The sequence below is a fragment of the Providencia sp. PROV073 genome (assembly GCF_033688125.1).
In the GTDB taxonomy this organism is placed as follows: Bacteria; Pseudomonadota; Gammaproteobacteria; order Enterobacterales; family Enterobacteriaceae; genus Providencia; species Providencia hangzhouensis.
Map to the genome: position 1 here is coordinate 2,941,242 of NZ_CP096353.1, position 461,373 is coordinate 3,402,614.

The following is a 461,373-nucleotide window of genomic DNA, read 5'->3' on the forward strand; positions in this document are numbered from 1 at the left end:
TAAAAAATTCCCACCAGCGCAATATCAAGTAGGTAAAATGCTAGAAAGTGGTGAAGGAATTGAAATAAACGAAAAATCTGCAGCTGAATATCTAGCTCAAGCCTGTAAAGCTGGTTTAAAAGAAGCCTGCGTAAAAAAATAAATCTGACTTAGTATTTCCCGCCATTTGCCTGATGTCGCTCATTATAATGACATCGGGCACTTCTATTTTTTGATAAAAAATCTTATTACGGCTACTTGCTCACACCCTTTCACCAATAAATTCATTACTATTAATAATCAAATTCACAATGTATGATATTGGTCTAAGCTTATAATATAAAAGAAAAAGGGAGATATTATGTACAATACAATTTTAGTACCGATCGATGTAACCGAAGATGCTCTCACTAATTTATTAGTTCCTCATGTTAACTCACTACAAAAATTGAACGATGCAACAGTACACTTTCTTGCCGTAACCGCACCAATTTCAAATTATTTGCGCTACGGTGGCACAATCTTACCAGGGGACTTCCCTGATGATGAAAAACAAGCTGAAATCATTCTTAGCGAGTTAAAAGAAAAAATTAAATTATTTGATATCCCTGCAGATAAAGTAAAGGCAAAAGCAACCGTCGGTTCTGTTAAAGACGAAATTTTGGCAACAGCAGAAGATATTAACGCCGATATAATTTTATTAGGTTCGCGCCGCCCGAGTATGTCAACCTATTTGCTCGGTTCTAATGCCGCATCAGTAGTTCGCTATGCGAAAACTAGCGTATTAGTCGTTCGATAATAAAGGCTAAAGTGCTATTTGCTGCCAAATAAACGCATTTTACAAATAAAAGGTTTAGCCTTAATGATTGTTACAAAAAACAGCAAAGACACACACTTTATGAGGCTATTTATGCACTCATTTAGGGTAAATTAAAGACTCATAAACATTTTCGTGACTTTCACGCCCTGCTTTTTTAGCAGGGTTTTTTTATGCTATAAAACTGATGAATGTTTTAATCTAAAACGCTTAAAAGGAATACCGTCAAAATCAACGATGGCTTCCTCAATAAAACCATAACGCAAAATTGCTGATACTTTCTTACGTGTTAACGGTAAGTGTATCGTGACTGACTCAACCTTCAATGATGTAAATGCCTTATTAATTATATTATTAACAATATATTTTCCCTTTCCCCAAAACTTAGGATGTAAAACTAAAGCTAAATCCGCATCGCCCGCTTCATTTTGTAGCCCTCCCCAACCAGCAAACTGGCCATCAACTATAATGGCCCATACGCCATAGCCATATTGCTCCCAATGCTGCTCTTTTCCTATGACCCACTGACGGCAGGCCTGTTCATCGAATTGATTACTCCCTAAAGGCATATGTTCGAGTACGGCTGGATGAGTATTTAATGCGATAAGATCTGCAATACTAATTTGATTTAGCTGTAAAAACTGAATAGGCATCGTGACTGTTTTGTCCACATAAGAGATTCATAAACCGAAAATATAATTTAGCTATCATCCCAAAAAATAATGCCCCACTCAAGTTAGCGGGGCACTTAGGCTTTGTTATTACTGTTCTAGGGCTGTCGCCATGACTTTTTGGAAATCCTCCCAAGAACAATAACCGCTTTTATCAATTGGACACCCTTTTAGCTCTAATGTGATATGTTTAGGAGGGGTCTGTAATGATAAATAGGTGTTATCCCTCAGCTGATCTGCTGTTTGATAAACATATTCTACTTTCATAAAATCTTTATTAGCTTGCTTATCCGTCCAGCGTTGGAATACTAATTTCCCCCCAATCGGGGTATGCTCATACTGCTCTGGTAATTGATATGGCTTAAAATCCATTGCTGACATCAATGACGCAATATTCGAATCATGACCGACTAAGAATATAAATTTTGCGGTTTCTCCTTTATCGACCGAAACAAAACCTTTATCGATATAATTTAGTATTGGATGTGCGACATTTTTTGCAATAATTTTTGGTGTAAATAACGTTTCTTGGTAAGCATTTTTTAACGTATTCAGTTTTTTCCATTTTTCAGGGGTATTCACAAGCCCCCAAGCGACTTCATTTGCAGGAAAACCTTCATAGTATTGAAGGTCTATTGCATCCACCGCTGAATTTGCAATTTTTAATGGACCACTGACGCCCGGTTCTTTTTCTGCTTCAATAATAAAACTGTTTTTTTGACTATTTAAATTACATAACTTATCTGTTTTACATTTTTGAGAATCTTTAATGTTCAATACACTATCTAATTCTTCATAACCCGCAGTTAGTGATAAACCTTTAAAATATTTTTCCATCTCAGCGAGTGCCTGTTGCTTAAATTCAGGAGAGGCATTCGTAATAATTGGGTTAAAAACAGGGTCCATCTTACCAATTTCAGGCTGATGATGAATATTTACCTTGCATCCAGGAAAGGCTCCTGCTGCAAAAAATTGGGCAGTTGCTATCGTCCTTTGTAGACTATTTGTATAAAGGTATATATCTTCGTTACTCGTTGGACACAGTTCATCTGCAAGTAATTTATTTTGGTCTATCCATTCCCTAAAATAATGCCCCATATAGACTTCAAGTGCGCCACCTTTCGTTGTGAGATATCCACTTTGTGCATCCCAAGCAGGCCATTTTTTATCAGTTACTTCAGTAAGAATACCGGTATTTACAATAGGTGTACGTAAATTATGGCGACTAAGAACTAAAACTTGATCCAAAACCATATCTGCTTTGGTCTCTGTATTCGCCAATACAGGTGCAATAGGTGTTAATAATGCCGCGGATAAACAGAGAGTTAGTAATTTATATTTCATTAAGATACCCCTACGATTAAGTCAACAAAGAAAAATACGTTTATCGCTATATAAAAAACTTGGTGAGAAAATTATGCCGTAACTTATCTAATAATGACGAAGTTGACTTTTTTTTCTGCGATAAATATCTCAAAAACAACCTTAAAGTAAATTTAAAACCAGCGGTTGACATAAGAAAAGCAAAAGTTAATATTTTCCAGTCAATATACGGAGACAATATAATGATAGTCCAAAGCGCTACACGTGCACACGATGATGATATTATTCGTGTTTGGGAGTCTTCAGTGAGGGCAACTCACCATTTTTTAACTGAAGAAAAAATTGCTGAACTAAAAATTGCTATCAAAGATATTTATTTACCATATTTAGCTGTTTTTGTGACATTCGATAGCGCAGGCAATATGACCGGTTTTCTAGGGTGCGATAAACACCGTCTTGAAATGTTATTTATTTCCCAAGAAAATAGAGGCCAAGGCACAGGGAAGAAACTTCTTCAATATGCTATTGATACCTTAGGTATTACTGAGTTGGACGTTAACGAACAAAACCCTCAAGCTATCGGGTTTTATCAGCATATGGGTTTTAAACAATACGCACGTTCTGAATTAGATGGTGAAGGCAATCCATTCCCTATTCTGCACATGCGCCTTAATAAAGAGTCGGCATGAAAATCACTGGATTAGAAACTGCACGTTTGCGGTTACGTGGCTGGCAAGAAGAAGATAAGCAACCACTTTACCAAATGAATAGCCACCCCGATGTCATGCGCTATTTTCCTTCAGTACTAAATGAGCAGCAAAATGCACAATTTATGGAAACCATCATAGATAAATTTGCTCAACAAGGAGGATGGGGACTATGGGCTGTGGAATTGAAATCCAACAAACAATTTATTGGGTTTATTGGTTTAAATATTCCTGCTGCTAATCTGCCCTTTTCCCCTTGTGTTGAAATTGGCTGGCGTTTACTTCCCGAGTATTGGCGTCACGGCTATGCGACTGAAGGGGCTCACGCCGCGATCAAATTTGCATTTGAACAACTAAAGCTAGAAGAGCTCGTTGCGTTTACCGCAGTAGTCAATTTACCATCAGAATCCGTAATGCAAAGACTTGGAATGATAAAACACCCAAATAATTTTTATCACCCTACACTCCCTGATGGCCATTGGTTACAAGAACATGTGCTGTATCGCATAAAGGCAAGTGACTATTTAAACCCGTCTCATCAATAAAAACCAAATTCGCCAATATCCCCACAAAAAAGCCATCACAATGTGATGGCTTTAAGTTATTTAGCGTCTGCTGCGTAAATTATTTTTTACTTTCAGCTTCTGCTTTAGCTTCTTTCGCTTCGACATCACGGTACCAACGAGGGTGATGTTTTCTCGCCCAACGGCGGCTAACTTTCCCTTCGATCATTCCGTTGATTGAACCTTTAACCCAAAATGCCATGTACATATGAATTAAAATGGCATGGATCAAGACAATCGCAGCAACAGCATGGATCAACAGCCCCCAACGCACCATCCACATTGGGAATAAATGTGCGAAATAAGGGCGCCAAATAATAATACCGGTGACCAAGAGCACAAAAATCAGGCTCATGATACTCCAGAACATCATTTTTTGGCCGGCGTTATATTTACCGACATCAGCCACTTCATGTTCATTGCCCTTCAATACTTCGACAATATTTTTGATCCAAGGTAAGTCTTGCTTATCTGGAATATTGTGCTTCACAAAGCGAACAAACATAAACATCAGCACAACGAAAATGAGTACGCCAAAGAAAGGGTGTAAAATCCGCCCCATTTGTGGTGTACCAAAGGTTTCCGTCAACCATTTCAGTGTTGGGAAAAATAATGCGATCCCCGACAAAGCAACCAAGAAGAAGCTGATGACAACCGTCCAGTGACACGCGCGGTCAATAAACTTAGTCCGCACAATCATTTTGCTTTTCTTACTCATGGTCATCTTTCTCCTCTTCATCACTCACTTCTTTGTTCGGACCAATTCCCACATAGTGGAAAATCAACCCTGCAAAGGTCGCGATAAATCCAACGACAGAAAGTGGTTTCAAGATGCCCTGCCACAGATTGATTGGCGTATCAATCTGTGGGTCTTTAGGCAGGCCATGATACAGTTCAGGTTTATCAGCATGGTGAAGTACATAAACAACATGCGTACCACCAACGCCTTCAGGATCATAAATTCCCGCTTGCGCATAACCCCGATTTTGCAATTTCGTTACGCGCTCTGCACCGTATTCCAACATTTCTTTTTTCGTACCGAAACGGATAGCACCCGTTGGACAGGTTTTCACACATGCTGGCTCTTGGCCTACACTCACCCTATCAACACACAAGGTACACTTGTACACTCGATTGTCTTTCGGATTTAATCGAGGAATGTTGAATGGGCAACCTGCAATACAATAACCACAACCAATACAGTGCTCTGATTGGAAATCCACAATACCATTTGCGTACTGAATGATTGCTCCTGCTGATGGGCAAGATTTCAAGCATCCAGGGTCGGTACAGTGCATACAGCCATCTTTACGGATCAACCATTCTAACTTACCCATTTCAGTGGTTTCGCTAAAACGCATCACCGTCCACGATTTTGCACTTAAATCCGTTGGGTTATCATAAACCCCAACACAGTGGCCAACTTCGTCACGGATATCATTCCACTCAGAACATGCCACCTGACAAGCTTTACAGCCGATACAAGATGACACATCAATGAGCTTACAGACTTCAAGTTTATCATCACGCGCTTGTGGCGGAGGCGTAATGCTATTGGTCGCGGAACGTTTAATAATGTCTTGAGATTGCATGGACATGTTCCCTCCCTTACGCCTTCTCAATGTTAACTAAGAATGCCTTATACTCAGGTGTCTGAGAGTTAGCATCGCCGACAGACGGCGTTAACGTATTGGTGATAAACCCTTTTTGAGTCGCGCCTTCAAAGCCCCAGTGAATCGGTAGTCCAACAGTTTCAATTGGTTTGCCATCCACCACCAGCGTTTGTAATCGAGGAGTGACAACCGCAACTGCCTTGATAAAACCACGTTTACTGCTGACTTTGACCTTATCGCCTAACGCAATTCCTTTGGCTTTCGCTAGTGTTTCGCTGATTTCAACAAATTGCTCTGGCTGAGCAATCGCGTTCAAGCGAGCATGCTTGGTCCATGTATGAAAATGCTCTGTTAGACGGTATGTGGTACCTACATAAGGGAAATCTTTGTGGTCGCCAAGACGTTTTTTGTCTTCATCAAAAATTCGCGCCGCTGGGTTAGAAACCACATTCGGGTGCAACGGGTTAGTGCCAAGTGGTGTTTCAAATGGCTCATAATGCTCAGGGAATGGCCCTTCTGCCATCTTATCGATAGCAAATAAACGACCTAAACCTTCTGGTTGCATGATGAATGGCCCTGTTCCCACTTCAGGTGCAGAAGCATTGAAGTCAGGGATATCATTACCGACCCATTTTTTACCATTCCACTCGATAAGCACGCGGTCTTTATTCCACGGTTTACCTTGGGTGTCACAAGAAGCACGGTTATAAATCACACGGCGGTTCAAAGGCCATGCCCATGCCCAACCTAATGTGTTACCGATACCGGATGGGTCGCTGTTATCACGATTAGCCATCTGGTTGCCTTTCTCGGTCCAGCTACCAGTGTAAATCCAGCAAGAAGATGCCGTTGAACCATCCGCACGTAATAAGGCAAATGAGCTGAGCAGCTCGCCTTTTTTCGCTTGTAAGTTACCGTCTGCATCATAGAGATCAACCAGTGCAACACCGTTGTTTTCTTTCGCCACTTCTTCTGATTCAGGATGGAATTGTTGTTTATAATTCCATTTCATTTGCATCAGAGGATCTTGGCCTTGGCCACCTTCTTTCTCATACAATTCCCGGATCTTATACAGAATACCGGTTAAGATTTGGCCATCGTTACGCGCTTCGCCTGGGGCATCTGCGGCTTGCCAGTGCCATTGTAACCAACGGCCTGAGTTGGCTATCGAACCATCTTCTTCTGCAAAACAAGTTGATGGTAAACGGAACACTTCGGTTTGAATCGAAGCCGTATCAACGTCATTCATCTCACCATGATTTTGCCAGAAATTCGCTGTTTCAGTGACTAATGGGTCAACGACAATCAGGTATTTCAATTTACTGAGGCAGCTAACCACTTTATTCTTATCAGGGAATGAAGCCACTGGGTTAAACCCTTGACAGATATAGCCCGTCACTTGGTCTTTGCTCATCATGTCAAAATACTTCATCACATCATAAGCTTGGTCCCATTTAGGCAACCAATCATAACCCCATTGGTTTTCTGCTTGTGCTGAATCCCCATAGAAAGACTTCATCAAACTCACGAAGAATTTAGGATAATTACTCCAAAAATTCACCTGATTTGGCAAGGTCGCTTTCGGTGTATTCGCAGTCAGGTAGCTATCAATGTTCTGATGTTTTTCAGAAGGTAATGTCAGGTAACCCGGTAAACTGGTTGATAGTAACCCTAAATCGGTTAAGCCTTGAATGTTCGAGTGCCCGCGTAACGCGTTCACACCGCCACCAGCAACCCCCATATTACCTAGCAGTAACTGGATCATCGCCATGGTGCGAATATTTTGAGCACCAACAGTATGTTGTGTCCAACCTAATGCATACAGGAAAGTCCCAGCTTTATCTGCTGCACTTGTTGTTGCTAAAATTTCACAGACTTTCAAGAAATCGGCTTTTGGCGTTCCACAAATTTGCTCAACGATATCAGGCGTATAGCGTGATACATGTTTGTGAAGTAAATTCCACACACAACGCGGATCTTGTAATGTATCATCGCGTAATGCGTGACCATTTTCATCAAACTTATAGTTCCAGCTGGTTTTGTCATAACTACGCTTATCAGCGTCATAACCACTAAATAAGCCATCGTTAAAGTCAAAATCATCTCTAACAATCAATGACGCATTGGTATAGTTCTGAACATACTCAGCATTGATTTTTTGGTTTTCAATCAGGTACAGCAAAACGCCCGATAAAAAGGTAATATCGGTTCCTGAACGGATTGGCACATAATGGTCAGCAACTGATGCAGTACGCGTAAAACGCGGGTCTATGACAATCAGTGTGGCATCATTATTATTTTTCGCTTCAATTGCCCAGCGGAACCCAACAGGGTGTGCTTCCGCAGCATTACCGCCCATTACGACGACAACATCGGCATTTTTGATATCAACCCAGTGGTTGGTCATCGCACCGCGACCAAATGTTGGAGCAAGACTTGCTACCGTTGGTCCGTGTCAGACACGCGCTTGGTTATCAACCGCTAGCATTCCTAGCGATCTAGCGAATTTTTGCGTCAACATTCCCGTTTCGTTACTGGCAGCTGATGCACAAAGCATCCCTGTTGATAACCAACGGTTTACTGTTGTTCCTTCCGCATTTTTTTCAATGAAATTTGCATCGCGGTCATCTTTCATTAAGCGTGCAATGCGTGTGAAAGCATCATCCCAACTAATGCGTTCCCATTTATCAGAGCCTGGTGCTCTATATTCAGGATAACGTAAACGATTTTCGCTTTGGATATAATCGAGTAGGCCAGCCCCTTTAGGGCATAAAGCACCACGGTTTACCGGGTGGTCTGAGTCACCTTCGACATGGAATATCGCGGACTTAGCATTCATGGCGCCATCGCCCATGCTATATATTAGTAATCCACAACCGACAGAACAGTAAGTACAGGTATTACGCGTCTCTTTAGAACGAAGTAATTTATATTCACGTACATTAGCTATTGCCATTCCAGGCATAAAACCTAACGCAGCTACAGTTGTACCTGCCATCCCGCCAGCGCAGATTTTAAAAAACTTTCTGCGACTAACGTTCATTGCTACCTCTTTATATTTTTTGTATAAATCGGTGAGAGAATAGCAGTCTAATATGATTAGATATTGCCTAAAATCAATGAAAGTGAAAATAAAAGTTTAATTAATATTAACTGAGTAGTTAAACATCAATTAAAATTACTACCAATAGAGTACTTATTGTTAAATTGATTTGGATCAAATGTTACATTTTAAAAATTTAAGTTAAACATCATTTCAATTAACATTTCGTAAAAGAAAATAATGTTATTTCTTAGAAAAGAATAACCCTTGTATTTAATTTAAAATTTAACTATGGATTTAGTAATTATTTACTGAAATCCATATAAAGAAATAATTCTGTTGTCGGCTTAAATTCCACGTCACTTTAAAATAAATAATTAATTTTTTAAGGTGACGTGATAACACTGAATTCTATTTCCAACCACTAATAATGATACCGGCTCCGATCAGTACGACTAAAGCACCAACCCAGTCAGTCACGGTAAGAGAAACACCGTCAACCACTTTTAGCCAAGCTAATGCCGTGACAATATAAATTCCACCATAAGTCGCATAAATTCGTCCGCTTGCCTCTGGGTGTAATGTGAGTAACCAGACAAATAGCATTAAACTTAAGGCTGCCGGGATCAATAGCCAAGCCCCACCTTGCTTTTTCATCCAAAGATAAGGAAAGTAACAGCCTGCAATTTCAGCCAACGCAGTGATAAAGAACAAACCAATAATTTTTATCGACATAGCAACCCATTCAAAATAATACCCATAAATTCACTATTATATTAGCAACTTTTATCAACACGGTTATGTGGTTTTCACTAACATCAATGAAATACGCCTTGCAATTGGTAAAACAAAAAATACGGTTGGGAAAGCTATCATCCAAGAAAGCATCCACGAGCTCAACCAAGGTGAAAACACGTCACTCGTGAAGCCCAAGGCTCTTATGGTACTAATCAGCGAAACAATTCCACTCATGACAAGGGATAAAAAGAAAGGAACAAGAAAAATCATCGCCCGAGCAGGTAACTTTGGGATACCTAAAATATAATTACGGTCTTGATGTGACATAAAAGACTCCAAGGTTAACAGACACACAAAGCACATAACCTATGTGTGGCCAAAAGTTATATGCGTTGGCTAACGTAAACGCTTACGAGTCCTATGACCAATTCCTTCTTATTCTATAATTTGTAAGATTTTTGTCAAAATTTAACAAAATAGAAGCATTAAAAGTTCTTTTAAGAAAAGCGATAGATCAGACTCCAATATGATTAGGTTAAAAGCCTAATAAAACTCCATCTTTTAAAACTTTTAGTTTAAATTTTAATGCCTATCTTTGTTATTATAATAAACACCTTTTCTATCACCTTATTGGCTAACAAAATCATTATGAGAGCAACATCTGAAGAAGCCCGTGTATTTATTGAAGTGGTAGAACAAAAAAGTTTTAGTAAAGCGGCTGATAAACTTAATTTAGCAAATTTCGCGGTAAGCCGAATAGTCAAAAAACTGGAAGAATAACTGGATGTCAATTTAATTAACCGCACCACAAGGTAAATTGACCTAACTGCTGAGGAAAATGAGGTTAAAAAATTTCTTTGGGCAGATGCGATTATTACCAAATGTCTGGCTGGTGGATGATGATGCCTTGGATGGTAAAAAAATATATGGATGACGTTTATACCCTCGGTCACGGCCATTTATATGCAAATGATGGTCGTACCCGCCAAAATCCAAGCAAGCAATATGGTACTGGGGGCCTACTTAATGGAAAAAAGTATATGCTTTCAGTGACTTGGAATGCTCCTATCGATGCATTTGATGAATTTGATAATTTTTTTGACGGTCGAGGTGTAGATGGAGTCTATTTTGCCTTTCATAAATCACAACAATTTCTCGGATTGAAAAAATTCCCAACCTTTATGGTTAACGACGTGATCAAAGAACCTAATATTGAAAAATATATCAATGATTATAAAATACATCTCACTGAAATTTTTAATTAATCCATATCCAAAAAGGAATACATTTGTATTCCTTTTTATTATTATTTAGTAATCATTAATTAATATTATGCAATTTTACTTATTAATTTCACATCTAATGAATCGACTTTACCTTCTATCTTCTTAATAAAATCTTGCAAATGCTTTGTAACATTATGTTTATCTAATGACTCCTGATCCTTCCAAATTTCAAAGAAAATAAAAATATTTGGATTAGCATTATCTTGATGTAATTCATATTGAAGACAACCTTCATCCCTATTACTTGGCTCAACGATTGATTTAGTTGCTGCTTTTACAAATTCGACTTCATTATCTTTTGCAATTACTGTCGCAACAATTCTTATTTCTGGCATAAGCTCATCCTGTTATAAATAGATAATTTCAACTCATCTATTTATAACATAATTCTAAGTTAGAATTTAATCTTTATTATTCTATAAATTAGAAAATATTTTTCTAATTTCAATTGTATCACCATATTGCAAAAATAGTGTAAAATCAAAATATAATATGATTGGTTTTTAATTACATTATATTTTATCCTAATAATGAGCATGAGATAAATCTCAGTCAATCGTAATGTGGCAAATTTTAATTTATGCTCATTATTATCTGATACTAATCGGAGAAGGAAGATAAAATCCTCCTTCTCTTTCATTCTACCCTATTGATTTAATACCTTTTTAATCAATAGGGCTTTTTTTTCTTCCTCAATAAAGCTTGCCTGTAATGCATTTATATTACACTCAGTAAAATCAGCAATACCCCAACCAAATATATCATGCAATAATTGGTATTCTTTATTTAATGTTACATTCGCCACTGTTCGCGCATCAGTATTTATATTTAATTTAACGCCCTGCTTCTTCAACTCATTAATAGGATGGTTTTCAATACTGTCAAAGACATTGCACACTAAATTGCAACTTGGACAAACTTCAAGTAATACATCTAATGCTTTGAGTTTTTTAATCGTATTTGAATTTTCAATACTTCTTACCCCATGTCCAATACGTGACACTTTTAATATATCCAATGTTTCAATCACACTTTCATAGCCTAAAGCCTCACCAGCATGTGCGATAACATTCCCTCCATGTTCCCTGACATACTTAAATGCCATTTCATGATTATCTAGTGAAAAACGGGCCTCATCTGCCGCTAAATCTAGCGCTACAACACCGCGATGTTGATACTCCACAACTAAATTTGCCGTTTCAAGACTTTGAGAGGCAGTAAAATGCCTCAAGGTACACAAAATCAAGCCAGCTTCTATTTCATACTTTTTAACTGCTGAATTAACCGCATCTAATGTTATATCAACAACTTCTCGGCTTGAAAGGCCTTGCTGAGTATGTAATAAAGGAGCAAACCGAATTTCGGCATAAATCACATTATCCATTTTGAATTGCTCAAACAAATCATCAACAGCCAGCACAATTGCAGATTTTGTCTGTAATATATTAAGTTGCGGTTCAATACAACGTAGAAAATCGCCAAGATCCTCGCATCTCGTTGGCGCAATAAAACCTTGTTTGAATTCATTAAACGTGAGTGTCGGAATAGCTTGTTTAACATAAGAAAAACTTAAACACGTATCTAAATGCACATGTAGTTCCACTTTTGGCATAGCATTAATTGCTGTTTTTATACTTTGAGTAAATCCGCTTAAAGGTTTTAAAGACGCTTTCATGTTAGTATCCTGCGAGTTATTTTTGAATAAGCTTGCAGGATTATTGCCATTTTAAAAAGGACATATGTCCTTTATTGCACACACCAATTTATGTCATACTGTTATCCGAAAAGACCCATACTAAGAGAATAAATAGTGAAAAAAATTACCTCTTCTGAAAAAATTGAAGAATATTTTACTCTCTATCAGCTTGATAAAATTCTATCTGAGGAAACAATAAAATCTGCAAAACTGCTTAAAATAGGTACGTCTGAATACTTAATATCACAAAATGACAAAATTAATTTTATTTACTTTCTTGTTGCGGGAAAACTACAGGTTGAACGTTATGAAATAAACGGTGAGCATGTTATTTTTTCATTTGAAAATGCCTTTTCAGTTATTGGTGATTTAGAGTTATTTCAGAATAATGACAGCAAAAAAAACCGTATCTATAGTACAATACAGGCAATTACTGAGTGTTATTTACTGGCATTTCCGTTACAGGTTATTCAGAAAAAAGAGCTTAACTCCCCTATTTTTTTACAGTTTATCTGTCAACATCTTAGCAAAAAGCTTTTTAATACATCACAGCTACACTCTTCCTCTTCATTCTCTGCTGAATATAAATTGAGGCGCTATTTAATTTTTGCCGAAAGCCAGTATGGTTCTGAATTTAAATTGGAAAATCGCGATTCATTAGCTGCTATGCTTGGTATATCTGTCAGGCAATTAAACCGTACACTAGTGAAATTAATTGAAAGAAAGCTTATTGAACTTAAAGGTAAACACATTAAAATTATTGACCTAGAAAGCGCGTCATGATTACAAACGAATTACAAAAGGCTGCCATGACAGCCCTTCAATATTTTGCACTACTTCTTAGTTGCCAAAATAACACTGGAAGCTTTGATAATCGCAGTCACTTTACTTTTAACATTTAACCCCAACTCTACGGTACTATTATTTGTCACCACCGCAGATAACAAAGTTCCTGCAGTGGTTTTTAAATTTACCACAGAATTAACGCTTCCTTTTTCAATGGATTCAATTACACCATTAAATTGATTACGAGCAGAGAAATTATACTCCTCAGCGTTAGATACTAATACAACCCAAGGCGCTTTTATTACTGCTGTCGCCAGTTTACCTTTTTCTAAACCGAGTTGTTTAGTACTATTTTTGGTAATCACTGCCGCAATGCTTTCACCATGACCTAAATCGAGTATAACTTCATCATTTACCGCTCCCATTACAATTGAATCAACAACACCTGACAATTGGTTTCTTGCAGAAATAGCCATTGAATATCTCCTATACTTAATAAAAGTCGACTTCAGTAGTACTGTTTTTTAGTAGTTTAATCTCATTGCCATTCGAATTAAGACTTAAAATAAAGTCACATTTATAGGCAATATTCTTAGCGTTATAATCACACTTAGAATTGACGAGTAATATTGTTTGCCCCAACGCGCGTATGTCCATCATGTGATCAAACGGCTTACTCATATCCTTCCCATAAGTTACTATAGTCTCTGATATGATTGCATTATCTTTAAAATATTTTATCGTTGTTGGAAGTTTAAATTCATTATAATCATTTTTGCTATATTGTTTTTTCGTGTCAGCAAGCAGTGAGCCAGCAATAATGCCATCTTGGTTATATTGGTAGATTAATTCACCATTCGAATCTTTTTTAGACATTATTTGACAGTTATCACCCATCACCATTTCGACTGGCCCACTAACATCTCGACCAATCAATTTATTTTTAACTCGCTTTACAAAAAGATAGTTATGAGCACCATTTAAATACTCATCTTTCTTTTGATCAAAAGTAAAACTTTCCACACAACCATCATGACCAATTTTTAACATTGATTCATAATTAATTGACTTATCCTCATTATAAACAACTGATTTTATTTGCTTAACAGCACCTCTAACAGGATTGAAATCATAAAGCTGAGCCAGATTAAACACCACTGGGTTATATTGCTGTTCTTGAAACGCTAATGATGCAAGAGAAACAGGGAATAAACTTAAATAAATGATTCCCAATAGGTATTTTTTACTCATTTTTATCGTCTACCTCTAACGGCTACGGCTTGTTTTGACTTAAAAATAGCCTTTTGTATACATATTATCAGTTTTTCGATAAAAGTCAGGTTATGAGCTCATAAACTTAGTACTAAAAACGAGCCTTAGATTAAATTTAAAACCATTCTCGGTTTGCTTAAAATAATAACAAGGAAGTTGCTTAAATTGATTATGGCATAATTGGAGCCGGTGTAGGGTTGCGTTCATCATTAAAAACACGGCCAAAACGTGGGTTTCCTTGGTTCCATTCCTCAACAGCAGCATGAATATCAGCTTTAGTTCGACCAATAAAATTCCACCACATTAGTACAGATTCATTTAAAGGCTCACCACCGAGCAATAAAATATGACTATCTGAAGCTAGCTCTACAGAAATTTCAGTGATACTTTTGCCTAAATAAATTAATTCATTACTATTCACTTGCTGCCCTTCAATAACGGCACTTCCACTTACAACAAAAATACCGTATTCAAATTCAGAGCATAACGTTAAAACTTGTCGAGCGGTTTTCTTAGCAATAATATCGAGCCCGACCAAAGGGGAAAATGTCAGTGTTGGTGCTTTATAAGTACCATATTCCCCAACTAATAAGTTGAAATGCATTTCTCCTTCAGACCATCGAGGTAGCGTAGGATAATGGTCAAAACGTGGAGAAATATCTTTAACTGCTTCCGGTAAAGCGATCCACAGTTGTACAGCATGTAATCGGCGACTTTCTCCGTAGGTATCTTCGGAATGGCTGATCCCATAACCTGCCGTCATTAAATTGACCTGTCCTGGCCGAATAACTTGTTCATAACCAAGACTATCTCGATGTAATACTTCACCTTCAATCATCCAAGTGAATGTTTGTAAAGCGGTATGAGGGTGAGGTGATACCTTCATTCCCTCTGAATCCCCTTTAAAAACCGTAGGTCCAGCATGGTCAAGAAAGCACCAAGCACCTATTAGTCTACGTTCTCTTGTCGGTAAAACTCGTGCAACAGGAAGCCCACCAACATCTTTCGAGCGTGCTGTAATCAACTGTAAATTAAGTATTTTATCATTATTTTGAATACTCATGCTGACCTCATCAGTAATTAGCAAATATTATTGGCGGATATCATTGTATTCAGGTGTTCTATCGAATATTGCTTTTGCAAAAGGGCATAACGGAATAATTTTTCGTCCCTCCTCTCTCATTCGCTCAACAACCTTAGCAACTAGTAACTTTGCAATGCCTTGTCCTTTTAAGCTTTCATCAACCACCGTATGGTCAATAATCACCAGATCATCGCCAGTATAAACAAAGGTTATCTCAGCAATGCGAGTTTGCTTGTCATCAGATAAAATAAAAAAGCTATGGTGATCAGATTGGATATTCATCATAAATAACGCCCTCTAAATTAAATCAATTTAACTTAGAGTATGTGACGTATGCTAAAAAGACAATATTCTACAATTGTCGATGTGATCCAAATATTTTGAAGTTAGAATGTGGATAAAAGGAGAAAAAATGTTGCGACAGCGCTTAACTAGAGATTAAATTTAGTTTAACGCTGTTTTTCAATTGGTTAATTAATGTTCAGCACATTAATTTTCAGAAAAATTACTTATCACTGTATAGGTTAATGAGTTTTCTGAACTATCGATAACTTTTAATTTTACATTTCGATAAGAAATAATATCGCTATTCTTGAGGTTATACTGAATAGTATCGCCAAACCCTTGATTCTCAATATTCGAACCTATTTTCTGATAACTAACATCAACAACATGGCCATTTATCCCATTGAAAATTAAGGCTTCTTCAAATGAGTTACCATCAGTATTATTTAGTTTTACTTGTTCGATTTGTGCTTTATCACTACAAACAGCAACATTAACATCTGTTACGATACAAATCTCATTAGGAGTAGAGTCTTTTTTAATTAAAAGTGAATTCCAAGGCTGCCCTAAAACCTCAACAACGACCGAACCAGAGTCAACTATTTGGTCTGGCATATAAAAATCGCCTTTATCACTTGACCCCACTTTTTTGAATACACCTGGAATAATTTTGTAAGCCAAATCTATCTGCACAGGGTTTAATATTTTAATTCCGTCTATTTCGCTAATGTTGCCTTCTCTTACTAAGGGTTGCCCTACTGTAATATGGTTCACCTGACCTATTCGGGGTTCACTAATTTTCTGTGATTCAGGAACATAGTTATACTCAGTCACTGCACATCCAGATAAAGAAACAATACAAAAAACTGGAACTAATAATTTATTCATCTTGATAAAATCCATGGCATTAAGATATTAAATATTATCTTTATAAAACAATTTCAACAAGTTACTACTTATGTTCCTGCCAGCTAATAGATAGGAAACCTTCGGCTTATCATTCACTTTGAAATTTTTCCATTTTAATGAAGCCAACAACTACAATAATAGAACTGATACATTGCCCACAAATGATTATGATAATCATTTGTGATAATAAATTTACCTTAAGGCACTAAAAGAAAAAGAGTTATTGAATTTATAGTTCAGGCTCTTCCGTTGGCTGAATAGGGTTTGTTACAAATAATAAAATATTTATTTTTATAACTTGCTGAAATTTGTCTTTTACCTCATAGAGTTTCCCAACCATCCTAATTTATGTGATTTACAATTTCATTTCTTACTCAATCAAGAGGTAATTATGACTTCATCATGTCAACATTAATACTTTCGTTCACTTTCAAACTTTTCATATAAAAACATAAGATGATACCCCTATAAATTTCATATTAATTTTGTAAAAAAATAAATCTCATTTCTCTTTAATAAAATTAAATAGATAATCAAATTAAATTATGTAAGAAAAATATATGAATATGTTACATGCTGTAAAAAATTGATTTACATCACAGACTTTTCATACTTAATTTTCTTAGACAAGATTTATCTAACGTGCAAAAATACTTATACTTATCATTATTCTGATAAAAAAATCGCCATATAAACTATGAATACGCATTATGAGATTATTAGTGAAATTTTCAACTAAAATACCCCATGAAAATAGAATACATTTCAAACTAAATATCACGAAATTATATTCAAATAACAATTTACATGTTGATCCTAAGTTAAATTTGTATATTATTAACAAACTAAAAAATACAACATAAAAATTTGATAGTTTAAACACCTTTCTGGGAAAAAAATTCTTAACATAGAATCTGTTCTGTGTAGGGAACTGTATGCTCTAAATTTATTATTAATTTTTAATTTAGGCATTTGAATTTATGGAATGAAGTTATCGTATACTCATACAAGGAGATTCACTTAAATGAGTAAGAAAAATCTCGGTAGTGTTGCCCCTAAAGAAAGAATTAATATCAAATATACACCTAATACAGGTGGAGCTCAGGCTGAAGTTGAACTTCCTTTAAATATGCTGATTGTGGGTGATATGACAGGTAAAACTGAAGATACCCCAATAGAAGAACGAAAAGCAATTTCAATTAATCAAAACAATTTCAATTCAGTTATGGAAAGTGCAGGTATTAATTTAAATATCAACGTCCGTAATACACTTGAAAACACCAGTGATTCTGAGCTTAATGTCAATCTAGATGTAAAATCTCTGCAAGATTTTTCACCAGATAATATTGCTCGCCAAGTTCCTGAGTTAAACAAACTTCTTGAATTACGAGAAGCTTTAGTTGCATTAAAAGGTCCTCTAGGCAATGTCCCTGCTTTTAGAAAGCGTCTTCAAGAATTACTTGAAAATAAAGAAACACGCGAACAACTTCTAAAAGAACTCGATATTGCTGCTAATCAAAAATAATGTTTATAGAGGATTATTTCATGTCACTAAATACAGAAGCTCTAGGTCAACAAGCCCCAGCATCTAACGGCTCTCTTTTAGATGAAATCATGGCTCAGTCACGTATGTCACCTGAGACTGAAGCGTATGATATTGCAAAGCAAGGCGTTGCAGCTTTCATTAGTAATCTTTTCGCAAATGAATCAGAAGACCAACAAATCAATAGATTATTAATTGATAAAATGCTGGTTGAGCTTGATAACAAACTAAGCGCCCAAGTTGATGAAATTATTCACGCGCCTAAATTTCAAGAAATTGAAGCATCATGGCGCTCCCTGAAATTACTCGTTGACCGTACTGATTTTAGAGAAAATATCAAAATCAATATTCTTCATGCAACAAAAGAAGAGTTATTAGAAGATTTTGAATTTTCTCCTGAAATTGTTCAGTCTGGTTTTTATCAGCACGTTTATTCTTCAGGTTATGGACAATTTGGCGGCGAGCCAGTTGCAGCAATTGTTGGGAACTATGCATTTAACAACACAGCGCCTGATATGAAGTTAATGCAATATGTCAGCACTGTCGGAGCGATGGCACATGCGCCATTCTTATCATCTGTTTCCCCTAATTTCTTCGGCATTAATAGTTATGCTGAATTACCTGCGATTAAAGATCTTAAATCTGTCTTCGAAGGCCCTGCACATACGAAGTGGCGCTCTCTGAGAGAAGCAGAGGATTCGCGTTACTTAGGATTAACGGCACCACGTTTCTTATTACGCTTACCATACTCCCCAACAGAAAACCCAGTGAAAATGTTTAACTATTCCGAAAATGTTAAACAAGACCATGAGCACTATTTATGGGGTAATACCGCATTCTTACTCGCAAGCTGTATCAATGATAGTTTTGCACAATACCGTTGGTGCCCAAATATTATTGGCCCACAAAGTGGCGGTACCGTCAATGACCTCCCTGTACACATGTTCGAAGCGATGGGTGAATTACAAACTAAAATACCAACCGAAGTTTTAGTTACTGATCGTAGAGAATTTGAACTGGCAGAAGAAGGCTTTATTACCCTAACAATGCGTAAAGGTAGTGATAACGCGGCATTCTTCTCTGCAAACTCAGTTCAAAAAGCCAAAACCTTCCCAAATACCCCAGAGGGTAAAATGGCAGAAACTAACTATAAGTTAGGAACACAACTGCCATACATGTTTATTATCAACCGATTAGCTCATTACATTAAAGTGCTACAACGTGAGCAAATTGGCTCTTGGAAAGAGCGCCAAGACCTTGAGCGTGAACTGAATATCTGGCTTAAACAATATGTTGCGGACCAAGAAAACCCGCCAGCAGATGTTCGTAGTAAACGCCCTCTTCGTTCAGCTGAAATTAAAGTGCTTGATGTTGAAGGTGATCCAGGTTGGTATCAAGTCGCAATTCAAGTTCGTCCACACTTCAAATATATGGGCGCAAACTTTGAATTATCACTTGTTGGTCGCCTTGATAAAGAGTAACAGTGATGTCATTCAATCATGGCTGGTCCCCTAACAGCGGAGCCAGCTTATTCGATCGAATTAAGAGGAAAAATGCGAGTTTTTCCTCTCGTTCACGCACAAATACACTCATTGAATCAATTAAACAAAATTTAAATTATGTCCTGAATAGTCGGCCGAATGGTTGCCAAGGCTCACCATGTCTAGGGATACCTGATTTAAATGATGCGACTCAATCTGCGGTTGATTTTAAAACCGAATTAGAGAATAGCATTGCAAGTTGTATCCTCACTTATGAACCTAGGATCACAAGTGTTGATGTGCAATTCATTGAAAATGATGCAGATAGTTTATCTTTACAATTCAGTATTAATGCTTGTATTGACTTAGATAATCAACAGCAACTCATTGAGTTTAATATGTATTTGGATAGTAATCGTAGATATCAGTTAAAGTAGCACTCTTATGTCATCAAAAAACTATTTTACGAATGAATCAGAATACTTAAAGGATTTGGCAGAACAAGTTGCGCAAGAAAAACCGCAGCTTGTTAATCTGTTATCCAATAAAATTCAAGATCCTGATAGTGCCCGTATTATCGACGGATTATCATATTTATCGGGTAATTTACGGCAGCAAATCGATAGGCAATTCCCTGAATTAACCAATAGCTTAGCAAATATGCTATGGCCAAATTACGCACGTCCTGTGCCTAGTATGACAATTGTTGAATACCAGCCTAATTATTCTGAATGCCACCACGCGATAAAAATTTCAGCAGGCCAACTCTTTAATGCAACACCTATTTATGTACAAAATGAAAATACCAACCAAGAAACTTTATTTCAATGTCGATTTAACCAAAGTCGTGATCTCTGGTTAATACCAGCGAAAATTACGCAAACTTTACAAAGAACAACCGCCATTGAAATAACATTTGAATTGGATGGAATACAACCTCTCGCAAACATTGGTTTAAATAAATTATGTTTTTATTTAAATGGTTCTCCATTTACAACAAATCAGCTTTATTTTTTATTAAGTCAGCATATACAGAATGCCTCACTAGTCACAGATGAGCATGTATTGCCACTTAACCAGTTTGCAGTGAAACCTGTCGGTTTTCAAAAACAGGATGCATTACTCCCTTACCCAAAAAATAGTTATGATGGCTACCGCATCTTACAAGAGTTTTTCTGTTTTCCTGAAGCCTTTCTATTTTTGGATATTCAAGGAATGGATGACATTCCCTTAGCTATCCAAACCAAGCAATTCAAACTTGTTATTAATTTTGATAAAGAAATCCCCGATGGGGTTATTCTTCATAACGATAGTATTAAACTGAATTGCACTCCCATAGTGAATTTATTCCGTGCTGACAGTGAAGCAATCAATCTCACAGGAAAAGATGAGGAATATGTATTAAGCCCTAATTACCAATACGCCCACTGTTTTGATATTTTTTCCGTTAATGAAGTTTATGGATTACGCTATCCATCTGAAGCTAAAGCTTACCCGGTCACCTATACCGCATTTGAAAGTTTTTATCATCAAAACCATCACGAGCAAAATGATGGATATTATCGTTTAAAAATAACTCAAAAAGAGCGTACCTATGGTTACGCCCATCGGCTTTCTTTTGTTCGTCAACACGAACACCAATTACAACAATGCGAAGAAACGGTTTCGATTTCGCTCAATTGTACTAATCGCTATATCGCATCCCAGTTATCTACACGCTCAATTGATTTAGACCGTTCATTTATGCCTTATGGGCCTTTATCAGCTAAAAATTTATTCAAACCAACAGTTCCCTTATACCCACTGCTCGATAAAACGTTGTATTGGTCAGAACTAACTAATTTATCCCTAAATTATCAATCTTTACTGAACCTAGATTCATTAAAAAAAATATTACAACTTTATGATTTACCTTCAGTTTATGACAAGCAGACCGCAAGGCAATCCCAAAAGCGTTTAGATGCATTAGTTGATTTACATTCAGAGCATATCGAACGTATCTACAAAGGGCTGCCAGTTCGTGGTTTAAAAACAACCTTGGTAGTACGTCAGAACGCTTTTCTTTCTGAGGGAAGCTTGTTCTTGTTTTGCACTGTTATTGCTCAATTTTTTACCTTGTATACCAGCATTAATATGTTCCATGAGTTAGAGGTTCTTAACCTTGATAATAAGGAAATTTATCAGTGGCCAGCACAAATCAACCAGCACATACTGAAATAATCGATCGCTGGCTGGAACAAGCTGGCCCATCGGTTACAGAGTATAATTTTTATCAACTTGTTGAATTATTAAATAAAATGATTCATCAAAACATGGATATCACTCGTGATAGTAGCGATATTATTCGCTTTAAATCACACTCTAATGTTGCGTTCCCAACGAGAGATGTCGTGTCTTTTGAAAAAAATGCCACTCATCAATATGAGCTAGAAGTTGCTTTTCTCGGGCTACAAGGAAGCCAGTCACCACTTCCTGGTTATTACCTTGATGAATTTGCTTGGGAAGATGCACAGCAAATACCAGGGATTTCTGATTTTTTAAATATCTTTAATCATCGATTGCTCTCATTGCTCTATCGTATCTGGCGAAAATATCGCTACTACATCTGTTTTGAGAATGAAGGCCAAGATTCCTTCTCCCAATATATGTTTTCTCTTGTTGGTTTAGGAAATGGAGTTAATCGCGGACGGATTAAAATCAATCACAGCAAAATGCTCGCTTATGCAGGGCTTTTAGCGAGTCCGAGCCGTTCAGCAGATGTCATTAGCAGTCTAATATCCCATTGTTTTGACTTAGAAAATGTATCGGTTATTGGTTGGGAAACGCGCCGTGTTCCTATCCCAGAATCACAACAAAATAAGTTAGGTATTATTTCTCATCAACCCGGACAAAAATCTCGCCCTCGAATGTTATTAGGTGAAAATTTTAGTCTTGGATCTCACATACATGATTGCAACGGAAAATGCACTATAGAAATTAGTGAGTTAACTATAGAGCGTTATATGCGTTTTTTACCTAACGGTAGTGATTTCGCTCCTCTCGTCGCCTTCGTTTCTTACATTTTTCATGAGCAATTAGCTTGGGATTTACGTCTTAGTATTGCCGAAGATCAAGCTGAAGGTTTCTGTTTAGGTAAAAAAAATCATAACCAATTAGGTTGGCAAAGCTTTTTAGGGAAACCGGCTAAAAAGCCAAGTGTCACCATTACGGTATTGGAATAAAAGACATGGATAAACATCAGCCAACAATTTCATTTAGCATAACGAATAGTGAACAACTAGAAAGTGGTTACCTACCGAGTGCAACATTGACCCAACATGGCGGCCTAATTGGTAGTGGCAATCAATGTGACTGGAAAATTCAAGACGGTGATGGTGCTATCTCTGCCAGCCAGTTTACTGTTTTCTGGAAAGATCAGCATTTTTGCTTAAAAGTAAACTCAGGCTCTGTTTACATTAATCACGCGATTATACCGTTACATCTTGATGCGGTGAAGCTTGCCCAAGGAGATCAAATTAGAGTGGGCAAACTGGTTATTACAACCAATATTAGTTTAACTGGGCAGCCTGTACAAAATATGATGGCAGCGACACCGCAATCTATTGTTGCAAAAGATCATAATCCTTTAGATTCATTATTTGATATTGATACGGTAAATAATGAAAACAAAGAGTCCCCATTTGTTCCAACTGTTCAAGGTGCTCTCACTACAGATCCCTTACAAGCGCTAGAAAATGAAAATCTCAGTTTAATTTCTAAGAGTCAATCCGTCGTCTCAGAACCTTCTTTATTGAGTGACCCACTCTCTTATTCACCTGCCCTTGCGATATCAGATAATCAAGAGAATACCATGGTACAAGAATTTATTGATTTACCCAAAATTACACCTTTCGAAGATGAACACATGACCGATATTGATCATGTTGCAATTAACCCTCTCATGAATGGTTTAGGTATCCATCTTAATTTAGCGAGCTCTCAACAAGCTAATGACTTTCTCATAGAACTCGGTAAAACAATGAAAGCTGCTGTTGAAGGTTTACTCGCTTTGCAGCAACAGCAGGAGAGTTTACAGGATAAGCAACTTCGCCCTATTGAAGATAACCCGCTACGTCTAAACAGTAGTTATGAAGATACGATGAAATTGATGTTTACAGATGAACGTAGCCCTGTTCACCTTTCAGCACCTTCCGCCGTCACTGAAAGTCTGCACAATATGCAGTTACATTACCATGCAAATCAAGAAGCGATATCGACAGCTTTAGCAACAATGCTTGCGGCTTTTTCTCCAGAACATTTATTAAACCGTTTTTCCCAATACCGACGTGCTTCAGATAACACGCCAATGACTGATGGCTGGGCATGGGAAATGTACAGTAACTATTACAAAGAGCTTTCTTCATCGCGGCAGCAGGGTTTTGAAAAATTATTCTATGAAGTTTATTCCCATGCTTATGACCGAGCATTAAGAAAAGGCCTAGAGGAAGCTTAAAATGCAGCTTAGAACTTTCTCAGTGTTACTGTTATTTGCCTCATTTTTCATTTTGAGTGGGTGCAGTAAAACGTTACAGACAGCGTCAAAAGTGGGGCAAATTCTATTGGACCCGTCGATTCCCGTTGGCTATCCAAAAGATCAGCCATCCACGGTTGCTTTAACCATCCTCGCTGAACCCTATATTAACCCTAATCAGGAAGGTGAAGCTGCACCGATAAATATCCAAATTGTTTATCTTAATGAAGATTCTTTATTTGGCTCTTTAGATCATGACCAGATAGAAGCTAAAGATGGGGACTTAGAGAAAGTTCTGAAGAAAAATTATATAGACCACCAAGATTACACTATCTTGCCGGGCCAATATAAGCCCTTCCCGACGATGACACTACAGGCATCTAATCGTTATATCGGCATTATTGCCTATTATTCAGACCCTGATAATGCGGAATGGAAAAAAATAGTTAAAGCCCGAGGAAAAGGACGACACTACTTTATTTTAGCTCACATTAGAGAAAACGAAATCGAATTTAGACAAGAAGAGGATGATTAATATGTCGACTAAAAATAGAGTAATTTGGCGTGAAGGGCTATTTATCAAACCTCAACATTTTCAGCAACAGCAACGTCATCAAGATTACGTTACTGAAAGTATTTTAAAGAGCTTTATCTCTCATTTTTGGGGATTCAGTACGTTATCGTTAAGTAACGATTTATATTCGTTAGGTCGTATTGGTATTCAAGAAGCTTCTGGCGTTATGCCAGACGGCACAATTTTCTCTATTCCAAACCAAGATTTATCACCACAACCAATTGATATAAAAAACATTACTGATAGTGATAGTAATGTCATCTACCTTGCCTTTCCTTTAGCTAATGGGAACGTTGGTGAAATCTCAAATGAGCATAATGGGAGCCGTTTACTTTCACGTTATAGTGAAAGTACAGAAAATGTTCGTGATTTACATACTGAAAATGGTGATTTAAGTACTATCCACGTTGCACGATTAAACCCTATCCTCAAGCAAGGTAAAAGTGGCTTAGACGCTTACGTGGCATTGCCCATATGCCGTATTAGAGAACGTAATGCCAACGGAAGCTTAACGCTTGATAACGATTATATTCCAAGCCTCCTGAATATTCGGGCATCGCTATTACTCAATGAATTTCTTACTGAGATTGAAGGCACTTTGTATGAACGAGGTAAACAAATAGCCTCCCGAATTGGTGCCCCTGGCCAGCAAGGTGTTGCGGATGTCGCTGAATTTATGATGCTACAAGTACTCAACCGTACCTATCCACTTTATTCACATTATGCGCAAGAGCCAGTCATTCACCCTGAAAAGCTTTTTCGGGATTTATTGGAACTTTGTGGCGAGCTGCAAACATTCACGAATTCGTCTCGCTTACCCGATACCATTGCAAAATATAAGCACTTTGATTTAACAGATAGTTTTCTCCCATTAATAAAAAGTATCCGTGAAGCATTAAGTGTTGTCTTGACGCCGCGTGCAATTCCTATTCCGTTACAAATCCAAGAACACGGTATTCGAGTGGCGACTATTCATGACAAACAACTGCTCCAAAAAGCGGAATTTATTATTGCAGTTAAGTCACAGATGCCACAGGAACAACTACGCCGGCAGTTCCCACAGCAAACTAAAGTGACCACGGTAAATAATATTCGTAGCTTGGTCAGTGTTCAAATACCGGGAGTCCCTTTATCCCCTCTTTCAACTGCTCCACGGCAATTACCTTATCATTCTGGGTATAACTACTTCCATTTTGATCAACAAGGTAATGAATGGAAGGGGATCCAGCAGGATGGCAATATCGCCTTCCACGTTTCTGGCAATTTCCCTGATTTAGATATTCAGTTATGGGCAATAAGAGATGGAGCACTCTATGACTGATAATATTTTGCTTAATCACGATGTTGATAGCGGTATTTCACAGAAGAATTACCAAATCCCACTTAGGGGTAACAACATTAACCCAATGATCGATGCTGCAACGCCACTTTTAGGTATGGTTTTACGAATGAAAGCGATGTCTGAAACGCCACTTTCAGAGAAACTTTACCAGCAAGTGGTCATGGACATCACGTCTATTGAACAGCAACTGCAAATACAAGGTTACGAGCCTGGGGCCATTGTTTCGTTTCGTTATGTCTTGTGCACTTTCATTGATGAAACAGCGCTTGGATTGGGCTGGGATCAAGAAAATGGCTGGGTAAAACAGTCATTACTTGTCCACTTTCATAATGAGTCATGGGGTGGCGAAAAGGTCTTTATCTTAATTGAAAGATTATTAGGTGAGCCCAAACGTTACCTCGACCTCATTGAGTTTATCTACCTTTGTCTCTGTCTTGGATACCGAGGTCGTTACAAAGTATCTGCGGGGCAAAATGATGAATTCAACCATTTGCTTAGACGCTTACAAAAACAAATACAACAACTTAAAGGCGATGCAAAACCGATTATCCTGTTTGAAAAAGGGGATAACAAGCAGAGCCGCTACCGTTTAGGTAAGCGGTTAGGCGTACGTTACATCATCATTGGTGCGGCAATATTAGCATTTATTATTTATCAGATTTACTCATCCCAACTGAATTACCAAACACTCAGAATTGTGGAACAACTTAATACTTTACTCGGCTAGGACGCATTATGATCCAAATTGATCTCTCAACACTTGTTAACCGATTACACCCGATTGCTAAGCATGCGTTAGAAAGCGCAGCAGCCTACTGTGTAAGCCATCAACAACCTGAAATTACGATTGCTCAGTTTCTTCAGAAACTCATTGAAACGCCATTAACTGACATTCGCCTAATCAGCCAGAAGAGCACTTTGGATATTAATAAGCTGTCAGAATTATTAGATATTCAAATTCCACCTCATCAAGCCATTACACAGAGCTATCCGAGCTTCTCTCCTTTATTGGTAGAGTGGATGAAAGACAGCTGGTTACTTGCATCGACAGAATTCAACCACAGTGAACTTCGCTCAGGTGTTCTCTTTCTCACATTATTACAAATGCCGTTACGTTACCTCCCAAAACCGGTTGCAGACATGCTTTCGCAAGTTAATCGAGAGCAATTAAAACTCAGTTTTGATAAGTGGACAGAAGGGTCTGCTGAATCGCCTTTTGACGAACAAGCACCTCAAAATAACGGCAAAATCGCGTCGGACTCATTGTTAGCAAAATTTACGCAAAACATGACCGAACAAGCTCGAAATAATGAGCTCGACCCTGTTTTATGTCGCGATCATGAAATCGACCTTATGATTGATATCCTTTGCCGCCGTCGGAAAAATAACCCTGTCGTCGTTGGGGAACCAGGCGTTGGGAAAAGCGCGCTTATTGAAGGCCTCGCATTGCGTATTATCGCCGGTGAAATCCCTGAAAAATTAAGAGGATGTGAACTTCTAACCTTAGATTTAGGTGCATTGCAAGCCGGTGCAGCGGTTAAAGGTGAATTTGAGAAACGCTTTAAAGGCATCATGCAAGAAGTTTCTCAATCTCCTCACCCCATAATTCTATTCATTGATGAAGCGCACACATTGATTGGTGCAGGTAATCAACAGGGTGGCCTAGATGTTTCCAATTTATTGAAACCTGCATTAGCGCGCGGTGAATTGAGAACAATCGCCGCAACCACCTGGAGCGAGTATAAAAAATACTTCGAAAAAGATGCTGCGCTAGCCCGCCGTTTTCAGTTAGTTCAAGTTAAAGAGCCCACATCTGCGGACGCAATTATCATTATGCGTGGTTTACGCGCTATTTATGAAAAAGCACACAATGTTTTTATCGATGATGAAGCACTTCGAGCCAGTGCTGAACTCAGTGAACGTTATATTTCAGGACGTCAATTACCTGATAAAGCCATTGACGTATTAGACACCGCATGTGCAAGGGCAGCGATCAATTTATCTTCGCCGCCAAAAATGCTCTCTTCATTAAAAACAGATCTCCAGCAAATAGAGATGGAGACAGCGATATTAAAAAGAGAACATCATCTTGGCTTGGATAATCACTCAGAACGCCTTGAGGAATTAGCATCAAAAGCAAATGAGATTGAGCAAAAAGCGTCCGATATACAACAAGCATGGGAACAACAACAAGCGCTTGTTTCGCAAATTATTACTTTGCGCTCAACGTTATTAGACGATGAGAATACTGAGCCCCAATCTGAAGAAACTTGCCAAGTTGATGAGCTGAAACAGGAATTGCAAACATTAGACCAGCAACTTGCTCAACTACATGAAACACATTTGCTTGTTTCGCCACACGTCGATAAAAAACAAATTGCAGCCGTTATCGCAGAATGGACAGGCGTACCATTAAACCGATTATCGCAAGATGCTTTATCTATTGTTACAGACCTTCCCAGCTATTTAGAAGAAAGCATTAAAGGGCAATCATTAGCAATACAGTGCTTACATAAACATTTGTTAACGGCACGCGCTGATTTACGCCGCCCAGGTCGCCCTCTTGGTGCATTTTTATTGGCAGGGCCAAGTGGTGTCGGTAAAACAGAAACCGTGATCCAAATTGCACAATTAATGTTTGGTGGAACTCAATACCTAACGACTATTAATATGTCTGAGTTTCAAGAAAAGCATACGGTATCTCGTCTCATCGGTTCGCCACCAGGTTATGTCGGCTATGGTGAGGGGGGGATATTAACAGAAGCTATTCGTCAGAAGCCTTATTCTGTTGTACTACTTGATGAAGTCGAAAAAGCCCATCCAGACGTTCTAAATTTGTTCTATCAAGCATTTGATAAAGGCGAGATAGCCGATGGTGAAGGACGAGTCATTGATTGTAAAAATATCGCATTCTTCCTAACGTCTAATTTAGGTGACCATGTGATTACCGCGTATGCGGACAAGCCTGATGAGCTGCAAGATGCACTTTATCCTGAGCTCACCACATTTTTTAAACCCGCCCTACTGGCCCGCATGGAAATTGTTCCTTATTTACCTCTTTCGGCTGATATTTTACGGCAAATTGTTGATAGTAAGCTGACGCGTCTTATGATCTTATTGAAACAACGTTTTAATGCAAAAATCCAGTTAGAAGATAGCGTCCCTAATGAAATTTTACGTCGAGCTTCTCGCGCTGAAAATGGTGCTCGTATCTTAGAATCAATTATTGACGGTGCCTTATTACCGCCTCTTTCTTTGTTGCTCCTTCAATTCAGTGCCCGTAATGAAACCATCTCCCATATTCGTTTAACAACGGAAAATGATGAATTTATTGCGGAGGTTAACAAAGAAAAATGAAAGCAAGACTAAAAAATGCACTTGCTCTTCTTGAGTGCCATGACGTAGAAGCGCTAGCCGTTCAATTTTTGACATATAGTTTTTCGCGTAGCGTATTCAGCGGGCTAATTATTTCATTGGTCAATAAAACCGAAAATAGATTAGAAAGCTGGAACATTGACCACTCACTCCAAGTTCAAAGCCATTTTTTAGACACTGATATTACTGATGCCGATCACCCTTTAATTCAACTTGTATTAAAGGGTGAACCCACATTTTGGAAGAATTTACAGCAAGGTAGCTACATTAATAACGCGTCATTACGTGATTTTATTTCGCAGCTTCCTGTTAATACTGGGCTGTATAGCTTACCACTGCATGATCTGAACCATAAACCATGCGGTGCCATTATTCTTTTAGGGCAGGCCAAAGAGTTAGAAAATTTCGAGCAAGGCATTTTCCCTATTTATTGCGAGCTCTTTCATCAGCAATTAAAACGCATTCTTGAATTGGCAAATACGCAACAAAAAATTTCGCACTTGCAATATCTCAATCAGTTGCAGAAAGAAAAGGAAGTAAGCCTCAATGAGGCCTTAAACATATTAACGGCATCAATCACAAGTATGGAACCAATAACAAATAACCCAAAAGATATTAATGATTTAGAGGCTGCTGTAGAGAGCTATGAAAAAGAAATTTTATTAAACAAGCGGCGTGAGCTAAAGGGAGATATCAACGCAATGGCAGAACACCTCAACATATCTAAGCGTGCGCTGATATATAAATTGAAGAAGTACGGAGTATAAAATGAAAATACTGAAACTCTTTTTTTGCTCTTTGATGCTAGTTTTCTTCGCTTTGTCTGGAAAAGCTGAAAGCAATATTAGCCAGAAGATCGCAGAAGAACTCACCCAGTGTCGTCTAGAATCTTCTCAGCTTATTCGCTTAGATTGCTATGACAAAATAGCGCTGTCCTCGACGCCTGCAGCAAATACTTCACCTAATATTGCTCAAATGGGGAAAACTTGGCGCCAAGCTTATGAACACGAAATGAAACGTGTCGAAAATAGTGCGGGTTTCTTAGTCTCAGTACCTGAAAATGGTGATTACCCCGTCATTATGACTATCCCTGCCATTGGTTTTCAACCTCCGCGCCCTGTTCTCATGTTGAGCTGCATCGACAACATTACCCGTATGCAAATTATTTTACCCAATAAACAAGATGCAGGCAGTGTCATGGTCTCGACTGATAGAACGCAATTCACTGCAGAATGGTTTTTACGCGAAAATGGCTATGTATTGGAATCAAGCCGTGGTTTACCTGGCATAGATGAAATCAAGCGTTTATTAAATGGCGAAAAATTGACTTTAAAATTAACTAATAACGAAAAACTAACGTTCAATATTTCAGGGATGTCCCAAGAAATTAAACCATTAAGAGCCGCTTGCCACTGGTAAAAATAATGACAAACAATACCCCTTATTCTTGGAAAGAACAGTTACTTGCCCATCTTGATGAACAGCTGGTGTGTAGTGCTGTGAACGATAGTGACCCCGACTGGGAGTATATCGATAGTGAAATGATAAAATTCGGCTCTCTCAGTCACAGCCAATTAGATGTTAAAGAAATTCAACGTCGGTGTTTGCGGTTGCTTGAAACACAGACAAAGGATTTCCGCTTAATCGTTCACTTATTACGTACCTTACAGCATGCAGGTGAACCTAAAGAATTAGTTTTAGCAGCGCAGATCCTTTCTGATTTTACGCGCCAATATTGGCATGTCTGCTATCCAACGAATATTAAGCTCAAGTTACGCTTAGCGAACCAAATTATAAAACGCTTCGAATCAGTAAACGATATTTTTTGCCGTTCTGCTAATAGCAAAATGCGTGATGATATCCTGGGATCTTTTGCCTATTTAGCGCAATTTTGGCATGAACAGAGCCCTGAACTTTCTGAACAAATTGATGCATTGAGTCGAGGTTATCAGCGAATTGAAGAAAGCGAACAGCCCATAGTGTTAGCTTCAGCACCAAAAGAAGCCGCAATGCCTATTACTGAAACTGTACAACCACCAGCAAATAGCTTTGTCATGCCAGCAATCAATATAAATCAGCATGACGAAAGACAATGGAAGCAAACGCTACTCCAAGTTTCAGAAGTTATTTGTTTACAAATGCCTGAAAGTTCAGTTGGTTATCGCTTACGACGTTATGCTATCTGGCATTCCATTACAATGTTGCCCCAAGCCGATCGTCAAGGTAAAACCCCCTTAGCGCCGGTTTCGATGGATCGCATAATGGATTACAAAGCCCAACTTTCTCAACCATCAAACTCCCTATTAAATAATATAGAGCAAAGCTTATCACTATCGCCTTATTGGCTAGAAGGCCACATGCTCGCAGCACAAGCAGCAGCTAAACTGGGTTATTCAGAAGTCGCGAATGGTATCGCAGAAGAGTTACGTCTTTTTTTAGCTCGCCTTCCAAACCTCGTCAATTTGCATTTTTCTGATATGAGCCCTTTCGTCCCCGACAACGTGAAAGAATGGTTAGAAGATTGTCGCCAAACAGAGAGTGGCCAATTATCTCATTCAAATACCACATTATTACAGCAAGACGTTTTACTGTGCTATGAACAACAAGGGCTTGAAGCCGCATTGAAGCTCATTGAATCAAGCCTTGTAACTGCAATAGAGCCTAGAGATAAATTTTATGGGCAATTATTGTCAGCGCAACTATTCGAGCTCTCAGGAATGGGCTATATGGCGGCCCACTTATATCAGCAACTTTATACCGCTACTTTACACTTTTCACTCGAGGATTGGGAACCCAGCCTCGTAAGACAACTCGTTCAAAAAACAGACAAAATACCAGAAACAACAATGACTATGGATAGGGATCTACAATAATGAAATTACCGTTTTTCTCCATTTCAAACATAACCAATTCGGTAAAAAAACTGTTTTTTGCTGATAGGCCCAAAATTGCCTCCTTTTTCCTATTTTTATTAGCGTTACTCCCTGCGCTCGTCATTGTGTGGATTTGGTGGTGGGGGCCGACATTCACTTATCAAGACTCAATGCCATTTAGTACACTCACCTCACGCTGGCTTGCTACGCTAATTATTATTTTGCTTGTCGTCAGTTGGATAGGTTTAGTTACATGGCGTCGAGTAAAAAAACTTGAAGCGTTAAAACTCGATGTTGAGTTAACCGTTGTTGACCCCGTTAGGCAGGATATTGACTTCCAAAATCGTTATTTAGACTATTGGAAATCTCAATTTACTCGTCACCTAAATGGCCATTCTAAGGCTGTTTATTTGCGCCCTTGGTATTTTGTTTTAGGTGCAAACCAAAGCGGAAAACATAGCTTATTGAAAAATACGCTGAATCCATTGGATATCGCGCCAAGTGACAATATCGTTAATGAACAAAAGCTGCCTTTAAATATTGAGTGCTTGTTGACGGATAGTGCCGTTCTTTTTGTTCCTAACGGCAAGCTATTGACTCAACCAAATGAACATAATGAGAAACCTCAACTCTATCATCGGTTGTGGGAAGAGTTACTTAATTGGATAAAGACTAATCGCTCAAGACAACCCATGAACGGGATTATTTTAACGGTAGATACCTTATCCCTACTCACCAATACGAAAGAGCAAAATAGCCAATTGATTGCCGACCTGCAAATGCGTATTGAAGAAATTAGAATGACTTTTAATAGTCAACTACCATTATATATCGTATTAACGAAGCTCGATTTATTACGTGGTTTCGATTCAATGTACCAGTCATTGGATGCGCAACAACGTAACCAAGTATTGGGTGTTTCTTTCGACCTTAAATCTCAAAAAGATTGGAAGACGGGTTTAACGCACTTCTGGTTACAGTGGGTTAACCAAATGAATAGCGCACTACCTGAAATGATGCTACAACGAGCGGAAGGTAATCAACGTAGTGATTTATTCAGCTTTGTACGTCAAATAGAAGGGTTACAGAGCCACGTTATAACATTAATTAATGCACTGTTGATTAATAACGAACAACATAACATTTGTTTAAGGGGTGTTTATCTCACCTCTGCATTACAGATTGGCCAAATAGACGATGTCTTTAGCCAAACGGCATCCGTGCAATACCATTTACCGACAGCCCCACTAACAACTTGGCCAATCAATGATAGCCACCCTTACTTTACACATAATTTATTTGACCAAGTCCTTTTCAGTGAGCCCAATTTAGCAGCTGAAAATCAATATTGGGTCAAAAAACACCGTTCTCGTCTCTTAGTCACAACACTGGCCAGTTTTGCCGGTTTAATTGCGCTTTGGAGTGGTTGGAATCACTATTATGATAAAAACTACCGCGCCGGTGAGAGTGTGCTTAATGAGGTTAAAGCCTTTAGAACGATAGATAATAACGTCCAAAAAGATACTGATGGTAGCTTACAACTTCCCGTCCTCAACCCATTGCGTGAAGCGACACTTGCCTATGGGAACCACCGCGATAAAAATGCGCTGTTTTCTGATATGGGGCTGTATCAAGGCCAAAAAGTCGGCCCACAAGTTGAGCAAGTTTATCTGCAATTACTGACCGAACGTTTCTTACCCGCAATTATGTCAGGGCTTTTAATTGAACTTAATAATGCAGATAAGGGCAGTGAAGATAAACTCGAAATTTTACGCATTATGCGCATGTTAGAAGATAAAACAGGGCGCAATAATGGCATGGTTGAAGACTTTATGGCGAATTATTGGAGCCATCTCTTCACTGGGCAACGTGAAAAACAAATGCTATTAAAAGCACACTTACGTTATGCGCTTGAACACACGGATTGGAAAGCGGAACGAGACAACGGTCTGATGACTGCGATTAAGGCCTTCACGCCTTTTGCGACCCCCATTAAAAATGCCCAGAAAGAACTCAGTGTGTTATCGCTTTATCAACGTGTGTACCAGGCATTACGGCTAAAAGCCAACCAAGAACTTTCAGCGCCTTTAAATTTGCAATATCAGATAGGCCCAAGTTTTAATACTGTTTTTACCGCTATTGATGAGGATAAATTAGAAATCCCACAGTTTTTAACACGTTCAGGATTATTAAACTATTTTATTCGCCAAAATGACAAATTAGTTGAACTCACGTTGCTTGATGCTTGGGTGCTCAATCTCACATCAAATACCCAATATAGTGAGAATGACCGTAAAGAAATTCAACGTCAAATCAGTGAGCAATATATCAGTGATTATATCGCTCAATGGCGTAACGGAATGAGTAATTTAGAAATTCGTGAATTTGACTCAATCCAAGATGAAATCATCGCTCTTGAACAAATCATCAGCGGAGAACAGCCTTTACGTCGTGCCTTACAAGTTTTGCGTGATAATACGGTTATTCCATCCATTGATGAAAATTTACCTATTGAGAAACAAAAAGCCTTGATGGCAGAACCTTCTTACCGTTTATTAACACGTTTAGATAGAGAATTCACACCCCAAACAGAAATACTGGTCAGTAATCAAGGAGAAAACTTACAGAATCTCAATCAAAAATTGAATGATTTGCATCGATATTTGTTGGGAATACAAAACTCTCCAGTACCGGGCAAAGCGGCACTTAAAGCAGTTTCCATGCGACTCAATGATAATAATAAAGATGCCATATTTGAACTATCACAAATGGCTAAAACATTGCCTGAACCGCTCAATCGTTGGGTAGATGAACTTGCAGAACAAGCCTGGAATGTTGTCCAGAAAGAAGCTATTCGACATATGGAAGTTGAATGGAATGAAAATGTTGTAAAACAATATAATACCTATATTGCTGGTCGCTATCCGTTTAATCCAAACTCAAAACAAGATGTTCCATTAAGTGAGTTCGAACGCTTCTTTAAACCTAATGGCACACTCGATAGCTTCTATCAACAGAACTTACGTTTATTTGTTGAAAATAACTTAGTCGATAATAGGGATAGTCAATCACTGATCCGCTCTGATGTTTTAGCGCAAATTGAAACTGCAAATCGCATAAGAGAAACCTTCTTTAATGCACAAGGTAATTTAGAAGCACAATTTGCAGTTGAACCCCTTTCATTAAGTGGCAATAAACGCCGTAGTATCTTAAATCTTGACGGTCAGCTTATTGATTATGCCCATAGCCGCAGCCATGTCACGCATCTCGTTTGGCCAAACTCGATGCGTTCAAATATTGAAAGTAAACTGACTCTAGTTCCGCTTTCCGGCGATAAATCGCCTCGTTCAATTAGTTTCTCAGGACCGTGGGCACAAATGCGCTTAGTCGACAGTGCGAAGTTAATGAATATCAAATCCAATTCATTCGATATTCGTTTCACGATTGATAGCGGAGATATGACTTATCGAGTACTCGTTGATGAGTCTAATAATCCTTTCTTCGGAGGATTATTCACAAAGTTCCGTTTACCTGAAACCCTTTACTAATGTGATTGCCTCCACTTTATGTGGGGGCATAGGATATTCAACGAGATGAAATCAGAACATTTAGTCATTAAAATCGGGAGCTCCCCTTTAGATACTCCTGAATTTATTGCTCTTAAAACAGAATTTAACAAGTTAAGTCATCCTGCACGTCCGGAGGTCAGTTGGACGCTTATTGAATCACTTTGTTTGTCTCTTTTTAAAAATCATGGTATTGACCTACAAAGCGGTGCTTATTACACAATTGCACGACTACAACGCCATGGACTCAGTGGCTTTACTGAAGGCTGCGAATTATTAGCGAGTGTTATTGTTACTCATTGGGATGCGTTATGGCCTGAAAAACCGAATCAACGAACAGAAGCACTCAACTGGTTTAATACAAAGGCTAGCGCCCTGCTACGCCAGCAAACCTATGAAACAAAAGACCTCCGTTTGGTTTACCGCTCAGAACGCGCGCTACAATTAATCATTGATAAACTGGCTAAAACAACGTGGGAAAAACTGCCTAAAATTGAAAACTTGTTATGGTTCTTTCAAAATCTAGCCAAACAACTTGAAAAACAGGAAGAATATGCAAAACAAAATACATCCGAATCTGTCACGCTCCCGCCTTTAGTGTATATACAACAACCTGCTAAACAGGTAGAGCAACCATCACCAACATTTATTTTTGAACCCCCAGAGCCCGCATCAACATTAACAGTAACAACTAAAAAAATGAGCGCTACCCGTGGTTTTATATGGGGTTGTGTGCTCAGTAGTGCACTCTTTTTAGTCAGTGGATTTAGCGCCTATGTTTATTTTAAACATGAGATGGAGGCTATAACGTCCATTCCTGAAGGTGCTGTTGCCAAATGGTTATTTAAACCCGAAATAAATACCTATGAATATCATTTAGCTTTGCTCGAAAAGCGTTCCCCTCTCGCTAACTTGAAACTGATCGAGAACATGCAAGAAAAAGCAAAATCTTATTGGCCTGCGGATGCTGATCAGGCTTACTTCAGCCGAAATTGGCAAAACCAATATGAGGCGCGTTTAGAAAATATGCCTATTAATGATAGTTGGTCTGAAACAGCAATGTTGTTGCAGCAACTTTCAAATAAAATTATTCAACAAGAAAAAAACCGAGGTAGTTTTACATTATCCTATTTAAAAACTGCCATCTATGACATTCAAAAGCAGCACAATAAAGTGGAGCCTATTGAAGAAAAGCTCCGTCAATTATCGCTACAAATTAAAAATGGGCAACCGGTTCCCCCTGCCACACTCATCAATATTGATAATAAAATTAATGGATTATTAGCTCGTTACTATGAATTACAAAAACAAGCAGAGCAAAAAGGTTTAAAACCCAGCTCATATTCATCTTTTGGATTAAGTCATGAGTGAAATAAAATATATTAAAGAAAAGCAATACTTACAAAAGCTATACAGTGAATATGCAGATAAAAAGCCACATTTAGCTGATGTATTAGATCCTCAAGATCCGCAGACAAGCTACCTATTAGAAGGGTTTGCTTTTTTATCTGCGCGTTTACAGGATAAAATTGACGATGCATTTCCTGAAATTACATTGCCCCTACTGCAACGACTAGACTCCCAAGCTATAAAAGGGCTTCCAGCAACGACTATTGTACAAATTGACCAAAGTGAATTGCTTTCTTTTCCAGTAGAGATAAATAAAGACCATCTTGTCTTAGGTAATAATGGGGCTCGCTTTAGTTTTTGTCATGAATTCGTCGTAGCACCCTATAGCCTTCTCGCTAGAAAAGTGATTCAGCACCCAAATCGTTCTTGTATTTCACTTGAATTACAGTATCGAGGTGAAACTAAATTTCATTCAACAAGTTCACTTGATGTTTTTTTAGGAGCCAATAAAAAAACATCAGAAACCTTACTACTCGCATTTAGCCAGTATTTTGAAAAAATTGAAGTCGTCCATAATCATATTCGCTATGAGGGAGATCCACTTAACTACGCTTTCGAGCCAAAAATCGGAAAACCCTATAAAATTTTCCCACAAGAAAATGCATCACTCAGTGCTCCACAGCAATTATTGGAAGGCCTTTATTTACCTCATGTTCATCATTTTGTTGAGCTCAATATTCCCCAAGTTGTCACTGAGTTAGATTGGGAGCAAGAAAGGCGTTTTACAGTTAACATCTATTTCAATCAACAGCTTCCTTTGACACAAGAGGAATGTGAAAATAGCTTTTATTTAAACTGTGCTCCGGCAATGGATACCGAAGCACAACACACCTTGCTAATTGATTTTAAAGAAAATAAATCAAGTTATTTGCTTCCTATCCCTAGCCATCACTACTTGGCTGACCTCTTTGAAATTCAACTTTCACTTGAGCCACATGAACAAGAGAGAGGCATATATTGTCATTTTTATCCTACGACAGAATTGACGGCATCTTCACGCCTTATGCCTCAATACCATAAAACCCTTTTTTACTCCTTAACGATGGAGAAAAATATCACGGGGCATACCCTTTATTATTTAAACTTTTTTGATAATAAAGGCGCCCCTATGGTAACACCACCCAGCTTACATTTTTCATGTGTTTATATAGGCTTTGAACGTAACCAAAAAAACGAAATTGGCTTATTAAACCAACACAGTGAAAAAATGCCTGACGGAATTAAAACAGGAAATATCACATTATTATCACCTTGCTATCCTCCCATCGTTAATAACCACCATTTTTGGCAATTACTATCCCATTACAGTGCTAATGCCTCAATGCTAATGTCATTAGAAAGCGTAAAACACTTAATTGCTGATTATATTCTCTATCGAGATACTGATAGGCAAGTGACACGAAGATGTGAGCGATTATTATCTGGGCTCATTGAGCTGAAAACACATTTATATGACCATATCTTAAAAGGTAAACCCTACCGGTGCTTATCTTTATCTCTACTACTTGATAACGCTCAATATGAAAGCGAAGGTGAAGCCTTTGTATTTACCACTCACCTCTATCACTTTTTCCCATTTTGCCTATCCGCGAATATGTTATTAGAGATGTCGGTGACACTGAATAACGAGAAAAAAACAAGGTGGCATTTATCCCCATCCCCCCTAAAAGGACATAAGTCGATGATTTAACTATCTCTTAATGAGTAACTAATTAAAGTATCCCAAAGACTACCTCAATATAGTAAAGGGGAGCATAAAAAGTGTGGCGCAAAAACGCTTCAATTGCATCCCCACCCCATGAACCTATGAGGCAGCGTTGCCTGCTTTTAAAGTTTCAAGGTTGCAGTGACTCGCTGTTGTAACGGGCGAATAATCCTATCTCTGTTTAATGGCTAGAATTCATAAAACCCATCTCACTGCGGCGAAGGTATTCTTGCCCAAACTCATTGTTCAGCTCGCAATCACAAGAACTCAGTCTATTATTTAATTTATATTATTTCAGTAAATATATCATAGAAAATAAGAATGATATTTTAGATAAACTTGATTACAGGTGTAATTATTTTCCTTAATTCTAATAAATAATCAATAGCATTTACTTTGTTAGATGCATTAAAATTTAATGTTTCTAGTTTTTGGATAATGGGATCAAAGCAATAAATTTCATTTTCATTTAATCCCCCATATTTTTCAACTAAAGAAAGAAAAAAGACCATATTGATAACGACTCCAGCCTTCATTTACCCAACAATTAAGTAAGTTATCGGGTAAAATAGTTTTCCATCTCACAATATATTCAGGTGAAACATAACGAGAAGTTGTTGCTTCACCAAGACTATCGATTATTGATGCGAAGTAAAGATCTCTCATTATATTTTCTCTTTGAATCTAAATATTAATTTCATTAATTTCTGGTTCAGCCAATTGGGCTAAAATAGACAAATGAATACGTGCATCGACTTTTTGTATGTATTTAATATCAAGTTCCCCACCTAAAATAATCGCAGGTTCAAAACCAAATATTTCATTATCACCAAGAGGCCCAAATTTTTTTACCGCTTTTTCAAATAGGCCTTTTTTGTTATAGTCATCAATTTCAGATAAAACAAATAGTGACTCTATTGTGTTATTTTTAAATTTCTCCGTATTGATATTATTGATCGTTTTTTTCTGCACAAAAATCGTATTATAAATTGAACTTATATCTATACAATGACCTGTTCTTTCACCGCATAAATAGATATTCCCAAATCCATTAATGGCAATCGCATGAAAACTATCAATTTCCTCTAAATAGGTGTTTTCCAACCACTCATCGACAATATCCTCATAGTCATCAGGATCTACAATTGTAAATAATCCATTATAATAACTACTCCATCCTTCATTGTACCAATAAGTCAAAAGTAATTCAGGTAACTTTCCTCGCCACTTATCGATTTCTTCCTCAGAAACAAAACGAGATATAGTGGCTTCTCCAAATTTTTCAACAAATAATTCAAAAGCTTCATCGCGCATCTTATTTTCCTTTTCCTCGGCAGACTTCTAATTCTATCGTTACTTTTATTAAATTGTTTGATTTACAGTAAGGCAAGGTATCCTGATAACCATATTAATACGGTGTTCTCTGTTGGAAATCAGGTGCACTTAAATACTCTCTTACGCCAGGATCAAACTCAACATCCATCACTTTATCTGAGTTTAAGATACTTATGATGGCGTCTAGTCCTGGCCTAATGGGACCTAAAAAATGAATATTTTGTTTCTTTTGTATCAGTACCACCGGAATTACATCTAGATCAATTTCACTCACTAATTCAGGATATTCATCGATATCAATCCAAATAAAACAATCATCAACAAATCTTTCAGACAAAAGTGTGAAAGTGTCTTTCCATGATTCACAATTATGGCACCAAGAAGCACAAAAGCTTATCACCAGTTTTTTTCCAAAGGCTGATTGATAACGAATATTATCTTTATTTAAATCTGGATAATTAATCACCTCTACTCCTTATATTTATTCGATTAAAGTAACAAATATTATTGTATTTAATTTTATTACTCAGATGAAATAAGTGCCAATTTGCTATATGTCTTTCAAGCTGACAACCATTTTGAATAACCGCCTCACAATGAGAAATAGAAATAGTTTTACCTAAAAGTACTTTCCCTTTAAAATTCAGTGATAGTACTGTCCTTTTTACTGCTTCTTGATTAACTTGATTAACACTTGATGAAAGAAAACGAACTCGGCTATCAACCGCTAATTCGGCCTGTTCTACAGAGGCAAATGTCAATTCAGGTGAATTCACATCAATGCCTGTAATCAAACAAATACCTTTAAATGCTAAGCGCGATAATTCAGGGACATCAAGATAACCAATAAGATTTTGAAGATAAGCGGTATTACCGGAATTAGCATAATAAACAATCTTTAAGTAATCAGGCAGTAATTGTATTTGTTCTGATAATACAACTCCATCAAGCATAGAAGATGTATAACCCATCAATCTAGCGATATTCTCTATTATTTGTGAATGAATTAAACCTTTACTTCCTTTTAAGCTATTTTCATTTAAATACAACTGAATGAGTTGAATTAATGCGGAATAAATACGATTATAGTCATCTGAAAGCCAACTAATTGCCTCTATAGCGGCATATTTTATTGTAAGGTCTGTTTCATGATTAAAGAACTGCCATAGGTCTTCAGATACGCTATTTAGTCCCATATTTTTCGTATAGTCACATAGCGCTATTTTGACCTCTTTTGATGGGGAACTTAAATACTGTAAAAACGTTTCGTATTGAATAACCTCAGCATCATATGCTTTTATTTTCAATAGCGCGATATAAAACATAAATAAATCAATATCTTTAAGTATTGCTAATTGCGCATTTCTAGATGTGATTTCCACCCGAACTAGAGCATCTATAGCACCAATAAATGCATCAAAGCCTAATGTTTTTATCGTTCGCCAAAAATTATCAACGTCTTTCTCATTATCTAACTCATTAAAAAGCGAAGCATAAATAAAGGCATCCTCATAACCTTTCCAACGTTTTAATGCGGACAATGCTTCATGTAAACCAAGCTGCCCGGCATGATATAAACCGTCAAGGTTCGCGTTTAATAGTGCATTAAAGTGATTAAATCGCTCTACATTAATTAATGAAGAATAACGGCTTTCATGTAGCGTTTTATAATAAAACGTCGCATTATTCAGATGCTGCCGAATAATCGGAGTTGGATTTAGAAAATCAATAGAGATTACTGTTGACATATTTTTATCTACTAAACATGTTTTATTAACTATAAGGCCTAACAATCTTATGCCATACCGTTCCATCATACAGGTCTACACTATAATCACCCGCTACCACTAAAATGCCGTCACGCACATCCATATGGCCAGACAGAAGAACAGATTCATCACCATCCATCGGGCGTACCATTTCATTGCCGTCCCAACACTGTAAACGATAGTCATCACAAGCCCAGACTTTATCTTCAAACCAGCGCAGTTGATTCAGTAAAATCGTCGAGCCCCCGTGGTACAATTTTTCCCATTGGAATTGACGGCCACGCCATAGGCTGCCGCCTTCACCACCGATATACACATAACCATCTGGGGCGCACAGCACTGCGCTTAATTGTTCATTGGAGGGAAAGCCACAGGGGATCCATTGTTCACCATCATAGTGCCAGACATCCCCTTCACCGCCAACGGCATACATATCTTGCTCTGAAAAACCATCAAGATCCGTGAATCCCATATCGGTATCTGTTTCTCCACCTGGAATACCTTTTTGAAGTCGCACCCATTTTCCAATGTCGACACGTTTATAAATTTCACGTGCAGAGCCGACATAATAGGCATAACCTTCAATGCATTTGATATTTTTAGGATTTGCAAAATCACCTTCCATGACCTTTTCTAAGGGAAACTTAGAACCACTACCCATAGATTTTACAAACCCATCATCCCCTCTAGAAGCAAGCATCCCTTGTTCTTTTGGTTTGAAACAAACTCCCACTTTAGGACTATCAAACCCCTCAAATCTAATATAATCAATCGGGTCATCTGGTGTATCTAAATAAATACATAACAACTGTGAAGGTATTTCACTATTCCAGAGATTTCTGGCTTTTTCATAGGGAACATCTTTGCGTAAGCAAAAATACACGATATTTTTATCTCGGATTGCACATCCAGTAAAAATATACCCTTTGATATATTTAGCCCAATGTTCTTTGGTAACATAACTCATTATCTTTCTCTCTCTTTTTCAACTGTTATTGGATTACCTCGAGAGTCTTTGGCAGGCAATCGTGCATTCTTACACATCGGCAAGTAGTAGCCCTTAAGTTGTTCTCTTATGCAATGATTAGAACAGTTGGCATATGGAAATGTTTTTTTGTGGGAACGTACCGCCGCATCAATCGCCTGATCCATACTCAGTGTATTATTATCTAATTTATTATTTTTAACTAAGCGGCTAAGTTCATCATCCATCGCCGTATGAATACGCCCATGGCTTCCACCATGCCAAGAAGTTCCTTCGACACAAACAGTTGGGGCAATTGACGCATCATAATTTGGACAGGCGTCTTTTATCATATTGGAATAAATTAAATGATGCCCCGTTTGCCCTTTGCAACACCCGCCGTTGTTGGCCGGCTCCGTTTTACTCCCTCTAGCCCCCTTAATGGCATTTTTTACAGAATAGGGCACTAAATTGCATTTTCTTGCCCGTGCGCATGCATTTAATGAGGCTAATATTTCTTGCGTGTCTTCGGCTAACTTTTGGGCTCTTCTTATTTGTTCTTCAGGTGACAGATTTTTATAACTCTCCGCTTCTTTCATCAATTTCTTGATGTCTTCGGCTTTTTCGGATAACACTTTGATTTGCTCAAGCCCTTCTTCAGCCGCTGATTTAATAGAACTAATCTCAAAGCCAGAATAAGCAAGGTCGCCCAATGTCCAAATGGCCATTGCCGCATTTCCCCACGCTGGAACAGCACTACCCACAGCTTGTTTTGCAACTGCTTTCGCCCCTACTTTCCCCAAGGCTTTCATTGCTGCATTTTCAGCCATGTCCGTTAGCTTACTTTTTAATGCATTAACGTAATCCAACTCACTCTTTAATGTCTGTATCGACTCAGACATATCATCCATGTATTCTTTCGCCATTTCCTGCATTTCTTCAGGGGTATTTCCTGATACTTTTATTTCAAGCCCAGCACAATGGTCATCCGTCCAATGCCATTTTTTGCTGTTCTTTTTATTTTGTCGTTGCTTTTTTTTTTGCTAAAGCTTTTCTGAGCTTGCTCTCTTTTTTGAGCGTTTGCTGTGTCTCTGAATTATCTTTATCCGGCTCACAACGTTTTTCAACTTGCGTATTTTCTTTATCACACGCTTTTAATCCCCCAAAAACACCGCGGGAAACATAAGGAAAAGTCGGTGTATTAGACGGAAAAGAACCATGGTTGTGTGTCATTAAATCTTGATGGCGGGCAATGCCATATCCTTCAAATTTCACATTCAATGACCATGAACGGAAATAAGCCTTACCTTTGATTACTCCCGTCATCACCCCTTTAGCTAACCCATAAGTGGCAGGTTCATCGCCAGTACTAGTAGAAAAAAATGAACGATCTTCCTGAGCTACCATGGTATTTTGAATAAACACCGTTGCGGTGCCATTTGATAACGCATCCGCTTTTGACGTATTTGGATAAGGAACTACACTTGGCCCTGGAGACCAGCAAGGGTCTGGAAATGCGGCCGTTGATACGCCATCAGATGCCTTAGAGCATGCTTCTCGATCATTAACATAGACACGTGTATCCATCTATTTAACCTCTTGATATTGTAAAATAATCGCCGTTCTTTCCCCGCTATCTGCGCTAGATATCACCAATCCGCTATCTCCGGGTCCTTCTGGATGTTTCATCCATTCAAACAAGGTTGCCAACATCATCACACTGCTTGCTGCTCCTGTTTCACCTAGGCTTTTAGCAATTAAATAATGAGGATAATGTGCAACTTTTTCTTTTAACGTACGAGTTGTTGCCAACGATATTTCTTTAAAATAAAAAGATTCGCCATTAGCGTCGCTAATGTGAAATTGAGTATCACTTAATGAAAGATATGAGCCTTGGCAAGCATGCTCAATTGCCTCTGATAAACTTTTTACTCTTAAGGGTAATTTAGTTTGAAGAATATGTGCCGCTTCTAGCTGAGTATCAAAACCAAGAATATTTACATGACTGTGCCTATTGTCTGCTAATGTCAAGACGACTGAGGCTGCACCTTCCCCAGGAATAAAACCATCTCTGTTTTCTGAGTGTAATAACCGATGTGTGTCCATATAATGGCGAATAGTTTCTGCGTTAAAATAGCTATCGCACCCAATTAGTAATGCCACGTCAGCTGTTTGAGTTGACAATATTTCCTGTACAAAAGGAAGGGCTTCACCGATCCCGGCTTTACCTCGGTTAAATGCTATCGAGTTAGTATGAAAAGGCTGTAAGACTGTCTCTGAAATCATCTTAAGCCATTGAGGGAACATTCCTGGCCTATCTTCTTCCGGTAATAATAAACACACTACAATGTGTTCTTTATCTACCGTGATGGTTTTTAGTGATTGCTCAATGACATCGTTAATTAAAGCAATAAATCGTGCAGGTCCCCATATTTGGCAGTCATATAACAGAGAGCCAATGATTGGGTGATTTAGTGTGTCTCGAAAATGAGTTTCCCGGAAATGGTCTAGCCCCGCTCGAATAGCCGCGGTAGCAGAAAATAGGTCCGTTCCCACAGGGGTACATAGTCCAGCAGAAATAATTGACAAATATGGTTTATCTTTCATCTTACCCCCGACATGTCGACACTGGTGCTTGGCGAGATACGTAACTATCTAATAATGGCCCTACAAGCACTTGTTCAACATCTTGAATAGTACGGATCTGATGATGACAACGCCAAATAACAGAGAAATAATTCTTTTCGGGTTCAAAATAGAGGGTATCTACCTTAGGTGTTAGCAATACTACCTCGCCATCACGCTGATATAATCGTACGGGGACATTATTTAACCTTGGAAGCTTGAAATGAATTTCTGGACGAGTCGGATGTATATTGGTTAACGTAATCACTTCATTACCGACAGGAAAATCAATCTGTTGGTCATCTGGTACAGATTGGAAATAACATTCATCAAAATCATCCGGTAGAAACGGTGCCGTTTCATTACGCCATTTATCATCGAAAGTTCCCGCGTATTTCACACGCTCCCCGTAATGGCGGGGTAATACTGAGAGGGCAATAGGCTTAACATCATTATCAGGTGCATCGACTAGTTCTTTTGGGTTTTCTAATTGGGGCATCATCATCTCCCCATTCGGTTTTTCTAAAGAAAAATAACCTCTTCCTAATGGATTAATAGAGTGAGAGATCATCTCATCTTGGAAATGATACTGCCCACCAAAAGCAAAACCATAATGTAAAGGAACGGTTGTAAACGGAGTCACATCACCTGCCGTATAATGTTCAGTTCCCTGTTGCCACTGTCGGTAACCAATGACAGAGAGACTTTTTTTCATTTCACCGACCTGTACCGATACCATTAAATGCTGAGTCGGTTCGGCATTCGGTGCAAACGCGTTAGCATTAAAGATCACATCACACTTATGCTTTCTTAAGACAAAGTCAGCATCATAAAGAGGAACAGAAGTTCCCACTTCACCAGTATATGTATCCGTATAAGCCAGTGCTTTAGGAGGAATAATTGGACGTGCAAGTTGATTATCATCAGGTAAATGGTAGCTAGCTTTCATCACCACAACCAGATATTCAAATCCCGCTTTATCAATCATCACTGTCGCTTTAGCCGTCGTATGTTTAGCGTTATTTATCAACTCCATATTCCTAGTCCCCTTCAATTAACTTGCACTGAACCGCCCTTAATACGGTTCGTTGCTGAAGCATAGTTATCAATATAAAGCGCTTTTATTTGCACAAAACCATCCGCAGTAAGAGTTAAACTCGACTCACCACACTGTAATGTAATAGATTCACTTGCTTGAATATGTAACTGCCCATGCTCTGGAGACGAAAACATCATGTTATTTAACGGAGTTTCTGGCAATATCATCGAATGATTGTTTTGTTGGATCAGCCCCATGATTAGTGGGTTCTGCTTATTACCATTGATAAATTGAATTGCACAAATTTTACCTATGTCTGACTCCACTATCGGCGCTAAACTCAACGCTAAAATAGGTGTATCAATCTCATTTAATGCAATAAATACACTTTTCTCACTGTAGCTAACAAGCCGAGCTAATTGAATCGATGGAAGTCTTGCTTGCTCTTCAGCCAAAGAAAGAGGTTCTGTTTGTTCAATGATTTCATCTAGAAGTGATGGATCATTTGGTCGTATTTCATTGGTTATGGATAATTTTGTCATGACTAATTACCTAAAATAGTTTTAGCTTTAAATGTAATATCGCCATTAGCTTTAAGGAACTGATCACCTGACGTTTCAATAATAACTTCATGACCCTGAATACGAATATATCCGTCTTTATCCATTCGCAATATCGATTTTCCACACACTATTTCAAATGAATCGCCCGCAACATATTGGATATTTTCCTTGACTATCGACGTCTTATTCGCACCAACCCTTTGTTGATAATTTTCATTGACGTGCAATTTTTTACTTTCACCCACTTCTTCATCTTGGTTTAGGGTCACTTTGACCATTTGATTTTTTTCAACCACCTCTAAATGATCAGCCAACACATGCGTAGTCCGATTATTCAACACTTTGGTATTCATATCCTTCTGGGCATGTATAAACACTTCCTGTTTGCCGTTTTCATCCTCAAAGCGCAGCTCGTTAAACCCTTCCCCTTTATGGGTTTTCGTCCGAAACGTGGTACGGGTTTTATTTTCAGGAAAACTGATTGGAGTCGCATTGCGACCATCATAAGTACAGCCCGTGATAATCGGCCTATCAATATCCCCATTGAGGTAATTAATCTGAACGACCGTTCCGATGCGTGGAACCGCAGAAAAACCATAGCCGCCGCCACTCCAGCCCATCGCAACACGCACCCAACACGAAGCACTATGGTCAGGCTCTCCACGTCTGTCCCAGTGAAAATGGACTTTCACCGCACCATGTTCATTGACATAGATTTCTTCACCCGGAGGGCCCACGACAGTCGCAACTTCATCACCATCCGCGGTTGGTTTATAACGATAAGGTGGCCGCCACTCTTGCGTACCAGGGATAAAAGAAACGCTGTTCGACAACTGAGTACCATCCCCTCCGCCATTGTCTGCCAGAGGTTGAACACCATGATGACTCACGCTAATAACTTGCCAACTGTCATTCATTGGGAGGTGAGGATGATTTGATAAGGTGAAGATTTTACCGGGCATCAGCGCAAAGCAGTTTGTTGTGGCACTACCCACCTTGCTCCCATTACGTAACTGTTCAAAACGAATTTGGGTGAGTGGTTTGCCCTCTTCATCTAATTGAAAGCGACCGTAACTTTCAAAGACGCTGTGTTGCCCACCCTTTTCCAATTTATTTTCATGTCTAAGCGGGTAGGAAGGACGAATGAAATTATTGTCTTTATGAATGGTTTCATCCACACACAGGTATTCACCGTACTGCCATGTCATGGCGGTACTGTCGCTGATATCCGTATCCGCTTGCGGGTTATACATCAGGTTAATTCCCGCCGTCATCCCCATATGTTCGTCACTGTAAAACAATTGGTTTTCTTCAAACCAAAAGTTAATCCCTTCCTCAAAGGCGAGACGACACCAAAAATCAAAGGCGGATTCTCGCTTTTGGGTGGTGTAAATACGTTTGGGATGTAAGTCATCACGGTAAAACTTGCAGTCCGACTTCACATGCGCTTCATCCAGCAAGGTTTTTAATATGGTCAGTACGTTTTGATTTTGAAAAATACGGCTATCTTGATTAAGGGTCATTACCCACATTTCTGGACGAATATCAAAGTGATACCACGTCTTTACGCCATCCGTATTCCCTTGAACCGCCCCGGCTAAAATGCCATTCACTTTACGGACTTGGACACCATCACGCTTGACTGTTAAAGAAGAGGCGACGCCAAGGTGTTTCTGAAAATCAATAAACGGTAAGGCACTAACAGCACTAATCGAAAGGGAAAATAACGAAGACAACCCTTCCGTTAAATTAAATTCGGTAACTTGAAAAGTTTCATCAGGTAGCCCAGCAATTGAGCATGTAAACACCAAGCCACTTTCCAGACTTCCCATGCCTAGTGCATCTAACAATGCCCCGTGAGCGGCTTGTAATGCCTGACTTTCTGAAAAAGTTTGTCCACCACCAAGTTTTAATCCACCACCAAATCCACCGCCATGGATAAGCGGGTTATTGGCTACACTGTTCAATTGGGATGTCGCCTGAGTTGCCATAGATGCCGCTGTTGATACCAAAGCCCCCCCTTGCTGGGCTAATGCTGCCGCTTTTTGTACTTTACTGGACACCAACTCATTGACTTTAGATTGCACTTTATTTTTAACTTGATTTACCGCTTCATCTTTGACAATAGAAACGGGGTCAATGGTGGTTTTTTTGGGGTCTTTGCTAAACATCACTAGTCTCCATGACAAAATGGATAAGAAGCGGGGAACGAAATAAAAGCGATGACGAGCCCAAAAGAGCCCGTCAAAAAGGTATTACGCTTCGAGCGGTGCGCGCCAGTCATCAGCACCCGAAGTGCCTGCAACCGTGTGCTCCCAGTCCACTTTGCGGTAAGACAGAGATACTTCGATTAACTGCGTGAAATCGGCTTTTGCAGGGTCTTGGCAGTGAGGCATTTGGCAGTCAATATTGACGATGGTTGCATCGGTTAACGTGGTGGTGAAGAAATGCTCTTGTTTACCTTCAACTGAGGTGCGGTACCATTTTAGTTCCACTTTCGGCAGCATTTCGCCAGAGGCTAAGGCGTTATACAGCAGTGGAACCGCTTTATTTAACGCCACGGTGAAACGGAACGGCTTGTGCGCACGTTGGCCTGAAGGCTGGCCGGATTGCGGGTCTGTCGGTACAGTCACAACGTGAGAAAATTCTTGCACCAGCATTTGGTCTTCATGACCTTGTACATAAATGTTACCCACAGAATCCGCAGTAAATGCACCGGCAGTGATGTTGCCTTGGGTTTTTCCTTCAATGGAAATATAGCATGGAGTTGGCATAGCGATATCCTTTATCAAGAATGACAAATTGAGTTAAGTAAATATAATTAACTGTTAATTTCCGTCATCTCAGCCAGTGCGCACGGTAAGATTTGAGTTAAGGATAATAAAAGCTTATGGATAGACTGTAAACCTAGCGGCCTTTTTGTATCTCCCTAGGATAAGTGACTTAGCGTAAACTGGTTGAAATATCGCTATATAATTTCAGAAAAACACTAAAAATGAATCATAACCGAATTATCATCGAACAAAAAATAGACCAAACTGCGATAAGCCCAGTAAGTTCTAATGTACATAGAAATAAACTATGTAACCAAATATTTCAATCGAAAAAGTAATTACAACAAATTGATTTTATTAAAATAGTTCCACAATCACCATACAAGTCTTGTAAGTTTAATTTTTCCTCCTTATTTTAATAGTGTATTAATCTGCACATATCTATTTTCTTGGTGGATAAATTCATATAAAATCAAACTAATTTCATTTAGCTCTGATAGAATCATTTTTTCATAGCGATAATAATTACATCATCTGTATCGTGTACGTATATTAGTTACGGTCAAGGCGTACAAGTCCAATAATAAATAACTAGACTGTACTTTGAGTATCTATCATGGTTTATGGTTATCAATCTGTTCCATAACAAACTGATATAATTTATCAAACTCGCCATCAGCTAAAACCCTCGCAGGGATAACAGTGCCTTCACCATCAGAAGCAAAAATAAACAGATACTCCTCCCTGATATAACATTCTTCTATATTTTGCCAAAATACCCTGACTAAGGTGCCCCTCGTCATATTGTCTATGTATTTCCTGTTAATTTTAACTTTGACTAGAGAATCAGGATCGCTATGTTCTTTTTCTTCATTTCTATATAAGTAATGCATTTCTATTCGAAAGGTTATATACAAGCATGCTAACGAGCTGACGACCTAAGTTTTTTAAGCCAGAAAAACCATCTACAACTGAATAAGCCTTATACCCAATCATCAATAAGGCGATCCCCGATACAATCGATGCTATAGCTAATAAATTCCATAGATTAGTAAATAATCTGTATGGCATTTTTTCCTTATCTACAGTAACTGGCATTTGAATGAGTTTTCGTATTTTCTCTGCTTCCAATCTTGATGGTGAAAATTGAATTTGATAACGGCTTTTCATCAACTTTAATTCCTTAATTTATCATGAAGAATGAATACCAGAGTTGACTATACCTCTCTTCGTATTCATGCATTAGCTATGGTCAAGGTATTCCGTTAATCGGTAAGTCCGGTGGCTGTCTTTCTGAAACCGAAGAAGCCGAAGTGGAATATTTTGATAGGTGATCAAAATGAGCCAACTTGAGTAGTTGGCTCATTTGTTTTTATTACTTTGCTGATACTGACTGAAAATAATCTTTAACTCTAGAGGATTTAAAAAGAATATAAGTCAAGAAAATCATTATGATTGGTAATAATAATACACCTATAACACCGCCTGTTTTCTCTGCCATGCTTGAAAACCCATTTCCTTCGAGTGCGTTATTAATCCCTTTAAATGCAGAAAAAATTGACATTAGCGTTATGATTGACCATAGAATTTTCAATAAAGCTGCTCCAATTTTTTTCTTCATTAAAACTAAAACCACAGTTAAAACTTCTACTGTCGGTAATACAAGTTGATACAATGTCAACCCAATAATTAAGAACGCCCCATCAGAGCTACTCCAGACATCAACTGATGAACTTAATCTCAACATGCTAGAAACGTAAAAAAAAGCGCCAGTTATATGTATAAGCATGAAAAGGGAAAAAACAATTAATATAACCCATAGAGAAGCGGGCATTTTCATAACGACCTCCTGTGTCAAAGGTCGTTATGTTAATTTAACTTAAGTCAAGTGTCATTGTTTTGTTCAATGTCGCTTCTTGCGTATTTTTATGCCTATTGATACTCAACGATTTTTCAAATATATATCACTGACACGAAACCCAATAATTAAAATTAATATCAATCAGTTAAATTAAATCCATGACACCCCTGTCATTTCCCTTCATTTTTCTCTCGAAAAAAAGCCAAATAGCCGGACATAACCTGCCTGGTGAGGTTGTTATCGTGGTGTTCTCTTTTTCAAGCTAGGGAATAACACTGATGGCAACTTACCGATTAGATACCGATTTAGCGTTTTTACGTGAATGCAGTAATGAAAAACTGGGCTTGCTTGTGTCTGTACTGACTCATGACAGTATTGATTCACCGTTCATTGTCTAATACACGCCACCAGAGCAGCGTCCCTCGCTGTTCGGGGCTTTTATGTCCTCACACAAGCTATTGTGAAACGGCGTTTAACGGTTGGATAAATTCCAATAGCTAAAAGTTTCTCTTTACCATCGATTCGGTATATTAACCGCCAATATTTTCCGTCATTAGTTTGAACCGATAGATACAGCCCACCACCATCAGATAGTTTTTAGTCTTTTTCTTTAGGCTTACTGGAATCAATTTGCTTAACGGTTAGCTTCATTTGGGGGTACTCAAATCATGGGGTATAAATGTACCCCATATGTACCACCTGAAGGGGGGTAGTTTTCAATAGACGATAGTAGACGTTGGAATAATGGGATTTAGTTGGAATGCTTGTTTGCTTGTTTGTTTGTATAACTTAAGGGGATTGGAAGACTTTAGAAAATGTTGCTAGAAGTGAAGATGGCGGAGGAGGAGAGATTCGAACTCTCGGATGGTTTCCCATCGGCGGTTTTCAAGACCGCTGCCTTCAGCCGCTCGGCCACCCCTCCGCAATGACGTGCACTATAAACATCCTCTCATTGGATGTAAACCCCTAATTTGATCATTCGCTTTAAAAATATACGCCTTTCATACTGTTGGGTGAAAATATCGACATTCTAACGACTTTACTTGGGTTATATCTCGATTTTTGCTAAATTTACGTTCTAATTTTATTTGGGTTGAAAAGAGTATGTTGGTTTTTAATAATCAAGAGATAGAAACAGACGCGCAAGGTTACCTGCTTGATAGCCAACAATGGAGCGAAGAATTAATTCCTTTGCTAGCGCAGCAAGAAGATATTGAAATTACCAATGAACACCTAGAGATTATCCGTTTCGTCAGGAACTTCTATTTGGAATTTAATACCTCACCTGCTATTCGCATGTTGGTTAAAGCAGTTTCTCAACAATTTGGCGAAGAAAAAGGCAATAGCCGCTATCTATACCGGCTATTTCCAAAAGGGCCAGCTAAGCAAGCCACTAAACTTGCTGGCCTGCCAAAACCGGTGAAATGTATTTAATTTTTCACTAATAGCGGACACTAAAGTCCGCTATTGGCTCGGTCTTCCAGTTTTCTGTGAAAAAATGGTCTACTTTTGCTCCCGGTGGTCCCCCAGCTTTTAGCCACTCATCAACAAATTCAATATCTTGCTCTGTTCCGTAAACGGCTAGCTTAACACTGCCATCATCTCGGTTACACACAAAACCTTTTATGCCGTTCTGATTAGCCCAATGATAGGTTTGGTAACGAAACCCAACCCCTTGAACACGACCATAAATATAAAAATATCGACCTGATGCAGTCATGTGAGCCTCCGTTGTCAGAGCATAATGTATTGATACCTTCTTTTTAACAGTTGTTTTTTATTCATTGAACAGATAATCTGCTAAATGAGGCACTGCTTTTCATAGTTGCGTATAAAGACAGTGTATTGCGTTATTAATAATTGTCCATATATTAGCTTGAAAACGCGTAGCACTGCCCATATATAGTTTGAAGTATAAGCAAGGCTTTTAGGAGGTCGCTATGATGATCACCAGTAAATATGGAATCGGGCAACAAGTTAGGCACAAACTTCTCGGCTACTTAGGCGTCGTTGTAGATGTTGACGCTGAGTATTCGCTCGAACAACCACATGATGATGATATTGCCGCTAACAGCACACTACGCGATCTACCTTGGTATCATGTTGTTATGGAAGATGACAATGGGGATGCAGTTCATACATATTTGGCTGAAGCTCAAATTACTTATGAAACCGTAGAAGACCATCCAGAACAACCATCAATGGATGAACTAGCGGAATCCATAAGGTCTCAGTTGCAAGCTCCTCGCCTTCGCAACTAACCTTCAATTATCTATATTGTTATTTATGAACGCAACCGTAAAGCAGCTCACTAGCTGCTTTACTTTTTAACGCTAGAAATACTTTATTTTTCAAGACCTAAAGCAGGTATTTCTTGTTTTGGACATTTATCCATAACAAACTGCAAACCAGCCTGCAAAGCGATTTGCTGTGCTTCTTCGCTAATCACTCCTTTTTGTAACCACAAAACTTTAGCTTTAATTTCCACGGCTTCTCTGGCCACTCCTACCGCAGCTTCTGCATTACGAAACACATCGACCATATCAATAGGCCCTGGTATATCACTAAGCTTTTCGTATACTAGCTGCCCTAACAAGGTTTGACCTGCCAATTTAGGGCTCACAGGAATAACGGTATAGCCTTGATGTAAAAGATATTCCATGACTTCATAACTCGGCCTATTTGCCTTATCACTCGCTCCCACTAAAGCGATTGTCCGGACACGCTTTAAAATTTCAGCAATTTCTTGATCTCTCATCAAAATATCTCCCAAAACCTATAAACTATTCATTAGCATTATGATATATGTTGTATATCTTTGCTCATTCAATTTTTAAAGATGTCTATCTCGCATCTTATTTAAGGGAATATCATGGAATCAACTACCCGTAAAATTACAGCCTCAAAAAATATTGCTTTGGTTGCCCATGACCACTGTAAACCTTCATTATTATCTTGGACTAAGAAAAATAATGAACGGCTTCAAGCTCACAATTTATACGCAACAGGAACTACAGGCAATTTAATCCACCAGCATACTGGGTTGCCTGTTACGAGTATGCTAAGTGGCCCAATGGGGGGAGACCAACAAATAGGCTCAATGATTGCGGAGCAAAAAATTGACCTTTTAATTTTCTTCTGGGACCCTCTTAATGCTGTGCCTCATGACCCAGATGTTAAAGCACTACTACGTTTAGCCACCGTTTGGAATATTCCTGTCGCAACCAACTCTGCAACCGCAGATTTTTTAATCACCTCACCCTATTTTGATAATACGATAGACGTCGTTATTCCTGATTACGAAAGCTATTTAACCAAACGAACTAACTAATTCTATCTCTATTAAGCGCCAGAGTATTCTGGCACTTAATAGATCATAATATAGCTTTAAGGTTTCTTTTGTTTTGGAACGCCCAATTGCTTGAGTTCATCGACAAATTCTGACGGTTTTTCTGGGTGATAAAGCAACCAAACTTGCTGCTTAGCCCGTGTTAATGCGACATATAGCAAACGCCTTTCTTCTGCATGGTCAAAATCTTCGGGCTTAGGCAATAATGCTTGCTCAATAACTGATTCGCGCGCAGGCGCAGGGAAACCATCCTTTCCGCTATTCAGACCACAAATTATCACATGATCTGCTTGCTGCCCTTTTGATGCATGAATAGTCATAAACTGAATATTTAATTTTGGCCAACGAGTTTTGGCTTTATCTAAAATATTAGGTTTTAAATAATGGTAGCGGGCTAGTACTAATATCGTTTCATCATCAAGGACATAACCACTCATTTTATCCAATAAGCGTTCCAAGGCATCTTCATAAAGAAGAATAACAGATTTTTTATTCCCTTTAGTTAAACTATTCAATGGCTTATCTAACTGCATAGGGTTTTGTAAAATAAACTGATTTGCAACCTCACCAATGCGTTGGTTAAAACGATAAGTCGTGTCTAAAGCGCAAAGTTCCCCAATACCAAAGTTATGTTCAAACGATGTCGTTAAGTCTAATTCTGCACCACTAAACCGGTAAATGGCTTGCCAATCATCTCCAACCGCAAATAATGTGGTTTGCTTATTCTGCTGACGTAGTGCTTGCAGTAACTTCGCCCTGAGAGGTGAAATATCTTGAAACTCATCAACTAAAATATGTTTCCATGGGCTAATAAAACGTCCTTTTTCTAAAATATTAATGGCTTGATGAATTAATCCAGAAAAATCAATTGCACCTTCATCTTTCAAAGCGCTTTTCCATACTTTCAATAGCGGCGCCATTAAACGAATACGTTTTTGAAAAAGATCTCTTATTTCTTCCGACGTATTATCAATCATGTCCTTCTGGCTACCGCCATGCATACGCATTAAACTTAGCCAACGGTCTAAACGGGCAGTGACTTTAGTGCTAATTTTTTCGTCTTTCCAGAATTCACCGTCTGGAATTTCCCATTGCAACTCTTCAGAAAGCCATTCTCGCCATCCTTTTGCCTGCGCTTTCTTTGCTGAACATTGTTCTCGCCATTCGTTTAATAACAGTGTTTGTCGTTTTTGAGTGTCTGTTTCTAACTCGCTAATCACTGGCGATTTTTTGCTACCTTCACGAATGATATGTAGAGCAAGCGCATGGAAAGTTTTAGCTTCAATATCTTGTTGTAAACGTAAATGAATACGCTCATTCATTTCATCTGCAGCTTTACGGCCAAAAGCCAACAAAAGAATTTGTTCTGGTTTTGCCAAACCTCGCAAGATTAGCCAACCCGCTCTTGCAACTAGGACTGATGTTTTACCACTTCCAGCCCCCGCCAGTACTAATACATTATCCTCACCATTAATCACAGATAAGGACTGTGAATAATTGAGTGGTGATGTTTCTACTTGCTGGAAAAAATCGTGATAACGAACTAATACAGACTCACACCAGTGATCGTTAATTTGTTTTCGGCATTCTTGACCGCTATTCAGCCAATTCAGACATTCGTGATATTGTGCTGCACAATTTTCATACAATGAAATGCGCGCCAAAGGCATAGGCAGAGACGAAAAGTTTTGTGATATTTTATCTTTTATTTCAGATAGATGACGTAATGTTAGCCACCTGTCTTGTTGTGTCAATTGTTCAATCGAATTAACTAATTCAGTCAATACACTAGCACTGACTTGACTCATTTCAGTGCTCCATTGTTGCCATTTTTCATTCAAATAATGGTAAAAGCGCTGAGTTTGCTTCCATTCAGTACCATGTAAACGAACAACTTGTTCATTCACAATTTCAAATTCTAACTCCCCCCAAACAATCCCTCTCTTACAACGAAGATCGATAAGTTCATTAAATGGGATAAGATATTGGTGGTTTTCACCACTCACTTCAATACCTGCGTTGAGTAAGCGAACCCGATTGTAGGGATGCTGAGCCAGACGCTGTCCAATCTGTGTTGATTTCAGTTCCATACGTCCTGCACCTGAGAAAATCAATGACAAAATACGGTTGGCTTGATTCCAAACGGTTTTTTATTCCTGGCAAACAAGCTATCCTATATAGATTAGGGCTTGTCTTACCTTTGAGGTACTTTGTGTTAACACTGCTTACCAGTTATCGTCGCGTGCTATATAACAGTCATTTTTTATATTATATCCGAATCTTTATAGCCCTGACAGGCGCAACCTTAGTGCCGTGGTTGTTAAACCAAGAGCCTAAAATCACCATCCCACTGACATTGGGTGTGGTTGCTGCAGCACTAACTGACTTAGATGATAGGCTAACTGGCAGAATAAAAAATTTAATTATTACACTTTTTTGTTTTTTTATTGCATCAGTTTCTATTGAACTACTTTTTCCCTATCCTTTATTTTTCTTTTTTGGCCTCGCATTTTCTACCTGTGGCTTTATTCTTCTCGGCGCTTTAGGGCAGCGATACGCAACCATCGCATTTGGTGCGCTGTTAATTGCCATTTATACCATGCTCGGCGTACCCATTTTTGATACTTGGTACCAACAACCTGCATTATTACTCACAGGGGCAATTTGGTATAATATTTTAACCTTGATTGGGCATATCTTATTTCCTGTTAGGCCATTACAAGATGCAATAACCCAATGCTATCAGCAACTTTCAGCTTATCTAGATGCAAAAGCCAACTTATTTGACCCTGACTTAGAAGATGACTACCAACGCTCAGTTTATGATTTGGCATTAGTAAACAGTCATTTGGTCAGTACCATGAACCAAGCAAAAATTGCATTACTGAGTCGGTTAAAAGGAGACCGGGGACAAAAAGGTACCCGAAATTCGCTACAATACTATTTTGTTGCCCAAGATATTCACGAACGAGCGAGTTCGTCTCATATTCAATATCAACAACTTAGCCGTACTTTACGTCATTGTGATATTTTATTTCGTTTCCAACGCCTATTAACTATGCAAGCGAGAGCCTGCCAGCAAGTTGCTCAATCTGTTTTATGGCGTAAACAATACCAACATAACCCTCGTTTTGAGCGTACTTTCACTTACATTGAAAAATCGCTACAGCTACTAAAACAGCAATCGCCTGAGCTTCATGAAATTAAGGCCCTATATAACTTACTTAAAAACTTAAAAGGAATTGACGTCCAACTGAAAGGCCTAAGCCTTGAGCAGAGTTCATGGCAGCAAAATAATAAGCAAATAGAACAGTTATCTGACGAATCGTTATCAGGTATTAGTGATATTATTTCGCGAGTTAAGCACCATTTAACACCAAAATCCTCTTTATTTCGCCATGCAGTAAGAATGTCAATTCTCCTTTGTACTGGCTATATCATCATCCAACTATTTGATATGGAAAGAGGATATTGGATATTACTCACGAGTTTATTTGTATGCCAACCAAACTACAGTGCCACTAAACGGCGCTTAGCCCTTCGCATAATAGGAACTATCGTTGGTATTCTTATTGGCTTACCTTTGCTGAATTTAATCCCCTCAATGGAAGGGCAACTTACGCTAATCGTTATTTCTGGTTTACTGTTTTTTATGTTTCGCAGTAGTCAATATGCCCAAGCAACATTATTTATCACACTTCTCGTTTTGTTTTGTTTTAACCTACTGGGCGAGGGGTTTGATGTTGCACTTCCACGGATCATTGACACATTAATTGGTTGTTTTATTGCATTACTTGCAGTGAGTTTTATTTGGCCAGACTGGAAGTTCCGCCAACTTCCCCAAGTCATTCAAAAAACTATGGATAGCAACTGCCGCTATTTAGATGCTATTTTACAACAATACTACCAAGGTAAAGACAACCGCCTTGAGTACCGAATTGCACGTAGAGATGCACATAATAATGATGCAGAGTTCGCTTCTATTGTGTCCAATATGGCTTCTGACCCTAAGTCTTATCGAATCACCCAAGAACAAGCTTTTCGCCTACTCTGCTTAAACCATACCTTACTCAGTTATATTTCTGCATTAGGCGCACATCGTGAAAAAATGCAAAATGAAGGTAACCTTTCATTACTCAACGACGCAATTTGCTATGTTGAATCGTCGTTACAAATCACCACCATTGACCCACTAGTAATTGATAAAAAATCAGATGAGCTTCGCCATAGTTTATTAAACCGAATAGATAACATTTCAACTAGTGATGACGAAAAAACGTTACTTATCATGGAACAAACTAAGTTATTACTCGAATTAATCCCTGAGATAAAACAGATAATTCGAACCATTAGTGCGTCATAAATATACCGATGAGCGGGTATTAAAATCCTAAATACCCGCCCATTTCATATCGCGTAATGTAATATTAATTCTAATAATAACAGTCGCTTTCCGCAGGTTTAGGCTGACGTCAACTCAAAACTATTATACCAAGCAATTAACTCTTGTTTGATATCCTTGGGTAAAACAGCACTATGACACCCTTCTATTGCAGCAGCTAAGCCAATGAGTAACTTAATACTTGGGTTATTCCTACCATGTTTTTTTAGCTTCATAAAACAAGCCTTTGCCCCCATCATACGCAGCTCATCAACATGCGATACCCCGATTTTCCCTAGTGCGCGCTCAACCGACATATTCATATTAGGCAAATCTTTTATACGCATAGTCATTGATTGCTTTTGTTTTAATTCCTCGATAGCTGAACGGTACGCCAACTCAATATATTGGAGAAACAAGGACTCGTCATGCCAAACTTGTTCCGAAAGTAGATAGTAGCGCATTTCTAATGGAATGCCTTTTTTACTATAAACTAACCGATTAAACCCTAACGCTTCAAAGTGACTTCTTGCCACTAAGCAGCCACGCAAATAAAAACAACCATCGAGTACCAACCCTACAATGGCATCATCGACTAATAGACAAAATCCACCAAAATGATTTTTACGTTTTAGCTCGCCAAACTGACTTAACAAACGAGATAAATAAAAAATTTTTTCTTCTTCTAACAACATTACCAAACTCCTTTTTGGGTATGCTCAATTTTCATCCTTGAGAAAAATAATTTTATAACTTCTTTTTTTACAGATAATTACGCATAACTAATTTTGAGAGCTTCCATAAAAAATGCCAAGAAGAATGCAGAAAAAAACAACAAAGTTGCGAAGCGCTTTGAAAAAATAGTCTTGATATTGGATGAATATACAGTTACTGTATGTTCATACAGCATTGTAACGAGGTAAATTATGAGCATCTATTCTTGGAACAACTCAACAGAACATTCTCTTAATAATTACGCACAATCAATCCCTGCGACAGGGCTTACTAACAGCTCTATGCAACAAGGTATGGTGAGCGAGCTTGTTTACGATGAAAAACACCCTATTATGGATTACATTTTGTTGCCAATGCTTCGCCAGTTTGGGGTTCAATCACGCTGGTTGCTCTGGTTAAGCCCTAATAAGAAACTCAGTAAGCATTGGTTAGAACAATCAGGAATACCAACTCATAAAGTTATGCAATTAAACCATATGGAAGATATCACTACGATTGGCGCCATGGAAAAAGCACTAAGAAGTGGTAATTACAGTGTGGTTTTAGGGTGGCTACCTGAAATAAGCGAGCAAGATTTTGTTCGCTTGCAATACGCAGCTCAAGAAGGCCGTTCTATCGGTTTAATTATGCGCCCACAGAAAACGTTTAATATGATTAATACACTAGCAGGACAGCCAAACCACTTAAAAATTCATTCAAATCATTACCACTAGCCAAGATTAAGAATTTTCTTACTAAATTTAACCTTTAGAAATATTTTCCTCTAAAGTTAAATTAAATGTATTGTAGATCAATCAGATAGATAAAAAATAATCATTACAGAAAATATACATATCTCTCTGATTTATACACTAAAAAAATACTTTTTTTAACGATTATTGCTCACTCTACTTGTATCTTTTTAAGTTCGTTGTAGACTTTAGCTTGTTCGGCTTATGGCATTATTTTTTTACTTTTATTATTTTTTTGTAGATAATGTCTGCGAAACCTAGCAAGTAAATTAAACCAATGGCATATAATAAGGCTCAGCGAAGCCAAGCCAATATTGGATGATAACGAGGCGTAAAAATGAAAAAAACAGCTATCGCAGTAGCAGTGGCAGTAGCAGCTTTTGCAACCGTTGCACAAGCAGCTCCAAAAGATAACACTTGGTATACCGGTGCTAAATTAGGTTGGTCTCACTATGAAGACACTAGCCTGAATCCAGCAAAAACTGGTACAGACTATGCAGGTTGGGGCACTGTTGGTAACAGCACTGACCGTGACACAATCGGTGCAGGTGCCTACGCTGGTTACCAATATAACCAATACTTAGGCTTCGAGCTTGGCTATGATTGGTTCGGTAAAATGAAATACAAAGGCGCTGGTAACAGCGGTGACCTGAAATCTATGGGTGTTTCATTAACTACCAAATTAAGCTATCCGATCATGGATGACTTAGATGTTTACACTCGTTTAGGTGGTATGGTTTACCGTACAGAAGCTAAAGCTCACCAAAATGGCCAACGTTTCAAAGAAACTGACACTGGCGTTGCACCTGTATACGCATTAGGTCTTGAGTATGCAATCACTCCAGAGTGGGCTACTCGTTTAGACTACCAATGGGTTAGCAACTTAGGTGATAAAGACAACATCGGTACTCGTCCAGACAACGGCATGCTGAGCGTTGGTGTTGCATACCGTTTCGGTCAAGCTGATGCTCCAGTTGTTGCTCCAGCTCCAGTTGTTGAGCCAGCAGCTCCAGTTGTTGAAAACAAACGTTTCACACTGCGTTCAGACGTTCTGTTTAACTTCAACAAAGCATCTCTGAAACCAGAAGGTCAGCAAGCTCTGAATGAACTGTACAACGAACTGAGCAGCATCGACCCAACTCAAGGTCGCGTACTGGTAGTTGGTTTCACTGACCGTATCGGTTCACAAAACTACAACCTGCCACTGTCACAGAAACGTGCTCAGTCAGTAGTTGACTACTTAGTATCTAAAGGCGTTCCAGCTAGCGCAATCGCTGCAGAAGGCCGTGGTAAAGAAGATCCAGTAACTGGTAACAAATGTGACAACGTTAAAGGCCGTGCAGCTCTGATCGAGTGTTTAGCGCCAGATCGTCGCGTTGAAATCGAAATCCAAGGTACAACTGAAGTTGTAACTCAGCCAGGTGCTTAATTCTTAGCCCTAGTTTGAATTTCGAACTGAAATACAAAAACCCCAATTAATATTGGGGTTTTTTATTACTAAAAATAATAGACACGATACAAAAATTCATTTTTAAAATTAAACTTCCCGCAATCATGTCATATAGCTTGAATTACCAGCACGGATCCTCACAGATCTTCTTTAATTATCTTTTTCCTTTGGTGTTCCAAGGATCGCTTGCAAATCTTGTTTTAATGAGCTCATTTGGCTTTCATATTTATCTTTGTGTTCCGCATCTTCAATCAACTGAATAATAGTTTCAGACAACGTTTTATTACGCTTCACAGCAAGATTAGACAAACGCTGCCATACTGAAAAATTTAAATCTATTGATTTCTTACGTGTATGTGGATGCTCGGCATTGAAATGACGCTTACGCCTCGCCCGAATACTCTGTTTCATTCGGTTATCAAGCTCTGGATTCATATGCTGAGTGATCCACTTTAGTACATCAACCGGTCTATTTTCCATTTTTAGCAGCAAGTCTATGGCTTCTTTTTCTGCGCTTCTTTCTATATAGCGGGTAATTGCTTCGCCACCTCTTGCTTTATTGACGAGGTATTCCCATTTCCAGCCACATTCAAGATTTTCAAGCTGCTGATATTTCATAATTTTTCCTGAAGAAAATTGAACCTATTTTTATATTAGCAAGATTATAAACAAAATACTCATGCAGATATTCGATTTAGTGGAATATTCACTTTTTCAATAAAGAAGGTAAGCCTACCTTGTAAAAATAGTGTACAATCCGCCCCTATCTGTTAACAAATTAATAAAACTGCATGTCCACATTTGAATACATACTCGTCATCTATGGGATTGGCGGTGTATGCGCAATGCTATTTACCCTACTCGTAACAAAAGATCCAAACTTTTTTATGCGCCTACTGAGCGCCATACTTATTGGCTTAACTTGGCCAATGACACTACCCATTGTATTTATGTTTTCGTTATTCTAGTCGATAATTCAACAATTATTGCTGCAAGATTGCCTATCAAAGGCTAATATAACAAGCTTGCCCATTGGGTAATGAATTAGCCTGAAATTTGTTTATAAAACAAACAATGCTATTTAGCAAATTTATTAAATAAACCTTTTTCAGGCATATACGCCCAGCTTACTGGCAGGCATTTTATTTATAACTCTATTAATAGCAGATAATTATAGTGATCAGTCAAGAACTAACATGGCAAGGCCTAATTCCTAACTTATCGTCATTTCAGACGAAATTTGTATCTTCAGAAACGTTGACCCCTGCAATTTTATCAGACATTCAGCCTAGGCTATCTGATGGCATACAACATTTTGTTGATGAATTTGCCCAAACGCGCTTTATGTTTATCAAGTCTGATGAAAGTGAGACATATCTTAGCCTTTATGCTAATGCAATTACCCCATTACTGGCAGAGATAAATACTATTGATGGTGACTATCAATTATCTGAAGATAACCGCGTTTTCCAGTGGGAAAATGGTGTTACAAGCCGTTTTTCTTCTCGTGATAAAATCGCTTACCGTAATTGGATAGAACCCGAACAATTATTTGGCTATGTTACCCCTTCCTTGAATTTAGTCCCAGGCTTACTTCACCAAATCAATGGTGGCATATTAGTTATCGCTGCTAGCACATTAATTAATCAACCTTTAATGTGGGCTCGCCTAAAAAATATGGTTAACCGTCAACAGCTTGAATGGCTACCTTATTCGGATAATCAACCTTTACCCATTGAAATTGAGCCACAGCCTTTAGAACTTAAAGTCATAATTGTTGGTGACCGACTCGCTCTAGAAGAATTTGAATTTACATCACCAGAGCTATTTAGCTGCGCTATTTATGGCGAATATGAGCCTGTTATGTTCTTCGAAGATGAAGAACAATTGACCTTATGGATGCGTTATATTAAATCCATTATTGATTCAAATAAATTACCGAATATTTCCCCTGATGGGTGGCTTCCTTTTATCCAACAAGCTGTACGTTACTGTGAGGATAAATTTAATCTTCCTCTTGATAATCTTTGGTTAGTTCGCTCCCTTGTAGATGCCAGCCATTACCATGTCAACCATTTGCTCACTCAAGAGTCATTTAATCAAGCTAACGAAAATCGCCAATGGCGCCATAGTTTCCTAGCAGAACGTACTCAAGATGATATTTTGCAAGAACAGATCTTTGTTAAAACCGAAGGCGAAGTTATCGGCCAAGTTAATGGTTTATCTGTTTTGCAATACCCAGGGCACCCTGACGCTATTGGTGAGCCTTCTCGGATCACCTGTGTCGCACATTTAGGTGATGGCGAATTCACTGACGTAGAACGCAAAGCAGAGCTAGGTGGTAATATCCATGCCAAAGGCATGATGATCATGCAGGCCTATTTAAATTACGAGCTTAAATTAGAGCAACCTCAACCTTTCTCAGCCTCTATCGTCTTTGAGCAATCTTATGGTGAAGTTGATGGTGATAGCGCATCACTCGCAGAGCTGTGCGCTTTAATTAGTGCATTAGCACTACAGCCTATTGACCAGCAAATTGCTATCACTGGTGCGGTTGACCAATTTGGCTATGTCCAACCTATTGGTGGGGTGAATGAGAAAATTGAAGGTTTCTTTGATATCTGTGAAAAACGCGGGTTAACTGGCAACCAAGGTGTCATCATCCCAATGGCAAATGTCCGCCATTTATGCACCAAATCTGCTGTCGTTGAAGCCGTAAAAGAAGGCCAATTCCATATTTGGCCCGTTGAACATGTCGCCCAAGCCATTACTTTACTCACTAAACAACCTTACTTTGAACAGCAAGCTGAAGAGGAAAATATACACCTGTTAGCTTTAATTCAAGAACGCATTAATCAAGCAAATTCACCGGATAAGGCTAGACTTCCTTGGTTCTTAAAATGGATGAGTTAAGTAAAGATTGCGTAAAAAATAGCAGATCGGAGTTGTTCAGCGTACAAGTGTAAGCTATCCTGTAGCCCTACACATAATAAAGGCTATCTTAAGAACATGGTTGATAAACGCGGATCCTACACAAAAGATGATTTAATTGCTTCTGGTAAAGGCGAATTATTTGGAGAAAATGGTCCTCCACTGCCATCAGGAAACATGTTGATGATGGATCGCATCGTCAGTATGACTGAAGATGGTGGCACATTTAATAAAGGTTATGTGGAAGCTGAACTGGATATTAATCCAGACCTTTGGTTCTTTGGCTGCCACTTTACAAACGACCCTGTCATGCCTGGCTGTTTAGGCCTAGATGCAATGTGGCAGTTAGTTGGCTTCTATCTTGGCTGGCTTGGCGGTGAAGGAAAAGGACGTGCTTTAGGCGTTGGCGAAGTTAAATTTACAGGCCAAGTCCTCCCTACTGCGAAGAAAGTCACTTACCGCATCAGCTTTAAACGCGTGATCAACCGTAAGCTGATCATGGGGTTAGCAGACGGTGAAGTCTTAGTTGATGGTAAATTAATTTATACTGCAACAGACTTAAAAGTGGGTCTTTTTAAAGACACGAGCGCATTCTAAGCTTTGAAATGCAAACCTCCGCAATGGCGGAGGTTCTTAAATTGATTGATATCTTTAACTTAAAAACCCGAAAATACTCAAATAAACGAGTACAGGCTATTTAACCTAAAAGATTAAAAGAATGTGGGGGTTACACTACCGCTATGGTTCGATCCTCCATCGCCTTTCGCCAACCACCTAGCCAATGCGACCGAGCATCTACTGCTTGATATGGGCACAGTTCTTTAGAGCGCCCTGCTAAACCTGCTTGATAACCTCTTGATAAAGCTCTTTCTAAACGGTCTCGCTTCTGTCTTTTCATGCCTTACTTCCCTCATCATTTAAATGGAAAAGAAAACAGCACCTACTATTTTTTAATAGGTACACTATAGAAATAGCGCCCGTTGATAAAAAAATCAAGTAAAGATTTTCATATATTTGTCATAAATAGCATAAATGTGACTTGTATGTGGCAATTAATATAATCTATTGATTTTAATCATAAATAAAAATATCCTTTTATTTATCATCATATTAGAGAACAAAAGAATTTATCATTCACTAATATATAAATTAAAAAGATATCTATATTTAATAAAAATAATAATGCACCTAAAATATATAAACCATATATATTAAAGGTGCATTTAATATAAAATACTTAGGTAATAACTAGTATTTATCTATCTCTTTCGCAATACTCTCAGCCACTTGCTGCCAGCCCATCGATAACGTACGGACCAACTCCGGGTAACCATCTTCATTTTGATCTAATTGCACATCAAAATTACGGCGGATCACGTTGTTATTATGAGAGTAAGTCCAAAAGCCTTGAACTAATACTTTACCGTCATACCGCCCATTAAAGGCCGTTAAAGTGATATCGAGCGTATCTGGCGAGTTCTGTAATGGCTGCAAAGAAACTAGTTTTTCAGGTAATGCCGCAGATAATTCTCTCACCATCGACTGCCCAAGCTGTTGTTCTAATGGGCTAGCCCATAAGTGTGTACTCGCATTGGTATAACTGACATCTGTCGTTTGGTAAGTAATACCATTTGACGTCAATACATCCGATAACATGATGCGCTGTAACCATACTTGGCCTTTATCCATCACCTCTGCAGATTGTGTCTGAGGAGTTTTCATTGGCAATTGATAGTACTTTTTCTCAGGAGTACTACTACAAGCCGCCAACAATAAAACAAATATCGATAATAAATATCTCATTATTTTTTCACTCCTTTAGGCTCAACATCCTTCGTTGGCTCAGCTTCAAAAACTAATGCGTTACTCTTATTATTTAAAGTACGTAAAAGTGGCTGAACTTCTCTCAATACTTGGTCTAAACGCTGCATATTATCCACCATTTTATTATAGGCTGGTGAACCAGGTTGGAAACCTTGCATTGCACGGTTCATTTCTTGCAGTGTTTTTTGCAAGTCATGAGGTAAATTTTGGAACTCTTTACTCGCCATCACTTTGTTGAGCTGTGCCAACATAGCATTCGCTTCTTTAACAACTTTCTGCCCTTCTGCCAATGTTTGTGTCGTTTGATTAAGCATTGGTTCAATTGGCATATTGTTAATTTTATCCAACACTGCAATGACTTTTTGTTGAATTTGCGCTAACCCTGCACTGGTTGTCGGGATAATTTTATAGCCAGCAACTACAGTTGGGCCTTCATAAGGCTCTGCATTTTGCACAAAATCCAAATCAACAAATAATGCGCCAGTTAGCAAGTTTCCTGATTTTAATGATGCCCTTAAGCCATCTTTCAAGGCTAAATTTAATTCATTTTTCAAATTAAAATTCTTACCGACATCTTTAGAGAAACGCTCTGGCTCAATGTGAATCAAAACCGGAATTCTAAAGTCATTATCCAGTGATTGGTCTAAACCTTCCGTATAAAAAGGCACTTGTGCAACGGTACCTAAACGAATACCACGGAACTCTACTGGCGCTCCGGGTTGCAGGCCTCGCACTGAGTCTGAGAAAAACAAAACAAAATCTTGATACTGCGTATACAAGGAATTTTGAATACTACTTTGGTTATCAAACAGTTGGAATTCAGTATTTTCCTTCACATTTGCACCTGGAACCCACCCTGTTGGAACATCAAAACTCACACCACCGGTCAGTAATGTGGCTATTGAGCCCATTTCAACGTGAACACCTTGGGATGACATATCAAAAGCAATACCGCTGTCTTTCCAGAAACGTACATTTGAACTAATCAATTTATCATAAGGCGCATTGATAAATAATTGGTAGCGCATATCACGCTTGTCCATATCAAAGTCACTGGTTTCAACAGAACCAACTCGGTAACCACGGAATAATACTGGGTCACCTGGGTTTAGTTGCCCTGCCTTATCGCTCACCAATACAACACGAATTCCCTTAGCATCTGGTGATGCAAGAGGCGGAGTATCCAATAAGGTGAACTCGAAATGTTCTTTTGCCGCTAACCCCGGTTGAAGCTCAATGTAAGCACCTGAAAGTAATGTGCCAAGCCCAGTGACGCCATCACGCCCAATTGTCGGTTTTACAATCCAAAACGCGGAATCGGTACGCAACAATTCTTTCATTTCATTATTCAAGCGCGCTTTAATAATCACTCGACTAAAGTTGTCATCAAGTGTCACGCTTTCTACAACGCCAATATCAACGCTGCGACTTTTAATTTTCGTTTTACCCGCTTCTATTCCTTCAGCATTGTAAGTGATTAATGTCACTTCAGGGCCTTGGTTGCTAAAGTGGTAAAATAAAACCCAAGCACCAAGCAAGAGCGTCACTATTGGGATCACCCATACAGGCGACCAACTTTTTAGCTTGCTAATTTTGGCATTGGCCTGCGGTGTTTCTTTTTCAGTCACCCGATGACTCCTTCTTGTTCAACAGTATTTACTGCATTTTTTCTTTCACAGCGATCCCAAGTTAATCTAGGGTCAAAGGTCATCGCTGCAAACATTGTGAGAATAACAACCACACCAAAGAAAATAATCCCCATCGCAGGGACAATATTCATCAACTGCCCCATTTGAACCAAAGAGGCTAAAATAGTGATAACAAATACATCTATCATTGACCAACGACCAACATATTCCACCAACTCATAAATAAAATGCATACGATGTGGGTCACGATTACCGTACCCCTTGGAATCTAGGCAAAGCCATGCAATTCCTATCATTTTCAATGTAGGCACCATGATACTGGCCACAAAAATCACCATGGCAACAGGGTATGACCCGTCTTCCCACAACAAAATGACTCCGTCAATAATGGTCGAGTTTAATGCGGTTCCCAACGTATTTGTGGTCATCATTGGTAGTACGTTAGCAGGGATATACAACATAATTGATGTCACTAAAAGTGCCAAAGTCCATTGTAAACTTTGGTTTTTCCGTACACTACCATGGGAATGACAACGTGGGCATTTTGATTGTTCGGCAGGTAAAATCGCCGTACACACAAGACATAAACGTACATCTTGTTTAATACCCGTCTGGCCCACGATTAACGGCTTATCTAATTTCGGAGCCGCTTCAATTCGGTTCCATAGCCAGTGACGATCTAAGCATTGAAAAGCCCTTACTTGCAGCATGCAGTACGCGCAATAAGGTAAAAAGCTTAACCCGATGCCAATATCGCCGTAAGCTATCAATTTAACAAAACTGACTAAGACCCCCGCTAGAAAGATCTCAGCCATACACCACGCTTTCATTTGGAACAGTATACGGGTGATCACCACTTTAATACCTTTAGGAATATGAACTTGCAACCCTAAAAGGATAATGGTGACCATACAAAATGCAGGAATAATCAATGAAAAGAATAGAAAAAATAGTGCCAGACCGCTATAACGCGTGGTTGCTATAATTTCAATGATTTGGAATAGTGAAATTTCATTTTCAATCCCTGCGGCGCCCATCTTAACAAAAGGGAACAAGCAGGCAACAAACAGCATAATTAATGCACTGAATGCATATGCTGCCGGCTGCTTATACGGATATCGCCACTTTGAGACCAATGTGGTTTCGCAGCGTGGACACGTTGCCTTGCTCCCTTGTTCCAACTCAGGAACTGCAACCAACATGTCACACTGAGGACAAAGCACATGTTCATGAGACGCATGGTTGCACAAAGTGTATTTGCTCCTTTAATTAAAACGTAATTAGCCGTTCTTCAGCAATTCAAGCTCTTGCCAACGGTCAAATGCTTGCTCTAGTTCAGCTTCTTTTGCTGCTAGCTGACTCAGCGTTTTTTCTGTTACATCATGTGGTTGATTGAAAAAATCGGCATCACCAACTTGAGTTTGCAATGTTTCAATTTCACTTTCAAGTTGTTCCAATTTTGCTGGCAATTGTTCCAATTCACGTAATAAATTGTAACTGAGCTTATTTGAACGTTTTACCGTTTCTTTCGGTTTCGTCTGTTTATCTTGGGCAGTCACTTTACCCGTTTGTTCTGCTTTCAAACTCACTGTTTGTGCTTTTTGCTGCTGAGCATCGTAATATCCGCCCGCAAAACGCTTAATAACCCCATTACCTTCGAAGATCCAACATTCTGTCACACTGTTATCAACAAACTCTCGGTCATGGCTAACCAATAAAACCGTTCCTTGGTAACCATCAACTAGCTCTTCGAGTAACTCTAAGGTTTCGACATCAAGGTCGTTAGTCGGTTCATCGAGGATCAATAAGTTACTTGGTTTTAGGAATAAACGCGCAAGCAACAAGCGGTTACGCTCACCACCAGAAAGCGCCCTAACAGGAGTCATCGCACGTTTTGGTGGAAACATAAAGTCTTGTAAGTAGCCTAAAACATGGCGTGGCTTGCCATTGACCATGACTTCTTGTTTGCCTTCTGCCAAGTTATCCATCACGGTTTTATCTGGGTCCAACGCCGCACGATGCTGGTCGAAATAAGCAACTTCCAACTTAGTCCCACAATGAACTCGTCCGCTATCTGCTTGTAAATCCCCTAGCATTAAGCGCAATAATGTTGTTTTACCACAACCGTTTGGCCCAACTAGCGCGATTTTATCGCCACGTAATACTTGAGCTGAAAAATCTTTTACCAGTACTTTATTATCAATCTGGTAATTCACATTTTCCATTTCGAACACAATTTTGCCAGAACGGGCTGCTTCACCCACTTGCATTTTCGCTGTGCCCATCACTTCACGACGCTCTGAACGCTCTACGCGTAGCGCTTTCAGCGCACGAACACGACCTTCGTTACGAGTACGTCGCGCTTTAATACCTTGGCGGATCCACGTCTCTTCTTGGGCTAATTTACGGTCGAATTCTGCATTTTGCATCTCTTCAACACGCAATGCTTCTTCTTTATTCACCAAGTAGTCATCATAATTACCCGGCCAAGAAGACAGCTGCCCACGGTCTAAATCAATAATACGTGTTGCCATATTACGGATAAACGAACGGTCATGGGAGATAAATACGATGCTGCCTTGGAAATCTTTTAGGAAGTTTTCCAGCCAAAGAATTGTTTCTATATCTAAGTGGTTGGTTGGCTCATCTAAAAATAGTACTCTTGGGTTACTCACTAACGCACGGCCCAAAGCGGCTTTACGAAGCCAACCGCCTGATAGTGAAGACAGTTCTGCATCCGCAGGTAAACCGAGTTTTTTCAGCACATCACTGATACGAGAGTCCAGCAACCATAAATTGCGGTTATCTAACACCTCTTGCAATTCAGCTAATTTATTTAGATTCTTTTCACTCGGGTCGGTTTCGACCTCTTTTGCAACATGGTGATAATCTTTGAGGTACTGAGCCTGTTCTGCAACACCTTCAGCCACAAAATCAAAAATAGTGCCTTCAATATTACGCGGTGGGTCTTGCTGCAAGCGTGCAACAACTAAATCTTGCTCATAAACCAATTGGCCATCATCTAACGGCTGTTCTTTCGTTAACACACGCATTAACGTTGATTTACCCGCACCATTGCGGCCAACCAAACATACACGTTCGTTATCTTCGATATGAATTTCGGTATTATCCAGTAATGGGGCATCACTAAACGAAAGGTATGCACCCGACAAATTAATTAAAGCCATTGATTCTATCCTTACTCTGCGTGGCTAATTAGCCAGCAGTTATGTATTTGGCGGTTACGAGCAAAATCTTCTGACAGTGTTTTCGCTGTGATTTCTTGTGCTTGTAATCCTAATTCTTTAATTGCTTCAAGATCCATTTTAAAACCGCGTTTGTTATTAGAAAACATTACGGTTCCACCACGGCGTAATAACCGCTTTAGGTGGGTAATCAATTGGATATGATCTCGTTGTACGTCAAACGTACCATCCATGCGTTTTGAATTTGAAAATGTTGGGGGATCAATAAAGATCAAATCAAATTGTTCCCGGCTATTCGCCAGCCAACTCAAGCAATCCGCTTGAATTAAACGATGTTGGCGACCTGTTAGCCCATTCGCTTGTAGGTTTTTCTCAGCCCACTCAAGATAAGTGCGTGACATATCTACGGAAGTGGTGCTTTTCGCGCCGCCAAGCCCTGCATGCACAGTGGCAGTGCCGGTGTAACAGAACAAGTTTAAGAAATCGGCATCTTTACTCATCTGGCCTAACATTTTACGGGCAATACGATGGTCAAGAAATAACCCTGTATCCAGATAGTCCGTCAAATTCACCAACATTTTCGCATTGTATTCTTGCACTAAAAAGAAATCGTCTTTTTGCGCTAATTTCTCATACTGCTGCTTGCCTTTTTGGCGCTGGCGCGTTTTTAACACTAGCTGATTCGATGTCAGTTCTAGCACATTCATTGTTGCAGTGATCACATCAAATAGGCGTTGACGAGCTTTGCGTTCATCAACAGTTTTCGGTGGCGCGTATTCTTGGATCACCACTTTGTCGCCATAAATATCAACCGCAACATTGTATTCAGGTAAGTCTGCATCATAAACACGGTAACTATCAATGCCTTGTTGTTTTGCCCATTTACTTAATTTCTTGATATTTTTACGTAAACGATTTGCAAAATCAGGTGAAATTTCCGCTATCGTTTCTGATGGCGTAGCCGCTAGCTGGTAGTTTTTCTGGACACAATCTAAAGGACCATTCTTAGCTTTAAATTCACGCTCTGAACGCAGTTGCAAACAGCTGAGTAACTCAGGAGAAGCACTAAAAATCGATAAACGCCAACCAGGGAAGCGTGCCTTCACGATCCGCCCTAACTGGCTATGTAGCGCAATTAAAGCAGGCTCACTTTCTAAACGCTCCCCATAAGGGGGATTGCTAATAATCGTGCCTAACGCATCGGCCTTAACTGGGTTTTCCAATGCTGCGGCATCACCTTGCTTAAAGGTGATTAAATCTTGTAACCCTGCACGGCGCGCATTCGCACGAGCCATTTCCAGTACGCGCTTATCGATATCAAAACCATAAAAACGCGATGTCGTTTCTTTCAAACCTTGGCGGAAACGCACTTGCGCTTCCGTGGTTAGTTCACGCCAAAGTTCCGCGTTAAATTTCGACCATGCATAAAAGCCCCAATGCGTACGGTGTAACCCGGGGGCTTTATCTGTTGCCATCATTGCGGCTTCAATTAACAAGGTTCCTGAACCGCACATTGGGTCGACCAAGGGTGTTCCTTGCTGCCAACCTGAACGGTTGATAATTGCTGCCGCCAGCGTCTCTTTTAAGGGCGCTTGACCTGCCAAATCACGGTAGCCACGAATATGTAATGAATCACCACTTAAATCGAGTGCTACACTGGCTTTTTCTTTATTTAAATAGACGTTAATACGAATATCCGCTTGCTGGCGGGCGACATCAGGGCGCTGGTCTAGCTTGCGTACGAAGCTGTCTACGATAGCATCTTTCACTTTCAATGCACCGTATTGGCTGTTGCGAATTTCTTCGTTAGTCCCTGTAAAATGAACAACAAAGGTATCATTGACGGAGAAAATCTCACTCCAGTCGATTGCTTGTACACCGAGGTACAAATCTAAGTCACTGTAGACGTCAAAATCATTCAGTGGCAATAAAATACGCGATGCCAGCCGACTCCACAGTAGGCTTTGGTACATCACACGTTCGTCGGCCTGAAAATAGACACCCCCTTGGGCCACTTTGCATTGGCTAGCGCCAAGCGATTCTAATTCCGTTTTCAGTAGTTCTTCAAGGCCGCGAGCTGTGCTGGCAAACAGAGAATTCATAGTATTTATTACCAATTTGGATGAAAAATTGTTGCGCATTATAGCTAATCTTATGCAGTTGTCATAAAGTTGCTACGCACAATTATAAGGATTAAAAAATGATAACGCTTTCGCGCCTTTACACACACCCAGTTAAATCTATGCGAGGAGTTCGTTTATCCCACGCCTTCGCTGATATTAGCGGTTTGACTTTTGATCGTAATTTTATGGTAACCACGCTGGAAGGTAAATTTATTACGGCGAGAAAATATCCACAAATGTTACTTTTTACACCGGTAATGCTCAATAATGGTCTTCACTTGCGAGCACCAAATGGCGAAAGTGCGACGGTATTGTATCAGGACTTTGATGAGAAGCAGAGCCCTACTGAAGTTTGGGGCAATCATTTTCATGCACTTATTGCACCTGAAGCGATAAATAGCTGGTTAAGTACCTTTTTTGACGAACCGGTACAACTACGCTGGCTAAGCCCGCAGCTTTCTCGTCGCGTCAAAGAACACCAAGATGTGCCGATGTCTTTTGCTGACGGCTACCCTTTCTTACTGATCAACGAAGCTTCTGTCCAAGAACTGCAACGCCGTTGCCCTGCCAGTATTAAATTAGAACAGTTTCGTGGCAACTTAATTATTACAGGCGCCAAGCCTTTTGAAGAAGATACATGGAAAACCATTCAAATTGGTGATGTCATCTTTACATTAGATAGGCCATGTAGCCGATGCATTTTAACTACTGTTAGCCCAGAGAAAGGGATCAAACATCCCCACAGTGAGCCACTTGCGACATTACAAACCTTCCGTTCAGATGAAACAGGGGATGTCGATTTTGGCCAAAATGTGATTATTAAAAATACCGGTGTTATTCGTGTTGGCGATACTCTGACGGTATTAGAAACTAAACCAGCAAAACAGTATTTAGTTCAAGAGCGGGAAAGTGACCTAGCAGCTAATAGTTTAAATACTCAAGCCAATAAGGTCAGTTTAGTTTTTGAAGAAACAGAATATACCGGTGATAACCAAAATGTGATCCTGGAGCAATTAGAATCCAATGGTTTAACTATCCCTTATTCATGTCGAGCTGGCATCTGTGGTCGCTGTAAAATTAAACTTATTTCAGGGGAAGTCACCCCGTTAAAACAAAGCGCCATTAAAGAAAACGGTTATATACTCGCCTGTAGTTGTATCCCGAAAACATCCGTTAAATTAGCGTTTAATTAAGCGTTGATTTTGCTTTTTAACACCATCAAGGTTTCAATTCTACGATGGTGTTAAACGCTCAAAACTAGATTAATTAGCAAAAAAACTTTTTGTTTCACTATTCTTTTTTGATCTCTAGCGATCATTTAAATAGCATTACCGTATAATTGACGTTTCACTTTAGATGAATATTCAAGCATGCGATCGTTCATGATCTTAATTGGATCGCAAAATCGTAAAGTTCGATCGGGTAATTCTAAAATTGGTTCCGCTAATAAACATAAACTCGCAGAAGAGCCAGCCTCAGCAATAATAAATGTGGAATAATGGTTCGTATTTTCTAAACACACTTGAATTATTTGCCCCTGCTTAGGCTCATTAATATAGTGAAATGAAGAAAAGTACCAACTCTTTGGCATCTGTGGCTTTAAAAAACGAAAAGCAACTAAACTATTTAAGACTAATTCAGCTCTTTCTTCTTGAGTAATATTTAGCCTTTTAGCCTGCTCATCAAATAAATAATATTCACCTGCATCTTCGATACTAAAAGGCATCTCATTACGAGCAAAAACCGTTAGCATCTTAGCAGGAAAACATGAACGAAATATCATGCCGTTGGCGAGATCTAACATCACCCTATTATGGTCATGATCAAAATACCAACGCCAATGATCATCAGGTTTAATATTCATAAACGATCCTTTAGCGATTTACCGGTAAATAAAGTAGAAATGATCTCTATAATGATCCTTTCTAAATTTACTCTAAGGCTATTTTTATATGCTAAAAATTGGATCTGCTAAATAAGAAGATGCGTTAGAAATAACTGGATAATATTGTTATCTAAATAGCAAATCTACTGAAAATTGAGTTCAACTTGATACAAAAATAGCCACTATTAGCAATATAGTTTAAAAGGGGGAATAAATAAACCCCCTTGATACGTAAATTTACAATTTATTACTAGATATGATTAACAATATCTTTAATTAATTTTGGCCCATGATAAATAAAACCAGAATAAATTTGAATTAAAGAGGCACCCGCTTCCATTTTTTCACGCGCCGCGGTAAGGGAATCAATTCCACCTACTCCAATTATTGGCAGCTTTCCATTTAACTCACGTGAAATAATCTTAATAACTTGTGTACTTTTTAATTGCACAGGACGGCCACTTAACCCACCAGCCTCATTACAATGATTTATCCCTTGAACCAAAGAACGATCTAGCGTGGTATTCGTTGCAATAACGCCATCAATATTATGCCTAACTAGGCTATCTGAAACTTGGATAATTTCCTCTTCAGATAAATCAGGCGCAACCTTTACAGCGACAGGTACATATTTTTGGTGCTGTAATTGTAATTCCAGTTGTTTTGCTTTTATACTACTTAATAAATCATCTAGTGCTTCGCCATATTGTAATGTACGCAAGCCTGGCGTATTTGGTGAGGAAATATTAATAGCAATATAACCTGCATGAGCATAGACCTTATCCATGCAAATTAAATAGTCATCTTTACCTTGTTCAACAGGTGTATCTTTATTTTTACCAATATTGATACCAATGACTCCGCCGTAATTCGATTTTTTAACATTCTCAACAAGGTTATCGACACCTTTATTATTAAAACCCATCCGGTTAATTAAACCTTCTGCTTCTACAAGTCGAAATAACCGCGGTTTGTCATTACCAGACTGTGGACGAGGAGTTACCGTACCAATTTCTATAAACCCAAAACCCATTGCACCAAATGCATCAATACATTCACCATCTTTATCTAAACCCGCGGCGAGCCCTAGTGGGTTTTTAAAGGAAAGCCCCATGCATTGAACGGGTTTAGTGGCAACAGATTGGCGAATAAGACATTGGAAAGGGGAATGGTTCAAACGTTGAAGCTGGCGAAAAGTCAATTCATGAGCTTTTTCAGGGTCGAGCTGGAACAGTGCCTTGCGGGCAAGATGATATAACATATCCAATAACCTATTTTTACTAGTGCGTTTCAATAAAATAGACATTATGTCGCGCGCCAAAACCCTCGCCAAAGACTGATTGCCGAGTTTTCACTGTGCGAACTATTTTTCGTCGGATAAAACGCGCTATAGATTACCCTATCTCACCGCGCTTTTACCATGAAAAAATCAATAAAAATTCATTTGCCTGGTTTTTTGGGGGGAAACAACCACTTTATGACAGTTATCTCTCATTTAATATTCCATTATTGTCATAAACAAATAAGCCGCTAAATTAATTTTAGCGGCTTATTAAAACCAATAATTGGTTAGCTATATATAAATCAGCTTTCTAACGCTTTGGTAATTTTTTCAAATAGATCACCAGAAAGGTTATCGAGCGCTTTCAATTGCTCAAGCACTTTGCGCATCTGTGCTTGGCGCTGTTCATCATAACGTTTTAAACGGATCAACGGCTCGATCAGCCTCGAAGCCACTTGCGGGTTACGTGTATTCAGATCGACTAAAATTTCATACAGGAATTGGTAACCACTGCTATCTTTCGCATGGAAATTAACGGGATTCCCTGCTGTGAAAGCACCGACGAGTGAGCGAACACGGTTCGGGTTACTCATGCTAAATGAACGGTGATTCAATAATGCACGTACATTGGCAAGCGCTTCTTTTGCAGGGTTCGCCCCTTGCAATGTAAACCACTTATCCATGACTAACCCGTCATGGTGCCAACGCTCATCAAAGTCTGCCATTAACTGTTCTTTACAAGCTAACTGTGATTCATTAGCGGCTGTCAATGCGGCCAATGAATCAGTCATATTATCGGCAGATTGGTATTGTTCCAGCACTAATTTATTCGCCAGCTCGCTATCATCACCCGCCGCTAAGTATTGCAGGCAAATATTACGCAATGAACGTTTAGCAATATCTTGGTGATCAACACGATAGCCATCAATATTAATGGAGCGATAAACGGTGAGAAGCTCGTCATGCATTTCTACTGCTAAATGATGATGGATAAAATTCACCACTTCGTGGATCGCTACCGGGTCAATAACCGTAAATAATTCTGCAAGCTCATTTTCGGAAGGCAACGTTAAGATCAAGGCGACTAACGCAGGGTCAATCGAATCACTTAATAATACACCGCGGAAAGCATCAACTACTGGCTCAGGTAAAACTAAAGTCTCACCATTTTGATAGTGAGCCACGTTAATTTTCACATAATTATTAATGAGTTGCTGAGCAGCATCCCAACGAGCAAATTCATTGCTTGCATGCTGCATCAAGAAAGCTAATTGCTCATCTGTGTAGTTGTAATCTAATTTTACAGGGGCTGAAAACTCACGCAATAAGGAGGGAACTGGGCGACTTGTCACCTCATCAAAGACAAACGTTTGAGTTTCTTGCGTAATGTTTAGCACTGAATTTACCACACTACCATCACGTTTTAGCGTAATAATTCCACCTTGCTCATCATAGAGCTCAAAATCCAATGGGATATGTAATGGTCGTTTTTCAGCTTGATCCGCCGTAGGTGGCGTCATTTGGCTAACATGTAGCGTATATTGCTGTTTCTCTGGTGAATATTCATCACGCACAGTTAAAACTGGCGTCCCTGATTGGCTATACCAACGACGAAATAGTGATAAATCAACATTTGACGCATCTTCCATCGCCTGCACAAAATCGTCACAGGTTGCCGCACTGCCATCATGGCGATGAACATAAAGTTGTATTCCCGCTTGGAACATTTCCTCACCGAGCAGCGTATGGATCATGCGAATGACTTCAGACCCTTTTTCATACACTGTTAAAGTATAGAAATTGTTCATTTCAATGACTTTGTCAGGACGGATTGGATGCGCCATTGGGCTTGCATCTTCAGCAAACTGGGCTGAACGCATCACTTTAACATTGTTGATACGGTTAACAGAGCGAGAGCCTAAATCAGAGCTAAATTCTTGATCGCGGAAAACAGTTAACCCTTCTTTTAAGCTCAATTGGAACCAGTCACGGCAAGTGATACGGTTACCAGTCCAGTTATGGAAGTATTCGTGACCAATCACAGATTCGATATTCAGATAGTCTTTATCCGTCGCTGTCTCACTTTTAGCTAAAACATATTTAGAGTTAAAGACATTCAAACCTTTATTTTCCATTGCTCCCATGTTGAAGAAATCAACGGCAACAATCATATAGATATCAAGGTCATATTCTAAACCAAAGCGTTCTTCATCCCATTTCATGGCATTTTTCAGGGACTGCATTGCCCATGGTGCACGGTCTAAATTACCTTTATCGACAAAAAGTTCTAATGCAACTTCACGGCCACTACGAGTGACAAATATGTCTTTTAAAACGTCAAAATCGCCTGCAACTAAGGCAAATAAATAACTTGGTTTTGGGAATGGGTCTTCCCACTTAACCCAATGGCGGCCGTCTTCTAACTCACCTTCTGCGATACGGTTACCATTTGATAATAAATAAGGATAACGTGATTTATCCGCTGTAATTGTAGTGGTATAGCGAGCCAGCACATCTGGTCGGTCTTGGTAATAGGTAATATGGCGGAAACCTTCCGCTTCACATTGTGTGCATAACGCCTCACCTGAAACATATAGCCCTTCTAACGCTGTATTTTTTTCAGGGCTAATTTCATTCACAATCCGCAGTGTAAAAGATTCAGGTAATGATTCAATAATCAATTTACCTTCAGATTCTTTATAGTTTTTCCACGCTTTGCCATCGACTTCAATACTGACTAGTGATAAATCTTCGCCATTGAGTTCAAGTGTTGATGACTGAGAGTTAAGGCGTTTTACCTTGCTTATTGCGGTAACGACTGTCTTCACTGGGTCAAGATTAAAATCGAGGTCAATTTCTGTAATTGTGTAATCAGGTGCTTGATAATCCTGACGATATTTCGCTTGTCTTAGCTGGGTCATAAGTAACCTTTTAATTCGTTATATTCAATATCGTACTGCTTTATTACTTATACAATACTATAAGCCACAATAATGTGAATGGATTTGAGAAACATTTTCATCAAAAAATGTTATCTATTTTTATGGCAATGTTAGCTTTGTATGTCACACCCTGCTTAATTTTGTTAAAAATTCGTTTGTTTGTTGGTGCTATAGTACTATTAAATATTTTATAGCGTGTTAGTATCTTTTCGTGATTAATGCTTTTTGTCTATTTCTATGGAACATAATACGAATAAAACGTATTTATTTGATTTTATAGTAATACAAAAAGGCAATGCGCGAATTTAGGTTGCCGTGCTCCTTGAAACCAAGTGGTAGAATAACACTTCTATCTTTTGCTAAAGTGGGTATACTTTTGCAACTTTAACGATTTAGCTAACGACTATTGCTGCTTTTATCTCATTGTGAATTTTTGAAAAATCAAACAGGTTTCAAGGGAAACAAGAGTAAAAATGAATAGCATTAGTGGTAAAGATAAGCTCCGCGAGGATGTCTGCGTGCCATGAATTTAGACGCTACACCAATTATTACATCACTGCTTGATACCGATGCTTACAAGCTTCATATGCAGCAGGCCGTTTTCCACCGTTACCACCAGGTACCGGTTGTCGCTGAGTTCCGCTGTCGTAGCAGTGAGATCTTAGGTGCTTACGCCAATGAAATCAGGCAACAAATTCAGTTGATGGCTAACTTATCACTTTCTGATAATGAACTGAATTTTCTCCGCCGCTTACCTTTCTTCCAAGAAGACTATCTTACGTGGTTAAAATCATTCCGCTTTAACCCTGAACAAGTCGTTGTCAGTACCACCGACGAAGGCCAATTGGCTATTCGCATTAGTGGGCCTTGGCGTGAAGTGATCATGTGGGAGGTACCACTCCTTGCATTGGTCAGTGAAATCATCCAAAAAGATAGGCACCCAAACATTCATCCTGATGATGCTGCTCAACAACTTAAAAAGCTGTTAAATGTTTTTTATCAACAAGCTGATGAGCACCAACTTGATTTGTCTAACTTTAAGCTAATGGACTTCGGGACACGCCGCCGTTTTTCCTACGATGTGCAATCCGCCATTGTTTCGATGCTTAAACAAGAATTTCCTTACCTTGTAGGGACGAGCAATTACAAACTTGCTCACGAGTTAGGCCTAGCCCCTGTTGGCACACAAGCCCATGAGTGGTTCCAAGCCCACCAGCAAATCAGCCCTGAATTGGCAAATAGCCAACGCGAGGCATTGCAGAGCTGGCTAGATGAATACCCTAATCACTTAGGTGTCGCATTAACTGACTGTATCACCATGGATGCCTTTTTGCGTGATTTTGATGCTAACTTTGCGAACCGCTACCAAGGGTTGCGTCATGATTCAGGGGACCCGATCGAATGGGGCGAAAAAGCCATTGCTCATTACCAAAAATTGGGTATCGACCCTATGAGCAAAACACTGGTGTTCTCTGACAGCTTAGACTTACAAAAAGCACTTGAATTATATCGTTATTTCCACCAACGGATTAACCTTGTTTTTGGTATCGGCACTCGTCTAACCTGCAATATTCCGAATGTTACACCGCTAAATATTGTGATCAAATTGGTAGAGTGCAATGGTAAGCCTGTCGCTAAGCTATCTGATAGCCCAGGAAAAACCATTTGCGAAGATGATGAGTTCGTCAATCAACTCAGAAAAGCGTTCGACCTCCCTAAAATGGAAAAAGCCAGCTAATTAAGTCTCTTTTCCCTAGCTCTGAGTAAGAATTTGCACTTTTCTTGCCCAGAGCTTCAAAACCCCCTTTTTCTTTTATTCACTTACTATTACTATAGCTTTTAAGCTCAATAACCACGCTTCGCTTCAACAGAAATGTTTTATCGCGATTTTTTACTTGTTTCCTAATAAATGGCAAGTAACATAGAGCTTTGGCCCCTGAAAAATGGGATTTCGTTAATATCCCTACTTTAACTATTTTAATCGCCATAAACCGATGACATTTTTTGAATAATATTCATAGATATAAGCGGTCGAATGGATTTAAAACAATTTGAATTACATCCTAAATAATTCGAGTTGTAGGAAGGCGGCAAACAAAGTGAGCCCTAGGAGCATACATAAGTATGTGACTAGGGTCGGTTTGTGAAGCCAACGCATCTACGGCTCGAAGTATGACGGATTGAGATAGTCGAAGTAGATATCGTTAAATATGAAGAGAGTGAATTATATGATAGTAGCGCCTGTAGTCGACGTACTGCAAGGCCGAGTGGCGGTAGGCACAGAAGTCACCGTTCAAGGCTGGGTACGTACAAGGAGAGATTCAAATGCTGGTTTTTCTTTCCTCGCCGTTTATGACGGTTCTTGCTTTAATCCGTTACAGGCTATCATTAATAATAATTTACCGAATTATAATGACGAAGTCCTGCACCTAACAACGGGTTGTTCTGTTGAAGTTACGGGTACCGTAAAAGAATCCCCAGGCCAAGGTCAATCATTTGAGCTTGAAGCCACTGCTGTAAAAGTTGTTGGTTGGGTTGAAGACCCTGACACCTACCCAATGGCAGCGAAGCGTCATAGTGTTGAGTTTTTACGTGAAGCCGCACACTTGCGCCCACGTACTAACTTAATTGGTGCCGTTGCACGTGTGCGTCATACTTTAGCGCAAGCTATCCACCGTTTCTTTGATGAGCAAGGCTACTTCTGGGTTTCAACTCCAGTGATCACTGCCTCAGACACCGAAGGCGCGGGGGAAATGTTCCGTGTTTCTACATTGGATTACAATAACCTGCCACGTGATGACAAAGGTGAAGTCGATTTCAGCGAAGATTTCTTTGGTCGCGAAGCTTTCTTAACCGTTTCAGGCCAACTGAACGGTGAAGCCTATGCAACAGCGATTAGCAAAGTTTACACTTTCGGCCCAACCTTCCGTGCTGAAAACTCAAATACTAGCCGTCACTTAGCTGAATTCTGGATGGTCGAACCTGAAGTGGCATTTGCTTCTTTAGATGATGTCGCAGGCCTTGCAGAAAAAATGCTGAAATTCGCCTTCAAAGCCGCTCTTGAAGAACGCCGTGATGACTTAGAATTCTTTGCACAACGTGTTGATAAAGACGTTATCAACCGCTTAGAAAGCTTTGTTAACTCAGACTTTGCACAAGTTGATTACACGGATGCCATTAAAATCCTAGAAACTTGTGGTCAAAAATTCGAAAACCCAGTTTATTGGGGTGTCGATATGTCGTCTGAGCACGAGCGTTACCTTGCTGAGCAACACTTTAAAGCCCCTGTGGTTGTGAAAAACTACCCGAAAGACATCAAAGCTTTCTATATGCGCCTCAATGAAGATGGCAAAACTGTTGCTGCGATGGATGTATTAGCACCGGGTATTGGCGAAATTATCGGTGGCTCACAGCGTGAAGAACGTCTTGATATGTTAGATGCCCGTCTTGAAGAAATGGGTATGAATAAAGAAGATTACTGGTGGTACCGTGATCTGCGCCGTTATGGCACCGTTCCTCACTCAGGTTTCGGCCTTGGTTTTGAACGTTTAGTGGCTTACGTCACTGGTGTGGGTAACGTACGTGAAGTGATTCCATTCCCACGTACCCCAAGAAATGCAGCGTTCTAATAACTGCTTTTCTATGTTAACACCTTAATATACGGGCCAACTAATGTTGGCCCGTTACTTTTCAGTCCTAATATACTTTCACTATACAACTATCTCATCTTGTTACATCAAATTACAGCCACATGATAACCAGGTCACAATTTTTACGTTATCACCTTATTATTCTCCGTAAACAGCCAGCAATCTGCTACCGCTAAGAATAATCTGCTTTTTAATCTCATTATTCTCTTTTTACTGGTGATAAATAACCGCTTTGCATTCGCTAAACTGCTCAAAAAAAACTCAATTTGTCTTTTGAAAAAGTTCCCTAATTTTTGTAATATTTTTTAAACTGGTACGATGAGTGATTATTTATTGATCTATTTTTTACATTTTGAAACATCTAGTTACCATTTGTTTCAGAATCTTTGATTTTGTAGCACTTTGAGGGTAGATAATTTTATTTAGCAATGGAACACTGGTCGCCGACATAGACGACACTAATCTCTCACAAATAGTTCCAATTATTTTTTGCGAATTATTTTTGGCAGTGGCAGGTGTCCGAATAACACCAATGAGGGTAATAATAATGATGAAACGCAATATTCTTGCAATGGTTATCCCAGCTCTGTTAGCTGCTGGTGCAGCAAACGCAGCTGAAGTATACAACAAAGACGGCAACAAATTAGACGTTTACGGTAAAGTTGACGTTCGTCACTACTTTGCAAACGCTGAAAGCGGCGAAGATGGCGACGATTCACGTGTTCGTTTAGGTGTTAAAGGTGATACTCAAATCACTGATCAGTTAACTGGTTTTGGTCGTTTCGAGTGGAAAACTAAGACTAACAAAACTGAAAACAACAACGACAACAAAAACCGTTTAGCATACGCGGGTCTGAAATTTGCTGATTTCGGTTCAATCGACTACGGCCGTAACTACGGTGTTATCTATGACACGAACGCATGGACCGACGTTATGCCTTTATGGGGTGGCGACACTATGGAACAGTCTGATGTATTCATGACTAGCCGTAACCGTAACCTGTTAACTTACCGTAACAACAATGCTTTCGGTTATGTTGATGGCCTGAGCTTCGCTCTGCAATATCAAGGCAAAAACACCGAAGACAACAAATCTGGTGATAAAGTTCCATACAACAAAAATAACGGTGACGGCTTCGGTCTGTCAGCTGCTTATGACTTAGGTTGGGGCGTATCACTGGGTGGTGGTTACTCAAGTTCAGCACGTACAGAAAAACAAAAAGATAGCAAAGTCACTGGCGCTGGTGGTGACAAAGCTCAAGCATGGAACGTTGGTGCTAAATTCGACGCTAACAACCTTTACTTAGCAGCTATGTACGGCCAAACGCTGAATACTACTTACTTCGGTAGCGATAACAAAATCGCTAACAAAACTGAAAACGTTGAGTTGGTTGCTCAGTACCTGTTCGACTTCGGTCTGAAACCATCTTTAGGTTATAACCAATCTAAAGGTAAGCAAATTGCTGGCGGTGACGGTGATATCGTTAAATATATCTCTGTAGGTTCTTACTACTACTTCAACAAAAACATGTCTGCAGTTGTTGATTACAAAATCAACCTGTTAAAAGACAACGACTTCAGCGAACGTCATGGTCTGATGACTGATAATGTAGTTGGTTTAGGTTTAGTTTACCAGTTCTAATTATCAGTTAACTGATAAACTAGAAAACGGTAACATGTTTTTGCAAGCAGCGCTTCGGCGCTGCTTTTTTATTTCGCTCTCCCCGCCTCAAACTACCTCCTCCTAAAAACTCCCAAATTATCGGTAAGACAGACTGATTCACCGCCTTTATAGATATTTATGGTTAGATTACATGCAATTCCTACCTAGTTCACAAGATCTCGCCGATTTTTTGTAAAACGGTTGGCAAAAAGCCTTTATCACGTTACCCTGAGAACTCGACTCGTTCGACTAAACCCGTTTTCAGCTACACCCGCGAGTTTCGTATGGTATGGGCAGATTACAAGCAAGGATAGCCAACCGCATTCTCACTTATGCCTTCATACCTTAGGAACTGTGTGGGTACCACTACAGAGCTTTGGAATCGACAACATGTTTGAAAAAATTACTTCTGCCCCTGCTGACCCAATCTTAGGTCTTGCTGATAGTTTCCGTGCTGATCCCCGCGATAATAAAATCAACTTAGGTATTGGCGTCTATAAAGACGAATCAGGGAAAACCCCTGTGCTTGATACCGTTAAAAAAGCAGAAAAATTCCTGCTGGATAACGAAAACACCAAAAACTATCTTGCGATTAGCGGAATGCCAGAGTTCGGCCGTGTAACACAAGAACTGTTATTCGGTGCACAACATGAAATTGTCACCTCAAAACGTGCACGTACAGCGCAAGCACCCGGCGGTACTGGTGCCCTGCGTATCGCAGCTGATTTTATTGCGAAGCAAACTAATGCAAAACGCGTTTGGATCAGCAACCCAACTTGGCCTAATCACAAAAATATTTTTGAAGCGGCTGGCTTAGAAGTGCTGACCTACAATTACTATGATGCAGCCAACCACAGTATGGATTTCGACGGTATGCTTAACAGCCTGTCATCCGTTGTTGCTGGCGATGTGATTGTTCTGCACGGTTGCTGCCATAACCCAACGGGTATTGACCCAACTGCAGAGCAATGGACAAAACTGGCAGCATTATGCGCAGAAAAAGGTTTATTGCCGGTTTTTGACTTTGCTTACCAAGGTTTCGCAAAAGGCTTAGATGAAGATGCCGAAGGCCTGCGTATTTTCACCAAAAACAACCCTGAAATGATTGTGGCGAGCTCATTCTCTAAAAACTTCGGTCTATACAATGAGCGTGTCGGTGCTTGTACCATCATAGCCAAAGACAGCGATAACGCCGAGCGTGCATTTAGCCAAGCGAAAGCGGTTATTCGTGCCAACTACTCAAACCCACCAGCGCACGGTGCTGCAGTGGTAACAACCATCCTTTCTGATGACGTATTAAAAGCTGAGTGGATCCAAGAGTTAACCGCAATGCGTGAGCGTATTAAACGCATGCGCCAACTGTTAGTGAAAACATTGGAAGAAAAAGGCGCTAAACAGGACTTTAGCTTCATTATCAACCAAAACGGTATGTTCTCCTTCAGTGGCCTAACAAAAGAGCAGGTAGAGCGTCTACGTAGCGAATTTGGTATCTATGCCGTAAGCTCTGGCCGTATTAACGTGGCAGGCTTAACATTAGAGAACATGGTTCCATTATGTGATGCCATCGTTAAAGTGCTGTAATCATTACATAGCACATGCTATCTAATACAAAAGGCACCTGACTAGGTGCCTTTTACGTCAAACTGTTAACCACTTAAAAATCAATTACCAAACAGGTAACTCATCTTGTAAGAAAGGATTTGTTTTTCGTTCAAAACCGAGATTAGACATCGGCCCATGACCAGGAATAAATTGATAATCATCGCCAAGCGGTAATACTTTGTTTTTAATTGATGAAATTAAATCTTGATGATTACCTCGTGGGAAGTCACTACGACCAACACCACCTTTGAATAATACATCACCCATGGAAATTAATTTATCAGCATGGTTCACAAAAATAATATGACCGGGCGTATGGCCAGGACAATGCAGTACATCAAATGTAATATTGCCACAAGTCACTTTGTCCCCTTCTTCTAACCAGTAATCTGGTGTGAAGTCAGGGCATTCGCCTATATAAAACATTGCATTTTGCTCTGCGAGGTTTTCAATCCAAAAGGCGTCTTCTTTTTGTGGACCATAAATAGGCACTGAAAAGTGCTTAGAGAGGGTAGCCGATGCACCGATATGATCAGAGTGACCATGCGTTAACAGAATTTTAGTTAACTTCAGCCCAAGATTTTCAATAGCAGAAATTAACTTCTCTGCTTCTCCACCGGGGTCAACAACAACTGCATCTAACGTATTTTCATCCCAAATAACTTGGCAGTTTTGCATAAACGGTGTTACTGGGATAATAGTATATTTCATCGAGCAATTACTCCATAATCTGTGTCACCTATGCACAGATTACCATGTTCTTGCAGGCCCTGTATCAATATGTATAAAATTGCTTCGAGGATAATAACCAACACCACCTGCTTTCATTTTCAGCGCAGCTTTACGGATATTACTCAATTGTAACCCTTCGATATGGAAATCCATCGCCTGCCCGCGTGTGTGGTAGCTTTTCTTTGCCACCCCAGAACTTTTACTACGTAATTTATTATTAGTCTCTAAAGAACGATAACCAGAGATCAGTTGGACAGGTTTGTTTGTTCCCATCATCATTTGTAATAAATAGATTTGGTCAAACAGTTTTGGGTCAATAGTTTTCACTTTGTCGCAACGGTAGTCACGGAAAAAATGATTTAAACGTGCTAGTTCAGACTTATTATAACGGCGCCCGTCAAAAAATTCGGTTTTTAACGATTCGCCTGTATTAATATTTTGAAAACGCAAAATTCGTGGTCGAGGGGTCGTCATTGCAGCAAAGACATGGCTTGGTAATAAACTAAGGCCAATCGTTGCAGCCCCAATACCTAACCACTTTCTGCGGGATTGATCAATTATATCCATAGGTGATAGCTCAGACTCTAATAATTTCAGTATTAATCGATAAAATTTTGGCAACCTATTGAGTCTAGCAAATCATGCTTAGCTTTAATGTATAATTATGTAAAGATATGCATACTTAACAGGAATTTTATTGCAATTTTCGTCAGTAATAGAGTTTTGTCACTCAAACTGCTCGAAACATGCAATCTTAGACACAAAATATGCTGCCTTTATCAAAGTAAGTAAAATAGCCATAGCTGAATAACTATAAAACAATGGAATAAACAGGATAAAAACGGAGAATAGAGGAAACGTCACGGAATGAAAATTTACGAAGAACTATGTTCAGGCCGTTAATACGTAAAATAATTAAGGGGAGAAAACTCCCCCTTACAAATTAAAACCCACAATTAGTGTAAAATCTTTTTCAACATTGGCAAATATTTATCTGCATTATCAATAGAATTATCATACTGATAAATATCTGCTCGATATTGTGGCTGTTGGTCTTTATCTACCCAAGCCGTTTGGTAGTACAGAAAAACTGGGATCCTATCTGGTATATTCACATACCGTGTTGACCCCTCTTTCAATGCACCGTCAATTCGTTTTTGTTCCCAACCTGCATCACCTAACAAAATACTGGCTAACTCACTTGCTTTATTCACACGCACACATCCAGAGCTTATTGCACGTGCATTACGATTAAACAAACTATGGTTTGGTGTATCGTGTAAATAAATCGCATCTGAACTCGGCATATTAAACTTATAGCGCCCTAATGAGTTAGTTGGGCCCGGAGCTTGTCGAATTCGATATGGGAAATTAGCTGGGGTGATATTATCCCAGTCAATAGCATATGGGTTGATTTCATATGAATCAGCCCCCCAACCAGAATAAACCGTATAGCCTTTTCGACTAAAATAACTTGGGTCTTGCTTCCCTTTTGGGGCGATATCTTTACGTGCCATACTGGTTGGCACACTCCAAGGCGGGTTAATTACCACGTTATTTAGCGCACTGCTCATGATCGGTGTTTTGCGATCTGCACGACCAACAATCACTTTAGAATCTAAAATGACTTCGTCATTTAAATAGAAATCTAAAGAGTAGCCAGGAATATTAACTAATATTCCTGTACCACTACTTGCAGGAATAATACGTAAACGTTGGATATTAAGCGCCATTAAACCTGCTTTTTGTTTTGGCTGCATATTTAACCAAACACGCGTGCCTTTTCCAACTACACCGTCGGCCTCTAAACCATATTGTAATTGGAATTTTTTTACAGCATCAACGAGTTCTTGGTCATATACTTTGGACACGGTACTTGCAGGTGCATCACTTGGTTCTGTTGGTTCGACGGTTTGTTCAACTGCCAGTTCTGCAACTTGAGCCATTGTTTCAGGAGGCGCAACTTCTTCGGTTACATTTCCACCTTCAAGTAACCCTTCACGTTGTAATATTTGACGTAAAATAACCACATCATCACTAGACTGCCCTGGCTTTAATGTTTTCGTTCCTACTATTTCTAGGTTATCTTCAGGCATCGCTAATAATTTCAGCATTTCCTTGCGCATTGGCAAATACATTGGATGATTCGGTGCCTGTGATTTTACCCAACTACTTAGGTTATTAGATTCAACGGCATCTAGCCATGGTTTCATTTGAGCCGTTGTTGGAGCAATAATTTTATATGGCCGATTAGTATATAGCCAGTACTGCCCGCTCGCCTCTATTGATGACAAATACTGTAAATAGCCAAGCATGGCATCAGATAAAATAACGTCACGGCCCAGTTCATTTAACTGGTTATTTTCCAGTATTGCCAACCATTCCCCAAATTGAGGCTGAACCCCAGCAAGGGATAATTCTGCCAATTGTTGTTGAAATTGGCTAATTGCCGTTTCATCTTGCCACAATAGCTGCATTTGCCTATCAGCATATAGTTTTGCTAATTGCGTAGAAAAAATAGGTTTCACATCCGTAGGAAGTGATTGTGTTATTTTTACTAAACTTTCTGTTGGTGTAACTGGAGCTACCGCTTGAACTTCAGAAACACTTTGCTGCGTATTTTCTTCATTTGAAAATGCAGGAAACTGTAACGCCATCAACCCGCATATTACTGAGACTTGCAGAGCTCGCACTCTTCTCTTTGCCATACATCCACCTTAATTAACTACATGGATAACAATATTTTTTATTATAATTACAATTTTATTGTATTTAATTTTAGCAGTAATGTTATAGGAATAGACTAATTTTCCTTTTTTCGGATTATAGACAGATAACCACTTAATGAGAAAAAGAATTATTTTCATTATTAGTGGGTGTTTATTGGTGCTTTAAACATAGATGAATTTTATTTTAATTAAAAGCTTTAGCTAACGCTTTCTTTCTCACTTAATTTCCATATAGAAAAAGAGGTTTTCATCATGAAAAAATATGTTTTAAACATCGGGTTTTATTCAAATTAATTAATAATCTTGTTAAATTGCATTTGCACTATTTGTTAAATACAAGAAAACCGATATTTATTCCTAAATACCGGCTTTCATTTCATTCACAAAAACTATTACTGCAATGTTGGTGCTTGTACGTTCGGGGTTTCTTGCCCGAAGCCTTTTAAGCCAACCACATGCACATGCTCATGATTACCAACCACTTTACGAACTAGCTTATAGGTTGTGCCCTTCTCAGGGCTAATATTCTCAGGCGCCGCAATAATTAGCTGCATTTCTAACCTGTCACACAGTTCAAATAAGGTTGCAATTGATTTAGCATCTAATCGCGCAGCTTCATCTAAGAATAATAACCGGCAAGGAATAATATCTTTAGCACGCAGACGGCGAGACTCTTCTTCCCAGCTTTGTACTACCATCACTAAGATGGACATACCTGTACCAATAGCCTCACCAGTGGATAACGCACCACTTTCTGCTTTTAACCAGCCATCTGAACCTCTATTAACCTCAACTTCTAATTCTAAGTAGTTGCGGTAATCGAGTAATTCTTCACCGATGGTTTGTGGCAACCGCTGCCCAACATCCACTTGAGGGTTAAGGCGTTGGTATAATTTCGCCATCGCTTCAGAGAAAGTTAACCGTTGGCTGGTAAACAAGTCTTGATGCATTTCACTTTCTTCAGAAAGGACACTGAGTAACAGCGCATGGCTTTCTCGAATATTCACATTGAGGCGAACCCCTTTAACCTGACCAAATGCCACGGCTTGCAGCCCTTGGTTTAGCATACGAATTCGATTCTGTTCGCGCTGAATGGTTTTGCGAATAATATTCGCCACACTTTTTGAACTGATCGCCAATTTTTGCTCACGCGCCGTTAGCTCTTCCGTTAAGCGCGCCAGCTCAATTTCCATTTGCTCGATTGCATCAATCGGGTCATCTGTACGAATGATGTCTTGGCGAATACGTTCACGTAGGTGTTGATATACCGCGATAAAGAATTTGATCTTCCGCTCAGGGTGTTTTGGATCTTCAGACAAACGCAGTACATCACGTAAATGTTCGTTATCCGCAACCGCTAAACGCAACGCACCTAAGGCTTTATCCGACATGGAACGTAAGCTGTCACCGTCAGTATAGGCCAGCTCACGGCGATGTAAACGACGCTCGACGCCATTGTCTTTCACCAAGCGCATTACCGCACACCAACCTGCTTTTGCCGTCACTACCTGCTCACGCAGCATATAGTAGTCTTTTTCTAACTTACGAAGCCGCTTCTGTAAGTTATCCATTTCAGCTTCACATAATGTCAGCTGTTTTTCTAACTGGTTAATACGGCTACGATTTTCCATGACGCGCTGGTGCAGCTCATCACGTCGAATACGAGCGCGCTCTTGAGCATCAGGATCAGCTTTTACGCCGATCTCTTGCATCTCAACCTCGAGCTCTTTCAACATTTCTTGTTTGGTATCGAAAGAACTGCGTAACGAGGCGAGAACTTGATGGAATTGTGCACTTTGCGCTTGGTGCTGACGCAGCTGTTCGCGAGCGCGTGTACGCTCGGTTTCTGCCTGTTCTAAACGCTGACGTAATTTTTCATTCAAGTCCGCGTTTTCATTCACCATTCCTGTTGAGTCACTGTAACTAAAGTGAGCACGACGCTGAACAACCTCAACTAATGCAAAGGCTTGCTGTTTTGCATTTTGTTGGCTGTGTTTTGCTGACTCATAATCTTTGCGTAATTGTTCATGTTGTTCAGGATCACTGAGTAACACTGTCACAATCGGTTCTAACTTTTCTAACGCATTACCATGTTTATTCAGGAAATGTGCCGCTTCTTCTGCTTCCGTTAGTTCTTCGTTTATCTCTTCGACTCTGTCCGCCAATGTTTCATCGAGTAATAACCCCATTTGAGGTAATAAACGATTAAGAGCCGCAAGGCTTTCTTTACCTTGTGCAAATTGTTGGCGTTGCTGCTGAGTTTGCTCTTCAAATTGTGCCAAAGCACGTTCAATTTCCGTGCGTTTCTGGTTAAGCGAACGAATTTCAGCTTCAGGATCATCTTCAAAGGCCACGGAAATGTGTTGGCCTATAAACCGACTGAATGCTTGGTGAGAACGCTGAATTTTCTGCACATCAAATGACAGGTTCGCGTAACGCTCAGCAAGCTCATCACGTTCAGCAGTTAATGACTCTAAATGACTTTCACGAGCAGCACGACCAAACAAAGGTAATTCAGGATAACGAGAGTAACGCCATTGACGCTCAGACGAACGGACTAATACCGCATTTTCAAATTCCTGCGCATCAAAAACGCTGTCATCGAACGATTGAGGATCCCCCTCGATAAAATAAACATCGTCAGGGCAATCTTGTAATGTTTCGAGCTGGCCACGGACCACAGATAAGTCTTGAACCACAATACCATGACGAGCTGGGCCATATAACGCAGAAAAATAAGCCGCATCTTCGATGGTAATGTCATCATAAATTTCTGATAACAAAACACCATTAAAACGCTCAGCCAACGCTAACATGCGGCCATCTTCCGCACCACTTGGCTGACTTAACCGCTCAATTTGCTTTTCGAGATCTTTACGTTGCGCAGCAACTTCATCTCGTTCAACCGTTATTTCCCTTTCTTGTTCAAGGAGTTGCTGCATAAACTCAGTCACAGCAGTACTTGACTCAAACGTTTCATGGGATTGCTCATTAAGCTGCGTTAGCGCTTCTTGAGCCATAATCCATGCAGGGGCTTTAGATGAAAGTTGGCTAATACGCTGGCGAATTTGTTCCAGTTCTTGGCGCATTTGCATTCGTCTTTCGCCACTCTCATTCACACCAATACTGAGCTCTTCTTGTTGCGCTTCCAGCTCAGCCATCAGTGCATCAAGTTCATCTGGCTCATAGCTTTGGCCATGACGTTTACAGAATTCCGCCAATAAGCGTTCTGCATTTTGCTGGCTATTCAGACGTTGCTGCAATTCAGATAGCTGCATACGTAATGGTTGTACACGATCCGCTAAATGTTGTTGTGATGACCAATCACGTAATAATGTACGCGCTTGTTGGTATGCATCACTGCGGCTAACTTCCCCTACCATATTTCTAACTAATTGATAGGCTTGCTCAAATTGGCTATGTGCGGCATCCGCCACACTCATTTTTTGCTCAAGCGCTAATAACGCTTGGGTAGCTTGTTGTTCACGCGCTTCGAAGGTATCTAGCCATTCATCTGCGTTATCAATGGATAATTCAGGAAGCTGGCACAATTCACGAGCACGCGTTAAGGCATGCAAGGCTTGCTGGTACTGAATGGCACGTGTTTGTTGTACATCCAGTGCTTGTTGGTAGTCAGCTAATTGATTTTTTAATTCATCAACTTCAATTTCAGCAGCTTCAGCTCGTGCTTCATATTCTTCTTGAGTTTCAGTCGCTTCAGCAACAACTTCACTTTGTTCTTCAAGACGATAAGTCAGTTCTTCGATATCTGCTTGATAGCGATCGATTTTTTCTTGTTGACGCAGCGCGGCTTGCACTAAATTTAAATGGTCACTGGCAGCTTGGTAGTCAGCTTCTAATTCTGTAGATGCCCCATTTTGCTCATTCAATTCACGCGCCATTTCGACGCTACGAACTTGTTCAACACGTAATTGTTTACGGCTAGCTAATAGCTCATTGCGCGCAGCCAGTGCTGCATCAAGGTGAATGCGTCTTTCATTGGAATGGCGCATATAATCCGCAGAAACATAATCAGTCGCCTGGCTAATCAAATGCTTGAATAAGTCGCGGTCTGATTGAGTGACACGAATGGCTTCTAATGTTAAACGGTTTTCACGCAGAGCCGCTTCCATATCTTGGAATGCTTTACGTACCCCACTGTTTTCTGGCAACAAATAATCACGTAATGAGCGAGTAATGGCACTAGAAATACCGCCATATAGTGACGCTTCAATCAGTCGATAATATTTGCTTCGGTCACTCGCAGAACGTAAGCGTTTCGGTAACACGCCTAATTCAAACAGTGTCGAGTGGTAATCGGTAATTGAGCTAAACTGCTTAAACAAAACCCCTTCCTGTTCTTCAAGACGTTCTTTTAGCTCATTGAGTGGGATCACTTTTGCTTGGCGGCCATCGATAATTTCCGTCAATATTTCCGTTGGAACTGTCGCTAATGGAATGCCTTGTACCATAAATGGCTTAATATCGACTTTTTTATCGCGCCCTGCGACTTGCTGTAAACGCACCCCCACCATGACGCGCTGATGCTTCGAATTTAACACATCCAAAATAGCGTAACAGACACCAGGACGTAACTTACCATGCAAGCCTTTATCACGAGAACCTGAGGTCGCGCCGGCTTCCGTTGTGTTACGGAAGTGAAGTAAGGTTAAATCTGGGATCATCGCGGTAATAAATGCTGCCATGGTTGTTGATTTACCCGCACCATTACCACCCGATAACGTGGTCACTAATTCATCAAGGTCAAAAGTTCGGGCAAAAAAACCGTTCCAATTCACCAGCGTCAGTGAGCGAAATTTTCCGCGTTCAATCATTATTCTTCATCCTCATCACTTTCTGCCGGTTCTTGACTCTCTTCGCCATCCTCTTCATCACTATCTTTTAGTGATAATTCACCGTCAAGAGAGATAGCTTCACCATCACGGATCATCCGTAACTGTGCATCTTGTGGGTTATCGCCACTGCGCACATCGGCGCCAAAACGGAATACAGATTCACTAATAATAAATTTACTCGAATCATTTTGCAGAAAATGCACCATTCCCAAGCGACGTAAACGGTTGAGTGATGTTCTTAATTTTTCCTGCAATTTTTGTTTATCTAGGTCAGAGCCTGTCGAACGTTGATTAACAAATTTAAGTAGTTTGCTTTCATCCGCTAATGATAATAATTCTTCAAATAACTCTTGTGAGGTAAAAATACCTTGGTTACTCAAGCGTTCAGGGCTGAGATAGAGATAACAAAGAATTTTCCCAACCATCATATCTAATTCAGATAACACAGAGCGAGGTATTAAGGTTGTTGATCGCGGACGTAAATAGAAGAACCCCTCAGGGGCACGAATTAATTCTACGTTATATCGTGCATAAAATTGTTCTAATGCTTCCTGAAAATCCATTAAAAATGCGTGGTTATCAAGGTCATCAACACTAATATGGCGACCTGAACGCAATTGGCTGTCTAGCTCTGGAAAAATCGGGTTAGCTAATGCTTGAGCCAGTTTAACTGGCATAAATTGTTCAATATTTGTCGATGACATGTGCCTGTACCTTGGCTCCGTGATCATTAATAGCTTGCCATTCTGCCGGTAATCCCGCCAAATCAGCCTCTGCGATACCTAATTTAACAGCTTGGTCGATAATAATTCGAGCAACATCAAAATGACGTTTTTGTGGATATTGCAGTAAGTACTCATGCAACACACGGCCAACATCGAGCGGCCGTTGCTCTGCTTTATAAATAGCTAACTCAACTTCCATTAGCTCAGCAAGCTTGTCATTTAATTCACTAAACTCTTCAAATTCAAGCTCTGGTGGTAATTCACCCATGACCTCTTCATCATGCAACGCGAGCTCTTCATCACGCATATCGAATAACCGATCCGCATTAGCGTACGTGAGTGCCCAAGGGCTATCAAGGTAGTGCTGAACGGATTGACGTAACCGTTGAGAAAATATTCTATTTTTATCCATATCAATAGCTGTACGGATAAACTTATGAACATGACGGTCATAACCAATCCATAAATCGATAGATTGTTGACCCCAGCTAACAATACGGTCTAGTTTATTTTGCAGGTCAAAAACCAACCTATCCACTAAGTCAGAGAACGCCGGCGCATTCATATTGGCTTCTTGAATACGTAATAAATTCGCTTGCAGTTTATCCCCTGCGGCTTCCAATGTGTCTTGCAACTCACGCAATGTACCTGATGTTTCTGATAGTAATTGCTCACAGTTAGCAATAGCTGCCTGCCAGTCTTGATTTAATAATGCGGCAATATCTTCTTTTACTGAATTTTGCTGTTCATCCATAATACGTTGGGATAAATCAATACTGTCAAAAATTTCAGCAACTGAATATTTTAGTGGGGCAAACACGTAACGATGCCAATAAAATTCATCACCACCTTCCTCTGCGGCTTCAGCGGCACGTTGCAGCTCTCCTGCAACAATAGAAAGTTGCATGGAAAGTCTTAATGTTGAGAACTCTCTCTGACGAATATAATAATCGCTGATGCCAATCCCCAAAGGGGTTAACCGGTAAATTGCATTACCTTCAACAATGTCACTGGCAAAACGGTTAAAAATCTTCTGGCGAACCATATCATTGATGGCATTATTGGCCCTTACTGCCAATGATTCAGTTGTCTGCTCAAACCCTTTGCAAACTTCACGAAAGGCATCAACCAGTTCCCCTTCACTCATTTCACCATTGACTCTTTCACTATTTAATACCGCCACCGCAAGCAAAAATGCTAAACGTTCTGCGGGAAGTGAAATCGAAAAATCATTTTTTCGTGCCCAAGACACAAGTTCAGGGACGGTCTGGGAAAAATCACTCATAAATCGTCCTTTTGTATTTGTTTGCGTGCCATGACATGAACATAACGCCCCATGCTAATATAGGGTTCTTCACGGCAATACTGCTGTTCTAATGCCAACAATGCCGGAAAATCTTTTTGCTGTAACTGCCGACTTTGTAAATAGTCATGGAATACCCTGACACCACTTTTACCGATGATTTGCATATTACACTCGCCCAACCAAGCATCAACCTGATGAGGAAAAAGCGGGTTTTGTGGTGATAACGAGCGTTTACGACGACGTTGAATATGTGGCGTTGCAAGATGAAAATTTCCTAAAATTGCATTACGCATCACCAGACCATTTGCATTATAGAACATGACAGAAAATACGCCTTCTGGTCTAATTATATCTACCAGTTGTTCAATTGCATATTTTTGATCGCTAATCCATTCAAGTACCGCATGAAATAAAACAAGGTCAACAGGTTCATCAATATATTGTGCGATATCTTGCACTGCACAATGAATAAAACGCATGTTATCGCTAATACCTTGTTCCTTGGCAAGCTCACTGCCTCGTTCCAACATCTCTTCAGATAAATCGCAAAGTATCACCTGATGCCCCATTTCGGCGAGTTTGCGTGAAAAGTGTCCTTCACCACCACCTGCATCAAGTATTTTTAGAGTTTTACCCTCAAATTGGCTGCTTAATAATTGAGTTAAATCTTGCCAAACTACCGCTTCTCGTATTTTTCCTTTTGTCGTTCCGTAGATATTTTTTGCAAATTTATCGACAATATCATCAAAGTTGCGGTCTGCCATGTGCTATCCGGTTGCCTATCATCTATTATTTAAAGCGGTTTATGAGCCAATTTGTCGCGAAAAAACGTAAAATGGTTGATTACATCCTGATATTGAGAAAATTAACTCTAACCAGAAATATTCTCACATTGCAGCGTATTTATCACATACAATGCGAGGCGACTGTTAAAACAGGAATTATAACAGATAATAGCTATATTTTTGCATAGTACTTCATTGTGCTCAGCAAATTTCAGTTTGCTACTATTAAACACTATTCTGTTATTTTCCCTCTAATTTCGCTGCGTTATTGCATATTTTTCCGTAGATTCTGCCACAATGATTAATCGATAACCCTTAAGAATAGGCTTAGTTATGTTATTTATCTTAAAAAAATATATTGGTTCTCTATTGATGCCATTACCATTATTACTCATCATCGGGTTTATCGGATTGCTTTTGCTTTGGTTTACACGCTGGCAGCGTTGTGGAAAGGCGTTTACTACCCTAAGTTTAGTTTTAATAACTCTGTTGGGGTTACAACCTGTTTCAGATACTTTACTTGCCCCAGCAGAAAAACAATTCAATAAGCGCTATGAATTAATTACTGAGAATCCACCTCAAGATGTACGTTATATTGTTGTTCTCGGTGGCGGTTTTACGTATAACCCTGATTGGAGTCCAAGTTCCAATCTGTTGAATAATAGCCTACCTAGAGTGACTGAAGGTGTTCGTCTTTACCTTAAACACCCTGGTAGTAAACTAATTTTCACTGGCGGTAAAGCGAGTAGTCCTATCAGCAGTGCCGAAGTTGCTGCACAAGTTGCTCAATCCTTGGGTGTCCCCGCACAAGATACTATTCCACTCACTGAACCCAAAGATACACAAGAGGAAGCTTATGAAGTTGAAAAAATCATTGGGAAATCTCCTTTTTTATTAGTAACTTCTGCTAACCATTTACCTCGAGCGATGACTATGTTTACTCAACGAGGAATGAACCCTTTCCCTGCCCCCGCAAATCAGTTGGTTATCACGAGTGAAATTAGTCCATGGGAGAAATATATCCCTTCCTCTTATTTCTTTGGCCATAGTGAACGTGCTTGGTATGAATTTCTTGGTACGCTTTGGTGGCATTTAAAACCCAATAATACACAGGCGTTAGAAGAGCAACTTGCTACGCCTGAGGCAGTTACCGCTGAATAGTAGCAAAAAAGGTGTAATCTATTGAGATTACACCTTTTGTTTAGCTAAATCGCATATTGGCTATTTGAGCTATTAGGAAAATGTGGGCTACTGAATAAATTGACTTCTAACGAGTTCAAGATCTTCAGGGGTATCAACACCAGCACCTGGCGTAGTTTTCGCGACATCCACATGAATTTTCTCGCCATACCAAAGCACCCTAAGTTGCTCCAGCATTTCGATTTTCTCTAATGGGCTTGCTTCCCACTTAATATAACGACGAATAAACCCTGCTCGATAAGCGTATATACCAATGTGACGCAAAAAGGTATCCCCTATTACATCATGGCTTTTCGCAAAGTTGTCTCTATCCCAAGGAATAGTTGCCCGAGAAAAATACAATGCATAACCTTCGTGATCAGTAACAACCTTGACAGTATTTGGATTAAACGCTTCATGAGCATCATTAATAGGTACAGCTAGCGTCCCCATTTCAGCTTTACTCCCCTGAAGATTACGAGCAACTTGGCTGATAATCTCAGGTGGAATTAAAGGTTCATCACCTTGCACATTCACGATGATTTCATCGTTAGAAAAAGCATAGGTATCAATAACTTCAGCTAGTCTTTCTGTCCCAGACTGATGATTTGGGTTAGTCATACAAGCTTCACCACCTGCTTCAATCACCGCTTTAGCAACATCAGAGTGATCTGTCGCAACTATCACTCGGCTAGCCCCCGATTTAACAGCTTGCTCCATTACTCGAACAACCATTGGCTTGCCATGGATATCAGCCAAAGGTTTACCTGGTAAGCGTGTTGAGGCATAACGAGCAGGAATAATAACCGTAAACATGAGGATTACTGACCTTCATCTAATGAAACGGGGCGCGCTTCATTTTCTAGTAATACAGGGATGCCGTCACGAATTGGATAGGCTAAATGATCAAACTTACAGATAAGTTCGAGGTTTTCTTTGTTATAACTTAATTTGCCGTGACATACAGGACAGGCAACGATTTCAAGTAAACGGTGATCCATGTTTTCTCCCGAATGGATTTTAACTCACTTGGAGTCAGGATATCACATGCAGATATCACCGTTAACTTTAATCTTCCTGAATAAGATCTCCTGCGAGAGATGAGAGGATAAAAGCAGGAGAAATTGTTCTGTTTATTATCTAATAAGCAATAACGTCAGCTGCCGTTATGCCATCCGAATTACGAGTAACAGAGAACTCAACGTTTTGACCTTCGAATAATGATTTGATTTTTTTATTAGCAATTGACTTTGTTGTCACAAATACATCATCACCACCATTGAATGGTGAAATAAAACCGTAACCTTCTTTTGCGTCAAACCATTTAACTCGACCCATATGTAATTGAAAATTCATATTAAAACTCCTTTTGTTCTGAGAACAATATTTTTTTTATCTTTGTATCATTACTCTTTCTTGCTTCCCATTTATAAAATGCCGATCTATTAATACATCAAAGAGTAATTAAACTTTACCAATTCATGCGCACAAATCATTGCGCATATTTTATAACGCCCATATATATAGATTTCAGACACCGCTAATCTACTGCGAAGTTAACAGTCTATTTTGACATTATGATGACAAAACGCAGTGACAGCGACTTTACAATGTAGATTACGCGAGGATATGAAGACTAACTAAAGAACGGAGCGTGAAATTTAAGCTAGTATAAAATCCAATTATCAATGTATTGTATCTAGATACATAATAAGTAGATCTATATCACATTGGAGATATTATTATCACAGAGGAACGTTATAGACAAGTTTTTTTGTTATTTGTGATAAGTTTTCTTATTCCGCTTAAGATTTTTTCAGCGTCAATCGGCTGCAATTGTGCTTGTACTGGAAGGAACCACCAATTTGGTTGTGCAAAAGCACGGCATTTCACCGCGTCTTTTTCGGTCATTAATAAGTTTTGCTCATTTTTAACTAACGGTGAAAGCTGTTTTAATTCATACGATTGGTGATCAGCAAAAGCATGAGTGTTAATAACTTCGACCCCTTTGTTTTCTAATGAGGTAAAAAAACGAGGAGGATGACCAATACCTGCTATTGCGACAACCGCAGGTAATTGTGTAACTGCACGTTTTTCACCAGTCACCAAGTTATAAGCAACATCGCCTTCAAGGGCCATTACGGCTTCATTTTCTTGAGCTTCACCACCGTTAACAATGACAGCATTAACACGCTTTAAACGCCCAGCCCTTTCACGCATAGGCCCTGCGGGTAGCCACCAACCATTACCAAAACGACGCTGGCCATCAATAACGACAATCTCATAGTCACGTTGCAATGCATAGTGCTGCAACCCATCATCAGTAATAATCACATCTAATGGGAATTTTTCCAATAACGCTTTAACTGCATCACTGCGCTTAGGCGCAACAGCCACGGGGGATTTAGTACGATGAAAAATTAGTATGGGTTCATCCCCAGCAACTTCAGTTGTCGTCGTTTCATCGAGTATCAGCGGGTACTTTTCAGCTTTACCGCCATACCCTCGAGAAACAACCCCCACGCGGTAGCCTTCTTTGGTGAGTGATTCCACTAACCAGATAACAACAGGGGTTTTACCATTTCCCCCCGCTGTCAGGTTTCCCACCACTACCACTGGAATTGGCGCTTTCCATGAACGTTTCAGCCCGATTTTATAAGCTATATCCCTAATTACCGTTACCAACCCATAAAGGAAAGATAACGGCAGCAATAAAAGATACAGCCATGACTTGCCAGACCAAATGCGTTCTATCATTGTTTAAACTGAATGCTATGTAACTGTGAATATGCGCCATCTTGAGCTAATAGCGATTTATGGTCACCACGCTCAATGATTCGGCCATCTTGTACAACTAATATCTCATCTGCATTTTCTATCGTCGATAACCTGTGGGCAATGACCAAAGATGTTCTATTTTTCTGTAACTCATCAAGAGCAGCTTGAATAGCACGTTCAGACTCTGTATCTAGCGCGGATGTCGCCTCATCAAGAATAAGAATTGGGGCATCACGTAGCAGTGCTCGAGCAATCGCGATCCTTTGACGTTGCCCTCCAGAAAGCATAACACCATTTTCACCAATAACCGTGTCCAAGCCTTTTTCAAGTTTAGCAATAAAATCCATTGCATAAGCCATTTCTGCAGCTTTCTCTATTTGCTCACGGCTGTAGCTGCCGTCTGTTGCATAGGCAATATTATTGGCTATCGTATCGTTAAATAGATAAACATGCTGAGAAACTAACGCGACTTGGCTACGTAATGAAGATAACGTGTATTCACGAATGTCATGCCCATCAATTTGAATAGACCCCTCGTCGATGTCATAAAAACGTGTAATCAAATTTGCAATTGTGGACTTACCTGAACCTGATCGCCCAACCAGAGCAACTGATTTCCCTGCTGGCAAAGTAAACGAAACATCGTCTAACGCAGGATGCTCTTTGGTTGCATAGGTAAAGGTAACATGTTCAAATTTAATATCTCCTTTAACCTCTTTAAGTACTTTATTTCCGTTATCTTTTTCTTGTTCGGAATCTAAGATAGCAAATAAAGTTTGGCAAGCCGCCATACCACGCTGGAATTGTGAGTTAACGTTAGTTAATGATTTTAAAGGACGCATCAGTGCAAACATTGATGAGAAAACAACTGCAATTGTACCCGATGTTAATTCATCACGAATTTCAGGAAAGCTCGCTGCATAAAGGACAAATGCTAGTGCAAATGATGCAATTAACTGAACAATAGGATCTGAAATTGCTGAAGCGGTTACCATTTTCATATTTTGGCGGCGCATGTTGTTACTGACTTTATTAAAGCGTTCAGTCTCAACTTTCTGTCCCCCAAAAATTAAAACTTCTTTATGGCCTTTTAACATCTGTTCAGCACTTGCCGTCACATGCCCCATACCGGTTTGCATGTTTTTACTAATCTTACGAAAACGTTTAGAGACGATACGAATAGTGACTGATACAATCGGGGCAATTACGATTAAAATAAGAGAAAGTTGCCAGCTATAATAAAACATCATCGCAAACAACCCAATGATATAAGCACTTTCACGAATAATTGTAATTAATGCTCCAGAAGAAGAAGATGCAACTTGTTCTGAATCATAGGTAATTCTAGATAATAGTGTTCCTGTTGATTGCTGGTCAAAAAAACTAACAGGCATTCCCATCATATGACCAAATAATTTACGCCGTATGTTCATCACGACTTTACCTGCAACCCAGGAAACACAATAGGTTGAAACAAAGCTAGACCCACCACGAACAACCATTAAACCTAACACCGCAAGCGGAAGCCATTTTAAAACGTCATTATCTGCTTTATCAAAGCCCTCATCCAATAAAGGTTTTAATAAAGAAATCATAAACGCGTCACCCGCTGCGTTTATGATAAGTGCTATTGCTGCAACGATTAAACCCGCTTTAAAAGGCGCAATTATCGGCCACAAGCGACGAAAAGTTTGTTTTGTCGAAAGGTCTTTATCATTCATACTTTTAATTACCAGACTTAATGTAAGCGCACTATTCTACTCGGGAAATAGCGGTAAGCCAAACCACAGATGATACCAGCGGGGCTGAATTTCATAGCGATAACGTGAAATTTTAATTTTTTCCTTTTTAAACCATATAGTTAACTGGCCATCTTCCGCTGTATTTAACCATTTAATATTATTATTTTTATACCGAAAATAGACTTTTGGCGATGGAATTTTCCATGCACTATACCTTGCTGATGAGACTACCACCATTGAAGGTTGAACATTTCTTAATAATAAATCAGTTGATGACGTGCTGCTTCCATGATGAGGAGCGAAAAGAAGAGTCGAACGTAACCGATTCTTGTACATTGCGACCAGTGATTTTTCCCCTTGTTTTTCGATATCTCCTGTTAATAAAATTTTATGAAACCCATCCGTTAATTGAATAACACAAGAATCATCATTATGTGATATTGGTGCTAGCTTTTCAGGCCATAATACTTCAAAAGTTAATATCCCCCACTGCCATTTTTGGCCTTTAAAACACGGAAGGTGTTCCATACTTTTTATATTATTAGTTTTTTCCCTATTTACCGACGTTTTTTGTGGGCCAAAGCTACTTCTTACACTTAGCCATGGATATTGCTGGATTAAATAATTTGCGCCACCAGTATGGTCTAAATGATTATGGCTTAAAATGACTCCAATTGGGGTTATATCGTGATATTTAAGGAAAGGAATAATTTGACGCTGTGCATTGCTATCCCCTTTCCATACATTACCTGTATCATAGAGTAACGCTAAATTGTTTTGTTCTATCACAACAGCCAAACCATGCCCGATGTCTAATACCGTCATTCTCCAACCTTCTTTGGATTGTTTACCGCTCCCCTTTTCTAAGAAAATTGAAATAACTACACAGCTAATAAGCCCGAAATAGCGCTTGTACCACTTAAATAAAACGACAATGATACTTAACCAACATATTAAAAATAAATAATAGGGAACATTGATAAATTCTGACCAAAAAGTACTGAAATAAGGTAATGGTTTTAGCCCTATATCTATAACCCTATCTATCGTATATAAAATAGGTTGCTGAACCACTTTTATTGGTACTAAAAACAAGAGCAAAATAGCAGGAACAACACACCAAGAAACTAACGGGACAAACCAGATATTTGCCACTAACCCCATTACATTAATACCATTAAATAGACTAAGTTGCATTGGGATCAGTAAGACTAGTAAGCCAATTTGTAAATGGGTTAACCCTATAATTTTCCCCTTTACACCTTTAGATAAATGATATGGTAGTGGAAATATGGTTAACCAATAAAGAATGGCTAGCACAGCGAAACTAGATAACCAAAAACTATCTGACAAAATAGCTAATGGGTCTAATAATAATATTCCTGCGATACTCCACAGTGCCCATTGCCAAGCAAAATACCTTGCAGGCTTATTTCTGATATATACCCATAATAGTAGGGCAAATAATGCTCGAGTCGCAGGGATAGCAAAGCCAGAGATCCATGCATAAAAAATTGCTAGCCCTATACCAATTACTACTGGTAGTGTTTCATTGACATACTTTATTGGTAAAAAATATTGAATCCCTCGAGTGATAAGAAAGCCAAACAAGTAAGCTAACCCAATATGCAAGCCTGATATAGCCATTAAATGTGTCAAACCTGTTCTCTGTAGTAAATATGTTTGTTCTACTGCCAACAAACTTCTATCTCCAAACATTAGTCCATAAATAATCCCTTTATTAGATAATGAATTAATTAGCTCCATATAATTATGGATAACTTTTTGTCTTACAGAACAATCCTTTTTTAATAATTCTATTTTCTTACTTTTCAAAACTCCAATGATTCTATTAGCCAAATAATAACGTTGTAGGTTAAATCCTCCTTCATTTAGTGAGCTGTGTAGTGGCTTTACAGTGCCATTGATTCGCCACAACTGCCCAGCGCAAACTGTTTCCTTTGTTTTCCACGTAGCATATAAAGGAGGGAAAACAATGCGGTTGTTAATTTTATCAATACGTACTTTGATTTTTTGTTCTTTGTCACTTAATGAAATACCAACAATAACTATATTAATATCGTTATTTTTTGTAGATAGATAATTGATATGGTTAATGATATTAATTCCATGCCAATTAGCCCATAAGAAAAACATAATAGTTAATGCAAGGAACTTTCCTAACTTACCCAATAGAAAGAGCATTATTAACAGCACCATAAATAACACGATAAAGAGTAATTCACTCAACATTATAATTTCAGGTATAAATAAAAGTGGTAACGTACCTAAAATCAAAGCAATAGAAGCCAGCGTCATCGAAACAGGTGAGTTTTTATTAAAGATTAAATTATATTTTTTGAGTGGATTATTTAACCATCTCATTATGTAGATGATATTTTTTATCAATTTTAGTATCCCTACATAGATTTATTAGCTCTAGTTTAATTATTCATACTAAATTTTTTAAGTTTCTATCATCTCTTTTATGTAGCTCTTCCCGAAATATTTTTTCTTTATAAAAAGGTACATATTAGTTTGCGAAGCGCTTCGCAAAACATGTATATATCTCTAAAAGTAGTTTTGAATTTGTTTTATTACATTAAGAGTTTAGAAATATATTGGTGTTGGTGTTGGTGTTGGTGTTGGTGTTGGTGTTGGTGTTGGTGTTGATCAGAAATAAAAAACAGTGCCGTATAAAATACAAGCACTGTTTTGATGTAATAATTAAGATTTACAGCCCGATTATTGGCCGTAAATATTTACACGATCACGTAATTCTTTACCTGGTTTAAAGTGAGGAACATATTTACCTTCTAGTTCCACTTTATCACCAGTTTTTGGGTTACGGCCAACGCGTGGAGCACGGTAGTGAAGAGAAAAACTGCCGAAACCACGGACTTCAATACGCTCACCGTTAGCTAACGTATCCGCCATATGCTCAAGAATTTCCTTTACAGCTTCCTCAACGGTTTTTGCTGAAAGATGAGACTGCTGGCTAGCCAGTCTTTCAATTAATTCAGACTTGGTCATAGTACCTCCCTAAACTACCGTTACAAAGGGGCAACGCTACTGTTGCCCCCACTTAATTATTCGCCTTTAGCTGCTTTGAAAGCTTCAGCCATAGCATTGTTGCCGAATGCTGTATCTTCTTGTTTGTTCACAGCTGCGACAGCGTCTTTCTCATCAGCTTCGTCTTTAGCGCGAACAGACAGGTTGATTACACGGTTTTTACGATCAACACCAGTGTATTTAGCTTCAACATCATCACCAACGTTCAGAACCAGTGTTGCATCTTCAACACGGTCACGTGAAGCTTCTGATGCACGCAGGTAACCTTCAACGCCCAGTGTCAGCTCAACAGTTGCACCTTTAGCATCAACTGCGATTACTTTACCAGTTACGATTGCGCCTTTCTTAGTTGCTGCTAAATAGTTATTGAATGGATCTTCAGCTAACTGTTTAACACCTAAAGAAATACGTTCACGCTCTGCGTCGACTTGCAGAACAACAGCTGCGATTTCATCACCTTTTTTGTATTCACGAACTGCTTCTTCGCCTGCAACGTTCCAGGAAATGTCAGACAGGTGAACCAGGCCATCGATGCCGCCGTCCAGACCGATGAAGATACCGAAGTCAGTGATAGACTTGATTTTACCTTCAACGCGGTCGCCTTTGTTGTGAGTTTCTGCAAATTGCTGCCATGGGTTAGATTTGCACTGTTTCAGGCCCAGTGAGATACGACGACGTTCTTCATCAATATCCAGAACCATAACTTCAACAACATCACCAACGTTAACAACTTTAGATGGGTGGATGTTTTTGTTAGTCCAATCCATTTCTGAAACGTGAACCAGACCTTCAACGCCTTCTTCGATTTCTACGAAGCAACCATAGTCAGTCAGGTTAGTAACGCGACCAGTCAGTTTAGTACCTTCTGGGTAACGTTTAGCGATTGCGACCCAAGGATCTTCGCCCAGTTGTTTCAGACCCAGAGAAACACGAGTGCGCTCACGGTCGAATTTCAGAACTTTAACATTGATTTCATCACCAACGTTGACGATTTCGCTTGGGTGTTTAACACGTTTCCAAGCCATGTCAGTGATATGCAGCAGGCCGTCAACACCGCCCAGATCAACGAATGCACCGTAGTCAGTAAGGTTCTTAACGATACCTTTAACTTCCATGCCTTCTTGCAGATTTTCCAGCAGTTGATCGCGCTCAGCGCTGCTTTCAGATTCAATTACAGCACGACGAGAAACAACAACGTTGTTGCGTTTCTGATCCAGCTTGATTACTTTGAACTCAAGCTCTTTGCCTTCCAAGTGAGTAGTATCACGAACTGGACGTACATCAACCAGTGAACCTGGTAAGAACGCACGAATACCGTTCAGCTCAACAGTGAAACCACCTTTAACTTTACCGTTGATAACACCAGTTACAGTTTCAGCTTCTTCGTAAGCTTTTTCCAGCATCAGCCATGCTTCATGACGTTTAGCTTTCTCACGAGACAGGATAGTTTCACCGAAACCATCTTCTACTGCATCCAGAGCTACATCGATTTCATCGCCAACTTGGATTTCTAGCTCACCCTGAGCATTTTTGAACTGTTCTACTGGGATAGCAGATTCTGATTTAAGACCTGCGTCAACAAGGACTACGTCTTTATCGATGGCAACAACAGTACCACGGACGATAGAACCAGGACGAGTTTCAATATTCTGCAGGGATTCTTCAAAGAGTTGAGCAAAAGATTCAGTCATATTAATGATCTTCAAGAGTTTTAAATTAACGTCCACTTAGCTTCCCGCCAAATGGGGTTGTTTCACATACCCCACAACATTCCATGTCGCAAGGTTGATGCTATGCTAATAATATAATCACATAGCGGTAACTGCGTATATTATCTAATTATAAGCTAAAATAAAGCCTATTATCACGATAATTGTAGAATTTTTTTTGCATAGGTGTGTGCTTTTTCAATAACTTCCTCAATAGACATACTTGTGGAATCCAGCACTAATGCGTCTTTCGCGGCAATAAGAGGTGCAACAGAGCGATTACGATCACGAAAATCGCGCTCTTCAATTTCGCTTAAAAGACGTTCAAAATTAACATCAAAACCTTTTTCTTGCAACTGCTTCATCCGCCGATGAGCCCGTTCTTCCGCGGAGGCATCAAGAAAAATTTTTACCGGTGCATCGGGAAAAACCACCGTTCCCATATCACGGCCATCAGCAATTAGCCCAGGATGGGTTCTAAATGCACGTTGGCGTCGGAGTAAAGCTTCACGTACGCGAGGAAAAGTGGCAGTTTGGGATGCAGTGTTTCCTACTGTTTCGGTTCTAATTTGATTTGAAACATCTTCCCCTTCCAGAATGACTTTCAGTACATTATCTTCAGGAACAAATTTCACATCTAAATTTGCAGCCAAAGGAACTAATGCATCTTCGGATTGGATATCAACATGGTGATGTAACGCAGCTAACGCTAATACACGATAAATCGCGCCAGAGTCTAAAAGTTGCCACCCAAACTCGTTTGCTAATGCTTGGCAAAGCGTACCTTTACCTGCTCCGCTTGGTCCATCAACGGTGATTACAGGGGCTATCGCCACCATAAAAAATCTCCTTTTCTGCAAATAGCCTAGCTACCCGCAATTAAAATCTGTGAAGGTATTATACCAATTCAGTAGATTTGTGAAATAAGCAGGTTCTGATGATTGCTAAAAAATAAGAAAAAGTTGATATTTGAATCGTAAAAATCAGGTTGATATCAAAGAAAATAATATCAACCCAATCAATAGATTAATGACTTAGACGTGCCAACTGTTCGAAGTAATCAGGAAAAGTTTTTGCAGTGCAGCCCGGATCCAAAATTGTTACTGGTGTATCTGATAATGCAACTAACGAAAAACACATTGCAATACGATGGTCGTTATAGGTTTCAATTTCAGCATGTTGTAATTTTTTCGGTGGAACAACACGAATATAATCATGCCCTTCTTCCACTTCAGCGCCAACTTTTCGTAACTCTGTCGCCATCGCATATAACCGGTCGGTCTCTTTTACCCGCCAGTTATAGATATTACGAATAACCGTTTCGCCTTCAGCAAACAGGGCAACCGTTCCAATGGTCATTGCCGCATCAGGGATCGCGTTCATGTCCATATCAATACCTGTCAATGTTCTGCGTTCACATTCAACGTAGTCATCACCCCAACGAATAGTCGCGCCCATTTTTTCTAATACGTTGGCAAATTTAGTGTCCCCTTGCAAACTATTGCGCCCAATTCCTGTTACACGCACTACGCCCCCCTTAATGGCGGCCGCAGCGAGGAAATAAGACGCTGATGAAGCATCACCTTCCACTAAATATTCGCCTGGTGATTGGTATTGTTGCTGCCCTTTGATAACGAAATATTCATATTGATGATTTTCGACATTAACACCGAACGTTTTCATTAATGCTAATGTGATATCAATGTAAGGTTTGGAGACTAACTCGCCAATAATTGTAATTGTTGTGTCTTGCTCTGCACGCGGTGCCGCCATTAACAGCGCAGTTAAAAACTGGCTGGAAACAGACCCATCAACTGAAATTTGGCCACCGATAAAACCACCTTTTAAACGTAATGGTGGGTAATTCTCTTGTTCCAAATATTCAATCTCTGCACCGCCTTCCCTCAGCGCATCAACCAAATGCCCAATTGGGCGCTCTTTCATGCGAGGCTCACCCGTTAAAATAATATTATTACGGCTTAGTGATAGTGCTGCAGTCAGTGGGCGCATTGCAGTTCCCGCATTGCCTAAAAAGATTTCTGTTTCATCTGGATGAGATAAATTTCCACCTAAACCTTCTACACGACAACGTGTTTTATCTTCAGACAATTGGTAGTTAACACCTAGCTGGCTTAATGCATTCAGCATATGGCGAATATCATCACTGTCCAATAAGTTAGTGAGTGTGGTCGTTCCTTTAGCCATCGCTGCTAATAATAGTGCGCGGTTTGAGACACTTTTTGACCCTGGCAAATTAATTGTGCCGTTGATTGAATAAATAGGTTGTAATGTCAGGGATTGCATAAAAAGCAGTTTCTCCAGTGAAGTTTTGCAAGTAAATAAAATCTGGCTCTATTTTCTTTTAAGTCAAATAAGAAGAGCACAGATAACCGACTGAACATCCTATTTCAGTCGGCAAATCTCATTATTGAGCGTTATGGCGTTCGAAATCAGCCATAAAATCAACCAAAGCCTGTACACCAGCTAATGGCATCGCATTATAGATTGACGCACGCATACCACCAGCCACTTTATGGCCTTTTAGAGAAAGTAAGCCTTGCTCTTTGGCTTCTTCAATAAATTTCGCATCAAGTGCCGGGTTTTGCATTTGGAACGGTACGTTCATCCAAGAACGGTTTTCAACCGCAACACGGTTAATATAGAACTGGCTATCATCAATTGCATTGTAGAGTAATTGTGATTTTTCATAATTACGCTTAGCCATTTCTTGCAAACCACCTTGCTCTTTTAACCATTTGAAGACCATCCCCGCGAGATACCAAGCAAAGGTCGGTGGAGTATTAAACATTGAATCGTGTTTTGCTAATACCGTGTAATCAAATACAGATGGAGTCTGAGGCGAAGCTTTACCGAGCAGGTCTTCTCGAATAATAACGATAGTTAATCCAGCTGGCCCAATATTTTTTTGAGCTCCCGCATAAATTACACCATAACGGCTTACATCAATCGGTTTAGATAAGATAGAAGAGGAATAGTCAGCAACAATAATTTTATCTTCAGGGAAATCAGGTTCCTCATGAATAGCTAAGCCACCAATGGTTTCATTTGGGCAATAGTGAACATAAGCGGCATCATCACTTAATGGCCACTCTTTCATAGGTTTTAAACTAACAATGCCATCTTTTTCTTCAGTAATTTGAATTACATTAGGTGTACAGTATTTTTCAGCTTCTTTTGCTGCTGACTCTGACCAATAGCCGCTTACAATGTAGTCTGCGGTCGTTTTATCACCTAGTAAATTCATTGGTAACGTTGCAAAATGGGCTCGAGCTCCACCGTGACAAAATAAAACTTTATAGTTATCAGGGATGTTTAATAAATCACGTAAATTTTGCTCTGCTTCTGTTGCCACTTCGATAAAGTCTTTTCCGCGATGGCTAACTTCCATGACAGAAACGCCTAAACCCTTCCAATTACAAAACTCTTGTTCAGCACGACGCATGACTTCAACAGGTAGCATAGCTGGACCTGCACTGAAATTATAAACCTGACTCATTGACCTCACCCTATCTATCTTCAATTATGGTTAATAAAATTCACTCAGATAGTTAAAGTTGTACCACTCCAAGCCTTTAGCTGCAACGGTTATTGTCAGCAATCCCAAAAATGAAAGGGGGGTTATTTTTTGATAATGGGGAAAAGAATTTTGTTAATCTTGTCACACTCTCGACAAGCACCATTTTATGGAGAAATTAACAATAAATAAGCGATAATATCCCGAATTACATCATTGCGCTGTGTTTCGGGATATTCATTGAAATGTCTTTTATTGAAGATTAAAAATTAGCGAATAACTTTGCTTACGATCTCAATCGCTTCTTTTTCTATTTGGCGTAAATGATCTTCTCCACGGAAGCTTTCACAATAAATTTTATACGCTTCTTCCGTACCTGATGGCCTTGCTGCAAACCAGCCATAATCAGTCATGATTTTTAAACCACCAATTGGCGCATTATTACCGGGGGCTGCGGTTAAACGCTGTGTAATTTTATCTCCTGCCAATGTATCTGCTGCAACCATTTCCGGTGATAATTTACTTAGCTTCGCTTTTTCTTCGTGAGTAGCTTTCGCTTGAATACGATTGTAAATCGGTGCCCCAAATTTTTGGGCGAGGTTATTATAACGCTGCTGCGGGTTTTCACCGGTAACCGCCGTAATTTCCGCGGCTAGTAAGCAAAGAATGATACCGTCTTTGTCTGTTGACCAAGGTGTGCCATCGAATTTTAAGAATGATGCCCCTGCACTTTCCTCACCGCCAAAACCTAGTTGTCCACTGAATAACCCATCAACGAACCATTTGAACCCTACAGGCACTTCAACTAATTCACGACCGATATCATTAACAACACGGTCAATCATCGCACTTGAGACAAGTGTTTTCCCTACCGCAACATTTTTTCCCCACTGAGGGCGGTGTTGGAATAGGTAGTCGATTGCCACAGCAAGATAGTGATTTGGGTTCATTAAACCATCGGGGGTAACAATGCCATGACGGTCATAGTCAGGGTCATTAGCGAAAGCTAAATCAAATTTTTCTTTCATCCCAAGCAAACCCGCCATTGCCCAACTTGATGAGCAATCCATACGGATAACACCATCATGATCCAAAGGCATAAAACGGAACGTTTGGTCTAATTGGTCATTTACGATTTCAATATCTAATTGATAATATTCAGCAATTTTTTTCCAGTATTCAATACCGGAACCGCCTAGTGGGTCAACACCAATTTTCAAACCAGACTTAGCAATCGCTTGCATATCAACAACTTCGCCTAATGCAGAGACATAAGGCATAACCAAATCTTGCTGAATAACGTATTCACTCGCCATCGCTGTATCAAAATTGACTCTTTTAACCCCTTCCAGGTTATTGACTAGCAATTGGTTTGCATTTTTTTCAATAACAGAAGTTAAATCGGTATCAGCCGGCCCGCCATTCGCAGGGTTGTATTTAATACCGCCATCTTCAGGTGGGTTATGTGAAGGCGTAATTACAATGCCATCCGCAACATCTTGGTGTGATTGGTTATAACTTAAAATAGCGTGAGAGATAGCTGGAGTTGGCGTAAAACCATTATTTTCCTGAACAATTACATGAACTTGATTTGCCGCTAACACTTCAACCACTGTAATAAACGCTGCTTCTGATAACGCATGGGTATCTTTCCCTACAAAACAAGGACCTGTTACACCTTGCTTTTTGCGTAAATCGGCAATTGCTTGTGCAATGGCTAATATGTGGTTTTCATTAAAATTTTTACGCAACGAACTACCACGATGCCCTGATGTGCCAAACTTAACAGCTTGAGATGTATTATCGGGTTGTGGTTGCTGCGTATAATATTGAGCGGTTAATTGAGCGACATTGATCAAGTCACTTTGAAACGGAAGCTGCCCTGCACGTTCATGTATTGTCACTTGTTTTCTCCCAAAGCACTGATGCTTTGTTATCAACATCAGTGGCCTTTCAGTTTTTAAATAGTATTACAAACTTTTTCAATCACATTGGTTGGAAATTGCATTTCCTGCATGATCGCATCAACCATGCTACGTTTACGATTCGTATTCGTATTCGTGATCACCCAATAGGGTGTTCCTGGTATATGACGCGGCTTAGATTGCTTACCAGCTGCAAGTAATGTTTGTTCATCACCAGCAAAATAAATACGAGTTCGGCCATGCATTAACTCTGTTGCACTCGCAAAACGATTCGCATCTAAACTATATAAAGTAGACAAAATCAACATAAAGCGGTCAATCGCTTTACTTTTTTCTGCATAAGCGTCAGATAACAGAAGCTCTCTAATGACTCTAACAGGATTTAATGCAACAGCAGGTGTACTCATCGCAGGTTCAGCCTTAATAACAGCATGTTCCTGACTAATTTCTTTTGCTTGTACTGGCTGCCCGGATTTGAAATTTAACATACGGCGCAAAATATCCGATGCACTTTCACCGATATGCTGTGTATGGCTCGCAATATAGCGGTAAAGCTCTTCATCAACTTCTATCGTTTTCATTTTTTCCCAGTACTTTTTTAACTAAAATTTGCGGTGTGATTATAAGACAGATTTAAAAAAAACAAAACAATTAAAATTTCAATAACTTAAAGTAAACATTATTCTAAGTTCAAAGATAATTCAGTGGGTTATCATGCCATGACTTCCAGTATTTTGCCTCAGTGATCAACTTCAATTTTCTGAAATTCATTGGCTAAGGATATTTTGATTATCGACTCATTGACTTACCTCAGCCAAAATCGCAGCTTATTTGACCATTTGGATTTTATTCATAGCCGTGACATGATAAGACCACATGTACCGCTGACGAATTGATCAAACAAATATGACTGTGTTACTTAACCATACTATCCATAAACCTGAAAATCCAATCTCAAATAGTCCTATTGTACTCATACATGGGTTATTTGGTGACCTCAATAACTTAGGTGTTTTAGGACGTAATCTACAACAATATTTCGATACGATTCAAATTGATGTTCGTAATCATGGTGACTCATTTCGTGATGAGCAAATGAGTTACCAACAAATGGCCCAAGATGTTATTACTCTAATAAAGTCTTTAGGTTACGAAAATGCTATTTTAATTGGTCACTCTATGGGTGGCAAAATCGCCATGGCGGCAACAGCAATAGCCCCTAATTTTATTAATAGTATCGTTGCTATTGATATGGCGCCTGTCGCTTACCAAGTCCGTCGTCATGATAAAATATTCGCGGCGCTTGATGCCGTTACAGCAAAAAATGCAAAAACTCGCCAAGAAGCTACTGTGATTATGCGTGATTACATTAATGAGGATGGCGTTATCCAATTTCTGCTTAAATCCTTTAAGCAAGGTGAGTGGAAATTTAATTTACCTGCCCTAAAAGCTAATTATGAAAGTATTATTGGTTGGGAAATAGTACCCGCCTGGAATAAACCCGTGCTGTTAATCCCAGGAGGAAATTCCCCTTATGTACAAGCTGAATATAAAGAACAAATCGCACAACAATTTCCGCAAGCCAAAGCGTGGGTTGTTGCTGATACAGGGCACTGGGTTCATGCAGAAAAACCAGACCATGTTTTAAGAGCCATTCATCGTTTTTTATCTATCCCTGAATAATTGTTCACATTTAAATATAGATATTGAAAAGATATATAACTTTTCAATATCTTTAAATATATTTGTAGTTAAATATAATTACTTTATTAATTACATAATAAGACTAACTTCAATACACAGCGAATTACAAACCCTGTATTATCCAAATTCTACTCCACCTTATTACTATCTAGTGCATATTTTATCAATGCAAATTTGGAATTAAAAATTCAAATAACTTAAGGAATTTATTAATATAGAAAATGGATAGTCTCAAATCAAAATCAACATTATACTTCATTAGTGTTATTGCTAAGTTATCAGGGCAAGTAAATCCTAAAGAACTAGAACAAACACTCAATCAATCTATTGGTTACAATGAAAAACTTAACATTATTAAATCGAAACATGCCATTCGCTGTAGGAATAAATATCAGAAGAATAAAAATGTAACTAAAATCGTATGCCCTGCTATTTTATATAATACCAAAGGAGAAGCCATTCTATTAGCTAACTGCAATCAAGAACAAGTACTCATTCAGCAATTTGGGAATACGCCGCCAGAGATATGGAGTATTGATGAGCTGAATCAACAATGGAATGGTCATTGGTTAGAAGTAAACCTTAAGCAGGGTCAATTTGACATTACCTGGTTCCAAGTCGAATTTATGAAATACAAACCCATTATTTTGTGGGTTTTATTCTTTTCATTTATATTGCAAATACTCGCATTAGTTTCCCCTATTGTTATGCAAGTTATTATGGATAAAGTACTCGTTCATAATAGCTTAGTCACATTGGACGTTTTAATTTTTGGGTTAATTATTGCAGCGTTGATCGAAGTGACATTGAAAGGATTACGAGAGTATATTTATCATCACACTGTTAATCGCATTGATATGACACTCGGCTTGAAGCTGGTAAATCATTTACTGAGACTGCCTATTCCCTTTTTTAAAAGCAGGCAAATAGGCGCAATTGTCACCCGAGTAAAAGAACTCGAAACTATTCGTGAGTTTTTAACCAGCAGCTTTTTTACCCTATGTGTCGATGTGCTATTTTTATTTGTATTTATTTTTGTGATGAACTTGATCTCCACAACACTCACAATAATATTTTTGTGTTCTATTCCTTTTTATCTTTTATTAGCTTGGTGGTTAACGCCTAAAATTGAATCTGCTGCACAGCAACAATTCACCAATATTGCCATCAATACCTCTTTTTTGACCGAAAGTATCAATGGGATCGAAACAGCCAAAAGCTTATCCGTCGAACCAAATTTCACTCGTCGCTGGGACGGTCAAACCGCTGATATGAGCCAAACTAACTTTGTATCAGGGCAAATAAGCTCCCGCTCTGAACATCTAGTGATGGCTATTGAAAAAATCACCAGTGCTATTGTTTTGTGGGTTGGTGCTTCTGAAGTTTTAGCATTGCAGATGACGATTGGCCAGCTTATTGCCTTTTACATGATGGTTAGCCACGCTAACCAGCCCCTCATCAAACTAACTAAATTATGGGGGGACTACATTCGAACCAGTGTCGCTATCGAAAAGCTCTCCCAAATTATTAACTTACCTACCGAACAATCACAGCAAGAAAATAAGTTATCTCTTCAAGGGCATTTAAATCTAAAAAATATCTCGTTCCGCTACCAACCTAACATGCCATTTGTTCTAAAAAACTTTAATTTAAATATTAAAGCGGGAGAAACTATTGGTATTGTTGGGACATCAGGGTCAGGTAAGAGCACCCTCGCTAAATTATTACTACGGCTTTATACCCCTGAAAGTGGTGCTATTTTTGTGGATGGAACCCCCATGTCTGCGATTAACTTGCACTCCCTTAGACAACAAATTGGTATTGTTTTACAGGAAAATTTCTTATTCAGCCAATCTGTTTTTCACAATATCGCTCAAACCTCACCGGATGCCTCCATGGACGAAGTCGTTCATGCCGCCAAAATGGCGGGAGCACACGATTTTATTTTGAAATTACCAAAAGGTTACGACACCGTTCTTGCCGAGGGGGGAACATCACTTTCTGGCGGCCAACGCCAACGTATTGCTATTGCTAGAACACTGCTTTCCAACCCTAAAGTGATTATTTTTGATGAGGCAACTAGCGCTTTAGATGATGAATCCCAAGCCGTTATTCAAGAAAATATGCATATTATTGCAAAAGGAAGGACCATCATCACAATTGCTCACCGCCTATCAACTATTCGCCATCACCAGCGGATCATTGTGATGCAAAATGGTGAAATTATCGAGCAAGGTAGCCATCAGCAACTTATTGAACAAGGTAATTTTTATAAACATTTGTGGACTCTACAACAGTCTCTGAAATCAGACATGGACGTAAAATGAAACATCGATTAGACAAAAACCGTTATAACAGCTTTTTGCCTTCACACTTGGCGATATTAAAAACACCACCGTCTTACTTGGCACTATACGTCGCTATTTCTATTAGTGTAGGCGTTTTTATTGCTATAACTTGGTCGTTTTTTGGTAAGTTGGATATTCAAGCAACCACGCAAGGTAAACTTATTGTTTCAGGACGAACACAGTTAATTCAAGCGTTTGAATTAAGTCGTTTAGAACATATTCATGTCACTGATGGGCAAGTAGTAAAACAAGGGGATCCTTTAATAACTGTCAATGTATTAGGTGTTGACCAAGATATCCTAAGTTTAAATTACCAACATAACTTCCATGTAGCCGAAATATTAATTTATCAAGCATTGATTTCACAACAGCCTATTGAGCAATTACCTTTATTTAACCAATTAACTGAACTAGAACAAAACAATACACGGGCTAGCTATCAAACACAAAAAATAGAATTTGATTCATTAATTAATGAACTTAATAATGAAATTCAATTAAATACTGTCAATCAGCAAGCTAGAAAAGACGAATTACTCACTATCAATTCCCTCATCGTAAACATCAAAAAGCGCCTCGATGCACACCATTCGTTAACTAAAAAGCAGTTGATCAGCCAGAAGGAATTTTTAGAACAAGAGCGAGAACTATTAATCGCTAAAAAAGAAAAAGTCACCAAATTATCTGAGCTCTCAATTCTAAAAAGCCAGTATCAAGCCTTAAATGAAAAGGTAGGCAGAATTAAAGCCCAAAAAAACCAAGAGTGGGATGAAAAATACAAACAAGCTGACTTTAAGCGGGCTTCCCTTGAGCAAGAACTATTAAAAAATAAAGAAAGAAACCAATTAGAAATCATACGGGCTCCCGTTGATGGCACGATACAACAGCTTGCTACACACACTATAGGTGCAGTGTTACAACCCGCACAGCAGTTAATGGCTGTAGTACCTAATAATCATGTTCAACTAGCTGAAATTAAAATCTTAAATAAAGATATTGGTTTCATCCATGAAGGGTTAAGAGCAGAGGTGAAAATAGATGCTTTCCCTTACACTCGTTATGGCACAGTTGAAGGGGAAGTGATTTCCGTCTCTCGTGACAGTACTCTCGATGAAAATCTTGGATTAGTGTTCTTAGGGCAAATCGGTCTTAAGCAAAAAGAACTAGTAGTTGATGGTGAGTCTATTGAACTGACACCCGGTTTATCCATTGTGGCAGAAATAAAAACAGATAAACGCCGTATTATTGATTACTTACTTAGCCCAATCAATGAATACACCTCAAACGCGATGAGAGAAAAATAATCGATGGAACAGTTAAATAATCATGGCTTGGATGCCTTAGTTTGGGTGGCTAAATATTATCAAAACAATGTTTCATCTGACCAACTAAGGCATGCTATTGGTATGCAAACTTTATCCCCTACTGAGTGGGAAATTAGAGAATGTGCACAAATATTGGGGTATGAAACCGAGCTTATTGCAGCACAATATAAGCAATTAAGAACACTACCTTTGCCCGCTTTAATCTATATAGATGGTTTCTGGCAAGTAATTAGCCAAGAAAATGAATTGGTACTCATTAACCCGACTAATGATGAACGAAAACCTATTTATAATTCGATTGGGCATCAACAAGCTGAATTTGACATAGTACTCATTAAGGAGCAATTAGAACCGGAGCAAAAAAAGGCCTTTGGTTTTAGCTGGTTTATTCCCTCTATTTTGCGACAACATGTTAAATTACGAAATATTTTTATTCTCTCTGCCATTATTCAGCTTTTCGCCTTAATTAGCCCACTGTTGTTTCAAAATTTAATCGACAAAGTGTTAGTTGGCCGCAGTCTCTCAAATTTACACGTTATTGCATTGGCGATTTTTGCCATTGCTGTTGCAGAGCCGATATATGGTTTTATTCGTAATAAGATTTTTAGCCATAGTAGTAGCCAGATAAGCGCTGAATTATCAGGGAAAATTTATCGCCATTTAATGGCCTTACCTTTAAATTATTTTAAGCTAAGGCCAACAGGGAAAATTATCGCAAGGATCCGTGAATTAGCTCATATAAGGCAGTTTTTAACGGGCTCGACACTGATGCTATTCATTGACTTTATCTTTGTTATCCTTTTTGTCGCGGTTTTATTTTCCTATAGTAGTTTGATGGCTTGGATTTTATTGGGCTCTATGGGGGTATTTTTTGTTTTATGGATGGTTTTAGGCCCAATCATTCGCCAACAAACTCAAAAATCTTACCAAGCCGATGAAAATGGTCTCACTTTTCTCACCGAAAGTATTACTGGGATTGAAACCATAAAAACGACAGCAACAGAAAAATACTTTAATCAACGCTGGAAAAAAATATTTAGCAAGCAGCTAACTCAAAGCTTTAAAGTATCAATGCGCAGTGAAGTTGCCTCTCAGTTAATGACTCTCGTGAGTAAAATAACTACCGCAATTCTTTTGTGGGTTGGTGTCAAGGAGGTATTAAACGGTGGGATTTCTCCTGGCGAATTAGTGGCATTTAATATGCTAAGCGCGCATGTTACACAACCTGTATTGCGATTTGCCCAGGTTTGGCAAGATTTCCAACATACCATCATTTCATTGCGTCGGGTGGGAGATATTCTTGATGAACCTGTAGAAAATGAACGTAAAGGGATTGCAAACACTTCAAATATTCACGGAAAAATCGAGTTTCAAAACATCCGCTTTCGTTATCAACCTGATACGCCTGAAGTTATCAATAATTTGTCATTAATGGTTAATTCTGGTGAATTTATTGGGATTACTGGCCCTTCTGGTTCTGGAAAAAGCACCTTAACGAAATTATTACAACGACTTTATGTACCACAACATGGGCAAGTTATTGTTGATGGCATGGATTTAGCTGTCGCAGATACTGTGTCATTACGCCGAAAAATGAGCGTTGTATTACAAGAAAGCACTTTATTCGTCGGTTCTATTGCAGAGAATATTCGTTTAAGCCACCCGCAAGCGACTCACGAACAAGTTATTCACGCAGCAAAATTAGCTGGAGCATATGACTTTATTATGGCATTGCCTGATAATTTTAATTATCCCTTATCAGAAAAAGGCTTGAACCTTTCAGGTGGTCAACGTCAAAGAATTGCACTTGCGCGCGCTTTACTCACCGAACCAGACATTTTAATTCTCGATGAAGCCACTTCTGCGCTCGATTACGAGTCAGAAGCTGCCATTATGGAAAATATGCCTTTAATTACGCAAGGAAGAACAGTCATTAGTATTGCTCACCGACTCAACACGATTATGCATGCTGATAGGATATGTGTTATTTGCCAAGGAGAAGTACACGAAATGGATACACACGAAAACTTGCTCAAATCAAATGGCTTATACGCCAATTTATGGCGCCAACAAACGCAATAACACGGATAAAAAAGCATCACACCTATAGCAAGTGGTGCTTTTTTACTAAAAGCGCTCATTTTACAACCGATTAAACCAAATCATCGTAGATGAAGCTATAGCACAAGGGGATTAGCTAGGGTATCATGGCGCGCTGAATTACTGGCACACCCTTTTAGCAGTTATAGACATGGCAAAAGAACAAACGGATCGAACTACACTAGATTTGTTCGCTGAGGAACGAAGGCCTGGGCGACCTAAAACAAGCCCGCTATCACGGGATGAACAACTGAGGATCAACAAACGCAACCAACTGAAACGAGATAAAGTGAAAGGATTGCGTAGAGTTGAATTGAAACTGAACGAAGAAGCTGTCGTGATATTGAATCAGTTAGCTGAAGATAAAAATATAAGCCGTAGTGAATTGATCGAAGAAATTTTGATGTCACAACTTGAGCATGTTAACACATCAATACTCAAATAACGTTATCTTGATAAATCACACAAATTTGACAGACTTAGCATCATTTTTTCGCCAGAATAAGGCGTAATATTCTATCTATTTTCGTTCTAAATGGGCTCTAGAAGGCGAATTTTCACCTCTAGTCCTCTTAGAAAAACAAGAGGTTAATCACTTTATGGCAGTCATAGGCATTTTCTTCGGAAGTGACACAGGTAACACAGAAAATATTGCCAAAATGATCCAAGAAAGATTGGGCAAAGATGTAGCAGAAGTTCACGATATCGCAAAATGTAGTAAAGAAGATATTGAAGCTTTTGATATTCTACTTCTCGGTATTCCAACTTGGTATTATGGTGAAGCTCAATGTGATTGGGATGATTTCTTCCCTACTCTCGAAGAAATTGATTTCGAAGGTAAACTTGTCGCCTTATTTGGTTGTGGAGACCAGGAAGACTACGCTGAATATTTCTGTGATGCTATGGGTACGATCCGCGATATTATTGAGCCTCGTGGTGCTGTTATTGTTGGTCATTGGCCAACAGAAGGTTATCACTTTGAAGTATCCAAAGGTATGGCAGATGACAACCACTTTGTTGGTTTAGCTATTGATGAAGATCGTCAACCTGAGCTAACTGATGAACGTGTTGATGCATGGGTAAAACAAATCTCTGAAGAAATGTCTTTAGCTGAAATTTTAGGCTAATAGATCATATAAAGAAACCTTACCCATAGATTGCACCACTGTCTTGTACAAAATGAATCACCTAAGCCAGTGGCGTAATCTAAAATAACCGATAAGGTATCCTAATAGGATAGGTTCTCAAGAGATTATCAAAATAATGAGACAATGCATGGTTTCTATTTTTATTTTCCATGCCTATAATTGTAAATCAGTTTAGAAGACAACTGTATTGATGTTAAAAATGTCTCATTATTGTTAAATTTAAGATACAGGACAAACCCGCATGACAGACAACAACAAAGCATTGAAAAATGCTGGACTCAAAGTCACTCTTCCAAGATTAAAAATTTTGGAAGTACTTCAAGAGCCTGAGTGCCACCACGTCAGTGCGGAAGATCTCTATAAAAAGCTGATCGATATGGGCGAAGAGATCGGGTTAGCAACCGTATACCGCGTGTTAAACCAATTTGATGATGCAGGTATCGTAACCCGTCACAACTTCGAGGGTGGTAAATCTGTATTCGAGTTAACTCAGCAACATCACCATGATCATTTAATCTGTTTAGATTGTGGAAAAGTGATTGAGTTTACTGACGAATCCATTGAAACTCGCCAAAAAAATATCGCTGCTCGCCATGGCATTAAACTATCTAACCATAGTTTATATCTATATGGTCATTGCGCAGATGGTGATTGCCGTGATAATGCTGACGCACACGAAGCAAAAGAGTAATAGTATTCAACCATCGCTGATAAAACGTAATGGTTAAAAATACCAAAACCCTGATAATAAACTTTATCAGGGTTTTTTATTTTAAATATCCATATTTTTTTCACTCAATTAGTGATAATTTATGATGAATAACTTAAATTTAACTATTTATCACTACAATTTTTAGTTAATAAAAAATTTTCCTAGAAACTATAATAGTTGCAATTCAAATCAAAACCCTTATATTATTTCACTGATGAATATATTCTATCATCTAGAATTATACTTATATATCAAAGTGGTATATAAATAACATTATAGATGTTTTCTAATTTTTCATACTATATAAAAATTATTTTATTTCCTTTCTATTATTTTAACTATAATTTAGAAAGTTGATGATTCAAATGTAGCCATAAAGTTAAAATACACTTTAAATGCACAATTACATTTATTGACTAAACTAATTACGTATTTTAGTAATTTGTAAGAGATTATCTGATGAAAAAAACATATCTTTTTCTCAACACAAGTTTTTTCTTCTGGTTTCTTACTTTAATAGGGTGGTTTTTTAGCTATTTATCTATCACCTTATTTTCGTTCGTATTATCAGTGCTATTCTTGATCTTATACTTCAATCAAAAAAAGGTAAGTAAAATGTTCACCAAAAGACAAAACAAGCCCACGCCTACATCGACGTCCCCTTCTATAAGTAATGAGCCTGAAGTGACTGCAAAGATAGAAGAACAAATTACACTATCAACGCCTACTATTAGTGAAGAAAAATCGAATACGGTTATCTCTAGGGACGTTATTTTTGAAGGGAATATTACCTCTAATGAGCAAGTACATATCTATGGAAAAGTCATTGGAAATATAACAGGAAAAGATAATACTGTTAAAGTCATGTTAAACGGCCAAGTCACGGGAAATATTACCTGTAAAGAGCTGGTAGTTAATGGGCGTATTGAAGGTGAGTGCTTATCTGATACTATTTGTATTGAAAATAATGGCGAAATCCACGGTACTATCCATTACAGTAGCTTATCGATTAAAAAGGGTGGGGTTTTATCTGGCCATGCTCAAATTAAAAATCCTCCTCATCAATCGGAAAAAGTTACCATATTAAAAGATAAGCTAAAACAAGACGCTATCATACCCAATGAAAGTGTAAATAACGCTTCTTTGTAGTCACCATAAAAATAAGGTGAATATACCCACCTTATTTTCAATTTTTATATCAGTATTTACACTTATTAAAACATCTCATTAATATTAAAATATATAGCAAACCTCTTTCCTATCTAGGCAAATGACTGCCATAGTTCCCCTATAGCAGTCATTTGTTACTAAAATATTTTCTACTCTAGAATACAGTAAATGGCATCATTACCATAAACTTAATATCTTTTTCATCTTGGAAAATATTTCCATAACCACCACCATAACTCGGAATATCTGTATGATTATCATATTTGGTAAAATGTAGCTTAAATAGCGTATCTTTTGCTCTACCTGACTGCACGGTATATAAAATATCAAAGTTCCATGCACTTTCTTTTAAGCGTACATCTTGAGCATATTGGCTATTCGTACTTGGTTTAGCATCCCAACCATAAATATATGAGGTTCCGACTTTCCATCCAGCTAAATCCCAATTTTTTAAATCATACATAACACCAGCCATAACGGCTTTTTCATTATTAGCATTCCAGTCTGAACGGCCATCCCACCAAATATCCATGCGGCCATTTGATGTTGCCCAACCAGGGGTCATACGCTGTAGGAAATAACCTTGATTACCTTTAGCTTTTACATAGGTTCCCTCTAATTTAAAATCAAATTCATCGTAGGTGTAACCTAATGTCATCGCTTGCAACCAAGCTAAACCGTCATAAACATCATTAACTCCGCCGTCTGAAACTTTGTCTTTTGCCCCATAAAATTGATAAGACATACGTAAATCACGGTCTACAACAGGAACAGCATAGGAAACCTTGGCAAAATATTGGTCCATATAGCTTTTTGCTTGCCCATATGCCCCTTCAAGAACTAAGTTGTTTTTAAAGTCATATTTGAAACCAATTGATTGTAAATAGCTGATCCCAGTTTTACCATCCGCTTCACGAAAATCATACATACTGCGGTACCAAGGTGCTTTATAGCGGTCGGTCCACATATAGGACATGCTGAGTTCACCATTTTGCTCAAAATCAAACACCCCGCCCACCTCTAATCCACGGTATGTTCCAGGCATATAACTCCAATGGGATGCTAATAGCGTTTGCCCCGTTGGTTGAATATAGCCGCCTCTCCCCCAGAAAGGGCCATATTTCAATTTTGCAGCCGCTTTATAAAAAGTCACACCACTACGATCCCCTGTCCATTTTTCATCCCAACGTGATTTTGCGTCACTAAAACCGATTTCATTTGGTGCAGCAGGCCCACTGTTCGATAGCTCAATAGCTGTAAAACCCGCTAAATCAAGCCCAATAATGTCCTGAAAATAGCCGGATGAGAAATCTAGGCTGGCATTAAACGTTGAGTGTTTAAGATTATCCGCATACTTTTTATATTTATCACTATTAGAGTCTAAATCTTTACGTGAACGATCTCGTTGCCAGTAGTAAAGGCCACCAGTAAGTTTTGAATCTTCAAAAAATTGCTCCGCATGCATGATTGGCTGGTAACCAATAGGTAGCATCGCTATTGCGATTTTTAAGACGAGCAATTTCCTGCCAGTATTGACATTTTTATTAACCATTCTTGTATTCCTCTAATATTTTTTAATTTTATTTTTCGGCCGAAATACGATTTAACTTTCCATTTAAATCTAAATATTCACAATGAGTTATGCCTCTTGCGATGTATTTAGCCTATTTTTTGCAACGCGAATTATCAACACTGATACAGGCTTTGTTGCCAAAATATGATCAACGACACATTAATTTTAATTAATTGCCATTATCACCAGTGATGACCTTGCTAAAAATAAAATGTAATAAATTGATAAATATAAAAAATATAGAGAGAATACACATAAGAAAGGGTTCAAGATAAAATCAATAAATTAACTGTTTGTACCTTAATTTTTCCTATTTTGTAGGAATTCTCAAAGTTCTATCACCACATTGACCTAATTGCCTTAAAAAAGCTCAGATTACTGAGTCAAATAATTAGGATAAATGTTGTTGTACTGAAAAATAACATACGTAAGTATAAAATTTCTTAACAAACAATAAAGCTAACGGGGTACAGGCTACTGCACCCCGCTGTATTAAATTAACACTTGTTTTGATAATTAATATTTTTCGAATAATGCCTGAATTTGCTGAGGATCTTTAGTCTGAGTTAAGGCTAACTGAAGCAATACACGCGCTTTTTGCGGGTTCAACCTTTCTGAAGCAACAAAACCATATAAGTTATCATCCACTTCGGCATTTCTTGTCGTATAACCTGTTGGTACACGACTTAAACGAACGACAACCACGTCTTCTTTCGCTGCTTTTGCTAAAGCGTCAAATACCGCTTTATACATATTACCGTTACCCACACCTGCGCTTACAACCCCTTCAACCCCTTCTTCTCTCAAAGCTTTCACCGGAGCCGCTGATGCATTGGCATAATTGTAAACAATGCCTACCGCAGGGAGCTTTTCGAGTTTACTGACATCGAATGCCGCTTTGTCACCACGAGGTTGCGCTGCTTGGAAATAAGTGACTTTACCATCATGAATAAAACCTTCTGCTCCACCATTAACTGCATCAAATGCCTGTACTTCAGTGGTGCTCATTTTCATCACATTACGGCCTTGCACGACTTTATCGTTCATTGCCATCAGAACACCGCGCTCTCCAGCAGACTTATCCGTCGCTAAAACTACTGCATTATACAGGTTCAAAGGACCATCAGCGCCCAAAGCTGTTGAAGGACGCATTGCACCAACCAAGACAATTGGCTTTTTACATTGCGTGGTTAAATCAAGGAAAAATGCCGTTTCTTCTAAAGTATCAGTACCATGAGTGATTACAAAACCATCTGTTTTATCGCAATCTTGGTTAATTTTTTTCGCGAGGCTCAGCCAGACTTGGTCATTCATATCTTGTGAGCCAATATTCACCAATTGCTCACCACTTAAATTGGCAATTTTTTTGGTTTCTGGCACTGCATTAATTAAAGCATCAATCCCTACTTTACCCGCTTGATAACTGGAAGATGTGGCTGAATCACCGCCACCTGCTATCGTTCCCCCTGTCGCCAATACTGTAATATTAGGTTGAGCGATAGCGGATACGGCAAACAGTGAAACCAATGTCGCCAAAAGCGCTTTATTTCTGTTTTTCATCCTATTTTCCTTTCATTAATAAACTTCAGTTATTATGTGGAATTATGCTGAATTTTATGTGACCTATACAATTATTTTAGGATAAATAATGAATTTTAAGATGATTTATCTGTGAATAAATAAAAAGCGTGAGGCTTGCGACAAAAATCCGTATCATAGGCCGTTTGAAACACTCTATTCACAAGTGACTGACAATGAGCCAAACTTTTATTCCCGGCAAAGATGCCGCTCTTGAAGATTCCATCGATGCATTTCAAACCAAATTAAAGAAATTAGGGTTTGATATTGAAGAAGCCTCTTGGTTAAACCCTGTACCCAACGTTTGGTCTGTACATATCCGCGATAAAGCGTGCCCTCTTTGCTTTACTAATGGTAAAGGAGCGAGCAAAAAAGCCGCATTAGCCTCAGCGCTTGGTGAGTATTTTGAGCGTTTATCAACGAATTACTTCTTTGCGGACTTTTACCTTGGTAAATCTATCGCTGAAGGGGATTTTGTTCATTACCCTAATGAAAAATGGTTTCCACTAACCGAAGATGATAGTTTACCTGAAGGGTTATTAGACAATCGTTTGATTAAATTTTATGACCCCGATAACGCCTTAGCCGCCAGCCAATTAATTGACTTACAATCCGGCAATGAAGAACGTGGTATCTGCGCCCTGCCATTTACCCGCCAATCAGACAATCAAACCGTATATATTCCAATGAATATCGTTGGCAACCTATATGTTTCCAACGGAATGTCTGCGGGAAATACCGCCAACGAAGCGCGTGTACAAGGCCTTTCCGAAGTCTTTGAACGCTTTGTTAAAAATAAAATCATTGCTGAAAGTATTAGCTTACCGGCTATCCCTGCTGACGTCATGGCTCGTTATCCTGCGGTAGTTGAAGCCGTTGAAACCTTAGAAAAAGAAGGTTTTCCAATTTTCTGTTATGACGCATCACTAGGCGGCCAATACCCTGTAATTTGTGTGGTCTTGTTCAATCCACAGAACGGGACTTGTTTTGCCTCATTTGGTGCTCATCCTGACTTTGGTGTTGCCCTTGAACGTACAGTCACCGAATTGCTACAAGGCCGTGGCTTAAAAGACCTCGATGTATTTAATGCACCGACCTTTGATGACGAAGAAGTGGCTGAACACACAAACATTGAAACTCACTTTATTGATTCAAGCGGTTTAATTAGCTGGGATTTATTTAAAGATGATGCCGATTATGCCTTTGCAGATTGGAGCTTTAAAGGCACAACTCAAGAAGAATTTGCAACGCTTATTAGTATTTTCAATACATTAGATGCTGAAGTCTATATTGCAGATTATAACCATTTGGGTGTCTACGCTTGCCGTATTTTAGTCCCAGGTATGTCTGATATTTACCCAGTAGAAGACTTACATATCGCCAATAACGCGATGGGCGCTTATTTACGTGACACGATTATCAACCTACCTGATAGCCAATGGGAAAAACAAGATTATCTTGCCCTTATCGAGCAATTAGATGATGACGGTTTAGATGATTTTACCCGTGTTCGTGAATTACTTGGTTTGGCTGTAGGTAAAGACAATGGGTGGAGTAACCTGCGTATTGGCGAACTAAAATCCATGTTGGCACTGGCTGGTGGTGATCTCGAGCAAGCACTTACTTGGGTTGAATGGACACAAGACTTCAATAGCTCGGTATTTACTGCTGAGCGTGCAAATTATTATCGTTGCTTGCAAACCCTGTTGTTGTTATCCCAAGAAGAAGAACGTGATCCTGCACAATACTACAACGCCTTTGTACGTATGTATGGTCAAGAGGCAGTAAATGCTGCATCAGCCGCTATCGCTGGGGAATCATGCTTCTATGGCTTGTGGTCTATTGACGAAGAACTTAAAGCACTTCCTGCGCACCAAGCCTTGCTGGCTTCTTATGAAAAGCTGCAAAAAGCAAAGCGTGATAATGCATAATGTGAATTAAATCGTTGACGGGGAACTTGCCCCGTCAACATTTTCACAATTTATTGGTTTATATTAATTATAAATCCAATGAACGTTTCCATAATAAGAAATCAAACTGTTCTAATCGGTCCGCTTGAACCTGATAGTCACCGCTTGCCGTTTCAATCACCCGTTCAAATAACCCTTTACTAATTGTTGGTAGTGGAACCCCATCAATAATTGGCCCGCAATCATAATCAATTATGTCTGACAGACGCTCTGCAATGGCACTATTAGTCGATATTTTTAAAACTGGCACAATCGGGTTCCCTGTAGGAGTTCCAAGTCCTGTTGAAAAAATAACCACATTACACCCCGCAGCAACAAGGCCGGTAACCGCATCAACATCATTACCCGGCGTGCAAACTAATGATAACCCGCTGTCAGGCATAGGCTCCGCATAATCACACACCGCACTAATCGGCGACGTTCCGCCTTTTTTAGCCGCTCCAGTCGATTTAATTGCATCTGTTATTAGTCCATCTGCAATATTACCGGGGCTCGGGTTATCGGCAATCGTAGTATTAAAGAAATTCGCTGTCTTTTCATAACGCTCCATCAAGTCCAAGAATTTTTTCTTATCCTCAAAAGACACGCACCGTTTCACCATGTCCCCTTCTGCACCACACAATTCAGGGAATTCAGCTAAACCTGATGCGCCCCCCAAGGTCACTAACCAATCAGAAACTAGCCCCATCGCAGGATTACCCGAAATACCAGAAAAACCGTCAGAAGCGCCACATTTCACACCGAGTTTTAAATGAGACAACGGAACATCCACACGGGACTGTGGTTCGACAGCCTTCATGCACTCATAAGTTTGCTTCAAAGCGGTTTGCATCATTTCTTCTTCGCTATTCCATTCTTGCTGGCGGAAGTAAAGTGCAGGCTTATTAAAATTGGAGTTTCGAGCAGCAAGTGACTCTTTAAACATTTTGCGCTGTGCTTTTTCGCAGCCCAAACTAAACACCGTAATACCAATCACATTAGGGTGATCTGCATAGGCAGCAAGCACATCACACATTGTCTTACTGTCAGAAGTCGCCCCACCACAACCACTCGTGACCGTAATGCAACGCACACCTTCTATATGTGGGAATAATTTAGGTTTTGCGCCTTCCCTTTGCTCGCCTGCGGTTAAATCTAACGCAAAGTTTTTCAAACTATTATTGGTATAACCTAATGCCTCATTTAAGGCATCAGTGAGCTTTGTTACATTGCGGTTTTCACAAAATACTAATGGAAAGATTAACCAATAGTTTGCAGTTCCCACTCGCCCATCTTCACGTATATAGCCTTTAAATGTACGTCCTTGATATGCCGATACATCTGGCGCATTCCACTCATATGGCGCATCTTGCTCTAAAGAAACCGGAGCTGCATAGTGGCGAATATTATCGACTGTGATAACTTCACCTTTTGCGATTGGCTTTGTGGCTTTTCCTACTGCAGTACCATACATCGAAACAATACCATCAACGGGTATCGCTTCCATGGCGAACTTGTGTTTTGCTTTCACATCGGTCACTAGGGTCACTTCTTCACTTCCCCAGTGGTAGATATCGCCTGCTTGCAGGTCTTTCAAAGCAACAATTAAGTTGTCGCTCTCATCAATTTTGAGAATTTTTTGCATGTCACACCTTCCTAAAAATTGTCATTAGTTAGATGACAATGCTTTGAGGTTGTTGTTATGAGTGTTTTTTTTAAGTAATGCGATTAAAACGGCACAACCGACGGTGATCACCGCTAATGTCACGATACCTGCGGTATTGCTATTCATCATTTTATCGACTTCCACGCGAATGATTGGTGCGAGGAATGAACAGAATGCCCCCATGGTGGTACAGAAACCAATTCCTGCTGCTAATGCAGGACCACTTAATAACTGAGGTGGAAACGTCCAAAACACCGGTTGAACGGATAAAAAACCAACAGCGCTTAAACATAACGCCGCAATAGCAAAAACAGGGCTCGCAAATGCTGACAATGCCAAACCTAATGCTGCGGCTAACATACACAGAACTGAGATTTCGATACGACGAGTTGGATGACGGTCGGCAAAACGAGGAATGTAATACACTCCAAATGCAGAACAAGCCCAAGGTATTGCCGCAACTAAGGATTGTTTAAAACCTAAGCTTTCCCCCATTAAGGACGCAACTTGGGAAGGCAGAAAGAACATCAAACCGTATACTGAAATTTGGATCGTGCCGTAAATCAGTGCAAGGTGCCAAACTTTGATATTTTTTAGTGCAGATAATACTGATGTGGTTTCAGTTTTTGCATTTTCTTTAGCTAATTGTTCAGTTAGGGCTTTTTTCTCTTCTTCGGTTAAAAAACGGGCTTTTTCAGGGCTATCATCCAAATAAAAGAAGGCAAAAACACCAATCACAACAGCGGGAAGGCCTTCAATGACAAACATCCAGAACCAACCCGGCCGACCTAACCAACCATGCAATTCCAGTAACGCGCCAGATAATGGCGAGCCCAGAGTCAACGCCAAAGGTACGCCTAAAACAAAGATTCCAATTACAGACCCGCGTACATTATTGGGGAAATAAATGGAAGCTAATAATAGAATACCTGGATAAAAACCGGCTTCCCCCAACCCCAATAAGAAACGTAAAATAATAAATTGCGTCTCATTGGTGACAAAACCTGTCATTGCAGACAGAACGCCCCAGATAACTGTCGTAATACTTAGCCATTTTTGCGCCCCTATTTTGTTTAAAATCAGGTTTGCAGGGATGCCAAACAATGCATAAGCAGCAAAGAAAATCCCTGCGCCGAATGCAAAAGCAGAATCGGATAAACCAATGTCGACTTGCATCGCATCTTTAGCAAAACCGACATTCACACGGTCAATAAATGCAACAAAATACAAAATAAACATCAGAGGTACTAAACGTTTCCACGATTTGGCTATCGCAGAATTTAAAACAGGATTGTTATAAGCTTTCGTTGTCGCCATGATATTTTTCCCTGTTGGTAAGATGTTCTATTGTGTTTGATTCAGGAAAGGTCAGAGCGGTGAATCAGCAAGGGTTAATAACTGCTGAAGTTGCTCAATCTGTATATTGTTCAAGCCAATAAATGGCGCTGTACAATAGTCTGAATAAACCACACCTTTTAGCTGCAATGCTTTTTTAAAGGTTGGGATAAATGGTGCATTGACACCATATATAGCCATCAATTGGTCTACTCGTTGTTGGTGTTTTGCCACTAATGCTAAATCACCCTGGATAAACGCCTGCATCCACGATGCAAAAAACTGTGGAACAATATTTGAAAGCCCACCAATGCAACCATTTCCCCCCGATAAAACCACATGAGCAAAGTTATTATCGTAACCTGCATATACCTCAAAATGAGGTAAGCGGGTTTTCACCGTTTCAATCACTTGGGCGGTATGAGTCGTGTCAGGAATGGTATCTTTCAACCCGATGATATTGGGATATTTATCCGCTAAACGTAGGCAAACATCTGGAGAGACAGAATAACCTGTTCGTTCAGGGAAGTTATAAATGAAAATGTTAGCAGATGTTTTGGCTGCTATCGTGCTGTAAAAACGGAAAACACCTTCATCATCCAGCGGAAAATAATATGGGCTAATGATCATCACCCCATCGATTCCTTTTTCATATGCATAATTAGCCAATTCAACCGACTCTTGCACATCAAGGCGGCTTGCTCCTGCATAAACACGCATTTCCTCCTTTGGGTAACGACTACATAGGTCGATTAGTGTTTTTGAGCTCTGCATATTAAGCGCAAAAAATTCCCCCGTGCTTCCCATTGTGACAAAACCAGAGACTTTGCCTTTCAATGAATCATAAACACGTATGTTTTGTTCTATATCCACTCGACCTTTGTCATCAAAGATGGTCACTACTGGAGTGATATAACGACTTTCCATACCGGTAATCTCCTTACCTATTATTGTTCATATATACAAACTGCATTCATAAATAAAAACAATAAACAAGAAATCATGAATTATGGATTGAGTCAAATTCATCCAATTTATATATAAATCTCACATAATCATTTGATTAAAAAGAATTTAAAGAAAAGAAATAGCAATTAGACTGGCTAAAAAATGATTTTTTTATTACTAAATTTTGAACAGAGTCACGTCTTTATTGCGACTTGAGCCATTAACAGGTATGACCAATTTGAGATTAAACGTATTCCTGAGATGATTTACATAGTGGTATTTTAAACCTAGAATAGCGACAAAATTAATCAGTGAGGTGGTTTAATGTCTACGGGGCACATGCCGACAATTCGGGTATTAGAAATACTGCAAGTTTTATCGGCTGAAAATACTGGGCTTTCTTTGACACAACTTTCTGATAAAACACAAATCTTAAAGGGGACTATTTATCCTATCTTAAAAACGTTGGTTGAACATCGATATATTAATTATGATGACAATAGCCAGCTGTATTATTTAGGTATCGCCTGCTCACTCCTTTCCCGCTCATTTTTCGAAAAATCCTATTGGCTAAAAATGGTTCATCGGGAAATGGTACATATTGTTGATGAATGCAATGAAGTGTGTCAAATGGGGATTTTAGACGGTGCCGATGTACTATACATTGATAAAGTCCAATCAGCCCAAAAGGTCCAATTAATCTCTAATATTGGTACTCGTTTGCCTGCTATTTACTCGGCACTTGGTAAGGCCATGATTTTTAACTACAGTGACCAACAAATTTCCGAGCTTTATCCTTCAGGTTTTACCCCGTTAACCCAATACAGTGTGCAAACTTTGGCTGAACTGCGCCTACAGCTTAACGCAGTTCGTGAAAATAATTATGCCGTTGATAATAAAGAAATAAATGAAGAAACGACCTGCTATGCTGTTGCATTGCGTCAGCGGGATAAAATCATAGCTGCAATTAGTGTGTCTATCCCAACTTTCCGCATTGATGAATCCAAAGTGAACCAAGTCATCAAAACACTTTTAGCAAGTCGTGAACGTATTGAGCAAGAATTGAATACACTCGAAGATATTGAGTTTTATACCTAGCCATAACATTAAAAGCTGTTTGATTAGTTAACATATATCACTTTGATTTGTAGATTTATTTATACGAATCTTTTATTATTTACATTATTGTTAGATAAATATTGCAGAAATACGGTTTGGCTAAGGAATATATATCGGAATCCCCCTGAATTAAATAGGGTATTATGCAAACATAAGTTAAATTATATGCCAAAAGGATCATATTCATCTTAAATAGTTAACATTTACGCGTATATTTTTACTTATTTTAATGCTCAAAACTGACTTTATAAAAATTTTTAATAAATTTTAAAAAATATTTATACCTTATATATCAACAAGATAGACTCAAATTTAACAATTTACTAACCATTTTCACCGCTCTCTCTAGAGAGTTCATGATCCATATCAAATTTATCAATTCACCCCTTTGTTACTATTATTGCGTGCTATAATTAATCAACTTTGTAAGAGAGTGTTGGTATGAAAGCTGACAACCCTTTTAATTTATTGCCACCTGCTGTAATGGCGCAAGTCGCAGATGATGCCTCTTTTTATAAGGCAAATAAACATCCTGCAATTACTTACTTGTCAGCATTCACTGCCGGTATTTTTATCTCTATCGCGTTTGTATTCTATATCACAGCAACAACCGGGGCAGCTGAAGCACCTTATGGTTTCACTAAACTTATTGGCGGGATTTGTTTCTCCTTAGGTCTGATGTTAGTGGTTGTATGTGGCGCAGATCTTTTCACCTCCACCGTACTCACTATCGTCTCAAAAGCCACAGGAAGAATTACTTGGGGGCAAATGTTCCGTAACTGGTTTAATGTCTATATTGGTAACTTAATTGGTGCGTTATTCTTTGTTGCACTGATTTGGTTTGCAGGACAATACACCGCAGCCAATGGTCAATGGGGGTTAAATGTATTACAAACCACCAGCCATAAATTACACCATACCTTTATTGAAGCGGTTACATTAGGAATTTTAGCAAACTTAATGGTTTGCCTTGCGGTTTGGATGAGTTACTCCGGCCGTAGTTTAACTGATAAACTGGTCGTTCTAGTGTTACCTGTCGCGATGTTCGTAGCGAGCGGTTTTGAGCATAGTATCGCAAACATGTTCATGATCCCGTTAGGCATTATGATTAAAGAGTTCGCCCCCGCTGAATATTGGTCTCAAATAAATATGTCTCCTGACCAATTTTCACACCTAACGGTTGGTAACTTTATTACAGATAACTTAATTCCAGTCACTATCGGAAATATTATTGGCGGTGCGATTTTAGTCGGCCTCATTTATTGGTTTATGCATTTACGTAGTGGCCAAAAACATTAATAGCCACTGACACACACGAAAAGATTTATTAAGATCCCTAAAAGATCCATTGTTAAAAGGTAAAAGTATCATGTCCGAGTTAAATGAAAAATTCGCTTTAGCATGGCAAGGTTTTAACCAAGGTGACTGGCAGAATAACGTCAACGTACGTGACTTCATCCAGAAAAACTACACTCCATATGAAGGTGATGAATCTTTCTTAGCAGGCTCTACTCCAGCAACTGACACGTTGTGGGATAAAGTCATGGAAGGGATCAAAATCGAAAACCGCACTCATGCGCCAGTTGATTTTGACACTGATGTCGCTTCAACCATCACTTCTCATGATGCAGGTTACATTACTAAAGAATTAGAAAAAGTCGTTGGCTTGCAAACTGACGCACCTCTGAAACGTGGTCTTATCCCATTCGGTGGTATCAAAATGGTTGAAGGCTCATGCAAAGCTTACGACCGTACTTTAGATCCAGAAATCAAAAAAATCTTCACTGAATACCGTAAAACTCACAACCAAGGTGTTTTCGACGTTTACACGCCAGACATCTTAAAATGCCGTAAATCAGGTATCTTAACTGGTCTACCTGATGCATATGGTCGTGGTCGTATCATCGGTGACTACCGTCGTGTTGCACTGTACGGTATTGATTTCCTGATGAAAGACAAATTTAACCAATTCACCTCTTTGCAAGAAAGATTAGAAAAAGGTGAAGACCTACAAATGACTATCCAACTGCGCGAAGAAATTGCTGAACAGCACCGTGCATTGGGTCAAATGAAAGAAATGGCTGCAAAATACGGTTACGATATTTCTGCACCAGCAACAAACGCACAAGAAGCAGTACAGTGGACTTACTTCGGTTACTTAGCCGCTGTTAAATCACAAAACGGTGCTGCAATGTCATTTGGTCGTGTTTCTACCTTCTTAGACGTGTATATCCAACGTGACTTAGAAGCAGGTAAAATCACCGAACAACAAGCGCAAGAATTGATTGACCACTTAGTCATGAAACTGCGTATGGTACGTTTCTTACGTACTCCTGAATACGATGAGCTGTTCTCTGGTGACCCAATCTGGGCAACTGAATCATTAGCAGGTATGGGCCTTGATGGCCGTACTCTGGTAACGAAAAGCACATTCCGTTTCCTGAACACACTGTATACCATGGGCCCATCTCCTGAGCCAAACATGACTATCCTGTGGTCAGAAAAACTGCCAATGAATTTCAAAAAATTCGCAGCTAAAGTGTCTATCGATACCTCATCAGTTCAGTATGAAAATGATGACCTGATGCGTCCAGACTTCAATAACGATGACTACGCAATTGCATGTTGCGTCAGCCCAATGATTGTTGGTAAACAAATGCAGTTCTTCGGTGCTCGCGCAAACTTAGCGAAAACCATGCTGTATACCATCAACGGTGGTGTTGATGAAAAACTGAAAATGCAAGTTGGTCCTAAACATGCACCAATCATGGACGAGGTCTTAGATTTCGATACTGTGATGAACCAAATGGACCACTTCATGGATTGGTTAGCAACTCAGTACGTCACTGCACTGAACTGCATCCACTTCATGCACGATAAATACAGCTATGAAGCTTCACTGATGGCGTTACATGACCGTGATGTTTATCGCACCATGGCTTGTGGTATTGCGGGTCTATCTGTTGCTGCTGACTCACTGTCTGCAATCAAATATGCGAAAGTTAAACCAATTCGTGATGAAGACGGTATCGCTATCGACTTCGAAATCGAAGGTGAATATCCACAATTTGGTAACAACGACTCTCGTGTAGATGATATCGCGTGTGACTTAGTTGAACGTTTCATGAAGAAAATTCAGAAACTGCCTACTTACCGTAACGCGGTACCAACTCAGTCAATCCTGACCATCACCTCTAACGTAGTGTATGGTAAGAAAACAGGTAATACACCAGATGGCCGTCGTGCAGGTGCACCATTCGGACCAGGTGCAAACCCAATGCACGGTCGTGACCAAAAAGGTGCGGTAGCTTCACTGACTTCTGTTGCTAAACTGCCATTTGCTTACGCGAAAGATGGTATTTCTTATACTTTCTCTATCGTACCAAATGCGTTAGGTAAAGATGATGATGTTCGTAAAACGAACTTAGCGGGTCTGATGGATGGTTACTTCCACCACGAAGCGTCTATCGAAGGCGGCCAGCATCTGAACGTTAACGTTATGAACCGTGAAATGCTGTTAGATGCAATGGAAAACCCAGAGAAGTACCCACAACTGACTATCCGTGTATCTGGTTATGCTGTACGTTTCAACTCACTGACTAAAGAACAACAGCAAGACGTTATTACTCGTACTTTCACCAGTACAATGTAATAATTAGCTCATTAAAATAAAGTAAATTAAAGACCCCGCTTTACGGGGTCTGAGGTTGTTGACAAAGCGGGATAAAAGCGTGATTTTTCCCGCTTTGTGTTATCAGCCGAAAATCAATAAATTGATTTTCCTAGTTTATTTTCAAAACCTATTCGACTTGCAGCCAAATATAATATGTTTGTCAGCAGTCTGAGCCCCCTCACGGGGGCTTTTTATCTATACCAGCAACGATATTTTTGCTCTAAAGTTTGCGGTATGAAGGATATTTTGGAGTGCCTGCTATGTCTATCGATGATACTAAAACCAAAACAATAGCGACGACTAATGTGACAGAAACCCCAACCACACTCGGCCGTATTCATTCGTTTGAATCATGCGGAACCGTTGATGGTCCTGGGATCCGTTTTATTGTGTTTTTCCAAGGCTGCTTAATGCGCTGCCTGTATTGCCATAACCGCGATACTTGGGATACCCACGGTGGCAACATTGTTACCGTTGAAGAATTAATGAAAGAAGCCGTAACCTATCGCCACTTTATGAATGCGACTGGCGGAGGTGTTACCGCCTCAGGCGGAGAAGCTATCTTACAAGCTGAATTTGTACGTGACTGGTTCCGTGCCTGTAAAAAAGAAAATATTCATACTTGCCTTGATACCAATGGATTCGTGCGCCGCTACGACCCAGTGATTGATGAACTGATGGATGTCACTGACTTAGTGATGTTAGATTTAAAGCAAATCGATGATGAAATTCATCAAAAATTAGTGGGTGTTTCTAACCATCGTACTTTGGAATTTGCTCGTTACCTTGCCAAACGCAACCAGAAAACTTGGGTACGCTATGTTGTCGTGCCGGGTTGGAGTGATGATGACCATTCAGTACATTTACTGGGCGAATTTACCAAAGATATGAGCAATATCGAAAAAATCGAATTACTGCCCTACCACGAACTCGGTAAACACAAATGGGAAACCATGGGTGAAGAATACAAACTAGATGGCGTTAGACCACCATCAAAAGAAGTGATGGAACGAGTTAAAAGTATTCTAGAAAGTTATGGTCACAAAGTAATGTACTAACCAATTTGAGGCTCTTTATAGAGCCTCTGCTTTATCTGCCATTATTCTTATCTAAACAAAGGTAAGTGGCCAATAAGCTGCGTCACCGCCTTTTTATTTCCTACCAACCCAATACCAGCTAACTGAATATTTTTATATTCGTGTTCTAATAATTTTTTCTGATACTCATCATAAGTCCGGCACGATTGTGCCAATAAGCTAAAAGGAATAATGTATATTTCATTTACCTTTAATGCAGCCACTTCAATCTCTTTAATATACTGCTCCGGTGATTTTAAAATCGGTAATGGCGCATAAATCACACCGGGGTAATTGATATTATCCGCACTGTTCAAATCTTCCCCTACTATATTGTTAACTTTATTTCCTAAACTCACGCCAATCACACTAGCGGCATTCATTGCCAACCCGTTAGATAAATCCTGATTAACGACGATAGCACAACGATGCTCAGCTGGATTAAATATCATTCCTGTCCCCTATGATTTTATGTGTATTCAATTTCCCAATAATTATGGCATTTAAAGAAAGAAATAGGCTTTCTAACTCAGTCATTACACGCTAAGATTTAGGTAAATTTATCCCATTTAAAGCATTTTTAAGATAGAGATTTTCATTTATGGCAATAGATAAGACAGAAATAAAAATACTAAAGTTACTACAAGATGATGCTCGAATAACTAACCAAGTGCTTGCCGAAAAAGTAGGCATGTCAGCCTCTCCCTGTTGGCGAAGGGTTAAAAAATTAGAAGAAGAAAATATTATTCAAGGATATCGCGCCATTCTCAATCGTAAAAAGATTGGCTTAGGTGTGATGGTTTTTGTTCGCGTCATTATTGATAGTGATAGCGAGGCTGAAGCACAAAAATTTGAACAAGAAGTGACTGAGCTAGAAAATGTCGTCGCTTGCTACAGTATTGGTGGTGATACTGACTTTTTATTACAGGTTGTATCCCATGATTTAGACTCCTATGCCGACTTTGCTATGACGGTTATTCGCCGGTTACCGGGAATCAAAGAAATGCAAAGTATGTTTGTACTTAAAGAAATTAAGCCGTTGGATGCTTACCCAATATCACTTATTTAGCTTTTAAATTAAATAAAATCTTACTTAATTATTATGAATCGTGATTATTTAATTGACGATTTAACCTTGTTGATAGAACCAAAAAAATAGCTTTTTTCACTAAATATACTAAATATTCGTATTTTATTCAGTACATTAAGGAATAGATAACCTTCTTATTTCGATAGAAAATATTTTATACAAGAAAATTTTAATCAAAAATACCTTACCAGAATAGTCTGCTTTATAATAAGCTAACTTATCTGCATACTACTGCCGATAAGTTACAAGAATGAGTATAAGCTCAAAAAACTTATTAATAATAATATATCGCTAATTCACTACGACTAACAGGTTCCTTTTTTATCATGAATAATGAAAACTTCAGTGCAGATAACAATCCTGCACCTACAATTAACGCACAAACTCAAGCCGATACATTCGTTTTTCACGCAGAACCTCGCGCAGTAGATGCAGGTGAAGGTGTTAACTGGATCAGCCAATCATGGTCTCTCGTTAAAGAAAAACTGGGAATGTGGATCCTAATTAACATCGTTCTGTTTGCGGTGATCTTTATCATTTCAATGATCCCATTCTTGAACTTACTGATTACTTTTATTACACCTATTTTTATCGGTGGTATTATTGCTATCAGTGAAAATCAACGTAAAACAGGCCAAGCAGAAATCGGCTTATTATTTGCAGGCTTCCAAAATAAATTTGGTACCCTATTTGCCGTTGGAGCCATCAACTTTGCTGCTAACTTAGTAGGAATGATCATCGCATTTATTATCGGTGGTTCTGCAATGTTCGGTTTACTGATGGAAAGCAACCAATACGGTTCGCCATCTGACGCGGCTATCCTTGCGTCTTCAGGTACATTCTTCTTTGCAATCATCATAATGGCCATTGCAGCATTAGTGGGTACAGCCTTAACTTGGTTTGCTCCTGCATTAGTGATGAACCATGATTTCACTGTTGGCGCTGCAATCTCAGCAAGCTTACAAGCTGTTAAGAAAAACCTCCTACCAGGTATCCTGTTCTTTATCGTTTTATCAATCTTAATGATAATTTCAGTTATCCCATTAGGTTTAGGTTTATTAGTTTCTATGCCAATTATGTATGTTTGCTATTACAGCAGTTATCGCAGCCTGTTTTTCTCACAAGTAAAATAAACCAAAATCTAATGATTTGACGACTTTGTTAAATCATTAAATCTAAAAAAAGGAAAGCAATTGCTTTCCTTTTTGCTATCCCGAAAAAATTCACATATATTCCTTTAAATGATAATTTCCCTCTTCTTTTCATAATTTGGAGTTGTTTTCCATGTATTTCGATACCACTGATTTAAAACTGTGTGTTAATGTCGCCAATGCAGGAAGCATCACCCAAGGAGCGAAACTAACTTATCTTACACTGCAATCTGCAATCTGCAAGTGAACGAATACGTGGGTTAGAAAATGAATTAAACATCGATATATTTATTCGTTCAGTGAAAGGGGTTTCATTATCGAATGCAGGTCATGCATTTATTGAGCATGCGAAAACAATTTTGCAGCAAATTGAATTAATGCAAGATGAACTGCGAAAATATAGTCGACACCTGCGTGGGCATATTAATATTCTTTGTAATACTTCAGCTCAAATGGAATTTTTACCCGCCCGTGTTAGCGCTTATTTACGACAACAACCCACTATGTCTGTATCCGTGAAAGAAATGCCAAGTGCTAATATCGTCACTGCCATCAAAAATAAAATTGCAGATATTGGTATTATCGCAGATTCTACTGACCTCACTGGTCTGGATATTCGTCCATTCAGCTCAGATGAATTAGTCGTTTTTGCCCATAAAGATAGCCTTTGGGTAAGCCAAAAAAGCGTTCTATTTTCTGATATTATTGATGCTGAATTTATTGGTTTAATGGAAGATAACCCATTACAAAAACATATTGATAATAACGCTAAACAACAAGGCAAACGGCTCAACTACCGGATACGCATGCCAACACTAGATGCGGTAATGCAAGGGGTTAACGATGGAATTGGCATTGCTATTATTCCCAAACAAGCGGCACAGCGTAGTCAATTTTCTACTAGTAAAATACTGCAATTGACCGAAGATTGGGCATGCCGAAAATTAGTTATCTGCGCACGAGATTTCAGCCAATTACCTGATTATACCAACGAGTTTATTCATTTTTTAATTAACTGGTCATCTGAAAGCTAATTTTGCCGTCATGTAAATCCCTAATCCGATTAACCCAATAAAAAAGCAACGACGGAATAATTTCTCGCTAATAATCTTGCGTAAATATTGACCAAGATACATTCCACCAATAGCAGGTATTAAGGCAAAGGCAGATAAACTCCAATTAATATCATATTGTTGATGGTCAATGGATAACTTGATGGCTAATGCAACTGTTGATGCGGTAAATGCTAACCCTAGAGCCTGAATAAGCTCATCTTTATTTAATTTTAAGGTTTGCAAATAAGGAACTGCTGGAATAACAAATACTCCTGTAGCTGCTGTAATTACACCTGTAATATAACCCACTGTTGGCGAAAGCCATGTTTCATGTTTCTCGAAAGATGGCGTTTTTTTAGCAATTAAGCCCCAAATTCCATAGATAATAAGCACGATACCCAGTGCAGGTAGTGTCCAACGAGATGCCGAGGTTAAAGAAGGTAAAAAACTGAATAATGTGCCAAGCATGACCCCAATAATAAAACCACTGAGCCGTTTGATTAGTGCCATAAATTGTGGGCCAATCAATAATTGCCATATATTAGTAATTAACGACGGAATAATTAATAAGCTCGCAGCTGCAGCAGGCTCCATTGATGTGCTTAATAACCCCATCGCGATTGTTGGTAGGCCTAGCCCGATCACCCCTTTTACAATACCTGCTAATAAGAAAACACCAATAATTACACCCATCAATATCACTCCGATAAATTTACTTTACCGTAGATTAATGTCATGCATTGAATGCTGCTATTTGGAAAATATTGAGGGGGGATCAGGTTTAACCTGAGGATGCTTTTTCCAGAACACTTTAAATTTACACAAAAAAACGCGACTGTCGTCAGTCGCGCTTTATGTTTGAAAGAGTAACGGAAATTAACCGATGAACTCTAGCCCTTTCATATATGGGCACAATACTTCTGGAACTTCAATACGGCCATCAGCTAATTGGTAGTTTTCTAAAATCGCCACCAATGTACGACCAACAGCTAAACCAGAACCATTCAGGGTATGAACAAGTTGTGTTTTCTTATCACTCTTACCGCGGAAACGCGCTTGCATACGACGCGCTTGGAAGTCCCACATGTTTGAACAAGATGAAATTTCACGATAAGTATTTTGCGCTGGTAACCACACTTCTAAGTCATAGGTTTTACGTGAACCAAAACCAATATCACCGGTGCACAAAATCACTTTACGATAAGGCAAGTTCAGTAATTGTAATACTTTTTCTGCATGACCAGTCAGCTCTTCCAATGCATCCATGGATTTTTCTGGATGAACGATTTGTACTAACTCAACTTTGTCGAACTGATGCATACGGATCAAACCGCGTGTATCACGGCCATAAGACCCTGCTTCAGAACGGAAACAAGGCGTATGTGCTGTCATTTTCAGAGGAAGTGAGTCTTCATCTAAAATTTCATCACGAACCAAGTTAGTCACTGGAACTTCTGCGGTTGGGATCAACGCATAAGTACTGCTGTCTGCTTCTTCTTCCAGTGGTTTAGTATGGAACAAATCTTCACCAAACTTTGGTAATTGGCCAGTTCCGTACAGTGTGTCATGGTTGACTAAATATGGAACATACAACTCTTGGTAACCATGTTGTTCAGTATGTAAGTCAAGCATAAATTGAGCCAAGGCACGATGCATGCGAGCAATTTGCCCTTTCATGACAACAAAACGTGCTCCTGTCAGTTTTACCGCAGCAGGGAAGTCTAAGCCACCAGATAACTCACCAAGGCTAACATGGTCTTTAACTTCGAAGTCATACTGGCGAGGTTCACCCCAACGAGCAACTTCAACGTTGTCAGAATCATCTTTACCATCAGGTACTTGGTCATCAGGGATGTTCGGGATACTCAAGGCAATATCACGGATTTCTTGTTGCAGCTTATCTAGCTCTGCTTTTGCAGAATCCAATTTTTCGCCTAATTGGTTAACTTCCAGACGTAATGGTTCGATATCTTCACCACGTGCCTTCGCCGCACCAATAGTTTTCGATCGCGAATTACGGTCTGCTTGCAGGGTTTCAGTTTCAACTTGTAAAACTTTGCGGCGTTCTTCTAATTCACGCAGCTTTTCCACATCAAGGGTAAAACCCCTGCGAGCCAGTTTTTCAGCAACCGCGTCTAGCTCCGTACGCAGTAAATTGGGATCGAGCATGCTTATCCTGTGATTATTGTTAGTAATTAATGATACTTTTTGAGGTGCATTCCAGCACAACAAATAAAGTAAAGTATTTCGCTATATAACCTTACCGCATTGCCTAGTTTAGCGATAGCGTTTTGTGGTGCTAATTTGATCCTGTTGGGCTAACCAGTCTAATTTTTCAGCAAACTTGCTTTCTTGGCCCCGTTTCGTAGGGTAGTAATAACGTGTTGTTTGCATAGGTTCAGGAAAATAATTTTCTCCCGCAGCATATGCGTTAGGTTCATCATGTGCATAACGATATTCTTTCCCTGCACCCATTTCTTTTAATAGTTTAGTTGGGGCATTTCGAAGATGTTCTGGCACATCGTAGTCTGGTTGCATTTGTGCATCTTTAATCGCTGCTTTATAGGCGGTATAAACCGCGTTACTTTTCGGCGCACAAGCTAAATAAACAATAGCTTGGGCAATTGCACGCTCGCCTTCGGCTGGCCCCACTCGCGTGAAGCAATCCCAAGCTGAAATGGCGACTTGCATCGCACGAGGATCCGCATTCCCCACATCTTCTGATGCAATTGCAAGTAGCCGACGGGCAACATACAGAGGGTCACCACCCGCAGTAATAATCCTTGCAAACCAATACAGTGCGGCATCTGGTGCTGAGCCTCTAATCGACTTATGCAGAGCAGAGATTAAGTCGTAATAACGGTCGCCTTTGTTATCAAACCGTGCAGTACGTTCACCGCTAACTTCTTTTAACAGATCAGCGGTTAAAATACGCTGCCCTTGGCTATCAGCCTCTGCCATATCTGCCATCATTTCCAGCAGATTTAATGAACGCCTTGCATCCCCATTAACCAACTGAGCGACCATTTTGCGCGTGTTATCAGGCAGAACAATATTTTGCCCACCAAGGCCACGAGATGAATCTGCCAGTGCTTGTAACAAGACCTGTTCAATATCATTTTCTTCAAGGGATTTAAGCAAATACACCCTAGCACGTGATAACAATGCGGAATTTAATTCAAATGATGGGTTTTCAGTTGTTGCACCAATAAATGTAATCGTGCCATCTTCTATATGAGGTAAAAATGCATCTTGCTGGCTTTTATTAAAACGATGAACCTCATCGACAAATAAAATGGTTCTCCGCCCCGCGCTGCGATTTTGCCGGGCTTTTTCGATGGATTCTCGAATTTCCTTAATACCAGAAGTAACTGCTGAAATACGTTCAATATCGGCTTGTGCATAATTACCAATAATTTCGGCAAGGGTTGTTTTACCTGTTCCAGGGGGCCCCCATAAAATCATGGAGTGCAGATGACCCGCTTTAATCGCACGTGGCAACGGTTTCCCCTCAGCCAATAAATGCTTTTGGCCAATATACTGTTCAAGGGTTTCAGGCCGCATTCTTGCTGCTAAAGGTTGAAATTCATTCTGCGAAAAATCAAGAGACAGGTTACCCACTATATCCTCTTTTTTACTTCTTAAAATATCTTATATTAACCAGCAAGTATGAATACTGCTGGCTCATATTTTCTCTAATCAAGCTTATTTAGCATTTGAACGCTGGTCATCTAAAGTGACGCCTTTTGGTACTGTAAACTTGAATTTACTCGCATCAACGCGACCATTTTTTTGCTCTTTTAATTGATAAGCACTGGTTTGGCCATCTTGTTCAACCGCTGAAAACTGCTCAATCGTCCCTTCGGGAGAAACCGTAATGGAGAAACGTTTTAAAGTCCCATTAGTTTGCTTTGGTTTTAAATCAAACGTATTTCCCTGCTGAATGATTGAATACTGTTTCCAATCTTTCGGGTCGTTACGTGTAATCAGTAAAAATGGCGTATCCTGTGTAGCATCCGCTAAATTAGTCACCGTCACTTGTTCTACGAACGGGTTATAAAACCACAAATCTTTACCATCTGACACCAATACGCTTTCATCAGGTGATGTCATGTTCCAATTAAATAAATTTGGGCGCTCAAGCCATAAATCCCCAACACCTTCTTGAACCAAATCCCCTTCAGGACTCGTCACCTTTTGCGAGAAGCTAGCTTGGAAGCTATTGACCTTATTCAAACGTTCTTGAAGGTCTTGGCTTGCGTCCGCCAATACTTGGCCAATATGTAAACTCAGGGCTAACGCACCCAATAACATCATTTTTTTCATCGATGAGAGACCTTAAAATTATTACCATAAGAGGTGTTACGTCTTTATACACCCCTTAAATTAAACCAGCAATTAGCACACTAAATTATTAATGCCCCATTGACGGAGGAGCAAGAACTTCACGGTTACCATTGTGCCCTTGCTCACTGACAATACCTTGGAGCTCCATTTGCTCAACAATCCTTGCAGCACGGTTATAACCTATCCTGAATTGGCGTTGAACCCCAGAAATGGAAACGCGTTGTTTCTCAACAACAAACTCAACTGCCTGGTCAAACAGTGGGTCAAGCTCTTCACCTCCGCTATCATAACCACCACCTTCGCTATCGTCACTACAGGTCGTGATGCTATCAATATATTGTGGTTTACCGCGAGCTTTCCAATCATTCACAACGGCATGAACCTCTTGGTCACGAACAAAAGCACCGTGTACACGCACAGGAATTGAAGAGTTTGGTGGTAAATACAGCATATCCCCCATGCCTAGTAAAGATTCAGCGCCGCCTTGGTCAAGGATCGTGCGCGAGTCAATTTTACTGGATACCGTAAATGCAATCCGCGTTGGAATATTTGCTTTAATTAGTCCAGTAATAATATCAACCGATGGCCGTTGAGTTGCCAATACCAAATGAATACCCGCGGCACGTGCTTTTTGTGCCAACCGTGCAATTAACTCTTCCACTTTTTTACCAGCTGTCATCATTAAGTCGGCAAATTCATCAACCATGACAACAATGTAAGGTTCTTTTTTCAGCATTGGGTGTTCTACATCCATGCTATCACCGGGTTTCCAATGTGGATCAGGAATTGGCCGCCCCATTTCTTCTGCTGCTTTAATGCGGTCGTTATAACCAGCTAGGTTACGTACCCCTAATGCAGACATGAGTTTATAACGGCGTTCCATTTCATTCACGCACCAGCGCAAGGCATTCGCCGCATCTTTCATGTCAGTAACCACTTCAGTCAATAGATGCGGAATACCTTCATAAATGGATAACTCCAGCATTTTCGGGTCAATCATGATAAAGCGAACATCTTCGGGTTTGGCTTTATACAAGATACTGAGGATCATTGCATTCACCCCAACCGACTTACCAGAGCCGGTTGTCCCCGCAACGAGTAAATGAGGCATTTTCGCTAAATCCGCAACAACAGGGTCACCTTCAATATCTTTACCCAATACAATAGTGAGAGGAGATGGGTTTTTGCGGAAATCATCGCAGTCTAAGACTTCACTTAGGTAAACGGTTTGCCGTTTCTCATTAGGGAGTTCGAGGCCTACATAAGGTTTACCCGGTATCACTTCTACAACACGTACGGCTACGGTTGATAACGAACGAGCAAGGTCACGTGACAATGTGGATATCCGTGCAGCTTTTACTCCCGGTGCGAGGTCAAGTTCAAACCGAGTAATGACAGGGCCTGGAGAAAAACCAACCACTTCAGCTTTAACGCGGTAATCATTAAGCCTTGCTTCAATCAACCTTGCTGTTTGTTCTAGTTTGAACATATCCACTGGCTCTTCTTGTGCTGGCGGACTTGCCAGCAAATCAAGAGACGGCATTGGCGTTGTTGGTTTTGGTAATGGTTGGTCATTACGCACTAAGAACGGGTGGAATAAGCTATCTTGCTGTGGCTGCTGTGGCTGCTGTGGCTGCTGTGGCTGCTGTGGCTGCTGTGGCTGCGCAAAAGTTTGTGTTACTGATGGTGAGCTAGCAAGCCCTTCAGCGATATTATTTTGTGGGGTACCTGCTGTAACAGAAGTCGCGCTAAATGACGGCATAAATAATGGGTCAGCTGGCTCGTTGTCAACCAAATCATCAACAGGGGTAAAACTATCCAGCACAGAGAACTCTTTTCTTAAATCAATTTTGGGCTCAAAGTCTTCTTGCTCTTGTGTAAACTGAAGTTGATAGCCATTATCCACGACTGGCACGGCCTCATCAGGCTCTGGAATTGTATGCGTATTATTGGATTGTTGCGAAGCTGACGCCCAACGGTGTTCAATTTCTGGCTGCGTAAATACGCTGACTCTATTTTCAGTCATTGGCTCATTTTGTAATTGCTCATCATGCGAGTGCAGGCTATTAAGCGGTACATCATAATCAGTTTCATCAACTTCACCATAACGTTCACGTTGCTGTTCTAAGAACTGCGCTCGTAATAATTCGTCTTGTTGTGCCTCATCATCAGTTTCAGGTTGGTCAGACTCACTCGTAGACCACTGCTGATATATTTGTTCACGTTTAGAAGCCTCTTCTTCGCGCCGCTGTAGTTCCGCATCACGTAACGATGGAATGCGAATACCATATAACTCACGACGAGTCGGTAAACGAACAGGATTTGGCCGTGGAAGCTCCGGCTCCATATTTTGTTTAACCTGAGCATGGCGCTCCAGTGCAGCGACTGAAATACCCGCAGCCGCTAATGCAGCTGGATTAGAGCCCCTTTCAGTAACTGATGATGGAATAAAACTTTCTGTTGTATTTGAAGAGTTAAGTGGGGGCGTGGATGTCGCTTGAGCTTCAAACGCAGCTTGATTAACAGGTGTTTCTTGTTTATCCGAATATTCTTGATAAGCGGTATTATCTTGTTTTTGTTGTTCTATTTGTTGATTATGCTGAACACTTAACATCGGTTCTTCTGGTGCAACATACGGTGACGCTTGAACTAACGGCTCATTAACGGTATCTGATGTTGAATCAAAACTTGCACCGAGCTTAGGCTGGTAATCTTCTGGTACTTCAAAATGATATGTGCTCGGCTCATCCACTGCAGAGAAAGCAGGTACCGAATCTTGCTCTGATGTGTTTTGATTCACTGAAGGAATTGGGTTTTCTATAGTAGCAACCGCTTCACCCGTATTTTTTTCCGTTGTTGGAGCGACTTCAGTGACTAATTCAGCCACAGTGGGTGCGGAAAACAAAACATCATCCGCATCAATATTTTCTAGGCTGTCATTGGCTCTGTGCTCAGCTTCTTGCGCACGCTGTAAAGCTCCTTCAGTTTCTTCAACGTCGTAATCATAGTTATCTAAATCGTCTCCCCTCGCTCGATTTGTTAGCAAAGTAATAGGGAGAAGTACCGCTGCACCAATTTTTTCTGCGATTGTAAGCCATGACCATCCCGTAAACAGCGTAAAGCTTATCGCCCATAAAAACAGCAATGCTAACGTAGCACCTAATGAATTGAACCACGGCATAATTGCATTACTAAATACACTGCCAATCACACCACCAGAGGCGAAATTAGGTAAGTCGTCAAAATTGAGAGCCGCAAGCCCACAAGAAGATAAAATAAGTGCTAAACCACCTATTAATCTTAACGATAAAGAGAAAAAATCAATATATCGGCGCCGACTTTCATATTGGAAAATCGCCCAGCAGCCTAGGAGTAATAGTGCAGGAATGGCAAATGCAAGAATACCAAAAGCAGAGAAAAGAATATCTGCACTCCATGAACCTACACTACCCCCTAAATTCTTCACTGGGGCATTCCAAGTGGTCTGTGACCAGCTTGGATCTGAAGGGCTGAAGCTCAATAAAGCCACCATTAAGAAGAGTGCGCTCAAGCATATTGCGAGCAAAATAACCTCTAATAGCCGTCTTCCGCTACTTAGTTTTTTAAATTTGATATGTTTATCTTCTGTATATTCTTGGCTCATTATTATTTCTTTGCTAACTGATGTTCTTGACTAACCTAGGTTTATTCTACCATTAAACGCCTGACTCTGCCTGTTTTACAGCGACTAAGAGATATCAAGGCTTCACAAAAGCACTAAGGTGCAGTATTCCATCTAATGTATGATGATTCAATTTCTATTTCTCGTCAAAAATCCTAAATATTTATAGCTTTAGAATCAATAAATTGGAAATAAAACTTATCAGTTGCTAAGTAATTTACGTAAAACAAAGTAGAAAGGCATGGATAGCAGCCAGTTGAAGCTGTGAAACAGCAAAATATTACGTTTTTATAAAGCAACAAATGAGGTGAGAAAAACGGAACAACGCTGAGTAAACTCAGCGTTGAAACTGCAGTGCGGCAACAAAGCTGAAATGCTGTGCTGAAGCGAGGTTAAAAAGCACTAATTAGCGAGTTTTGATCACTAAACGGTTGCTTTGTTTAACTTCTTCCATAACTACATAGGTGCGAGTGTCGTTTACGCCGGGTAAACGTAACAGAGTTTCACCTAACAGTTTACGATATGCGGACATATCTGGCACACGCGTTTTCAACAGGTAGTCAAAGTCACCAGAAACCAAGTGGCATTCCTGAATTTCTTCCAGTTTTTGAACTGCTGTATTGAATTGCTCAAATACATCCGCAGCACCACGGTTAAGTGTGATTTCAACAAACACGAGCAAAGATGCATCTAAGTAGTGTGGATTTAGTAACGCAGTATAGCCAGAGATAAATCCTTGTCTCTCAAGGCGACGTACACGCTCTAAACAAGGTGTTGGAGATAAACCAACTCGTTTAGATAACTCTACGTTAGAAATTCGCCCGTCTTTTTGTAGTTCGTTTAATATATTCCTGTCGATACGGTCAAGGTCTTTGCCAGGACGCTTTTTATTGTCAATCATCTCTTTATCTCTCTTTCTCTAATTGTTATTTTCTACATCTAAAAATAAGCACCTTAGCCACCACCTTTTTTATTTAGGAATTCGTGTTCAGGAGCAAATTTTATTCATAATGCTGAAGTTAGTGTGAATGTAATTATCACCCACAATGTTTACTTGTATTTTAAATTTGTAAGTAGTGTAAAGTTAATTTTCCAGCAAGAACAAAAATGCGCCATTTCCATTGATCAGCTAGATAATTAACTCTTACACTGATGTTTTCGCAAATGCGCAGCCGATTGTCAAAGCAAATGAATAAAAATCAGTACAAGATTTCGCTTTTTTTTCCAGTAAAACGTTTCGCAGCCTTAATTCAAGATAATTCCTAAAAATTGTGATGCGTGACACAAGCAACTTTTTGTCATATTTTTTTACATTTTGTCGGTATTACCTATTGATGAAATAAGCCAAATGAAACTAAGTCGCACTTAAACCACTTTTGTTAACCTCTTATTTCTCCTACAATCTGATAAATGCTTTTTAGATTAAAGAGGAATTCATGAGCACAACAACACATCGCAAGTTAATCATTCTTGGTTCTGGCCCTGCGGGCTATACTGCAGCTGTCTATGCTGCACGTGCAAACTTAAACCCAGCATTGATTACTGGGGTGGAAAAAGGCGGTCAATTGACCACCACAACTGAAGTTGAAAACTGGCCTGGTGACCCAGAAGGTTTAACCGGTCCAGGGCTTATGGAACGCATGCATGAGCACGCGTCAAAATTTGACACCGAAATCATATCTGACCATATCCAAAAAGTGGACTTAAAACAACGTCCTTTCCGTTTAATTGGCGATGAAAATGAATATACCTGCGATGCATTAATTATTGCAACAGGGGCTTCCGCTCGTTATATCGGCCTACCTTCAGAAGAAGCGTTCAAAGGCCGTGGCGTTTCAGCTTGTGCAACCTGTGACGGTTTCTTCTATCGTAACCAAAAAGTCGCTGTCGTTGGTGGCGGAAACACTGCGGTAGAAGAAGCATTGTACCTTTCTAATATTGCTTCAGAAGTTCATTTAATTCATCGTCGTGATAGTTTCCGTGCAGAAAAAATCCTGATTAATCGTTTAATGGATAAAGTTGAGAACGGTAATATTATTCTGCATACCGACCGCACATTAAATGAAGTATTAGGTGATGATATGGGCGTGACGGGTGTGCGCTTAGAATGTACTAAAACACATGCAACAGAAGATATCCCTGTTATGGGGGCATTTATTGCCATCGGCCACAGCCCAAATACAGCTATTTTTGAAGGCCAATTAGATTTAGACAACGGTTATATTAAAGTGCAATCTGGCACCCAAGGCAATGCAACTCAAACTTCTGTTGAAGGTGTGTTCGCGGCTGGTGATGTCATGGACCATATATACCGCCAAGCAATTACCTCTGCGGGCACAGGTTGTATGGCAGCCTTAGATGCAGAACGTTATCTTGATGGCTTAGCATCAAAATAATCAATAAGTGATTGTAATTTAGATAGGCTTCAATTTTTCCTCAATTGAAGCCTTTTTTATTACTTATACTCCCCATCCTAACTATTGGTTTTGCATATATTTTTAAGACCAAGTTTATATTGTACTTTTTTAATACTGCCTATACTGTTTTTACATAACATTAATTAATATAAGGTGTAGGTATGGGGCAACAATTAGAACGTGATGCCATTCGCGGTTATTCTTATTTTATTATTGTCATACTTGCCGTGATTCAAGGCATCGTCATCACAGCCACTACTGATTACTCTATCCGCCTAGAAAGCCAACTAAGCGCCACCACCCTATATCTGCCTATTTTGCTCGCCATTTTTGTTCCTTCAGCAATCAGTTACCTAATTACCAATGCAAAATCCGCTATTTTTTATCTCAACATTGCGGTCATTATTGGGTTAATTTTCTGGCTCAATTACTGGCATGCCCAAGACTTTCTAAATTCTTCAGATACAGACCCATTCTTCGCCTTTATCACCCTCACCGTCCTGCTCTTTTTTATACTTCCTTGGATGCAATCGTGGCAAACCACAAGAACATGGAAAATTGATTACGGTTGCTTAATGGGGCTATATATTAAAAATACCTTTCTGGGTATTCTCGCTTCTATAATCGGTGGGTTGCTAACATTAATCGTAAAAATAGCCAGTTTTTTATTTGGCATTGTTAACCTAACTTTTTTGAGTGAAGCTCTTGATAACGACGTTATCTATTGGGTGAGCTTTGCCCTTGGGTTCAACGTGAGTTTAGCTTTTTTACGCACAGCACTGAATGTACAACTCAGTAATTTTGTTAGCTTTATTGCGCGTTTTTTCTTACCTCTATTGAATATTGTTGCTGTTATTTTCTTAGGCGGTTTCGTTGTTTCATACTTTTCAGGTTTAACCTCTGCAGGCTTAGGCTCCGCAGTAATGCTGTGGTTTTTAATTTTAAACCTTATTTTTATCAATTTCGTGTATGGCGATGGCACAACTCAATATCAATTCCGTGCGGGTCTCAACGGTTTTGTCTTAATTAGCATTATGTTACTTAATGCATTTTCAGTGCTTTCGCTCTATGGAATTTTAGTACGAGTTAACCAGTATAGTTGGAGTGTTGAGCGCCTATACGCCTTTACTATTGCCCTATTCCTATTTGTATTGGTTTTTGCTTATAGTATCGCAATTATCTATAAAAAATCAGCCTGGATGTCCTATTTAGGCCCTATCAATAAAGCGGGAATTTTGTCTCTAATTGCCATTATATTGGTCATTAACAGCCCTATTGCTGATTTTAAACGCATCACACTAAACAGTATTCTTGCCGGCGTTGAAAATGGCAAAATTAAAGTCAATAGCTCGCTTGCTTATGACTTAAAACAATTAGGTGAGAAAGGGCAACAAGCTTTTGAAAAACTCAATAACAACCCTGAATATCAAAAACTATTCCAAACCAGCCCTTATGAAGAAGAACAGCGCAGATCGCTAAAATCAGTATTAATTCAAGCTCAAAATAGCCCTGCAATACCGGAGAGTTGGTTCGACCTCGGGGAAAACCTTAGCAGTGCTTGGTATTGTACCTCACAATACGACCCATACCCGTGTGTAGGCTTTATGGCCGATGTTAACCAAAACAATCAAGATGATGTGGTTATGTGCTATTCCTATCCAAGTAGCTCTAGTATTGATTGTAATATATGGCAACAAACGGAACAAACCTGGGAGTTAATGGATACGCAAACTCGCTCATTTAATACCATGAAAGAAAAAGATCAGGCTTGGGATAATTTATTAAAAGGAAACTATGAATTAAAACCCAAAGAATGGTTAATGATAGACCCCACATTCTAATTGTAGTGAAAAATGCCGATGGCTTAACATTTCTTTGTTAAGCCACCTTTTTATTACGTAGAAATACAGTAATATCCCAATATCATTACATCTAAAAATTTACTGAAATATTAAATTTACCTTTATAAAACAATTTAATAACAAAGCACAACTCACTTTAAATAACCCACTCTTATTAGGTAACATATCGTGATGAAGCTGTTATGATGTACTCTAATACTCGAATTTATGGGTAAGATCAAAAACGCAGATTTTCTTATAATCACCAATTGCGTTACCAGATCAAAAGTTATCGTTCTCATGCTGTTTAAAACAGGTCAACTGCAATATCACGCATGATAAAAACAACGTTAGGGTGATATTTCCTAACTATACTCAATGACATTAAAACTACACCTGCTAACTAAATCATTATGGATAAATCAAGACAGACTGAATTGGTACGTTGGTTAAAACAATACAGTGCCCCTGCCAAGCGCTGGTTGCGGATCTCTATGTTACTAGGCATTTTGAGTGGATTACTGATTATTGCTCAAGCTTGGTTCTTAGCTGTTATCTTACAAGCATTGATTATGGATAACGTTCCTCGAGAACAGTTATTAACCCCTTTTGTTCTTCTGCTTTGCGTTTTTATCTTACGCGCAATTGTCACTTATGTACGAGAACGCGTTGGCTTTCGTTGTGGCCAAGTGGTGCGCCAAGAAATACGTACCATGGTACTCGATAAACTTCAAGAACTCGGCCCTGTGTGGGTTAAAGGTAAGCCAGCGGGTAGCTGGGCTACAATTATTCTTGAACAAATTGAAGATATGCAAGACTACTATTCGCGCTATCTTCCTCAAATGTATTTAGCTGGGATCATCCCCATTATGATCCTGATTGCTATTTTCCCCTTTAACTGGGCTGCAGCACTCATTTTATTCGTCACTGCCCCGCTGATTCCTATCTTTATGGCATTAGTCGGATTAGGCGCTGCGGATGCTAACCGTCGTAACTTTATTGCCTTAGGTCGTTTAAGCGGGAGTTTTCTCGATAGATTACGAGGCCTTGATACCTTACGGTTATTTTTTCGTGAAAAAGCAGAGATTAAGCAAATTCGTGAATCAACAGAAGATTTTCGTTCCAGAACGATGGAAGTATTGAGGATGGCATTTCTGTCTTCTGGCGTACTTGAATTTTTTGCATCGATTTCTATTGCTGTTGTTGCTGTCTATTTTGGTTTTTCCTACCTGGGCGAAATGAACTTCGGTAGCTATGGTTTACCTGTCACGCTATTTGCAGGTTTTCTTGCCCTGATACTTTCGCCAGAGTTTTTCCAACCATTACGTGACCTTGGCACATACTACCACGCCAAAGCGCAAGCTGTTGGTGCCGCTGAAACACTCGAAACACTATTAAACAGTGAGGGCGAACAAAAAGCTCAACAAGGAACCCAAACACTGAGTGATGAGGCTATCTATATTCAGGCTAAACAATTAGAAATTTTATCCCATGATGGTGTGCGCCTTGCTGGGCCATTAGATTTCAATATTGAGCCACAACAACGTATTGCAATTGTTGGTCAAAGTGGTGCGGGAAAAAGCTCATTACTGAATTTATTGTTAGGCTTTTTGCCTTATCGCGGTTCCATCACCATAAATGGTGTTGAACTTCGTGAATTATGCCCTGATAAATGGCGTGAATTACTCGGTTGGGTTGGGCAAAACCCTCACCTTCCAGAGCAAACACTGGTTGAAAACATCTGTTTAGGCAAGCCAAATGCTACAGAAGCGGAAATTCAACAGGCGATTGATAATGCATATGTTTCCGAATTCTTAGCCCATTTGCCTGATGGCCTAAATACCAAGCTGGGTGACTATGCCGCTCGCCTTTCGGTCGGGCAAGCTCAGCGAGTTGCCGTTGCACGAACCCTGTTGAAACCCTCTCGTATGCTCCTTCTAGATGAGCCTGCTGCGAGCTTAGACTCCCACAGCGAACAACGTGTTATGCAAACACTTAACCAGCTATCAAGTCAGCAAACGACCCTTTTAGTCACCCATTTACTGGAAGAAACCCTTGATTATGACCAAATTTGGGTAATGGCTAACGGGCAAATCATTCAACAAGGTAATTACACACAGTTAAGCCAGTCAGAAGGCGCTTTTGCCCAGTTACTTGCCCATCGCAGTGAGGAGCTTTGATAATGAAAATTTTATTACCTTTCTTAGCCCTTTACCGCCGCCATTGGTTTTTAATTACATTAGGCATTATCTTGGCGATTGTGACCTTACTGGCAAGTATTGGCTTACTTACCCTTTCTGGTTGGTTTTTAGCCGGAACCGCCATTGCTGGTTTTCCGGGTCTTTACTATTTTAATTACATGTTACCCGCTGCGGGTGTCCGTGGTGCCGCTATTTTTCGTACCGCTGGCCGCTATGGAGAACGCCTAGTTAGCCACGATGCTACTTTTAAAGTACTTGCTCATTTACGGGTTTTTGCTTTTAGTAAAGTATTGCCCCTTTCGCCGGGTGGTATCAGTCGTTTTCGTCAAGGGGAGTTACTCAATCGTCTGGTCGCTGACGTAGAGACCCTAGATCACCTCTATTTGCGTGTTTTATCGCCGATCATTACTGCATTTTTTGTTACCTTTGTCCTTATTTTTGGTTTAAGTTATCTCGACCCTCGTCTTGCTTGGACACTGGGTGGCATCATGCTGTTCTTGCTATTTACAATGCCATTTATATTCTATCGTGCAGGAAAACCCATTGGCCGTGAGCTAACCGAATTACGTGGAAGTTATCGCACTATTTTAACCTCCGCACTGCAAGGACAAGCTGAGTTAACATTATTTGGCGCCACTGAACGTTTTCGCCAAAACTTGCTTAATATCGAAAATAAGTGGCAAGTGCGTCAACAACAGCAAGCGGCACTCACTGGGTTATCTCAAGCCATTATTTTATTTGCCTCTGGTGTTACAGCAACACTGCTTCTTTGGATGGCTGCCGACCATGTAGGAGGCGATACAAAACCGGGAGCACTGATTGCTTTATTTGTATTCTGTGCGCTAGCGGCTTTCGAAGCATTAGGCCCTGTTGCTGTTGCCTTCCAACATATGGGTCAAGTGATTGCATCTGCTACTCGCGTTTCCCAATTAATGACCGCAAAACCAGAGGTAACTTTCCCAAGTGAAAGCCCTTCAATCGCAACATTGGAAAATCTGACTGTCGATAATATTTCATTTACCTATCCAGAACAGCCATTTGCCGTTCTTCAAAATGTGTCTTTAACATTAAATAAAGGCCAACACCTTGCTTTATTAGGTAAAACAGGTTGTGGTAAATCCACTCTTCTGCAGTTATTAACCCGTGCTTGGGATGTTGATAGCGGAACCATCTACTTAAATGGCACGCCTATTAACGAATTTAGCGAAAAATCGTTACGTAATATGATGTCTGTAGTACCACAACGGGTTCATGTCTTTAGTGATACATTGCGCAATAATCTGTTGCTCGCCAATGAACAAGCGACGGATACCGAATTAAGCGAAGTATTACAGCAAGTTGGTCTAGGTAATTTATTAGAAAACGAATTAAAGCTTAATGCGTGGATGGGTGAAGGCGGCCGACAACTTTCTGGAGGGGAACAACGCCGCTTAGGTATTGCCCGTGCTTTATTACATAACACACCATTAATTCTAATGGATGAACCAACGGAAGGGCTTGATGCACAAACTGAACAGCAGATTTTAGCACTGTTAAAAGAAAAATGTGCCGATAAGACGTTAATTGTCATTACTCACCGTATGCAGGGCTTAGAGGAAATGGATAACATTTGTGTGATGGATAATGGTAAAATCATCGAACAAGGTACCCATCAAGCGCTGTTAGGTATGCAAGGCCAGTATTATCAGTTCCGCCAGCGCCACTGGGCACAGCAACCGCTCTGAGGCGTATATGTACCAATTAGATGATGACTCCTATTTATTCCCTCCCGTGTCTGAAGCCATGCGGGAGCCTAATGGCTTATTAGCGATTGGCGGAGATCTTTCATCAAAAAGGCTGCAAGCTGCCTATTATGATGGTATCTTTCCTTGGTTTAATCCTGGAGAGATGCCTTTATGGTGGTCTCCGGACCCTAGAGCAGTACTCATGGTTGGTGAACTCCATATTAGCCGGTCAATGAAAAAAGTTTTAAAAAAGCAGACTTATCGCATTACTGTTAACCATGCATTCAAGCAAGTTATTGAAGCTTGTTCTGTACGCCAAGAAGGCACATGGATTTTACCCGAAGTTCAAGCTGGGTATTTAGCGCTACACCAAGCAGGTATGGCGCATTCCATTGAAGCTTGGTATGGCGATAAACTCGTTGGAGGCCTGTATGGCGTGAACATGGGGCACCTATTTTGTGGGGAATCTATGTTCAGTAGAATGAATGATGCATCCAAATTTGCTTTTATTACATTCTATTTTCATTTTTTGCGCTATAATGGGCAACTTTTTGATTGTCAGGTACTTAACCACCATACCGCCTCAATGGGCGCAAAAGAGATATCCCGTAGGGATTTTTTACATATTCTTTATCGGTGGCGTGACAAAGCGATTGACCCCGCCTGCTGGATACCGCAATCGATTGAAATACCGCCAATTTTCGATTAATGAATTTTGGTTTTACATTAATTTTATTCCTTCACTTAAAAATAAAGATCGCGTTAAAATGCGACACTTCTTTACTTAGTGCGGGTTTTTGGGCATTATCTTGCCCGTTAAAAATCACGGTTATTAAACTTAGAGGATTAGATGGCCAAAGAAGACAATATTGAAATGCAGGGCACAGTTTTAGATACCCTGCCAAACACAATGTTCCGTGTTGAACTGGAAAACGGTCACGTGGTGACTGCTCATATTTCTGGAAAAATGCGTAAAAACTATATCCGCATCCTGACAGGCGACAAGGTAACTGTAGAGTTAACACCTTATGACCTGAGCAAAGGCCGAATCATTTTCCGTAGCCGTTGATATTCTCTTCAGGCAAGGCCTGACAACCACAGGTGCATTGATACACCTGTGGTCTATTCGTCAGAATACCGCATCCTCCGGAGAGGCCTTGTGCACGCTACTGAAGCTGTATGTCAGTGTGTTACTTTTTTCATCAAGCCCGATACTTACAGAGCCACCATTGGTTAGTGAACCAAATAACAACTCGTTTGCTAATGGTTTTTTCAGGTTATCCTGAATGGTGCGAGCCATAGGTCGGGCACCCATCGCTTTATCATAACCTTTTTCACACAACCAGCGGCGAGCCGCGGCGCTAACTTCAATTGATACACCCTTTTCATCAAGCTGAACTTGTAATTCCACAATAAACTTATCAACGACTTGCGTAATAATTTCTGGAGTTAATGAGTTAAACCAAATGATACCATCAAGGCGGTTGCGAAATTCTGGTGAGAACGCCTTTTTGATTTCAGACATCGCATCAGTGCTATTATCTTGCTCAGCAAAACCAATAGAACGACGCTGAGTTTCTTGCACCCCAGCGTTGGTTGTCATTACCACAACAACATTACGGAAATCCGCCTTACGACCGTTATTGTCTGTTAACGTTCCGTGGTCCATTACCTGTAAAAGAATATTAAACACATCTGGATGCGCTTTTTCGATTTCATCTAACAGCACCACTGAATGCGGATGTTTGATAACCGCATCGGTCAGTAAACCACCTTGGTCAAAGCCAACATAGCCAGGAGGCGCACCAATTAAGCGGCTAACCGTGTGACGCTCCATATATTCAGACATATCAAATCGCAGCAATTTGATATCCAACGCTTTCGCTAACTGGACAGTCACTTCAGTTTTACCCACCCCTGTTGGACCGGCAAATAAGAAAGAACCCACAGGTTTATTTTCTAACCCTAAACCTGCCCGATTCATTTTGATTGCCTCAGACAATGAATCTATCGCTTTGTCTTGTCCAAACACTAACATTTTCAAACGAGAGTCGAGTGTCTTGAGTTTATCTTTATCGCTTGAGGAAACCGTTTTTTCAGGAATACGGGCGATACGCGCCACAACTGTTTCAATTTCAGGCACACCAATGGTTTTTTTACGCTTACTTGGTGCAACCAGTCGCGTTCGCGCCCCGGCCTCATCAATCACGTCAATGGCTTTATCTGGCAAATGCCTGTCGGTGATATATTTAATGGATAAATCCACCGCCGCTTGGATCGCTTTTGCGGTATAACGAACATCATGATGAGCTTCATACTTAGGCTTCAACCCATTGATGATACGAATTGTTTCTTCGGGAGTTGGTTCTACAATATCAATTTTCTGGAAACGACGAGCCAACGCTCTATCTTTCTCAAAAATACTGCCAAATTCTTGGTATGTTGTTGAACCAATAACACGAATTCGACCACTTGATAGCAACGGTTTAATTAAGTTCGCTGCGTCAACTTGCCCACCAGACGCGGCTCCTGCACCGATGATAGTGTGAATTTCATCAATAAATAAAATGCTCTTGGGATCTTTTTCCAGCATTTTTAATAATGCTTTGAAACGTTTCTCAAAATCACCACGGTATTTGGTTCCAGCCAATAATGAACCAATATCTAATGAATAAATTGTGCAGCCTTTCATTACGTCAGGTACATCATCTTGCTCAATACGCCATGCTAGCCCTTCAGCAATCGCAGTTTTACCGACACCTGACTCACCGACTAATAGTGGATTATTTTTACGACGGCGGCACAATACTTGAATCGTACGCTCTAATTCAGCCTGACGTCCAACCAGAGGGTCGATATTCCCTTTCTTGGCCTGCTGGTTCAAGTTGGTCGTAAAGTTGTCCATATGGTCTTCTGGGACCGGCTGCTCTTCGTTTTGCACACTATTAGAGGAGATATCTTGTTCTGATGACGACTCTTCGCCTTTTATCGTGCCATGAGAAATATAATTAACTACATCTAAACGGCTTACATCATGCTTGCGTAATAAGTACGCAGCTTGGGACTCTTGCTCACTAAAAATCGCGACCAATACGTTTGCACCGCTGACTTCGTTGCGCCCAGATGATTGCACATGAAAAACAGCGCGCTGTAATACACGCTGAAAACTCAGCGTAGGCTGGGTGTCTCTGCTATCATTTTCGGGTAACAAAGGTGTAGTTTGCGCGATGAAGTGTTCAAGTTCTTGACGTAATGCAACAAGATCAACCTTACAAGCATCTAAAGCTTCGCGAGCAGAGATATTACTCAATAACGCTAGCAATAGGTGCTCTACAGTCATAAACTCATGGCGACTGTCTTTCGCTTTCGTAAAAGCTACGTTTAAACTAAGCTCCAGTTCTTGATTGAGCATAAGCACCTCCCAAAATTGATATTAAGCCAAATTAGACTTTCTCTATAGTGCAAAGCAAAGGGTACTCATGTTCACGAGCAAAAGTATTGACTTGCGCCGCTTTCGTTTCAGCAACCTCTGCAGTAAAAATTCCACAAACTCCCTTTCCTTGAATATGGACATCTAACATTATCTGTGTAGCGCGTTCTTCATCAAAAGAAAAGTATTTTTGTAACACTTCGACAACAAAATCCATCGGGGTGTAATCGTCATTATTTAATAGCACCTTATACATCGATGGTGGCTGTAAGGTTTGTTCTATTTCATCTTTAAAAATGACGTCAGTTTTAAATGTGCCCAGAAAATCACTCATTACTTTCTTGCTCAGTGTTTAACTTCAATTTAAGCATAGTCTTTATTATCAACGATTTCTATCAATCATATTGATAACATCATAAAACTATACCATTTAGTTACTATGCTGTTTTTTGTCTATATTGCATCAAGCGACAGTGTATCATGGGAATCACCTTTGCTTCCATGGTTAGCAATCTGTGAGCCATATCAAATATTATAGAAAATGAGCGCTATTGATTAGCGAATTCTTAACACTTTCCAGCAATTCCTGAACCGTACCTCTTGACCTTAGAAGGTAATTTATTACAGTATATTTTACGAACAAATAACATCGTATTTATACTTATTTTGTATGTGTTTTTTATACATCGTTCTAAATGCAAATACTGGTAAATTTGAAGGATAAAATATGGAGACGGGTATCGTTAAGTGGTTCAATAACGCAAAAGGCTTTGGTTTTATTTGCCCGGCTGATGGCGGAGAAGATATTTTTGCTCATTATTCCTGTATCCAAATGGACGGTTACAGGACACTAAAAGCAGGCCAGAAAGTTCAATTTAGTGTGACTATTGGCCCAAAAGGTAATCATGCAGACCTCATTGTTCCTATTGAAAATGAGGATGTTCCAGACAACACAACAGAATCGAATTTATAGCTCACCAATAGAGCACAGTTAATTATTTTAATAACACTGACAACGCTAATAATTAACTGTGACTATTTATAAATTAATCATTTTTTGCTGCATTATTACCTGCTGTTTGCAGGTGTGACATATCACCATACAATGACGTCAATAAATCATATTGTTCAACATCATAAAACGCACATTGTTTTCCTGTGAATGCTTTAGCCACTTCTATCATAAATTTTACAGTAGCCGCAATATCAACCTCATGGCTAGCCCCTGTAGAGCAACCTGGTACTACCGTTTCTGAGCAAATAGCGACACCAACCACTGGTGCAGATGTTGATACCGCAGGTTGTAATATACTGTTGATATGATGTAGACCATTACCATATGGCGTAATGTCTTGAATTGATAATGGAAATGTCACCGCTTTTTGGCCACTACTCCACTCCATCAAACGAATTAAATCCTCTGATACAGGTAAAATATAACCATTTTTTACTGTTGGAGACAGTGCATACCCTTTATGATTGAGTAAACGATTTCCCTTCGTGGTATCTACGGACAAAATAGCATCCGCTTCAGGGATCGCCTCATGTTGATTCATCGTGGCATCTTCAAGGGGCGAGTCCATAAAATCAACAGGTGTATGCGGACGTGTTGGCGCATTTGGGCAAATATGGGTCGTGACCACGACATCACCGAGTAACTGGTCACCCTTTTCATGCATTTGTGCCAGTTTAAGCGCTGCTGCAAGTGCGGCAATCGCACCATCTGCATCAGACACAACACCTATTCGAGAAGGCCTAGCACCAATTCCACCTAAACGCCCGATGATTCCCAGTGTTGGCGCATCTTTATGCTGTGATTTACCTTGTGTTCCTGGAATAAGAATGCGAACAAAGTCACTTTGTCCTTTGTGATCCTTAACCGTTTTAGACATGACTTCAATGTGTGGGAAATCTTGGAACAATGCAACAATGTCTTCACCTTTAACACTAGCGCAATCGATTAGATCATATACGCAAAGAGTTTGTTTTAGACTCATTGTACTTCCTTTAATTTTAATTATTTTTTATGAGAGTAAAGAGCTACTTTGAGATTAACTCGCATAGAATAGCGAGTTAATCTCATTTCACTCTAGATGGAATCTCACGTAATAGAGGTTCCATTTTTCCTGATGAAGGCGTATTCACGCACTTAAAATGCTAACAATATTAAATATTTATAATTTACTATTTACTTCAACTACTTACTTCAACTACTTACTACTTTTTGCTTTTATAACATGAAATAATCTCATGACTTATTCATGCTTTTTTGCAACCAATACGGGTCACCCACCATACACCCAAGATAAGCGGCTTTATGACAAAGGCTCTTAGATAACTGCACCATAACCTCATCATTCATTTGTGCAGCAGGCAAACTTAAACACAAGGCATATAACGTATTTTGTGCAGGGTCGAACACCGTGCTGGATATGGAAGCGACTCCAGCAACGGATTCATCCATCGATAATTCCCAGCCACGATCTGCCACTAAGTCCAAACGCTCGACTAATTTACCCCGTTCTTCTTTTGGTTCACGGTCGATAATTTTTGACCGCTCATTTAGCGGTAACCTTGCTAATAGTGCACGCCCCGTTGACGTTCCCAGTATGGGTAAGCGGGTACCCGGTTGAGTGATCACTTGCAGCATGCTATTACCAAAACGAGCATGAACAACACGAACCATATCATCATCAAGTGCTGACACATAACTGGTAAACCCACTATCTTTCGCAAGTTCATCAAGTGCTTCAAGCATCATATCGATTAGCGGGTTCATCCCCCTAGCCCGATGAGCTAATTCCATAATCAGCAAGCCAGGTCGATATATCGGTGCATTGTTTTTCTTTTCCAGCAATCCGAGTTCAGCCATTTGCTTTAAAAGACGGGAGGCCGAGCTTTTTGGCATACCTAATTCATTAACCAACGTTGTCACCGTCAGTTCGTTGCCTGAACGTAAGAACAGTTGGTAAACATCAACCACGCTAGATAAAATACTCATGACCCTAAACCTTGGGTTAATACACTGTAGCTTTGTGGCTTTCTGTCTCTCAGATAAGGCACTTTTAAACGTGTATGGGCTTGGTTTAAAAAATCAACCTCACCGATTAATAGCTCTTCGCCCTCACAGCTCGCTTCACAAAGTACTTGGCCGCGAGGACCTAAAACCTTGCTACCACCAAATAAATGCAGATCTTCTTCATGACCCCAACGGTTCACTGCAAGTAAGTGAGTTCCATTTTCTAGTGCTCGACAGGCGCTATTAATATCCCATACATCTCGGTCTTGAACACACCAAGCTGAAGGGGCTAATAACAATTCCGCGCCTTGTAATGTTAAAATTCGTGCGACTTCTGGAAAACCCATGTCATAGCAAATCATGATACCGATTTTACCGATCGGCGTTTCAAACACAGGGAAACTATCACCTCGTCCAAACCATTGTTTTTCTATGCCGAAAGCATGAACTTTACGAAAAACACCACTAATACCCTCACACCCTGGGTTCCAAACACCGACAGAGTTATAGATATCGCCTAAATATTCACCGCGCTCAACAAAACCGCTAACAATAGTGATATTTAAACGAGTAGCAAGTTCGCTAAATAGCGTATAAGTTTCACTTCCGATGGAATCGCTTAAATCCCACAACTTAGTGGTCAGTAAGTCACCACGATAACCCGTTGTCGCCAGCTCAGGGAAACAAATCAGTTTTGCTCCTGAATCTGCGGCTTGTTGGCACAACTGTGCCATGCGTTGTAAATTATTGGTTTTATTGCCAAGTTCTGAATCAAACTGAGCCAGAGCAACTTTAACTTTTGTACCCGACATTGTTTAATCCTTAATCTAAATGAGAGACTTTGCGAAAGTGTACCGTTTCAACACCTCTCGCTTTCGCCTGCCAGCGCATGCCTATCCAATAAGCAACTGCACCAGTAATCAAAGAGTTAAGCGCTGGGATACCGTAGTCTGCATGCAGTGGACCTAACTCTGATGTCCCCCACCCAACCAGTACTGCGATCACCCACACCACGAGTGTTACTGGGTTATATGCTTCACAGCTCGGTGGTAATATGCCTTGCTCTCGAGTGATATCTAATTCTTTGCGATCACGTTTTAACAAGTAATAGTCAACAACCATAATCCCTGCGACAGGAGGAATGGCTATTCCTAAGTAAATTAAGAAACCGATAAAGTTATCTAAGATCCCTAACATTGAAGCGATTGTGCCAAAGATACCAATCACCCACGTTAAATAACGACGGTCAAAACGCTTATTAAATATGGCATTTAACAGTGTTGAAAAACCTAACGATGATGAATACAAATTGATATCATTCATTTTTATTGTTGAGAAGATAACAATCGATGCACCTAATAGGCCTGTCAGCGCCATCATTAAATCAAATACTTGGCTTGTACGTAATGACAGCGCCATTAGTACCGCTATCATATTGACCAGTAACTCACCAAAAAATGTGCCGATAAGCGTCATCCAAAACACATCTTTAGGCCCTTTCATGAAACGGCTGATATCGGGTGTTGTCACTGCTGCAATAATAAAACCACCAGCAACCATTGTGATGGCCGCAGGCATAGTCATTAATGGCCCGGCGGGTTCAGTGTCATTAATAAGCGTACCAATATCTTGACCTGATAATAAATTATATGTCGCCCAGCCTAACGCGAATAAAAATAGCGGCGTTGAGATATTGGCAGTAATAGATAAAAATCGATACCCATATACTGTTATAACCGTCACCGCAATACCTGTAATAAGTGACCAAGTCCCTGGTGTTAGCACATTAGTCGCTTTATACATTCCATCCGCAAAGAAACCATTTTGGACGCCAAACCAGCCCATTAAGGAGATAGCAATTGCGCCACCAATGAGTGCTGAGCCTAACTTACCAAAACCCGCCCACCGAGACAGTAGGCTGATTGACATTCCTTCGCGGCACGCAGCCGCTCCAAGCCCCCAGCTGACAACCTGTAAAATTACAGATCCAAGCATCGTTGCCCAAAACGCCTGCCAAAAAGTTAACCCATACCCAAGAGCCGCACCTAACATAACTTGTGAAACACAAGCTAGTGCGCCAATTCGTAGAATTAACACTTCATAGAACGGCCTACGAGCACTTTGGGGTACCCGAGCCAAAGAATAATCTTCACCTGCTTTATTCGCCATATCGCACCTGCTGTGTAGTTGTCTTTGCTTAGTTTTTTACTGGCTTTATTATAAGTTCCATTATATGGAACTAGGTTTCATTTATTCTACAAGGCAAATCATATCCATGATCGATACCAATTCGCAAGTAGAATTTATCTTTTCAGACAGTTTTTTATTATGAAATATTTTAAGAAACGAGGGAATATACAGACTGAAAAAAATATTATCGGGAAATGAAGGAGTTAAAAATAACGCATTTAATTAGCAGAATTTAATTGAGGAACTTGGTTCCGAAAAATGGGACTATCCCTAAATCAAATTATTTACAAGCAGATGATTCACATATTGATAATTGACCTTAAAGCTGAGTTACACAGAAAGTAGAGCGAAGGAATTTAGCTTATCCTTCGCCACTCAAAAATCTCACTAAGAAAAATTATTATGGGTGGCTGATCTAAAAACTATCCATGGTTAACTTAAAGTGAGTATCCATCTTTAACCCAGTTGCCACAAAGTCTTGTTTTTCAATTGACTCTAAAATATCAAAATGAATATCAATGATCTTTTTATGTTCATCATGGTTGTTTTGGTTTAATAAACCAGCTGAAATAGAACCACCTAATGCGCCTCTTAATGCTTTTAGCATCAATGCATATAACGGATTTTGTGACATTTCAGCTAATGTTAAGTGGAAATCAATATCACTCTCAATGAACAAATCCCAATCATTAGAACTCAACAAGGATTTCCTCATTTTATCTGCAATTTTTCTTAACTTGATATAATCATTTTTATTTCCATGCATTGCAGCCAACACTGCAGAATCAACTTCAATCGCACGTCGAAGGCCTAAGATTTGCTGATAATTAACCTGCTGAGTCACAATGGCATGGTTAAAAATAGTTTCTAACGGGTTTGAGTTAATTTTTTGTATTTTAGGTTTTTTGCCACTACTAATATCTAAAATACCTAATATAGAAAGGCTTTGAAAAGCCTCTCTAACCACCCCCCTGCTCACCCCTAAACGTTCAATAATCTCTTTTTCACTTGGTATTTCATCACCTGGATTTAGATTTGATTGAGATATTAAAGATAGAACATAGCTTCTAACTTGTTCTGAAAGTGTTTGTTTTTCAATTAAAGGATGCAATCTAACCCCCAAAATTAGCAATATCCATTTGATTTAAAATCAAAAAAATAATCTTCCTGTGATTAAAACAATAATAAAACTAGAGTCGTATCACAAAACCTATATTAACCCTCTTTTAATATTAAGGCTAGACTGTTAGCCTGTATGACAGGTTGACAGCTAAACAGTAAGATTAAGACCTTAGATACATAGGAATATGAAATGAATAAAGATAATGATTTGTTTGACAAGATTAAAAAGGAATTACCCGTAGCTCTTCTAGGGGATATTTTAGATGAAATAGGATTACACCATCAGTTCTTACCTCCTATACTCAAACCTTTATCTGAGGATATGAAGATTGTAGGTCGAGCAATGCCTGTACTAGAAGCTGATTACATGTTACCGCCTGACGTTACATCTAATGGGCCATTAGGAAATAAAGATTTCGGTATTATGTTTGAAGCACTAGATAGCTTAAAGGAAGGTGAAGTTTATATCGCTTCCGGTTCTTCGCATAATTACGCCCTGTGGGGTGGATTAATGTCGACAAGAGCTAAAAAACTTAACGCTGCGGGCGCTATTATTTATGGCTATTCAAGAGATAAGAGAGAAATACTAGAACTTGATTTCCCTGTATTTTCATTAGGTAGTTATGCTCAAGATCAAAAAATAAGAGGTAAAGTATTAGGTCATGTATTCAATCCGGTGATTAACCTGTAATATAGGGTAATTTATCGGAGAATATTCATGGCTAAAGTCGATGTAAGGTGCCCATTTTGTCAACAAACGCCCCCAGTGAAAAAACATGGATTAGGTAGCACTGGTCATCAACGTTATCGTTGCCAAGATTGCTGCCGAAGCTTCCAACTCGATTATAAATATCGTGCTTGCCAACCCGGAACTAAAGATAAAATTATCGACCTCACGATGAATAATGCCGGTATTCGTGATACTGCTAGGGCCCTTCATATCAGCATTAATGCGGTTGTTCGTACTTTAAAAAACTCTCGCCTAGACAGGTAACCTCTTTACCTCTTGATAATCTGCACATTGAACTCCTTTGCGAAGTCGATGAACAGTGGTCTTTTGTGACTAATAAGAAGCAACAACGCTGGCTTTGGTATGCGTGGGAGCCCCGCCTAAAACGGATTATTGCTCATACGTTTGGTCGTCGAAACAAAAGGACTCTTCGCCAGTTACTGGCTTTACTGTCTAGGTTTAATGTCGCTTTTTGGTGCACGGATAAGTTCAGTGCTTATGAGATATTGCCCAAGCAGAAACATGTAGCAAGTAAGTTTTATACGCAACGAATAGAAAGAGAGAATTTGAATCTGAGAAACCGCTTGAAGCGCCTTAACCGTAAGACGTTAGGTTACTCGAAGTCACCTGAAATGCATGACAAAATTATCGGGACATTCATTGAACGTGAACACTATCTATTATGATGATCTCTATATTGAATACACGACCAAGTATTAGATTATCGAGTTCCAATCAAAATCAATAATATTTTAATTGAACCAGGTGATTTAATTGTTGCCGATGAAGAAGGCGTATTAATTATTCCTAAAAATGTAGAGTCTTACGTTATTGAACATGCATTTGAAAAACAAAAAATGGAGAATAAAGTACAAAAAGAAATAGCAAATGGAATGGGTGCTGTAGAAGCATATAATAAATTTGGCGTCATGTGATAAACATAAAATAGATATGTCTATTAAATTGAATAATAAACATATCATTATATCAAAGGTGATTTATGTTTAAAAAAATAAGATGGAATTTAGTTTTATTTATTTCTCTTGGAGGAATGATAAACTATATGGATCGCTCTGCATTTGCTATTGCAGCTCCTGTTTTTTCTAAAGATTTAAACTTAACACCAAGTGAAATGGGTATACTTTTCAGTAGTTTTTCTATTGGATATGCTTTATTTAATTTCATTGGCGGATACGCATCAGATAAATATGGTCCCAAAAAGGTTTTTGCCGTAAGTATGGCTCTTTGGTCTATCTTTTGCGGCATGATCGGGGTAACTGTTGGTTTTATCTCTATGCTTATTATCCGAACTTTATTTGGTGCAGCTGAAGGCCCCTTTGCAGCAACACTCAATAAAATGGTTAATAACTGGTTCCCTAAAAAAGAAGTTGCTACTGCTATAGGTATAGCAACTGCTGGTAATCCAATAGGTGGAGCTATTGCTGGCCCTATAATGGGAATATTAATAATTACAACTGGTTGGCGTGTTGCATTTTTTATACTTGCTGCAATAGGCTTTATATGGCTAATTGGGTGGTTAAAAATAGCTAAAGATAAACCGGAACAACATAAAAAAATATCAAAAGAAGAATTAGAATATATTTTATCTGACGATAATAATGTAGAATCAAAAACCACAAATACTATATCTAAACCATTATCTTTTTATATAAAGAGTCCGACTATATTAGCAACAACTCTTGCATTCTTCAGTTTGAATTATATTTTATTTTTCTTTTTATCATGGTTTCCGAGTTACTTATCTAATGTTCAAAATCTCAGTATAAAAGATATGAGTATAGTAAGTATTATACCTTGGCTATTAGGTGCTATTGGAATGGCTCTAGGGGGAATACTTTGTGACTTTGTTTTAAAGAAAACAAATAAACCATTATTCTCCAGAAAAATCGTGTTGGTTAGTTGTCTAGGAATATCGGCAATCCTTGTCTTTCTTGTCGGTAATGTTACTCGTGTTGAAAGTGCCGTAGCACTCATGGCATTCGGAATATTTTTCTTATATTTATCTGCTACAACCTATTGGGCAATTCTACAAGATACCGTTGCAAAAAATAATATTGGTGCAGTTGGTGGATTTGTACACGCAATGGCAAATGTTGCCGGAATTTTAGGCCCTATTATTACAGGCTATATCATTGAATGGTCTGGAATGTATAGCATCGCATTTTTTGTGGCAGGTGGAATCGGTATTGTTGGCGCAATCAGTGTCGCATTATATGTAAAACCACTAAATCTCACTAACTAAGAAATTTTCAAATTAAAAGGTTAATAATTATGAAACTAGGATTTGGTTTATATCGACATATGCTTAATGATGAACATTATGCTTTTGCAAAACAATGTGGAGCAACTCATATCGTTGTTCATATGGTCGACTACTTTAACAGTAATGAACGATTTTCACGTAGCGACCAGCCAATTGGCGATAATGATGGCTGGGGAACGGCTGTTGGTGATGTCTGGACAGTAGATGAACTAATAAAAATCCGTGACCGGATGCAAGAGTTTGGCTTAACATTTTATGCAATTGAAAATTTCGACCCTTGCCACTGGGATGATATTTTGTTTGACGGTCCTAAAAAATTAGAACAGCTTGAAGTCGTCAAAAACATTATTAGAAATGTAGGGAAAGCAGGTATTCCTGTCTTTGGATATAATTTCAGTCTGGCAGGAGTCGCAGGGCGAGTTATCGAAAACAAAGCACGAGGAGGTGCTCAAACTGTTGGTTTATCTGGCATCAACGAAGACATTCTAGAGCCAATGCCGGATAATATGGCATGGAATATGAAAATCAATAACCATAGTGCTGGTTATCGTCCTGAAACAACAACAGAGCAACTCTGGGAAAGGTTAACCTGGTTCTTAAACCATATTATCCCTGTCGCTGAAGAAGCAGGCGTTCGCCTAGCTGCTCATCCAGACGATCCTCCACTAGAGTTTGTCAGAGGTCAACCAAGGCTCGTCAATCAACCTCACTTATATCAAAAATTACTAGATATAAAACCAAGTAAATCAAATGCGCTAGAGTTTTGTCTTGGAACCATTGCCGAAATGTCTGAGGGCAACGTTTACGAAGCAGTACAACAATATGCAAGTCAAGATGCGATGGCATACGTCCATTTTAGGAACGTTAAAGGTAAAGTGCCACACTATCATGAAACCTTCATTGATGAGGGCGATATTGATATGTTGAAGGTATTAACAATATTAAAAGAAAATAATTATACAGGTGTATTAATCCCTGACCATACGCCACAAATGTCATGTGATGCGCCATGGCACGCAGGTATGGCTTATGCGATGGGATATATGCAAGCATTACTTAAAGTACTGAAATAATATATAAATAATGCTCCATGCACTATTTTGATAAATGTGCATGGAGAGCTTTATACGAACAATTTATTCCCTCGCCAACGCATCAATTGGGTTCAAGCGAGCTGCATTTCGAGCAGGTAAAAAGCCAAAAATAATGCCAATGGCTGTTGAACAAACAAAGGCACTGACTAATGCCACCGGGTCAAAAGAAAAAGTCCAGCCTGGTAGTGCCATTTGAGCCAATAAACTAATCCCATACGATAGGCCAATCCCCATCAACCCGCCCATTAAACAGACTAGTACGGCTTCGATAAGAAATTGCTGCATCACATCGCTAGTCCTAGCCCCTACCGCCATGCGAATACCAATTTCTCGCGTCCTTTCGGTAACAGAAACCAGCATAATATTCATCACACCAATACCACCAACCACCAGCGAAATAACCGCGACTAACGTTAGAAACAGTTGCATAGTCTGGGTGGTTTTTTCCGCTGTTTTTACAAAAGTGTCAAGGTTATAGGTGAAAATATCCTTTTTACCATGGCGCAACGTGAGTAAGCGGGTCAGTTGCTGTTCTACCGTTTTCGCATCGTAACCGTCTTTCACCCTAACAACAAAGCTCTCATAGTATGGACGGTTCAGAATTTTACTATTCACCGTAGTATCCGGTAACCAAACCGATAGCGACTTACTCGAACCAAAAGTCGATTTTTTCTCTTCAAGCACACCGATAACCGTTACAGGCATATTACCAATGAGCAAAGTTTCGCCAATAACATTTTCTTGTTTAGGGAAAAAGCGGCGCTTAGTATTGGCATCAATAACCACCACTTGTGCGCGCTTATCCACCATATCTTGCGTGAAACTCATACCTTCTGAAAATTTAGAGGCATAAACATTAAAATAATCCCGACCAACACCGGTGAGCTGTGCCGAAGCGTCAACATTCCCTTTTCTTAAGCGTGTTGAGTGGTTGAGCTCGCCAGAAATCGCGTACACATAAGGCTGTTTTGCTAATGCATCAATATCTGAGGCTCTTAAGGACTGACGATTTTTTGCATCATCGTACCCAAAGTCTTCCCCTGGATAAATTGAAATGGTATTCGTCCCGATTGATTTTATATCATTAAGGACCATACCTTGAGCAGCATCACCGATCACCATTATTGATACCACCGACGCAATGCCAATGATAATCCCCAGCATAGTCAGCAATGTACGCATCTTATTAACGACCATGGCACGCCAAGCCATTAATAAGGCCTCACTAAACCGCCCATACGCCTGAGCTAAAGAGAATTTTCGTGGGGGAGCTTTTGGTAATGAATTTGTTCGTTTCGTGGCTTTGCTACCCGAGTCATTCAAAATCTCGCCATCTTTAATTTCGATAATACGTTCCGCTTGTTGAGCAATTTCAGGGTCATGCGTGACAATAATTACGGTATGCCCTTGGGCACAGAGGTCTTTTAAAATATTCATGACCTCTTCCCCCGAATGGCTATCCAGTGCTCCTGTTGGCTCATCCGCGAGAATTATCTGCCCACCATTCATAAGAGCGCGAGCAATACTCACGCGCTGTTGTTGCCCACCAGACAACTGACTTGGGCGATAATCAACTCGCTCCCCTAACCCTAGACGCTGTAATAGCTGGGCTGCTCGCTCACGACGTTGGTTTTTACCCGCCCCTGCATACACAGCAGGCACCTCAACATTTTGTTCCGCGCTTAAATGACTCAGTAAATGGTAACGTTGAAAAATAAAGCCAAAATGCTCTCGGCGCAGTTCTGCCAATTGGTCGTTATCTAACGTTGCAACGCTTTGGCCATCAATGAAATAATTCCCTTCAGTTGGTTTATCTAAGCACCCAATAATATTCATGAGCGTGGATTTACCTGAACCAGAAGCACCAATAATCGCCACCATCTCACCTGCATTAATTTGCAGTGAGACATTTTTTAAGACTGTAACTTGGTTTTCGCCTTCCCCGTAGCGGCGAGTGATCCCTTGAAGATCAATTAACGCAGACATAGTTAGTATTCCGTCTCGCTATGGCCAATGACCACTTTGTCACCTTCATTTAGGCCTTTGGTAATTTCCACATACACATCATTTCGACCACCAATTTCAACGTGTTTTTTCTCGACTTTATTGCCTTGAAGGATATCCACTTCATAGGTTTGTGGTGAAATTTCATTGCCTAATGCAGATAGCGGTAGTAACAGAACATTTTTACGTGACTCTAATTCAATAGTGACCTGAGCGGTCATTTGTAATTTCAATAGATGTTGCGGATTGGGTACCTCAAAGCGCGCATAATAGAAAATGGCATCATTGATTTTTTCAGGTGTTGGTAAAATATCTTTTAGTTGCCCTGAGAATTTTTTATCTGGGGCGCCTAAGACGGTAAACGAGGCATCTTGCCCAGGCTCCAAATAAATCACATCGGCTTCAGAAACTTCCGCTTTTACTAGCATCGTGTCTAAATCCGCAAGCGTTAAAATCGTTGGTGCTTCCTGAGCAGCAATAACCGTCTGCCCTTGTAATGTTTTAATAAAGGTGACAATGCCATCCATTGGAGCCGTAATTTGAGTGTATTTCAAATTTGTTTTTGCCGAATCTAAAGTGGCTTGGTTACGCTTAATTTGCGCTTGATAAGTGGCAACTTGCGCTTTTTTCACTTCTACATCAGTTTTGGCTTTATCAAGCTCTTGTTGGGAAACGGCTTGCTGTTTCGCTAGGCTTAAATGACGTTGATAAGTCAGTTGAGCAAGGCGAAGTTCCGCTTGAACTAATGATAGATTCGCTTCAAGTTCACGAGTCATCGCTTCAGACTCAGTCACATCATTTTGGGCTTTTTTCGGGTCAATAACGGCTAATAAATCACCTTTTTTAACATAATCACCCTCTTTAACATACAGAGTTTGTAGTTGCCCACTCACTTGAGCCCCCACATCGACTTTACGTACAGCGTCAAGTTTTCCCGTTGCCAGCACTTGTTTATCTAAATCGCCTCGAGTGACATCTACGGTTTGAAAAACCTCTTCTTCCTCACGATTAAAAAGAAACCCAGCAGTGACTAGGGCAACAATAATGATTGCCAAATAAATCGGCCACTTTTTCTTAGGCTTTGCCTTCATGTTTATTCGCTTCCTATGAACAAAAAGAGGGCATTGCCCTCTAAGATCGCTGACAACTTGTAAAAGGAGGTGACTTTCCAATTTGTTGCCAGCTAAAAACTAATGATCAAATTATATATCACTTAAGTTATCAATTGATTCAACATGAGATAAACCTAAGAGTGGGATTTCTCAATAATCCATCAACAACCCGTAAAATTTATCGATATCACCATTAATTTGCTTTACCCCTTGCCAACCATGCCACACGAGAAAACATACTTTTCAACTGTAGAGGGATACTATCTGGACCTAACTCAGCCGCCCGATTAACAGTTGCTAACGCTAAATCTGGCTTCGATGTACGAGAGATCGCCTTAATAATCACTCGCCTTGTTGAAACTTTCGCATTATCTGGAATATCAGCAATTTCATGATAAAGTTTTCGAAACCCTTCACGATATAGGAAATGTTCCATATCTGGTGCGGGTAGCATCGTTAGCCTATCCCTATCTGAGGAATTAATTTTATTAGCATAATGCGTCGCTGTTGCCGCATATTTACGCCCTGCCTCATCACCATCAGTTAAAACATGCCATTCAATTCCCATTTTATTGGCAAACTTTAGCAGTGGTTTCAAACCACTTTGCGCAAATGCAATAACTTTTATTCCTTCTGTTTCAAAGTAATAGTTACACTGGCGCGAGAATTCATTCATCAGCCAAATTTCAGTTTCCCCTTCAACTAATAACCAACAGCGAGCGAACAAGGCTGACGGACGATTAAAGCGAATATGGAAAGAAATTTTACGTAATTCTTCAGCACTCAAATCATTTTCATTTAAACGATAAGCTGAAACCTTATTCGTATTACGAACCAAACGACATAAATCCTCCAAAGGCGCTAATGAAAGTAGCTCCCCTGAATTCGTCGTGGTGATCCTCTGTAGAGAAAATAAGCTAAATAAGCCCCATGCAATGGAGAGCATAATTGGGTGCAAACGCGTTTCAGGGTCTTCAACAATAATCAATGGCCGAGCGTATTTATCTAAATGAATATTGCCCTTTGATTGTAATAAAGAAGAAAACATCCCTAAAATGATTAACCGAATATTACGTTGATTTGGTTTGGCAATTAACCGGTTAATATTATCAAGCGCTTTCCAACCGCGTTTACGCGGTTCTATTTTAACCATTGAATTATCTGAACGAATAATATGGGAGCTTTGCCCAGAGAAGTAATGGCTAAGCAACTGTTGCATGGCATCAACCCCATCACAGAGATCTTCATCACTTAAGCGTTCAGGGTTGTTGACCAATGCGCTAGTGAGTTCCTTAATACGAGCATTAAATAAGTCACGTACCTCTTTTTGCCCTGAAACAATCGTTTCTGGATTAAGTGAGTGTAAAAAACGCGCATCACGAAGGCGAATAACAGGATACAACCGAATAATTTCTTTAATATATTTACCGACGTTGTCCAATGAAAGTTTATTACCACCTGCATTTAAAAAGCTTTTATCGACAACTATCGTGTCATCATCTTTAAGTTCTGCACTAACACGATAAAAAATATGTTTAAGGTCATCACCGTTATCTACCCAAACTGAGGCTAAGTTATGAAAACGATAGGATTGATGACGCCCTTTGCGGCGTTCACAAAATTTTAAGACTATCTGCAATGAACGGTAACGTGACTCATCATTCCCTGCGGGATAGTGAAAATCATGAAGACTGAATTGGTAATCTATATGTTCAGGAGAAAGAAGAAGGTCAAGTGCATCAAGTAAGCTCGACTTTCCCCATGAATTCTCGCCAACTAAAACTGTACTGTTATTCAGTTCTAATGAAAGGCGGTTAATCCCTCTAAATCCGTATATTTCCACACGTTCCAGGTACATATCACTCTCCTTGGAATATTTTTAGTTCACCCTAAATATTATTAGTTTTCATTACATATCGGGTGATTCCGTCAATTGGATATACTAAAGAACAATATTTAGAGCTTACCGATTAACCTTCTTTATTACTATAACTATGTATGTAAAATAAAAATTCTTCATAGCAAAATAGCAAACTATGTTGAGCATCTAATTGCAGTGTTATAAAATAGTAAAACTTTTATTTTTAGTGTTTTTGACCTATTTTTTATTAGTTAGCCAATAAAAACATTTTATAACAAAAAGAACTTTTAGCACGGGGCGTTAAATCGGATTTGTACTTCAATAACCTAAATAAATAAAATTGTATAACCCTTTGTTTATATTTAGCTAGTCGATGAGATAACCTCTAAGGATGCGGCCATGTATTCAGGACTCTTAATTATTCTTCTACCATTAACGCTTGGTTATCTTATTCCTATTAAAAACAAGCAAATTCTCCATCGAGTACACCAATCCTTGAATTCAATGGTGTATGTTATTTTATTTTTAATGGGAATTACTCTCGCACTTCTTAAAAATTTAAGTGTTCACTTATTTTCTATTTTAATTTATGCAGTTACCTTTTTTGGTTGCATATTTTCATTGAATGTAATCTCACTGTTATTGCTGGATAAATTTGATCCTTGGAAAATTCCGCAACATAAACAAGAAAAACCACCTTCACGAATCAAAATGGTGCTCGAATCCTTACAACTATGCGGAGTGTTACTACTCGGATTTGTCGTTGGCCTAACTCATTTTGATTTTCTGCACTATGCCGACAAAGGGAGCCAGTTGGCGTTAATGCTACTGCTATTACTCGTCGGTATCCAGCTACGTAACAGTGGCATGAGCATCAAGCAAATTTTAATCAACCGCCGCGGTACAACCATTGCGTTTGTCATGGCAGTCAGTGCATTAGCGGGTGGTGCGTTAGCCGCGTTCTTACTAGACCTTCCCGTGAAAATGGGGTTAGCGCTGGCTTCTGGCTTTGGCTGGTACTCATTAACAGGGATTGTCCTCACCGATGCTTATGGCCCAGTCATGGGGAGCGCAGCTTTTTTCAATGATTTAGCAAGGGAACTTGCTGCAATCATGCTTATCCCAATTATTATTAACCGTTACCGCTCAACCGCTCTTGGCATTTGTGGTTCAACATCAATGGATTTTACACTGCCTGTTTTACAACGCAGTGGTGGGGTTTCAATTGTCCCTGCTGCTATTGTTCACGGCTTCGTACTGAGTCTTATTACGCCAATTCTCATGGCCTTCTTTACATAGGTAAAATTTCAGTCACAATAGCTGTTAATTTGCGTGAATCAGGAAATTAACATGACAGATAAACAACGTGTTTTAGTGTTGGGCGCTAGTGGCTATATTGGTCAGAATCTGATCCCTAAACTCATTGAGCAAGGATATGACGTAACAGCAGGTGCACGTCGTGTTGATTGGATGTTATCTCAAGGCTGGCAAGATACCCAATGCATTTATGTGGATCTTCACGACCCTGAAACACTAAAAGGTGTCATGGAAGGCATCGATATTGTTTATTTCCTCGTTCATAGCATGGCCGACCAAGCCAATTTAGTCGAGCGTGAGCGTGCAGCCGCTCGCAACGTGCAACAAGCCCTTGAAGGCTCAAGCGTTAAACATGTTATCTATCTCAGTGCATTACAACACGGGCATACCTATTCACCACACCTAATTGCTCGACGTTTAACCGGTGATATTTTACGTGAAAGCCAAATCCCTGTTACCGAAATCCGCTCATCAATTATCGTTGGGTCTGGTTCTGCCGCATTCGAAATTATGCGTGATATGGTCTACAACTTAGCGATTTTAACGCCACCACGTTGGGTTCGTTCTAAATCGTCACCTATCGCCCTATCGAATATTTTGTATTATTTAACGCAACTGGCAAAAATACCAACAACTGAGAATCGGATTTTTGATGCAGGTGGCCCTGAGTTTATTAGCTACCAAGAGCTATTTAAGCGCTTTATTAAAGTCAGTGGTAAGCGGCGTTTACTTATTCCTATTCCGATCCCCATTAGTATGATTTCCGTGCATTTCATCAGTTTGATCACCTCCGTACCACCGTCAATCGCTAAGGAGTTAATTCAAGGCTTGCAGCACGACCTCCCCGCGGATGATAAAGCGTTACGAGAACTGATCCCCCAAACCTTAATTTCTTTTGATGATGCCGTTAGAACGACTTTAGCAGAAGAAGCCGATGCCGTTGATAACGCAGATTGGGGTTATGACCCAGAAGTCAGAAAACGCTGGCGTCCCGGCTATGGCTATTACCCAAAACAAGCGGGAGCAACCCTTGGAACAACAGCCAGTTCAGAATCGCTTTGGTATACAGTGCAACAAATCGGCGGAAAAAACGGCTATTTCTATGCCAATGGCCTGTGGAAAACTCGCGCCATTATGGACGATATGATGTTAAATAAAGTGAAGTACGGCCGCCCCGATCGTGAACAGCTCCAACTCGGTGATGAGATTGACGGCTGGCGCGTAATTAATCTTGAACCTAATAAACAACTTAGCTTGTTATTTGGTATGAAAGCCCCAGGACTTGGCCGCTTAACTTTTACTATTCATGATAGCGGGAACCGCCGTTCAATTGATGTTAGAGCATGGTGGCACCCAGCTGGCTTTTGCGGCCTACTCTATTGGTTTGCCATGATGCCCGCACATTTATTTATTTTTAAGGGAATGGCAAAACGCATCAGCGAACTGGCTTATGAGCGAGATAAACAACTCGCTAAAGAACAGCAAGCAGAGCAACTGACCGTTAAATCGGAATAATTTTAGCGTAAAAACCAAATTTTTATGCAGAAATTATTGCATAAATATGCTCATAGGATTAATATCGCGGGTAGTGAAATAAGATATTATTGGTACACATGAGCATTCAATTAAAAAACATCAACTGTTTCTATGGTTCCCATCAGGCACTCTTTGATATCAATCTAGAGTGTTCTGCTGGTGAGACTATGGTATTACTTGGGCCAAGCGGGGCTGGTAAAAGCTCATTGTTACGTGTCCTCAATTTATTAGAAATGCCACGTTCAGGCCACTTGAATATTGTGGGTCAGCAATTTGACTTTTCTTCAGCTCCAGATGCGAAAGCGATTCGTGAGCTGCGTCAAAATGTAGGGATGGTATTTCAACAATATAATCTGTGGCCTCATCTGAGCGTTATGGACAACTTAATTGAAGCACCTTGCCGCGTATTAAAATTATCAAAGCAAGAAGCGCAAGCAAAAGCGTCTAAGTTATTAGAACGCTTACGGTTGTCGCAATTTGCTGATCGCTACCCCTTACATTTATCGGGTGGTCAGCAACAGCGTGTTGCGATTGCAAGAGCGCTAATGATGGAACCAAAAGTTTTATTATTTGATGAACCAACCGCGGCACTTGACCCAGAAATCACCGCTCAAGTTGTTGATATTATTCGTGAACTATCTGCAACTGGGATTACACAAGTTATCGTCACTCACGAAGTAGAAATTGCTCGCAAAACCGCTAGCCGTGTCGTGTATATGGAAAACGGCCATATAGTAGAACAAGGGGATGCAAGCCATTTCACTGCACCTCAAACAGAAGCATTTGCAAATTATCTGTCACATTAATAGATATAGGATTAAGCAATGAAAAAAATTATATTAGCTGCACTGCTGGGCGCTGTAACCCTATCTGCAACTGCTGCGGAAAAAGAAACCATCCGTTTTGCAACAGAAGCGACTTACGCACCTTTTGAAATGTTCGATAAGAATAACCAAATCGTTGGCTTTGACGTTGATTTAGCCAATGCAATGTGTGAAAAAATGAATGCAACTTGTACATTTACTCACCAATCTTTCGACAGCTTAATTCCTAGCTTAAAATTCCGTCGCTTTGAAGCATTAATGGCAGGTATCGATATTACCCCTGAGCGCCAACAGCAAGTAGATTTCACTGAGACTTACTACCCTAACTCAGCAGAATTTATTGCTGTAAAAGAAAAAATCAGCTCAGTAGACCAATTAAAAGATAAAAAAATTGGTGTTCAAAACGGAACCACTCACCAAAAATACATCATGGAACAACATAAAGGGATGACAACCGTTCCTTATGATAACTACCAATCTGCTATTTTAGACCTACAAAATGGTCGTATCGATGCCGTCTTCGGTGATACCGCAGTTGCTGACGAATGGTTAAAAGCTAAAGGTAACGAAAACTTAGCTGCTGTTGGTGAAAAAGTGACTGACCCACAATATTTCGGTATTGGTTTAGGTATTGCGGTTCGTAAAGGGAATAAAGAGCTGTTGGATAAAATGAATAAAGCCTTAGCTGAAGTTAAAGCAGACGGCACTTATGATGCTATCCACAAAAAATGGTTTCAACAGTAATTGATATAATTAATGAGCAACTTTCTATTTTTAACAAGTGCCGCCGGTATCACCGTCGGCCTTGCTGTTTCTGCACTGGTTTTGGGGCTGATCCTCGCCATGTTATTTACTGCGTGGGAGTCCGTTCGTTTTAAACCTATTGCCTTTTTAGGGACCTGCTGGGTTACCTTGATCCGCGGTCTACCTGAATTATTGGTCGTATTATTTGTCTACTTCGGTACATTACAACTGATCAATTTGTTTGGTGATGGGTTCGATATAAACCTCGGTTTTTGGCAAACCACTATTCAAATCGACCCCAGCATTTTCTTTGCTAATAGTGGCGAATTTGACTATACCCCATTTGTTTGTGGTGTTATTGCCCTTGCCTTGTTGTACGCCTCTTATGCATCACAAACATTAAGAGGAGCTTTAAAAGCAGTACCTTATGGCCAGTGGGAAGCAGGTTTTGCATTAGGTTTAAACAAACGCACTATTTTCTTTCGGTTCATTATGCCGCAAATGTGGCGCCATGCGCTTCCAGGCTTAGGCAACCAATGGCTTGTATTATTAAAAGATACCGCGTTAGTTTCACTCATCAGTGTTAATGATTTGATGCTACAAACAAAAACAATCGTCAATAGAACTCACGAACCATTCACATGGTACGCCATTGTGGGTTTGATTTACCTTGCCATTACGTTAGTCAGTCAAGTTATCTTAAAACGTATTGAATTGCGTACTACTCGCTTTGAGCGAGGTGAATCAAAATGATGGATTTAATTTTAGATATTCTTCCAGGGCTACCAACCAGCTTATCACTAACGTTTAGCGCACTCATTGTGGCTTTTATCTTAGCGATATTATTTACTTTAGTTCTCTCGCTGAAAACCCCTGTGGTTTCTCAAGCCGTTAAAGTCTATATCACGCTTTTCACTGGTACGCCGTTATTGGTACAATTTTTCTTAATTTATAACGGCCCAAGCCAATTTAAATCATTGCAAGATTATCCCATGTTGTGGGAGATTATTTCCACACCTTGGGTCTGTGCAATGGTTGCATTGGCCTTAAACAGTGCGGCTTATTCCACTTTGTTATTCCACGGCGCAGTTAAAGCCATCCCATCAGGCCAATGGCAGTCTTGCCAAGCGCTTGGCATGAATAAAATGCAAACCATGCGTATTATTTTGCCTTATGCCTTTAAGCGTTCGTTATCGTCCTATTCCAATGAAGTCGTCCTGATTTTCAAGAGTACGTCACTTGCCAGTACGATTACAATGTTAGATGTCATGGGCTATAGCCAACTGATCTTTGGTCAAAGCTGGAATGTGATGGCGTTTGTTGCTGCGGGGATTATTTATTTAGTGGTCAATGCAATTTTAACAGTGCTAATGCGTTTAATTGAACGCAAAGCGTTGGAATTTGAGCACAGAGGTTAGTCTTTCTTTCTCTCCGACAAGTAAAAAAAGCTTGGTCTTATACCAAGCTTTTTTTATTCGCTCAATCGGATTTTTAAAGAGCACTTTATTTGAATAATGTAATAATTAAACTAATTAAATAGATATGATTGATGAGTTTATTATGAAAAAAATTCAATTTGACATTCCTTTTGATCAAGACAAACTGCTTACATACTTTAATAAAAAAGAAAATAATGCCCTAAGAAAAAAGCTCACTCAAGTCAGAAATACCTCTAATGCTAGCAATGGAATTTGCCATGGTCTATCAAACCTATACCTTCTTAATGAAAACAAGAGTGATGGGGATAAACTAATTGAATCGATGGGGGCCGCTTTAAAATCCATAAAAGCACAAAGTTACTATTTAAAAAACAGAAAGCCGAATGATGTTGAAGTAAGTTTATTAAATAAACAGATAGTCAATGGCCTGAATATTCAGATCAGTTATGAACGCGCATATGATTTCAATAAAATTGCACACAAAATAGATTCATTACTCATTGATAATAAAAAGAAAAAAACATCATTAATCAATAAAAGCAAAGATATTAAAGTAGATAAAAATTTAATATCATTAGAGAATAAGGAAAATGACCTTAATATAAAAAATCTATACGATATAACCCATCTACTAATGAAAAATATATCTCGTGTAAATAAAAATGTAAGTTATTTAGATAGTAAATACGAAATTATAGAGTTGGTTACCTTTTACTATAATTTAGTTAGAAAAAACAAAGAAGACTCAATAGAAATTTATTATTGTCATAAAATATTGAATGAGAATATAAAAAACAAAATAATATCTGACTTACCATTAGATGATAAAGAAATTAAAATTTTTCTAGCTAATGCTTTCGAGTTTATATCTAAGCTAGAAATGTATAAAAATACAGCTAAGAATATAAATTCTGGGTTAATCAATGATATAAGCCTACCTATTTGTGACTATGCAAACTTACAAATAAATAAAAACCAATCAAATATTGAAAAACTAAAAGCTGATATAGAGAATAAATTAAAATATAACAATGATTACTATTCACTGATTTCTTATGATGGCCATTGTATGGCAATTTCAATTAAACACGATAAAAATAATTATATATATAAGTTTTTTGACCCTAACAGAGGTATAAAAAAATATGATAACGAAAATGATTTTTTAGAAAACCTAAAACATTTGCTCTCCTATCATAGTGATAAACCTATACCGAATCATATCGATGAATTTAAGTTCAGAGTATTATCCATGGATTCATTCCTGCTGAAACATTAAATTAATTACCCAAATGATATAACGAATATTGAATTGTCGTTTTATACAGTAAAAACCATCACATGGATTTTACTGTACAATACGCTTTAACAACGTCAGCACTTCAAAGTGTGCAGTATGAGGGAATAAGTCAAATAGCTGTACTTTACAGACTTGATAGCCAGCCAACAGTTGTAAATCTTGCGCCATGGCTTGTGCATTACAGCTAGAATACAAAATATATTCGGGCTGCACGTGGGAAAGGAAATCGCATAACTCTTTACCAATTCCTCGGCGTGGCGGATTGACTAAAATAAGCTGAGGGATATCCTGATTCGCCGTGGCAAAACGCGTTGAATCAAGGGCTTTAAACTCAACATGCTTTAATCCAAGTTCATCCGCGGATTGCTGTGCGCTGGCAATCGCTGGCGCACTGATTTCTATCCCTGTTAAGTGAGTGTCTTTTTCAGCACAGTGCAGCCCAAAGCCCCCAACACCACAAAATAAATCCCATAAACTATTGATATGTAGCTCTTTAACCCATTCTCTTGCTGTTTGATACAGTTTGGCTGCAACAACAGGGTTAGTTTGGAAAAAGCTTTGTGGGCGAATAAACAACGGGACTTGGTTGAATTCTTCACGTAAAACGTGCTGCTCAGTTAGAAATACTTCCTGTTCCCCTTCCAATATTGCCATATGTATAGGTTGAATATTGGCGGTGATCACCGCAAGCAGTGGCAACTGTTCTTGTAGCCATGGCAGTGCCTTTTTTAACTGCTCAATTTTTTTCTCTGAGCGCAAAACAAACCGCAGCATGAATTTCCCAGAGTAATGACTTTGGGTTAATAATAGGTATTTTAATTCACCGCGTTTGCGCTCAATGTTATAAGGCGTCAGACCCGCCCTCGCAATAAAAGGAATAATGGCATTAAACACATCAGAAAAGGCATCTGGATACAACAGGCAGTCCGTTAAATCTACACCTTGCCCATCTCGCCCAACAATACCTAAAATTGGCTTCTCAACACTACCACTAACCACCATTTTGGCTTTATTGCGAAAAGCCGTTTGCGGCCCTGTCACTGGAGGCTGAAATAAAGAAGTATCAATAGCAGGCAAAAGAGCCTGTAGTTGGCTCTGCTTTTCGGTAATTTGCTGTTCAGGCGTTAATGTTAGCCATTGGCATGAATGGCATTGCCCTGTGGCATATTTTTCACAATGCATAGCAAAAACTTAGTGGAGAATAACTGAAGGTTTGTCATCAAGAGAAAGCTCAGAGCCTTCTTCAGAGCTGTCATCATCTTCACTAAAGTCATCTTGATTTGCATACAACAAATTATTGCTAAAGATTTCAAAGACAATAGCTGAAATTTGCTCTTCCGCTTGTTGTAAAAAATGGCAGAATTGACGATACGTCATTCCTGCTTCTAATGAAAATGATTGGCTAACAATCAATTTAGGCAAGTTTTCATTGTTTATTTCAAGGAAAACTTTTGCCGTTAATGAGCTGGCATTAATTTGGCTGATATTCGCCACTAACGTCACAATCGCTGTCGGTTTGAGTTCAGCTAATGCAGACAACACCAAAACATTATTTAAAATATCGAGCTTTGCATCAAAAATACCGTCTATATTTTGCATATGAGGTAAATGTAATGCAGAGCAGGAATCACACTCGAAATAAGAGGTTTTGAGTTGGTCTAACCATTCACGTAACTTAGTGATGTCAGGGTAACAAATAGAATCCATGGATAGTAACCTTCTTCAACTCAAAATAGTCGTGCAATATCGATTTGTTAGGGTTCTGGCACATTTTCCCCCTAACTAAAAAACGAATAATTCTCACACATTGTAGAGCGAAACACCAGTAAAACCACGCTCAATCTACTTATTCATCTGGTTTATTATCTGTAGAGTCTGGCTTTTTAGATACATTCTTTTCTGGTTGTTTATTATCAATGCCCAAAAAACTCAGGCCATGAATTGCTCGCCAGACAATATTGACCATTGCGGGGACCAAACAGCCAATGCCGACCATAATCATGCTCACGATCGCCCCTGGCTGCATTAAAGGCTCCGGCAATGTGATATAGTCATTTGTTGCTAACAAAACAATAATAAGCAGAATGATACCCACACCTTCTAACACGATAATGGGCTTTGGCATGTCCGCTAGTGAACGCATTGTCCCTTTAGACTGAGGTTTATTGCTCATTCTTTTTCTCCTCTCATTATTGTGTCACTTTCTCAAACTGAGAATTATATGTCATACCTATAGGTATAACAGGAAAATTCGACTTTTATTTCATAACTTATGTAGGCATAGTATTGAGCATTGCAATTAGAATCTGAGCTCAAGATAAAAAGGAGATACTATGTATACTGTTATTTTTGGTCGTCCTGGCTGCCCATACTGTGTTCGTGCAAAAGAACTCGCTGAAAAACTGAAAAATGAACGTGAAGATTTTGACTACCGCTACGTTGATATTCAAGCTGAAGGTATTTCTAAAGAAGATTTATCTAAAACTGTTGGCAAACCTGTTGAAACCGTTCCACAAATTTTTATTGATGAGCAACATATTGGTGGATGCACAGATTTCGAAGCTTACGCAAAAGAAAATTTGAATCTATACAAATAATTAGCCCCTTCTGTTTTTCATCTCAACAAGCAAAGTTGTTCACTTATTTATAGGTGTTAACACTTTGCTTGTTCTTTTTGTGCTATTTAAGCCAAATTTAATAAAAATATTGTACTTTTTTTCATCTAGGTGAGAACTTTCTTTTTTAGACGGGGTCTTAATTAGTGCCACTGCTTTTCTTTGATGTCCCCATATTGAGGAGCCCGATAGCCAACTATTTGTTTTCATGCTATCGGGTTTTTTGTTTCTAACGGCTGGGTTCGCCTTGCAATGTAATGATTAATCTACGTTTTCCACCATAATTTCGGTGCTCACATAAATAAATCCCCTGCCACGTCCCCATGTTTAAACACCCTTTAGTAATTGGAATAGTCAAACTTGCACCCAATAAACTGCTTTTTAAGTGCGCAGGCATGTCATCACTTCCTTCATAATCATGCTTATAATAAGGTTCATTTTCAGGAACGGCCTGATTGAAAAAGCTCTCGAAATCTTCCCTGACAGTGTAATCTGCATTTTCATTGATTGTTAAAGATGCTGATGTATGTTGAATAAAAATATTCGCTAAACCAACCTTGATTAAGCTAAGTTCAGGAAGTTGCTTGAGAATTTCTTCTGTCACTAAATGAAACCCTCTCGCTTTTGCGCTAAGTTGTATCTCTTTTTGCCACCACATCACTTTTTCTCCCTTGACTTATCTAAACTCATTACTGCACTAAATAATTATTGAGTAAATGTTAAACCGCAAGTAAATTTGTCGCATATAGCTTTCAATAATAAGACAAAGGGACTTTACCTGCTCATTAAGAAACTTTAATCTCCCCCTTTTATATCTATTCTGTCTCACTAACCATCTGACCGAGGTACTGAACTGTGCTGGAACAACTTAACCTTGATCTATTCAATTTGATCAATGCGACTCCAGAAACCGCTAGTGGAACCATTGCTGTAGCGAACGTGATTGCGAAACGCTTAATTCTATTATTTCCACTATTTACTGTTGCTTGTTGGTTTTGGGGCGCCCAGCCAAATATGACTCGCCAACGTGCCTTTGCTTGTAAAGCAGCCATTGCTATCGTCATTGGCTTAACCATTTCATGGCTAGTGGGCTATTTCGCGCCGCATGACCGCCCATTTGTCATGGGAATTGGCACTAATTTCTCCGAGCATGAAGCCACGCCTTCATTCCCAAGTAACCATGGCACGATTGTCTTTACATTCGCTTTTGCATTTCTTTTCTGGCTAAGAACTTGGGTTGGGCTCGTGATGATGATCCCCGCTGTCGTTATTGCTTGGTCACGTATTTACCTCGGTGTTCATTGGCCTTTAGATATGGCAGGTGCCTTTATACTGGCGATTGTCGCATGCGGTTTGGCCCAGCTCCTCTGGTCTGTTGGTGCGTATAAAATTCAATTACCTATCACTCGGCTATATAGTTTTATTTTTGCCTCTCTTATTCGTAAAGGTTGGTTTCAACCATAACAACGTATATTCAAATACTGGCATTAATTAATGCCAGTATGTTTAGCATTATAAAAATTGCGCTAAATCAAAGTTTCTGTTTATTTCCATTTTCATGATTAAAACTTTTTTGAAGTTATCAATAAAATTATTAAAACAATTACTTAACAAATATCTTGTTACCTATTTTAATTATTTTTTTCGTTGCAAAAAAAGTGGCAAATATAAGCACAAAAAAAACGTAAAATAATTAATATATAGTTATCTTTCCTCCAATTTTTAAACTAATTAGTTACGCAATAAATCAATCTAAAAAATAAAAATATTTTATTTATTTTCAATAACTTATATCACAACTCTAACAATTAACTTGTACTATTGTTACAGTACAGCTCAATATTTATATTGATATGGATGATATTTTAATCAGCGCAATTTTAATCATTAATATAATAATATTTTTCTAACAGAATTTAATTCTGCTCACATTTAAGTAAAGCTTAACTTATTCACCCACTATTTAATTGCTAATAAAAACAAACTTAACGCAAATTTATTTAACATTTTTATAAAATATAATTATATCTCGCAATCTTGGGGGATATTTCTCTTTTGAGATAATGATCACGGCATTTTATTCTGGTAAACTATAAATTCACACACTCAAAATCCAATGTTAAAATTTAATGATAAAAATACAAAACTGATTGAAAATCAATTTACCGTCAATTTTAGTTTTATTTCCAATCAGATTGTTACGCAAAAGAAAACAATTGTTATTGAGTAATTGTTCGTACCAAAAGATTAAAAGGTCGTAACGCATTTGCAGTTACGCTAAATGATTTTTTTGACTTATATTTTCGGAGACTATTATGGATGCAACAAAAGTTGGTTCCATCGACAAAACGGCCTCGCAAACAGTAAATAGTAGTGCTTGGCGCAAAACTGACACAGTATGGATGCTGGGTTTATATGGTACAGCTATCGGTGCTGGGGTATTGTTTTTGCCAATCAATGCAGGTATGAGTGGTTTATTACCTGTTTTACTGATGCTGGTATTAGCCTTCCCAATGACATTTTTTGCTCACCGTGGGTTAACACGCTTCGTTCTTTCTGGTTCAAAACCTGATGGTGATATCACTGAAGTTGTAGAAGAACATTTTGGTCGCACAGCAGGAAACTGGATCACCCTACTCTACTTCTTTGCTATTTACCCTATTCTTCTTGTTTATGGTGTTTCCATCACCAATAACGTCAATAAATTCTTAACCGAATTATTGGGCGTTGGCGCACCGCCACGCTGGTTACTTGCCTTGATCCTTGTAGGCGGAGTGATGGCGATTGTGGCATTCGGTGAAAAATACATCGTAAAAGTCATGAGTATGTTAGTGTTTCCATTTATCGCCGTGCTGGTTGCATTCTCACTGTATATGATCCCACATTGGTCTGGTGATGTACTGAATACATTAACTTGGGAAGGAATCACTGAAGCAACAAAAAATACAGGTGGGCAAAGTATCTGGGTCACCATTTGGCTAACAATCCCAGTGATGGTATTCGCATTTAACCACTCGCCAATTATTTCTGCTTTCTCTGTGGCAAAACGTGAAGAATACGGTGATGCAGCTGAACAAAAATGCTCACGGATCCTTGCATCCGCGCACATTTTGATGGTGCTGACTGTTATGTTCTTCGTGATCAGCTGTGTCTTTACCTTATCTTCAGCGGATCTCGCACAAGCTAAAGCACAAAATATCAGTATTCTTGACTACCTGTCTGGCTATTTTGACCAGCCATTCATTAAATATGCAGCTGCAATCATTGCCTTTATTGCAATTATTAAATCCTTCCTTGGTCACTATTTAGGTGCTCGTGAAGGTTTCAATGGTCTAGTTGAGCGTGCTTACCGTGCAAAAGGTAAAACAATTGATGTTCGCAAGTTAAACCGCGGTACTGCAATCTTCATGTTAGTCACAACTTGGTTAGTGGCAACATTGAACCCAGGTGTGCTGGATATTATTGAAAGCCTCGGTGGCCCAGTTATCGCTATCTTACTGTTCTTGATGCCAATGTATGCAATTAGCAAGGTACCAGCAATGCGTAAATACTCAGGTAAAATCAGTAATGTATTTATCGTAATTATGGGTCTGGTCGCTATCTCTGCGGCAACATATAAGTTATTCTTCTAATTGAAGCCACTAGGTAGCGACCAACAACGGAAGCTACCTAATTTCAATGACTTTCTACAAAAGGAAGCACTGAATATGATTAGTGTATTTGATATCTTCAAAATTGGCATCGGCCCTTCAAGTTCCCATACCGTCGGCCCAATGAAAGCGGGCAAACAGTTTGTTGACGACCTTATCCAGCAAAAATTACTCTCTCGCACAACACGAATTGCAGTTGATGTATATGGTTCGCTCTCTTTAACGGGTAAAGGCCATGCAACGGATATGGCGATTATTATGGGTCTTGCGGGTAACTTACCGGATACCATTGATATTGACGCTATTCCTGCTTTTATGCGTAATGTTGAGCAAACTGAAAGGCTCTCCCTTGCACAAGGGCAACATGAAGTTGATTTCCCTACTGAAGGGGGGATGAATTTTCATACAACCAATCTCCCCCTCCATGAAAATGGAATGAGTATTACGGCATTCAGTGGTGATGATGTTATTTACAGCAAAAATTACTATTCTATCGGCGGTGGTTTTATTGTCGATGAAGAACATTTTGGCCAGTCAGACGAAAATGCAATTCAAGTCCCTTACCCATTTAAATATGCGGCCGACCTGCAAAAACATTGTAAAGACACAGGGTTATCACTTTCCGCACTCGTGATGCAGAATGAATTAGCGTTACGCAGTAAAGAAGAAATTCAGCAATATCTCTCGTCCGTATGGGATGTCATGAAATCCGGTATTGAACGGGGAGTGACAACCGAAGGTTTACTACCAGGCCCATTACGTGTGCCACGTCGAGCAGCAGCGTTATGTCGTCAACTCGTAACAACCGATAACACCAATATGGACCCAATGGCCGTCATTGATTGGATCAATATGTATGCGCTTGCCGTTAACGAAGAAAATGCAGCGGGTGGTCGTGTTGTAACGGCACCAACGAATGGAGCCTGTGGCATTATTCCTGCGGTATTAGCTTACTATGACAAATTCATTCGCCCTGTGAATGAAAATTCCTATACCCGTTATTTTCTAGTTTCCGGTGTCATTGGTGCATTATATAAAATGAATGCGTCAATTTCCGGCGCCGAAGTGGGCTGCCAAGGAGAAGTGGGTGTTGCTTGTTCGATGGCCGCTGCGGGGCTCGCCGAATTAATGGGCGGTAGCCCTGAGCAAGTGTGTATCGCAGCAGAAATTGCCATGGAGCATAACTTAGGTCTCACCTGCGACCCTGTTGGAGGGCAAGTTCAAGTACCTTGTATTGAACGTAACGCCATTGCTTCCGTTAAAGCCGTAAATGCCGCACGCATGGCATTACGCCGTGTCAGTGACCCACGTGTTTGCCTCGATAAAGTCATTGAAACCATGTATGAAACTGGTAAAGATATTAACGCTAAGTATCGTGAAACATCCCAAGGGGGATTAGCGATTAAATTGGCTCACTGCGAATAGCATTTGTTTATCTATCGTCTCTATAAAAATGCCTGCTAATGCAGGCATTTTTTTGTTCACATCATTTTCATTTAATCATTATTAACCGAAAATGGCACTCCACCAGCCGCTAATCGTTTTCATGATGTAATCCCAAATACGACCGAAGAACCCCGCTTCCTCAACGGCACTTTTTGCAACTAGAGGATGCTGTTCGACGATTTCATCATTCAGAATAAAGTTAATCGTTCCTACCGCTTGGTTTTTAGCAAGAGGCGCTTCAAGTGAATCGTTAGTTAGTTGAATATCCACTTTCAAGTTTTGCAATTGCCCTTTAGGAATCGTAATTGAAACATCATCGGCAACCCCTAAATCAACTTCTGAAGTATCACCAAACCAGACACGCTGCTTTTTCAGTGTGGCATCTGCCTTAATTGGCGTGACTGTTTCAAAGAAACGGAAACCCCAAGTGAGTAATTTTTCGCTTTCAGAAAAACGCACACGGTCACTTGGCGCTCCCAACACAACTGAAATCAAACGCATATCACCTTCTGTTGCAGAGGCGACTAGGTTATGGCCTGCACCACTTGTATGCCCAGTTTTTACGCCATCCACTTTTAAATTTTGGTTCCATAACAGACGGTTACGGTTAGGTTGACGAATTTTATTAAAGGTAAACTCTTTTTCCTTGTGCAGTGCGTATTCATCGGGAACATCACGGATCATTGCTTGGGTTAACAATGCCATATCCCGTGCAGTACTATATTGCCCCTCTGAATCGAGGCCATGAACGGTTTTAAAATGGGTATTCTTTAAACCAATCTTTTGCACGTATTGATTCATTAAACTCACAAATGAGTCTTGGCTACCTGCAACATAATCGGCAAGAGCAATACTGGCATCATTCCCTGACTGGATCACAATCCCTTTATTTAAATCCAATACGGAAACACGATCTTTTGGCTTTAAAAACATCAAAGAAGAGCCTTTAAGAACAGGGTTTCCCGTTGCCCATGCATCTTCACCTACCGTAACCATATCCTGTGGGGTAATTTTCCCCGCATTCACCGCTTGCCCAATCACATAGCTGGTCATAATTTTTGTTAAACTTGCGGGATCTAAGCGTTCATCTGGATTCCCAGACGCTAAAATTTTGCCGCTATTATAATCCATCAAAACAAACGCTTTTGCATCGACTTGAGGAGCAACCGGTGTCTGCGCCGCATAAGCACTGGTACTTACGGCAACCAAAAGACTCAACCCAATACCAGCTCGGCGGGTTTTTAAAGACAACATTTTCTTACTCATCGGTTATTCCTTCACTTAATTCTACACATTTAAATTACTGTCATTGACTCAACATCACTAAACGAGAACCCATCGCTGTGACAAAATTTGATAACTAGACCTAATATAAGACTTTAATTTCACTGAGGCCACTGATAACAAATAAACATTTGCCTCTGAGTAAATTTAATCTATCTTAACCATGGTCGATGCCAAAAAATCAATTTAGGAGACTGCCATGTTAACTGTTTGGGGACGCGTCAACTCTTCCAATGTCAAAAAAGTACTTTGGTGCTTAGAAGAATTAAATATCGCTTACAATCAAAAAGATGTGGGTGGCCCATTTGGTGGGCTAGATACACCTGAATATATAAAAATGAATCCAAACAGCACAATTCCAACTCTACAGGATGATGACTTTGCGCTGTGGGAATCGAATGCGATTTTACGTTACCTTACGGAAAAGTTTGATCATTCTCACTTATTGCTCGCACAAGACCTACAAGAACGAGCTGCCGCAGATAAATGGATGGATTGGAGTGGTGCTAATTTATTCGACCAAATTAAACAGATGATGAACAAAATTGTTCGTGTCCCAGAAGCGGATAGAGACCCAGAACAAGCTAAAATTATTTATGGCAATATCAATCGGTTACTAACCATTGCTGATAATGCATTAGCTAACCAAGCCTATTTTAGTGGTGATAAATTTGGTATCGCTGACATTGCTATCGCACCACTATTTTACCCTTGGCATGAAATTGTCACGCAGCGCCCCGAATTTAACAATTTGGAACGCTGGTACCAGCAACTGACCACACGCCCTGCGTTCCAAAAAATTGTCATGATCCCGATTAAATAATCACAGGGTCATATTCATCAAACTTGGGTTTGGGTACTGGTATTCAAACCCGAGTTCTTGGCAAATTCTATTACCGTTAATGGTTTTCCCCACTAACGTATTCTTCTCTTCAATAAATTGAGGCGGGGTTAACCCGATAGATTGTGCTGCATGAGTATAAAATTCGGCTCGTGTTGGGTGGACTGGTGCACATAGGTTATAAATATGCCCCCCTTGCGGTTGCTGGAGCAATAATAAAATGGCAGCAATCACATCATCTTGATGAACCATATTCACAGGCTGGTTTGCCCCCTTTACCCCGGTTTTCCCCGCTAAAAAACGCCCTGCATGGCGTTTTTCACCGACTAATCCCGCTAATCGCAGAATATCCACCGATATGTTCGGTAACTGATGCAACCACTGTTCTGTCGCCACCAAGGCTTTAGCCGAATCCGTCACCCCATCCAATAGGCTGTCTTCGGTCATTTCACCATTTTGTTCCCCATAAACCGCAGTAGATGACGTGAAAATAACTTTAGGCACCTGAAAGGCTATTGCGCTATTCACCAGTGTTTCAATCGCCATCACATAGTATTCGGTATTAATTTTAGAGGGCGGAAGCAAGATAACGATAGCATCACTTTGTTCCATCAACTGCGCTAAATCGTCGTCATCACATTCAAGTTCTGGGGTTAATTTCAATGCATAACACTCAATTCCAACCGCTTGAGCGGCTTCAATACCATCTGGTGTCGTTTTAGTTCCAACCACATGAATGCCTTGAGACAATAAGGCTTGGGCGAGTGGTAACCCAACCCACCCTAATCCGATGACAGTGATTTTTTTCATACAATGGCTCCTTAATCGACCAACCAGCTGAAATTAATCACAGAGTAGCTGAAAACCATAAAACTTCCGAATACAATTTCTGAGAGATTTATCACTATAAAAAGTGAACAACTAATTATTATTGGTTATTTTTTAAAAAAAGGTTGCATTCATAGGGGGAAATCGGATAGGTTGAATACCAATGAGTATTTAGTTAGCACAATGAATGTTTAGTCATTCACTTAAATAACAGAATGGAAGACATTATGAATCGTATTTCACGCAACCATCATCACCACCATCATCCTGACTAGTCTTTCGGGCGATGTGTGCTGGAAGACGTTCAACGAATCTTCCGGTGGCTGAAATGCGAATTGAGAGAACCCTCGGAAGATAATCTTCCGAGGGTTTTTTTATTCTTGAACAAAGAGTTACTAAACAAAAAAATTTAAAAGGGATAAGGGTAAAGTCATGTTGGATAAATCACGTTTACGTATTGCAATACAAAAATCAGGCCGTCTGAGTGAAGAATCAAGAGAATTGCTTTCTCGCTGTGGCATCAAAATCAATTTACAACAACAGCGTTTGATTGCTTATGCAGAAAATATGCCTATTGATTTACTCCGCGTTCGCGATGACGATATTCCGGGGCTGGTCATGGACGGTGTCGTTGACTTAGGGATCATCGGTGAAAACGTTCTTGAAGAAGAGTTATTAAACCGCCGTGCTCAAGGGGAAAACCCGCAGTATAAAACCCTTCGTCGTCTTGATTTCGGTGGGTGCCGCTTATCTCTCGCTGCCCCATTAGATTTCAACTATACTGGTGCTGAGTGCTTAAATGGCTCACGCGTTGCAACTTCCTACCCTCACTTGTTAAAACGCTATTTCGACCAAAAAGGCATTCAATTTAAATCATGCTTGTTAAATGGTTCAGTCGAAGTTGCCCCGCGTGCTGGCCTTTCCGACGCTATCTGTGACCTCGTCTCTACAGGTGCAACACTTGAAGCAAACGGTCTAAAAGAAGTGGAAGTTATTTATCGCTCTAAAGCCTGTTTAATTCAACGTGATGGCGAGATGTCGCCGGAAAAACAACAGCTTATTGACCGCATGATGACCCGTATCCAAGGTGTTATTCAAGCACGTGAATCCAAATACATCATGTTGCACGCGCCAAGTGAAACACTGGAAGAGATCATTGCCTTGCTGCCGGGCGCTGAACGCCCAACAATTCTACCGTTAGCAGGCGAACAAAGCCGTGTGGCGATGCACATGGTGAGCTCAGAAACGCTGTTCTGGGAAACCATGGAAAAACTCAAAGCTTTAGGTGCAAGCTCTATTCTTGTCCTGCCAATTGAAAAAATGATGGAGTAAGCCGTCATGAAAATGGGATTTAACCAACCTGTTCGCTGGTCGGCTTGTAACCAAGAGCAACAAAGCGCTTTATTGATGCGCCCCGCAATAGCGGCTTCTGGTAGCATTAGTACTGCGGTTAGCCAAATTATTGACCAAGTCCGTAACGAGGGCGATGCTGCCCTCCAGACACTGAGCCGTCGTTTCGATAAAACTGAAATCGAAACAGTGCGTGTACCTGCAAGTGCTGTTAACGCGGCAGAGGCTCGTCTTGGTGATGAAATAAAAACAGCAATGAAAACCGCCATTGGTAACATTCGTCGTTTTCACGAAGCCCAAAAACCCACTCCAATTACAGTAGAAACACAGGCAGGCGTCGTGTGCCAACAAGTCACACGCCCAATAGATGCGGTCGGTTTATATATTCCGGGGGGGTCTGCTCCCCTGTTATCAACGGTCATGATGTTGGGAACCCCTGCGAATATCGCAGGCTGTCGCAAAATTATTTTGTGTTCGCCCCCACCTATTGCCGATGAAATTTTGTATGCAGCGAAACTGTGTGGCATCAGTGATATTTTCCAAGTAGGCGGTGCGCAAGCGATTGCTGCAATGGCATTTGGTACCCAAAGTATTCCTGCGGTTGATAAAATTTTTGGCCCTGGTAATGCCTATGTCACTGAAGCAAAACGCCAAGTGAGTCAAAACCATGATGGAGCCGCTATTGACATGCCTGCGGGACCTTCCGAAGTGTTGGTCATTGCTGATAACGGTGCAAACCCAGCATTTACTGCATCTGATTTGCTATCTCAAGCAGAGCATGGCCCTGATTCACAAGTTATTTTATTAACTGATGATGAAAACTTTGCCCAACGCGTGATCGAAGAAACAGAAAAACAATTAGCGCAACTTTCACGTGCAGAAATTGCTCGAGAAGCATTGAGCGCCAGCCGTGTCATCATCGCTGATTCCATCGCTCAATGCGTTGAAATTAGTAACCGTTATGGCCCTGAGCACTTAATACTGCAAACTCGCAATGCAGATGATTTAGTAGATGCAATTACTAGCGCGGGCTCGGTGTTTGTTGGCGACTGGTCACCGGAGTCGGCTGGCGACTATGCATCAGGCACAAATCACGTATTACCCACTTACGGGTATACCGCAACCTATTCAAGCCTTGGCCTCGCCGATTTTATGAAGCGAATGACAGTTCAAAAACTGTCGAAGCAAGGTTTATTAGGCTTAGCCGACACCATCGAAACCTTAGCCCAAGCAGAGCAACTCACCGCTCACAAAAATGCCGTTACCTTACGCGTTAACGAACTAAAAAAACAAAATCAGGAGTAAGTCATGAGCCAACCATTTAATGCCGCCAGTCTTGCACGTGAAAATGTTAAAACCATGACGCCTTATATGTCTGCACGACGTTTAGGGGGAAATGGCGACGTTTGGCTCAATGCCAATGAATACCCAATTGCACCTGATTACCAATTCAGTGAACGCAACCTTAACCGTTATCCTGAATGCCAACCAGTTGCGGTGATCAATAACTATGCAGCTTATGCCAAAGTTAAACCAGAACAAGTGCTAGTTTGCCGTGGGGCCGATGAGTCCATCGAGTTGTTAATCCGCGCATTTTGTGAGCCGGGGAAAGATGCGGTGATGTTTTGCCCGCCAACCTATGGCATGTACAGCGTCAGTGCAGAAACCTTTGGTGTTGAACAAAAGAAAATCATGGCGTTGCCAGACTGGGCATTAAACGTTAACGCGATCCGTGAAAATCTATCCAATACCAAACTGATTTATATTTGCAGCCCGAATAACCCAACAGGCAATATCATCGACAATAAAGATTTACGCGAAGTGCTAGATATGGCTGCAGGCCGTGCATTAGTCGTTGTCGATGAAGCCTATATTGAGTTCTGCCCACAATACAGTGTGGCAAACTGGTTAGCACAATACCCAAACTTGGTAATTTTAAGAACCTTATCCAAAGCCTTTGCATTAGCAGGTTTACGTTGTGGTTTTACTTTAGCATCCCCTGAAGTGATTGAAGTGCTATTAAAGGTTATCGCCCCTTACCCGTTATCAACCCCTGTTGCGATGATTGCAGCTCAAGCCCTTGAGCCTCAAGGTATTGAGACGATGAAAAGCCGTGTAGAAACGGTAACAGAAAACCGTATTGCACTTCGTGAAGCGCTACGCGACTTATCAGTGGTTGAACATGTTTATCCAAGTGAAACCAACTATATTTTGGTGCGTTTCACTGATGGAAATAAAGTCTTTAAAGCCCTGTGGGACCAAGGCATTATTTTACGTGACCAAAGTAAACAACCCGGTCTCATTAATTGCCTGCGTATTACTATTGGGACAGAAATAGAAAATACCCGTGTTATTGAAGCTATTGCAGCACTTTGCTAATTAGGAATGATTCATGAGCCAGAAAATTTTATTTATCGACCGTGATGGAACATTAATTACCGAGCCGCCAACTGACTTTCAAGTTGATAGTTTAAGTAAACTCGCCTTTGAAAAAGCAGTTATTCCTAGCTTACTTGCTCTGCAAAAAGCCAATTACCGTTTAGTGATGATAACCAATCAAGACGGCTTAGGCACCGATAGCTTTCCAACAGCAGATTTCGAACCCCCTCATAATTTAATGATGCAGGTCTTTGAGTCCCAAGGCGTTAAATTTGATGAAGTGTTAATTTGCCCACATAAGCCCGAAGATAACTGCACTTGCCGTAAACCTAAATTGCAGTTAGTTGAGCGCTATTTAGACAACAACGTATTAGACAGCGAAAACAGCTATGTGATTGGTGACCGTGAAACAGATATTCAATTAGCTAAAAATATGGGTATCAAAGGGTTACGTTATAACCCAACAGAACTTGACTGGGAGGCCATCACCCAGCAATTAACCAAACGCAACCGCCATGCACTGGTGAAGCGTGTAACAAAAGAAACCAATATCCAAGTTGAAGTGTGGCTGGACCAAGAAGGCGGCAGCAAAATTAGCACTGGCGTAGGCTTCTTTGACCACATGTTAGACCAAATCGCGACTCACGGCGGTTTCCGGTTAAACATTGAAGTGAATGGCGATTTATTTATCGATGACCACCACACGGTTGAAGACACCGGTCTTGCACTAGGTGAAGCATTGAAAGTGGCACTGGGTGATAAACGCGGTATCGCACGTTTTGGTTTCGTTCTGCCAATGGATGAATGCCAAGCGCGCTGTGCACTGGATATTTCAGGTCGCCCGCACCTTGAATACAAAGCCGAGTTTAAATACCAACGCGTCGGTGACTTAAGCACAGAAATGATTGAGCACTTCTTTAGCTCACTTTCCTATGCCATGGGTTGCACATTACACCTGAAAACCAAAGGGAAAAACGATCACCACAAAGCCGAAAGTTTGTTTAAAGTTTTCGGCCGCACATTGCGCCAAGCAATTCGTGTTGAAGGGGATACGTTACCTAGCTCGAAAGGGGTTCTGTAATGAACGTTGTCATCCTTGATACCGGCTGTGCAAATTTAGCCTCCGTAGCCTATGCGGTGAAACGCCTAGGCTATAACCCTGTGGTGAGCCGTGATACCAATACTATTTTACAAGCTGACAAAGTCTTTTTGCCGGGGGTTGGTACTGCTAGCGCAGCCATGGAAAAGCTCACTGAACGTGAATTAGTTCCGTTAATCAAAGCACTTACCCAACCGGTGTTAGGCATCTGTTTAGGCATGCAGCTACTCGGCTCTTTTAGTGAAGAAGGCCAATCTACAGTGCCACTACTGGGGTTAATTGATAGCCCTGTACAAAAAATGGATGCCAATGGGCTTCCAGTTCCTCATAGCGGTTGGAACCAAGTCAAAGCCTTAGCAGGAAACCCCTTGTTTAGGGATATCCCTGATAATGCCTATTTCTATTTTGTACACAGTTATTCGATGCCTATTTCCAGCAATACCATCGCGCAAACTCAATATGGCAATCCGTTTAGCAGTGCCGTGAATTGCGATAACTTCTATGGTGTCCAATTTCATCCAGAACGTTCTGGCGCAGCAGGTTCACGTTTGATTCAAAACTTTTTGGAGATGTAATTACCATGATCATTCCCGCATTAGATTTAATCGATGGCACTGTGGTGCGATTGCACCAAGGGGATTACGCCAAACAAACTGATTATGGCAATGACCCACTCCCACGTTTGCAGCAATATGAAAAAGAAGGGGCAAAACTATTGCACCTCGTGGATTTAACGGGTGCGAAAGACCCGCAAAAACGCCAAATTCCACTGCTCAAAAAATTATTAGCTGGCGTGAGTGTTCCCGTACAAGTTGGTGGTGGTATTCGTACCGAAGAAGATGTTAAAGCCTTACTGGAAGCCGGAGCGACCCGTGTCGTCATCGGCTCAACGGCAGTGACCAAACCGGAGCTAGTCAAAACATGGTTTGAAACCTATGGTGGGGAAGCCATTGTACTTGCGTTAGATGTACGAATTAATGACAAAGGCGTAAAAGAAATTGCCATTAGCGGCTGGCAGGAGAATTCAAATTTAACCTTAGAGCAAGCCATTGAAATATATCGCCCTTATGGCTTAAAACACGTCCTTTGTACTGATATTTCCAAAGATGGAACATTGGCGGGTTCTAATGTGAATTTATACCAAGAAATTAGCCAAAAATTCCCTGATATTGCCTTTCAGGCATCAGGGGGAATTGGCGATCTAGATGATATCGCGGCTATTCCGCCATCTGGTGCAGCTGGCGTGATTGTTGGTCGTGCACTATTAGAAGGTAAATTCACCGTTACGGAGGCAATCAAATGTTGGCAAAACGCATAATTCCTTGCTTAGACGTCCGTGATGGGCAAGTGGTTAAAGGTGTCCAATTTCGTAATCACGAAATCATCGGTGATATTGTTCCATTAGCACAACGCTACGCCCAAGAAGGCGCAGACGAGCTGGTGTTTTATGATATTACCGCCTCTTCTGATGGCCGAGTGGTAGACAAAAGCTGGGTTGCCAAAGTCGCCGAAGTGATTGATATTCCTTTTTGTGTTGCAGGTGGGATTAAAAGCGTTGACGATGCCGCGCAAATTCTGTCTTTTGGCGCAGATAAAATTTCCATCAACTCCCCGGCATTATCCGACCCTACATTAATCAGCCGGTTAGCTGAACGCTTTGGCGTACAATGTATCGTTGTCGGTATTGACACTTGGTTCGATGAAAGCTCAGGTGAATATCTCGTTTACCAATTTACTGGCGATGAAAAACGTACCACACAAACCACGTGGAAAACCCTTGATTGGGTAAAAGAAGTACAACAACGTGGCGCGGGTGAAATTGTGTTAAATATGATGAACCAAGATGGTGTACGCCAAGGGTATGATCTACAACAACTCAAAAAAGTCCGTGAAGTCTGCCAAGTGCCCTTGATTGCCTCTGGCGGCGCAGGTGAAAAAGTGCATTTTCTTGATGCCTTCACTGACGCAGGTGTTGACGGTGCTTTAGCCGCTTCTGTATTTCATAAACAAATTATTAATATCGGTGACTTAAAACAATACCTAGCCGAAAACGGAGTTCAAATTAGAGTATGTTAACCACAGAACAATGCAGCCAACTTGCATGGCAAAAAGTCGATAACCTGATGCCTGTTATCGTACAACACGCCGTTTCAGGTGACGTGCTAATGCTTGGGTATATGAACCCAGAAGCATTGCAAGTCACCTTAGACAGCCGTAAAGTCACTTTTTTTTCTCGTACAAAACAACGTTTGTGGACGAAAGGCGAAACCTCCAATCATTTTCTAAATTTGGTGGATATCTACCCTGATTGTGACAGTGATACGCTACTGGCTCTCGCACTGCCGGATGGCCCAACTTGCCATAACGGTACACAAAGCTGCTTCGCGCCCGCACAAAGTGACTGGGGCTTTTTATTTGAGTTAGAAACATTACTCAAAGAGCGAAAAACCGCTTCTCCTGAAAGCTCCTATACCGCGCGTTTATATGCTAGCGGTACTAAACGTATTGCTCAAAAAGTGGGTGAAGAAGGTGTTGAAACCGCTCTGGCGGCAACCGTTAATGACCGCGCTGAATTGACTAACGAAGCCGCGGATTTGATGTACCACTTATTAGTCTTACTACAAGACCAAGAGCTGGATTTAAGCACGATAATCAAACGTTTAAAAGAGCGTCATCAATAAATAACAGGCTGCCAGCCTCGCTGGCAGTTTTATTTTATGGGTGCAAAATATTATCGATTTGCGCATCGCTCAATGAAATACCAAAGAATTTCAGATAGAAATCAGCCGTTTCTTGTTGCATATCGATATCCACAAAGCGCTCTGGGTACAGTGTTTGTGCTAGCCACAGAAACTGCAATGCCTCCTCTGACGTTTCTCGGCACCACCAAAACATTCCCTTTGGGTTCACATATACCTGCTGGTTTTTTACCGCGCTAATTGCTTTCCATTGGGAAGATGTTCGTATGATATTAGCATCTTCTTTATTCATCGCCACAATCACATCAGGGTTTGCGCTAATAATGGTTTCTAACAAGACTTCACCAGAGTTATTTTTTTTGTCAGAAAACCAGGTTTCTGCCACGTTTTTCGCCCCTGCTAAATCCATCCAATCTTGATTTAATGATGGGCGGCCAGACGTAAATAACACGTTCCCCATACTGTGGTATACCGTCCGTTTTTCTGCATCAGTGAGCCCTTTTAGTCGTTCATTAACTAATACGATATTACGGTCAAAATAGCGTTGATATTCAATAGCTTTACTTTGCGCATCAGGGCCCAGCTCTTTTGCTGTGGCTTGAACCCTTTCTTGTAACGATTTTAATGAATTCGCTGGGTATTCAACCACTTTCACCCCTGCATTTTCTAATAAATCACGTTGTGGGACTTCCATTCCTTTAGCAATGAACAGTAACTCCGTACGTAATGAAATGATTTGTTCTGGGTTTAATTGATTGCTAATACTGATCACTGGAACATCATCAATATTTGGCAGCATTTGGCGAAACAACGGAATTTTTTTCGCAATCATCGAGGTACCGACAATTTGCTCACCGTAACCTAGCATCATAATAATGGTATTTTGTGCTGGCCACGGTGTTGCAATACGCAATTCGGGGTTATCTGTCTTCGCCTGTATTGCGCTACTCATTAGTAGTCCAAACAGTAAAATGACCGATTGCAGAAAAATGGTTTTTCTCATATTTTTCACGCCGTTTCACCTTAACGTAAAACGGCATACTCCTAGACTGTTATAATTAGAAATCAAACGTAACCGTTGCGCGAACTTCACGGCCTGAACCTAAAAAAGCACTTCCCCCTTTCCCTTCTCCATTGATACCTGATGGAAAAATGGAAGCCCAATAGCGCTCATCCGTTACGTTATTGACGGATAATCTGACCGTCGTTGGAACTTGATTGATTTTTGTACTATAACGAGTTCCTAAATCCAATGTTGTGTAGCTACCTGCCCAACTAGTATTGGTGTCATTAGCAGCTCGTTTTCCTGTATAGTGCACATTAGCGCTGTACACCAGTTCTGGCATTGTCGGTAAACTGTATTCCACTAACATATTGGCTTGAACTTTCGGCACACCAACGACACGTTTATCACGCGTTGTCGTGAACTTGGTATCTTTGAGTTTTGGATCTAAGAAAGTCACGCCGCTATAGACATTTAGCCCTTGCCAAACATGGCCGGTTGCCGTGAGCTCTAGCCCTCGGTTTACTTGTTCACCTTGTTTGCGGAACACGTTGTCATCCCCCGCGTAGGCAAATGGCCGCTCCAAATGGAATACCGCAGCACTAAGGTTTAAATCTGCTACATCGGCTTTAATACCCAATTCATATTGTTTGCTACGATAAGGGTCTAAAGTCTGCCCTTCATTTTTCAGGTTTTGATTCATCGGCGCGGTATCCCCCTCTTCTAACGAATCAGCATAGCTAATATAAGTCATCACCTGAGGGGTAATTTTATACATCAATGCTGCTTGAGGGCTGAGGCCATGGTCATTGGTCTGGCTGGTTTTGTGGTTTTGTTTATCAAAGCTACGGCTTTCAATCCAACTTTGGCTGAGATAAAACATGGCTGACCATTGTGGACCAAATGTGATTGTGTCACCGATAGTGATACTTTGTTGGCTGTTTTCAGCTGATTTATAACGAGAACCTCCCGTATGAATTTTGCCATCAGATGGCTCTTCCATTGGCGAAGGACGGTACATATTGGTTTGCCCTAAATCACGTCTCACACTCTTGTCTTTTGCACTATAAATCGACCAAACATAACCATTCGTCGCTAATGATAAATCATGACCAATAGAGCCCGTGTCTACATGACCATTAATTACCACTGAATTACTCAACACACGAAAACGTCCCGATGCGGGGGAATCACTTAATGAGCGGCTAATGGTTCCATTGTTATCTTGAATGGCACTCGTCACCGTACGCATCGCCCTATCCGCTTGCTGATAACCAATTGCCGCTTTTAGTGTCCAATCCTCATTAAAATCATGAATTAATCGAGTACTAACGGTATCAGTGGTTAAATCATTTCCTGCGGTATGCAATGCTAAATTTTTATCTTGTGGATTAGGTGATTTTGGTAATTTGATAGCAGAGCCATAACTAAAACTACCCACATAACCTTTTTGCACAAAATTATAGTGGCTGGCATTAAACTGAAGCTGTGTACCCGGTTGAATATTCCAATCAAGCGCCACAGAGGCTAACTTACGGCGTAATGTGCTCTCTTTAAGGCTGCCTGTTCCCTCTTCATCCAACAAATTAAGGCGATATCCAAAACGTTTATCAGCATCAAAATAACCACCTAAATCAGCATGGCCACTATAGGCATTACGGCTTTGGTAACCTAAAGAAAAACGCTGAATATCTTCAGGGCGTTTTGTGGTGAAATTAAACTGCCCTGCGGGACTTGCAGGGCCATACAATGCCCCCGTCAAGCTATTAATAATGTCCACTCTATCCAACATTTCCACGGGGAATGCCGTTGTTGACACCATATACAGGTCATCAAGCCGGCTATTCGTCACCACGCCACCTTGCATGCCTCGGCTTTGTGGACGCCCGACATCCATCCCTCCACGGGCTTGCATTTGTGTACTTGGCGCATATTTCAATAACTCACTCAAACTTTTAACTTGTTGATTATTAATTATTTCGCGGCTAATCGTGGTTGTAGAATATGGCGTATCAATCCACTCACGGTTGCCTAATGGACCAATATCAATTTGCGATGTGAAAAAGCCAGCGCCAGCCTGTGCTTCCATGGTTACATCACTTGGCGCTGCGGTGACTAACATTCTATCTTGCTTAGGTTTAGCCAGTTGCTCAGAAACTTGTGCTGCAGCAATAGACGGTGCGATCCCTGCAATAAGCGGCATAATGAGATATAAATTAAATTTACGAGTCATATTATCTTTTCGTTATATAAAATTTTATATTACCGATAATAAAATGCAGCGTAAATGATCAATCTCAACTCTTAACAAGATGCATTCTCAGCCAGAATAAAGAAAATAAAAAAAATAACTCATTGATTTTATTATAGATAACTGACTCACCAGAAGATATGATAATAAAACCCAAAAATAGATTAACAATATAGTTAAAAACCGCATCTGATATGAAATTTATAATATTTCCCAAATTTATAGTTTTTAGTTCGCTATATTTCGCAGTTGTATCTCTTAATTAACTTGTTATCATTCCTTGTCATTGATGTGGTTTTAAAGGGAAAAAACAGTGTCTGAAAATTCTATTTTTATGCAACTCACACAGTTACTTGATAAAAATAATGCAAAATATCGTGTGATGGAGCACCCCACAGCAGGGAAATCGGAAGAAGTGGCAAAAATACGTGGCACGCAGCTTGGGCAAGGGGCAAAAGGACTAGTATGCCATGTAAAAGGAAATGGGATCCGCCAACACGTACTGGCAATTTTACCTGCTGATAAACAGGCTGATTTAAGTAAGGTTGCCATAGCCATTGGTGGAACCCGCGCATCTTTAGCAAGCCCAAAGGAAGTCGATGAGCTCACGCAATGTGTGTTCGGGGCTATTCCGCCTTTTAGTTTTCACCCTAATTTAAAGTTAATTGCTGACCCACTATTATTTGAACGTTTTGAGGAACTCGCCTTTAATGCAGGTACATTAGAGCGCTCTATTATTTTAAATACCGAAGATTATCAAAGAATAGCCGCGCCGACTTTAGTTGAGTTTATTCGCATAGAAGAAAATTAGTTTTGTATTAAAAAAGGGTATTCCACAGAATACCCATCAATAAGTAAAACTAACTCATCAATCGCTGATCATATTCCTGACTGGCATTTTTTAATGCCACAAAATCGGAATCACAAATAAACCGCTTTAGTGCGATAAATTTTTCCTCTGGCCAATCATAAATTTTCAATGCGAGTAGTTCAGTAATAATATCTGGCGGAAAACGATATTTTATTACCTTAGCGGGATTTCCGCCTACAATACAATAAGGCTCAACGTCTTTAATTACCACGCTATTCGTTGCAATAACTGCGCCTTCACCAATTTTAACACCCGGCATGATAAAGGCACGCATGCCAACCCAGGCTCCGTCGCCAATCACTGTGTCGCCTTTTCCTACATAAGCTTCTTCAATAAATTCAAGAAAAGGATATAAGCAAAACCAATCCATTCGGTGAGTATGGTTCCCTCCCATTAATATCACAGCTTCGCTACCAATACAGACATAATCACCGATATAAAGTTGGTCAACATTCCATGCTAGCTGCCAGTCTCGGCTTTGTTCATCACCTTGTAAATAACGCACAACTGACTGCTCAAAACCGTTATCCCAACAGTCGCTGTAATAACTATGCCTACCTTTGATATGGATATTGGGGTTTTGTACAACCTCATGAAGTAGCTCATATTTCGACCAATGCTTTTGATTCATGGCACTAAACCTTTTAATTCGTTTATATTTACCATAGAACGCATTCTATGGTGATGTATCCGCGTTCAAAATACATCACACTAAGTAATCATTGGCTTTTTTAGTAATGAGTTATTCATTTTAACCTCACTAATTCAAATAATATTAATTTCCTCACTCATGGTGAGCACTCCAATACTTAGAGTAGCATTTAGGAGTAACTATTAAACCATTCATCTTTTTTTAAAAGATATTTTATCTTACCATCAAATAAAAATTTGACTAGGATCTACGAAACAACAAATAGAGAAGATGATATTTTATGCCAAATAAAAACTTAAGTACAACTTCACCATCATTATTGATTAACAGCTTCAAAAACCATATTTTATCAATAGGAAACAATGATTATTATATAGATGCTATAAATAAGTCCAACTCCATTCTAGATTATTGGCATTTAATAACAGAAATAAACAAATCCTTCGGTAATCTCTCATTTTTTGAAAATGGGAAAACCAATCATTACTTTAATAACAACCAGCACTCTAGTGATGTAGATGGTGAATTAAAAGGAAATGTATTTTTCGCCCAAGCTAATATTATTCCATCTAAACTCCATATAGATGGAGATAGTAAGCCTAAACTAGTTAAGGAACGTAAGACTTTAATTATGTTTAAACCGCATACTCATATCCCAGAAGAAAATCCAATTCAATTAAACATTTATGATAAAAATCATAATTTAATCATGCAAAAATCGCTATCTCCCGCATCTAAACTACCAAAAATTGCAGATAATAGTATAAGAGAAACTAATTTATTACCTCGTGATTTCAAATCACCGGTAAATTTCGACCTTGTCATGAGATCTAATAGTGAATTAATTGAAATATCCAAAAATCAAAATTACTTACACGAAACAATTTTAGATAATAACAAAATAAATTTAAAACTTAATCATAACAATATAAAAACACCTTTCATTCTAAATAATAGCATCAAATATAAAGGTAAAACTATAAAATTACACAACACTGACAATAACGATATTGAAGTTAATTATGGCAATAACACTTCTATATTACCGTCAAAATCATCCACCCTTTTTATATGTGATGAAAATGGACATTGGCTAACAAAAAATGATGCTAAACAAATAAAATATTACAGCCCCCCTAGAAAAGCACCCTCAAATACTCTTCCAATTATTTATTTTGAAATTGGAAACCTGCCAGATATCGATATAAATAAAATAGACGCAGATTTTTTTGAGAAAAATCTAGAAGAAAACCCCACCTTAAAAATAATGAAAATGGATTATGACAGAGTCAAAAAATTCACGCTAAAAAAAAATAAAAAATTCACATCTAAAAAAATAATTTTCACATCAGAAGCTAAAGAGTCAACATTCATCCACACTACAAATAAAGTTTTCGAGCTAAAAAAAGACAGTGTATTATTATTCCATTGTAATTCAGATGGCAAATGGGAAAACATTCCTATTTCTTCTAGTAACACATCAAAAATCAACAACTCATACCCTAATAAATTTGATCTAACTTTAGATGAAAATGAATTAATCATTGAGGCTTCGAAAAAAAGAAATTATTTAAATAATCTAATAAAGAATAATGACTCAATAAAAATATTGACTAGTGATGGTAATTGGAGTCGTGACTTCACATTAAATAAAAATGATGCATTCCATAATAAGAAAATACTGTTTAGCTCTAATGCATCGTATAACAGTTACATTCATTATGGAAAAAACACTATAAAGTTACAAACAGGTGAAAACGTCCTTTTTGTCTATGATTTAGATAAAAAATGGATCCCTATTAATCAGAATAACAAAGAAAATTTCATTAGCAACTTGGAATATATAGATAAAACATGGTCTACTACAATCCCAAAAGAATATATCCATCCAGAAATAAAACTTGAATTTAATTATCAAGGTCAGAAAAGTACATTATCTAACATTGATGTAGGTGCCCCAAATGAATTACTCATTAATACTTTTGATATCGGGTTACTTACACCACCAAGAAATGAACATCTTTTCCTAAATAAATTCGAACTAAATCGCCAATATTATCAAACGATCCCGGTAAAAAAATTAATTGTCTCCCGCTACGAACCTATCCATTTGTTAAAAGTGGTCATGCCTAATGGCCAAGTATTTACAGATAATGCACCGGATGAAGGAGGAGGCCATAGTGGCAGCATGCGAGAGTGGATCACTAAATCTTTTTATGCTAATGGTGTTAACACCGCAAATTATGGCATAAATAGTTCAGCTCCAGATGCTGATTCCTTTGTTCCAACCTCCCAGATAACTGCCTATAACTCTGTCGGAATGTATAAAAATGGTAGAGTCGTCCACGGCTGGTCTGGTGGTGGAGGTAAAGCAACATTAAATAGGACAGATAGTAATGAGCTTAGCCATGAATTCGGTCACAATTTTGGTTTAGGTGATTATCATGGGGGAGATGAAGGCGGCTCCCATGCAGTTGCAAATAAAAAAAATTCAACCTGGCTATGGGATTCAGATAATAACTATTTTATTCCCAATATATACCAAGATGGTAAATTAAATCATGACGCAATGAGTGGAGGCGAATTTTATGATACTCGTTACAACGCTTATACTGCTTATACGCCTAACTCTTTCATTGCAATTCAAAATAGATTAGAAAGTAAATATGTATTTAGTACAGAATCAAAAACAGGATATAAAAAATGGGGTCCAAAAACAAAAGAGATGGTAGATGCATATTTAGAACTATCACAATTCAATACCGTCGAGTTTACTGCAATAAATGGCTCAGATATTACAACTAACGATTTAAATTCACTATTTAAAAAAAATAAAAATATTATTATTTATAATGGAAATGGTTATCACGCCCCAAAAATCAACATTCCATTAGCAAATGAAAATAATAAAAATGCTATTTTAAGAATAGAATCAGTCGCGGATTACAATAGTGAGCTTCATGTTAACAACAAGATTAAATTAATCAAAAAAAATGATTCAATTTGTTATATTTCAGATGGCTACACTTGGAATCGAAAAGATAACAATGAAACAATCCTCTATAAAGTTCCCTATAAACAAGGAGTGCCTGTTGTGACCTTAATGGGGTTCTATGACCCTAAAGACGTAATCGATAGCTATATCTACCCTTCTTTATATGGTTCTTATGGTATGGTTTATAGCCATGATAAAAAAATAGACACTCAAATGCCATATTTAGAGGTTATTTTTGAAGATGGGACAATAAGCCAGTACCAACTTCATAACTTCCGTTCAAATGAAGAGATGATGAATAAATTTCATGTTAATATTGAGCGAAGTTTAAACCCCATAAAAGCTAATCTTTATATTAATAATAAAATTGTCCATTCTAGAGAAGTTGAAATAAAGAAGAATAGACTCCTAACAACGATTAATGGTGATATTGCATAATTTTATCTAAGTTATCACTAATTACTAAATTAATTAGTGATAACTATATACGACATAATGAAAAATAAAATCTTCAAACGGTCTACTCTATATTGATTTAACAAGAGATAAGCTCTTTTTTCTTGCAAGCAATCCAAACAAACAGCCAACTAGCATAACTAATGCTAATGACATTTTTGGTGCGATAGGCAAACCGATTGCACAAAGTCCGAGAGTTGCTCCCCCTGCCATTTGAACAAACCCCACTAAGGCAGATGCGGTGCCTGCTTCATTACCAAAAGGTTCTAAAGCGTAACTGGTTGCCGTTCCCATCATAAAGGCCAGCCCTGTACAAGCACAAGCGACAGGCAACATATAGACTAACCAATGGCTTTGTATTTCTATCGGTAATACGACAAAACCTAGCAATAATCCTAAACAGCCAACTGCCATCATTGAACTACCAACCAATAAACAGGTTGGCCGCCCTATTTTATGAATAAAATAATTAGCGATATAACTGGCAAACATGATCCAAAAACCATTAACACCAAATACTATAGAAAACGCGAGCGGGCTTAATTGGGCATCCCCCATCAGCACAGTTGGTGCAAGTGACACATATGTTAATGCCATACCCATCGTGCCTGCGTTTACTAAGGCAAAAATAATAAATTGAGGATTCCCCAAAATTCGCCAATAAGTTTTCAGCGGAATAACTTTTACTTTAGGTAAATTAGCGGGGCGTGTTTCGGGTAAAAAAACCACAATTAGCACTAATATGACCAATGCATACAAAGCAAGAAACCAAAACGGTGCCCGCCAGCCCCATGCCTCAGCCAGCAAGCCTCCAAGTAATGGCGCTAACGCAGGAACAATATTCAATGTCCCATTTAAGAAGCCAAAAGCGCGGGCCGCTTCTGTGCCATTCATTCGGTCACGTACACAACTAAATGCCACCACCGAAGAACAACAGACTGCAACCCCTTGCAATAAACGCGAGGCAATAAATACCACGGGTGTTGTTGCTGCAATAGCAACACCTGCCCCAATGATGTACAGCACTATGCCCAAAATCGCGATAGGTTTTCGGCCATACCTATCCACTAATGGGCCTGAAATTAACTGCCCTAAGCCTAAAACTAAAATAAACAAGGCAATTGTAGATTGAATCACCGACTCACTGCTACCTAAATCCTTCGCAATATCAGGTATTGTTGGTAAATATAAATCAATCCCTAGTGGACCAAGTAATACCAATAAAAGTAATAAGATAAGAAAATTACGCATAAACCATGCCCAGACTCGATAAAATTAATTTTTAAAATATTAGATACAATAAATTATAGAAAAGCTAAAGCCACCGTCGAATTAATGATTTACTTATAATGATAAATTAAATATTTTATGGCTCTTCAAAGTCAAAAAAGGCGCTAAACCTAGCGCCTTTTGTGTTATCAAAAATTAATGATAACGAATTTTATTCCATCCACTCAGTGTGGAAAACACCGTCTTTATCCGTACGTTTATAAGTGTGAGCACCGAAGTAGTCACGCTGGGCTTGGATTAAGTTTGCAGGCAACACCGCTGAACGGTAGCTATCATAATAAGAGATAGCCGCTGAGAATGTCGGTGTTGGGATACCATTTTGTACGCCATAGCAGACAACATCACGCAGTGCTTGCTGGTATTCGTCAGCGATTTGCTTGAAATATGGCGCTAACAGCAAGTTGGCAATTTTCGCATCTTGGTTATACGCATCTGTGATTTTTTGCAGGAACTGAGCACGAATGATACAACCTGCACGGAAGATTTTTGCGATTTCACCGTAGTTTAAATCCCAATTATATTCTTCTGATGCTGCTTTCAGTTGTTGGAAGCCTTGCGCATAAGACACAATTTTACCTAAATACAGTGCACGGCGAACTTTTTCAATAAAGTCTTTTTTATCGCCTTCAACGGCTTTCAGAGTTGGACCGGTTAATACTTTAGATGCAGCAACACGCTGATCTTTTAAGAAAGATATATAACGCGCAAATACAGATTCAGTAATTAAAGTCAGAGGGATACCTAAATCCAGCGCACTCTGGCTAGTCCATTTACCAGTACCTTTATTAGCCGCTTCATCGAGGATTACGTCAACGAGATATTTACCATCTTCATCTTTTTTCTTGAAAATATCTGCTGTGATTTCAATTAAATAGCTGCTCAGCTCACCTTTGTTCCACTCAGCAAAGATACCAGCTAACTCTTCGTTGCTCAGGTTCAAAGAACCTTTTAATAATGAATAGGCTTCTGCGATTAATTGCATATCACCGTATTCAATACCGTTGTGAACCATTTTCACATAGTGGCCCGCACCATCTGCACCAATATAGGTCACACAAGGTTCGCCTTCAGCCTGTGCTGCGATTTCTTTTAAGATTGGCGCAACTAATTCATAAGCTTCTTTTTGCCCGCCCGGCATAATTGAAGGGCCTTTCAGTGCGCCTTCTTCACCACCTGAAACACCAGTACCGATGAAATTAAAACCTTGCTCGGATAATTCACGATTACGACGGATAGTATCAGTGAATAAGGTATTACCGCCGTCAATTAAGATATCCCCTTTGTCCAGATGAGGAGTCAGCGAGGCAATGGTTTTGTCCGTCGCTTCACCCGCTTTAACCATCAACAAGATGCGGCGAGGTTTTTCCAGAGAGTCAACAAACTCTTCAATTGTATAGTTGGGAACTAATTTTTTCCCTGGATTTTCGGCAATCACTTCGTCTGTTTTATCTTTAGAACGGTTAAAGATAGACACTGAGTAACCGCGGCTTTCAATATTGAGCGCAAGGTTACGCCCCATGACTGCCATTCCGACAACACCAATCTGCTGCTTTGACATGAACAACTCCTGTCTGATTAGGACCAAGTCAGCCTCGACCGTGCTGACATTCTGTTAACGGGATCACATATTAACCTAGGATTGGGCAGCATGGTAGTTATTGATGCAATCGATGACGTATACAAGGCCATTTTTGTCAAGAATTGTCCAATTAGCGTGATTTTTTATTGATATTTCATTCAACAAACCGCATTATTCATTCGTCGGTATAAGCCGTCATATCAGAAGGTAAAACAAACTGTATGGAATGGATCGCAGATCCTTCGATTTGGGCGGGCCTCGCTACCCTTATCGTTCTAGAAATCGTTCTTGGTATTGATAACCTCGTTTTCATCGCCATTCTGGCAGATAAGCTCCCGCCAAAGCTGCGTGATAGAGCCCGTGTAACTGGACTTTTATTAGCCCTGATTATGCGTGTTGTGCTTCTATTTAGCTTGTCATGGCTCATTACCCTCACGAAACCAATATTAACCCTCTTTGAGCATCCTTTTAGTGCTCGAGATTTAATCATGTTGGTGGGTGGTCTATTCCTCTTGTTTAAAGCCACAATGGAACTAAACGAGCGGTTGGAGGGGAAAGACGAACACACCAATACTCAAAGAAAGACATCGAATTTCTGGGCTGTTGTTGCACAAATTATTGTTCTTGATGCCGTATTCTCACTGGACTCCGTGATCACCGCTGTCGGCATGGTTGACCATATCGGCGTAATGATTGCCGCTGTAACCATTGCTATGGTATTAATGATTTGGGCAAGTAAACCGTTAACTAGCTTTGTTAACCAGCACCCAACCATTGTCATACTGTGTTTAAGCTTCTTACTGATGATTGGTTTCAGCTTAGTTGCCGAAGGGTTTGGCTATGCCATACCGAAAGGTTACTTATACGCTGCAATTGGCTTCTCTATCATGATTGAAGTCCTAAATCAATTTGCCCAATTTAACCGTCGTAAGTTCCTTAAAGGCTCACGTCCACTACGTGAACGTACGGCAGAAGCGGTCTTACGTATTCTTAGCGGTAATAATGAGCGTGGGGAATTAGACCCGCACACTTCTGACCTTATCGCTGATAATCAATCGGTTTTTGACCCACAAGAGCGCTTGATGATTGCTCGTGTGTTAGGTATGGCACAACGTAACGTAGAAAGCATCATGACATCACGCCATGATGTGGATTACCTTGACATTAATAAGTCTTCTGCGGATTTACTGCAATTAATGGAGAAAAACCCACACTCACGTTTAGTTGTCATTGATGAAACGATTAGTGATGAACCTGTTGGGGTGGTACATGTAATGGATTTGGTTAAACAGCAATTAAAAGGCCAGCCATTAAACTTACGAGCACTGATTACCCAGCCATTAATATTCCCTGAAGGGCTATCTCTGTTAAAAGCGTTAGAGCAGTTCCGTAAGGCGCATACTCACTTTGCCTTTGTTGTGGACGAGTTTGGTTCTATCGAAGGTATAGTGACATTGACCGACGTAATGGAAACCATCGCGGGTAATTTACCCGTTGGTGATGAAGAAAATGACTCTCGCCACGACATTCAAAAACTCGATGATGGTACTTGGATTGCCAACGGCTTTATGCCACTTGAAGACCTGATCATGTTTATCCCTATGGAATTAGACGATAAACGTGAATATGAAACGATTGCAGGCCTTTTAATGGAGCACTTGCAGCGTGTTCCTGAAGTGGGAGAGCAAGTCACTATCAATGGTTGTATTTTCCAACCATTGGAAGTCAATAGCCACCGAGTCAATAAAGTGTTAATCACGCCACCTGCCCCTGAAGGTGATGGCTATGAATTTGAAGATGATTAATTAGTTTTATTTCTTTACTACAATACCGGCCTATAGAGTCGGTATTTTTTTGTCTAAAAACCGCAGATGTTATCTCTTTACCCGTTAACAATAAAAACAGTAGCGTTTTATTAAAGAAAATAGCATTGAAACACTGAATAATTCGACCAATAAAATACAATTAACTTTAATAAAGGTCATATTATGTATATCAATAGCAATCAACCAAATAATACTAGTCAGAATGTAAAAATAAATAACTCATCAAAAGGTGTAAGTGGAAACACGAGTAGCGTTAGTAATCATAATCAAAAATGCCCTGTGGCAACTTCAGAAAAAATAGTCCATAAAAAAGAGATTACTAAGCTGAATAAAGATATTACTACTGGATTAAGTCACATTAAATCGAAGCTAAGTAATATTCTAAGTGACAAAGCATCAGGACCTTTCCAAAATGATTCTATCAAAGAGTTAAAGTCACAGCTAGATAGACTAACGGCATCCGTTAAATCGTATCAGGATAAACTAGATTCCTCATCATATAAACACAATAGTTCAAAGCAAAAAACAATCACTAAGCTAGAGACTAAATTATCAACAATCACTGAAAAGATGAGTAAGGCAGAAAGTAACAATAAGTTTAATGTTAGTAGAGGTAACCAAGCTCATCTTGATAATATGCAAAAAGCGGCTGATTTAAGGAAGGGGAACAAAGCCCCATCCAAATTTGAACCATAAATATTAAGTGGAGTCACCTGTTTTAGGTGGCTCCATGATGACATATATCGTTACAATGCATTCAATAAATCATTAAGCCCTTTATTTTCTTCTTTCTTTAAAAAATTACCAAGGGCTTCTTTGGCTTGAGTCCGTAACTCATCACGCAGTAGTTTTTCCACATCTAATTGGTATTTTAAATTATTCCAACTACCATAAATACGCAGTGGAATAGTCATTGCTTGCAATTGCTGGACTAAACGTGAATCACCGCCCCAGCCGTTAGCAATATTAACCCCTAAATTGACATCAATAGTTTCATTAGGGATATTTATACGACCTTGCCCACTAATGTTAACTAAGGATGACGTTGCATTCATAGAGGAAATATTCAAATTACCTTTATTTAATTTACCTGCCACAATGAAAGAATCAACCTCAGTGACGTTACCCGTATTCACTGGTGCATTAATTTTATTGGTTACTCTGGAAACGGATTGCTGAATTAATAAAGGAATATTCAACCCCTGCAATTTTGCATTTCTTAACTCAAAATTAACAGGCCCCTGCCATTGATTTTTTACTGCATGGTCATCATAACCTACACCCGATAATGTGCTATTTAACGAAATTACCCCACTTAATTTTTGTGGCATATTGAAGGCTTTTAATAGTGGTGTTAGGTCGATATTTTTAAAATCCGGCCTTGCGGAAACGTATGCCGGCGTTGAACTGTAATTAAATGTCACTGGTAATGAGAAGGCACCACCAAATGCCTTACCCTGTAATTTTGAAACCGTCAAACGAGGTGTTTGGTTTTGTGCCTCAAAAACTACGTCACTAACCATCATTCCACGATAGATTAACTGGTTAATGGCTAAATTGATATTGGCGGAAAATGCCTGCAAGCCAGATAAATCATATTGTTGAGGATTTGCACCAGAAATAACCGGTTTAACACCAACACGGTTATTATTCACCTCTGATTCGATATGGGTACTGCTAGGCATAGTCCCCAGTAAGTTATCTAAATCTAATTTTTCGGCCACTAAATTGACCATTACTTTGGGGGTATCGGCTAATTGTATACTGGCATCGCCTGACAGGGCACTTTCATTAGCCGTTATCACCAAATGGCTTAAACTGGCACTTTCTACTTTCCCTTTGGTGTATAGAAAATCACTTGTTATTTGCCCTTCAATTCCACTTTCAGGCAAATCAACACCACTCAATTTATAATCAAATTGCGTTAATTGCCCACTAATCTTTTGATTTACATCCGATAAATCGATATCTGCACGTAAATTAAATACAAACTCTTGTTGGTTTTTATTTAGATTTCCACTGAATTTAACGGCGACCTGTTTTTTATCACTTTTCTTCAGTGATAAATCAATGTTACGTAGGTTAAACTCATCTTTAGATGTTTGCCAAATCACTAAGCTATTGGAAATATTAATTTTTTCTATATCTAATAACCAGCTATTTTTCTCTGGTAAAGGGGAGGATGTAGGCACACCACCTGGCGCGACAGGAGCATTACGGTGAGTTTGGATTTCGCTATCCGGTGTTTTGCGGATAACAGCACCATCAATCACAATTTGCTCAACAGAAAGCTTATGGGAAATAAGTGGCCATAATTCAACATCTAAGCGCATATTATCTGCACTCAGTATGGGTTTAGCGGCATTCGGTGCAGTAAGGGAAACAGGGCCAGTAATAATGCTTAAAGTTGGCCATACATGCCAACGCATATCACCGTTGAATTCAAGTTGATAACCGCTTTTTTTCTCTACCTGTTCAACAATATAATGACGAAAATCATTCGGGTTCACCAACATTACAAGTGTGGTTAACCCTGCAACAATTACCACGAGTAAAATAATCAGTGTCGTCAAAAAACGTTTCATCCTTCCCTCTCTTAAATTCCGCTTGCGCTCGCCACAAAAATGAACTCACACCTATCCCTGAAAATGGGCGGAAATTACCTGTTTAATCTCCATTAAACGCCGCAATTTCCGCAAAGTTCACCGGTTATCAGTCTTCGCTGATACGGCTACCAACAGCACCTTGTTGGTTTTTATATTTAGCGTCTTGTCGGCTATTATAAGGGCGATCAGCACTACCAGATAACGGCTCAAAACTTAATGCGCCAATCACCATGCCAGGACGCAACGCTAACGGTAATTTACCTGAATTGTAGAATTCTAGCACGATTTGCCCATGCCAACCGGGGTCAATTCGATGTGCTGTTACGTGCACCATCAAACCTAACCGCGCTAATGAAGAGCGCCCGTCTAGCCAACCGACAAGGTTATCAGGGAGCGTAACAGACTCAAGCGTCACTGCAAGTGCTAATTCACCTGGATGTAGGAAAAAGGGCTCATCTTCATCAAGCACAATTTCATCACTCATGACGCGATCTAATGCGGCATTAACCTCATCTTTAGGGCCACTAAGGTCAATAAATGCAGCCGTGTGTCCTCGAAAAACACGGAATTGATTTCCTAAACGAACATCTGCAGTTGCACCATTGATTCGTTCAACTGGTGGGCGTGGGCTAATAACTAATTTACCATCATCCATCCATTGAATAATATCGCGGTCACAAAGACGCATGGTTGTTTCCCCCTTCATTATTTTAATTTCTGCGCGGTTTAATCTTGACAGAATTCGCCAATTTTCGCTTTCAAGATATCAATCGCAACACGGTTTTTTCCCCCGCGAGGTACTATAATATCGGCATATTGCTTTGATGGCTCAATAAATTGCAAAAACATTGGGCGAACCGTTTTATTATATTGGTCAATAACGGAGTCGAGCGTTCTGCCCCTTTCATTTACATCACGTTTAATACGGCGCATCAAGCAAATATCAAGTGGCGTATCGACAAAAATAGAAAAATCCATTTCACCACGTAAGCGCTTATCTGTTAATAATAAAATACCTTCAATGATAATAACTTTTTTAGGTTTAAACGTGATGGTTTTCTGTTTACGGGTATGAGCGACATAGTCGTATTGCGGAATTTCTACTGCTTGGCCACTTTTCAGTGATTTGAGATGTTCATAAAGCAAGCTGTGGTCCATCGAGTTAGGATGGTCATAATTTACTTTAAGACGCTCTTCCATTGGGACATCGGCTTGGTCTTTGTAATAACAATCTTCTGGAATAACACCGATATTATGATCACCAACCTGTTCCCTTAATTCACGGTATAACGTGCTGGCAATTAAGCTTTTGCCAGATGCAGAGGCTCCCGATATACCTACAATGGTACAGTGATGCGCTATGTCAGTCATAAAATGATAACCTGGTTAAATATTAGAAATGAAAATACACAACAACAAAATGTTATGTTGGCGGAATTATAGGGGGTAATGGCGTGTTGTTCCAGCATACCTCAACAAAGTTCGCTAAAAAAACACCCATTAGATAGGAAATGCCGTAAATCAAAGCGTACAAAATGTCATTTATACACTAAAACTGTTTTTTTCCTTCTAATACCGCGATGCGATTTTCAATCGAAGGGTGAGTTGAAAACACAGAATCGCCCTTATTAAAAATATAAGCGGCCTTACGGTAAGCTTGGCCTGTACTCGTTTCATCATAATCATGGGTTTCATGCTTCCCTGATATTTTTTTCAATGCGCTGATCATCGCTTGGTTATCAGAAGTCAGATCAACCGCTGCGGCATCCGCCATATATTCACGGGTACGCGATAAATAAAAATAGAGAATTTGTGTTATCCACGGTAAAACAAAATTCAGAACTAATAGGATCATTTGCGCTTTGTTCGCCGCATTATTGCGACTGCGCCCTGCTGTTCGAATAAAAATCTGACTAAATAAATTGGTCACGGTTAAAATCACATTCGCCAAAATCCCCACGTACAGAGTTAATTTTGAATCACCGTGAATAATGTGCCCAACTTCATGAGCAAGAACGGCTTGAACCTCTTGCCGATTAAGTGTCTGTAATAAGCCTCTTGTCACCCCCACAAGTGCATTACGATTATTCCACCCTGCTGCGAAAGCATTAGGCTCGTCCGTTTCTAAAATATATAAGCGAGGAATATAGCCTAAGCTGGCACTTAAACTTAATTCTTCAATAATATTAAAAAGTTGCTTTTCTTGGGGGATATTCGCATTTTCTTGGGTGATTTCTCTGGCATTCATCCCAGCTAACATCATTTTATGGCCTCTAAAATGAATATAAATTAGCCCAAGGAAGGTTAAACCTAAAACAATGAAAGTGGCGATAGGTAATTCATGAAGTGTCACAAACATCATCGCATTGTCGACCAAATCCAATTGTTCATTTGGATGTGTTGCAATATCCGCCAGTAATCCAATGATTAGCATTAAAACAATATAGCTCATCACCACCAAACGTGTGCGAATATTATTTTTACGAATGACGTTTCTAAAATCCATAATGTAACCTGTTATCTACTACTCATAAAATATCGGAACACCATAAGGCATCCCGATGATTTATCACTTCAAAGGTTTAAAGGCTTTTAATCAAAATTAATTCGACGTGATTCCTCAGTCTTAATGGTTTCTTCATCAAGACGCCAATATTCCTTTGAAATTTTTAAGCTAGGAATAATGCCAACAATGAGTGCCGCAGGCATAGAAGCGATATACGCATTATAAGTTTCTAATGAACGGTTATAACCACGTTTAGCAAATGACAATTTATTTTCTGAAGAAACGATTTCTTCTTGTAAATTTGCCATAATTGCATCGGATTTTAGCTCAGGATAAGCTTCAACCGCGACATTAATTGCCCCACTTGTTACCATTTTTGATAACGCATCTTCGGCTTCACGGGCTTTATCCCCAGTCGCCGTTTGTGCTTGCGTCCGTAGCTCAGTAATTTTACTGAACACCTCGCTTTCATGGCTTAAATATTTTTTAACTGTTGCCAATAAGCTATCAAATACTTTTCCACGACGATCTAATTGAACTGAAATTTCTGTTTCACTCGAAATAACAGCTTCTCGCAATGCGACGATACGGTTATAAAAATAAATAACGATCAGCACCACGACAACAATAAAAATTAAAAATTTCATAGTCACCTTTTCGGGTTGCCCGTAGAAAGAAAACTGATTAAATAAAAGATGTGGTTATTCTACGCGAACATGACTCAATAAAGAAATGTTCCGCAAACAATTCAGAAAAATAGAAGATTAAAAAAACACGTTTAGTAAAGAAAAGTATCAACAATAAATAAGGCTATCTAGTGAATAAACTAAATAGCCTTTTTTCTCTATAACCGATTAAACGGCGCGGAAAGAAATCTCTGTTGGGATTTTATCCCCTTCCCAATACATCAAGGCTGAAATACCCGAAGCAATTTCACGGTAGATATCTGCAAATTCACCTTCAGGATCACGCATAACAGTAGGTTGGCCACGGTCAAGGTCTTCACGTAAAGAAATATGCAGAGGAACCTGCCCCAATAATTTAGTATGGTATTTTTCGGCTAATTTCTCAGCACCACCGGTACCGAAAATTGGCTCAACATGGCCACAATTACTGCAAATATGTGCGCTCATGTTTTCAACAACACCCAGTACAGGGACATTGACTTTCTTAAACATCACAATGCCTTTCATGGCATCGACCAAGGCAATATCTTGTGGTGTTGTCACAACCACCGCCCCTGTTACAGGGATATTTTGGGAAAGTGTTAGCTGGATATCACCTGTTCCCGGTGGCATATCGATGACTAAATAATCCAAATCTGGCCATAACGTATCTTGCAACATTTGCATCAACGCTTTGCTTGCCATTGGGCCACGCCAGACCATCGCGTTATCATCAGTCACTAAGTAACCGATTGAGTTTGTCGCCAAGCCATACGCCATAATTGGCGCCATGTGCTGACCATCTGGGGAGGTTGGGCGCTCTAAAGTTGTGCCTAACATATTTGGAATTGATGGGCCGTAAATATCCGCATCAAGGATCCCCACTTTCGCCCCTTCTTGTGCCAGTGCTAGCGCTAAGTTCACAGAAGTACTGGATTTACCGACACCACCTTTACCCGAACTGACGGCTAAGATATTACGAACACCATTAATACCCGGCAAATCATTTGCACGTTTTAATGTAGTGATGTCATGGCGCAGTTTCCATTCAACAGCATGAGCCCCTGTTTGTTGCTTTAATTCAGCAGTTTTTTCGCTAATTAAAGTTTGAAACGGCCCTTTCCAAACGAATGGCATAACTAATTCGACATGCAGCACGTTGTCCAACATTGCACAATGATGTAACGCTTTGATAGAAATCAAATTACGTTGCAGTGTTGGGTGTGTAAATGAAGCCAAAACTTTGGAGACTTGTTCAGTCAGCAGTTCTGGTTTGTTCTGCTCGGGGGATTTATCGTTCATCCCGGCTCCTTTATTTATATTTTTGAACTATGTATATCCTAGAATAAGTTACAGAAAATTGGGCGGATATACTTTGACTGAGATTAATCATAACAGAGAACAGGAAGAAAGTTATTATATCGAGATAGGAAAAGCCACGAAGAGGTAAAAATTCTTTTTCAAACAAATTTCCAATTAATATTTTATACCCCTAGCAGCGATGGTTTTGATCGGTTAACATCAAAGACCCTTTTCAAATAATGGAAGTAAGAAAGTTACTATGTCTCAAGTCGCGAATAAATTACTGGTAACCTGTGCGTTACCCTATGCTAACGGTTCAATCCATCTTGGTCATATCCTGGAACACATTCAGGCTGATATTTGGGTCCGTTATCAGCGAATGCGCGGCAAAGAGGTTCACTTTATCTGTGCCGATGACGCGCACGGAACTCCAATCATGCTTAAAGCTCAACAACTTGGCGTAACGCCAGAAGAGATGATTGCGGCAGTGAACCAAGAGCATCAGAACGATTTTGCTGGTTTCGCCATTAGTTATGATAACTACCACTCCACACACAGTGAAGAAAACAAAGTTTTATCAGAGCTGATTTACGGGAAACTGAAAAATAACGGTTTTATTAAGAACCGTACTATTTCACAGCTTTTCGACCCAGAAAAAGGCATGTTCTTACCGGATCGCTTCGTTAAAGGCACTTGTCCAAAATGTAAAGCCGAAGACCAATATGGTGATAACTGTGAAGTCTGTAGCGCAACCTATAGCCCAACAGAACTGATTAACCCACGTTCAGTGATTTCTGGCGCTACACCTGTAATGCGTGATTCAGAACACTTTTTCTTTGATCTTCCTGCATTTAGCGACATGCTTCAAGCGTGGACTCGCTCAGGCGCATTACAAGAACAAGTCGCCAACAAAATGCAAGAGTGGTTCGAATCAGGCCTACAACAATGGGATATTACCCGTGATGCGCCTTATTTCGGTTTTGAAATTCCTGATGCGCCGGGTAAATATTTCTATGTTTGGTTAGATGCGCCTATCGGTTACATGGGCTCCTTTAAAAACCTGTGTGACAAACGCGGCGATCTTGATTTTGATGAGTTTTGGAATAAAAATTCGAAAACCGACCTTTACCACTTCATTGGTAAAGATATCGTCTATTTCCACAGCCTGTTTTGGCCTGCTATGTTAGAAGGTAGCCAGTATCGTAAACCAACAAACCTGTTTGTTCATGGCTATGTCACGGTTAACGGGGCAAAAATGTCTAAATCGCGCGGAACATTTATTACTGCGCGTTCGTATTTAGATCATTTAGATGCTGACTGCTTGCGCTATTACTATGCAGCAAAACTGTCTTCGCGTATTGATGACATCGATTTTAATTTGGAAGATTTCGTCCAGCGCGTCAACAGCGACATCGTCAATAAAGTGGTTAACTTGGCATCACGTAATGCGGGCTTTATTGCTAAACGCTTTGATGGCAAATTATCAGCAAACCTTGCTGAGCCAGAGTTATACCAACAATTTGTTGATGCCGCTAAAGTTATCGGTGAGGATTATAACAACCGTGAATATAACAAAGCGATCCGTGAAATCATGGCATTAGCCGATATCGCAAACCGCTATGTTGATGAAAAAGCACCTTGGGTTGTCGCCAAACAAGAAGGTAAAGATCAAGAACTGCAAGATATTTGCTCGATGGGCATCAACTTATTCCGCGTTCTGATGACGTACCTGAAACCTGTTTTACCAGGCCTTACTAAGCGTGCTGAAGCCTTCTTAAATAGTGAATTATCATGGGATGCGATTAACACCCCATTACTGAACCACAGCGTCGCACCGTTCAAAGCGCTATTTAACCGCATTGAAATGGCGAAAGTTGATGCAATGGTTGAAGCCTCAAAAGAGAGCATCAAACCCGTTCAGCAACTTACGGGGCCACTTGCCGATGACCCAATTCAAGAAACCATCACTTTTGATGATTTTGCGAAAATTGACCTGCGAATTGCGTTAATCAAGCAAGCTGATTTTGTTGAAGGCTCAGACAAGCTACTGAAATTGCAATTGGATATCGGTGGTGAAACGCGCCAAGTATTTTCTGGTATTCGCTCCGCTTATCCAGACCCTAAAGCTTTAGAAGGCCGTTTGACGGTGATGGTTGCCAACCTCGCGCCACGTAAAATGCGTTTCGGTGTTTCTGAAGGCATGGTAATGGCTGCTGGCCCTGGCGGTAAAGATATCTTCTTACTCAGCCCAGACAGTGGTGCACAACCCGGTATGCAAGTTAAATAACCCATACTTGCTCTAGTCTGTTATTCATCAAAAGTGGGAAGCTAAATACTTCCCACTTTTTTATTGGCTTTTTATTGTGATCGGTAGCACAATAATAAAGTTAATTGTATGATGAATAGATATTACATTACAGGACCAGTCTCATGTCATTTAAACAGGTACTGATAACGGGATGGCAATATTTGCGAGCTTTCGCAATACTCTACCTTTGCCTGATTATTGGAAACCTTATCTCAACACTACTTCCATTCTCCATCCCTGGCAGCATTGTCGGCATGTTAATTTTATTCATATTGCTTGCGTTACAAATTATCCCCGCGAAGTGGGCACAACCCGGTTGCAGCATTTTGTTGAAAAATATGACCATCCTGTTTGTTCCTATTGGTGTTGGCATAATGAATTACTATGAATTACTCAGCCAACAAATGGTTCCTATCATCGTTTCCTGTGTAGTTAGTACCTTAATCGTTATGGTGGTTGTCGCCATCAGTTCCAACTATATTCATAAGGAACGCCCTGTCGTTGGGGCTCAACCTGATGACGTTCCTTTACCCCCCGAAGACCCAATTTCTTCGGTCATTAATAATGATAAAACTAAGGGGAATGAATAATGTTAGAACATATTTGGTGGTCATTACCGCTGACCATTGTGGTGTTTTATTTAGCGCGTAAGTTGTCGACCACATTTAAGTTACCGATTTTAAACCCACTATTAATTACTATTGCGGTATTGATTGCACTACTAGTGATCACGAATACCTCTTATGAGCACTATTTTGCAGGTAGCAAAATACTCAATGATTTACTACAACCCGCAGTCGTTGCGCTCGCTTTTCCACTTTACGAACAAATGCACCAAATTCGTGCCCAGTGGAAATCTTTATTAAGCATTTGTTTTGCAGGTAGTTTAGTGGCCATGTTCAGCGGTGCTGCCATCGCACTATGGTTGGGGGCAACCCCAGATATCGCGGGTTCTATTTTACCTAAATCAGTAACTACTCCTATTGCGATGGCTGTCGCTGATTCTGTTGGTGGGATCCCTGCGATTAGTGCCGCTTGCGTGTTGTTTGTTGGGATCTTAGGCGCCATGTTTGGCCATAGCTTATTTGATGTACTGCGTGTACGAACCCATGCTTCAAGAGGGCTCGCGATGGGAACTGCTTCCCACGCCCTAGGCACTGCCCGCTGTGCCGAAGTGAATTACATTGAAGGTGCTTATAGCTCTCTTGCATTAATGACCTGTGGGGTTATCACCTCGCTTATTGCCCCGTTTATATTCCCTGTCATTTTACATCTTTTTAGCTAAGCTTAATTCATTAAGCCAATAACCAAATATATGAGTAAGAGGAGTTCACTAGCCTCTTGCTCATACGCACACTGATAAAATATGAGATATATCTCACAACAAAAGAATATGTTTCATGTATTACATCCAAAATAGTGATAACTATCACACATAGCTCTACGTATTATTGAATAGAATAAAAACAATTAAAATAGGGAGAGTAACTCATGCATTCAAGATTTAAGGCCGCTTGGGCCGAGCTTCCAGAAAAGTTACAGTCAGTACTTAGACCTATCATTGATAAATCTGATTTTCAAGGCATGTTAACGGCGGAACAAGTTGAACAGATTAAAGCTGAAACAAGTGTAGACGACGCTGAGTTAGCCTTTGCATTATTGCCTTTTGCTGCTGCCTATGCCCTCACTCCTATTTCCCATTTTAACGTGGGTGCAATCGCACGTGGAGCAAGTGGTAACTTGTATTTTGGTGCCAATATGGAATTTAGCCATGTATCAATGGGCCAAGTGATCCATGCAGAACAGTGTGCAGTGACACACTCTTGGATGAAAGGTGAAACGCAGATTACCTCAATTACTGTAAATTACACACCTTGTGGCCACTGCCGCCAATTTATGAATGAATTACGTGAAGGTGGTAAAATTATGGTGAATTTACCAGGTCGCACACCTGCGGTACTACACCACTATTTACCCGACTCATTTGGGCCGTCTGACCTCAATATTACCACTTTACTGCTAGACCCTGTTGACCATGGCTATAAAAACCAAAGCCGTGACCGGTTATTAAGTGCAGCAATTGAGGCTGCAAACCAATCCCATGCACCTTATAGCCAATCCCATTCAGGAATTGCGTTACAATTAAAAGATGGCTCACTGTTTACCGGACGCTACGCAGAAAATGCCGCATTCAACCCAAGTTTACCGCCACTACAAGCCGCTTTAATTATGATTAACCTTGCAGGTAAAGATATTCACGCCATCGACCAAGCTAAGTTTGTTGAAAAGCAAGATGCAATTATCAAACATTGGTATGTTACCGAAAATACATTACAGGCATTGGGTTGCCAAAATATTGAATTAGCTTATTTGGATTAATTTTATATTTATTTAAATATAACGGTTATTGCTGGGAGCTTGAATAAACAGCAATAACCGTATAGTTGCTATTAGAACTTTAATCTTGTTCACAAAACCATTTACCTGCAAAGTGGCCATCCATAATAGAACTCACTAGTTTTGACTAATATATGCCCTAGTAAGTGAATTCATTAAACAATTTTTCTGTTTCATTTATCGTCTCTTCTAATGTAATAACTAAAGGGATCTTTCGCATTTTTTCTAGCCAAGCTTGGCTTTGTTGCTGTTTTATCGATGCAGATTGTGCGGCTTCTTCTTTCATGTCTAGCCAAATGCTAGCAAATAACGCTGATTCACCATTACGTGATTTATTAGAAAAGCTATTTAATAGTTCCCCTATAATTTTATTCTGTTTATCTATAGATAATACTTCAAATACATCTTTAAATAACCAACCTTCATAAGGAATTCCTGTATTTAACATCGCTTCTTTTTTTATTTTAATAAATTCTTGATGTGTAATATCACCAATTGGAATGTTATCACTTTCTTTGCGATTTTTCATAATTCGTCCATATGCTAATTTTACTTCTTTTTGATACCGACTCCGTTTTTCACTGGTAAATGACTCACCCCGTGCCTTCATATGATTATTTAAAAATTCTTTTTCTAGATAAATAAAAATACTAAAATATTTATCATCCGAATTATTAACCTTTTGAATATTGTCTTTATCAGTAAAAGCATAACCTTTATTTAAAAGACTTAAACATGATAAAATTATAAAAATAAAAATTAATGTAATAATAGATTTGTATTTAAATGATATCATTAGAACCCCTTCGATTTTTATTATAAAACTTTGAATCATCAATCATTTCTTCAAACATAAAATCTAACTTTCTCTCTAGCTTATTGACTAAAGCAATCCGCCTCATCTTCTCCAGCCATCTTTTGCTTTTAATTTGCTTGTCTGATGGTAGTTTGGAAGCCTCCCTTACCATTGCATACCAAAGCATCATGAATAATTTAGCTTCCTTCGCAGGATCGTTGTTATTCATCACAAAAACGAACTGTTGCCATAGTGCCTCTCGGTTTCTCTCATTAATAATATCTAAAACATCTGCTAAAATCCAAGCATGATAAGACATTCCCATTTCATTTAAATTCTCACGATAAAAATCCATTGCCTGTTCATGGCTTAATTTTTTAATAAATGCTTCTTTTGGATACTTTAAAAATTCTAACATTGGGTTATTATCTTTTCCCCCCTTGAAAATAACTAATTTTTTTCTATCAAATATTAAATCCTTAGATTCAGAAAAATATAACATCTGTAGCATAAAGAAAAGACGTGGCGTTTTAACACCTTTTTTTTCACAAAAATTAGTTATATTTTTTTTATTATATTTTACATTATTTCCTTGAGGATTTTGGCAAGCACCGAGAAGAAAAACTGAAAGCACAGCTATTAATTTATAATTCATATACATCCTTGTTATTCATAAAGTTAGAAACCAACAATCTTAAAAAGCAATTATGTAAAAAACACATTGCCCACATAAAAACAAACATCAGTAATCACCATTCGTTTACTAATAACTAAAATAATTTATTTTATTATAAGTAGACTTTTTAAATATTAATTAAAACTAAAAGATCCTCCAGAAGAATAACCACTATAACTAAATTCAGGTATACTTGGCATTGAGGGTATTGAGTATTTATCTTCAAATGAGTCCATTGAATTGTTCATTGATGACATATTGTCTCTTAACTGGCCAATCATATTTTCAAAATGAGGGTTATTTCTTATGGTATCTGTAGGGAAGTCTTTAAATCCTGGCGTTTCCGGAAGAACAACACTCGGGCGTTCTAGATAATAATTTGTTGGTGTTTCATTATCCTTAAACCTATCAAGTAGGTTTGTTGTACGAGGTGCTAATTGTCTATTCGGTTCGGATTTTGGATAAGTGCTTTCCAATATCGATTTATCTACCATATTGTGTGGATACTTAATTGGAGGTGTTGACTTGTTGTTTATTGATGGCATATTTCCCCTTAAATCATCAATCATACGATCATAATGAGCAACATCTGGTTGATAATTAACTGATGGTGAATCAAATAAGCCTGTTTCTGGTAATATATAGTCAGGTCTTTCTAAATAATATTCAGACAATAGATTTTTATGTGTAAATTCCGTTTGGCCACGCCAATCTGTTTGTACTTGAAATGATTCTAAATGTTGTGAAGGATAATCCCAAAATGAAAAACGCTCTGTTCCTCTATCAATTAAAGGGTTTCCTGTATTATAAATAATTGTATTTATTCTATCCATATTATCTTCTTCTATATGAGATATAATATTTTGATAAGATTTCTTGGCTGTAACCACCACGCCATCTACTACATTATCAATATCCAGAACTCGTTTAGTCCAACTATGTATTTTAGGCTGCATATGCGCTGGAGCTTCATATAATGCTCTAAACATTATATCTTTAGTATTTATACTTAATAATATTTCACTTTCTATATCACCTACAGAATTTAAAGCTCTCTGCCAATAACTCTCTCTTTGTTCTCTAGGTAACACAAAAAATACAGGTTCTAAAGTCCATGCATCAGAAGGAAGATTATAATAAGAAAATACACTACTATGAAATAATTTAGCCTCTATGTGATTTATATCACCATAGATTACATCCTTTCCATCTTCAAATCTATTTTTTAGGGTTTGAACATAAGCTATTGCCATATCATAGCGAATACGCTCAATTATAAACTCATCTTGCACTCCAATATGCTCTAAAATAGCTTCATCTAAATAATTAAGCGCAAAAGCACCTGAAAGAGAATCACCTTTAACCACACTATTAGCTAATTTAGCATATCGGTCTCCTTTACTTTCCAAATATTCATACATCAACTTTGGTTCTTTGGTTACGTATAAAATTTTAATTGCATTAGAAACATCACTACGAGTTAACTTTAAATCACCCTTTCTAATTTCTTGAGTTCTCATATTATCTCCTAATTTTTAACATGGTCGAGTAAAAAAATGCGTATTTCTTCCCTCATTATATTGCTATTAGATAATTCTTTAGCATCAAAATAAAATTTAACCTTAGTTCCTATTTCTGGAATCAAAAAATATTGAAAACATTTATGATACTTCTCATCAATTGGTAACCATTCACACTCAATTAAAAAAATTACTTCATTATTAATTTCCTTCCAATAATATCCTTTTTTATTAAAATACATATCATCTTTATGACCAATACTTCTTCGTATTGTTACAGTCACTTCAGTAAAATAAAGATCCAACTCTTCATCATAATATAACTCCCCCTTTCTTTTGAGGTACCCCATATCTAAATACACGTGTTTTCTATAACTCAAATATTTTTCAGGGTTTCCTTTTAATGGTTCAGCATAAACTTCTATAATTTTAACATCATTACTTACCTCATTAGATGGTTTCAAATCAGACCAAGACATTCGCATTGGCAGCACTCTAAAATTAGCCTCACACCCTTTTTTATTTTCAATAAACCTTGGGTCAAAATAGCTATATCCTTCATATTCAGCAAATGGAAAAACATACTCGCCAGGAACTTCTATAATATTCTTATTAAACTGCCCACAGACAAAACCGGGGCGATTATCAGCGAAACTATTTATGGAAATCAATAACACAAGACAATTAACTGTAAATTTAATTAGATAATTAATTATCATTTCAAATTTCATACTTGCACCTGTTGAAATAAATCAATATGTTTTAAATTATAAAAACATCCTCACTAGGTATACTTGAAAAATTTTCTTCGCCCATAGAATTTGCAAATTTACTTTCTAATAAAATAACATTTAAACTTGCGATATCATTATAATTAATTGAAAAACTAGCCATATCTTTACTCATAATATTCATCCTTAATAAAACCGAAGACAAAAACCTTAGCTTCATTCATTATATCTCTCCATTGATTATACTTATCAAAACTAAATTTAATCTCTGCAAGTATACCTATTTCTGATATTGAAAAAATCATATTACAACTTGAATATTTATTTTCCAATGGTAGCCATAAGCATTCTAAGATAGCAATAACTTCATTTTCATTTTCGAACCAAAAAAAAGTTCTTTTCTTTTGAGTTCTTTTTCCACTATATAGTTTTTCAGATACATTATATTCATCAAAATAGTCAACATATTGAAGTTCGGAATCATCGTCATAAAATATTTGACTTCGCTTTCCTAAATATGATGCATTTAGATAATTTTTCATTTTTTGTGTTAATGAATAATCTTTCTCTCTAATTGGTCTCAATATAATTCTTATCGTTTTTTCATCTATTTCAAGATGAAATTTTTTTTGGGGATCAACACTTGTCATATAAGGCCAATGCGTTATTAATGTTAACTCTCTAAAATTAGCATCACATCCTTCTTTATTTTCAATAAACCTTGGATCAAAATAGCTATACCCTTCATATTCAGCAAATGGAAAAGCATACTTGTCAGGAACTTCTATAACCGTTCCGTTAAACTGCCCACAGACAAAATCGGGACGATTATCAGCGTAACTATTTATTGAGATTAATAGCATAAGACAATTAACTGTAAATTTAATTAGATAACTAATTATTAGTTCAAATCTCATACTTACACCTATTAAAATAAACTAATCATACATAAGCTCTGGATTTTTACTAACTATTAAAATTCGGGTAACATTAGATAAATCTATTGATATTAATTCTAAGTCTCCCTGCCTACGATCACGACCATTCATATTTTTAGCCCCTAATTTTTAATATATTCAGATAAAAATAGCCTTACCTTGTCTTGAATAGCTTCCCAATTAACAAGATTTGAAAATTCAAATGAAACACTATATTTAAGACCAAATTCAGGCATTAATGATAATAATTTACAACGCCGATAACTATCATCTAACTGTCTCCATGAACACTCCATTAAAACATTAACTTCACCATTATCTTCATCCCAATAGTAACCATACTTTATTATATTGACATAAACTTTATTACCATTAATATGTTTAGACTCAATAAAAACCTCATTAAAATACAACTCTAATTCTTCATCATAATATAGTTCACCTTTCCTTTTAATAACCCCCATATTTAGATATATATTTTTCTTATGACTAAAATATTTTTCAGTGTCTCCATTTAATGGCTCAACATAGACTTCTATCATTCTAACATCATGACTGACTTCACTAAATGGTTTTAAGTCTGGCCATGACATCCTCATTGGCAGAATTCTAAAATTAGCCTCACACCCTTTTTTGTTTTCAACAAACCTTGGGTCAAAATAGCTATATCCTTCATATTCAGCAAATGGAAAAACATACTTACTAGGAACTTCGATAATATTCCTATTAAACTGTCCACAAACAAAACCGGGGCGGTTCTCGCCATTAACAATGCAGGAAAATAATAATAACGGTAGAATTAAACAAAAATATAATTTCATAATAATTGACACCTTAATACTTATATAACATTTAGTTTTCAAACTTATTTAAATGAAAACTATGATTTAGCAGAAGCTAATGTTTTACTCATACGTTCATACCATTTATTAATAATGATTTTCTGTTTTTTAGTGGCCTTCTTTTCCTTTTCTAACATCACTTTCATCAAGCTGTATATTACCGATAATTCATGGCCACGGTCTCCGGAAGCTGCCATAATTTTTTGCCAATAAAATTCTTTTTCTTTTTCATCTAATACAGAAAATACCACACCTAAAACCCAAGCTTCTTCGGGTATTTTATTACGTAACATGACCAGATAGTGTATTTCATCTGCTTCTTTATAAGTCATATCATGAGAGACTTTTTCACCTGTACTCTGTTTCTTCGCTTTTCGCTTCAATACTTGAAGCATTTCTAATGCATGGTCATAATTTATTTTGTCTATCAATGTTTTATTAATTGTTTTGTTTTTTTCTTTCATCACCAAATAAAAATAATCTGTTATAACTCGACCAAAAATTGATGAACCATATTTGTTTTCATAGAAATAGCTGTCAATATTCCTTAGTGTTTCGATTGGGTTATAGTCTGCTCTTGAATGATTCATTCCTCCTATAAATGCCATAATAAGTAATATATAAATACGCTTATTTCTTAACACCCCATTAATTAAATTCATAAAACTCCTTAGTAAAAAATGAAATATAAAATAAAATTCAACTTATATAAATTTAAAACTTGCAGCAATATATGATATTTAAAAATATAATTTAACTTTCAGTGAATCCGTTTTTTCTCTCTGTAACTGACTAAAAATAAGAAAAAACATGAAAAAATTGAACCCGCAGCAAAGCTAAACTAACGTTTGAAAACGTAAAAATAACGATGAGACATTCATTATTTGCCTAAGCGTGATCTACCTACCGTAATGCGTATGCCGTTATCGGCTTTCATTCCCTTCCGCGCATAAACTCCTTATCATATGCACAATATTTTTCAGTAAATTTTTTAACGCTTTTTTATCATTATTTACTGTACATATTTGCTGTTTAGCTTAGGATCTACCCTGACTTTGTTGATTAATCGTCCGAAGAGTGATATTTCATGGAACATGAGTACGAAACAAAACGCCCTCTCTATATACCCTACGCTGGCCCAATTTTGCTTGAATTCCCTTTGCTGAATAAAGGAAGCGCCTTCACCGAAGAAGAGCGTGCAAATTTTAACTTGCATGGTTTACTTCCTGAACAAGTAGAAACCATCGAAGAACAAGTTGAACGTGCCTACCGCCAATTAATTGATTTTAAATCAGATATTGATAAACACATTTATCTGCGAAATATTCAAGACACCAACGAAACCTTATTTTATCGCCTTATAGATGCTCACCTCACTGAAGTAATGCCTATTATCTATACCCCAACCGTGGGTGAAGCTTGTGAGCATTTCTCTGACATTTATCGTCGTGCACGTGGTTTATTTATTTCTTATCCAAATCGTGAATACATCGACGACATGCTACAAAACGCCACCAAACAAAATGTGAAAGTGATTGTTGTTACTGATGGCGAACGTATTTTAGGCCTTGGTGACCAAGGTATCGGTGGTATGGGCATCCCAATTGGGAAACTCTCTCTCTATACCGCGTGCGGGGGTATCAGCCCTGCTTATACCTTACCTATTGTTATTGACGTAGGAACCAACAACCCACAGCGTCTGAATGACCCTCTGTATATGGGATGGCGTCACCCACGTATTACGGGTGATGAATACAACGAGTTCCTTGATGAATTTGTTCAGGCAGTTAAACGCCGCTGGCCAAATGTATTATTACAATTTGAAGATTTCGCTCAGAAAAATGCGATGCCTTTATTAACCCGTTACCGTGATGAGCTATGCTGTTTCAATGATGATATTCAAGGCACCGCATCGGTTGCATTAGGTAGCTTAATTGCCGCCAGCCATGCCGCAGGCAGTAAGCTAAGCGACCAACGCGTGACTTTCTTGGGTGCAGGCTCAGCAGGCTGCGGTATTGCAGAACAAATCATCGCCCAGATGAAATCCGAAGGCTTGAGTGACGAAGAAGCGCGTTCACGTATTTATATGGTTGACCGCTTTGGTTTATTAACCGATAAACTACCTAACTTACTCGATTTCCAAGCCAAATTAACCCAAAACAGTGGGAATTTAACCGACTGGGATGTTAACAGTGACTCAATTTCACTGTTAGATGTGGTACGCAATGCCAAACCAACCATATTGATTGGTGTGTCTGGCCAAGCTGGGTTATTCACAGAAGAAATCATTAAAGAGATGCATAAGCACTGTGAACGTCCTATCGTGATGCCGTTATCTAACCCAACGTCACGCGTCGAAGCTCGCCCTGAAGACATTATCAATTGGACTGATGGCAAAGCCTTAGTCGCAACAGGAAGTCCATTTAGCCCAGTGTCTTACAAAGACCAAGTGTTCCCAATTGCACAATGTAACAACTCCTATATCTTCCCGGGTATCGGTCTTGGTGTGATTGCCTCTGGTGCTAAACGCGTTACTGATGGCATGTTGATGGCCGCCAGCCGTGCGCTTGCCAGCTGTTCACCACTTGCCAAAAATGGTGAAGGTGCGCTATTACCTCTACTGTCTGATATTCAAGATGTCTCTCGCATTATTGCTAAACAAGTGGCAAAAGAAGCACAGATCCAAGGTGTGGCAACGGTCACCTCTGATAGCGCATTGGATGAAGCCATTGAGCGTAATTTCTGGAAACCAGAGTACCGTACCTATAAACGGACTTCGTTTTAATTTGTCATAACGGTATTGATTGAAAGGGGCTCTTTAGAGCTCCTTTTTTTGTTTTTTATAGATCCGAAAAAACGAATGTCTGTTTTCTCAGATAATGATAAATTGCGCTAAACAAATCACTTATTTAAGATAACAGCCATGACTGATTAATAGGATATTGACATGACTGGCGACCTCAATACTGCTATTCCACAAAAACCTAAGTTTTCCCTATGGGCAATAGCCCTAACGCTTTTTATTGCGGTGCTAAATATTGTTGTTTATTTTTACCAGCTCAATTATGCTGCCCCACTCGGTTCCCAAGAAAATAACTTATTATTATTTGGTGCCAATGTTTACCAACTTTCATTAACGGGGGATTGGTGGCGTTATCCAGTCAGTATGGTATTGCACTCAGGTGGTATGCACCTTGCTTTAAATACATTGGCCTTGTTTGTTATTGGGATTGAATGCGAGCGCACCTATGGAAAATTTAGGATGCTCGCAATATACCTATTTTCAGGTATTGGCGCGGCATTTTTTAGCGCTTATTGGCAATACAGTGAAGCCATTAACGCCGCAGCAAACCGCGCGTCAATGAATGCATGGAATAGTTTATATTTACCTGATAACACGGTATATATTACCGTTGGTATTGGCGCATCTGGAGCCATTATGGGGTTAGCTGCCGCTTCCGTAATTTATTTATTAAAAGGGATAAATAACCCAAACCTCTCTCTTGAAGAGCGCAACCAATTAAAACGCCCGCTATATAATATTATTGGAATGATTGCGCTAACTCTCATCAATGGTTTGCAGTCAGGTATTGATAACGCTGCTCATATTGGTGGCGCAGTACTTGGCGCTGTTATTAGTGGCGCTTTTGTACTTGCGCCCCAAGCAACCGCCCGGGCAAAACTACTCTCTAGCGGTGTCATTGTACTTATAGCTGCCGCCTTACTGGCCATAACACTAAGCCAGTTTTCTTCCCTACAAGACGAAGACCTGAACTATGAGCGCCAGTTTATTTACCAAGAAATGGCAAAAGAACTTAATCAGCGATAAAAATACCGTTTTTTCGTAAGAGATTAGTCCTATTATTGATACCGTCAATAATAGGACGCGTAAATCTAGAAAGTGAATAAATTCATTGTCATCATTACTGCACTACAGATAATTAATAACAATGTAATGTATTGGAAAGTACGTTCAGATAAACGGACCAGTAAATATTTAGCTAATGGCATCACAATCAATGCCCCTGCACACAATATCAGCGCCAGTTTTAAATCCGTATAGCCATCTTGCGCATAAGCTAAAGCAGAGGAACCAGACAACACGGTTGTTACAAAAATCGATGTACCAATTGCTTGCTTAATATTCAGTTGCATATAGCGCAGCAACATAGGGAGAACAACCACCCCACCACCAACTCCAGTTGCACCAAGTACAACACCCGCTAGGATAGCCGGCACAGCCATGGATTTTAGCTGATCCCCTTTTGCCGCTTCTTGCTTGATGATCGAAACAAAAAACATTCGCTGAACAAATAAATATAGCGAAAAAATAATGGCAGCAGCCACTAACAGGTTAATACCCCACTCGACTTGTTTTTCATACCCCGGTAATCCCCCCAACCATGTAACAAACAGACTTGAGAGAAATGTGCTCGGCAACATAATCGCTAATACAATCATAGCGCCTTTAAAGGGGATATTGCCTAATCGAAAATGCATATAAGAAGAAGAAACCTTCATTAGCATCGAAAGGAAATTGGCAGTGGCTACTGCTGCTAGTGCATTTAGCCCAAAAAAATAGGTCAGTATCGGTAAGACAATCACACCACCACCGACACCCGTTGTGCTGATAATCAGCCCAATAAGTGCGCCTATCGCTAACTCCGTTACAATCATTAACTCTTGCCTTGTATCAGTGCTCGTCGCCCTTTTTGTAATGCTTCATTTGCATCACTATCTGCTAACGTGAGGTATTTAAAAAATAATGTATCGAAAGTAATCATCTGTAACACTTGGGGGGTGATGATGCCTAATTGGGAATGTTGCTCATCATAAAAATAAGGCAAGGCGAAGTCCGCTAACTTTATCGCTTCATCTTGACCAAAACGTGTCAGTGCGACTGTCGGACAACCTGTTTCTTTTGCAGCACGAAGCATGCTATTGATTTCTTGAGTGTTTCCACGCGCCGTTACTGCAATAGCAAGGTCCTCCGGCCCTAAGTTTGCCGAGTAACTTAGCTGAACATGCAAATCATAACTAAACAGTGCGTGTTTATTAATGCGAATTAATTTATGGAAAATATCACTGGCAACAATGGCTGAAGACCCGACACCAAACAGCACGATACGTTTGGCCTGAAACATTTTTTGCGCGATGGTATCTACGACAGAGGGCTCAAGTAAATCCAGTGATTTTTCAATAGCCGAAATAAACATTTGCCCTGTTTTGGCGATAATCTGAGAGGTATCATCGTGACGACTCAGATTACCGTATAAACTTTCTGCTTTGTGTTGCTTCTCATCCGACAAATAATCAACTTTAAATTCAGGATAGCCACGGTACCCCATTTGGCGTGAAAAGCGGATAACAGATGCACTACTGACCCCAGCCGCCTGTGCCAATTCCGCTGCATTCATCGCGATAAGACTTTCGCGGTTATCCAGCAAAAATGTGGCAATACGTTGTTCTGTGCCTTTACCGCGTGTCTGCAAGCTTTCCAGTTTTACCGTCAGTGTCGACATGGCTTTTCCTTCTAATTATTTTTCTGGATCAGTGAAGCCTATTATCATACTGGCAATGAACCCGACAATCCATGCACCTGCAACAGCAATTAAGAAATCCAATATTTGGCCATCACCCACTAATGGAATTAATGATAACCCTGCTGTTCCAAAAGGAATGATGATCCCGACATGGAAGAACGCCATTAATGCCCCGCCCGCAGCTCCGCCAATGCAACCTGCAATGAATGGTTTACCTAATGGTAATGACACACCAAATAAAAGCGGTTCACCAACACCAAAAATACCCACAGGTAACGCACCGACTAAGGTTTTCTTCAAGCGTTGGTTTTTGGTTTTTAAATAAACCCAGAAACACGAACCCACTTGCCCCATTCCCCCCATCGCTAAAATTGGAAACAAGTAATTCAGACCAAAAGTTTGTAAAATTTCAGCGTGAATTGGGATCAAACCTTGATGTAAACCCGTTAGTAATAAGAATAAGAAACTGCCACCTAAGATCCCCCCCGTCGCCACGGCACCACCACCACTATTTAATAAAGCGACAGAAACACCTTGAGCCAAAATTTGGTTTAAGTAATGTCCTGCGGGTTGGAACACCACAATTGCGACCATCGCAGAGACTAAAATGGTCACAAATGGCGTCACGATAAGGTCTAAGCTTTCTTTAATAATGCTCCTAAACCACACTTCAAATTTAGAAGAGAAAACGACCACCATGAGCACTGCAAAAATACCCCCGCTACCCGGGACTAATTTCGAACCAAATAAGGTGATATCCGCTAACCCCGGCATCGAAAGTAACCCAGCCATGACCGCACCAATTGAGGTAGATGCACCAAGCTCTTTCGCGGTATTCACCCCAATCATAATTGAAAGATAAACAAAGACTGCGCTACCAATCAATTTTAATAACTTAAATAACTCAGGGAATTGGTCGACAACCCCCGGAGCAACCAAGCGGACGATATTGATTAGCCCCATAATTAGACCACAACCAATCAAAGCTGGAATAGTAGGAACAAATATAGCGGCTAACGTATTCAACGTACGGCGAATGGAAAACGCTTTTTTCTCCGCCGGTGCTGAACTTTCTGATGTCGTAGAGGTGCTACCTTGCATACGTTTGTTCATCACCGAAAAAACTTTCGCTGCGGTTCCCATCCCAACAATCACTTGTTGCTGTTCACCATTAAAAATAACACCTTTTACGCCCTCAATTTGTTTCAAGGACTCAGCATCAAATTTACTGTTATCTTTTAAAACTAAACGGATACGCGTCATACAATGAGTTAATGTTGCCACGTTCTCAAAGCCGCCCGCATATTTTTCTATTTCTCTGGCGAGTACTTCCAGATGTTCTATCTTATTAGCCATATGATCCCCCTGATGTTGACTGAGCCAATAAACCCGCTCTTCAACATGCTATCCCATTACTTAACGGTAATTGCTAACATGCTATCCAAGGTAGTATTTGGATGTTGTTGAACGATATCCGTCGCTTGCTGTGCATTAATTTGTAGCTCATGCATTAAAATTGCGCGTCGTGGATGATAATCCACTTGCGCTAATAACCCTGCCGCGGTGTGTTCATCAATACCGCAGACTTCACTCACAATCCGTTCTGCGCGGCGCAGTAATTTGATATTACTGGCAACAACATCAACCATTAAATTAGTATGAATACGGCCTAGTCTCCCCATCACACAAGTACTTAGCATGCCTAAAATCATTTTTTGCGCAGTACCACTTTTCATACGAGTCGAACCCGATAACACTTCAGGGCCAACATCGGGGGCAATTGCCAATTTTGCAACGTCACTTAATAACCCTCTTCCTCGCGTGGTGATAGCCACCGTTAACGCACCGATTTCATTAGCGTATTCAATACCCGCTAAGGTAAATGGTGTACGTCCACTCGCAGCAATGCCCACCACGACATCTTTGGCACAAAGTTGGCGTTTTTTTAGCTCAGCAATCGCTGATTCTGCTGAATCCTCAATATTTTCAACCGCTTTTAGCATTGCATCTTGGCCACCCGCAATAATCGATTGCACCATTTCAGGTGAAGTACCAAATGTGGGTGGACATTCTGCACTATCTAATACGGCTAACCTACCGCTAGTACCCGCGCCAATGTAAAACAAACGTCCACCTTGCTTTAAGCACTCAGCAACAGCGTCAACCACTTGAGCAATCGCAGGTAGAACAGCCTGAATGGCACCTGCAACCGTGCTATCAGCTTGGTTAATGACGTTCACCATCGATAGCGTATCCAAACGTGAAAACTGCTGCGTTTCCTGATTGAATTCATTGTGTAGACAGTTACTCAGAGTATTTTCGGCTAGAGACATTCAAATGCCCTCATGAAATTTAATTTCATTAAAAAATACATTAAATGAATTTTAATTTCAATTCAAATCACAGCAATTTCGTACCACTTAATTGCGGGTTATGATCTTTCTCACAATAATAGGTTTGTATTGAAAAATACCGGTGACAAAAGCCACCGGCGATAATGCTATTTTACGAACTTACAGGTTCCGAAGGCTGATGGGATGTGAAAATCAGGTTTAACGGAATCAGGTTTGATCCAGCTAATCCATTTACGCACTTGCTTAGGTTCACCCGCGCTGAACTCTCCACGCAAAATGGCACACATTAGTGTCTGTTTGTCTGCGTCTTGCCATAAATCGAGTTTAGTGAATTCATCTAAATCAATTTTTCCCGTTAATACATAACCATTTGGCGTTATTTCACCCACGGTTTGTAATGTTTCCCAGTTCCAACTTGGGTCAACTTCACGGTAATAATTAGCTTTTGCATCGAAAGTACGCCCTTTCGGGTCCATTTCAGCCGTGTAATAAGGTTTTAATTCAGGGCTAGTCGCGAAAAAGAGTTCGACTCGGTCAGAATCTAACACCGCTTGGTCTTTATCTGGGTTATCACCTAACTGAATATCTTTATCATCTGCAATAAAACGGAAATATAGTGCGTCATCACTCCATAAAGCGCGAAAATCTGTTTTGGGAGCCACTTCCTTTTCCCATGGGTAAGTAAAATCGGTTAATACTTCTGCTTTTTCCCAGACTTCAGTACTTTTAGTCGCATCATTGAGTGATTTTAACTGATCGGTATGATTGATTTGGTACTCTTTTGCCGCCACACTTGCTGTAACAAGCACAGCGCTCGCGGCTAGTAATGTCGTTAATTTCATACTTTCCTCACCTATCGGATTAGAGAACTGTTATTCACAAAAAACCGCCAAAGAAACAATATTTCACAGAACACATAAAATATAGAATTAAAATTTCATAATATATAGCTTCATTCTATAAAAACTATCATGATGTGAAGCCGCTCACTCTTTAATGAGAATGTGATTTATCTTTTTCATCCAATGTCTGATTAATTTTAATTCAATTATTAGGCTTAATATTAGTCAACTTCGATTGGTATTCAGACATTGACATGACTTTACGTTACGCGACTTGCGTCACTAATTTAAGTCAAGTAGCCTAAAGACACAGGCCTATTGGGGCTGACAATTTCGGATTATGACTTTTTATTATCAAGGCTAGGACATGAGGAAACGTCTGTTTTTTGGTCTTATTATTATTGCAGGGATCGCATTTACGACCATAATGTTGCTTGATCGCTGGATAAGCTGGGATACCGCCCCCTATATCTATGAAGATGTAGAAAAATTGCCTGCACGCGATGTTGGGATGGTACTTGGCACATCCAAATATTATGCCTCTGGTGTTAATAACCTCTATTATACCTATCGCATTAAAGGCGCAGCAGAGGCATACCACAGTGGAAAAGTTAAATATTTGCTCCTCAGTGGTGATAATGGCGCTCATAATTACAATGAGCCAATCAACATGCGTAAAGATTTAATTAAAGAAGGGGTTCCAGCCTCTAAAATCGTGCTCGATTTCGCAGGTTTTAGGACATTAGACTCCGTAGTACGCACTAAAAAAGTGTTTGATACCGATAATTTTACGATTATTACCCAGCGTTTTCATTGTGAACGCGCAGTCTTTATCGCCAAACATAAAGGTATTGATGCACAATGTTTAGCAGTTCCGACACCTTCTGGGATGTATAGAGTGAGAGTGCGTGAAGTGTTTGCACGGCTAGGCGCTCTGGCGGATTTATATATCTTAAAACGGGAACCTAAATTTTTAGGTGAACAAGAATCCATCCCAGCCCCCATTAAGATGCCAGCAGGAATTAAAGGCTATCCGGCGGTTTCACCGGATGAAGTCAATAAATTGAAGTAGATATAGGTAGATGAATACTCATCTACCTATGAGGTTGTTGACAAAGCGGGATAAAAGCGTGGTTTTTCCCGCTTTGTGTTATCAGCCGAAAATCAATAAATTGATTTTCCTAGTTTATTTTCAATAACCTATTCGACTTGCCGCCAAACATAATATGTTTGTCAGCAGTCTGATAGGTAGATGAATACTCATCTACCTATCAGCTTTCTCGTTAATTTGCGCCAACACCATTCAAGTGGGCCTTGCCTGAAAAACATCAACCAATAATAAGAAAACAATAAATTTGCTCCCCAAATAATGGGAACCAAGGCAAGTAATTCAACCCGCGTAAATTGACCAAAATAGCCGAATTGGTAAAACAACATGGTACAAATTAGCGTTTGCAAAATATAATTACTTAGCGCCATCCGCCCCACATATTGCAAGCCAAGAGCGACTTTGCTGTTTGCCAGTATCGCCCAAAAGCCATACACCAGAGCTATGTATCCTAAAGATTGAAATGGAATAACTAGCTCATTAATAATATAACCAATGATTGATGTTGAAAAATAACTCCAATTGAATTGGCTTTGCATGTATAGCGAAACTATTTGGACCAATATAGATGGCAAGATAAATATGTAGGCTACCTTGCGGTAGTGTTGAGCGCTAAATTGCCCTCGTAACCAACCATTTTTCATTAGCAGTGCGCCAATAATCATCAATGCCGCTAATTGCCAGCCATATTGGATAACCAACATTTCAACCATTTTGAGCATCTCTGACGCTCGATAAAGCACGCCATCCATTCCCCCTGAGGTATGTATCGCATATTCAAATGCCAGTTGCTCATCAGAGGTTTGCCAAAAACCGGAGGGGTCTACACTACTACCCAACACGAGCAAGATAACTAACCCAATCAAATAGATTGATAGTGCTATTTTCAATAAAAAACCATCTTCATATTGATTAAGCAGATAGGTTACCAACAAGCCCGTCAATGCATAAGCCAAAAGAATATCACCATCCCAAAAACCAACCCCATGAATCACCCCGAACAGGGCTAGAACGAATAGACGGCACTGGTTCCAACGAAGAGAACGGGGTTGTAATAAAGCAAGGGTTGCCCCAAATAGGATTGAAAAAATAGCAAGAACTTTGCCTTGGAAAAGGACATTGAAAATCCCCCAGAGGTAAGCCTCTGAGTCGGGTGTTTTATTGGTGTAATAAGGATTTAAATACGCCGCTTGTGGTAAAGCAAAAGCAAAGATATTCATTAAAAGAATACCTAAAATCGCCATACCACGAACAGCGTCAAGTTGGCCAATGCGACTTGACGGCGTCGTTGCTGTCATAAATTATAAGTGACGCACTGCACGTAAAAATTCTTGCCGTGTATTTTGGCTTGATTTAAATAACCCGCCTAATGACGTTGTTGTTGTTGCACTTGTCGCGTCACGAATACCACGTGCTTTCACGCAATAATGCACTGCATCTATACAAACAGCTACATTTGTTGTTCCCAATAATGTTTGCAGAGCAACCAAAATTTGCTGTGTTAAGCGCTCTTGCACTTGTGGACGCTGTGAGAAAAATTGCACAATTCGATTAATTTTCGATAAACCAATGACTTTATCTTTTGGAATGTAGGCAACCGTGGCCTTTCCATCAATCGTAACAAAATGGTGTTCACAGGTACTTGTTAACGTAATATCACGCACAGTGACCATTTCATCCACTTTCATTTTATTTTCAATTAAAGTGATTTTTGGAAAGTTTGCGTAATCAAGCCCTGAAAAAATTTCATCAACATACATTTTTGCGATGCGACGAGGGGTATCAGCTAAACTGTCATCGGTTAAATCCAAATTCAGTAGCGTCATGATCTCTGTCATGTGCCCTTCAATCAGTTTCTTACGTTCGTCGCCTGATTTTGGCTGGATACGTAAAGGCGTTTCTAGGCCTCTAGCCTCCAGCGCGGCATGAACTAATTCGGCCTCTTTACTCAGAGATGACATGTGATCCTCCACAAATGGTATAACTATTTTTATAAAATGCAGGTGTGCGGTACTCTAAAACAGCAGGTAGAGATAATCCAGTACAACATCGTTAATCGCTGTGAAATATTTGCATTTTACCCTGCAATTTATTCACCAAATGAATACATACATTAAAAGGTTTTACACCTTATATAAGGTGATTAGTAGCACATTTTTTATCAATGTTTTAACCTTGAATGGCGATAAACGAATAAACTTGAAATGATTAACGCAATAAATAATCTAAAAATAGGTCATTTCATGCGTAATTTTGTCTGTGGTAATGCCTCCCTATTCGTTAAATCTAACCAAAAGCTATCTGTAATCAATTTCTATTCATTCACCCACTAATGGATTTCTGCCATAATATGCATCACGAACACATTTTAAAGCCTCAAGGCAGATAACAATAATGAGGGTCATTATTTATGGATCAGTGTCATACTAACGATTTGATTTCTCTAGATGTTGCATTGGAAAAATTACTATCTCAAACGAAAACCGTCACAGATACAGAAATCATTCCACTGACCTCCTCTGCACAACGCATCATTGCGACAGACCTGATTTCCCCTATCAATGTTCCACCATTTGATAATTCTGCTATGGATGGTTATGGCTTACGTTTCGCCGATTGGGATGGTAAAACGCCAATGCCTGTAGCAGGTAAATCTTTTGCGGGTAACCCGATGGAAGGTGAACTAAAAGCAGGTTGCTGCGTACGTATTATGACAGGCGCACCAATTCCACAAGGAGTGGATACCGTTGTGATGCAAGAATCTACACAACAAACGGACCAAGGTATTGTATTCACCCAACCAATTAAACAAGGTAGTAATATCCGCAAAGCAGGGGAAGATATTACCCAAGGCAGTGCCGTATTCCCTGCGGGCACCTTACTAACGACCGCTCAGCTACCTTTAATTGCTTCACTGGGTATTGCTGATGTCACCGTATATCGCCGCCTTAAAGTTGCCGTTTTTTCAACGGGAGATGAGCTACAAGCCGTCGGCCTTCCTTTAGCAGATGGGCAAATTTATGATACTAACCGTTTTACCGTTCGTCTGATGCTGGAAAAACTTAATTGTGAAGTGCTTGATTTAGGGGTAATACCGGACTCGCCCGAAAAACTCAAGCAAACCTTTATCGAAGCTAACCAACACGCTGATTTAGTGATCAGTAGTGGCGGTGTTTCCGTAGGTGAAGCCGACTATACCAAACAAATTTTGGATGAATTAGGCACCATTGGTTTTTGGAAGTTAGCCATTAAACCAGGAAAACCTTTTGCTTTTGGTAAGCTGAGCGACGCTTGGTTTTGTGGGCTGCCGGGGAACCCTGTTTCCGCTGCACTCACCTTCTATCAATTGGTTCAACCGCTGATTGCCCGCCTTTCAGGGCACAGCCAATGGCGTGCTCCGCTACGCTTCAAGGTTCCAGTGACCACCATGTTGAAGAAAAGCCCGGGCCGTTTAGATTTTCAACGAGGAATTCTAAGCACCAATGAGCAAGGGCAGTTGCAAGTCGCCACGACGGGTCACCAAGGCTCACATGTGTTTAGTTCATTTAGTTTAGCCAACTGTTTTATTGTCCTTGAAAGAGAACGTGGGCGCGTTGAAGCAGGTGAAATGGTTGAAGTCGAAATGTTTAACTATTTATTAAAAAGTGAATAATAACAGTGCAAGAGCTTAGCGATCCGGAAATGTTGCGGTACAACCGCCAAATTATCCTCCGTGGGTTTGATTTCGATGGGCAGGAAAAACTTAAAGCTGGCAAAGTACTGGTTATTGGCCTTGGCGGTTTAGGCTGTGCCGCAGCTCAATACCTTGCTGCTGCTGGTGTCGGTCATCTGACATTGGTGGATTTCGATACCGTGTCATTGTCTAACTTGCAACGGCAAATTTTGCACCGTGACGTCACCATTGGTACACCGAAAGTTGATTCAGCTAAAGCGCAACTTGCTGCCATTAACCCATATATTCAAATTGACACCGTCAATGCACAACTTGATGATGCACAACTTGATGAATTAATTATGCATCATGATGTGATCTTAGACTGCACAGATAACGTTGCCATTCGTGAACAGCTCAACCGCTTGTGTTTACCACGAAAAAAACCACTGGTTTCAGGTGCTGCTATTCGCATGGAAGGGCAATTATCTGTTTTCACTTATGAAGAAAACACCCCTTGCTATCACTGTTTAAGCCGTTTATTTGGTGAAAATAACTTAACTTGTGTGGAAGCAGGGGTTATGTCCCCTTTAGTCGGTACCATTGGTACGCTAGAAGCGATGGAAACCATTAAATTATTAGCTAATTATGGGAAAGTTAATTCAGGAAAAGTATTGCTATTTGATGCAATGACCATGGATTTTCGCCAATTTAAACTTAGCAAAGACCCGCATTGTGAAGTCTGTGCTAAAAGCTAACTGCTAAATTTTCGGGCAAGTTGGCTTTTCTCATCATTCAGGCGAGGCTTTTCTCGCCTTTTTCCTATTTTTATTACATCAAAATTAAGAATAATCCGAAAAAATAATTTAATTGCCCTTTCACCTTATACTATCTCTCTTTTGTGGTGCTTGATGGTTTAAATATCACCACTGTTTATTCTTTTGATAAAGTTACTGAGAGTATGAATATGCAATTCCCTCCTTGCCCGAAATGCCAGTCTGAATACACCTATACTGATAACGATATGTATATCTGCCCTGAGTGCGCGCATGAATGGAATGATGCCGAACCTGTAGCTGATATTGATGAATTGATTGTAAAAGATGCCAATGGCAACCTGTTAGCTGATGGTGATACCATCACGGTTATTAAAGATCTCAAAGTCAAAGGCAGCTCTTCTATGCTAAAAATTGGTACCCGCGTTAAAGGTATCCGTTTGGTCGAAGGCGACCACAATATCGACTGTAAAATTGATGGTTTCGGTCAAATGAAACTGAAATCTGAGTTTGTGAAGAAAAACTAAGTTTACTTCACCCATTAAAAAGCCCTCAAAATTTGAGGGCTTTTTGTTTCTAATCTAAAAACTCTATTTAGATAACCACACCTTGGCTTGTCAGGTATTCGTCATAAGTACCTTTGAAATCAATTACTTTATCTTCTTTGATTTCTAAAATACGGCTCGCTAACGAGCTAACAAACTCACGGTCATGAGAAACGAAAATTAACGTACCTTTGTATAATTCGAGGGCTAAGTTTAATGACTCGATAGATTCCATATCCAAGTGATTGGTTGGCTCATCCATAATCAAAATATTTGGCTGTTGCATCATTAACTTACCAAATAACATACGCCCTTGTTCACCACCGGATAACACTTTAACTTTCTTTTTAATGTCATCTTGAGAAAACAGTAAACGGCCTAAAATACTGCGCACCGCTTGCTCGTCATCCCCTTCACTTTTCCACTGACTCATCCAGTCAAACACAGTTAAATCCGTTTCAAAATCTTCTGCGTGGTCTTGGGCATAATACCCAATGCTGCTGTTTTCTGACCATTTAACCATTCCACTCGTTGCAGGCTGTTCGCCCACCAGCGTTTTTAAGAATGTGGTTTTACCGATACCATTAGCACCAATAACTGCCATTTTTTCGCCAACTTCCAGTAATAAATTGACGTTTTTGAATAATGGCCCTTGGTCATAACCGTTCGTTACCGCTTCTAATTCCAGTGCATTACGGAACAATTTTTTCTCTTGTTCAAAACGAATGAATGGGTTTTGACGGCTAGACGCTTTCACTTCATCCAATTGAATTTTATCAATTTGACGTGCGCGTGAAGTCGCTTGTTTCGATTTAGATGCGTTAGCGCTAAAGCGGCTAACAAAAGATTGCAGTTCTGCAATTTGTGCTTTTTTCTTCGCGTTATCTGCCAGTAAACGCTCACGTGCTTGAGTTGCCGCGATCATATATTCATCATAGTTACCAGTGAATAAACGCAATTCACCGTAATCTAGATCAGCCATATGGGTACATACGGTATTTAAAAAGTGCCTATCATGGGAAATAATGATCATAGTACAGTTACGATCGTTCAGCACTTGCTCTAACCAACGAATCGTATCGATATCCAAGTTATTCGTCGGCTCATCGAGTAATAAGATATCAGGGTCAGAAAATAGGGCTTGAGCCAACAGTACCCGCAGCTTCCAGCCTGGCGCGACTTCACTCATCGGCCCATAGTGTTGTTCAACAGGAATACCCACACCCAGTAATAATTCACCTGCGCGCGCTTCCGCACTATAACCGTCCATTTCACCATAAGCGACTTCTAGGTCAGCCACACGGTAGCCGTCTTCTTCGCTCATTTCAGGTAAGGCGTAGATTCTATCGCGCTCTTGTTTGACGTCCCACAGCTCGCTATGGCCCATAATCACGGTATCAAGTACGGTAAATTCTTCAAATGCGAACTGATCTTGGCGAAGTTTACCAATACGCTCATTTGGATCAGTCGTGCTCACATTTCCAGCTGTAGGGGTTAAATCTCCCCCTAAAATCTTCATAAACGTGGATTTACCCGCGCCATTTGCGCCGATCAAACCATAACGGTTGCCTGTGCCAAATTTAACTGAAATGTTTTCAAACAGTGGCTTACTGCCAAACTGCATAGTGATATTGTTCGTTGTTAACACTGCTATGCCTTAAATTAAACGGTGTAAAATAGCCTGCGATGATTAGGGGTCTATGACTACAGCGTGCAAAACAACCCAAAATAGTGATTTGAGCAGCAAAATACACTCCATGTATGGTCATTAGAGTATGGCAGGTATAAATAGCGGCGCATTATGCCATATTACACCGCTTAGATCTTGTGCTGTTTTCAGCAAATTGATTAACACGAAAGGAAAGGCTGACTAAATGCCAAACTAAAGAGCGATCCCCATAGTACGGCTGATCTCGGTTAGCCCTTCTCGCTCATAAAATTTAATCGCTTTATGGTTTTGCGCTAACACTGACAACTCCAAGTGGCTTAGTTGTCGACTTTTTGCCCAGGCTTTCATCGCATTTAGTAATTTTTGCCCTGCTTTTTCACCACGGAAATTAGGAGCAACCACTAGGTCAAAGATATAACCAAAATTTCGAGGAACAACACAGTTATAAGGGTCAGCAGCTTGTTGTTGTGCAATACAAAACCCTTTAATCTCACTGTTAAATTCAGCAACTAATAAACAAAATTTATCGTCAATAATCGCATTTTCAATAAATTCCCTAGTCTGCTCCGCTGGTTGTAAACGTTCAGGGTCGAATAATGCCATTTCCGAAAACAAAATTTGGTAAAGCGATAAAATGGATTCTACATCACTTTTAATAGCTTCCCTTATCATGCATTCCTCTCTGTGATTTTAATATTAACGCTAGTCGTAGGTTTTAATTGGTGGGGCGACATAAGATTCAAAACTTTCTAATAACTCAGCGGGAGAATCATTCACAATCGCCATATGACGGTATTTTTCATGGAGGAAACCTTCATCTGCCATCTTATTTGTCATATCAATCAATGGTTGCCAATAATTATTAATATTAAATAAAGCGCATGGCTTAGCATGTAAACCAATTTGGCTCCAAGTAAATACTTCTGCATACTCTTCAAGCGTGCCATAACCGCCAGGCAAAGCGACAAAGGCATCCGCAAGCTCAATCATTTTACTTTTACGCTGATGCATCGTTTCAACTTTATACAACTCAGTTAAATTCTTATGAGAAATTTCACGTTCTTCTAGCAATAATGGGATCACCCCAATCGCTTTTCCCCCTAATGACAATACGGTATCAGCAACTGTCCCCATAATTCCCACGCTCGCTCCACCATAGACTAACGTGATATCACGTTTAACCATTTCTTTAGCAAACTCAATGGCTTTTTGCTGATAGACCTCATTTTTTCCCATACTGGAACCACAATACACTGCAATACTTTTAATTTTTCCCATTTGTTCCTCATTTTCCATTTTTATTGTGACTTTTTAGTTAAAGCACTGAATTATACGAGCCTAATACAGAAGCTCAAGCTTCACTCTTCGCCATAATAAAATGAGACTTACTCATGTTTATAGCACTGCTATTCACCTAAACCAACATGTTGACAACCAATAGAGCACATTTACCCCCTTATTCTCTATAGCTAAACCATAAACAAATATAAAGCCGTGCTGTTTTATGAGATAATCTTTAAGAAATTATTTTTCATCACTGAATACTTATTTTCTAAATATTTATTATCAATTAAGTTACGTTTTCCGAGGTTTACTTATTTATGTCTGCCGACACTAAAAAGAGCGCATTTCCGCTATTACCTATAGGGTTATTACTGCTTGCAATGACCTCTATTCAAAGCGGAGCTTCTTTAGCTAAAACTTTATTTCCTGTTATCGGCGCTCCCGGTGTTACTGGTTTACGTTTATTGCTTGCTACTATTATTTTGTTCGTTATTTTTAAGCCTTGGCGTTTAAAATTCAGAAAAAATTCGCTAGTTCCATTGCTTGCTTATGGGTTATCCCTAGGTACGATGAATTATTTGTTTTACCTATCTCTTGAACGAATTCCATTAGGGATAGCTGTTGCTTTAGAATTTACTGGTCCTTTAGCCGTTGCGATGTTTTCTTCTCGCCGTCCGATTGATTTTTTATGGATAGCCCTTGTTATTGTTGGGTTATTATTCTTACTTCCAATCGGCGATAATATTGATTCCATTGATACACTCGGTGCTCTCTATGCTCTCGGAGCCGGTGTCTGCTGGGGGTTATATATTATATTCGGGCAACGTGCAGGAGCGGGTTACGGTGCAGCAACCGTTGCAATAGGTTCATTTATTTCTGCCATGATCTTCTTCCCTATCGGCTTAATGCAAACAGGTGTCGAGGTGATGTTCGACCCCTCAATTTTACCTATTGCACTAGCAGTCGCGATTTTATCAACCGCATTTCCTTATACATTAGAAATGATCGCGCTAACGCGTTTACCAGCCCGAACTTTTGGTACATTGATGAGCCTTGAACCTTGTATGGGCGCATTTTTAGGAATTGTTTTCCTAAATGAGCACTTAACGATGACTCAATGGTTGGCATTATTATGTATTGTCTGTGCTTCTATTGGCTCCACCTCAACAGCAGTACCAAAGTCAAAAATCGAAAAAGTGTCCTAGCCACTAAAAGCTCGAAGCAAACAAAGACAATCAAGGTTAATAAATTCGATATATAGATATTTATTAACCTTTTTTCGTGTAAAGTTTTATTCATCAATTTGAAATAATCTATTTTTATTTCTAGTTTATGCTTTAAATAAAAAATTATTATCTCTATCGCACTTATTGTCAAAAACGATTAGTACCGAAGATCCACAATTAATTAACGGTTAATAAAGTATATCGAATAGACCTATTAAATTAATCGTTTATTACATTATGACAAATTAGTTTGGTTATTTTATATTTATTGACAGATGAGGTTACTAAACAAATTCATATTTAAGAGAGGATGAATCATGAGCACAGCTAAATTATTTAAAGCATCTTCAAATGAACTTTTATATACACGTAATGATATGGAAGACAGCGTAAAATTGGAAACCATTGGAATTCTTAATGTTATGGTGGTCCATTTTACCGATCTCTCTCTAATGACTAAACAAGCCCACTGGAATATGCGTGGCCGTAATTTTATTGCTATCCATGAAATGCTAGATGGCTTTAGAACCACGTTAGTTGAACATTTAGATGAATTCGCAGAGCGCGCGGTTCAATTGGGAGGTGTTGCTATTGGTACAACGCAAGAAGTTAACCGCTTCACCTCGTTAGAAGCTTACCCAATTAATATCCATAGCGTACAAGACCACTTAAAAGCGTTAGCCGACCGCTATGCTATTGTCGCGAATGATATCCGTAAAGCCATTGATGAAGTGGAAGACGAAGACACTGCGGATATGTTTACCGCAGCTTCCCGCGATATGGATAAATTCCTCTGGTTCTTAGAAGCAAATATTGAGTAATGTCGTAAATAGAGTCAATTAAAATTGACCAATGGCCACTGTAGAGTGGCCATTTTATTTGCGAGTCATTAACTATAATCAAACTGTTATTCAAATACCTAAAAATAAAATAAGTTAACTTAGTTATTTACTGTTTTTAGGTATTTCAGGTTGCTCTATAGGAAATACAGGTAATGCATTTAATAGCCTTTTACCATAATTTTTAGTTAGCAAACGTTTATCATAAATAATAATTTCACCATAGCACTCATGACTACGAATCAACCTACCTGCTTGCTGTATCAAGTTAAATGAGGCGCTAGGTAAACTTTGTACTTCAAATGGGTATCGCTTCAATGATTTCAACCAATCCCCTTCGGTGATAATCACAGGGTTTGTTACTGGCGGAAATGCAATTTTATGAATATGGACCTGAGTTAAATATTCCCCTTTTAGGTCTAACCCCTCAGCAAACGATTGTAAGCCAATTAAGGCACTAGATTGCCCTTGGTTAATTCTTTCGCAATGTGTTTCGACTAACCGGTAACGTGGTTGATCTCCTTGAACTAAAAGCTGCAAACGCAAATCTTTTACGTGCTCAAGAAAACCTTCCATCGCTCTTTGGCTACTAAATAAAACCAGTACTCCACGGTGAGTATTTTTAGTGAATTGTTCACGGAAAAATACTGCCATTTCCGCTAAGTGTTCAGCTTCAGTGTTTATCGTTGGCTCATATTCCATTTTAGGAATAATAATTTTTCCCTGCTCAACATGGTTAAAAGGAGAAGACAATGTCACGAAGCGGTCATCACTTTTTTCGGATAACCCAGTAAGTTCCATAAAACGTGAATAACTGTTCAATGACCTCAGTGTTGCCGAGGTAATCACAATATGAGGAACATTTCGCCATAACAAATGTTGTAATTGTTCGCTGACTCGGATCCCTGCACAATGCATAAAGAAGCGAGATTGGTTTTTCTCATAACGCCGACTTAACCATTTTGATACAGGGGCACCTGAACTTTGTTCTAATGCCGCCAACCGCCAAAGCTTCGACATATTTTCAAAGTACCCCATAGCCCTACTAGTCACAATAATGGAGCGATGTAAGCGGACAATATCTTGCTTCGCAGTTTGTTCCGTCAAATCATTTAAGATGGCTTCCGCCAGCCCCTGTAATGCATCAGTTTGCTTAAACAAGGCCTGACAGCTCAGTTGCATAGCTTCAGGCAATACACCAAGCGGAAATAAATATTCAGTTTCTTTTGATGTTTCTGGTAATAATGCATTCGCTAATAATGAGAAATCACGAAATGTTTCACGTAATTTTTCTGCATGTTGCTGTAACCGTTCGGGGTTAGCTAACTTTGGTGGCTTCGCCGGACGAAATTGCCCCATGTACTGCCCAACATGCTGAATAAAGCTATCAAGCTGTGCCGTTAGTTGAACTAACGTAATTTCGCCTTCAACTTCAAGGGCATCCCTTGCTACATCCGGAACATGATGGCCTTCATCAAGCACTAATAATAAATTTTTCGGGTCAGGTAATACCGATTCACTTTCCATTGCAGCCATAACTAACGCATGATTAGCAACCACCACATCGGCATCTTCGATTTCCCGCCTAGCAATAAAAAATGGGCAACGCTGATAAAATTGACAATTACGACCTAAACAATTCATTTTATCTGTGCTGACTTTGCGCCATAAGCTATCACTAAATGCACGTTTGTGGTGATCCCTTAGCCCATCCCATGCAAAACTCTGAAAGTCATGCCGCAGTTGCTGACAAATAGCCCGCTCTTCACTATTCGCAATTTCTGTTTTATCTTCCACCAATAACATTAAATCAATTTGTTCGCCTTCCGCGGCACAAATAGCTTCTAAATTACGAGGGCAAACATAACGAGCACGCCCAAACGCCCCTGTATATTTTAAATCAGGAATAATTTTGCTTAATAAGGGTAAATCTTTACTATAAATTTGATCTTGTAATGCCACATTCGCTGTACTAACCACTAAGGTTTTACCTTCTTCCCTACCAACCGCTATCCCCGGTATTAAATAAGATAGCGTTTTACCCACCCCAGTAGGTGCTTCTATGACCAAATGGCGGCCGTCATCATCTGCTAAATTTTTTGCAACTTGCGCGATCATCTGCCGCTGCGGGGCTCGGGAAACAAACCCGTCAATTTGTACGGACAACCCTTTATACCACTGAGTTATTTGTTCTTTAGTTTTATTCGACAGGGACATAAATTATGCAGGTGACCAAAGTTAAAATGAAAGATAACGAAACTGACAACAATACGGAATATGTAAAAAACGCTTTTGCCAACCGCTTCGCAAAACTACTGTATTAATACCCATTATACATAAAAATTGGGAAGCTTTTTGCAAAACGCCCATTCTGCAACAGAAAAAATAGCTTTTAACTTGTTTGCAACACTCATCCGGTTATACTTTGAGTTCTTATATCATTTGGATTTTTATCACTAGGCAGGCTATAGAAAATGAAAAAGGTTGTTATCGCACTTTGCGCATTATGCGCTTTTGGTTCTGTAGGCGGTATTGTTTTAGCGGGTATGAACATTTATACACGTTCAACCACACCACTTGAGCAAGGGCAACCGCAATCCCCTTCAGCACTGCCAGCACCCAATCAAATTCAGTAATTTTAAAATAATTTATCAGCCCAGGATGGAGATAGCTTATGTACAACGATTATTTCGTAACCCCACAATGGTTAAATTCACATCTATTTGATGATAACATCATTGTACTCGATGCTTCTTCTCCACCACCGACCGCACCTTATGATTGCCGCCAACAATATCTAGAAGAACATATTCCTAACGCTCAGTTCTTTCATCAAGATGAAATTGCAGACAAAAGCTGTGATTTACCCCATATGCTGCCAAGTGCCGATGTTTTTAGCCAAGCAGTTAGTGCCATGGGTATAGGTAATGACACCCAAGTTATTATTTATTCACAGAATAACTTATTTTCATCCCCAAGAGCTTGGTGGACTTTCACCACTATGGGCTGCAAAAACGTTAAGATTTTAGCCGGTGGCATCGATGCTTGGAAAGCAGCAGGGTTTGATGTTCAGTCCGGGGAAGTCACTCCGCCAGCTGCGAAACAATTCCATGCCATACGTAAAGACAGTAACGCACTGAATCAAGAGCACATGCTTGATATTGTAAATCAAGGAAAAATTCAAATTATTGATGCTCGTGCAGAACCACGCTTTCTTGCCAAAGCGCCAGAACCACGTCCGGGTCTACGTATGGGGCATATTCCTGGGAGCAAAAACGTCCCATGGGATCTTCTCGTTGAAAAGGGTGAATTCAAATCACCGGAGCAACTTAAAGCTATTTTTACTAAACAAGGTGTGGATATCCATGCACCTTCAGTGATGACCTGTGGTTCAGGAATGACCGCAGCTGTGGTATTAATGGCATTAACATTATTAGGTAACCAAAACGTGCGTTTGTATGATGGTTCATGGGCCCAATGGGGGCAAGATAACGGCCTGCCAATCGAGTCGTAATCCTCTTCTTCCATAAAAATATAAGCCACTTGATATTTAAGTGGCTTATAGAATGAAGATTTACCAAGTAGAGGAAATGGTTATTTGGCAAATATCCCGGCTAAGAACAGTACGACAATCGCACCGATAACCGCGACAACAAAACTCCCAAAGTTGAAACCATCAACTTTTCCTTTACCAAAGAAAGTACTGATGTAACCACCCACAACGGCACCAACAATCCCCAGCACGGTGGTCATAATGAACCCCATGTGATAAGTACCTGGCATCAGCCACTTAGCTAAAACACCTGCAATTAGACCAAAAATAATCCAAGCAATTACACCCATCTTACGCCTCCCAGACTAGGTAATTTCACTATAATGTCAAAATGTTCTCATATAATAGTAGAGCTTTAAATAAATAAAATCGCTCTCCTACCAATTAAGTAAAGACCCTATAAGTTAATTTCGCAACTATAAAATTTTGCCAATCAACATTATTCATAACTAATTGCTCACAATTTCAGTTATCACTTGCGCAATCTGTTGGGCATTTTTTAACGACCTAACCTGAGAAAAAAGTTCATCTGCTTGATGATATTCTTTACGTAAATAGCCTAGCCATTGCTTAATCCGGGCTGCATGGTAATGGCCGGTATCCCCTTGTTTTTCAAGTTCTGTATACTTTAATAACAACCTGCCAACTTGCTCCCAAGGCATTTTAGATTCATTAAATTTGACCACTCGACTTAGGTTTGGGGTGTTTAGTGCTCCACGGCCAATCATCACGGCATCACAACCTGTGATTTCAAGGCAGCGCTGTGCACTTGCATAGTCCCAAATTTCACCATTAGCAATCACTGGGATCGATAATTTACGGCGGATCTCTCCAATGGCAGACCAATTAATACTCTCTGCTTTATAACCGTCTTCTTTGGTTCTACCATGGACAGTAAGTTCTGTTGCCCCCGCCTGTTGAACCGCATCTGCAATTTCATAAGCAAATTCGGAACTATCCCACCCCAAACGAACCTTAACCGAAATAGGTAATTCTTTTGGAACTGCTTCACGCATTGATTTCGCAGCTTGATAAATCAAATCAGGTTGCTTCAATAACGTCGCACCACCACCGTGGCCATTAACTGTTTTTGATGGACACCCGCAATTTAAATCAACCCCCCAAGATCCTAACTCGACCGCTCGATTTGCGTTCTCTGCCAACCACTGAGGGTGTTGCCCTAATAACTGCACGCGAACTAATGTCCCTGAAGGGGTACGACTGCCATGTTTTAGTTCAGGGCATAAACGGTAAAAAGTTTTTGCCGGTAAAAGAGTATCAACCACGCGAACAAACTCTGTTATGCACAGGTCATAGTCATTAACTTCGCTTAATAGACAACGTACTAAAGGGTCTAAAACTCCTTCCATAGGAGCTAATAAAACGCGCATAAATGGCTCACAAAAAACGTAATAACACCTGCTTATCATACCGTTTATTGAATAGATGAGCAGGAAAATTCTAAGATGGGGGTGACCAGTGACAGGCTTGAAATAGTTTCACAGGTAGCTCTAGTTAATGCCATTAACATTAAAAAGAGCTACAAGCTTTATGGAAGATTAGCTGTCACTTCGCCCTTGTTTGACTTTTTTCTGGGCGTTTTTCCATGGGGAACTTGCCCCCTTCCCTGAACTAGGCTTTGACGATGGCGAATTACTGCGACGTGGTGGTTTACCTTGATTTCTATCACCTGAACGACGTTCATTGCGTTGTGGTGTTTTTTGAATAGGCTCCGCCTTTATGGAGGGGTCGGGCTCATAGCCTTCAATCGCCATCAATGGAATCGATTTTTTCAATAATTTTTCAATATCCTTGAGTAGCTTAGCCTCATCGATACATACTAAGGAAACTGCCATCCCAGTTGCTTCTGCACGGCCTGTACGACCGATACGGTGAACGTAGTCTTCTGCAACATTAGGAAGCTCAAAATTCACCACATAAGGAAGCTGTTCAATATCAAGGCCACGAGCTGCGATATCCGTTGCCACTAACACACGAATATCTCCAGATTTAAAATCAGCTAATGCACGAGTACGAGCCCCTTGGCTCTTGTTACCATGGATAGCAGCAGCTTTGACACCATCTTTATTTAAATGCTCAGCGAGACGGTTTGCACCATGTTTTGTACGTGTAAAAACAAGAACTTGTTGCCAGTTTTCACGGCCAATCATAAACGAAAGTAATTCCGCTTTTCGTTTTTTATCAACCAGATGAACATATTGAGTCACTTGCTCAGAAGCTGAGTTTCGCGGAGCAACCTCAATAGTTACAGGGTTATTGAGTAATTTATTCGCCAATTGTTTGATTTCGTCAGAAAACGTCGCTGAGAACAATAAGTTTTGACGTTTTTTAGGTAATTTATTAATCACCCTACGAATATCATGAATGAACCCCATATCTAACATACGGTCAGCTTCATCCAGAACAAAAACTTCGACTTGGGAAAGATCTACTGCATTTTGGTGTTCTAAATCTAATAAGCGCCCCGGAGTTGCAATTAAGATATCAACCCCGCCACGTAACTTCATCATTTGTGGGTTAATACTTACCCCACCAAAGACGACAAAAGAACGAATACGCAGGTGACGGCTATATTCTTTTACATTTTCAGCAACTTGCGCTGCAAGCTCCCTTGTTGGCGTCAAAATTAACGCACGAATAGGCTTGCGATCCTTTCCTGCTCGAGGAGTTGTAATCAGCTTCTGTAAAATTGGCAATGTAAAACCCGCTGTTTTACCTGTACCAGTTTGGGCGCTAGCTAAAAGGTCGTTTCCTGCAAGCACGGCTGGGATAGCTTGTTGTTGAATAGGCGTAGGGCTTTCATAACCTAATTCATTAATGGCAAGCAAAATTTCCTCGTTTAACGCGAGGTCTGAAAAAGTAGTCAAATTAAATTACTCCGGGCTTCACCGCTTCAAATTGAATGTGGCAGTTATGGGGGAAGTGAGTCAGAAGAAAAAGCGCAAACTGCCGTGCGACACTGTGTAAAATTCTAACATTATTTACAGATGATAAATATATTAATTTAGTTTGGTTAATAAATTAATATAAAATCCGACCCACATAGTATATATACTTACATTGTACTATGAGATGTCGTTTTTTACTTTTTATAAAAATGAAAAGCCATTAAGAGCTAATTAGGTGTTATTTAATTCTGAATTTTTAAAGGAATGGTTATGAATACAGGTTCATCGTCAACGTTGCGAGGAGAAAATGCGAAAATGCAATTGCTTCTCACTGCTGCTGATGTATATGGAGAACAAGGGCTTGATGGCGCTACTACACGCAAGATCGCACAGGCATCAGGGCAAAATATTGCCGCAATTTCTTATTATTTTGGCTCAAAAGAAGGTCTTTACTTAGCGGTAGCTCAGCTTATCGCAAAAACTATTCGGGACGATTTCCATGATGTTTTTCAAGCAATTGACAACTTTCTAAATCAACCTTTGTCAGTACAAGTAACTGATGATGCACTTGATTTACTACAAAAAACAGTCATTGCCTATAATCATTTTCAGTTGGAAAAGAAAAATTTAAGTTTTTCTCGGATATTAGCACGTGAACAACTCAACCCGACCGAAGCCTATACGGTAATCCATGAACAGGCTTTAGGCCCAATACATTCGCGCCTAAACCGCTTGATTGCGATTTACATTGGTGCTGACCCCAATCATTTAACAACGCTAATCCACACACACGCAATCCTTGGCGAAACACTTTCATTTCGAATTGCTCGAGAAACTTTGTTACGCCAAACGGGTTGGAAACATATCAATGAAAATGAATTTAAAATTATTAATCAAGTTCTTATTGAACATACAAATATATTATTAGCAGGCTTACGCCATCGCAAACAATATGAAAAGTGATATGATAAAATAATTAAAGTGATTCATTCACATTGATAATAACTAGAGGCTGGTGATTTTATTGCAGCTGGTGCCACATTTCTCCATTAAAAACAGCGGCCTCTAACAACAAAGTTTGTTTTCATATCGTTGATTCTTTAAGTAAGGTTAGCTATGAGCAATAAAAACCGTTCTGTTGTTGTTTTCATTATTCTCATATTAATCGGTGCTGCAATTGGTGGTTATTACTACTATCAATCACAGCAAGACAAAATATTAACACTCTACGGCAATGTTGATGTCCGAACGGTAAATCTTGGTTTTCGAGTGTCAGGTAAGCTCAAATCCCTAAGCGTTGATGAAGGTGCAAAAATTATTGCAGGCGAGCAACTTGGCCTACTGGATGATGCCCCCTACATTAACGCGTTAAATAAAGCCAAAGGGGTGCGTGACAGCGCCAAAGCCCAACTTGCTTTAAAAGAAAGTGGTTACCGTACTCAAGAGGTTGCACAAGTTGAAGCTGAAGTGGCTCAAAAACAAGCGGCTTGGCAATATGCCGATAACTTCTATAAACGTCAGCAAGGGCTTGCTGCCTCCCGCGTTATTTCAGCTAATGATTTAGATAACGCGAAGAACAATCGAAACCAAGCATTTGCAGCCCTTCAAGCGGCACAAGATAAACTAAATCAATACCAAAGCGGTTTTCGCCAAGAAGAGATAGCTGCCGCTCGAGGCGAATGGTTACAAGCCGAAGCGGCTGTCGCTCAAGCTGAACTCGACTTACAAGACACCGTTTTAACTGCACCTTCCTCTGGGACTATTTTAACCCGAGCAATCGAACCTGGCACAATCATCGGTGCAGGTAATACCGTATTTAGCGTCACTTTAACAAGTCCTGTTTGGGTCAGAGCCTATGTTAGCGAACCGCACCTCGGTGATGCCATCCCCGGTAGAGAAGTCTTGCTGTATACGGATAGCCGCCCAAATCAGCCTTACCATGGTACCATCGGGTTTGTTTCCCCTACCGCCGAGTTTACCCCTAAAAGCGTACAAACACCGGATTTACGAACCGATTTAGTCTATCGACTACGTATCGTCGTCAATGATGCAGATGATGCTTTACGCCAAGGTATGCCTGTGACTATTCAATTTACTGATAATAAACAGTAAGAGTTTGCTATGAGTGATGATTACAGTATCCGCCTATCCAATGTCGAGAAAACATTTGTTGGCTTGGATACTCCAGCCGTTGAAAGCTTAACAATCGATATTCATGGGGGCTCTGTAACAGGCCTTGTCGGCCCTGATGGTGCAGGAAAAACAACTTTAATGCGCATGATTGCAGGGCTATTAAAACCAGATGCAGGGAAAATTAGCGTGATGGGGCTCGACCCTATCGACGACAGCATTGCTATGCGAGCTGGCCTTGGTTATATGCCCCAAAAATTTGGTTTATATGAAGACCTGACCGTACAAGAAAATTTAAATTTGTACGCAGATTTGCGTGGCGTACTCGGCGAAGAGCGCCAAAAAACCTATCAGCAACTGCTTTCTTTCACCAGCCTAGCCCCTTTTACCAATAGGCTAGCCGGTAAATTATCGGGGGGGATGAAGCAAAAACTCGGGTTAGCCTGTACATTATTAGGAAAACCCAAGGTCCTTTTACTCGACGAACCCGGTGTTGGTGTTGACCCCATCGCTCGACGCGAACTATGGCAAATGGTTCATACTCTTGCCGATGATGGAATGCTCATTCTTTGGAGTACTTCCTATTTAGATGAAGCTCAGCAATGTAAAAATGTACTGCTATTAAATAAAGGCAAACAGCTTTATGCAGGCAAGCCCGAGTTATTAACTGAAAAAATGGCGGGACGCTCGTTTTTACTTGATGTACCAGCCACACAAAAACGCACTGTATTACAAAACGCACTCGTATTACCAGAAACCACCGATGGTGTAATCCAAGGCCGCTATATTCGCTTAATTTTGAAGCCTAATGCATCACAGACAAATTTATTAACTGCATTAAATATGGCAGATGGAAAACTCATTGAAGCACAGCCACGTTTTGAAGATGCGTTTATTGACTTATTAGGCGGGGGCCCATCTCATCGTTCGGAATTAGCCGCTATCGTACCGCAAATTCCACCTAATCCTGAAGAAACCGTCATAGAAGCGCGTAATTTAACCAAAAAATTTGGCCAATTTGCGGCAACTGATACCGTAAATTTCCAAGTTAAACGAGGAGAAATTTTTGGTTTATTGGGGCCAAATGGTGCGGGAAAATCGACAACTTTTAAAATGATGTGTGCGTTAATGAAGCCAACAGATGGGCAAGCACTCGTTCTTGGAATGGATTTAAAAACGAGTTCAAACAAAGTCAGGCAGCACCTTGGCTATATGGCACAAAAGTTCTCGCTGTACGGTAACCTAAAAGTGGGGCAAAACCTGAAATTCTTTTCGGGTGTTTATGGTTTACATCATCAACAACAAACCAAAAAAATCCAAGAAATGGTTGAGGCCTTTAATTTCAAACCGATTATCAATCAGGTGACTGAATCCCTCCCTCTGGGGTATAAGCAGCGTTTAGCCCTCGCCTGCTCATTAATGCATGAGCCTGATATCTTATTTTTAGATGAGCCAACCTCAGGTGTTGACCCACTAACTCGTAGAGAATTTTGGTTACATATCAATGGAATGGTTGATAAAGGTGTTACCGTTATGGTCACGACTCACTTTATGGATGAGGCAGAGTATTGTGACCGTATCGGGCTGGTTTACCATGGAAAAATTATTGCGGCAGGAACCCCTGATGAACTGAAACAGCAAGTCGCAAGTGCTGAAAACCCTGACCCATCCATGGAAGATGCATTCATCGAGCTAATCATGAATTATGATAAGCAACAGGAGGCACTATGACTCACACCGCTTCTCATTTTTCATGGCGTAGGCTTAAAGCACTATGCTGGAAAGAAAGTAAACAAATTGTGCGGGATCCTAGCAGCGCTCTTATAGCTGTGCTTATTCCATTGATGTTACTATTTATTTTTGGTTATGGTATCAATTTAGACTCAAGTAAATTACGTGTCGGTATTTTACTTGAGCAACAAAGTTCGCAAGCTCGTGAATTGGTTGATACCTTCACAGGTTCACCATTTATCGATGCGACTATTAGTAGTAACCGCCATTTATTAATCGATAAAATGCAAGCGGGTGAAATTCGCGGCATTATCGTCATTCCTGTAAATTTTTCAGCCCAATTGCTGCAAAAACAAGGTCATGCCGCAATTCAAGTCATTACTGATGGCAGCGAACCGAATACGGCTAACTTTGTGCAAGCTTATACCCAAGGTGTGTGGCAAACGTGGCTGGTGCAGCAAGGGGAAAATAAAGGCTACCCAACAGACCCACTAATTGAACTTAATATGCGCTATTGGTTTAATGAAGCGGCAATTAGTCAGCATTTTATTATTCCAGGGGCAATTAGCATCATTATTACCGTAGTTGGTGCTATTTTGACCTCTTTAGTTATCGCAAGAGAATGGGAACGTGGCACGATGGAAGCATTGCTTTCAACCCAAATCACTAAAACTGAGTTATTGCTTTCAAAATTATTGCCTTACCAAGTGCTTGGTACTTTTGTGATGGTGTTATGCATGTTTGTCACCACATTTGTCTTAGGAGTACCTTATCGCGGCTCTCTATTGGTATTATTTGTCATTACCAGCCTTTATTTGGCAACGGCATTAGGGATGGGGTTATTGATTTCAACAATTACTCGTAACCAATTTAATGCAGCGATGGTTGCTCTGAATGCCGCTTTCTTACCTGCTATCATGTTATCTGGGTTTATTTTTGAAATTGATAGTATGCCAGCCATTATTCAAGCTGTGACTTATTTTATCCCTGCTCGGTACTTTGTCAGCAGCTTACAAACTCTCTTTCTTGCGGGTGATATCTATATTGTTTTATTGATAGATTTCCTGCTACTCATCGCTTCTGCAATACTTTTTATTGGACTGACGGCGCTAAAAACTCGCCGTCGTTTGGATTGAGGTGAATTTATGTTTTATCGCCTATACACCTTAATTATGAAAGAGCTTCAATCATTACTTCAAGAACCACAAACACGGGCTATTTTGATTTTACCCGTGATATTTCAGATGATTTTATTTCCTCTGGCTGCCACTCTTGAGGTCACTAACACCACCATTGCAATTTTTGACCAAGACAGTGGTGAACATTCTATCGAGTTGACTCAACGTCTCGCCAAAGCCAGTGCGTTTTCTCAAGTTTTATTATTGAAGAATGAACATGAAATTCGTGAAACGCTTGATAACCGCAAGGCTCTGCTGGTTGTCCGTTTTGGGCAAAACTTTAGTGCTGATATTGCAAGCCACCATAACGCTAATATGCTGTTACTCCTTGATGGACGTAATTCAAATAGTGCGCAAATTGCAGCAAATTATGTTGCACAAATTGTCACTCAATACCAACATGAGCTAACGCAATCACAGACTTTGCCAAATAACAGTGAATTAATCGTTCGTAATTGGTACAACCCCAATTTAGATTATAAGTGGTTTATTGTGCCTTCATTAGTAGCTTTGATAACTACGATCGGGGTACTGATTGTGACATCTCTTTCTATCGCGAGGGAAAGAGAACAAGGCACCCTGGACCAATTGCTCGTTTCTCCCCTTACCACTTGGCAAATATTTATTGGTAAGGCGGTGCCTGCATTGATAGTAGCGACTGCACAGGCAAGTTTGGTCCTAGTTATTGGGATCTTTTGCTATCAAATTCCTTTTGCTGGCTCCCTACTCCTCTTTTATGCCACCATGTTATTCTATGGGTTGTCCTTGGTGGGGTTTGGTTTACTTATTTCAGCACTGTGTTCAACTCAGCAACAAGCGTTCATTGGGGTATTTGTATTTATGATGCCAGCAGTGCTGCTATCAGGTTATATTTCCCCAGTCGAAAACATGCCAATTTGGCTACAACAAATCACTTGGATTAACCCAATTCGTCATTTCACTGAAATCACCAAACAGATATACCTAAAAAATGCTGATTTTTCAGTTATCTTCCATAGTTTATGGCCATTATTCATCATTGCGATAATCACCAGTTCAGTGGCCTATTACTTATTTAGGAAGAAAATAGCGTGATCAAAAAAAATAATATTACACTTTGAAAATACAATTAAAAGCATTGGAACTATCATTAACGCCTTGAATCACAAACAAGTTAATAATATTCAAATCATATTTTACGATAGTATTACGATAGTATTTAGATCAAAAAACCCTTGTTACCAAAGTAACAAGGGTTTTCAATTTTAACGACTTCTATCCCCTCATTTCACTGAGTAATGAGGAAAGCCACTCAAATTAGCGACGGTCACCAAAGATACGCAGCAACATTAAGAACAGGTTAATGAAGTCTAAATACAGAGATAATGCACCCATAATAGAGTATTTACGCATTGTTTCTCTGTCGTCTTCATCAATTTGTGAACCCATTTCTTTCAGTTTTTGAGTGTCATAAGCAGTTAAAGCAGCAAACAGTAAAACACCACCGTAAGTGATCACCCAATACATCATGGTGCTTTGCAGCCAGATGTTAACCAAAGAAGCGACAACAATACCAATCAGCGCCATAAACAGGAAGTTACCCATACCTGTTAAGCTACGTTTAGTGGTATAGCCGTAGAAACTTAATGCACCAAACATTACCGCAGTAATGACAAATGTGCCCGCAACGGACTCACCAGTATATGCGGCAAGAATAACTGAAATCGTTAAGCCGGTGAGCAATGAATAGAGCATAAACATGCCCGTTGCTGCCATGCCACTAATTTTTTGCAGCAGGAATGAAATGCCCATCACTAAACCAAGTTCAGCAATAATCATTCCAAAAAAGAGAATCTTATTGGTTGCAATGGTGTAGTACAAACCACTGCTTACAGAATACCATGCCACAAAAGCTGTCAGCAGTAGACCGACTGTCATCCAGCCGTATACTTGCGACATAAATGCCTGAACGCCAGTATTGGCACCCTGGACAAGAGAATCATTACGTTGATCAAACTGACCCATGATGGTTACCCTTTCGCTAAAAGAAAAATCGACCCAGTAAAAATACTGCAATCGGAGAAATTAACCAAAGTCTAACACATTCTTTTGACAATACCATTCAGCAAATTCGTATTTTTTAGCGGAAAAAATGCGATTACCAACGGTTTGCAGACGCCTCGTCAGTTTCTTTCGCTTCCACCCAACGTTCATTTTCAGGTAAGGTTTCTTTTTTCCAAAATGGGGCTTTCGTTTTTAAGTAATCCATAATAAATTCAGCCGCTTGAAATGCTGCATTACGATGAGCACTCGTGACCCCAACAAAAACAATTTCTTCACCGGGTTGTAAGGTGCCAATGCGGTGGATCACACTAACTCTCTGCAATGGCCAACGCTCTTTTGCTTCTATGACTATATTCGCTAACGCTTTTTCAGTCATTCCTGGGTAGTGTTCGAGTGTTAATGCCGCAACGCTGTCACCTAAATTATGGTTACGCACTTTCCCCGTAAAAGTCACCACTGCGCCATCACTATCACACTGTGCAAGCCATTGATATTGCTCACCAACACTAAAATTTTCAGTTTGTACTGCAATATGGGTGTTTTCCATATTACCCCCCAGTGACAGGTGGGAAAAATGCCACTTCGTCCCCTTCTGAGAGAGGGTGGTCTAGTGAAACAAATGATTGATTAACAGCGGCAAGTAATTTGCCATCTTCAAGTGCCAACGCCCAACGATCCCCTTTTTGTGAAAGTGCTTGGCGCAAGTCTTCCACTTTTTGGTACGAGTCTGTAAGTTCTAAACGTTCCGTTCCAACTAGCTCACGTACCTGAGCAAAAAATAATACTGTGATCATTATTCCACCTTAAAATGTCCAGATTTGCCGCCTGTTTTCTCTAATAAACGAACAGGGCCAATCACCATATCTTTTTGCACGGCTTTACACATGTCATAAATCGTCAACGCAGCAACGGATGCGGCTGTTAACGCTTCCATTTCTACCCCTGTTTTCCCTGTTAACCGGCAACAAGTTTCAATACGGACGCGGTTATGTTCAGGTTCCGCTTTCAAGGTCACTTCAACTTTGGTTAACAACAATGGGTGGCATAATGGGATAAGCTGCCAAGTGTTTTTTGCCGCTTGAATACCCGCAATGCGTGCCGTGGCGAACACATCCCCTTTATGATGGCTACCATCGACAATCATCGTTAAGGTTGCTGGGTTCATGGTGACATAAGCTTCTGCGCGAGCTTCACGGACAGTTTCAGCTTTGGCTGAAACATCAACCATATGCGCCTCGCCCGACGCATTGAGGTGAGTCAGTTGGGACATATTTTCTCCTGAAATAAAAAAGAGTTAACCGCCGATTACGGATAAATTTGGTGTAATTCCGCTATCGCCCATATGCAGAAAATGGGTTTCTCGTTTATGGTGTAAGCCCCGTTGAATACGCGCTTTTAACGCTTCGTTTTGGTCATCTGCGCCCAATAAATCACGAAGTGGAATACCATTTTCACCAAATAAACATAAATGGAGATTTCCTAGTGAGGAAACGCGTAAGCGGTTACAACTTTGGCAAAAATCTTTTTCGTAAGGCATGATAAGCCCAATTTCGCCTTGGTAATCTGGATGACTAAAGACTTGAGCTGGCCCATCACTACGAGAACGAGGAAGCATATACCAGCCTTCTTCGATTAAACGTTCGCGAATAGTTTCGCCTGAAATATGAAAGCGTTGGAAGATATCACTTCCATCACCGGTTTCCATGAGTTCAATAAAACGTAATTGAATTGGTCGGTGCTTGATCCAATTTAGGAATGACTTCAACGCAATATCATTGACATTTTTCATGAGCACTGCATTGACTTTTACTTTTTCGAAGCCTGCTTCAAAGGCGGCATCAATGCCTTTCATCACCTGAAAGAATTTATCTTGCCCTGTGATGGCCGCAAATTGGCGTGGATCTAAGCTGTCAACGCTCACATTGATGGCGTTCAACCCTGCGGCTTTCCATTCATGCACATCTCGCGCCATACGGTAGCCGTTGGTTGTTACGGCTATTTTTTTGATTGATTCATTTTCATTGATGGCAGCAATAATATCACTGAAATCTTTGCGCATAGTCGGCTCACCGCCCGTAATACGCACTTTTTCTGTGCCTAATTCTGCAAATGCCGTACTGATACGACGAATTTCATCTAATGTTAAGAATTCATGGCGACCGCTTGGCTTGTAGCCATCGGGTAGGCAGTATGTGCAACGAAAGTTGCAAACATCTGTTATAGAAAGCCGAAGATAATAAAATTTCCGGTCAAATTGATCGACAAGTTGCTGCATAATCACACCTTTCCAAGTACGGGAGATGCAGACATTTCTATCTTGCACCCTGGTGGCTCTAGGCCACGGCCAGTGCATCATATTCAGTCGTTCAAACTTAGACGCAAAGGCTAGGAGTTTTATCTGGAACCGAGTCACTGATTTTAAACTGTAAAATGCGTCACTCTGTTCACTTAATTTATGTAAGGATTCTAGCCGATAGAAATTGAAAAAGCGAATTGCAATTCGATATATATCATTATATACAACGACTTACAAAAGACATAGTTGAATCACCGAAGCTATTATTATCAATGACAATTTTCCATTTTGAGTGGTTTCAAACCGTATAATTTCATACTAATTGATTAACATCTCTAACTATTTAATTAAACATTTATTGATATAGATCTAAAATGGGGAGCAAGCTCCCCATCTGATTGTTTACGTTATAAATATCAGCACTTAACGCTTATCAAAACCGATATTTCAAATTGAATAATTGGCATATCAATTAAAAATAAATAGTGAAGCACAGAATTCATTAATCAAAACGCTAAATAATTTGCGTTGTTAGTTGTGATTAGGCGACAGATGAGGATACCTTGGAAGTACACACCAATACAGAATCGTCTCTTTTATTGTTTTTTGTCACGGTACTTAAGCCAAGAATGATGTTTTATGGTAGATTAACGCCCAATTTATTTTAGTCGCCATAAAACGGGCATTAGCGTAAAAAACGTATTTCGTAACTCGCTGGTTTACTTGCTTTTATAAGTACTGAAAATTAACTGATATAGGAACACTATGCCGAATTGTAGTCTGGCGGATCTCAAACATGTTGTCGCTTTAGGTGGCGGCCATGGGCTTGGTCGCGTGATGTCTTCACTTTCTTCTTTAGGTTCTCGTTTAACGGGTATTGTCACCACAACCGATAATGGGGGCTCGACTGGTCGTATTCGTCGCTCTGAAGGTGGGATAGCTTGGGGAGACATGCGTAACTGTTTAAATCAGCTAATTACTGAGCCGTCCATTGCTTCAGCGATGTTTGAATACCGTTTTAGCGGAAATGGTGAGCTTTCAGGCCATAATTTAGGTAATTTAATGTTAAAATCATTAGATCACTTAAGTGTGCGACCACTAGAAGCCATAAATCTTATCCGTAATATGCTAAAAGTCGATGCGCAGTTGATCCCGATGTCGGAATCTCCTGTTGATTTAATGGCTGTCGATGAAATGGGTAATGAAGTGTACGGTGAGGTGAATGTTGATGCCTTACATGAAATCCCACAAGAGTTACGTTTGTATCCAACAGTCAAGGCAACTAAAGAAGCCTTGCAGGCTATCCACCAAGCAGACTTAATTATTATCGGCCCTGGCAGTTTTTTTACTAGTTTAATGCCATTATTACTTTTGGATGAAATTGCGGCTGCACTACGCGAATGTAAAGCCCCGATGATTTATATTGGCAATTTAGCGAAAGAAATTAGCTCCCCTGCTGCAAACCTGTCTTTACCTGACAAACTAAAAATGATGGAACAGTATATTGGCTGCCAAAAAATTGATGCGTTAATCCTTGGCCCACGCACACAAACCAATAATATCAGCCCTGACCGCAAAATAATCCAACGGGTACTCGAAGCTGACGATATTCCATATCGCCATGATAGAAAGCTGTTACTACAAGCCATCGAAGAAACCATCAACTTGCTATAATTTTTCCTATTCCGCTGCTGAATACCCGCAGCGGAAAACCTTCCCTAAAATTAGCCCTTTGTTTCCCGTATTTCCACAAAATCTATTTTCAAAATACTTTGCGTTGTGGGTAGGCGGCAAGTGAAGGCAGCTCGGGGAGCATACATAAATATGTGACCCGAGTGACTGAACGAAGCCAACCCCCCCACAACGCGAAGTATGAAGGAAATTAGGAATTAGCGATAAACTGGGAGCGTATCTCCTGCAATTCGTCTCTGACTCGCGCAGCCGCTTCAAATTCAAGATCTTGAGCATGCTTATACATTTGCGCTTCAAGTTGCGAAATCCGTTGCTCCAACTCTTTTGTTGACATTGATTGAATATCAACCGAATTATTATTTTTGGTATTGTCTTTCGTGCGGCTTTTTCCTTTGCCACCCACTTTGTGGCCAATTTGCAGGATATCACCGATTTTCTTATTCAACCCTTGTGGAACGATGCCATGTTCTTCGTTGAACGCCATTTGTTTAGCACGGCGACGCTCTGTTTCTGCAATCGCTTTTTGCATGGAGTTGGTGATCCTGTCTCCATAGAGGATTGCCTTACCATTTAAGTTACGAGCCGCACGCCCTATGGTTTGAATAAGCGAACGTTCCGAACGCAAGAAACCTTCTTTGTCCGCGTCTAAAATAGCCACCAGAGATACCTCTGGCATATCCAAGCCTTCTCTTAATAAGTTGATCCCAACCAGCACATCAAACTCACCAAGCCGCAAGTCGCGAATAATTTCCACGCGCTCGACTGTATCGATATCTGAGTGAAGATAACGAACTCGCTCCCCGTGTTCTTCGAGATATTCCGTTAAATCCTCGGCCATACGTTTAGTTAATGTGGTGACTAACACACGTTCATTTTTCTGCACACGTATACGAATTTCAGACAGTAAATCATCTACTTGGGTAGAAACTGGGCGAACTTCAATTATCGGGTCAAGTAGGCCTGTAGGCCTAACAACTTGCTCAATCACCTCATTGCCTGATTTATCAAGCTCATAGTTACCCGGTGTTGCTGAAACATAAATAGTTTGCGGCGCTAAAGCTTCGAATTCTTCAAAACGCATTGGCCGGTTATCTAATGCAGAAGGAAGACGAAAACCATATTCAACTAAGGTCTCTTTTCTTGAGCGGTCCCCTTTGTACATCGCGCCTATTTGTGGGATGGTAACGTGAGACTCATCAACCACTAGCAAGCCATCTGCAGGCAAGTAATCGAATAATGTCGGAGGTGGTTCACCGGGCGCACGACCCGATAAGTAGCGCGAATAGTTTTCAATACCTGAACAATAACCGAGCTCATTCATCATTTCTAAGTCGAATTGTGTTCGTTGGGTAATACGCTGTTCTTCAAGTAGTTTATTGTTTTCCAGTAATACTTTTCGCCTATCCGCTAATTCAACCTTAATTTGTTCCATTGCTTCAAGGATACGTTCTCTCGGTGTGACATAGTGCGTTTTTGGATAAACGGTAAAGCGAGGAACACGATGTTGTATTTGACCTGTCAATGGGTCAAATAATGATAACCGTTCAACTTCGTCATCAAATAGCTCAACGCGTAAGGCATATTCGTCTGATTCCGCTGGGAAAATATCGATAACTTCGCCGCGAACACGGAAAGTCCCTCGCGTGAAGGCTTGGTCATTACGCGTATATTGTAAGTCCGCTAAACGCCTTAAAATTGAGCGCTGGTCGATGATCATGCCATCCGTTAGGTGCAACATCATTTTTAAATAGCTGTCAGGGTCACCCAAACCATAAATAGCTGACACAGAAGCCACCACAATTACATCGCGGCGTTCGAGTAAGGCCTTAGTCGCAGATAGACGCATTTGCTCAATATGTTCGTTTACAGAGGCGTCTTTTTCAATGAAAGTATCTGAGCTTGGGACGTAAGCTTCAGGCTGATAATAGTCATAGTAAGAAACGAAATATTCCACAGCGTTATCTGGGAAGAAGGCTTTCATTTCACTATAAAGCTGTGCCGCTAAGGTTTTATTATGCGCCATTAGCATGGTGGGCCGGTTCTCTTGCGCAATGACGTTGGCAATAGTGAACGTTTTACCGGACCCCGTTACGCCTAATAGAGTTTGATGAGCAAGTCCATCTTGTAGCCCTTCCCTTAATTTATGGATAGCTTCGGGTTGGTCCCCTCCCGGCTGAAAATCAGAATACAGCTTAAAATCCTTACTCATATTAACGCCCCTTAACAAGTTTCTTCCAATATAATACTGGATAAAAAACCAGCTTCAAGTATTGAAGCTAAATTTTCTGTTAATCTCCGCTCTGATATGTTTATAAAAATGTTATCCCCAAAAAAGTACTTGACCTTTTTGAAACTTTATATTTTATGCTATTGCATTTTTATGCCATACCTCAAATACAAATTGAAGGCTTGATTTTATTTAACCATTTGTATTTATTATAGATTAATTTAAAGTCCAGAATCACATCAAATAAACCCAAAGCCGCTTGTCACCTAGCGTAGAACTTGTTTTATAACGTTAATACACAAGGTTATCCACAGAAATGGTGGATAACTCTTGAAGCCCTTAGAGCTCATGGATTCACAGGATCTCTAAGATTTGCTCAATGGAGGCAAAATGACAAAAAGATGGCAGTTTAATGAAAAAATTTTTAAGTAGTAACTGCTATGAAAAACAGATTTTATATTTTTTATTAAGATCTGAGTGGTATTTTTACTGAAATACTTGACAGTATTTTAGTTGAGAACGTTAAAAAAGATCGGCTCCCTATTTAACAATTGATCAGCCCCAAGCATTGAGTATGGCTTGGGGAAAAGTATTGATATTTTTATATAATCAAATAGTTAATAAAGAAAGATCCAAATAGCTTCCTAATTTACCGTTGAGTGTTTTTTGGTGTGGGATCACCCCTAAACAAGGTGCTTTGATCATTCGGTTAAGTGTTGACAAATATTGCTCTTGGAAAATACCTGCGGGTTCAACTTCATTGGCAACCCAGCCGGCTACGGGTAAACCTGCAGCTTCGATAGATTCCATGGTTAACAATGCATGGTTTATACAGCCTAACTTAACACCAACAACTAAAATAACGGGGAGTTGCTGTTCAATCACCCAATCTGCATAAGTTTTTTCTACAGATAACGGGGTATACCATCCACCAGCCCCCTCGACTAATAACCAATCCGCTTGGGACTTCAAATAAGCCAACCCTTTATTTATCACTGAAAATTCAATGGGTTGATTTAATTTCTCACTGATAATGTGCGGTGAAGTTGGCGCTTCAAATACAATAGGATTAATCGCCTCATAGGGTAATTTTACTCGGCTATTGGCTTGTAATAACAACGCATCGCTATTACGTAGGCCATCCGCCGTGAGCTCACTCCCAGATGCGACAGGCTTATAGCCCACCGTATTCAAACCTTGATAACCCGCAGCTTGCAATAAAGCACAACTTACAACGGTTTTCCCTACTTCTGTATCCGTTCCTGTTACAAAATACATTTTAGTCACGGTAAATCGCTCCAAACACCGTATGATAAGTTAGAGGTAAGCCTTGCTCTGTCATTGGATAGAGCAAAGCAAGTTGCTGCAAATGCTGGCGGGTCATTAACCCTGCTTTACGCCCAGCAGTCAAATGTGTCGCCCCAATGCCTTTCAATGAATGAAGCAACGCTATTAATTCAGGAAAATAGACGGTATCCTTCTGAAAAATAAGTTTATGTCTCCATGACTGACAACTATTTTGTATCTGCTGAACACTGAGAAAGGAATTCACATGTGAATAGCCGTCAAGTGAATGCCAAGCTGAAGACAATTCTGCGAGAGAATGCTCTGCAAGTGTGGTGAACACCACAACTCCCCCCGGTTTTGTCACTCGATATAATTCACTTAATGCTTTGCTGAGATCTTGGCACCATTGGACCGATAAATTGGAAAAAACCACATCAAAGGTTTGTGAATCTAACGGAATGGATTCTATGTCAGCACATAAATAATGATCAGCCACAGCTTTCGTTTGCGCCATTTCGAGCATACCAGCAGAAAGATCTAAAGCCGTGATGTGATATCCTTGATTTTTCAGTTTATGGCTAAAATACCCCGTACCGCACCCTGCATCTAAAATATGTAATGGTACTGTGAGTTCTGAACTGTTTAAGACTGAAGTCAGTTGACCAAGCAGTTGTGTTCCTGTTGATCGTTGATAACTTGCCACTGAGTCATAACTTTTAGCCGCACGGCCAAATGCCGCTGCAATTTTATGCTTTTCACGACTGAGCGATAAAGTCATGTAAAGCCTCCAATAATTGATCGATATCTTGACGTTGATGCGCAGCGCTTAATGTGACTCGTAACCTAGCACTCCCAGGCGGAACCGTTGGCGGCCTGATCGCTTGCACCCAAATATTTTTTTTGCGTAAGAAATTGGCTAACTGTTGGCTAGCTTGGTTTTCCCCGATAATTAATGGTTGAATAGCCGTCATTGAATTAGCCAGCTGCATGCCATTAAAATCAGCATTATTTCTAAAATACGCAATATGTTGGTTAAGGTCTTCTCGTGCTTGATCTGCGAGCTGAATTTGCTCAACTGCCGCTAGAAGCGCGACAGCCTGAGCCGGAGGCATTGAAGTGCTATAAATTAAATGGCGTGCGGATTGGACAAAAAATTCAGCCGTTGACTCATCACACAATACCGCTGCGCCGCTTAAACCAAACGCTTTACCAAATGTCACGACTAAAATTTCAGGTTTAACCCCATTCGCGAAGCAACTACCACGGCCTTGTTCTCCGATAACACCAATACCGTGTGCATCATCAACCATCAGCCAAGCATGCTGATTTCTAGCGATTTCCTGCAATTGTTGAAGTGGAGCACTATCGCCATCCATACTAAAAACGCCTTCTGTGACGACAAGCGTTTTTCCCGAAACCGGTTTTTGGATTAAGTTATCAAGCGATAGAGGGTTATTATGCTTAAAGCGCCTCAATTGAGCCCCTGAATGAATCGAGGCCTCCATTATTGATGCATGGCTAAGTTTATCCGCTAAAATACGATCATTTGCCGACATTAATGCCGTGATCACCGCATGGTTCGCGGCAAAACCTGAAATAAACAATAGGGCTTTTGAGTAGCCGAGCCAATCAGCGAGAACTTGCTCTAATTTATCATGTGCTTTGGTGAACCCTGTAATATGGCCCGATCCACCACTCCCCACACCATATTCATCAGCCCCACGTTGCCACGCGGCAACCACTTGAGGATGATGGGCTAATCCCAAGTAATCATTGGATGAGAAATTAAGAAATTCTTTTCCAGCCAGAAAAAGCGAACGACCATTGGCACTATCAATACACTGCCGTTGACGCCAGATAGAAGCCTGCTTACGCTGCTCTATCTGGTTTTGTATAAATGATTGCCAAGTCATTATACTGCTGCGTTATAAAATTGAGGGTTATCGGCGGTTAACAACGTTTCGGCTAACTTAGCGGCTTGATGGTTATCCCCTTCGTCAGTTTCAATTCGCTCAGGGTTAATATCCAGTTTTCTAAATAGTGCTAAATCTTTGTTTTCATCAGGATTTGGCGTCGTTAATAATTTACACCCATAGAATACTGAGTTCGCACCGGCCATAAAACATAATGCCTGAGTTTGCTCATTCATGTATTCACGGCCTGCCGACAGCCTAACGTATGACGTTGGCATCATGATACGTGCAACGGCAATAGTACGAATAAAATCAAACGCATCGACATCTTCGTTATCTGCCATCGGGGTTCCTTCAACCTTCATCAACATGTTGATCGGCACACTTTCTGGCGGTTTAGGTAAATTTGCCAATTGCACCAATAAGGCCGCTCGGTCACTGACTTTTTCGCCTAAGCCTAAAATCCCACCAGAGCAGACTTTGATCCCTGCGTCTCGGACATTTTCGAGTGTATTTAAGCGGTCTTGATAACTGCGAGTCGTAATAATATTGCCATAGTATTCAGGAGAGGTATCAAGGTTATGATTATAATAATCTAACCCGGCTTCTGCTAAGCGTTGAGCTTGAGAATTATCAATCATCCCTAAAGTCATACAGGTTTCCATCCCTAATGACTTCACTTCTTTTACCATCATTTCAAGATAAGGCATATCGCGTTCTTTCGGATTCCGCCATGCCGCCCCCATACAAAAACGAGTTGAACCTGCTTGCTTAGCTTTTTTTGCAGACTCCAGAACTTGCTGAACTTCCATTAGTTTTTCAGTTTCTAGTCCTGTTTTATAGCGCGCGCTTTGCGCACAATACTTACAATCTTCTGGGCAAGCCCCAGTTTTAATCGATAGCAAAGTACTGACTTGCACTTGCTGGGGGTCGAAATGTTGGCGATGAATTTGCTGTGCCTGAAATAATAATTCAAAAAAAGGCATTGAAAACAGTTCATTAGCTCGTTTTATTGTCCACTGTTTTAATTGGCTCACGGAAACTCTCCAGTTGAAAAAGTTGTTGCCAGTTTAAATATTGCGATTATCATGTCAACTAAAATGATCTAAAAAAGTTGACGATGATAACGAATGGATAACGCAGATATTCAGTTTGATGCCAAACATATTTGGCACCCTTATACCTCGATGAGCCAGCCAATTCCGGCTTATCCGATTGTTGAAGCCCATGGCGCCGAGCTAATCATGGCCGATGGGAAAAAATTAATTGATGGTATGTCTTCATGGTGGGCAACCATTCATGGTTACAATCATCCTGTATTAAACCAAGCGGTAACAACGCAATTAGCGAAAATGTCCCATGTGATGTTTGGCGGGATTACGCACCCACCCGCAGTGAATCTATGTAAACAGTTGGTTGCTATCACACCAGAGCCGCTGGAATGTGTGTTTCTCGCTGACTCAGGCTCCGTGGCAGTTGAAGTTGCTCTGAAAATGGCATTGCAATATTGGCAAGCAAAAGGGGAAAAGCGTCAGCGCATCCTGACATTACGCCATGGATATCATGGTGATACTTTCGGTGCGATGGCCGTTTGTGACCCAGATAATTCAATGCATGGCCTGTATAAGGGGTATTTACCTCCGCATATTTTTGTGGAAGCCCCTCAATGCGGTTTTTACGACGAATGGGACAGCGCCGATTTGCATCCTCTTGAAGTTCAACTTGCCGAAAATAGCGATAAAATTGCGGCGATCATCCTTGAACCGATCGTTCAAGGGGCTGGTGGAATGCGTATATATCACCCTGAATATTTAAAGGGAGTCCGCCATTTGTGTGATCAATATGGTCTACTGTTGATCGCTGATGAAATTGCGACTGGTTTTGGTCGTACAGGTAAATTGTTTGCTTGCCATCATGCTGATATATCACCCGATATTATGTGTTTGGGTAAAGCACTAACTGGGGGCTATATGACACTTTCTGCCACACTCACAACTCGCCATGTGGCAGAAACCATTAGCAATGGTGAAGCAGGTTGCTTTATGCATGGACCAACCTTTATGGGTAACCCTCTTGCCTGTGCGGTGGCGGATGCCAGCCTGAGTTTGTTACTCAATAGTCCTTGGCAGAAAATAATTGCCACTATCGAACAACAACTTAAGGCTGAACTGATGCCCTTAATATCCCACCCTAGTGTTGCAGATGTACGTGTTCTTGGTGCAATTGGCGTGATTGAAATGAAGCAGCCAGTCAATACAGCCGCTTTACAAAAAGTATTCGTGGAAAATGGTGTTTGGGTTCGCCCATTCGGCAAACTTATTTATGTTATGCCACCGTATATCATCACCCCCGAGCAACTCAGTAAAGTAACAAATGCAATGGCAAAAGTGTTGGGATAGCACAATAAATTCAATGGTAATCGAAGTGATTTTTTCTGGATTTTTAATTAGAAAATCTTCTAAATAATTCGAGTTATAGCAAGGCGGCAATCGAGGATATCTTGGGGAGCATACATCAGTATGTGACCCAAGTAGCCGAGTGAAGCCAACACCGCTATAGCTCGAAATATGACGGAGATTAAAGGATGACTGAAATGACCCACATTGGACCTTTCCCGACCATATACCTTCCTATTTGTGTCAATTTCCCTGTAATCGGGTCAATTTCAGAAACTGAAATATGGTCTGATTTTTGCCCACTCGAAATTAAAAAGCGCCCTGTTGCATCGATATTAAAGCCCCTTGGGTGCGTCTCTGTTGGGTAACGTGCTTCTAATGTTAGCTCGCAACCGTCATCAGAAACCAGATAGTGGCTGAGGTAACTTTCAGAACGTTCACTAACATACAAATGACGGCCATCTGGCGTAATGTGGATATCTGCAGCCCAGCGCTGACTTTCGTTACCTAATGGGTAATTTGCCAAAGTTTGCATGTTACGATAGCGAGTAAATTTACGATACACGCCTACCGTTGAGTCTAACTCATTCACACAATAAATGACTTTTTCAGTAGGATGGAAAGCCAGATGACGGGGGCCGGATTTCGCAGCTGTGGTAATTTGATCTGCGGTTGCTTCGGTTAAATAACCATTTTCATGTAAATCGAATAAACGGATATGGTCTTCGCCTAAACAAGGAACCCAAAGCTGTTGGTTATCAACATCAACATGGGAAGAATGTGGATTACGCAAGCCTTCAATCACTTGAACAACGCGATCTGGGACGCCTTCTTCATTAATGGTTAACACTGACAAGTTATGTTGATGATATGAAGGAACAAATAGATATTTGCCATTATTATCAAGGGATAAATGAACCGGTGTACCTGGAATTGATGTCTCCGCTTTTAAACGTAGTAACCCTTTCTCTTCAATTTCATAGGTTACGACACGGAAATTCGGGCGCACACCAATATAAAGGTGTTTTTTATCATGGCTTAATACCATAGGTTGCACTTGACCCGGTGTTTTTACCGTTTGCAGAAGAGTAAGCTCCCCAACCTCATTCATCGACCACACGTGAATTTGCTGACTCTCGGGGCTCGCAATATAAACAACCTGATTCATCCTGACTCCTTAATTCATGATAAAAATACAAAACCGCATCTATAATCCACTATATTGGCTTCACTATACTTTATATTATGCAAATTACACTGGGTAAATAGCACTGACGCGGCTGTTACATATCGTACCAAGAACAAATAATAATGATACTAAAACGGTTCAGTTAACGTTATGATGATAAAACATATCAAGTTGACTATTTTTATAGCAATAATTTCTCGTTATTCGTTAAATTCATCATCTCCCTATCTCTACCCCTTTAGTAAGATAGGTAACAACTAAATCACGTGGAGCCGTTTATGTCATACCGCGTTATTGCGCTCGATCTTGATGGAACACTGCTTGATCACCAAAAGAAAATTCTGCCTGAATCTTTAGCAGCCTTACAAGAAGCACGCCGCCAAGGCGTCAAAGTGATCATTGTCACAGGCCGCCATCATGTTGCGATTCATCCGTTTTATCAAACTTTAGATCTCGATACTCCAGCCATTTGTTGTAATGGAACCTACCTATACGACTATTTAGGCAAAAAAGTTCTAAAATCAGATCCTATGACCCTCGATTCTGTCACACAAATGATAGACAAACTGCGTGGAACAGATATTCAGCATTTAATGTATGTTGATAATGCAATGCTCTATAACGCACAAACAGAAGGCATTAAACGTACATTGAATTGGGCCGAATCCTTACCTGTTGCACAGCGCCCAACCATTGAATTTGTTGAAGATTACGCTGATGTGATGCATAACTATGATTCTATTTGGAAATTTGCTGTTAGCTCGCCAAATACGGAGCAACTTCATCGAGTCGTTAGCGAAATTGAAAATGATTTTGGTTTGGACTGTGAATGGTCTTGGATGGATCAGGTTGATGTCGGCCGCAAAGGCAATAGCAAAGGCCAACGCTTAAAAGAGTGGGTCGAATCCCAAGGGATGACGATGAATGATGTTGTGGCTTTCGGTGACAATTTTAATGACTTAAGTATGCTGACAACCGCAGGTTTAGGTGTCGCAATGGGCAATGCCGTTGATGAAATCAAGCAACAAGCCAAGCTAGTCACTCGCATCAACACGGAGCCGGGTATTGCTGAAGTTATCCGTAAATACGTTCTCTAACGGGGTTATGAAATAACAAGAAAACTTAGTTCAATTCAGGTTACTGACACTCTCCATACTTTTCGGTTAAAGATTGTCAGTAACCGGAAAAAACTCTACATAATTGATGAATCAATACAACTTATTGGGTAAGTAATTCGATTAACGCTTGCTCTAATACAGGTAAGGCCGCGCCATAAATTCGTGAGTTTCGGCTCATCTGACTCATTGAGAGTTCCGGTAATGATTGGCCAAAAAAACGATTTTGCTGTTGGAAGCTCTCACAAAACGCAGCCCAAATTTGCGGGTTTTTCACAAAAGGCCCCGACACAATTAAACGTGAAGGGAAAAATACACGACAAATATTTGATGCTGCATTTGCCATATGAGAAACAGCTTGCTGCATCGTTGCATTATTAACTAGATCATGAGTAGCCAAAATTTCTGCCACATTTTCTTCATCATCATGGGCTTTAAATTTACCAGCAAGCACATCTGGACCAATTGCCCATAATGCAGTAACCGTTTCTAAGCACCCAACTTGCCCACACTGACACGGCTTATTTTGCCCTGGGATATGCCAATGCCCTATTTCACCAAAAGCATGTCCACCTATATTGATGTAATTATCTGCGGTACTAAAGGCAACCCCGACACCGTACCCCCAATGCAGTAATAACGTACTTTTGCGACGCTCAAGTACATGTAGCATTAACTCGTCGTCCAAAGTTCTTGATAAAACAACACGATACTCAGGGGGAAATAAACTTTTGATATCTAAATTATTCATTCTAGGCCAACGAGATGCATGTATCCAATGATAAGTTTTGCGATCAAATAACCCCCCTAAAGAGAAGACACACCCCGAAACTTCCGCTGTTCTCGGTATTTTTTGCAGAATATTTTTGTGAAGTTGGCTAATTTTGCTGGCTAATGCTTGGCTATCACACTCAGGTGATGCTTCAAGCTGCTCATGCGCAATGACATTAGAAACTAAATTGATAGCAAAAACATGTAATGACAAACTAATGACTTGGAAAACTAATGTTACTAAACGATTAGGATTCACTACCAGTATCATTGATGGCCGACCTCGCCCTGAATGTTGGCTGATTGTTTCGGTCAATAAACGGTTATCTAAAAGCTCAGTAACATGTTCTGATACGGTAGTTGAGCGGATATTCAGAAATTTTACTGCTTCACGACGTGTCGTGATTTGGCCATTTAAAATGGCAAAAAAAATACGTTCCTTATCATTTGTAATAGACTGAGTGATCGGTAAATGTGATAAAAAGCCAGTCGTTGTTTTTAATATCATAATAATTCGATATAAAGCCGTTTAATCTAGGTCCCTGCACCATTCATCAAATAGGAATAGGCAACCTACCTACAGCTTACCCCTTCTCAAGTCAGAAAAATGGTAAATAACTATCGATAAAGTATGCCTCAAGGGTCTATCGTCAATCAATCCTTATTAATAAAAGAAAAAAGCCAGAACGCGGTAAGGCAGCCTGGCTTTTGCTGGTTAAAACAATACGCTAAAGTAATTAATATGTATATTCACGCACAACTTCACGATTGATAGTGCTCTTTACAATATTTAGTTGATCATCCCAGGTAATTGCTGATACTGGAGGGGTTATTCCACACCTCATCAATGCGGGCTGTAAATAATGGCGTGGATTAGTGGTCGCCATCATAATAGCTTCATCAAAGCTTGCTATCTTATTGTTCACTATATTACGTACCGCTTGGTCTAATGTCAGGCTAGACCCCGCTAAATTAGCTTCCCCGGGAACCCGCACGGTGCCATCATCAGTACGTTCAATTGACATCGCTGCAAATTGGTAATTCCCTGCTTTATTACAACCTGCAGCGCTGACAGCGTCTGTCACTAAAATTGACCTAGCGACCGTCTTAGTTCGTAATAAATTTTTTAATGCGGGAAATGGAATATGTATTCCATCAGCAATAAAACTGGCACCAATAGCATCGCAACTTAATTGAGCTTGAAGCGTATTTTCCAATTTATGTAAATATTGAGGAATACCATTTCCTAAGTGTGTACTCATGCAAACACCCTCTTTGGCCGCTTCCTCCATTTGGCTAAAATTGATATTAGAGTGCCCTACCGCCACACACTTCCCCATGGCAACTAACTGTTTTACAAATTGAAATTGCCGGTCAAACTCTGGAGCATAAGTCACTAGCAGTATCGGCTTGCTAACCTTTCTTTCTAAACTAGCAACCAAATTAATATCTGGTTTAATAATATCGCAGGGAGGATGACATCCCGCATACCCCACTTCTGGATTAATAAATGGCCCCTCCAAATGGTAACCAGGAACCATAAGTTTACCAAGATGGCTTTTCGATACGGCCTTATCTAATGCCCGAAAACGCTCTATAAGAGAAGACTCCGATGCTGTAATTAACGTTGGTAAACAAAATGTTACTCCTGTTTTTAACATTTTATCTAGTGCATAATCTAATGCTTCTGCAGTAATATTTTCATCATTAAAATCAATACCTGCAAAACCATTTACCTGAATATCAAATAGTCCACTGGTTACCTTCATCGTTTGATCCCTCAATACTTTTCCTTAATAGCGCCCTGTTAACAAGGAAGCAGAATCTTTATCCAAGAATATTCGGCAATCTTGATGTTGTTGAATAATTGACGCAGGAACTTGGTTGGTTATTTCACCTTCTATTGTATTTTTTACTGCAATAGATTTACGTAAGTCAGGTACGCTAAGTATTAAAGTTTTTGAACTTAAAATATGCGAAATACTCATAGAAATAGCTTGCTTAGGTACTTCATTCAAATGGGCAAACCACTTTTCGCCCAATTGCTGTTTTCTACATGCTTCATCAAGGTTAACCACAAGATAAGGCGAGCTCACGTTAAAGTCTGCAGGTGGGTCATTAAACGCTAAATGAGCATTTTCTCCTATTCCTGCAAAACAGACATCAATGTCATACTGGCGAATAATATGATTTAGCCTCTGAATTTCTTTTTCTATATTCTCAGCAGAACCATTTACCCCAATAAATTGCTTCAGTGATGGCAATTTATTGACAAGTCGTTCTTGTAAGTAACGGCGAAAACTAGCCGGATGTCCTTCATTCAGGCCAATATACTCGTCTAAATGAAAAATAGTAATACGAGACCAATCAATATCTTCATTAATTAAATTTTCCAGCATTTCAAATTGGCTAGCTCCTGTTGCGACGATAATGGCGACATCTGCTTTTTTACTAAGCGCCTGTTTAATCGCAAGTGCTCCCGCTTGGCTGGCCTTTTTACCTAACATTTGTTTATCTTCAGAAACAATAATATCCATATGAACCTCATACTAAATAAGTAAAAATTTAATCTGTATCTTATTGGTGTTGTTTTAATTTTCTGGCCATTTGCACGGCGATTAATGTCAGCACACAGCAGAAAATCAAGTAGTAAACAACATAAGTCGGTTTTCCATCTCCAACAGAAACTAAAGCAGCTGCAATAACTGGGGTTGAGCCTGCAAAAATAACACTGTTTAGTTCACGAGAAAGTGCAATACCTGAATAACGATATTGTGTTGGGAATAGATTAGCTAAGAATGCGCCTTGAGCTCCTGATGTCGCGCCATGGCCAATACCATAAGCAATACACATACCCAGTGTTGCCAGTACTAAACTACCACTGCCAAGGAACCAAAATAATGGGAACGCAAAAGCCCCTAAGAAAATAGCGCCGAATGAGAAGATTGTAGTTGTGCCATATTTATCAGTTAATTTCCCCATAACAGGCGTCATGACTGTATTAACAAGTACAGCGACCATTAATGCCATCAATCCATCAGATTTTTCCATTCCTAACGTATTAGTGAGGTAGCTAATACTGAATACACTAAGTACATAACCATTTGCTTGATGCCCCGCCAAACTAAAAAAACCACAGAGTAAATTTTTTCGACTATGAATAAATAATTCTTTAATCGGAATTTTTTGCTCTTTTTTATCTTTCTCTGCTTTTTCGACTGATTTAACATATTCAGGGGTTTCATCCAATTGCTTGCGAATATAAATAGCGACAATAAATAAAACGATAGATAGCAAGAAAGGAACACGCCAACCCCAGCTCATAAAGGCATCATCAGGGAGTTGTGATACAGCAAAAAAAGCGGCAGTCGACAATAGAATGGCGATCCCTGTAGATGCATTAATTAACGAGGTATAAAACCCCCGCTGCTTCATAGGGACATATTCCGCAACAAAAGTTTGGGCACCTGCTAGCTCAGCGCCTGAACCAAAACCTTGCATTAATCTGATTACAACTAATGCAATCGTGGCCCAAAATGCCAATGTGGTAATAAGTCGGAAGTAATCCAAGAGCGAGTGTTGCGATCCCCATTAAAACAATGGCAAAAATAAGAGCTGGTTTGCGCCCGTATCTATCTCCTATATGAGCTATTATTACCCCCCCTAAAGGACGTGAAATAAAGCCTACAGCAAAGGTAAGAAACGCTGCTAATGTTGCAATTGTGGGTGATAGATTCGGAAAGTAAAGTTTATTGATCACTAGCCCTGCTGCTGCACCATACAATGAATAGTCGTACCACTCTATGACCGTTCCTGACACGCTAGCCATCATCACTTTTCTAATCGTTTTTTTATCTGCAGCTGGCTTATCAGCTGCAGTATCGGTAGCTAATTGTTCTGAAATAGTGTCACTCATACTGCCCCCTACATTTATTTTAGGAATACATTATTTGAGGTATGTTTTGTTCAAACAAAACGGACAAAAAGCGCGCACTATTGAAATTAGCACTATTAAACTGAATTTAGAACATGATCGTTCTTAAATTATTTAGAAATGAGATCGAAATCATATTTCAATGAGAAAACATATACTTTTATTTAAAATAATTTATTTTAATTTTATTTTAATTTTTTATTAAAAACACAAACAAACAATTAACATTATAAGCAAAATCAAATATATACAACAAAGAAGACATTGTAACCATTAAAATAACCCCTGCTCAATTAAAAATATATTTATAATATAAAAGATATTTGATTATAAATAATCTCTCTATAACCGCCAATCAATTTAAAAACAGATTTGTTTTTTAATTATTAATTTGCCATATTGAGATGTCTTTACTCTACATTGATTGCTTCTATTATAAGGACCGAGTTATGCCACATACCCCTCACTTAAATAATCAAACTTTCCAGCCCGTTCAAGAAGTTAAACCATTGCTCATTCCCCGTATCGTTCACCTTGGTTGTGGTGCATTTCATCGAGCTCATCAAGCTCTTTACACTCACTTATTATTTGAACAATTTCTCTCTAATTGGGGATATTGTGAAATTAATTTGATGTCCGATAGCGGAGCTGTGTTAATTAATCAATTAAATAAATATAACGGCCATTACACTTTACTTGAAAAAGACGAAGAAAAATCGACCGTTAGAACGATTAAGGTGATAAAAGAAGCAATGCATCCACGCATTGATGGCATAGATGCTGTGGTAGAAAAGATGGCTTCCCCTGATACAGCAATTATTTCATTAACGGTCACAGAAAAAGGCTATTGCCTTTCTCCTGCAACAGACCTGTTGAATTTGTCACACCCCAACATACAACATGACATCGCACACCCAACAAAACCACGATCGGTTTTAGGTTATATCGTCGCGTCACTTCGTTTACGTTTTCAACGACAACAACCCCCTATTACCATTCTTTCTTGTGATAATATTCGTAAAAACGGTGAGGCCGCACGGCGTGCTATTGTTGGTTTAGCCGCTCAACAAGATAAACAACTAGCGCAATGGATTGATCAACACATTTCATTCCCAAGTACAATGGTTGATCGAATTGTCCCAGCCATGACTCAAGAATCATATGCAGAAATTAAACAATTAATTGGCAGAGATGACCCATGTGCCATCATTTGTGAATCATTTCGCCAGTGGGTTATTGAAGATAATTTTGTGAATGGTAGACCAGACTGGCAGCATGTCGGTGCTCAATTTGTGCCTGATGTCACACCCTATGAAATGATGAAATTACGTATGCTAAACGGAAGCCACTCTTTTCTTGCTTATCTAGGTTACTTAGGTGGCTATGAATTTATTTCCGATGCTATGCAAAACTCTGATTACAGTAGAGCGGCGTACAGCTTAATAATAAACGAACAAGCACCTACACTTTTCATCCCTGACAATACAACCCTATTACAATATACACAAACTTTAATAAAGCGTTTTTCTAACAAGACAATCAAACATAAAACTGCACAAATTGCGGCTGATGGGAGCCAAAAATTACCTCAACGCTTACTAGACTCAATAATGTGGCATCAAAAGCACGGCTCAGACTATACATTTCTCGCTCTCGGAGTTGCTGCCTGGATGAAATATGTCAGTGGACAAGATGAGCAAGGTAATGCAATAGATATTAAGGATCCTTTACAACATAAATTTGCTGAAATCTATCACCTATGTGGGGTTGGTTTGGAAGCTGTTGATAGGCTTTTAGCGATTAACGCTATCTTTCCACTTGAGTTTTCTCAAAATCAAGATATCGTCAAAAATGTAAAAACAGCCTATCAGCAGCTAATCTCTGTTGGCGCTCGTGAAACAGTTAAGCACTATCTACAGCAAACAGTAAAGTAGAGATTAACTTTATTTATACATAAAAATTAATCTATGAAAGGAGATATCGTATTTTATACGTAAGCTGCGATATCTCTTATTGATTACTTTTTGGATAGAAGAGAAAAATATGTCCTTGCTATAAATGGCGGGAAAGTGACACCGACTTCACTTGCGCATAAACTTTACGCCCTTTGCGAATAGAAAGCTCATCCCTTGCCCAGCGAGTGATCCGTGCCCATAAATAATGTTCTTCGCCTAAATCTAGCTTCACATCTACTTGCTCGCCATCTTCAATCCATTCAACCACTTCTGCGGCTAAAATATTACGAATACTGCTCACTTGTGGTTTTTCGAGTACCAAAGAAACATCTGCAGCGTCAATACATATCCGCACATCAACACCTTGTTGGGCTTCAACTCGAGGGATCCACAGTTTTTGGCTACCAACAATCACCGCTGTCATCTCATAATCAGGGTGTTGGCTATGCACCGTTGCACTTACCACACTGCTTAACGTTTCTTGCTGTAACCAAGGGCGCAAAGCACTGCTTGCCCAAACATCTTCCAAAGCGCCAAAAGCTTTAACTTTTCCTTGCGCCATGACAATCACTTTGTCAGCCAGACGCAAAATTTCATCCAAACTATGGCTAACATATAAAATGGGAATTTTAACGTCTTGAGAAAGTTTCTCTAAATACGGCAGCAATTCACGCTTTCGAGGTAAATCCAAAGAGGCTAACGGCTCATCCATTAGGAGAATTTCAGGGGCTGTAAGTAATGCGCGGCCAATGGCGACTCGTTGTTTTTCACCACCAGAAAGGGTTATCGGATAGCGATTGAGTAATTTTTCAATCCCTAACAATTCAACAATATCATCGAAGCGGTCTTTCATTACGGGTGACATGCCATAACGCAAATTGCTTTTCACCCGATAATGGGGAAATAGCCGTGCATCTTGAAATACATAACCGATATAGCGTTGTTCAGGTGGTAAGCAAATACCTTTTTCCATATCCACCAATGTGCGACCATTTAATACAACGCGCCCTGTATTAGGTTTAGTTAACCCACCTATCACATTGATAAGCGAGGTTTTACCTGCGCCTGAAAGCCCAAAAACGGCAGTAATACTTTCCGTTGGCAATTGCGTTGTGACTTCAAGCTGCAAGTCCCCTAGTTTTTGAGAAAAGTCGAGTTCTAACATGCTAAGCCACCCCCAAACGCTTTTTACCCCAACGGGTGAGCCACTCTGAAATCAGTAATGAAATCAAGGCTAAAATAATCGCAATCACACATAATCGCGCAGCGTCTACCTCAGCCCCTGGCGTTTCGATTAAGGTGTACATCGCTAATGGGATGGTTTGTGTTTCACCTGGTATATTCGAAACAAAAGTAATTGTGGCGCCAAATTCACCAAGTGAACGTGCAAATGCTAATACTGTTCCGACAATAATACCGGGAAGAGAAAGCGGAATGGTGATCGTGAAAAAGACACGTAACGGTGTCGCGCCTAATGTCCTCGCGGCTAGCTCCAATTTTTGGTCAACCGCTTCAAGCGCCAAACGGATCGCACGCACCATCAGTGGAAACGCAACCACGGCAGACGCAAGCGCAGCCCCCCGCCAACTAAAGGTAAAACTAAAGCCAAACCAGTTATATAACCATTCACCGATAAAACCGCGTTTACCCATACTGATCAATAATAAATACCCCACTACCACTGGCGGCAATACCAGTGGTAAGTGAATAATACTATCGAGCAGTGTTTTTCCAGGAAAATTACAGCGAACCAATACCCATGCCATTAAAATACCTAACGGTAAACTGAAAATTACAGCCACACTGGATACTTTTAGACTTAGGTAAATCGCTTCCCATTCATAAGGACTTAACATCTGCAAAAAAATGCTCTCTTAACGTTTATTTAGTACGAGGTTCAAAACCATAACGTTTGAATACTTCTGAAGCCGCTGGGGTTTTCAAGTATTCATAATAATCACGGGTTGCTTTGTTATCTTGATCTTTAACAATTGCCATTGGATATTCAACAGGTTTATGGGTATCAGCAGGGAAGACACCTACCACTTTGACTTTTTGGCTAGCGACAGCATCAGAGCCATATACAATACCTAAAGGCGCTTCTTGGCGCTCAACCAATGCCATACCACTACGCACGTTATTTGTACGTGCTAACAGCGGGTCAACTATCTCCCATGCACCTAAGTTGCTTAATGCTTCTTTGGCATAAATACCAACAGGGACATGGTCAGGGTCACCAACGGCTAAACGGCCACCATCTAACAGTTTTTTCCAATCAGTTTGTTTATTAATTTCAACTTTATCAATTTTGGCATCTTTCGGTGCAATTAACACCAATTCATTACCTAATAATGTATAGCGTGTATCTTCTACCATCAATTTTTTATCAATGGCGTAATCCATCCATTGCTGGTCAGCAGAAATAAATAAATTAGCGGGTGCACCTTGCTCAATTTGACGAGCCAGCGTTGAAGAAGACGCATAGGATGCAACAACCTCTACTTTAGTGTCTTTCTTATATTGCTCAGAAATTTCATTCAGTGCATTAGTTAGAGAAGCCGCTGCAAAAACCGTAATTTTATCAGCTGCAAAGCTATTGCTAGCCATCGTTAACGTTAATGTTGCGCCAGCGAGAAGTGATACCAAACCTTTTTTCATTTTTATCTACCCTAGTATTAATCGACACGTTATATATAACAGGACACAGCGATAACTTAAAGTCAAACTCGTGATAAAAGTGTGCTGGCGCAAGAAATGATGCAATTTTGTTGCATGTTTTCTCTAAAACCCCACTAACGATGAAAAATTCCTCAGCCGTAAAATCGTTTTTATATAGAGAACAATTTATATCCTTTGTAACTTTATCGGCACAAATCGTACACAATTGAATATTTTATCCAACTTTTGCAGATAGATAAAAACAGAGGAGATAATATGGCTATTCAACCGACAGCGCTTTCTCCAACCCAAGCTCACTATATGAGTGGATTAACCATTGAGCAATTTAATGGGTTATTTGAAAAAAATATTTCCCCTGAAGCTTTAGCTTCCTTAGCAGAATCAGCGGGTAATGGGAACTTAGAGAGTATCGATTTATTACACAATATCGCTCTACGGCAAGACAACGAAGGAAGAAAAGCAGAAAATATTCTGTTTGATTTATTTAGTGGAAAGCTGCCTGCAAAGAAAGGTATAGATAAAGAAATACAAGAAACTAGCAAAAAATTATATCAATTACACCTTAATACAAAAATCAAAAAACACCTAAAAGATTCGAAACTAACGACCCCTTCTAAGCTCCTTTATATTGTCGGATCTGCAATAGAAAAAGTTATTGATAAAATTAGTTTAACTAAACTATTGATGAAAAATGAACCCGAGGAATCTACTCTTTGGGATAATAACAGGATGACAACAAGTGATGAGATTGATTCAAGTAATAAAAATAACCCAACTTTGCCATCAAATATGATGGTCAATAGCCCAATAGGCCTCATCCAAAGCGGGGACAATTTATTAGCAGAGATAATTGAACAAAAAGCCCCTGAGAGTGTAAAATTAAAACAATTCGAATTATTCCCTATCAATGTCAATGATAACCATTGGGTCTTGTTTGTACTCTATCAAGCAGATCCAATACATCAACCAGCGGATAATAATCAATCAGCGAATAATAAAAGAAAATGCATTCTATTTAATTCATACGATAACGTGAGTACCGATATTCGAAAAGAAATAACAGTGGCAGCAAAAAAGGCCGATGTCGCTGAAGAAGATATCACTTACATAGAAGGAAACATCCAACAACAAGTCCCTAACGGATGTGGATTATTCGTTGTTGAAGCTATTAAGCAACTCACTGAAAATACTCAGCAAGATCCTTATGATACATTAAAAGCATTTCAAGAAAGTTTTATAAAAAAGACGATGGCTGAACAAAAAGAGTTTAATATTCAAAACCGCAGACAGCTATATTCAAATTACCATGATAGCAAATATCCATCATTATAATGCCCACTGCTATATGAAAAACCCCCTGACTGCATTTACAATCAGGGGGTCTATAATCAGTCAGACAAGAAATTTTGTTAAAAATTACTTGTTTTCAGTATTATGATGATGAGGTACGTGTGCTTTAGACAGTAAGTTAAAGAACGCGCCCAAACCATAGATCAAACCCATGATCAAAAACATAACAACTGGAACCATCATCAGGGCAAAACCCAAACTTTTAATTAGTTCTAACATAGGAAAAAGCCTCTTCAGTGATACTGTACCCACCAGCCTACAAGATACGCTGACGAGGGAAAACTTGACTCTCAGTATATTGAGTATAAATCAAATCAAAATAATAACGCACAATTACGTTATAATGGAGACTATTTTAGACAAAATATTATACTAACGACATACTAAACGTGCTTTTTACCTCTGTCATCACCAGCCACGCCGGAAGGGAGAAATTTATGCAGGCCGAAATTTTACTCACACTGAAACTACAGGGCAGTTTATTTGCTGATCCTCGCCGTATCGCGCTACTAAAACAAATTAAAGCGACAGGGTCAATCAGCCAAGGCGCTAAACTCGCAGGGATCAGCTATAAAAGTGCTTGGGATGCCATCAATGAAATGAATCAACTCACTGATGATATCCTTGTTGATAGGGCGACAGGTGGTAAAGGCGGTGGCGGCACAACACTGACTCACTATGGTGAGCGATTACTTCAACTATATGATTTACTAGCACAAATTCAGCAAAAAGCCTTTGATGTACTCAAAGAAGATAATCTCCCTTTAGACAGCTTATTAGCAGCTATTTCGCGTTTTTCACTGCAAACCAGTGCCCGTAACCAATTTTTTGGGACGTTAATTGCACGCGACCACATGCAAGTTCAGCAACATGTACAAATTCGTTTAGCAGACAACAGAACGGTGATCAACGCCGCATTGACAGAGCAAAGCGCTAACCGTTTAGGGTTAGCCGAAGGAAAAGAAGTGCTTGCATTGATTAAAGCACCTTGGGTAAAAATTACTAAACAATCCAATCCAACAGGCTTTGATAACCGCCTTGAAGGCAAAATTACCGCTTTAGAGCGGGGTGATGAGAACAGTGAAGTGATTGTGACACTCACAGGCGGTGAAACTTTATGTTCAACTATGCCAAATAGCGAAATCGATGCCCAATCTTTGAAAGTGAATAATAGCGTTATGGCGTTATTCAATGCGGACCAAGTGATTGTTGCCACACTTTGCTAATTTGCTAGTTTGCCCTGCTTACTTACAATAAAAGTAAGTAAGCATTCACCTTTTTTCCTTATCATATCGTTCTGTTGTTGACTTTAGCTTCAATCCTGATTATTTGTGATAGATGACAAGGTAAATAATCATGATAAGGAAGCTTGATGAGCACAATAACAATACAACATGGCAACTTTAAGCTCAGCGAAATTCAGACTTTAGACATTCAGCAACTTAACATCGAAAAAGGGGAAAATTGGGCTTTTATTGGTGCCAATGGTAGTGGTAAATCATCACTTGCTCGAGTACTTTCCAATGAGCTCCCTCCTCTTTCTGGTGTCGTAAAAAATACATTCACCTCTCCTGTTCGTCTATCATTTGAACAATTACAAAAAATCATTAATGAAGAGTGGCAGCGCAATAATACAGATATGCTCAGTGATGATGAAGATGACACGGGATATACAGCAGCTGAAATCATTCAATTTAACCATAAGGACAATGAATACTGCCTTGAGCTTGCCGCTCGCTTCGGTATCAGTGACTTGTTGTCTCGTCGGTTTAAGTACCTTTCTACGGGTGAAACTCGCAAAGTACTGTTATGCCAAACATTGATGGGTAATCCTGACTTACTGATCCTTGATGAGCCATTTGATGGCCTAGATGTTTATTCAAGAAGTCAGCTCAGCGAACTACTATCAAGTTTGTCTGAAAAAGGCTTAACTTTAGTGTTAGTGTTGAACCGCTTTGATGAACTCCCTGATTTTATTGAAAACATAGGTGTTGTCGCTGATTGCAAACTAGCAATGGTGGGAAATAGGGAGTCAGTACTTGCTAACACGCTAATAACGCAATTACAGCATAGTGAGAAAATTAAACAGCTTTCTATCCCTGAAACTGAGGCTCCAACCGCAGATGAAAAACTGGATGACACGACACCTCGTATTATTTTGAAAAATGGAACTGTTAGCTACAATGACAAACCGATCTTGCACGGTTTAAATTGGCAGGTAAACCCAAACGAACACTGGCAAATTATCGGTGAAAATGGCGCTGGAAAATCCACCTTATTGAGCTTGATTACAGGAGATCACCCTCAAGGGTATAGTAATGACTTAACCTTATTTGGTCACCGTCGTGGGTCAGGAGAAACCATATGGGATATTAAGCGCCATATTGGTTACGTCAGCAATAGCATTCACCAAGAATACCGTGTCGCAACCAGTGTACTCAATGTCATTATTTCCGGTTTTCATGATTCTATTGGCTTGTACCAAACCCCCTCTGATCGTCAAATACAATTAGCGTATGAATGGCTAGCTCTGTTAGGTTTTTCTACGCAAACAGCTCAACAACCTTTCCACAGTCTTTCGTGGGGGCAGCAGCGCTTAGTCTTGATAGCTCGAGCACTAGTTAAACACCCTGCTATGCTTATTCTAGATGAGCCATTGCAAGGGCTTGATGGCCTTAACAGGTTGTTAGTTCTGCGGTTTATTGATGTAATGCTAAGACAAGGTAACACACAACTCTTATTCGTCAGCCATCATCAAGAAGACGCCCCTGCTTGTATTACACATCGGCTCACTTTTGTCCCTGATAATGGGAAATACCGTTACGATATTGAAAAACTTTAATTTTTGACTTATTTGCCAATAGACACGATGAAACTGTTGGCAAATTAATCTAATGTTTAATAGATGGTAACTAAGTTATACACAAATAACTCTTTGATTTTATTTTATTTATATTTTTTAGGTTATTTTAAATTAGAAAATTCACATAAAATCATTACACTGCGCCTATTCTAATAATTTAGACATCATAATGGATATTTTTTATGGCTTGGTTAATGTTAGCCTCTTCACTTGCAGTACTTGCAACACACCGTTTAATTGCTCTTTTTTTACTCGCTTGCACAATTATTACCGCAGCACTTACACACGTTATTGATTGGCAAGCGGTTCTACTATTGGTTTGTATTACAATAATTGCCATTATTCGTTTGCGTTTCCAACACTATCTATCCACCAAAATTATTAGTGAAATCATCTTACTAATCTGTACGATTGGGTTATTTATTCACTTATTCCCTGGGTTTAATAACCTGAGATATCTCGATAACGTTACCGTAGGGGAACATAGCGCCCCTTTCACAATGTATTTTAATTTTGATAAGGCACTCGTCCCTTTTATTTTACTCGCCTGCTTACCAACGTTATTTGTCTGTCGGCCAGCCAAGCATGCAACTAAAATTCAATGGGCACTGCTGGTTATTTCTATGCCACTTTTATTGCTGGTCGCAACTGCTGCTGGCGGATTAGCCTTTGAATGGCATTTTCCTAGTTGGTTACCTGCTTTTGTGCTCTGTAACCTACTTTTTGTTTCATTAGCTGAAGAAGCGCTATTTCGTGGCTATTTGCAACAACGTCTAACCCTTTGGTTGAGGTCTCCTTACCTAGCACTAGTGATTACCTCACTGTTATTTGGCGCCGTGCATTTTGCAGGTGGAGCACTGTTAATTCTCTTTGCTACATTAGCGGGTTTGATTTATGGCCTAACTTGGATGTGGAGTGGTAAATTATGGCTGGCTGTATCGATTCACTTCGGGTTAAATTTGGGACATCTGTTATTTTTTACTTATCCAATTAAGTTGGTTTCTAATTAATGTTAACTAATTAAAAATTCATAATCACTCAAAAATTGGATGATCTTCACCGTAAAAAATCACTAACACGAATAATGTTAGTGATTTTTCATTATTATAACCATGTTATCTATCGTTAATCTAATGACTAGTTTGATTAACATTCATTGGCTTAATTTCCCCAGACTCAATATTAAGATAAAAATCTCGACTTGGATTTCCTTGTAGATATTTATCAATTACAGTGAAAATACTGCCAAAGCGTAATTTAAAAATATTCTCAAATGAACTATCCGCGTTAATTTTATCAGTCTCATTTGGTAATGACGATAACAAGGTTCCTGTGAGGAATCGATATTGGTTTAATCTTTCTACAGGTATATCTTGCAACGCAAGTTCGTCTGCATTACGTAAACGATAAAAATCCACAGCAAGGTCAAAACCATTCCATTTTGCAAAATCATTTAACTGATACCCTGTATTTTTAGCAAGAGTAGCAGCTTTATCACTGGCTTTTTTCCATGCATCGGAGTCTTTATTCAAGTAGATTTCGGTGACATTGACAGTTCCCGGGTCTTTAGCGCAAATTTCATGATTTTGACTCAATGGTGCCGTTAATACTTCATTATAAGCTTTCTTAGTATCTAACTGGCTTAAAATAAGCATCTCTTCGCCATTCAAACTAAATAACATTTGACGAATTTCACATGGCCATTCCTCAGGAATAAAACGTAAACGTGTCAGTTCAGTAATATGCCAGTTAGTGAAGTCATAATAATTATTTGCGCTTAAGATATCTTTATTCCAAAGATGCGACGAATTAGTATTTTTGAGGTGTTCCCACTCTTGCTGATAGTGCTCAAATAACTCATCAAACCGAGGAACATCTTCTATTACAATGGTTTGTACATCAATTTCATTCGCATTTCTAAAATTCAATATTTTATAAGCAGGAACATATGCAGCCATTGAAGGAGCTTGAATATTAAAAAGTAAGCTGCCATCCGAATACTTACGTACACCTGTATCATTAAAATGCATATGACCGCCAACATGAACACCGATACCTGTTTTTGCCATTGCATGGCTAGTGTCTTCTTTTGGTGCCCTTTCTAACTGAAATTTACCTTTGCCAAAAATGGTTTCAAGGTCATCTGCTGCACCATTATCAAATTCAACCATCGGGAAATGGCTAAACGTGATTAATGTTTTATTTTGCTCTTTCGCGCGCTTTGCAACATCCGCCATCCACTCAACAGTCTGTTGTTTATGTGTCAACATTTTGTTGTAACCCGCATTCCCCGACCCTGCAAAGTTTTTAGCTGCTTTAGGGTGATTAATATCTGCTTTTTCAGAAGGAACATAGACATTGGCATCAACGGCCATTAACCACAAATCAGGAATAGGCTCAACAAGGTAACTGCTGTCTGCAACATTAAAACAAGGCCCATATCCCTCTTGTTTATATTTACCGCCTGTTCCTTGAGTACAAATTTCATACTGCCTTTGGTTAAAATCACTGGCTTTTAAGGCTGCTTCATAGTTGTAACCTTGAGAACCATAGTTTGAGTATGGTGTTTCCCAATAAATATCTTCTGGTAACGGATTAATACCAAATGATTTCATTGCATCCATCACTCGACCATAACCACTATATACCATCTCTTCAGAGCAAATTGTTGGCAGCTCAGCTCCCGTTTCTATAACGGCAGTCTTTCCTTTATATCCTGTACACTCACTTGCCCCTAAACTAAAGATACGCTGCGTTTTACCATCAGTTCCAAGAAAATCTTCTTTTCCTGCTGGCATATCAAATGGACGGTTCGGATCATGATTCCCTGGTGTAGCAAAGAAACGCATACCATATTTTTGCTCGTACTCTTGCAATACTTTTACTAACCCACGTAAGTGAATAGGTTGGCCGTCATCAGTAAAATCACCAGGTAATGCAATAAGTTTAATACCTTTCTTACCTGCATCATCAAGTGCAGCACGTAGAGCAAAATAGTTTTCATTAAATAAACGCGTAGATGTTAATTGCGCATACATAGAACGAATAACGGCATTTTGACCACTTTTACTATTTTTTAATCCTTCAAATGCATTATCAGCAAACTGCCCATATACATCATGAAAATGGATATCAGGCATAAACGCGACGCGATAATTATAAGGTTGAGCCGTAGGGGCATTTGCCATTGCGACAGTTCCAATGGACATTAATGCAAGGGCAAAACTATATTTTAATTTATTGTTCATATTTGTTCCCTTTAGATAATTAACTATTTCTATCAGAAGTTATATGCAATGCCAACGCGATAACGCCACTGCCATGCATCACGGTAAGTTTGTCCATTTTTGACATATGAACCATCATCATAGGACACATACCCTAATTCAACATAAGGAACCCATGTCTTATTACCAACCCAAGACACATTCAGATTATGTGCATAATCCTTTTCTTTACCTTTATATGCAGGATAATCAGTATCAAATTTATATTCAAAGTCATAACTTAATGAAAAATCTTGCAGCTTATAACCTAAATAAAAATTACTCTGCCAATAATGCTGATTATCTTTTTTAGGCTTATTAGAGTTATCATAATGCCTTACGCCATAACGTAAACGAGTTCCAATATTAAAATCATCCGTTAAATTATAGGCAGCTTTGACACTGAATTTATAAGCCGTATCTTTATCTCCTGAATCTAGAGCAAAAGAAGGTGTTAAAACAAAATCTTTTGTGGCTTTATATTTATAACCAACTTCAACCTCATTTCCTTTTGATGATAGGTTTTCACCAAAACCACCATCTCGACTTCTCCATTTTCCTTCAAGGCTAAAATAAGTTCCATTTTGCATGCTATGGCCAATTTTGACACGGTCTTCATGGCGATGTTCATCCCCTAACCATTCATGACGATAGTCAATATATGTCGCATTCGCTGCTGTGCAAAATAATAATGTAGAGATACCTAGAGTTAAGTTTTTCATAAACTGATTCCTATAATTAATATTTATTTTTTATTTAATCGTTAAAACAATGATTCATTATCTATCTTTTATTTATAGATATACCCCTTATATTTTTAGAAAAAAACCATCCCATCCTTTTAAATAACTTAAAAGAAAATTAATTTATTAAAATTTTAATTTTTTATATTCTTATCTCACAACTCTAATTCCAGCTTCAATAATTCAACAATATCCTCTGATTTTTTAGCATTTAACATTTCATTTCTAAAAGACTCATGCATTAATTTACGTGCGAGAACAGAAAAGATTCGCATATGCTGATTTTCATCTGAATCATTAATTGTTAGCATAATTACTAATTTAACATTAACACTATCTCCCCACGCTAACTCATTCGGTAAACGTAATACAGAAATACTACTGTGTTTAACAAAAGGTGATTTACAGTGCGGTATTGCAATTGAGAAACCTAATGCCGTACTAAAAATCTCTTCTCTTTGCCATATTGCTTGTTCAACTTGTGATCCAGAGTCAGTTCGGTGATTAACTTCTAAATTATCAGTTAATCGTTTAATAACTTCCTCTTTACTTTCCATTCTTTCATCAAGAAAAATTAAAGACGGATCCAATACTGAATAATCATTTTTTGGCGTATTAGCAGAGATAGACAAACGAGATAGTTTATCTTTTTCAAACTTGAACCAATTATCTGCATATGTATCAGGCTCAATAATTAATAAATCGTATTGCGTATCTAATAATAAAACATGAGCAGATTGAATTGATTCAATTATGGAAGATGAAAGACATATTAAAGGAAGAGAGAAAGATTGTGCTAAAATAGCGGTATGTGATGTTTCTGCCCCTGAAGCCATCACAATACCTTGCAAATACTCCCCTCTCAATGCCAATAATTCGCTTGGTGTCAGTAATCCTTGGCAAATAATAATCGAATCTTCTGTTAATTTAGGAAGTTGTATTTTAGATTCGATACCAAGATGCCTTGCTATACGCAATCCCAGATCCTTAATATCTAACTCACGTTGGCGTAAATATTCATTACTACTGCTTCGAAATGGTAAGCTGAGCTCTTCAATTGCCATTGATAACGCAGCAATCGCATTATTTGCCTCTCTTGGTTCAAGTAAGCACGCTTCAATATCCTCATCATCCAATAATTGGCTTTGTGCCTCTAAAATATCAACCGCTGTTTTATCAGCTTGCTGAATATCTAGACTAAATTGTTGACGAGCACTTTGTAACGCACGTTTTAGTATTTCACATTGTTCTGATTGTGAATTTGATGGCTCTAATAATGAAATCTTTTGTAAATCAAAAGATTTCATATAGATAGCCCTACCTTTTGCAATCCCTTGGCTAACACCATAACCCTGAATAATTTGAGATGATGTCCGACTCAGATATATAGGGATCATTCCTTGCTCTGGTTTATCTTTTTTTGGCATTAATCCATCACAATGAATAAATTCTTGTTCAATAAATACCTTTAGTTTTTCATAAGCCAGATTTTCATCATCTCCACTGATTGTAAAATAACATTCATCACCAACAGCGACATCTGCCCCAACAAGAGCCAAAACACTTTTTGCATTGGCTTGGCGTAGTTTGCTTTTATTAAAAAGTAAAATATCTGATTGAAAACAAGCTGTTTTTTGCTCAATTGCACTCGCTGGTCTTGCATGAATACCATTAGGTAACTCACAATAAAATGGAAGTATTTGCATAATTTTTCCTTTATTAATTAGTCAATTAACCAAGACACAGGTGTACAAGGAGCTGCTTTATCTGTGTTTATGCATATAGACTCCGATAAAGTAACTTGATGTATCAACGTATTCGACTTAGGTTCTGTATAGGTTTTGGTTTCACTACTTGGGTTCCACCCACGTAAAATCAGTGACTCTTGATTCTGTGCTTTTTTCAACGTGCTGAAGTGCAGCTCACTATCCCACGTCAATAAACTGTAATTATCAGGAAAAACAATATAATGAGGATTCGTTTTAAATTGAGACCAACCGGAATCTAGGTAACCAAATGCAGGTAAACGCCAATGCTCAATATCACGCCATAGTTGAGCGCTTTGGCCATTTTCTATCGGCAATACAGCAAAATGGAAATGATGAAGCCCCTGAATTTGTGATTCCGGTGACGGCAAAACCATACCTGATGCACGCCCTGGCCGCCAAGTTAGTTCTGCTTGGCCTAGCCAACCCACACTGCGCAAAAGTGTTATTCTTATCATGTTAGGTTGATTAGCTGGGATTTCATACTCTCTTAGCCCTTCAGTGACGATACAAATACCTTTTTTATCATCATGTTGCATTACCAGACTTTGCATTGGGTAAAGTGCCGTTGGTGCCTCTACCCAATTTTCACTTTGCCAAATATCCATATTGGCTGGATTATTTTCTCGCTGAATTAAACCAAAAGGTTGGTCTGCAAAGTGAAATGTCTGTTGAATTTCCGTAGGAATTTCAACCTGAATTCGATGGTCTTCAATGGTATTATCAATTGTGATTTCAACATCTAGCCATGCCTTATCATGAGGTAAAGAAACCTGCATTGTGGCAGATAAACGCGCATTAACCTGTTTGGTTTGGCGGGCAATTGCATTCTGTGGTACTGGAATTCGCCAATTTAGAATAAATGAATCCATTAACGATGCTCTTACACAGTTAAATTGCTGTAAGTGTCCATCACTACTAATTAACCAATCATCTTCAGGTGGCGAATAGTTATAATTATCTCCTTCGTCCCCACCATCAATTAATCTAAGAATATTTGGGTATTGTTGTTGATTACGTTTATCAGTTAATAACAATCGCCCTTGGTGCAGTTCAAGTTTCAGCCATTCATTCTCTAATGTATTTTCAGTTTGAATATTTTGTTGAATTTCAAAACCTGAATTTTCCCCTTCAACCAAATAAAAAGTCTGATAACCACATGAAGGTAACTCTTTCACTTCAAGCAAGACTTCGCATTTCCGGTACCATGTCGTTGTCGTACTATTCGCCAATTCTTGTACAATCAAAGACATATCTTGTTTTTCTTCATGAATAAGTTGCCAGCGGCAAGGTTTTCCTGCATCGTCTTTAATACAAAAATCATTTTCAGGTGTATAAAGAGTAATACGAACTTGAGCATCTCTTTTATGTGGCAACGAATTGAAAATGATAATTTTTTTACCATCTTGTTTTGCTTCAATCCCGCGAGCAAGCATCTTCATATTAAGGTCAAACAATTGATTTGCACTTTCTAAACCATCTTGTAAGCGTGCTTTCACCATGCTATTAACACGATCAGAATTACATCCGCCGATACTATCATGAGCGTGTGACTGCATAGCTTTACGCCAAATATTGTCAATCGCAGTTTGTGGATAAGGTAAACCAAGCCGCCAGTTAATGGATAGAAGAGGCTCAAGTTGTTGACTAACAAATTGTTCTAATTTTGCATTTAATAATTTAATGTCCATTCGTGTAGAAAAAATACCACGATGTACACGCATATATTTCGGGCTCAGCAATTCACCATTAAATTCAGGTAGTTCAGTGCTATTTGCTTGTAAAGCATCAAAAAATGCACTGAAACTACTTTTGACAAAATAATATTCCTTTTGAGCTTTATTTAATTGCTCAAGCATCGCAGGTACGGCATATTCAAAAGGGGATTGGTCATTACCATTAGGTAGTAATATTTGGTCTGAGTGAGCAAAACGGGCTTGTTTTTCCAAGATAGCAGGTAAAACGGCAGAGGCTTTTTCTGGATTATCAGGTAACCATTTCGCGCAGCCGTAGCCCCAAGGTAATACAGCAGTAGCCACACTATGACCTGACTGCGATTTCCAAATAAATTCACTACTTGCGACATCATGTTCACACCATCCACGCCATACGACCGCATGTTTAATACCAAACTCTTGCAAAAACATAGGTAGCTGTGCACTTTGTCCAAATGAATCAGGCACATAGCCTATTGGCATATAACCGCCCCATTGCTCACAATCTACTTTTCCCAACAGTAAGTTTCGCGTGATAGATTCCGCTCCAACGACTAAAAAATCAGTTTGTGTGTACCAAGGGCCAATAAGAATTCGGCCTTGTTTAATTAATTTCTGTAAGCAATCACGCCTTTCTGGTGCAACCTGTAAATAATCTTCCAGCACCACGGTTTGCCCATCTAAAACAAAGGGGCCAAGAGAAGGATCTTCTTCTAAATGTTTAATTAAATCATTCATGAAATAATAAAGAACAATTTTTGAATCATTCTCAGTGAAATACCATTCACGATCCCAGTGCGTATGTTGAATTAAATGTACCGTTTTCATTTTATGACCTTAAAATATTTTTAGCAGAACAGCCCCGTCACGTTATTCACGCTAATTAACACTGTACGACATTATTAAAATAACTCTCTAATTAACGACCGACTTTAAATTTAGGAATAGCTGTTTCTGTTTTTTTAGTTTCTATCGTTTCATTACCACGAAATATTAATAAAGAGCCAATAGTAATAATTGCAGATCCCACAGCAACCGATAATATATATATCGGCCATTTATCTACGGCTAACCACCCATAAAATCCCGAAATAGGAGCATGATTTATCGCACCTAGACCGACCGCCATAGCTGCACCTGTTGCTGCACCAATAATGTTAATGATAATAATCTTTGGATTAGCAAGAGCAAATGGGATCGCGCCCTCAGAAACGCCAATTAATCCCATTAGCGTAGAAGCTTTTCCTGCTTCTCTTAATGATTCAGGAAAACGTTTTGACCAAATTAGCGTTGCTAAACCGATCCCAATTGGGGGAATAATAATAGCAACTTGAGCTGCTGTATTTGGCTCGTAAATTTCCGATGCTAATAATGCCATTGCAGTGGTTACTGCGGCTTTATTAACCGGGCCACCAAGGTCAAATCCAACCATTGCGCCAATAACGGCAGCAAGAATTACTTTATTAGATCCCGACATTGATAAAAGCCATTGCTCCATACCATGATTAAGTGCCGCTAAAGGTGCACCAATCACAAATGCCATAATAATACAGGTGAGTAATGTACCACCTACTGGCAAAATAAAAATCGGTCCTGCTGATGCAAGTGATTTTGGTAATTTCGTATATTTAGCTAACAAACGTACAATATAACCAGCAATAAACCCTGCTGCTAAGGCCCCTAAAAACCCGGTGCCTAAATTACTTGCCAACAAACCACCGACCATTCCAGGCGCTAAACCAGGCTTATTCGCGATAGCAAAGCTGATATACCCCGCGACGATAGGTAACATAAGAGAGAGTGCTAATCCTCCAAAACCATCAAATTTATGAAGCACTTGGACGACGAAATTTGTAGCTTCCAGATGGCTAGAATCCCAAATATTATCAATACCATATAAAGATGCACCAATACGAGATATCCCCATAATCACTGCACCTGCGATAACAAATGGCAGCATCCATGACACACCCGTCATAATGGCATTTTTTATTTCCGTACCAATGCCTAGTTTCGATGTTCCATTAGACTGCCCCATTTTTCATTTCCTCCTCAATTGCATCAATAATTGCATCGCCATACTTGATTGGGTCTGCAACACTGCATTCAAGCTTAATCATCCCATTAAATCGCTCCTTATTAATAACAGCGACATCAGCAGCCAAAATGACCGCATCTGCTCTTGCTAAATCGTCACTGGTAATCTCATTTTCAATTCCCATACTCCCTTGAGTTTCAACTTTAATTTCATGGCCTCTTTTTTTTCCTATGATATCCAACGATTCAGCAGCCATATATGTATGAGCAACACCAGTAGGACAAGCCGCAACACAAACAATAAACATAACAACTCCTTAAAATTTAATTCAGACAATAAAAAAAGCACAATGGCATAAATGCGCATTGTGCTTTTTAAAGGCAGCTAAAGGTAAAGAAATAATATTTCCAGGTGCACCACTAGAATGACGACAAATCATTATGTGGCGCAAACTGGACACAAGGAATAAAAAGATCAATTCGTGACGTTTACGAATATTTAATGATATTAAAGGATTAACATAAGCATTTCTTTCTAATTTAGTTAAATCGCTATCAAATACAGAAATATAAAGCTTCTGTACACTCTGCCATAACTGCGACCAATTAACTGAGAAATCATTTTCAGATTGATTAGAATTCTCAGATTCATCTTTTTCAAGGGAAGCAATTGGTACAAACCAGCAAATTTTGCTTAATAAAGCTTTCATTTTGCTATCAAGTGATAGCAAAAATAAAATGCAGCCTTTAAAAAATAAAGCAAAATGTAAAGACATAGTGTCCCCCTTTAGAAACTAGTACCATTCTAAACGTATAAAATAGAAAATTACTGTGATTCCACCCTCATTTATTAAATTAAATAAAAATTAAAATGCTAAAAATATTAATGGCTATTTTCATTCTTCAATAAAAACCTGATTATCAAAGATTTATCTAAAATAAATTTTTTAGATAAATAATAACCTCACTGAAAACCTAAAAGTATAATAATCTAAGAATTTCGCAATACTATTAATTATTAATCTGAGCTTTTTATATTAATCCAATAGAAGCTATTTTTATATGTTTTTATATAGAATGTCATTTTTCTTATTGGCTAAATTTAAAGAGATACAATGAAACAAAAAAATCAAAAAACAATTAATTTAGGATAGAGGAATATAATAATTCGATTGATACCCCTAAAGCACCTAAATGATATTACTCAATATAAGATTATAAAATAACGCATAAATAAACATTAAAAAATTCAACCTTATCAATCCATTAGTCACTTTCATGCTCATTTTTCTTAGCTATATCATTAAAAAATTTAGAGTGAATGCATCCTTGAACAAAAATCATACGAAAAGAGAATCTAATGCTGTAAAATTATAGATAGAAGCAATAATCTCCAATAACTCGTAAAAAATAGCCATTACCGGTTCTTCTTGTTAGAGGTAATTGAGTGCTTAGATTGATATCTATCATGGGAATGCACAAACAATCATTTTACCACTTGCTGTATCGATTCAATTCGAGTTAAATTTAGAGTATCCACAGGATCTATGAACCTAGAAAACAAGTCATCACTCTCGTGTAAAATTTGTTTTTCGCATTGATAGGGAGAAAATGCAAGTTGCTACTAGCGTTCGAGTTGACTATCCCTATAATGTAGGTCAGCAATAATTCATTTTTAATTTGAGTGTACTGATAGGAGTTTTAGCTATGGCTGTAACTAAACTGGTTTTAGTAAGACACGGTGAAAGTGAGTGGAACAAAGAAAACCGCTTCACAGGTTGGACTGATGTAGAACTGTCCGATAAAGGCCGCGAAGAAGCAAAAATTGCAGGCCAACTGCTAAAAGACGAAGGTTTTGTGTTTGATTTTGCTTACACTTCCGTTCTGAAACGCGCTATTCATACTTTATGGAATATCCTTGATCAAGTTGAACAATCATGGCTACCCGTTGAAAAAAGCTGGAAATTAAATGAACGCCACTACGGTGCTCTGCAAGGTTTAGACAAATCAGAAACCGCGGCAAAATACGGTGACGAACAAGTTAAATTATGGCGCCGTGGTTTTGCTATCACACCTCCAGACCTAGAAAAAGATGATGAGCGTTACCCAGGGCACGATCCTCGCTACGCGAAACTGTCAGATAAAGAATTACCCGTTACTGAAAGCTTAGCAACCACTATTGAGCGTGTCGTTCCTTACTGGGAAGAAGTCATCAAGCCTCGCGTTACTAGTGGCGAGAAAGTCATTATTGCCGCTCATGGTAACTCTCTGCGTGCTTTAGTGAAACACTTAGACAACTTAAGTGAAGATGAAATTTTGGAATTAAACATCCCAACTGCGGTACCAATGGTTTATGAGTTCGATGAAAACATGAAACCAATCAAACGTTACTATTTAGGTAACCAAGATGAAATTGCTGCAAAACAAGCCGCAGTAGCAAACCAAGGTAAAGCGAAGTAATTATTAACTTTATCTCTAAATATTGAAGGGCTAAGCCATATGCTTAGCCCTTTTTTCTTATCCATTTACTTCTATTCCTCAAAAAAACTTAACTCACTGTGTAAGAAATCCCAATAACCGATTATTATAGGGAAAACACATTGAAAGGTTGATAAAACAATAAAATGAACAAATTTAATATGTATGTTTGGGTTGGCCTTGTACTTAGCGCCAGTATCTTGGGTTCCCTGCTGTATATGATCCAAGGTGGCGAATTAGTCGTTGATGGTTCAAATGGTGCTGCTAATGCCGAGCTGATGAAAACCTTAATGATCATTGCTTGTATCAGCTTCCCAGTACAAATTATTAGTATGATGGTGATGACTTATAAACCTCGGTTATCCATTGTCCTTGCCGTACTCAGTAGCCTAGCATTAATGCCAATCACCATTGTATTTACCATGGGAATGATTTTCTCTGCGATCCGCTGGCGTTACCATCAGTTAACCCAATTTGATACCTCTTTAAATGTTCAATTTGACCAACGCGTTGAGTTCAACAAACGCAATAACCGTATTTTAGTTGTTGCACTTGGCTTAATCAGTATCACCTTTATTATATTAAGCCAAAGCTTAGGGATGTTCCTGTTTGTTTTCACCATTTTCCTTGGTTACTTTGGCAAAAAAGCGGGTGATGGTGTCTATTTAGCGATTAAAGACTCATATTTCTATATTCGCCCAAACATTTTCGCTTACTGTTATCGTATTCCATTAAAAGAGGTGGAATATACAAAAGGCGAGAAAGGCAAAGTACATTTTGATGTCCAGACCGATACTGAACGATTGCAATTAACGGCAACTCCGGCGAATGCAACACCTGAAGAACAGTCAAAATTGAATACCTTCATTAACCAAATTCAAAAAAAACAGTAAGTGGGCGACACAATGACTGCCGCTTGACAAGCCGGCAGTCGTTACGATTAATTTGCGTTAGGTATCATAGGCATTACAGGTGGAGTCAAGTTAATAATATTCACTTCATTAGGAGAACCTATACTAATAAAGTGATTATCTATGAACGAAACAGTCCATTCTCCCAAAATATCTACTGGAGAAAAACCACTATTCCCACTTAAATGAAGTGTACTATTAGGATTTTTAATTGCATACTCTTTAATAGTTTCATTAATAATAGAAACTATTCTTTTATCTTCTTTAACTTTATCTTTTAAACTTGATATAAATTCATTGTAATATTCAGTGCTAGGAAATGATTCTTTGTCCGATACATAGTCTGCCTCATATTCTAAAATTGATTTCTCAATGCGGGGGATTCCTTCCCGAATATATTTAACATCCTCCATATAATTATAGACATTATTGGGAATATATCCATTATCGTTATCTATTTCTGCATTCATTAAATTAAATATATATTCAACTTCATACTTGAAATCATTATTTAATTTAGGTCCAGAAATATTCGCTTTCAAATCATACCAAATTGCTGAATTCATTGAAGGATAATTTTTGCGAGACAAAATAGGCACTTCATCTAATTGACTTACCTTTTCAGCGAGAGGGCGGATTTGTTCTAAGATAGCCGTTCTTTTATCTGGGTTTTCAATGTACTCATTCATTAACTCAGATACCTTAATATTATCCTTATATTCACTTGCTCTTATGTTAAGATAATCATTTAACGAATCAATATATTTAAATGAATCGGTTTTATCTTTATCATTCCCCCAGCCTCCTCTAATGCTAATATCAATATCATTATTCAGCCTTACACGATCTTCCTCTAACTCTTTCCTAGCATTCATAATACTTTCTTGCATTATTTCTGCACTCTCTTTCAATTTATTAGAAAGCACTCTAAGATTGATTTCATAATTAATTCTTGATTTATCAGTTAATGCCATTTTATATACTCCTTTATATGAAAACTTAACTAACTTTAAAGAATGCCATTAATAAAAATGACAAAAAAAAATAATAATGCAGCTTAGAATAAAAAACTAATTTATTTTTTGTATAATAAAAAATATAAAATTCCATCGTGCTGTATATATATAAAAAAAGCCAGATATTAAAATATCTGGCTTGATGTACTTATTATTCTTAAATTATTTATTTCGACGAGCGATCACCGCATCTGATAACTGACGCAATACTTTTTCAGTATCACTCCAACCAATACACGCATCCGTCACACTTTTACCGTAAACTAATGGCTCATCAGATTCGAGATTCTGGTTACCTTCAACAAGATTACTTTCAATCATAATCCCTGTAATCGAACGGTCACCTTGGCGGATTTGCTCGCTAACGTCCGTCGCCACTTCCATTTGTTTCTCGAATTTTTTGCAGCTATTTGCATGGCTAAAATCAATCATGATACTAGGCACAAGCCCCGCTTTCTCTAGCCCTTCACGGACTTCTTGCACATGCTTAGCACTGTAATTTGGTTCTTTACCACCACGTAAAATAATATGGCAATCTGGGTTTCCGCTGGTGTTCACTATCGCAGAGTGGCCCCACTTAGTCACTGACAAGAAACAGTGGGCTGAACGCGCTGAGTTAATTGCATCAATGGCAATTTTAATTGTGCCATCTGTACCATTTTTAAAACCAACAGGGCAAGATAAACCAGACGCTAGCTCACGGTGAATTTGTGATTCAGTGGTTCGAGCACCAATAGCTCCCCAACTCATCAAATCTGCCACGTATTGTGGGCTAATGACATCTAAGAACTCACCCGCAGTTGGTAAGCCTTGGTTATTGATTGTCAGCAATAATTCACGAGCAATACGTAAACCTTCGTTAATATCAAAGCTACAATCCATTTTAGGGTCATTAATTAGCCCTTTCCAACCCACCGTTGTGCGTGGCTTTTCAAAATACACGCGCATCACAATTTCCAGTGAACCTTTTAATTCCTCACGTAATTTACCCAAGCGCTCTGCGTATTCTAAAGCCGCTTTAGTATCATGAATCGAGCAAGGGCCAATAACTACCACTAAACGGTCATCTTTACCGGCTAAAATATTGTGGATTGCCAGGCGTGCTTCATGAACGGTAAACGCAGCTTTGTCGGTTGCTGGAAATTTTTCAAGTAGAGCAATTGGTGGTAATAATTCTTTTATTTGTTTTATTCTGACGTCATCGTTCTGATAATTCATACCTGTATATCCAATGTTTATTATTTTTACTGTAGTTGATTTACATGCCAAATTTATCCAAGTTGGTTTCGCCCGAACAAAGCGCAGAGTAGACAGCTGAATTCCTTCACTGTACTCGAAAGGATAAAAGATAATTAGCATCGAAATTTTAATCTAACCGTTCAACAGACATCTGTAAACAGGCAAGCGCACGATAAAACTAGGACTTTATTAGTAGCCAATTATAAAATGAGGTGAAATGTTGAAATTTAGCATGATAAGTAGGCAAAACCGGCATTTTTCAGAGCAAATAATAACTAAAACAGCTAAATGACGATAATGCCACTTTAGCTGTTTTAGATGATTTTTTCTGTCTAGGTACGAGAAATGGGCATGGAGCCGTTTTCTTTTGCTGATTTTATCCAAAGCCTAGAGCCATTTAGGGCGATACCTAATAAAATTAAGTATTCTAAGGACATGGCATAAACACCTTGAATAAAGAAAATCACAATACTGATGACGTTAATAATGACCCACAACAACCAGTTTTCTACATATTTACGTGTCATTAAAATCATCGCGACAACGGAAAGAATGGTCATCGTCGAATCCCAGAATGGGAAGGCATCAGGTTCTATTGCAGGCATTGCGAGGTTAGCGCCAAATAGATTTAATAACTCGACGGCCCATCTCGCCAGCACACTAAATACCGAATCAATATTAAATGTCAGATAAATAATAGCGATAACTGAAATAACCAATGTTATAGCTGCTTTTGGTAAGCTCAACCAACGAATTTTTAGCTCTGCTTGCTGCGAACTAGTAACTCTGCTCCATGCGTACCAGCCATAGATATTAGCGACAAAGAAAAATATCTGTAACAATAGATTTGCATATAGCTGAATTTGAAAGAAAATAACTGCAAACAGAGAAACGTTAATTAACCCAAATAGATAATTAATCGTTTTTTCTAGACTCGCAAGTAGAATACAAAGTAAGCCAGCAATGGTCCCCACGGCTTCAATGTAAGATAAATCATAAACTGATCCCCAAAGCGGGATCTGCACTAACGTATTGGCTGTACTAAAGAAATCCATCCCAAAATCCTTTATAAGTGATCGTTAATGTTGTATTGCTCAGTATTTCATTCAAATTATATTTTATTATTTTAGACTCTCTGCAAAATCTAGCATTTTATTTAATGGTCGTAATGCTTTTTCTCGTAATATCTCACTGACATGAATTTGATGGTCTTGCGAATTCCCTTCCAAAGCATCAGCAATCGCTTTTAAGCCATTCATTGCCATCCAAGGGCAATGTGCGCAAGTTCGACATGTTGCGCCCTCACCCGCTGTTGGAGCGATGTAAAGCGTCTTCTCCGGGCAAGCTTGCTGCATTTTGTAAAAAATACCTTTATCCGTCGCCACTATCATCAATGGGTTAGGCAAATTTTGTGCTGCTTTAATTAACTGACTTGTAGAACCGACCGCATCTGCAAGGTCGACTATCGCTTGTGGTGACTCAGGGTGAACCAATACCGCAGCTTCAGGGTATAGAGCTTTCATTTTTTCTAATGATTGTGTTTTAAATTCATCATGAACGATGCAAGCCCCTTGCCAACACAGAATATCAGCCCCAGTTTGTTGTTGGACATAACGCCCAAGATGGCGGTCTGGGGCCCAAATTATTTTTTCACCTAAGCTATCAAGGTGCTCTATTAATTCAACAGCAATACTGGATGTGACTACCCAATCAGCCCGAGCCTTTACCGCTGCGGAAGTATTAGCATACACCACCACAGTTCTATCTGGATGCTCATCACAAAAATGGATAAATTCTTCTTCAGGGCAACCTATATCAAGGGAACATTGGGCTTCTAATGTTGGCATTAAGACTTGTTTTTCTGGGCTGAGAATTTTTGCGGTTTCGCCCATAAATTTCACTCCAGCAACAACTAAGGTAGATGCCGAATGTTTAGCCCCAAAACGCGCCATTTCAAGTGAATCTGCAACACAGCCCCCAGTTTCTTCTGCAAGTGCTTGAATTTCAGGATCAGTATAGTAGTGTGCAACGATTACCGCATTTTTCTCCACCAATAGCGACTTAATCTTCTGCCGATAAAATTCTTTTTCATCCGAGCTTAATCGTGCTGGTTTTGCTGGGAACGGATAAACTGACTGGTCAAAATCGATAAACACGCTCATTGGTTGCCTCTGTTTAGCAAAAAGCGATTTTATTACCTTATGCAAGTTTAAAACCGCAAGTTTACACACATTTTGTTTTATATACTAAACACGATACGCTAGTTTGCTCAATAAGTCTTCACTATTTTTACTTATCTAGCATCATTTCCTCCCTATTACCGATTTACCTCAAAGGATATACCAGACATCAAAGTAAAAGTTGATTGATCTTTGATTTATCAATAAATGGTGTTTAATTAGAAGGTTAATTTGTATATGTAATAGGGAGCGTACAAGTTAATTTTACATAACCAAAATAATTCGAACTGTGATATGCGACAAGGGAAATAGACGGGATGCATAGATAAACTCTGTGACTCGGCGAGCGTAGCCCAGTCACTTATACCTCAACTAAAAGCGCTGCAACTTGAAGAATTACGGTTATAAATGTCATGAAATGAAAAAGTAACAACCTACCTACTTGCATTGTAGGCAGGTATGATGAATCAAAGGAAGATATGCAACTAATATATTGGTATAGGTAGAAGAATGGATTCTACAATATTATCATGACTTACTACATTAGATAGAATTTGCTCTCTGCTATAAAGTCCTGCAATATTATCTGTTAAATTACCACCATCAATATGCCATTCTGATTTTATTTTATTTTTATTACTAATAACCTCACCTTCTTTAGTATTATCTTGTATTAATTTATCACTCGACATGTCCATTTCTTGTCTACATTCATCAACAATTTTAAGTTCATCATTCTCAGAATTACTAGTATTTAAACTCTCATCTAATTGGTTATTATAATGTAAATATCCTACCATATAAGATATATCATTTGCAGTGTATCTTACTTTAGCCAAGGAACCGTGAAAAGCTAAAGTATCCCCTTTAGCATCAATGACCAACTGGCTAACCCTGGCATCAGACTTGGATAACAGTCGGTGTAATCTAGAGCCAATATATGGATAATTACGAATTTTTTCTGTCACATTATCATAATCCTCAGCGATGTTTGGTGTAATGTTTTTTTTCTCTGCTGGGTTTTTAATATAAAAACTTAAGTTATCTTGCAGTTTCTGATAGCTATTTAGAGCATCCTTAACGGTATCGATATAATCTTTAATTCTATAAATATATTTTTTAGATTGAACATATTCAGAGTATGTTAGTTTACTTTCAAACAGGTCACTTTCGGCATCGAATATACTCTTACGTTTAGTTTCTGTTTTTAATATTTTTTCAGCTAACTCACCTAGTTCTGCATGAAGTTCTTGTATAATTCCATTCATATATTCATAATGTTTTTTTAATTCCAAAAAACATTCATCTCCGTTTAGTTCCTTTGTTCTCATTCCCATTTTAATTCCCTCTTAAAAAAACAAATAATAATTTGTTAAGCAATTAAATACAAATTTCATTTTAATATATAACAAAGTAAATTATACCTTATAAATATAGATGCAAATAATAAAACACAGAATAATTTCAGAGTGCTTTCAAAAAAAATAGAATTTAAAGTAAATTTAGATTAGTTATCATCATTGTAATCTTTCCCATCTTCATGTTTAATGCAATATACTTTTAACAATTAAGACAATTTTGGTACTAACACTGCTGAATTTCTGATACCTCTCCTATAAATGTTAACGACTTTCCCTCACTTTAGAAAAAACTTAGTCATTTAAGTACTCTTTTCATACTTTTTACGTTTGAACCTTCGCTTTTCTACCTCTTTATCGGTATCGTAGCCATCCTTACTTAATTCATTAGGTCAGTTATGGAATCACCTGCATTATTAATAAATAAAATTATTTCAGTTTCATTGCTCGATCCAAGAATTGAAGCCGTGGTATTAACCGGCTCTCGAGGGCGAGAACAACATATCGATAGTTATTCTGATATTGATATCGAATTGATTGGCCACGGGGTGACAGAGATATTCCAACAAACACATTGGATTAATAACTTTGGTACCCCCTTGGCTGCTCTTCATTTACTTAACGAAGAAAATGATGCGCCAGACTGGCCTACTTGCTTGGTGATCTATGAAGAAGGCCGCAAAGTTGATTTCACTTTTGCAGAACCTGAGCGTCTCGAAAAAATGAAGTGTGAAGGTTTAGATGCGACATTTTCACGGGGCTTTACTGTTTTATTGGATAAAACAGGGATCGCTAATGGACTACCTGAAAATGCCAACTCAACATCTTTACAGCCAAAGCCTGTTAGTGCCTCTGAATTTGCCGAGATAATCACCGATTTTTGGCATGAGGCTCATCAAGTCGCCATCGCACTCACACGAAATGAGTTATGGGTGGCATGGTCGCGAAGTGCAGATATGAAGCAGTATTTTCTCACACTAGTTGAAAACCTAGTTTCTCTGCAAGGTAAGCATGTTTGGTATAAAGGCCGTCAATATCACGAATGGATGCCTAAACCCTATATCGAGGCATTGGAGGTTATTTTTAATTGTGGAACGGCTCACAGCGCTTCATTGTCTCTTCAGTGTTTGATGCGCTGCTTTAATGAAGTAGCTACCGAGCTCGCTAGCCTTCAAGGCTTCAATGATATGCAGCTTATGGCAGAAAAAATGCAAGAACTGCTTATTGGCATTTTGCAGGATAACGCCCTACTCCCTGAAACACTGTAAAATAAGATAAATATAAATGAAGCACAGCAAAGGAATGCGGTGCTTTTATTGTTGTGAGCGATTAGACAACTAAGTACTTACTTAGGTAAATATTACTTGGATTGCTTGCTTGATAATGGCTTGAAATGGTGGGTCGTGCAGGATTGAAATCCTTCGGATTTGCCCTACGGGCTGAACCTGCAACCAGCTTGTCGAGGTCTGGCTTAACGACTGAATGTTTACTTAGGTGATTGTTAAATTGGATTATTTGCTTAGGAATGCCTTGAGATGGTGGGTCGTGCAGGATTGAAATCCTTCGGATTTGCCCTACGGGCTGAACCTGCAACCAGCTTGTCGAGGTATGGCTTAACGACTGAGTGTTTACTTAGGTGAGTATTGGCTTGGATCGTTTGTTTAGGAATAGCTTTGAGATGGTGGGTCGTGCAGGATTGAAATCCTTCGGATTTGCCCTACGAGCTGAACCTGCAACCAGCTTGTCGAGGTATGGCTTAACGACTGAGTGTTTACTTAGGTGAGTATTGGCTTGGATCGTTTGTTTAGGAATAGCTTTGAGATGGTGGGTCGTGCAGGATTGAAATCCTTCGGATGTTTACTTAGGTGAGTATTGGCTTGGATCGTTTGTTTAGGAATAGCTTTGAGATGGTGGGCCGTGCAGGATTTAAATCCTTCGGATTTACCCTACGGGCTGAACCTGCAACCAGCTTGTCGAGGTATGGCTTAACGACTGAGTGTTTACTTAGGTGATTGTTAAATTGGATTATTTGCTTAGGAATGCCTTGAGATGGTGGGTCGTGCAGGATTCGAACCTGCGACCAATTGATTAAAAGTCAACTGCTCTACCGACTGAGCTAACGACCCATCTAAATTGCTTTTTTTTACTACAATAGGTTTTAGATGGTGGGTCGTGCAGGATTCGAACCTGCGACCAATTGATTAAAAGTCAACTGCTCTACCGACTGAGCTAACGACCCATCTAAATTGTTTTTTTTACTACTATAGGTTTTAGATGGTGGGTCGTGCAGGATTCGAACCTGCGACCAATTGATTAAAAGTCAACTGCTCTACCGACTGAGCTAACGACCCATCTAAAACTAAATTTCTTTCTGTTTTTCGAGATTTTCGGCTAACCGTATTCTCGTATCAACGGCGGCTTATATTACTGATTTCTGACGAGGGTGCAATGATTTTTTTTTAAAAAAAGTTTAAATGCGCACTTATCATACTGATAACCCCGAAATATTCGGTAATATTGCTTCGGGGCTATAAATTAAAGTGTACTCAGCTTTTTTTCGGCTAATTTTGAACCAGCACTGTTTGGATATTGTTTCAATACCTGTTGGTAAACAGCTTTCGCTTTATCTTTTTGTCCCTTATCTTGCATGATCAGCCCAACTTTATATAAGGCTTCGCTGCTTTTTTGGGATTTAGGGTACTGCTTAACTACAGTGGCGAAATAAAAAGCAGCATCGTCTTTGCTACCTTTATTGTAGTTTAACTGCCCCAGCCAATAGTTGGCGTTAGATTGATACCCAGACTTAGGGTAGGCTTTAATAAAACCTTGTAATGCACCTATTGCTTGGTCAATTTGAGCTTTGGATTTGCTTTCCATCGCTAATTTGACTGCAGCATTGTAATCATCTTTCTCATTTCCACTTGTATTGGCCGCTGCCGTAGGTGTCGCTGAGGAAGATGATCCATTTGATGCGCTAGTGTCAGGTGTTGCTGTATCGCCTGAGGTTGCTGAATTACCACCGCCCGCATTGTCTAATTGCATGTATAAATCTTTCTGACGCTCAATGACTTGATTCAATTTGTATTCACTTTCTTGAATCTGACCACGTAACATGTCGATGTCGCGTTGATTGTCAGCGAGTTGCTGTTGAATTTGATACAGAATTTGACCTTGAGAGCTAACTGCTGTCTCAAGTTGGGTAAGGCGGTCTGCTGTTGAACCAGATCCGACATTGTTGATTGGCGCTTGGGCAATAGCGACCCAAGGGGCCGCTACGCCAACCAATAACGACAGACCGACTAGTAAGTGTCTGAAGTTACTGTTCATAATAGATAATTTCGCTTATCTATTAGTATGCAATGACTGCACGACGGTTTTTCGCGTAGTCTGCTTCAGTGTGACCTAACACAGCTGGTTTTTCTTTACCGTAAGAAACCAGTGAAACTTGGTCACCAGAAACACCTTTGCTTTGCAGGTACATTTTAACTGCATTAGCACGACGCTCGCCCAGCGCGATGTTATATTCTGGAGTACCACGCTCATCCGCATGACCTTCAACAACAACACGTACAGATGGGTTGCTACGCAGGAATGCTGCGTGTGCATCTAACATTTCAGCGTATTCTGGAGATACGTTGTATTTGTCAAAGCCAAAGTAAACAGTGTTGTTTTGTTGCAGCTGTTCCATTTGCTGACGTGCCAGCTCTTCCGCAGACAGACCAGTATTAGTTTGGTTAGTAGAAGTATCTACGCCATCTTGGTCATTGTTTTTGTTAGAGCTACAAGCTGCGACTGCCATGATTGGTAACGCGATCATCAGCCCTTTAAGCACTTTATTCAGTTGCATCGTTTTGATCCTTAATATTTTTTGCCACACATTATTATTATGCATCACAGATACGGCGACCAGGCAGGAAATTTAACCTGTCCATCGGTAGCCGGAAGACGCGCTTTGAAACGCCCGTCGGTCGAAACTAGCTGCAATATAGTCCCCAAGCCTTGAGAGGAGCTATAAATTACCATAGTGCCGTTAGGTGCGATACTCGGCGTTTCATCTAGGAACGTTTTCGTTAAAAATTCAACGTTATTCGTTGCCAGATCTTGTTTGGCGACATGTTGCTGACCGCCACCGGAGCTGACCATCACTAAGAAAGTACCATCCGGGCTAACATCAGCGTCCTGATTTTGTGTTCCTTCCCAGGATACACGCTCAGGGCTGCCACCATTAATATTCATTTTATAAATCTGCGGACGTCCTGCCTGATCTGAAGTATAGACTAAAGTTTGGCTATCTGGCATCCAACTTGGCTCGGTATTGTTACTACGGCCATCGGTTACCTGACGAATTTGCCCACTCGCTAAGTCCATTACATATAAATTCAAGCTGCCTGTTTTAGACAATGCAAATGCCAGTTTAGTCCCATCCGGAGAGAATGCAGGTGCCCCATTGTGACGAGGGAATGATGCTACCTGACGAACCGCTCCTGTCGATAAGGTTTGAATGACAAGTGCTGAACTGCCGCTTTCAAATGTAACATAAGCCAGTTTTTCACCATCTGGTGACCATGCTGGCGACATCAAAGGTTCTGGTGAACGGTGAACCGTAAACTGGTTAAAACCGTCGTAATCAGAAACACGTAATTCATATGGATACTGACCGCCTTTGTTGACAACAATATAAGCAATACGTGTACGGAATGCACCACGAATACCTGTCAATTTTTCAAAGACTTCATCACTTGCAGTATGCGCTGCATAACGTAACCATTCTTTTGTTACTTTATATTGGTTCTGAGATAAAACAGCACCTGGATTAGCCGCGACATCGACTAACTGATAGCTAACAACAAAGCTACCATCTGCTGCAGGCTGTACTTGCCCCACAACAACTGCGTTAATACCTAACGCTGTCCACGCTTCAGGAATCACTTCAGAAGCGGTACCTGGTTGTTGAGGCATACGGCTTGGTTCGATAGGGTTAAATTTCCCGCTATTGCGTAAATCAGCACCGACTATTTGGCCGACTTCTTGTGGTGGTGCACCAGCACCTGACCATTTAAACGGAACAACACCAATAGGTTGAGCTGAGTTAACGCCTTCAGTGATCTCAATACGTATTTCAGCCTGAGCCACTGTCGCCCATAGCATTAGGAACCCTAAAACTACTTTAAAAGCCTGCTTCATTCTTATCTCCCTTACTGCGGATTATTTACTACCGCAATAATTCGCTGAATTTTAACAAAGGTATAATAACAAAACTAGATACCACACAAACTATTTATGCTATTGCCTTAATAATATCAATACAGACTGCTCTGAGTTATTGAATATTAAGGTTTAAACACAACCGTGCTACCTGCTTTATTAAACGTATCATAGACTTCTCTGCTAGGTGGTTTAGGCATCGTTGCAAGTTTTGCTGCTCGGATTGCTGCATCACAGAGTGCCGCGTCATTGGCCGGGCTATTTTTTGGTGTAATACTCACCAATAACCCATCTGGCGCGAGCTTCAATTGAAGTTCACAAGTACGCCCACGGAAAGTATCTGAATCATAAAACTTACTTTGGATAGCCGCTTTGACTTTACCAGCATAGCTGTCCACATCAGCATTGGATGCCCCTGATTTTTTACCGCCACCTTTTCCAGCTGCAGCTTCGCCACCTTGTTTGCTAGGGCCTGATGCCGTTAAATCACCAAGCAAATCGTCAACGGAAGCCGCATTTTTTGCAGCCTCAGCCTTAGCTTTTGCCGCTTTGGCTTTCGCTTCTTTATCTGCTTTTTCTTTGGCTTCTTTATCGGCTTTAGCTTTAGCTTCTCTCTCAGCTTTTACTTTAGCGTCCTTTTCTGCTTTTTCCTTGGCTTCTTTTTCGGCTTTCTCTTTAGCTTCTTTTTCAGCTTTGGCTTTCGCCGCTTCTGCTTCTTTCTGAGCTTGTGCCTCAGCTTTCGCCTTTTCAGCAGCTTGCTCTTTAATTAATTTTTCTTTTTCTGCTTTCGCTTTCGCGGCAGCTTCTTCAGCTATTTTTTGCTCTTCCTTCGCTTTTTTAGCCGCTTCTAACGCTTTTTTCTGTTGTTCTTCGGCTTGCTTTTGTTGCTCCGCCGTTGCACGCTCAGTTTTAATACGCTCTTCTTCAAGCTGCTGAAGACGCTTTTGTTCCTTTTCTTGCTGCTCTCTAAGCTCAGCCTCTTGCTTTTGTTCTTGCTCTTTACGCTCTTTCGCCGCTTGTCTGACGTTATTTTGCTGCCTTTGCATTTCTTCATATTGCTCAACAACCACGCCAGGGTCAACCATCACCGCATCGATGACAGTTCCCTCTTCTCCGCCACCACCAAGTTTGACGACGGAAACTAAAGAGCCTATAACAATCAAGCCGATCAATAGGACGTGCAATACAATTGACATCACTAATGATCGATTTAAGTTATCTTTTTTCTCTTTTGTCTTTCCCACTCTGGTATCCAAAAAAAGAATTGTGACTTATTCAAACGACAATAACCCAGCCTAAATAGGCTGAGTCATCAAGCCAACCGATTTTATCCCTGCGCTGTGTAATATATTCAGCGCCTTAATCACTTCTTCATAAGGGACTTCTTTTGCTCCACCAATCAAGAAAATCGCTTTTGGATTTTTCTCTAATTGAGATTTTGCTTCTGCCGCAATTTGCTCTGGTGGTAACAATTCTAGAACCTCACCATCAAGACGCATATTATATTGGCCAACCCCCGACACTTCTAAAATAATCGGTGGGTTATCACTTGATGAAACGGTTTGTGTATCTGTTGCATCCGGCAATTCAACTTCCACACTTTGAGAAATAATCGGTGCTGTTGCCATAAATATCAGCAACAGTACCAACAATACGTCCAGTAATGGAACAATGTTGATTTCGGATTTCAGCTCACGTCTGCGACTTGTGCGCGCCATTCGCTTATCTCCCCCGTCTTATTTCTTATCAGCAGAGAAAGCTTGACGATGCAAGATGGCTAAAAACTCTTCCATAAAGTTATCGTAGTTTTGCTCTAATTTGCTGACACGTAAGTTCAAACGGTTAAATGCCATAACTGCAGGGATCGCTGCAAACAAACCAATTGCGGTTGCAATCAATGCTTCAGCAATACCCGGTGCAACCATTTGTAATGTTGCTTGTTTTACCGCGCCCAATGCAATAAATGCATGCATAATCCCCCAAACGGTACCAAATAAACCAATATAAGGGCTAATTGAGCCAACAGTACCTAAAAATGGGATATGCGCTTCAACTGATTCAAGTTCACGATTCATTGAGATACGCATTGCACGAGAAGCGCCCGTGACAACCGCATCTGGCGCATGAATATTCGCTTGGTGTAAACGAACGAACTCTTTAAAACCAGAATGGAAAATTTGTTCGGCACCACTCAATTCATCACGGCGAGCTTGGCTTTCTTTATATAAGCGCGATAACTCGATACCTGACCAGAACTTATCTTCAAATGCTTCAGCCTCACGAGTTGCCGCATTTAAAATTTTCGTTCTTTGAATAATGATCGCCCATGATGCGATAGAAAAACCGATCAAAACGAACATAATGAGCTGAACCAAAAGGCTCGCTTTAAGGAATAAATCCAGGATATTCATGTCAGTCACTGTTTAAACTCCGCGACAATAGACTTAGGAAGCGCAATCGGCTTCATTTTTGATGTGTCCACACAAGCAATAAGGGCATTTGCCCCACAAAGCAGGTTACCTTGCGAATCAACTAACCTTTGCTGAAAAGTTAATGAAGCGCGTTTCATTTCAATAATTTTCGTTTCAACTTCCAGCAGGTCATCTAGCTTAGCGCCTTTGACAAAATCAATTGTCATGCTTCGCACAACGAAGCCAAGGTTTTCAGCAAGCATACTTTGTTGATTGATACCTTTATTTCGCAGCATTTCGGTTCTTGCTCGCTCAAAAAAGGCTAAATAGCGTGCATGATAAACAACACCGCCCGCATCTGTATCTTCATAATACACGCGAACAGGCCAGCGAAATAACATAACAATCACTCCGTCTTAGGTTAAATTAATTAACGGTGCCACTATACGCAAGACAGTGCCAGTTTGGAATCACTTTGAAAGTAAAGATATCAAAAATAATTATGGGTCCATTGACCCATAATTAGCAATTAGAATTATCTAAAGACCTGAAAAAGTCCCCAAATAAGAATGATGGCAGCTGGCAATGGATGGAAAATTGCACGGAAGATAACTTTTTTAGGTTTAAAACCCACACCAAAAATCATCGCGGTACATGTTGCCCATATTAACAACAGCCCTTGCCATATCTGAAATGAACTCGTTTTCGCAGCAAATAGGGTTGGATCCCACATGACTGCACCTGCAGTTACTAAAGCTAAAATAAGGATAAGGGCCCTTATCGGCCCCTTATCCAATAGCTGATAGGTTTTATCCACCAGCATTTTTATTACTCACCATCTTTAGCTGTTTTAGAGTCTTCTGAGTGCTCTAATGCTAATGCTGCAATCACTGCAAAACTACAAGCTAACAGCGTGCCGAGGATCCAGGCGAAATACCACATAGTTATGCTCCTTAATACAGTGAGTGCTTGTTGCCTTCGATGAAGTTTTTGTCCAAACGACCGAACATTTTATAGTAACACCATGCGGTGTATGCCAGTACGATTGGAACAAAGATAATAGCAACAACAGTCATCACTTGCAGTGTAAACAAGCTAGATGTTGCATCCCACATGGTCAAACTTGCGTTTGGCATGATGCTTGAAGGCATGATGAATGGGAACATTGCTACACCACAGGTTAAAATGATACAAGCGATAGTTAATGAAGAACTCACAAACGCCCAACCATTTTTGTCTGCTTTACTAAACAGCATTGTGACTAACGGTAGTGCTACACCCAGAGCAGGCAACGCCCACAGAATTGGGTAAGTGTTGAAATTAGTCAACCAAGCACCTGATTCAACTGCGACTGTCTTGTTTAGTGGGTTAGAAACACTCAATGTATCGATAGTTGAAGTAACAACATAACCATCAATACCCATTACTAACCAAACACCTGCGCCTGCGAAAGCAACTAAAGTAACTAATGCACAGATATAAGTCGCTTTACGAACACGTAAGTACAGTTCACCCGTGGTACGCATTTGCAAATAAGTTGCACCTTGCGTCACAATCATCATTAAGCCGACAACACCCGCTAACAGACCATATGGGTTTAGCAGACCAAACAGGTTACCTGTATAAGTCAGGTACTGCTGGTTATCGATTTGTAGTGGAACACCTAATAACAGGTTACCAAACGCAACACCGATAACTAATGGTGGAACGAAACCACCAATAAACAGACCCCAGTCCCACATATTACGCCATTTTGGGTTCTCCAGTTTTGAACGGTAGTCGAAACCAACCGGACGGAAGAACAATGCTGCTAATACCAAAATCATAGCGACATAAAAGCCGGAGAATGCCGCAGCATAAACTTGTGGCCATGCAGCGAACATAGCACCACCCGCAGTGATTAACCAAACTTGGTTACCATCCCAGTGAGGTGCAACAGCGTTAATCATGATACGGCGTTCAGTATCTGTTTTACCTAAGATAGGTAATAAGAAGCCAACGCCCATGTCAAAGCCATCTGTGACAGCAAACCCAATCAGTAATACACCGATAAGGATCCACCACACAAATCGAAGAACTTCATAATCAAACATAAGTGGACTCCTATTTACTGAACGTCGTGTGCAGAAGTGTTTTTCTGTTCAAAGTGGTAACGACCGGTTTTCAGGCTACTTGGCCCTTTACGAGCGAATTTGAACATTAAGAACATTTCAGCAATTAAGAACAGTGTGTACAGACCACAGATCAATACCATAGAGAAGATCAGGTCATGGGTTGTCAAGTTGGAGTGTGCAACCGAAACCGGTAACACTTCACCAATTGCCCATGGCTGACGACCATATTCAGCAACGAACCAACCCGATTCAATTGCAATCCATGGTAATGGAATACCGAGTAGTGCAATACGCAGCAATAGTTTATTTTGACCAATACGGTTACGAACTACTGACAGGAATGCCCAGCCAATAATCAACAGTAACAGGAAGCCAACACCAACCATGATACGGAATGCCCAGAACAGAGGCCCAACGTTAGGAATACTATCTTTCACTGCTTTTTGGATTTGAGCTTCAGTTGCATCAACAACATTTGGTGCATATTGTTTTAACAGAAGACCATATCCAAGATCTTTTTTGCTTGCTTCGAATGCCGCACGCAGTTCAGGATCTTTATTACCTGCAAGAAGTTCTTGTAACTGACCGTATGCAATCATACCGTTACGAATGCGAACTTCGTGTTGTTTCATTAGGTCTTTCAAGCCTAAAACAGGTGTGTCGACAGAACGGGTTGCAATGATACCCATCGCCCAAGGAATCGAGATAGCAAATTTATTTTCTTGTTTCTCGGTATCTGGCCAAGCGATTAAGTTAAACGCGGCTGGAGGAGCATGAGTTTCCCACTCAGCTTCAACGGCTGCAAGTTTCGTTTTTTGTACGTCACCCATTTCGTAACCTGATTCATCACCAAGAACGATAACAGATAGAACCGCTGCAATACCAAAACTTGCCGCAATTGCAAAAGAACGCTTAGCAAAAGCAACATCACGACCTTTAAGCAGGTAGTAAGAGCTAATACCTAAGATAAACATTGCACCGGTACAATAACCTGCAGCAACTGTGTGGACGAATTTAACTTGTGCGACTGGGTTCAAGACTAGCTCAGAGAAGCTAACCATTTCCATACGCATGGTTTCAAAGTTGAAATCAGCAGCGATTGGGTTTTGCATCCAACCGTTCGCGACCAAAATCCACAGAGCAGAGAAGTTAGAACCTAAAGCAACTAACCATGTTACAGCAAGGTGTTGTTTTTTGCTTAAACGATCCCAACCAAAGAAGAATAAACCAACAAAGGTAGATTCTAAGAAGAACGCCATCAAACCTTCGATTGCAAGAGGTGCACCGAAGATATCTCCAACGTAGTGAGCGTAGTAAGACCAGTTAGTACCGAATTGGAACTCCATGGTCAAACCCGTTGCAACACCCAGAGCAAAGTTAATACCGAATAACTTACCCCAGAACTTAGTCATATCTTTATAAATTTGTTTGCCTGACAGTACATATACCGTCTCCATAATCGCAAGCAAAAACGCCATACCTAGCGTTAATGGTACGAACAGGAAGTGATACATCGCAGTTAAGGCAAACTGTAATCGTGACAGTTCGACAATATCAAACATCTTGACTCCTTGCTCCTAGCAGGAAGACACCGACTTGCGGCAACCCAGCTTCCAGTTTTAAATACTTAGAAAGCCTCTTAACTACCAGCAAAAAATGCCTCAAAACAACAAATAATTAACAAAATTAAAAGAACAAACGTTACTATAATAATAGTACGCCTATCTTCACACACAATAAACTTCTTTTACGTGACTCAGATTTGAATTCTGAATTTACATCAATAATTATACCCTTTAATAGAAAATCGAGTATTTGATCGAGCACCAATTTAAGCAATTTGAACAAATAAAGCCAGAGGCAATGAATTGATTTACGTCAATTTTTTTCCTGTTGTTAATTGATATACCTGTCAGTCAATTAATGGTTATTTACTTGTTAAAATGCTGTTATTGATAATGATACAAATGTTCTTAATTTTTCCAAAGATTAACAAAAAATATAATCATTGAATTAAAGCCTCGAAAAAAGAATATTTAATTTGTAATAGTATCTTATTTTAAACTTATTATGAATTTTATTAATATAGCCGTTTTTATCAACTAAACGGTTATATTGGTTTAATTGAATTGCCGTCAATATTATAAAATTGACATGCCGCAATTTTGCTATTTTTTGCACAAAATGCGATTAGCGCCCCCTACTCGTCTAGTTGCCCCTCATTATCAATTTTCCTTCATACAAGCCTGTAATACGCATTTTTAAGTATAGACACTCTTTTCAGAAAACCGCATAACCACATAAAAATTGTTTGAAATATTTTTGTAAACCATAAAAAAACCCGCGCTCACATGAGCACGGGCTTTCGTCTCTTACTCTTGCTAGTTGCCTAGCGAATCACTTATTTGTTCAGTAATGATTTTACTGCATCACCGATGTCTGCAAGGCTACGAACGGTTTTCACACCAGCCGCTTCTAATGCAGCAAATTTCTCATCAGCTGTGCCTTTACCGCCAGCGATGATTGCACCTGCGTGACCCATACGTTTGCCTTTTGGTGCAGTTACACCTGCGATGTAACCGACAACAGGTTTAGTGACGTGCTCTTTAATATAAGCCGCTGCTTCTTCTTCTGCGTTACCACCGATTTCACCGATCATGACGATAGCTTCAGTTTGCGGATCCGCTTGGAATAATTTCAGGATATCAATGAAGTTTGAACCTGGGATTGGGTCACCACCAATACCTACGCAAGTCGATTGACCTAAGCCTGCATCTGTTGTTTGTTTAACAGCTTCGTAAGTCAACGTACCTGAACGTGAAACGATACCGACTTTACCTGGCATATGGATATGACCAGGTTGGATACCAATCTTACATTCACCCGGAGTGATAACACCTGGGCAATTAGGCCCAATCATACGAACGCCTGCTTCGTCTAATTTCACTTTCACTGTCAGCATATCCAACGTTGGGATACCTTCAGTGATGGTGATGATCAGTTTAATGCCTGCATCGATAGCTTCTAAAATAGAATCTTTACAAAATGGTGCTGGAACATAGATAACAGAGGCTGTTGCGCCCGTTGCTTCTACAGCTTCACGAACAGTGTTAAATACAGGTAGACCTAAGTGAACAGTGCCACCTTTACCTGGAGTCACACCACCGACCATTTGCGTGCCATAAGCAATCGCTTGTTCTGAGTGGAATGTACCTTGACCACCAGTGAAACCTTGGCAAATTACTTTAGTGTTTTTATCGATTAAAATAGACATTATTTAGCCTCCGCTGCTGCTACTGCTTTCTTAGCTGCATCTGTCAGGCTATTTGCAGCGATGATGTTCAAGCCGCTATCTGCCAGTTTTTTAGCACCTAACTCTGCATTGTTACCTTCTAAACGCACAACTACCGGTACATTTACGCCAACTTCTTCAACTGCACCAATGATGCCGTCTGCAATCAGGTCACAACGAACGATACCACCAAAGATGTTAACAAAAACCGCTTTCACGTTTTCATCAGAAAGAATGATTTTAAATGCTTCAGTTACACGCTCTTTTGTCGCGCCGCCGCCAACATCTAAGAAGTTAGCTGGTGCGCCGCCGTGTAATTTAACGATGTCCATCGTACCCATTGCAAGGCCTGCACCGTTAACCATACAACCGATGTTGCCGTCTAATGCAACATAGTTCAGTTCCCACTGAGCTGCTTGTGCTTCACGCGCATCTTCTTGTGATTCATCACGCAGTTCACGGATTTCAGGTTGGCGATATAACGCGTTGCTATCGATACCTAATTTACCATCTAAGCAAACTAAATCACCCGCAGTGCTGATAACCAGTGGGTTGATTTCAGCTAATGCTAAATCACGTTCTAGGAATAATGTTGCTAGGCCCATGAAAATTTTTGCAAATTGGCTAACTTGTTTGCCAGTTAGACCTAATTTGAATGCTAACTCACGACCTTGGAAAGGCATTGGGCCAGTCAATGGGTCGATAATCGCTTTGTGAATTAACTCTGGGGTCTCTTCTGCGACTTTCTCAATTTCCACGCCACCTTCGGTAGAAGCCATGAACACAACGCGGCGAGTGCTACGGTCAACAACAGCACCTAAATAGAGTTCTTTATCAATGTCAGTCGCAGTTTCAACTAAAATTTGGTTTACTGGTTGGCCATTAGCATCTGTTTGATAGGTAACTAAGTTTTTACCTAACCAGTGTTCTGCAAACGCTTTAACTTCATTGATATCGCTAGTGACTTTCACGCCACCCGCTTTACCGCGTCCACCAGCGTGAACTTGGCATTTAATTACCCATGGGCCGTTACCAATTTTTTTAGCTGCATCGACGGTTTCAGCAACTGATGAACAGGCATAACCTGTCGGTGCAGGCATCCCATAACGTGCAAACAACTGTTTTGCCTGGTACTCGTGTAAATTCATGATGTTCTATCCATAATTGAGTCTGAAGAGGCGTTTATTCGCCTCCTGCAATTGTTACTGATTTAGCAACCCGCGAACGGGCTGCATCGGTTACTTCAGACCGGGCAAGTTGTACCCTGCCCTGTTATGTTGCTATACGTCCAGCAGTAAACGAGTTGGGTCTTCCAGCATATCTTTGATAGCGACTAAGAAGCCAACTGACTCACTACCATCGATTAAACGGTGGTCGTAAGACAGTGCTAAATACATCATAGGAAGAATTTCTACCTTACCATTTACAGCCATAGGGCGGTCTTTAATCGCATGCATGCCTAAAATCGCGCTCTGTGGTGGGTTAATGATAGGTGTAGACATCAGAGAACCGAATACGCCACCGTTAGTGATAGTGAAGTTACCACCACTTAAGTCTTCGACAGTTAATTTACCGTCACGACCTTTGACAGCCAGTTCTTTAATTTTCTTCTCGATATCAGCCATGCTCATTGCATCGACATCACGCAGCACTGGCGTTACCAGACCACGTGGTGTTGATACAGCAATACTGATATCGAAATAGTTATGGTAAACCACATCATCGCCATCAATAGAAGCATTCACTTCTGGGTAGCGTTTCAGTGCTTCAACCGCAGCTTTAACATAGAAAGACATAAAGCCTAAACGAACACCATGACGTTTTTCGAATACTTCGCCATATTGTTTACGTAAGTCTTTGATTGGTTGCATGTTGACTTCGTTAAACGTCGTCAGCATTGCAGTCGTATTTTTCGCTTCTAACAGGCGCTCTGCGATACGTTTACGTAAACGAGTCATTGGAACACGTTTTTCACTACGGTGCGCTAATGGCGCTTGTGGCGCTTCTGGTGCTTTCGCCGCAGGTGTCGCAGATTTATTTGCTGATAAATGTTTTTCAACATCTTCACGAGTTAAACGACCGCCAACGCCAGTCCCTTTGATATCCGCAGGGTTTAAATCGTGCTCTGCAATTAAACGACGAATAGCTGGTGTCAGCGCATCGTTGCTTTCTGTTTCTAAACTTGCAGTTTGACGTTGTGCAGGTGTTGACTCTTGTGCTTCTTTCACTTCAGCTGGAATACCAGTGCTATCGCCTAAACGAATGCGACCCAGTAACTGCTTAGACAATACTGTTGCACCTTCATCTTCAACGATAGCTTCTAATACACCCGCTTCGCTTGCAGGAACTTCTAATACGACTTTATCTGTTTCGATCTCAACCAGTACTTCATCACGCTGAACACTGTCACCTGGTTTTTTATGCCATGTGGCAACCGTAGCATCTGCAACGGACTCAGGAAGATCGGGAACAAGAATTTCTACGCTACTCATTTTCTATCCTTTAATTATTCAATGTTCAAAGCGTCATTAACCAGGGCTTTTTGTTGTTCCTGGTGTACGGACGTATAGCCAACTGCTGGAGATGAAGAAGCAGCTCGACCTGCATAACGTAAAGTTGCCCCTGCTGGGATAGCTTCACGGAAGTTATGTTGACTGCAATACCAAGCACCTTGGTTTAATGGCTCTTCTTGACACCATACAAAGTCTTTTACATCAGTAAATTGCGCCAACGCTTTTTGGATATCTTCGTGTGGGAACGGATATAGCTGTTCGATACGCACGATAGCAACGTCAGTTTGTTCATTTTTACGACGCTGTTCTAACAGATCGTAATAGACTTTCCCTGAACACAGAACGACGCGTTTCACATTTTTCGGATTGATTTCATCGATTTCACCGATAACTGGCTCAAATGTACCATTAGCCAATTCTTCCATGCTAGAAACCGCTAACGGGTGACGCAGCAGAGATTTTGGTGACATCACAATCAGAGGACGGCGCATTCCACGTAAGGCTTGGCGACGTAACATGTGATAAACCTGAGCTGGTGTTGATGGCACACACACTTGCATGTTTTGGTCAGCACACAGTTGCAGGTAACGTTCTAAACGTGCAGATGAGTGCTCTGGCCCCTGACCTTCATAACCATGAGGCAGTAGCATTACCAGACCACACATACGACCCCATTTTTGCTCACCAGAGCTAATGAATTGGTCGATAACTACTTGCGCACAGTTAGCGAAGTCACCGAATTGTGCTTCCCAAATAGTCAATGCGCGTGGTTCTGTCGTTGCATAACCATATTCGAATGCTAATACGGCGTTTTCAGTCAGAACAGAGTCCCAAACATTAAAAACACCTTGCCCGTTATGGATATTCTGCAGTGGGACGTAAACTGAACCATTCGTTTGATTGTGAATAACTGCATGGCGATGGAAGAATGTACCACGGCCCGCATCTTCACCCGATAAACGTACAGGAACACCTTCATCAACCAATGTTGCGTACGCTAAAGTTTCAGCAGCACCCCAGTCGAGAAGTTTCTCACCTTTTGCCATTTCGGCACGGTCTGCATAGATTTTCTCAACACGAGATTGCGCAACCACGCCTTCTGGAATAGTACTGACTTTAGTTGCCAGTTCAGTTAGGCGTTTAATATCAACGGTTGATTTGTATGATGCATCCCATTCATGGTTTAAATATGGAGCCCATGTGTATGAGTTCAGACCCATTTCACGGTATTCTTCAACCACACAGTTACCCGCATCTAACGCATCACGATACAGATTAACCATTTCAGTGACATCATTAGCACTTAACACATTTTCTGCAATTAAACGGTCTGCATAAATTTTACGTGGTGTTGGGTGCTGTTTGATTTTTTGATACATCACTGGCTGAGTTGCACTTGGCTCATCCGCTTCGTTATGCCCATGACGGCGATAGCATACTAAATCAATCATAACATCGCGTTTGAACGTGTTACGGAAATCCAGTGCCAAACGTGTTACAAATGCCACTGCTTCAGGGTCATCTGCATTCACGTGGAAAATTGGCGCCTGCACCATTTTAACGATGTCAGTACAGTATTCGGTTGAACGTGTATCTTTTGGATTTGAAGTAGTGAAACCAATTTGGTTATTAATTACGATACGTACAGTACCGCCAACTTCATAACCACGTGCTTGAGACATATTTAATGTTTCTTGCACAACGCCTTGGCCAGTTACTGCTGAGTCACCATGAATGGTAATTGGCAGAACCATATTGCTGCGGCCTTCATCCAGACGGTCACGACGAGCACGTACTGAACCAATAACTACAGGGCTAACAATCTCAAGGTGAGATGGGTTAAATGCTAATGCTAAGTGAACACGAGAACCTGCGGTTTCAAAATCAGAGGAGAAACCTTGGTGATACTTAACGTCACCCGCACTAGAGTGGTCTTTATGTTTCCCCGCGAACTCATCAAATAATTCGCCAGGTTTTTTACCTAAGATATTAACTAGAACGTTTAAACGACCACGGTGAGCCATACCCAAAACAACTTCACGGGTATCTTGCTTGCCTGCGTGGTGGATTAAATCTTTCAGCATTGGGATTAGTGAATCACCACCTTCCAATGAGAAACGCTTGGCACCTGGGAATTTAGCCCCAATGTAACGCTCAAGCCCTTCAGCTGCCGTTAATTCTGCTAAGAAGCGTTTTTTCTCTTCTACTGAGAAAATTTTAGATACGTCTACAGATTCAAGACGCTGCTGAATCCAACGTTTTTCTTCTGTATTTGTGATATGCATATATTCAGCACCGATAGAACCGCAATAAATACGTTTCAGGTGCTCATATAGCTCACTCAGCTTCATGGTTTCTTTGCCAATAGCAAATGAACCCACATTGAAGGTTTCGTTGAAGTCTTCTTTCGTCAGGTTGTGGAATGCGGGGTCTAAATCTGGAACAGATTCACGTTTCCAAAGACCTAACGGGTCAAGATTCGCATTTTGGTGCCCGCGGAAGCGGAACGCATTGATTAATTGCAAAACTTTAACTTGTTTTGCGTCGATAGCTGGATCGCTAACAGAGGTGTGATAACGTGTAGAGTCTTTTGCTAAGCGACGGAAGTAATCGCGCGCTTGGGAGTGGAATTGTTCACCGCTAGTACCTAATGCCGCACCAGGTAGTTGATCAAAAATTGCTTTCCACTCGGCATCGACAGAGTTAGGGTCAGTCAGATAATCTTCATAGAGCTGTTCTATATAAGTCTGGTTCGCGCCTGCCAGAAAGCTTGAATCCAGCCAGTCCTTCATTACGCCGTTCTGCATTGTGATCCCTTAAGCTTTTAAAGCTTTAGTTTTCGCCGTGGTTAACTAATCGCCGCATTTAAGCGACCTCGATAAAGGTTCTCTTGGACGTGCTTTATGCATGTTCTCTCTTTGGGAGGCCCTTTATCAGTAAGGGTTTCCCTTTTAAGGAACCTTTAAAAACTGGCTGCGGTTTTTAAAGGCCCCTATGCTTGGGCTGTCGTCTTCATCTTTTTTTGCAGTTGGCTATTTTTTCTACTTTTTGCTGTTACTTTCTTTGCTTTCACTTTTTTACGCTTTTGTAATGACAACGTTTTAATAAGTACTACTTTTTATGGGTGACAATGTTACTTTCTGACGCTCTTTGTTGGTATTTCGTTTTCGCGCTTTTGTGAGCTTCCGCGCATTTAAATCATGTCATTGTTTTTACTTTACGCGTTTCTTTTAACTTATGTTTTTATTTTGTGCTATTTCATTTTAACCCACAGCACCTGAGCACTGCGGGTTAAATATGCATCATTAAGCACTATGTTTTAGTAACATAGATTTAATATGACCGATAGCTTTCGTTGGATTTAGTCCTTTAGGGCATACATTGACACAATTCATGATGCTATGACAGCGGAAGACACTAAAAGCGTCGTTCAGATCATCTAATCGCGAATCGGTTTCTGTATCACGGCTATCAATTAAGAAGCGATACGCCGCCAGCAAGCCTGCAGGCCCGATAAACTTGTCCGGATTCCACCAGAAAGATGGGCAAGAAGTCGAACAACATGCACACAAAATACACTCATATAAACCATCGAGTTTTTCACGTTGTGCAGGAGTTTGTAAATTCTCACGCGCCGGTGGATTCTTATTATCATTAATAAGATATGGACGAATTTTTTCATATTGGGTATAGAATTGTGTCATATCGATGATCAGGTCACGTACAACAGGCAGACCTGGTAATGGGCGAATGACAATTTTCTTCCCACCACGGATTAACGCGGATAATGGCGTAATACATGCCAACCCGTTTTTACCGTTCATGTTCAGACCATCAGAACCACATACCCCTTCACGACAAGAACGACGGAAGGATAATGTTGGGTCTTGCTCTTTAATTTGGATTAACGCATCCAGCAACATCATGTCACGCCCTTCAGGAACTTCTAGCGTGTAATCTTGCATACGTGGTGCGTTGTCCACATCAGGATTGTAGCGATAAATCGAAAATTGTAATTTCATAGTTTATTTCTCCGCAACTGGATTAACACCACGCATTAGTAGGTACGAATTTTCGGTGGGAAGGCTTCACGCAGTTTTGGCTGCATGTTGACTTCACGACGCGTCATCGTTTCAGATTGCGGTAAATATAATGAGTGACATAACCAATTCGCATCATCTCGCTCTGGGTAGTCAAAGCGGCTATGCGCACCACGGCTTTCTGTACGGAAGTTTGCAGCTTGTGCCGTTGCATAAGCCGTTTCCATCAGGTTATCCAGTTCTAAACATTCGATACGCTGAGTATTAAACTCAGTCGAGGTATCATCAAGACGTGCATTTTGCAGGCGCTCACGAATCACTTTCAGCTCTTCTAAACCTTTCGCCATGGCATCGCCTTCGCGGAATACCGAGAAGTTATGCTGCATACAGGTTTGCAGTGCTTTACGGATTTCAGTTGGGTCTTCACCAGTACGTGCACCTTCCCAACGGTTAAAACGAGTCATCGCTGCATCGATATCAGATTCAGACGCATCACGCATTGAACCTTGTTCCATGATGGACTCTTTCAAATGCAGACCCGCTGAACGACCAAATACCACTAAGTCGAGGAGTGAGTTACCGCCTAATCGGTTAGCGCCGTGTACTGATACACAGGCAATTTCGCCGACTGCAAACAAGCCAGGAATGACTTCATCTTCACCTTTTTCGTTATAACGAATGGCTTGGCCTGTAACTTTAGTCGGAATACCACCCATCATGTAGTGGCAAGTAGGAATTACTGGGATTGGCTCTTTGATTGGGTCAACGTGAGCAAAGGTACGAGATAACTCAAGAATACCCGGTAAACGAGATTCCAGAACTTCTTTTCCTAAGTGGTCCAATTTCAGTTTAGCATGTGGACCCCATGGGCCATCGCAACCACGACCTTCACGAATTTCAATCATGATAGAACGCGCAACAACGTCACGACCCGCAAGGTCTTTCGCATTCGGCGCATAACGTTCCATGAAACGCTCACCGTCTTTGTTCAGCAAGTAACCACCTTCACCACGGCAGCCTTCAGTAACGAGAACACCCGCACCTGCGATACCCGTTGGGTGGAATTGCCACATTTCCATATCTTGTAGTGGAACACCTGCACGAGCAGCCATCCCCACACCATCACCTGTATTGATGTGTGCGTTAGTGGTTGATTGGTAAATACGCCCTGCACCACCGGTTGCTAAAATAGTTGCTTTCGCTTTGAAATAAACTAATTCGCCTGTTTCCATACAAATTGCAGTACAACCTACAACATCGCCATCTTGGTTTTTAACTAAATCAAGGGCATACCATTCAGAAAAAATGGTCGTGTGGTTCTTTAAGTTCTGCTGATACAAGGTATGTAACAGTGCGTGGCCAGTACGGTCAGCCGCAGCCGCAGTACGTGCAGCTTGCTCACCACCGAAGTTTTTAGACTGACCACCAAATGGACGTTGATAAATACTTCCGTCATCAAGGCGAGAGAATGGCAACCCCATATGCTCTAATTCAAGGATAGCCTCTGGCCCTGTTTTACACATGTATTCAATAGCGTCTTGGTCACCGATGTAGTCGGAACCTTTCACGGTATCGTACATGTGCCATTCCCAGTTATCAGGGTGAGTATTACCTAACGCAACAGTAATACCGCCTTGCGCTGAAACAGTATGAGAACGGGTTGGAAAGACTTTTGACAGCAGAGCACATGACAGACCCAACTGTGAAATTTGCAGTGCAGCACGCATACCTGCGCCACCAGCACCGATAACGATAGCGTCAAACTCTCTGATTGGCAGATTCATTTATGCACCCCACACAACAATTGTTCCGTAAATTAAATAAGCCAACAGACCTACAACGATAGCCAGTTGCAACACTAAACGAATTGCTAAAGGCTTAACGTAGTCAGTCAGCACTTGCCACATGCCAATCCACGCATGGACAAGAATCGAGAACAACGTGAGGATAGTGAATACTTTCGTCACAGAAGAGGCGAAAAAACCACGCCAGACGTCATAGGTAATGTCATTAATAGCAACAAAACCAACAATGTAGAGTACATAGAGCGCGATGACAATCGCAGAACCACGGATTAATAGCCAGTCCTGGATACCAGTACGGCCTAAAGCTGAAGCATTACTTACCATACTAAAACCCCCGCCAGAATTGCTAAAATCACGGTAATGACAAATGTAATTTTTGCAGATGAGTTACCAGCAGCAAGCGTTTCATCAACACAACCGAAATCCATTAGCATATGACGAATACCACCACAGATGTGGTAAGCCAAAGCCGTCAAGATGCCCCAAAGAATGAACTTAGCAAAAAAGCCAGTCATTATTTCAGACGCGTATTGAAAACCTTCTGGAGAGGAGAGAGATGTCCCTAACAACCAAAGCAGAATACCAACTGCGATGAGAGTAATGACGCCAGAGACACGGTGCAAGATCGAAGATATTGCAGTGATCGGGAAGTGAATCGTCTGCAAATCAAGGTTGACAGGTCTTTGTTTTTTCACAATTTTGCCCACACAGCTCTTTATTATTTTCCATCCTCCGGACCTGGGGTGGAAATCAGACAGCGACAGGGGGTACAAAATGCAACTTAACACAAACTCTAATCCATCATGTTTAAATAAAGTTGCATACTGATCACGCTGGGAACTCCTACTACAGGGTAATCCGGAGACCTGCCGCTAGTATAAAGTCTTCACAATGCCATTACAATTCCCACACAAAATGTTTGGAGACATTTAGCCCGAACAGTGAGAAGGATCACGATTTAAACATTTTGTATAAATGTGCTTATGTTATTTGACAATGATTCAACATTTATCTTACATATAGGACTGGCAGAATTATCTTAACGGTGCTGTTGACACTTCATCGTAAAAGAAAAAAACGTGAATATTGCAATGTTAAATACTCTTCAATTTGAACTATGATGGGTATTAATAACAAAAGTTATGAAAGTTGTTCCTCTTACCACAAATAATGATATTGTAGGGAAAACAACAAAAAGAACATAACATCTACACACTCATAAACAACCTAACTACATTGTCATCGGTCTCAGATTTCAGGTTTTATGTGATAGCTAGCTGATTTCCAAAGCATACCGGTAGAACAATGCACGAAGACGCAGTATAACGCTGGGCTTCTGGGTTGTTGGGTGTCGATTATCAAGCGCTAAGGAGACCGTAATGGCTGATAACAAAGCTAAGCTAACGACTGGTAGTAAGGGTGATATTGACCTAGATATTTTAAGCCCAACGATTGGTCAAGACGTTATCGATGTCCGAACTTTAGGTTCTAAAGGGTTCTTTACCTACGACCCTGGTTTTACTTCTACTGCATCCTGTGAATCAAAAATCACCTATATCGATGGTGAGCAAGGCATTCTGTTACACCGTGGTTTCCCTATCGATCAACTCGCTACTGAAGCCTCTTATCTCGAAGTTTGTTATATCCTGCTATACGGTGAAGCACCGACTCAAGAACAATATGACGTATTTAAAAATACGGTGACTCGCCACACCATGATCCATGAGCAAATTACTCGCATGCTTAATGGTTTCCGCCGTGACTCACACCCAATGGCTGTATTATGTGGTGTTACAGGCGCACTAGCTGCCTTCTATCACGATGCATTAGACGTGAATAACCCACGCCACCGTGAAATTACGGCTTATCGTCTGCTATCAAAAATGCCAACAGTTGCAGCGATGTGTTACAAATATTCAATTGGCCAACCTTTTGTTTATCCACGTAATGACCTGTCATACGCGGGTAATTTCTTGCACATGATGTTCTCTACACCATGTGAAGAATACACAGTTAATCCTGTTTTAGAACGCGCAATGGATCGTATTTTGATTCTGCACGCTGACCATGAACAAAACGCCTCAACATCGACAGTTCGTACTGCGGGTTCATCTGGCGCAAACCCATTTGCTTGTATCGCAGCGGGTATCGCTTCACTGTGGGGGCCTGCTCACGGTGGAGCTAACGAAGCTTGCTTACGTATGTTGGAAGAAATCCAAACTGTTGAGCACATCCCTGCATTTATCGAGCGCGCTAAAGACAAAAATGACTCTTTCCGCTTAATGGGCTTCGGTCACCGTGTTTATAAAAACCATGACCCACGTGCAACCGTAATGCGTGAAACTTGCCATGAAGTTCTAAATGAACTTGGCTTGAATGACAGCTTGCTGGAAGTCGCTATGGAGCTGGAACGTATCGCATTAAACGACCCGTATTTTATTGAGAAAAAACTGTACCCGAACGTTGACTTCTATTCGGGTATCATCTTGAAAGCAATGGGTATTCCATCTTCAATGTTTACTGTTATTTTTGCTATTGCACGTACCATTGGCTGGATTGCACATTGGAATGAAATGCACGATGACGGCCTGAAAATTGCACGTCCTCGCCAGCTATATACTGGCTATGACAAACGTGAATTCAACTCTGAATTATCAAAAAAATAATATTTAATTAAATCTGAACCCCTACATATGCTAAGGCCTCGAATTTTCGGGGCTTTTTCATGTTTGTTTACCAAAGTCATTTAGCTTACTGCTGCTGATATTCCCTTGGGGTCATCCCACTCATTTTACGGAAAAAACTAATAAACGCACTATCACTTGTTAAGCCAAGTTCTTGAGTAATATAATGATATGGCTTTTCTTGTGCGAGTAATTCAATGGCTTTAATATAACGCCACTGTTGGCGCCATGCTTGATAACTCATTCCTGTTTCTTTAAAAAAAATCCGTGTAATCGTCTTCTCACTCGCACCGATAGTTTGCGCTAATTGGTTTAAATTCGGTGGTAATTGTTCGATATCAACCCCTTTAAAGCGCCTATCTTGCGGTAGTGCTAACAGTGTTGGTTCTAAAGCAGCACTCTGTAATTCATCAATAAATACCGGTAATAAGTTGGCCAAACGCCCCTGCTGCCAATCACTATCAAACGGAGCAATAGCAATACGTTCTAGCACTTCCCTTAGCAATGGTGAAATATTTAAAATAACCACATCGTTCCCGATTTCTTTGGCATATTCTTCTGATAAATAAACCGAACGATACCCCACTGATGCCCTCATTTGCGCCCGATGAAGAACAAATGGTGGGATCCAAGCCATTCTACCAGGAGGAAGCAAAGACAGGCGATTTTCCAGTGAAATCCGTATACACCCTTGTTGTGTAAACAAAAGCTGTCCCATTTCATGTCTATGAAAACCTGAGTCATGCTGCCCCATTTTTGCTGCAATTCCCAATACTGGGGCGTGGTACCAGTGAGTTTGAAATTCATCTGTTTGATTTAACCAAGCCATAATGTCTCTTTTTTGATATTTATAGTCTTTATTATTGTAATAAGACAATAAAAATAACACTAAACTGCCTGCTATTAAATAGTTGTATCCGATTAGCCCCTTTATTTTTAGTAGATTGGCAGGAAAAAGTATGAAACATCCTCTCTCATTATGGCTTGCTGTTGCCTTAATGATGTTTCCTCAAATTGTGGAAACCATATACAGCCCCGCTCTCACTGATATCGCCAGTGCTTTCTCAGTAAATGCGGAACAAGCTTCACAAACACTGTCGCTTTATTTCTTTGCTTTTGCATTAGGCGTGGTGTTTTGGGGACGAATGTGTGACACCTTAGGGCGCCGCCCGACTATTTTGGCGGGTTTATTGATTTATGGTATTGCCTCTGTTGGCGCGTTATTTGTCACACATTTTTATTTATTATTATTAATGAGAATGTTGTCAGCATTTGGCGCTGCCGTAGGTTCAATTGGCACACAAACTACCATGCGTGATAGCTACCAAGGCCATGAATTAGCGAAAGTTTTTTCTATTATGGGAGTTGCTTTAGCAATTAGCCCTGCGTTGGGAATGTTATCTGGTGCTGGGTTAGCCAATTTTGGTGGCTATCGTGCCGTTTTTATCGGCTTAGCGATTTTAGCAGCGGTGCTTTTTCTCTGGTCCGTCTGTCGCTTACCTGAGACCAAGCCTGAAAACGTGACACAAGTCTCATTTATTGAGACATTTTTACGCATGATTGCGGATAAAGAAATTATTAGAAATGTGATCTTGATTGCATTTTTCAACATTAATTTATTTAGCTATTATCAGCTGGCACCTTTCAGTTTTGAACAATTAATGCTCACTCAACAACAGTTTGGATTAACTGGGATATTATTAGCACTTGGGGTCGGTTTAGGTTCGATATCAAATCGCTATTTATTGGCTAAAAAACACACATCTGAACAACTTGTTAAGCTATCGAGTATCATTTCTTTAGTTAGTGGCTGCTTAGTTTTTGCTCTAATGGATTCTATTTGGTTTGTTTTACCGGTTATTGGTGTCGTTATTGGTTACGGGATTGCGATTCCGAACATACTTGCCCATGCATTAAACCGTTATAGCGACCGAAAAGGCACCGCCGGAGCAATTTTAGGTTTATTTTACTACATCGGACTCGCCATCGGTCTAATGGTCGCTGGTTGGAGCCAACACTTAGGTTTAGTACTAACTATTTCGGGTTTGGTGTTGGTTTTTGCGTCACTAAGGTGGAGTAGCCAAGTACACTAAATAGATTTAGAGAAGCCCTTTTAGGTAGCTGTACAGCTAAAATAATGCCTGCTTGAGCCTATGGTCGACCAATAATTCAGAGACACGGATAACTTTTCTTCGGTTTCTAGAGGGATAACGTTACCGTGTCTATACATATACTTTGAAAGCGCTTTTTCTTAAAAATAAACGACATTCCCAAGATGAGCAAACCAAACTACGATAAGCCCTGTAAATTCTAATATACATAGAAACAAACTATGCAACTAATTACTTCAAACATACACTAGTAGCATGATAAATAAAGGTATTGTATTAGTGAGTTGGCTATTACGCTGTGGTGAGTTATCACACAACGCTGTTTATTGACCGTATCTAAAAATACCAGTTTTGAGGCTACAATGGAGCATCGTAGTGATGACTTTCCGCAATTAATGGCGTGGTTTCTAATTGCTTGGAATGCTTTGTTACGGTGTATAAACTCGTCATTCGGTGCCTTCCTCATCAATGGAGGTATTCAAAATTTACTGAAATACATGACAAGATTATTGGTACTTTCACTGAAAGAGAACATTATATTTAACCAAATCAACATATTTAATACACGACCAGCTAGGTGAGATTCACCGGACGCTTACTTATAAACCTAAATCAAGACTTTAGTAGAGACTTTACCAATGCCCTGAAGCACCGCCACCACCGCTAGAACCGCCTCCCCCACCGCTTGATGAACTTGATGAGCTAGATGAGCTAGATGAGCTTGATGAACTGAAATCGTGACTGGAAGTAAAATTAGAAGCATGTTTATGGGATGTGTTTACTGAATATGAAGGTTGATAAAAAGGTGAACCAAATCGACTGAACTCACAAATCGCTTTCCATTCTTTTCTCTGCTGTCGATAAATAGGAAATAAGATATTGATGCCAATAAACAACACGGTTAATGAAATAAGGTTAAAGAATAATGATAACACCACCATCAGTAATAAGATAAAAGGGTTAACAATACCATTAAGAATTATTTGTGTATAAAAAATGACAACGACTGAACAAAACACTACAGGGAAATACAGCGAAAATGATGTTGGAAAATAGAATGAGTAATTCAGATAATTTTTTAACCGTTTTAGCTGATTTGCACCTATCTTATATCCTCGCTTTTCTGAATTTTTCTTTTTTTTACCTGACTGCGCTATCACTTGATTAATTTTTCTTTTCAATTTTTTCGTTGAAAATACAAGCTGAAAACAATAAATTAGCCCTAATATTATCACATAAATTAAAATAAAATGTGTTTGTAATATTTTAAGAGGAATAAGATCTGTCAAAGAATTCGTTGAGCTTATTGGTCTATCATTAGCTACATGAATGGCATTTATAATCCCTTGCTCAATACCCGTATAATAGTTTTCTGCTCTAAAATACGGCAACATATTTTTTCGAATAATTCTCCCAGCAAGAACATCGGTAAATGTCCCCTCATAGCCGTACCCGACTTCAAAGCGAACACTGCGGTCATTTATTGCCACAACAAGCAGTAATCCATTATCAAGCCCCTTTTTACCTATCCCCCATTGATTAAAAACACGATTTGCGAAAGTTTCGATATTTTCACTCCCAGTAGTCGGAACGATATAAACAACAAATTGTGAACCATCATTCCGATTATTTTCAAAATTAATCAATAAATTATTTAGCGTTTTGAATTGCTGCGCCGTTAATAAATTTGCACGATCAATGACCCTATCTATTTTTAATGGGGGTGTATTATTCACTGATGCGCTCGCAATAGCACTAAATAAAAGCAAGGAAAATAAAATATTACGTATCATGAGTTAAAATCCACCGTTGGTGTTCTTTTGATTTCATGCCCATTCTCAACGTTAAAATTAATTTTTTTATCATACCCCATAAATTCCGCAATTAAGTTATAGGGGAATTGCCTAATTTGAGTATTATAATGGCGTACCGCCTCTATATACCGCCCTCTCGCAACTGAAATACGATTTTCAGCTCCCTCCAACTGTACCATCAGGTCTTGATAGAGTGAATTTGCTTTCAATTCAGGGTAATTTTCTGAAATGACTAACAGACGTGATAGAGATTGCCCTAAATTATCTTGAGCTTTTTGATAGCTCGCAGAAATTTCAGGATCATCAAACACGCGACCATCCACATTAATTTTCCCGACAGACGCTCTCGCCTTTACAATTTCTTGTAACACATTGCTTTCATGACTTGAATATCCCTTAACTGTACTGACCAGATTAGGGATCAAATCAAATCGACGCTGATATTGGTTTAATAATTCTGACGCTGCCGCAGAGACTAACTCATCATTTTTTTGGATTGTATTGTAAGAATTAACTAACAGAGTAAAAATTACAACTATCACTAATACCAAACAGATCGCTAACTTGCGCATTAAATATCCTTATATTAACCACTTAATGTTAATATTGACTATCTGGTGTAACACTAACTTCTTTACTATCATCAATCCTAGCGGATTCAATCATTATCCATCAGAACATCGTATCTTCTAACCAATTTTTACCGTTGAATTACCCATTAATACGCCACCGCAACTTACTGTATCACCTGTTATGGCCGCAGGCTTACCATCAATAAATACACTACTTGAACCACCAACGATAGTTCTTGAATGCCCACCGTGAGGCGCTAATGCGTCTCCTTGCCGAGCAACCGCCTTACCATCGACTTTTACTGTTGGAGAACCTGTAATTACTTGAGTAGGGCCATGTTTCCCATGGCCTGTATCAGAATCACCAATAAGGATAATGTTTGGCATAATAGTACCCGACTATATGACCGGAATGAATTTTCCATTTACTAAAGAAAATATTGGGGAATGTACTCCAATAATTTTTCTATTTGCATCGTTAAAATAGCTATATGAAATAGGTGAATAATCAAAATCTTCTTTATAAACCAACTTTACCATTTTCCCATCATTCATAACTAAGGGTTCAAAATTATCCCAAGTAATTGGGATCATTGCGAATGCCTTCTGATTAAAATCAGCAGCTATTTCACGTGATTCAAGTTGTTCGTCAATCGTCCCTCCGGTTGTTTCTACCCAAGTTTTTAGTGAAGGAGCCAATATGTGTTTTATTTTTGATAAATCTTTTTGATTAAAAGCAGCCCAGAGTTCTAAATATGCGTCTTGTAACAATTTGCGTTGTTCTGGGGTATCTTGGTACCTTTCAGCGTTTACCCATTCCCATTCGGGTACTCCCATTACATTTATTTTTTTATTAAATTGGAATACTGTCATATCATGAGGATATTCATTGGGCCGAATATTCTGGCGTATTCTATTCTGATGTACTTTTTCTGTATTGGGGGCTTGAATCAATTTTTTCTCTACGTGTCTGTCCAGAGCATCACCTTGATACGCTTCTGGCTCACCTTTTTCATTAATTTTAACCAGTAGCGTTGTTAATGGAATAATATCGCCATTATCCGTTATTTTATTGACCGTAATCTCACATTTTGCATTCGGATTAAATTGATTGAGTTTATCTTTTGGTACCTCTTTAGTTGAAAACCAATTTGGTGATGCCATCTCAATGCTAATAGTATTCTCACCATTACGCATCATTATCATCGAGTTTGTGCTTGTCGTACCAAAACCTAATCCGCCACTCACAAGACCTGAGCGGTTATTAGTTCCACTTACCCCATTGGTTTTAACATCACAAAATGCGTATTTCATATCGACAGAAGTACGAATAAGAAAATCATTATCATCGGCATAACTCATAGACATATTTCCTAATATTAAGATTGTCGTCATACACAGTAAGTTGCTTAGTTTCATCATTAACCTTTTTCAAAAGTATTTTTTATAGCCGTGCCTGCTATGGATGTCGGTACGGCATTGACTGCTGAAGTAAACGCGGCTAGTTCCGGTCGTTGTCTTTCAGGTACTTTTCTAACTTGCCCCGCTAAATTAAAACGAATATCTGACTCGGTAGGCGTTAAAGGGTCTGCAAATTGGTAGATAGTCCAATCTGCGTCGAGTGGAGCACCCTCATAAAAAGCACTATCATCTTTTTTGGTTCGAAGAGAAATATCTGCCGTAAATTGAAATTTCAGCACAATACCATCATGACAAAGGACTAAGTCTATTCCATCATCATGGGCATCTAAAGCAAGTGCACCTTTTGTTTCGAATCGTAGATGAAATTCAAAACACGCCTCTAAAAAAAGGACATTGGCTTTGATATAAGCACCCGCATCGGCTTTAAAGCCTATCTCAAACTTATTATCACCATCAAATGCAAACTCTTGTTGCTTGTCAGGAGTTTGAGCCATCCCCACAAAACAGTGAACAGCAAAAGAGAAAGTAATATCAATATTAATACCCGCACTAAATTTATCTTTACCTTTTTTCCTTTCTTCTAAAGCTTCACGTAACTTACTTATACCGCTGCTCAAGGCTTTGCCACCATAAAGCGCAAGTACCTGCAAAACATCAATATTAAATGACCCGCCCCAAAAAGGCTTCCCTTCTAATGCACAAACTAATCGAGCTGAATCACGCTGAGTTACATTCTCCATAAAGAAGGTTAATCCAATCTCGATATCTGAAAAATCGAAAGAGAAAATAGGATATTTATCGGCGAAAGGGGTCAATTTACCTTTTTGCTGATATAACAATTTTGTTTCGATATCATTAATAATTTGACTGACTTTCAATATACCTGACAAGTCATCAAGAAACGTTTTTGTTTCGCTTATTTGCTTAATAGGCGTTAAATTATAGGGATGCCCTGCTAGCTCATAAAAAAAGCCGACATCAATACCTAGTGAGGTCGTTTTGACAAATGGGATCGGCGCTAATGTCCAGCCTTTATGGTACTTATTCAGCTTCTTCGGTAACGTATTTTCCCCTGGCCCGCCCTTGAGTCGTTCTGACTTTAATTTACTAATTTGCTTATCCCTTCGCTCTTTATCATTCGCTTCTCGAGTTTGAAAGGAGTAACTAAAATTGACAGAGAACCCAAACTTCACCGAAGGAATTACATCAAAAGTCCAATCTTGTTTCGTACCAAGGCAATTAGTCGCTGTAATATTGTATCGTCTAGGCGACTTGAATGCGTCAATGGGCGCCAGCATATTGACAAAGGTATTGAGTAAATTACTTGCGCTAAAAGTCCCCGCATCACGACTTGCATTATAGGAAACCGAAACCGATTGAGATGAACCCAAACTCAATGCTTGTTCATAGTTCTTTGAAGTGAGTATCGCGTTATGTTGAGCATTATTATGTTTCTTATCATTGAGCAGGATTTCTAACGGAACCCCCTCGCCCTCATCAATCACTATTTCCGGTGATATAACATCCTCGCCCCGCCACTCTAAAATCACCTTATCCTTTGAGGTGTCTTTGACAAGTAAATCCAGATAACAAGGTTCCGGTATGTCACATGTTTGCGTTGCACACCCTACTTTAGGTGATATTAATTTATCACTCATTATCCATTTTCCTTTGCTAAGTCTGGCAACATATTTAAGATACGATTAGCCAAACGATATACTCGATAATTTCCGGAACCCGTTTCATCAGCTAAAGACACGCGCCATTCTTCTGGAACATCCTCAATTCGATAAATTTGGTATAATGCCAGCATATAGGCAATTAACTGATAGGAATGTTTGTCATCGATTCTGTGCTGCTGACAAAATGACGACAAATCACTCGCTAATTGCCAATTTTGCCGCCAAGTGGTTTCACCATAACGCTCTTGTATTTTTTGTGCTCTCGGTGCTGGTCGTTCAAACGCACTGACAACCCAATCCTCTAATGAAAAATCCATTTGTGATTGATAACTCATACTTTTGGCGTGAATAAAAAAGTAAATTAACTGGTCTAAAAATTGGCGTTCAAAAACGAGATTTACTGCATCATATTGAATGGGGGTAAAACGCATCAGCTTGCCCCCGAGCTTCGCATTATCCGGAAATCCGCGGCGCTCACGCTCAAAGCGGGAAGCGGTTTCCTCTCCCCATAACAACGTCTTCAGCTGCGTGATAGGACCTAAAAATACATGCAATCGCCAATTATCAAAGGTTCCAAGCACATCCCACACATTGCGAGGGTCATAAAAACGCCAAAAGACCGGCTTTTCTTGTCCCGGTATCATCACCATCAAGTATTTGCGCAGATGCTGACGTAACTCACGCATGGTTGCGTTCGTATAAACATAAATTCCCCAAGGCGTCTCTCGCGTACTTAACCAGCGTTGCACCTCTTCGGTCACTTCCACTAAATAGGGCGCTAATGACACAATTTCAGGTTGAATCGGTTCGCTGTATAAGCAACTCGCCGGCGGTTCGTGCTCGGCGAACAAATTAAAGACATCGGGCTCGGAAGCTGCATCGATAATGGCATAGCACGTTTCAGGTTTAACCATTTTCCGCCTCCTCTTGCCCTTCCTTCATGGGACAATGCGCCACAAAGGCCGCGCCACTGCTCGCAGCGGCTTTAAGTACCGCAGGGTTAGTCGCTTGCAGGATATCCCCAGGGCTTCCCCCTGAATTTAAGTTTATCGCCGGTCCTTTAATATCCACGCCACCGCTGTGAACAACGACAAAGCTTCCGCCCACTTTTAACGTGATTTTGCTGCTGCTTTGTAAGGTAATATCCCCTTGTGCATTCACGCTGACCACACCTTGTATTGCCTTAACCAAATCCCCCTCAACCGAAAGGTGTTGGTCTCCCTCAACTTTGTCTTGATAGTTACCGGTTGTTTTGTGCGCTTGATTACCTTCAACCGTCACGGTCCGATTACTGGCAACAACCAGTTCATCGTTATGACCAATACTGGTTGTCCGGTCGTAATTAATCCGTTCACCCCGTGAGTTCAGCACATTGATGGCCAAATTCTTTTGCGCATGGAGATAGATTTCTTCTTGGCCTGCCTCATCTTCAAAACGCAACTCATTAAAGCCATCCCCTTTGTGGGTTTTGGTGCGAAACGTCGTGCGCGTTTTGTGTTTCGGTAAATCAATTGGCGGCCGATTACGGCCATTATAAGTACAGCCCGTAATGATGGGTTTATCTATATCATTGTTAAGATAGGAAATAATTACTTCCTGCCCAATTCTGGGGATGGACATAAACCCAAAGCCATCGCCGTTCCAACCGTGGGCGACTCGCACCCAACAAGACGCGCTATGGTCAGGTTTGCCGCGCCTGTCCCAATGGAAATAGACCGTAACCGCCCCTTGAGAGTTGGTATAGATTTCTTCACCCGGTGGCCCGACAACGGTAGCCAGCTCATCCCCATCCGCTGTAGGTTTATACCGATAGGGCGGTCGCCACTCTTGAGTACTGGGGATAAAGGACAGCTGGTTACTCAGTTGGGTGCCTTCACCGCCACTGTTATCAGCAAGAGGTTGCACACCGTGATGGGATACGCTAATCACTTGCCACGTCGTATTCATTCGAGGACTAGGATGGTTTGATAGGCTAAAGATGCGTCCCGGTGCTAACTCAATGCAGTTAGTCGTCGCCGTTCCTACTTGCCGCTGGTTTTGTGATTGCTCGTAGCGAATTTGGTTGAAGGGCTGCCCCTCGGCATCTTCTTGAAAGCGACCATAGCTTTCAAATACTTCATGTTGTTGATGAACTTCCCCCGTGACTTGGTGGCTCAGTGGGTAAGAGGGGCGAAGTTGGTTGTAGTCTTTATCCACGCGGATATCGCTGCACAACTGCTCGGCATAGCGCCATGTGGTGGCGGTGCTGTCGGTGATATCCGTTTCAGATTGCGGATTATAGGTGAGCGATATCCCCGCTTTCATGCCTAAATGACGGTCACTGTAAAACAGTTGTGGGCCTTCTTCGAACCAGTAATTAATCCCTTCTTCGGCAGCGAGGCGGCACCAGAACTCATACATCGTTTCACGCTTTTGGGTGATATACTCGCGTTTTAGATGCTCTTCAGGGTGGTAAAACTGCTTATCAAATTTGATGTGAGACTCGCTTAATAGCGTCTCAAGAATGTTCGGCACCGTCATATTTTGGAAAATGCGGCTGTCTTGCTTAAGCGTCATCACCCACATTTCAGGGCGTATCACAAAGTGATACCAGGTTTTCACACCATCCGTATTGCCTTGCTCTGCACCCGCTAAGATACCTTGTACCCTGCGAAGAATTTTTCCATCTCGCTTTACAGTCAACGAGGAGGCCACACCCAGCACCGTTTGAAAATCAATCTCGGGTAACGGGCTGACCGCCTGAATCGACAGTGAAAAGAGCTGGGAAAGCCCTTCTTGCAAATCAAACTGGGTCACTTGAAAGGTATTTTCAGGTAACCCACCAATGGTACAGGTGAATACTAATCCCGTCCCCATTTCGCCACTCATAATACGGTCTAGCAGTTGACCATGGGCTTCTTGCAAGGCTTGGTCCTGTGCATAGGTTCTGCCACCCGCATACCCACCACCGTGAATAAGTGGGTTATTTTCGGGGCTGCCAAGTCGTTTGTTTTTATTGGGGTCTGTCCAAGACATGGGGGTTTCCTCTACAGGAGAAAAAGCGAAAAATGCAAACGAGCCTCGAGAGGCTCGCTAAATTCGAACTTACGCTTCGAGCGGTGCGCGCCAGTCATCGGCACCGGATGTGCCTGCAACGGTGTGTTCCCAATCGATTTTGCGGTAAGACAGAGACACTTCGATTAACTGTGTAAAGTCCGCTTTCGCCGGGTCTTGGCAGTGCGGCATTTGGCAATCGATATTGACGATAGTCGCATCAGTTAACGTGGTGGTGAAGAAATGCTCTTGCTTGCCTTCAACCGATGTGCGGTACCATTTCAGTTCCACTTTCGGCAGCATTTCGCCAGACGCTAATGCGTTATACAGCAGCGGAACGGCTTTATTTAACGCCACGGTAAAACGGAACGGCTTGTGCGCACGTTGGCCTGAAGGTTGGCCGGATTGTGGGTCTGTCGGTACAGTCACAACGTGAGAAAACTCTTGCACTAACATTTGGTCTTCATGACCTTGTACATAAATATTACCGACAGAATCGGCAGTAAATGCACCGGCAGTGATGTTACCTTGGGTTTTTCCTTCAATGGAAATATAACATGGAGTTGGCATAGCGATATCCTTTATCAAGAATGACAAATTGGGTTAAGTCGACATAATTATCGATTAATTTCCGTCATCTCAGCCCGTGCGCACGGTAAGATTTGAGTTAAGGATAATAAAAGCTTATGAATGGACTGTAAACCGGAGGGCCAGTTTGTATCTCTCTAGGATAAGTGACTTAGCGTAAACGGGTTGAAATATCGCTATATAATTCCGGAAAAACACCAAAAACGAATCATAACAAAATAATCATCGAACAAAAAATAGACCAAATTGCGATTAGCCCAGTAAGTTCTAATGTACATAGAAATAAACTATGTTACTAAATATTTCAACTTAAGAAGTTATCGCAACTACATGATTCAAAACAAATAAAATAGAGAATTTAAGCTACCCTCTACTAGCAGTGAAATTATCACCCCAATTCAGCAGTGTATTTAGCTACCCAATGTGCAATTACAAGTTATTAATATCGATAGGTGTGCTAACCAACTATAAATTTTGCATTTTTACTGTGTGGTATAGGAGCGGTACAATAGTTTAGTAAGAAAGCACTATATTAAAGAATAATATTAAAAGAAAAATAGGAGGATACTTTATCTAACCATATGAGAAGTATCGGCCATATTGATAATACGTTCAAATATCAAACTAAATCTTAGGTACATACATATTAAGTGAAACCAACACTGCCACCGCTCGAATAAAACGAAAATTTAATTCTATAAATATATTATTAATCCATCTTCTATGTTTTTCGAATCACAGCTAGGCGGCAAGAGAGCAAAGCCCTAGGAGCATACATAAGTATGTGACTAGGGTTCGTGAATGCAGCCAACAACGCTTTGATGTAAAAGGCAACTAAAATTTAATTCTATAAATATATTATTAATCCATCTTCTATGCTTTTCGAATCACAGCTAGGCGGCAAGAGAGCAAATCCCTAGGAGCATACATAAGTATGTGACTAGGATTCGTGAATGCAGCCAACAACGCTTTGATGCAAAAGGCAACGAAAATTTAATTCTATAAATATATTATTAATCCATCTTCTATGCTTTTCGAATCACAGCTAGGCGGCAAGAGAGCGAAGCCCTAGGAGCATACATAAGTATGTGACTAGGGTTCGTGAATGCAGCCAACAACGCTGTGGTTTGAAAGGCGACGAAGATTAGGCAGGGTTATCGATATCGACAAACTCTGCATCTAACCCCTGCTCATCGACTAACCACTGAGTCAACGCCTTGATCCCATAACGCTCTGTTGCGTGATGCCCTGCACTGTAGAAATGGATACCCATTTCTCTTGCTATATGAATGGTTTGCTCGGAAACCTCCCCTGTTACAAAGGCATCTACGCCAAATTCTGCCGCTTGTAGGATGAAACCTTGCCCTCCACCTGTACACCATGCAATTTGGCGAATTTCTTCTTTTGCATTATCACCACAATGAAGAACTTTACGGCCAAGGCGAGTTTCTAAACGAGACGTTAATTCTGAAGGTGTAATAGGTTGATCAAAAAAACCAAATGGCATTAATGGGTCGATTTGGCCGTTCACCTGCACCCCCATAATATAAGCAAGCTGGGTATTATTACCTAACTGGTGATGTGCATCTAATGGGAGGTGATAACCATACAGGTTTATATCATTCGCTAATAATGTTTTTAAGCGATTTCTCTTCATGCCTTTGATAATGGCTGGCTCATTTTTCCAAAAATAGCCATGATGAACAATGACGGCATCAGCTTTCTTTTCAACAGCAACATCCAGCAATGCTTGGCAAGCTGTCACCCCTGTGATGATTTTATGTACATGGGGCCGCCCTTCAACTTGCAATCCATTCGGTGCAAAATCTTGGAACTCACTAACTTTCAATTCGTCATTAATGATTTCTTCTAATCTTAAATTATGCATTATGTTGTCCTTTTTACTGCACAGCTAAACGGTTTATCCACCAGTTTGAACGTAATTGACTGATAATCAATAAGCATAAACGGAAACATAATTTTTTTCTGTGTTATTTAGAACAAATCGAGGGCATTAATCGAGAAAAACCCAAGTGGATAGTAAATGCAAGTAAGAAAATAAAAAAACAAAACCCCCACAATTCAACATTGTAGGGGTTATTACTCGCCATTAAGTACTAAATTAGCGGTGACTTTCCAGCGTTGTCTCTGAACGTTCTAGCCAAACCGGTTTATCACTGGTTTTTGCCCAAACTTTATGTAAATGGCTATAAAACTTTGCTCTTTTTGGATAAAAAACCATAACCGGAAACGCAATAATGCCAGCTGTTACAGCAGCAGTGCGGCGTGCAAGTACCTGATTACGGGAATATTCGCGATATGTGGACATCGGTATCCTCCTTCAGTTGCCACTTTATTTGTCGATTCCAGCTTTGCTCTACCATTCCCCATTAACACACATTTCCCATTAACACAGTAGTAAAGAGCGACTAAAACCGAACAGATAATATGAAATATATTGACTGTAGATAGGATATCGCAAATTGTGTAATAAAACTACTCATCTGACCACTTAATGTGTAAATTTTTCTAAAAAATCTGTTCATTCCGTATTTTTATTACATTTTTTAACCAATAAATGTTTTATTTGTACATTTAAATTACAATTATTTAACAAGTAAATTAATAAAACCACACGCCACTTTCTCTATTAAGCACTCTCTTCTTGCTCGATAAATAACCATTTTTATACTTTTTTTACATCCTACCCGTGATTTTTATCAGCTTCTTTACAACGAACTCTTTAGCCTTATCTCATGGAAATAATAAGGAGAAAATACTGTGTCATTACTTTCCATTATTGGGGCAGTTCTCGTTGTTTTACTGCTGGCGTATCTGATTTATGCCCTGCTTAACGCGGAGGATTTCTGATATGACTACCACTACATTGCTATTTTTAGGTAGTTTTTTACTGATCTTATTCATCTTAGCAAAACCTTTAGGTAACGGTATTGCTCGGCTAATCGACAATGATATACCTCGTCGGTTAGCAAGCAGTGAGTCCTTACTTTGGCGCCTTGCTAGGGTCAAACAACCAGGGCGTGAAATGGCTGAGATGAATTGGCGACAATATGCCTTAGCGATTGTATTATTTAATCTTTTAGGCTTTGTTTTATTATTCGTTATTTTAATCTGCCAAGGCCGTTTGCCCCTTAACCCTCAACACTTTGAAGGGATGAGCTGGGACTTAGCCTTTAATACCGCGGTTAGTTTTGTTACTAATACTAACTGGCAAGCCTATAGCGGCGAAAATACATTAAGCTATTTAAGCCAAATGGCAGGGCTGACTGTACAAAACTTTCTTTCCGCAGCGACAGGCCTTGCTGTGGCCTTCGCAATTATTCGTGCTTTTTCACACCATGGCAGTAAAACTGTCGGTAATGCGTGGTTAGATATTTACCGCATTACTGTGTATTTGCTCTTCCCTTTAGCGATTATTTTTGCGCTATTTTTTGTCAGCCAAGGTGTGATCCAAAATTTTTCCAATTATTTACTTATTCATCCTTTAGATAGCAGTGAACAGCTATTACCGATGGGGCCAGTTGCGTCCCAAGAAGCAATAAAATTGCTCGGCACAAATGGTGGCGGGTTCTTCGGCTCTAATTCATCGCACCCTTTTGAAAACCCAACTGCACTGAGTAATTTTGTGCAAATGTTAGCGATTTTCCTAATCCCTACTGCACTTTGCTTTGCCTTTGGTCGTGTCGTTGGTAACAACAAGCAAGGCCATACCTTACTCTGGGTTATGGGGATCATTTTTGTGGTTGCTGCCATAGTCGTAGTTAAAGCGGAATATGTGGGAAACCCATTTTTAGCCGAACTGCATGCCACTAGCTCTGCCAATATGGAAGGAAAAGAGAGTCGTTTTGGGATTGTCGGCTCCGCTTTGTTTGCCGTCGTCACCACCGCAGCCTCTTGTGGAGCGGTTAACGCCATGCATGACTCCTTTACTGCAATGGGTGGAATGGTGCCGATGTGGTTAATGCAAATTGGTGAAGTGGTATTTGGCGGTGTCGGTTCCGGTTTATACGGCATGTTGCTGTTTGTGTTACTCGCCGTTTTCCTTGCTGGCTTGATGATTGGCCGTACACCTGAATACCTCGGTAAAAAAATCGAAGTTCGGGAAATGAAAATGGTCGCACTGGCGATTTTAGTCACCCCAACCTTAGTACTACTTGGTACAACTATTTCATTAATGACCGAAGCTGGGCGTGCAGGGATTTTAAATCCAGGCGCGCATGGGTTTAGTGAAGTGCTATATGCCTTTTCTTCTGCCGCCAATAATAATGGTAGCGCTTTTGCAGGGCTCAGCACGAATACGCCGTTCTACAATGTGCTACTTGCAATAGCCATGTTTATTGGTCGTTTTGGTGTGATCCTTCCCGTCTTAGCGATTGCAGGCTCAATGGCCAATAAAAAACCACAAGCCCAAAGCCATGCTACTTTACCCACAACAGGCCCTTTATTCATTGGGTTACTGATTTTCACTGTGCTTCTCATTGGTGCCCTAACCTTTGTACCAGCCCTTGCTTTAGGTCCAATTGCTGAACAATTACACATTGGTTTTGCGGGATGATAAGGAGGAAAATATGAACAATAAAAATATTAAATTATTCGATAATAAGCTAATCAAGCAGTCTATTTTTGAGTCTATCAAAAAATGCACCCCGCAAGCGCAATGGCGTAACCCAGTGATGTTTGTAGTCTTTATTGGCAGTATTATCACTACGTTACTTTGGTTAGCCATGGTAATGGATTACACACTAGGTAGTGCTTGGTTCAGTGGAATGATCACCCTTTGGCTGTGGTTTACGGTTATTTTTGCCAACTTTGCGGAAGCACTCGCTGAAGGGCGTAGCAAAGCACAAGCCCAAAGCTTAAAAGGCGTAAAGCAACAAAGTAGCGCAACGCGTTTAGCGTCTGCTTCGCTGGATGCCAATCAAGAAATAGTGAATTCAGATCAGTTACGTAAAGGCGATATTGTGTTGATCCGTGCTGGAGATACCATTCCTTGCGATGGGGAAGTCATCGAAGGCGGCGCCTCTGTGGATGAAAGCGCAATTACAGGGGAATCAGCTCCAGTGATCCGTGAATCTGGTGGTGATTTTTCCTCTGTAACAGGGGGAACTCGCGTACTTTCCGATTGGCTGATCGTGGAATGTACGGTCAACCCCGGTGAAACCTTCTTAGATAGAATGATTTCCATGGTTGAAGGTGCGCAACGCCGTAAAACACCCAATGAAATCGCACTCACCATTTTGTTAACTGCATTAACGATCATTTTCGTCCTTGTCTGTGCAACTTTGTACCCCTTTACCTCTTTTGCCGCAGATTATGCCGGTGCTGGCGATGCAGTTTCTATTTTAGTGTTGATTGCCCTATTAGTTTGTTTAATCCCAACCACCATTGGTGGCTTGCTTTCGTCTATCGGTGTAGCAGGGATGAGCCGCATGCTAGGAGCCAATGTTATTGCCACCAGCGGGCGTGCCGTAGAAGCTGCGGGAGACGTTGACGTTCTATTACTCGATAAAACAGGGACAATTACACTGGGAAACCGCCAAGCCTCCGAGTTTTTACCGCTAACGGGTATCACTGAACAGCAACTGGCTGATGCAGCACAATTATCTTCTTTAGCCGATGAAACACCAGAAGGCCGCAGTATTGTGATACTGGCAAAACAAAAATTCAATTTACGTGAAAGAGATATTCATGCCCTGAATGCGACTTTTGTTCCTTTTTCTGCAATGACGCGTATGAGTGGAGTCAATATTGGCGAACGGATGATCCGCAAAGGCTCTGCGGATGCGATCCGTCGTTATATTGAAGCTAACCACGGTAAATTCCCAGTAGAAGCCGATCAACTGGTCGAAAAAGTTGCTCATTTGGGAGGAACCCCACTCGTTGTCGTTGATAACCAAACTGTATTAGGGGTTGTGGCACTCAAAGATATCGTTAAAGGTGGAATGAAAGAGCGTTTTGCTCAAATGCGCAGTATGGGCATAAAGACCGTGATGATCACGGGAGATAACCATTTAACCGCCGCTGCTATTGCGGCAGAGGCTGGGGTTGATGATTTCCTTGCTGAAGCCACACCGGAAGCCAAACTGGCGTTGATCCGCCAATATCAATCTGAAGGCCGCTTAGTTGCCATGACAGGTGACGGCACCAACGATGCGCCAGCACTGGCGCAAGCGGATGTCGCAGTGGCAATGAACTCTGGCACCCAAGCGGCAAAAGAAGCCGGTAACATGGTTGATTTAGACTCTAACCCAACCAAGCTAATCGAAGTCGTGCATATTGGTAAACAAATGTTGATGACTCGCGGCTCATTAACCACCTTCAGTATTGCCAATGATATTGCTAAATATTTTGCCATTATCCCTGCGGCTTTTGCCGTGACGTGGCCACAATTAAATGCATTAAATATTATGCAATTACATTCACCTGCGTCCGCTATCCTTTCTGCGGTCATCTTCAACGCATTGATTATTATCTTCTTGATCCCTTTAGCCATTAAAGGTGTCCATTATCGCCCAATGAGTTCCCAATCGTTATTGCAACGTAATTTAGGCATTTATGGCTTAGGCGGGTTAATTGTGCCATTCGTTGGGATCAAACTGATTGATCTGCTTATTAGTTTTTTTGGAATATAAGGAGTTGATTATGAATATGATCCGTTCGTCGATTATCATGTTACTAGTACTCACCATTTTTACCGGTATTGCTTACCCATTAGTGGTAACTGGTCTCGCTAACATCTTTTTTCCATGGCAGGCTCACGGCTCTCTACTTATGCAAGATGAACGTACTGTTGGCTCAGCCTTGATCGGGCAAAATGTGGGTGACATCCGATATTTTCACGGTCGCCCCTCTGCGACGGTTGATAGCCCCTATAACGCATTAGCTTCTGGCGGAAGTAATTTAGCGGTCAGTAACCCGTTATTACAACAAACGATGACTGAGCGTAACGAACAACTGCGCGCAGCAAACCCCGATGCAGATAACGCCACCCCAGTGGATTTACTCACGGCGTCTGCCAGCGGCTTAGACCCCAATATTTCTATTGATGCAGCGTTATACCAAGCTCCACGCGTTGCAAAGAGCAGGCAAATTCCTTTGGATGCGGTAAAATCATTGATAGAAACGCATACTGAACAGGCACTGTTACCCTTTTTAGGCGAACCGGTCATTAATGTGCTAAAACTGAACCTAGCACTTGATGAATATCAACAACAAATAAACAGTCAAACTCACTAGGGGCTGTGATGAACAATCAGGAACCTATTCGCCCTAACCCCGATGAACTCTTGGTCAAAGCCAATGAAATTGGGCGTGGCAAATTAAAGATTTTTTTCGGTGCCTGTGCAGGTGTTGGAAAAACGTATGCCATGCTGCAAGAAGCGCAAAGGCTTAGAGCCCAAGGGCTAGATGTTCTGGTTGGCGTGGTAGAAACCCATGAAAGAGAAGAAACAGCCGCGTTAATTGACGGCCTTTCTCTGTTACCACCCAGACGCATTACTCATCACGGCCGCCGCCTAAATGGCTTCGATATTGATGCTGCAATTGCTAGGCATCCTGCCATAATTTTAATGGATGAATTAGCATTTAGTAACCCTAATGGCAGCCGACACCCTAAACGTTGGCAAGATGTCGAAGAGTTACTTGATGCTGGAATTGATGTACTGACAACCATCAACGTTCAACACATTGAAAGCCTAAATGATATTGTTGGAAGCATTACAGGTATTCGAGTCCGTGAAACGGTTCCAGACCATATTTTTGATGCCGCTGACGAAGTGGTGTTAGTCGATCTTCCCCCTGACGACCTACGGCAACGTCTTAAAGAAGGTAAGGTATACATACCAGGGCAAGCCGAACGGGCCATCGAGCATTTTTTCCGCAAAGGAAATTTAATTGCACTTCGTGAACTCGCTCTTCGTCGCACTGCCGACCGAGTTGATGACCAAATGCGTGAATTTCGTGGCGGTAAAGGCCAAGCACCCGTATGGCACACTCGCGATGGGCTATTGTTATGCGTTGGCCATAATACGGGAAATGAAAAGTTAGTTCGTACCGCGGCTCGGCTTGCCGCAAAATTCGGTAGTGTCTGGCATGCTGTTTATGTTGAAACCCCTTCGCTTCATCAGCTACCGGAAACACAGCGTAGAGCTATCTTAAACGCATTGCGACTTGCTCAAGACTTAGGGGCAGAAACAGCGACCTTATCAGATCCTTCTGAAGAAAAAGCCATATTGCGTTACGCACGAGAACATAATTTAGGGAAGATATTAATTGGCCGACGTAATAAAACAAATAAATGGTTTAAGTTCAATTTACGCCCCGGTTTTGCCGATCGCCTAGGTAAGCTCGGCCCAGATCTAGACCTAGTGATCGTCGCACTTGAAGAAAAAAGTGAGTGGGACAAAGAACCCGAAAGAAAACCGTTCTCTGAAAAATGGCGATCGGATATGAATGGCTATTTAATGGCCATTGTGATGTGCGCCGCTATCACCTTATTTTCACGTACCTTTTTATTGGCCCTCGATAAAGCCAACCTCGTGACACTCTATCTATTAGGTGTCGTGTTAATCGCATTATTTTATGGCCGACGCCCCTCTGTCTTTGCCGCCTTGGTTAACGTGATCAGTTTTGACCTGTTCTTTGTTCAACCCCACTTTTCCCTTGCTATCATGGATATGCAATATTTAGTCACTTTTACGGTGATGCTAATTGTTGGGGTTGTTGTGGGGAATTTAACTGCGGGTATGCGCTACCAAGCTCGTATTGCTCGGTATCGCGAACAACGGACCCGTCATTTATATGAAATGACAAAAGAATTAGGCCAAGCCATCACCACTGATGATATTGGAAAAACAGGATATCATTTTCTCAATAATGCCTTCCAAGCCAAAAGTTGCTTGTTATTACCTGATGAGGATGGGCAATTAACACCGTTGCAATGTGATGGCTACACAGCAATGCAAATTGATAAAGCCATTGCTAAGTGGAGTTTTGATAAACGCCAGCCAGCCGGTGCTGGTACGGATACTTTGCCAAGTGTTCCTTATCAATTACAACCTATCACCACTGCCGACCAAACCCTTGCCGTTCTTGCCATTGAGCCAAGAAACATGCGCCAGTTATTGATCCCAGAGCAGCAACGCATGCTGCAAACCTTTACGGGGCTGATTGCAAGCTCGCTTGCTCGTCTACAACTGACCAAACAAGCTGAATTAGCCAAATTAAATATTGAACGTGAACAACTGAGAAACTCGTTACTTGCCGCTCTTTCCCATGATCTAAAAACGCCACTTACCGTTTTGTTCGGACAAACTGAAATTTTAATGTTGAACTTATCAGCAGAAAATTCCCCCTTAACAGAGCAAGTCAACCAAATGCGCCAACAAGTACTAAGCACCTCTCGCTTAGTTAATAATTTACTGGATATGGCTCGTTTGCAATCTGGCAGCATTCAACCCAACTTAGCGTGGGAATCACTACAAGAAATTACCAGTAGTGCCGTTAGAACCTTAGATTACACCTTACACAGTCACCCTTTAGAGATTGATATTCCAGCAGATTTATTGCTTTATTGTGATGCCAATTTGATTGAACGAGTGCTAATCAATCTCTTAGAAAATGCCGTAAAATATAGCAATAACAATACCCCGATTGGTATTCGAGCCGCAGTTGAAGGGCAAAAAATTCATATTGAAATATGGGATGCCAGCAATGCGATCCCAAACGGGCAAGAAAAAACCATTTTTGATAAATTTTCTCGGGCACAAAAAGAATCAGCAATCCCAGGCGTTGGCTTAGGGCTTGCCATTTGTCGTGCCATTATTCAATTGCATGAAGGCGAAATTTGGGCGCAAAACAATAATAAAGGTGGAGCCAGTTTCCATTTTGTTTTACCTTTAAAGCAACTGCCTGATATTGAGGCAGAGATATAGAAGGACCCTCGATATTGTGAGTACTAACCATCAAATACTGGTTATTGAAGATGAAAAAGAAATCCGTCGCTTTGTTCGTTTAGCGTTGGAGGGTGAAGGCTGGAAAGTGTTTGAAGCCGAAAATTACCACCGCGGCCTAATCGAATCGGGTACTCGGCAACCTGATTTATTGATTTTAGACCTTGGCTTGCCCGATGGTGATGGGCTTGATTTAATTCGTGACCTACGTCAGTGGAGCAGTATTCCGATTATTGTTTTATCCGCTCGCGAAGAAGAATCACAGAAAGTGGCTGCATTGGATGCAGGCGCTGATGACTACCTCACAAAACCCTTTGGGATTAGCGAATTACTGGCTCGTGTTAGGGTTGCTTTACGGCGTTTCGGCAAATCCACCCAAGAAAACTCAAAATGCCAGTTTGGCGATATCACTATCGATTTTATTAATCGAATTGTTACCAAGCAAGGTGAAGAGCTCCACCTTACCCCGATTGAGTTCCGTTTACTCAGTGAACTCGTGGCTAATAGCGGTAAAGTATTAACTCAACGGCATTTATTACTGCAAGTTTGGGGGCCTAATTATGTGGAACATAATCATTACTTACGCATCTATATGGGCCACCTACGGCAAAAATTGGAAAATGACCCTGCTCGCCCTATTCACTTATTAACCGAAACAGGGATTGGTTATCGGTTTATGCCCTAATGGATTACCATTCATTGAATTCTAGGAATCTTACCGATAGTTTAAATTAAAAGGCTGCCTATAATTTACTCACCTTTTTTCTATGGAGAGAAATTCGTGCAGTCACTCACAGCCCAACTATCAAACCGTTTTTCATCTGCTTTAGTACTTTTTTTAAGCGTTTTTGTTACCACCCAAGCACTTGCGCTAAGCCCTGAAGAAAAAGTTCGTACTGAATCATTACTAGCAGAGCTTGGTAAGCAACAGAACCTTACTTTTACTCGTAACGGAACTGAACATTCTGCTGCCGACGCAGAATCTCACTTACGTTTAAAACTACGTAAAACAGAAAAACGTCTCAAAACTACAGAACAATTTATTGATAATGTTGCCTCAAAATCGTCCATTACTGGCGAAGAGTACCAAGTCAAAGATGCACAAGGTAATGTGATCCCAGCCAATAAATATTTGCATGGTTTACTGAAAGACAAAGTGGATAACAAATCTGAGTAAATTCTGTAGGTTCTGTTGATTACTATAAAAAACGCTGGCAAATAAATGTCAGCGTTTTTTTGTTCTAATATTCGATCTAGCCCCTAAATAATTTGTACCACAGGTAGGCGGCAAATTAAGTTATCCCGTGAGCATACATAAGTATGTGACTCGGGTAACTTAATGAAGCCAATACCCCTGTGGCACAAAGAATGACAGGGACATCAAGTTAAGAGTTCTCAATCTTAGCCCAAGTATCACGCAACCCCACCGTCCGATTAAAGACTAAATGATCTGCACTACTTAGCTTATTATCCGCGCAGAAATACCCTTCACGCTCAAACTGATACGCTTTTTCTGCCTCTGCATTTTTCAGGCTTGGCTCAACAAAACCATGACGAATAATTAACGATTCAGGATTGATAACGGATAAGAAATCGTCTTCTGCACCTGGGTTTGGCACAGTGAATAAACGGTCATACAGACGAATTTCTGCAGGTAATGCATGCGCTACGCTAACCCAATGAATAACGCCTTTCACTTTACGGCCATCTGCTGGATCTTTATTTAATGTGCCTGCATCATAAGTACAGTAAATGGTTGTAATATTACCATCCGCATCTTTTTCAACACGCTCTGCTTTAATGATATATGCATTACGCAAACGAACTTCTTTGCCTAATACTAAACGCTTATATTGGCGATTTGCTTCTTCACGGAAGTCCGCACGGTCAATATAAATTTCGTTACTAAATGGCACTTGGCGCGTTCCCATCTCCGGTTTATTTGGATGGTTTGGCGCTGTTAAAATCTCTTCACCAGCAGGCATGTTTTCAATGACAACACGAACTGGGTCGATAACCGCCATAGCACGTGGTGCTGACTCATTTAGATCATCACGAATACAGGACTCTAAAGAGGCCATTTCGACGTTGTTATCTTGCTTCGTCACACCAATACGTTGGCAAAATTCACGAATAGATGCTGCGGTATAACCACGACGACGCAAACCTGAAATGGTTAACATCCGTGGGTCATCCCAACCATTTACGTGTTTTTCGGTCACTAATTGGTTCAGTTTACGCTTAGACATCACCGTATATTCCAGATTCAGACGAGAAAACTCATACTGACGAGGGTGACAGTCAATCGTGATATTATCTAAAACCCAATCATATAAACGGCGATTGTCTTGGAATTCTAAGGTACATAAAGAGTGAGTAATGCCTTCTAATGCATCAGAAATACAATGCGTGAAGTCATACATTGGATAAATACACCATTTATTGCCAGATTGGTGATGTTCCGCAAATTTAATACGATATAAAACTGGGTCGCGCATCACCATAAATGGCGAAGCCATATCGATTTTCGCACGTAAACACGCTTTTCCTTCTTCGAAGCCGCCCGCACGCATTTTTTCGAATAGTGCTAAGTTGTCTTCAATTAGGCGCTCACGGTATGGGCTATTTTTACCAGGCTCTTTGAGTGTCCCACGATATTCGCGAATTTCGTCTGGGCTGAGCTCATCAACGTAAGCTAAGCCTTTTTTGATCAACTCGATCGCGTATTGATACAAAGTATCAAAGTAGTCAGAGGAATAACGAACATCGCCGCTCCACTCAAAACCAAGCCATTTAACGTCTTCTTGAATAGAGTTAACGTATTCGACATCTTCTTTTACAGGATTTGTATCATCAAAACGTAAGTTACATTGGCCCTGATAATCCTTGGCAATGCCAAAATTCAAGCAGATTGATTTCGCATGACCAATATGTAAATAGCCATTCGGTTCAGGTGGAAAACGCGTATGCACTGACGTGTGTTTTCCAGTCGCCAGATCTTCATCTATGATCTGACGGATAAAATTTGTTGGGCGAGCATCTGCCTCATTCATTGTCATCATTCCTCAATGCCAAAAGCGCGCAAAAGCGTATAGTAATTAAATATATTCTACCATAATCAATCAGGAAACAACCGTTTGATTGCGCCAAGTGCAGCAAAAGCGATGATCAGAAGGAATTTAGGGTAAAAACCTCATCTTTACCCACCGATATACGCGATTCTAAGCCAGTATCATGACGGCTAAAACGACGAGTAACAGTAACGGATAGCTTTGGGCATGACGTTTATCGCTCAGGTAAGGCATTAATAAAGAAGCAAAACGGATCCCTAACCACGATGTCACAATTAAAATTAATGCCCCTTTGATATAGATCATCCCCAGAAACCCTGCTCCGAGATCAATGTGCTTATCAATAGCGAAATAAAAATAGGTTAATGTGCCCGTGATTGCCATTGGTAATGTCAATGGGTTCGCAAATGCGGCTGCTTGGATCATACTGGCACCACGGCGCCGCATTAGTGGAACAGTCATCACACTGCCGCCAACACCTAAAAATGCCGCCACCGCACCAATCACCACGCCAATCGGGGTATCGGCAAAAATACCGCCACGGGAGGCTTGTATACCTATAGATTCTGTTTTCATAAAACCGGGACGAATAAAGCAATCTAAAATAGTGATAATTAAATAACCAATAAATATCCAACGAATTAATGCACTATCTACGGATAGCGCCACTATTGCCCCTAGAATTCCGCCAATTGAAATAGGGATAATAAAAGGGCGAATAATTGGCCAACTCAGGTTGCCTTTAAGGTAATGAGCACGACTCGAAAGCGTCGATGAAAAGATCATCACACAGGTTGATGTTGCCACCGCAATTTGCATTGCCACACTGCCTGCATCGCTTTGCGGCCCCCACACTAAGGTAATCAAGGCATATAACAGTGGAACCGTAATAAAACCGCCACCGAAGCCGAATAGTGCGGTGGTGATCCCCGAAATAAAGCCAAATAAACACAGAAGCAGTTCCACAGATAACCCCTCTCAGTAATTGAGAAAATATTTTATCGATGAAAAAAGCCCCTTGCTTATGCAAATTTGACAACCTTGTTTGAGATTTCGCCAATGTTATTAACAAACGCAACTTTTTTAACACAGAAAATTAAAGTATTCTTTGTTCTATACTTTTAAGTTATTATTTATAATGACCTTTCACACTAGTCACAAAATAAAACTTTACTAAATCAACCAATCGCATCTTCTTCTTTTTGATTTCCTCTATGTTTTTTTAGGTATGTTTCTATTTGTTTTTCTACTTTATCATTACATTCTTTAACCCAAATACGATTATTAGGATCCTGTTGTTTACATTTATCGCCCTCATTTGATATTTTGAGTAAATCAACATAGGTATCAAAATTCTTGAGGTAATATGCATCTTGCCCCTTTGGATTATCTCTTGCTACTATTTCTAAGTAGTATTTAGCTTTATTAAAGTCCTGAGGGATCCCGCCGAGTCCATGTAAATAAATCGTCGAAAGATTTTTTCCTGCTACAAGTACCTTATTACCATGGAGGTGGTAAGCTCGTTCATAATATGAAATTGCTTCTAACATATTTTTTTTCGAGCCTTCATTACCATGCTGATGGTTTACCCCTGTAAATAACAGAGCTAACCCATTATTAGAATTAATTTCTAATACTCTCTTCAAAAAGAAATTTGCCAGTGCACACTCTTCTTTTGCAGCTTTCACATTATGTAAATGCTTAAAATCGGTGCAACCAATTCTGAAAAAAGAAAATAAGGCATAATTATCATCTTCATTATTGTTTTTTAATGCCCGATGATATAACTCAACCACTTGTTGTTGGTTTTTGGGATAAGGAACTCGCTTAGGTAGGTCTGGATCATAACGAAGTTCTGTTTCATTATATTCAATGGTATATAGACGATCCCTCACAGTTGGAATTAAAGGAGGATTTATATTTCCCCCCCAAGTTGGAGTCCCGATCATGAACGCTCCTATAACGATAAACCATGAAATCAACCTCACGAAATTTCTCCTAAATCATAAGCCGAGAGTGAAGTTATAAGTATTTCACTAATTCAGTAATATTACATATTTCTTATATTTTTGTTTTAGATAAATATTAATTTGTATAAAACAAGTAAATTAAATTATTTACTAATAATTTATAAATATAGATAATTACCATTCATCTCGATAATCGAATGAAACTTGATAATCATATTTACTAAATTCAATGTTATGTTTTATATGATTTTGAAGATTAGAAACCCAGTCAGAAACCATATCAAAACAACCATTATTAATAATATTTTCCTCAGGATTAATGGTTTCCTCTATAATGCTATCATTATCGCCTAGATCTAGAGAATACTCTTCACCAACATATTCCTCTGTTTGTTTATCAAACCAAACCAAATGAATTTTTAATCCCATTTCTTTCTCCTTATAGATACTTTTTTATAATTATTTTAGGCGCTTTAATTTTAATTATTCGCGTATTTTAGAAAAAACACCTCCCCACAAAGCTAACAATTAATTATATTTTCTTTATAAACTAAACTCAATTGATAGTGATTATCATTATTTGTTATACCCTGTATGATTATCTTTTTCTTATTTAACCACCATAAAATAAATATCCTCCGGCATAGCCGGAGGTTTTTAATATGCGCCTATAAGGCTTTGTTACCAGCCGCGCCCTAACAGGCGCATAACGGCCCTGACATTTGCATCTATGGATTACTTACGGCCCGTAAACGGGCTGCCCGGATAGGGGATCGACATTGCTCTCCCAATTTATCCTGTTCTAACTGATGTTTTATATATTCTTGTATTCGTTTCGTATTCTTTCCTACCGTATCAACATAGTACCCTCTGCACCAAAACTCTCTATTTCGATATTTAAACTTTAAATCCCCAAATTGCTCATAAAGCATTAGGCTAATTTTTCCTTTTAAATACCCCATAAAGCTCGAAACACTCATCTTGGGTGGGATTTCTAGAAGCATGTGTATATGGTCAACACAACATTCTGCCTCCACTATCCTGACATTTTTCCACTCACACAATTTCCTTAAAATACTACCTATCGCCCTACGTTTTTCACCGTAGAAAACTTGCCTTCTATACTTTGGGGCAAAAACAATGTGATATTTACAATTCCATCGTGTATGCGCTAAGCTCTTTTCGTCCCCCATTGGGACCCCCTTTTGATTTTTTGTTTGACTCTTGCAGTTGCCAGACCGCAAGGTGTTTTAACAAATCAAAAGGGGTTTTAATATCTTATTCAAAGCTGAAAGCTTTACGGAACCCCCAGCCTAGCTGGGGGTTTTCTATGCACAACAAAAGGGTGGCCTAAGCCACCCTCTTACTAACTTATAATATTAAACTGAACTATTTCAGAACATTATAAATAACCGTTTCGCCTGCTTTTACTTCACCGTCAACTAAAATCTCGACGCCAGCAAAATCATCGATATTACTAATGATGACAGGGCTAATCATTGATTTGGCATTAGCTTCAAGGAACGCGAGGTCGAGGTTCAGAATTGGTGTTCCAGCAGTCACTTCCGCACCTTCTTCCACTAAACGTGCACAACCTTCACCTTTCAGTGCAACAGTATCAATACCCATATGAACTATGAGCTCAACACCGTTTTCTGTTTCAAGGCAGAATGCGTGGTTAGTTTCGAAAATTTTCACCACCGTACCTGATGCCGGCGCTAGCACTTCGCTGCTTGTTGGTTTGATGGCAATACCATCGCCCACAATGCGGCTAGAAAACGCTTCATCTGGCACATCGTCAAGGGAGAACACTTGACCACTGACTGGCGCAACCAGAGATAAAATCACATTACCTTTTGTTTTCGCAGGCTCTGCGGCTTTTTTCTCTTCTGGTGCAGCTACCGGAGCAGCTCCTGCGATAGGGCCTTTTGCAATCACTTCAGTCATCGCTTTTGCCACCAATTCAGCACGTGTACCGACAATCACTTGCACATTTTGTTTGCTTAAGCGGATAACACCTGAAGCGCCTAAACGTTTTGTCATGGCGTCATTAACAATCGCTGAATCTTTAACGCCTAAACGTAAACGTGTAATACAGGCATCAATACTGACGATGTTGTCACTACCACCAACCGCTGCAACATATTGGCGAGCTTCTTTTTGAATATCGCTGTCACTGTTATCGGCAGGACTAATGCTTTCGTCATAACCATCAATCGTTTCATCACCTGCGCTCTCTTCACGGCCTGGTGTTAACAGGTTGAATTTACGGATCATGAAACGGAAAATGACATAATAAATGCAGAAGAAGACTAAACCTTGGACAATCAACATATACCACTGAACGGCTAATGGGTTACGTGACTGCAATAGCATATCGACTAAACCTGCGCTGAAGCCGAATCCGGAGATCCACTCCATCGTCGCTGCAATATAAACAGAGATACCCGTTAATAATGCGTGGATTACGTACAGAATTGGTGCCACGAACATGAAAGAGAATTCGAGTGGTTCAGTGATACCTGTAAAGAATGCCGCAAACGCACCGGCAATCATAATACCAGCAACTTTCGCTTTATTTTCTGGACGTGCGCAGTGGTAAATCGCTAATGCCGCGCCCGGCAGACCAAACATCATAATTGGGAAGAAACCAGCTTGGTAGCGACCTGTAATACCTACCGTTGCCAGACCTGCATCAATTGACTTAGCGCCGCCTAAGAAGTTTGGAATATCATTGATTCCTGCAACGTCAAACCAGAACACCGAATTGAGTGCGTGATGCAGACCGACAGGAATTAATAAACGGTTGAAGAAGGCGTAAATACCCGCACCCACAGAACCTAAGTCTTTAATGCTTTCACCGAAAGAGACTAAACCGTTGTAAACCACCGGCCAGACATACATCAGTATGAAGGCTAAGATGATCATTAAGAACGAGGTCAAAATCGGTACGAGACGACGGCCGCTAAAGAAAGACAACGCTTTGGGTAGCTCTACGCCACTATAACGGTTGTACAATTCAGCTGATAGAACCCCAACTAAGATACCCACGAACTGGTTATTAATTTTACCGAATGCCGCAGGAACGCTTTCCAGCGGAACATTCATGATCATGGAATAAGATGCAGGCGAACACAGTGTTGTCACCACTAAAAAGCCGACAAAACCGGTCAGTGCAGCCGCACCGTCCTTATCTTTTGACATCCCATAAGCAACACCAATAGCAAATAGCACGGACATATTATCGATAATAGCCGCACCCGATTTAATCAGTAACGCCGCGATTGCACTATTGGCTCCCCAACCATCTGGGTCAATCCAATAGCCAATCCCCATCAGGATTGCTGCGGCTGGTAGTACAGCAACTGGCACCATAAGTGCCCTACCAATCCGCTGTAAGTAGCTAAGAATATTCACAAACTCCCCCTTTATCGCCCTATTTTTGCCCCATTTACGGGATCTTATTGTTCACACACCTAAATCATAATTTAGGTTATTGAGAGTATCAATTTTATAGTCTAAATTAATTGTTTCGCGATGCAAAATAAATAGGTTCGATTTGTGATAAATGTCAACGAAAGAGTTACCGATATGACTAAATTACTAGCTATTATCGAAAACTTATTTTATGATTAAAAATAACTTATTTATGTTATTAACCTGTATATTCTCAGCGCGTTTAAAATGCAGGTGTAGCCGTTAAAACGGCACTGTGTACCAACACCAGCGCGTAATAAATTTGTAGTATAACGAGTATTCCTATATCTAATGAATAACATCAGGGATACATATATACATGAAAGATTTCACAGACTTATTAGAGGTAATTGAGACATGAGGCTAATTCCACTTAACAATGCGCATGATGTCGGCATTTGGTCCGCACAGTATATTGCTGACAAAATTAACGCATTCAACCCAACTGCTGATCGCCCTTTCGTTCTTGGGTTACCAACAGGCGGCACTCCTCTTGCCACTTATAAGGCATTGATTGCTTTATATAACGCAGGAAAAGTCAGTTTTAAGCATGTGGTAACATTTAATATGGATGAGTATATTGGTATTCCCGCTAATCATCCTCAAAGCTATCACACATTTATGCATGATAATTTCTTTAACCACATCGACATTCAAGCGCAAAATATCAATTTACTGAATGGTAATGCCCCTGATGTTGATGCGGAATGCCAACGTTATGAAGATAAAATTAAATCTTACGGCAAAATTAATTTATTTATGGGCGGCGTAGGTAACGACGGTCACATTGCTTTTAATGAACCCGGTTCTTCATTGAACTCTCGTACCCGCATTAAGACATTAACACCAGAAACGCGCCAAGCTAACTCACGTTTCTTTGATAATGATATCAATCAAGTACCAAAATTCGCTTTAACTGTGGGTGTAGCCACATTAATGGATGCTGAAGAGTTAATGGTACTCGCTACGGGTGCGAATAAAGCGAACGCAGTTCATGCAGCAGTTGAAGGTTCAATTAACCATATGTGGACAGTGAGCTGCGTGCAAATGCACCCAAAAGCACTGGTCGTTTGTGATGAACCAGCAACACTCGAATTAAAAGTTAAAACGCTTAAATATTTCAAACAGCTAGAATCTGAAATTATTGAAAAGTTTAACTAAGATTATGTTTATCAATCACCCGGTCAGCGAAGGCTGATCGGTGACCCACCTTCCAGAGGTCAGGAGTTTTAAGCCATGTATGCATTAACAAATTGCATTATTTATACAGGTCATGAAAGACTGGATAACCATGCGGTCGTCATTGATGGTGAAATCATCAAAGATGTTTGTCCTGTCTCTGAATTACCTTCCCATATTCCACAGCATGACCTACAAGGTGCAATCTTATCCGCTGGGTTTATTGACCTGCAAGTCAACGGCTGTGGTGGTGTCCAATTCAATGATAATAAAGAAAATGTCACATTGAAGAATTTGGATATCATGCAAAAAGCCAATGAGCGTACAGGGTGTACCAGTTACCTGCCAACGCTGATTACTTGCTCTGACGAATTAATGAAGCATGGTATTGAGGTCATGACAGAGTACTTAAAAGACCACAAGAACCAAGCTCTAGGACTTCATTTAGAAGGCCCATATATTAATGTTATCAAAAAAGGTACGCATAACCCTGAATTTATCCGCCAACCATCCGCTCAGATGATTGATTATTTAGCCGCTCATGCAGACGCTATCACTAAAATTACTTTAGCGCCTGAAATGGTAGAACTTGATTACATTCACCAATTGAAAGATTCCGGCATTGTTATTTCTGCTGGACATTCAAATGCGACGTATGAAGAAGCCAAACTGGGTTTTAAAGCCGGAATTCGCTTTTCAACGCACCTTTTTAACGCCATGCCATATATTTCAGGCCGTGGCCCAGGTTTAGTTGGCGCTATTTATGACACTCCTGAAGTATATGCGGGAATTATCGCTGATGGCTTGCATGTCCAGTGGGCAAACATTCGTAATAGCAAACACTTAAAAGGTGATAAATTAATTTTAGTGACTGATGCCACAGCGCCCGCAGGAATAGATCCTCAAACTGGTGAAATGGATCATTTTATCTTCGCAGGTAAAACCATATACTACCGCGATGGATTATGTGTAGATGAAAATGGCACACTCAGCGGCTCATCACTCACAATGATAGAAGCAGTGAGAAACAGTGTAGAGTACGTGGGTATCCCATTAGATGAAACACTGAGAATGGCAACGCTCTACCCCGCAAGAGCCATCGGAGTTGATGAGACCTTAGGGTCTATTGCTCCGGGTAAAATTGCGAATTTAACCGCGTTTAACCACGACTTCGACGTCCTTGCAACCTATGTTAACGGAGCCGAAGTCTACAAAAAATGAGTAACTAGCTAATGAATCAAAGCCACTCGCTGAAGCAAATTGGTAATATTGATCTCGTCAAACAACTAAATAGCGCTGTCGTCTATAGTTTAATTGACCAACATGGCCCGATATCAAGAATTCAAATCGCGGAGCAAAGCCAACTTGCCCCAGCCAGTGTGACTAAAATCACTCGCCAGTTACTCGAACGTGGTTTAATTAAAGAAGTTGACCAACAGGCCTCCACTGGGGGCCGTCGTGCTATATCTATTGTTTCTGAGCACAAAAATTTTCATACGATTGGCGTCCGCTTAGGCCGCTATGATGCCACCATCGCCTTATACGACTTAGGTGGCAAAATGATCGTCGATGCTCATTACCCTATCACAGAGCCTTCTCAGCAAGCCGTAGAACAAAAACTGATTGCTGCCCTTGAAGACTTTATCGAACACAATCAGAAACGCTTAAAAGAGTTGATCGCGATTTCTATTATTCTCCCTGGGTTAGTTAACCCAAACAGTGGTATTGTTTACTACATGCCGCATATCAAGGTCGATAATTGGCATCTCATCGACAACTTGCAAGCACACTTTAAAATTACCTGTTACGCAGGGCACGATATTCGCAGCCTAGCCCTCGCTGAGAGCTATTTTGGTGCAACTCGTGATTGCGAAGACTCACTGCTCGTTCGTATCCACAGAGGCGCAGGGGCAGGCTTAGTCATCAATAAAGAGATATTGCTCAACCACCGAGGTAACCTCGGAGAAATCGGCCATATCCAAGTTGACCCCCTTGGCGAACTTTGCCACTGTGGTAATTTTGGTTGTTTAGAAACCATTGCCTCAAACCAAGCGATTGAAGCCCGCGTAAAACAGCGTTTAGAACAAGGCTATTCAAGTTCCCTTACATTGGAAATTTGTACGATTTCCCATATTTGCCAAGCCGCTAATAAGGGAGACCCACTTGCTACGGAAGTTATCCAACACGTTGGTCGGCAAATCGGTAAAGCGATTGCAATCTCTATAAACTTATTTAACCCTGAAAAAGTCGTTATTGCAGGGGATATCACGGAAGCAGAACAAATTCTGATACCCGCGATTCAAAGCTGTATTGACACACAAGCCTTAAAAGGATTTAGGGACAATCTCCCCATTGTTACATCGCAGTTGGTTCATAATTCGGCAATAGGCGCTTTCGCACTCACTAAACGTGCGATGCTTAATGGTGAATTATTACAAAAATTGTTTGAAAGCTAATTTTTGGAGTTATTTTCTTTAAAGCAGGTTGAGATACCTGCTTTTTTATTAGCTATAAACTGAATTCTTCGTTTCATGAGTCATTTTTAAAACACTTCACACTCTTTCAGCTATCCTCCTCTTACAAATTCTTGGACTCTTTCGATGTTTTATTTCGCTTCATCACCAAATTACATTTATCTAGCAGGTAAGACAAAAGTGATTTTTTTCAAATATGGGCTTGTTTTTTGCTGGCTTTATCGACAAAATGATTATTCATCAAACAAACAGACACATTTTCTGAAAAATAGTGCAAAAAGCTGTTGACTGTCGTGTCTGTAATTAGCATAATGCGCCCCGCAACGCCGACGAAGGTTATGCAAAAAAAGATGGCTATGTAGCTCAGCTGGTTAGAGCACAACACTCATAATGTTGGGGTCACAGGTTCGAATCCCGTCATAGCCACCATTATTTTGCGGGAGTGGCGAAATTGGTAGACGCACCAGATTTAGGTTCTGGCGCCGCAAGGTGTGCAAGTTCAAGTCTTGTCTCCCGCACCATTTTCCTTCTCGGTAGCATTGAATTTAAGATTGGGGTATCGCCAAGCGGTAAGGCACCAGGTTTTGATCCTGGCATTCCCAGGTTCGAATCCTGGTACCCCAGCCATCTTAAAACAATCAATAGTAGAATTCCCGGATGGGGTATCGCCAAGCGGTAAGGCACCAGGTTTTGATCCTGGCATTCCCAGGTTCGAATCCTGGTACCCCAGCCATCTACTATCCTACCTATAGTTGCACAATTCATTTTAAAGAAATCATATATGGCTATGTAGCTCAGTTGGTTAGAGCACAACACTCATAATGTTGGGGTCACAGGTTCGAATCCCGTCGTAGCTACCATTTCTTTTGTTGGGGTATCGCCAAGCGGTAAGGCACCAGGTTTTGATCCTGGCATTCCCAGGTTCGAATCCTGGTACCCCAGCCATTCTCTTTTCAACATCGCTTAAATTAACTCCCTGCTCTATCTTACTATGCTTAGCCAGTCTTAATTTTACTTATCGATTTTATTGATAAATTAAATAAAAAATAACAAATTAGCAGATAACTCCATTTTTTAAGCAGTAAAGTATCCCTCTCTACTGTTTTCTATATTTACATCCCTATTTTTAGTTTAAATGATTACTTTTTGGTCATTTGCTTATTTATTTAATCCTAATATTACCGATTAACCAATAGCTTAATCGTTTAAAGTGATGTTAAAGCAACATTTACCTCATAAAATTTACGTTTGCATAACTTTTCTATCAAATGTGTGACTTCAATCATTTCTATATAACCATCGAAAGTGGTAATCTGCGCTCGAATTGTAGTTAGGTATGATTATTACCAGTTAAATTATTATCAACCTCTGGTACTAATAAACTCAGTCCCTTCTTCCATTCCAACTAAATTAGTTCTCAGAAACTCTAATAAAAGTTTTAAACCTAATAATTATAAATTGCCAAACGCAACATTTTTACAGAGAAAATTTATGCGAAACATGATAAAGCAACCCATATATAAGATCTTATATGTTCAGGTGATCGTAGCCATCGTTCTGGGTATAGCACTTGGCCACTTTTTTCCCGACATTGGAGAGTCATTAAAACCGCTTGGTGATGCATTCATCAAAATCGTTAAAATGATTATCGCGCCAGTTATCTTCTTAACGGTTGTCACTGGTATTTCAGGCATGTCAAACATGAAGGCAGTGGGCAGTGTCGCAGGTAAAGCGATGTTGTACTTCATCACTTTTTCAACCATTGCATTAATTATTGGTCTTATTATTGCCAATATCATTCGCCCAGGCTCTGGCCTGAATATTGACCCTGCAACCTTAGACAGCACTAAAGTTGCTACTTACGTTGAAAAAGCCCACGAGTCTTCAATTGTTGGCTTTTTGATGAATATCATCCCCGATACCGTCATTAGTCCATTAGTAAATGGAAATATTCTGCAAGTTCTATTTATTGCGGTTATTTTTGGGTTAGCGCTAGCTGCAACGGGTAAACACGGCGAGCCTATCGTTAAGTTACTGCAAAACTTTTCTGAACCTGTGTTCAAAATGGTTGCGATGCTCATGAAACTCGCGCCTATTGGGGCATTTGGGGCAATGGCCTTTACCATTGGTAAGTATGGGATTTCATCTATTGGCAACTTAATGATGCTGATAATGACTTTCTACATTACATCCGTTCTATTTGTGTTGTTAGTGTTAGGAGCAGTTGCTAAGTACAACGGTTTCTCCATCATTGCGCTAATTAAATATATCAAAGACGAGCTCTGGTTAGTTTTAGGTACCTCTTCTTCCGAAGCCGCACTGCCAAGCTTAATGCGCAAAATGGAGCATGCAGGGTGTGAAAAATCAGTTGTCGGGTTAGTTATCCCAACAGGTTATTCATTCAATCTTGATGGTACGAATATTTATATGACCATGGCTGCATTATTCATTGCTCAAGCTACCAATATTGAATTGACGATTTGGGAGCAAATTTCGCTGTTGCTCGTTGCAATGATTAGCTCTAAAGGTGCTGCTGGCGTTACTGGTGCGGGTTTCATTACATTAGCGGCAACCTTAATGGTTGTTCCAAGTATTCCTGTTGCAGGTATGGCCTTAATCCTTGGTATTGACCGCTTTATGTCTGAATGCCGTGCTTTAACTAACTTAGTGGGTAACGCGTGTGCGTGTATCGTTGTTGCACGTTGGGAAAAAGAACTGGATACCGAAAAACTGGCTCATGCGTTTTCAGCAAAAAATGAAACATTGGATTCTGTGATTACTGAAGATGACAGCATCAATACAGACACAAGTAATATTCAACCGGTTGATTTAGCTAATAATAAATAGCACTAACTTCTTCACTTAATAATAAATAGGCCGCTAATTAGCAGCCTATTTATTATATTCAAGATAATTTCTATAAACCTAACGCATACTTCAACGCCAGCTTTTTCGCTTCTCCAGCACGCTGTGCCGCCATCAACCCAAGATTCCTAAATATTTTTAATCCTGGTAAGTTTTCACTAAATGCCATGTAAAAAACATCCATCCCAGCTTGCATAATTAAATTATCAGGCAAACGACGTCGTTGGTAACGTTTCAATACATCAAGGGAACTCCAAGGTTGTATATATTCACGCGCGTAAATTACTTCTTTCAAAAGAGCATCAACATCTCGATAGCCTAAATTCACACCCTGCCCCGCTAATGGGTTGATAGTATGGGCTGCATCGCCAATCAATGCTAACCCATCCATCACATAGCGGCTTGCATGATGACGAGTCAGTGGAAATGCCCCTGACGCAATTGCGATAACAGGCCCTAAACGTTCAGGAAAGGCTTCGGATATTGCTCCCGTCAATTGTTCCATTGACATACCTTGTAAACGTCTAATCTTTGCGGGACTGTCATACCAGACTAATGAGGCCCAATTATCATACAGAGGTAAAAATGCCCTTGGCCCTGATGGAAAAAACTGCTGCCATGTTTTATCTTGCTGAGGTTGCTGTGTTTGAATGCTAATCAACATACATGACTGGCGATATTGCCAGCCGCGGCTACCAATTCCTGCCATTGTACGGACTTGCGAATTAGCGCCATCGGCTCCGACCACAAGCTTAGCTTGTAAAGTACGGCCATCATCTAATGCTAACATCCATTCTTTTTGCTGCTTAGGTTGGTATAAATTGATGAGTTTCGCCGGGCAAACAAGGTCTAGATTGCTGTATTTTTCACATTCTTGCCATAACGCAAGCTGTAGTACTCTGTTTTCTACCATAAACCCAAGTTCAGGTAGCCCAAGGCTTTTAGCATCAAAAATCACATTGCTATCTGGTTCTTCCCATGTTTCTAACTGGCGATATGGGGCACTTCGCATTGCCTTAACATGTTGCCAAGCCCCTAATTGCTCCAACAATTCAACAGAAGCGCGGCTAATCGCAGAAATACGAACATCAGGGGCACTTTGTGGGTCAAAGGCCACAGGTTGTGCTTTTTCAAGCAAAGCAACTCGCATGCCTTCTTGAGCAAAGCCCAATGCTGCTGCCGCGCCAGTCATACCCGCACCAACGACGACAACATCATAAGATTCGATTAATTTATTCATACGTTCGCTACTATTTACTGTTTAATAAAGGTTACTGTTTAATAAAGGTTACTGTTTAATAAAGGTTATTGTTTGATAACAGTGACCACGTTGATAAAGGTATTGTACCGAAAAATGAGGGTTCTCACAGGAAATATAGGCATTGAAGTCTTAGAGGTCATTCATTCCTCCACCTTAATAACCTTACAAATAGTATATTTTGCTGAAAACACTTTGATTTGCACAAAAAACAACCACAATTTTACAACATCCTCTGGTCACTGATGCCGCAAATGAATACAATACGTGCTAATTTTAAAACAATAGGCAAATTGCCTGCCCTTAGATTTCGTGTAGTGATATCATTTTAATTATCTTTGCATTTATCCCATCATACAATGATGTCCTTAATCAAAATGCATGCGAGTTCCCAAAAATATAAAGGGTAGGACTTTGGATTTACAACGCGTTTCGGAGTCCATTACACTAGCCGCTTCGAAAACACCGGATATACGACATGTCGACGAATAAAAAGCTATATATTAAAACTTGGGGTTGCCAAATGAATGAGTATGACTCATCCAAAATGGTTTCTTTATTAGAAAATACCCATGGTTATCAACTCACTGAAGTTGCAGAAGAAGCAGACTTATTACTGCTTAATACCTGTTCCATTCGTGAAAAAGCACAAGAAAAAGTCTTCCATCAGCTTGGTCGTTGGAAGTTTTTTAAAGATAAAAACCCTGACATCATCATTGGTGTAGGCGGCTGTGTTGCTTCGCAAGAAGGGGATTTTATTCGCCAACGTGCGCCAAGCGTTGACATCGTTTTCGGCCCGCAAACTTTGCACCGTTTGCCTGAAATGATTAATCAAGTTCAAGGTACGCGTAGCCCTGTTATCGATATCAGTTTCCCTGAAATTGAAAAATTTGACCGCTTACCAGAACCTCGCGCTGAAGGCCCGACCGCATTTGTTTCCATTATGGAAGGCTGTAACAAGTATTGCACTTTCTGCGTAGTGCCTTATACCCGTGGTGAAGAGGTTAGCCGCCCTTGTGATGATATTCTTTTTGAAATCGCACAGTTAGCCGCACAAGGTGTACGTGAAGTTAACTTACTGGGCCAAAACGTGAATGCATACCGTGGTGAAACCTTTGATGGTGAAATTTGCTCATTTGCAGAATTACTGCGTTTAGTCGCAGCGATTGATGGCATCGACCGTGTCCGCTTTACCACTAGCCACCCAATTGAATTTACTGATGATATCATCGAAGTTTACCGCGATACCCCTGAATTAGTTAGCTTCTTGCATCTACCCGTGCAAAGTGGCTCAGACCGCGTTCTAACGATGATGAAACGCGCTCATACCGCACTTGAATATAAAGCCATTATTCGCAAACTGCGTGAAGCACGCCCTGGTATTCTAATCAGTTCAGACTTTATTGTGGGCTTCCCCGGTGAAACAACCGATGACTTCGAAAAAACCATGAAACTGATTGCAGACGTGAACTTTGATATGAGCTACAGCTTTGTCTATTCCGCGCGTCCAGGCACCCCAGCTGCGGATTTACCTGACGATGTAACTGAAGATGAGAAAAAACAGCGTCTATACTTACTGCAACAGCGTATTAATCAGCAGGCATTAAGCTTCAGCCGCCAAATGGTGGGAACCGTTCAACGTATCTTAGTTGAAGGAACATCGCGTAAAAACGTCATGGAGCTGTCTGGACGTACTGAAAATAACCGTGTTGTGAACTTTGAAGGTACACCGGATATGATCGGTAAATTTGTGGATGTCGAAATTGTGGATGTTTATACCAACTCATTGCGCGGTAAAGTCATTCGTACAGAAGATCAAATGGGTCTTCGCGTTCATGAATCACCAGAGTCTGTTATTGCACGTACTCGTAAAGAAGATGAGCTAGGTGTTGGCAGCTTTCAACCCTAAGCCACAACCATAGGATATTCAGTGACCGAGACAAAAAATTTGCAAATCGCAACACAAGAAATCTTTCTAGAACCCGCAGATAACCAGCGTTTAATGAGCCTCTGCGGGCCATTTGACGATAATATCAAGCAGCTAGAACGCCGCCTTGCTATCGAAATTAATCGCCGCGATAACCGTTTTAAGTTATCGGGTAAGCCGCTGAATGTTAAAGCGGCGAGCAAAATTTTACGTCAACTGTATGTCGATACCGCGCCTGTGCGCGGTGTTATCCCTGATATCGACCCTGAAAATATTCACTTAGCCATTCTGGATAGCCGTGTTTTAGAGCAATCTGCCGATAGCGTTCCTGACTACGGTAAAGCGGTGAATATTAAGACTAAACGTGGTGTGATCAAACCACGCACTCCAAATCAAGCGCAATATATCGCCAATATTTTAGACCATGATATTACATTTGGCATTGGCCCTGCAGGAACTGGGAAAACCTATTTAGCGGTAGCCGCGGCGGTAGATGCGTTAGAGCGCCAAGAGGTTCGCCGTATTTTGCTAACCCGTCCTGCGGTTGAAGCAGGTGAGAAACTTGGTTTTTTACCTGGGGATCTCAGCCAAAAAGTCGACCCTTATCTACGCCCACTTTATGATGCGCTATTCGAAATGTTAGGCTTTGAAAAAGTTGAAAAGCTGATTGAGCGTAATGTTATCGAAGTCGCACCGCTGGCCTATATGCGTGGCCGTACCTTGAATGATGCTTTTATTATTTTAGATGAGAGCCAAAACACCACCATCGAACAGATGAAGATGTTTTTAACTCGTATTGGTTTTAATTCCAAAGCGGTTGTGACGGGTGATATTACTCAGGTTGACTTACCTCGCGGGAGTAAATCAGGGTTACGTCATGCCATTGAAGTGCTTTCCGAAGTCGATGATTTAAGCTTCAATTTCTTCCACAGTGAAGACGTAGTTCGCCATCCAGTCGTTGCAAAAGTTGTCATGGCTTATGAGGCTTGGGAAGAACAAGACAATAAACGTCGCCAGCAGTTACGTGAAGAAAAAGAACAACAAAAGCAATTTGAAAAGCAGGAAAATCTATAAATGAGTGACATTATTCTCGATTTACAAATTGCGTGTGAAAACCCTAATGGCTTGCCTTCGGAAGCCGAGTTTCAGCGTTGGTTAGCGGCTGTTTTGCCTAAATTTCAAGCACTAAGTGAAGTCACTATTCGGGTAGTTGATGAACAGGAAAGCCATCACTTAAATTTAACCTATCGCGGCAAAGACAAACCGACTAACGTGTTGTCATTCCCCTTTGAGGCTCCACCAGAAATTGAACTGCCTTTGCTTGGTGATTTAATTATTTGCCGCCAAGTCGTTGAGCAAGAAGCTATTGACCAACAAAAAACAGCAGAAGAGCACTGGGCTCATATGGTCGTTCATGGTTGCCTTCATCTTTTAGGCTATGATCATATTGAAGATGATGAAGCGGAAGAAATGGAAGGTTTAGAAACTGAAATTCTGGCTGAGTTGGGCTATGAAGACCCATATCTTGCAGAAAAAGAGTGACCTAACTATAATTTTTTGAGATATCTTTCTCAAAGAAAGCATTACTTTACAAAAAATTGACGGTTATTTTGCAGATAAACCGTCAATTTTGTGCTAAAAAAGAATGTAGTAAACTGTTTTTATTAACTAACCTAAGCTCCAAATACTTTGACTTGGGCTACTTTTGGTACCAAGTGCAGCCAACAACGCTGCGGTTCGAGATACGACGAGTGAATACTCTAAATAATTCGAATTGCAGCCAACAACGCTGCGGTTCGAGATACGACGAGTAAATACTCTAAATAATTCGAATTGCAGCTAGGCGGCCAGTGAGGATATCTCGATGAGCATACATAAGTATGTGATTCGAGTAGCCGAGTGCAGCCAACAACGCTGCGGTTCGAAGTATGACGAGTATTTTTTGAGGAAAAAAAAATTAACCGCCATGAGCGACGATAACTCTTCGAGTAGCGATAACCCTGGTCCTAAGAAAGGGTTCTTTGCACTGTTAAATCACCTATTCCATGGTGAACCTAAAAATCGTGATGATTTGGTCGAATTAATCCGCGACTCTGAACAGAACGATTTGATCGATCCTGACACCCGCGAAATGCTTGAAGGGGTAATGGATATTGCGGATCAGCGTGTGCGCGACATTATGATCCCGCGTTCCCAAATTGTTACCTTAAAACGTAACCAAACGCTTGATGAGTGCCTTGATGTCATTATTGACTCTGCTCACTCACGCTTCCCTGTTATTAGTGAAGATAAAGACCATATCGAAGGGTTATTAATGGCAAAAGATTTACTGCCATTTATGCGTACTGACGCTGAGCCTTTTAGTATCGATAAGGTATTACGCCAAGCGGTTGTTGTCCCTGAAAGTAAGCGAGTAGACAGACTACTCAAAGAATTCCGCTCTCAACGCTACCATATGGCTATCGTTATCGATGAGTTTGGTGGTGTTTCTGGTCTAGTGACCATTGAAGATATTTTAGAGCTCATCGTGGGCGAAATTGAAGACGAATACGACGACCAAGACGATGTTGATATTCGTCAACTTAGCCGCCATTCTTATTCTGTGCGCGCCCTTACGCAGATTGAAGATTTCAATGAAGCCTTTGGGACTCATTTTAGTGACGAAGAGGTTGATACGGTCGGTGGCCTCGTTATGCAAGCCTTCGGCCATCTACCTTCTCGTGGTGAAACCATCACAATTGACAACTATCAATTTAAAGTTGCGATGGCAGATAGTCGCCGGATCCTTCTGCTTCACGTGAAAATTCCAGACGACGCGCCAGTTCCAACTTTGGAAGAAGAACAGACTTAATGAACTCAACGTCTATTTATCAAAGTCAGCGGTTGCGGTTACTGCTGGCTTTAATTTTCGGAGCCAGTGGAACGCTGGCTTTTTCGCCTTTTGACATCTGGCCTGCCGCACTTCTTTCTATCCTTTTTCTCCAATTACTGACCTTGCAGCGCACAGCCAAGCAATCTTTTGCTATCGGTTTCGCTTGGGGATTTGGCTTATTCGGTAGTGGCGTTAACTGGGTTTACGTCAGTATCGCGGATTTTGGGGGGATGCCAGGGCCTGTTAACGTCTTTATTGTCATTCTTTTGGCAGCATACCTTTCCCTTTATACAGGGCTTTTTGGGGCATTGATGGCTAAATTTGCCCCACATGCCAATATTTGGCGTTTAGTATTTCTTGCTCCTGCCCTGTGGCAAGTCACTGAGTTTTTACGTGGTTGGGTTCTCACTGGTTTCCCATGGCTGCAATTTGGCTACAGCCAAATTGATGGCCCCATGAAATCGCTCGCTCCAATATTCGGCGTCGAAATGATCACATTGCTATTATTTAGCATTAGTGGTTTGTTAGTGCTCGCTATCCTACGTCGTAGCTTTATTGCATTAGCCACAGCGGTAGTTTTACTGTTTGCCCCATTAGTTGCCAAAAATATTCAGTGGTTTACCCCGCTTGAAGACAACAAAATGCAGGTGGCATTAGTTCAAGGTAATATCCCGCAATCAATGAAATGGGAAGCCAGTTTTTTACAGAAAACCAAAGATACCTATATGGAGTTATCTCGTCCTTATATTGGTAAAGCATCGCTAATTATCTGGCCTGAATCTGCCGTACCTTCTGTTGAACTGGATAACCAAGCATGGCTAAAATCCCTCGACCGGCTGTTAGCGGCTTCGAACACTCAATTAATCACAGGGATCGTTGATGCAAGGCCAATGGATGGGGAATATGAGTTCTTTAATACGATTATTGTATTAGGGGATAAAAACCCGTATCTCTACCCATCAAAAAACCGTTATAACAAACATCATTTAGTGCCATTTGGGGAGTTTGTTCCATTAGAAGATATCCTGCGCCCTATTGCACCGTTTTTTAACTTACCGATGTCTGGATTCAGCCGTGGTGATTACCAACAAGCCCAACTCGCTGTAGGGAATATTCACCTCACTGCCGCTATTTGTTATGAAATTATCTTAGGTACACAGGTCAGAGATAATTTTAAACCTGATAGCGACTACTTACTTACTGTTTCAAATGATGCGTGGTTTGGCCAATCTATCGGCCCATGGCAGCATTTCCAAATGGCACGTATGCGTTCGTTAGAATTGGGACGCCCATTATTACGTTCCACTAATAACGGAATAACTGCGGTGATCCGTGCGGATGGTTCAATACAAGATATGCTACCACAATTTAAAACAGCGACTCTTGCCACTGAAGTCACACCGACAACAGGGCTAACCCCTTACGCACGTTGGAGTAATCATCCAATGTGGGGAATCGCCATTATGTTTGGTATTCTTGGTTTTGCTATGAATAGACGTCAAAAGTAACGATGTTGACCCCACCTCGGTACCTGTAAATGAGGTGGGGAAATTAGCTAAGCAACCAATAACCCCTGTGTGTCCGCAATCTTCACCGTCACAATACAGCCTGAATTAAATTGTAAGAAATCATCTTCAATGCCATCAGAAAAAATAACGCCGTTATCTGGCATTAATGACTCAACAGCTAACGGGCTACTCGGCTCAATCGTGCCAAATACCCATTTGGTTCCTGTCGTTTTACTTAAAAACGGCTCCCTAACACTAAATTGTAATTTACTTTCCCCCCAACCAAATCCTTTTGCCAACGGGTGAGTACTTACTCCCATAATGGCCTGTGCTCCCGCTAAAATAGATTGAAACCACCCCGTTGACCCAAGTCCTGTGGATATAATTATTCCAGAAGATGATTGAAACTCTTGTTCCCCATTCCAGTTCAATAAATAGCGTGCCGAAGTGTGGCTTTTCGGGCCAATGAATAAATCGTTTACCGCTAATAGTGATTGCCCATCATTGGTTGTAGCTTGTGCAAAAGTCACTATTTTTTGCTCTATTTTTCCTTTTAAGGTATTTATCACGACTTCCTGCAATTGGCCTATTTCAAAAGGAAGTAGTTGGCCATCCCACCTTTTAGGATCAGGATTAATAGCAATAACTGGCTGTCCATTTAAGTATTTCAAGGTATTCGCCACTAAACCATCTTGGCCAATAACAACAACAATATCGTGTTTAGAAAATTGGTAACTAGGCAATAATTTTCGTTCCAATAATTGAAATCTACCCAATGATTTCAATACCGATTCGGCTTGCACTAATTGGCGCTGATATAAATCATGCTCATTTAAATAATCGCTCACTTCAACATGGTTATGCTCCAAGTAAAATTTGGCTTGAGGCCAGGTGTTAAAGCGTTCAATCAATTCCTGTAAACGCGTTTTACGCATGACTAATACAAATCGCACGTCATTATTCCTTTGCATTATTTACCTCCTTTTTTCATTAACTGGCTAAATAAATCAGGCGATATATTGAGCTCACCAATTTTTCCAGCATTTTGTGCCAATGATTCGAATGCCATCGCCATCAACTGCTCAGGTCCCATTTTAGCCAACGCTAACGCTTTTAAGTTTTCAACGGGTAATTGGCTATAAGCTTTCATTTTAGATTCAATGGAATAAGCATCTGCATCAGACTGTATACGCTGGTTTTCAACACTAAGCGCAACCAGCTCATTGCGTTTTGCCTCTGCACTTACTTGTGCAATTAACTCTTCTTGCTCTATTTCGGCTCGCTCTCGCAATATTTTTCGCTCATTATCAAGACGAGCCTCTTCAATTTGTTGTTCTTTGGCCTGAACAGATAAATCTGTTTCTAATTCAGCTTCTTTAATTGTTCGCTCTTGTTCTACAGAAAACTTACGTCTTGCATAAATGGCATCATCAGCCTCTTTCAGTATGGATTCTCTCGCTTGTGCTTCTAACGCTTTGAGCGTTTCAGGTAATGGTGCGATGGCAGAAATAGAAACATCCAAAATTTCAATTCCCAGTGACTCAATAACCGCCTGCTCTGCTAATTGCTGGTTTACCAAAATCACTAATGATTGACTAATTAGTAATGCATCTCGCAATGAAGTAGTTTGTATTTTGGCTTGAATCACTGTTTGAGCTGCTCGCACTACTCGGTCACTTAATTTAAGGGGATCTTCAGAAGAGTAGCTTTTCCCATCCTTAGATAAATTAAAATTTAAGACGTCCGCGGTTTTTTCCGGCTGCTTTACCTGAAAAGAAATTTGCCCCTGGATACGTAAACTTTGGAAATCAGACGTTTGTAAATTAAAAATAAATGGGGCTTCTTGGGCATTTAATGGAAGTGCCGCAATGGATGTTTTATCGGAGTTATACCAAAAACTGAGCCCCTTACCTTGCTTACGCACTTTCCCATTCACCGATTGAATAACAAAAGTTGATGAGTCTGCTTTGAAATATTTAAAGTTAATCATAGTGGATTCCTCATTATTGTCTTTATGACCTTAATTAATTATTGTCTTATAGACAAAAATAAGTCAAGCATTAAATGTCTTAATGACAATAACTATTTTTACCTGTATGATCTAACCCTAAACTTCATCTTTAGCGATAAGTGGTAACAATATGAATGAAAAAGAGTTTCTTGCTAGTTATGACAGAAAAGATTATTTATCGCCTTTACTCACTGTCGATGCTGTTTTGTTTACTTACCATGAAAACACGTTGAAGGTATTACTGGTTGAGCGAGCAAGTTTCCCTGAAAAAGGAAAATGGGGCTTACCGGGAGGATTTATTGATGAGCAAAATGATCAAACCTTAGAAGAGACTGTTTTACGTAAACTAAAAGAAAAAACAGGAGTTATTCCTCCTTATGTTGAGCAGCTTTGTACAGAAGGAAATCACCAACGAGATCCTCGAGGCTGGTCTGTCACTGTTTGCTATACAGCTCTAATTGCTTACCAAGCCTGCGAAGCCCATATTGATACCGTGGATTCTGTAAAATGGGTCTCTATTGATGAAATTGAACAACTGACTCTTGCGTTCGACCACCTCAAACTTTATCAACACGCGAGAGAACGCCTAAAGCAAAAATCACTCTATTCGATAGTTCCAGGTTTTGCATTACCTGACGTTTTTACCTTAGCAGAGCTACAGCATGTCCATGAAGTTTTGATTGGTAAGCCTTTGCAAAATAAATCGTTTAGGCGCCGACTCGAACAAGCTGATTTGTTAATTGATACCGGAGAGAAACGCCACGAGCGCGGCCGACCCGCTAATTTGTATCGTTTAAAACCACAATCAGCGGACTACCGTTTTATTCGTAATTTAGAATTCTAATCATTGATATGCCTGATAAATAAATATTATCAGGCGTTCTAATGAATACTATTGGCAAATCGCAGGGGTAACAATATAGGTAAAAATAAGTTTGTTAGACTTATGATAATTATGCGTAATGCCTTCAGGGAACATTTCATGCAAAATATCCATACCTGCATTTTTACCGCAGTAGTTGCGATTTAAAATCTCACGCATATTTTGCTGCCAGCTATCACCTTCCAATATATTGTCAGGGATCCCTTTGATAGTGTATTGGTAAAATAACATGCCATTTTTAGCAGTCACTTCCGTCAATAGTGTTACGTCATCAATCAGCATAGGTAATGATTCCGCCATGTCAGATAGAAAAATGCCCCGTAACATCGTTGGGTCATCATCTCCTTTTGCATTAAACGCATTGATTTTATCTTCTGTTGAATTGGCTTTTATTTCATCATAACGCTGTTCTATTTCTGAATTTTTGATTGTTCCTGATGGTTCTTTCGTGGTCGTTTTTTCTTCCACATCAGGGGAGCATCCCGTGATTAATACCGCGCCTAAAAATAATCCAACCACTTTTTTAAATATCGCCATCCCATTCACCTATTTTATTATTTATATAGCCGAATGAGTTTATCATAGTGATAAATTAAACTTATAGGCAGAAAAATCCCCTTTTTAAGCCAAAGGGGATGATAGAAAAATTAAAACGATGCCAACCACATACGCATTTTTAGGCCATAAGAGCTAGTCCAACCCGATGTAAAGCTGACTAATTCACCGTTATCAATTACCATAAATGTGGGAGTTGCGCTGACCCCAACCGCATTGGAAAGCTGACCGCTGGTATCGTTAATCACAGGAAACGTTAATTCCTTGTTTTCCATTCCCTTGATTAAGCGAGATGTTTCACCTGAACGTATCGCGACCGAAATAATTGGCATACCTGATTGGCTTAACTCTGATACCGTTGGCGAAGTCAAATTACATACCCCACACCAAGTTGCCCAAAAATACACTAGAATCGGTTTTTCTTTACTTAACTCAGCTAATGAAACGCTCTCACCATTCACTAGAGTGTGCTGCTCCAATAATACGGGCGCAAGGGTTTGTGGTTTGCGCCATAAATCCATCACCGTAAAGGCAATAAATAAAATAATTGCCAAAACAATAATTTCTTTAGACCACTTTTTTATTTTATTCATATAGTTACTTACCTATTTGTTATCAAATAGTACAAATCAAAGATGTAAGAAACCAAAACATCCACTTAAAATGAATGCTTTAGCATTTAATTAAATATTTTTTTCCTATCCTCTAATTTTAGAGTTTGGATTGTTTAATCTTTATCCTCTAATTCTAGAGTTTGGATTATTTAATCTTTATCCTCTAATTCTAGAGTTTGGATTATTTAATCTTTATCCTCTAATTTTAGAGTTTGGATTATTTAATCTTTATCCTCTAAATAATTCGCGTTGTGGCTAGGCGGCGAGTGAAACTAAGCCCTAGGAGCATACATAAGTATGTGACTAGGGTTAGTAAGCGAAGCCAACAACGCCACAGCACGAAGTATGACGAGGATTATTTGAGCTTAGCGAGCTGCTCCTTCACTACCGCCTCAAACTGCTGTGCATCAATAGCACCTGGGATCATTTCATCACCCACCAATGTTGCTGGGGTACCATTCACACCCAATTTTTCTGCCAATATCATATTGGTACGAATACCATCGCGGCTCTTATCACTCGCTTTTAGCTTATCGTTGCCAGTGGCTTTGAGAGCATCTTTGATATTTGCATCTGATAGCATGCCCTGTTTTTGCATAAATTTATGGTGTAAAGCTTCAAATGCTTTCGGGTCTTCTTGCCACAGTGTCATGGTTAACTGAGCTGAATCCATTGAAGTCTGGCCTTTAAATGGTAAGTATTTAATTACCACAGCCACATCATCAGGGTATTTTTTCACAAGATCCATCAGTTGTGGGTCGAAACGCTTACAGAATGGGCAGTTAAAATCAGTAAAGTTAACCAAAACTAACTTGGCATCTTTTTTACCGATACGCGGGCTGGTTGGGTCATTGAATAAAGCATCGTGCTCCGCTTTTAACGTTTCTTTCATTTGGGCTTGTTGTTTTTCCCCTTGTTTGGCTTGCAGGGCAACGATAGCTTCTTCGAGAATTTCTGGGTTTTCAACCAAAGTATCACGCACTAATTTACGCACTTGTGCTTCTTGGTCTGCACTCAAAGGTGCCGCCTGTGCTACTGATCCAATCATTAGTGACGAAAATAAAACAGCTAAAATTGTTTTTTTCATTTTGTGGCTCCTTTGGCCTGATTCATAACGGATATTAGCGATTCACGATCAAGTATCGTTGAAAGTACTTCGCCTTCGGCCAAGTTAGGGCCATAGATTTGATTAAATGGAACAGCGACCTGCCCACGTTTTTGTAAAAATGCTGTAATTTCAGGTGAAGGCTTCGTCCAATCACCACGTAAAGCAACAACATCAGGTTCACTAAGCAGCTGTTGAATATCATCTCTTAGCAATACATTGTATTTATTTGCCTTACAGGTTACGCACCATTCCGCGGTAACATCAATAAATACGCGTTTATTATCCGCTAGCGCATCAGCAATTGCCTGTTCAGTTAGCGGTTGCCAATTCACCGTATCTTTAACGAGAGAGCGGCTACCAGAGTGCTGTTCTTGCGTCATCCAAACAAATCCACCAGCAAAAACAGCGAATAATATAAATGGCAAGATAGCTGCTCTTACACCACGTTTTATCGCGATAAAGACCACTAATAACACTAAGAAAATGACAGCAATCGAGGTCGAAGTAGAGACACCAAAATGCGGAATTAATAAACTAATTAGCCATAAGCTGGAAACTAGCATCATGACTCCAAGTATTGCACGCAATTTGAGCATCCACATACCCGGTTTTGGTAACAACCTCGCAATAGCAGGAAAAGCGGCAATTAATAGCCAAGGCAAACTCATTCCGACACCTAATGCCGTGAAGATCAACCACAACTCTTCCATTGGCGCTGCCAGTGCAAAGGCCACGGCTGTGCCCAAAAATGGTGCAGAACAAGGCGTTGCCAACAATGTCGCGAATACCCCTTGCCAGAAATGACCACTATTGCCATGACCACCTGCGGTCGCCAAGCGTGTATTAGCCTTACTGCCAAGGTTGATTTCGAATAAACCAAATAAATTTGCAGTAAATAACGCCGTTACCACCACCATAAAGCCGATAAACCACGGGTTTTGGAACTGAATACCCCAGCCAACGGCTTGCTGACCGACCCGCAGTAAGGTCATCAGTAAGGCGAGTAACCAGAAGGAAACCAAAATCCCTGAAGAAGACAGTAAAAATTGACGACGAATGGTTTTCTGCTCACCTTGCGGAACCATTAAGACTGAGCCCAGTTTCATGGCGAGTACAGGAAGAACGCATGGCATTAGATTAAGGATCAAGCCACCTAAAAGTGCAAATAACACTACTTGCCATAAAGAAGCACCGCTCACTTTTGACGCTATTGTGCCAGTAAATGTGCTAACTTGATGGCTAATTTGCTGGGAAATGTCACCATCAGAAACCACAAAAGAAATGGTTTTTCCGGTTAAATCAGGAGACTCGCCCCCCCAATCATCACCAACATCTATTGTTGCTGTTAAATGTTCTCCTGATGTTTCTATTACAGGTACGCCTAACGCCGCCCCTTCAACCACATCAGTGAAAATGTTCGGTTGTTCCCACGAGTTCCCTGTGTTTTTTTGTAATTCAATGATTAGCTTATCATTAGCAAAACCAACTTTGGTTTGCTCAACTAAACCACTTGATGGTGGAACCGCACCTTTGGCTTGGTTAAACGCCCAAGTAAAGTCAGCAGGAACAGGTTCTGTTAAATCGAGCTCAAATGGGTAATCGGTTAAAATACAAACATTACTACATGTTGATAATGTTAACGTTCCTGCCAGTTTGTCCAACTTCTCATTACTTGTTACTGTTATAGGGAAAATCACATCGCCCATATAACCTTGAGTTGAAACACCCGCGACATCAAAGCGCCCTGGTGTTGGCCATTGCCAATCCGTTGATTCAACAGGTGACGACCATACGATTTCAGGCGCTACTCCGCCTTCGCCTGGCGAGCGCCAATAGGTTTTCCACCCCTCATCAAGTTTCACATCAAGCAAAACCTCAATTTTGCCATTTTCCTGTGCTGAACTTAATAACCTGACCTGCGCATGCCGTGGAGTGTTGTCATTCATCCACCCCGTATTCGCAGGTTGCAACCACCCCGTATCTGCAGCGTATAAACTGCTCGAAAATAGTGCAAAAAATATAAAAAATGAATTAATTAAAAAACGCATTGTTTCCTCCAGAATAAATTACACAAACGAATCCCTATTCGTTGTGTGTTAATTCCGAAGATTACAAAATTGTAAGTGTCTTCTGACTCTTGGAGGGGCATGCTTCTCTTCATTATTTGCTCTAGATATAAATAGATTAGTACAAAATAAAGTTAGCGCAGCCAAAGTAAGGAGCATAAAGAAGAATGGTTCAAGCACAGCAGGTAACAAAGTCATTAATGACTTGGCGCTCAGTTCACAACTAGAAAGATGTGTACTACTGCCATCACCTTGTTTTACTTGTGATTGTTCGATATAGGAAAGGTTAGCTCCAGTATTAATTTGCACTTGAGCTAAGACGTCGGGCACAAAAAAATTGGCGAGCAGACGCTCTCCGACGGCGCGTTGATTCATACAAATCAATACCATCAGACAGGCGAATATCACTAATCCTTTACCTAATTTTAAATGCCTGTTCATGCGCACCTTGGTATAACTTCCTGAAATAATACTAATTATGCGACTTTGATAACCATAACGATAAAAACCAGTCTTTGATTAATACCGTTACACCGTCTATAAGTTAAATAGAGGTTACATCTTACACAGCAAAATATTCCGTACAAGTGTCATCAGCTAACTTTACAAATATTATTCTCTTCCCAATGAACAAAAATGCAGTTCCATCAAAACTAGGCACGTAAATTGCTTTATCCAATATATGACATGAAATGAAGATAGATTGCACCTTAACAGTGCGTGACTATCAGTTTAGGACAATATTAAGTGGCAAATCACCATGTTAGTGCGGTAATTCAAAAATTACCCAAATAATATGCGAGACAGCTCCCGAAATTGAAACAATTTGTTTTCATTAATTAACAAATTTAATTACTTTTTAACAACAATAAAACATATAGCGGATAATCGCGGTATTGTCTAAATCTGCGAAACATTTGCAAACACAACACTACAAAACCACAGTAATTCAGGTGTTATCTCGTGATGACCCCTTAAAATTACAACGGGTTTACACCGATGTTCTAAAGGAGTTGTAATTATGCGTATAAGTAAACTTGTATTATCGATGATGATTTTAGGTGCAACCTGCGCAGTCCAAGCAGAAGAATTAAACGGCACTCTGAAAAAAATCAAAGACAACGGTGTAATAGTTGTTGGTCATCGTGAATCATCCGTACCGTTCTCTTACTATGATAATAGCCAGAAAGTGGTTGGTTACTCACAGGATTATTCAAATGCCATTGTTGATGCAGTGAAGAAAAAATTAAACATGCCTGATCTGCAAGTCAAACTCATTCCCATTACATCACAAAACCGTATTCCACTCCTGCAAAATGGCACATTTGATTTTGAATGTGGTTCAACAACCAATAACGTAGAAAGACAAAAACAAGCGGCTTTCTCTAACACTATCTTTGTGGTCGGGACACGCTTACTCACCAAAGGTGATTCCGGTGTAAAAGACTTTGCTGACTTAGCCGGTAAAAATGTTGTCGTGACCTCAGGTACGACTTCTGAAATTCTGTTGAATCAGTTGAATGATGAAAAAAATATGAAAATGCGCATTATCAGCGCGAAAGACCATGGTGACTCATTCCGTACCTTGGAGTCAGGCCGTGCTGTTGCCTTTATGATGGATGATGCACTGTTAGCGGGTGAGCGAGCAAAAGCGAAAAAACCGGATATCTGGGAAATCGTTGGCAAACCGCAAACTGAAGAAGCTTATGGCTGTATGTTGCGTAAAGATGATCCTCAATTTAAAGCGCTTATCGACGAAACCATTGCGAATGCACAGACCTCAGGGGTCGCAGAGAAATCCTTTGACCGCTGGTTCAATCAGCCTATTCCACCAAAAAATCTGAACCTGAAATTTACTTTGTCCGATGAAATGAAAGCCTTATTTAAAGAACCAAATGACAAAGCATTAAACTAATAAAAAGACAAACAGGGTATTACTGAAGTAAGAATTGCAAGGCGGTCGTTCCCCGCCTTGCATCCTCTCTTACGACAGTATTCGGGAATTACATTGCCCACAGGAAGTCAATATTATGTCTATTAACTGGAATTGGGGGATTTTCCTTCAGGAAGCCCCATTTGGGAATACCACCTACTTAGGGTGGTTAATATCTGGCCTCGAAGTCACCGTAACACTTTCTATTTGCGCTTGGATTATTGCATTTCTAGTCGGTTCATTCTTCGGTATTTTACGTACAGTACCTAACCGTTTTTTAGCTTTTTTAGGTACCGCATACGTAGAATTATTCCGTAACGTGCCGCTTATTGTACAATTTTTTACTTGGTATTTAGTTATTCCAGAACTTCTCCCGCGTTCAATCGGGGATTGGTTTAAAATGGATTTAGATCCTAACTATCAATTCTTTATTTCCTCAATGCTTTGCCTTGGGTTATTCACCGCAGCGCGGATGACTGAGCAAGTGCGCGCAGCCATTCAGTCACTACCTAGAGGGCAAAAAAGTGCCGCACTCGCAATGGGGCTGACTTTGCCACAAACCTATCGCTACGTTCTATTACCCAATGCCTATCGGGTTATTTTGCCACCAATGACGTCAGAAATGTTGAACTTGGTTAAAAACTCAGCCATTGCGTCAACCATTGGCTTAGTCGATATGGCAGCACAAGCCGGAAAGCTATTGGACTATTCTGCTCACGCATGGGAATCCTTTACCGCAATTACGTTAGCTTATGTCGGTATTAACGTCATTATCATGATTCTGATGACGTTATTAGAGCGCAAAGTTCGCTTACCTGGCACTCTTGGAGGGCGGTAAAATGATGTATGAATTTGACTGGAGCTCAATTGCTCCGAGTATGCCCTTTTTAATCGATGGCTTTATTGTCACAGCAAAAATCACACTAACCGCGATAGTGGTCGGAATATTGTGGGGTACCGTCCTTGCCGTGATGCGGTTATCCACATTCAAACCAATTAGCTGGTTTGCGGCCTTGTATGTGAATACATTCCGTTCTATTCCGTTGGTTATGGTTTTACTGTGGTTTTACTTAATCGTACCTAGCTTATTACAAAATGTTCTAGGCTTATCACCAAAAAATGATATTCGTTTAATTTCTGCGATGATAGCCTTCTCTCTTTTTGAAGCGGCCTATTACTCTGAGATTATTCGTGCTGGTATTCAAAGTATTTCACGAGGACAAGCCTCTGCGGCGTTAGCTTTGGGAATGACAAATATGCAAACTATGCGGCTCGTGGTGTTACCGCAAGCCTTTAAAGCCATGGTGCCATTGTTGTTAACTCAAGGGATTGTGCTGTTCCAAGACTCATCCCTCGTGTATGTGCTCAGTTTGACAGACTTTTTCCGTACCGCCACCAATATTGGTGAGCGTGATGGGACACAAGTAGAGATGGTACTGTTTGCGGGTCTGGTGTACTTTATTGTCAGTTTTGGCGCTTCTATGTTAGTGAATTATCTTAAGAAAAGGACTGTTTCATGATAACCCTGAAAAATGTATCCAAATGGTATGGCCAATTTCAGGTGCTTACAGACTGCACAACTGAAGTTAAAAAAGGTGAGGTTGTGGTTGTGTGCGGGCCATCTGGTTCTGGTAAATCCACATTAATAAAAACAGTGAATGGTTTAGAGCCGATTCAACAGGGTGAGATTTTTGTGAATGATATTCAAGTTAATAACAAAAAAACTGACCTTGCAAAACTTCGCTCTAAAGTTGGGATGGTATTCCAACACTTCGAGCTCTTTCCTCATTTGTCGATTATTGAAAATTTGACATTAGCGCAAGTTAAGGTATTAAACCGCGATAAAAAAGAAGCGGAAGCAAAAGGTTTGAAATTATTGGAACGCGTAGGTTTATCCAGCCATGCCAATAAATTTCCAGCTCAGCTTTCAGGTGGGCAACAACAGCGTGTCGCTATCGCTCGAGCACTGTGTATGGATCCTATCGCTATGCTATTTGATGAACCTACTTCAGCGCTAGACCCAGAAATGATCAACGAAGTGCTTGATGTTATGGTTGAATTAGCCAATGAAGGCATGACCATGATGGTGGTTACCCATGAAATGGGATTCGCCAAAAAAGTGGCTAATCGTGTTATTTTTATGGATGAAGGCAAGATAGTTGAAGACAGTAAAAAAGAAGATTTTTTTGCTAACCCACAATCCGACCGTGCAAAAGATTTTCTCGCAAAAATCCTCCATTAATATTCAAGAGGGAGCTCATTAGCTCCCTCGTCTTATCACTGCGCTATTAGCAAATAAATCAACAGCAACAACCTGAATTCGAAATAGATCAATAAACCACTACCATTTAACAAACTTTTTAGTTAAGTTGTTTGGTTATCAGCGTAAAATATCCTGATCCGTTCCCCGAAAAGCAATATCCAGCCTCCCTCGTAGGTTCAGCTAATCAACTATTGTTGTTTTCGGTGTAGATCCGCTATGCTATGCGATCTCAATTAAGAAAGACATTCACGCTACAGATGTAGCATTTATTCACCATAGGATTATCGGTGCCATGCAAGAACAATATCGTCCAGAAGATATAGAGCCTAAAGTACAGCGTCACTGGGATGAAAAAGCAACTTTCAAAGTGACTGAAGACAACAGCAAAGAAAAATACTACTGCCTGTCCATGCTACCTTACCCTTCTGGTCGACTACACATGGGCCACGTACGTAACTACACCATGGGTGACGTTATCTCTCGTTACCAACGTTTGTTGGGGAAAAACGTTCTCCAACCAATTGGTTGGGATGCGTTTGGTCTGCCTGCTGAAGGTGCTGCGGTTAAAAATAATACTGCTCCTGCGCCTTGGACTTATGCCAATATCGATTACATGAAAAACCAGCTGAAAATGCTCGGTTTCGGTTACGATTGGGATCGCGAAGTCACGACTTGTACCCCTGAATATTACCGTTGGGAACAATGGTTCTTCACTAAATTGTATGAAAAAGGTTTAGTGTACAAAAAAACCTCTGCGGTTAACTGGTGCCCACATGACTTAACTGTTTTGGCGAATGAACAAGTGGTTGATGGCTGCTGCTGGCGTTGTGACACCCCTGTTGAGCGCAAAGAAATCCCACAGTGGTTTATTAAAATTACCGACTACGCAGAAGAGCTGCTCAACGACCTTGACAAATTAGATGACTGGCCAGAGCAAGTCAAAACCATGCAGCGCAACTGGATCGGTCGTTCCGAAGGGACTGAGATCACGTTCAATGTTGCAGACCGTGATGAAACCTTAACAGTCTATACCACTCGCCCTGATACTTTTATGGGGGCAACTTATGTGGCTGTTGCAGCAGGTCACCCTCTGGCTAAAGAAGCCGCGACAAATAACCCTGAATTAGCCCAATTTATTGATGAGTGCCGTAATACCAAAACTGCGGAAGCAGATATGGCAACCATGGATAAAAAAGGTATGGCAACCGGTTTATTCGTTATTCATCCATTAACCCAAGAAAAGCTGCCAATTTGGGTCGCTAACTTTGTCTTAATGGAATACGGTACTGGTGCTGTTATGGCCGTTCCTGCCCATGACCAACGTGACTGGGAATTCGCTCACAAATATAACTTACCCATCAAAGCAGTTATTGCCGATGCTGATGGCAATGAGCCTGATTTATCCCAAGAAGCGATGACCGAAAAAAATGCACTGATTAACTCAGGTGAATTCAGTGGATTAGACCACCAAGCTGGCTTCAATGCCATTTCAGATAAACTTGTCGCACTAGGTGCAGGTCAACGTAAAGTAAACTACCGCTTACGTGACTGGGGTGTTTCACGTCAACGTTACTGGGGGGCACCAATCCCAATGGCAACATTGGAAGATGGTACTGTCGTTCCTGTTCCTGAAGACCAGTTACCTGTCATTTTGCCAGAAGATGTCGTGATGAACGGCATTACCAGCCCAATTAAAGCTGACCCTGAGTGGGCAAAAATGACCATTAACGGTCAACCTGCATTACGTGAAACCGATACCTTCGATACCTTTATGGAATCTTCTTGGTACTATGCACGTTATACCTGCCCGCAATATGACGACGGCATGTTAGACCCCGAGGCAGCAAACTACTGGTTACCGGTTGACCAATATATTGGTGGTATCGAACATGCCATCATGCACTTAATGTATTTCCGCTTCTTCCATAAGTTGATGCGTGATGCAGGGTTAGTCAACTCAGATGAACCAGCAAAACGCTTACTGTGCCAAGGCATGGTGCTTGCTGATGCATTCTATTATACGGGCAGCGATGGTCAGCGTGTTTGGGTTTCTCCAGCAGACGCCATTGTTGAACGTGACGACAAAAACCGTATTATTAAAGCCGTAGATAATGAAGGCCATGAACTGGTGTATACCGGTATGAGCAAAATGTCTAAGTCGAAAAACAACGGTATTGACCCACAATTAATGGTCGAAAAATACGGTGCGGATACCGTTCGCCTATTTATGATGTTTGCTGCACCACCAGAGTTAACCCTTGAGTGGCAAGAATCCAGCGTTGAAGGTGCTAACCGCTTCGTTCGTCGCGTTTGGCGTTTAGTACACGAGCACTCACAAAAAGGTGCAACTTCACCTTTAGATATCAGCACATTAACACCTGAACAAAAAGACTTACGTCGTGATCTGCACAAAACAATCGCGAAAGTCTCTGATGATTTCAGCCGTCGTTATGCATTCAACACTGCTATTGCTGCTATCATGGAATTCATGAACAAATTGGTTCGTGCGCCACAAGAAACGGAACAAGACCGTGCATTAGTTCAAGAGTCTCTTGAGGCTATCACGCTGATGTTATCACCAATCATTCCACATGCTTGCTTTGAAATGTGGAAAGCGCTCGGTCACCAAACAGACATCGATTTCGCACAATGGCCTGTTGCTGATGAAAAAGCCATGATTGACGATACCAAACTGGTTGTCGTTCAAGTTAATGGTAAGGTTCGTGGTCGTATCACCGTTCCGGCTGATGCAAACCAAGAATTTGTCCTAGATATGGCAAAAAATGAACCGAGCGTAGCGAAATACCTTGAAGGTGTTGGCATTCGCAAAGTAATCTATGTCCCAGGCAAATTGCTAAACCTTGTTGTAGGTTAATATTAGGTTGTTGGCTGATAAGGAGGCCAGGTGCGTTATCTGATAACTTTATTTTTGAGCCTGGCGGTGCTAGTCACCGCAGGTTGCGGTTTTCGTCTTCAAGGAACAACACAAATTCCTGAGGAACTGAGAACTTTGCAACTAAGTTCAAGTGATCCATATGGCTACCTTACAAGGGCGCTTAGGGAGCAACTGCGGCTCAATAATGTAACCATTCTCGAAACTGGAAGAGCCGGTGTTCCCATTTTGAAAGTTCTGAGTTCTAATGAAAACACTGAAACTGTGTCCGTTTATCAAGATGGTAAAGCGGCAGAAAAACAATTAACACTGGTAATGAATGTGCAAGTGTTAATGCCTGATGGTGCTATCTATCCTTTACAAAGCCGTGTTGAACGCACTTTCTTCGACAACCCTTTAGAAGCACTGGCGAAAGATGCTGAAAAAGAAATTGTAAGGCAAGAAATGCAAGAACAAGCTGCACGCAATATCGTGCGTAAATTATTGCTTGTTCATTCAGCAGAACTTGAAAAAGCAAAAAACCAAGCGGCTGATACGAATACTCAACCATAATGACACGTATCTACCCTGAACAGCTGGCCTCTTCGTTACAAGAGTCTCTGAGAGGCCGCTATTTAATTTGGGGCAATGAGCCCCTTCTTCTTCAAGAAAGCCAAGATGCCATCCGCAAAGCGGCACAAGAGCAAGGCTTTGAAGAGCATTTTTCGTTTTCTCTAGAGCAACATACTGATTGGGATGAGATTTTTAGCCTTTGCCAAGCTCTCAGCCTATTTGCTAGCCGTCAAACTCTCACGCTGTTATTGCCTGAAAATGGCCCTAACGCTGCCATGGCTGAAAAGCTGAACCAACTGGCGCAATTACTGCATTCAGATCTCCTGCTTGTGTTACGTGGTCATAAGCTCACTAAAGCACAAGAAAACAGTGCTTGGTTTAAAGCAATTAGCCAAGATGCTATTTATATCAGCTGCCTAACGCCTGAATATCAGCGGTTACCACAATGGGTTTCTAAACGCGCCTACAGTATGCGGCTTTCGTTAGAAACCGAAGCTAACCAGCTACTTTGTTACTGTTATGAAGGGAATTTACTTGGTTTAGCGCAAGCACTTGAGCGGCTGTCTCTTCTTTATCCAGATGGTAAACTCACCTATCCTCGGGTTAAGAGTGCCGTTAATGACTCTGCGCATTTTACTCCCTACCATTGGGTTGATGCCCTATTGGCTGGTAAATCCCGCCGTTCATGGCATATTTTAGAGCAATTGCAGCAAGAAGATATTGAGCCTGTTATTTTATTGCGATCAATCCAACGCGATCTAATGTTGCTTATTACATTAAAACGCCAGTCTGCAACAACCGCGTTAAAGACATTATTTGATCAACACAAAGTGTGGCAAAACCGCCGAGGTGTGCTCACGGAAGCCTTACAACGTTTAACATTGCATCAATTACAATCTGCATTAATGTTATTAACGCAAGCAGAAATCAATATTAAACAAGATTTTAGCCATTCTCCATGGCCTGACCTGCAGTCACTGTCTATGCTATTATGTGGTAAAGCATTTGCAGAGAATTTTATTCATGAGTAACTCATTTTCAAAACAACATAACTTGCTCGCATTATTCGGTGGGACGTTCGACCCCATTCACTTTGGCCATTTACGTCCAGTGCAAGCACTTGCTCAACAAGTTGGGCTCGAAAAAGTTATCTTGTTACCTAACCACGTTCCCCCCCATCGCCCACAACCAGAAGCGACGCCATCACAACGTTTAGAAATGGTGAAACTCGCAATTCAAAATGCGCCTTTATTTGCTATCGATACACGTGAATTAGAGAAAAATAGCCCTTCTTACACGATAGAAACACTGGTTGAATTACGCCAAGAAATTGGGCCAGAAAAACCTCTGGCGTTTATTATTGGTCAAGATTCCTTATTATCGATTAATAAATGGTACGGCTGGGAGCGGATACTTGATAACTGCCATTTATTGGTTTGTTCCCGACCGGGATATGCCACACAGTTTGCCGATCCTAAAATGCAAAACTGGCTGTTAGAACATCAAACAACAGACCCTATTGCCTTAAACCAAGTGGCGAATGGGTATATTTTTATTGGAGATACTCCACTGGTAAATATCTCAGCAACAGAGATCCGCGAAAAATTAAATTCAGGCGACTCTTGTCACGATTTAATTCCAGATGCAGTTCTGCAATATATTCATCAACATCACCTTTATCAGCAATAAGGGAGCTCCCTTATTGAACAACTATTCGGATATGGCTCAAAAATGACTTGCTCTATTAAATAGTTGTCTGGGTATTGAATAAGCAATTGTTTCATCATCTCTAACGGCCTGTTTAACGGTAAATTCCCCGCTAAATAGTCGTTAATCAGCCATAATAAGCGTTTTTTCTCATCCTTCGTGGCTTTGTGTTTGAAATAACCTTGCATATGGCTCAGCGCATTAACTTCCGTGTTTCTTGCTGGCACTGTCGCCAATATTTCCATTAAACAAGCTTTATATTGATTAAAAAAACACACAAGGTCGGTACTGCTTTTAATACTCGCCACTAAACGCCCTGTATACTGATAGCCAACAGGGGAATACGCCATAATGAGATATTTGTGGCAGCTATGAAATTGAATAATGTTGTGATGTGTTAATTCGTTGTATAAACCATCTAACCTTTGTAACGTATACAATTTCGTCAAAAAGCAGTCCCAGAACGTTGTATCTTGTAGTTTATCACTGGTTAATATTGGAATGTTAGCAGGGAATAGCCCCTGTAATTCAGGGAGTTGCTGGCCAAAGCAAATAATACCATTAACTTTGTTTTGCCTGTCCTCATGGGAAAAATCCGTCATAAATTCAACCATGGAACTCACTTGTCGATGAATATTAACAGGAAGATGATTAATCCCTTCAAATATAAAAACTTTTGGCTTAATTATTTGCATAATACCTATCTCATCCTAAAATGTTTTTCAGGAGTACAGTTTCTAGAGTTATTTTGTAAAGTTAACACAAACTTCTTGCTCAAATGTACGGATATCCCTATAAATTTCACTCCACAATGAATAAAAAATAATTTAGCCGATTTTTCTTAAAATCTAGGGTAAAATAACAAGGCTGTTAATGTGTTTGATTCGTTATCAGCCATTATTTTATCTACAAACTACAAACAGTGTTTAACGTGATATTCTGTTTATTTGAATAAAAGGTGAACCTTTTGCAAGGAACTGAACTCCAACAATTTATTATCGATCAGCTTGATGATGCTAAAGCAGAAGATATCATTACTATCGATGTTCAAGGGAAATCAAGTATTACCGATCAGATGATCATCTGTACAGGGACATCAAGCCGCCATTTGATGTCAGTCGCTGACAGATTAATCGAAGCTTGCCGAAAAAATGGTTTAATGCCATTGGGTGTTGAAGGGCAAGGCATTTCTGATTGGATTGTCGTCGACCTTGGCGATGCCATTGTTCATATTATGCAAGAAGAAAGTCGTCGTATGTATGAATTAGAAAAGCTTTGGAGCTGAGTTTGAAATTACAGCTCATCGCCGTTGGAACAAAAATGCCGGACTGGGTCCAGACCGGCTTTATGGATTACCTCCACCGTTTTCCTAAAGATATGCCATTTGAATTAACGGAAATTCCAGCAGGAAAACGCGGGAAAAATGCAGATATAAAGCGCATTCTAGAAAAAGAAGGCGAATTAATGCTCGCAGCTGTAGGTAAAGGAAATCGCATCGTCACTTTGGATATTCCAGGGGATCGTTGGGATACCCCAAAACTTGCCGTACAGCTCGATAAATGGAAACAAGATGGCCGTAATGTTAGTTTATTAATCGGTGGTCCCGAGGGTCTTTCACCCGCTTGCAAAGCAGCCGCGGAGCAAAGCTGGTCGCTTTCACCACTTACGCTGCCCCATCCACTGGTTCGTGTCCTTGTTGCTGAAAGTCTTTATCGCGCATGGAGTATTACGACTAACCACCCTTATCACAGGGAATAGTCAGGTTTAAATATGTTCAAAATGGCAATGGGATGAAAACACAACGCACCCCTTTTCGCGACCATACCGCTGAATCAGTTTTGTTTATCCGCCGAGCGCTTATCGCCTTCGGTGTGATTGTCATTTTAACATCTATTCTTGTGACGAATTTGTATCACTTACAAATTGTCCGTCATGAAGATTACCAAACGCGGTCAAACGATAACAGAATCAAATTGGTGCCTATTGCACCAAGCCGTGGGATTATTTATGACCGTCGAGGAACCCAACTCGCACTTAATAGCACGTTTTACCAGTTAGAAATCGTGCCCGAAAAAGTCAGTAATCTACAAGAAACTTTAGATAATCTTCGCAGCGTGGTCGATTTAACTGACGAAGACATCACTAATTTTGAAAAAGAGCGTAAGCGCTCACGTCGGTTTACCTCTATTGCACTAAAAACACAGCTTAACGAAGTCCAAGTCGCTCGTTTTGCTGTTAACCAGTACCGTTTTCCTGGTTTAGAGGTCAAAAGCTACCAACGTCGTTCTTACCCATACGGTTCTGCACTAACCCATGTGATTGGCTATGTGGCAAAAATTAATGACAAAGATGTTGAACGTCTTGATAAAGAAGGTTTATTACCCAATTATGCCGCTAGCCACGATATCGGTAAATTAGGTATTGAACGTTATTATGAAGACATCTTACACGGCAAAACAGGTTATGAAGAAGTTGAAGTGAATAGCCGAGGTCGTGTTATTCGCCAACTTCATGAACAACCACCGCAAGCTGGTCGGGATATCTACCTTACCATTGACCTCGAATTACAGATCTATATCGAAAAACTGTTAACCACTAGCCGTGCTGCCGTTGTGGTCACTGACCCACGTAATGGCGAAATTTTGGCTCTGGTGTCTAATCCAAGTTATGACTCTAACTTGTTTGTTAACGGTATCTCAAATAAAGATTATCAAGCGTTATTAAATAACCCTGATAGGCCGTTGATTAACCGGACAACTCAAGGGCTTTACCCCCCTGCATCAACAGTAAAACCCTTTATTTCTGTCGCCGCATTGAGTGAAAAAGTAATCACGCCAAATACGACTATTTTTGATCCTGGTTGGTGGCAATTACCGGGTTCAGAAAAACGCTACCGCGACTGGAAGCGTTGGGGACACGGTAAACTTAACGTATCGAAATCTATTATTGAATCTGCGGATACCTTCTTCTACCAAGTCGCTTATGATATGGGAATTGATCGTATTTCTGAATGGATGAGCCGTTTTGGTTTTGGCGATTATACGGGTATTGACCTGGCTGAAGAGCGTTCTGGCATCATGCCAACCCGTGAATGGAAACAAAAACGCTATAAAAAACCTTGGTATCAAGGTGATACGATCCCTGTTGGGATAGGACAAGGCTATTGGACAGCAACTCCAATTCAAATGTCAAAAGCATTGATGACATTAATAAATGATGGTCAAGTTAAGACCCCTCATTTACTCTACGGCACAAAGTTGGGTAATGCCATGGTGCCTTATGAAGACAAAGAAACCAAACAAATTGGCGATATTAACTCAGGTTTTTGGGAACTAGCTAAGCATGGAATGTACGGTGTAGCCAATGCACCAAATGGTACTGGCCGCCGCAGTTTCATTGGCACACCATATAAAGCTGCAGCAAAATCCGGTACCGCACAAGTCTTCAGCTATGAAACCTATAATGCCAGTAAGCTGGCAGAGCACTTGCGCGACCACAAGTTAATGATTGCTTATGCTCCGTATGATAAACCCACTATTGCCGTTGCGATTATTTTAGAAAATGGGGGCGTAGGCCCAGCAGTCGGTGATATTGTGCGGCAAATATTTGACCACGTTCTTCTTGGTGATAACCGAACCGAAGTCGCAGTGTCAGCAACCAATGCAGGAGAAGATCGCTGATGCGCAATTCTATGAATAACAATGAGCTATAAAGAATATGACAGACGATAAGAAAAAAATTTCGTTATCCACACGTCTGCATATAGATGTGCCTATGCTGCTAATTATTATCGCGTTGCTTGCATACAGCGCATTTATTATGTGGAGTGCCAGCGGCCAAGATCCTGAAATGATGGAGCGTAAATTAGGGCAGATAGCGACAGGCTTCGTCGTCATGATAGTGATGGCGCAGATCCCCCCTAGAATGTATGAAAATTGGGCACCTCACCTGTTTATCTTCTGCGTTATTTTACTGGTTTTTGTTGATGTCTTTGGGCAGATAAGTAAAGGGGCTCAGCGTTGGCTAGACTTAGGGTTCATTCGGTTCCAACCCTCTGAAATTGCAAAAATTGCCGTCCCTTTAATGGTCGCTCGTTTTATGAACCGAGACCTATGCCCTCCTTCATTCAAAAATACCGTAATTGCACTAGTATTGATTTTTGTACCCACATTATTGGTGGCGGCGCAACCAGACCTTGGTACTTCAATTTTAGTTGCAGCTTCAGGCTTGTTCGTTTTGTTCCTTGCAGGAATGAGTTGGCGGCTTATTACTGTTGCAGCGATTGCGCTCGCGGCCTTCATTCCCCTGCTGTGGTTCTTTTTAATGCATGGCTACCAAAGAGCCCGTGTCATGATGTTATTAGACCCAGAAACTGACCCATTAGGGGCTGGTTACCATATTATCCAGTCAAAAATTGCAATTGGTTCTGGTGGGTTAATGGGGAAAGGTTGGCTACATGGCACGCAATCACAGCTTGAATTTTTGCCAGAAAGACATACCGACTTTATTTTTGCTGTGTTAGCAGAGGAACTTGGCTTAGTTGGGGTGCTCATTTTACTTGGCCTATACCTTTTACTGATTATTCGCGGGCTTTATATTGCTGCTAGCGCACAAAACACCTTTGGTCGAGTTATGGTTGGCGGCTTGATCTTAATCCTTTTTGTCTATGTATTTGTGAATATCGGTATGGTCAGTGGTATATTACCTGTGGTTGGTGTCCCCCTCCCTTTAGTGAGTTATGGGGGCTCCGCATTGATTGTTTTAATGGCAGGATTCGGTATTATCATGTCGATACATACACACCGAAAATTCCTTTCTAAAAGTTTATAAAATGAGGCTTAGTATGCGTTTACAATGGATAATGCTTGGCGTCACAGCCGCGCTACTCAGTGGCTGTGTGACAGATGAAGTTAAACAACCAGCCCAAGTGCCAACCAATGTACCCACTCAAGATGTATTAGGTGCAGAGCCTCATTATGAGCCGTATCATCCAACCGCAAATAATGATTACTCACGTAATGGTCAACAATACCAAATCGTACGTGACCCATCACAATTTAGCCAAGTGGGTTATGCATCCATTTATGGTGCTGAGTCTGCAGGTAATATGACTGCGATTGGGGAACGCGTTAACCCAGTGGAATTAACAGCGGCTCACCCGACTTTGCCAATCCCAAGTTATGTACGTATCACCAATATGATGAATGGCCGCATGATGGTTGTTCGTGTTAATGACCGCGGGCCTTATGTTCCAGGTAAAAGTATTGCTGTTTCAAGAGCTACCGCTGACCGCCTGAATTTAATGCCTACGACAAAAATTAAAATTGATGCCATTCAAGTTGCCCAAGATGGCTCCTTATCAGGGACAGGAACAGTAGGTTCTAACTTTGTGAAACAGAGCTATGCTTTACCGGGACGCCCACAATTAGGTTCTGGCCCAATGGGCACCCCTGTGATGGAAAACTTGCCAACTCCGGAAAATACATTGCCAGTTCAGCAGCCCAAAGAACCGATGCAGCCTACTATGCCAGACATGAACCTGCAAACACCAACACCAACACCGCCACCTGCAGCCGTTGTAGCTGAAGAACCGGTTCCAGAGCGTGGTTTTCTTGTTCAAGCTGGTGCCATTAGTAGCCAAGCCAACGCGCAAAATATGCTGAATGAGTTGAAAACACAATTTAATGTTCCAGGCCGTCTACAACCCTATAATGGTATTTACCGAGTACAGCTAGGGCCATTTAGTACAAGGCAACAAGCTGTTGAGGTTCAAGGCCGTTTACAGTCTGAAAAAAACCAATCGTCAATGGTCGTTGCACCATAGAGCTATGTAACTTTAGGTTGCTCAATCATATTTTGGGCAACCTAAATACAGGCAATATTCAACTGACAAAAAAATCATTGGTACAGCGCAAAAGTCACTTTTTTCTTATCCCGTTCTTTTGCTAAACTGCGCCTCCTTGTGTTAACCGAATTTCGGATGTAATGGTAAAACCATGAATAATGTCGCTCCATCACGCATCGTGCGTCATACTGTGCTGGGTTCCGCACTCCTTCTTATGACTGCTAACATTGCGAACGCTAATGAAACCTTCCCAAATACATCAATTCCTGCAGCGCCCGCTATTGATGCAGAAGCTTATATCTTAATTGATTATAATTCAGGCAAAGTTCTCGCTGAAAGTAATGCTGACCAACGCCGTGATCCGGCGAGTTTGACAAAAATGATGACCAGCTATGTTATCGGTCAGGCAATTAAGTCAGGCAAAATTGGTGAAAATGATATTGTCACGGTTGGAAATGATGCGTGGGCTACTGGTAACCCAGTATTTAAAGGCTCATCATTGATGTTCTTAAAACCAGGCGATCGTGTTAGCGTTTCTCAGTTAACTCGTGGCATTAACTTGCAATCAGGTAATGATGCCTGTGTTGCAATGGCCGACTATATTGCGGGTGACCAAGCCAACTTTGTTCAGCTAATGAATGGTTACGTGAACAAATTAGGGCTGAAAAATACCCATTTTCAAACTGTTCATGGGTTAGATGCTGAGGGCCAATATAGTTCAGCACGTGATATGGCTCTTATTGGGCAAGCGCTAGTACGTGATGTGCCTGAAGAATACGCAATTTATAAAGAGAAAGAGTTTACCTTTAACAACATCCGTCAAACAAACCGCAATGGGCTGTTGTGGGATAAGAGCTTAGCTGTTGATGGCATCAAAACAGGCCATACTAATGCCGCGGGCTATAACCTTGTCGCATCAGCAACTGAAGGTGACATGCGCCTGATCTCCGTTGTTATGGGGGGGAAAAGTAGCAAAGGCCGTGATGCCGAAAGTAAAAAATTACTCACTTACGGTTTCCGCTTTTATGAAACCGTTAAACCATTACAAGCCAATGTGGATTTTGCCAGTGTGCCAGTCTGGTTTGGTGATGAAAATGAAGTAAAATTAGGTGTGACCGAAGATTTATACCTCACTATCCCACGAGGCCGCTTAAAAGATTTAAAAGCCAGCTATGAATTAACGACAACTGAACTAGAAGCACCATTAACCAAAGGCCAACAAGTAGGGACAATTAGCTTCCAACTTGATGGTAAAATCATCGAACAGCACCCTTTAGCAGTGTTAAAAGATGTTGAAGAAGGTGGTTTTTTCAGTCGGTTAATTGACTACATAAAATTACTCTTTCATCGCTGGTTTGGTTAAGACTTGAAACTAAAATAAGTCGTCCCCATATAGTAAATATCGAAATAGATAAGTACCGAAATGTTTGTTGGATGAATACATCTCATTGGCTGGTTTAATACCAGCCAATCTTTTTCAGCCAGCAGCCCAATTTAAAAATTAGGAGTGCCCATGAAAACGAAATTAGGTGAACTGCTTGAGTTCCCATGCCCATTAACCTACAAAGTGATGGGCTTGGCACAGCCTGAACTGGTTGATCAAGTGATTGAAGTGGTACAGCGTCATGCGCCAGGTGACTATAGCCCAGACGTAAAACCAAGTAGCAAAGGCAATTATCACTCAGTTTCTATTACTATCAATGCAACTCATATTGAACAAGTTGAAACCTTGTATACTGAGTTAGGTGCATTAGAGTTAGTGAAAGTTGTACTTTAAACAACAAGTTATCAAAGGCCGAATAGTCTACTGTTATTCGGCCTTTTTCATTTTTATGCCCTACGTTAAAATGCAATATATTCACTCCTAAATAACATTTGTTTCCAATCTAAATCACATTTTATGCAAGCATCCAGTCGTATGTTAACTTGAAGTATGGCAAACATAGGCGTTATACTGCCCGCAACGATAAAGACAACGTGGACACCTAAATTTTGTCAGATAGATGTATAACCATACGCCAACTTGGCCTTGCTCCTTATCAAACTGTTTCTGATGCTATGCACCAATTCACAGAACACCGTACGCCAGAAACCCATGATGAAATTTGGCTAGTTGAACATCCTCGCGTATTTACCCAAGGCCAAGCCGGAAAAGCGGAGCACGTTCTTGCCCCTGGTGATATCCCTGTTATCCAAAGTGATAGAGGCGGCCAAGTTACCTATCATGGGCCAGGGCAACAAGTGATGTATGTTATGCTCGATCTAAAACGCAATAAAATTGGTGTTCGTGAGCTAGTTACCGCATTAGAAAATACCGTCGTAAATACCCTTGCCCATTTTAATATTGCAGCGTATCCTCGCCCTGATGCTCCCGGTGTCTATGTTAATGGCGACAAAATTTGCTCCCTCGGATTACGCATAAGGAAAGGCTGTTCTTTTCATGGGCTCGCATTGAATATTGATATGGATCTTGAACCCTTTAATCGTATTAATCCTTGTGGTTACAGTGAATTAAAGATGACTCAAATGAGTAATCTTGCTCCCAAAGTATCAGTTTCCGATGTTCAGCCTGTGCTAATTCGCCAATTCTGTGACACACTAGGATTTCATATTGTTCAATAATAATGCTATAATTTTTTAACATTTTTAAAAAATATTTTAATGAATGGATAACAGTCTCCATTCGGTTTTATTTAGAATTATCACTTATCCATCAGCATAAAAGATAACTGGAACCGTCATATTATGAGTAAACCAATTCAGATAGAACGCGGAATTAAATATCGTGACGCCGACAAAATGGCGCTGATCCCTGTCAAAAACGTTGTGACTGAACGAGAAGAAATTCTACGTAAACCTGACTGGATGAAAATTAGGCTTCCTGCTGATTCCACTCGTATTCAAGGCATTAAAGCAGCCATGCGCAAAAATGGCTTACACTCTGTATGTGAAGAGGCATCATGCCCTAACCTTTCTGAGTGTTTTAACCATGGTACCGCGACCTTTATGATTTTGGGGGCTATTTGTACCCGCCGCTGCCCATTCTGTGATGTTGCCCATGGTCGCCCAAATGCACCAGATGCCAACGAACCCGAAAAATTAGCGCAAACTATTAAAGATATGGCACTACGCTATGTCGTCATTACGTCTGTTGACCGTGATGACCTACGTGATGGCGGAGCACAGCATTTTGCTGATTGCATTAGTGCTATTCGTGAAAAAAGCCCATCAATTAAAATTGAAACGCTGGTTCCTGACTTCCGCGGCCGTATGGATCGCGCATTAGAGATTTTAACCGCAACACCACCTGATGTGTTTAACCATAATCTTGAAAATGTGCCACGTGTTTACCGCCAAGTTCGCCCTGGCGCTAACTATGAATGGTCTTTAAAATTACTCGAAAAATTTAAAGAAGCACATCCAAATATCCCAACTAAATCGGGGTTAATGGTCGGTCTTGGTGAAACCAATGAAGAAATTATCGAGGTTATGCGCGACTTACGTCGTCATGGTGTAACGATGCTTACACTAGGCCAATACTTACAACCAAGTCGCCATCACTTACCCGTCAAACGCTATGTCAGCCCTGCTGAGTTCGATGAAATGAAAGAAGAAGCCATGGCAATGGGCTTCACTCACGCAGCCTGTGGCCCATTCGTTCGCTCTTCTTATCATGCCGATTTACAAGCTAAAGGCGAAGAAGTTAAATAATCTCAACTGTTTAATTTATAGACAATTTATTGATAAAAAGGTCTGGTTTATATCAGGCCTTTTTTATTTTTATAAATAAAAAAACTCGCCCTAGATAGCTAGGGCGAGTTTTCAGCTGTTCGTTTTAATCTTAATTATAAAAATTACAGAGGAATAACGTTAGCAGCAGATGGGCCTTTAGCACCTTCAGTAATTTCAAATTCCACTTTTTGGCCTTCAGCTAAGGTTTTGAAACCATCGCCCATAATCGCAGAAAAGTGAACAAATACATCTTTGCTACCATCTTCTGGAGTGATAAAACCAAAACCTTTAGATTCGTTGAACCACTTAACGTTACCTTTAACTTTAGACATCAAATATTACCTTTAAAATAAAATAGACACACCATCTGTATCAAGCTCAGTACATCAGATTTCTCAGTTACTTGTCTACAACCTAGATCACGAAAATGGACTAAAAAGATAAAAAAATATTATTTATCGATAGAATAGGTTCTGATTTCGACAATAATTCTTATCAATAGTAATTATTACAACCAATAGTATTACCTATAACTAATTATTTAGTGTTTACTTCTCATGCAAAAGTAACCAATCTTTAATATCTAAGCCCCCTGTATACCCCACTAATTTTCCATCATGCCCAAGTACGCGATGACAAGGAACAATTAATGAGATTGGATTACGTGAGTTTGCCATACCGACCGCACGACAATAATTTACGGAGCCTAACTTTAACGCCAAATCTTTATAGCTCCATCGCTCCCCGTAAGGGATCCCACAAAGATGTTTCCACACTTTTTTCTGAAATTCTGTTCCTTGTGGATTTAATGCAACCGTAAAAACGGTTCTTTTATGATTAAAGTATTCCTTTAATTCTTTCACACAAAGCTTGGAGTGCTCATTCTTCGTTTCTTTTTCTGTTTTTTCATCCACAAAATAGAGGCTCGTTATTCCGTCATCATCAGCCGTAATATGTATCCACGGTTTAGGAAATTTATCCGGTGTTGCTAAATATTGATGGTACATAGTATCTCCTCAAAAGGACTCAATTACCTGATTGTATATACAGTTATAGAGTAAATTATTTCCACTTTGCAATGATCTTTTTTCTTAGAGAGTCTATCTGAATCATCCAATACCATACTTTTTTATTTTCAATGTTAATAACCACCTAGCTAATAATTAGAATAATTATCATTCAATATTTTCTATTCACTACATATTGTGTGGTTGATAAGTTAAAAATCTATATATAGTATTTATATGTCACGCACCTTATTTTTACTACTATTAAACATTCAAAAGGTAAATAACATGGCTGAGATTACCATTTATAGTAAACCTAACTGCGTTCAGTGTAATGCAACTTATCAAGCCTTAGATCGCAAATCTATTTCCTACCAAATCATTGACCTTACTGAAGACAGCCAAGCTCTTGAATTAGTCAGAAAATTAGGCTACCAGCAAGTTCCTGTTGTTATTGCGGGAGACAAACATTGGGCAGGTTTTCGACCAGACATGATTAGCTTATTAGCCGCTTAGGTGGTGTTATGAAAACGGAATCACTCATCTATTTTTCAAGTCGCTCAGGAAATTGCCATCGCTTTATTGAAAAGCTAGGTGTCCCAGCAACGCGGTTGCCTATTGGAAGCCACGAAAATAGTCTAATTGCGACAAAACCTTATGTTTTATTACTGCCGACCTACGGTGGTGGTGGTAGCAAAGGTGCTGTCCCAAAAGAGGTGATCCAATTTCTTAATATTGAAGTCAACCGCACACTTATCCGCGGTGTTATTGCTGCGGGTAATACCAATTTTGGTGATGCCTATGCGATAGCTGGAAATATCATTGCGCAAAAATGCCATGTCCCCTACCTATATCGTTTTGAACTTCTTGGTACTGATAAAGATGTTCAGTCCGTTCAACAAGGCCTAAAAACGTTTTGGCAACGTACAAACAACTAGAGTTATTCCAAATGGATAAAATGCAAAATATATCAGATGTGGATTATCATGCGCTCAATGCGATGTTGAATTTATATGATAATGAAGGCCGTATTCAATTTGATAAAGACAAAGAAGCGGCTCACCACTATTTTCGGCAGCATGTGAACCAAAACACCGTATTTTTCCATGATTTAAAAGAAAAATTAGACTTTTTAGTACAAGAAAATTATTACGAAAACAGTGTATTAGAACAATATGACTTTGAATTTATCAAAGCACTATTTAAACAGGCATACGCTCATAAATTCCGTTTTCAAACGTTTCTCGGTGCCTTTAAATATTACACGAGCTATACGCTGAAAACTTTTGATGGCAAACGCTATCTCGAACGCTATGAAGATCGCGTTTGTATGGTTGCTTTAACGCTTGCGCAAGGGAGTGAATCTCTTGCTAAATTGTATGTCGATGAAATTATTACAGGTCGTTTCCAACCTGCAACTCCCACCTTCCTTAACTGCGGTAAAAAACAACGCGGTGAGCTAATCTCTTGTTTTCTTTTAAGAATCGAAGACAACATGGAATCTATTGGCCGCTCTGTGAATTCGGCTTTGCAGCTATCCAAACGAGGTGGCGGAGTCGCCTTTCTAATGACCAATTTGCGGGAACAAGGCGCCCCAATAAAACTGATTGAAAACCAGTCTTCTGGTGTTGTTCCTGTCATGAAAATGTTAGAAGATGCATTTTCTTATGCCAACCAATTAGGTGCAAGGCAAGGCGCCGGTGCCGTCTATTTGCATGCTCATCACCCTGATATTATGCGTTTTCTTGATACTAAGCGTGAAAATGCAGATGAAAAAATACGGATTAAAACACTTTCTTTAGGGGTCGTTATCCCCGATATTACTTTCCAGCTAGCGAAAGATAACCAGGACATGTATTTGTTCTCTCCTTATGATATTGAGCGCATCTATGGGGTTCCTATGTCTGAAATTAGCGTTACAGACAAATACCATGAGATGGTCAATAACAAAGCGATAAAAAAATACAAAATTAATGCTCGGGAATTTTTCCAAACTTTAGCGGAGATCCAGTTTGAATCTGGATATCCGTATATTTTATTTGAAGATACTGCCAACCGAGCTAACCCTATCGCAGGGCGCATAAATATGAGCAATCTGTGCTCAGAAATACTGCAAGTTAATCGCCCTAGCGTTTATGAAGACGATTTGAGCTATCAACAAATTGGTAAAGATATTAGCTGTAATTTAGGCTCCATGAATATTGCTAAAACAATGGATTCACCGGATTTCGCCCAATCAATAGCTGCGGCAGTCAGAGCATTGAGCGCAGTTTCCGATATGAGCGATATTCGCTCTGTCCCTTCCATTGCTGAAGGTAACCGACAATCGCATGCGATTGGGTTAGGTCAAATGAATTTACATGGCTACTTGGCAAGGGAGCATATTTATTACGGCTCAGAAGAAGCGCTCGATTTCACCAATATCTATTTTTATACGGTCACCTATTACGCAATAAAAACTTCAAACCAATTAGCCATCGAAAGAAAAGCTGCATTTGTTGGTTTTGAACATTCAACCTATGCCTCTGGTGATTATTTTGATAAATATATCAACAATATTTGGCTACCAAAAACACAAACCGTTCAGGAATTATTCCGACGTTCGGGTATCGAAATTCCAACTCGTGAAGATTGGCAAGCTTTAAAGCAGTCTGTCATTACCTATGGGATTTATAACCAAAACTTGCAAGCAATACCTCCTACTGGGTCCATTTCTTATATCAATAATTCAACATCAAGCATTCACCCGATTGTTTCACGAATTGAAATTCGTAAAGAAGGTAAAATTGGTCGTGTCTACTACCCTGCTCCTTTCATGACGAATGAAAACTTAGAATATTACCAAGATGCTTACCAAATCGGCCCTGAAAAAATTATTGATACTTATGCCATGGCAACTCAGCACGTTGACCAAGGTTTATCTTTGACTCTATTTTTTAAAGATGATGCCACCACACGAGATATTAACCGAGCGCAAATATATGCCTGGCGAAAAGGAATCAAGACATTGTATTACATCCGATTACGCCAAACTGCCCTCGAAGGAACTGAAGTCGAAGGCTGCGTATCTTGCACTTTGTAATAGGAAAATATTATGACCACCAGCGCATCTAACACACCAGTAAAAGCCATTAACTGGAACCGTATTCAGGATGATAAAGACTTAGAAGTATGGAACCGATTAACAAGCAATTTTTGGCTTCCAGAAAAAGTGCCATTATCTAATGATATTCCGTCTTGGAATACCCTAACTGCTGCAGAAAAACAGTTGACGATACGTGTATTTACTGGTCTTACCCTGCTAGATACGATTCAAAATACGGTCGGTGCACCTTGCTTAATGCCAGATGCTCAAACCCCCCATGAAGAAGCGGTTTTGTCGAATATTAGCTTTATGGAAGCAGTACATGCCCGCTCTTATAGTTCAATATTTTCAACACTCTGCTCAACGGTTGATGTCGATGATGCATACCGCTGGAGTGAAGAAAACAATGCATTACAAAATAAAGCTAAGATCATCCTATCTTATTATTGTGATTCACATCCTTTAAAGAAAAAAATAGCAAGTGTCTTTTTAGAATCATTTCTATTTTATTCAGGTTTTTATTTACCAATGTATTGGTCAAGTAGAGGCAAATTAACCAATACCGCAGATCTTATACGCTTAATTATTCGTGATGAAGCCATACATGGCTATTATATTGGCTATAAATTTCAAAAATCATTAGCACAATATGATGAGAATACTCAGAAAGAAATTAAGGATTTTTCTTTTTCATTATTATTCGATTTATATGAAAATGAAGTAAAATATACACAAGAGCTTTATGACACAGTTGGTTGGTCAGAAGATGTCAAAAAATTCCTTCATTATAATGCGAATAAAGCATTAATGAATTTAGGTTATGAAGCCTTATTTCCTGATACGGTCACCGATGTCAGTGCTGCGATATTATCTGCTTTATCTCCTGATGCAAATGAAAATCATGATTTCTTTTCGGGCTCTGGTTCATCTTATATTATTGGTAAAGCAGTCAGTACCGAAGATGATGACTGGGACTTTTAACCAAAGCTTTAATTTAGCTTATTGATAAACATCATTCACAACAAAAACCATACCATGATGAATTATAATGATTTTATTCATCATGGTATTTTTTGGTTCAAAAAATAGACTGATTTATTCGTTTTTTATATGTATATCTGTTTAATTACTCATTTTTAATGAGTTAATCTGGCCATTAATTTCAATTCAATCAAGTTTCACTTCATTTTTCATTAATTTTATTAATTAATAGGCTATTAAATTCAATTTTTTCATCCATCAGTTCAACATCTATCCACCTAAAAATTAAATAAAATCAGTAGTCCCCATATTAATAAAAGCAAAGTGTATTATTTTTGAATAAATTCAACCTCACCAGTAAGTTAACTTTGATATGGAAATCATAAAAATTATCATCCTATAGCTCAATGACACTTTTATTTATATTAATAAAATCATTTTTCACCTCTAACTTTTTTGATTAATTATACTTAACCTAGGGTTGCCAGCTGATTTTATTATGCTAGGGTTTATTGCTTGCAAATTTTACTAATAACTCAAACGGAGGAATTTGAATTTAATCCATAATTAGCTAATCAATTAAACTAAATACAGGAATCTATGCCCTAATAATTTTCAAAGGATAATCATAGTTAGGAAACATAGTGTTAACTATCACTATAGAATTCATCACTCTCAATACAGGTAATTCATTTTCCTTATTGATTGAAAATTGGGTAAATAATATATGGCAATAAAATTACAAGTTAAAAACTTATATAAAATATTTGGGGACAATCCTGATCAAGCATTTAAGCTATTAGAATCAGGTATGAATAAAGATGATATCTTTGAAAAAACAGGCCTAACCGTAGGTGTTCAAGATGTTAATCTGACGATTGAAGAAGGCGAAATCTTTGTTGTCATGGGACTTTCTGGCTCAGGAAAATCTACCTTGGTGCGCCTCCTCAATCGCCTGATAGAACCTACTAGCGGGCAAGTCATGATAGATGGAGAGGATATTTCCAATATCTCTGACAAAGCATTGCGCGAAGTTAGGCGAACAAAAATTAGTATGGTGTTTCAATCCTTTGCATTGATGCCACATATGAACGTCATTGATAACACCGCTTTTGGTATGGAACTTTCTGGTATTCCAAAAGAAGAGCGCCATAAGAAAGCCATGAATGCACTTGAGCAAGTTAATCTTGAAAAATGGGCGAATTCATACCCAGATGAGCTCTCGGGTGGGATGCGTCAGCGTATCGGGTTAGCCAGAGCGCTAGCCAATGACCCTGATATTTTATTAATGGACGAAGCGTTCTCAGCCCTTGACCCATTAATTCGTACTGAAATGCAAGATGAACTGCTCTCCTTACAAGGAGATAAACAACGCACTATTGTCTTTATTTCTCATGATCTTGATGAAGCCATGAGAATTGGTGACCGCATTGCCATTATGCAAGGAGGCGTTGTCGTTCAAGTTGGTACGCCTGATGAAATTCTCAATAATCCAGCGAATGATTATGTTAAGACCTTTTTCCGCGGTGTGGATATCAGCCAAGTATTCAGCGCTAAGGACATCGCGCGTAGGCGGCCAAATGCCCTATTACACATCGCACCGGGTTTTGGTCCCCGTTCCGCGCTAAAAGTCCTTAATGATGAAGATCGCTATCACGGTTATTTAATTTCCCGAGGACATACCTTTGCCGGAGTAGTTTCTGTTGAATCCTTAGAAAAAGCGCTTCACGAAAAAGCAGGTATAGAAGCCGCAATTTTAACTGATATCGAACCAATTCAAGGTGATACATCCTTAAATGAAGTTATTTCTACAGTAGCACAAGCCCCTTGCGCCGTTCCGGTTATTAACGAAAAAAACCGGTATTTAGGCGTGATTTCAAAAGGAATGCTGTTACAAGCGCTGGATAAGGAGACACCAAATGAGTAAGCAAAATCAAGAAACAACGACGAACCAGCAAGATCCATGGGCTGATACTGAAGTCACTGAGACACCAACACAAGGTACTGAAAATACACCAGCTGATGACCCATGGGCAGCGACAAGCTCTAGCGAGACAAATACCTCTGCGGATGATCCTTGGGGCAATGCATCAGACACAACAACACCTGCTGATACCAGTTCGAGTGATTGGCTTGATGCCGCACCGACTGATAGCATCGTGCCCGATCAGTTTAATATTATGGACCCCTTCCAACACACACTGATCCCCCTTGATTCATGGGTTACGCATGCTATCGATTGGGTTGTTCTCAACTTTCGTCCTGTATTCCAAGGAATACGCGCCCCCATTGATTTCATTCTGAGCGGGTTTGAACAATTTCTTACATCACTACCAGCTCCTGTTGCCATTATTATTTTCGCATTACTCACTTGGCAATTAGCCGGACGCGCAATGGGTGTGGCCACATTTATTTCGATGATAGCCATCGGGGCGATTGGTGCTTGGTCAGAAGCGATGGTGACACTATCTCTAGTGCTCACATCTTTACTGTTTTGTATTGTGATAGGACTACCACTGGGTATTTGGTTGGCACGTAGTGATAGAGCCGCTAAGATTATTCGCCCATTACTTGATGCGATGCAAACCACACCTGCATTCGTCTATTTAGTCCCGATTGTTATGTTATTTGGTATCGGTAATGTGCCTGGTGTCGTCGTCACCATTATATTTGCTTTACCGCCAATCATTCGTTTGACCATTTTAGGGATCAAACAAGTCCCAGCTGACTTAATTGAAGCCGCTGAATCATTCGGTGCAAGCCCTCGCCAAATGCTGTTTAAAGTGCAATTGCCATTGGCAATGCCAACCATTATGGCCGGGGTGAACCAAACCTTGATGTTAGCACTGTCGATGGTCGTTATCGCCTCAATGATTGCAGTCGGAGGCTTAGGCCAGATGGTCTTACGGGGTATTGGCCGCCTTGATATGGGTCTCGCGTCTGTCGGAGGGGTCGGTATTGTTATTCTGGCTATCATCTTAGACCGTTTTACCCAATCTTTAGGGCAAGATACTCGCGGCAAAACATCATGTCGTTGGTATCAAAAAGGCCCTATTGGGCTAGTCATGCGCCCATTTTGTAAAAAAAACCATTAATCAGAACATCCTCCATTCACCTAAGTGCCACTCACGTGGCACCTAACTTGGCTCTTAACTTTAAAGCCAAGCTCGCTGCGAAAAAACAGAGGGAACAATATAATGAAACATAAAATCATTCTTGCATCTGCACTAACAGCCATGTTTACCGTCCCATTTGCAGGTGCTAACGACCTGCCAGGTAAAGGGGTAAAAATTAACCCTGTGCAAAGTACGATCAGTGAGGAGACATTCCAAACACTGATTGTTGCGAAAGCCCTTGAAGAGCTCGGCTATGATGTCCAACCGATCAAAGAAGTCGACTATAATGTCGCTTACGCATCAATTGCGAACGGTGATGCGACTTACTTAGCCACCAGCTGGGTTCCTTTACATAATGCGCAATATGACGCCGCTGGTGGTGATAATGTGTTCTATCGTCAAGGTAATTATGTTGTCAATGCGGCTCAAGGCTACCTCATCGACAAAAAAACCGCTGAAAAATACAAGATTACCAATGTTGAACAACTCAAAGACCCTAAAATTGCCAAACTCTTTGATTCAAATGGTAATGGTAAAGCTGATTTAACGGGATGTAACCCCGGTTGGGGCTGTGAAGCAGCCATCAATAACCATTTAAAAGCCTATGACTTAGAAAAAACGGTTGACCATAACCAAGGGAACTACGCGGCAATGATGGCAGATACCATTACCCGATATAAAGAAGGTAAGCCTATTTTATATTATACGTGGACGCCTTATTGGATAAGTGATGTCCTCAAGCCGGGCCGTGATGTAGTTTGGTTAGAAGTGCCATTCTCATCAATGCCAAACGGTGAAAAAACAGACACCACATTACCTAACGGAAAAAACTATGGTTTCCCACCAAATACCATGCATATCGTCGCCAATAAAAAATGGGCTGCAGATAACCCTGCTGCAGCAAAATTATTTGAAGTAATGAAACTACCTATTGCCGATATTAACGCGCAAAACTTAAGAATGCATAATGGTGAAGCATCTCAATCGGATATTCAGCGCCACACAAATGCTTGGATCAAAGCCCATCAATCCACTTTTGATGGCTGGGTAAAAGAAGCACAAGAAGCCGCTAAGTAAGTATAAACAGCTCGATTAAGTCACCTTAGCCACCCTAGCCGGTGGCTTTTTTACATCAATGACAAAAAGAAATAAACCAAGGTAATAAATTTTGTTTATAGTAGACGCCTAGCTAATAATAGGTAATCCTCATGAAACAGACCCAAACTGCAGAGCTAACAACGGGCCTCACTATTTTAATGGCCATTGCCACAGGTCTTGTCGTTGCCAGTAATTACTATGCTCAACCGCTTTTAGACACCATTGCGGGGCAGTTTAATTTAACCACTAATATGGCTGGGTTTATTGTCACCGCGGCCCAACTGGGTTATGCGGCAGGTTTACTTTTTTTAGTCCCGTTGGGAGATTTGTTTGAACGCAAGCGTTTAATTTTAACGATGACCTCTCTTTCGGCATTAGGGCTATTAATTACAGCGCTTTCAAATAATATTTGGCAAATCCTTTTAGGTACCGCCCTTACTGGACTATTTTCAGTTGTTGCACAAGTCCTGATCCCACTAGCAGCATCTATTGCTAAGCCTCATAAACGTGGTAAAGCGGTAGGAATGATTATGAGTGGGTTATTGCTGGGCATTTTACTTGCAAGAACGGTTTCAGGTGCTGTTGCTATGGTCGGTGGCTGGAGAGCGATCTATTGGGTGGCCTTTGCATTATTGATGCTGTTAATGATTGTTCTAGCCATTAAACTCCCCCGTTACCATCAAAAAGCTAACTTAAACTACTTCCAGCTCATTGGTTCTATTGGCCGGTTATTTTTCGGCACTCCAGTGCTTGCGGTACGCGCTTCTCTCGGTGCATTATCATTTGCCAATTTTGGTTTACTGTGGACCGCAATGGCTTTCTTATTAGCCAGTCCGCCATTCAATTATTCCGAAGGGACTATAGGTTTATTTGGCTTAGTCGGTGCCGCAGGTGCCATTATGGCCTCCCAAGCAGGGCATCTTGTCGATAAAGGCAAAGGAAAGCTCATTACAACTATTGGGTTGGTGTTATTACTATTATCCTGGATACCCATCGGTTTAGCGAAATATTCCCTGGTCGCATTTATCATTGGTATTTTGGTGCTAGACCTTGCAGTACAAGCCGTCCATGTCACCAGTCAGAGTACGTTATATCGAATATTACCTGAAGCTCGTAACCGCCTAACGGCAGGCTATATGACCAGCTATTTCATTGGGGGCGCACTAGGTTCTCTACTTTCAGGCTATGCCTATGAACACGCGGGTTGGGAGGGAGTTGCGATTGCAGGTGCAATCTTAACCACTCTAAGTTTAATTATTTGGGCTATCGGTATTCGCTATGATCCCATCATCACCACAACTGATGACTAAACATAACTGATATCTGTATCAATACATTTTATGATGAAAATTTTCGAGATCACATAAACATATAAAATCTCATAATACATTAAACTTATGTGACTCAATTTTACCCATCAAATCTGTTGAATATTGAATAAATAAACAGTTCATCATAAGGCCAATAATTATCAACCGTAATAGTAAACAAAGTAAATATTAGGGAATGACACAGTTAAACAAATACAATGACTCTATGAAAAGGTAGTATAACTGTTAATAAATCAAATTATTGCTATATCAGATAATGTTTAAATTATACAAAAATAAGTAATTACACCTATCCATTAAAAATATCTATCTAAGTTGTAATTATTGGGTAACAAAAAAAATGGTATTGAGTTAATGTCGTGTGATTATATATTGTTTTGTATGATTGAAATTAACCTTTAATTAAGCATTGACTTGGTTGCTTTATAACCAAAAATGACACTATCAGTGTAAAAAGGTCAGTCTGCTATACAAAAATAGGTAAATTACATTCATAAAATTTATGAATCATGTATCATTATCAAAATAAAATCGGCGATATTAATTAAGTATAATTGCTAATTCTATCTTTTAATATACCATTTAGATGGTTGATGACAGTTGTAATCTTACCAACTGAAACTAATAAGGTATCCCAATAATGGAAAGTTCATTTACACCAACTGAAGAGCTACTCAATGCTCGTGTAGAACAACAAGATTCACATGAAAGTCCTATTCCGTATCAAGAAATCCTACTGACACGCCTATGCATGCATGTTCATGGGAAGTTACTTGAAACACGAAATAATATGTTAAGGTCTCAAGGTATTAATGAAACCCTGTTTATGGCACTTATGATCCTTGATACAAAAGACTCCCGCAGTATTCAGCCATCTGAACTCAGTGCGGCTCTTGGTTCCTCACGAACCAATGCAACACGAATTGCAGATGAACTGGAAAAAAATGGTTGGATTGAGCGCAAAGAAAGTCACAACGATAGACGTTGCCTTCATCTACACCTCACAGAAAAAGGGACGGAATTTTTAAATGGCCTATTACCACCTCAACACAGCGCATTAATTGATATTTGGTCTGTTTTAGATGCTGATGAGAAACAACAGCTTAACACGCTGATGCGTAAATTACTGACAAAACTGGATACTATAAAAGATTGACCATAAAATTTGTAAGGTTAATGTATTTGAGCCATTCTTAAGCTCAAAGGTGAAAAAAAACTTTTCAGCCCATAATATTTCATTATCCTTTCACCCTTATGCTTTACGATATCCCATCAAACAGCAAAATCATTTGTAGTCTCAGTTTCCAGTGGTTATTACCTAACTACTGGAAACAACCGTGATCCTTATCCAGAGAAGTGGAGAAATACGAGTATGAGTTCCCCTGAGGAAATGCAACAAACGCAAACTCCCCAACGAAATAAAAAAAGGCAACGTAAAAGTGCGCTTATCTTGTTGACTCTATTATTTATTATTATAGGCGTTGGCTGGGGGGCCTACTGGTATCTCGTTCTTCGTCACTATGAATCAACGGATAATGCTTATGTCGCGGGAAACCAAGTACAAATACAATCCCAAGTTTCCGGCAGCGTGATGACTGTCAATGTGGACAACACAGATTTCGTGACAAGTGGAACTGTTTTGGTTGAACTGGACCCACGTGATGCTGAATTAGCTCTCGATAAAGCAAAAACAGAATTAGCCAACAGTGTGCGTCAAACCCGCCAGCACATGGTCAACAGCCGCCAGCTACAAGCCAATATTGAGGTCAAACGTTCTGAATTAAACCGGTTGCAAAATGATTTAAAACGTCGAGAAGTTTTAGGTAGTAGCCATGTCATTGGTAAAGAAGAACTACAACACGCAAGAGAAGCTGTCGTGAGTGCTAAAGCGGCATTAGACATGGCAATAGAACAATATAATGCTAATCAAGCCATAGTGTTAAATAGCTCAATTGAAAAACAACCCGCAGTAGAGCAAGCAGCAACACAAGTTCGAAACGCTTGGCTCACCTTGCAACGGACGAAAATCGTCAGCCCTGTTGATGGCTATGTTTCACGCCGCAGTGTACAAGTGGGTTCACAAATCACCCCTTCAACCCCATTAATGGCCATCGTTCCTTCCAATGGTATGTGGATTGATGCGAACTTTAAAGAAACACAACTTGCGGATATGCGTATCGGCCAACCTGCGAAAGTCATTACTGATTTTTACGGTAAAGATATCGTATTTAACGGTACTGTTGTGGGACTTGATATGGGAACAGGTAGCGCGTTCTCTTTATTACCCGCACAAAATGCCAGTGGTAACTGGATCAAAGTGGTCCAACGCCTACCCGTACGTATTGCCTTAAATGAAAACCAACTTGAAGAACACCCATTACGTATCGGTTTATCCACCGAAGTTACGGTTGATACATTAGATAAAAATGGCAAAGTGCTTTCTAAAGGGATGCGTGATACCCCTGCTTACCATACTGCTGCATTAGCTGTAGATATGTCTCCTGCGGACAAAATAGTTACTGAGATAATTAATAATAACCTAGGAAATAAATAGTGGGGGTGCAATCGTGACGACAGCACCTTTAACGGGATCAAAACTCGCATGGATGACAATTGCTCTTTCATTGGCAACATTTATGCAAGTTCTTGATTCCACCATTGCTAACGTAGCTATTCCAACCATTGCAGGAAACTTGGGGGCATCCAACTCGCAAGGAACATGGGTAATAACCTCTTTCGGCGTTGCCAATGCCATCTCCATCCCCATCACTGGTTGGCTAGCCCGTAGGATAGGTGAAGTCAGGCTATTTTTATGGTCTACAGGCTTATTCGCTTTAACTTCATGGCTATGCGGTATTTCTGGCAGCTTAGAGATGCTGATCTTATTCCGAGTTTTACAAGGTTTAGTCGCAGGACCACTCATTCCTTTATCTCAAAGCCTACTGCTTAACAATTATCCTCCAGCCAAACGCAATATGGCCCTCGCCCTTTGGTCAATGACTATCGTTATTGCTCCGATTTGCGGACCGATTCTTGGTGGTTATATTAGTGATAACTACCATTGGGGCTGGATATTTTTTATCAATGTACCATTTAGTATTGCGATCATTTTTGCCATCATGCGCACCTTAAAAGGCCGTGAAACTAAAATATCTATTCAGCGCATTGATACTATTGGTTTAGTGCTATTGGTTGTTGGTATTGGTGCTTTACAGATTATGCTTGACCAAGGCAAAGAGCTGGATTGGTTTAACTCGACTGAAATTATCGTCCTGACCGTTATTGCTGTTGTCGCTATTGCCTTTTTAATTGTATGGGAACTCACCGATGACCATCCCGTCATCGACTTATCCCTATTTAAAGAACGCAATTTTACGATTGGCTGTTTGTCCTTAAGCCTTGCTTACATGCTCTATTTTGGAACGATTGTACTACTGCCGCAATTGCTACAAGAAGTTTATGGCTATACCGCAACATGGGCTGGGTTAGCCTCTGCACCTGTAGGATTATTACCGCTATTGATTACGCCAATTATAGGGCGTTTTGGTAACCGAATTGATATGCGTTATTTAGTTACATTCAGCTTTATTATCTATGCTGTTTGCTACTATTGGCGTGCTTATACTTTCGAACCTGGGATGAGTTTTGCCGAAGCTGCTTGGCCGCAATTTGTGCAAGGTTTAGCCATCGCTTGTTTCTTTATGCCTTTGACAACCATTACATTATCTGGCCTGCCGCCAGAAAAAATGGCCTCTGCATCGAGTTTATCTAACTTTACTCGTACCCTAGCTGGAGCCATTGGGACATCAATCACCACAACAATGTGGACCCAAAGAGAGTCAATGCATCATGAAAACCTCGCTGAATTTGTTAACCCATATAACCCAAATGCCCAACAGATGTACAGTGAACTGGCGAAAATAGGCATGAATGAGCAGCAAAGTACGGCCTATCTTGCTAAAACGATTACTGACCAAGGACTGATTATGTCAGCAAATGAGATATTCTGGCTCTCAGCTGGGATTTTTATCCTACTGATGGTCATTGTCTGGTTCGCTAAGCCACCATTTGGGGCAGGTTCAAAAGACGGTGGTGGTGCTCATTAATTAGCCCAACCCAGTGAATAACTTGATGATAGATATAAAAAAGCCATACATAGCGGGAATACATCCTTTTATGTATGGTCTTATTTTTCTGATAAAACGTAGGTGGTTATTTAACTTGGTTTTGTTGCCACCACTGGGCTAACATAATTCCTGTTGCAACAGAGACATTCAAGCTTTCCACTTTACCTGTTCCACCGATATAGAGACTCATATCGCCTTGATCCCACGTACTATCACTTAAACCATCACTCTCTTGGCCTAAAACTAAGACCATTTTGGCCGGTAACTTCGCTTTTGCGAGATCTTGACTACCTTTATGGCTAGAAGTCGTCACAATGGTATAACCCGCTTTGCGGAATTTATCCAAAGTATCTGTTAATCCATCTGCATCAATCGCTTTAATGTGTTCAGCACCACCTTCTGCAGTACGAATTGCCGCCCCAGACTCCAGCATGCCCGCATCCTGCAAAATCACACCTTTGATACCGAAATGCGCACAGCTACGCATAATTCCGCCCAGATTATGTGGATTTCCCACATCTTCCAGTGCTAATACGCAGTCATTACCTGCCGCTTGCTGCAAGTAAGCATCAGCACTCATTCCACCGCGTTTTTTAATGATAAAACAGACACCACCATGATGTTCTGTTCCCGATGCTTTCGATAACTCTTCGTCATCAACAACGTGGTAAGCTTTGCGATTTGCCGCCATCCATTTTAACGCATCACGAAAACGCGGTGTGACAGATTGCAAGAACCATGCGCGAACAATCGCATCAGGGCGGTTTTTAAACATGGCTTGGCAGGCATTCTCACCATAGATACGAGTTTCTTCTTGGCGCTGCTTACGCAATTGTTCAGGGTCAATTTGGCTCTTACCAACAATTCCGCCATGGTCATTCGTTAATTCTTCGCTATCTGGCTTAGAAACAGTGCGCCATGGTGAACGCTCGCGAGGTGCTTCATTACGGTTATCAGAGCGGCGACCTTCACGCCCACCTTCAGGGCGGCTTGAGCGACCACCACGATCTTGACGGGCACCATCTCGTCTATCACCACCACGCTTGTCATTACCGCGCCTATCATCACGGCCACCGCCTCGGCGTTTATCATTACCTTTATTGTTGTCCTGCTCTTCACTGCGGACATACATCACTTTTACTTTGCCGTTTTTACCACTAAAATCATTCGAGTCGTTCATCACTATCCCCTACACTAAGCTATGGCGCGAAGATTACATGATGTTGCATGGCTACGCTACCGATTCGCACTATTATCTCATCTAAAAGTTATTGAATATACTTCTATCGTATAGAAATCGTTTTGCGTACAATATGCGCCTTAATTTTAGGCCTAAAAAATATAATTCAACATGACTTCGAATGCCGTTTATCACCTGCGTCAACAGCGCCTCGCATTATCGACTAAACCGTTTAGGGCACGAGGCTGCCGAGTAAAACGTTGCCAATATTGTTTGTTACCTAACCCACAATGCCTATGCCAAGACACCATATCATCACAAGCAAAAAGCCAATTTTGCTTGATTATGTTTGATGGTGAGGTATTTAAGCCAAGTAATACAGGAAAGTTGATTGCGGATGTTTTGCCCGACACTTTGGCCTTTCAATGGTCAAGAACAGAGCCTGATGCGCAGCTATTGGCGGCACTGCAAGACACCACAAGGCAGCCTTACCTTATTTTTCCAGAAAGCTACGCTCAAAATGAACGCATCGTGGTCAATGAACCGACTTTGTCGGATAAACCCGCTTTATTTATTTTACTCGATGGGACTTGGCCTGAAGCACGCAAAATGTTTCGAAAAAGCCCTTATCTTAATGATATTCCAATGCTTTCAATTAATACCAAAGCAAGAACTGACTACTTACTCCGTACGCCATCAAGGGAAGAACAACATTGTACCGCCGAAGTTGCAGCTACCGTTTTAGAATTAGCGGGAGATTTAGACGCTTCACAACAACTCTTTAGCCACTTCAATCTTTTCCGTCAAAAATACCTTGAAGGGAAACCGCATCACCCTATTGCACAGAAGCTACTTACCGAATCCCACCTCTAACTATTTATTGGTACTGTTTTTCTCTTTCTTTTCGAGCCCAGTACCATTAAATGACAACTTTTAGATCGTCGTGCTGATAAAACGTGAACGTGCTTGTATAAATTAATTAAACTCACCAGATAAACTAGCGCAATCTCAAAGATAAGGCATAGTATTCATAAGTATCACTCAGCCACTTTTTATCTATTGAACGCTTATCTCGTTCAGCAAAGCAAAGGGTTATCAACCATGGGTTTAGTCAGTCAGTTAGAATCTTTATTCCGGCCAAAGTCTATCGTTGTCGTGGGAGCATCTGAAAACCCGAGCCGTGCAGGTTCGGTGATGATGAAAAACCTACTTACCAGCGGTTTTAAAGGTCCTATTTTACCTGTTAATCCAAACCGAAACTCTGTCCTCGGCGTACTTGCTTATCCTTCTATAGATAAATTACCGCTCAAACCTGATCTTGCCGTTATCTGTACCCATTACTCACGTAATATCTCCTGTTTACAGCAATTAGGGGAAGCTGGCTGTAAAGTGGTTATTATTTTATCATCCCCTTCCATTCAGTTTAATGAATTAAAAAAAGTCGCCCAGCAATATCAAATTCGCCTATTAGGCCCGAATAGCCTAGGTTTTCTCGCCCCATGGCAAGGTTTGAATGCAAGTTTTTCTCCAATACCAATCTTAAAAGGAAAACTCGCTTTTATCTCTCAATCTGCTGCTGTATCGAATACCGTTCTGGATTGGGCAAGGCACCGAGACATCGGTTTTTCTTATTTTATTGCCCTTGGTGATAGCATCGATATAGATATTGACGATTTACTCGATTACTTAGCGCGTGACAGCAAAACCAGCGCTATTTTGTTGTACCTTGAGAGCATTAGTGATGCACGACGTTTCTTATCATCATCTCGCAGTGCCTCACGCAATAAACCTATATTAGTGATAAAAAGTGGTCGAACCCGCAAAGCACAAAAACTACTGGGCGATAAACCTAGCCTAGATGCCGCTTACGATGCTGCTATCCAGCGTGCAGGTCTTCTTCGCGTGCAAGATACTCACGAAATGTTTTCTGCGGTTGAGACATTAAGCTATATGACTCCATTACGCGGTGAGCGTCTTTCAATCATGAGTAATGGTTCTGCCCCAGCCGCGATGGCATTAGACGAACTTCTCTTACGTAATGGTAAACTTGCAACGTTAAGTGTTGAAACAGAAAATGAATTAAGTTCACTATTACCTCTTGATTTATCGACACAAAATCCGATTGACTTAGGAGATGATTCCACCGTTGAGCGCTATATCAATGTACTGAACAAAATGCTCGATAGCCATGACCATGACGCTTTGTTACTTATCCACACTCCCAGTGCGATAACTGAAAGTAAAACCATGGCAGAAAAAATTATTAAAACTATTAAGCAACACCCACGCGGAAAGTGGCTAACCATTTTAACCAACTGGTGTGGAGAATATTCCTCTCAAGAATCTCGTCGCCTATTTAGTGAAGCTGGGATCCCTACCTACCGCACTCCAGAAGGGGCAATCACGGCGTATATGCATATGGTGGAATATCGCCGTAACCAAAAACAATTAAAAGAAACGCCAGCCCTCCCAGTAGGTATCACCGCTAATACGCAACAGGCTCATGAATATATTCAGCAAGCATTGGAAAATAATAAGCTACACTTGGATACTCATGAAGTTCAGCCAATTTTAAAAGCCTACGGGTTAAATAGCTTACCCACCTGGATTGCACATTCGAGCAATGAAGCCATTGAAATCGCAGAGAAAATTGGTTACCCCGTTGCTTTAAAACTACGTTCTCCCGATATTGTACACAAGTCAGAAGTACAAGGGGTCATGCTCTATTTACGCAATGCTAAAGAGGTAGAAGATGCAGCTAAAGCGATTATGGAACGTGTTTCAACAAATTTCCCTAATGCACGAATTGAAGGGCTACTAGTACAAAGTATGGCTAATCGAGCAGGTGCTCAAGAGCTCAGGATCGCTGTTGAACTAGACCCTGTCTTTGGCCCTCTTATCATGTTAGGAGAAGGTGGTATTGAGTGGCAACAAGAGAGCCAAGCTGCTGTAGCTCTTCCTCCGCTAAATATGGCTTTAGCTCGCTACCTAGTTATTAATGCTATTAAAGGTTATAAAATAAAATCCCGAAGTGCTTTAGAACCATTAAACATCATAGGGTTATCTGCTTTATTAGTACGAGTTTCAAATTTAATTATTGATTGCCCAAATATTACAAGGTTAGATATTCATCCATTGCTCGCCTCAGGGGATGAATTTACTTTACTTGATGTCTCCATGGCATTAAGCCCAACAGATGATGCGACAACATCAAGGCTGGCAATTCGCCCTTATCCTAGTGAGCTAGAAGAAACAATTCATTTAAAAGAAGATCTTACCTGCTTACTACGACCGATCCTCCCTGAAGATGAACCTTTGCTAAAATCCTTTATAGAGCAAGTGACTAAAGAGGATCTTTATTATCGCTACTTTAGCGAGATCAGCGAATTTACCCACGATGATCTTGCCAATATGACACAGATTGATTATGACCGTGAAATGGCTTTCGTTGCGGTAAAAAACCCCAATACTACGCCTGAAATTATTGGCGTCACGCGAGCAATGGCTGATCCTGATAACCAAGAGGCTGAATTTGCAGTACTGGTTCGCTCTGATATGAAAGGGCAAACGCTCGGTTATCAACTTATGCAAAAGTTACTTAACTATACGCGAAGCCACGGCATTAAAAAGCTAACAGCCATAACTATGCCTGAAAACCGCAATATGATAAGCCTAGCTAAAAAACTTGGTTTTGAGATTGACGTTCAATTTGAAGATGGAGTCGTTAATCTGACACTTCACTTATAGAAATATCTAAGAACACGGCTTAACTTGTATAGTAATTAAACAAGTCGTCAATTTATACTAAATGGTTTAGCTAAATATGCTATCATCCATAGATCATTCGCTTAAAAATGTGCGCAAAGCGAGTTGCTATTAGACTAATAAGAGAAAATTTACACTGTGATGTTGTCAAAATTAAAACAAGCAAAACATCAACAATATTTGTTAAGTTTACCAAAACTCTCTCAAGAAATTGCTGATGTAAAAACGCTATATAAGACAGAAGATTTTCGTGATGAACTGCTTAAACAAATTTCTCAGGCTCAAAATACTATCTACATAACGGCTTTGTATTTAGAGAAAGACGATGCAGGTAAAGACGTACTTCATGCTTTATACGCTGCAAAACAAGCTAATACATCATTGGATATCAAAATTCTCGTAGACTGGCACCGTGCTCAGCGAGGTCGCATCGGGGTTGCAGCAAACGCCACTAATGCCGATTGGTATTATGATGTTGCAAAACATTACCCTGAAATTGAAATCCCTATCTACGGCATCCCTGTAAATACACGGGAAGCTCTGGGTGTTTTGCATCTAAAAGGCTTTTTATTTGATGATACTCTGCTCTATAGCGGGGCTAGTATTAATGACGTCTATTTACAACGTCATAGTAAATACCGTTACGACCGCTATCACCTGATCAAAAATAGCCAACTTACCGCATCAATGAAAAAATTTATTGATGACGCATTACTACAAGCTGATGCCATTCATTTATTAAATACGCCAACTCGACCAAAAACAGCTGAGTTTAAGCATTTAATTAAACAATTTCGTTTGGGCTTACGGGGAGCGTCCTATCAATTTTCAGGGAATGCAACTAATGATGAGCTGTCCGTCACTCCCTTTGTTGGTCTCGGTAAGAAAAACGATTTAAACCGTGTTATCACGCATTTAATGGGTGCAACAAACAATAAACTAACAATCTGTACGCCTTATTTTAATTTGCCTGCGGTGTTAGTTAGGGTTATTAGTCGGTTACTGCGTGATGGCAAACAAGTAGAAATTATCATTGGTGACAAAACTGCCAACGACTTCTATATCCCACCTGAAGAGCCATTTAAAATTATTGGTGCATTGCCATACCTTTATGAGATCAACCTGCGCCGTTTTGTTAGTCGCTTGCAACGCTTTATTGATAGCCAGCAATTAACAGTAAGGCTCTGGAAAGATTCGGACAATACCTACCACCTAAAAGGAATGTGGGTTGATAATGACTGGCAATTAATCACGGGTAACAACCTTAACCCACGAGCTTGGGGGTTAGATCTTGAAAACGCAGTATTAATTCACGATCCAAAACAACAGTTGCAAGAGCAACGCAATCACGAGCTAGAGTGCATTCGAACTCATACTAAGGTTGTTAGCCATTTTCGTGAACTGGATAGCATCCAAACCTATCCTGTTAAAGTGAAGAAATTAATCCGACGACTACGTCGAATACGAGTCGATCGCTTAATTAGCCGCATCCTTTAGAATTTAAACAAAGCGTCACTCCGGTGGCGCTTTTACTTTGCTAGTTTAATTTTTTAGGTATCTTACCAAAAATGTTTAAATCACTGATCATTAGCTTACTTATATTCATTTCAACAGGATGTACTGGTTTTCATTGGGCTAATGATAATTGGCAAGGTAAAGATAAAGCGCAGCATTTTGCATTTTCAGCCGCGATGGCTGCGGCTGGTAATGCTTATGCAGATAAACAAAACATGCAACACCGCGATGCTGCCATATTTGGTATTCTATTTTCAGTTTCTCTTGGCGCAGCAAAAGAGCTTTATGACAGCAGGCCTAATGGTACTGGGTGGAGTTGGCATGATTTTGCCTATGATGTTGCAGGGTCAATAGCAGGTTATAGTTTATATCAGTCCTTAAAGTAACCCACGCCCTTCTTTCCCATTTTTTACATTCCTCTCCTATTTTTAATATTTCGCTCACCATCGAAGTATCTATAAATTAAACCGTTATAGTTGAGCTTCTACATTAAGGAGAGTTTTATGATTGCCGTAATTTTTGAAGCCATCCCAATACCAGTGCAAAAAGAGCGTTATTTTGAATTGGCAGCCAAACTTAAATCTGAACTTATGCACATTGACGGGTTTATTGCTGTCGAACGCTTTCAATCTATTACAACAGAAGGAAAAATTCTCTCACTTTCATGGTGGGAAACAGAAGAAGCAGTAAAACAATGGAAAAACCATTTCATGCATATCGATGCACAAGTTGAAGGACAACAAACCATTTTTTCCCATTATCGAATTCGAGTTGCTCATACCTTAAAGGATTACTCATTCAATAACGAGGATAGCTTTGATGTATGATATTCATGTGATTATTGAAAACCAAGTAGGTGCTTTAGCACTATTGGCGACAACATTAGGGAAACATGGTATTGGCCTTGAAGGTGGTGGCGTTTTTTCTATCGAAGAAAAAAGTCATGCTCACTTTCTTGTTACCCAGCCAGAAAAAGCACGAGATGCCTTAACTACTGAGGGTTTACAGGTTGAAAGTATCATACAACCAGTGATCCGCAAATTAAAACAAGAACGTCCTGGCGAACTTGGAGAAATTGTTTCTCAACTCGCACTTCACCAAATTAATATCCTTGTTCAATACAGCGACCACAATAACAGGTTAATATTAATAACAGACAACAATATATTAGCCGCTGAAGTAACAAAGAAGTGGGAAAGCCAACCATGATACCAAGCAAAGATAGTATTCCCATTGAAGAAAAAGAGCCATTAGAACAATCTATCGCAAAAGTTGCCTCTGCGATTGCTGACCCTTCAAGGGTCAGTATTTTGTGTGCATTAATGGATGGCAGGGCTTGGACAGCAACAGAATTAAGCGTAGCTGCAAATATAGCCCCATCAACAACGAGTGCACACTTAACTAAACTTTTAAACAGCCACTTAATTAGTTGTCTATCTCAAGGAAGACACCGTTATTATAGGCTTGCAGGCACAGACATTGCCGAATTATTAGAAACATTAATGGGGGTATCCATGAAATTGGAGTACACCCCACCTATAACAACACCTATTCATCTGCGAAAGGCACGTACTTGCTATGATCACTTAGCCGGAGAAATTGCCGTTCAGATCTACGAATTTATGGATAAAAATGGCTGGTTTACAGCTAGAGAAAATAAATTATCAATGATTGGTGCCAATCAATTTAAAAAATTAGGTATCGACATTGAGCCTAATACAAAACGAAAAATAGCATGTGCTTGTTTGGATTGGAGTGAAAGACGTATGCACCTAGGGGGACTAGCAGGAACCTTACTATTGAAATTTTTTGCAGAAAAAGAATGGATAGAGAAAACAAAAGGTTATCGAGAAATTACTTTTACTACCTACGGTAAGAAAGCTTTAAAGCGTATTTTTAATATTAATATAGCTTAACCCCCCAACAAAATAACGAACAACCCTAGAACGATTTGATAATATACTTACCAAGCTAATTACTAATTAAAAGCAGACGTAAAACTGTATTTCTCCAAACAATGCCCCAAGTCACCTACAATAGGTTATTATCCATAAAATCCAGTATGTTAGTAATACAAAAAAGCCTCGTGATTTTTATCACGAGGCTTTGATAAGTGGCGGAACGGACGGGACTCGAACCCGCGACCCCCTGCGTGACAGGCAGGTATTCTAACCAACTGAACTACCGCTCCACTTATTCTTTTGCCTTTCGGCTGTTTACTGCTTATTGAGCAATAAACCTTTAATTAATGTCTGGCAGTTCCCTACTCTCACATGGGGAGACCCCACACTACCATCGGCGCTACGGCGTTTCACTGCTGAGTTCGGCATGGGATCAGGTGGGACCACCGCGCTATTGCCGCCAGACAAATTCTGTTTCGTTCCCGTTTGCGCTTATTACTCTTCGCAAACCAGAACCTCAATCTCAAACAAGCTGTGTGTCCTTCACCTTCCGGCTTCTCACTTCTCGAAAACAACTCTATCTCTCTAAAACACCTTCGGTGTTGTCAGGTTAAGCCTCACGGTTCATTAGTATTGGTTAGCTCAACGTATCGCTACGCTTACACACCCAACCTATCAACGTCTTAGTCTTAAACGTTCCTTTAGGACTCTTAAAGAGTCAGGGAAGACTCATCTCAAGGCAAGTTTCCCGCTTAGATGCTTTCAGCGGTTATCTCTTCCGCACTTAGCTACCGGGCAATGCCATTGGCATGACAACCCGAACACCAGTGGTGCGTCCACTCCGGTCCTCTCGTACTAGGAGCAGCCCCTTTCAATCTTCCAACGCCCACGGCAGATAGGGACCGAACTGTCTCACGACGTTCTAAACCCAGCTCGCGTACCACTTTAAACGGCGAACAGCCGTACCCTTGGGACCTACTTCAGCCCCAGGATGTGATGAGCCGACATCGAGGTGCCAAACACCGCCGTCGATATGAACTCTTGGGCGGTATCAGCCTGTTATCCCCGGAGTACCTTTTATCCGTTGAGCGATGGCCCTTCCATTCAGAACCACCGGATCACTAAGACCTACTTTCGTACCTGCTCGAGCCGTCACTCTCGCAGTCAAGCTGGCTTATGCCTTTGCACTAACCGCATGATGTCCGACCATGCTTAGCCAACCTTCGTGCTCCTCCGTTACTCTTTGGGAGGAGACCGCCCCAGTCAAACTACCCACCAGACACTGTCCGCACCCCAGATAATGGGGCAACGTTAGAACATCAAACATTAAAGGGTGGTATTTCAAGGTTGGCTCCACGCAGACTGGCGTCCACGCTTCAAAGCCTCCCACCTATCCTACACATCAAGGCTCAATGTTCAGTGTCAAGCTATAGTAAAGGTTCACGGGGTCTTTCCGTCTTGCCGCGGGTACACTGCATCTTCACAGCGAGTTCAATTTCACTGAGTCTCGGGTGGAGACAGCCTGGCCATCATTACGCCATTCGTGCAGGTCGGAACTTACCCGACAAGGAATTTCGCTACCTTAGGACCGTTATAGTTACGGCCGCCGTTTACTGGGGCTTCGATCAAGAGCTTCTCCTTACGGATAACCCCATCAATTAACCTTCCAGCACCGGGCAGGCGTCACACCGTATACGTCCACTTTCGTGTTTGCACAGTGCTGTGTTTTTAATAAACAGTTGCAGCCAGCTGGTATCTGCGACTGGCTTCAGCTCCATGAGTAAATCACTTCACCTAATGCCAGCGTGCCTTCTCCCGAAGTTACGGCACCATTTTGCCTAGTTCCTTCACCCGAGTTCTCTCAAGCGCCTGAGTATTCTCTACCTGACCACCTGTGTCGGTTTGGGGTACGATTAATGATAATCTAGAGCTTAGAGGCTTTTCCTGGAAGCGGGGCATGAGCTACTTCATCACCGTAGTGACTCGTCATCGGACCTCAGCATATAGTGAACCGGATTTGCCTAATTCACCTGCCTACATCCTTAAACCGGGACAACCGTCGCCCGGATAGCCTAGCCTTCTCCGTCCCCCCATCGCAATTATCACCAGTACGGGAATATTAACCCGTTTCCCATCGACTACGCATTTCTGCCTCGCCTTAGGGGTCGACTCACCCTGCCCCGATTAACGTTGGACAGGAACCCTTGGTCTTCCGGCGTGCGGGTTTTTCACCCGCATTATCGTTACTTATGTCAGCATTCGCACTTCTGATACCTCCAGCATGCCTCACAGCACACCTTCACAGGCTTACAGAACGCTCCCCTACCCAACAATATTTACATATCGCTGCCGCAGCTTCGGTGCATAGTTTAGCCCCGTTACATCTTCCGCGCAGGCCGACTCGACCAGTGAGCTATTACGCTTTCTTTAAATGATGGCTGCTTCTAAGCCAACATCCTGGCTGTCTGAGCCTTCCCACTTCGTTTCCCACTTAACTATGACTTTGGGACCTTAGCTGGCGGTCTGGGTTGTTTCCCTCTTCACGACGAACGTTAGCACCCGCCGTGTGTCTCCCGTGATAACATTCTTCGGTATTCGTAGTTTGCATCGAGTTGGTAAGTCGGGATGACCCCCTAGTCGAAACAGTGCTCTACCCCCGAAGATGAGTTCACGAGGCGCTACCTAAATAGCTTTCGGGGAGAACCAGCTATCTCCCGGTTTGATTGGCCTTTCACCCCCAGCCACAAGTCATCCGCTAATTTTTCAACATTAGTCGGTTCGGTCCTCCAGTTAGTGTTACCCAACCTTCAACCTGCCCATGGCTAGATCACCGGGTTTCGGGTCTATACCCTGCAACTTATTCGCCCAGTTAAGACTCGGTTTCCCTACGGCTCCCCTATACGGTTAACCTTGCTACAGAATATAAGTCGCTGACCCATTATACAAAAGGTACGCAGTCACCCTGATAAATCAAGGCTCCCACTGCTTGTACGTACACGGTTTCAGGTTCTATTTCACTCCCCTCGCCGGGGTTCTTTTCGCCTTTCCCTCACGGTACTGGTTCACTATCGGTCAATCAGGAGTATTTAGCCTTGGAGGATGGTCCCCCCATATTCAGACAGGATAACACGTGTCCCGCCCTACTCGTCGAGTTCACAACACTAACACCTTCGGATACGGGGCTATCACCCTTTACTGCCGGACTTTCCAGACCGTTCTCCTGATGCTAATGCTGATTAAGACTCTGGGCTGCTCCCCGTTCGCTCGCCGCTACTAGGGGAATCTCGGTTGATTTCTTTTCCTCGGGGTACTGAGATGTTTCAGTTCCCCCGGTTCGCTTCGTTTGACTATGTATTCATCAAACGATAGTGCAACGAATTGCACTGGGTTTCCCCATTCGGAAATCGTCGGTTGTAACGGTTCATATCACCTTACCGACGCTTATCGCAGATTAGCACGTCCTTCATCGCCTCTGATTGCCTAGGCATCCACCGTGTACGCTTAGTCGCTTAACCTCACAACCCGAAATTGTTTCAACGTTCACCTTACTGTCATGGCTGTGCGTACATTCCTTCTTTGTTGGGCAGTGCTCGCAATGCTCACATACTTATGTATGCTGCGCTTGCTGTGCGCTGGCCGCCGCGAAGGACTGACTGCTCGCTCATGCCACTCGAGTTTGTGACCGAAAATTTCAGGTCTGAAATTTTGAGAGACTCTCACATTGTTTAAGCGATAAACAATGTGCGTTGTTTTCAATTTTCAGCTTGTTCCAGATTGTTAAAGAGCATAATTATTCGCAATAGACTATTACTAATCTATTCTGAATAATCAGAAAAATTATGGTGGAGCTAAGCGGGATCGAACCGCTGACCTCCTGCGTGCAAGGCAGGCGCTCTCCCAGCTGAGCTATAGCCCCATAAAGGTATTTTCGGTATCAATTAATCTCTTTATAAGATTTTCTTATTCGGAGGTCTTTTTTCTTAGGCAAGGCGTGGATTAGCGAAGTTTACTTTTGGGTAAACGATCTGAGCCATAACGCAGCATAAGAGAAAAGTGGTAGGCCTGAGTGGACTTGAACCACCGACCTCACCCTTATCAGGGGTGCGCTCTAACCACCTGAGCTACAAGCCTATCGATACTGCTACTCTATTTCATCAGACAATCTGTGTGAGCACTTCACAAAAACACTTCAATGGTAAGGAGGTGATCCAACCGCAGGTTCCCCTACGGTTACCTTGTTACGACTTCACCCCAGTCATGAATCACAAAGTGGTAAGCGCCCTCCCGAAGGTTAAGCTACCTACTTCTTTTGCAACCCACTCCCATGGTGTGACGGGCGGTGTGTACAAGGCCCGGGAACGTATTCACCGTAGCATTCTGATCTACGATTACTAGCGATTCCGACTTCATGGAGTCGAGTTGCAGACTCCAATCTGGACTACGACGTACTTTATGAGTTCCGCTTGCTCTCGCGAGGTCGCTTCTCTTTGTATACGCCATTGTAGCACGTGTGTAGCCCTACTCGTAAGGGCCATGATGACTTGACGTCATCCCCACCTTCCTCCGGTTTATCACCGCAGTCTCCTTTGAGTTCCCGACCGAATCGCTGGCAACAAAGGATAAGGGTTGCGCTCGTTGCGGGACTTAACCCAACATTTCACAACACGAGCTGACGACAGCCATGCAGCACCTGTCTCAGAGTTCCCGAAGGCACTAAAGCATCTCTGCTAAATTCTCTGGATGTCAAGAGTAGGTAAGGTTCTTCGCGTTGCATCGAATTAAACCACATGCTCCACCGCTTGTGCGGGCCCCCGTCAATTCATTTGAGTTTTAACCTTGCGGCCGTACTCCCCAGGCGGTCGATTTAACGCGTTAGCTCCGAAAGCCACTCCTCTAGGGAACAACCTTCAAATCGACATCGTTTACAGCGTGGACTACCAGGGTATCTAATCCTGTTTGCTCCCCACGCTTTCGCACCTGAGCGTCAGTCTTTGTCCAGGGGGCCGCCTTCGCCACCGGTATTCCTCCACATCTCTACGCATTTCACCGCTACACATGGAATTCTACCCCCCTCTACAAGACTCTAGCTGACCAGTCTTAGATGCCATTCCCAGGTTAAGCCCGGGGATTTCACATCTAACTTAATCAACCGCCTGCGTGCGCTTTACGCCCAGTAATTCCGATTAACGCTTGCACCCTCCGTATTACCGCGGCTGCTGGCACGGAGTTAGCCGGTGCTTCTTCTGTCGGTAACGTCAATCGTTGATGATATTAGCATCAACGCCTTCCTCCCGACTGAAAGTACTTTACAACCCTAGGGCCTTCTTCATACACGCGGCATGGCTGCATCAGGCTTGCGCCCATTGTGCAATATTCCCCACTGCTGCCTCCCGTAGGAGTCTGGGCCGTGTCTCAGTCCCAGTGTGGCTGATCATCCTCTCAGACCAGCTAGGGATCGTCGCCTAGGTGAGCCATTACCTCACCTACTAGCTAATCCCATATGGGTTCATCCGATAGCGCAAGGACCGAAGTTCCCCTGCTTTGCTCCTGAGAGATTATGCGGTATTAGCTACCGTTTCCAGTAGTTATCCCCCTCTATCGGGCAGATCCCCATACATTACTCACCCGTCCGCCGCTCGTCAGCGAGAAGCAAGCTTCCCCTGTTACCGCTCGACTTGCATGTGTTAGGCCTGCCGCCAGCGTTCAATCTGAGCCATGATCAAACTCTTCAATTAAAAGTAGCTTGATGCTCAAAGAATGTCTTACTGACCGTAACGTTCTTTTGTTCGGCTAACTTTGTCGGCTTCGCATCGCTTCCCCTCGCCGTACCTAAGTACTGCCTCGGGTTATCTCTGCTTGCCTTCGCGTTACCCTTCCAAAATAAGCGTTACTACCTTATTTCATATATATGAATTAACGTGTTAGTCACTCTTCAAGACTTAAAATCAAATATTTTTTTGATAGTGTCCTGTGAGTGCCCACACAGATTGTCTGATAAATTGTTAAAGAGCGTTGCAGCTTTTCTTTATGAAAACCAACCTTTCGGTCGTTGCTGCGAGGAGGCGTATATTACGTTTTCCTCCGTGAGAGTCAAGCAATTTTTTGCTTTTTCTTTTCAGAATCTCTCGCTGCCGTTTCAGTGTTCATCGCGCTTTGCGTTGTCTTGTTCCCGGTCAGTGGTGGCGCATTATAGGGAGTCAGAAAAATCTGGCAAGTGTTTTTTTACATTTTTTTTCTAACTGCCTATTTACCACCCAAAAAGGCTACTTTTTGATTCTTTTTAGCGTTTCTGGCAACTCTGCGATACTGTTAATAACAATATCTGCATTATTGATTGCTTCATCGGTGACTGGCTCGCCACTTTTCACTAATACAGTTGTACCGACTTTAGCGGCTTTACCTGCCAACATATCAGCAAGTTTATCACCCACCATAATAGATGATGCCATATCTATTTTTAAAAAAGCCTGCGCGTCTAGTAGCATTCCTGGCTTTGGTTTACGGCAATTACAGTCTTGGCGATATTCTTCTACTGTAGCCTCAGTATGATGAGGACAAAAATAAATACCGTCTAAGTCGATACCGCGATCTGCTAATGACCAATCCATCCATTCTGTGAGTTGCATAAACTGGTCTTCTGTATAAATTCCCCGACCAATACCTGACTGGTTAGTTACAATAACTAATGCATAACCCATCTTTTTTAATTCGAGCATCGCTTCAATTGACCCTTCGATAAATTCGAAATCATCAATTTTATGTACATAACCATGATCGATATTAATTGTTCCATCTCTATCTAAAAAGACTGCTGGGATCCCGTTACTCACCTGTTTACTCCTAAAATTTAGTATCTTTTTAGTATCTCATGAAAAGAAATAAAAGGAGAATAGAATAAATAGAACAATCTTTATTGACTTAGACGTCTAGACGCCTTAACATCCAACCTTATTAGATACACTATCTAAAAACAATTCAGATAAAGTTAGAAACTATAAATGATAAAGCTCTCAAATATTAATAAAGTTTTCCAGCAAGGAAGCCGTAACATTCAAGCGCTTACTGATATTAGCTTGCATGTGCCTGCTGGTCAGATCTATGGCGTTATTGGTGCTTCAGGTGCGGGTAAAAGTACGCTTATTCGTTGCGTGAATATGCTTGAACGCCCAACTTCAGGCCAAGTTATTGTTGATGGACAAGATTTAACATCAATGACTGAAAAAACGTTGACGAGAGCACGTCGCGGCATTGGCATGATTTTCCAGCATTTTAACCTGTTATCTTCACGTACCGTCTTTGATAACGTTGCTCTCCCCTTGGAACTTGATAATACGCCTAAAGAAAAAATTATAGAGCGTGTAAGTGAATTACTCGATTTAGTTGGGTTAACTGAAAAGAAAGATGCATACCCAGCAAACCTTTCGGGCGGACAAAAGCAACGTGTTGCTATAGCTCGCGCATTAGCTAATTCACCAAAAGTATTGCTATGTGATGAAGCGACAAGTGCGTTAGACCCCGCAACAACCCGTTCAATTTTAGAATTATTAAAAGATATTAACCGTCGATTAGGCTTAACTATCTTATTAATTACCCACGAAATGGATGTTGTAAAACGTATTTGTGATCAAGTAGCTGTAATAAGTGGCGGTCAATTAATTGAGCAAGACAAAGTGAGTGAAGTATTCTCTCACCCGAAAACACCTGTCGCTCAAGCGTTTATTCAATCAACATTAGTTGTTGATATTCCAGATGATTATAAAGAACGATTAAAAACGGAGCCAGGTAAGGACTTATCACCATTACTCAAGCTCGAATTTACAGGGCAGTCTGTTGATGCACCTTTAATTTCAATGGCTGTACGCAAATTTGATATTGATATTAATATTTTAAGTTCACAAATTGACTACGCCGGCGGCGTGAAATTTGGTGTGATGCTCGCAGAGCTACATGGCATCAATGGTGGGGTTGAATCCACAATTGCATTTTTAAAAGAGCATCATGTGAAAGTAGAGGTTTTGGGTTATGTCTGAGAGAATGATTTACCTGCTGATTAACGGCACAATTGACACTATCACAATGACCTTTGTTTCCGGCTTTTTGGGTTTTGTTTTAGGTTTACCATTAGGTGTATTGCTCTATATTACACGCAAAGACCAAGTAATGGAGAATGTAGGGCTATATCGTGCTCTTGCAGTTGTAGTAAACATTTTCCGCTCAGTGCCATTTATTATTTTACTGGTGTGGATTATTCCATTAACTTCGTTTCTTGTTGGAACGACTATTGGTTTAAAAGCGGCAATCGTTCCTTTAACAATTGGCGCTGCGCCGTTTATTGCTCGCATGGTTGAAAATGCGTTATTAGAAATTCCAAGTGGTTTAATTGAATCAGCCCGTGCGATGGGAGCGACTCCGCTTCAGATTATTCGTAAGATTTTGATCCCTGAAGCATTGCCAAGTTTAATTAATGCAGCCACTATCACGTTAATTATGTTAGTCGGATATTCTGCAATGGGTGGTGCAGTTGGTGCCGGTGGTTTAGGTCAAATCGCACTACAATATGGTTATCAAACTTATAACCCTGTTGTGATGAATACTGTTATTGTTCTCCTCGTCATTTTAGTAAACCTAATTCAGTTTGGTGGCGAGTATTTAATGAAAAAAGTTTCACATCGATAGTTAGTAAAATAGCTGCGCCGTTAAGGTGCTTATAAAGTCCGTTTTAAAGGGGTAAACCAATGTCTATTAAATTAAAATCTATCGCAGTTGTCGGCGCGCTATTAGGCACACTCGTTCTCACTGGTTGTGGTGAAAAAGAGAAAGATGCCAACAGCATCAAAGTTGGTGTGATCATGGGCAAAGAATTAGAAGTTGCTGAAGTCGCACAGAAAGTTGCTAAAGAAAAGTACGGTTTAAATGTTGAGCTCGTTTCATTTAATGACTTTGTTTTACCTAATGAAGCATTAAGTAAAGGCGATATCGATGCGAACGCATTCCAACACAAGCCTTATCTTGATCAACAAATTAAAGATCGTAACTACAAATTAGTTCCTGTTGGAAATACCTTTATTTATCCAATTGCGGCTTACTCTAAAAAAATTAAGTCGGTAGATGAACTCGCTGATGGTTCACAAATTGCGTTACCAAATGACCCAACTAACTTAGGCCGTTCATTGCTGTTATTACAACAACAAGGTTTAATTAAATTAAAAGATGGTACTGGCTTAATGCCAACTGTTTTAGATGTGGTTGAAAACCCGAAAGACCTGAAATTTGTTGAGTTAGAAGCGCCTCAATTACCTCGTGCTTTAGATGACCAAAAAATTGCATTAGCGATTATCAATACGACTTGGGCAAGTAGTGCTACACCTAAATTAACACCTGCAAAAGATGGTTTATTTGTTGAAGATAAAGATTCTCCGTACGTAAATATTATTGTTGCTCGTGAAGATAATAAAGATAGTGAGAACGTGAAAAAATTTATTCAGGCATATCAATCAGATGAAGTAGCAAACAAAGCTAATGAAGTCTTCGATGGTGGTGCAGTTAAAGGTTGGTAATCTTTTTTATTATTTAAAAAACGATTAAAATACTAGACGGCTTAACGCCGTCTAGTATTTTTTGTAATTTATAGACTATAAAAACAACGCGGCATTATTTTGAATCATATAAGAAAGGTATAACTTATGAGACTGTTATTGCTCACTTTGGTAACATTTGTGTTAGCCGGGTGTGGAATTAACCAATACACGAGTCCAGGGCAAAATAAAGGTTTCACTAGTATGAAATTGTCTAAACCTGTACCGAAAGTAACAGAGCCAGACACAGCAAACGTTAAATTAATGAATAGCCCAGAAGAATTATTAGGGATGCCTTTCAAAGATTTAGGTGTTGTTTCTGGGGAATCTTGTCGAGAAAGCGTTCAAAGCCCTCCGGCAAATTTGAATACCGCAAAAAACAGTATGTTAACACAAGCTGCCTATATTGCGGCTGATGCCGTACTTTTACACCAGTGCCAAACCATGACCTCTCCAGGTTGTTATCAGGCAACTATCTGTGAAGGCAGTGCATTACAAATTGTTGAATAAATATCTTATGCAATCTTTTCAGTTTAATGTTATTGGGCACATTGAATCACCTTATAAAGAAAAGTTTGCAATCCCTCGCCAACCTGGACTTGTTCAGGGGGGTGCGGGACGCTTACATCTGCATTCTCCATTCAACGACCCAAATGCGGTGCGAGGACTCAGTCAATTTAGCCATGTTTGGGTTCTATTCGTTTTTCATCAAACAATGAAAAATGGCTGGAAACCGCTAGTGCGCCCTCCAAGACTAGGTGGCAATGATAAAATGGGTGTTTTCGCAACCCGTTCAACATTTAGACCAAACCCAATAGGCATGTCTCTTGTTGAATTACATGGAATAACAATAGAAAACAGTCAAGTGATCCTTGAGCTTGGTAGCCTTGATTTAGTAGATGGCACCCCTATTATCGATATAAAACCTTATTTACCCTTTGCTGAGGCAATACCAACCGCAACTGCAGGGTACGCACAGGACATACCTTCAGATGATATGCAGGTTATATTTACCCCAGAAATAGAAACTGAATTAGATGATTATCAAAATCACTACCCAGGTATTAAACAATTTATTTCACAAGTTTTAATGCAAGACCCTCGCCCCGCATATAAGAAACAATCTACTGAAACACGTGACTATGCAGTCCATTTATTAGATTTTAATATTCGCTGGCGGGTAATTGATGGTGTGACTGAAGTATTCGCTATCGAACCATACGAAAAATCACATTAACCCCTTTTGGCAAGTCTCCGTCACTGGTAGACTAGCTCACTATATACCTTGGCAAATAAGTCGTTTGCCATAACTTGTTGTTCTAATGGAACCTATACAATGCGTACTAGCAAATATCTGCTCTCAACTCTAAAAGAGACCCCTGCGGATGCAGAAGTTATCAGCCATCAGCTGATGCTGCGTGCAGGAATGATCCGTAAACTTGCTTCCGGTCTGTATGACTGGTTACCCACTGGTGTTCGTGTTCTGCGTAAAGTAGAAACCATCGTCCGTGAAGAAATGGAAAATGCAGGCGCTATCGAGGTATCTTTACCCGTCGTTCAGCCTGCAGATTTATGGCAAGAAAGTGGACGTTGGGAACAGTATGGTCCTGAATTGCTGCGTTTTGTTGACCGTGGTGAGCGCCCGTTTGTTCTCGGCCCGACCCATGAAGAAGTGATCACAGATTTAGTCCGTAACGAAATCACCTCTTACAAGCAATTGCCATTGAATTTATTCCAAATTCAAACCAAATTCCGTGATGAAGTTCGCCCACGTTTTGGCGTGATGCGCTCGCGTGAATTTATTATGAAAGATGCATACTCTTTCCACACTAGCCAAGAATCATTGCAAGAAACCTATGATGCGATGTACGAAGCCTACAGCAAAATTTTCACGCGTATTGGCTTTGATTTTCGTGCCGTTCAAGCTGACACTGGCTCTATCGGCGGTAGCGCATCCCACGAATTCCAAGTATTAGCAAAAAATGGTGAAGATGACGTTATTTTCTCTACCGAATCTGATTATGCCGCTAACATTGAATTCGCAGAAGCATTAGCACCAACAACGCCACGTTGTGCTCCAACAGAAGAGATGCGTCTTGTTGATACGCCTAATGCAAAAACAATCGCAGAGCTCGTTGAGCAATTCAATTTACCTGTTGAAAAAACTGTTAAGACATTGATTGTTCATGCGAAAAAAGATTCAGGTCACACGCTCGTCGCTTTATTAATTCGTGGCGACCATGAGTTAAATGAAATCAAAGCAGAAAAACACCCATTAGTGGCCAGCCCATTAGAATTCGCCACGGAAGCTGAAATCAGAAATGCAGTGAATGCTGGCCCAGGCTCTTTAGGCCCAGTCAATATGCCACTACCGATTGTTATCGACCGTAGCGTTGCAGTAATGAGCGACTTTGGTGCAGGCGCAAATATTGATGGTAAACACTATTTTGGCATCAACTGGGAACGTGATTTGGCGTTACCAGAAGCTTTTGATTTACGCAACGTTGTTGAAGGAGACCCAAGCCCAGACGGTAAAGGTGTACTGCAAATTAAACGTGGTATCGAAGTTGGCCATATTTTCCAGTTAGGGACTAAGTACTCAGAAGCAATGAAAGCTTCGGTCCAAAATGAAGATGGACATAACCAAATCGTCACCATGGGTTGTTATGGCATTGGTGTAACGCGTATTGTTGCCGCTGCTATTGAACAAAGCCATGATGACCGAGGAATTATTTGGCCGGACGCAATTGCTCCGTTCCAAGTGGCTATTTTACCAATGAATATGCACAAATCTTATCGTGTTAAAGAAGTTGCAGAAAAACTTTACGCTGACTTAAAAGCAAATGGTATTGATGTGATTTTCGATGACCGTAAAGAGCGCCCAGGTGTGATGTTTGCCGATATGGAGCTGATTGGTGTTCCATACACTATCGTTATTGGTGACCGTAACTTAGACAACAACCAAATTGAATATAAATCACGCCGTAGTGATGATAAAGAATTGGTTGGCTTAGAAAATGTCATTAGCTTCCTAAAAGGAAAGCTCGGTAAATAAAATAAGTTAAAAGCTAGAAAATAAAGCCCAAATTTCGGTTATTTGAATTTGGGCTTCTTTTTTTAGATGTCTCGGTACGAACCAATCTTAAAACCATCCGCCAAAATCTGTGATTTTAAATTTTCAGATGTTAATACTTCCAATTCATTTAAACGTGGATAAGCATAGTTACTTTTTAATAGCGCATTATCAATAAAAGCAGGATGGCTCATAACTTCAATAGAATTATTACCTTGTGCTTTAGCTTCATTAATAATCTTCAAAAATAACGCTTCTGAGATTTGATCACCATAAAACTCACTACTAAAACAGTCAGTGCTTGGCACTTGATATGATAATGGCGGCCAATTTTTCTCTAATTGGCGATCAACACGTAATGCAATACCCTTTTCTTGGGCGAAAGCAACTACAATTGGAAAAATACCCTCAATCATATGAACATGATGATGGCTATCGATATGGCTCGGTTTTTGACCAAAAATTTCGATAAATTTTTGATATTGCAAATTTAGTTCTTGTTCAATCTCAATCAATGGTAAATCATTAATATCAATATTCCAAAGCCATTTACCCAACAGCCCATCACGGCTGAGAGTAGGCATTGATGAGAAAGGCTTCCCAGCCGTTAAAACAAAATGCATCCCCACTGCCAGATTCGGATTCTCTTGGCTTAATTTAGCCGCATGGGATATTGCAGGCATATTCATCATCGCGCTTGTTGAATGAACAACTCCATTACGATGAGATTCAATGATGCCGTAATTAACGGCCTCGCAGAGTCCAAAATCATCGGCATTTACAATAAGTAATACAGCCATATGCTCTCCCTTGACACTATAAGCTATTTGGCTAATTAACCTTCTTGCTCAAGCTGTTGTATTGCTTTAGCGAAGTTCGGTAGGTGTTTTTTATGGGCGATAAGTAATTCCTTAGAAATTAAACGCGCATCGTTATCAGAATGAATTAATGGGTTTAGATTCATCGCCAATAAAACATCATTAAACTGACCATTTACTGCAGCTTGGCTAGTGGTAATTTCAAAAGTTTTTAAGGTATAAATTAAACCAAGTACTTTATCATCAAAATGCTTTACTCGTGGGTGCGGTTTTGCGCCATCACGACCTAATAAGCATGTCATTTCGACTGTCCAGTCTTCAGGAATATTATCAATATGCCCATGATGTGGAATATTAACATAGTGCTCCGTTTGTTTGTCATTGTATATTGCATTGATGACTTCACAAGCGGCATCTGAATAATAAGCTCCACCTCTTAATTCAAGCTCTTTAGGTTTTACATCTAATGTTGGATTTTTATATAGTTCAAAGAGTTGATGCTCAACTTTTTGCACGACTTGAGCCCTAGCCCCCCCTTTATAATACTCGCCAAGCTCAATCGCTAGCATTTCCTTAGGTTTAAAATAGTACAATAAATAAGAGCATGGGATCAGATTTAATCCACGAATTAATCCTTCATCAAAAGCAAGGTCTGTAATATTTTTAACTGAATTTGCGCTTAATGTTCCAGAAGCAATCCCTTCTAATAACTCATTAAACCGTGATGAACCATTTACAATAACGTCTTTGATAAAAACCATATGATTTAAACCAAATAAGTCGATAGATAATTCATCGCTATCGGATAGTTTCAAAACATCGGTAATAAACATTTTCATACCGATAGGTATATTACAAACACCAATAAAACGTTTGAAGTTAGTGTGGCGATAAACAGCTTCAGTTACCATACCTGCGGGGTTGGTGAAATTAATTACCCAAGCATTCGGGCAAATTTCTTCGACATCTTTAATAATATCAAAAATCACAGGTATTGTTCGCAGCCCTTTGAATAAGCCACCAGCACCATTAGTTTCTTGCCCCAAATAACCATGTTTTAAGGGGATTGATTCATCTAACGCACGTGCTTTTAATTGCCCAACTCTTAATTGAGTCGTCACGAAATCAGCGTCTTTTAATGCTTCTCGCCTATCAAGCGTTTTAAATATCTTGAGTGGTATATTGGCATGTTTAACCATGCGCTCGCATAAATTATAGATAATATCTAATTTTTCTTTACCTTCATCAACATCCACTAACCATAATTCAGTAATAGGTAACTCATGGTAACGTTTAATAAAACCTTCTAGTAATTCAGGAGTGTAGCTACTCCCACCCCCAATGGTGACAACTTTTAATTTCTGATTCTGAGTCATATTAACCTCATTGTACCTTTATAATAGACATAGAAAAGCACACCATCTTTATAGAAAAAGATGGATATGCTTGAGACGCTTAGAAATGGGAAGATTATTTAGGTAATAATTTAACCTACCATTTTTTGTTCAACACTAAATAGATTTTTTCTGTAATCACTTGGTGTTAATGAAGTTAGCTCTTTAAATTTTTTAACAAATAAACTTGGACTGCTATAACCGGATTCAAAAGCAATATCCGTAATTGAATAATTAGTTATTTCGAGTTGCTTTTTAGCAAAATTAATTCTGATATCATTAATAATCTGCATTGGCGTTTTGCCATAATAGCGTTTTGTTGCCCGAGTTAAGTACTCTTGTGATTTTCCCGTTATCGAAATCATATTTTGTAGGGCACTTTCACTAAACATAGCGATATCATGCATTTCTTCCAATGTATTTTTTAACCATTGAGGGGCATCATCTCGCATACTTTTTTCACGATAATGGCGTAATCGATTTACGACATTAAATGTAACTAACTCAATAAATTCATTAAATTCACTATCACGAAAATTTAATGATGCAATCACGGACTCTATATAAGCCATAAATTCATTTTTTAATTGATAGCCTTGCGATGCAACAAAATAACTTGGTAATAGTGGTAAATAATGTTTATCAAAAAATGATTTACTAATTCCAACATTGAGTATCCGTGTAGGCCCAAAATCATAAGAGCTTTCATGATGCGACCCTATTGGGAGAAAAATAAAATCTCCCCGCTCTAATAAAACTTTTTTCCCATTAATTATTTGATAACAACGCCCCGTTAGAACAATCATATATTCATAATAATCATGTTGATGCAGTCCACTTGCACTCTCAACTTTATTATAAATAAAGACATGAAAGGTTTTATTATTAAAAAGTTCACTTTCTTGAACGAGTTTAATTTCAGCATTAGTGTCGGTTCTATTCATCAGTGCCTGCATCATGGCTCCCTCTCTAATGGTTTAATTTTTCATGTAACTCAATTAACTCTGTAATTAATTCACGGGCTAACATGGCATTCATTAAATGATCTTGTGCATGAACCAGAACTAAGCTAACTTTGATTCGTCCTTCACCCATATCACTTTCAATCAATTGAGTTTGCACTTTATGCGCCTCATTCAGCGAAGAGTGCGATTGTGCCATTAAACTTTTTGCCGTCACAAAATCACCTTCTTTCGCCTTTTTTAATGCGGTATAAGCCAAGCTTCTTGCTTGCCCTGCATTAATAATCAGCCCCATGACAACTTCTTCAAGTTCATCCATAGTCGCATTTTCTTGGATATCATTAAGTTCAAACATACTTTTATCTCTATTTTGATGGGAGGAGCAAACTCCCCCTATTTTAAAACTTAAGTGCGTTAGCAATATCTTCTTCACTCTCTTCTTCATCGATTGTGTTTTGTGCTTTATTAGAAATCACAACGAACGGAAGATAAACGAGTACAGCCACACCAAGGTTAAATAATGCAAGTAGTAAGGCAGCGATACTACCATTAGTATTGAAGAATGCAGCCAGACCCGTCGGCATTGTCCATGGTGCGATATTCGTCACTGGTGGGATAATCCCTAAATAATAAGCCGCGACCATTATTCCTGCCAATAAAGGCTGAATAAGAATAAATGGAATAAACATAACCGGGTTCATAATGATCGGTAGACCAAAAATAATCGGCTCATTAATTTGGAAAATACCTGCCGGTAATGCTAATTTTGCAACCTGACGATGGTCGGCACGACGTGATGCGATAAAAATAGCGATAATTAATCCTAATGTAGCGCCCGTTCCACCTAAGAATACATAGGAGTCAAGCATCGGTTTTGCCCACATATGGAAGGATTTGCCCGCAGCAATCGCAGCATCAACTGAACCATACTCTGCATATAAAGACACGTTTTCTAATGCCCACGGTGTCATTATACCGCTGTCTAATGCGGTTAATGCGAGAGAACCATGGATACCAAAGAACCATAATAGAGAGGTAAATACAACATATGCCCAGCCAACAACATTCCCCATAGAAGCAAGTGGTGTGGATACTGTGTCCATAATGATTTGATGGAAATTACTACTAATACCGCTTAGCGCCCACGACACAATTCCCATAATTGATAAGATGATAAAACCAGGAATAAGTGCAGAGAATGAACGAGATACGGATGGTGGTACGCTATCTGGTAATCTAATCACCCAATTACGGCGAACAATAAAAGTGAACATTTCAGCAACGACTAACCCTAGAATGATCCCTGAAATGATATTAGCCCCACCGAGCCAATTAGCACCAACGGCATAAGCACCATTGACGTCATATGGTGTGACTGTCATAAAAGAAGCAACAGCTAACAAACCAGCAGCAAGTGGATCAACCTTACGTTCTTCCGCCAGTGCCATCGCAATAAAAAAAGGTGCCATTAAGGACATAATTCCCAATGTCCCGTTATAAACGTTTCCACCAATGGCTTTAAAACCATTTAGTGTTTCTATCGTTGAAGGCTCTAGTCTAACCCCCAAAGAATAGAAAAATGACCCTGTATCAAAACTCAGAAAAACATTATTAATTAACACAAACATTGCCCCAACTAAGGTCAGAGGCATAATTCGAATAAAACCATTCTTTATTGCATTAACATGAGGTTGCTTTCCCAATCTAACAGCGAATGGAAGGAGTACCTTTTCAAGCGAAGTGATAAAAAGACTCATAAAAATACCCTCAATTTTTTGAGTATGCTCCATTCTTAACTAATTACGTTATGTTAATAACGTTAATGTTGATGGAGTTATTATGTTGTAGAGGTTGTAAATAGCTTTTTGGTATTAGCTTGCAGTTTGTTTTTTTATAATTGCAACGGCAGCTTTTAGTACACCGAGCCCATCCACTTTTCCGTACAAAAGTGAATCAATAACTTCAACTGGCTTGTTAGGTAATAATTTTTGGATATCCGATAACATCCAAGCAATTTGCGGGCCGAGTAATATCACATCCGCATCTACACCTTTTTCTGAAGCTAAGCTTTCAGGGAAGGCCTCTATATTGACAGGTACATCGTATTTTTCTGCTTGCTGTCTCATTTTGTTAACTAGCAGTGAGGTAGACATTCCTGCAGAACAAAATAGATAAATATTTTTCTTATTCATTCCTTATCCTTTGATTCGTTCTATTTTTTATTACCGCTATAACTTATAAGTTTTCTTATAGACTTATCATCTAACCCAACCCTACACACTAAAGCAATTAATTATCTCTAGTTGAATTGAGTATACTGCCTTCCCAGCATTTTCGATAATTCAAACTAACCAACAATTGTCTCCCATTGACCAACAGCCATGACAACCCTCACATTTATATAAATATTTTGCGTCAATAAAAAAGTTATATTGATATCAAATAATGATAAGAAAAAAATTAAAGATGGGTAATACGGCGTTTTAATTGGTAATTTATAGCCCAAAAAGAAAAAGACCCACTTCAGTTGAAGTGGGTCTTCTTAAGAAAGAAAAAAGTACGAATTAGTTGCAAGAAGCAGATTTGTCGAACTTAATTGCACCTGTTGGGACTAATGCGGAATCAAACTGGCCATCTTCCATTGAAGGACGAATGGTATAATAACCTTCAATTTCAGCATAGACAGGTGTACCACCATCTACCCCAGTTTCTCCATACGCTTTTTCTAATTCAACACCAGAAACAGCGTATTGGCGACCACTATCGCACTCTTTGAAAACAGCTGCATCAGCCATATAGCGGTACTGCCCCACTTTTTTACTTGGCTTAACTTGGTCTAACGTATAATTCATCTGTGTTTCAATCGGGTTACCGTCTAAATCCAGCAAGGTCACTGATTGACCATCTGCTGATTGGGCAAAATAAGTACTTTCACCTTTAGGATTAGTTGCTCGTAGTTTATTATTTTCTATATCCCATTTACCAGTATCATGGAAAGCTGTATCACCATCTTTCGTTCCTAAGTAAACGAGCTGTTCAACATAACTACCATCTTGGTTAACTAACAATGTCGCCTCAATACCAGAGCAATCCGCGCAAGGTAAAACCCCTGTATAGACTTTATCGACTGGTGCTGCATCAATATTTTTTGTCGCACTCTGGCAGCCAGCTAACGTAATACTTCCAACCGCCATTAAGACTAACATTAGTGATTTTTTCATTATAATTCCCTTAAAACCATGTGTTTTAACTTGTTAACCAATATAAACATCATAGCATTTCATCTAATAAAAATATGTCAAACATAAGAAAATTCGGACATTACTGATAAAATACGTTGTGTATTGATTTAGTGAATAAGAATTGTCTTTTTCCCTGCGCTGTGATTATAGTTATTAAAGTTACTGTGCTATTATCGTACTAAGCACATTTTTGCTTAGTACAACATGTTCAAGGCGGCAATAACCGCCACTAACACAGTGGTGAGGGAATATGTCTACAGATACTGAATATCAACCTATCAATTGTGATGATTACGAATATCTAGAAATCGCATGCCAACGTCAGCTAAAGTTGCAAATAATACTTAATGACGGCGTGAATATTGAGGGGAAGGCCAGTGATTTACTCCTACGAAAAAAAGTTGAGTACCTGATTGTTGAGACACATGATGGAACCAAGGAGTTAAGATTGGATTGCATAATTTCCTTCAGTCATCCTGAAATCGGCACAATTGTTGTCGACCACTCTCACTAATACTCACGATTTTGAGTCCTTCTATAGCCCCTTATGGTAATCACAGTCATAAGGGGCTTCTCATTAATTTAATACCTTAAATTCACCCTCTTTTTGCCAATCGATGGCAATGCCCAGAGACGCTTCATCAACCAACCCCTCAGGGGTAATAAAGCACCCTACTGCGGTAATTAGCTGGTCGTTATAATAAATTAATGGCACTCTTTCTCTCATCCATGGAGCTACGCCTAATTCTTGCCAGATCTTCTTACTGCTTCTGGAACGATGGCGTCCTACTATTTTCAATGTGCCTTGCAGCCCAAAACGGATTGTCACATTTTCATGCGAAAGTGGTGGCCGTATTTGCCCCTCTTCTTCCATAACTTGTAATACTCCTAAGGATTCAGGTAACTCAAAAACCTCAGGAAAAGCCCATTCAAACTGTTTATTTAATAGACTATTAATGCGCTTAACAACCCACAATGCGCCTTGATAACGACGAATTTCAAATTGCCCTAAGCGGCAAATAGGGTCTGCATCATGCCGAGCTAACGCAACTTCTTGCCAAATACGTTCCAATTGGTTAAATGGCGGCATTGGCAATTGGTGCAAACCAACCCAACGACGAATTAACGCATTACGTTTGGAAGATGAACACCCTTGCAAATCATCTATAAATAGGCCCCCTCGGTAATCCATCATACCTTCAAGGGTATCTTTTAATAACTCATCGAGTAATGATTCTTGCTCAGCACATAGCGCTGCACTGCGCGCGACAGCATGAGAAAAATGTGGCCAGCGCTCAGCCAAAGTTGGCATAATATGAAGACGTAAAAAATTTCTATCGTAACGGTCATCTTGGTTACTATCGTCCTCAACCCACGACAATTGTTGCTCTTGCATATAAGCTTCTAGCGCTATACGGGGTGTTGAAAGTAATGGGCGTAATAGCCATGTTGAACCGCAACACGCTGAAAAACTCAATAATTCAGGCATTGAAGACAACCCTGCTGGCCCACTACCACGCTTTAACGCTAACATGAAAGTTTCTGCTTGGTCATCAAGATGTTGAGCCGTAACTAATACCTCGCCTTCTTGTAATTCTTCTCGGTAAGCCTGATAACGAGCTTCTCGTGCTGCTGCTTCAATACCTTTTTGGCTTGAATCAACCACGACATGTCGGCAAATAAAAGGAATGTCCCATTGTGAACATAATTGAGCACAATGCTGCTCCCATTCGTTTGCTTTTCTATTCAAGCCATGATGAATATGAATAGCACGAATTTCTAGTGAAGGAAGCCGTTGTTGCCGAATAAGATAAAGTGCATGTAATAAAACCGTAGAGTCAATACCACCACTGAATCCCACTAGAATTTTTTGAATACCACTTATTTTATTAAGAACTTGTTCAACAATTACTTGCGAATGCTGCGCCATTTATTCGCCCTTCTTACGACTTCTGGCTTTGGCTTTTTGCGCCAACACACAGAACACCAGAAATAATTACCAGTAATACCCCAATTGCATACGCAATTTCAAAAACATCATTTAAGATTAACACTAACCAGAGTACCGATAATACGGGAGATAAAAATACCACAGAAGCTATTTTCGCTGAATGACCTGTATTCATCGCCTTAAACCACAAAATATAAGACACCCCATTGATTAAAATGCCATTAACCAATGTTGGCCAAAAAGCTGCTTTTGAAGGTAACTGCATTTCACTAAATAGTATCAGTAAGGCAAAAGAAGTTAGCGTTGAAAAAATAAATAACCACACAGTACTAATATAGGGGTCTATCGAATATTGGCGAGAAAAAACTGACATTAGTGCAAAGCAAAATGCACCACTAAAAACCAGTAATAACGCTGTTGGGTTTTCAACATGTAGCTGTGTAATTTGCCCTTTAGTAAAAGTAATAATCACCGCAATAAAACCAACTATGATGCCAATTATTTGTCTTCCAGCTAATTTATCTTTTAGCAATACTACTGATAACAAGATAATAACTAATGGCCAGCTATATTGAATGACCAATACGGCGATACCATTTTCAATGGAATATCCGTAATACAGTAACAAGTAGAATAAACAATCAAGAAAACCAAGAACAAAGACTTTGATTAGTACATCTCTTGGCAAGATAAACAGTTTTGTCAGCCGATACCCAGAAGCAAGTGCAACAATAATTACAGATATCGCTGAAATTAAGTTTGACCAAAAAAGGAATTGGAAGCTATCCATACCTTCTTGCCCAAAACGAGAGACAATAGGAATAAAGCTCCATATCAATACGCAAGTAAAAGCATATAGCAAATAATTATATTGTCGCACCCTAGTTCCTATCTATTATTATTTTCAGCAGATGAATAATTTAAATCAAAACACTCTGTTATCATTAAAAATGACTAGCTTAAAAATAAAAAAACGGGAGCTGGCAAAAAGCAAACTCCCGTTTTTATTAACGATTAGCGGTTAATAATTAGCAATAACCATAGTCCATCAGACGCTGATAGCGGCGGTTTTTCAACGCTTCGGCATCTAATGCATCTAATTCGTTTAAGTCCTCATTCAGGCGTGCTTTTAGCTGTTCCGCAATTTCATCATAATTACGATGTGCACCGCCTAATGGCTCAGGAATAACATTATCAATTAATTTCAGTTCTTTAAGACGTGGAGCAGTAATCCCCATCGCCTCTGCCGCTAGTGGTGCTTTATCTGCACTTTTCCATAGAATGGAAGCACAGCCTTCTGGTGAAATAACAGAATAAGTACTGTATTGCAGCATATTGACTTTATCACCAACACCGATGGCAAGAGCACCGCCAGAGCCACCTTCACCAATAACAGTACAAATGACTGGGACAGATAAACGTGACATTTCACGTAAATTACGTGCGATAGCCTCTGACTGACCACGCTCTTCAGCACCAACGCCCGGATAAGCCCCAGGAGTATCAATAAAGGTAATAATAGGCAAGTTAAAACGCTCAGCCAGTTCCATCAGACGCAATGCCTTACGGTAACCTTCTGGGGCTGGCATACCAAAATTACGACGGATTTTTTCTTTTGTCTCACGCCCTTTCTGATGCCCAATAATCATAACTGGGCGACCATCTAAACGCGCCATTCCACCCACAATGGCTTTATCATCTGCATAAGCACGATCACCTGCTAATTCTTGGAAATCAGTAAAAATGCGAGAAATATAATCCAATGTATATGGACGACGTGGATGACGAGCGAGTTTAGCGATTTGCCAAGCTCCTAGATCAGAGAAAATTTTACGTGTCAGTTCAACACTTTTTTCACGTAAACGAGCAACCTCTTCATCTAGGTTGACTTCTAAGTTGTTATCTTGACGGCTAACCGCTGTTAGAGAATCAATTTTCGCCTCTAATTCCGCGATTGGCTGTTCAAAATCAAGAAAATCCAGACTCATAATATTCCTATTTTAGTCAAATTCTAATTCTACCTGCTCACTACCCAGCAGAGTTCGAAGATCGTTCAGAAGGGGATCCACTGGCGTCACACGCCAAACAACACCAAATTTAAGCTTGGCTCTGGCATCATCCTTCTGGTAATACAGATGAACCGGGATCGTTCCTGAACGATGAGGTTCAAGAGTACTGCGAAGCCGGTTCAGCAATTGATCGTTAATTTGTTTATCTGACAGTGAAATTGCAAGTCCTCGTGCATATTTCTCCCTTGCTTCACTAATATCCATTAACTCACGCACTGTCATTTTATTACCACCATTGAAATCATCAAAGCTGACCTGACCGGTGGCTATCAGGATATTGTCTTTTTCCAACATATGTTGGTATTTATCGAGTGCATCTGAAAATAACATAATATCCAGACGACCGGAACGATCATCAAGCGTACAAATACCTATTCTATTTCCACGCTTGGTTGTAATGACTTTAGCTGAAAGTACTAAACCTACCACAGTTGTCACTTGACCACGAGGGGTGGGGTTCACATCTTTTAATCTAAGCCCATTAGTATAGCGCTCTATTTCGCTCAAGTATCGCGTTATTGGATGCCCTGTTAAATATAAACCAAGCGTTTCGCGTTCACCATCCAATACCACCTGCTCTGGCCATTTAGGCACACTGGCGTATGAACTTTCAACTTGTTCAGGTGCTTCCGCTAATACACCAAACATATCTGCTTGGCCTATTGCCTCTGCTTTAGCGTGTTGGTCAGCCGCTTTTAATGCATCTTCAAGGGAAGACATCAATGCCGCACGGTGAGGGCCTAATCGGTCAAATGCCCCTGCCATGATAAGCTTTTCCATCACACGACGATTAATTTTTTTAATATCGACTCGCGCACAAAGGTCAAAAATCTCTTTAAATATTCCGCCTTGTTGACGCGCTTCAACAATCGCCTCAATCGGGCCTTCACCGACCCCTTTAATTGCACCAATACCGTAAACTATCTCACCTTCATCATTCACATGGAAGTGATAAAGCCCACTATTGATATCTGGTGGCAATACTTTTAAGCCCATTCGCCAACATTCATCAACTAAACCGACCACTTTTTCCGTGTTGTCCATATCAGCGGTCATTACAGCAGCCATAAATTCAGCGGGATAGTGAGCTTTTAACCATAATGTTTGATAAGAAACTAAAGCATAAGCTGCTGAGTGCGATTTATTAAACCCATAACCGGCAAATTTCTCTACCAAGTCAAAGATTTTCATTGATAACTCGCCGTCTACCCCGTTTTTGATTGCTCCTTCTTCAAAAACAGAACGCTGCTTCGCCATTTCTTCAGGTTTCTTTTTCCCCATCGCACGACGCAGCATATCTGCACCGCCAAGCGTGTAACCGGCTAAAACCTGAGCAATTTGCATAACCTGTTCTTGGTATAAAATAATACCATATGTGGGCTCTAGAACAGGTTTTAATGATTCATGTTGCCATTGTACATCTGGATACGAAATTTCTTCACGACCATGCTTACGGTCAATAAAGTTATCTACCATGCCTGATTGCAATGGCCCAGGGCGGAATAATGCTACCAGTGCGATCATATCCTCAAAGCAGTCGGGACGTAATCGCTTAATTAAGTCCTTCATTCCACGGGATTCCAACTGGAATACTGCCGTGGTTTCTGAGCGCTGCAGCATATCAAAGCTTTTTTGATCGTGTAGCGGGATCGCAGCAATATCAACCGGCTCTAAGTTTTTCTTAGCACGGCGCGCGTTGATCATTTCCAACGCCCAGTTAATGATCGTCAACGTCCGTAAGCCGAGGAAGTCAAACTTCACTAGCCCTGCATATTCGACATCGTTTTTATCGAATTGCGTGACGGGGTTATTACCTTCCGCATCACAATACAGTGGCGCAAAGTCAGTAATTTTAGTTGGAGCGATAACCACCCCACCCGCATGTTTACCGGCATTTCGAGTGACCCCTTCGAGTTTACGCGCCATATCGATAAGCGCTTTAACCTCTTCATCAGCTTCATAAATTTCAGGGAGCTGTGGCTCTGCTTCGAATGCTTTTTCTAGTGTCATACCGGGATCTGGCGGCACTAATTTAGAAATTCTATCAACAAAACCATATGGGTGCCCAAGTACACGCCCCACGTCGCGGATAACCGCTTTTGCCGCCATCGTACCAAAGGTAATGATTTGTGAAACGGCATCACGCCCATACATTTGGGCTACGTGATCAATGACTTGGTCGCGTTTTTCCATGCAGAAATCGACGTCAAAGTCAGGCATCGAAACACGCTCAGGGTTCAAGAAACGCTCAAATAGTAAATCGAACTCCAACGGGTCAAGGTCAGTAATTTTGAGTGCGTAGGCAACAAGGGAACCTGCCCCCGAACCTCGTCCAGGCCCAACGGGTACGCCGTTATCCTTCGACCATTGGATAAACTCCATAACTATCAAGAAGTAGCCAGGGAAACCCATTTGGTTGATTACGTTGAGTTCGATATCTAAACGTTCATCATACTCAGGACGTCTTTCTGCCCTGATTTTTTCATCAGGAAACAGAAATTCTAAACGCTCTTCGAGCCCTTCTTTAGAGCGCATAACTAAAAAGTCTTCTGTTTTCATATCCCCTGTTGGGAATTGAGGTAAGAAGTATTCACCTAAACGGATCGTCACATTACAACGCTTAGCAATCTCTACACTGTTTTCTAGCGCTTCAGGGATGTCAGCAAACAGCTCACACATCTCTTCTTCGGAACGTAAATATTGCTGAGGGCTATAATTTTTAGGCCTTTTTGGATCTGCTAATGTAAAACCATCATGGATAGCAACACGTATTTCATGAGCGTCAAAATCACTACTTTCAATGAAACAAACATCATTCGTTGCAACGACAGGTAGGCCTTTTTTAGTCGCTAACTCGACAGCCGCATGTAGATAACTTTCTTCATCAGGCCGCCCTGTTCTGACTAACTCTAAATAGTAGCTATCTGGGAAATGAGTTTCATAGAATGCAAGACACTCATCCACTAAGGATTGGTTCCCCCTTAATAGAAATTGCCCGACATCCCCTTTACGGCCACCGGACAGCAGAATCAAGCCGTCTTTGTGCTTGGCCAGCCATTCTCGTTTTATCGTTGGCCCAACCGCACCATAGCCCTTTTGGTATGCTTCAGAAATTAGTAAGGTAAGGTTTTGATAGCCTTCATTATTACGTGCTAAAACAGTTAGGTGAGATATTTCATCACCTAATAATTCACTTTCCACATAAAAATCAGCGCCAATAATGGGTTTGATCCCTGCACCATGCGCTGCACCATAAAACCGGACTAACCCGCAAAGGTTAGTAAAATCGGTGATCGCGAATGCAGGCATACCCATTGAAGCCACTTTTTTAACCAGTGGCCCTGTTTTGGCTAGCCCATCAATCATGGAATAGTCACTGTGAACACGTAAATGAATAAAACGAGGTGATGCCATCGACCTAATACCTACTTATTGCTGTCTAAAGCTCTTCTCACAGGAGCAAAGCTTTTACGATGGAATTCGGTTGCACCATACTGCGCCAATTTTTCTAAATGATACGCGGTTGGGTAGCCTTTATGCTTCGCAAAACCATATTCAGGAAAAGCTTTGTCCAACTCAACCATTTCCCTATCCCTAATCACTTTAGCTAAAATGGATGCTGCGCTAATTTCTTGTACTAGGCTGTCGCCCTTAATTACTGCTTGTGAAGGCATTGGCAATTCAGGACAACGGTTACCATCAATTAAAACATACTCAGGAACAATAGATAAACCCGCAACGGCGCGCTGCATAGCTAACATGGTTGCATGTAATATATTTATATTATCAATTTCTTCTGGTTCTGCGCGGCCAATACACCAACATAATGCTTTTTCTTGAATTTCATCAAATAATTTCTCACGTTTTTTTTCGGTGAGTTTTTTTGAGTCTGCCAACCCTGTAATTGGGTTATTGGGATCAAGAATCACCGCTGCTGTCACTACAGCTCCGACTAATGGGCCTCGGCCTACTTCGTCAACACCAGCGATTAAATTTGCTTTTGGATAGATAAATTCCATTAATTTTTGACCATATCTAATACAGCTTCAGCCGCTTGTTTATCTGCGTCACAACGAATAAGCTGATGTAATTGTAAAAAAGTTTCTTTCAGGTTTTCAACCCGCTCGCCACCTTCTAGGAGTGGAAGCAACTGCTGTGCAAGTTTATCAGGCTGGCAATCCTCTTGTAGTAACTCTTTGACAATCTCTTTTCCTGCTAACAAATTAGGCAAAGAAACATACGGCGTTTTCACTAACCGTTTTGCCAACCAGAAGGTGAAAGGTTTCATACGATACCCCACCACCATTGGGCATTTTGTTAGCATACATTCAAGTGCTGCCGTTCCTGATGCTAATAAAGTCGCATCTGCTGCAATCATTGCATCACGAGCTTGGCCATCTAAAGTATGAATTTGCAGTTCAGGCGTAGTATTTTGCTTTATCTCATCAAACTGCTGGCGGCGTTTTTCATTCACCAACGGCACCACAATATGTAAATCCGGGATATTACGCTGTAATATTTTCGCTGTATTAAGAAAATCTGCGCTTAGCATTTCGACTTCGGAATGACGACTTCCTGGCAGTAAGGCTAAACATTTAACATGCTCAGGAATATTCAGCCGATGTCGAGCGGCTTGTTTATCAGGGTGTAATGGAATGGCATCCGCCATTGTGTGCCCGATAAAACGGCAAGGAACATTAAAACGATCGTAAAAGGCTTTTTCAAAAGGTAAGAAAGCTAATACTAAATTCGTTGAACGACCGATTTTAAATACCCGTTTTTGACGCCATGCCCAAACTGATGGGCTAACATAATGAATGGTTTTAATCCCTTTCGATTTTAAGCGCCCCTCAAGGGTAATATTAAAATCAGGGGCATCAATTCCAACAAAAACATCTGGCTGTAATTCGGTAAAACGCTGGGTTAGATCCTTACGGATGGATAATAACCGAGGTAGGCGGCCGAGGACTTCAACGATGCCCATGACGGCAAGCTCTTCCATTTCATACCAAGCTTCACAACCTTCGGCTTGCATTAAAGGACCAGCAACACCAACAAAGCGAGCATCTGGTATTTGCTCTTTAAGTGCACGGATAAGCCCCGCACCGAGAATATCACCAGATGTTTCTCCGGCAACAAGGCCAATAGTAAGTGGGCGGCTATTATTCACCGAAATTCGCTCCTTATTAAAGGCCTCGATTCATTAATACTAGATTAACGAATAATACCACGTTTAGACTGCGCTGAATCCTCTAAGAAATCACTAAACACTTTAACGTGTTCATTCGCTTTTGCCGCTTCTGCGATTTCTTCACGAGCTTCTTCTAACGATTTACCTGAACGATATAACACCTTGTATGCATTACGAATAGCATGTAGTGATTCTTTTTCAAAACCACGGCGTTTTAGACCTTCAAGATTTAAACCAAATGGTGTCGCGTGGTTACCTTGTGCAATGACATAAGGCGGCACATCTTGTGCAACACCAGAGCAGCCACCAACCATAACATGAGCACCAATTTTACAAAACTGGTGAACTGCGGTCATCCCACCAATAATGGCATAATCACCAAGTGTTACATGACCACCTAGAGTACCGTTATTTGCAATAATACAACGGTTTCCAATGATACAATCATGAGCAATATGCACATTCACCATCAGTAAGTTATCATTGCCCACTTTTGTCAGGCCAACATCTTGAACAGTACCACGGTGAATGGTTACGCTTTCACGAATACGGTTTCTGTCCCCGATTTCAACTCGCGTTGGTTCGCCTTGGTATTTAAGATCTTGGTTAATCTCACCAATGGAAGCGAACTGGAAAATCACATTGTCACGACCAATTTTTGTATGGCCATTAACCACAACATGAGATTTCAGTTCAGTGCCTTCACCAATTTCAACATTCGCGCCAATATAACAAAAAGGGCCAATACGAACATTGGCACCGATGATAGCTCCATCTTCTACGATAGAGGATGGATGAATATAGGCTGTTTTATCAATCATATCAGACCTCACGACGACGGGCGCACATCATTTCTGCTTCGCAGGCCACTTCTCCATCAACTTTAGCAACACCTTTAAAACGTGCAACTCCGCGACGTTCTTTGATAAATTCTACTTCTAAGACCATTTGGTCTCCTGGTAGAACGGGACGTTTAAAACGCGCATTGTCTATCGCTGCAAAATAGTACAACTCACCCGGTTCTAATTTTCCAACGCTTTTAAACGCAAGAATTCCAGTCGCTTGCGCCATGGCTTCTAAAATCAATACACCAGGGAAAATAGGTTTACTTGGGAAGTGTCCTTGGAAAAATGGCTCGTTAAATGACACATTTTTCACTGCACGTAATGATTTGCCTTTTTCAAAATCCAATACACGGTCAACCAGAAGGAATGGGTAACGGTGCGGAAGCAGTTCTAAGATTTCTTCTATATTCAGAGTATGATTATCACTCATCGAAATACTCTTCCTGTCTATTAATACGGTTTAATTAATGAATCGGCCTGCTTTAACCTTAAATTAGGTTAACTGGCAGGCCGGAAAACGTAACTCAGATAACTATTTTAGCCTGAATTACAAAATGATTACTGTTTTTTTTGATTTTGGCTATCTAATTCACGCTCAACATGTTTCAGCCGCTTATTCATCTCATTGATATTTAAGACTAAAGCAGCTGTTTTACGCCAAGTTTTATTAGGCTGTAAAGGAATCCCTGAAGAATATACTCCTGGTTCAGTGATAGGTCTCATAACCATCCCCATTCCTGTTACTGTGACCTTATCGCAAATTTCCATATGGCCGTTGATAACACTGGCACCACCAATCATACAGTAACGGCCGATTTTTAAACTACCAGCCATGATAACACCACCAGCAACTGCGGTATTATCACCAATTATGACATTGTGTGCAATTTGGCACTGGTTATCGATAATAACCCCATTGCCAATTACTGTGTTATCTAAAGCACCTCGGTCAATGGTTGTACTCGCACCGATCTCAACACGATCGCCGATGATCACTGTGCCTAATTGAGGAATTTTGATCCAATTACCACGATCATTCGCATAGCCGAAACCATCAGAGCCAATGACTGTGCCAGATTGAACTAAACAGTGTTCGCCAATCTCAACATTGTGGTATACGCTGACATTCGCCCACAAACGGGTTCCTGTACCAATACGCGTATTTTTGCCCACAAAACAACCTGCGCCAATCACCACATTATCGCCAAGCTCAACACCACTTTCGATAACGGCATTTGCGCCAATTGCGACATTCTTACCAAGTTTTGCATCATCAGCAATTACCGCTGATGCATGGATATCTTCAGCTGGGCTTGGCGTTGTATCCATAATTTGAGCCATGCGTGCATAAGCAAGGTATGGGTTATCCACTACCAGAGCAGCCACTTTGCATGCTTCAAGATCTTTTGCTGTGAGAACCACCGCTGCAGCTTGGCAATCTGCCAATTTGTCACTATAACGGCTGTCAGATAGAAAAGTAATCTGTTGATTATT

The 461,373-nt window shown here is 40.1% G+C and carries 400 protein-coding genes, 13 tRNA genes, 3 rRNA genes, 5 pseudogenes, 1 riboswitch and 1 other annotated feature (2 of these 423 running past the window's edge); of the genes and pseudogenes, 188 read left to right on the forward strand and 233 right to left on the reverse strand.

The window, feature by feature from the left end:
* On the forward strand, positions 1–142 hold the final stretch of the coding sequence (locus M1F17_RS13420; RefSeq protein ID WP_004255883.1) for a tetratricopeptide repeat protein. It extends 428 nt beyond the left edge of the window; 142 of the gene's 570 nt are visible here — the last part of the coding sequence; the start codon falls outside the window, past its left edge; it ends in the stop codon at positions 140–142.
* 198 nt (positions 143–340) lie between these two features.
* Positions 341–778, forward strand: a complete 438-nt coding sequence (locus tag M1F17_RS13425) for a universal stress protein (RefSeq protein ID WP_004255887.1) — start codon at positions 341–343, stop codon at positions 776–778.
* Positions 779–972: 194 nt separating this feature from the next.
* Here the strand turns inward: M1F17_RS13425 and M1F17_RS13430 are convergent, their stop codons facing one another.
* On the reverse strand, positions 973–1,467 hold the full coding sequence (locus M1F17_RS13430) for a GNAT family N-acetyltransferase (RefSeq protein ID WP_226617109.1): 495 nt from the start codon (positions 1,465–1,467) through the stop codon (positions 973–975).
* A 90-nt stretch (positions 1,468–1,557) separates the two neighbouring features.
* The gene (gene agp / locus M1F17_RS13435) at positions 1,558–2,811 is read right to left on the reverse strand and encodes a bifunctional glucose-1-phosphatase/inositol phosphatase (RefSeq protein ID WP_094960758.1); all 1,254 of its coding nucleotides are present in this window, start codon (positions 2,809–2,811) and stop codon (positions 1,558–1,560) included.
* Between the two features lie 221 nt (positions 2,812–3,032).
* On the opposite strand from agp, the gene M1F17_RS13440 reads away from it, so the two are divergent.
* Together M1F17_RS13440 and M1F17_RS13445 are read left to right on the forward strand one after the other, a co-directional pair.
* Positions 3,033–3,479 carry a GNAT family N-acetyltransferase gene (locus M1F17_RS13440; protein ID WP_144141243.1) on the forward strand — a complete coding sequence of 149 codons (447 nt, stop codon included), beginning with the start codon at positions 3,033–3,035 and terminating at the stop codon, positions 3,477–3,479.
* Positions 3,476–4,042 carry a GNAT family N-acetyltransferase gene (locus tag M1F17_RS13445; protein ID WP_144141245.1) on the forward strand — a complete coding sequence of 189 codons (567 nt, stop codon included), beginning with the start codon at positions 3,476–3,478 and terminating at the stop codon, positions 4,040–4,042. Before M1F17_RS13440 ends, M1F17_RS13445 begins: the two co-directional genes overlap by 4 nt.
* A gap of 79 nt (positions 4,043–4,121) precedes the next feature.
* Here the strand turns inward: M1F17_RS13445 and fdnI are convergent, their stop codons facing one another.
* The 5 genes from fdnI to M1F17_RS13470 form a co-directional block, all read right to left on the reverse strand.
* Entirely contained in the window at positions 4,122–4,778 is a 657-nt protein-coding gene (fdnI, locus tag M1F17_RS13450) for a formate dehydrogenase-N subunit gamma (RefSeq protein ID WP_004255903.1), read from the reverse strand.
* Positions 4,771–5,658, reverse strand: coding sequence for a formate dehydrogenase subunit beta (gene fdxH / locus M1F17_RS13455; protein ID WP_004909723.1), 888 nt, complete (start codon positions 5,656–5,658; stop codon positions 4,771–4,773). The genes fdnI and fdxH overlap by 8 nt, the downstream gene beginning before the upstream one ends.
* 10 nt (positions 5,659–5,668) lie before the next feature.
* The gene (gene fdnG, locus M1F17_RS13460; RefSeq protein ID WP_144141247.1) at positions 5,669–8,716 is read right to left on the reverse strand and encodes a formate dehydrogenase-N subunit alpha; all 3,048 of its coding nucleotides are present in this window, start codon (positions 8,714–8,716) and stop codon (positions 5,669–5,671) included.
* 411 nt (positions 8,717–9,127) lie between these two features.
* The gene (locus tag M1F17_RS13465; protein WP_004255956.1) at positions 9,128–9,451 is read right to left on the reverse strand and encodes a YnfA family protein; all 324 of its coding nucleotides are present in this window, start codon (positions 9,449–9,451) and stop codon (positions 9,128–9,130) included.
* Positions 9,452–9,514: 63 nt separating this feature from the next.
* A complete protein-coding gene (locus tag M1F17_RS13470; protein WP_004255963.1) occupies positions 9,515–9,781 on the reverse strand; it encodes a DUF2798 domain-containing protein in 267 nt (88 codons plus the stop codon).
* Between the two features lie 321 nt (positions 9,782–10,102).
* Between M1F17_RS13470 and M1F17_RS13475 the strand changes: the two are divergent.
* Positions 10,103–10,231 (forward strand): annotated as a pseudogene (locus M1F17_RS13475) (helix-turn-helix domain-containing protein); the annotation flags it as partial.
* A 63-nt stretch (positions 10,232–10,294) separates the two neighbouring features.
* Positions 10,295–10,719, forward strand: a pseudogene (locus tag M1F17_RS13480) (NAD(P)H-dependent oxidoreductase); the annotation flags it as partial.
* Positions 10,720–10,784: 65 nt separating this feature from the next.
* Here the strand turns inward: M1F17_RS13480 and M1F17_RS13485 are convergent.
* The gene (locus M1F17_RS13485) at positions 10,785–11,075 is read right to left on the reverse strand and encodes a putative quinol monooxygenase (protein ID WP_004255970.1); all 291 of its coding nucleotides are present in this window, start codon (positions 11,073–11,075) and stop codon (positions 10,785–10,787) included.
* A 311-nt stretch (positions 11,076–11,386) separates the two neighbouring features.
* The gene (gene add / locus M1F17_RS13490; protein ID WP_318837015.1) at positions 11,387–12,415 is read right to left on the reverse strand and encodes an adenosine deaminase; all 1,029 of its coding nucleotides are present in this window, start codon (positions 12,413–12,415) and stop codon (positions 11,387–11,389) included.
* Between the two features lie 135 nt (positions 12,416–12,550).
* Between add and M1F17_RS13495 the strand changes: the two genes are divergently transcribed.
* On the forward strand, positions 12,551–13,219 hold the full coding sequence (locus M1F17_RS13495) for a Crp/Fnr family transcriptional regulator (protein WP_096864197.1): 669 nt from the start codon (positions 12,551–12,553) through the stop codon (positions 13,217–13,219).
* Positions 13,220–13,269: 50 nt separating this feature from the next.
* On the opposite strand, the gene M1F17_RS13500 is transcribed toward M1F17_RS13495, so the two are convergent.
* The 5 genes from M1F17_RS13500 to M1F17_RS13520 all read right to left on the reverse strand — a co-directional run bounded on the left by M1F17_RS13500 (position 13,270) and on the right by M1F17_RS13520 (position 16,751).
* Positions 13,270–13,698, reverse strand: a complete 429-nt coding sequence (locus M1F17_RS13500; protein ID WP_004255976.1) for a TOBE domain-containing protein — start codon at positions 13,696–13,698, stop codon at positions 13,270–13,272.
* Between the two features lie 16 nt (positions 13,699–13,714).
* Positions 13,715–14,473, reverse strand: a complete 759-nt coding sequence (locus M1F17_RS13505) for a YnfC family lipoprotein (RefSeq protein ID WP_164455795.1) — start codon at positions 14,471–14,473, stop codon at positions 13,715–13,717.
* Positions 14,474–14,663: 190 nt separating this feature from the next.
* Entirely contained in the window at positions 14,664–15,557 is an 894-nt protein-coding gene (locus tag M1F17_RS13510) for a pirin family protein (protein WP_164455797.1), read from the reverse strand.
* A 27-nt stretch (positions 15,558–15,584) separates the two neighbouring features.
* Entirely contained in the window at positions 15,585–15,863 is a 279-nt protein-coding gene (locus tag M1F17_RS13515) for a GNAT family N-acetyltransferase (protein ID WP_004255982.1), read from the reverse strand.
* 204 nt (positions 15,864–16,067) lie between these two features.
* Entirely contained in the window at positions 16,068–16,751 is a 684-nt protein-coding gene (locus M1F17_RS13520) for a hypothetical protein (protein WP_187367839.1), read from the reverse strand.
* A gap of 1,045 nt (positions 16,752–17,796) precedes the next feature.
* Between M1F17_RS13520 and tssB the strand changes: the two genes are divergently transcribed.
* From tssB to M1F17_RS13600, 16 genes are read left to right on the forward strand one after another with little or no spacing between them, the layout of a single operon-like run.
* On the forward strand, positions 17,797–18,297 hold the full coding sequence (tssB, locus tag M1F17_RS13525; protein WP_004908059.1) for a type VI secretion system contractile sheath small subunit: 501 nt from the start codon (positions 17,797–17,799) through the stop codon (positions 18,295–18,297).
* Positions 18,298–18,317: 20 nt separating this feature from the next.
* Positions 18,318–19,796 carry a type VI secretion system contractile sheath large subunit gene (tssC, locus tag M1F17_RS13530; protein ID WP_036957880.1) on the forward strand — a complete coding sequence of 493 codons (1,479 nt, stop codon included), beginning with the start codon at positions 18,318–18,320 and terminating at the stop codon, positions 19,794–19,796.
* Between the two features lie 5 nt (positions 19,797–19,801).
* Entirely contained in the window at positions 19,802–20,233 is a 432-nt protein-coding gene (tssE, locus tag M1F17_RS13535; RefSeq protein ID WP_094960750.1) for a type VI secretion system baseplate subunit TssE, read from the forward strand.
* Positions 20,234–20,240: 7 nt separating this feature from the next.
* Positions 20,241–22,016 (forward strand): type VI secretion system baseplate subunit TssF, encoded by a 1,776-nt coding sequence (tssF, locus tag M1F17_RS13540; RefSeq protein ID WP_318837016.1) that lies wholly within the window; start codon positions 20,241–20,243, stop codon positions 22,014–22,016.
* Positions 21,980–23,017 (forward strand): type VI secretion system baseplate subunit TssG, encoded by a 1,038-nt coding sequence (gene tssG / locus M1F17_RS13545; RefSeq protein WP_036957881.1) that lies wholly within the window; start codon positions 21,980–21,982, stop codon positions 23,015–23,017. Before tssF ends, tssG begins: the two co-directional genes overlap by 37 nt.
* A 5-nt stretch (positions 23,018–23,022) precedes the next feature.
* Entirely contained in the window at positions 23,023–24,288 is a 1,266-nt protein-coding gene (gene tagH / locus M1F17_RS13550; protein ID WP_004908049.1) for a type VI secretion system-associated FHA domain protein TagH, read from the forward strand.
* Position 24,289: 1 nt separating this feature from the next.
* Positions 24,290–24,841 (forward strand): type VI secretion system lipoprotein TssJ, encoded by a 552-nt coding sequence (gene tssJ, locus M1F17_RS13555; RefSeq protein WP_004255999.1) that lies wholly within the window; start codon positions 24,290–24,292, stop codon positions 24,839–24,841.
* Position 24,842: 1 nt separating this feature from the next.
* On the forward strand, positions 24,843–26,201 hold the full coding sequence (gene tssK / locus M1F17_RS13560; RefSeq protein WP_004908045.1) for a type VI secretion system baseplate subunit TssK: 1,359 nt from the start codon (positions 24,843–24,845) through the stop codon (positions 26,199–26,201).
* Complete coding sequence (icmH, locus tag M1F17_RS13565; protein ID WP_004256004.1) at positions 26,194–26,949, forward strand: type IVB secretion system protein IcmH/DotU; 756 nt, start codon at positions 26,194–26,196, stop codon at positions 26,947–26,949. Before tssK ends, icmH begins: the two co-directional genes overlap by 8 nt.
* Before the next feature lie 8 nt (positions 26,950–26,957).
* Positions 26,958–29,579: a type VI secretion system ATPase TssH gene (tssH, locus tag M1F17_RS13570; protein ID WP_112308194.1), complete on the forward strand. Its 2,622-nt coding sequence runs from the start codon at positions 26,958–26,960 to the stop codon at positions 29,577–29,579.
* Positions 29,576–30,364 carry a helix-turn-helix domain-containing protein gene (locus M1F17_RS13575; RefSeq protein WP_004908041.1) on the forward strand — a complete coding sequence of 263 codons (789 nt, stop codon included), beginning with the start codon at positions 29,576–29,578 and terminating at the stop codon, positions 30,362–30,364. The genes tssH and M1F17_RS13575 overlap by 4 nt, the downstream gene beginning before the upstream one ends.
* A 1-nt stretch (position 30,365) precedes the next feature.
* On the forward strand, positions 30,366–31,016 hold the full coding sequence (gene vasI / locus M1F17_RS13580; protein WP_004256010.1) for a type VI secretion system-associated protein VasI: 651 nt from the start codon (positions 30,366–30,368) through the stop codon (positions 31,014–31,016).
* Positions 31,017–31,021: 5 nt separating this feature from the next.
* Complete coding sequence (gene tssA / locus M1F17_RS13585; protein WP_318837017.1) at positions 31,022–32,470, forward strand: type VI secretion system protein TssA; 1,449 nt, start codon at positions 31,022–31,024, stop codon at positions 32,468–32,470.
* A complete protein-coding gene (tssM, locus tag M1F17_RS13590; protein WP_004256019.1) occupies positions 32,470–36,018 on the forward strand; it encodes a type VI secretion system membrane subunit TssM in 3,549 nt (1,182 codons plus the stop codon). Before tssA ends, tssM begins: the two co-directional genes overlap by 1 nt.
* A 45-nt stretch (positions 36,019–36,063) precedes the next feature.
* The gene (locus M1F17_RS13595; protein WP_036957892.1) at positions 36,064–37,407 is read left to right on the forward strand and encodes a VasL domain-containing protein; all 1,344 of its coding nucleotides are present in this window, start codon (positions 36,064–36,066) and stop codon (positions 37,405–37,407) included.
* A complete protein-coding gene (locus M1F17_RS13600) occupies positions 37,400–39,136 on the forward strand; it encodes a type VI secretion system baseplate subunit TssF (RefSeq protein ID WP_112308196.1) in 1,737 nt (578 codons plus the stop codon). Before M1F17_RS13595 ends, M1F17_RS13600 begins: the two co-directional genes overlap by 8 nt.
* 501 nt (positions 39,137–39,637) lie before the next feature.
* On the opposite strand, the gene M1F17_RS13605 is transcribed toward M1F17_RS13600, so the two are convergent.
* From M1F17_RS13605 to M1F17_RS13675, 15 genes are all read right to left on the reverse strand, one after another.
* Complete coding sequence (locus M1F17_RS13605) at positions 39,638–39,817, reverse strand: GAD-like domain-containing protein (RefSeq protein ID WP_144140139.1); 180 nt, start codon at positions 39,815–39,817, stop codon at positions 39,638–39,640.
* Between the two features lie 18 nt (positions 39,818–39,835).
* Positions 39,836–40,465, reverse strand: coding sequence for a GAD-like domain-containing protein (locus M1F17_RS13610; RefSeq protein ID WP_318837018.1), 630 nt, complete (start codon positions 40,463–40,465; stop codon positions 39,836–39,838).
* A gap of 94 nt (positions 40,466–40,559) precedes the next feature.
* Positions 40,560–40,952 (reverse strand): thioredoxin family protein, encoded by a 393-nt coding sequence (locus M1F17_RS13615; RefSeq protein ID WP_094960742.1) that lies wholly within the window; start codon positions 40,950–40,952, stop codon positions 40,560–40,562.
* Complete coding sequence (locus M1F17_RS13620) at positions 40,945–42,234, reverse strand: hypothetical protein (protein WP_094960770.1); 1,290 nt, start codon at positions 42,232–42,234, stop codon at positions 40,945–40,947. The genes M1F17_RS13615 and M1F17_RS13620 overlap by 8 nt, the downstream gene beginning before the upstream one ends.
* 25 nt (positions 42,235–42,259) lie before the next feature.
* On the reverse strand, positions 42,260–43,222 hold the full coding sequence (locus M1F17_RS13625) for a hypothetical protein (RefSeq protein WP_094960741.1): 963 nt from the start codon (positions 43,220–43,222) through the stop codon (positions 42,260–42,262).
* Entirely contained in the window at positions 43,222–44,145 is a 924-nt protein-coding gene (locus M1F17_RS13630; RefSeq protein WP_318837019.1) for an HNH/endonuclease VII fold toxin-2 domain-containing protein, read from the reverse strand. Before M1F17_RS13630 ends, M1F17_RS13625 begins: the two co-directional genes overlap by 1 nt.
* A 91-nt stretch (positions 44,146–44,236) precedes the next feature.
* Positions 44,237–44,806, reverse strand: coding sequence for a DUF4150 domain-containing protein (locus M1F17_RS13635; RefSeq protein WP_318837020.1), 570 nt, complete (start codon positions 44,804–44,806; stop codon positions 44,237–44,239).
* Positions 44,807–45,826: a 3-oxoacyl-ACP synthase gene (locus M1F17_RS13640; RefSeq protein ID WP_094960739.1), complete on the reverse strand. Its 1,020-nt coding sequence runs from the start codon at positions 45,824–45,826 to the stop codon at positions 44,807–44,809.
* Between the two features lies 1 nt (position 45,827).
* Entirely contained in the window at positions 45,828–46,880 is a 1,053-nt protein-coding gene (locus tag M1F17_RS13645) for a DUF2169 domain-containing protein (RefSeq protein WP_094960738.1), read from the reverse strand.
* Positions 46,881–46,894: 14 nt separating this feature from the next.
* Complete coding sequence (locus tag M1F17_RS13650; protein ID WP_094960737.1) at positions 46,895–47,425, reverse strand: DUF6484 domain-containing protein; 531 nt, start codon at positions 47,423–47,425, stop codon at positions 46,895–46,897.
* 2 nt (positions 47,426–47,427) lie between these two features.
* Entirely contained in the window at positions 47,428–49,617 is a 2,190-nt protein-coding gene (locus tag M1F17_RS13655; RefSeq protein WP_318837021.1) for a type VI secretion system Vgr family protein, read from the reverse strand.
* A gap of 84 nt (positions 49,618–49,701) precedes the next feature.
* Complete coding sequence (locus tag M1F17_RS13660; RefSeq protein ID WP_004250011.1) at positions 49,702–50,220, reverse strand: Hcp family type VI secretion system effector; 519 nt, start codon at positions 50,218–50,220, stop codon at positions 49,702–49,704.
* 614 nt (positions 50,221–50,834) lie between these two features.
* The gene (locus tag M1F17_RS13665) at positions 50,835–51,023 is read right to left on the reverse strand and encodes a YcxB family protein (protein WP_282551041.1); all 189 of its coding nucleotides are present in this window, start codon (positions 51,021–51,023) and stop codon (positions 50,835–50,837) included.
* 73 nt (positions 51,024–51,096) lie between these two features.
* Positions 51,097–51,390 (reverse strand): hypothetical protein, encoded by a 294-nt coding sequence (locus tag M1F17_RS13670; RefSeq protein WP_318837022.1) that lies wholly within the window; start codon positions 51,388–51,390, stop codon positions 51,097–51,099.
* Positions 51,391–51,595: 205 nt separating this feature from the next.
* Positions 51,596–52,060: a hypothetical protein gene (locus M1F17_RS13675; protein ID WP_096864213.1), complete on the reverse strand. Its 465-nt coding sequence runs from the start codon at positions 52,058–52,060 to the stop codon at positions 51,596–51,598.
* 299 nt (positions 52,061–52,359) lie between these two features.
* Here M1F17_RS13675 and M1F17_RS13680 point away from each other — a divergent pair, with 299 nt between their 5' ends.
* Positions 52,360–52,479, forward strand: coding sequence for a DUF3944 domain-containing protein (locus tag M1F17_RS13680; RefSeq protein WP_377145485.1), 120 nt, complete (start codon positions 52,360–52,362; stop codon positions 52,477–52,479).
* Positions 52,480–52,555: 76 nt separating this feature from the next.
* Here the strand turns inward: M1F17_RS13680 and M1F17_RS13685 are convergent.
* Together M1F17_RS13685 and M1F17_RS13690 are read right to left on the reverse strand one after the other, a co-directional pair.
* Positions 52,556–52,732 (reverse strand): annotated as a pseudogene (locus M1F17_RS13685) (Arm DNA-binding domain-containing protein); the annotation flags it as partial.
* Positions 52,733–52,915: 183 nt separating this feature from the next.
* A tRNA-Ser gene (locus M1F17_RS13690) sits at positions 52,916–53,003 on the reverse strand.
* A gap of 182 nt (positions 53,004–53,185) precedes the next feature.
* Here M1F17_RS13690 and M1F17_RS13695 point away from each other — a divergent pair.
* A complete protein-coding gene (locus M1F17_RS13695; RefSeq protein ID WP_004256090.1) occupies positions 53,186–53,515 on the forward strand; it encodes a TusE/DsrC/DsvC family sulfur relay protein in 330 nt (109 codons plus the stop codon).
* Between the two features lie 7 nt (positions 53,516–53,522).
* Here M1F17_RS13695 and M1F17_RS13700 read toward each other — a convergent pair whose 3' ends face one another.
* The gene (locus M1F17_RS13700; RefSeq protein WP_004256093.1) at positions 53,523–53,801 is read right to left on the reverse strand and encodes an acylphosphatase; all 279 of its coding nucleotides are present in this window, start codon (positions 53,799–53,801) and stop codon (positions 53,523–53,525) included.
* A gap of 220 nt (positions 53,802–54,021) precedes the next feature.
* Here M1F17_RS13700 and hspQ point away from each other — a divergent pair, with 220 nt between their 5' ends.
* Entirely contained in the window at positions 54,022–54,342 is a 321-nt protein-coding gene (gene hspQ / locus M1F17_RS13705) for a heat shock protein HspQ (protein WP_004256095.1), read from the forward strand.
* Between the two features lie 83 nt (positions 54,343–54,425).
* Here the strand turns inward: hspQ and M1F17_RS13710 are convergent, their stop codons facing one another.
* On the reverse strand, positions 54,426–54,839 hold the full coding sequence (locus M1F17_RS13710; RefSeq protein WP_004256099.1) for a CoA-binding protein: 414 nt from the start codon (positions 54,837–54,839) through the stop codon (positions 54,426–54,428).
* Positions 54,840–54,953: 114 nt separating this feature from the next.
* Here M1F17_RS13710 and M1F17_RS13715 point away from each other — a divergent pair, with 114 nt between their 5' ends.
* Entirely contained in the window at positions 54,954–55,412 is a 459-nt protein-coding gene (locus M1F17_RS13715; RefSeq protein ID WP_004256102.1) for a methylglyoxal synthase, read from the forward strand.
* A gap of 56 nt (positions 55,413–55,468) precedes the next feature.
* Here M1F17_RS13715 and helD read toward each other — a convergent pair whose 3' ends face one another.
* A complete protein-coding gene (gene helD / locus M1F17_RS13720) occupies positions 55,469–57,520 on the reverse strand; it encodes a DNA helicase IV (protein WP_094960709.1) in 2,052 nt (683 codons plus the stop codon).
* A gap of 122 nt (positions 57,521–57,642) precedes the next feature.
* Between helD and yccS the strand changes: the two genes are divergently transcribed.
* Positions 57,643–59,793: a YccS family putative transporter gene (yccS, locus tag M1F17_RS13725; protein ID WP_172767335.1), complete on the forward strand. Its 2,151-nt coding sequence runs from the start codon at positions 57,643–57,645 to the stop codon at positions 59,791–59,793.
* A gap of 98 nt (positions 59,794–59,891) precedes the next feature.
* Here yccS and M1F17_RS13730 read toward each other — a convergent pair whose 3' ends face one another.
* On the reverse strand, positions 59,892–60,506 hold the full coding sequence (locus M1F17_RS13730) for a TfoX/Sxy family DNA transformation protein (protein ID WP_136134709.1): 615 nt from the start codon (positions 60,504–60,506) through the stop codon (positions 59,892–59,894).
* Positions 60,507–60,737: 231 nt separating this feature from the next.
* Between M1F17_RS13730 and sulA the strand changes: the two genes are divergently transcribed.
* On the forward strand, positions 60,738–61,259 hold the full coding sequence (gene sulA / locus M1F17_RS13735; RefSeq protein WP_036957904.1) for an SOS-induced cell division inhibitor SulA: 522 nt from the start codon (positions 60,738–60,740) through the stop codon (positions 61,257–61,259).
* Between the two features lie 355 nt (positions 61,260–61,614).
* The gene (gene ompA / locus M1F17_RS13740) at positions 61,615–62,706 is read left to right on the forward strand and encodes a porin OmpA (protein WP_004256113.1); all 1,092 of its coding nucleotides are present in this window, start codon (positions 61,615–61,617) and stop codon (positions 62,704–62,706) included.
* Between the two features lie 171 nt (positions 62,707–62,877).
* Here the strand turns inward: ompA and matP are convergent, their stop codons facing one another.
* The gene (gene matP, locus M1F17_RS13745) at positions 62,878–63,345 is read right to left on the reverse strand and encodes a macrodomain Ter protein MatP (RefSeq protein WP_004256123.1); all 468 of its coding nucleotides are present in this window, start codon (positions 63,343–63,345) and stop codon (positions 62,878–62,880) included.
* A 227-nt stretch (positions 63,346–63,572) separates the two neighbouring features.
* Here matP and M1F17_RS13750 point away from each other — a divergent pair, with 227 nt between their 5' ends.
* From M1F17_RS13750 to fabA, 3 genes are all read left to right on the forward strand, one after another.
* Complete coding sequence (locus tag M1F17_RS13750) at positions 63,573–63,695, forward strand: GhoT/OrtT family toxin (protein ID WP_004256125.1); 123 nt, start codon at positions 63,573–63,575, stop codon at positions 63,693–63,695.
* 208 nt (positions 63,696–63,903) lie between these two features.
* Complete coding sequence (locus M1F17_RS13755) at positions 63,904–65,640, forward strand: AAA family ATPase (protein ID WP_004256127.1); 1,737 nt, start codon at positions 63,904–63,906, stop codon at positions 65,638–65,640.
* 96 nt (positions 65,641–65,736) lie between these two features.
* On the forward strand, positions 65,737–66,255 hold the full coding sequence (gene fabA / locus M1F17_RS13760) for a bifunctional 3-hydroxydecanoyl-ACP dehydratase/trans-2-decenoyl-ACP isomerase (RefSeq protein ID WP_004256129.1): 519 nt from the start codon (positions 65,737–65,739) through the stop codon (positions 66,253–66,255).
* Between the two features lie 130 nt (positions 66,256–66,385).
* On the opposite strand, the gene rmf is transcribed toward fabA, so the two are convergent.
* From rmf to rlmKL, 6 genes are all read right to left on the reverse strand, one after another.
* On the reverse strand, positions 66,386–66,556 hold the full coding sequence (gene rmf, locus M1F17_RS13765; protein WP_004256131.1) for a ribosome modulation factor: 171 nt from the start codon (positions 66,554–66,556) through the stop codon (positions 66,386–66,388).
* A gap of 350 nt (positions 66,557–66,906) precedes the next feature.
* Complete coding sequence (gene pqiC, locus M1F17_RS13770; protein WP_004256133.1) at positions 66,907–67,461, reverse strand: membrane integrity-associated transporter subunit PqiC; 555 nt, start codon at positions 67,459–67,461, stop codon at positions 66,907–66,909.
* Positions 67,461–69,110: an intermembrane transport protein PqiB gene (gene pqiB / locus M1F17_RS13775; RefSeq protein WP_144140160.1), complete on the reverse strand. Its 1,650-nt coding sequence runs from the start codon at positions 69,108–69,110 to the stop codon at positions 67,461–67,463. Before pqiB ends, pqiC begins: the two co-directional genes overlap by 1 nt.
* Positions 69,107–70,333 carry a membrane integrity-associated transporter subunit PqiA gene (gene pqiA / locus M1F17_RS13780; protein WP_004256137.1) on the reverse strand — a complete coding sequence of 409 codons (1,227 nt, stop codon included), beginning with the start codon at positions 70,331–70,333 and terminating at the stop codon, positions 69,107–69,109. The genes pqiB and pqiA overlap by 4 nt, the downstream gene beginning before the upstream one ends.
* A 78-nt stretch (positions 70,334–70,411) precedes the next feature.
* On the reverse strand, positions 70,412–72,319 hold the full coding sequence (locus M1F17_RS13785; RefSeq protein WP_004256139.1) for an ABC transporter ATP-binding protein: 1,908 nt from the start codon (positions 72,317–72,319) through the stop codon (positions 70,412–70,414).
* An 11-nt stretch (positions 72,320–72,330) separates the two neighbouring features.
* Positions 72,331–74,439 (reverse strand): bifunctional 23S rRNA (guanine(2069)-N(7))-methyltransferase RlmK/23S rRNA (guanine(2445)-N(2))-methyltransferase RlmL, encoded by a 2,109-nt coding sequence (gene rlmKL / locus M1F17_RS13790; RefSeq protein WP_096864219.1) that lies wholly within the window; start codon positions 74,437–74,439, stop codon positions 72,331–72,333.
* Between the two features lie 98 nt (positions 74,440–74,537).
* Here rlmKL and M1F17_RS13795 point away from each other — a divergent pair, with 98 nt between their 5' ends.
* Positions 74,538–75,653 (forward strand): YcbX family protein, encoded by a 1,116-nt coding sequence (locus M1F17_RS13795; protein ID WP_110591464.1) that lies wholly within the window; start codon positions 74,538–74,540, stop codon positions 75,651–75,653.
* 125 nt (positions 75,654–75,778) lie between these two features.
* Here the strand turns inward: M1F17_RS13795 and M1F17_RS13800 are convergent, their stop codons facing one another.
* The 3 genes from M1F17_RS13800 to pepN form a co-directional block, all read right to left on the reverse strand.
* Positions 75,779–76,324 (reverse strand): cell division protein ZapC, encoded by a 546-nt coding sequence (locus M1F17_RS13800; RefSeq protein ID WP_094960703.1) that lies wholly within the window; start codon positions 76,322–76,324, stop codon positions 75,779–75,781.
* A 271-nt stretch (positions 76,325–76,595) separates the two neighbouring features.
* Positions 76,596–77,606 carry a quinone-dependent dihydroorotate dehydrogenase gene (gene pyrD / locus M1F17_RS13805; protein WP_036958164.1) on the reverse strand — a complete coding sequence of 337 codons (1,011 nt, stop codon included), beginning with the start codon at positions 77,604–77,606 and terminating at the stop codon, positions 76,596–76,598.
* Between the two features lie 323 nt (positions 77,607–77,929).
* On the reverse strand, positions 77,930–80,548 hold the full coding sequence (gene pepN / locus M1F17_RS13810) for an aminopeptidase N (protein WP_318837023.1): 2,619 nt from the start codon (positions 80,546–80,548) through the stop codon (positions 77,930–77,932).
* A gap of 544 nt (positions 80,549–81,092) precedes the next feature.
* Between pepN and pncB the strand changes: the two genes are divergently transcribed.
* The 4 genes from pncB (at position 81,093) to M1F17_RS13830 (ending at position 87,463) form a co-directional block, all read left to right on the forward strand.
* Entirely contained in the window at positions 81,093–82,307 is a 1,215-nt protein-coding gene (gene pncB, locus M1F17_RS13815) for a nicotinate phosphoribosyltransferase (protein ID WP_318837024.1), read from the forward strand.
* A gap of 490 nt (positions 82,308–82,797) precedes the next feature.
* A complete protein-coding gene (gene asnS / locus M1F17_RS13820; RefSeq protein ID WP_036957910.1) occupies positions 82,798–84,198 on the forward strand; it encodes an asparagine--tRNA ligase in 1,401 nt (466 codons plus the stop codon).
* A gap of 568 nt (positions 84,199–84,766) precedes the next feature.
* The gene (locus tag M1F17_RS13825) at positions 84,767–85,861 is read left to right on the forward strand and encodes a porin (RefSeq protein ID WP_318837025.1); all 1,095 of its coding nucleotides are present in this window, start codon (positions 84,767–84,769) and stop codon (positions 85,859–85,861) included.
* A 411-nt stretch (positions 85,862–86,272) separates the two neighbouring features.
* Positions 86,273–87,463, forward strand: a complete 1,191-nt coding sequence (locus tag M1F17_RS13830) for an amino acid aminotransferase (RefSeq protein ID WP_144140171.1) — start codon at positions 86,273–86,275, stop codon at positions 87,461–87,463.
* A gap of 84 nt (positions 87,464–87,547) precedes the next feature.
* Here M1F17_RS13830 and M1F17_RS13835 read toward each other — a convergent pair whose 3' ends face one another.
* The 7 genes from M1F17_RS13835 to cmoM all read right to left on the reverse strand — a co-directional run bounded on the left by M1F17_RS13835 (position 87,548) and on the right by cmoM (position 98,596).
* Complete coding sequence (locus tag M1F17_RS13835; protein WP_004256171.1) at positions 87,548–88,195, reverse strand: MBL fold metallo-hydrolase; 648 nt, start codon at positions 88,193–88,195, stop codon at positions 87,548–87,550.
* Between the two features lie 39 nt (positions 88,196–88,234).
* Positions 88,235–88,783: a YcbK family protein gene (locus M1F17_RS13840; protein ID WP_004256173.1), complete on the reverse strand. Its 549-nt coding sequence runs from the start codon at positions 88,781–88,783 to the stop codon at positions 88,235–88,237.
* A 389-nt stretch (positions 88,784–89,172) separates the two neighbouring features.
* A complete protein-coding gene (gene ldtD, locus M1F17_RS13845) occupies positions 89,173–90,924 on the reverse strand; it encodes a L,D-transpeptidase (protein WP_318837026.1) in 1,752 nt (583 codons plus the stop codon).
* A gap of 413 nt (positions 90,925–91,337) precedes the next feature.
* Positions 91,338–95,780: a chromosome partition protein MukB gene (gene mukB, locus M1F17_RS13850; RefSeq protein WP_318837027.1), complete on the reverse strand. Its 4,443-nt coding sequence runs from the start codon at positions 95,778–95,780 to the stop codon at positions 91,338–91,340.
* Complete coding sequence (mukE, locus tag M1F17_RS13855) at positions 95,780–96,505, reverse strand: chromosome partition protein MukE (RefSeq protein ID WP_004256187.1); 726 nt, start codon at positions 96,503–96,505, stop codon at positions 95,780–95,782. The genes mukB and mukE overlap by 1 nt, the downstream gene beginning before the upstream one ends.
* Positions 96,486–97,811, reverse strand: a complete 1,326-nt coding sequence (mukF, locus tag M1F17_RS13860; protein WP_096864228.1) for a chromosome partition protein MukF — start codon at positions 97,809–97,811, stop codon at positions 96,486–96,488. Before mukF ends, mukE begins: the two co-directional genes overlap by 20 nt.
* Positions 97,808–98,596 carry a tRNA uridine 5-oxyacetic acid(34) methyltransferase CmoM gene (gene cmoM, locus M1F17_RS13865; protein WP_210852591.1) on the reverse strand — a complete coding sequence of 263 codons (789 nt, stop codon included), beginning with the start codon at positions 98,594–98,596 and terminating at the stop codon, positions 97,808–97,810. The genes mukF and cmoM overlap by 4 nt, the downstream gene beginning before the upstream one ends.
* A gap of 354 nt (positions 98,597–98,950) precedes the next feature.
* Between cmoM and elyC the strand changes: the two genes are divergently transcribed.
* Positions 98,951–99,778: an envelope biogenesis factor ElyC gene (gene elyC, locus M1F17_RS13870; RefSeq protein WP_165879810.1), complete on the forward strand. Its 828-nt coding sequence runs from the start codon at positions 98,951–98,953 to the stop codon at positions 99,776–99,778.
* Between the two features lie 87 nt (positions 99,779–99,865).
* On the opposite strand, the gene kdsB is transcribed toward elyC, so the two are convergent.
* The 13 genes from kdsB to seqA form a co-directional block, all read right to left on the reverse strand.
* Complete coding sequence (gene kdsB / locus M1F17_RS13875) at positions 99,866–100,612, reverse strand: 3-deoxy-manno-octulosonate cytidylyltransferase (RefSeq protein ID WP_318837028.1); 747 nt, start codon at positions 100,610–100,612, stop codon at positions 99,866–99,868.
* A 5-nt stretch (positions 100,613–100,617) separates the two neighbouring features.
* Positions 100,618–100,797 (reverse strand): Trm112 family protein, encoded by a 180-nt coding sequence (locus M1F17_RS13880; RefSeq protein WP_004256203.1) that lies wholly within the window; start codon positions 100,795–100,797, stop codon positions 100,618–100,620.
* 139 nt (positions 100,798–100,936) lie between these two features.
* The gene (locus M1F17_RS13885) at positions 100,937–101,152 is read right to left on the reverse strand and encodes a cold-shock protein (RefSeq protein ID WP_004256206.1); all 216 of its coding nucleotides are present in this window, start codon (positions 101,150–101,152) and stop codon (positions 100,937–100,939) included.
* Positions 101,153–101,554: 402 nt separating this feature from the next.
* Complete coding sequence (gene lpxK, locus M1F17_RS13890) at positions 101,555–102,553, reverse strand: tetraacyldisaccharide 4'-kinase (RefSeq protein ID WP_172767338.1); 999 nt, start codon at positions 102,551–102,553, stop codon at positions 101,555–101,557.
* Positions 102,550–104,295 carry a lipid A ABC transporter ATP-binding protein/permease MsbA gene (msbA, locus tag M1F17_RS13895; protein ID WP_318837029.1) on the reverse strand — a complete coding sequence of 582 codons (1,746 nt, stop codon included), beginning with the start codon at positions 104,293–104,295 and terminating at the stop codon, positions 102,550–102,552. The genes lpxK and msbA overlap by 4 nt, the downstream gene beginning before the upstream one ends.
* Before the next feature lie 36 nt (positions 104,296–104,331).
* A complete protein-coding gene (locus M1F17_RS13900) occupies positions 104,332–106,725 on the reverse strand; it encodes a DNA internalization-related competence protein ComEC/Rec2 (protein ID WP_231135921.1) in 2,394 nt (797 codons plus the stop codon).
* A gap of 336 nt (positions 106,726–107,061) precedes the next feature.
* Positions 107,062–107,349, reverse strand: coding sequence for an integration host factor subunit beta (ihfB, locus tag M1F17_RS13905; protein WP_004256221.1), 288 nt, complete (start codon positions 107,347–107,349; stop codon positions 107,062–107,064).
* Between the two features lie 56 nt (positions 107,350–107,405).
* The gene (gene rpsA / locus M1F17_RS13910) at positions 107,406–109,079 is read right to left on the reverse strand and encodes a 30S ribosomal protein S1 (protein WP_004909559.1); all 1,674 of its coding nucleotides are present in this window, start codon (positions 109,077–109,079) and stop codon (positions 107,406–107,408) included.
* Positions 109,080–109,252: 173 nt separating this feature from the next.
* Positions 109,253–109,936 carry a (d)CMP kinase gene (cmk, locus tag M1F17_RS13915; RefSeq protein WP_094960688.1) on the reverse strand — a complete coding sequence of 228 codons (684 nt, stop codon included), beginning with the start codon at positions 109,934–109,936 and terminating at the stop codon, positions 109,253–109,255.
* Between the two features lie 187 nt (positions 109,937–110,123).
* Positions 110,124–111,401: a 3-phosphoshikimate 1-carboxyvinyltransferase gene (gene aroA, locus M1F17_RS13920; RefSeq protein WP_172767340.1), complete on the reverse strand. Its 1,278-nt coding sequence runs from the start codon at positions 111,399–111,401 to the stop codon at positions 110,124–110,126.
* Between the two features lie 121 nt (positions 111,402–111,522).
* Positions 111,523–112,614 carry a 3-phosphoserine/phosphohydroxythreonine transaminase gene (serC, locus tag M1F17_RS13925; protein WP_036957913.1) on the reverse strand — a complete coding sequence of 364 codons (1,092 nt, stop codon included), beginning with the start codon at positions 112,612–112,614 and terminating at the stop codon, positions 111,523–111,525.
* A 287-nt stretch (positions 112,615–112,901) separates the two neighbouring features.
* Positions 112,902–114,536, reverse strand: coding sequence for a phosphoglucomutase (alpha-D-glucose-1,6-bisphosphate-dependent) (gene pgm, locus M1F17_RS13930; protein ID WP_180312042.1), 1,635 nt, complete (start codon positions 114,534–114,536; stop codon positions 112,902–112,904).
* Positions 114,537–114,592: 56 nt separating this feature from the next.
* Positions 114,593–115,138, reverse strand: coding sequence for a replication initiation negative regulator SeqA (seqA, locus tag M1F17_RS13935; RefSeq protein ID WP_004256238.1), 546 nt, complete (start codon positions 115,136–115,138; stop codon positions 114,593–114,595).
* Between the two features lie 325 nt (positions 115,139–115,463).
* Here seqA and ybfF point away from each other — a divergent pair, with 325 nt between their 5' ends.
* The 8 genes from ybfF to M1F17_RS13975 all read left to right on the forward strand — a co-directional run bounded on the left by ybfF (position 115,464) and on the right by M1F17_RS13975 (position 125,043).
* A complete protein-coding gene (gene ybfF, locus M1F17_RS13940; RefSeq protein ID WP_004256243.1) occupies positions 115,464–116,240 on the forward strand; it encodes an esterase in 777 nt (258 codons plus the stop codon).
* Between the two features lie 242 nt (positions 116,241–116,482).
* Entirely contained in the window at positions 116,483–118,588 is a 2,106-nt protein-coding gene (locus M1F17_RS13945; RefSeq protein ID WP_094960684.1) for a peptidase domain-containing ABC transporter, read from the forward strand.
* Positions 118,585–119,913: an HlyD family type I secretion periplasmic adaptor subunit gene (locus M1F17_RS13950; protein ID WP_110591445.1), complete on the forward strand. Its 1,329-nt coding sequence runs from the start codon at positions 118,585–118,587 to the stop codon at positions 119,911–119,913. The genes M1F17_RS13945 and M1F17_RS13950 overlap by 4 nt, the downstream gene beginning before the upstream one ends.
* A gap of 3 nt (positions 119,914–119,916) precedes the next feature.
* Positions 119,917–122,016 carry a type I secretion system permease/ATPase gene (locus M1F17_RS13955; RefSeq protein ID WP_094960682.1) on the forward strand — a complete coding sequence of 700 codons (2,100 nt, stop codon included), beginning with the start codon at positions 119,917–119,919 and terminating at the stop codon, positions 122,014–122,016.
* A gap of 169 nt (positions 122,017–122,185) precedes the next feature.
* Positions 122,186–122,479, forward strand: a complete 294-nt coding sequence (ybfE, locus tag M1F17_RS13960) for a LexA regulated protein (protein ID WP_004256256.1) — start codon at positions 122,186–122,188, stop codon at positions 122,477–122,479.
* 154 nt (positions 122,480–122,633) lie between these two features.
* A complete protein-coding gene (fldA, locus tag M1F17_RS13965; protein ID WP_112308215.1) occupies positions 122,634–123,161 on the forward strand; it encodes a flavodoxin FldA in 528 nt (175 codons plus the stop codon).
* A 262-nt stretch (positions 123,162–123,423) separates the two neighbouring features.
* Positions 123,424–123,873, forward strand: coding sequence for a ferric iron uptake transcriptional regulator (gene fur, locus M1F17_RS13970; RefSeq protein ID WP_004256285.1), 450 nt, complete (start codon positions 123,424–123,426; stop codon positions 123,871–123,873).
* Between the two features lie 636 nt (positions 123,874–124,509).
* Positions 124,510–125,043 (forward strand): bactofilin family protein, encoded by a 534-nt coding sequence (locus M1F17_RS13975; protein ID WP_226616972.1) that lies wholly within the window; start codon positions 124,510–124,512, stop codon positions 125,041–125,043.
* A gap of 175 nt (positions 125,044–125,218) precedes the next feature.
* Here the strand turns inward: M1F17_RS13975 and chiP are convergent, their stop codons facing one another.
* Both chiP and ansB read right to left on the reverse strand, forming a co-directional pair.
* The gene (chiP, locus tag M1F17_RS13980; protein ID WP_164455837.1) at positions 125,219–126,616 is read right to left on the reverse strand and encodes a chitoporin ChiP; all 1,398 of its coding nucleotides are present in this window, start codon (positions 126,614–126,616) and stop codon (positions 125,219–125,221) included.
* Positions 126,617–127,153: 537 nt separating this feature from the next.
* The gene (ansB, locus tag M1F17_RS13985; RefSeq protein ID WP_318837030.1) at positions 127,154–128,197 is read right to left on the reverse strand and encodes an L-asparaginase 2; all 1,044 of its coding nucleotides are present in this window, start codon (positions 128,195–128,197) and stop codon (positions 127,154–127,156) included.
* A gap of 194 nt (positions 128,198–128,391) precedes the next feature.
* Between ansB and ycaO the strand changes: the two genes are divergently transcribed.
* The gene (gene ycaO, locus M1F17_RS13990) at positions 128,392–130,146 is read left to right on the forward strand and encodes a 30S ribosomal protein S12 methylthiotransferase accessory factor YcaO (RefSeq protein ID WP_164455839.1); all 1,755 of its coding nucleotides are present in this window, start codon (positions 128,392–128,394) and stop codon (positions 130,144–130,146) included.
* 67 nt (positions 130,147–130,213) lie between these two features.
* Here ycaO and M1F17_RS13995 read toward each other — a convergent pair whose 3' ends face one another.
* The 3 genes from M1F17_RS13995 to M1F17_RS14005 are packed head-to-tail and all read right to left on the reverse strand — an operon-like array spanning position 130,214 to position 134,092.
* A complete protein-coding gene (locus tag M1F17_RS13995; protein ID WP_181489551.1) occupies positions 130,214–131,809 on the reverse strand; it encodes a UxaA family hydrolase in 1,596 nt (531 codons plus the stop codon).
* 24 nt (positions 131,810–131,833) lie between these two features.
* On the reverse strand, positions 131,834–133,147 hold the full coding sequence (locus M1F17_RS14000; protein ID WP_181489550.1) for an MFS transporter: 1,314 nt from the start codon (positions 133,145–133,147) through the stop codon (positions 131,834–131,836).
* A gap of 51 nt (positions 133,148–133,198) precedes the next feature.
* Complete coding sequence (locus M1F17_RS14005; RefSeq protein ID WP_318837031.1) at positions 133,199–134,092, reverse strand: dihydrodipicolinate synthase family protein; 894 nt, start codon at positions 134,090–134,092, stop codon at positions 133,199–133,201.
* 345 nt (positions 134,093–134,437) lie between these two features.
* Here M1F17_RS14005 and M1F17_RS14010 point away from each other — a divergent pair, with 345 nt between their 5' ends.
* The 4 genes from M1F17_RS14010 (at position 134,438) to pflA (ending at position 139,963) form a co-directional block, all read left to right on the forward strand.
* On the forward strand, positions 134,438–135,211 hold the full coding sequence (locus tag M1F17_RS14010; protein WP_094960677.1) for an IclR family transcriptional regulator: 774 nt from the start codon (positions 134,438–134,440) through the stop codon (positions 135,209–135,211).
* Between the two features lie 462 nt (positions 135,212–135,673).
* Entirely contained in the window at positions 135,674–136,531 is an 858-nt protein-coding gene (focA, locus tag M1F17_RS14015; RefSeq protein WP_004256299.1) for a formate transporter FocA, read from the forward strand.
* A gap of 70 nt (positions 136,532–136,601) precedes the next feature.
* A complete protein-coding gene (pflB, locus tag M1F17_RS14020) occupies positions 136,602–138,884 on the forward strand; it encodes a formate C-acetyltransferase (protein ID WP_004256301.1) in 2,283 nt (760 codons plus the stop codon).
* Positions 138,885–139,165: 281 nt separating this feature from the next.
* Positions 139,166–139,963, forward strand: coding sequence for a pyruvate formate lyase 1-activating protein (gene pflA / locus M1F17_RS14025; RefSeq protein WP_004256303.1), 798 nt, complete (start codon positions 139,166–139,168; stop codon positions 139,961–139,963).
* 47 nt (positions 139,964–140,010) lie between these two features.
* Here the strand turns inward: pflA and M1F17_RS14030 are convergent, their stop codons facing one another.
* On the reverse strand, positions 140,011–140,433 hold the full coding sequence (locus M1F17_RS14030) for a DUF2000 domain-containing protein (RefSeq protein ID WP_318837032.1): 423 nt from the start codon (positions 140,431–140,433) through the stop codon (positions 140,011–140,013).
* A 149-nt stretch (positions 140,434–140,582) separates the two neighbouring features.
* Between M1F17_RS14030 and M1F17_RS14035 the strand changes: the two genes are divergently transcribed.
* From M1F17_RS14035 to M1F17_RS14045, 3 genes are all read left to right on the forward strand, one after another.
* Positions 140,583–141,050, forward strand: a complete 468-nt coding sequence (locus M1F17_RS14035; RefSeq protein ID WP_004256307.1) for an Lrp/AsnC family transcriptional regulator — start codon at positions 140,583–140,585, stop codon at positions 141,048–141,050.
* Positions 141,051–141,397: 347 nt separating this feature from the next.
* Positions 141,398–142,204 carry a BPSS1780 family membrane protein gene (locus tag M1F17_RS14040; RefSeq protein ID WP_004256309.1) on the forward strand — a complete coding sequence of 269 codons (807 nt, stop codon included), beginning with the start codon at positions 141,398–141,400 and terminating at the stop codon, positions 142,202–142,204.
* 317 nt (positions 142,205–142,521) lie between these two features.
* Entirely contained in the window at positions 142,522–143,256 is a 735-nt protein-coding gene (locus M1F17_RS14045; protein ID WP_311135854.1) for a LysR substrate-binding domain-containing protein, read from the forward strand.
* Here M1F17_RS14045 and M1F17_RS14050 read toward each other — a convergent pair.
* The 6 genes from M1F17_RS14050 to lrp all read right to left on the reverse strand — a co-directional run bounded on the left by M1F17_RS14050 (position 143,242) and on the right by lrp (position 152,186).
* The gene (locus M1F17_RS14050) at positions 143,242–143,970 is read right to left on the reverse strand and encodes a sulfite exporter TauE/SafE family protein (RefSeq protein WP_094960675.1); all 729 of its coding nucleotides are present in this window, start codon (positions 143,968–143,970) and stop codon (positions 143,242–143,244) included. The genes M1F17_RS14045 and M1F17_RS14050 overlap by 15 nt on opposite strands.
* 183 nt (positions 143,971–144,153) lie before the next feature.
* The gene (serS, locus tag M1F17_RS14055; protein ID WP_318837033.1) at positions 144,154–145,446 is read right to left on the reverse strand and encodes a serine--tRNA ligase; all 1,293 of its coding nucleotides are present in this window, start codon (positions 145,444–145,446) and stop codon (positions 144,154–144,156) included.
* A gap of 108 nt (positions 145,447–145,554) precedes the next feature.
* Positions 145,555–146,898: a replication-associated recombination protein A gene (locus M1F17_RS14060; protein ID WP_094960674.1), complete on the reverse strand. Its 1,344-nt coding sequence runs from the start codon at positions 146,896–146,898 to the stop codon at positions 145,555–145,557.
* Between the two features lie 84 nt (positions 146,899–146,982).
* Positions 146,983–147,603, reverse strand: a complete 621-nt coding sequence (gene lolA, locus M1F17_RS14065) for an outer membrane lipoprotein chaperone LolA (RefSeq protein ID WP_004256331.1) — start codon at positions 147,601–147,603, stop codon at positions 146,983–146,985.
* Between the two features lie 88 nt (positions 147,604–147,691).
* Positions 147,692–151,267 (reverse strand): DNA translocase FtsK 4TM domain-containing protein, encoded by a 3,576-nt coding sequence (locus M1F17_RS14070; protein ID WP_214195988.1) that lies wholly within the window; start codon positions 151,265–151,267, stop codon positions 147,692–147,694.
* A gap of 424 nt (positions 151,268–151,691) precedes the next feature.
* Entirely contained in the window at positions 151,692–152,186 is a 495-nt protein-coding gene (gene lrp / locus M1F17_RS14075) for a leucine-responsive transcriptional regulator Lrp (protein WP_004256338.1), read from the reverse strand.
* 535 nt (positions 152,187–152,721) lie between these two features.
* Between lrp and trxB the strand changes: the two genes are divergently transcribed.
* From trxB to infA, 6 genes are all read left to right on the forward strand, one after another.
* Entirely contained in the window at positions 152,722–153,681 is a 960-nt protein-coding gene (gene trxB / locus M1F17_RS14080; protein WP_004256339.1) for a thioredoxin-disulfide reductase, read from the forward strand.
* A 182-nt stretch (positions 153,682–153,863) separates the two neighbouring features.
* Positions 153,864–155,543, forward strand: coding sequence for a DUF4153 domain-containing protein (locus tag M1F17_RS14085; protein ID WP_094960672.1), 1,680 nt, complete (start codon positions 153,864–153,866; stop codon positions 155,541–155,543).
* 413 nt (positions 155,544–155,956) lie between these two features.
* The gene (gene cydD, locus M1F17_RS14090) at positions 155,957–157,723 is read left to right on the forward strand and encodes a heme ABC transporter permease/ATP-binding protein CydD (protein ID WP_096864164.1); all 1,767 of its coding nucleotides are present in this window, start codon (positions 155,957–155,959) and stop codon (positions 157,721–157,723) included.
* 2 nt (positions 157,724–157,725) lie between these two features.
* Entirely contained in the window at positions 157,726–159,468 is a 1,743-nt protein-coding gene (gene cydC / locus M1F17_RS14095; RefSeq protein WP_004256352.1) for a heme ABC transporter ATP-binding protein/permease CydC, read from the forward strand.
* Between the two features lie 7 nt (positions 159,469–159,475).
* Complete coding sequence (gene aat / locus M1F17_RS14100) at positions 159,476–160,177, forward strand: leucyl/phenylalanyl-tRNA--protein transferase (protein ID WP_004256353.1); 702 nt, start codon at positions 159,476–159,478, stop codon at positions 160,175–160,177.
* A 141-nt stretch (positions 160,178–160,318) separates the two neighbouring features.
* Positions 160,319–160,537, forward strand: coding sequence for a translation initiation factor IF-1 (gene infA / locus M1F17_RS14105; protein WP_004244560.1), 219 nt, complete (start codon positions 160,319–160,321; stop codon positions 160,535–160,537).
* A gap of 60 nt (positions 160,538–160,597) precedes the next feature.
* Here the strand turns inward: infA and clpA are convergent, their stop codons facing one another.
* Complete coding sequence (clpA, locus tag M1F17_RS14110) at positions 160,598–162,880, reverse strand: ATP-dependent Clp protease ATP-binding subunit ClpA (protein ID WP_094960670.1); 2,283 nt, start codon at positions 162,878–162,880, stop codon at positions 160,598–160,600.
* Positions 162,881–162,911: 31 nt separating this feature from the next.
* Positions 162,912–163,232 carry an ATP-dependent Clp protease adapter ClpS gene (gene clpS / locus M1F17_RS14115; RefSeq protein WP_004256357.1) on the reverse strand — a complete coding sequence of 107 codons (321 nt, stop codon included), beginning with the start codon at positions 163,230–163,232 and terminating at the stop codon, positions 162,912–162,914.
* Between the two features lie 393 nt (positions 163,233–163,625).
* Here clpS and cspD point away from each other — a divergent pair, with 393 nt between their 5' ends.
* Positions 163,626–163,871 (forward strand): cold shock domain-containing protein CspD, encoded by a 246-nt coding sequence (cspD, locus tag M1F17_RS14120; protein WP_004256359.1) that lies wholly within the window; start codon positions 163,626–163,628, stop codon positions 163,869–163,871.
* A 73-nt stretch (positions 163,872–163,944) separates the two neighbouring features.
* On the opposite strand, the gene M1F17_RS14125 is transcribed toward cspD, so the two are convergent.
* From M1F17_RS14125 to M1F17_RS14145, 5 genes are all read right to left on the reverse strand, one after another.
* Positions 163,945–164,895, reverse strand: a complete 951-nt coding sequence (locus M1F17_RS14125) for a DUF1177 domain-containing protein (protein WP_094960668.1) — start codon at positions 164,893–164,895, stop codon at positions 163,945–163,947.
* Positions 164,896–165,146: 251 nt separating this feature from the next.
* Complete coding sequence (locus M1F17_RS14130) at positions 165,147–165,899, reverse strand: IclR family transcriptional regulator (protein WP_094960667.1); 753 nt, start codon at positions 165,897–165,899, stop codon at positions 165,147–165,149.
* On the reverse strand, positions 165,896–166,729 hold the full coding sequence (locus M1F17_RS14135; RefSeq protein WP_004256366.1) for a nitrilase-related carbon-nitrogen hydrolase: 834 nt from the start codon (positions 166,727–166,729) through the stop codon (positions 165,896–165,898). Before M1F17_RS14135 ends, M1F17_RS14130 begins: the two co-directional genes overlap by 4 nt.
* Positions 166,730–166,739: 10 nt before the next feature.
* Complete coding sequence (locus tag M1F17_RS14140; protein WP_004256368.1) at positions 166,740–168,086, reverse strand: purine-cytosine permease family protein; 1,347 nt, start codon at positions 168,084–168,086, stop codon at positions 166,740–166,742.
* A gap of 436 nt (positions 168,087–168,522) precedes the next feature.
* On the reverse strand, positions 168,523–169,218 hold the full coding sequence (locus M1F17_RS14145) for a FadR/GntR family transcriptional regulator (RefSeq protein ID WP_036957917.1): 696 nt from the start codon (positions 169,216–169,218) through the stop codon (positions 168,523–168,525).
* A 201-nt stretch (positions 169,219–169,419) separates the two neighbouring features.
* Between M1F17_RS14145 and M1F17_RS14150 the strand changes: the two genes are divergently transcribed.
* The 5 genes from M1F17_RS14150 (at position 169,420) to M1F17_RS14170 (ending at position 173,316) form a co-directional block, all read left to right on the forward strand.
* Complete coding sequence (locus M1F17_RS14150; RefSeq protein ID WP_318837034.1) at positions 169,420–169,920, forward strand: RraA family protein; 501 nt, start codon at positions 169,420–169,422, stop codon at positions 169,918–169,920.
* Between the two features lie 27 nt (positions 169,921–169,947).
* A protein-coding gene (locus M1F17_RS14155) for an IS1 family transposase (RefSeq protein WP_104872948.1) occupies positions 169,948–170,645 on the forward strand; the annotation gives its coding sequence in 2 pieces (ribosomal slippage) (positions 169,948–170,197 and positions 170,197–170,645; 699 coding nt in all).
* A gap of 69 nt (positions 170,646–170,714) precedes the next feature.
* Entirely contained in the window at positions 170,715–170,894 is a 180-nt protein-coding gene (locus M1F17_RS14160) for a hypothetical protein (protein ID WP_318837432.1), read from the forward strand.
* Positions 170,895–170,959: 65 nt separating this feature from the next.
* A complete protein-coding gene (locus tag M1F17_RS14165) occupies positions 170,960–172,222 on the forward strand; it encodes an MFS transporter (protein ID WP_094960665.1) in 1,263 nt (420 codons plus the stop codon).
* Between the two features lie 29 nt (positions 172,223–172,251).
* Positions 172,252–173,316 carry a mannonate dehydratase gene (locus tag M1F17_RS14170; RefSeq protein ID WP_004256393.1) on the forward strand — a complete coding sequence of 355 codons (1,065 nt, stop codon included), beginning with the start codon at positions 172,252–172,254 and terminating at the stop codon, positions 173,314–173,316.
* Positions 173,317–173,379: 63 nt separating this feature from the next.
* On the opposite strand, the gene macB is transcribed toward M1F17_RS14170, so the two are convergent.
* The 3 genes from macB to M1F17_RS14185 form a co-directional block, all read right to left on the reverse strand.
* Complete coding sequence (macB, locus tag M1F17_RS14175) at positions 173,380–175,323, reverse strand: macrolide ABC transporter ATP-binding protein/permease MacB (protein ID WP_318837035.1); 1,944 nt, start codon at positions 175,321–175,323, stop codon at positions 173,380–173,382.
* A 2-nt stretch (positions 175,324–175,325) separates the two neighbouring features.
* A complete protein-coding gene (macA, locus tag M1F17_RS14180; protein WP_094960663.1) occupies positions 175,326–176,432 on the reverse strand; it encodes a macrolide transporter subunit MacA in 1,107 nt (368 codons plus the stop codon).
* 214 nt (positions 176,433–176,646) lie between these two features.
* Positions 176,647–178,311, reverse strand: a complete 1,665-nt coding sequence (locus M1F17_RS14185) for a DUF2813 domain-containing protein (protein ID WP_094960662.1) — start codon at positions 178,309–178,311, stop codon at positions 176,647–176,649.
* A gap of 402 nt (positions 178,312–178,713) precedes the next feature.
* Between M1F17_RS14185 and M1F17_RS14190 the strand changes: the two genes are divergently transcribed.
* From M1F17_RS14190 to M1F17_RS14220, 7 genes are all read left to right on the forward strand, one after another.
* Positions 178,714–179,613, forward strand: coding sequence for a lysine exporter LysO family protein (locus M1F17_RS14190; RefSeq protein WP_318837036.1), 900 nt, complete (start codon positions 178,714–178,716; stop codon positions 179,611–179,613).
* Positions 179,614–179,664: 51 nt separating this feature from the next.
* A complete protein-coding gene (locus M1F17_RS14195) occupies positions 179,665–181,146 on the forward strand; it encodes a DUF2867 domain-containing protein (RefSeq protein ID WP_004256403.1) in 1,482 nt (493 codons plus the stop codon).
* A 98-nt stretch (positions 181,147–181,244) separates the two neighbouring features.
* On the forward strand, positions 181,245–181,973 hold the full coding sequence (gene artP / locus M1F17_RS14200) for an arginine ABC transporter ATP-binding protein ArtP (RefSeq protein WP_004256404.1): 729 nt from the start codon (positions 181,245–181,247) through the stop codon (positions 181,971–181,973).
* A gap of 18 nt (positions 181,974–181,991) precedes the next feature.
* The gene (gene artJ / locus M1F17_RS14205) at positions 181,992–182,735 is read left to right on the forward strand and encodes an arginine ABC transporter substrate-binding protein (protein WP_004256405.1); all 744 of its coding nucleotides are present in this window, start codon (positions 181,992–181,994) and stop codon (positions 182,733–182,735) included.
* Between the two features lie 12 nt (positions 182,736–182,747).
* Positions 182,748–183,488, forward strand: coding sequence for an arginine ABC transporter permease ArtQ (artQ, locus tag M1F17_RS14210; protein WP_004256406.1), 741 nt, complete (start codon positions 182,748–182,750; stop codon positions 183,486–183,488).
* Entirely contained in the window at positions 183,485–184,153 is a 669-nt protein-coding gene (gene artM / locus M1F17_RS14215; RefSeq protein ID WP_094960661.1) for an arginine ABC transporter permease ArtM, read from the forward strand. Before artQ ends, artM begins: the two co-directional genes overlap by 4 nt.
* 142 nt (positions 184,154–184,295) lie before the next feature.
* A complete protein-coding gene (locus tag M1F17_RS14220; protein ID WP_318837037.1) occupies positions 184,296–185,453 on the forward strand; it encodes a hypothetical protein in 1,158 nt (385 codons plus the stop codon).
* 69 nt (positions 185,454–185,522) lie between these two features.
* On the opposite strand, the gene rlmC is transcribed toward M1F17_RS14220, so the two are convergent.
* From rlmC to M1F17_RS14235, 3 genes are all read right to left on the reverse strand, one after another.
* The gene (gene rlmC, locus M1F17_RS14225; RefSeq protein ID WP_318837038.1) at positions 185,523–186,656 is read right to left on the reverse strand and encodes a 23S rRNA (uracil(747)-C(5))-methyltransferase RlmC; all 1,134 of its coding nucleotides are present in this window, start codon (positions 186,654–186,656) and stop codon (positions 185,523–185,525) included.
* Between the two features lie 9 nt (positions 186,657–186,665).
* Positions 186,666–187,181, reverse strand: a complete 516-nt coding sequence (locus M1F17_RS14230) for a YbjN domain-containing protein (protein WP_096864157.1) — start codon at positions 187,179–187,181, stop codon at positions 186,666–186,668.
* Between the two features lie 139 nt (positions 187,182–187,320).
* A complete protein-coding gene (locus tag M1F17_RS14235) occupies positions 187,321–187,647 on the reverse strand; it encodes a YbjC family protein (RefSeq protein ID WP_004256421.1) in 327 nt (108 codons plus the stop codon).
* Between the two features lie 160 nt (positions 187,648–187,807).
* Here M1F17_RS14235 and M1F17_RS14240 point away from each other — a divergent pair, with 160 nt between their 5' ends.
* A complete protein-coding gene (locus M1F17_RS14240; protein WP_004256424.1) occupies positions 187,808–188,071 on the forward strand; it encodes a GrxA family glutaredoxin in 264 nt (87 codons plus the stop codon).
* Positions 188,072–188,318: 247 nt separating this feature from the next.
* Here M1F17_RS14240 and M1F17_RS14245 read toward each other — a convergent pair whose 3' ends face one another.
* Positions 188,319–188,747 carry a secondary thiamine-phosphate synthase enzyme YjbQ gene (locus M1F17_RS14245; RefSeq protein WP_094960656.1) on the reverse strand — a complete coding sequence of 143 codons (429 nt, stop codon included), beginning with the start codon at positions 188,745–188,747 and terminating at the stop codon, positions 188,319–188,321.
* Positions 188,748–188,944: 197 nt separating this feature from the next.
* On the opposite strand from M1F17_RS14245, the gene ybjG reads away from it, so the two are divergent.
* The 3 genes from ybjG to M1F17_RS14260 all read left to right on the forward strand — a co-directional run bounded on the left by ybjG (position 188,945) and on the right by M1F17_RS14260 (position 193,164).
* Complete coding sequence (gene ybjG, locus M1F17_RS14250; RefSeq protein WP_094960655.1) at positions 188,945–189,553, forward strand: undecaprenyl-diphosphate phosphatase; 609 nt, start codon at positions 188,945–188,947, stop codon at positions 189,551–189,553.
* 851 nt (positions 189,554–190,404) lie between these two features.
* Entirely contained in the window at positions 190,405–191,721 is a 1,317-nt protein-coding gene (locus M1F17_RS14255; RefSeq protein WP_004256437.1) for a serine/threonine transporter, read from the forward strand.
* 75 nt (positions 191,722–191,796) lie between these two features.
* Complete coding sequence (locus tag M1F17_RS14260; RefSeq protein ID WP_318837039.1) at positions 191,797–193,164, forward strand: L-serine ammonia-lyase; 1,368 nt, start codon at positions 191,797–191,799, stop codon at positions 193,162–193,164.
* Positions 193,165–193,245: 81 nt separating this feature from the next.
* On the opposite strand, the gene M1F17_RS14265 is transcribed toward M1F17_RS14260, so the two are convergent.
* A complete protein-coding gene (locus tag M1F17_RS14265; RefSeq protein WP_094960653.1) occupies positions 193,246–194,451 on the reverse strand; it encodes a serine hydrolase in 1,206 nt (401 codons plus the stop codon).
* Between the two features lie 217 nt (positions 194,452–194,668).
* Between M1F17_RS14265 and M1F17_RS14270 the strand changes: the two genes are divergently transcribed.
* Entirely contained in the window at positions 194,669–195,292 is a 624-nt protein-coding gene (locus M1F17_RS14270; RefSeq protein ID WP_262960909.1) for a glutathione S-transferase family protein, read from the forward strand.
* On the opposite strand, the gene M1F17_RS14275 is transcribed toward M1F17_RS14270, so the two are convergent.
* Positions 195,293–196,120 (reverse strand): SDR family oxidoreductase, encoded by an 828-nt coding sequence (locus M1F17_RS14275; protein ID WP_272525660.1) that lies wholly within the window; start codon positions 196,118–196,120, stop codon positions 195,293–195,295.
* Positions 196,121–196,388: 268 nt separating this feature from the next.
* Positions 196,389–196,516: a sequence feature (His leader region), on the forward strand.
* A gap of 54 nt (positions 196,517–196,570) precedes the next feature.
* Here M1F17_RS14275 and hisG point away from each other — a divergent pair.
* From hisG to hisIE, 8 genes are read left to right on the forward strand one after another with little or no spacing between them, the layout of a single operon-like run.
* Positions 196,571–197,470 (forward strand): ATP phosphoribosyltransferase, encoded by a 900-nt coding sequence (gene hisG, locus M1F17_RS14280; protein WP_004256451.1) that lies wholly within the window; start codon positions 196,571–196,573, stop codon positions 197,468–197,470.
* A gap of 6 nt (positions 197,471–197,476) precedes the next feature.
* Entirely contained in the window at positions 197,477–198,793 is a 1,317-nt protein-coding gene (gene hisD, locus M1F17_RS14285; protein WP_318837040.1) for a histidinol dehydrogenase, read from the forward strand.
* Between the two features lie 3 nt (positions 198,794–198,796).
* Positions 198,797–199,867: a histidinol-phosphate transaminase gene (gene hisC / locus M1F17_RS14290; protein WP_004256456.1), complete on the forward strand. Its 1,071-nt coding sequence runs from the start codon at positions 198,797–198,799 to the stop codon at positions 199,865–199,867.
* A gap of 13 nt (positions 199,868–199,880) precedes the next feature.
* Positions 199,881–200,948, forward strand: a complete 1,068-nt coding sequence (hisB, locus tag M1F17_RS14295; protein WP_272674125.1) for a bifunctional histidinol-phosphatase/imidazoleglycerol-phosphate dehydratase HisB — start codon at positions 199,881–199,883, stop codon at positions 200,946–200,948.
* Complete coding sequence (hisH, locus tag M1F17_RS14300) at positions 200,948–201,541, forward strand: imidazole glycerol phosphate synthase subunit HisH (RefSeq protein WP_004256463.1); 594 nt, start codon at positions 200,948–200,950, stop codon at positions 201,539–201,541. Before hisB ends, hisH begins: the two co-directional genes overlap by 1 nt.
* Positions 201,542–201,546: 5 nt before the next feature.
* Entirely contained in the window at positions 201,547–202,284 is a 738-nt protein-coding gene (gene hisA, locus M1F17_RS14305) for a 1-(5-phosphoribosyl)-5-[(5-phosphoribosylamino)methylideneamino]imidazole-4-carboxamide isomerase (protein ID WP_096864148.1), read from the forward strand.
* Positions 202,266–203,042 (forward strand): imidazole glycerol phosphate synthase subunit HisF, encoded by a 777-nt coding sequence (gene hisF / locus M1F17_RS14310; RefSeq protein ID WP_094960647.1) that lies wholly within the window; start codon positions 202,266–202,268, stop codon positions 203,040–203,042. The genes hisA and hisF overlap by 19 nt, the downstream gene beginning before the upstream one ends.
* Positions 203,036–203,647, forward strand: a complete 612-nt coding sequence (gene hisIE / locus M1F17_RS14315; RefSeq protein WP_004256466.1) for a bifunctional phosphoribosyl-AMP cyclohydrolase/phosphoribosyl-ATP diphosphatase HisIE — start codon at positions 203,036–203,038, stop codon at positions 203,645–203,647. The genes hisF and hisIE overlap by 7 nt, the downstream gene beginning before the upstream one ends.
* A gap of 34 nt (positions 203,648–203,681) precedes the next feature.
* Here hisIE and M1F17_RS14320 read toward each other — a convergent pair whose 3' ends face one another.
* Together M1F17_RS14320 and M1F17_RS14325 are read right to left on the reverse strand one after the other, a co-directional pair.
* On the reverse strand, positions 203,682–204,656 hold the full coding sequence (locus tag M1F17_RS14320; RefSeq protein ID WP_413242989.1) for an ABC transporter substrate-binding protein: 975 nt from the start codon (positions 204,654–204,656) through the stop codon (positions 203,682–203,684).
* Positions 204,657–204,723: 67 nt separating this feature from the next.
* Positions 204,724–206,901 (reverse strand): TonB-dependent receptor, encoded by a 2,178-nt coding sequence (locus tag M1F17_RS14325; protein WP_164455852.1) that lies wholly within the window; start codon positions 206,899–206,901, stop codon positions 204,724–204,726.
* A gap of 352 nt (positions 206,902–207,253) precedes the next feature.
* Between M1F17_RS14325 and M1F17_RS14330 the strand changes: the two genes are divergently transcribed.
* Positions 207,254–207,730 carry a YbaK/prolyl-tRNA synthetase associated domain-containing protein gene (locus tag M1F17_RS14330; protein WP_144141057.1) on the forward strand — a complete coding sequence of 159 codons (477 nt, stop codon included), beginning with the start codon at positions 207,254–207,256 and terminating at the stop codon, positions 207,728–207,730.
* A 49-nt stretch (positions 207,731–207,779) separates the two neighbouring features.
* Here the strand turns inward: M1F17_RS14330 and M1F17_RS14335 are convergent, their stop codons facing one another.
* Complete coding sequence (locus M1F17_RS14335) at positions 207,780–208,421, reverse strand: CatB-related O-acetyltransferase (protein WP_164455853.1); 642 nt, start codon at positions 208,419–208,421, stop codon at positions 207,780–207,782.
* Between the two features lie 301 nt (positions 208,422–208,722).
* Here M1F17_RS14335 and M1F17_RS14340 point away from each other — a divergent pair, with 301 nt between their 5' ends.
* On the forward strand, positions 208,723–211,875 hold the full coding sequence (locus M1F17_RS14340; protein WP_318837041.1) for a M66 family metalloprotease: 3,153 nt from the start codon (positions 208,723–208,725) through the stop codon (positions 211,873–211,875).
* 87 nt (positions 211,876–211,962) lie between these two features.
* Here M1F17_RS14340 and M1F17_RS14345 read toward each other — a convergent pair whose 3' ends face one another.
* Together M1F17_RS14345 and gndA are read right to left on the reverse strand one after the other, a co-directional pair.
* Positions 211,963–213,144, reverse strand: a complete 1,182-nt coding sequence (locus M1F17_RS14345) for a multidrug effflux MFS transporter (RefSeq protein WP_094960642.1) — start codon at positions 213,142–213,144, stop codon at positions 211,963–211,965.
* A gap of 190 nt (positions 213,145–213,334) precedes the next feature.
* Complete coding sequence (gene gndA, locus M1F17_RS14350) at positions 213,335–214,741, reverse strand: NADP-dependent phosphogluconate dehydrogenase (protein ID WP_004256481.1); 1,407 nt, start codon at positions 214,739–214,741, stop codon at positions 213,335–213,337.
* A gap of 242 nt (positions 214,742–214,983) precedes the next feature.
* Here gndA and M1F17_RS14355 point away from each other — a divergent pair, with 242 nt between their 5' ends.
* On the forward strand, positions 214,984–216,567 hold the full coding sequence (locus M1F17_RS14355; protein WP_094960641.1) for a TerC family protein: 1,584 nt from the start codon (positions 214,984–214,986) through the stop codon (positions 216,565–216,567).
* Between the two features lie 183 nt (positions 216,568–216,750).
* A complete protein-coding gene (locus M1F17_RS14360; protein ID WP_094960640.1) occupies positions 216,751–217,284 on the forward strand; it encodes a hypothetical protein in 534 nt (177 codons plus the stop codon).
* Positions 217,285–217,334: 50 nt separating this feature from the next.
* Here M1F17_RS14360 and asmA read toward each other — a convergent pair whose 3' ends face one another.
* From asmA to apbC, 6 genes are all read right to left on the reverse strand, one after another.
* A complete protein-coding gene (gene asmA / locus M1F17_RS14365; protein WP_144141051.1) occupies positions 217,335–219,173 on the reverse strand; it encodes an outer membrane assembly protein AsmA in 1,839 nt (612 codons plus the stop codon).
* A 127-nt stretch (positions 219,174–219,300) separates the two neighbouring features.
* A complete protein-coding gene (dcd, locus tag M1F17_RS14370) occupies positions 219,301–219,882 on the reverse strand; it encodes a dCTP deaminase (RefSeq protein WP_004909269.1) in 582 nt (193 codons plus the stop codon).
* A 38-nt stretch (positions 219,883–219,920) separates the two neighbouring features.
* Complete coding sequence (udk, locus tag M1F17_RS14375; protein ID WP_004256495.1) at positions 219,921–220,565, reverse strand: uridine kinase; 645 nt, start codon at positions 220,563–220,565, stop codon at positions 219,921–219,923.
* 178 nt (positions 220,566–220,743) lie between these two features.
* Entirely contained in the window at positions 220,744–221,700 is a 957-nt protein-coding gene (gene htpX, locus M1F17_RS14380) for a zinc metalloprotease HtpX (RefSeq protein WP_136134429.1), read from the reverse strand.
* Positions 221,701–221,786: 86 nt separating this feature from the next.
* Entirely contained in the window at positions 221,787–222,347 is a 561-nt protein-coding gene (locus M1F17_RS14385) for a LemA family protein (RefSeq protein WP_004256501.1), read from the reverse strand.
* Positions 222,348–222,554: 207 nt separating this feature from the next.
* Positions 222,555–223,667, reverse strand: coding sequence for an iron-sulfur cluster carrier protein ApbC (apbC, locus tag M1F17_RS14390; RefSeq protein ID WP_004256506.1), 1,113 nt, complete (start codon positions 223,665–223,667; stop codon positions 222,555–222,557).
* 259 nt (positions 223,668–223,926) lie between these two features.
* Here apbC and metG point away from each other — a divergent pair, with 259 nt between their 5' ends.
* From metG to cdd, 4 genes are all read left to right on the forward strand, one after another.
* Positions 223,927–225,954: a methionine--tRNA ligase gene (gene metG, locus M1F17_RS14395; protein ID WP_004256509.1), complete on the forward strand. Its 2,028-nt coding sequence runs from the start codon at positions 223,927–223,929 to the stop codon at positions 225,952–225,954.
* A 143-nt stretch (positions 225,955–226,097) separates the two neighbouring features.
* Positions 226,098–226,565: a CidA/LrgA family protein gene (locus M1F17_RS14400; RefSeq protein ID WP_004256512.1), complete on the forward strand. Its 468-nt coding sequence runs from the start codon at positions 226,098–226,100 to the stop codon at positions 226,563–226,565.
* Positions 226,565–227,260, forward strand: a complete 696-nt coding sequence (locus M1F17_RS14405; RefSeq protein WP_004256514.1) for a CidB/LrgB family autolysis modulator — start codon at positions 226,565–226,567, stop codon at positions 227,258–227,260. The genes M1F17_RS14400 and M1F17_RS14405 overlap by 1 nt, the downstream gene beginning before the upstream one ends.
* Before the next feature lie 206 nt (positions 227,261–227,466).
* A complete protein-coding gene (gene cdd, locus M1F17_RS14410; protein WP_096864137.1) occupies positions 227,467–228,354 on the forward strand; it encodes a cytidine deaminase in 888 nt (295 codons plus the stop codon).
* Positions 228,355–228,511: 157 nt separating this feature from the next.
* Here the strand turns inward: cdd and M1F17_RS14415 are convergent, their stop codons facing one another.
* The 8 genes from M1F17_RS14415 to M1F17_RS14450 form a co-directional block, all read right to left on the reverse strand.
* The gene (locus tag M1F17_RS14415; protein ID WP_272674695.1) at positions 228,512–229,168 is read right to left on the reverse strand and encodes a hypothetical protein; all 657 of its coding nucleotides are present in this window, start codon (positions 229,166–229,168) and stop codon (positions 228,512–228,514) included.
* Positions 229,155–229,823: a hypothetical protein gene (locus tag M1F17_RS14420; RefSeq protein ID WP_272674692.1), complete on the reverse strand. Its 669-nt coding sequence runs from the start codon at positions 229,821–229,823 to the stop codon at positions 229,155–229,157. Before M1F17_RS14420 ends, M1F17_RS14415 begins: the two co-directional genes overlap by 14 nt.
* 155 nt (positions 229,824–229,978) lie before the next feature.
* On the reverse strand, positions 229,979–231,364 hold the full coding sequence (locus tag M1F17_RS14425; RefSeq protein WP_318837042.1) for a serine protease: 1,386 nt from the start codon (positions 231,362–231,364) through the stop codon (positions 229,979–229,981).
* Positions 231,365–231,372: 8 nt separating this feature from the next.
* Positions 231,373–232,095 (reverse strand): hypothetical protein, encoded by a 723-nt coding sequence (locus M1F17_RS14430; protein WP_272674687.1) that lies wholly within the window; start codon positions 232,093–232,095, stop codon positions 231,373–231,375.
* A 31-nt stretch (positions 232,096–232,126) separates the two neighbouring features.
* The gene (locus M1F17_RS14435; protein WP_153673646.1) at positions 232,127–232,270 is read right to left on the reverse strand and encodes a hypothetical protein; all 144 of its coding nucleotides are present in this window, start codon (positions 232,268–232,270) and stop codon (positions 232,127–232,129) included.
* Positions 232,263–233,012: a hypothetical protein gene (locus M1F17_RS14440; RefSeq protein ID WP_180359466.1), complete on the reverse strand. Its 750-nt coding sequence runs from the start codon at positions 233,010–233,012 to the stop codon at positions 232,263–232,265. The genes M1F17_RS14435 and M1F17_RS14440 overlap by 8 nt, the downstream gene beginning before the upstream one ends.
* Before the next feature lie 143 nt (positions 233,013–233,155).
* Entirely contained in the window at positions 233,156–233,854 is a 699-nt protein-coding gene (locus M1F17_RS14445) for a hypothetical protein (protein ID WP_094960631.1), read from the reverse strand.
* A gap of 59 nt (positions 233,855–233,913) precedes the next feature.
* The gene (locus M1F17_RS14450) at positions 233,914–234,537 is read right to left on the reverse strand and encodes a hypothetical protein (RefSeq protein WP_094960630.1); all 624 of its coding nucleotides are present in this window, start codon (positions 234,535–234,537) and stop codon (positions 233,914–233,916) included.
* Between the two features lie 425 nt (positions 234,538–234,962).
* Between M1F17_RS14450 and M1F17_RS14455 the strand changes: the two genes are divergently transcribed.
* Both M1F17_RS14455 and M1F17_RS14460 read left to right on the forward strand, forming a co-directional pair.
* Positions 234,963–236,660: an NAD-dependent malic enzyme gene (locus M1F17_RS14455; RefSeq protein WP_004256541.1), complete on the forward strand. Its 1,698-nt coding sequence runs from the start codon at positions 234,963–234,965 to the stop codon at positions 236,658–236,660.
* Positions 236,661–236,822: 162 nt separating this feature from the next.
* Positions 236,823–237,704: a rhomboid family intramembrane serine protease gene (locus M1F17_RS14460; protein WP_196731829.1), complete on the forward strand. Its 882-nt coding sequence runs from the start codon at positions 236,823–236,825 to the stop codon at positions 237,702–237,704.
* A gap of 65 nt (positions 237,705–237,769) precedes the next feature.
* Here M1F17_RS14460 and M1F17_RS14465 read toward each other — a convergent pair whose 3' ends face one another.
* The 5 genes from M1F17_RS14465 to M1F17_RS14485 form a co-directional block, all read right to left on the reverse strand.
* The gene (locus M1F17_RS14465; protein ID WP_004256546.1) at positions 237,770–238,552 is read right to left on the reverse strand and encodes a sulfite exporter TauE/SafE family protein; all 783 of its coding nucleotides are present in this window, start codon (positions 238,550–238,552) and stop codon (positions 237,770–237,772) included.
* Positions 238,552–239,397, reverse strand: coding sequence for a MurR/RpiR family transcriptional regulator (locus M1F17_RS14470; RefSeq protein WP_004256548.1), 846 nt, complete (start codon positions 239,395–239,397; stop codon positions 238,552–238,554). The genes M1F17_RS14465 and M1F17_RS14470 overlap by 1 nt, the downstream gene beginning before the upstream one ends.
* Before the next feature lie 15 nt (positions 239,398–239,412).
* Positions 239,413–240,774 carry a PTS transporter subunit EIIC gene (locus M1F17_RS14475; RefSeq protein WP_094962441.1) on the reverse strand — a complete coding sequence of 454 codons (1,362 nt, stop codon included), beginning with the start codon at positions 240,772–240,774 and terminating at the stop codon, positions 239,413–239,415.
* A 56-nt stretch (positions 240,775–240,830) separates the two neighbouring features.
* Positions 240,831–241,751: an N-acetylmuramic acid 6-phosphate etherase gene (murQ, locus tag M1F17_RS14480; RefSeq protein WP_004256554.1), complete on the reverse strand. Its 921-nt coding sequence runs from the start codon at positions 241,749–241,751 to the stop codon at positions 240,831–240,833.
* A 167-nt stretch (positions 241,752–241,918) separates the two neighbouring features.
* The gene (locus tag M1F17_RS14485) at positions 241,919–242,614 is read right to left on the reverse strand and encodes a sugar-binding protein (protein WP_094962439.1); all 696 of its coding nucleotides are present in this window, start codon (positions 242,612–242,614) and stop codon (positions 241,919–241,921) included.
* A gap of 367 nt (positions 242,615–242,981) precedes the next feature.
* Here M1F17_RS14485 and sanA point away from each other — a divergent pair, with 367 nt between their 5' ends.
* Complete coding sequence (gene sanA, locus M1F17_RS14490) at positions 242,982–243,686, forward strand: outer membrane permeability protein SanA (protein ID WP_094962438.1); 705 nt, start codon at positions 242,982–242,984, stop codon at positions 243,684–243,686.
* A gap of 188 nt (positions 243,687–243,874) precedes the next feature.
* Here sanA and yeiB read toward each other — a convergent pair whose 3' ends face one another.
* Both yeiB and folE read right to left on the reverse strand, forming a co-directional pair.
* A complete protein-coding gene (yeiB, locus tag M1F17_RS14495) occupies positions 243,875–245,020 on the reverse strand; it encodes a DUF418 domain-containing protein YeiB (protein ID WP_180312061.1) in 1,146 nt (381 codons plus the stop codon).
* Between the two features lie 3 nt (positions 245,021–245,023).
* Positions 245,024–245,683 (reverse strand): GTP cyclohydrolase I FolE, encoded by a 660-nt coding sequence (folE, locus tag M1F17_RS14500; RefSeq protein WP_004256561.1) that lies wholly within the window; start codon positions 245,681–245,683, stop codon positions 245,024–245,026.
* Positions 245,684–246,132: 449 nt separating this feature from the next.
* Between folE and moeA the strand changes: the two genes are divergently transcribed.
* From moeA to M1F17_RS14515, 3 genes are all read left to right on the forward strand, one after another.
* A complete protein-coding gene (gene moeA / locus M1F17_RS14505) occupies positions 246,133–247,374 on the forward strand; it encodes a molybdopterin molybdotransferase MoeA (RefSeq protein ID WP_094962436.1) in 1,242 nt (413 codons plus the stop codon).
* A 5-nt stretch (positions 247,375–247,379) separates the two neighbouring features.
* Positions 247,380–248,132, forward strand: a complete 753-nt coding sequence (gene moeB, locus M1F17_RS14510; protein ID WP_180312062.1) for a molybdopterin-synthase adenylyltransferase MoeB — start codon at positions 247,380–247,382, stop codon at positions 248,130–248,132.
* A 209-nt stretch (positions 248,133–248,341) separates the two neighbouring features.
* Positions 248,342–248,677, forward strand: coding sequence for a zinc ribbon domain-containing protein YjdM (locus tag M1F17_RS14515; RefSeq protein WP_004909208.1), 336 nt, complete (start codon positions 248,342–248,344; stop codon positions 248,675–248,677).
* 67 nt (positions 248,678–248,744) lie between these two features.
* On the opposite strand, the gene M1F17_RS14520 is transcribed toward M1F17_RS14515, so the two are convergent.
* The 3 genes from M1F17_RS14520 to M1F17_RS14530 all read right to left on the reverse strand — a co-directional run bounded on the left by M1F17_RS14520 (position 248,745) and on the right by M1F17_RS14530 (position 251,642).
* Positions 248,745–250,319 (reverse strand): ABC-F family ATPase, encoded by a 1,575-nt coding sequence (locus M1F17_RS14520; protein WP_004256567.1) that lies wholly within the window; start codon positions 250,317–250,319, stop codon positions 248,745–248,747.
* 258 nt (positions 250,320–250,577) lie between these two features.
* Positions 250,578–251,036, reverse strand: a complete 459-nt coding sequence (locus M1F17_RS14525; RefSeq protein ID WP_094962434.1) for a GNAT family N-acetyltransferase — start codon at positions 251,034–251,036, stop codon at positions 250,578–250,580.
* Between the two features lie 30 nt (positions 251,037–251,066).
* Complete coding sequence (locus M1F17_RS14530) at positions 251,067–251,642, reverse strand: TIGR00730 family Rossman fold protein (protein ID WP_094962433.1); 576 nt, start codon at positions 251,640–251,642, stop codon at positions 251,067–251,069.
* Between the two features lie 323 nt (positions 251,643–251,965).
* On the opposite strand from M1F17_RS14530, the gene rhtA reads away from it, so the two are divergent.
* Together rhtA and dps are read left to right on the forward strand one after the other, a co-directional pair.
* Positions 251,966–252,853 (forward strand): threonine/homoserine exporter RhtA, encoded by an 888-nt coding sequence (gene rhtA / locus M1F17_RS14535; RefSeq protein WP_004256572.1) that lies wholly within the window; start codon positions 251,966–251,968, stop codon positions 252,851–252,853.
* A gap of 338 nt (positions 252,854–253,191) precedes the next feature.
* A complete protein-coding gene (gene dps, locus M1F17_RS14540; protein WP_004256573.1) occupies positions 253,192–253,695 on the forward strand; it encodes a DNA starvation/stationary phase protection protein Dps in 504 nt (167 codons plus the stop codon).
* A 123-nt stretch (positions 253,696–253,818) separates the two neighbouring features.
* On the opposite strand, the gene dinG is transcribed toward dps, so the two are convergent.
* The gene (gene dinG, locus M1F17_RS14545; RefSeq protein WP_094962432.1) at positions 253,819–255,930 is read right to left on the reverse strand and encodes an ATP-dependent DNA helicase DinG; all 2,112 of its coding nucleotides are present in this window, start codon (positions 255,928–255,930) and stop codon (positions 253,819–253,821) included.
* A gap of 257 nt (positions 255,931–256,187) precedes the next feature.
* Here dinG and M1F17_RS14550 point away from each other — a divergent pair, with 257 nt between their 5' ends.
* Positions 256,188–256,349 carry a hypothetical protein gene (locus tag M1F17_RS14550; RefSeq protein ID WP_004256593.1) on the forward strand — a complete coding sequence of 54 codons (162 nt, stop codon included), beginning with the start codon at positions 256,188–256,190 and terminating at the stop codon, positions 256,347–256,349.
* Positions 256,350–256,387: 38 nt separating this feature from the next.
* A complete protein-coding gene (gene sseA, locus M1F17_RS14555) occupies positions 256,388–257,227 on the forward strand; it encodes a 3-mercaptopyruvate sulfurtransferase (RefSeq protein WP_094962431.1) in 840 nt (279 codons plus the stop codon).
* Between the two features lie 80 nt (positions 257,228–257,307).
* Here the strand turns inward: sseA and M1F17_RS14560 are convergent, their stop codons facing one another.
* From M1F17_RS14560 to rhlE, 3 genes are all read right to left on the reverse strand, one after another.
* Positions 257,308–257,556 carry a GlsB/YeaQ/YmgE family stress response membrane protein gene (locus tag M1F17_RS14560; RefSeq protein ID WP_004256598.1) on the reverse strand — a complete coding sequence of 83 codons (249 nt, stop codon included), beginning with the start codon at positions 257,554–257,556 and terminating at the stop codon, positions 257,308–257,310.
* Between the two features lie 159 nt (positions 257,557–257,715).
* Positions 257,716–258,657 carry a tRNA dihydrouridine(16) synthase DusC gene (gene dusC / locus M1F17_RS14565; protein WP_096864122.1) on the reverse strand — a complete coding sequence of 314 codons (942 nt, stop codon included), beginning with the start codon at positions 258,655–258,657 and terminating at the stop codon, positions 257,716–257,718.
* Positions 258,658–258,825: 168 nt separating this feature from the next.
* Complete coding sequence (rhlE, locus tag M1F17_RS14570; protein WP_110591365.1) at positions 258,826–260,154, reverse strand: ATP-dependent RNA helicase RhlE; 1,329 nt, start codon at positions 260,152–260,154, stop codon at positions 258,826–258,828.
* 285 nt (positions 260,155–260,439) lie between these two features.
* Here rhlE and cecR point away from each other — a divergent pair, with 285 nt between their 5' ends.
* The 5 genes from cecR (at position 260,440) to M1F17_RS14595 (ending at position 266,288) form a co-directional block, all read left to right on the forward strand.
* A complete protein-coding gene (cecR, locus tag M1F17_RS14575; protein WP_004256610.1) occupies positions 260,440–261,138 on the forward strand; it encodes a transcriptional regulator CecR in 699 nt (232 codons plus the stop codon).
* 153 nt (positions 261,139–261,291) lie between these two features.
* Positions 261,292–262,287, forward strand: coding sequence for a secretion protein HlyD (gene hlyD / locus M1F17_RS14580; RefSeq protein ID WP_318837043.1), 996 nt, complete (start codon positions 261,292–261,294; stop codon positions 262,285–262,287).
* 9 nt (positions 262,288–262,296) lie between these two features.
* Positions 262,297–264,036, forward strand: coding sequence for an ATP-binding cassette domain-containing protein (locus M1F17_RS14585; protein ID WP_004256654.1), 1,740 nt, complete (start codon positions 262,297–262,299; stop codon positions 264,034–264,036).
* Entirely contained in the window at positions 264,033–265,172 is a 1,140-nt protein-coding gene (locus M1F17_RS14590) for an ABC transporter permease (protein ID WP_094962426.1), read from the forward strand. The genes M1F17_RS14585 and M1F17_RS14590 overlap by 4 nt, the downstream gene beginning before the upstream one ends.
* A 9-nt stretch (positions 265,173–265,181) precedes the next feature.
* Positions 265,182–266,288 (forward strand): ABC transporter permease, encoded by a 1,107-nt coding sequence (locus M1F17_RS14595; RefSeq protein ID WP_094962425.1) that lies wholly within the window; start codon positions 265,182–265,184, stop codon positions 266,286–266,288.
* A gap of 222 nt (positions 266,289–266,510) precedes the next feature.
* Here M1F17_RS14595 and M1F17_RS14600 read toward each other — a convergent pair whose 3' ends face one another.
* The 5 genes from M1F17_RS14600 to moaA form a co-directional block, all read right to left on the reverse strand.
* Positions 266,511–267,218 carry a Bax inhibitor-1/YccA family protein gene (locus M1F17_RS14600; protein ID WP_004256664.1) on the reverse strand — a complete coding sequence of 236 codons (708 nt, stop codon included), beginning with the start codon at positions 267,216–267,218 and terminating at the stop codon, positions 266,511–266,513.
* Positions 267,219–267,351: 133 nt separating this feature from the next.
* Positions 267,352–267,804: a molybdopterin synthase catalytic subunit MoaE gene (gene moaE / locus M1F17_RS14605; RefSeq protein ID WP_004256668.1), complete on the reverse strand. Its 453-nt coding sequence runs from the start codon at positions 267,802–267,804 to the stop codon at positions 267,352–267,354.
* A 1-nt stretch (position 267,805) separates the two neighbouring features.
* On the reverse strand, positions 267,806–268,051 hold the full coding sequence (moaD, locus tag M1F17_RS14610; protein WP_004256672.1) for a molybdopterin synthase sulfur carrier subunit: 246 nt from the start codon (positions 268,049–268,051) through the stop codon (positions 267,806–267,808).
* Positions 268,051–268,527: a cyclic pyranopterin monophosphate synthase MoaC gene (gene moaC / locus M1F17_RS14615; RefSeq protein ID WP_094962424.1), complete on the reverse strand. Its 477-nt coding sequence runs from the start codon at positions 268,525–268,527 to the stop codon at positions 268,051–268,053. The genes moaD and moaC overlap by 1 nt, the downstream gene beginning before the upstream one ends.
* Before the next feature lie 24 nt (positions 268,528–268,551).
* The gene (gene moaA / locus M1F17_RS14620) at positions 268,552–269,532 is read right to left on the reverse strand and encodes a GTP 3',8-cyclase MoaA (RefSeq protein WP_094962423.1); all 981 of its coding nucleotides are present in this window, start codon (positions 269,530–269,532) and stop codon (positions 268,552–268,554) included.
* Positions 269,522–269,661, reverse strand: a riboswitch (molybdenum cofactor riboswitch). (Overlaps the previous gene by 11 nt.)
* Positions 269,662–270,318: 657 nt before the next feature.
* Here moaA and M1F17_RS14625 point away from each other — a divergent pair.
* Complete coding sequence (locus M1F17_RS14625; RefSeq protein WP_094962422.1) at positions 270,319–271,227, forward strand: gluconeogenesis factor YvcK family protein; 909 nt, start codon at positions 270,319–270,321, stop codon at positions 271,225–271,227.
* 208 nt (positions 271,228–271,435) lie between these two features.
* On the opposite strand, the gene uvrB is transcribed toward M1F17_RS14625, so the two are convergent.
* The 5 genes from uvrB to bioB form a co-directional block, all read right to left on the reverse strand.
* Entirely contained in the window at positions 271,436–273,454 is a 2,019-nt protein-coding gene (gene uvrB, locus M1F17_RS14630; RefSeq protein ID WP_004256681.1) for an excinuclease ABC subunit UvrB, read from the reverse strand.
* Positions 273,455–274,081: 627 nt separating this feature from the next.
* On the reverse strand, positions 274,082–274,759 hold the full coding sequence (gene bioD, locus M1F17_RS14635) for a dethiobiotin synthase (protein WP_004256682.1): 678 nt from the start codon (positions 274,757–274,759) through the stop codon (positions 274,082–274,084).
* Positions 274,752–275,537, reverse strand: coding sequence for a malonyl-ACP O-methyltransferase BioC (gene bioC, locus M1F17_RS14640; protein WP_094962421.1), 786 nt, complete (start codon positions 275,535–275,537; stop codon positions 274,752–274,754). The genes bioD and bioC overlap by 8 nt, the downstream gene beginning before the upstream one ends.
* Positions 275,515–276,672 carry an 8-amino-7-oxononanoate synthase gene (bioF, locus tag M1F17_RS14645; RefSeq protein ID WP_206277443.1) on the reverse strand — a complete coding sequence of 386 codons (1,158 nt, stop codon included), beginning with the start codon at positions 276,670–276,672 and terminating at the stop codon, positions 275,515–275,517. Before bioF ends, bioC begins: the two co-directional genes overlap by 23 nt.
* Positions 276,672–277,709: a biotin synthase BioB gene (gene bioB / locus M1F17_RS14650; protein ID WP_136135076.1), complete on the reverse strand. Its 1,038-nt coding sequence runs from the start codon at positions 277,707–277,709 to the stop codon at positions 276,672–276,674. The genes bioF and bioB overlap by 1 nt, the downstream gene beginning before the upstream one ends.
* A 93-nt stretch (positions 277,710–277,802) precedes the next feature.
* On the opposite strand from bioB, the gene bioA reads away from it, so the two are divergent.
* Positions 277,803–279,071 carry an adenosylmethionine--8-amino-7-oxononanoate transaminase gene (gene bioA / locus M1F17_RS14655; RefSeq protein WP_094962418.1) on the forward strand — a complete coding sequence of 423 codons (1,269 nt, stop codon included), beginning with the start codon at positions 277,803–277,805 and terminating at the stop codon, positions 279,069–279,071.
* Positions 279,072–279,249: 178 nt separating this feature from the next.
* On the opposite strand, the gene pgl is transcribed toward bioA, so the two are convergent.
* Complete coding sequence (pgl, locus tag M1F17_RS14660) at positions 279,250–280,236, reverse strand: 6-phosphogluconolactonase (RefSeq protein ID WP_094962417.1); 987 nt, start codon at positions 280,234–280,236, stop codon at positions 279,250–279,252.
* A gap of 299 nt (positions 280,237–280,535) precedes the next feature.
* Here pgl and M1F17_RS14665 point away from each other — a divergent pair, with 299 nt between their 5' ends.
* Positions 280,536–281,354, forward strand: coding sequence for a pyridoxal phosphatase (locus M1F17_RS14665; protein WP_004256692.1), 819 nt, complete (start codon positions 280,536–280,538; stop codon positions 281,352–281,354).
* Between the two features lie 121 nt (positions 281,355–281,475).
* Here the strand turns inward: M1F17_RS14665 and M1F17_RS14670 are convergent, their stop codons facing one another.
* The 5 genes from M1F17_RS14670 to M1F17_RS14690 all read right to left on the reverse strand — a co-directional run bounded on the left by M1F17_RS14670 (position 281,476) and on the right by M1F17_RS14690 (position 286,059).
* Complete coding sequence (locus tag M1F17_RS14670) at positions 281,476–282,651, reverse strand: ROK family protein (protein WP_094962416.1); 1,176 nt, start codon at positions 282,649–282,651, stop codon at positions 281,476–281,478.
* Between the two features lie 229 nt (positions 282,652–282,880).
* Positions 282,881–283,912 carry an N-acetylglucosamine-6-phosphate deacetylase gene (locus M1F17_RS14675; protein WP_004256698.1) on the reverse strand — a complete coding sequence of 344 codons (1,032 nt, stop codon included), beginning with the start codon at positions 283,910–283,912 and terminating at the stop codon, positions 282,881–282,883.
* A gap of 24 nt (positions 283,913–283,936) precedes the next feature.
* The gene (locus tag M1F17_RS14680) at positions 283,937–284,680 is read right to left on the reverse strand and encodes a glucosamine-6-phosphate deaminase (protein WP_004256714.1); all 744 of its coding nucleotides are present in this window, start codon (positions 284,678–284,680) and stop codon (positions 283,937–283,939) included.
* Positions 284,681–284,720: 40 nt separating this feature from the next.
* Positions 284,721–285,644 carry an MFS transporter gene (locus M1F17_RS14685; protein ID WP_318837044.1) on the reverse strand — a complete coding sequence of 308 codons (924 nt, stop codon included), beginning with the start codon at positions 285,642–285,644 and terminating at the stop codon, positions 284,721–284,723.
* Entirely contained in the window at positions 285,619–286,059 is a 441-nt protein-coding gene (locus M1F17_RS14690) for an MFS transporter (RefSeq protein ID WP_318837045.1), read from the reverse strand. Before M1F17_RS14690 ends, M1F17_RS14685 begins: the two co-directional genes overlap by 26 nt.
* Before the next feature lie 467 nt (positions 286,060–286,526).
* Between M1F17_RS14690 and M1F17_RS14695 the strand changes: the two genes are divergently transcribed.
* Positions 286,527–288,011: a mannitol dehydrogenase family protein gene (locus tag M1F17_RS14695; protein WP_094962415.1), complete on the forward strand. Its 1,485-nt coding sequence runs from the start codon at positions 286,527–286,529 to the stop codon at positions 288,009–288,011.
* A gap of 118 nt (positions 288,012–288,129) precedes the next feature.
* Here M1F17_RS14695 and modC read toward each other — a convergent pair whose 3' ends face one another.
* The 3 genes from modC to modA are packed head-to-tail and all read right to left on the reverse strand — an operon-like array spanning position 288,130 to position 290,690.
* Positions 288,130–289,197, reverse strand: coding sequence for a molybdenum ABC transporter ATP-binding protein ModC (gene modC / locus M1F17_RS14700; RefSeq protein WP_318837046.1), 1,068 nt, complete (start codon positions 289,195–289,197; stop codon positions 288,130–288,132).
* Position 289,198: 1 nt separating this feature from the next.
* Positions 289,199–289,888: a molybdate ABC transporter permease subunit gene (gene modB, locus M1F17_RS14705; protein WP_094962413.1), complete on the reverse strand. Its 690-nt coding sequence runs from the start codon at positions 289,886–289,888 to the stop codon at positions 289,199–289,201.
* Between the two features lie 25 nt (positions 289,889–289,913).
* On the reverse strand, positions 289,914–290,690 hold the full coding sequence (modA, locus tag M1F17_RS14710) for a molybdate ABC transporter substrate-binding protein (protein ID WP_144140400.1): 777 nt from the start codon (positions 290,688–290,690) through the stop codon (positions 289,914–289,916).
* A gap of 276 nt (positions 290,691–290,966) precedes the next feature.
* On the opposite strand from modA, the gene M1F17_RS14715 reads away from it, so the two are divergent.
* Positions 290,967–292,043, forward strand: coding sequence for an ElaD/SseL family deubiquitinase (locus M1F17_RS14715; protein WP_318837047.1), 1,077 nt, complete (start codon positions 290,967–290,969; stop codon positions 292,041–292,043).
* A gap of 84 nt (positions 292,044–292,127) precedes the next feature.
* Here M1F17_RS14715 and M1F17_RS14720 read toward each other — a convergent pair whose 3' ends face one another.
* Positions 292,128–292,280 (reverse strand): AcrZ family multidrug efflux pump-associated protein, encoded by a 153-nt coding sequence (locus tag M1F17_RS14720; RefSeq protein ID WP_004256731.1) that lies wholly within the window; start codon positions 292,278–292,280, stop codon positions 292,128–292,130.
* A 218-nt stretch (positions 292,281–292,498) separates the two neighbouring features.
* On the opposite strand from M1F17_RS14720, the gene modE reads away from it, so the two are divergent.
* From modE to M1F17_RS14735, 3 genes are all read left to right on the forward strand, one after another.
* Positions 292,499–293,287, forward strand: coding sequence for a molybdenum-dependent transcriptional regulator (gene modE / locus M1F17_RS14725; protein ID WP_180312071.1), 789 nt, complete (start codon positions 292,499–292,501; stop codon positions 293,285–293,287).
* A gap of 146 nt (positions 293,288–293,433) precedes the next feature.
* Positions 293,434–294,903: a molybdate ABC transporter ATP-binding protein ModF gene (gene modF / locus M1F17_RS14730; protein WP_004256733.1), complete on the forward strand. Its 1,470-nt coding sequence runs from the start codon at positions 293,434–293,436 to the stop codon at positions 294,901–294,903.
* Positions 294,904–295,106: 203 nt separating this feature from the next.
* Positions 295,107–295,934 carry a CPBP family intramembrane glutamic endopeptidase gene (locus M1F17_RS14735; RefSeq protein WP_094962409.1) on the forward strand — a complete coding sequence of 276 codons (828 nt, stop codon included), beginning with the start codon at positions 295,107–295,109 and terminating at the stop codon, positions 295,932–295,934.
* A 120-nt stretch (positions 295,935–296,054) separates the two neighbouring features.
* On the opposite strand, the gene M1F17_RS14740 is transcribed toward M1F17_RS14735, so the two are convergent.
* The 7 genes from M1F17_RS14740 to M1F17_RS14770 all read right to left on the reverse strand — a co-directional run bounded on the left by M1F17_RS14740 (position 296,055) and on the right by M1F17_RS14770 (position 305,227).
* Positions 296,055–298,172: a metallophosphoesterase family protein gene (locus M1F17_RS14740; protein WP_094962408.1), complete on the reverse strand. Its 2,118-nt coding sequence runs from the start codon at positions 298,170–298,172 to the stop codon at positions 296,055–296,057.
* 32 nt (positions 298,173–298,204) lie between these two features.
* Positions 298,205–298,912 (reverse strand): oligogalacturonate-specific porin KdgM family protein, encoded by a 708-nt coding sequence (locus M1F17_RS14745; protein ID WP_110591349.1) that lies wholly within the window; start codon positions 298,910–298,912, stop codon positions 298,205–298,207.
* A gap of 176 nt (positions 298,913–299,088) precedes the next feature.
* A complete protein-coding gene (locus M1F17_RS14750) occupies positions 299,089–300,639 on the reverse strand; it encodes a fructose PTS transporter subunit IIA (RefSeq protein WP_164455873.1) in 1,551 nt (516 codons plus the stop codon).
* A 17-nt stretch (positions 300,640–300,656) separates the two neighbouring features.
* Positions 300,657–303,242 carry a glycoside hydrolase family 38 C-terminal domain-containing protein gene (locus tag M1F17_RS14755; protein ID WP_164455875.1) on the reverse strand — a complete coding sequence of 862 codons (2,586 nt, stop codon included), beginning with the start codon at positions 303,240–303,242 and terminating at the stop codon, positions 300,657–300,659.
* Positions 303,243–303,333: 91 nt separating this feature from the next.
* Positions 303,334–304,452 carry a PTS fructose transporter subunit IIC gene (locus M1F17_RS14760; RefSeq protein ID WP_004256743.1) on the reverse strand — a complete coding sequence of 373 codons (1,119 nt, stop codon included), beginning with the start codon at positions 304,450–304,452 and terminating at the stop codon, positions 303,334–303,336.
* Positions 304,439–304,759 carry a PTS fructose transporter subunit IIB gene (locus M1F17_RS14765; protein ID WP_004256746.1) on the reverse strand — a complete coding sequence of 107 codons (321 nt, stop codon included), beginning with the start codon at positions 304,757–304,759 and terminating at the stop codon, positions 304,439–304,441. Before M1F17_RS14765 ends, M1F17_RS14760 begins: the two co-directional genes overlap by 14 nt.
* A gap of 21 nt (positions 304,760–304,780) precedes the next feature.
* Positions 304,781–305,227: a hypothetical protein gene (locus M1F17_RS14770; protein WP_318837048.1), complete on the reverse strand. Its 447-nt coding sequence runs from the start codon at positions 305,225–305,227 to the stop codon at positions 304,781–304,783.
* A gap of 931 nt (positions 305,228–306,158) precedes the next feature.
* On the opposite strand from M1F17_RS14770, the gene gpmA reads away from it, so the two are divergent.
* Both gpmA and M1F17_RS14780 read left to right on the forward strand, forming a co-directional pair.
* Positions 306,159–306,911, forward strand: coding sequence for a 2,3-diphosphoglycerate-dependent phosphoglycerate mutase (gene gpmA / locus M1F17_RS14775; protein ID WP_004256752.1), 753 nt, complete (start codon positions 306,159–306,161; stop codon positions 306,909–306,911).
* A 164-nt stretch (positions 306,912–307,075) separates the two neighbouring features.
* Positions 307,076–307,822 (forward strand): hypothetical protein, encoded by a 747-nt coding sequence (locus M1F17_RS14780; RefSeq protein WP_004256754.1) that lies wholly within the window; start codon positions 307,076–307,078, stop codon positions 307,820–307,822.
* Positions 307,823–307,869: 47 nt separating this feature from the next.
* Here the strand turns inward: M1F17_RS14780 and M1F17_RS14785 are convergent, their stop codons facing one another.
* From M1F17_RS14785 to M1F17_RS14805, 5 genes are all read right to left on the reverse strand, one after another.
* Positions 307,870–308,814, reverse strand: a complete 945-nt coding sequence (locus M1F17_RS14785) for a hypothetical protein (protein WP_318837049.1) — start codon at positions 308,812–308,814, stop codon at positions 307,870–307,872.
* A gap of 204 nt (positions 308,815–309,018) precedes the next feature.
* Positions 309,019–310,074, reverse strand: a complete 1,056-nt coding sequence (gene aroG / locus M1F17_RS14790) for a 3-deoxy-7-phosphoheptulonate synthase AroG (protein WP_036957937.1) — start codon at positions 310,072–310,074, stop codon at positions 309,019–309,021.
* Between the two features lie 353 nt (positions 310,075–310,427).
* The gene (gene pnuC, locus M1F17_RS14795) at positions 310,428–311,150 is read right to left on the reverse strand and encodes a nicotinamide riboside transporter PnuC (protein ID WP_094962402.1); all 723 of its coding nucleotides are present in this window, start codon (positions 311,148–311,150) and stop codon (positions 310,428–310,430) included.
* A 66-nt stretch (positions 311,151–311,216) separates the two neighbouring features.
* The gene (gene nadA, locus M1F17_RS14800; protein ID WP_094962401.1) at positions 311,217–312,257 is read right to left on the reverse strand and encodes a quinolinate synthase NadA; all 1,041 of its coding nucleotides are present in this window, start codon (positions 312,255–312,257) and stop codon (positions 311,217–311,219) included.
* A 503-nt stretch (positions 312,258–312,760) separates the two neighbouring features.
* Entirely contained in the window at positions 312,761–313,612 is an 852-nt protein-coding gene (locus M1F17_RS14805) for a hypothetical protein (RefSeq protein ID WP_112307260.1), read from the reverse strand.
* A gap of 419 nt (positions 313,613–314,031) precedes the next feature.
* On the opposite strand from M1F17_RS14805, the gene M1F17_RS14810 reads away from it, so the two are divergent.
* Positions 314,032–314,901, forward strand: a complete 870-nt coding sequence (locus M1F17_RS14810) for an aminoglycoside 6-adenylyltransferase (protein ID WP_164455877.1) — start codon at positions 314,032–314,034, stop codon at positions 314,899–314,901.
* A 782-nt stretch (positions 314,902–315,683) separates the two neighbouring features.
* On the opposite strand, the gene M1F17_RS14815 is transcribed toward M1F17_RS14810, so the two are convergent.
* From M1F17_RS14815 to sdhC, 22 genes are all read right to left on the reverse strand, one after another.
* Positions 315,684–315,759 (reverse strand) — tRNA-Lys (locus M1F17_RS14815).
* 37 nt (positions 315,760–315,796) lie between these two features.
* Positions 315,797–315,872 (reverse strand) — tRNA-Lys (locus M1F17_RS14820).
* A 36-nt stretch (positions 315,873–315,908) separates the two neighbouring features.
* A tRNA-Lys gene (locus M1F17_RS14825) sits at positions 315,909–315,984 on the reverse strand.
* Between the two features lie 184 nt (positions 315,985–316,168).
* On the reverse strand, positions 316,169–316,960 hold the full coding sequence (cpoB, locus tag M1F17_RS14830) for a cell division protein CpoB (RefSeq protein WP_206277827.1): 792 nt from the start codon (positions 316,958–316,960) through the stop codon (positions 316,169–316,171).
* A 22-nt stretch (positions 316,961–316,982) separates the two neighbouring features.
* Positions 316,983–317,480, reverse strand: a complete 498-nt coding sequence (gene pal / locus M1F17_RS14835) for a peptidoglycan-associated lipoprotein Pal (RefSeq protein WP_004909091.1) — start codon at positions 317,478–317,480, stop codon at positions 316,983–316,985.
* 44 nt (positions 317,481–317,524) lie between these two features.
* The gene (gene tolB, locus M1F17_RS14840; RefSeq protein WP_004256782.1) at positions 317,525–318,817 is read right to left on the reverse strand and encodes a Tol-Pal system beta propeller repeat protein TolB; all 1,293 of its coding nucleotides are present in this window, start codon (positions 318,815–318,817) and stop codon (positions 317,525–317,527) included.
* A gap of 146 nt (positions 318,818–318,963) precedes the next feature.
* Positions 318,964–320,082 (reverse strand): cell envelope integrity protein TolA, encoded by a 1,119-nt coding sequence (gene tolA, locus M1F17_RS14845; protein ID WP_094961835.1) that lies wholly within the window; start codon positions 320,080–320,082, stop codon positions 318,964–318,966.
* Positions 320,083–320,133: 51 nt separating this feature from the next.
* On the reverse strand, positions 320,134–320,556 hold the full coding sequence (gene tolR / locus M1F17_RS14850; protein ID WP_004256786.1) for a colicin uptake protein TolR: 423 nt from the start codon (positions 320,554–320,556) through the stop codon (positions 320,134–320,136).
* An 18-nt stretch (positions 320,557–320,574) separates the two neighbouring features.
* Entirely contained in the window at positions 320,575–321,258 is a 684-nt protein-coding gene (gene tolQ, locus M1F17_RS14855) for a Tol-Pal system protein TolQ (protein WP_004256787.1), read from the reverse strand.
* Positions 321,255–321,650: a tol-pal system-associated acyl-CoA thioesterase gene (gene ybgC / locus M1F17_RS14860; RefSeq protein WP_094961834.1), complete on the reverse strand. Its 396-nt coding sequence runs from the start codon at positions 321,648–321,650 to the stop codon at positions 321,255–321,257. The genes tolQ and ybgC overlap by 4 nt, the downstream gene beginning before the upstream one ends.
* A 134-nt stretch (positions 321,651–321,784) precedes the next feature.
* Complete coding sequence (gene ybgE / locus M1F17_RS14865; protein WP_004256791.1) at positions 321,785–322,072, reverse strand: cyd operon protein YbgE; 288 nt, start codon at positions 322,070–322,072, stop codon at positions 321,785–321,787.
* A 5-nt stretch (positions 322,073–322,077) separates the two neighbouring features.
* On the reverse strand, positions 322,078–322,191 hold the full coding sequence (gene cydX, locus M1F17_RS14870; protein ID WP_004256792.1) for a cytochrome bd-I oxidase subunit CydX: 114 nt from the start codon (positions 322,189–322,191) through the stop codon (positions 322,078–322,080).
* An 11-nt stretch (positions 322,192–322,202) separates the two neighbouring features.
* Complete coding sequence (cydB, locus tag M1F17_RS14875; protein ID WP_096865175.1) at positions 322,203–323,342, reverse strand: cytochrome d ubiquinol oxidase subunit II; 1,140 nt, start codon at positions 323,340–323,342, stop codon at positions 322,203–322,205.
* Between the two features lie 14 nt (positions 323,343–323,356).
* Entirely contained in the window at positions 323,357–324,925 is a 1,569-nt protein-coding gene (cydA, locus tag M1F17_RS14880; protein ID WP_004256799.1) for a cytochrome ubiquinol oxidase subunit I, read from the reverse strand.
* A gap of 839 nt (positions 324,926–325,764) precedes the next feature.
* Entirely contained in the window at positions 325,765–326,637 is an 873-nt protein-coding gene (gene sucD / locus M1F17_RS14885; RefSeq protein ID WP_004256808.1) for a succinate--CoA ligase subunit alpha, read from the reverse strand.
* Entirely contained in the window at positions 326,637–327,803 is a 1,167-nt protein-coding gene (gene sucC / locus M1F17_RS14890; protein WP_004256812.1) for an ADP-forming succinate--CoA ligase subunit beta, read from the reverse strand. Before sucC ends, sucD begins: the two co-directional genes overlap by 1 nt.
* Before the next feature lie 132 nt (positions 327,804–327,935).
* The gene (gene odhB, locus M1F17_RS14895) at positions 327,936–329,147 is read right to left on the reverse strand and encodes a 2-oxoglutarate dehydrogenase complex dihydrolipoyllysine-residue succinyltransferase (protein ID WP_164565424.1); all 1,212 of its coding nucleotides are present in this window, start codon (positions 329,145–329,147) and stop codon (positions 327,936–327,938) included.
* Positions 329,148–329,161: 14 nt separating this feature from the next.
* Positions 329,162–331,975 (reverse strand): 2-oxoglutarate dehydrogenase E1 component, encoded by a 2,814-nt coding sequence (gene sucA / locus M1F17_RS14900; protein WP_004256820.1) that lies wholly within the window; start codon positions 331,973–331,975, stop codon positions 329,162–329,164.
* 498 nt (positions 331,976–332,473) lie between these two features.
* Positions 332,474–333,190 carry a succinate dehydrogenase iron-sulfur subunit gene (locus M1F17_RS14905; protein ID WP_004256824.1) on the reverse strand — a complete coding sequence of 239 codons (717 nt, stop codon included), beginning with the start codon at positions 333,188–333,190 and terminating at the stop codon, positions 332,474–332,476.
* Between the two features lie 35 nt (positions 333,191–333,225).
* Entirely contained in the window at positions 333,226–334,992 is a 1,767-nt protein-coding gene (gene sdhA, locus M1F17_RS14910; RefSeq protein WP_042848296.1) for a succinate dehydrogenase flavoprotein subunit, read from the reverse strand.
* Complete coding sequence (gene sdhD, locus M1F17_RS14915) at positions 334,993–335,337, reverse strand: succinate dehydrogenase membrane anchor subunit (protein WP_004256832.1); 345 nt, start codon at positions 335,335–335,337, stop codon at positions 334,993–334,995.
* Positions 335,331–335,720 carry a succinate dehydrogenase cytochrome b556 subunit gene (gene sdhC / locus M1F17_RS14920; protein WP_004256840.1) on the reverse strand — a complete coding sequence of 130 codons (390 nt, stop codon included), beginning with the start codon at positions 335,718–335,720 and terminating at the stop codon, positions 335,331–335,333. The genes sdhD and sdhC overlap by 7 nt, the downstream gene beginning before the upstream one ends.
* A 672-nt stretch (positions 335,721–336,392) precedes the next feature.
* On the opposite strand from sdhC, the gene M1F17_RS14925 reads away from it, so the two are divergent.
* Positions 336,393–337,679 carry a citrate synthase gene (locus M1F17_RS14925; protein ID WP_004256842.1) on the forward strand — a complete coding sequence of 429 codons (1,287 nt, stop codon included), beginning with the start codon at positions 336,393–336,395 and terminating at the stop codon, positions 337,677–337,679.
* A gap of 85 nt (positions 337,680–337,764) precedes the next feature.
* Here M1F17_RS14925 and M1F17_RS14930 read toward each other — a convergent pair whose 3' ends face one another.
* Positions 337,765–338,526 carry an AraC family transcriptional regulator gene (locus M1F17_RS14930; protein WP_181489499.1) on the reverse strand — a complete coding sequence of 254 codons (762 nt, stop codon included), beginning with the start codon at positions 338,524–338,526 and terminating at the stop codon, positions 337,765–337,767.
* A 130-nt stretch (positions 338,527–338,656) separates the two neighbouring features.
* Here M1F17_RS14930 and M1F17_RS14935 point away from each other — a divergent pair, with 130 nt between their 5' ends.
* Positions 338,657–339,790 (forward strand): multidrug effflux MFS transporter, encoded by a 1,134-nt coding sequence (locus M1F17_RS14935; protein WP_210852922.1) that lies wholly within the window; start codon positions 338,657–338,659, stop codon positions 339,788–339,790.
* Between the two features lie 263 nt (positions 339,791–340,053).
* Here the strand turns inward: M1F17_RS14935 and M1F17_RS14940 are convergent.
* The 11 genes and pseudogenes from M1F17_RS14940 to M1F17_RS14990 form a co-directional block, all read right to left on the reverse strand.
* Positions 340,054–340,258 (reverse strand): annotated as a pseudogene (locus M1F17_RS14940) (hypothetical protein); the annotation flags it as partial.
* 182 nt (positions 340,259–340,440) lie between these two features.
* The gene (locus M1F17_RS14945; protein ID WP_144141159.1) at positions 340,441–341,601 is read right to left on the reverse strand and encodes a TPM domain-containing protein; all 1,161 of its coding nucleotides are present in this window, start codon (positions 341,599–341,601) and stop codon (positions 340,441–340,443) included.
* Positions 341,598–342,194, reverse strand: coding sequence for a LemA family protein (locus M1F17_RS14950; protein WP_144141161.1), 597 nt, complete (start codon positions 342,192–342,194; stop codon positions 341,598–341,600). The genes M1F17_RS14945 and M1F17_RS14950 overlap by 4 nt, the downstream gene beginning before the upstream one ends.
* Before the next feature lie 117 nt (positions 342,195–342,311).
* Positions 342,312–342,581, reverse strand: a complete 270-nt coding sequence (locus M1F17_RS14955) for a type VI secretion system PAAR protein (protein ID WP_318837050.1) — start codon at positions 342,579–342,581, stop codon at positions 342,312–342,314.
* Between the two features lie 12 nt (positions 342,582–342,593).
* A complete protein-coding gene (locus M1F17_RS14960) occupies positions 342,594–343,556 on the reverse strand; it encodes a hypothetical protein (RefSeq protein ID WP_144141165.1) in 963 nt (320 codons plus the stop codon).
* A gap of 59 nt (positions 343,557–343,615) precedes the next feature.
* Positions 343,616–345,274 carry a hypothetical protein gene (locus M1F17_RS14965; protein WP_164455883.1) on the reverse strand — a complete coding sequence of 553 codons (1,659 nt, stop codon included), beginning with the start codon at positions 345,272–345,274 and terminating at the stop codon, positions 343,616–343,618.
* A complete protein-coding gene (locus tag M1F17_RS14970) occupies positions 345,274–346,212 on the reverse strand; it encodes a DUF4123 domain-containing protein (protein WP_144141168.1) in 939 nt (312 codons plus the stop codon). The genes M1F17_RS14965 and M1F17_RS14970 overlap by 1 nt, the downstream gene beginning before the upstream one ends.
* A complete protein-coding gene (locus M1F17_RS14975; RefSeq protein WP_206277540.1) occupies positions 346,205–348,313 on the reverse strand; it encodes a type VI secretion system Vgr family protein in 2,109 nt (702 codons plus the stop codon). The genes M1F17_RS14970 and M1F17_RS14975 overlap by 8 nt, the downstream gene beginning before the upstream one ends.
* A gap of 69 nt (positions 348,314–348,382) precedes the next feature.
* Positions 348,383–348,901, reverse strand: coding sequence for an Hcp family type VI secretion system effector (locus tag M1F17_RS14980; RefSeq protein WP_004246976.1), 519 nt, complete (start codon positions 348,899–348,901; stop codon positions 348,383–348,385).
* Between the two features lie 1,162 nt (positions 348,902–350,063).
* Positions 350,064–350,807 (reverse strand): type 2 GTP cyclohydrolase I, encoded by a 744-nt coding sequence (locus M1F17_RS14985; protein WP_164455885.1) that lies wholly within the window; start codon positions 350,805–350,807, stop codon positions 350,064–350,066.
* Positions 350,808–351,041: 234 nt separating this feature from the next.
* Entirely contained in the window at positions 351,042–351,248 is a 207-nt protein-coding gene (locus M1F17_RS14990; RefSeq protein WP_036957942.1) for a YbfA family protein, read from the reverse strand.
* Positions 351,249–351,700: 452 nt separating this feature from the next.
* Here M1F17_RS14990 and kdpF point away from each other — a divergent pair, with 452 nt between their 5' ends.
* The 7 genes from kdpF (at position 351,701) to M1F17_RS15020 (ending at position 360,067) form a co-directional block, all read left to right on the forward strand.
* Entirely contained in the window at positions 351,701–351,790 is a 90-nt protein-coding gene (gene kdpF / locus M1F17_RS22580; RefSeq protein ID WP_071585860.1) for a K(+)-transporting ATPase subunit F, read from the forward strand.
* 1 nt (position 351,791) lies between these two features.
* Positions 351,792–353,495 carry a potassium-transporting ATPase subunit KdpA gene (gene kdpA / locus M1F17_RS14995; protein ID WP_144140808.1) on the forward strand — a complete coding sequence of 568 codons (1,704 nt, stop codon included), beginning with the start codon at positions 351,792–351,794 and terminating at the stop codon, positions 353,493–353,495.
* 13 nt (positions 353,496–353,508) lie between these two features.
* The gene (gene kdpB / locus M1F17_RS15000; RefSeq protein ID WP_272674779.1) at positions 353,509–355,572 is read left to right on the forward strand and encodes a potassium-transporting ATPase subunit KdpB; all 2,064 of its coding nucleotides are present in this window, start codon (positions 353,509–353,511) and stop codon (positions 355,570–355,572) included.
* Positions 355,573–355,582: 10 nt separating this feature from the next.
* The gene (gene kdpC / locus M1F17_RS15005; protein ID WP_180312088.1) at positions 355,583–356,176 is read left to right on the forward strand and encodes a potassium-transporting ATPase subunit KdpC; all 594 of its coding nucleotides are present in this window, start codon (positions 355,583–355,585) and stop codon (positions 356,174–356,176) included.
* Between the two features lie 8 nt (positions 356,177–356,184).
* Positions 356,185–358,872: a two-component system sensor histidine kinase KdpD gene (kdpD, locus tag M1F17_RS15010; RefSeq protein WP_180312089.1), complete on the forward strand. Its 2,688-nt coding sequence runs from the start codon at positions 356,185–356,187 to the stop codon at positions 358,870–358,872.
* A 16-nt stretch (positions 358,873–358,888) separates the two neighbouring features.
* Complete coding sequence (gene kdpE / locus M1F17_RS15015; RefSeq protein ID WP_080544454.1) at positions 358,889–359,575, forward strand: two-component system response regulator KdpE; 687 nt, start codon at positions 358,889–358,891, stop codon at positions 359,573–359,575.
* Positions 359,576–359,671: 96 nt separating this feature from the next.
* Positions 359,672–360,067 (forward strand): DUF5329 family protein, encoded by a 396-nt coding sequence (locus M1F17_RS15020; RefSeq protein WP_004256937.1) that lies wholly within the window; start codon positions 359,672–359,674, stop codon positions 360,065–360,067.
* Between the two features lie 208 nt (positions 360,068–360,275).
* Here the strand turns inward: M1F17_RS15020 and glnS are convergent, their stop codons facing one another.
* From glnS to nagE, 6 genes and pseudogenes are all read right to left on the reverse strand, one after another.
* Positions 360,276–361,943, reverse strand: coding sequence for a glutamine--tRNA ligase (gene glnS / locus M1F17_RS15025; RefSeq protein WP_144140804.1), 1,668 nt, complete (start codon positions 361,941–361,943; stop codon positions 360,276–360,278).
* 168 nt (positions 361,944–362,111) lie between these two features.
* Complete coding sequence (locus tag M1F17_RS15030) at positions 362,112–362,927, reverse strand: sulfite exporter TauE/SafE family protein (RefSeq protein ID WP_004256943.1); 816 nt, start codon at positions 362,925–362,927, stop codon at positions 362,112–362,114.
* Positions 362,928–363,139: 212 nt separating this feature from the next.
* A complete protein-coding gene (locus tag M1F17_RS15035; protein WP_272674162.1) occupies positions 363,140–363,910 on the reverse strand; it encodes a sel1 repeat family protein in 771 nt (256 codons plus the stop codon).
* A gap of 195 nt (positions 363,911–364,105) precedes the next feature.
* Positions 364,106–364,360, reverse strand: a complete 255-nt coding sequence (locus M1F17_RS15040; RefSeq protein WP_004256948.1) for a colicin E3-like toxin immunity protein — start codon at positions 364,358–364,360, stop codon at positions 364,106–364,108.
* Between the two features lie 306 nt (positions 364,361–364,666).
* Positions 364,667–365,124: pseudogene (gene tnpA / locus M1F17_RS15045) on the reverse strand (IS200/IS605 family transposase).
* Between the two features lie 196 nt (positions 365,125–365,320).
* Entirely contained in the window at positions 365,321–367,348 is a 2,028-nt protein-coding gene (gene nagE / locus M1F17_RS15050) for an N-acetylglucosamine-specific PTS transporter subunit IIBC (RefSeq protein ID WP_206277891.1), read from the reverse strand.
* A gap of 417 nt (positions 367,349–367,765) precedes the next feature.
* On the opposite strand from nagE, the gene nagB reads away from it, so the two are divergent.
* From nagB to M1F17_RS15100, 10 genes are all read left to right on the forward strand, one after another.
* Positions 367,766–368,569: a glucosamine-6-phosphate deaminase gene (gene nagB / locus M1F17_RS15055; RefSeq protein ID WP_004256954.1), complete on the forward strand. Its 804-nt coding sequence runs from the start codon at positions 367,766–367,768 to the stop codon at positions 368,567–368,569.
* 75 nt (positions 368,570–368,644) lie between these two features.
* Entirely contained in the window at positions 368,645–369,808 is a 1,164-nt protein-coding gene (gene nagA / locus M1F17_RS15060; protein ID WP_004256957.1) for an N-acetylglucosamine-6-phosphate deacetylase, read from the forward strand.
* A gap of 11 nt (positions 369,809–369,819) precedes the next feature.
* Positions 369,820–371,043, forward strand: coding sequence for a DNA-binding transcriptional regulator NagC (nagC, locus tag M1F17_RS15065; protein WP_094961813.1), 1,224 nt, complete (start codon positions 369,820–369,822; stop codon positions 371,041–371,043).
* A 370-nt stretch (positions 371,044–371,413) separates the two neighbouring features.
* Positions 371,414–371,490 (forward strand) — tRNA-Met (locus M1F17_RS15070).
* Positions 371,491–371,497: 7 nt separating this feature from the next.
* Positions 371,498–371,582, forward strand: a tRNA-Leu gene (locus M1F17_RS15075).
* Positions 371,583–371,613: 31 nt separating this feature from the next.
* Positions 371,614–371,688, forward strand: a tRNA-Gln gene (locus M1F17_RS15080).
* Positions 371,689–371,719: 31 nt separating this feature from the next.
* Positions 371,720–371,794, forward strand: a tRNA-Gln gene (locus tag M1F17_RS15085).
* Positions 371,795–371,844: 50 nt separating this feature from the next.
* A tRNA-Met gene (locus tag M1F17_RS15090) sits at positions 371,845–371,921 on the forward strand.
* A gap of 10 nt (positions 371,922–371,931) precedes the next feature.
* Positions 371,932–372,006 (forward strand) — tRNA-Gln (locus M1F17_RS15095).
* A gap of 546 nt (positions 372,007–372,552) precedes the next feature.
* On the forward strand, positions 372,553–373,908 hold the full coding sequence (locus M1F17_RS15100; protein WP_036957950.1) for a dicarboxylate/amino acid:cation symporter: 1,356 nt from the start codon (positions 372,553–372,555) through the stop codon (positions 373,906–373,908).
* A 70-nt stretch (positions 373,909–373,978) separates the two neighbouring features.
* On the opposite strand, the gene ubiF is transcribed toward M1F17_RS15100, so the two are convergent.
* On the reverse strand, positions 373,979–375,166 hold the full coding sequence (gene ubiF, locus M1F17_RS15105; protein ID WP_206277451.1) for a 3-demethoxyubiquinol 3-hydroxylase: 1,188 nt from the start codon (positions 375,164–375,166) through the stop codon (positions 373,979–373,981).
* A 496-nt stretch (positions 375,167–375,662) separates the two neighbouring features.
* Between ubiF and miaB the strand changes: the two genes are divergently transcribed.
* The 5 genes from miaB to lnt all read left to right on the forward strand — a co-directional run bounded on the left by miaB (position 375,663) and on the right by lnt (position 381,491).
* Positions 375,663–377,093: a tRNA (N6-isopentenyl adenosine(37)-C2)-methylthiotransferase MiaB gene (gene miaB, locus M1F17_RS15110; RefSeq protein ID WP_094961811.1), complete on the forward strand. Its 1,431-nt coding sequence runs from the start codon at positions 375,663–375,665 to the stop codon at positions 377,091–377,093.
* Positions 377,094–377,132: 39 nt separating this feature from the next.
* The gene (locus M1F17_RS15115) at positions 377,133–378,185 is read left to right on the forward strand and encodes a PhoH family protein (RefSeq protein WP_318837434.1); all 1,053 of its coding nucleotides are present in this window, start codon (positions 377,133–377,135) and stop codon (positions 378,183–378,185) included.
* A complete protein-coding gene (gene ybeY, locus M1F17_RS15120) occupies positions 378,186–378,653 on the forward strand; it encodes an rRNA maturation RNase YbeY (protein ID WP_004256989.1) in 468 nt (155 codons plus the stop codon).
* A 424-nt stretch (positions 378,654–379,077) separates the two neighbouring features.
* Positions 379,078–379,962 (forward strand): CNNM family magnesium/cobalt transport protein CorC, encoded by an 885-nt coding sequence (gene corC / locus M1F17_RS15125; RefSeq protein WP_036958175.1) that lies wholly within the window; start codon positions 379,078–379,080, stop codon positions 379,960–379,962.
* On the forward strand, positions 379,962–381,491 hold the full coding sequence (gene lnt, locus M1F17_RS15130; protein ID WP_004256995.1) for an apolipoprotein N-acyltransferase: 1,530 nt from the start codon (positions 379,962–379,964) through the stop codon (positions 381,489–381,491). The genes corC and lnt overlap by 1 nt, the downstream gene beginning before the upstream one ends.
* A gap of 47 nt (positions 381,492–381,538) precedes the next feature.
* Here the strand turns inward: lnt and M1F17_RS15135 are convergent, their stop codons facing one another.
* Together M1F17_RS15135 and M1F17_RS15140 are read right to left on the reverse strand one after the other, a co-directional pair.
* Positions 381,539–382,462, reverse strand: a complete 924-nt coding sequence (locus M1F17_RS15135) for a sugar kinase (protein WP_318837051.1) — start codon at positions 382,460–382,462, stop codon at positions 381,539–381,541.
* Positions 382,462–383,481, reverse strand: coding sequence for an SPFH domain-containing protein (locus M1F17_RS15140; RefSeq protein ID WP_004257001.1), 1,020 nt, complete (start codon positions 383,479–383,481; stop codon positions 382,462–382,464). Before M1F17_RS15140 ends, M1F17_RS15135 begins: the two co-directional genes overlap by 1 nt.
* A 151-nt stretch (positions 383,482–383,632) precedes the next feature.
* Here M1F17_RS15140 and M1F17_RS15145 point away from each other — a divergent pair, with 151 nt between their 5' ends.
* Positions 383,633–384,346, forward strand: a complete 714-nt coding sequence (locus M1F17_RS15145; RefSeq protein ID WP_164455891.1) for an NUDIX hydrolase — start codon at positions 383,633–383,635, stop codon at positions 384,344–384,346.
* A gap of 48 nt (positions 384,347–384,394) precedes the next feature.
* Here the strand turns inward: M1F17_RS15145 and M1F17_RS15150 are convergent, their stop codons facing one another.
* The 5 genes from M1F17_RS15150 to M1F17_RS15170 all read right to left on the reverse strand — a co-directional run bounded on the left by M1F17_RS15150 (position 384,395) and on the right by M1F17_RS15170 (position 389,169).
* On the reverse strand, positions 384,395–384,922 hold the full coding sequence (locus M1F17_RS15150) for a hypothetical protein (RefSeq protein ID WP_004257009.1): 528 nt from the start codon (positions 384,920–384,922) through the stop codon (positions 384,395–384,397).
* A gap of 110 nt (positions 384,923–385,032) precedes the next feature.
* Positions 385,033–385,533 carry a redoxin domain-containing protein gene (locus M1F17_RS15155; RefSeq protein ID WP_096864956.1) on the reverse strand — a complete coding sequence of 167 codons (501 nt, stop codon included), beginning with the start codon at positions 385,531–385,533 and terminating at the stop codon, positions 385,033–385,035.
* A gap of 376 nt (positions 385,534–385,909) precedes the next feature.
* A complete protein-coding gene (locus M1F17_RS15160) occupies positions 385,910–386,641 on the reverse strand; it encodes a DsbA family protein (RefSeq protein ID WP_110591314.1) in 732 nt (243 codons plus the stop codon).
* On the reverse strand, positions 386,638–388,710 hold the full coding sequence (locus M1F17_RS15165; protein WP_112307276.1) for a protein-disulfide reductase DsbD family protein: 2,073 nt from the start codon (positions 388,708–388,710) through the stop codon (positions 386,638–386,640). The genes M1F17_RS15160 and M1F17_RS15165 overlap by 4 nt, the downstream gene beginning before the upstream one ends.
* Positions 388,711–388,758: 48 nt before the next feature.
* On the reverse strand, positions 388,759–389,169 hold the full coding sequence (locus M1F17_RS15170) for a metal resistance protein (protein WP_112307277.1): 411 nt from the start codon (positions 389,167–389,169) through the stop codon (positions 388,759–388,761).
* 607 nt (positions 389,170–389,776) lie between these two features.
* On the opposite strand from M1F17_RS15170, the gene M1F17_RS15175 reads away from it, so the two are divergent.
* From M1F17_RS15175 to nadD, 8 genes are all read left to right on the forward strand, one after another.
* The gene (locus M1F17_RS15175) at positions 389,777–390,643 is read left to right on the forward strand and encodes a glutamate/aspartate ABC transporter substrate-binding protein (RefSeq protein WP_004257033.1); all 867 of its coding nucleotides are present in this window, start codon (positions 389,777–389,779) and stop codon (positions 390,641–390,643) included.
* Positions 390,644–390,758: 115 nt separating this feature from the next.
* Positions 390,759–391,499: an amino acid ABC transporter permease gene (locus M1F17_RS15180; RefSeq protein WP_004257036.1), complete on the forward strand. Its 741-nt coding sequence runs from the start codon at positions 390,759–390,761 to the stop codon at positions 391,497–391,499.
* A 4-nt stretch (positions 391,500–391,503) separates the two neighbouring features.
* The gene (gene gltK / locus M1F17_RS15185) at positions 391,504–392,181 is read left to right on the forward strand and encodes a glutamate/aspartate ABC transporter permease GltK (RefSeq protein WP_036958176.1); all 678 of its coding nucleotides are present in this window, start codon (positions 391,504–391,506) and stop codon (positions 392,179–392,181) included.
* Positions 392,178–392,903: an amino acid ABC transporter ATP-binding protein gene (locus M1F17_RS15190; RefSeq protein WP_004257041.1), complete on the forward strand. Its 726-nt coding sequence runs from the start codon at positions 392,178–392,180 to the stop codon at positions 392,901–392,903. Before gltK ends, M1F17_RS15190 begins: the two co-directional genes overlap by 4 nt.
* Positions 392,904–393,216: 313 nt before the next feature.
* Positions 393,217–395,799 carry a leucine--tRNA ligase gene (leuS, locus tag M1F17_RS15195; protein WP_004257043.1) on the forward strand — a complete coding sequence of 861 codons (2,583 nt, stop codon included), beginning with the start codon at positions 393,217–393,219 and terminating at the stop codon, positions 395,797–395,799.
* Between the two features lie 30 nt (positions 395,800–395,829).
* A complete protein-coding gene (gene lptE / locus M1F17_RS15200) occupies positions 395,830–396,369 on the forward strand; it encodes an LPS assembly lipoprotein LptE (RefSeq protein ID WP_096864959.1) in 540 nt (179 codons plus the stop codon).
* Positions 396,369–397,400: a DNA polymerase III subunit delta gene (gene holA, locus M1F17_RS15205; protein ID WP_094961799.1), complete on the forward strand. Its 1,032-nt coding sequence runs from the start codon at positions 396,369–396,371 to the stop codon at positions 397,398–397,400. The genes lptE and holA overlap by 1 nt, the downstream gene beginning before the upstream one ends.
* Entirely contained in the window at positions 397,393–398,058 is a 666-nt protein-coding gene (gene nadD, locus M1F17_RS15210) for a nicotinate-nucleotide adenylyltransferase (protein WP_094961798.1), read from the forward strand. The genes holA and nadD overlap by 8 nt, the downstream gene beginning before the upstream one ends.
* Here nadD and M1F17_RS15215 read toward each other — a convergent pair.
* Entirely contained in the window at positions 398,049–398,771 is a 723-nt protein-coding gene (locus M1F17_RS15215) for a YbgA family protein (RefSeq protein WP_272661033.1), read from the reverse strand. The two genes, nadD and M1F17_RS15215, sit on opposite strands and share 10 nt — an antisense overlap.
* Positions 398,772–399,034: 263 nt before the next feature.
* Here M1F17_RS15215 and rsfS point away from each other — a divergent pair, with 263 nt between their 5' ends.
* From rsfS to lipA, 9 genes are all read left to right on the forward strand, one after another.
* On the forward strand, positions 399,035–399,361 hold the full coding sequence (rsfS, locus tag M1F17_RS15220; protein WP_004257063.1) for a ribosome silencing factor: 327 nt from the start codon (positions 399,035–399,037) through the stop codon (positions 399,359–399,361).
* A 2-nt stretch (positions 399,362–399,363) separates the two neighbouring features.
* Positions 399,364–399,834 carry a 23S rRNA (pseudouridine(1915)-N(3))-methyltransferase RlmH gene (rlmH, locus tag M1F17_RS15225; RefSeq protein WP_036957956.1) on the forward strand — a complete coding sequence of 157 codons (471 nt, stop codon included), beginning with the start codon at positions 399,364–399,366 and terminating at the stop codon, positions 399,832–399,834.
* 32 nt (positions 399,835–399,866) lie between these two features.
* Entirely contained in the window at positions 399,867–401,756 is a 1,890-nt protein-coding gene (gene mrdA, locus M1F17_RS15230; RefSeq protein ID WP_004257068.1) for a peptidoglycan DD-transpeptidase MrdA, read from the forward strand.
* Between the two features lie 37 nt (positions 401,757–401,793).
* Positions 401,794–402,906: a peptidoglycan glycosyltransferase MrdB gene (gene mrdB, locus M1F17_RS15235; protein WP_004257071.1), complete on the forward strand. Its 1,113-nt coding sequence runs from the start codon at positions 401,794–401,796 to the stop codon at positions 402,904–402,906.
* A 13-nt stretch (positions 402,907–402,919) separates the two neighbouring features.
* A complete protein-coding gene (gene rlpA, locus M1F17_RS15240; protein WP_180312094.1) occupies positions 402,920–403,900 on the forward strand; it encodes an endolytic peptidoglycan transglycosylase RlpA in 981 nt (326 codons plus the stop codon).
* A 172-nt stretch (positions 403,901–404,072) separates the two neighbouring features.
* Positions 404,073–405,284 (forward strand): D-alanyl-D-alanine carboxypeptidase DacA, encoded by a 1,212-nt coding sequence (gene dacA, locus M1F17_RS15245; RefSeq protein WP_094961795.1) that lies wholly within the window; start codon positions 404,073–404,075, stop codon positions 405,282–405,284.
* A 150-nt stretch (positions 405,285–405,434) separates the two neighbouring features.
* Positions 405,435–405,698 carry a DUF493 family protein YbeD gene (gene ybeD / locus M1F17_RS15250; protein WP_004257083.1) on the forward strand — a complete coding sequence of 88 codons (264 nt, stop codon included), beginning with the start codon at positions 405,435–405,437 and terminating at the stop codon, positions 405,696–405,698.
* Positions 405,699–405,979: 281 nt separating this feature from the next.
* Positions 405,980–406,543: a lipoyl(octanoyl) transferase LipB gene (lipB, locus tag M1F17_RS15255; protein WP_004257086.1), complete on the forward strand. Its 564-nt coding sequence runs from the start codon at positions 405,980–405,982 to the stop codon at positions 406,541–406,543.
* 123 nt (positions 406,544–406,666) lie between these two features.
* Positions 406,667–407,632, forward strand: coding sequence for a lipoyl synthase (gene lipA, locus M1F17_RS15260; RefSeq protein ID WP_004257088.1), 966 nt, complete (start codon positions 406,667–406,669; stop codon positions 407,630–407,632).
* Positions 407,633–407,775: 143 nt separating this feature from the next.
* Here lipA and cspE read toward each other — a convergent pair whose 3' ends face one another.
* Together cspE and M1F17_RS15270 are read right to left on the reverse strand one after the other, a co-directional pair.
* Positions 407,776–407,985, reverse strand: a complete 210-nt coding sequence (gene cspE / locus M1F17_RS15265) for a transcription antiterminator/RNA stability regulator CspE (protein WP_004257099.1) — start codon at positions 407,983–407,985, stop codon at positions 407,776–407,778.
* A gap of 216 nt (positions 407,986–408,201) precedes the next feature.
* Positions 408,202–408,660, reverse strand: a complete 459-nt coding sequence (locus M1F17_RS15270) for a methylated-DNA--[protein]-cysteine S-methyltransferase (RefSeq protein ID WP_004257101.1) — start codon at positions 408,658–408,660, stop codon at positions 408,202–408,204.
* Positions 408,661–408,948: 288 nt separating this feature from the next.
* Here M1F17_RS15270 and nrdH point away from each other — a divergent pair, with 288 nt between their 5' ends.
* The 11 genes from nrdH (at position 408,949) to emrB (ending at position 422,377) form a co-directional block, all read left to right on the forward strand.
* A complete protein-coding gene (gene nrdH, locus M1F17_RS15275; protein WP_036957963.1) occupies positions 408,949–409,176 on the forward strand; it encodes a glutaredoxin-like protein NrdH in 228 nt (75 codons plus the stop codon).
* A gap of 8 nt (positions 409,177–409,184) precedes the next feature.
* Positions 409,185–409,598 (forward strand): class Ib ribonucleoside-diphosphate reductase assembly flavoprotein NrdI, encoded by a 414-nt coding sequence (nrdI, locus tag M1F17_RS15280; protein ID WP_004257105.1) that lies wholly within the window; start codon positions 409,185–409,187, stop codon positions 409,596–409,598.
* A gap of 11 nt (positions 409,599–409,609) precedes the next feature.
* Positions 409,610–411,742: a class 1b ribonucleoside-diphosphate reductase subunit alpha gene (gene nrdE / locus M1F17_RS15285; RefSeq protein ID WP_094961794.1), complete on the forward strand. Its 2,133-nt coding sequence runs from the start codon at positions 409,610–409,612 to the stop codon at positions 411,740–411,742.
* Positions 411,743–411,754: 12 nt separating this feature from the next.
* Positions 411,755–412,726 (forward strand): class 1b ribonucleoside-diphosphate reductase subunit beta, encoded by a 972-nt coding sequence (gene nrdF / locus M1F17_RS15290; protein WP_112307280.1) that lies wholly within the window; start codon positions 411,755–411,757, stop codon positions 412,724–412,726.
* A 727-nt stretch (positions 412,727–413,453) separates the two neighbouring features.
* Entirely contained in the window at positions 413,454–414,653 is a 1,200-nt protein-coding gene (proV, locus tag M1F17_RS15295) for a glycine betaine/L-proline ABC transporter ATP-binding protein ProV (RefSeq protein ID WP_004257111.1), read from the forward strand.
* Positions 414,646–415,821, forward strand: coding sequence for a glycine betaine/L-proline ABC transporter permease ProW (gene proW / locus M1F17_RS15300; protein WP_004257114.1), 1,176 nt, complete (start codon positions 414,646–414,648; stop codon positions 415,819–415,821). Before proV ends, proW begins: the two co-directional genes overlap by 8 nt.
* Before the next feature lie 102 nt (positions 415,822–415,923).
* The gene (gene proX, locus M1F17_RS15305; protein ID WP_004257119.1) at positions 415,924–416,919 is read left to right on the forward strand and encodes a glycine betaine/L-proline ABC transporter substrate-binding protein ProX; all 996 of its coding nucleotides are present in this window, start codon (positions 415,924–415,926) and stop codon (positions 416,917–416,919) included.
* A 131-nt stretch (positions 416,920–417,050) separates the two neighbouring features.
* Positions 417,051–418,250 carry an MFS transporter gene (locus M1F17_RS15310; RefSeq protein ID WP_318837052.1) on the forward strand — a complete coding sequence of 400 codons (1,200 nt, stop codon included), beginning with the start codon at positions 417,051–417,053 and terminating at the stop codon, positions 418,248–418,250.
* 661 nt (positions 418,251–418,911) lie between these two features.
* Complete coding sequence (gene mprA / locus M1F17_RS15315) at positions 418,912–419,427, forward strand: transcriptional repressor MprA (RefSeq protein WP_004257124.1); 516 nt, start codon at positions 418,912–418,914, stop codon at positions 419,425–419,427.
* 216 nt (positions 419,428–419,643) lie between these two features.
* Positions 419,644–420,825, forward strand: coding sequence for a multidrug efflux MFS transporter periplasmic adaptor subunit EmrA (gene emrA / locus M1F17_RS15320; RefSeq protein ID WP_180312096.1), 1,182 nt, complete (start codon positions 419,644–419,646; stop codon positions 420,823–420,825).
* Between the two features lie 52 nt (positions 420,826–420,877).
* Positions 420,878–422,377 carry a multidrug efflux MFS transporter permease subunit EmrB gene (emrB, locus tag M1F17_RS15325; RefSeq protein ID WP_413242990.1) on the forward strand — a complete coding sequence of 500 codons (1,500 nt, stop codon included), beginning with the start codon at positions 420,878–420,880 and terminating at the stop codon, positions 422,375–422,377.
* Between the two features lie 106 nt (positions 422,378–422,483).
* Here emrB and M1F17_RS15330 read toward each other — a convergent pair whose 3' ends face one another.
* Positions 422,484–423,578 carry a tRNA/rRNA methyltransferase gene (locus tag M1F17_RS15330; protein WP_004257138.1) on the reverse strand — a complete coding sequence of 365 codons (1,095 nt, stop codon included), beginning with the start codon at positions 423,576–423,578 and terminating at the stop codon, positions 422,484–422,486.
* A gap of 171 nt (positions 423,579–423,749) precedes the next feature.
* Here M1F17_RS15330 and M1F17_RS15335 point away from each other — a divergent pair, with 171 nt between their 5' ends.
* From M1F17_RS15335 to M1F17_RS15365, 7 genes are all read left to right on the forward strand, one after another.
* Positions 423,750–424,451 carry a tRNA-uridine aminocarboxypropyltransferase gene (locus tag M1F17_RS15335; RefSeq protein WP_096864974.1) on the forward strand — a complete coding sequence of 234 codons (702 nt, stop codon included), beginning with the start codon at positions 423,750–423,752 and terminating at the stop codon, positions 424,449–424,451.
* 228 nt (positions 424,452–424,679) lie between these two features.
* Positions 424,680–427,325 carry a bifunctional acetate--CoA ligase family protein/GNAT family N-acetyltransferase gene (locus M1F17_RS15340; RefSeq protein ID WP_096864975.1) on the forward strand — a complete coding sequence of 882 codons (2,646 nt, stop codon included), beginning with the start codon at positions 424,680–424,682 and terminating at the stop codon, positions 427,323–427,325.
* A 159-nt stretch (positions 427,326–427,484) separates the two neighbouring features.
* Positions 427,485–428,840 carry a CDP-diacylglycerol--serine O-phosphatidyltransferase gene (pssA, locus tag M1F17_RS15345; RefSeq protein ID WP_004257145.1) on the forward strand — a complete coding sequence of 452 codons (1,356 nt, stop codon included), beginning with the start codon at positions 427,485–427,487 and terminating at the stop codon, positions 428,838–428,840.
* Positions 428,841–428,911: 71 nt separating this feature from the next.
* Positions 428,912–429,244: a YfiM family lipoprotein gene (locus tag M1F17_RS15350; protein WP_094961836.1), complete on the forward strand. Its 333-nt coding sequence runs from the start codon at positions 428,912–428,914 to the stop codon at positions 429,242–429,244.
* A gap of 117 nt (positions 429,245–429,361) precedes the next feature.
* Positions 429,362–429,685 carry an antibiotic biosynthesis monooxygenase family protein gene (locus tag M1F17_RS15355; protein WP_094961787.1) on the forward strand — a complete coding sequence of 108 codons (324 nt, stop codon included), beginning with the start codon at positions 429,362–429,364 and terminating at the stop codon, positions 429,683–429,685.
* Positions 429,678–430,067, forward strand: coding sequence for a hypothetical protein (locus tag M1F17_RS15360; RefSeq protein ID WP_004257151.1), 390 nt, complete (start codon positions 429,678–429,680; stop codon positions 430,065–430,067). The genes M1F17_RS15355 and M1F17_RS15360 overlap by 8 nt, the downstream gene beginning before the upstream one ends.
* Positions 430,064–430,774 carry an ArsR/SmtB family transcription factor gene (locus M1F17_RS15365; protein WP_004257153.1) on the forward strand — a complete coding sequence of 237 codons (711 nt, stop codon included), beginning with the start codon at positions 430,064–430,066 and terminating at the stop codon, positions 430,772–430,774. The genes M1F17_RS15360 and M1F17_RS15365 overlap by 4 nt, the downstream gene beginning before the upstream one ends.
* Positions 430,775–430,972: 198 nt before the next feature.
* Here the strand turns inward: M1F17_RS15365 and M1F17_RS15370 are convergent.
* The 7 genes from M1F17_RS15370 to gmhB all read right to left on the reverse strand — a co-directional run bounded on the left by M1F17_RS15370 (position 430,973) and on the right by gmhB (position 437,589).
* A tRNA-Asp gene (locus tag M1F17_RS15370) sits at positions 430,973–431,049 on the reverse strand.
* Between the two features lie 59 nt (positions 431,050–431,108).
* A 5S ribosomal RNA gene (gene rrf, locus M1F17_RS15375) occupies positions 431,109–431,224 on the reverse strand.
* Between the two features lie 141 nt (positions 431,225–431,365).
* Positions 431,366–434,274 (reverse strand): 23S ribosomal RNA (locus tag M1F17_RS15380).
* 325 nt (positions 434,275–434,599) lie between these two features.
* Positions 434,600–434,675, reverse strand: a tRNA-Ala gene (locus M1F17_RS15385).
* Positions 434,676–434,813: 138 nt separating this feature from the next.
* Positions 434,814–434,890, reverse strand: a tRNA-Ile gene (locus M1F17_RS15390).
* Between the two features lie 65 nt (positions 434,891–434,955).
* Positions 434,956–436,494 (reverse strand): 16S ribosomal RNA (locus M1F17_RS15395).
* The 16S, 23S and 5S rRNA genes sit together here with 3 tRNA genes alongside, the layout of an rRNA operon.
* Before the next feature lie 528 nt (positions 436,495–437,022).
* On the reverse strand, positions 437,023–437,589 hold the full coding sequence (gene gmhB / locus M1F17_RS15400; protein ID WP_094961152.1) for a D-glycero-beta-D-manno-heptose 1,7-bisphosphate 7-phosphatase: 567 nt from the start codon (positions 437,587–437,589) through the stop codon (positions 437,023–437,025).
* Positions 437,590–437,757: 168 nt separating this feature from the next.
* Here gmhB and metN point away from each other — a divergent pair, with 168 nt between their 5' ends.
* From metN to proS, 6 genes are all read left to right on the forward strand, one after another.
* Entirely contained in the window at positions 437,758–438,789 is a 1,032-nt protein-coding gene (metN, locus tag M1F17_RS15405) for a methionine ABC transporter ATP-binding protein MetN (protein ID WP_094961151.1), read from the forward strand.
* Positions 438,782–439,435, forward strand: coding sequence for a methionine ABC transporter permease MetI (metI, locus tag M1F17_RS15410; RefSeq protein ID WP_004257375.1), 654 nt, complete (start codon positions 438,782–438,784; stop codon positions 439,433–439,435). Before metN ends, metI begins: the two co-directional genes overlap by 8 nt.
* A gap of 59 nt (positions 439,436–439,494) precedes the next feature.
* Positions 439,495–440,316 (forward strand): MetQ/NlpA family lipoprotein, encoded by an 822-nt coding sequence (locus tag M1F17_RS15415; RefSeq protein WP_004257378.1) that lies wholly within the window; start codon positions 439,495–439,497, stop codon positions 440,314–440,316.
* Positions 440,317–440,442: 126 nt separating this feature from the next.
* Positions 440,443–440,844: an Rcs stress response system protein RcsF gene (gene rcsF / locus M1F17_RS15420; RefSeq protein WP_004257380.1), complete on the forward strand. Its 402-nt coding sequence runs from the start codon at positions 440,443–440,445 to the stop codon at positions 440,842–440,844.
* A 7-nt stretch (positions 440,845–440,851) separates the two neighbouring features.
* Entirely contained in the window at positions 440,852–441,571 is a 720-nt protein-coding gene (tsaA, locus tag M1F17_RS15425; protein WP_180312097.1) for a tRNA (N6-threonylcarbamoyladenosine(37)-N6)-methyltransferase TrmO, read from the forward strand.
* Positions 441,572–441,670: 99 nt separating this feature from the next.
* Positions 441,671–443,389 carry a proline--tRNA ligase gene (gene proS, locus M1F17_RS15430; RefSeq protein ID WP_004257383.1) on the forward strand — a complete coding sequence of 573 codons (1,719 nt, stop codon included), beginning with the start codon at positions 441,671–441,673 and terminating at the stop codon, positions 443,387–443,389.
* A gap of 62 nt (positions 443,390–443,451) precedes the next feature.
* On the opposite strand, the gene chbG is transcribed toward proS, so the two are convergent.
* The 7 genes from chbG to M1F17_RS15465 form a co-directional block, all read right to left on the reverse strand.
* On the reverse strand, positions 443,452–444,207 hold the full coding sequence (gene chbG / locus M1F17_RS15435; protein WP_094961149.1) for a chitin disaccharide deacetylase: 756 nt from the start codon (positions 444,205–444,207) through the stop codon (positions 443,452–443,454).
* A 35-nt stretch (positions 444,208–444,242) separates the two neighbouring features.
* The gene (locus M1F17_RS15440; RefSeq protein WP_004257387.1) at positions 444,243–445,601 is read right to left on the reverse strand and encodes a 6-phospho-beta-glucosidase; all 1,359 of its coding nucleotides are present in this window, start codon (positions 445,599–445,601) and stop codon (positions 444,243–444,245) included.
* Between the two features lie 110 nt (positions 445,602–445,711).
* On the reverse strand, positions 445,712–446,578 hold the full coding sequence (gene chbR, locus M1F17_RS15445; RefSeq protein ID WP_094961147.1) for a transcriptional regulator ChbR: 867 nt from the start codon (positions 446,576–446,578) through the stop codon (positions 445,712–445,714).
* A gap of 10 nt (positions 446,579–446,588) precedes the next feature.
* Positions 446,589–446,936 (reverse strand): PTS N,N'-diacetylchitobiose transporter subunit IIA, encoded by a 348-nt coding sequence (chbA, locus tag M1F17_RS15450; protein WP_094961146.1) that lies wholly within the window; start codon positions 446,934–446,936, stop codon positions 446,589–446,591.
* 43 nt (positions 446,937–446,979) lie between these two features.
* Positions 446,980–448,338 carry a PTS N,N'-diacetylchitobiose transporter subunit IIC gene (gene chbC, locus M1F17_RS15455; RefSeq protein WP_036957985.1) on the reverse strand — a complete coding sequence of 453 codons (1,359 nt, stop codon included), beginning with the start codon at positions 448,336–448,338 and terminating at the stop codon, positions 446,980–446,982.
* Between the two features lie 114 nt (positions 448,339–448,452).
* The gene (locus tag M1F17_RS15460; protein WP_094961145.1) at positions 448,453–448,773 is read right to left on the reverse strand and encodes a PTS sugar transporter subunit IIB; all 321 of its coding nucleotides are present in this window, start codon (positions 448,771–448,773) and stop codon (positions 448,453–448,455) included.
* 372 nt (positions 448,774–449,145) lie between these two features.
* A complete protein-coding gene (locus M1F17_RS15465; RefSeq protein WP_094961144.1) occupies positions 449,146–449,802 on the reverse strand; it encodes a copper resistance protein NlpE N-terminal domain-containing protein in 657 nt (218 codons plus the stop codon).
* Between the two features lie 271 nt (positions 449,803–450,073).
* On the opposite strand from M1F17_RS15465, the gene rof reads away from it, so the two are divergent.
* Positions 450,074–450,337, forward strand: coding sequence for a Rho-binding antiterminator (gene rof, locus M1F17_RS15470; protein WP_004257417.1), 264 nt, complete (start codon positions 450,074–450,076; stop codon positions 450,335–450,337).
* A 63-nt stretch (positions 450,338–450,400) separates the two neighbouring features.
* Here the strand turns inward: rof and tilS are convergent, their stop codons facing one another.
* The 9 genes from tilS to lpxD form a co-directional block, all read right to left on the reverse strand.
* On the reverse strand, positions 450,401–451,753 hold the full coding sequence (gene tilS, locus M1F17_RS15475) for a tRNA lysidine(34) synthetase TilS (protein ID WP_164455908.1): 1,353 nt from the start codon (positions 451,751–451,753) through the stop codon (positions 450,401–450,403).
* A 13-nt stretch (positions 451,754–451,766) separates the two neighbouring features.
* Positions 451,767–452,654 carry a DMT family transporter gene (locus M1F17_RS15480; protein ID WP_094961142.1) on the reverse strand — a complete coding sequence of 296 codons (888 nt, stop codon included), beginning with the start codon at positions 452,652–452,654 and terminating at the stop codon, positions 451,767–451,769.
* A 148-nt stretch (positions 452,655–452,802) separates the two neighbouring features.
* Entirely contained in the window at positions 452,803–453,762 is a 960-nt protein-coding gene (gene accA, locus M1F17_RS15485; RefSeq protein WP_004257429.1) for an acetyl-CoA carboxylase carboxyl transferase subunit alpha, read from the reverse strand.
* A 12-nt stretch (positions 453,763–453,774) separates the two neighbouring features.
* Positions 453,775–457,257, reverse strand: coding sequence for a DNA polymerase III subunit alpha (dnaE, locus tag M1F17_RS15490; protein WP_036957990.1), 3,483 nt, complete (start codon positions 457,255–457,257; stop codon positions 453,775–453,777).
* A gap of 11 nt (positions 457,258–457,268) precedes the next feature.
* Positions 457,269–457,862, reverse strand: coding sequence for a ribonuclease HII (rnhB, locus tag M1F17_RS15495; RefSeq protein ID WP_112307291.1), 594 nt, complete (start codon positions 457,860–457,862; stop codon positions 457,269–457,271).
* Entirely contained in the window at positions 457,862–459,013 is a 1,152-nt protein-coding gene (lpxB, locus tag M1F17_RS15500; protein WP_112307292.1) for a lipid-A-disaccharide synthase, read from the reverse strand. The genes rnhB and lpxB overlap by 1 nt, the downstream gene beginning before the upstream one ends.
* Before the next feature lie 44 nt (positions 459,014–459,057).
* Positions 459,058–459,855: an acyl-ACP--UDP-N-acetylglucosamine O-acyltransferase gene (gene lpxA / locus M1F17_RS15505; protein WP_096864090.1), complete on the reverse strand. Its 798-nt coding sequence runs from the start codon at positions 459,853–459,855 to the stop codon at positions 459,058–459,060.
* Between the two features lies 1 nt (position 459,856).
* On the reverse strand, positions 459,857–460,309 hold the full coding sequence (gene fabZ / locus M1F17_RS15510) for a 3-hydroxyacyl-ACP dehydratase FabZ (protein WP_004257450.1): 453 nt from the start codon (positions 460,307–460,309) through the stop codon (positions 459,857–459,859).
* Between the two features lie 128 nt (positions 460,310–460,437).
* Positions 460,438–461,373 carry the 3' portion of a UDP-3-O-(3-hydroxymyristoyl)glucosamine N-acyltransferase gene (gene lpxD, locus M1F17_RS15515; RefSeq protein WP_094961138.1) on the reverse strand. The gene runs 102 nt beyond the window's last position, so 936 of the gene's 1,038 nt are visible here — the last part of the coding sequence; the start codon falls outside the window, past its right edge — the gene reads right to left on this strand; the stop codon is at positions 460,438–460,440.

What these genes read in the sequence shown, in the direction of transcription:
- M1F17_RS13425 (WP_004255887.1), top strand. Translation starts at nt 341, where the DNA reads ATGTACAATACAATTTTAGTACCGATCGATGTAACCGAAGATGCTCTC.
- agp (WP_094960758.1), bottom strand. Translation starts at nt 2,811, where the DNA reads ATGAAATATAAATTACTAACTCTCTGTTTATCCGCGGCATTATTAACA.
- M1F17_RS13440 (WP_144141243.1), top strand. Translation starts at nt 3,033, where the DNA reads ATGATAGTCCAAAGCGCTACACGTGCACACGATGATGATATTATTCGT.
- M1F17_RS13445 (WP_144141245.1), top strand. Translation starts at nt 3,476, where the DNA reads ATGAAAATCACTGGATTAGAAACTGCACGTTTGCGGTTACGTGGCTGG.
- fdnI (WP_004255903.1), bottom strand. Translation starts at nt 4,778, where the DNA reads ATGAGTAAGAAAAGCAAAATGATTGTGCGGACTAAGTTTATTGACCGC.
- fdxH (WP_004909723.1), bottom strand. Translation starts at nt 5,658, where the DNA reads ATGTCCATGCAATCTCAAGACATTATTAAACGTTCCGCGACCAATAGC.
- M1F17_RS13465 (WP_004255956.1), bottom strand. Translation starts at nt 9,451, where the DNA reads ATGTCGATAAAAATTATTGGTTTGTTCTTTATCACTGCGTTGGCTGAA.
- M1F17_RS13470 (WP_004255963.1), bottom strand. Translation starts at nt 9,781, where the DNA reads ATGTCACATCAAGACCGTAATTATATTTTAGGTATCCCAAAGTTACCT.
- M1F17_RS13485 (WP_004255970.1), bottom strand. Translation starts at nt 11,075, where the DNA reads ATGCCAGAAATAAGAATTGTTGCGACAGTAATTGCAAAAGATAATGAA.
- add (WP_318837015.1), bottom strand. Translation starts at nt 12,415, where the DNA reads ATGAAAGCGTCTTTAAAACCTTTAAGCGGATTTACTCAAAGTATAAAA.
- M1F17_RS13500 (WP_004255976.1), bottom strand. Translation starts at nt 13,698, where the DNA reads ATGGCTATTTCTGCAAGAAACCAATTGTCAGGTGTTGTTGATTCAATT.
- M1F17_RS13505 (WP_164455795.1), bottom strand. Translation starts at nt 14,473, where the DNA reads ATGAGTAAAAAATACCTATTGGGAATCATTTATTTAAGTTTATTCCCT.
- M1F17_RS13510 (WP_164455797.1), bottom strand. Translation starts at nt 15,557, where the DNA reads ATGAGTATTCAAAATAATGATAAAATACTTAATTTACAGTTGATTACA.
- M1F17_RS13515 (WP_004255982.1), bottom strand. Translation starts at nt 15,863, where the DNA reads ATGATGAATATCCAATCTGATCACCATAGCTTTTTTATTTTATCTGAT.
- M1F17_RS13520 (WP_187367839.1), bottom strand. Translation starts at nt 16,751, where the DNA reads ATGAATAAATTATTAGTTCCAGTTTTTTGTATTGTTTCTTTATCTGGA.
- tssB (WP_004908059.1), top strand. Translation starts at nt 17,797, where the DNA reads ATGAGTAAGAAAAATCTCGGTAGTGTTGCCCCTAAAGAAAGAATTAAT.
- tssC (WP_036957880.1), top strand. Translation starts at nt 18,318, where the DNA reads ATGTCACTAAATACAGAAGCTCTAGGTCAACAAGCCCCAGCATCTAAC.
- tssE (WP_094960750.1), top strand. Translation starts at nt 19,802, where the DNA reads ATGTCATTCAATCATGGCTGGTCCCCTAACAGCGGAGCCAGCTTATTC.
- tssF (WP_318837016.1), top strand. Translation starts at nt 20,241, where the DNA reads ATGTCATCAAAAAACTATTTTACGAATGAATCAGAATACTTAAAGGAT.
- tagH (WP_004908049.1), top strand. Translation starts at nt 23,023, where the DNA reads ATGGATAAACATCAGCCAACAATTTCATTTAGCATAACGAATAGTGAA.
- tssJ (WP_004255999.1), top strand. Translation starts at nt 24,290, where the DNA reads ATGCAGCTTAGAACTTTCTCAGTGTTACTGTTATTTGCCTCATTTTTC.
- tssK (WP_004908045.1), top strand. Translation starts at nt 24,843, where the DNA reads ATGTCGACTAAAAATAGAGTAATTTGGCGTGAAGGGCTATTTATCAAA.
- icmH (WP_004256004.1), top strand. Translation starts at nt 26,194, where the DNA reads ATGACTGATAATATTTTGCTTAATCACGATGTTGATAGCGGTATTTCA.
- tssH (WP_112308194.1), top strand. Translation starts at nt 26,958, where the DNA reads ATGATCCAAATTGATCTCTCAACACTTGTTAACCGATTACACCCGATT.
- M1F17_RS13575 (WP_004908041.1), top strand. Translation starts at nt 29,576, where the DNA reads ATGAAAGCAAGACTAAAAAATGCACTTGCTCTTCTTGAGTGCCATGAC.
- vasI (WP_004256010.1), top strand. Translation starts at nt 30,366, where the DNA reads ATGAAAATACTGAAACTCTTTTTTTGCTCTTTGATGCTAGTTTTCTTC.
- tssA (WP_318837017.1), top strand. Translation starts at nt 31,022, where the DNA reads ATGACAAACAATACCCCTTATTCTTGGAAAGAACAGTTACTTGCCCAT.
- tssM (WP_004256019.1), top strand. Translation starts at nt 32,470, where the DNA reads ATGAAATTACCGTTTTTCTCCATTTCAAACATAACCAATTCGGTAAAA.
- M1F17_RS13595 (WP_036957892.1), top strand. Translation starts at nt 36,064, where the DNA reads ATGAAATCAGAACATTTAGTCATTAAAATCGGGAGCTCCCCTTTAGAT.
- M1F17_RS13600 (WP_112308196.1), top strand. Translation starts at nt 37,400, where the DNA reads ATGAGTGAAATAAAATATATTAAAGAAAAGCAATACTTACAAAAGCTA.
- M1F17_RS13605 (WP_144140139.1), bottom strand. Translation starts at nt 39,817, where the DNA reads ATGAGAGATCTTTACTTCGCATCAATAATCGATAGTCTTGGTGAAGCA.
- M1F17_RS13610 (WP_318837018.1), bottom strand. Translation starts at nt 40,465, where the DNA reads ATGCGCGATGAAGCTTTTGAATTATTTGTTGAAAAATTTGGAGAAGCC.
- M1F17_RS13620 (WP_094960770.1), bottom strand. Translation starts at nt 42,234, where the DNA reads ATGTCAACAGTAATCTCTATTGATTTTCTAAATCCAACTCCGATTATT.
- M1F17_RS13625 (WP_094960741.1), bottom strand. Translation starts at nt 43,222, where the DNA reads ATGAGTTATGTTACCAAAGAACATTGGGCTAAATATATCAAAGGGTAT.
- M1F17_RS13630 (WP_318837019.1), bottom strand. Translation starts at nt 44,145, where the DNA reads ATGGCGAAAGAATACATGGATGATATGTCTGAGTCGATACAGACATTA.
- M1F17_RS13635 (WP_318837020.1), bottom strand. Translation starts at nt 44,806, where the DNA reads ATGGATACACGTGTCTATGTTAATGATCGAGAAGCATGCTCTAAGGCA.
- M1F17_RS13640 (WP_094960739.1), bottom strand. Translation starts at nt 45,826, where the DNA reads ATGAAAGATAAACCATATTTGTCAATTATTTCTGCTGGACTATGTACC.
- M1F17_RS13645 (WP_094960738.1), bottom strand. Translation starts at nt 46,880, where the DNA reads ATGGAGTTGATAAATAACGCTAAACATACGACGGCTAAAGCGACAGTG.
- M1F17_RS13650 (WP_094960737.1), bottom strand. Translation starts at nt 47,425, where the DNA reads ATGACAAAATTATCCATAACCAATGAAATACGACCAAATGATCCATCA.
- M1F17_RS13655 (WP_318837021.1), bottom strand. Translation starts at nt 49,617, where the DNA reads ATGTTTAGCAAAGACCCCAAAAAAACCACCATTGACCCCGTTTCTATT.
- M1F17_RS13660 (WP_004250011.1), bottom strand. Translation starts at nt 50,220, where the DNA reads ATGCCAACTCCATGCTATATTTCCATTGAAGGAAAAACCCAAGGCAAC.
- M1F17_RS13665 (WP_282551041.1), bottom strand. Translation starts at nt 51,023, where the DNA reads ATGACGAGGGGCACCTTAGTCAGGGTATTTTGGCAAAATATAGAAGAA.
- M1F17_RS13670 (WP_318837022.1), bottom strand. Translation starts at nt 51,390, where the DNA reads ATGAAAAGCCGTTATCAAATTCAATTTTCACCATCAAGATTGGAAGCA.
- M1F17_RS13675 (WP_096864213.1), bottom strand. Translation starts at nt 52,060, where the DNA reads ATGAAAATGCCCGCTTCTCTATGGGTTATATTAATTGTTTTTTCCCTT.
- M1F17_RS13680 (WP_377145485.1), top strand. Translation starts at nt 52,360, where the DNA reads ATGGCAACTTACCGATTAGATACCGATTTAGCGTTTTTACGTGAATGC.
- M1F17_RS13695 (WP_004256090.1), top strand. Translation starts at nt 53,186, where the DNA reads ATGTTGGTTTTTAATAATCAAGAGATAGAAACAGACGCGCAAGGTTAC.
- M1F17_RS13700 (WP_004256093.1), bottom strand. Translation starts at nt 53,801, where the DNA reads ATGACTGCATCAGGTCGATATTTTTATATTTATGGTCGTGTTCAAGGG.
- hspQ (WP_004256095.1), top strand. Translation starts at nt 54,022, where the DNA reads ATGATGATCACCAGTAAATATGGAATCGGGCAACAAGTTAGGCACAAA.
- M1F17_RS13710 (WP_004256099.1), bottom strand. Translation starts at nt 54,839, where the DNA reads ATGAGAGATCAAGAAATTGCTGAAATTTTAAAGCGTGTCCGGACAATC.
- M1F17_RS13715 (WP_004256102.1), top strand. Translation starts at nt 54,954, where the DNA reads ATGGAATCAACTACCCGTAAAATTACAGCCTCAAAAAATATTGCTTTG.
- helD (WP_094960709.1), bottom strand. Translation starts at nt 57,520, where the DNA reads ATGGAACTGAAATCAACACAGATTGGACAGCGTCTGGCTCAGCATCCC.
- M1F17_RS13730 (WP_136134709.1), bottom strand. Translation starts at nt 60,506, where the DNA reads ATGTTGTTAGAAGAAGAAAAAATTTTTTATTTATCTCGTTTGTTAAGT.
- sulA (WP_036957904.1), top strand. Translation starts at nt 60,738, where the DNA reads ATGAGCATCTATTCTTGGAACAACTCAACAGAACATTCTCTTAATAAT.
- ompA (WP_004256113.1), top strand. Translation starts at nt 61,615, where the DNA reads ATGAAAAAAACAGCTATCGCAGTAGCAGTGGCAGTAGCAGCTTTTGCA.
- matP (WP_004256123.1), bottom strand. Translation starts at nt 63,345, where the DNA reads ATGAAATATCAGCAGCTTGAAAATCTTGAATGTGGCTGGAAATGGGAA.
- M1F17_RS13750 (WP_004256125.1), top strand. Translation starts at nt 63,573, where the DNA reads ATGCTATTTACCCTACTCGTAACAAAAGATCCAAACTTTTTTATGCGC.
- fabA (WP_004256129.1), top strand. Translation starts at nt 65,737, where the DNA reads ATGGTTGATAAACGCGGATCCTACACAAAAGATGATTTAATTGCTTCT.
- rmf (WP_004256131.1), bottom strand. Translation starts at nt 66,556, where the DNA reads ATGAAAAGACAGAAGCGAGACCGTTTAGAAAGAGCTTTATCAAGAGGT.
- pqiC (WP_004256133.1), bottom strand. Translation starts at nt 67,461, where the DNA reads ATGAGATATTTATTATCGATATTTGTTTTATTGTTGGCGGCTTGTAGT.
- pqiA (WP_004256137.1), bottom strand. Translation starts at nt 70,333, where the DNA reads ATGTTGGTTGCAGTTCCTGAGTTGGAACAAGGGAGCAAGGCAACGTGT.
- M1F17_RS13785 (WP_004256139.1), bottom strand. Translation starts at nt 72,319, where the DNA reads ATGGCTTTAATTAATTTGTCGGGTGCATACCTTTCGTTTAGTGATGCC.
- rlmKL (WP_096864219.1), bottom strand. Translation starts at nt 74,439, where the DNA reads ATGAATTCTCTGTTTGCCAGCACAGCTCGCGGCCTTGAAGAACTACTG.
- M1F17_RS13795 (WP_110591464.1), top strand. Translation starts at nt 74,538, where the DNA reads ATGATAACGCTTTCGCGCCTTTACACACACCCAGTTAAATCTATGCGA.
- M1F17_RS13800 (WP_094960703.1), bottom strand. Translation starts at nt 76,324, where the DNA reads ATGAATATTAAACCTGATGATCATTGGCGTTGGTATTTTGATCATGAC.
- pyrD (WP_036958164.1), bottom strand. Translation starts at nt 77,606, where the DNA reads ATGTTATATCATCTTGCCCGCAAGGCACTGTTCCAGCTCGACCCTGAA.
- pepN (WP_318837023.1), bottom strand. Translation starts at nt 80,548, where the DNA reads ATGACCCAGCTAAGACAAGCGAAATATCGTCAGGATTATCAAGCACCT.
- pncB (WP_318837024.1), top strand. Translation starts at nt 81,093, where the DNA reads ATGAATTTAGACGCTACACCAATTATTACATCACTGCTTGATACCGAT.
- asnS (WP_036957910.1), top strand. Translation starts at nt 82,798, where the DNA reads ATGATAGTAGCGCCTGTAGTCGACGTACTGCAAGGCCGAGTGGCGGTA.
- M1F17_RS13825 (WP_318837025.1), top strand. Translation starts at nt 84,767, where the DNA reads ATGATGAAACGCAATATTCTTGCAATGGTTATCCCAGCTCTGTTAGCT.
- M1F17_RS13830 (WP_144140171.1), top strand. Translation starts at nt 86,273, where the DNA reads ATGTTTGAAAAAATTACTTCTGCCCCTGCTGACCCAATCTTAGGTCTT.
- M1F17_RS13835 (WP_004256171.1), bottom strand. Translation starts at nt 88,195, where the DNA reads ATGAAATATACTATTATCCCAGTAACACCGTTTATGCAAAACTGCCAA.
- M1F17_RS13840 (WP_004256173.1), bottom strand. Translation starts at nt 88,783, where the DNA reads ATGGATATAATTGATCAATCCCGCAGAAAGTGGTTAGGTATTGGGGCT.
- ldtD (WP_318837026.1), bottom strand. Translation starts at nt 90,924, where the DNA reads ATGGCAAAGAGAAGAGTGCGAGCTCTGCAAGTCTCAGTAATATGCGGG.
- mukB (WP_318837027.1), bottom strand. Translation starts at nt 95,780, where the DNA reads ATGATTGAACGCGGAAAATTTCGCTCACTGACGCTGGTGAATTGGAAC.
- mukE (WP_004256187.1), bottom strand. Translation starts at nt 96,505, where the DNA reads ATGTCATCGACAAATATTGAACAATTTATGCCAGTTAAACTGGCTCAA.
- mukF (WP_096864228.1), bottom strand. Translation starts at nt 97,811, where the DNA reads ATGAGTGATTTTTCCCAGACCGTCCCTGAACTTGTGTCTTGGGCACGA.
- cmoM (WP_210852591.1), bottom strand. Translation starts at nt 98,596, where the DNA reads ATGGCAGACCGCAACTTTGATGATATTGTCGATAAATTTGCAAAAAAT.
- elyC (WP_165879810.1), top strand. Translation starts at nt 98,951, where the DNA reads ATGTTATTTATCTTAAAAAAATATATTGGTTCTCTATTGATGCCATTA.
- kdsB (WP_318837028.1), bottom strand. Translation starts at nt 100,612, where the DNA reads ATGTTTACGGTTATTATTCCTGCTCGTTATGCCTCAACACGCTTACCA.
- M1F17_RS13880 (WP_004256203.1), bottom strand. Translation starts at nt 100,797, where the DNA reads ATGGATCACCGTTTACTTGAAATCGTTGCCTGTCCTGTATGTCACGGC.
- M1F17_RS13885 (WP_004256206.1), bottom strand. Translation starts at nt 101,152, where the DNA reads ATGAATTTTCAATTACATATGGGTCGAGTTAAATGGTTTGACGCAAAA.
- lpxK (WP_172767338.1), bottom strand. Translation starts at nt 102,553, where the DNA reads ATGATAGAACGCATTTGGTCTGGCAAGTCATGGCTGTATCTTTTATTG.
- msbA (WP_318837029.1), bottom strand. Translation starts at nt 104,295, where the DNA reads ATGAATGATAAAGACCTTTCGACAAAACAAACTTTTCGTCGCTTGTGG.
- ihfB (WP_004256221.1), bottom strand. Translation starts at nt 107,349, where the DNA reads ATGACCAAGTCTGAATTAATTGAAAGACTGGCTAGCCAGCAGTCTCAT.
- rpsA (WP_004909559.1), bottom strand. Translation starts at nt 109,079, where the DNA reads ATGACTGAATCTTTTGCTCAACTCTTTGAAGAATCCCTGCAGAATATT.
- cmk (WP_094960688.1), bottom strand. Translation starts at nt 109,936, where the DNA reads ATGGTGGCGATAGCCCCTGTAATCACCGTTGATGGACCAAGCGGAGCA.
- aroA (WP_172767340.1), bottom strand. Translation starts at nt 111,401, where the DNA reads ATGCAATCCCTGACATTACAACCTATTTATTCAATCAACGGCACAATT.
- serC (WP_036957913.1), bottom strand. Translation starts at nt 112,614, where the DNA reads ATGAGTCAGGTTTATAATTTCAGTGCAGGTCCAGCTATGCTACCTGTT.
- seqA (WP_004256238.1), bottom strand. Translation starts at nt 115,138, where the DNA reads ATGAAAACGATAGAAGTTGATGAAGAGCTTTACCGCTATATTGCGAGC.
- ybfF (WP_004256243.1), top strand. Translation starts at nt 115,464, where the DNA reads ATGACTGTGTTACTTAACCATACTATCCATAAACCTGAAAATCCAATC.
- M1F17_RS13945 (WP_094960684.1), top strand. Translation starts at nt 116,483, where the DNA reads ATGGATAGTCTCAAATCAAAATCAACATTATACTTCATTAGTGTTATT.
- M1F17_RS13950 (WP_110591445.1), top strand. Translation starts at nt 118,585, where the DNA reads ATGAAACATCGATTAGACAAAAACCGTTATAACAGCTTTTTGCCTTCA.
- M1F17_RS13955 (WP_094960682.1), top strand. Translation starts at nt 119,917, where the DNA reads ATGGAACAGTTAAATAATCATGGCTTGGATGCCTTAGTTTGGGTGGCT.
- ybfE (WP_004256256.1), top strand. Translation starts at nt 122,186, where the DNA reads ATGGCAAAAGAACAAACGGATCGAACTACACTAGATTTGTTCGCTGAG.
- fldA (WP_112308215.1), top strand. Translation starts at nt 122,634, where the DNA reads ATGGCAGTCATAGGCATTTTCTTCGGAAGTGACACAGGTAACACAGAA.
- fur (WP_004256285.1), top strand. Translation starts at nt 123,424, where the DNA reads ATGACAGACAACAACAAAGCATTGAAAAATGCTGGACTCAAAGTCACT.
- M1F17_RS13975 (WP_226616972.1), top strand. Translation starts at nt 124,510, where the DNA reads ATGTTCACCAAAAGACAAAACAAGCCCACGCCTACATCGACGTCCCCT.
- chiP (WP_164455837.1), bottom strand. Translation starts at nt 126,616, where the DNA reads ATGGTTAATAAAAATGTCAATACTGGCAGGAAATTGCTCGTCTTAAAA.
- ansB (WP_318837030.1), bottom strand. Translation starts at nt 128,197, where the DNA reads ATGAAAAACAGAAATAAAGCGCTTTTGGCGACATTGGTTTCACTGTTT.
- ycaO (WP_164455839.1), top strand. Translation starts at nt 128,392, where the DNA reads ATGAGCCAAACTTTTATTCCCGGCAAAGATGCCGCTCTTGAAGATTCC.
- M1F17_RS13995 (WP_181489551.1), bottom strand. Translation starts at nt 131,809, where the DNA reads ATGCAAAAAATTCTCAAAATTGATGAGAGCGACAACTTAATTGTTGCT.
- M1F17_RS14000 (WP_181489550.1), bottom strand. Translation starts at nt 133,147, where the DNA reads ATGGCGACAACGAAAGCTTATAACAATCCTGTTTTAAATTCTGCGATA.
- M1F17_RS14005 (WP_318837031.1), bottom strand. Translation starts at nt 134,092, where the DNA reads ATGGAAAGTCGTTATATCACTCCAGTAGTGACCATCTTTGATGACAAA.
- M1F17_RS14010 (WP_094960677.1), top strand. Translation starts at nt 134,438, where the DNA reads ATGTCTACGGGGCACATGCCGACAATTCGGGTATTAGAAATACTGCAA.
- focA (WP_004256299.1), top strand. Translation starts at nt 135,674, where the DNA reads ATGAAAGCTGACAACCCTTTTAATTTATTGCCACCTGCTGTAATGGCG.
- pflB (WP_004256301.1), top strand. Translation starts at nt 136,602, where the DNA reads ATGTCCGAGTTAAATGAAAAATTCGCTTTAGCATGGCAAGGTTTTAAC.
- pflA (WP_004256303.1), top strand. Translation starts at nt 139,166, where the DNA reads ATGTCTATCGATGATACTAAAACCAAAACAATAGCGACGACTAATGTG.
- M1F17_RS14030 (WP_318837032.1), bottom strand. Translation starts at nt 140,433, where the DNA reads ATGATATTTAATCCAGCTGAGCATCGTTGTGCTATCGTCGTTAATCAG.
- M1F17_RS14035 (WP_004256307.1), top strand. Translation starts at nt 140,583, where the DNA reads ATGGCAATAGATAAGACAGAAATAAAAATACTAAAGTTACTACAAGAT.
- M1F17_RS14040 (WP_004256309.1), top strand. Translation starts at nt 141,398, where the DNA reads ATGAATAATGAAAACTTCAGTGCAGATAACAATCCTGCACCTACAATT.
- M1F17_RS14050 (WP_094960675.1), bottom strand. Translation starts at nt 143,970, where the DNA reads ATGGGTGTAATTATTGGTGTTTTCTTATTAGCAGGTATTGTAAAAGGG.
- serS (WP_318837033.1), bottom strand. Translation starts at nt 145,446, where the DNA reads ATGCTCGATCCCAATTTACTGCGTACGGAGCTAGACGCGGTTGCTGAA.
- lolA (WP_004256331.1), bottom strand. Translation starts at nt 147,603, where the DNA reads ATGAAAAAAATGATGTTATTGGGTGCGTTAGCCCTGAGTTTACATATT.
- M1F17_RS14070 (WP_214195988.1), bottom strand. Translation starts at nt 151,267, where the DNA reads ATGAGCCAAGAATATACAGAAGATAAACATATCAAATTTAAAAAACTA.
- lrp (WP_004256338.1), bottom strand. Translation starts at nt 152,186, where the DNA reads ATGATTGACAATAAAAAGCGTCCTGGCAAAGACCTTGACCGTATCGAC.
- trxB (WP_004256339.1), top strand. Translation starts at nt 152,722, where the DNA reads ATGAGCACAACAACACATCGCAAGTTAATCATTCTTGGTTCTGGCCCT.
- M1F17_RS14085 (WP_094960672.1), top strand. Translation starts at nt 153,864, where the DNA reads ATGGGGCAACAATTAGAACGTGATGCCATTCGCGGTTATTCTTATTTT.
- cydD (WP_096864164.1), top strand. Translation starts at nt 155,957, where the DNA reads ATGGATAAATCAAGACAGACTGAATTGGTACGTTGGTTAAAACAATAC.
- cydC (WP_004256352.1), top strand. Translation starts at nt 157,726, where the DNA reads ATGAAAATTTTATTACCTTTCTTAGCCCTTTACCGCCGCCATTGGTTT.
- aat (WP_004256353.1), top strand. Translation starts at nt 159,476, where the DNA reads ATGTACCAATTAGATGATGACTCCTATTTATTCCCTCCCGTGTCTGAA.
- infA (WP_004244560.1), top strand. Translation starts at nt 160,319, where the DNA reads ATGGCCAAAGAAGACAATATTGAAATGCAGGGCACAGTTTTAGATACC.
- clpA (WP_094960670.1), bottom strand. Translation starts at nt 162,880, where the DNA reads ATGCTCAATCAAGAACTGGAGCTTAGTTTAAACGTAGCTTTTACGAAA.
- clpS (WP_004256357.1), bottom strand. Translation starts at nt 163,232, where the DNA reads ATGAGTGATTTTCTGGGCACATTTAAAACTGACGTCATTTTTAAAGAT.
- cspD (WP_004256359.1), top strand. Translation starts at nt 163,626, where the DNA reads ATGGAGACGGGTATCGTTAAGTGGTTCAATAACGCAAAAGGCTTTGGT.
- M1F17_RS14125 (WP_094960668.1), bottom strand. Translation starts at nt 164,895, where the DNA reads ATGAGTCTAAAACAAACTCTTTGCGTATATGATCTAATCGATTGCGCT.
- M1F17_RS14130 (WP_094960667.1), bottom strand. Translation starts at nt 165,899, where the DNA reads ATGAGTATTTTATCTAGCGTGGTTGATGTTTACCAACTGTTCTTACGT.
- M1F17_RS14135 (WP_004256366.1), bottom strand. Translation starts at nt 166,729, where the DNA reads ATGTCGGGTACAAAAGTTAAAGTTGCTCTGGCTCAGTTTGATTCAGAA.
- M1F17_RS14140 (WP_004256368.1), bottom strand. Translation starts at nt 168,086, where the DNA reads ATGGCGAATAAAGCAGGTGAAGATTATTCTTTGGCTCGGGTACCCCAA.
- M1F17_RS14150 (WP_318837034.1), top strand. Translation starts at nt 169,420, where the DNA reads ATGAATAAAGATAATGATTTGTTTGACAAGATTAAAAAGGAATTACCC.
- M1F17_RS14165 (WP_094960665.1), top strand. Translation starts at nt 170,960, where the DNA reads ATGTTTAAAAAAATAAGATGGAATTTAGTTTTATTTATTTCTCTTGGA.
- M1F17_RS14170 (WP_004256393.1), top strand. Translation starts at nt 172,252, where the DNA reads ATGAAACTAGGATTTGGTTTATATCGACATATGCTTAATGATGAACAT.
- macB (WP_318837035.1), bottom strand. Translation starts at nt 175,323, where the DNA reads ATGTCTGCGTTAATTGATCTTCAAGGGATCACTCGCCGCTACGGGGAA.
- macA (WP_094960663.1), bottom strand. Translation starts at nt 176,432, where the DNA reads ATGAAGGCAAAGCCTAAGAAAAAGTGGCCGATTTATTTGGCAATCATT.
- M1F17_RS14185 (WP_094960662.1), bottom strand. Translation starts at nt 178,311, where the DNA reads ATGTACCTGGAACGTGTGGAAATATACGGATTTAGAGGGATTAACCGC.
- M1F17_RS14190 (WP_318837036.1), top strand. Translation starts at nt 178,714, where the DNA reads ATGTATTCAGGACTCTTAATTATTCTTCTACCATTAACGCTTGGTTAT.
- M1F17_RS14195 (WP_004256403.1), top strand. Translation starts at nt 179,665, where the DNA reads ATGACAGATAAACAACGTGTTTTAGTGTTGGGCGCTAGTGGCTATATT.
- artP (WP_004256404.1), top strand. Translation starts at nt 181,245, where the DNA reads ATGAGCATTCAATTAAAAAACATCAACTGTTTCTATGGTTCCCATCAG.
- artJ (WP_004256405.1), top strand. Translation starts at nt 181,992, where the DNA reads ATGAAAAAAATTATATTAGCTGCACTGCTGGGCGCTGTAACCCTATCT.
- artQ (WP_004256406.1), top strand. Translation starts at nt 182,748, where the DNA reads ATGAGCAACTTTCTATTTTTAACAAGTGCCGCCGGTATCACCGTCGGC.
- artM (WP_094960661.1), top strand. Translation starts at nt 183,485, where the DNA reads ATGATGGATTTAATTTTAGATATTCTTCCAGGGCTACCAACCAGCTTA.
- M1F17_RS14220 (WP_318837037.1), top strand. Translation starts at nt 184,296, where the DNA reads ATGAAAAAAATTCAATTTGACATTCCTTTTGATCAAGACAAACTGCTT.
- rlmC (WP_318837038.1), bottom strand. Translation starts at nt 186,656, where the DNA reads ATGCATTGTGAAAAATATGCCACAGGGCAATGCCATTCATGCCAATGG.
- M1F17_RS14230 (WP_096864157.1), bottom strand. Translation starts at nt 187,181, where the DNA reads ATGGATTCTATTTGTTACCCTGACATCACTAAGTTACGTGAATGGTTA.
- M1F17_RS14235 (WP_004256421.1), bottom strand. Translation starts at nt 187,647, where the DNA reads ATGAGCAATAAACCTCAGTCTAAAGGGACAATGCGTTCACTAGCGGAC.
- M1F17_RS14240 (WP_004256424.1), top strand. Translation starts at nt 187,808, where the DNA reads ATGTATACTGTTATTTTTGGTCGTCCTGGCTGCCCATACTGTGTTCGT.
- M1F17_RS14245 (WP_094960656.1), bottom strand. Translation starts at nt 188,747, where the DNA reads ATGTGGTGGCAAAAAGAGATACAACTTAGCGCAAAAGCGAGAGGGTTT.
- M1F17_RS14255 (WP_004256437.1), top strand. Translation starts at nt 190,405, where the DNA reads ATGGATGCAACAAAAGTTGGTTCCATCGACAAAACGGCCTCGCAAACA.
- M1F17_RS14260 (WP_318837039.1), top strand. Translation starts at nt 191,797, where the DNA reads ATGATTAGTGTATTTGATATCTTCAAAATTGGCATCGGCCCTTCAAGT.
- M1F17_RS14265 (WP_094960653.1), bottom strand. Translation starts at nt 194,451, where the DNA reads ATGAGTAAGAAAATGTTGTCTTTAAAAACCCGCCGAGCTGGTATTGGG.
- M1F17_RS14270 (WP_262960909.1), top strand. Translation starts at nt 194,669, where the DNA reads ATGTTAACTGTTTGGGGACGCGTCAACTCTTCCAATGTCAAAAAAGTA.
- M1F17_RS14275 (WP_272525660.1), bottom strand. Translation starts at nt 196,120, where the DNA reads ATGAAAAAAATCACTGTCATCGGATTAGGGTGGGTTGGGTTACCACTC.
- hisG (WP_004256451.1), top strand. Translation starts at nt 196,571, where the DNA reads ATGTTGGATAAATCACGTTTACGTATTGCAATACAAAAATCAGGCCGT.
- hisD (WP_318837040.1), top strand. Translation starts at nt 197,477, where the DNA reads ATGAAAATGGGATTTAACCAACCTGTTCGCTGGTCGGCTTGTAACCAA.
- hisC (WP_004256456.1), top strand. Translation starts at nt 198,797, where the DNA reads ATGAGCCAACCATTTAATGCCGCCAGTCTTGCACGTGAAAATGTTAAA.
- hisB (WP_272674125.1), top strand. Translation starts at nt 199,881, where the DNA reads ATGAGCCAGAAAATTTTATTTATCGACCGTGATGGAACATTAATTACC.
- hisH (WP_004256463.1), top strand. Translation starts at nt 200,948, where the DNA reads ATGAACGTTGTCATCCTTGATACCGGCTGTGCAAATTTAGCCTCCGTA.
- hisA (WP_096864148.1), top strand. Translation starts at nt 201,547, where the DNA reads ATGATCATTCCCGCATTAGATTTAATCGATGGCACTGTGGTGCGATTG.
- hisF (WP_094960647.1), top strand. Translation starts at nt 202,266, where the DNA reads ATGTTGGCAAAACGCATAATTCCTTGCTTAGACGTCCGTGATGGGCAA.
- hisIE (WP_004256466.1), top strand. Translation starts at nt 203,036, where the DNA reads ATGTTAACCACAGAACAATGCAGCCAACTTGCATGGCAAAAAGTCGAT.
- M1F17_RS14325 (WP_164455852.1), bottom strand. Translation starts at nt 206,901, where the DNA reads ATGACTCGTAAATTTAATTTATATCTCATTATGCCGCTTATTGCAGGG.
- M1F17_RS14330 (WP_144141057.1), top strand. Translation starts at nt 207,254, where the DNA reads ATGCAACTCACACAGTTACTTGATAAAAATAATGCAAAATATCGTGTG.
- M1F17_RS14335 (WP_164455853.1), bottom strand. Translation starts at nt 208,421, where the DNA reads ATGAATCAAAAGCATTGGTCGAAATATGAGCTACTTCATGAGGTTGTA.
- M1F17_RS14340 (WP_318837041.1), top strand. Translation starts at nt 208,723, where the DNA reads ATGCCAAATAAAAACTTAAGTACAACTTCACCATCATTATTGATTAAC.
- M1F17_RS14345 (WP_094960642.1), bottom strand. Translation starts at nt 213,144, where the DNA reads ATGCGTAATTTTCTTATCTTATTACTTTTATTGGTATTACTTGGTCCA.
- gndA (WP_004256481.1), bottom strand. Translation starts at nt 214,741, where the DNA reads ATGTCAAAGCAGCAGATTGGTGTTGTCGGAATGGCAGTCATGGGGCGT.
- M1F17_RS14355 (WP_094960641.1), top strand. Translation starts at nt 214,984, where the DNA reads ATGGAATGGATCGCAGATCCTTCGATTTGGGCGGGCCTCGCTACCCTT.
- M1F17_RS14360 (WP_094960640.1), top strand. Translation starts at nt 216,751, where the DNA reads ATGTATATCAATAGCAATCAACCAAATAATACTAGTCAGAATGTAAAA.
- asmA (WP_144141051.1), bottom strand. Translation starts at nt 219,173, where the DNA reads ATGAAACGTTTTTTGACGACACTGATTATTTTACTCGTGGTAATTGTT.
- dcd (WP_004909269.1), bottom strand. Translation starts at nt 219,882, where the DNA reads ATGCGTCTTTGTGACCGCGATATTATTCAATGGATGGATGATGGTAAA.
- udk (WP_004256495.1), bottom strand. Translation starts at nt 220,565, where the DNA reads ATGACTGACATAGCGCATCACTGTACCATTGTAGGTATATCGGGAGCC.
- htpX (WP_136134429.1), bottom strand. Translation starts at nt 221,700, where the DNA reads ATGGATTTTAGAAACGTCATTCGTAAAAATAATATTCGCACACGTTTG.
- M1F17_RS14385 (WP_004256501.1), bottom strand. Translation starts at nt 222,347, where the DNA reads ATGAAATTTTTAATTTTTATTGTTGTCGTGGTGCTGATCGTTATTTAT.
- apbC (WP_004256506.1), bottom strand. Translation starts at nt 223,667, where the DNA reads ATGAACGATAAATCCCCCGAGCAGAACAAACCAGAACTGCTGACTGAA.
- metG (WP_004256509.1), top strand. Translation starts at nt 223,927, where the DNA reads ATGTCTCAAGTCGCGAATAAATTACTGGTAACCTGTGCGTTACCCTAT.
- M1F17_RS14400 (WP_004256512.1), top strand. Translation starts at nt 226,098, where the DNA reads ATGTCATTTAAACAGGTACTGATAACGGGATGGCAATATTTGCGAGCT.
- M1F17_RS14405 (WP_004256514.1), top strand. Translation starts at nt 226,565, where the DNA reads ATGTTAGAACATATTTGGTGGTCATTACCGCTGACCATTGTGGTGTTT.
- cdd (WP_096864137.1), top strand. Translation starts at nt 227,467, where the DNA reads ATGCATTCAAGATTTAAGGCCGCTTGGGCCGAGCTTCCAGAAAAGTTA.
- M1F17_RS14415 (WP_272674695.1), bottom strand. Translation starts at nt 229,168, where the DNA reads ATGATATCATTTAAATACAAATCTATTATTACATTAATTTTTATTTTT.
- M1F17_RS14420 (WP_272674692.1), bottom strand. Translation starts at nt 229,823, where the DNA reads ATGAATTATAAATTAATAGCTGTGCTTTCAGTTTTTCTTCTCGGTGCT.
- M1F17_RS14425 (WP_318837042.1), bottom strand. Translation starts at nt 231,364, where the DNA reads ATGAGAACTCAAGAAATTAGAAAGGGTGATTTAAAGTTAACTCGTAGT.
- M1F17_RS14430 (WP_272674687.1), bottom strand. Translation starts at nt 232,095, where the DNA reads ATGAAATTTGAAATGATAATTAATTATCTAATTAAATTTACAGTTAAT.
- M1F17_RS14435 (WP_153673646.1), bottom strand. Translation starts at nt 232,270, where the DNA reads ATGAGTAAAGATATGGCTAGTTTTTCAATTAATTATAATGATATCGCA.
- M1F17_RS14440 (WP_180359466.1), bottom strand. Translation starts at nt 233,012, where the DNA reads ATGAGATTTGAACTAATAATTAGTTATCTAATTAAATTTACAGTTAAT.
- M1F17_RS14445 (WP_094960631.1), bottom strand. Translation starts at nt 233,854, where the DNA reads ATGAAATTATATTTTTGTTTAATTCTACCGTTATTATTATTTTCCTGC.
- M1F17_RS14450 (WP_094960630.1), bottom strand. Translation starts at nt 234,537, where the DNA reads ATGAATTTAATTAATGGGGTGTTAAGAAATAAGCGTATTTATATATTA.
- M1F17_RS14455 (WP_004256541.1), top strand. Translation starts at nt 234,963, where the DNA reads ATGGAACATGAGTACGAAACAAAACGCCCTCTCTATATACCCTACGCT.
- M1F17_RS14460 (WP_196731829.1), top strand. Translation starts at nt 236,823, where the DNA reads ATGACTGGCGACCTCAATACTGCTATTCCACAAAAACCTAAGTTTTCC.
- M1F17_RS14465 (WP_004256546.1), bottom strand. Translation starts at nt 238,552, where the DNA reads ATGATTGTAACGGAGTTAGCGATAGGCGCACTTATTGGGCTGATTATC.
- M1F17_RS14470 (WP_004256548.1), bottom strand. Translation starts at nt 239,397, where the DNA reads ATGTCGACACTGACGGTAAAACTGGAAAGCTTGCAGACACGCGGTAAA.
- M1F17_RS14475 (WP_094962441.1), bottom strand. Translation starts at nt 240,774, where the DNA reads ATGGCTAATAAGATAGAACATCTGGAAGTACTCGCCAGAGAAATAGAA.
- murQ (WP_004256554.1), bottom strand. Translation starts at nt 241,751, where the DNA reads ATGTCTCTAGCCGAAAATACTCTGAGTAACTGTCTACACAATGAATTC.
- M1F17_RS14485 (WP_094962439.1), bottom strand. Translation starts at nt 242,614, where the DNA reads ATGAAATTAACGACATTACTAGCCGCGAGCGCTGTGCTTGTTACAGCA.
- sanA (WP_094962438.1), top strand. Translation starts at nt 242,982, where the DNA reads ATGAGGAAACGTCTGTTTTTTGGTCTTATTATTATTGCAGGGATCGCA.
- yeiB (WP_180312061.1), bottom strand. Translation starts at nt 245,020, where the DNA reads ATGACAGCAACGACGCCGTCAAGTCGCATTGGCCAACTTGACGCTGTT.
- folE (WP_004256561.1), bottom strand. Translation starts at nt 245,683, where the DNA reads ATGTCATCTCTGAGTAAAGAGGCCGAATTAGTTCATGCCGCGCTGGAG.
- moeA (WP_094962436.1), top strand. Translation starts at nt 246,133, where the DNA reads ATGGATCAGTGTCATACTAACGATTTGATTTCTCTAGATGTTGCATTG.
- M1F17_RS14515 (WP_004909208.1), top strand. Translation starts at nt 248,342, where the DNA reads ATGCAATTCCCTCCTTGCCCGAAATGCCAGTCTGAATACACCTATACT.
- M1F17_RS14520 (WP_004256567.1), bottom strand. Translation starts at nt 250,319, where the DNA reads ATGCAGTTTGGCAGTAAGCCACTGTTTGAAAACATTTCAGTTAAATTT.
- M1F17_RS14525 (WP_094962434.1), bottom strand. Translation starts at nt 251,036, where the DNA reads ATGATAAGGGAAGCTATTAAAAGTGATGTAGAATCCATTTTATCGCTT.
- M1F17_RS14530 (WP_094962433.1), bottom strand. Translation starts at nt 251,642, where the DNA reads ATGGGAAAAATTAAAAGTATTGCAGTGTATTGTGGTTCCAGTATGGGA.
- rhtA (WP_004256572.1), top strand. Translation starts at nt 251,966, where the DNA reads ATGTCTGCCGACACTAAAAAGAGCGCATTTCCGCTATTACCTATAGGG.
- dps (WP_004256573.1), top strand. Translation starts at nt 253,192, where the DNA reads ATGAGCACAGCTAAATTATTTAAAGCATCTTCAAATGAACTTTTATAT.
- dinG (WP_094962432.1), bottom strand. Translation starts at nt 255,930, where the DNA reads ATGTCCCTGTCGAATAAAACTAAAGAACAAATAACTCAGTGGTATAAA.
- M1F17_RS14550 (WP_004256593.1), top strand. Translation starts at nt 256,188, where the DNA reads ATGAAAAAGGTTGTTATCGCACTTTGCGCATTATGCGCTTTTGGTTCT.
- sseA (WP_094962431.1), top strand. Translation starts at nt 256,388, where the DNA reads ATGTACAACGATTATTTCGTAACCCCACAATGGTTAAATTCACATCTA.
- M1F17_RS14560 (WP_004256598.1), bottom strand. Translation starts at nt 257,556, where the DNA reads ATGGGTGTAATTGCTTGGATTATTTTTGGTCTAATTGCAGGTGTTTTA.
- dusC (WP_096864122.1), bottom strand. Translation starts at nt 258,657, where the DNA reads ATGCGCGTTTTATTAGCTCCTATGGAAGGAGTTTTAGACCCTTTAGTA.
- cecR (WP_004256610.1), top strand. Translation starts at nt 260,440, where the DNA reads ATGGTTATGAATACAGGTTCATCGTCAACGTTGCGAGGAGAAAATGCG.
- hlyD (WP_318837043.1), top strand. Translation starts at nt 261,292, where the DNA reads ATGAGCAATAAAAACCGTTCTGTTGTTGTTTTCATTATTCTCATATTA.
- M1F17_RS14585 (WP_004256654.1), top strand. Translation starts at nt 262,297, where the DNA reads ATGAGTGATGATTACAGTATCCGCCTATCCAATGTCGAGAAAACATTT.
- M1F17_RS14590 (WP_094962426.1), top strand. Translation starts at nt 264,033, where the DNA reads ATGACTCACACCGCTTCTCATTTTTCATGGCGTAGGCTTAAAGCACTA.
- M1F17_RS14595 (WP_094962425.1), top strand. Translation starts at nt 265,182, where the DNA reads ATGTTTTATCGCCTATACACCTTAATTATGAAAGAGCTTCAATCATTA.
- M1F17_RS14600 (WP_004256664.1), bottom strand. Translation starts at nt 267,218, where the DNA reads ATGGGTCAGTTTGATCAACGTAATGATTCTCTTGTCCAGGGTGCCAAT.
- moaE (WP_004256668.1), bottom strand. Translation starts at nt 267,804, where the DNA reads ATGGAAAACACCCATATTGCAGTACAAACTGAAAATTTTAGTGTTGGT.
- moaD (WP_004256672.1), bottom strand. Translation starts at nt 268,051, where the DNA reads ATGATCACAGTATTATTTTTTGCTCAGGTACGTGAGCTAGTTGGAACG.
- moaC (WP_094962424.1), bottom strand. Translation starts at nt 268,527, where the DNA reads ATGTCCCAACTGACTCACCTCAATGCGTCGGGCGAGGCGCATATGGTT.
- moaA (WP_094962423.1), bottom strand. Translation starts at nt 269,532, where the DNA reads ATGCAGCAACTTGTCGATCAATTTGACCGGAAATTTTATTATCTTCGG.
- M1F17_RS14625 (WP_094962422.1), top strand. Translation starts at nt 270,319, where the DNA reads ATGCCGAATTGTAGTCTGGCGGATCTCAAACATGTTGTCGCTTTAGGT.
- uvrB (WP_004256681.1), bottom strand. Translation starts at nt 273,454, where the DNA reads ATGAGTAAGGATTTTAAGCTGTATTCTGATTTTCAGCCGGGAGGGGAC.
- bioC (WP_094962421.1), bottom strand. Translation starts at nt 275,537, where the DNA reads ATGACTTTATCGCTCAGTCGTGAAAAGCATAAAATTGCAGCGGCATTT.
- bioF (WP_206277443.1), bottom strand. Translation starts at nt 276,672, where the DNA reads ATGACTTGGCAATCATTTATACAAAACCAGATAGAGCAGCGTAAGCAG.
- bioA (WP_094962418.1), top strand. Translation starts at nt 277,803, where the DNA reads ATGGATAACGCAGATATTCAGTTTGATGCCAAACATATTTGGCACCCT.
- pgl (WP_094962417.1), bottom strand. Translation starts at nt 280,236, where the DNA reads ATGAATCAGGTTGTTTATATTGCGAGCCCCGAGAGTCAGCAAATTCAC.
- M1F17_RS14665 (WP_004256692.1), top strand. Translation starts at nt 280,536, where the DNA reads ATGTCATACCGCGTTATTGCGCTCGATCTTGATGGAACACTGCTTGAT.
- M1F17_RS14670 (WP_094962416.1), bottom strand. Translation starts at nt 282,651, where the DNA reads ATGATATTAAAAACAACGACTGGCTTTTTATCACATTTACCGATCACT.
- M1F17_RS14675 (WP_004256698.1), bottom strand. Translation starts at nt 283,912, where the DNA reads ATGAAGGTAACCAGTGGACTATTTGATATTCAGGTAAATGGTTTTGCA.
- M1F17_RS14680 (WP_004256714.1), bottom strand. Translation starts at nt 284,680, where the DNA reads ATGGATATTATTGTTTCTGAAGATAAACAAATGTTAGGTAAAAAGGCC.
- M1F17_RS14685 (WP_318837044.1), bottom strand. Translation starts at nt 285,644, where the DNA reads ATGCAAGGTTTTGGTTCAGGCGCTGAGCTAGCAGGTGCCCAAACTTTT.
- M1F17_RS14690 (WP_318837045.1), bottom strand. Translation starts at nt 286,059, where the DNA reads ATGAGTGACACTATTTCAGAACAATTAGCTACCGATACTGCAGCTGAT.
- M1F17_RS14695 (WP_094962415.1), top strand. Translation starts at nt 286,527, where the DNA reads ATGCCACATACCCCTCACTTAAATAATCAAACTTTCCAGCCCGTTCAA.
- modC (WP_318837046.1), bottom strand. Translation starts at nt 289,197, where the DNA reads ATGTTAGAACTCGACTTTTCTCAAAAACTAGGGGACTTGCAGCTTGAA.
- modB (WP_094962413.1), bottom strand. Translation starts at nt 289,888, where the DNA reads ATGTTAAGTCCTTATGAATGGGAAGCGATTTACCTAAGTCTAAAAGTA.
- modA (WP_144140400.1), bottom strand. Translation starts at nt 290,690, where the DNA reads ATGAAAAAAGGTTTGGTATCACTTCTCGCTGGCGCAACATTAACGTTA.
- M1F17_RS14715 (WP_318837047.1), top strand. Translation starts at nt 290,967, where the DNA reads ATGGCTATTCAACCGACAGCGCTTTCTCCAACCCAAGCTCACTATATG.
- M1F17_RS14720 (WP_004256731.1), bottom strand. Translation starts at nt 292,280, where the DNA reads ATGTTAGAACTAATTAAAAGTTTGGGTTTTGCCCTGATGATGGTTCCA.
- modE (WP_180312071.1), top strand. Translation starts at nt 292,499, where the DNA reads ATGCAGGCCGAAATTTTACTCACACTGAAACTACAGGGCAGTTTATTT.
- modF (WP_004256733.1), top strand. Translation starts at nt 293,434, where the DNA reads ATGAGCACAATAACAATACAACATGGCAACTTTAAGCTCAGCGAAATT.
- M1F17_RS14735 (WP_094962409.1), top strand. Translation starts at nt 295,107, where the DNA reads ATGGCTTGGTTAATGTTAGCCTCTTCACTTGCAGTACTTGCAACACAC.
- M1F17_RS14740 (WP_094962408.1), bottom strand. Translation starts at nt 298,172, where the DNA reads ATGAACAATAAATTAAAATATAGTTTTGCCCTTGCATTAATGTCCATT.
- M1F17_RS14745 (WP_110591349.1), bottom strand. Translation starts at nt 298,912, where the DNA reads ATGAAAAACTTAACTCTAGGTATCTCTACATTATTATTTTGCACAGCA.
- M1F17_RS14750 (WP_164455873.1), bottom strand. Translation starts at nt 300,639, where the DNA reads ATGCAAATACTTCCATTTTATTGTGAGTTACCTAATGGTATTCATGCA.
- M1F17_RS14755 (WP_164455875.1), bottom strand. Translation starts at nt 303,242, where the DNA reads ATGAAAACGGTACATTTAATTCAACATACGCACTGGGATCGTGAATGG.
- M1F17_RS14760 (WP_004256743.1), bottom strand. Translation starts at nt 304,452, where the DNA reads ATGGGGCAGTCTAATGGAACATCGAAACTAGGCATTGGTACGGAAATA.
- M1F17_RS14765 (WP_004256746.1), bottom strand. Translation starts at nt 304,759, where the DNA reads ATGTTTATTGTTTGTGTTGCGGCTTGTCCTACTGGTGTTGCTCATACA.
- M1F17_RS14770 (WP_318837048.1), bottom strand. Translation starts at nt 305,227, where the DNA reads ATGTCTTTACATTTTGCTTTATTTTTTAAAGGCTGCATTTTATTTTTG.
- gpmA (WP_004256752.1), top strand. Translation starts at nt 306,159, where the DNA reads ATGGCTGTAACTAAACTGGTTTTAGTAAGACACGGTGAAAGTGAGTGG.
- M1F17_RS14780 (WP_004256754.1), top strand. Translation starts at nt 307,076, where the DNA reads ATGAACAAATTTAATATGTATGTTTGGGTTGGCCTTGTACTTAGCGCC.
- M1F17_RS14785 (WP_318837049.1), bottom strand. Translation starts at nt 308,814, where the DNA reads ATGGCATTAACTGATAAATCAAGAATTAATTATGAAATCAATCTTAGA.
- aroG (WP_036957937.1), bottom strand. Translation starts at nt 310,074, where the DNA reads ATGAATTATCAGAACGATGACGTCAGAATAAAACAAATAAAAGAATTA.
- pnuC (WP_094962402.1), bottom strand. Translation starts at nt 311,150, where the DNA reads ATGGATTTCTTTAGTACAGCCAATACGTTAGTGCAGATCCCGCTTTGG.
- nadA (WP_094962401.1), bottom strand. Translation starts at nt 312,257, where the DNA reads ATGAGCGTGTTTATCGATTTTGACCAGTCAGTTTATCCGTTCCCAGCA.
- M1F17_RS14805 (WP_112307260.1), bottom strand. Translation starts at nt 313,612, where the DNA reads ATGGGAATGAGAACAAAGGAACTAAACGGAGATGAATGTTTTTTGGAA.
- M1F17_RS14810 (WP_164455877.1), top strand. Translation starts at nt 314,032, where the DNA reads ATGGAATCACCTGCATTATTAATAAATAAAATTATTTCAGTTTCATTG.
- cpoB (WP_206277827.1), bottom strand. Translation starts at nt 316,960, where the DNA reads ATGAACAGTAACTTCAGACACTTACTAGTCGGTCTGTCGTTATTGGTT.
- pal (WP_004909091.1), bottom strand. Translation starts at nt 317,480, where the DNA reads ATGCAACTGAATAAAGTGCTTAAAGGGCTGATGATCGCGTTACCAATC.
- tolB (WP_004256782.1), bottom strand. Translation starts at nt 318,817, where the DNA reads ATGAAGCAGGCTTTTAAAGTAGTTTTAGGGTTCCTAATGCTATGGGCG.
- tolR (WP_004256786.1), bottom strand. Translation starts at nt 320,556, where the DNA reads ATGGCGCGCACAAGTCGCAGACGTGAGCTGAAATCCGAAATCAACATT.
- ybgC (WP_094961834.1), bottom strand. Translation starts at nt 321,650, where the DNA reads ATGTTATTTCGCTGGCCTGTTCGCGTGTATTATGAAGATACAGATGCG.
- ybgE (WP_004256791.1), bottom strand. Translation starts at nt 322,072, where the DNA reads ATGCTGGTGGATAAAACCTATCAGCTATTGGATAAGGGGCCGATAAGG.
- cydX (WP_004256792.1), bottom strand. Translation starts at nt 322,191, where the DNA reads ATGTGGTATTTCGCCTGGATCCTCGGCACGCTGTTAGCTTGTAGTTTT.
- cydB (WP_096865175.1), bottom strand. Translation starts at nt 323,342, where the DNA reads ATGTTTGATTATGAAGTTCTTCGATTTGTGTGGTGGATCCTTATCGGT.
- cydA (WP_004256799.1), bottom strand. Translation starts at nt 324,925, where the DNA reads ATGTTTGATATTGTCGAACTGTCACGATTACAGTTTGCCTTAACTGCG.
- sucD (WP_004256808.1), bottom strand. Translation starts at nt 326,637, where the DNA reads ATGTCTATTTTAATCGATAAAAACACTAAAGTAATTTGCCAAGGTTTC.
- sucC (WP_004256812.1), bottom strand. Translation starts at nt 327,803, where the DNA reads ATGAATTTACACGAGTACCAGGCAAAACAGTTGTTTGCACGTTATGGG.
- odhB (WP_164565424.1), bottom strand. Translation starts at nt 329,147, where the DNA reads ATGAGTAGCGTAGAAATTCTTGTTCCCGATCTTCCTGAGTCCGTTGCA.
- sucA (WP_004256820.1), bottom strand. Translation starts at nt 331,975, where the DNA reads ATGCAGAACGGCGTAATGAAGGACTGGCTGGATTCAAGCTTTCTGGCA.
- M1F17_RS14905 (WP_004256824.1), bottom strand. Translation starts at nt 333,190, where the DNA reads ATGAAATTACAATTTTCGATTTATCGCTACAATCCTGATGTGGACAAC.
- sdhA (WP_042848296.1), bottom strand. Translation starts at nt 334,992, where the DNA reads ATGAATCTGCCAATCAGAGAGTTTGACGCTATCGTTATCGGTGCTGGT.
- sdhD (WP_004256832.1), bottom strand. Translation starts at nt 335,337, where the DNA reads ATGGTAAGTAATGCTTCAGCTTTAGGCCGTACTGGTATCCAGGACTGG.
- M1F17_RS14925 (WP_004256842.1), top strand. Translation starts at nt 336,393, where the DNA reads ATGGCTGATAACAAAGCTAAGCTAACGACTGGTAGTAAGGGTGATATT.
- M1F17_RS14930 (WP_181489499.1), bottom strand. Translation starts at nt 338,526, where the DNA reads ATGGCTTGGTTAAATCAAACAGATGAATTTCAAACTCACTGGTACCAC.
- M1F17_RS14935 (WP_210852922.1), top strand. Translation starts at nt 338,657, where the DNA reads ATGAAACATCCTCTCTCATTATGGCTTGCTGTTGCCTTAATGATGTTT.
- M1F17_RS14945 (WP_144141159.1), bottom strand. Translation starts at nt 341,601, where the DNA reads ATGATACGTAATATTTTATTTTCCTTGCTTTTATTTAGTGCTATTGCG.
- M1F17_RS14950 (WP_144141161.1), bottom strand. Translation starts at nt 342,194, where the DNA reads ATGCGCAAGTTAGCGATCTGTTTGGTATTAGTGATAGTTGTAATTTTT.
- M1F17_RS14955 (WP_318837050.1), bottom strand. Translation starts at nt 342,581, where the DNA reads ATGCCAAACATTATCCTTATTGGTGATTCTGATACAGGCCATGGGAAA.
- M1F17_RS14960 (WP_144141165.1), bottom strand. Translation starts at nt 343,556, where the DNA reads ATGAGTTATGCCGATGATAATGATTTTCTTATTCGTACTTCTGTCGAT.
- M1F17_RS14965 (WP_164455883.1), bottom strand. Translation starts at nt 345,274, where the DNA reads ATGAGTGATAAATTAATATCACCTAAAGTAGGGTGTGCAACGCAAACA.
- M1F17_RS14970 (WP_144141168.1), bottom strand. Translation starts at nt 346,212, where the DNA reads ATGGTTAAACCTGAAACGTGCTATGCCATTATCGATGCAGCTTCCGAG.
- M1F17_RS14975 (WP_206277540.1), bottom strand. Translation starts at nt 348,313, where the DNA reads ATGTCTTGGACAGACCCCAATAAAAACAAACGACTTGGCAGCCCCGAA.
- M1F17_RS14980 (WP_004246976.1), bottom strand. Translation starts at nt 348,901, where the DNA reads ATGCCAACTCCATGTTATATTTCCATTGAAGGAAAAACCCAAGGTAAC.
- M1F17_RS14985 (WP_164455885.1), bottom strand. Translation starts at nt 350,807, where the DNA reads ATGCATAATTTAAGATTAGAAGAAATCATTAATGACGAATTGAAAGTT.
- M1F17_RS14990 (WP_036957942.1), bottom strand. Translation starts at nt 351,248, where the DNA reads ATGTCCACATATCGCGAATATTCCCGTAATCAGGTACTTGCACGCCGC.
- kdpA (WP_144140808.1), top strand. Translation starts at nt 351,792, where the DNA reads ATGACTACCACTACATTGCTATTTTTAGGTAGTTTTTTACTGATCTTA.
- kdpB (WP_272674779.1), top strand. Translation starts at nt 353,509, where the DNA reads ATGAACAATAAAAATATTAAATTATTCGATAATAAGCTAATCAAGCAG.
- kdpC (WP_180312088.1), top strand. Translation starts at nt 355,583, where the DNA reads ATGAATATGATCCGTTCGTCGATTATCATGTTACTAGTACTCACCATT.
- kdpD (WP_180312089.1), top strand. Translation starts at nt 356,185, where the DNA reads ATGAACAATCAGGAACCTATTCGCCCTAACCCCGATGAACTCTTGGTC.
- glnS (WP_144140804.1), bottom strand. Translation starts at nt 361,943, where the DNA reads ATGAATGAGGCAGATGCTCGCCCAACAAATTTTATCCGTCAGATCATA.
- M1F17_RS15035 (WP_272674162.1), bottom strand. Translation starts at nt 363,910, where the DNA reads ATGATCGGGACTCCAACTTGGGGGGGAAATATAAATCCTCCTTTAATT.
- M1F17_RS15040 (WP_004256948.1), bottom strand. Translation starts at nt 364,360, where the DNA reads ATGGGATTAAAAATTCATTTGGTTTGGTTTGATAAACAAACAGAGGAA.
- nagB (WP_004256954.1), top strand. Translation starts at nt 367,766, where the DNA reads ATGAGGCTAATTCCACTTAACAATGCGCATGATGTCGGCATTTGGTCC.
- nagA (WP_004256957.1), top strand. Translation starts at nt 368,645, where the DNA reads ATGTATGCATTAACAAATTGCATTATTTATACAGGTCATGAAAGACTG.
- nagC (WP_094961813.1), top strand. Translation starts at nt 369,820, where the DNA reads ATGAATCAAAGCCACTCGCTGAAGCAAATTGGTAATATTGATCTCGTC.
- M1F17_RS15100 (WP_036957950.1), top strand. Translation starts at nt 372,553, where the DNA reads ATGCGAAACATGATAAAGCAACCCATATATAAGATCTTATATGTTCAG.
- ubiF (WP_206277451.1), bottom strand. Translation starts at nt 375,166, where the DNA reads ATGAATAAATTAATCGAATCTTATGATGTTGTCGTCGTTGGTGCGGGT.
- miaB (WP_094961811.1), top strand. Translation starts at nt 375,663, where the DNA reads ATGTCGACGAATAAAAAGCTATATATTAAAACTTGGGGTTGCCAAATG.
- ybeY (WP_004256989.1), top strand. Translation starts at nt 378,186, where the DNA reads ATGAGTGACATTATTCTCGATTTACAAATTGCGTGTGAAAACCCTAAT.
- corC (WP_036958175.1), top strand. Translation starts at nt 379,078, where the DNA reads ATGAGCGACGATAACTCTTCGAGTAGCGATAACCCTGGTCCTAAGAAA.
- lnt (WP_004256995.1), top strand. Translation starts at nt 379,962, where the DNA reads ATGAACTCAACGTCTATTTATCAAAGTCAGCGGTTGCGGTTACTGCTG.
- M1F17_RS15135 (WP_318837051.1), bottom strand. Translation starts at nt 382,462, where the DNA reads ATGCAAAGGAATAATGACGTGCGATTTGTATTAGTCATGCGTAAAACG.
- M1F17_RS15140 (WP_004257001.1), bottom strand. Translation starts at nt 383,481, where the DNA reads ATGATTAACTTTAAATATTTCAAAGCAGACTCATCAACTTTTGTTATT.
- M1F17_RS15145 (WP_164455891.1), top strand. Translation starts at nt 383,633, where the DNA reads ATGAATGAAAAAGAGTTTCTTGCTAGTTATGACAGAAAAGATTATTTA.
- M1F17_RS15150 (WP_004257009.1), bottom strand. Translation starts at nt 384,922, where the DNA reads ATGGCGATATTTAAAAAAGTGGTTGGATTATTTTTAGGCGCGGTATTA.
- M1F17_RS15155 (WP_096864956.1), bottom strand. Translation starts at nt 385,533, where the DNA reads ATGAATAAAATAAAAAAGTGGTCTAAAGAAATTATTGTTTTGGCAATT.
- M1F17_RS15160 (WP_110591314.1), bottom strand. Translation starts at nt 386,641, where the DNA reads ATGAAAAAAACAATTTTAGCTGTTTTATTTTCGTCACTAATGATTGGA.
- M1F17_RS15165 (WP_112307276.1), bottom strand. Translation starts at nt 388,710, where the DNA reads ATGCGTTTTTTAATTAATTCATTTTTTATATTTTTTGCACTATTTTCG.
- M1F17_RS15170 (WP_112307277.1), bottom strand. Translation starts at nt 389,169, where the DNA reads ATGAACAGGCATTTAAAATTAGGTAAAGGATTAGTGATATTCGCCTGT.
- M1F17_RS15175 (WP_004257033.1), top strand. Translation starts at nt 389,777, where the DNA reads ATGATGATTTTAGGTGCAACCTGCGCAGTCCAAGCAGAAGAATTAAAC.
- M1F17_RS15180 (WP_004257036.1), top strand. Translation starts at nt 390,759, where the DNA reads ATGTCTATTAACTGGAATTGGGGGATTTTCCTTCAGGAAGCCCCATTT.
- gltK (WP_036958176.1), top strand. Translation starts at nt 391,504, where the DNA reads ATGTATGAATTTGACTGGAGCTCAATTGCTCCGAGTATGCCCTTTTTA.
- M1F17_RS15190 (WP_004257041.1), top strand. Translation starts at nt 392,178, where the DNA reads ATGATAACCCTGAAAAATGTATCCAAATGGTATGGCCAATTTCAGGTG.
- leuS (WP_004257043.1), top strand. Translation starts at nt 393,217, where the DNA reads ATGCAAGAACAATATCGTCCAGAAGATATAGAGCCTAAAGTACAGCGT.
- holA (WP_094961799.1), top strand. Translation starts at nt 396,369, where the DNA reads ATGACACGTATCTACCCTGAACAGCTGGCCTCTTCGTTACAAGAGTCT.
- nadD (WP_094961798.1), top strand. Translation starts at nt 397,393, where the DNA reads ATGAGTAACTCATTTTCAAAACAACATAACTTGCTCGCATTATTCGGT.
- M1F17_RS15215 (WP_272661033.1), bottom strand. Translation starts at nt 398,771, where the DNA reads ATGCAAATAATTAAGCCAAAAGTTTTTATATTTGAAGGGATTAATCAT.
- mrdA (WP_004257068.1), top strand. Translation starts at nt 399,867, where the DNA reads ATGAAAACACAACGCACCCCTTTTCGCGACCATACCGCTGAATCAGTT.
- mrdB (WP_004257071.1), top strand. Translation starts at nt 401,794, where the DNA reads ATGACAGACGATAAGAAAAAAATTTCGTTATCCACACGTCTGCATATA.
- rlpA (WP_180312094.1), top strand. Translation starts at nt 402,920, where the DNA reads ATGCGTTTACAATGGATAATGCTTGGCGTCACAGCCGCGCTACTCAGT.
- dacA (WP_094961795.1), top strand. Translation starts at nt 404,073, where the DNA reads ATGAATAATGTCGCTCCATCACGCATCGTGCGTCATACTGTGCTGGGT.
- ybeD (WP_004257083.1), top strand. Translation starts at nt 405,435, where the DNA reads ATGAAAACGAAATTAGGTGAACTGCTTGAGTTCCCATGCCCATTAACC.
- lipB (WP_004257086.1), top strand. Translation starts at nt 405,980, where the DNA reads ATGCACCAATTCACAGAACACCGTACGCCAGAAACCCATGATGAAATT.
- lipA (WP_004257088.1), top strand. Translation starts at nt 406,667, where the DNA reads ATGAGTAAACCAATTCAGATAGAACGCGGAATTAAATATCGTGACGCC.
- cspE (WP_004257099.1), bottom strand. Translation starts at nt 407,985, where the DNA reads ATGTCTAAAGTTAAAGGTAACGTTAAGTGGTTCAACGAATCTAAAGGT.
- M1F17_RS15270 (WP_004257101.1), bottom strand. Translation starts at nt 408,660, where the DNA reads ATGTACCATCAATATTTAGCAACACCGGATAAATTTCCTAAACCGTGG.
- nrdH (WP_036957963.1), top strand. Translation starts at nt 408,949, where the DNA reads ATGGCTGAGATTACCATTTATAGTAAACCTAACTGCGTTCAGTGTAAT.
- nrdI (WP_004257105.1), top strand. Translation starts at nt 409,185, where the DNA reads ATGAAAACGGAATCACTCATCTATTTTTCAAGTCGCTCAGGAAATTGC.
- nrdE (WP_094961794.1), top strand. Translation starts at nt 409,610, where the DNA reads ATGGATAAAATGCAAAATATATCAGATGTGGATTATCATGCGCTCAAT.
- nrdF (WP_112307280.1), top strand. Translation starts at nt 411,755, where the DNA reads ATGACCACCAGCGCATCTAACACACCAGTAAAAGCCATTAACTGGAAC.
- proV (WP_004257111.1), top strand. Translation starts at nt 413,454, where the DNA reads ATGGCAATAAAATTACAAGTTAAAAACTTATATAAAATATTTGGGGAC.
- proW (WP_004257114.1), top strand. Translation starts at nt 414,646, where the DNA reads ATGAGTAAGCAAAATCAAGAAACAACGACGAACCAGCAAGATCCATGG.
- proX (WP_004257119.1), top strand. Translation starts at nt 415,924, where the DNA reads ATGAAACATAAAATCATTCTTGCATCTGCACTAACAGCCATGTTTACC.
- M1F17_RS15310 (WP_318837052.1), top strand. Translation starts at nt 417,051, where the DNA reads ATGAAACAGACCCAAACTGCAGAGCTAACAACGGGCCTCACTATTTTA.
- mprA (WP_004257124.1), top strand. Translation starts at nt 418,912, where the DNA reads ATGGAAAGTTCATTTACACCAACTGAAGAGCTACTCAATGCTCGTGTA.
- emrA (WP_180312096.1), top strand. Translation starts at nt 419,644, where the DNA reads ATGAGTTCCCCTGAGGAAATGCAACAAACGCAAACTCCCCAACGAAAT.
- emrB (WP_413242990.1), top strand. Translation starts at nt 420,878, where the DNA reads ATGACAATTGCTCTTTCATTGGCAACATTTATGCAAGTTCTTGATTCC.
- M1F17_RS15330 (WP_004257138.1), bottom strand. Translation starts at nt 423,578, where the DNA reads ATGAACGACTCGAATGATTTTAGTGGTAAAAACGGCAAAGTAAAAGTG.
- M1F17_RS15335 (WP_096864974.1), top strand. Translation starts at nt 423,750, where the DNA reads ATGACTTCGAATGCCGTTTATCACCTGCGTCAACAGCGCCTCGCATTA.
- M1F17_RS15340 (WP_096864975.1), top strand. Translation starts at nt 424,680, where the DNA reads ATGGGTTTAGTCAGTCAGTTAGAATCTTTATTCCGGCCAAAGTCTATC.
- pssA (WP_004257145.1), top strand. Translation starts at nt 427,485, where the DNA reads ATGTTGTCAAAATTAAAACAAGCAAAACATCAACAATATTTGTTAAGT.
- M1F17_RS15350 (WP_094961836.1), top strand. Translation starts at nt 428,912, where the DNA reads ATGTTTAAATCACTGATCATTAGCTTACTTATATTCATTTCAACAGGA.
- M1F17_RS15355 (WP_094961787.1), top strand. Translation starts at nt 429,362, where the DNA reads ATGATTGCCGTAATTTTTGAAGCCATCCCAATACCAGTGCAAAAAGAG.
- M1F17_RS15360 (WP_004257151.1), top strand. Translation starts at nt 429,678, where the DNA reads ATGTATGATATTCATGTGATTATTGAAAACCAAGTAGGTGCTTTAGCA.
- M1F17_RS15365 (WP_004257153.1), top strand. Translation starts at nt 430,064, where the DNA reads ATGATACCAAGCAAAGATAGTATTCCCATTGAAGAAAAAGAGCCATTA.
- metN (WP_094961151.1), top strand. Translation starts at nt 437,758, where the DNA reads ATGATAAAGCTCTCAAATATTAATAAAGTTTTCCAGCAAGGAAGCCGT.
- metI (WP_004257375.1), top strand. Translation starts at nt 438,782, where the DNA reads ATGTCTGAGAGAATGATTTACCTGCTGATTAACGGCACAATTGACACT.
- M1F17_RS15415 (WP_004257378.1), top strand. Translation starts at nt 439,495, where the DNA reads ATGTCTATTAAATTAAAATCTATCGCAGTTGTCGGCGCGCTATTAGGC.
- rcsF (WP_004257380.1), top strand. Translation starts at nt 440,443, where the DNA reads ATGAGACTGTTATTGCTCACTTTGGTAACATTTGTGTTAGCCGGGTGT.
- tsaA (WP_180312097.1), top strand. Translation starts at nt 440,852, where the DNA reads ATGCAATCTTTTCAGTTTAATGTTATTGGGCACATTGAATCACCTTAT.
- proS (WP_004257383.1), top strand. Translation starts at nt 441,671, where the DNA reads ATGCGTACTAGCAAATATCTGCTCTCAACTCTAAAAGAGACCCCTGCG.
- chbG (WP_094961149.1), bottom strand. Translation starts at nt 444,207, where the DNA reads ATGGCTGTATTACTTATTGTAAATGCCGATGATTTTGGACTCTGCGAG.
- M1F17_RS15440 (WP_004257387.1), bottom strand. Translation starts at nt 445,601, where the DNA reads ATGACTCAGAATCAGAAATTAAAAGTTGTCACCATTGGGGGTGGGAGT.
- chbR (WP_094961147.1), bottom strand. Translation starts at nt 446,578, where the DNA reads ATGATGCAGGCACTGATGAATAGAACCGACACTAATGCTGAAATTAAA.
- chbA (WP_094961146.1), bottom strand. Translation starts at nt 446,936, where the DNA reads ATGTTTGAACTTAATGATATCCAAGAAAATGCGACTATGGATGAACTT.
- chbC (WP_036957985.1), bottom strand. Translation starts at nt 448,338, where the DNA reads ATGAGTCTTTTTATCACTTCGCTTGAAAAGGTACTCCTTCCATTCGCT.
- M1F17_RS15460 (WP_094961145.1), bottom strand. Translation starts at nt 448,773, where the DNA reads ATGAATAAGAAAAATATTTATCTATTTTGTTCTGCAGGAATGTCTACC.
- M1F17_RS15465 (WP_094961144.1), bottom strand. Translation starts at nt 449,802, where the DNA reads ATGAAAAAATCACTAATGTTAGTCTTAATGGCGGTTGGAAGTATTACG.
- rof (WP_004257417.1), top strand. Translation starts at nt 450,074, where the DNA reads ATGTCTACAGATACTGAATATCAACCTATCAATTGTGATGATTACGAA.
- tilS (WP_164455908.1), bottom strand. Translation starts at nt 451,753, where the DNA reads ATGGCGCAGCATTCGCAAGTAATTGTTGAACAAGTTCTTAATAAAATA.
- accA (WP_004257429.1), bottom strand. Translation starts at nt 453,762, where the DNA reads ATGAGTCTGGATTTTCTTGATTTTGAACAGCCAATCGCGGAATTAGAG.
- dnaE (WP_036957990.1), bottom strand. Translation starts at nt 457,257, where the DNA reads ATGGCATCACCTCGTTTTATTCATTTACGTGTTCACAGTGACTATTCC.
- rnhB (WP_112307291.1), bottom strand. Translation starts at nt 457,862, where the DNA reads ATGGAATTTATCTATCCAAAAGCAAATTTAATCGCTGGTGTTGACGAA.
- lpxA (WP_096864090.1), bottom strand. Translation starts at nt 459,855, where the DNA reads ATGATTGATAAAACAGCCTATATTCATCCATCCTCTATCGTAGAAGAT.
- fabZ (WP_004257450.1), bottom strand. Translation starts at nt 460,309, where the DNA reads ATGAGTGATAATCATACTCTGAATATAGAAGAAATCTTAGAACTGCTT.